The sequence below is a fragment of the Myxococcota bacterium genome (assembly GCA_041389495.1).
Classification (GTDB): domain Bacteria; phylum Myxococcota_A; class UBA9160; order UBA9160; family UBA4427; genus JAWKRT01.
The window spans coordinates 338868-793274 of sequence record JAWKRT010000002.1; the positions used below are offsets into that span (position 1 = coordinate 338868).

Here is a 454407-nt window from a genome sequence, read left to right on the forward strand (position 1 = left end):
CTTCCTGCTTCGCGCGCAGCTTCACGAAGCCCTGCACGGGCGGGCCCCACATCCAGCTCGGGATGACCATGTTGACGCGGATGCCCGCCGGCCCGAGCTCGTCGGCGAGGTAGTACACGGCCGTGAGCAGCGCGTTCTTCGAGGCCGCATAGCCGGCCTGCGGGAGCGACGGCTTGAACTGCGACTGCGAGCCGATCAGCACGATCGAGCCACGGCCGTTCGCCTTCATGCCGGGCACGACCGCGCGGAGCAGCGTGAGGCTCCCGAGCACGTTCGTGTCGTAGGCCTTCTTCCAGGTCTCGAAGTCGGTGTCCATGAGCCCGCCGAAGACGGCTTCGTAGGCGGCCACCTGGATCACGGCGTCGATGGCGCCGAAGCGCGCGGCACCCGCGGCGACGAGCGCCTCGCAGTCGGCGGGCTTCGTGATGTCCGCGGCGTGCCACGCGACGCGCTTGCCGCTCGGGTCGAGCGCGGCCGCGGTGTCGGCGAGCACCTTCTCGGTGCGCGCGCCGAGCACGAGGTTCGCGCCGTCGGCGAGCGCGGCCTGCGCGACCTCGCGGCCGAGGCCGGCGCCGACGCCGGAGACGAGCACGGTCTTGCCTTCGAGCAGCATCGGTCCTCCTTCGCGCGCGCGGCGCCGCGGCCGCGCGACGGCGGGCTAGAAGCGGTCGGGGCGGAGCACGGCGTCGTTGCCGCCGTCGGCGTAGAGCACGACGCCGTGCACGTAGCTCGCCTCCGGGCCGAGCAGGAAGGCGATCGCCTGCGCGATCTCGCGCGGAGCGGCGAAGCGCCCGAGCGGGATGGGCATCGCGTTCATCGCGGCGCCGAACGCCGGGTGCTGGCGCGTCGCCTCGACCATCGGCGTCTCGGTCGGGCCGGGCGCGACCGCGTTGAGGCGCACGCCCGCCTTGCCGAACGCGTCGGCGCGCCGGCGCACGCCGCGCGCGACGGCGTGCTTCGAGCCCGCGTAGGCGAGGAAGCCGTTCTCGGATGCGATGCGCTCGCGCGCGAGCGGCTCGTCGCCGGCGAGCATCGCCTGCACGTAGGGATGCTCGTCGAAGCCGCCCATCTGCGCCGAGTTCGAGGCGATCACGACCGCGGCCGCGTCGGGACGCCCGGCGAGCGCGTCGCGCAGCCCGTCGAGCAGCGCGAACGTGCCGAAGTAGTTGACGGACGGGATGAGCGCGAGGTCGGTGAGGTGCGAGCCGACGCCCGCGCACAGCACGAGCCGGTCGATCGCGCCGCCCGTCGCGGCGAGCACGCCGTCGATCGCGGCGGTGCGGCCTTCGGGCGTCGAGAGATCGGCCTCGACCTCCTGCCCGCGCAGGTCGACGCCGACGACGCGGTCGCCGTCCTTCTCGAGCCGCTCGCGCACGGCGGCGCCGATGCCCGACGCCGACCCCGTCACGACCGCCGTGCCCCTCGTCGCTCCCGCCACGCCGTCCGCCTCCCGCGCACCGTTCCGCGTCGCCGTCTCGCGTTGCCGTTCCGCGTTCACCGGTCCGCGCTCACCGGTCCGCGCTCACCGGTCCGCGCTCACCGGTCCGCGCTCGCGCTCCGCGCGAGCCGGCCGGCCACCGTCGTCCCGGCCGACGGGCGGCGCAGTATATGTCAGGCGATCTCCGCTCCAGGCATCGATTGTGCGCGTCGCCTCCGGCATGCTGTGCGCCCGATGGAGCCCCGCCGCCGCGCGAAGATCCTCGCGACGATCGGTCCCGCGACGCGAAGCGAGAGCGCGATCCGCGACATGATCGCGGCGGGCGCCGACGCGTTCCGCCTGAACGCGAGCCACGGCGAGCCCGACGCATGGCGCGAGGAAGCGCGCATGGTGCGCGCCGTCGCCGCCGAGGCGGGGCGGCCGATCGCGATCGTCTTCGACGTGTGCGGGCCGAAATTGCGGCTCGGCGCGCACGTGCCGTCGCTCGGCTTCGAGGCCGGCGACCCGGCGCGCTTCGCGTCGGAGGGAACGGCCGCCGATGCACTCCCGGTCGCGTGGCCCGGCTTCGCCGCGCTCGTCACGCCGCGGCGCTCCGAGATCGTGATCGGCGACGGCACGCCGCGCTTCGCCGTGCTCGGCGTCGACGGCGACGCGGTCGAGGCGCGCTGCCTGCGCGGCGGTCAGATCGGCCCGCGCAAGGGCGTCTTCGTCACGTTCGCCGGGACGACGGGCCGCGCGCTCACCGAGAAGGACCTCGCCGATCTCGACGTCGCGGCGGAGATCGGCGCCGACTTCGTCGCGCTCTCCTTCGTGCGCAGCGCGGCCGACGTCCAGCTGCTGCGCGACGAGCTCGCCGCGCGCGGCTCGCGCGCGCGCGTGATCGCGAAGATCGAGAAGCTCGAGGCGGTGGAGAACCTCGCGGAGATCGTGGCCGCCGCGGACGGCGTCATGGTCGCGCGCGGCGACCTCGGCGTGGAGGCGGGCGTGCACGAGGTGCCGCTGCTGCAGAAGCGCATCATCCGCCGCGCCACCACGGCCGGAAAGCTCGTCGTCACCGCGACGCAGATGCTCGAGTCGATGCTGACGGCGGCCGAGCCGACGCGCGCCGAGGCGAGCGATGTCGCGAACGCGGTGCTCGACGGGACCTCCGCGCTCATGCTCTCGGGCGAGACCGCCGTCGGCGAGCATCCCGTGCAGGCCGTGCAGGCGATGGCCGCGATCGCCGGCCGCGCGCAGGAGGCGCTCTCCTACGCGCTCGACATCCCGACCGTCGAGCAGGACAACGCCGAGGCGGTGCTCCGCTCGGCCGCGCACCTCGCGCAGCAGATCGACGCCGCCGCGCTCGTGATCCCGACGACGACGGGCGGCTCCGTGCGCGCGGCCGCGAAGTGCCGCACGCCGCGCCCGATCATCGCGCTGGCGCGCGACGACGTCGTCGCGCGCCAGCTCGCGCTCGAGTGGGCGGTCATCCCCGGCACGCTCCCCGCGCACTCGGGCCGCATCGAGGAGCTGATCGACGAGGCCGTCGGGGTCGCGCGCACGATCGGCGGCCTCGACGACGGCGCGCACGTCGTCGTCACGTACGGCCAGTCGGGACGCGTGTCGGGCGGCACCGATCTCATCGTCGTCCGGCAGGTGGGCGCCGAGAAGCCGAGCGGCTTCGTCTCGGATCCCGCGCAGATGCGCGAGGCCTAGCGACTAGCGTCGCGCGCGACCGAGCAGGAAGAAGAGGGCCGGCACGAGGAGCGCGGCGGCGAGCGCGCCGAGCCCGGGCGCGACGAAGCGCTTCCACGCGGGCCGGCCCGGAACGGGCGGCGGGCGCACGCCGGGCACCGGCTCGCGCGCGCGCGCGAGCCACGCGTCGCCGAAGCCCTCGGGCAGCCGCTGCACCTCGAAGAGCGTCGCGATGTACTCGCCGTCCTCGCCGGCGCGGTGCGGCGTGTAGTACTCCCAGACGATCGCGCCGTCGGGTGCGAGCTCGAAGGCGCGGCCGGCGTCGGTCTCGGTGACGAGCGTGTCGCCGTTGGCGAGGCGCGCGACCGCGCCGCAGGTCGCCGAGAAGAAGGGCGCGGCGTCGCCTCCCTCGTACACGACCTCCGCGTCGGCGGTGGCCGGATCGACTGCGAGGATGCGCGAGCGGCCGCCCGTCTCGTGGCGCACGCCGGTGCTCCCGTTGTCGAAGAGCAGGAGTCGGCCGTCGGGCAGCGCGCTCGGATCGTGCTGGCCCGTCCAGTCGCCCTTCGCGAGCCAGACGACGCGCTCCTGGCTCGGGTCGAGGACGGCGAGCGCCGACGCGTTGCGCAGCGAGAGCAGCCAGCGTCCGGCCGCGAAGGCCGGGTTCGCGCGCTCGAGCGCGCCGTCGAGCGGGACGAGCGCGTTCGTGTGCAGGATGTCGCCGCGCTCGCGGTAGGCGAGCACGTCCGCCCACGACGAACGCGCGAACGACTCGAAGATGGAAGTCTGCGCGACCAGCTCGCCGCGCGCATCGAGACGCTCGACCGACTCGTCGAGCACGGGGCGGTCGGGGTCGACGTCGAGCACGATGCGCGCCTCGCGCGTCAGCACGAGGACGCTGCCGTCGGGCGCGACGCGCAGGTCGTGGTGGGCGCCGTTGCGGCGCCGCCAGCGCACGTTCGAGTCGCGGTCGAGCGCGACGACGCCGATGCCCTCGTAGATCGCGAAGAGGTCGCCGTTCGCGAGCACGCGCGCGCGGCGCCAGTGCGTCGAGTGCTCGGGCGTGCGCGCCGCGTCCTCGGGGAAGACGTCCTCGATCGGTCGGCTCCAGCGGTGGAGGACGCGCCCGTCCATGTCGACGAGCTCGGCCGCGGCGGCGTGACCGTCGACGACGAGGTTGCGGCCGGGTTGGGCGCGCACCGCATCGTGGAGGACGACGCCCGTCGTCGCGCGCGCGGGCGCGACGCCCTGCGCATAGCCGAGCGCCTCGAGGTGCGCGGCGAGCTCGGCCTGCTCGGCGCTCCACCCCGGGTGCGCGCGCGCCCGCGTGTAGCGTCCGACGAGCGGGAGATCGGAGGCGGGGGCCGGCCGCGCGAGCCATGCCGCCGCGAGCGCCGCGGCCGCCAGGAGCGTTCTCGCGCGGCCCGCTCGTCGATCGCTTGCGGCCATCGGCCCTCCTCGCGCGCAGCGTCGCGGGCGAACCTTGCTCCTGCAAGCGCGCGCGGTCCAGAATGCGCCGTCGCCCGCCGACGGATCCCGGAGCGGGTCCGCGAGGAGCCCGCGCATGGATTTCGGTGTCCTCTCCATCTTCCAGAACTATCGCGACGAGCAGGACGACGGCGAGACGATGCGCGGCGAGCTCGCGCTCGCGAAGCTCGCCGACGCGCTCGGCTACCACAGCTACTGGGCCACCGAGCACCACTTCTTCGGGTACTCGATGTGCCCGGACAACCTGCAGTGGCTCGCGCAGGTGGCCGCCGCGACGCCGCGCATCCGGCTCGGGACGGGCGCCGTCATCGTGCCGTGGAACGACCCGTACCGGGTGGCGGCGAAGATGGCGCTCTTCGACCAGCAGTCGGGCGGGCGCGCGCTGCTCGGGCTCGGGCGCGGCCTCTCGAAGCGCGAGTACGAGCGCTTCGGCATTCCCATGGACGAGGCGCGCTGGCGCTTCGACGAGGGCAGCGCGCTCATCCTCGAGGCGCTGAACAAGGGCTTCTTCGAGGCCGACACCGAGCACTTCCGCCACCCGCGCGCGGAGCTGCGGCCGCGCCCCGTGCGCGGCTTCGACGACCGCGTCTTCTCGATCGGCGTGTCGCCCGACTCGGCCGTGCAGGCCGCCGTGCTCGGCGCGAAGCTCATGTGCCTCGCGCAGCAGCCGTGGCAGGTGTTCCGCCAGCAGGCGCTCGAGCCGTACCAGGAGCGGTGGCGCGCGCTGCGCGACACGCCGCCGCCCGCGCCCTTCTGCGGCCAGCTCGTCTTCTGCGACGAGGACGGCGACCGCGCGCGCGAGCTCGGCGCGAAGTACGTGAAGGAGTACTTCTTCACGGTGGTCGAGCACTACGAGATCGGCGGCGCGCACTTCGCGGGAACGAAGGGCTACGAGCACTACGCGACGGCGGCCCAGGCGATCTCGGCGATGGGGCTCGACGCGATGGCGGAGATGTACGCCGGCGTCAACACGTTCGGCACGCCGGAGGAGGTCGTCGAGCAGCTGCGCGAGCAGAAGCGCATCCTCGGCGTCGACCACGACGTCCTCGTGATCCCGAAGTACGGGAGCATGACGCAGGCCGAGGCGGAGGCCTCGCTGCGGACGTTCGCCGAGAAGGTGGTGCCCGCGTTCCGCTAGCCGCGGCATCCGCCGCCGGGAGGTCCGCTCCGATGGCCGTGAACCCGATGACCGAGCAGGAGTACGCGCGCACGAAGAAGTTCGTGAAGCACTTCGCGAAGCTCAACGTGCTCGTCTACCGCCTCACGGGAGGGCGGCTCATGGGCACGTTCCAGGGCCGCGAGGTGTGCCTGGTCAAGATGAAGGGCGCGAAGAGCGGCGTCGAGAAGTGGATCCCGCTCATGTACGTGCCCATCGAGGAGGGGAACCCGAAGGCCGGCGCGATCATCGTCGCGTCGCTCGGCGGCGCCCCGAAACACCCCGTCTGGTACCACAACCTCGTGAAGCACCCCGACGTCGAGGTCCAGTACAAGAGCGACGTCGTGAAGCTGCGCGCGCGGCGTGTCTCGGCCGAGGAGAAGGCGCGCCTGTGGCCGACGTGCGTGAAGCACTACCCGCCGTTCGAGGAGTACCAGGCGCGCACGGACCGCGACATCCCCGTCTTCGCGTGCGAGCCGCGCGCCTAGCGACGCGCGGCGAGGAGGCGACCATGGCGACCCGGACGGAGCCCTCGTACTGCCGCATGTGCTTCAACGCGTGCGCGATGCTCGTCGACTTCGAGGGCGACGAGCCCGTCGCCGTGCGCGGCGACAAGGAGAACCCGGTCTACCAGGGCTTCTTCTGCGTGAAGGGGCAGCAGCTCCTCCACGCGCGCAGCCACCCCGGGCGGCTGCTGCGCTCGCAGAAGCGACGAGCGGACGGGAGCTTCGAGGCCATCTCGTCGCGGCAGGCGTTCGACGAGATCGCGGAGCGCCTCGGCGAGCTGCGCGCGAAGTACGGGCCGCGCTCGATCGCGACGTACAGCGGCACGTTCAGCACGGCGAACCCGGCCTCCGGCACGCTGCTCACCGCGTGGATGAAGGCGATCGGCTCGCGCATGGCCTTCAACTCGAACACGATCGACCAGCCCGGCAAGGCGCTCGGCCAGGCGCTGCACGGCATGTGGATGGCGCCGCCGCAGGATTTCGCGACGGCCGACGTCGCGCTCCTGATCGGCATCAACCCGCTCGTCGCGATGTCGGGCGGCGTGCCGCAGGGCAACCCGGGGCGCTTCCTGTCCGATGCCCTCGCGCGCGGCATGCAGCTCGTCGCGATCGACCCGCGCCGCAGCGAGACGGCGCGGCGCGCGACGCTCCACCTGCAGCCCGTTCCCGGCGAGGACGCCGCGATCCTCGCGTCGATGCTGCACGTGATCCTGCGCGAGGGGCTCCACGACGCCGACTTCTGCGCCGAGCACGTGAACGGACTCGACGCGCTCCGCGCCGCCGTCGCCGCCTATGCGCCCGAGCGCGTCGCCGCGCGCACGGGGCTCGCGGCCGACGAGATCGTGCGCGCGGCGCGCGTGTTCGGCGGCGCGAAGCGCGGTGTCGCGACGGCCGGCACGGGGCCCAACATGTCGGGCCACGGCACGCTGCTCGAGTACCTCGTGCTCTGCCTCAACACCGTCTGCGGCCGCTGGCTGCGCGAGGGCGAGCGCGTCGCGAACCCCGGCTGCGTCGTGCCGACCTTCTCCGCGAAGGCGCAGGCGACGGGCCCCTGGCCCGGATGGGGCTTCGGCGAGAAGCTCCGCGTGCGCGGCTTCACGAACACCGCCGCCGGCATGCCGACGACGACGCTCGCCGACGAGATCCTGCTCGAAGGCGACGGCCAGGTACGCGCGCTGATCAACCTCGGCGGCAATCCGGTCGCCGCGTGGCCCGACCAGCGCAAGACGATCGCGGCGATGGAGAAGCTCGACCTGCTCGTGCAGATCGACATCAAGATGTCGGCGACCGCGAAGCTCGCGCACTACGTCGTCGCCCCGAAGCACTCGATCGAGATGCCCGGCGTCACGATCAACCAGGACTACCTCTCCCTCTACGGCGTCGGGTTCGGCTATCCCGCGCCGTACGGGCAGTACACGCCCGCGCTCGTCGACCCGCCCGAGGGTGCGGACGTCGTCGAGGAATGGGAGTTCTTCTACGAGACGGCGAAGCGGATGGGGCTCGCGCTCGAGCTGCAGCAGATGGCGCTGATCGGGCCCGCGAAGGGCGCGCCGATCCCGCTCGACATGGAGCGCAAGCCCACGAGCGAGGACATCTACGCGATCCTGATGCGCGACGCGCGCGTCCCGTTCGACGAGCTTCGCAAGCACCGGCACGGCGCCGTCTTCCCCGACCCGCCCGTGTTCGTGGCGCCGAAGGACGCGGGCTGGGAGGGGCGGCTCGAGGTCGGCGCGGCACCGATGATGGAGGCGCTCGCCGAGCTCGCGGATGCGCCCGTCGCGTCGGGCGACCCGGCCGACCTGCCGCTGCGCCTCATCTCGCGTCGCATGATGACGGCCTACAACTCGTCGAGCCGCGACCTGCCCGCGCTGCGCGCGAAGTACGCCTACAACCCCGCGTTCATGCACCCCGACGAGATGGCGCGTCTCGGCCTCGAGCCGGGCGAGGTGGTCGCCATCCACTCGGAGCACGCGAGCATCCTCGGCGTCGTCGAGCCGGATGCGAGCGTGCGCGAGGGGCTCGTCTCGATGAGCCACTCGTTCGGCGACCTGCCCGAACGCGACGGCGACGTGCGCGCGATCGGCAGCAACACCGGCCGCCTCACGTCGGTCGAGCGCGACTACGACCGCTTCTCGGGCCTGCCGCGCATGAGCAACATCCCGATCCGGATCGAGCGCGTCGAGGGCGGGCGCCGCGCGAGCTAGCGCGGCGGGAACTTCGCGAGGATCGCGTCGACCGCCTCGCGCGCGCGCGCGTCGCGCTGCTCGGGCGTGCGGGCGCCGAGCAGGTAGGTCGGCGTCGACCCGCGCCACACGAGGCGCTCGTCGCGCGCGCCGACGACGTCGATCACGAGCGACCCCACCTGGTATTCGCGCACGCTCGCGTATCCCTGCGTCGGCCCCGGCACGTTGCGGTAGCCGTACGGGTCGCCGAAGACGTGCGTCTGCACCTCGAGCTGCGTGTCGACGGCGAAGTGGTACGTGACGAGGAAGTCGGCGGCGTCGGACGCCGCGACGCGCGTGTAGCCGCGGGCGGCGAGGGCGTCGTCGATGGCGCGGCGCAGGCGCGCATCGAGCAGGTCGCTGTCGACGCGCGGGTCCTGGCCGGCGAGCGGCTGGTCCGCGGTCCACGCATAGCGTCCGAGGTGCGCGAAGTCGGCGTCGCGATCCCAGTCGGTGTCGACGGGGTAGGTGCGGCACGCGGCGACGAGCGCGGTCGCGAGGCCGAGTGCAGCGATCGCGGCGAACGAGCGGACGGGCTTCATGGGGGGCCTCCACGCGCATGGCGCGCAGCGGCCGACGATAGCGCCCGCGGTGCGCGCCGCGGGAGGGCGGGAGCGCGCCGGGTGTCGCGCGCGCAGGACGGAGGCGTCCGCTCGGCGGAGCGCGCGCAGATCGACCCTAGTCGATGCGCGCGCGCAGGAGATCGACGAGCGCGCCCGCGCTCTCGACCGCGTCCGCCGTCGCGAAGACCGCGAAGTCGGGGCGCTGGAGCGCGACCGCGCAGCCGTTCGCGTCGAACCAGCTCGCGTAGGCGCCGTCGACGTCGCGCACCGCCGCGCGCGCACCCACGTGCGTCGTCGTGCCGCCGAGCGCGGCGAAGAACGCGCGCTGCTCCGCGGTCAGCGCCGCGCCCGGATCGCCGTGCGGGGACACGATCGCGAACCCGCCTCCGACCGCGTCGTCGAAGAGCGCCGCGCGGCCGTCGCGTTCGACGCGCGCCTGGAGGAACAGCGACCCGCCGGCGCAGCTGCGATCGTCCCAGCAGCCCGGGCCGATCTTGGGAGCCGGCACCGGCGTCGAGAGCCCGGCCGCCTTCGCCGCGGGCACCATGCGCGCGTCGCGCTCCGACGCCTCGCCCGGGTCGGCGATGCAGATCACGCGGCCGAGCGCGATCGAGAACTCGATCAGCTGTCGCACGTGCGGCGCGCGCTCGCTCTCGTACGTGTCGAGCAGCGACTCGCTCGCGACGCCACCGAGAACGAGGTCGAGCTTCCACGCGAGGTTCGCGGCGTCGCGCATGCCCGAGCACATGCCCTGGCCGGCGAAGGGCGGCATGAGGTGCGCGGCGTCGCCGGCGAGCAGGACGCGCCCGCGGCGCCACGTGTCGGCATGACAGCCGCGGAACGTGTAGACGGCGTGGCGCTCGAGCGTCGCGTCTTTCGGGCGGAGGCCCCACGGCGCGAGCAGCTCCCAGGCGCGGTCGCGGTCGTTCAGCTCGTCCAGCGTCTCGTGCGGCAGGCGCATGAACTCGAAGCGCCGACGGCCCGGGCCGCCGGACACGAGCGTCGTCGGTCGCGCGGGGTCGCACAGCTGCCAGTTGGCGGGAGACCAGACGCGCTGCTCGTGCGGGATGACGTCGACGACGAGCCAGTCGTGGGCGAAGCCCAGGTCGTTCCAGCCGATGCCGAGCGCCGCGCGCACGAAGCTGTTCGCGCCGTCGCAGCCGACCGCGAAGCGCGCGCGCACCTCGATGCGATCGCCGCGGTCGCTCCGCGCGGCCAGGTGGACGGCGTCGTCGGCTTCGTGGAGGGCGTGCACGTCGAAGCCGCGCTCGACGTCGATCCCGGCGAACGAGCGCGCGCGCGCCTCGAGCGCGGCTTCGAGGTGTGGCTGGTGGCACATGTTCGAGTCGGGCCAGCCCGACCTGCCCGCTTCGCGCTCGCGTCCGAAGCGCAGCAGGATGTCGCCCGCCGCATTGCGCCACTCGTAGATCGGGGCGGCTTCGGTGAACCCTTCGAGATCGCGCGCGATGCCCGCGCCCTGGAGGATGCGCGCGACCTCGTCGTCGAAGTGGACGGCGCGCGGCAGCGGGTAGGGCGCGGCGAAGCGCTCGACCACGACGACGCTGCGACCGCGCTGCGCGAGCAGCGTCGCGAGCAGGAGCCCGGTCGGGCCCCCGCCGACGATCGCGACGTCGCAGTGCAGCGAGCGCGCTGCGCTCACGGCGTCGCTCCGGCGAGCGCGACGACGTCGGCGGGCGCGAGGAAGTCGCGCGGCACCGGCGGGCCCCACGACGCGAGGCCACCGACGGGCAGGGTCGTCGCGACCCGCCAGGCCTCTTCGTCGACGATCACGTCGAGGTCGCTCGTGTACTCGGCGAAGTTGCCCGCCGGGTCGCGCAGGTACCAGAAGTAGTTGCTCCCGATCGCGTGGCGCCCGAGCCCCCACGCGTGGCGCGCCGCGTCCGAGGCGAGCATCGCGCTGGCGGCCGCGCCGACGGCGTCGACGTCGTCCATCTCCCACGCCGTGTGGTGGAGGAACGCGAACGGGCCGGGCTGCACGAGCAGGTTGTGGTGATCGTCCGAGCAGCGCATGAACGACGCGCCGATGCTCGCGATCTCGTCGCTCACGCGGAACCCGAGGCCGTCGACGAAGAAGCGCCGCGTCGCGGCGGGGTCGGTCGAGGTCGTGACGACGTGCGAGAGCTTGCGCGGGCGCGGCGGCCGCGCCGGCGCGATCGCGGCGGGCGAGCGCGCGTCGCGGCGGGTCGCGCGACCCGGGCCATTGGTCGCGAGCTGCGGCGCGCTCGGCTGCGCGCGGCGCGGCTCGATCGCGAGCGCGACGCGCAGGCCCGACACGGGCTCGCTCGCGACGAGCGAGGCCGCGCTCCGCTCGCTCGCGACGCCGAGCCGCGCGAGCGAAGCGGCGGCGCGCGCGAGATCGTCCTCGTCGTCGACGCCGACGGTGAGCGCGGTGAGCGCGCGGCGCGGCGCGGCGACGAGCGCGAGCTGCTCGCCGCCGTCCTCCGTCGCGAAGCGCGCGGGCGCCACCTCCTCGAGCCCGAAGTCGCGATAGAAGCCTCGCGTCGCGCCGAGGGCGGCGTCGGGGATGCCGACCTCGATGCGCGAGAGGCGATGCAGCGGCATCAGCGCGCGCCCGCGTCGATGAACGCGGTGTCGTCGGGCTCGACGACGACGCGGTTCTCGATCGCACCGAGCCCCTCGATCTCGACGCGCATCACGTCGCCGACGCGCAGCGGCTTCGGAGGCTTCTGTGCGAATCCGACGCCGCCCGGGGTGCCCGTCGCGACGACGTCGCCGACCTCGAGCGTGAAGGCGGCCGAGAGGTGCTCGACGATCGCGGCGCAGTCGAATACGAGGTGCTTCGTGTTCGAATCCTGGCGCAGCTCGCCGTCGATCCAGGTGCGAAGGCGCATTCCGCCGGCGTCGATCTCGTCCGGCGTCGTGAGCCACGGGCCGAGCGGGCCGTGGGTGTCGAACGACTTGCCCATCGTCCACTGCCCCGTGCGCAGCTGCCAGTCGCGCACGCTCACGTCGTTGTGCACGCAGTAGCCCGCGATCACCTCGTGCGCGCGCTCGCGCGGGACGTGCCGGCAGCGCTTCCCGATCACGAACGCGAGCTCGCCCTCGTAGTCGAGCGCCTGCGACACGCGCGGCATGTGCACGTCGTCGTGCGGCCCGGCGACGCACGTGACCTGCTTGTTGAAGACGGCCGGGAACTTCGGGGTCTCGGCGCCCGACTCCGCGATGTGGTCGGCGTAGTTGAGACCGATCGCGAGGAACTTGCGGGGCCGCGCGACCGGTGCGCCCAGCTTCACGCGCGCGAGCGGCGTGCGCGCGCGGGAAGCGGCCGCCGCGCCCTTCGCGCGCGCCAGCGCGGCGTCGCCCGCCGCGAGCAGCGCGATCGCGTCGTGCGGGAGCTCGGGCGCGGCGATCGAGAGGTCGACCACGGCGTCGTCGACGACGACACCGATGCGCGATTCGCCGCTCCCGTCCGGGTTCGCGAAGAAGGTGCAGAGCTTCATGACGTCTCCTCGCGCGGCGCGCCCGGTGAGCGCGCCGCGTCGTCTACCAGGGCAGCGTGTTCCCGAGCTCGTGGGTGAGCTCCTCGTTCACGTCCCCTTCGTCGTGCACGTGGCGGGGAGGCGTGCAGAACGTCGCGTAGGGCGTGAGCCGGAGGACGACGCGGCCTTCCTTCCGGGCGCCCTCCGCGACCAGCGGCCGCACCGTCTCGGGCATCTCCTTGCCCGCCATCACGCCGGCGATGCGCATCATCAGGTCGACGACGCCCTCGGGCTCCCGCTCGACGCGTGCGTCGCAGTAGACGACGACGTACGTCGGAGGCCACTGCTCGTCGAGCACGCACAGCGAGACCTTGCCGAGGCGCTCGACCGCCTTCGCCTTCGCGCGCTCGCCCATGGTGGAGACGAGCAGGTCGTCGCCGTCGCTGACGTAGTACACGATCGACAGCGCGGGTCCGTCGGACCTGCGCGTCGTCCCGAAGACGGCGGTGCGGTGGTTCGCGACGAAGTCGCGGCGTTCCATTCGGTTCATGCGGATCTCCCGGGCGCGGTCATCGACGTCTCCGAGCGGGCTTCCTGCGCGTCGGCGCAGCGGGCGGTGCTGCCGCGCTCTGCGCGAGCGCGCCGTCGATCAGGAGATCGACGACGAGCGACGCGTGCGCCTCCACTTCGGCGGCGGCGCGCGGGTCGCGACCCGCCACGCGCTCGACCTCGGCCGCGACCGCCGATGCGTGCGTCATCGCGCCGATCAGCAGGTAGTGGAGGCGGCTCGCGTCGACGCCCGGCGCCGCCTCGCGGATCAGCGCGACCGAGCGATCGTGCAGCGGGCGGACGTGGCGCTCGACGAGCCAGCGCAGGCGCGGGCCGTCCTGCGCGCCCTCCTGCGTCATGAAGCGCTGCAGCTCGGGATGGCGCGCGGCGAAGCGCACGAAGCGCTTGCTGATCGCGCGCCACCGCTCGGCCGGCGACACGTCGCGGAGCGTGTCCGCGACGGAGGCGAAGTCGCGCGCGACCTCGCCGAACACCCAGTCGGCTGCCGCCTCCCACAAGGCCTGCTTGCTCGCATAGTGATAGGAGATCAGCCCCTGCGGAACGCCCGCGGCCGCGGCGATGGCGCGCGTGCTCGCGCCGTCGAAGCCGCGCGCCGCGAAGGCGGCGAGGGCGGCCGAGAGGATGCGCTCGGGAGCCGGCGCCGCGGGGGCGCTGCGGCGTCGCGACGAGGTGCGGCGGGGCGGGGTCGGCACGCGCGCATGTTGTTCGATCGAACAAGAAAAATCAAGGAAATAGTTCGATCGAACTTCGCGGCCCCGGGGCCGGCGCGCGGAGGCGCCGCCCTACTTCCCGACCGTCGCCAGCACCTTCGCGCCCTCGGCGCGGAAGAGGTCCATCTGCGGGTCGGTGAGGCCGAGCGCCTTGCGCGCGTGCTCGAGCGTCTTCGCGCCGGTGCGGTCCACGCTCGTGTGGCTGCGCACGCAGTCGAGCTCGAGCTGGCTCATGGACACGCGCTTCGCCCCTTCCTTCGGCGTCACGCCGGCGCCGAGCTCGTGGGCGAGGTCGTCGGCCAGGCAGATCGTGGCGGCGAGCGGGTGCGCGTGGCCCTGGATCATCACCTGGTGGTGGCCGGCCATCACGAGCGCGAGCTCGGGCGGCAGCTGCCAGTGCTTGGCCATCACCTCGGCGGCGCGCGCGTGCACGCGGTCGACCGCGGGCCAGATCGCGATGAGGTCGGGCGGCGCCTTGCGCGGGCCCTTGCGGTCCGACAACGCGAGCAGCGTGCCGGCGATGCCGACGTCGTGCAGGAGCCCGGCCATGAAGGCGAACTCGCCCTCGATCGGCGTGTACTTGCAGAGCGTCTTCGCGAGGTGCGCGGTGGCGGTCGCGTGCTTGCGCAGGCAGTCCATCGTCTCCGCGTAGTCCTCGGACTTGAAGACCTTCATGTTCATCGCGATCTCCATCACGATGTCGCGGAGCGTCTTGATCCCGAGGCGGACGAGGGCGTCGTTGAGCGACGTGATCTTCTGCGCGCCCGAGAAGGCGGCGGACTGCACGAGCTTGAGGATGCGCCCGGCGATCATCGAATCCTGCTCGAGGAGCTTCACGACGTCGGCGAAGTCGACCTCGGGGCGGCGGGAGAGCTCCATCAGCTCCATCGCGACCGCGGGCAGCGTGGGCGGCCGGTAGTCCGGCGCCTCCACGCACGCGAGGAGCTTCGCGACCATGGCGTCCTCGTCGAGCAGGACGTCGTCGCCGGCCGCGATGGCGACCTCGCCGCGGCCATAGCCTTCCTCGCCCTTCTTCTTCCCCTGTCCGCGAAGACGGATCGGCACGTGCGCGGCCCCCCTCCCTGCTCTTCGGATCCTGCTAGGCGCGCGCCTGCGACGGGCTCGGATCCTCGTCCGCCACGCCGGCCGCCGCGCTCGTTCCCGCATCCGCGCGCCGCACGCCGAGCACCTTCGCCATCGCGAAGGCGAGCGGTGCGGCCGCGATCGAGAACAGCGCGCCCATCTTCGCCGCCCCCTGGAGCGACGGGTCGGTGTAGGCGGCGCCGGCGAGGAAGAGCGCGACCGTGAGGCCGATGCCTGCGACCATGCCGACGACGGCGAGGCTCTTCGCGTCGACGCCGCGCGGCAGCGGGAAGCCGAGCTCGCGCGCGAGCAGGCCCATGCCGAGCACGCCGAAGGTCTTGCCGACGAGCAGCGCGACGAAGACCGCGATCGTCGCGTTGCCGAGGCCGGAGAACGCGACGCCCGCGTTCGCGAGCCCGAACGCGAAGAGTCCGAAGTCGACGGGCAGCTTGAAGACGTGCTCGAAGCGGTTCAGCGGGTCGCGGTGGACGACGTGCGTCATCGCGTCCTCGTCGACGAAGAGGCCCGCGTCGTGGCTCGGGCCCGGCATGAACGGCACGATCGGCACGAGCGCGAGCGCGGGATGCAGGTGCGCCTCGTGGAAGCCGAACCACGACATCACGCCCGGCACGAGCACGTAGGGCCAGAAGCTCTGCACGCGCGCCCGGCGCATCGCGAAGGCGACGCCCATCGCGCCGGCGACGAGGCCGAGCATCTGCACGTTCACGGGGTGGAGCGGGTCGGGATAGAAGACGGCGATGATCGCGAGGCCGATGCCGTCGTCGAGGACCGCGAGCAGCACCAGGAACTGCACCGCCGGGTGGCCGGGCCCGAAGACGAGGCGCGCGACGAGCCAGCCCATCGCGATGTCGGTGGCGGTCGGGATGCCCCAGCCGTTGGCGATCGACGCGTCGCCGGTGAAGGCGACCCAGCCGAAGAACACGAGGGCCGGGCCCGCGACGCCGCCGAGCGTCGCGAACACGGGGTTGATGACGGCGCGCACCGAGTGCAGGGCACCGCCGGGCAGACAGCTCTCCGTGATCTCCTTCGCCGCGAGCCCGAAGAAGAGCGCCATCAGGACATCGTTGGTCAGGAAGTGGAGGCTCAGCGAGCCGAGGAGCGGGGCGTCGACGAAGTGGTGGAGGGACTCGGCGTCGACGTTGGCCCACAGGATCGCGACCGTGACGCCCGCGATCAGCGGGATCGAGAACTCCTGGAGCATGTTGACGATCGGACGGCGGGCGGGGGCGTTCACGGGGGGCATCTCCTCGGTCGGACGTGCGCACGGGGGCGAAGGACTGCGGGTGGGTCGGCGACGCGATCGGCGTTCTTGAGACTCGGGGACGCGTTCGCGGTGCGCGCACGCGATGCTAGGCGGTCGCGTCGGGAGAACACCCGTGCGCGCATCGGCCGAACGACGCAGCCGTGCGGCTAGAGGCGGTTCAGTCCGTCGAGCGCGGCGACGCGGTAGGCCTCGGAGCTCGTCGGGTAGTTGAAGATCGCGCCGGCGACGTCATCGATCGTGCCGCCCGCGTGCAGCAGCGCCATCCCGAAGTGGATGAGCTCGCTCGCGCGCGGCCCGATCATGTGCACGCCGAGCAGCCGCCCGTCGTCGCGGTGGAACACGAGTGCGAGCAGGCCGTCGAGCTCGCCGCTGATCTGCCCGCGAGCGAGCTCGCCCGAGCGCGCGACGCCGACCTCGTACGGGATGCCCTGGTCGCGGCATTCCTGCTCCGTGAGACCGACCATCGAGATCTCGGGGATCGTGTAGATCGCGATCGGCAGCGCGCGCGGCGGCGGCACTTCGCGTCCCGCGGCGTGGAGCATGGCGACGCGGCCCTGGTGCATGCTCGTCCCGGCGAGGGCCGGGAAGCCGATCACGTCGCCCATCGCGTACACGTGCTCGGTGGACGTGCGGTAGCACTCGTCGACCTTGACGAGCCCCTGGTCGTCGACCGCGACGCCCGCCGCGTCGAGCGCGAGCGATGCGATCGCCGACTCGCGGCCCGCGGTCGCGAGCAGGCGCTCCGCCTTCACGGTGCGCCCGCCGCGGAGAGCGATGCGCACGCGCGCGCTGCGGTCCTCGCCGCCGACGTCGATGCCCTCGACGTCCTCGCCGAGCAGCAGCCGCACGCCCGCCTGCTGCATGTGGTGGCAGAGGGAGGACACGATGCGCTCGTCGAGGAAGCGGAGCAGCTCGCGGCGCCGGTCGATGAGCGTCACCTTCACGCCGAGCGCCGCGAACATGCACGCGTACTCGCAGCCGATCACGCCGCCGCCGAGGACGGCGAGGCTCCTGGGGACGGCGTCGAGCTCGAGGATCGAATCGCTGTCGACGACGTACCGGTCGTCGAACGGGATGCTCGCGGGGCGGCGCGGGCGGCTTCCCGTCGCGATGAAGATGCGGTCGGCCCGGTAGATCGCCTCGTCGCTCGCGTTCGCGACGCGGACGCGGTGCGGGTCGACGAAGCTCGCGCTTCCCGGGAGCACGTCGACGTGGTTGCGGTCGAGGAAGTTCTGGATGGTGCGGGTCTGCTGATCGATCACCGAGTCCTTGTGGCGCATCAGGTCGTGGATCGACATGCGCATCGAGCTCGACGATCGGATGCCGAAGGCGCCCGCCTCGCGCACGGCGACGATCTTGAGGATCGTCTCGCGCAGCGTCTTGCTCGGCACCGTTCCCCAGTGGATGCAGTTGCCGCCGACGACGGCGCCGCGCTCGGCGACCGCGACGCGGAGCCCGAGCTTCGAGCCCTGGAGCGCGGCCGACCAGCCGGCCGGGCCGGCGCCGATCACGAGGGCGTCGTAGTGCGCGCGCGCTTGCATGGCGGAGCGCATCGGTCGCACGTGCGCTGCGGCTGACGCCCGCGCGCATCGCGCGGCGGCTCGGGCGGAACCGGTCGCGACGTGCGAGCCCGCACCTTAGGCGCGATCGAGTCTTCTCCCGACGGCGCGCGCGTTCAGACCTCGATCGACAGGAAGCCGCCGCGCTCGCGCGCGAAGCGCGCGGTCACGAAGCGCAGCCCGGCGTCGACGACGGCGCGCGCGCGCGACGCGCGGTGCGCCACCTCCGCGACCGCGCGCAGCCCCGCGCCCTCGATCTTGACGAGGTCGCCGACGTCGAGCGGCCAGCGCGCCGTGCAGCGCATGCCCGTCGGCGACACGTCGACGACGCGCGCCGCGATGCGCGCGGGAGGCCATCCGATCTCGAGCGCCACTTCCGCATCGCGCTCGATGCGACTCACGACGCGCCGGCCGAGCTCGAGGAGCGCCGCGGGCGGCGGGAAGAGCGGGCTCCGGCACTCGACGCAGTCGGCCTCGCTCTCGAGCTCGCCCTGCGTGCGGCCGTGCGGCGCCTTGCAGAAGGCGCAGAAGCGCGTGATCAGCGGGTCGTAGGACGTGCGCGGCGCGGTGGGCGCGCAGCCCGGCGCCGCATCGGTCGGCGGCTCGCGGTGCAGCTCCTCCGCAGTCGGCAGGAGCGCCGCGGCGACGGCATGTCCGTGCTCGCGCAGCAGCGCGTCGTAGGTGCGCCGTCGGTCGGCGTCGCGCAGCGCCTCCCAGGCCTCGTCGACGAGCGCGGCGTCGATGCCGGCCGCGCCGCGCAGCACCTGCCAGGCCGCGCGCAGCACGGGCTCGGGGGCGTCGTTCTGGGCGCCGAGCACGCGATAGTAGTTGCGGCGGTTGCGGCCGTCGTCGCTCGCCGCGTGCCGCGGCGGTGCACCGCCCCACGCGACCGTCGCGAGCGCGCAGCGGTCGAGGAGCGCGCGGTCGTAGGCGGCGCGCTTGCGCGGGTCGCGCAGCACCGCGTAGGCGGCGTTCAGGACGGCGGCGTTCCAGTGCTCGCCGCCGAGGTCGGGGTGCGCGCGGAGCTTGGTCATGAGTGCCACGTAGTGCGCGCGCACGCTCTCGACGGGCGCATCGGGCTGCAGGTGCAGCACGCGGTAGAAGTTGCGGCGCTCGTGGCCGTCGCCGGTCGGGGGCATGCGCGAGCGGGTCGGTGCCCGCCTCGAGCGACTTGAGATCGCTGGACGGCGGGCGCAGGATGGCGCGCCGCGCGCACATCGGGAGGATCCATGCCGCCGAGCCCGCCGAAGAAGCCCTATCGCGTCGTCCAGTGGAGCACCGGCAACGTCGGAACCCAGACGCTGCGCGCGATCTGCGCGAGCCCCGGGCTCGAGCTCGTCGGCTGCCACGCGTGGAGCCCCGACAAGGTGGGGAAGGACGCGGGCGTGCTCGCGGGCATCGACCCCGTCGGCGTGCTCGCCACCGACGACATCGACGCGCTCGTCGCGCTCGCCCCCGACTGCGTCTGCTACACGCCGATCTGGCCGGACGTCGACGTCCTGTGCCGTCTGCTCGAGGCGGGCATCGACGTCTCGACGACCGCGCACTTCCTCACCGGGCACGGCTACCTCGGCGACGCGAAGCGCGAGCGCATCGCGAAGGCCTGCGCGGCCGGGGGCAGCACGATCTTCGGCACCGGCATGCACCCGGGCTTCAGCAACCTGCTCGCGCTCGTCGCCGCCGGCGCGTGCAGTCGCATCGACCGGATCGTGATCACCGAGTCGCAGGACGCGTCCGGCTACGCGTCCGCGGAGACGCAGCGCAGCGTCGGCTTCGACCATCCCGTCGACGAGCCCGGCCTCGACGCGCTCGCGCGCGACGGGTCGCTCGTGTTCGCGGACGGCCTGCACGTGATGGCCGACGCGCTCGGCATCGCGCTCGACGACGTGCGCTTCGAAGCGCGCTATGCGCCGGCCACGCAGGACGACGACCTCGGCTTCATGACGATCCGCAAGGGCCACGTCGCCGGCATCGAGGGGCGATGGCACGGCATCCGCGGCGGGCGCGTCGTGTTCGACGTCGGCTTCAAGTGGAAGATGGGGCGCTACGTCGAGGAGCCGTGGCCGATCGAGCACGCCTATCTCGTCGAGATCCAGGGCATGCCGACGCTGCGGCTCCGCACGGAGATCCGCCCGCCGAAGGACTTCGTCGCGCGCAGCGCCGAGGACTGGATGCAGCTCGGCATGATCATCACGGGGCTCCCGGCCGTGCACGCCATCCCCGCGGTGTGCGAGGCGGAGCCCGGCATCCGCACGTACGCCGACCTGCCGCTCGTCACCGCGCGCGGCTTCGTCGCGCCGTGAGCGGGCCGGCGGCGGGCGGGCGCGCGCATCCCGCTCGCACCGCGGCGGCGTCGTTCAGGAGAGCAGGCCGCCGTCGACGGTGATGACGGAGCCCGTGACGTAGGAGCTCTGGTCGGAGGCGAGGAAGAGCGCGGCGGGAACGAGCTCCGCCGGGTCGGCGAAGCGGCCGAGCGCGGCCATCTCCTTCGCGCGGGCGCGCACGTCGTCGTCCATCCATCCGATCATGTCGGTCTCGAACGTGCCGGGCGCGATGCAGTTCACGCGCACGCCGCGCGACGCCCACTCCTTCGACATCACCTTCGTCGCGCCGAGCAGCGCGCTCTTGCTCGAGCGGTAGAGCCCCATCGCGAACGTGCCGTTCCAGACGCCGACCGAGATGAGGTTGACGACCGAGCCGCGCCCGCTGCGCGCGAGGTGCGGCAGTGCCTTGATCGCGAGGAAGACGGGCGCCTTCGCGTTGACGGCGTGCACGCGATCCCAGTCTTCCTCGGTGAGCTGCTCGAGCAGCCCGAGCGTCGCGTCGGCGGCGTTGTTCACGAGCACGTCGAGCGCGCCGAAGCGCGCGACGGTGCCCTCGACGAGCCGGTCGAGGTCGGCCATGCGCTCCATCTCGGCCGCGATGCCGATGGCCTCGCCGCCGTCGGCCTCGATCTCGCGGGCGACGGCGTCGCACGCGTCCTGCGAGCGGCCCGAGACGACGACGCGCGCGCCGGCGGCCGCGAAGCCGCGCGCCATCGCGCGGCCGAGCCCGCGCGTCGACCCGGTGACGAGCGCGACGCGTCCTTCGAGGCTCGGCGCGAGCGCCGGATCGGGCTTCGCCACGGTCCCCTCCTCCACTCTCCGCTTCCCACGGCGCCGCGTGCGGCTGGTAGGATCGCCCCCTCTACCCGGCCGGGGGAGCCATGGTCAAGCTCGTCTTCTGCTGTCGCCGCAAGCCCGACATGAGCGTCGAGGAGTTCCAGCGCCGCTGGCTCGACGTGCACGGGCCGCTCGTGCGGAAGCTGCGCGCGAAGCTGCCCATGATGAAGCGCTACGTGCAGAGCCACACGCTCCCCGGGCCGATGAACGACGAGCTCGCGAAGGGGCGCGGCACGGCGCCGGCGTACGACGGCATCACCGAGGTCTGGTTCGACGACCTCGCGTCGATGGCGGGCGAGGGCGAGGATGCGGCGGCCGCGGGCCGCGCGCTGTTCGAGGACGAGGCGGAGTTCATCGACTTCGCGCGCTCGTCCGTCTTCCTGACCGTGGAGCACGAGATCTTCTGAAGCTGCCGCGCGCGCGGAGCGAGCGCGCGCGGAGAGGAGCGGCCGGGCGATGAAGCTGTGGGACGACGAGCTCGAGGGGCATCGCGAGGAGGCGCGCGCGCTGCTCGCGGCGATCCCGACGGTCGAGGACACGGCGCGCGACGCGTCGCCGCTCGAGAGGGCGCGCGCACAGCGCGAGTCGTTCCGGAAGCTCGCGCCGCCGGCGCCGTCGTCGCTCGCGGTCGCGACGTCGATTCCCGGCCCCGACGGCGACGTCCCGGTCCGCATCTTCCGTCCGGAGGGACGCGCGCGCGGCCTGTTCCTGCACCTGCACGGCGGCGGCTGGGTGATCGGCGAGCCGGTGATGAACGACCTCGCGAACGAACACCTCGCACGCGCGCACGGGCTCGCGGTCGTGAGCGTCGACTACCGGCTCGCGCCCGAGCACCCGTACCCGGCGGGCCCGGACGACTGCGAGGCCGCCGCGCGCTGGCTGCTCGAGAAGGGGCCGTCCGAGTTCGGGGCGAGCCGCATGTTCATCGGCGGCGAGTCGGCCGGCGGCCACCTCTCGCTCGTCACCGGCCTGCGCGTGCGCGACCGCCTGCGCGCCGGCGACCGCCTGCTCGGTCTGAACCTCGTCTTCGGCGTCTACGACCTGAACGGCACGCCGAGCTGGGCCGACAACGGCGGCCACCCCGACATGCTGACCGACGAGGGCATGCGCTTCATGGTCGAGTGCTTCACGCCCGGCATGTCGTTCGCCGACCGTCGCGCGCCCGACGTGTCGCCGCTCTACGCGAAGCTCGCGGGCCTGCCGCCGTGTCTCGTCTCGGTCGGCGGCGTCGACCACCTGCTCGACGACTCGCTCTTCCTGGCGCCGCGGCTCGCGGCGGCGGGCGTCGACGTCGAGCTCGCCGTCTACCCCGATTCGCCGCACGGCTTCATGGCGCTCCCGACCGCCATGGCGCGCGCCTTCGCCGCGCGGCTCGACGCGTGGATCGCCGCGCGGCTCGACGCCGCGGGCGCCGACTAGCAACCCCGGCCATCCGAAGCCGGAACCGAGGAGGAAGCCGATGCCGGTCCCGACCCGAGAGCAGCTCAAGAAGTGGGCCGCCGACTACGTGCGGCTGTGGAACGATGGCGACCGCGACGGCTGGGCGCGGAACTGGCGCGACGTCGCGCCGGGCGACTTCACGATGTGGGACCCGGTCGGCACGCCGCCCAAGCACGGCTTCCAGCACTGCGCGCTCGATTCGTTCGACCTGTTCCAGAAGCGCGTGCGCTTCGCGACGCCGAAGGAGACGCTCTTCTTCAACCGCGGCCACGTCGCGTGGGTGATGCAGAACCACTTCGAGAAGGACGGGAAGTCGACCTACAGCAACAGCATCGAGACGTTCGAGTTCGGGGAGGACGGCTCGGTGACGATCCGCACCTTCTACCCCGTGCCCGCGCACTCCGACGCCGCGCTCGGCGACCTGTTCCAGGTCTACCTCCCGACGGAGGAGCACGGCGCCTAGCATCGTCGACGGCGCGGCGGCGCCCGGTGCGCCGCCGCGTCCGCTAGGCCTTCTCCTTCGCGTGCTCGGCGATCACCTGCTCCGTCACCTGCACGAGCCCGCTGATCGCCGGATAGCCCGCGTACGGCGCGAGCTGGATGATGCACTCGCGCAGCGCGTGCGCGTCGAGCTCGCCGTTCGCGAGCGCCGAGGCGGCCTGGATGCGCCACACGTCGGCCGCGCCGCGCCCCGCGATCACGCCCATCACGAGCAGACGGCGGTCGCGGACCGAGAGGCCGTCGCGCGTCCAGACCTCGCCGAACACGTGGCGGACCATCAGATCCATGAAGTCGCTCGAGCCCTCGGGCGGCGCGGGCACGGCGTTCGCGTAGACGCGCTCGAGCGACCTCGCACCCTGCGCATAGCGTTCCGAATCGCTCACTCCTGCTCTCCTCGTTGGTCGCGGGACGGGGATCGCGCGGCCTCGGACGCGGCCGCGTCGCATCCGAAGCGCCGCTCGCGGCCGGCAGCGCGCACGACGACCTCCGCGCTCGCGAGCGCGCCGCGCCGCTGCGCGACGCCGCAGAAGGCGTCCACCGTCGCCGCCGCATCGCGCGGCCACTCGCGTTCGGCCTGCGCGACGGTCGCGTAGGCGACGACGAGACGCGCGGCGCCCGTCGCGCGCACGACCTCGACCGCGCACGTCACGGCCTGCCGCTCGTCGCCCGCCTCGCACGGCGCGCGCGCGGGCTGCCACGCGGTGCCCGGCGCGCGCCGCCACTCGGGGCCGGGCGGCGTCGAGGGCGGAGCGGCGAGGCTCCCGTCGGCGGACTCCGCAGCTCCGGGGGGCGTCGTCGCCTCGGACGTCGCACGCGCGCCGTCGCGCGGCGCCGCCCCGAAGAGCTCGCGCAGCGCGTCGGCGGCCGTGCGCGGCGTCCCCGCGCGCGGAGCGGAGGGCGGCGACGCCGCGGCCGACGCACCGGCGGGCGCAGCCGCGGAGCCCGGCGCGGGCGCCGGTGCGGACGGGGCGGCGGGCGCGAGAGGAGTCGCGTCGGCGCGCGCGGCGGATGGCGGTGCCGCCGCGCCGCGCGCATCGGCGCGCAGTGCGAAGCGCGACGGCGCGCGGTCGCGCCCGAGGCTGCTCAGCGCGACGCGCAGGTAGTCGTCGAGGAGGACCTCGATCGGCTCGCCCGCGCCGTCGCTCCGGAGCTCCGCGCGCCAGAGCCGCTCGCGCGTCGCGTCCGTGCGGCGGACGTCGACCGACAGCCGGCGCGCGTACCGCGCGTCGGCCTCGAGGAGCGATGCGGCGTCCGCGGCGGCGCGGTCGAGCGCGATCTCGACGGCGACGTCGCCGCCGTCCGCCGGCGCAGGCCGCCACGCGCGGCCCGCGAGCGCGCGCGCGACGGCGCCGGCCGCGATCGCATCGAGCGTCGCGTCCGTCGGCGGTGCGACGACGACCGCGTAGCTCGCCTCGTCGGGAAGCGGCGCCTCCGCGCGCGACGCGACGTCGCCGCGGACGTAGCGCGGGATGCCGGTCGCGCATGCGAGGGCCGCGGCGAGCGCGCACGCGGCGCCGAGGCGGGAGGCGACGGCGCGGTGGCGGGCGAACGGAACGCGGCGCGGCATGCGCCGAGCTTACCCGAACGCGCGTCGCGCGGAGGTCGCGCGCGCGGCGGTCTTTCGCGGCATTCCCAACCTGCTACACAGCGCGCACGGTCGTCCGCGGAGGAGCGGGAACGAGGCCAGGTCGGCGCAGCTTCCCGCCTTCCCCGTCACCGCGGACTCCGAGCAGGGACACCTTCGCCGGGCCTCCGCCCGCCGCGTTCTCGCTCGGACCGCCCCCCTCTCTCGAGGTCGGTTCGCGCTCGTCCGATGGTGGGTCGCCCGCTCGCGAGGGCGTTCCGAGGCGACAGCCATGTCCGACTCCCCGGCTTCCTACGAAGGCGCGATCGATCGCGGTCTCGAAGGCGTCATCGCCTGCTCGACGGCGATCAGCACGATCCACGGCACGACGCTCCTCTACCGCGGCTACACGATCGAGGACCTCGCCGCGAACGCGTCGTTCGAAGAGGTCATGCACCTGCTCTGGTTCGGCGCGCTGCCGAAGCGCGACGAGCTCGCCCGCCTGCGCGCGCTGCTCGGCGAGAGCTACGCGCTGCCGCCCGAGGCGTTCGCGTGGCTCCTGAGCCTTCCCAAGGACGTCCATCCGATGGACTTCCTGCACGCCGTCGTCGCCGGGCTCACGCTCCACGACCCGGACGCGAACGACCTCACGAACCCGGCGATGGTGCGCAAGGCGACGCGGCTCACCGCGCGCTTCGGCTCCATCGTGACGTCGTACGACCGCGTGCGCGGCGGCCACTGGCCGTTCGAGCCCGATCCGGCGCAGTCGATCGCCTGGAACTTCCTGCACGGCCTGCAGGGCGGCGAGCCCGACCCGCAGCGCGTGCGCGACTTCGACACCTGCCTCGTGCTGCACGCCGACCACGAGCTCAACGCGTCGGCCTTCTCGGCGCGCGTCACGTCGAGCACGCTGTCCGGGCTCTACTCGTCGGTGATGGCCGCGATCGGCACGCTCAAGGGCTCGCTCCACGGCGGCGCGAACGAGCAGGTGATCCGGATGCTGCTCGAGATCGGCCATCCCTCGCGCGTCGACGACTTCCTCGAGCGCGCCTTCGCGCAGAACGCGAAGGTGATGGGCTTCGGGCACCGCGTGTACAAGGAGGGCGACCCGCGCGCGAAGATCCTCGAGCGGATGAGCGAGCGGCTCACGCGCGAGGCCGGCCACCCCGAGCTCTACGACATCAGCCGGCTGCTCGAGGAGAAGATGGCGGCGCGCAAGGGGCTCATCCCGAACGTCGACTTCTACTCGGCGAGCGTCTACCACAGCCTCGGCATCCCGACCGACCTCTACACGCCCATCTTCGCGATGAGCCGCGTGGTCGGCTGGTGCGCGCACGTGCTCGAGCAGTACGCGAACAACCGCATCTACCGCCCGCGCGGCCGCTACGTCGGCGCGACGGGGCGCAGCTACACGGCCATCGATGACCGCTGACGCGCACGGCTCTCCACACGCCCCGTCCACCGACGCGCGCGCGCAGCGCACGCGCGCCGACCTGCGCGCGATGCTGCTCGACGGCTTCTCGTTCAGCGTGATGGTCGGGATCGGCGAGAGCTACCTCGCGCCGTTCGCGCTCGCGCTCGGGCTCGGCGACGTGACGGCCGCGCTCGTCGCGACGGCGCCGATGCTCGCGGGCGGGGTGCTGCAGCTCGTGACGCCGGCGGCCGTCGGCTGGCTCGGCTCGCACCGCCGCTGGGTCGTGCTGTGCGCGTCGCTGCAGGCGGCGAGCTTCGTGCCGCTCGCCGCGGCCGCGCTCGCGGGCTCGATGTCGCCGTGGCTGCTGTTCGCGACGGCGTCGCTCTACTGGGGGCTCGGGCTCGCGGCGAGCCCGGCCTGGAACACGTGGGCCGGCACGATCGTTCCCGCGAGCGTGCGCGTTCGCTTCTTCGCGCGCCGCAGCCGCTGGGCGCAGGCCGCGCTGCTCCTCGGCCTCGTCGCGGGCGGCGCGGTGCTGCAGCTCGCGAGCGAGAAGGGCGTCCCGCTCGCGGGCTACGTCGCGGCCTTCGGCGTCGCGTTCGCCGCGCGCGCGATCTCCGCGTTCTACCTCTCGCGCCAGAGCGAGCCCGCGCCCGTGCCGATCGGCGAGACGCGCGTGTCGCCGGCCGCCATCCGCGCGCACCTGCGCACCGGCGGCCACGGCCGCCTGCTCGCCTATCTGCTGGTCTTCCAGGCGAGCGTCTACGTCGCCGCGCCGTTCTTCACGCCGTACATGCTCGGCCCCCTCGGCTACGACTACGTCGGGTTCACCGCGCTCACGGGCGCCGCGTTCCTCGCGCGCGTCGCCGCGCTCCCGCTGCTCGGTCGCGTCACGAAGCGCGTCGGGACGCGCCGCGTGCTGTGGCACGCGAGCATGTGGATCGTGCCGCTCCCGCTCGCGTGGCTCGTCACCGACGACTTCGTCTGGCTCTTCGCCGTGCAGCTGTGGTCGGGCGTCGCGTGGGCCGCGTTCGAGCTCGCGAGCCTGCTGTCCTTCTTCGAGCACATTCCGCAGCGCACGCGCACGAGCATCCTGTCCGCGTACAACCTCGCGAACGCGGTGGCGATCGCGGTGGGCAGCGTGATCGGCGGCGTCCTGCTCGACGCGGTCGGGCGCGGCGCGGCGGCCTATGCGGCCGTGCTCGTGGCGTCGGCGATCGCGCGCTTCGTCGCGCTCCCGCTGCTGCGCGGCATGCCCGACGTCGTGCCCGCGTCGGCGACGCCGATCCCGCTGCGCACGATCGGTCTGCGCCCGTCGGCCGGCGCGCTCCAGCGCCCCGTGCTCGCCGCGCTCGACGGCGAAGACGACGAGTCGGGGCCGGGCGAGCCGCGCGCGGCCGTCCGGTAGCGCCTAACGAGCGCCGCCGTGCGCACGCCCGCGCCCGCGCCCGCGCCGACGGCGCGCGCGGAGCGCGGCCAGCGCGGCGAGCGCTCCGGCCTGCAGCGCGATCGCCGACGGCTCGGGAACGAGCTCGACGGAGAGCGCGCCCGCGCCCTCGAGATCGATGCCCACGCCGCGCGTGTCGAGCACGAGGAGCGTCTCCTTCGTCGGGTCGGCGTCGGCGTCGGGCGCGCGGATCGCGAGGCCCGGGCCCGCGCGGAGGGTCGCGAGCGTCGGCGTGCCGAGCGTCGCGACGTTGCCGAGCCGATCCGTCGGCACGATGCGCACCGCCTCGACGCCCGCGCCCGTGTCGACGACCAGCGGGTTCAGCATCTCGAGGACGGCGCGCGCGCCGGCCGCGTCGAGGCCCGGTCGCAGCGGGTGGCCCGTCGCGGAGTCGTAGGTCGCGCTGCTCGCGAGCCGCGCGAGGCCGAACGACGCGACGGCGCCGCTCTTCGCGTCGGCGACGTCCGTCGTCGCGTCGCTCCCGTCGGCCACCAGCGTGAACGCCTCGCCGTAGTCGTCGCGCACCGGGTCGGGCGTGAAGTGGTCGGTCACCTCGACGCCGACGGGCTCGTTCTCGCCGGGCGGCCCCGGCAGGTTGCCGTCGATCACGTCGTCGGGATCGGTGCGGAGCAGCGCCGGCAGACGCGTCATCACGGCGGGCCCATCCGGGACGACGCCGCCGAAGAACGAGGGGCTCGTCGCACCGACGTAGGCGACGGCGGTCGCGACGATGCGGAGCGGCGCCTCGTCGGGGCCGGCGACGCCGACGAAGAGCTGCGCGGGCGCCTGGCCGCTCGCGAAGAAGCCGAAGCGGCGGCCGACGGCGGCGATCTCCTGCTCCTCGATCGTCTCGTCGTTCGGGTCGCCGTCGAGCGCGGTGACGCCGACGAAGCCGTCGCCGTCGAGGTCCGCGAACGCGATCACGAGCACCGGGTCGCCCTCGAGCTCGGGCGACACGATCGCCATCCCCTCGGCGGGTGGCGTCGTCCCGTCCGAGATGGCGACGACGACCGGGATCGAGGCGCCGGCGCCCGCGGGCTCGGCGATCGCGATCGGCACCGCGCTCGGAATGCGCAGCGGCGATGTCGGCGGGATGGCGCCGGCGAAGCCGGTCAGGCCCGTGCGCACGACGAGGTCCACGTCGCCGATCGCCTGCGGGTTCGGGACGACCGACGCGTCGGGGAGCACCCAGGGCGCGCCGGGCACGAGCTCGACGATCTCGCTCGTCGCGGGGTCGACGAAGTCGCCCGAGAAGACGGGATCCTGGGCGCGCGCGTCGCGCGCTCCGCCGGCGACGCACGCCAGCGCGAGCGCGATCACCGCGGCGATGCGCGCCGCGCCTGCGCTCCGACGCCGCGCGCTCACGACCCGCCTCCCGGCTGCGCGTCGAGCACGACGTCGACGGGCATCTCGTTCGAGAGCACGGGGCTCCCGCCGTCGATCACGAAGATGCGCACGCGCGCGTCGGCGAGCGGGAACGCGGTCGAGAGCTCGAGCTCGATGCGCCCCTTCGCGACCAGCACGTGGCGCGCGGTCGCCGACGGCGCGCCCGCGCTCGCGAGCGCCGTCGCGTCGGCCGGATCGAGCCCGTCGGCGAGGCCGGCGTGGCTTCCCTCGAACGCGCCGTCGGAGAGGTCGAAGCGCACGTACTGCGCACCGCCCACGCCGTCCCACACCACGACCTGGATCGGATACGGGATCTGCACGAGGTCCTGCTGCGGGAACACGGCGTCGAGCTGGATGCGCGTGCGCGCGTCGCCGCGCGCCGCGCGCGCGGCGTAGATCGCGAGCACGGGGTCGGTCGGCGTGGCGCGCGCGGCGGCGGGCGCGGTCGCGACGAGCGCCATCGCGACGAGCGCCGGAAGGAGGCGCGCCCCGGCGCACCTCGCGCGAGTGCCTGCGAACGCGGTCATTCCGGGAGCCCCCACACGACGGTCGCCACCGAGAGCCCGCCGGCGTCCGCGAGCGCGAGGCCGGGGAGCACGAGGCAGGCGACGCCCGCGGCCGGCATCGGCGCGCGCGTCTGGCGCACCGTCTCGCGCGCCTCGTTGCGCACCGCGATGCGGCCGTCGCCCGCGCGCACGCGGCCGAGCTCGGACCCGTCCGCGGCCACGATCTTGTAGCCGTACTCGCGCGCCTTCAGGTCGAACAGCACGGCCTCGCCGCGCTCGAGCGCGAGGTCGCCGTCGGGCTCGCGCGTGAGCCGCAGCGCGCGGGCGGCGTCGCCGTCCCCGGGCGTGAGCACGAACGCGTCGCCGCGATCCTCGATGCGCCCGACGATGCGGTCGTCCGCGTCGCGCACGGTGATGGTGCGACCGTCGATCGCGTATGCGGCGAGCAGGAGCCGTCGGCCGTCGAGCAGGCGCACTCCTTCTCCGTCGCGCTCGAGCACGAGTGCGGTCTGGCCGTTGTCCGTCTCGAGCTTCGCGACGTCGAACGCGATTCCCGCGCCGGGCGCGACGGGCCCGCGCGCCGCGGGCGCGCTCGCGCAGCCCGCCCCGACGAGCGCGACGAGCCCGAAGAGCGCGAGGAGAGTCGGCGTCCGCCGGTCGGGGGTGGAGCCGTCGAAGCCTAACATCGGGAGGACCTCCGGGGAGCGAGCGCGAGAGCGAAGGCGAAGGCACAGGCGACCGGGCCCGCGACGTCGCCGGTGGCGGCGAACGCCGTGGTCGGACCGCCCGGCACGACGTCGGCGTCGAGCGCGGTCGCCGCGTGCTCGGGAGCGCGCGCGACCACGCGCCCCCAGGCGTCGATCGCCGCGGTGACGCCCGTGTGGGTCGCGCGCAGGACGGGACGGCCCGTCTCGACCGCGCGCAGCACGGCCGATGCGAAGTGCTGCTCGACCGCGCCAGTGCGGCCGAACCAGCCGTCGTTCGCGACGTTCACGAGCACGTCCGCTCCGTCGTGCGCGAGCGCACGCGCGAGCGGCGCGAAGGCGATCTCGTAGCAGACGAGCGCGCCGATGCGCAGGCCGTCGCGCGCGCCGAGCACGCGCGGTGCCTCGCCGGCCCGCGTGTCGTGGCCGGAGACGCCGAGCGCGCGCAGCGGCGCGGGCACGTACTCGCCGAGCGGCAGCAGGTGGACCTTGTCGTGCACGGCCTCGACCGCGAACGCGTCGTCGAGCGAGAAGGCGGAGTTGAAGAGCGCACCGGGCTCGGCCGCGTCGCTGCGCGGCGCGCCGACGAGGAGCGCGCGCGGGCGCGTCGCGCGATCGGGCCAGGCGCGCGCGAGCAGCCCGAGGTTCGCGGGGAGCACGGCGCGCAGCGCGTTCTCGGGCCACACCGCGAGGTCGACCGGGCCGCCCGCCGCCGTGAGCGCGACGAGCCGGTCGAGCTCTGCGCCGACGCCCGCGCTCGAGGCGCGCGCGGCGGCGCGCGCGTTCGGCTGCACGAGCCGCACGTGCACGGCGCCCGTTCCGCCCGTTCCCGACGCGAGCACGGCGCCCGGCCGCGGCGCGCCGCCCGCGCCGCCGTCCGCGAGCCCCGACGCGAGATAGGCGGCGGCGAAGCAGGCGCCGACGCCCGCGAGCGCCGCGAACGCCGGGCGCCGCGCCGCCGCGCCGCGGAGCGCGGCCACGGCGAACGCGCCGTTCACCGCGGCGACGAGGAGCGCGAGCCCCGCTGCGCCGGTCCACGCCGCGGGCTGCAGCAGCGCGGGCGCGGTCGTGAGCGCGTGCGCGAGCAGGATCCACGGGAGACCGGTGAAGAGCGTCGAGCGCAGCAGCTCGGCCGCCGTCCACGCGACGGCGACGCGCGCGATCGCGACCGCGGCGCTCCGCTCCTCGAGCGGGCCGGCGAGCGCGGCGAAGGCGGCCATGCTCCCCGCGCCGAAGACCTGCCCGACCGTCAGCGCGATCGCGAGCGCCTCCCACGGCGAGACGCCGAAGTAGGCCGTCGAGCTCACCGCGGCGGGCACCACCGTCGAAAGACACGTCGCCGCCGTGCCGGCGAGCCAGCCGAGCACCGCGCGCTCGCGCGCGCCGCGCCCGGCGAGCGCGACGACGAGCGGCACGCCGCACGCGAAGGCGAGGGGCCACGCCGAGCCGAAGGGCGCTCCCGGCTGGGCCGCCGCGTAGAGCGCGCCGCAGCCGAGCGCGAGCGCGCCGCGCCGGGCGCGCGTCGCGGCGAGGCGCGTCGCTAGGCGGGGTGCCTGCGTGGGCTCCGCGGCGCGCACGCGCGCGCTGCAGGGTACGATCGCCGGCTCCGGAGGTGTCGCCGCGTGCAGAGGTCGCTCGTTCCCGCGCTCGTCCTCGGCGCGCTCGTCGCGGCGCTCCTCGCGACCGTCGCGCAGGGCTCGCTCCGCCTTCGCGAGCGGCCGTTCCCCGGCTTCCTCGTATGGGACAACGGGGCGCTCGTCGCGTTCCACGACGAGAGCTTCACGGGGGCGCTCGCCGGCCTTCCGCTCGGCAGCGGTCGCATCGTCGAGGTCGACGGCGCGCCGTTCGAGGGCGGACGCGCGCTGCTCGAGGCCGCGCGCGCGCGGCGGGCCGGCACGGTCGTCCGCTACCGCGTCGCGACGGAGGAGGGGGAGCGCGACTACGCGGTCCCGACGATGCGGCTCTCGTTCCAGAGCTTCGTCGCGACGTTCGGCAACTACCTGTTCAACGCGTTCTGCTTCGCGGGCATCGGCGTGGTCGCGCTCGCGCTGCGGCCGGACTCGGCGCAGGCGCGCGCGCTCGCCGGCGCGACCGTCGCGATGGGCCTGCTCTTCGCGCTCGCGATCGACTACTTCACGGCCTACCGGTTCACGCGGCTGTGTCAGCTCGTCGAGGCCGCGAGCCCGCTGCCCGTGGCCGCGCTCGCGCTGCACTTCCCCGCCGTGCGCGGGACGCGCGCGCTGCGGCGCGGCGTGCTCGCCGTGCTCGGCGCGGTCGCGGCCGCCACCTTCGCCGCGCAGGTCGCGTGGTTCTACGACGCCCCGGAGCGCGCGCGCATCGCGACGCTCGTCGCGTACGTCGAGCTCGCCGCGATCACGGTCGGAATGCTCGCCGGCCTCGCGCACGCCGCGCTGCGCGGCGCGACGACCGACGACCGCGTGCGCGCGGCGATCGTGCTCGCCGCCGCGGTGAGCGGCCTGCTCGTGCCCGCGCTCGCGATCCTCGCGTTCTTCGGGCTCGGCGCGGGCTTCTCGTTCACGTGGGTGACGTTCCTCCTGCCCGTCTTCCCGGCGGCCGTGCTGTTCGCGACGGTCCGCCACGACCTGCTGCGCGCCGAGCGCTTCGCGCGGCTCGCCGTCGGCTACGGCGTCACGACGGCCGGCCTCGCGGTCGGCTACTCGTCGCTCCTGCTCGTGCTCGACCGCTGGCTGATCCGCAGCGGGGCGCGCGGCACGCCGGTCGAGTTCGCGCTGCTCGTCGGCGTCGCCGCGTCGTTCAACCCGCTGTACCGGCGCGTGCAGTCGGCGATCGATCGCGTGTTCTACCGCTCCGACCTCGACGCCGCGCGGCGACTCGAGCGCCTCTCCGTGCTGCTCGCCGCCCGTCCTTCGGAGGCCGAGGCGGTCGAGATCGTCGCGCGCGAGGTCGGCCTCGCGCTGCAGGTCGACGCCGTGGAGATCGCGCTCGGCCCCGAGGTCGCGGGCGGCGGCTTCGCGCTGGTCGAGCCGATCGTGCACGGCGACGACCGGCTCGGCGCGCTGCGCTGCGGCGCCAAGTCGTCGGGTGCGCCGTTCTCGGCGGCCGAGCGCGACTTCGCGGTCGGCGCCGCGAGCCAGGCGGCGACCGCCATCCGCAGCGCCCGTTCGCTCGAGGACCTGCGCGCCGCGCAAGACGCGCTCGTGCGCGCCGAGCGCCTCGCGGCGATCGGCGAGGTCGCCGGCGCCGTCGCCCACGGCGTCCGCAACCCGCTCGCCGGCATTCGCGCCGCCGCGCAGATGGCGCAGGAGATCGACGACCCCGCCGAGCGCGCCGAGACGCTCGGCGACCTGATCGCGGGCGCCGACCGGCTCGACGAGCGCGTGCGCCGCCTGCTCGACTTCGCGCGCATGCTCGCGCCCGAGATCGAGCGCGTCGACGTGCGCACCGTCGTCGAGAACGTCCGCTCCGTGCTCGCGAGCCGGGCCGCGAGCCAGGGCGTCGCGCTCGAGGTCGTCGCGCGCGCGGAGGGGCCGATCTACGCGCACGCCGACCCCCGCCAGCTCGAGGAGGCGCTGCTCGAGCTCGTCGGGAACGCGCTGCACGCGACGGGCGAGGGCGGCCGCGTCGCGGTGGGGATCGAGGCGGATGCGGCGCGCGTGCGCGTCGTCGTGCGCGACACCGGGCGCGGCATTCCCGCGGCCGTGCAGGCGCGCGTGTTCGACCTGTTCTTCACGACGCGCGAGGAGGGCACGGGGATGGGCCTCGCGACCGTGCGCAAGATGCTCGAGCGCCAGGACGGGAGCGTCGAGCTCGTCGAGAGCGGTGCGGGCGGCACGGCGTTCGCGCTCGAGGTGCCCGCGGCGGCACCCGCTGCGGCGTAGCTGCGGGCCGCGCGGCGCGCGCGATCGTTCCGACCGAGGGGCATGCGTACCGACTCCCCGCCGGAGGTCGCCCGCACGCGGGCCCTCCGGACGCGAATCCCGTTCCTGCCGACGAGCCACAGCAAGCGCCGTGCCTAGTCGATCTCGAACTTCTCCATCCGGTACCGGAGCTGGTCGCGCGTGAGGCCGAGCAGCTTCGCGGCCTGCGTGCGGTTGCCGCTCGCGCGCTCGAGCGCCTGCGCGATCAGGTCCGCCTCGAGCTCGGCGATGTGGATCCCGCCGTCGGGGAGCACGTAGCGCCCTCCCGCGGCCGCCTCGCTGCCGCGCGCCGCGCGCAGCATGGGAGCGAGCACGCTCGCGTCGATCGTCGCTCCGCTCGCGAGCAGCAGGCCGCGCTCGATCACGTTGCGCAGCTCGCGCACGTTCCCCGGCCACGGATACTGGCGCAGCAGCTTCTCGGCATCGCCGTCGAACGACGCACCGGGCCTCCCGTACTGGTGGCCGAGCTCGGCGCAGAAGTGACGCGCGAGCGCCGGGATGTCCTGCGTCCGCTCGCGCAGCGGGGGCACCTCGAACGCGAGCACTGCGAGGCGGTGGAACAGGTCGGCGCGGAACGCGCCGTCGGCCACGGCGGCGTCGAGATCGGCGTTGGTCGCCGCGATGACGTGCACGTCGAGCGCGCGGTCGCGCGAGGCGCCGAGCCGCCGCACGCGCTTGTCCTCGATCACCTTGAGGAACTTCGCCTGCACGCCGAGCTCGAGGTGGCCGATCTCGTCGAGGAAGATCGCCCCGCCGTCGGCCGCCTCGAACAGGCCCGCGCGCGCCCCCGTGGCACCGGTGAAGCTCCCGCGCTCGTGCCCGAAGAGCTCCTCCTCGACGAGCGTCGACGGAAGCCCCGTGCAGTTGAGCTCGATGAACGCGCCGCCGCCGAGCGCCTCGTGGACGGCGCGCGCGATCAGCCCCTTGCCCGTGCCCGTCTCGCCCGTCAGCAGCACGGTGGGGCGCTTGCCGGGCGCGAGCTTCGCGTCGGCGAGCCGATCGATCTGCTCGAAGATCGCCGCGATGCGCGGGTCGGTGCCGATCACGTGGCCGCGCGCGCTGCCCCCGCGGCGGCGGTGGTAGGCGAGCTCGCGGTCGGCGCGCCGGCGCTCGAGCGTGCGGTCGATGGCGAGGCGCAGCTCGTCGAGGTCGAGCGGCTTCTGCAGGTAGTCGGCCGCGCCCTGCTGCATGGCCTGCACGGCGTCGGCCACCGAGCCGTACGCGGTCATCATGAGCACGGGCAGCTCGGGCGCGCGCTCGAGCAGGTCGCGCAGCACGTCGAGACCGGAGGCGTCGGGGAGCCGCAGGTCGACGAGCGCGAGGTCGGGCTCGGCGGTCGCGAACGCGTCGAGCGCCTCGGCGCGACTGCCGGCGAGCGCGGCGTTGTGGCCCGCTCCCTGGAGCGCGCGCTGCAGCTGGCGGCCCAGCAGGCTCTCGTCCTCGACCACCAGGATGCTCGCCATGGCGGGCCAACCTAGCACCGGCGCCGACGCGCTCCGACGGGCGATTTCGCGCGTCGCCGGGGGATATCGCGCGCCTTCATGCGTTGCTCATCGGGAGGGCGGGCGGGGCGGTGGCACCGCCCTTGCAATTCTCCCGCGCGAGATTCGAACGCCTCGGAGGTGCACGTGGACCGCGATGCCCGACCCCGCGTCCTGCTCGTCGAGGACGAGGCCATCCTGCGCCGGAACCTCGCGCGCCTGCTCGAACGGCGCGGCCACGACGTGCTCGCCGTCGCGTCGATCGGAGAGGCGCGCGCGCTGCTGCGCGAGGGCACCGTCGACGCCGCGGTCCTCGACGTCGGCCTGCCCGACGGCGACGGGCTCGACCTGCTTCCCGAGACGGGCGCGTCGCACTCGCTCGTGATCTCGGCCGAGGTCGACGACGGTCGCCTCGACGCGTCGGGCGTCGCCCACTTCCTCCGCAAGCCGCTCGAGCTCGCCGCCTTCGCGCGCTGCGTCGAGGGGCTCGTGCACGGCGACCGCGCCGCATGAGCGGCCCGCCGGGCGACTTCACGCGGTGTGCGCGTCGTATCGCGCGGTGCCGCGCGTCGCGACGACGCAGCTTCGTGAAGAGCACGGCATAACGATTGCAGTCCGGTGACTGCGGGAAGTCCTCCCGCGGAGTCCGACGCCGTGACCGCCACCGCCATCCTGCCCTTCGAGTCCGCGACCGGCCCGATGCCGGACGCGGGGAGGAGCGAAGCGCTCGTGAGCCCTTCCTCGCCGCGCCGGCCGCGCATCGCGCTCTACTCGCACGACACGATGGGCCTCGGACACGTGCGTCGGAACGCGCTCGTGGCGGAGGCCATCGCGCGCTCGGTCGACTGGGAGATCGACGTGCTGCTGATCAGCGGTGCGCGCGAGGCCCACGCGACGCGTCTCCCGCGCGGCTTCGACTCGCTGACGCTGCCCGCGCTGCGCAAGCACGCCGACGGGAGCTACGGCGCGCGCAGCCTCCGGCTCCCGCTCCCGGCGCTCATCGCGCTGCGCAGCGAGACCGTTCGCGCGGCGCTCGTCGCCTACGAGCCCGATCTGCTCGTGGTCGACAACGTGCCGCGCGGCGCGGTGGGCGAGCTCTCCGCGACGCTCGAGGCGCTCTCGCGACGCGGACGCACGCGGCTCGTGCTCGGCCTGCGCGACATCGGCGACGACGCCGCGGTGACGCGTCTCGAGTGGGAGCGGTCGGATCACGCGCGCGCGATCGCCCGCTACTACGACCAGGTCTGGATCTACGGCGACCCGTCCGTCTACGACCGCGCGCGGCTCGACGGCCTGTCGCCGGCGCTCGACGGGAAGATCCGGTTCGCGGGTTACCTCGATCAGCGGGCGCGCGCGGAGAACGCGGGCGCCGACTTCGCCGCGTTCGCGCGCGAGCACGTCCCGACGCTCGACCCGCACCGGCCGTTCGCACTCTGTCTCGTCGGCGGAGGCCAGGACGGAGCGCGGCTCGCGGAAGCCTTCGCCGACGCGGAGTTCGGCGCGGGCCGGCACGGCGTCGTCGTCGCCGGCCCGTTCTGCCCGGCCGGCGCGCTCGCGCGCCTGCGCGCGCGCGCGAGCGCACGCGGCGACCTCCACGTCGTCGACGCGGTCGGCGAGCCCGCGCCGCTCGTCGCCGGCGCGGAGTGCGTCGTGAGCATGGGCGGGTACAACTCGATGTGCGAGATCGCCTCGTACGGCAAGCGCGCGCTCGTCGTTCCGCGCACGCACCCGCGCGTCGAGCAGCGGCTGCGCGCCGAGCGGTTCCGCGCGATCGGCGCGATCGACGCCGTCCTGCTGCCCGACGAGCTCGACGCGGCCGCGCTGTCGCGCTGGATGTGCGCGCCGATCGACGGCGTGCCGACCGAGCGCGCGAAGCTCGACCTCGGCGGCCTCGCGCGCGTCGCGGAGCTCGCGCGCGAGCTGCTCGCCTCGACCGCGCCGTCTCGCTCGCCCTTCGCCTTCGCGCCCGGCCCGGCGCCCGTCGGCGGGGGGCACTGACGTGCGCATCGGCTACGTCCTGAAGCGCTACCCGCGCCACTCCGAGACGTTCGTCGTCAACGAGATCCTCGCCCACGAGCGCGCGGGCGAGCAGCTCGAGATCTTCGCGCTGCGCGCGCCCAACGACGCGCACTTCCAGGACCTGATCGCGTCGGTGCGCGCGCCCGTCCGCTATCTCCACTTCGACGGCATCAAGGCGACGACGCTGTGGGAGGGCGTGGAGGCGGCGGCCGCGCGGATCCCCGACGTGTTCGGCCGACTCGACGCGGCGCTCGGCCTCGACGCGCGCGAGGTCGCCCAGGCCGTCCACCTCGCGGCGCACGTCCGCGCGGCCGGCATCGAGCACCTGCACGCCCACTTCGCGACGGCGGCGGCGCGCGTCGGCGCGCTCGCCGCGCACCTCGCGGCCGTGCCGTTCACGCTCACGGCCCACGCCAAGGACATCTTCCACGAAGAGGTGACGACCGAGGGGCTCGCGCGCATCGCGCGCCACGCCGCGTGCGTCGTGACGGTGAGCGACTTCAACGTCGAATACCTCGAGCGCGAGTGCCGGCTTCCCGCGCGCCGCCTCGTCCGCATCTACAACGGCCTGCCCCTCGACGCCTATCGCTTCGTCGACGCGCCGCGCGAGCGCTCCATCCTCGCGGTGGGGCGACTCGTCGAGAAGAAGGGCTTCGAGGACCTCGTGGAGGCGTGCGCGATCCTCGCCGAGAGCGGGTATCCCGTGCCGTGCACGATCATCGGAGCGGGGCCGCTCGAGGACGAGCTGCGGGCGCGCGTCCGGAGTGCGGGGCTCGCCGAGCACGTCCGCCTCTGCGGTGCGCTCCCGCGCTCCGAGGTCGCGCGCCAGATGGCGCGCGCCGGCGTGTTCGTCGCGCCGTGCGTCGTCGGGCGCGACGGAAACCGCGACGGCCTCCCGACCGTCCTGCTCGAGGCGATGGCGCTCGGCACACCGTGCATCGCGACGGACGTGACCGGCATTCCCGAGGTGCTGCGCGACGGCGAGACGGGCCTCGTCGTGAAGCCGCACGACCCGGCCTCGATCGCGCAGGCGATCGACCGCGTGCTCGCCGACGGCGCGACCGCGACGCGGCTCGCGCGCGCCGCCCGCGAGCGCATCGAGCGCGACTTCGACCTGATCGCGAACGCCGGCGCGCTGCGCGCCGAGTTCCGGCGGGCCCGGGTCGACTAGCATGGCGTCGCGGGCCGAGATGTTCCGCAGCGGGGCGCGCCTCTTCGCGCGCCTCGCACCGCGCCTCCGGCGCGAGCGCGCGGGCATCGCCGCCGCCGGGGTCGCGATGGCGATCGAGGTCGGCCTGCGGCTCGTCGAGCCGTGGCCCGTGAAGTTCGTGCTCGACGCGGTGAGCGGCGACGAGCGGTGGCGGCAGTCGCTCCCGTGGCTCGCCTCCTGGGATCCGGGCCGCGCGGTGGTGGTGCTGGCGCTCGCGATTCCCGCCGTCGCCGGTCTGCGCGCGATGGCGGGCTACCACCAGTCGGTGGGGTTCGCGGTCGTCGGCAACCGCGTGCTCACCGACCTGCGCGCGGAGCTCTTCGCGCACCTGCAGGGCCTCGCGCTCGCCTATCACCGGCGCGCGCGGCGCGGCGACCTGCTCGTCCGCGTGATCGGCGACGTCGGCATGCTGAAGGAGGCCGTCGTCACGGCCCTGCTGCCACTCTGCGTGAGCGGCTTCGTGTTCGTCTCCATGCTCGCGGTGCTCACGTGGATGGAGCCTCGCCTCGGGCTGCTCGCGATCGCGGTCACGCCGCTGCTGGCGCTCCTCACCGTGCGCATCGGCGGCGACATCCACGCGACGTCGAAGCGGCTGCGCACGCGCGAGGGGGCGATGGCGAGCGCCGCCGCGGAGTCGCTCGGCGCCGTCGAATCCGTCCAGGGGCTCGCGCTCGAGGGGGTCTTCCGCTCGGCGTTCGGTCGCGCCAACGAGAAGGGCTTCCGCGAGGGCGTCCGCGGGAAGCGGCTCGCCGCGCGCCTCGAGCGGAGCGTCGACGTCGTCGCCGCGACCGGCGTCGCGGCGGTGGCCGCGCACGGCGCGCAGCTCGTGATCGGCGGCGTGCTCACGCCCGGCGATCTCTACGTCGCGATCAGCTACCTGCGCCGCGCGCTCCGCCCCGCGAAGGACTTCGCGAAGCACTCGGCGCGGCTCGCGCGCGCGGCCGCCGCGGCCGACCGCGTGCTCGACGTGCTCGACGAGCCCGGCGCGGAGTCGATCGCGAGCGGCGCTGCGGACGCGGCCGGCGTGCGCGGTCGGCTCGAGCTCGACGGCGTCGCGACCGGGCACGAGGACGGGCCGCTCCTCGTGCAGGCGCTGTCGCTCCGCCTCGAGCCGGGCGAGCACCTCGCCATCGTCGGCCCGACGGGCGTCGGCAAGACGACGCTGCTCGGGCTCCTGCCGCGCCTCGCCGAGCCGCGCCGGGGGAGCGTGCGACTCGACGGGCTCGACCTGCGCGCCTACGCACTCGACGCGCTGCGCGCGCGCATCGCGTTCGTGCCGCAGCAGCCCGTGCTCTTCGCGGGCACGCTCGAGGCGAACGTCGCGATCGGGCTCGAGCACGCGACGCGCGAGGACGTCGAGGCCGCGGTCGAGCGCGCGGGCGCGCGCGCGTTCGTCGACGGGCTCGCGGACGGGCTCGACACCGAGGTCGGCGAGCGCGGCGAGACGCTGTCGGCGGGGCAGCGCCAGCTCGTCGCGCTGTGCCGCGCGGCGATGCGACGGCCGGCCGTACTGCTCCTCGACGAGCCGACGGCCGCGCTCGACGCGCCGAGCGCGCGCGTCGTCGCGGCGGCGATCGAGCGCCTCGCCGACGGCGTGACCACGCTGCTCGTCACGCACGACCCCGCGCTCGCGGCGACGTGCGATCGCGTGCTGCGCCTCGCGCACGGGCGGCCGCCCGAGCTCGGCGGGCGCGAGCTCGCGTTCGCCGCGGCGGCCGGAGAGGCGCGCGTCGCTCCCGCGTCGCCGTCGGTCCCGGCGCCGCCGGCCGCGGCGCTCGCTCGCGCGCGCGAGGACGGTTCGCATGTGCGCGGCTAGGCGCGCGACGCTCGCGCTCGTCGCGCTCGCCGCGCTGACGCTCCTGGAGGCGGCGCCGCGCGCCGCGCTCGCGGTGGGCGACGACGTCGTCGACCCGCTCGCCTACTCGCCGCTCGGCGCGCAGGAGGAGACGCGGCGCCGCATCGTGAAACGCCCGGACGAGGACCGCCCGCCCGACCAGCTGCGCGTGCCGATCCTCGGCCGCCCGCTCACGATCGGCGGACAGTGGGAGCTCGCGTCGCGCTTCGACGCGGACACGCGTCTCGGCTCGCGCCCCGACGACGACGAGCTCTCGATCGACCAGCGGCTCGAGGTCGAGCTCTTCTACGCGGCGACCGACGACCTGTTCCTCTATCTCGAGGGCAAGTTCTTCTACCGCACCGTTCCGTGGACCGAGGCCGGCCTCCGCGACGACCGGTTCTCCGTCGAGCGCGGCGAGTCGTGGATCTACCTCTCCGACGTCTTCGGCTCGCCGTTCAGCCTGCAGGTCGGCCGCCAGCGGATGAACGAGTCGAGCGAGTGGTGGTGGGACGAGGACCTCGACGCCGTCCGCCTGCACTTCGATCGGGGCGACGTGCACCTCGAGACGGCCGTCGCGGAGGAGCTGGTGCGCCTGGGCGACGAGCGCGACGACGTCGACCCGAGGCGCAGGGACGTCTTCCGCGTGCTGTCGCAGGCGACCTGGCAGTGGTTCGACCGCCAGTACGTCGAAGGCTTCGTCCACCATCAGCGCGATCACTCGCCGACCGAGCGGCCGTTCACGATCGTGTCGCGCGACCTCGAGGACCCGGTCGACGCGAGCCTCACGTGGTACGGCGTCGGCGCCAACGGGCGGGTCAAGACGCCCGTCGGTCGCGTCTACTACCGCAGCGTGGTCGCGTTCGTGCGCGGCCACGAGAACGTCGTCGACTACGACACGGACCCGTTCTTCGGACTGCGCTTCGTCGACACGGTGAACCGCCACGCGGTGAACGGCTGGGCGACGGACGTCGCGCTCACGCTGTCGACCGACCTCCCCGGCGAGCTCGCGTTCACGGCCGGCTACGCGTTCGGATCGGGAGAGAGCTCGTCGCGCCGCGAGGCCGATCGATCCTTCCGCCAGAGCGAGCTCCCCGACAACAACGGCCGCTTCCGCGGCGTCGACCGCTTCCGGTACTACGGCGAGCTGGTCGAGCCCAACCTCTCGAACCTCCACATCGCGACCGTCTCGCTCGGCGCGCGCTTCCTGCGCCAGAGCTCGGTCGAGCTCGTCTATCACGCCTACGAGCAGGTCGAGCCCGCGCCGTTCCTGTTCGGGTCGAGCCTGCGCCGCGCGCCGACGGGCCGCGACCGCTCGATCGGCCACGAGTGGGACGTCGTGCTCGGCGTCGAGGAGTGGGACCAGGTGCAGGTCGAGCTGATCGGCGGCGTGTTCCGCGCCGGCGACGCGTTCGGCCCGGCGGCCGGCGACCTCGCATACCTCGGATACCTCGAGGTGCAGTTCAACTTCTGACGCGCGCGGCGCGCGCGCCGCGCGCGACGCCGACGGAGGCCCCGATGCGTTCGCTCCTGCTCCGACTGCTGCCGTGGATCGTCGCCCCCGCACTCTCGGCCGCGGCCCTGCCGCTCCAGGAGGGCGACATCGTCGTGACCGACAACGAGACGGGGAACATCGTGCGCATCGACCCGGCGAGCGGGCTGCAGACGCTGCTCCCGTGCGCCTACGCCTTCCGGCGTCCACAGGGCGTCGTCGCGACGACCGACGAGGTGCTCTTCGTCAACGTTCCGTCGATCGTCCTGCTCGACGGCGAGCTCGTGAGCCTGACCGATGCGGGATGCGGGCCCGTGTCGCAGGGCGGCGACCTCGAGAACTCGGACGGCATCGCGCTCGACCGCGACGGCACCGTGATCGTGAGCAGCACGGCGTGTCCGTCGTGCGGCGCGGGCGCGCCGCCCGCGATCGTGCGCGTCGATCCGGTGACCTCGGTGCAGACGCCCGTCTCGTCCGGCGCGGCCTTCGTCAACCCCGAGCACATCGCGGTGCGTCCGGGCGGGCGGCTCTACGTCTCCGACGACGGCTGCCCGACGTGCAACCCGATCGTCCCGCCCGCGCTCTTCGACGTCGATCCGGCGACGGGCGCGCAGACGGTCGTGAGCGAGGCGCAGCTGCTGATCAACGTGAGCGGCATCGCGCTCGAGCAGGACGGCCACGTGCTCGTCGCCGATCGCGGGTGCAGCGCGTGCGTGCCGGTGATCCCGTCGCGCGTCGTGCGCGTCGACCCGCTCGGGCCCGTGCTCGCGAACCAGACCCTGCTCGCCTCGGCGACGCTCAACAACGAGTTCGACGGCGTCGCGATCGACGCGACCGGTGCGATCTTCGTCGGCGTCGAGAACTCGCTCGCCGACACGGGCGGCGTCAGCCGGATCGACGGCACGACGGGCCTCGAGACGCCACTCAGCCTCGGCATCTTCCTCGAGGACGTCGACGGCATCGCGATCGTCGTGCCCGAGCCGGGCTCGTCCGCCGCGGCGGTCGCCGCGCTCGCGGCCCTCGCCGCGCTCGCCCGCGCGAGGCGAAGCGCCTAGAGCACGCGCTCCGCGGCGAGCGCGCCCTCGGCCGCGGCGAGCACGGCCTCGGTCGTGGCGCGTCGCGCCGGGATGCGCTGGCTGATCGCGACGTGCCGCGCGATCGCGAGCGCGCGATGGCGCTCGAGGTCGCGGCGCAGCGCGTGCGCCTGGAGGCGCAGCCAGGTCTCCTCGAAGACGGCGCGCGCGTCGTCGAGCGCCGCCGCGTCGCCGTGCTCGCGCACGCCGAGCTCGACGAGGTGCGCCGCGAAGTTCGCGACGTCGATCAGCGGGTCGCCCCACGCGAACAGGTCGAGGTCGAGGAGCACGATGCCCCCGTCGCGGCGAACGAGCACCTGCTCGGGGTGGAGGTCGCGGTGGATGCCCGTCGCGCGCGCCGGCGCGATGCGCTCGGCGAGCCGCACGCAGCCGCGCTCGACGCCGTCGATGCGGCGCGCGAGCGCGGGCGCGGCGCGGCGCGCATCCGAGAGCTGCTCGCGCAGGATGGCGATCTCGCGCGCGAGGTCGTGCCGGCGCGCGGCCGGGACGGCGGCGGCGTGCAGCCGCGCGAGCGCCGAGGCGATGTCGCCGGCGAGGGGGATGCCGCCGCCGCCGGTCAGGAGCGCGTCGGCACGCGCGCCGTCCTCGAACGTCTGCAGCCACATCGCGAGGTCGGGAACGACGCCGAGCGAGCGCGGCACGCGGACGCCGTCGCGCCCGTCGAAGCCGCGGCGCGCGAGCTCGCCTGCGAGGCGGTGCGCGGCGAAGTCGGTGCGCTTGTGGCGCAGCTTGCCGAGCGCGCGCAGCTGCAGCGTCTCGCCGGTGGTCGGGTCGCGCAGCGCGAGGAGGTAGTCGACGAGCGCGCGCCGACCGGGCTTGTGGCGCACGAGTGTCGCGCGCTCGACCTCGACGTCGCCGTGCGGGAAGGCCGTGGTCTCGATCGCGGCCGCGGCGACCTTGGGGTCGAGCGCGGCATCGAGCGCGGGCATCGCGGGATCGAGGAGGCCGGCGCCCGCGCTCGCCGCCGCGCCGCCGGCGCCGCCGGCGCCGGCGCCGCCGCCCGGCGGCGGAGCGCGCGCCGCGCACCGCTCGCCGCCGCGGCGACGGTCGGCAGCCGCGCCTCGATCTCGCGCGCGAACTCGAGGAGCTCGCGCGTCTGCTCGAGCCACTCCTCCTCGTTGCGGCGGAACGGGTCGGCGAGCAGCGAGAACAGGGCGACCGCGTGCTCGAGCCGCGCGTCGACGCCGCGGCCGAGCTCGAGCGAGAGCCCTTCGAGCAGCGCCGCGCGCGCGGCCTCGGCGCGCGGGAGCGGGAGGCGCCCGCGCACGACGTCGCGATCGAGGTGCGCGGCGAAGCAGCCCGCGTCCTGCGCCTCGCCGCCGCGCGCGGCGGCGTCGAGGTCGAGGAAGGAGACGTCGTCGTCGCCGAGCAGGACCTGCTTCGCGTAGAAGTCGCCGTGGACCGGAACCGCATCGGCGGGCGTGGACGCGATGCGCGCGGCGAGCCGCTCCGCGAGCCGCCGCGCGCGCTCGGCGAGCGGCCCGTCGAGCGCCGCGAGCGCGTCCGGCATCGCGAGCAGCGCGGCCGCGCGCTCGCGCGGCCGCACGACGGGAACGTGCTTCGGATCCTGGCGCTGCAGGACGGCGAGCGCGCGCCCGACGCGCCCGAGCGCGCGCGGGTCGAACGACGCGCGCGCGATCGCGTCGCTCGCGAGCTCGCCCTCGAGCCAGGTCGTCGCGACGAGCCCGTCGCCGTGCGACGAGACGAGGCGCTCCGGGAGGCGGAGCCCGTCGCGCGACGCGAGGCTGATGAGCTTGCGCGACGCGTCGCGGTGGCGCTGCGAGGCGTGCAGCTTCAGGGCGACGCGCTCGCCGTTCGCGTTCTCGACGCGCGCGACGAAGCGGCGCTCGGGCTTGTAGGCGAGCGGCGCGAGCGTCGTCGCGCCCCAGCGGTCGCCGTCGCCGAGCGCGCTCGCGAGCACGCCGCCGCGCGCGGCGGGATCGAGCAGTGCCGCGAGCGACGGGAGCTTCGCGTCGTGCGGGAAGCGCGAGACGATCGCGCGCTCGCCGACCGCGAAGACGCTCGCTCCGTCGACCGCCACGCGCTCGGCCTTGTCCGCGACGGCGTCGCCGTACGCCTTCACCGAGTGCGTCGTCGCGCCGCCGTCGCCGAGCTCGATCTCGAACAGGCTGAGGCAGCTCGTCGCGGGCTTGTAGCGCGTGTAGCGGCGCTCGATGCGCCGGACGTCGAGGTCGGGCCGCGCGCGGGAGAGGGCGCGCGCGAGAGCGTGCTCGTCGATCGCGAGCGCGAGGTCGGGAATCGCCGCGTCCGCGTCGGCGAGACGCGCGAGTGCCGCTCGTTCCAGTCGCCCGCCGCTCACGCGGTGCTCCGCGCGGTCGCCGACGCCGCGGTGCTCGCGCGGCCGACGGAGCGCGCGGCGTCGGCCGGCGCGTCGGCGAGCGCGAGCGCGCGGCGCGCGACGTCGACCCAGTCGCAGTCGGCGACCTTCGCGCGCGCGTGCGCACCGAGCCGCGCGCCGAGCGCCGCGTCGCGTTCGAGTCGGAGCAGCGCGCGGGCCGTGGCCTCGACGTCGCCGGGCGGGACGAGGAGCCCGTCCACGCCGTCGTCGATCACCTCGCGGATCTGCCCGATCGCGCTCGCGACGACGGGGAGGCCCGCCGCCATGTACTCGTAGAGCTTGAGCGGCGAGAAGTAGAAGTCGTCGAGCTGCGGATACGGCGCGACCGCCGCGTCGAAGCTCGCGAGCCAGCGGGGCACGTCCTCGGGCGGGACGGCGCCGACGAAGTAGGCGGCCTTCGCGTGGCCGCATGCGGCGAGGCGCTGCTCGAGCGCGGCGCGACCCGGGCCGTCGCCCACGATGCACAGCCGCGCGCGCGGCGCGACGTCGCGCACGCGCGCGAACGCGTCGGCGAGCGGCTCGAGGCCGTGCCACGGGCGCAGCGAGCCGACGAAGCCGATCGTGAACGGCTGCGTCGCCGCGCCGTCGTTCGCGCGGGCGTCGGCCGCCGCGCGCGCGATCGCGCGCCGGGCGCCGGTGCGGAACCGCTCGAGGTCGACGCCGTTCGCGAGCACGTGGATGCGCGCCGGGTCCGCCGTGCGGGGCGCGAGCCAGTCGGCGAGCGGCCGGGAGACCGCGAGCAGCGCGCTCGCGGCGTCGAAGGCGCGGGCCGCGGCGCGCTCGGCCGCGCCGCGGTCGACGAGCGTGCGGTGGCGCGCCTGCTCCTCGACGAGGGGAGCGTTCACCTCGAGCAGACCGGGGATGCCCGCCGCGCGCGCGTGCTCCATCGCCGCGAAGGCGAACAGGGCGTGCCGCTCGTAGACCGCGTGGAGGGTGCCCGCGCGCGCGAGCGTCGCGGCGACCGCCTCGTTGTCGCGCAGCCGCCACCGCTCGAGCTCGGCCGCCACGAGTCGTCCTCCCGGCAGTCGCGGGAGGTCGACGCGCTCGACGAAGCGCAGGTCGAGCGGCGCGCTGCCGCCCGGACGCGCGAACAGGACGACCTCGTGACCGAGCCGGCCGAACGCGCGGAGCATCGCCTGCACGTGGCTCGACGCGCCCTTGGTGCCGAACGCCGGAACACCGGGGTCGGTCGTGACGTAGGCGATCCGCATACCGCACGGGATCGCAAGTTCGGTGCCGGCCCGCGCGCGCGTCGGGGCGCGCGCTGCGCGCGCGAAGGGGAGGGGCGCGGCGCGCGCTGCGCGATCTCACCCGCCGGCGTGCCGTATCCCCCATTCCGCGACCGCGCCCTCGCGTGCGGGCCGCGCGGGGGCGGGAGAGTCCGGGCACGCGACTTGCTCTCCGGGTGCGCACGGAGGGCGGCGCGCAGCGAGCGCCGGCCCGGGGAGGCGTCGTCATGCTCGCAGGCTGCTGGCTCCGGACACACGCGCGCGCCGCGCGCGCGCTCGTCGTCGCACTCGCGTCGGCCCTCGCCGGTGCGGCGGCGGCGGCACCCGATCGGCCCGTCATCACCGAGATCTACGTCGATCCGCCCGGCGCGAACGACGGCCCGGTCGGCCGCGACCTCGCGAACCTCCACCAGGAGTACCTCGAGATCTACCTGCCGACGGCGGCCGAGCTGCACGCCTCGCTCGACAAGGACTCGCTCGATCTGACGATCTACGACGTCGAGGGCGACGCCTCGTCGACGGGAGTCGGGCTCGTCAACTACCGGATCGATCTCCCGACCTTCGACCTCGACCCCTCGAACGGCCTCACCGGCCTCGCGCGCCCGGCGTCGGGCATCGTCGTCGTCGGCTGGGTCGACTATGTCGGGGACCCGCCCACCGCCCTCGCCGGCACGCCCGCGACGCGCGTCGCGCTCGTGAACGGCGGCGTCACGTCGACACCCGGCTACACGTTCGTCGCGCTCAACGGCAACGAGTTCGCCGGCACGACGAACTTCCCGACCCCGCTCGCGATCTCGGCGATCGACGCGAGCGAGCGCACGGGCGGCCTCTTCGAGAACGGATCGAGCGCGACGCTGCTCGTGAACCGCGACTCGCCCGCCTACGCACAGCTCTTCGACGAAGCCGACGCGGCGCACGTCCCGCCGCTCGCGAACGCGGACCCGAACCTGCCGTCGGGCGCCGTGCTCGGCACGGCCGCGCTGCTCGACGCCGTCGCCGCGAACGACCACCGCAAGTTCGACCCGCTCGAGCAGCCCTACGCGACGCCGACGGGCGACGACATCGACCTCGAGACCGTGCTGCCGCTCGGCGGCGCGTTCAGCCGCCTCGTGCCCCAGCTGCTCGAGACGGAGCAGGGCTATGCGCGGCTGCTCGTGGACGTCGTGAAGACGACGGAGGACGCGAGCGCGGCGAACGACGATCCGGTCGCGGACGCGCTCGGCGCCTATCGCACGATCGCGTCGGCCGGGCCGTTCTTCCCGACGCCGGGCGTCGCTCCCGCGTTCGCGACGCCCGCGCAGCTCTCGGTCGCGGACGCGAGCGTGCAGGTGTTCCCGGTGCTCGCGGGCACGACGGGAAGGCCGGGTCTGCGCGCCGCGAACCTCGGTGGCGACTTCGGCATGGACGTCGCGGCGACGCCGGGTGCGTCGAGCGCGCCGGGCACCGTGGCGCTCGCAGCCGGCGCGGTCGCAGCGTCGATCGGCGCGCAGGAGCGCGTCTTCCCGCAGGTCGAGGCGACGGTGCCGATCGGTGCGCTCGACGGCGCGCTCGCGACGTCGACCGTCACCGTGGCGGCTTCGAAGGCCTCGCCGGCCGACCCGCCCGTCGCGAACCCGGTGCAGGCGGTGACGGCGACCTTCCAGGTGCTCTCGCCGGTCAACGGCAAGGCGGCGAACGGGCTGCCCTTCCAGGCGACCACCTTCGCCGCGCTGCAGCCGCTGCCGCCGCCCGCCGTCGGCACCAACGAGTTCGCGACGACGAGCCTCGGCGCGTTCGTCGCGCAGCACCTCGGGTCGCTCGTCGCCGACACGCGCGGCAATGGTGCGACGCTCGTCGACCCCGCGACGAACCTCGGCGACCCGGTGCTCGTCGACGCGATGGAGAAGGACATGCCCGACCTGCCGGCGGCGTACATCGACGTGCCGTCGCCGGCCGGCCTCGAGTCGCTCGTCGCGACGGTGCTCACGTCGGCGGAGTGGCTGTCGGGCGCGGACAGCTACACCGACAACTTCGATGCGACCTTCAGCGCCGTGCGCGCGATCGACCTCGCGCTGCCCGAGACGGCGACCTCGGGCGGCGTCTTCCGGCCGAGCGAGCGCGTGCACTTCGTCGACGCGCTCGGCGGCGTGGGCGACCCGACGAGCGGGCTCACCGACGCGACGAGCGACCGCGGCTTCGAGGTCGCGATCGTCGACACGAACGTCCAGCAGGCCGGCACGCTCGAGACGGGTGCGACCGACGACTTCGGCCTCGTCGTCGAGGTGGGCGCGGTGCGGCCGGGCGCGCTCGTCGTCCCCGGGCAGTTCGTCTTCCTGAGCTTCACCGGAGGCTTCGAGGGAACCGACATCGACACGCTCGAGGTGGCGCCCGGCGGCGCGCGGACGGTCGTCGTCTACCTCGACCTCGACCTGCTCGACACGGTGCTCGGCGCTCGCACGATCCGCCGGCTCATGGTCGTCGACGCGGGCACGGGGAGCGGGGCGGTGAACGTGATGGAGGCGTTCTCGCTGAACGTCGAGGGTGCGAGCGTGCCGGCCGTTCCTCCGTGGCACGCCGCCGTCGGCGCCGCGCTGCTCGGCGCCGCCGGCCTGCGCAGACTGCGCCGCGCCGCCTGATGCGCGCGGCGCGCGCCGCCGGCCGGTGTAGAGTGCGCGCGCGATGGACACCCACGGAATGCGAAGGCTGGAAGGAAGGCGCGCGCTCGTCACGGGTGCGGGCTCGGGCATCGGACGGGCGACCGCGCAGCGGCTCGCCGCCGAGGGCGCCGCGGTCTACGGCGTCGACGTCAACGACGAGGGCTGCCGCGAGACGGTCGCGGCGATCGAGGCGGCCGGCGGCCGCGCGCTCGCCGCGCGCTGCGACGTGCGCCGCTCGAGCGAGTGCGACGCGGTCGTCGCCGCCGCCGTCGACGCATTCGGCGGGCTCGACGTCCTCTGCAACGTCGCGGGCGTGCTGCTGCAGCGGCCATCCGCGAAGTGCACGGACGACGAGTGGCAGCGCGTCCTCGACGTGAACCTCACGGGCACCTTCTACATGTGCCGCGCCGCGCTCCCGCACCTCGCCCACGCGCGCGGAGCGATCGTGAACCTCGCGTCGATCGCCGGCGTGCAGGCCGTCCCGTACGCGGCCGCCTACTGCGCTTCGAAGGGCGGCGTGCTGATGCTGACGAAGTCGCTCGCCGTCGAGTGCGCGAAGTCGGGGCCGCGCGTCAACTGCATCTGCCCGGGCGGCGTCGCGACGCCGATGACGATGGGCTACCGGCGCGACGCCGAGCTCGACGCCTCGCTCTCGGCGCACATCGCGCCGCGCATGCCGACGATCGCGCAGCCCGACGAGATCGCCGCCCTCGCCGCCTATCTCGCCTCCGACGAAGCGCGCTTCATGACGGGCTCCGCGGTCGCCATCGACGGCGGCCAGGCCGCCTAGCCTCCCCGAGCACCGCAACGCACTGCGCCGCACGCGCGGCGCCGGTCGGCACGGCCCCGCGCCCGGGCTCTCTCCACGGCCCTCGCCCGCGAGCGATCGAGTGTGGCTAGGCGAGCAGCCCGCCGTCGACGACGAGGACCTGGCCGGTCATGTAGGACGACGCGTCGGAGGCGAGGAAGAGGGCGGGGCCGACCATCTCGTCGGGCTCCGCGACGCGGCCGAACAGGTTGCGCGCGCCCATCTCGGCGCGGAAGCGCGCGCGCTCGTCGGCGTCGCGCGGCAGGATCATGTCCGTTGCGACGGAGCCCGGCGTGAGCGCGTTGACGCGCACGCCGCGCGGCGTCCACTCCTTCGCCATCGTGCGCGTGAGGCTCAGCAGCGCGGCCTTCGACGCCGCGTAGGCGCCGAGGCCCTCCATCGGCGCGTGGCCGGCGACGGCGGTGACGTTGACGACGACGCCGCGCCCGCTCGCGGCGAGGTGCGGGAGGGCCGCGCGCGCCAGCAGGAGCGGGCCCGCCGTGTTGGTGCGGTGGAGGAGGTCGAGCTCGTCGGGCGAGATGCGCTCGATGCGGTGCGGGCGCAGGAGGCCGGCGTTGTTGACGAGCACGTCGAGCCGGCCGAAGGCGTCGAGCGCCGTGCGCACCGCGCTCTCGTGCGTCGCCGGGTCGGCGAGGTCGAAGGCGACGGGCTCGGCGCGGCCGCCGGCCGATGCGATCCCGCGCGCGACCTCGTCGAGGCGGGCCCCGTCGCGCGCGGCGACGACGACCGCGGCGCCCGCGCGCGCGAAGCCCTCCGCGATCGCGCGCCCGATGCCGCGGCTCGCGCCCGTGACGAGGGCGACGCGCCCGGTGAGATCGAAGAGCGAGAACGGGGCGTCCACGGCGCCGCCTAGCCTCGCGGCTTGCCGGCGGTGACGCCGCCGTCGGCGACGAACTCGCCGCCCGTGCAGTAGGACGCCTCGTCCGAGACGAGGAAGAGCGCGAGGCTCGCGATCTCGTCCGCGTCCGCCATGCGTCCGAGCGGGACGCCGGCGTAGGCGCGCCGGTAGTCGTCGTCGGTCCAACCCCGGCGCTCGGTCATCTTCGTGCGCGTCGGACCGGGGAAGAGCGTGTTCACGCGGATGCCGAGCGGGCCGAGCTCGAGGGCGGCCGTCTTCGAGAGCCCGCGCACGCCGAACTTCGAGGCCGCGTAGGCCGCCATGCCCTCGCGTCCCTCGAGACCCTGCACCGACGAGAAGTTGACGATCGAGCCGCCGCCGCGCGCCTGCATCGCGGGCACGACGGCGCGCGTGCCGAGGAAGGCGCCGACGAGGTTGGTGTCGAGGAGGAGGCGGAGCTCGTCGAGCGTGGTCTCGACGAGCGCCTTCACGCGCAGCACGCCCGCGTTGTTGACGAGCGCGTCGACGCCGCCGGCCTCGCCGACGAAGGCGTCGACGGCGGCTTCCCAGCTCGCCTCGCTCGCGACGTCGAGGGCGAGCGCGCCCGCCCGCCCGCCCGCCTCGCGGATCGCGGCCGCGACCTCGCGCGCGTCGTCGTCGCGGCGGTCGGCGACGCCGACGTGCGCGCCCTCGGCCGCGAAGCGGCGCGCCATCGCGCGGCCGATGCCGCGCGCCGCGCCCGTCACGAGCACGGCCTTGCCCGCGAGTCTCCCCGTGCCCGTCGTCATCGTCGTCCGTCCCGTCCCCGTGCGCCGCGCGCCCGCCTAGCGGGTGACGACGCGCTCCTTGCGCACGAACGCGTCGCGCTGCCGGTCGCCCACGCCCATGAGGTTGAGCTGGTACGTGTAGCCCTGCTCGAGCCGGTAGTTCGTGTGGAGATCGCTCGGGTCGATGTGGTTGAGCGCGGCCTTCGCGAAACGCACGGCGGCCGGCGGCTTCGCCGCGATGCGCTCCGCGACCTCGCGCGCCGCGTCGCGCAGCGCTTCGGGCTCGACGACCCGGTAGACGGTCCCGTACTCGAAGAGCTGCTGCGCGGTCACGGGCTCGCACGTGAACGTCATCTGCCGCAGCTTGAGCGGCGGGACGAGGCGCGCGAGGTGCGACGCGCAGCCGAGCGCGCCGTTGTCGACCTCGGGCAGTCCGAAGCGCGCCTTCGTCGATGCGACGATGATGTCGGCGCTCCCGACGAGCCCGATCCCGAGGCCCATGCAGAAGTCGTTCACGGCGGCGATCACGGGGACGGGTGTCTCGTAGATGGCGTGGAACGTCGCATAGCACGCCTCGCTCGAGCCGAGGATGTGATCGAAGCCCTCGACGCTCTGCATCTCCTTGATGTCGATGCCCGCGTTGAAGCCGCGCCCCTCGGCCGTGAGGACGACGGCCCGCAGCGCGGGGTCGCGCGAGAGCTCGACGAACGCGTCGCGGATCGCCCAGGTGTCGGCCACGGTGAGCGCGTTCACGGGCGGGTGGTGCATGACGACCTCGGCGATGCCGTCGCGCACGGTCGTGGTGATGGGCATGGTGCCTCCTCAGTCGCTCGCGGGAGTGTCGGCGAGCGGGGACAGGTAGTAGCGCGCGACGTGCGGGGCGATCGCGAACACGACGCGGCTTCGCCAGCGCCGCCGCGGGAAGGGCGCGCCCGTGTAGCGCTGCGAGAGCGCGTCGAGCAGCGCGAGATCGGGGTCGTCGCGCACCTCGACGACGCGCCCGCGCACGAGCAGCTGCTCGTACGGGTTCGCGCGGGACACGATCGAGAGCGCGACGCGCGGGTCGCGCTCGAGGTTGCGCGCCTTGCGCGAGGCGCCGTCGGTCGTCACGAGCACGAGGTCGCCCTCGCGCGCCACCCACACCGGCTCGACCTTCGGCGCACCGTCGGCCTCGAGCGTCGCGAGGTGCGCGAAGTTCGCGGCGTCGAGCAGCCGCTTCGCGTCGTCGCCGAGCCTCACGCGTGCTGCCCGCTCACGGAGAGCGCTTCGCCGGTCATGTAGGAGGAGAGATCGCTCGCGAGGAAGACGACGGCGTCGGCGATCTCGTCGACGCGCGCGGCGCGCCCCTGCGGCTGGAGCGCGATCATCGCGTCGAGGTGGCGCGCGTCGGCGACGCGCAGGAGCTGCTCGTGCAGGGCGACGGTGGGGACGACGGCGTTGACGCGCACGCCGACCTCGGCGCCTTCGACGGCCGCGCAGCGCGTGAGCGCGAGGACGCCCGCCTTCGCCGCGGCGTAGGCCGTCTGCCCGCGCTCGGCGCGGCGGGCCGTGACGCTCGAGACGGTGACGATCGCGCCGCCGCCGGCCGAGCCGAGCGCGCGGAGCGCCGCGCGCACGCAGCGGAACGCGCCGCCGAGCGAGACGTCGAGCACGCGCTGCCAGTCCTCGTCGCGCGTCGTCGCGAGCGCGCCCGCGAACCCGAGCCCCGCGTTCGCGACGAAGACGTCGAGGCCGCCGAGCGCGGCGCTGGCCTCGTCGACGAAGCGCTCGACGTCTGCGGAGCTCGCGACGTCGCACGGGAACGCCGCGACGCGCCGGTCGGCCCGCGCGTCGCCGTCGCGCGCGAGCGCGTCGCGCAGCCGCGCCGCCGTCTCGCGCAGCCGGCCCTCGTGCCGGTCGGAGAGCGCGACGCTCGCGCCCTCGTCGAGCAGGCGCTGCGCGGTGGCGGCGCCGATGCCCGTTCCGGCCGCGGCGGTGATCGCGACGCGCTTCCCGCGCAGCAGCCCGTGCGCGGGCCGCGCGCGCGCATCGCGCGCGGCGTGGACGTCGGATTCGCACATCGTCGCAGGGGCTCCGGTGACGGCGAGCTTGACGATTCTACGCGCTTCTCGCGAGGATGCGCGCGCGTTCGCGGCGACCCCGCGCGCGCGAGGGGAGGACCGAGAGAGGATGGAGAGCCCGGCAGCGCCGTCGCGCGCGATCGCGACCGCCTCTGCCGCTTCCGGCCCGGGTCTTCCGATCCCGAGCGGCTGGTTCGCGGTGGCGACGTCCGACGAGCTCGCGCCGGGCGGCGTGCTCGCGCGCCACTACTTCGGACGCGAGCTCGTCGTGTTCCGCACCGAGGGCGGCGCGCCCGGCGTGCTCGACGCCTACTGTCCGCACCTCGGCGCGCACCTCGCCGTCGGCGGACGCGTCGAGGGCGAGAGCCTCCGCTGCCCGTTCCACGCCTGGGAGTTCGCGACGGACGGCGCGTGCCGCGCCATCCCCTACGCGAAGCGCATCCCGCCGAACGCGCGCGCCGCGCACTACCCGACGGTCGAGCGCAACGGGTTCGTGTTCGCGTGGCACGCGCTGGACGGGCGCGCGCCGTGGTTCGAGGTGCCCGACGTGCCCGAGGCGACGAGCGCGGGCTGGTCGACGCCACAGCGCTTCGAGTGGACGGTGCGCGCGCACGGCCAGGAGCTCGCCGAGAACGGCGTCGACCGCGCGCACTTCCGCTACGTGCACGGCACGCTCAACGTGCCCGACACGCAGGTGACGGAAGAGGGCGCCTTCCGCCGCGCCTATCAACCGGTCGAGCTCCGCACCCCGCGCGGCGACGTCGACGGCGCCATCGACTCGCAGACCGTCGGCATGGGCTTCGCGACGACGCGCTTCACCGGCATCTGCGAGACGCTCGAGCTCGCGACGACGACGCCGATCGACGCGGGCAGCGTCCACGTCCGCTACGCCTTCACGCAGCCGAAGGTCGACGGCCGCGATCCGCAGGGCGGCGTCGCGGCGGCGATCATCCGCGACATCGTGAAGCAGATGAACGAGGACATCCCGATCTGGGAGCACAAGATCTACCGCTCCGCGCCGACGCTCTGCGACGGGGACGGTCCGATTCCCGAGTTCCGGCGGTGGTGCCGCCAGTTCTACCCGGAGGCAGGCGCGTGATCCTCGATCGCTTCAAGCTGACGGACCGCGTCGCCCTCGTGACGGGTGCGGGCAAGGGCATCGGCCGCGGCGTCGCGCTCGCGTTCGCGGAGGCGGGGGCCGACGTCGTCTGTGCGGCGCGCACGCAGGCCGACATCGACGAGACGGCCGAGGGCGTGCGCGCGCGCGGGCGCCGCGCGCTCGCGGTCCGCACCGACGTCACGAAGACGGAAGAGCTCGAGGCGCTCGTCGCGGCGGCGCGCGGCGAGTTCGGTCGCATCGACGTGCTCGTGAACAACGCGGGCGGCACGCCGCCGCGCCCCGCGCTCAAGACGTCCGAGGCGTTCTTCGAGTCGGCCTTCCGGTTCAACGTGGTGCAGGCCTTCGTGCTGACGAAGCTCGTCGTTCCGGTGATGGTCGAGACGGCGGGCGGCGGCACCATCGTCAACGTCTCGTCGCGCTCGGGCGACATGGTGCAGCCGTCGCAGGTCGCCTACGCCGCGAGCAAGGCCGCGCTCAACATGATGACGCGCAACCTCGCGGCCGAGTTCGCGCCGAAGGTGCGCGTGAACGCGATCGGCACCGGCGGCATCGCGACGCAGGCGCTCGACATCGTGCTCACGAACGACGCCCTGCGCGAGCAGTTCGAGCGCAACACGCCGATGGGCCGGCCGGGCACGGTCGAGGACATCGCGGCGGCCGCGCTCTACCTCGCGTCGCCCGCCTCGGCGTGGGTGACGGGCAAGGTCTTCCAGATCGACGGCGGCACCGAGAGCCCGTCGATCGTCGTGCCCGCGCCGCCGCTCTAGCGGGGCGCGCGCACCCGCGGCGGCCGCGCACTCGGGTCTTGACCGGAGCGCGGTGCCGCGGCGCGCGCACGGCGCGAACTTCCGTGTGCAGTGCGCGGGCGCGCGATCCGATCGTGCGTTCCGTGCGCGCCCGGAGCGGCCGTCGCCGCGCCCCCGCGGCCCGCCCGGAGTGCCTCGCATGTGCCGCTTCACGCTCCACCTCGGTGCGCCCATCCGCATGAGCGCGCTGCTGCTCGACCCCGAGCACTCGCTCATCCGCCAGAGCTCGCACTCGCGCGAGCGCGACGAGCCGCTCAACGGCGACGGCTTCGGCGTCGGCTGGTACGCGCCGCGGCTCGGGCCCGAGCCCGCCGTCTTCCGCTCCATCACACCCGCGTGGAACAACCGCAACCTGCGCAACCTCGCGCGCGTCGTCGCGAGCCGCTGCATCCTCGCGCACGTGCGCGCGGCGACGCAGTCGAGCGCCGTGAACGAGGCCAACTGCCATCCGTTCCGGTACGGCCGCTATCTATTCATGCACAACGGCGACGTCGGGAACTTCCGGAAGGTGCGCCGACACCTGCTCGAGAGCGTGCGCAACGAGGCGTTCGACAACGTGTACGGGAGCACGGACACCGAGCACGTGTTCGCGCTCGCGATCGACGAGCTGCTGCGCGGCCCGCGCGGCCTCGACGCGACCGAGGCGATGGCGCGCGCGCTCACGGGCGCCATCGAGCGCGTGCTCGAGCTCGTCGACGCGCACGGCGACGGCGAGCCGTCCTACCTGAACTGCGCGCTCGCGAACGGCTCGAGCGCCGTCGTCTCGCGGTTCACGAACGACCCCGACGAGGCGCCGGAATCGCTCTACCTGTTCGAGGGGCCGCTCTATCCCGTCGCCGAGGACGAGCCCGCTGCGGCGGCTGCGTCGATCGTCGTGAGCTCCGAACGCCTGACGTCGGACGCGGGCTGGGTGGAGGTTCCGGCCAACCACCTCGTCGTGCTGCGCGCCGGCGAGCCGCCGCGGATGCGACCGATCGAGGCGCGCGCCCGCACCGCGGCCTGACGCCGACGGCGCGCGAACGGCGCGCGAACGGCGCGCGGAGGGCGACGCCGCGCGCGGAGGAGCGCGGCGGCGAGCTGCTAGGATGCGCGGCCATGTCGCCCGCCGCCTCGCCCGTCGACGCCGCCGCGGGGCGCGGGCGCATCGTCCTCGTCCTGCTCTTCTTCGTCTCGGGCGCGGCGGGCCTCGTCTACGAAGCCGTCTGGAACCGGCTGCTCGTCCTCCAGATGGGCAACACGGCCTACGCGCTCACCACGATCCTCACCGTGTTCATGGGCGGCCTCGCGCTCGGGAGCTTCGTCGGCGGCCGCGTCGCGTCGCGACTGCGCGACCCGCTCGCGGCCTACGGATGGCTCGAGCTCGGCATCGGCGTCTACGCGACGCTCGTTCCCACGCTGATCGCGGCGCTCGAGCCCGCGATGCGCGTCGTCTACAACTCGTGGTTCCAGTCGCTGCTCGCGTTCAGCTTCTTCCAGTTCCTGGCGTGCGGGGCCGTGCTGCTGCTGCCCGTCGTCGCGATGGGCGCGACGCTCCCGATCGTGAGCGACTTCGTGGCGCGTCGCGGCGGCGGCGTCGGCACCTCCGTCGGGCTCGCCTACGGCGTCAACACGTTCGGCGGGTTCCTCGGCGTGCTCGTCGGCGGCCTGCTGCTCGTGCCGTGGCTCGGGCTCCACCGCGCGAACCTGGCCGGCGCCGCACTCAGCGCGAGCGCGGGCCTCGCGGCGATCGCGGGCGCGCGCGTGCTCGGCGCGCCGGGGCCGTCGCGCGAGCTGCGCACCGAGGCGCCGACGCGCGCGACGGGCGACTCGCCGTTCCCGCCCGCGCTCCTGTTCGCGGCCCTCGCGGCGAGCGGCTTCGCGGCGATGACGTACCAGGTGGCGTGGACGCGCGTGCTCACGCTCTCGATCGGCTCCGTCACCTACTCGTTCCCGCTGATCGTGGGCGCCTTCATCGGCGGGCTCGCGGTCGGTGCCTCGGTGCTCGGACGCCTCGGCGACCGCCCCTCGCTCGGCGCGCCGCTGCTCGTCGCCTGTCAGCTCGGCATCGCCGTCGTGGCGCTCGCGACGATCCCGGTGCTCGGCGACCTCCCGGTGCGCATCGCGCTGCTCGTCGCGCGCCATTCGGACTCCTTCGTCGCGCTCCAGCTCGCGAAGTTCGCGGCCGTCTTCGCGGTCGTGTTCGCGCCGACGTTCCTGATGGGCGGGATGCTGCCGCTCGCGGCGCGCGCGGTCGCCGCGGGCGGCACCGACGACGTGGGAGCCGCGGTCGGACGTTGCTATGCGAGCAACACGGTCGGGACGATCGCGGGCGCCTTCGTCGCGGGCTTCGCGCTCGTGCCGACGATCGGCATGCAGGAGACGATCGCGGTCGCCGTCGCGGTCAACGCGTGGGTGGGCGCCGTCCTGCTCGCGCGGTCGGGCTGGCTCGCGCCGATGGCGCGCACGGCGCTCGGCGGAGCGGCGGCGCTCGGACTCACGGCGGCGGCGTTCGGCATGCCCGACTGGGACCGCACCGTGCTGACGAGCGCGCCCTATCTCAATGCGAACCTCTACGCCGACGGCGAGAACCTGACCGCGGCCGAAGTGCGTCGCGTGCTCTCCTACAAGGCCGACATCGTCTACTACCGCGAGGACGTCGCCACCACGGTCACCGTCCTCGACGATCGGCGCCGGCGGTACCTCTACGTCGGCGGGAAGCTCGACGCGGTCTCGCGCGACCCGACGCAGAGCCTGCTCGGCCTGCTCCCGATGCTCCTGCACCCGGACCCCGAGCGCGTGCTCGTCGTCGGGCTCGGGAGCTCGGAGACGCTCGGCGCGACGCTCCGCTACGACGCGGCGCGCACGGTCGACTGCGTCGAGATCTCGCCCGGCGTCGTCGAGGCCGCGGGGCGCTTCTTCGAGATCGATCGCCCGGTGCTCCGCGACCCGCGCCTGCGGCTGCGCATCGGCGACGGGCGCGTGCACATGGCGATGACCGATCGCACCTACGACGTGATCGTGTCGCAGCCCGGCAACCCGTGGATGGCGGGCGCGTCGGCGCTCTTCACGCGCGAGTACTTCGAGCAGCTGAGGTCGCACCTCGCGCCGGGCGGCGTCGCGAGCATCTGGATCCAGGGCTTCGGCGCGTCGCCCGAGAGCGTGGCGTCGCTCATCGGGACGCTGTCCTCGGTGTTCGAGCACGCCGACCTGTGGGAGGGGCGCGTGCTCGGCGACTACATCCTCACGGCCTACGACGCCCCGCTGCGCTTCGACGTCGACGCGCTCGCGCAACGCATGCGCGAGCGCTCCGTGGCGCTCGCCTTCGAGCGCGCGTCGGTCGAGGACGTCGCCGACCTGCTCGGGTACTACGTCGCGCCGGCCGGGTCGATCCGCGGGCTCGACGGCGGCGACCTCGTCAACCGCGACGACCGCAACTTCCTCGAGACGCGCCTGCAGCGCGAGCTCCTGCTCCGGAGGGAGCGCGACGTGTACGTCGCGCTCTCGGGCCGCCGCGAGAGCGCGCTCCCGCGCGTCGCCGCCGCGACGAGCGACGCGGCGCGCGAGACGCTGGCGAAGCTCGGCCGGATCGAGCGGGCGCGCGAGCTCGCGCGGCAGGTGCGCGAGATCGAGCTGCGCGCGGATGCGCTCGGCGAGGGCGGCGACGTCGTCGCGGCCGCGGCGCTCGACCGGGAGGCAGCCGCCCTGCGCGACCACATCCGCGAGCTCGACCCGAAGGCCGCGATCCTCGAGGGAAGCTAGGCGGGAGCGCGCGCGCCGCGTGCGCGCCCGCCGCTCACGGGAGCACGCTCGCGCGCCGCAGGCGCTCGCTCATCGACGCGAGCCGCTCGGAGCGCGGATAGTCGCGCCGCCAGCGCGCCACCACCTCGGCGATGCGCGCGCGCGACGACTGCGTGCGCACGAGGACGTCCACGTAGGCGGCGTAGAGATCCTCGGATTCCTTGTAGCCGCGGTCGAAGGCCGCGGCGAGCTTCTCGTTCGCCTCGTCGACGCGGCCCTCGCGGGCCAGCGCGACGCCGGCGGTCGCGCGCACGCGGTCGGAGTCGGGGTAGACGTCCTCGAGCACGCGGTCGGGCGCGATGCGCTCGATCGGGCCCACCGCGACCTCCGCGACGCCGGCGACGACGCCGAACGCGGCGATCACGATCGGCAGCTTGTAGTCCTGCCAGAGCCGCGTCACAGGGACTGCTGCACCCGCTTGTCGCTCACCTTCCAGATGAACGAGTCCACGTAGAAGTGGAGCAGCTGGAAGACCTCGGGCAGCGCGAGGATCTGGAGCTCGACGAGCAGCGGCACCTGGTGGCGCGTGCCGAGCGGCTCGCCGCCCGAGAGGAAGCCGAAGCCGAAGTCGGCGAGCGAGCCGCCGACGATCACTTGATAGGCCGCCGCGTAGAAGACGGCCGCGCCGAGGAAGTAGGCGAGGCCGCCGCGGTCGAACATGCGCGACGTCGCGGCCGGCTCGATCCCGTCCGTGTCGTGCTTGCGCTGCATGTACGCGTGCACCATCACGATGTACTGGACGCCGTGCATGAGCCGGTGCGCGACGCCCCACACGAGGACCGAGTTCGTCTGGTACGCGGTGAAGTACCAGAGGAAGTAGCTCGCGCCGATGAACAGGTACTTGAGCGGGTTGACGCGGCCGCCGCGCGCGACCGATCGGAGGACGTGCGCGACGTAGAACACGAGGTACGCGCCCGCGGCCGTCCAGCTCGCGGCGTGCACGACCGCGACGTCGGACGCCGAGAGGTCGACGCCCAGGCTCGAGACCGCCGGCACCCAGAACGTCTGCGTGTAGAGCGGCGTCGCGATCATCATGTTGACGTACATGACCGCGTGGAATCCGAGGTCGTAGCGTCGCGTCGACTCGCTTCCCGTGCCCGCCTTGAAGTCGTAGATGCGCGCGAAGCCGTGCTGCTGCATGAGCCCGTGCTGGATGTCCCAGAGGCGGATCAGCCAGAAGAGCGCGAGCGGCGCGAACGAGAGCCCGAGCGACACGACGCCGAGCAGGACGAGCGGAGCGACGACGAGCCGCGTGCGGTAGCGCTCGAGGTCGGGGCGGTAGGCGTACGTCCGCACCCACGTCGCATAGTGATGGGGGACGGTGACCCAGACGTTGATCGCGGCGAGCGCGGCGAAGGGAAGCCAGCTGTCGGCGGCGAGCGCGGCGGCGATCGCGAGGAACGGGAGCCCGAGGAACCAGATCGCGTCGGCGCGCGGCCCGAGGATGTAGCCGGTGCGGAACACGTCCTGGAGCCCGGTGTGGAGGCCGCCGGTCGCTTGCATGCGCCCGATCGTACCACGCCGATCTCGCGCGAATCGGCGCGCGGCGCGCGCTTCTCGCGGCCGCGCCGCCGCGCGACGAGCGCGGTGTGACGGACGTGCACGCGACGAGGAGCGGCAGCGCGCGCGCAGCTCCGCGGCGGAACGCGCCGCGGGCGCGGCATCGGCTACGCGGTCGGCTTCGGCCCGCCGGTCGCGACGAGGAGCGCCGCCGCGACGGCCGCGACGGCGGCCGCGCCCGTCCAGTCGCCCGCGCGCGCGTAGAGCGTCGCGTCGTCGCGCAGCCCGACGCGGCCGCGCAGCGTCGCGCGCTCGAGCACTCCGGTCTCCGCGCGCACGCGCCCGGCCGGGTCGACGATCGCGCTCACGCCGCTGTTCGTCGCGCGCACGAGCCAGCGGCGGTGCTCGATCGCGCGCAGCCGCGCGAGTGCGAGGTGGAGGTGCGGCTCGCGCGAATCCCCGAACCACGCGTCGTTGGCGAGCGTGACGAGCAGGTTCGCGCGCGATGCGCGCACCATCGCGCGCACGAACGCCGGCCGGATCGCCTCGTAGCAGATGGGCGTCGCGATGCGCGCGTCGCCGAGCCGCAGCGCCGGCGTCTCGCGCGAGGCGCGGAAGCGCTGGGCGTGCGGGAGCGACGCGCGCAGCGCGGGCCACGCGTCCTCGAAGGGAAGCCATTCGGCGATCGGGATCAAGAGGTTCTTGTCGTACGCGTCGCGGATCGCGCCGTCGGCGCCGACGAGGAAGGCCGAGTTCGCGCGCGCGCGGCGGCCGCCTTCCTCGAACACGGACGTGCCGCCGAACAGCAGCGCCACGTCGAGGTCGCCGCGCACGAGCTGTCCGTCGAGCGGGAGCGGGCGGCGAAGCGCGCGCGCGATCGCCGTCTCGGGCCACACGACGAGGTCGAGCGGCCCGTCCGCGAGGAGCTCCCGCGTCATCGCGACGTGCGCGCGCTGGCCGGCGAGCCCCGCGTCGCGCTTCTCGAGCAGTCCGAGGTCGGCCTGCACGACGCCGACGCGGAGCACGGGCTCGCCGGCCGCGCCCGCGTCGGCGCCGAACGCGCGCTCGCGCGCGACGCCGTAGGCGAGCACGACCGCGGCGATCGCCGCGGCGGCGAGCGCGCCGCGCGCGCGGGGCGCGGCGCGCTCGCGCGGCGTCGACGAGCGCGGCGAGGCCCGCGTTCGCCGACGCGACGAGCGCCGTGAGCAGGAGCGGCCCGCCGAGGTCGGCGGTCTGCGCGAGCACGGGCGCGCCGACGAGCGCTGCACCCGCGTGGACCGGGAACACCTGCGGCCACAGCCACTCGACCGCGACGAGCGGTGCCGCGCCCGCGAGCACCCGGCCGGCGCCGCGCGCGCGGAGGCGGTCGTAGAGCAGTGCGTAGGCGGCGAAGCCCGTCGCGAAGAACGCGCCGTGCGCGAGCCAGAGCACGGCGCCGAGCGCGCGCTGCTGCGCGAGGAAGACGTCGACGAGCCGCATCAGCCAGGTGAACCCGAGCGAATGCGCGACGAGGCCGAACGCGAAGCCGAGCGCGGCCGCTCCGCCGGCGCTCGCGCCGGGGCCGCGCGCGTCGAGCGCGAGCCAGAGCGGGACGAGGAAGGCGGCGAGGAGAGGCCACGCGTCGTCGCCGACGTAGCCGGCCGCGTAGAGCGCGCCGCCCGCCGCGGCCGCGACGAGCCGCGCGGCGGGCGCGCGCGTCACGGAGCGGGGTCGGGGCCCGAGGTCGGCGGTGCGGCGCACCCGGGCGTTCCCGGCGCCGCGCGATCGGCGGCCGTGCGTCCTTCCTGGTCGCGGAGCGCGCGGTCGGCGCCGCTCGCGACGAGGAGCTCCGCGATCGGGCCGTGGCCCTTCGCGCAGGCGATCATGAGCGGCGTGTCCTGGAAGCGATCGCGCACGTCGACGTCGGCGCCGCGCTCGATCAGGAAGCGCGCGGTCTCGACGCGATTCGCAGCGACCGCGTGGAAGAGCGGCGTGCGGCCCTGCGCATCCGGCGCGTCGAGCGCGGCGCCCTGCGCGGCCAGATACTCGACGAGCGCGAGGTCGGCGCGCGCCGCCGCGTGCGAGAACGCGGTGCGGCCCTCGGCGTCGGGCACGTCGACGGCGGCGCCGCGCGCGCGAAGGAGCTTCGCGAGCTCGAGCGAGCGCGCGTCGCGCACGGCGAGCAGGAAGGCGTTGCGCCCGAGGTCGTCCTTCGCGTTCGGGTCGACGCCGAGCTCGAGCGCGCGCTCGACGCTCGCGCGGTCGGCCGTCCGCACCGCGTGGAGGAAGCGCTGCTCGAGCGTGAACGGCTCGGGCAGGCGCGGCTCGCCGGTGCCCATCACGCGGTTGGTCGGCGTCGGCTTCCCGGGCGCCATGCCCGCCCCGTCGGCCGCGGCGCCCGTGCGGGGGGCCGCGGCGATCGCGACCGCGGTCGCGAAGACGACCGCGCACGCCGCGAAGGCGCCGCGCGCGGCGCGGCGCGAAGCGGCCGGGGGCCCGACGGGGCCCCCGGCCGGATGCTCCGGTCGCGCGCTCAGCTGCCGCTGATCGCGTCGTTGATCAGGGGCGCCACGATCTGCATCCCCGGATCTTCGTTGTTGTAGTTGTTCGAGGGCTCGACGAGGCGCAGCACCTGGCCGTTGTTCACCCAGGCCTGCAGGAACGTCTCGAGCGGCGTGAACGTGCCCGGGCACTTCCACGACTGCGTCCACGGCCACTGCCAGGCCTCGTACCACTTCTTCTTGCGGATGCTCGGGCACGCGTGGCTCCCGATGAACGTGATGATCGACGAGCAGTGGCTGTCGTTGATCGGGCGATGCCACGGGATGTGATAGCTGAAGTTCGGATGCGACTTCATCTCGTTGATGAGGCGCGTCTGGTCCGTCCGCCACTTGGCGAGGATCTGCGCCTGCGTCTGGTTCGGGAAGAACCGCTCGTAGGAGAACCGCGAGAAGTTGTAGTCGCTCGAGTAGCCCGTGTAGGCCAGCCGGTCGTTCGGGAACTCCGTCGCCAGCATGTCGGTGATGCTGCCGAAGTCGTTCGGGTCGAACGACGCGGGAAGCTCGGCGTAGAGCGTCGTGAGATCCCACGCGGCCTCGATCGTCTGGTGCAGCGAGTACGAGTAGTAGGACGAGTTCGGCGCCGGGAAGATCGGGCCCGAGTCGTTGAGCATGAGGCCGAGCGCCGGTTGGATCTCGCGCCGCGCCTCGTTGTAGGCCGCCGTCGAGGCGACGCCGCCCGCGCTGAAGCCCGTCACGAGCATCTTGTTCACGTTCGGGAAGCGGTTCCCGAGGTACTGCATCGCCGCGCGCGTGTTGTGGAAGCCCGCGTGGCGCCACGTGATCGGCGGGTTCTGGCCGGTCGGGTCGACGTAGGTCGCGACGTTGTTGCCGACGTGCACGTCGCCCGTGCAGTACGGCATGTACACGACGTCCCATCCGTTCGTGACGATCGGGTTCTTCGGGCGCAGCGGGATGCCGGGGTCCGCGCCGTTCACGATGGGCGACACGTACTCGGCCTTGAACTGCGTGATGTAGTCGTCCGCGAGACCGTTCGGGTTGGCGGCGCCGAGGACGCCCGCCTGGCCGCTGCAGGTCTCGTAGTCCCAGCACGCGCCGCCGCCTTCGAACATGACGACGAGGTTGTTCGAGCTGGGCGAGTCGTAGACCCAGAACTTGTACTGGGAGCCGTTGCCGCAGACGGTGCCCGGGAGCTCGACGCGCTCCCACGCGTAGTCGTTCCCGCCGTCGACGATGTCCTCGATGCCGATCGAGCTGGCTGCGAGGGGCATGCCGCACGCGAGCAGCATGACGAAGAGAGCGCGGAGCATCGGGCGGTCGTGCACGCGATCGTTCATCTCGCCTTCCCCCTTTGTGGATTCGCGGTCGTGGCGCGGCGGCGCGGGTGCGTCGCTGCACAGCGTTTCCCTATCACGAATCCGCGCGATCGGGCCGCGAAAACGAGCGACTCGCAGTCACGTCCGCGCGGCGCGGCGGCCGCCTAGCGAGGCGCGTCGCCGGGCTCGCCGGCGCCCTCGCCCTCGCGGAACGCGCGTTCCTCTTCGAGCCAGCGGAGCCGCTCCTCCTCGTGGAGGCGGCGGCGCTCGAGCGCCTCGGAGAGCCGCGCCGGCATCTCCTCGAGGCGCGCGAGATGGAGCGTGCGCGCGAGCTCGAGGAGCCCGACGTCGCGCTCGGGCAGCACGTCGCGGTAGCGATCGAGCAGGTGGGACGAGAACTCGACGGCATCGGCCGAGATGCGCTGACGCAAAGCGAAGTAGTCGCGTACCTCGGCCTCGTCGGCGAGGTTGGCCTGCACGCGGCCGAAGCGCCGGTTCCACTCGGCGCGCGTCTCCTCGCGGTCGCGGAGCACGCGCGCGTCGGTCGTCGGCGCAGACAGGGTCCAGAACAGGTTGTCCGGCATCTCGTCGCGCACGGCGTCGAGGTCGACCTGCGCCCACGCGAAGGCCTCGGGCTCGAAAGCGTCACCCGCGCTCGCGTCGGCCGGTGCGGGAGGGTCGGCACTCCCGGTCGCCGGCACGCCCTGCGTCACGAGCTCCTCGGCGACGACCGTCGGCGCCGTCTCGTCCGCTGGGGCGGGCGAGGCCGGTCGGGTCGCGCGCCCGAAACCCCGCAGCACACCGATCGCGGCGACCGTCACGAGGGCGAGGACGATCAGCGAGCGGCGGGCGCGCGCGGTCTCCGACGACACCCGGGCGGCTCGCTAGGCGTAGCTTCGCGGGATGGGGAGGTTCGACGAGACGATGCCGCCGGCGACGCCGCAGACCTCGCCCGTCACGTAGGAGCCCGCGGGCGACGCGAGGTAGAGCGCGCACGCGGCGATGTCCTCGACCTCGCCGAGGCGCCCGAGCGGCGTCATGTCGACCATGATCTTCTCCATCTCGGGAGTCAGCACGCCGGCGAGCGCGTCGGTGCGCGTCGAGCCGACGGCGATCGCGTTGACGCGGATCTTCGGCGCGTAGTCCTGCGCGAGCTCCTGCGTCAGGAACGACAGCGTGGCCTTCGCGGTGCCGTAGGCCGCGAACCCGGGCGAGAACTGGCGCCCGGCGGCGGACGAGATGTTGATGACGCAGCCGCGGCCCGCCGTCTCGACGATCTTCGGCACCGCGAGCTGCGTGAGCGCGAACGCCGAGCTCACGTTGAAGCTCATGCAGCGGTCGAACTCCTTGACGCTGATCGCGCGGGCCGGCTTGGGCGGCCAGCCGCCGGCGTTGTTGACGACGATGTCGATGCGGCCGAACGCGTCGAGCGTGCGATCGACGAGGTTCTCGAGCTGCGCGTGCTCGGTGACGTCGCACGGAACGGCGATCGCGCGGCGGCCGAGCGCCTCGACCGCCGCCTTCGTCTCGTCGATCTGCGCCTGCGTGCGCGCGGCGACCGCGACGTCCGCGCCCGCCTCCGCGAAGGCCCTGGCGATGCCGGCGCCGATGCCGCGTCCGGCGCCCGTGACGATGGCCACCTGGCCGTCGAGTCGGAAGAGGTCGAGGATGCCCATGGATCGTTCCCTTTCTCGTCGCTGGCCGCCCCGTCCCGGGCGGGCGGCGCATGATAGCCTCGCCGCGTCTCGCGGTGGGGTCGTGGAACGGCGGGATGCAGCGAGGGGTGCACGCGCATGGCGAGCTCGCGCGACGTCGAGGACCAGATCGTCGCGTCCATCCGCCGCGTGATCCGCGCGATCGATCTCCAGTCGAAGCGCCTGCTCGACAGCCACGCGCTGACGGGGCCGCAGCTCGCGACGCTGCGCGAGGCGCACCGCATGCGCGCGCCGTCCACGAGCGCGCTCGCGCGCGCCGTGCACCTGAGCCAGCCGACCGTCTCCGGCATCGTGAGCCGTCTCGAGCGCCAGGGGCTCGTCGCGCGCGAGCGCTCGGCCGACGACCGCCGCACGGTCGTCGTCAGCGTGACCGAGCGCGGCCGCGAGGTGCTCGGGAGCGCGCCGTCGCTCCTCCAGGATCGCTTCCGCGCCGAGCTCGAGCGGCTGGCTCCGTGGGAGCAGCACTGGCTGCTCGCCGCGCTCGAGCGGATCGCGGCGATGATGGACGCCGAGGATCTCGAGGCGGCTCCCATCCTGGAGACCGGGCACGTCGGGCCGCCCGCGGACGACGAGGGGCTCTGAGCGCGCGGCCCGAACGCCTCCGGGCGTCGTGGGGGCCGCGGTGTCCGGTGGCGGCCACACGTATCGACGTCAATGACTCGATGAGCGCCATCTCTTCGAAGCCGTGTCCAATAATTTCGAAATATCAAATATTTGGTGAGCGGTCGCTCAGAGGGCCGTCGCCAAAGATGTATTGAGAACGATGTATTCGTCCTCTAGTCTCAGGGCTCCGCTCGCCAATCGAGGCTCGAGCACACGGCGCCAGTGCGCCGGGAAGGATGCCCATGGCCAACGGTTCCCCGCAGCTTCAGAGGCAACACGCCGCACGCGCCCTGCGCGCCCGCGCCCAGGACTTCGGGCGCGACCCCGTCGCCGTCCGCGACACCGACCACTACCACGCCGAGTACATCCAGAGCTTCGTCGAGAAGTGGGACGAGCTGATCGACTGGGACGCGCGCGCCGACAGCGAAGGCGGGTTCTTCATCCAGCTGCTGAAGGCCCGCGGCAAGACGAAGGTGCTCGACGTCGCGACGGGAACCGGCTTCCACTCGATCCAGCTGCTGAACGCGGGCTTCGAGGTGACGAGCGTCGACGGCAACGCCGCGATGCTCGCGAAGGCCTTCGACAATGCGAAGGAGCGCCACTTCATCCTGAAGACGATCCACGCGGACTGGCGCTGGCTCAACCGCGAGGTGCACGGCAAGTACGACGCCATCATCTGTCTGGGCAACTCGTTCACGCACCTCTTCGACGAGCAGGACCGCCGCCGCGCGCTCGCCGAGTTCTACGCGGCGCTCAAGCACGACGGCGTGCTCATCCTCGACCAGCGCAACTACGACTCGATCCTCGACCACGGCTTCGACAGCCAGCACAAGTACTACTACTGCGGCGACGAGGTCGTGGCCGAGCCCGAGCACATGGACGAGGGGCTCGCGCGCTTCCGGTACACCTTCCCCGACGGCTCCGAGTACCGGCTCAACATGTTCCCGCTCCGCAAGAACTACACGCGCCGTCTGCTGCGGGAGGCGGGCTTCGCGTCGGTCAAGACGTACGGCGACTTCCAGGAGACCTACCAGGAGGCGGACCCGGACTTCTTCGTGCACGTCGCGGAGAAGCACATGGACGACGTCGATGAGTGAGCGCGCGGCGGACGTCGCCGCGACGACCGAGGCCTACTACGACAGCGCGGAGGCCGACGCGTTCTACGCGCACATCTGGGGCGGCGAGGACATCCACATCGGTGTGTACGAGCGCGACGGCGAGGCCGTCGCGGCGGCGAGCGCGCGCACGGTCGAGCGCATGGGCGACGAGCTCGGTGCGCTCGGCGCCGACGCGCGCGTGCTCGACCTCGGCGCGGGCTACGGCGGTGCGGGCCGCGCGCTCGCGCGGCGCTTCGGGTGCCGCGTCGACTGCCTCAACCTGAGCGACGTGCAGAACGCCCGCAACCGCTCGCGGACCGCGGAGGCGGGCCTCGCCGATCGCGTGCGCGTCGTGCACGCGAGCTTCGAATCCGTTCCCGAGGTGGACGCGAGCTACGACGTCGTCTGGTCGCAGGACGCGATCCTGCACAGCGGCGCGCGCGAGCGCGTGCTCGCCGAGGTGGCGCGCGTGCTCGTGCCGGGCGGCCGCTTCGTGTTCACCGACCCGATGCAGACGGACGACTGTCCGCCCGACGTGCTGCAGCCCGTGCTCGACCGCATCCATCTCGACTCGCTCGCGTCGCCCGGCTTCTACCGCAAGACGCTCGCGAACCTGGGCTTCGAGGAGGTCGCGTTCCGCGCGATGCCCGAGCAGCTTCGCGCGCACTACGCGAGCGTGCGGCGCGAGCTCGAGGCGCGCCGCGACGAGATGGTCGAGCGCTCGGGCGAGGGCTACGTGACGCGCATGCTCGCGGGGCTGCAGAGCTGGGTCGACGCGGCCGATCGCGGCTACCTGACGTGGGGCATCTTCCACTTCGTCGCCGCGCCGGCCGCTGCGGACGCGGGGCGGCCGTCGGGCGGTCGCGGGCGCTGACGCGTGCCGCCGCCGGCGCGCGCGCGCGAAGGGACGATCGAGCCGTACGTCTTCGCGCCCGCCGCCGTCGTCGTGGCGGCGCTCTGCGCGTTCGGCATCGCCGCCCCCGCACTCGCGCAGCGCTGGTTCTTCGCGCTCCAGGACGCGATCGTCGGACGCTTCGGCTGGCTCTTCACGTTCGGGACGGCCGTGTTCCTCGTGTTCGCCGTGTGGGCGGGGCTCGGCGCGCGCGGCCGGCTGCGGCTCGCGCGCGACGACGCGCCCGCGGAGTTCGGGCTCGCCTCGTGGTTCGCGATGCTGTTCAGCGCCGGCATGGGCATCGGCATCATGTTCTTCGGGGTCGCCGAGCCCGTCCTCCACTACGCGAATCCGCCCGACGCCGCGCTCGGCGGCCGCGCCGCCGCCGAACGCGCGATCGAGATCGCGTTCTTCCACTGGGGCCTGCACGCGTGGGGCGTGTACGCGGTGATGGGCCTCGCGATCGCGTGGTTCGGCCATCGCGAGGGGCTCCCTCTCTCGGTGCGCTCGACGCTCGCGCCGCTGATCGGAGATCGCATCCACGGCGGCATCGGTCACGCCGTCGACGTGCTCGCGGTGTTCGGGACGCTGTTCGGCCTGGCCACGTCGCTCGGACTCGGCGCGATGCAGGTGAACGCGGGCCTCGCGCGCCTGTTCGGCATCCCGCAGACGGTCGGCGTCCAGATCGCGCTGATCGCATTCATCACGGCGTGCGCGACGACGTCGCTCGTGCTCGGGCTCGACAAGGGCATCCGCCGGCTCTCGAACGTGAACATCGCGCTCGCCGCGCTGCTGCTCGCGTTCGTGTTGTTCGCCGGGCCGACGGGCGAGGTGGCCGCGCAGCTCCCCGCGCGCATCGCGCGCTATGCGATGGACCTCGTTCCCTTCTCGCTGGGCTTGTCGGTGCCGGGCGACCTCGCGTGGCGCAAGTCGTGGACGCTCTTCTACTGGGCGTGGTGGATCGCGTGGGCGCCGTTCGTCGGCACGTTCATCGCGCGCATCTCGCGCGGACGCACCGTGCGCGAGTTCGTGTTCGGAGTGCTCCTCGTGCCGACGGTCGTGAGCCTCGTGTGGTTCGGCGTGTTCGGCGGCACGGCGCTCGCGCTCGAGCTGCGCGGCGGCGGGATCGCGGCGCTCGTCGAGAGCGACATCGCGATCGGCATCTACGGCGTGCTCGAACGGCTGCCGTTCACGAGCGTCTCCTCGCTGCTCGCCGTCCTCGTCGTCACCGTCTTCTTCGTGACGTCGTCCGACTCGGGCTCCTTCGTCGTCGACATGCTCACGTCGGGCGGCCATCCCGACCCGCCCGTCTGGCAGCGCATCTTCTGGGCGTCGGCGGAGGGCGTCGTCGCGGCCGTGCTGCTCTTTGGGGGAGGGCTCGCCGCGCTGCAGTCGGCCGCGATCAACACGGGGCTGCCGTTCTGCCTCGTGCTGCTCGCCGTCTGCGCGGGCCTCGGCCGGGCCCTCTGGCATGCCCAGGCGGAGCCCGAATCGCCCCCGCGCCCTGTCGTCGACGCCGCAAGAACCACCGAACCTCATTGATTCCAGATACTTGGGGACGCCTCTGCGCACCCCATCCGGCCGGGGTTGCAATGGGAAAATTTTCCATTAGATTCCCGCCTCGGATGTCGATGGGAAAGAATCCCATAACGGGACATCGCGGAGGATCGGAGATGAAGCGACGAATCGGTTGGGTGGCGGGCGCTGCGTTGGCGCTCGTCGTGGCAGGAACGGGTGTGGCGTTCGCGCAGGTGTCGGACGACATCGGCGCGGATGGCCTGAAGCGGCGCGGCGACGGAACGATCGACGATTCGCAGCGGGGCGATCGCGGCCGCGGCACGGACGACGTCGGTCCGGACGGGCTCAAGCGACGCGGCGATGGCAGCATCGACGACTCGCAGCCCGGCGCGCGCGGAGACGACCGCAGCAACGGTCGACGGCGCGGCCGCGGGACGGACGACGTCGGTCCCGACGGGCTCAAGCGACGCGGCGACGGGAGCATCGACGACTCGCAGCCCGGTGCGAGCGACGACCACCACCGCGGCCGCGGCCGCGGCCGCGGCGGCGACGACGACCGCGCCGAGCGCGGTGATCGCGGCGATCGCAGCGAGCGGGGCGATCGCGCGGAGCGCGGCGACCGCGCCGAGCGCGGCGAGCGCGCCGAGCGCCCGGATCGCGCGGAGCGGCCCGAGCGCGCGGAGCGCCCGGAGCGCGCCGAGCGGCCCGAGCGCGCGGAGCGCGCCGAGCGCGGCTGAGGACGGAGCGCGTGGCGGCCGGCCGCGTGGCCGGCCGCCCCTGCGCTCGCGCGAACGATCGAGCCCGGCGGATGCCGGATGAGGAAGGGATTCGGGAGATGCATCGCAAGAAGTGCGCGGTGGTGGGTGTGATGGCGCTGCTCGTGTCGGGAGTGGCGAACGCGGGGCCCACGCCCGCTGGCGGCTACGACGACGAGCTCCGCGACGAGTGGCGCGACGATCGCTACGACGAGGACGCGCGCCTGCAGACGACCGTGTCGCTCGGCGTCGACTACTCGCAGGGCGACTACGGGGACCCCTCGATCAGCCGCTCCGGTGTCGCGCAGGCGGGACTCAAGCTCGAGTACGAGCCCGTCACGGTGCGGGTCTACGTCCCGCTGCTCGTCAGCGACGGCGTGCTCCTGGACGATGCCGTCGGGGGAACGAACGGGACCGAGGTCGGGCTCGGCGACATCATCGCGAGCGCGGTGTACACGTGGTACTCGAGCTCGCGCACGCTCCCGACGATCGACGTGATCGCGAAGGTCAAGCTCCCGACCGCGAGCTCCAGCAAGGGTCTCGGCACGGGCGAGACCGACGTGACGCTCGGCGCGGAGGTGTCGCAGACGTTCGGCGTCGTGACGCTGTTCGCGGGCGGCGCCTATCGATTCAAGGGAGGCGGCGCGTTCCGCGACGTCCTGCTCGCGACGGGCGGTGCGAGCGTGCGCTTCTCGCAGTCGCTCTCTGCCGGCGTCGCCTACGACTTCCGCGAGGCGTCGACGGGCGCGGTGCCCGACTCGCACGAGCTCTCGCCGTTCCTGAGCCTGCGCCTGAGCGACCACGTCAAGCTCACGCCCTACGGCGTGATCGGTCTGTCGAACGGCGCGCCCGACTGGGGCGTCGGCTCGAGCATCGCCTACACGTTCTAGCCCTCGTGCACGGGAGGGGCTCCATGTCGCCCGCCAGGCGCGCGCTGTTCGCACTCGTTCCCACTCTCGTGCTGTTCGCGGGTGCCGAGCTCGGGCTCGCGCTGCTCGGGACGGCACCGCGCGCGGCGGGCGACGACCCGTACGTCGGCTTCGCGGAGAACCGCCCGCTCTACGTCGAGGTCGAAGGCGAGGACGGCGCGCGCCGGCTCGAGCTCGCGCCGGGGAAGGAGCGCTTCTTCAACCCGGCGCAGTTCGCGCGCGCGAAGGGCGAGGGAGTGCGGCGCGTCTTCTGCGTCGGCGGCTCGACGACGTACGGCCGCCCCTACCGCGACCTGACGAGCTTCTGCGGATGGCTGCGCGCCGATCTCGAGGAGGTCGCGCCGGGTGGCTTCGAAGTCGTGAACGCGGGCGGCATCAGCTACGCGAGCTACCGGGTCGCGAACGTCGTCCGCGAGCTCGCGGGCTACGCGCCCGACCTCGTCGTCGTGTACACGGGGCACAACGAGTTCCTCGAGGAGAGGACGTACGGCGCGTTGCGCGACCGGCCCGCGTGGCTGCGCCGGGCCGACCTCGCGCTCGGGCGCACGCGCGTGTACACGGCGCTGCGAAGGCTCGCCGGCGGCGAGCGCGAGCAGCTGCCCGGCGAGGTGTCGGCGAAGCTCGACGGCAGCATCGGGCCGGACGCCTACACGCGCGACGACGCCTGGGCCGGGGCCGTCGTCGAGCACTTCGGCGCGAACCTCGAGCGCATCCTCGCGCTCGTGCGCGAAGCGGGAGCGACGCCGCTCGTCGTCGTTCCCGCCGACAACCTGCGCGACTGCTCGCCCTTCAAGAGCGAGCCCGACGCGGGCCTCGCTCCTGCGGAGCGCGAGCGCTTCGAGGCGCTGCTCGCCGACGGCGTCGCGGCCTATCGCGACGAGCGCTTCGCACAGGCGAGCGACGCGTTGCGCGCGGCGAGCGCGATCTCGCCGCGTCACGCGCACGCGCGCTACTGGCTCGGCCGCGCGCTCGTCGCGACGGGCGAGCTCGACGCGGCGACGCTCGAGCTCGTCCGCGCGCGCGACGAGGACGTGTGCCCGCTGCGCGCGATCTCGCCGATCGTCGAGGCGACGCGCGAGATCGCGCGTCGCGAGCGCGTGGCGACGATCGACTACCCGGCGCTGCTCGACGCGCGCAACGCGGCGACCGGCGCGCCCGCGCGCGGCGCCGACTGGTTCCTCGACCACGTGCACCCGACGATCGAGGGCCACCGCGTGCTCGCGCGCGAGCTGCTCGCGCACGTGGGCTCGCTCGGCTGGCTGCCCGACGGCGCGCCGGGCGACGAAGCGGCGCTCGCGCGCGCCGAGGCGGGCGTGCGCGCGCGCATCGACGACGGCGAGCGCGGGCTCTCGCTGCGCAACCTCGCGAAGGTGCTGAGCTGGGCCGGGAAGAACGAGGACGCGGCGCGCGCCGCGCGCGCCGCGCTCGAGCTGCTCGGCGACGACGCGGAGTGCCTGTTCCTGCTGTCGCTCGACGCGTCCGACCGCGGCGACCACCTCGAGGCGGTCTCGCTGCTGCGCGAGGCCGTGCGGCTCGACCCCGACTGGGTGAAGCCGCGCCACAACCTCGGCGTCGAGCTCGCGCGGGCGGGGCGCGACGAGGAAGCGCTCGCCGCGTATGCCGTCGTCGTCGAGCTCGAGCCCGCGCACCCGAACGTCCACTACAACCGCGCGAATGCGCTCTCGCGCCTCGGGCGCCTCGAGGAGGCGGCCGCCGCCTACGAGCGCGCGCTCGAGCTCGATCCCCGGGACGCCGACGCGCGCGAAGCACTCGACGGCATTCGCGCGCGGCTCGCGGCCGACTAGCCACCGCTCCCCGCTTCCACGGACCGCAGCCGCAGGGCTGGCTCCCGTCCGCGATCCGGTCCGCGACCGGTCTGCGGATCCGGTCCGCGATCCCGTCTGCGGATCCCGGTGCCGCTCGGTGCGCGCGCGGCACACGACGGGGTTCCGCGCGCCGACCAGGATCGAGAGGCCATGGCGCCCGAGCCGTGCGCGGCTCGCGCCCCGCGCTCGGCGGGTGCGCCGCGTTGGTGGCGCGGGTCGCATGGGTCGCATGGGTCGCGTGCGCCGCGTCCCCCGCTCCCGTCGCGCGCGTCGCGTGGGGCGGGTCAGTTGCGCCCGGAGCGCTCCGGACGCTCGGGGCGTTCGCTGCGCTCGGGTCGCTCGGCGCGCTCCGGCCGCTCGGCGCGCTCGCCGCGATCGCTGCGGTCGGCGCGGTCGCCGCGGCCCGAGCGCCCCGAACGGTCGCCGCGGCCGCTTCGGTCGCCGCGCTCGTTGGTCGCGCCGTCGCCGCGCTCGATGCGCACGCGGTCGGCGCGCACGCGCCCGTCGCGGAGCTCGCCCTCGACGCGCACGCGCTCGCCTTCGCGCAGGCCCGCGGCAGGGCCGTCGGGTGCGAAGTCGACGGGCAGCCCGTGCAGGCGCAGCTCGCCGCGCTCGCGCGCGACGTAGCCTTCGAGCGAGACGCGTCGCGCGTCGCTCGCGACGGGGCTCGCGTCTCGGGCGTCCTCGACGTCGAACGTTCGCGTCGCCTCGTTCCACCGGCCGCGCAGCTGCACGCGCTCGCCGAGCGCGCGCGCGCCGAGTGCGCCCGCCGCCCGCACGTCGCCGACGTAGACCGCGCGCTCGCCCGTGCCGATCGCGCGCCCGGTGACGACGTCGGGGGCCGCGCTCGGGCGCGGCTCGACGCGGCTCGCGACGACCACGCCGTCGGGGCGGCGCAGGCCGCTGACGGCGACGCGCGTGCCGGCATCGAGCGCCGCGGCGCGCACGGTGCTCGCGTCGATCGCGATCGACTGGCCCATCACGCGGAGTCGGCCGGTCGCCGCGTCGAAGCCCTCGATCGGGCCGGCCACGGCGGTCTCGACGGAGATCGCACGCGCGCGCAGGCCCGCGCCGTCGCCGATCGCGCGAATGCGCGCCACCTGACCGACCGCGAGCGCGTCGACCGACGCCTTGCGGCCGTCGACCTCGACGTCGACCGACGCGTCGTAGTCGACCTCGAGGCCGTTGATGCAGACGCTGCCGAAGCCGGTGATGGTGCCGATGACGCCCGTGCCGCCCATCCCGGAGATGCCCGTGCCGCCCGTTCCCGCGAGCCCCGTGCCGCCGGCGCCCGAGATGCCCGTGCCGCCGGCGCCGCTGTGGCCCGTGCCGCCCGTGCCGCTGCCCGAGCCGGGGTCGAAGCCGGTTCCGCCGGTGCCCGTGCCCGAGCCCGATTCGAAGCCCGTGCCGCCCGTTCCGGCGTCGAGCTCGCACGCGGCGCGCGCGGCGTGCGGTGCCGCGACGAGCGCCGACAGGGCGAGCGCGAACGCGAAGGCGCCCCGCCTACGCATCGCCGCCTCCGTCCCCGCTCGCGTCCTCGTCCTGCCCGGCGAAGAAGTACGCGCCGAACGTCATGCGCTCGCGCGCGTCGGCGGCTTCGCGGTCGCGCGTCTGGAGCTCGAGTGCGCGCTGGTTCACGCGGCGGAGCGCCGCGGCTCCTTCGTCGGCCGCGAGCTTGCGCAGCTCCTCGATCGAGCCCGGCGTGAGCGCGTCGTAGAACACCGAGCGGTCGATGAACGTCGGCTCCTCGCCGAGGATGTTGTGCGCGCCGGCGGCGACGTGGTCGCCGAGGTTGCGCCCGAAGAAGTGAATCTTCTCCTCGAGGCCGTGGGCGGGCACGAACGAATCCTCGCGCAGCCGCACGCGATCGCGCTCGTCGACCTCGGCGACGCCGAGGCGTAGCCACTCGTCGAGCACGGAGCGCACGGGGATGTCCTTGCTCACGGACGCGACGAGCTCGTCGAAGGTCGGCTCGTCGCGCGTCGGCACGCGCGGGAGCGGGCGCGGGCGCCCGCGTCCGTCGAGGAAGCGCGGGTCGCCGATCCAGCGCGACACGAGCAGCGCGCCGAGCGCCACGCCGCGGTCGCGCGTCCCCGTCGCGCCGGCTTCCTGACGCAGCCGCTTCACCTCCTTGCGGTGGATGCCGGTGAGCAGGCTGATGCGGCTGTCGGTGAGGCGTCGCTCCTCGAGCGCGAGGTCGCGCGCGGCGACGTCGACGTAGATCTCCTTCAGCACGTTCGTCAGGTAGGGGAGGGTGATCTGCTTCTCGAGCAGGAGGCGCACGAGCGGCCGCAGCATGCGGCGCGCCGCGCGCACGAGCGCGGCGCTACCGGGGGCGACGAGCGGTGTGGTCGGCGGCTCGCTCATGGGCTCTCGCTGCGCGGGTCCGGCAACGCACCGGCTCCCGACGGACCGTGTCGGCCGTAGAGGTGGGAAAAATTACCAATCGATGGGCCGCCCCGCACGTGGAAATGGATTCCATATGGAATCCAATATCTTGCGGACGAAGCTGCCGCAGTGGCGCGGCCGCGTCGCGGGGAGCTAGCCGGGGGGCGGGTAGGTGGGCGTGATGGCGAGGCGGCGCACCGTCTCGCGCGACGCGAGGACGTTCACGACCTGCTCGGCGACCGCCTCGGGCTCCATCACGCGGCCGTACATGTATCCCTCGGCGACCCAGCGCTGGACGAGCGGGCCGATCGTCGCCGGGTCGAGCCCGCGCCCGAACTCCGAGAGCGTGTCGCCGATCGCGATCGACGTGAACGCGACGTCGCGGTGCTCGCCCTGGAGTCCGCGCACGAGCCCTTCGAGCCCGAGCTTCGCGACGATGTACGGCGTGTAGTGCGGGCGCGGCGGCGCGTCGTCGATCGAGATCGAGGAGAGGAAGACGGCGCGGCCACGCGCGCGCTCGAGATGCGGCATCGCCGCGCGCGCGACGACGGCGGCGCCGACGAGGTTCGTGTCCAGTGCGCGTCGCCAGTCTTCAGCGGTCGTGTCCGCGAGCGGCTTGAAGATGCCCATGCCCGGCGCGTAGACGAGCGCATCGAGGCCGCCGAGCGCGTCGGCCGCGCGCGCGACGACGTCGATGCACGACGCCTCGTCGCAGACGTCGCAGACGAGCCCGACCGCGCCCGGGCCGGCCTGCGCGACGCCGTCGTCGAGCCGGTCGCGGCGGCGGCCCGCGAACGCGACGCGCGCGCCCTCGCTCGCAGCCGCGAGCGCGGAGGCGCGTCCGATGCCGGCGGAGGCGCCGACGACGAGAACCCGGCGATCGCGAAGCCTCATGCGCGGCGCGTGCCCCCGTCGAAGCGGACGGGCATGCTCGCGAAGCCGCGCACGTTCGTCGAGTGGACGCGCTCGAGGCCGGCCGTGTCGATCTCGAGCCCGGGGAAGAACTCGAGCGTCGTCTCGAGGCCGATCGCGCCCTCGAGCCGCGCGAGCCGCGCGCCCAGGCAGAAGTGCACGCCCTTGCCGAACGCGAGGCTCTCGCTCGTGTCGCGCGAGAGATCGAAGCGGTCCGGGTCGGGGAAGACGTCGGGGTCGCGGTTCGCCGCGCCGACGAGCAGCAGCACGCGCTCGCCCTTCGGGATGACGCGGTCGCGCACCGCGACGTCGCGCGTCGTGACGCGCCCGAGGATCTGGCTCGAGTTGTCGAAGCGCAGGGTCTCCTCGACCCAGAGCGGAATGCGACGCGGGTCGGCCGCGACCTCGTCCTTCACGTGCGGGAAGCGCGACGCCCAGTAGACGGCGTTCGCGAGCAGCTTCGTCGTCGTCTCGTTGCCGGCGATGATCATCAGGAACAGGAAGCTGATGACGTTGCGGTCGGTGAGCCGCTCGCCGTCGACCTCCGCCGCGAGCAGCGCCTCGACGAGCGTGTCGTGCGGGCGCGCGCGCCGCTCGTCGACGAGCTGCGCGAAGTACTGCAGGAGCTTCGCGGAGGCTTCGATCGCGCCCTTCGGGAGCCCCTTCTCGCCCTCTTCGCGGTGGAGGACGAGGTCGGCCCACGCGCGCAGCTCGTCGCGGTCCGACTCCGGCACGCCGAGCAGCTCGCTGATCACGTCCATCGGGAGCTTGCCCGCGAAGTCGTGGATGTAGTCGCACGCGCCGCGCTCGGCCGCGCGCGCGGCGTGCACGCGGGCGATCTCGCGGATGCGCGGCGCGAGCAGCTCGACGCGCCTTCCCGTGAACGCGCGCGAGACGAGCGCGCGGTACTTCGCGTGCTTCGGCGGGTCCATGCCGAGGATGAACATCGTCGCCTCGGGGTCGACCGCGACGCTCTGGTCGAGCGAGACACCGGAGCGGTTCGAGTACGCCTCGGTGTCCTTGAAGCCCGCGAGCACGTCGGCGTGCTTCGAGAGCGCCCAGAAGCCGAGGGTCTCGTCGTGGTAGACGGGCGCCTCGTCGCGCAGGCGCGCGTACGTCGGGTACGGGTCCTCGTGGAAGTCGTAGTCGTAGGGGTCGAAGCGGACCACGCGGTGTCTCCCCGTCGTGCGAGCGTGCGTGCGTGCGTGCGGTGCGGCGGCGCTGGACTCTACCGCGCCCGGGTGGTCATACTGCGTTCCCGATGACGTCTCCGTACGCTGCGCCGGTCGAGCTCGGAAGCCTGCTCTTCACGCTCGTCGAGCCCGCGCGCGACGCGGCCGTCGCCTATCACCGGTGGTACGAGCGCGACCACTTCTACTCGGGCTGCCTCGTCGGGCCCGGCATCCTCTCCGGTCGGCGCTTCGTCGCGACGCGCGACCTGAAGGCCCTGCGCCTGCCGCGTCCGCTTCCCGCGTCGAGCCCGCTCGGCGACGCCATGCGCGGCTCCTACCTCGCGCTCTACGCGGTGATGGCGGGCGCGCACGCGACGTTCTTCGACTGGGCCGTCGAACGCGTGAACGACCTGCACGCGTGCGGTCGCATGTTCGCCGCGCGCGAGCACGTGCAGACGGAGGTGTGCGACTACCGCGGCGGCGTGTTCCGCGACGACGACGGCGTGCCGGCCGCCCTCGCGCTCGACCACGACTACCCGGGCCTCGCCGTGCTGTGCCTCGAGCGCGAGCCCGGCGTCGACGACGCGGCGCTCGCGCGCTGGCTCGACGACGAGCTGCTCGGCCCGCGCCTCGCGGGCTCGCCGATCGCGCAGTGCCAGCGCTTCACGCCGCGCCCGCTTCCGGCCGGCGCGCCTGGCGACACGCAGGCCGAGGGTCGCGACGCAGCGTCGCGGCAGAGCCTCGTGCTCGCGTTCCTCGAATCCGACCCGCGCGCGGCGTGGCGCGCGCACGTCGCGCCGCTCGTCGGCGCGATCGAGCGCGAAGGCGTCGCGCGCCTCGGGTGGGCCTCGCCGTTCGTGCCGACGCGCGCCGGGACCGATGCCTTCGCGGACGAGCTCTGGTAGGCGGCCGCGGCGGACGGCTCAGCGCGTCGGCTCGAGCACCACCACGGGGATGGTCCGCCGCGCCGCGAGCCCCTCGTAGCGGCGGTAGTCCGGCTGGATCGCGACGAGCTCGCTCCACAGCCGCGCCCGCTCGTCGCCCGCGGCCTCGCGCGCGCGCACGCGCAGCCGCCGCCCTCGCACGTCGACGTGCGCGACCGGGTCGCTGCGGAGGTTGTGCACCCAGGCCGGGTCGCGCGGCGCGCCGAGGAAGGATCCGATCACGACGAAGGCGTCGCGCGCGTCGCGCGGCGCGAAGTAGGTGAGGCAGGTCGCGCGCGGCGCGCCGCTTCGGCGTCCGCGCGTCTCGAGCACGAGCACGTCCATGCCGGCGAGGTGGCCGAGCAGGCGACCGCGGCTCCAGCGGTACACGACCGGATGGATCTTCCAGAAGACGCGGACGAGCGCGCTCGGGCGGGTCGGCGACACGCGCCGGAGCATGCGGCAGACGCGACGGCGCGACTAGTCGTCCTCGCCCTCGAAGCCCGCGGGCGCGATGAAGGGCTTCGCGGGCTTCGCGAGGTAGTAGCCCTGGAGCAGGTCGCAGCCGAGCGCGACGACGGCGTCGAGCTCGGCCTTCGTCTCGATGCCCTCGGCGACGGTGCGCATCCCGAGCTCGCGGCAGAGCGCCGTCATCGATCGCACGAGCTTCGCCTTGGTCTCGACGGAGTCGATGTCGCGGATCAGCTCCATGTCGAACTTGACGACGTCCGGGCGCAGCGTCGTGAACGAGGTGAGCCCCGAGTAGCCGGCGCCGAGGTCGTCGATCGCGATGCGGTAGCCGCGGCCGCGGAGCGCGGCGAGCTTCTCGTCGATGTCGGTGATCGTGTCGAGCGACGCGCGCTCCGTGATCTCGAGCAGGATGCGCGCGGAGTGGCGGTGGAGGGGGTGGTCGTCGTCGAAGAGCGACGGCTGGTTGAGCGAGTCGGGGTGCAGGTTCACGAGGAGGTCGACGCCCTCCGGCGCCGACGCGAGGTCGCGGCCGATGCGCTCGGAGATCGCGGCCTCGAGGTCGGGCAGGCGGTCGAGCCCGGTCGCGAGGTCGATCATCTGGTCGGGCCCGCCGCTCGCCGGGTCGCCCGGGCGGACGAGCGCCTCGTAGGCGACGAGCCGCCGGTCGCGCGCGGCATAGACGGGTTGATAGGCCATCCACAGTCCGCCGAGGACGTCGTCGAGGCGCGCGTGGAGCTGGGCGCGCTCGGACGTCGCCGCGCGCGCGTCCCCGCTCGCCGCGTGCTCGCGCTGCTCGCGGTAGACGAGTGCCTCGCGCAGGCACGCGAGCAGCTCGTCGCGGCCGATCGGCTTGTTGAGGAAGCGGAACACGGCGGCGTCGTTGATCGCCTTGACGGTCGCCTCGACGCTCGCCTGGCCGGTGAGGATGATGCGCGTGACGTCGGGATGCTCGCGGCGGACGAGCGTCAGGAAATCCGACCCGCACATCTCGGGCATGCGCTCGTCCGAGACCACGACGTCCACCGGCTCTGCGGCGAGGATCGCGAGCGCCTCGTCGGCCGAGTTGGCCGTGCGCACCTGGAACGACTGCTTGCGCATGAGGAGCGACAGGTTCTTCGTGACGTCGGGCTCGTCGTCGACGAACAGGACGAGGCGGCGCAGCGCGCCCGGGCTCTCAGGCCGATGCATGCGTCGACTCCTTCGCGGCGGCTCGCGGCCCGCCGACGGGCGCCGCCTCCTCGCGCGCGATGGCGCGCAGCGGCTCGAGGTCGCCGAGCCCGTCGATGCCGGGCTCGTCCGTTCGCAGCGGCGCGTGCGCGAAGTCGAGCTCGCCGACGCCGAGCGCCTCGTCGGCGAGCGCGTCGGCGGCGCGCACCACCGCGCCGAGCGGCGTGCGCGCGGGCAGCTCGAGCGCGCCGTCCGAATCGTGCTGCAGCACCGCGTCGACGATCGAGAGCGGGAGCCCCCAGCGCGCGATCAGGTGCGCGCCGAGCTCCGCGTGCGTCGCGCCGAACATCGCGCGCTCGATCTCGGAGCGCGGCACGGCGTCGGCGTGCGCCTTCTCGACGGCCTTGTGGAAGAGCCGGTCGAGCCGCGATGCGAGCAGCAGCTCGCCGATGTCGTGCAGCATCCCCGCCGTGAAGCACTCCGAGGCCTTGACGCCCACGTGCTCGCCGATGCGCCGCGCGATGCGGGCGACGAGCACCGAGTGCACGCGCCGCTCCTCGGCGGCCGCCGCGCTCTGCGGGCCGGACTCGAGCTGCTCGAAGACGCCGCACGTGAGGACGAGCTGCGACACCGTCTGGAAGCCCAGCAGCGCGACGGCTTCGTGCACCGTCGAGATCGCGCGCGGCGTCGAGAAGAAGGCCGAGCTCGTGAGCTGGAGGATCTTGGCCGACATCGCCGGGTCCTCCTCCAGCACCGCGGCGACCGACTGCGCCGACGGGTCGGGGTCGTCGAGCGCGCGCATCAACGCCGCGTACTGCGTCGGCGGGGACGGCAGCGACGACACGCCGCCGATCAGCTTCGAGAGCGCCTTCGAGCGCAGGCACCGCGTCGACGCGATCGCGCGCTCGAGCGCGTCGACGAGCTCGTGGTGCGGGCAGGGCTTCGAGAGCCACAGGTGCGCGCTCGAGATCGAGCGCAGGGCGTGTCGCTCGTCGGCCTGGCCGCTCAGCACGAGGCGCACGGCTCCGGGATGGTCGCGCTTCACGCGCGACAGCAGCTCCGCGCCGTCCATCTCGGGCATCCGCATGTCGGTGACGACGACGTCGAAGGGCGCCGCGGCGAGCCGCTCGAGCGCGGCCGGGCCGCCCTGTGCGAAGTCGATGTCCCAGCGCCGGCGCTCGCGGCGCAGCGACTGCCGGAGCGCGCCGAGCACGTCGGGCTCGTCGTCGACGAAGAGCAGGCGCGGCTTGTCGACGTCGGGCGTCACGCTCGGGCCTCCGCGTCGGAGCCCGGGTCGATCGGGAGCCGGAGGTGGAAGGTCGTTCCCTCGCCGATCGTCGTGTCGTACGAGATCTCTCCGCCGTGGCGCTCGACGACGATGTTGTGCGCGATCGCGAGCCCCTGGCCGGTTCCCTTCCCGACGCCCTTCGTCGTGAAGAACGGGTCGAAGATCTTGTGGCGCACGTGCTCGGGGATGCCGGCGCCCGTGTCGGCGACGTGGATCCAGACGGAGTCGCCGTCGGCCTCCGTGCGGACGCGGATCACGCCTCGCTCGCCGCTCGTCCCGATGCGCTCCTCGACGGCGTGCGCGGCGTTCACGATCAGGTTCAGGAACACCTGGTTGAGGTCGCCGACGTCGCACCACACCGGCGGGATCTCGCCGAGCTCGAGCTCGACGTCGGCGCAGTACTTGTACTCGTTGCGCGCGACGGTGAGCGTGGTCTCGATCGCCGCGTTGAGGTCCGCCATCGTGCGCGCGCGTTCGCCGGGGTGCGAGAAGTCCTTCATCGCGCGCACGATCGTCGCGACGCGCTGCACGCCGCCGAGCCCGCGCGCCGCCGCGGCGGGCATCTCCTCGGCGAGGAACTCGACGTCCGCCTCCTCCTCGGCGCGCTCGATCTTCTCGACGAGCGGACGCAGCTCCTCGCGGTCGCCGCACGCGTCGCGCAGGGCCCGGTAGGCGCCGAGCACGCCGCGCATGTCGGCGATGCCCTCGCCGAGGAACTGGAGGCTGTCGCCGACGAACTGGATCGGCGTGTTGATCTCGTGCGCGATGCCGGCCGCGATCTGCCCGATCGACTCGAGCTTCTGCGACTGCCGGAGCTCGAGCTCCATCCTCTTCTGCTCGCGCAGGTCGGTCGCGACGCACACGTAGGCCTCGACCTCGCCGTGCTCGCCGCGGACGGGCGCGCCCGAGAAGAGCACGGGGATCTCGCTCCCGTCGGCGCCGGAGAGGACGACCTCGCGACGGCCGACGACGAGATCCTCGGCGCGCGGCGCCGGTCCCGCTTCGCGCGCATCGTCACTGCTCTGGTGGACGTCCTTGACGAGACTGCCGAAGGCGGCGCCGAGCAGGTCGGCCTCGGCGACGCCGAGCAGCTCGACGGCGGCCGGGTTCACGCGCAGCACCGAGCCGCTCGGCCAGACGATCAGCACGGCGGCGCTCATCGAGGAGAGCACGCTCTCGAGGAAGCGCGTCGTCTCGTGGAGCTGCTCCTTCGCGAGGAAGAGCGAGCGCGTGCGGTCCTCGATCATCGCTTCGAGCGCGCGCACGCGCGCGCGCTCGCGGGTGAGGCGCCGCTCGAGCTTGTCCACGGTCGGAGCGGCGGGAACGGTCACGACGTGGTCGCGAACTCGAGCCGGAACTCGCAGTGCGGCGCGCCGTCGGCCGTGCAGCGCGTCTGGCGCTGCGCGATCGACTCGCCGAAGTGGTCCGCGACGCCGTCGATCAGGCCTTCCATCAGGTGGCACAGCGATCGCTGCGAGTGGTACTCGATGACGAGCGCGTCGCCGTCGTCGCGGTAGCGGAACGCGGGCGTCGACGCGTCGGGATGCAGCTTGCGGACCTCGACGTGGATGACGTCGTCGACGCTGCGGAGGAACGAGCGGGCGCCGGCGTGCGGGCGGACGCAGACGGGGAAGGCGCTGGCGAGGGCCGGGAACGCGTACCGGCCGAACGCGCGCAGCGCCTGCGGCAGCGGCACGTCGAGGGCCTTCACGGTGTGGGCGACGATCTCGAGCAGGTCCTCGTCGGGGTAGGTGCCCGGCCCGACGAACGGCTCCTGCGTCTGGAGGGAGCATCGATCGAGGACGTCGTCGAGGAAGTCCTCGCCCCAGCTGTCGATCACGAACTGCTCGAACGCGTTGAAGATGATGCCCTTCACGCACGGCTCCTCGGCCCGCGCGTCGCCCGGCGGGTTGCAGCCGGATCGGAACCCGTGCAGCCGCTCTTGAGCACCCCGCGACCCGGGTGTTCACCGGGCGCGCGTCGCGCGCGCGCACTCGGGCGTTTCCGCGCGTCGGGCCGCGGCGATTCGTGTAGAAGGAATGGAGACGGAGCGCGGCGACGGCGCGCGCGGCGCGGGAGTGGAGGGCGCGATGGGCGGGGACGGCGTGACGGCGGAGTGGCTCGAGAAGACGTTCGAGCAGGTGAAGAACTGGGGGCGCTGGGGCGACGACGACCAGGCCGGCGCGCTCAACTTCATCACGCCGGCGAAGCGCGCGGCCGCGGCCGCGCTCGCGCGCGAGGGCGTCGCGGTGTCCTGCGCGCTCGACTTCCCCGTCGCGCCGGCCGCCGACAACCCGCATCCCGCGCTGCACCACATGGTGGTCGCGGGCGATGCCTGCACGGTGAGCGGCATGGGCGGCCTCGAGACGTCGATGGACTTCATCGGCATCGCCTTCCACGGCATGGCGACGTCGCACATCGACGCGCTGTGCCACGTGTTCGTGAAGGAGACGATGTACAACGGGCGTCCCGCGAGCGACGTGAAGAGCATCGGCGCGCTCGCGAACGACATCATGTGCGCGCGCGACGGCATCGTCTCGCGCGGCGTGCTGCTCGACGTGCCGCGGCTGCGCGGCGTCGGGTGGCTCGAGCCCGGCGAGCGGATCGCGCCCGAGGAGCTCGAGGCCGCCGAGCGCGCGCAGGACGTCCGCGTCGAGGAGGGCGACGTCCTGCTCGTCGCCACCGGCCGCGATGCGCGCCGCGCGTCGCGCGGATCGTGGGTGCCGACGACGGGCATGGCGGGGCTCGACGCGCGCTGCGTTCCGTGGCTGCACGAGCGGCGCATCGCCGTGCTCGGGAGCGACGGCATCTCCGACGCGATCCCGAGCACCGACGCGCCCGACTGGCCGGTGCCCATCCACCAGTGCTGCCTGGTCGCGATGGGCGTCCACCTGCTCGACAACCTCGACCTGTCGGGGCTCGCGAGCGCGTGCGCCGAGCGATCGCGCTGGGAGTTCCTGTTCACCGTCGCGCCGCTCCGCGTGCGCGGCGGGACGGGCTCGCCGGTGAACCCCGTCGCGATGTTCTGAGCGCGCGGCCGCGCCGCGTTCCTCACCGGGGTCGCGGTCGCCTCGCACGGCGTGCTCGATGCGTTCCCGGACGCGAGCCTGGGCGTAGGCCTCCTGCTCCCGTTCGACGACGCGCGCTGGTTCGCGCCGTGGCGCCCGATCCGCACCTCGCCGCTCTCGGTCCTCGCCTTCTTCACGGCGGCGGGTGCGAGCGTGCTCGCGAACGAGCTCGTGCTCGTCGTGGCGCCGAGCGCGGCGCTGGCGGCGCTCGGCCTCGCGCGCCGCCGCGGGCCGCGCTAAAAATGAACGCGTTCAGTTTCGAGGGCGGGCGGACCGGCGTGCGCGCGGGTGCCGCGCGCGCCAGCGCCGTGCGCGCGGGCGGGAGGGCGACATGGCGGCGAGCCGGGGCAGCGGTGCGACGGTGCGCGCCTCCCGCGCGGCCGGCCGGACCGCCGCGGAGCGCACTTCCGGCGCGGCGCCCGAGGGTCGCCGCGCGCGCAACAAGCGCGACAAGCTCGGTCGCATCACGCGCGCGGCGAGCGAGCTCTTCCGCGAGCAGGGCTTCGACGAGACGACCGCGCGCGCCATCTGCGAGCGCGCCGGCATCGCGACCGGGACGCTCTTCCTCTACGTCCGCGACAAGCGCGAGCTGCTGCTGCTGCTGTTCCGGCCGCTCGCCGAGCGCGCGTTCGCGCGCCTCCCGGTAGGCCTGCGCGACGGCGAGCAGCTCGTCGACGGCCTCGTCCACCTGTTCGGAGCCTTCTTCCGCATCTACGCCCGCGACCCGCTGCTCGCGCGCGTCTTCGTGCAGGAGCTCTTCTTCCGCAGCGACCAGGGGGCGGAGATGCGCGCGCTCTCGCGCGAGCTCGAGGCGCGCGTCGCGCGCATCGTCGACGACGCGCGCGCGCGCGGCGCGCTGCGCACGGACGTCCCCGCGCGGCGGCAGACGGCCGCGCTGCTCGCGCACTACGCGATGTGGATCCAGCTCTGGCTCGGCACGGGCGTCGTGTCGCGGCGCGCGGCGGAGCGCGGCCTGCGCGACGCGCTCGTGCTCCAGGTCGAGGGGCTCGCGCCCTGATCCGCGGTCGAGGCGTCCGGCAGTGCCGCAGGCGGCGTCGCCCGCGCGCGGCGGAGGAAGGGTCGAGATGGGCGGAGACGGAGTGCTGATCGTCGGCGGCGGCATCGCGGGCCTCGCGACGGCGGCCGGGCTCGCGCGCGCGGGCATTCCCTGCGAGATCGTGGAGCGGGCGACGGAGTGGCGGCCCGTCGGCGCCGGCATCGTGCTCGGCGTGAACGCGATGCGCGTGATGCGCGGCCTCGGAGCCGCCGACGCCGTCGCCGAGCGCGGCGCATGCCTGCGGCGCGGCGCCATCACCGATGCGCGCGGCGCGACCCTCGGCGGCACCGACTTCGCCCTGCTCGAGCCCGAGTTCGGGCCCACGATCGCGCTCCACCGCGCGGCGCTGCACGAGGTGCTGCGCGCGGTCGCGCCCGAAGTGCCCGTCGCGCTCGGCACCACCGTCGACGCGATCGAGCCGCGCAGCGACGGCGTCGACGTGCGCTTGAGCGACGGCAGCGCGCGGCGGTGCGCGATCGTCGTCGGCGCCGACGGGCTTCGCTCGCGCGTGCGCGAGCTCGTCTTCGGCGGCGACCGCATCCGCTACGCGGGCTACACGTGCTGGCGATTCGTCGTCGAGGCCCCGGTCGAGCGCGTCGAGATGCGCGAGATGTGGGGGCGCGGCCAGCGCTTCGGCGTCGTGCCGATCGGCGGCGGGCGCGTCTACTGCTTCGCGGTCGCGAACGCGCCGCGCGGCGAGGCCGACCCGGCCGACGCCGGCCGGCTCGCGCGCTTCCGCGCGCGCTTCGCCGCGTTCGGCGGCCAGGTGCCCGCGCTCCTCGACGCGCTGCGCGCGCCCGAGGAGCTCATCCACAACGACCTCGAGGAGCTCGACGAAGGGCCGTGGCACGCCGGGCGCGTCGTGCTCGTCGGCGACGCCGCGCACGCGATGACGCCCAACATGGGCCAGGGCGCGGCGATGGCGCTCGAGGACGCGATGGTGCTCGTCGAGCTGCTGCGCGACGGCGGGCTCGCGCCCGAGCCCCTCGCTCGCCTGCACGCGCGGCGCGCGCCGCGCGTGCGCTGGGTGCAGTCGCAGTCGCGCCGCATCGGGCGCATCGGCCAGATCGAGGGGCGCGTCGCCTGCGGTCTGCGCGACGCGGTCCTCCGCGTCGTACCCGACGCGGCGAACGCGAGCGCGCTCCGCCGCATGGCGCGTGCCCCGATCTGAGGCCCCTTCCGCGCTGCGGCGGTCGCGCGCCGATCGCGCACGCGAGTCGTCGTCGCGGCGGGCGGCCGTGATAGGCTGCGCACTCCCGCAGCGCCGCGCGCCCACCGGGCGCAGGAGTCCTCGATGAAGCTCGTGAAGATCGCCGCGATCGTCGCGCTCGTGTACGTCGGCATCGTCGTCGCGTTCGAGTCGATGATCGGCATCCTGCAGCCCGAGGCGGGGTCCGTCCTCGTCATCACGACCTTCGACGACGACGGCACCGGACACGACCGCGTGGTCGCGCGGCTCGAGAGCGAAGGGAAGCTGTACGTCGCGGCCAACCACTGGCCGCGCGCGTGGTACGAGCGCGCGCTCGAGAACGCGGACGTGCAGGCGACGATCGAGGGCGCGAAGGGCGACTACCGCGCCGTTCCGCTCGAGGGCGCCGAGGCCCGACGCGTCGACGCCGAGCACGCGCTCCCGCTCGCGTTCCGGTTCGTGACGGGCTTCCCGCCGCGGCGCCTGATGCGGCTCGATCCGCGCTGATCGCGCGCGCAGCGCGCGTGATAGGCTGCGCGGCATGGCCGACGACCGCCCCCGCATCTACCGCGCCATCACCTGCAACTTCTGCCAGCGCGTCGAGATCGCGCTGCACGCGAAGGGCGTGGCGGTCGAGGCGGTCGACATCGACCTCGTGAAGCGTCCCGCGTGGTATCGCGCGAAGGCGTCGAAGGGCTCGGTGCCGCTGCTCGAAGCGGACGGGCTCGCCCTCCACCCGTCGAGCGTGATCAACGAGTACGTCGAGGAGCGCTGGCCCGAGCCGCCGCTCCTCCCGGCCGGCCTCGGCGAGCGCGCGGCCGCGCGCGAGTGGGTCGAGTGGTGGAACGAGACGCCGTGTCCCGCCTACGAGCGGCGGCTGATGAACGTGCGTCCGGAGCGGGACGCCGAGCTCGACGCCGCGCTCGCGAGCGGCCTCCGCGAGATCGAGGAGCGCCTCGCGGCGCGAGGTTATGCGGGCGGCTACTGGGGCGGCGACGCGCTCGGGCTCGTCGATGCGACGGCGGCGCCGATGTTCGTCCGCTTCGCCGGGCTGCGGCACTTCCACGGGATCGACGTGCCCGCGGAGCTCGGTCGCGTGCGCGCGTGGCGCGACGTGCTGCTCGCCGACCCGCACGTGCGCGCGACGAGCCCGGACGAGGCGGCGCTGCTCGCGGAGTACGAGCGCTACCGCGGCGTGCTCGCGCAGGCGGCCGCGGCGGGCGTCCACGTGCGCGTGGCGCGGGGCGACTAGCGTGGACCTGCGCGGGAAGATCGCCGTCGTCACGGGTGCCGCGCGCGGCATCGGCCGGGGCATCGCCGTCGCCATCGCGCGCGCGGGCTGCGACGTCGCCGTCGCCGACCTGCTCTCGGCGGATGCGGCCCTCGCCGCCGGCGCGGAGGAGACCGCGCGCGACGTCGCCGAGCACGGCCGCCGCGCGCTGCTCGTCGACTGTGACGTCGCGAGCGAGGCGGCGTGCGACGCGCTCGTCGCGCGCGCGCTCGACGAGCTCGGCGGCCTCCACGTCGTCGTCGCGAACGCCGGCATCGCGGGGGTCGGCGACGTCGCGTCGACGCCGCTCGCGCAGTGGGAGCGCGTGCTGCGCGTGAACGCGACGGGCGTATTCCTCACGTGCCGCGCCGCGCTCCCGCATCTCGCCGCGCAGGGCGAGGGCGCGATCGTGAACGTGGCCTCGGTGCTGGGCCTGCGCGCGAGCGCCGATCGCGTCGCCTACAGCGCGAGCAAGTTCGCGGTCGTCGGCCTCACGCAGGCGCTCGCGGCCGAGCTCGCGCCGCGCGGCGTGCGCGTCAACTGCATCTGCCCGTCGTCGGTGCGCAGCGGGATGACGATCGACGAGCTCAAGGCGCACACGGGCGTCGAGGACGACGCGCACGCGGACGCGCTGTGGACGAAGGTCGCGGCGAAGCGGCTCCCGTTCGGGCGCTCCGTCGAGCCCGACGACATCGGGCGTGCGGCGGTGTGGCTGTGCGAGTCCGACATGGTGAGCGGCGTGGCGCTGCCGGTGACCGGCGGCGACGGGCTCGTCTCGTGAGGAGCGCGCGCGCCGGGCGCGCGCGCGAAGAGAGGACCGAGCGATGATCGACTTCTCCCCCGAGCAGACGCTCCGACCCGTCGACGAGCGCATCGCGGCCGAGCGGAGCCCGCGCCGCCGCGCGTTGCTCGAGAACTTCCGCGAGCACCTGCTCGCCGAGCTCGCGGGCGACGTCGATCGCATCATGAAGACGCAGTGCGCGGAGCCCCGGTACCACTTCTACGGCAACGGCTCCGGCGACTTCGGGCCGAAGGGGCAGGGCGAGGTGCGCGGCTTCTACGAGAACATCTTCGCCCTCGGCTACAACAAGCTCCGCTACGACATCGAGCGCTTCGTGGTCGACGACGACGCGCTCTTCAACGAGGGCTTCATGCACATCGTCTTCCCGGGGAGTGCGCTCGTCGCGATGGGGCTCGCGGTCGACGACCCCTCGGCGAAGTACGTGTTCTCGTACCGGCAGGCCGCGATCTTCCACTACGACGCGGCCGGCGAGTGCACGGGCGAGGACACGTACAGCGACGGCCCGCTGACCCTCGAGCGCCTGCGTCGGCTCGAGCCCGCGGAGGAGGCGACGCTCCCGGCGGGCGTCTAGCTCGCGATCAGCAGCCGGATGCGATTGCCGGCGCGCTCGGCGAAGTCGGCGACGTCGCCGATCCATTCGATGACGCGGTACCAGTAGAACGAGCCCGCGCCGAGGCCTTCCTCGATCGCGAACAGCTCGCGCAGCGCGTCCTGGCCGCGCCGGTCCGCCTCGCTCTCGAGCTCGTTCAACCGATCGATCATCGACGACACGCGCTCGACCTCGCGCCGCCCGAAGCCCGTCTCGATCAGCTCGTCGAGCTCGTCGATCACCTTCGCGCTCTGGTCGCAGGTCGCGATGGCTGCGGCCGCGAGCTCGCGCAGCGGCACGCGCAGCGACGGCGGCGTCTGCATCCCGCGCAGCGCGACGAGCTCCGCGACGTCCTGCACGACGTCGGCGACCGAGTCCTGGTAGTCGAGGATCTCGAGCATGTCGCGCCGCTCGACGGCCATGAACAGCCGCTGCGGGAGGTGGCTGCGGATGTCGTGCTTGATCGTGTCCGCCTCGTGCTCGAGGCGGTCGATCTCCTGGTGCAGACGCTCGATCTCCGCGCGGTCGCCGCGCTCCATCGCGTCGATGAACGGGAGCAGCTCGTGCGCGCACGCCGCGGCGGCGTGCATGTGGCGCTGCATGGGGCGGATGGGCGAGTGCCCGAACAGGCTTCCGATCACGCTCATCGAGCACGTCCTCCCGGAGCCCGCGGCTAGTCCGTCAGCAGGCCCTTGAAGAAGTAGTAGAAGAAGATCGCGAGCCCGGCCGAGATCGGCAGCGTCGCGATCCACGAGACGACGATGCGGCCGACGACGCGCAGGTCGAGCGCGCCGATGCCGCGCGCGAGCCCGACGCCGAGCACGGACCCCACGAGGATGTGCGTGGTCGAGACGGGGATGCCGAGCCGCGAGGCGAGCACGATCGTGGTCGCCGCCGCGAGCTCGGCCGCGAAGCCGCGGCTCGGCGTGAGCTCGGTGATGCGCTTCCCGACCGTCTCCATCACCCGGTAGCCCCACGTCGCGAGGCCGATCACGATGCCGAAGCCGCCGACCGCGAGCATCCACGGCTCGACGGACGCCTTCGTCGCGGCCTGGCCCGTCGTCACGACGGCGTGGATCGCGGCCAGCGGGCCGATCGCGTTGGCGACGTCGTTCGAGCCGTGCGCGAACGCGACGGAGCACGCCGTCATGATCTGCAGCACGACGAAGGCGCGCTCGACGTGGTGGAAGTGGTCGTCGCGCGTCGGCGTCCCGGCCCGGGCCACCGCGCGCCGGAGCACGAACGCGCCGATCACGGCGCCGACCGCGCCGAGGGCGAGCGAGAGACCGAAGGCCGTCGGCAGGTCGTAGTCGAGCTTCAGGTTGCCGAGCCCCTTGAAGAGCGTGACGAGCCCGATGATGAAGAAGACGTAGAAGAAGAAGAGCGGGCCGATGCGCCGGAGGCGCTCGAGCGGCGCGTCCTGCTCGAGCACGCGGAGCCGCACGATCTGGAAGATGCCGAACGCGATCACGCCGCCGATGAGCGGCGACGTGACCCACGACAGCACGATCTGGCCGACCTTGCCCCACGCGACGGCGTCCGGCCCGAGCGCCACCGCGCCGAACCCGACGATCGCGCCGACGATCGAGTGCGTCGTGGACACGGGCAGGCCGAAGCGCGTCGCCGCGACGAGCAGCGTGCCGGCCGACGCGAGCGACGCGAGCATCCCGTAGAGCACGACGTCGGGGTGGAGCTCGACGAGCTCCGTCGACAGCATCCCCTTGCGCACCGTGTCGGTGACGTGTCCGCCCGCGAGGAAGGCGCCCGCGAACTCGAGCACGCCCGCGACGAGCACCGCCGAGACGACGGTGAGCGCGCCGGAGCCGACGCTCGTGCCCATCGCGTTCGCGACGTCGTTCGCGCCGATCGCCCACGCCATGTAGATGGAGAGCACCGCGCCGAGCAGCAGCGCGAGCTCGATCCCGAACAGTCCGGCTTCCAGCGTGCCCCCCTCCCGGCGCCTCGGCGACCGCGCGCGGTTATACCGCGCGGCGCGCCGCGACGGGGGGCCGATGTGCGCGACCGCGTGCGGACGCCTCGTCGCGCCGTCGGCGCGCGCCGACAGGGGCCTCGCCCGGGGCTTGAAACGCGCGCGCGGCGTCGGCAGTCTCGCCGCGTGGCGATTCCGCTCCTCCGCCCGGTGCGGCGCGCGCCTCACGCGCTCGCGCTCCTCGTCGCGCTCGCGGCGAGCGGGGCGTGCACGACGCTCGAGCTCGTCGACCCCTCCGAGCCGATCGCACTCGCGCCCGACGAGGGCCTCGTGATCGTGCACGTCGCGTCCGACGTTCGCATCGAGCGGCTCGACATGGACGGCGTCCCGGTGCTGGTGAACGTCACGAAGGGCATGTCGTTCCGGATCTTCAAGGCCCGCGCGGGAGAGCACCGCTTCTCGCAGCTCGTCGTCACTCCCGCCGCGAATCCGGGGCCCCGCAGTCCGCGCTGGTACGTGCGCTTCGAGCGCATTCCCGGGAGCGCGCAGTACGGCACGTTCCGCGTCGAGCCGGGCCGCCTCGCGTACCCGGGCCAGATCGTCGTCGAGACGGCCGGGCAGGGGCGTCACTTCCGGATGCAGGCCACGATCCGCAATCGGAGCGCCGTCGCCTGGATGCACCTGCGGCGCGTGCACGCCCACCTGCTCGACGCGTTCCCGATGGTCTACACCGGCCCCGTCCCGGACGACTTCCTCGATCGCTACCTCGATCGCGAGGCCGCGCGGTGAGGAGCGCGCGCGACGCCCTCGCGGCGGCGATCGCGTGCTGCGCGGTCGGGCTCGCGCCCGGATGGGCGGAGGGCGCGGACGAGGAGGTCGCGCCCGCGCTCTCGCACGCGCGCGTTCCCGTGGCGAGCTTCTTCGACTACCCGCGCATCGCCAACATCCGCGTGAGCGCGAAGGGGACGTACTTCGGACTCGTGCGCCCCCTCGAAGACGGGCTCGTGCTCGCGGTCGTGCACCGCGCATCGGAGGAGCTCTTGAAGCTCGCCGAGGTCCGCGGCCGGGGCTGGCTCTACTACCGGTGGCTCTCCGACGACTGGCTCGCGGTCCAGACGTTCGCGGACGACGGCACCCGGGAGTCGAACATCGTCCGGCTCGCATGGAACGAGAAGGCGCATCGCCTCGGCCACCATGCGATCGCGCTGCCGACCTACTTCGACGTGGTGGACACGCTCCCGCAGAAGGAGACGAAGATCCTCGTCGGCGGATCGCGCGACGTCGGACGCATCGACCTCGCGAAGCTCGAACGCGACGGGTGGGAGTCGCAGTTCACGCGGCGCAACATCGTGGCGACGCGTCCCGACCCTGTGCTCAGGTGGCTCGTCGATCGGCGCGGGGCCGTCCGCGCCGCGTTCGTCAGGGAGGTCGAGGGACGGGGCGCGGACGCGACCGTGCGCTACCGGATCGACCACCGATCCAGTGCGAACGGCCTCTGGCACCGCGGCTCGCGCTTCGAGCTGCAGCCCGGCGCCGGGTTCGCCCCGCTCGCGTTCACCGAGGACGGCGAGCGGCTGCTCGTCGCGACCAACCGCGACCGCGACCGCTACGCCCTCGTCGAGGTCGATCCCGAGACCACCGACGAGGTCGCCGTCGTCTACGAGCACCCCGACGCCGAGATCGAGGACGTCGTGATGGACGCCGACGGGCAGGAGCTCCTCGGCGTCGAGCTCTACCGCGCCGGCGGCATCGAGTACGACTACTTCGAGGAGACCTTCCGCGAGTACGAGGCGCAGCTCTCCGCGGTCGTCCCCGATCGCACGCTGCGGGTGACGAGCGTGAGCCACGACCGACGCGTCTTCAGCGTGCTCGCCTACGCGCCGCAGCACACCGTCCGCCACTACATCGTCGACACCGAGGCGAAGCGCGCGCTCGACCTCGGGCCGACCTTCCCCGCGCTCGAGGGAGTCGCGCTCTCCCCGCGCACGCGCTTCACGACGCGCGCCGAGGGCGGGCCCGAGATCGAGGCCTTCTACACGGTCGGCGGGAACGCGCCCGAGAGGCCGGCGCTCATCGTCGTGCCGCACGGCGGGCCGATCGGGCCGAGGACGGAGGATGGCGTCGACCCGCTGGTGCAGATGCTCGCGAACCGCGGCTATGCGGTGCTCGAGGTGAACTACCGCGGCTCGGGGGGCCGCGGGCGCGAGTTCGAGCGCGCGGGCCACCGGCAGTGGGGCAAGGGCATCGAGGACGACATCGACGCCGCGGTCGACTACGTGGTCGAGCGGGGCTGGGTGGACGAGAGCCGGATGGCGGTCGTGGGGGGGAGCTACGGAGGCTATTCGGCGCTGATGAGCGCGGTCCGCCATCCGAAGCGCTTCCGCTGCGTGGCGACGCTGTTCGGCGTGACGGACCTGCCGCTGCTCTTCGATCACCCGGCTGCACAGCTGAGCCGCGCGTTTCGCGACCTGCGCGTCGAGGAGATCGGCGATCCCGAGCGCGACCGCGACGACATGCTCGCGCATTCACCCGTCTACCGCGCGGCGGAGATCGAGGTCCCGGTCTTCATCGCCCAGGGCGGCCGCGACGATCGCGTCGACGTCGAGCACGCGTACCGGCTGCGGCTCATGCTCGAGAAGCACGGGAAGCCGTTCCGCTGGCTCGTGCTCCGGCGGAAGGGGCACGACCTCGCGCCCGGGCGCGCGACGCTCGAGATGATGGACGCGCTGCTCGACTTCCTGCTCGAGCACCTCGGCCCGAACGGGCCGCCGGCCCTCGACTCGCTGCGCGCGGACGCGGCCTAGCGAAGGATCACGGGCGGTAGCGCGCGCGCGGGCGGCAGGTCGGCGACGGTGAGGAAGCCGGGCGCCGCCTCGCAGACCGCGGGAATCGCGTTCACGCCGAGCATCGCCGTCCACAGGCGGCCCGCCCGGCCGGCGTCGAACGCCGGGTCGGGCGCGCCGACGAAGGTCGACCCGGGCTCGAAGCCGCAGCGCACCGACGGCTCGCCCTCGACCGTCACCGAGTACTTGAGCGTCGAGAACTTCCAGGCGGGATCGAGCGCGTCGGTCATCTTCCAGAAGCCGCGGAAGACGACGAGCGGGTGCCCGCGCACGAGCGTGCGCCACTCGAACCGCTGCGCGGCGACGGTGCCGGGCTCGATCGTGCCCGCGCGCACCTCGACGCGCTCGGTGGCGACGGCGACGTCGTGCGCGTTCTCGAAGCCGTCGGGCGTCTCGCCGAGCGCGTGTGCGACGAGCACCTGCGACTGCCGGAAGAACTCGTCCATCGTGCGCAGGACGGCGGGCGGGTGGGCGCGCACGTGCGCGGGCGGCGCGCCGAAGCCGAGCCCGTCGAACATCATCGCGCGCGAAGGGTGGGGCGCGAGGTCGGCGACCTCCTCGGTCACGATCTGGCGGACGCTCTGCGCGAGCGACGCGAACGTGAGGGCGAGCCGGTCGCCCGAGAAGCCCGGGTGGATGCCCGTGCCGTGGAGCGTGCTGCCGCCGCGCTCGCACGCGCGCGCGAGCCGCCCGCGCAGCCCGGGCTCGATCGCCGCCGGGTGCACGTAGAAGCTGGGCGTCACGACGTCGAAGCCGCGCTCGAGCAGCCGGCAGACGGCGTCGTGGTCGGGGTGCAGCGGCGCGTAGTGCACGCAGTCGGCGTCGAGCGCGAGGATCTCGTCGACGCTCGTCGTCGCGCGCACGCCGAGCGGCGCGATGCCGGCGAGCTCGCCCGCATCGCGGCCGTGCTTGTCGGGCGAGCTCACGAAGCAGCCGACGAGCTCGAGCCCCGGCCGCTCGGCGATGGCGCGGATCGCCATGCAGCCGATGCTCCCCGTCGCCCACTGGATGACGCGATGGCGCGTCACGGCGTCGTCCACGCTCCGCCGCTCGCGCCCGCGCTCACGCGCCGCCCGCGGCCGCCGCAGCGCGCGCGTCGGCGAGCCACGGCCCGGGCGCGGCGAGCGCGGCGGGCGTGCAGACGAGGCGCTCGACGCACTCGGCGATCTCGCGCGCGACGGCGTCGGGGTCGAGCGCGTCGACGTCGGCCGCGTCGCGCAGCGCGGCGGCGAAGCACACCTGCAGCAGGCCGTTCACGACGGTCGCGAGCTTGTCGGGCGAGTCGGCGCGGAACGCGCCCTCGGCCGCGCCGCGCGCGAGCGCGTCGCGCCACTTCGGCAGCGCCTTCTGGAACTCGGGGTTCGACTCGACGTCGCCGATCGCCCACGAGCGCCCTTCGCGCAGGTCGACCCAGAAGTAGTCGAGGTGCTCGAGCAGGAACGCGCAGTAGGCGCGGATGGCGTGCCACACCACCTCGCGCGCGGGGCCCGGCGCGTCGAGCGCGCGCGCGACGCGCTCGAGGAACTGCTCGCCGCGCCACGCGTGCAGCGCGTCGACCACGTCGCTCTTGCCCTCGAACACGCCGTACAGGGTGGAGAGCGAGATGCCGGCCTCGGCCGCGATGTCCTGCATTTTCGCCGCGTGGACGCCGCGCCGCGCGAAGACGCGCTCGGCGCACTCGAGGACGAGGTCCCGGTACATCTGCTCGCGGGCGAGCTCGGCGCGGGTCGGCTTGCGGGCGCGCGGCATGTCACCTCCGAGGCGGTCGAGCCCTGCGAACATAGGTTGCGGAGATCAGAATTTCAATTACTCTCGCCGGACTCGCGGTTCCCCGGCCCGGCGGCGGCGCACCTGCCGCTCGCGCGCCGCCCCACGCCGCAGCGGAGAGCGCCATGTCGATCGACTACGACCCCTTCGCCGAAGCCGTGCGCGAGGACCCCCATCCCTATTACCGGCGGCTGCGCGCCGAGGCGCCCGCCTACTACATGGAGAAGTACGACGCCTGGGCGGTCTCGCGCTTCCGCGACGTCTGGGAGCTGTCGGCGCGCGCCGACCTCTCGGCCGCGCGCGGCACGGCGCCGGCGCAGATCCTGACGCGCGAGCAGCCCGTCACCCCGATGATCAACGTGCTCGACCCGCCCGAGCACACGAAGCTGCGCTCGGTGATCCGCCACTGCTTCCTGCCCGCGCAGGTGCGCGGCGTCGAGCCCGTCGCCGGGAAGATCGTCGACGAGCTGCTCGACGCGCTGCAGGAGCGCGACGAGTTCGACGCCGTCGGCGACTTCGCGGCGCGCCTCTCGGTGACGGTCGCGTGCATGGCGATCGGGCTGCCGGTCGAGGACGGGCCGATGCTCACGCGGCTCGTCCAGCGCTTCTTCCACCACGATCCGGACTCGGGCGGCATGACCGAAGAGGGGCTGCGCGCGCTCGGCGAGCTCGACGCCTACTGCGAGCAGAAGGTGAAGGAGCGGCGGCGCAGCCCGACCGACTCGCCCGTCGCGCTCGACGCGCTCGCGCGCTTCGACCCGGGGAGCGGGCCGTACGACGACAGGGCCGCGGCGTCGCACGTGTCGATGCTCGTGATCGGGGGCTCGGAGACCTTCCCGAAGGTGCTCGCCAACGGCCTGCGCCGCCTGCGCGAGCACCCCGACCAGCGCGCCGCGCTCGCCGCCGACCCGGCGAAGATCCCGGCCGCGTTCAACGAGATCCTCCGCTACGACATGCCGACCCAGATGCTGGGCCGCACCGCGACGAAGGACTTCGAGCTGCACGGCGAGAAGGTGCGCGCGGGCCAGGCCGTGATGTTCCTGTACGCGTCGGCGAACCACGACGAGCGCGAGTTCGCGGCGCCCGAGCGCTTCGACGTCGAGCGCAACCCGGCGCGCATCCTGTCGTTCGGCGCGGGCAACCACCAGTGCCTGGGCACGCACGTCGCGCGCATGGAGGGCAAGGTGTGCCTCGAGCGCATCCTCGCCCGCTTCCCCGAGTACGAGATCGACCTCGCGCGCGCCGAGCGCCACAGGACGGAGTTCGTGCAGGGGTTCGCGTCGTTCCCGATCCGGATCCGCTGAGGAGGCCAAGATGGAGAAGCGCAAGCTCGAGGTCGCGATCATCGGCGCCGGCATGTCCGGCCTGCTCATGGGCATCCGGCTCCAGCGCGCCGGCATCCGCGACTTCACGATCTACGAGAAGGCCGAGCGCGTCGGCGGCACGTGGCGCGAGAACACGTACCCGGGGCTCGCGTGCGACGTGCCGTCGTTCCTCTACTCGTACAGCTTCGAGCCGAAGCTCGACTGGAGCCACCGCTTCGCGCCGGGCGCCGAGATCCAGTCCTACTTCGAGGGCGTCGCGGAGCGCTACGGCCTGCTCGACCGCATCCGCTTCGGGCACGAGATCGAGGAGGCGCGCTTCGAGCCGGCGTCGGCGCGCTGGCACCTGCACGCGCGGAACGGCGCCGAGTCGTCGGCCGACGTGCTGATCCTCGCGTCGGGTCCGCTGCACGAGAAGCACTACCCGGACATCGAGGGACTCGACCGCTTCGAGGGCGCGTGCTTCCACTCGGCGGCGTGGGACCACGCGGTGCCGCTCGAGGGCCAGCGCATCGGCGTGATCGGAACCGGGTCGTCGGCCGTGCAGATGATGGAGCCGCTCTCCGAGGTCGCGGGCCGGCTCACGATGTTCCAGCGCACCGCGCAGTGGATCATGCCGACGGACAACGTCGCCTACTCCGAGGAGCAGCGCGCGCGCGTGCGCCGCTTCCCGCTGCTCGCGAGGCTGACGCGCGCGGCGTACAAGCTGCTGTTCGACACGATCTCGGTCGCGGTCGTGCAGGAAGGGTGGGGGAGGCGGCTCCTCACGAAGCGCTGCCAGGACTACCTCGCCACCGTGTCCGACCCGGAGCTGCGCCGCAAGCTCACGCCCGCCTACGCGCCCGGCTGCAAGCGGCTCGTCATGTCGAACACCTTCTACCCGACGCTCGAGAAGCCGCACGTCGACCTCGTGGTCGAGGGCATCGAGCGCGTCGAGGAGCGCGGCGTGCGCACGAAGGACGGCGTGCTCCACGAGCTCGACGTGCTCGTGCTCGCGACGGGCTTCGACGCGCACGCCTGGGGCGTGCGGGGCGTCGTCGGCGCGCACGGGAAGAGCCTGCAGCAGGCGTGGGCGGAGGGGACGCGCAGCTACCGCTCCGTCGCGATGCCGGGCTTCCCGAACTTCTTCATGCTCGTCGGGCCGCACAGCCCGATCGGCAACCTGTCCGTGATCGACGTCTCGGAGACGCAGAGCGCCTACGTCGTGCAGATGCTGGAAGGCCTGCGCGCCGGGCGCGGCAAGGCCGTCGAGCCGCGCGCCGACGCGACGCGCGCCTTCCACGACGAGCTCGCCAAGGCGATGTCCGACACGGTCTGGGTGACCGGCTGCAACAGCTGGTACCTCGACGAGCAGGGCGTGCCGATCACGTGGCCGTGGTCGGCGCGGCGCTTCCGGCGCGAGATGCGACGGCCGCGTCTCGAGGACTGGGCCTTCACGGGCGCCTAGCGTCGCACGCGCGCGCGACTACTGGTTCGGGTCGTCGTAGAACACGTACGGCGTCGAGTAGTCGCTCACCTCGAAGTAGACGCGCTTCTCGTCCGGGTCCTGCACGCCGTTCAGGTTCGCGTCGAGCACGCCGTAGCCGTAGCGGTACGGGCGCGCCTCGCCCGACTTCGTCGCCGACGCCGTCGACAGCTTGTCGATGTGCAGGAAGCGACGCACGAGCTTGTCGCCCGCGTAGACCTCGAGCACGCCGTCGGTGCCGGTCCAGTTCTGGATGGAGCGCCCGATCTCGTTCTGGGTCTCCTGGGTGCAGGCGAGCGCGGCCGCGAGGGCCGAGCTGGCCGCGATGGCCGCGAGCCGGGTTGCGATCCTCTGCATCGGGCTTCCTCCTGCGGTCTCTACCGTCGCGGGCGCCCCGCGCCGGGTGCGCGCCGAGGCGGCAAGGATGGGCCGGACGGCGCCGCCGCGCGACGCCCCGCGCCGCACCTGCGCCGCACCCGCGCGCGGCGACGCCGCGCGCCTCGACTCGGGCCGACCCGTTCGGGTATAACGCGGGCTCCGCCGCGCGCACGGCTCGACGCCGCGCCGCGCGGCGCGCCCCACCACGCGCACCGGGCGCAAGGCCCGCCGAGCCGAACGGCTCATCGAGAGGACGTCATGGCACAGCCCGCTCCCGACTTCACCGAGCACCGCAACTTCTACATCGACGGCGACTGGGTCGCGTCGAACAGCACGAACTGGCTCGAGGTCATCGGCGCCTCGACGGAGCAGGCGCTCGGCCGCGTGCCCGACGCGACGACCGCCGACATCGACCGCGCCGTCGCCGCCGCGCGCCGCGCGTTCGACTCCGGCCCGTTCCCGAGCTGGTCGCCCGAGGAGCGCGGCGAGGCGATCGGCCGCCTGTCGAAGGCGCTGCAGGCGCGCGGCCCGAAGCTCGCCGAGCTGATCTCGCGCGAGAACGGCTGCCCGTCGCAGCAGTCGCTCGGCATGCAGGTGTTCTCGGCGACGATGGTGCTCGACATCTACTCGCAGCTCGCGCGCGAGTTCCAGTTCGTCGACGATCGCGCGGGCGCGCTCGGCGGGCGCGTGCGCGTGCGCCGCGCGCCGGTCGGCGTGTGCGCGGGCGTCATTCCGTGGAACGTGCCGCTCTTCATCGCGGCGATGAAGCTCGGCCCGGCGCTCGCCGCCGGCTGCACCATGGTGCTCAAGGTGTCGCCCGAGACGGCGCTCGACGCGTACCTGATCGCGGAGGCCGTCGCCGAGGCGGGCCTGCCGCCGGGCGTCGTCAACGTCGTGGCCGCGGGCCGCGAGACGAGCGAGTACCTCGTCCGCCACCGCGACATCGACAAGGTGAGCTTCACGGGCAGCACCGTGACGGGCGGGCGCATCGGCGCGATCTGCGGCGAGCAGATCAAGCGCTGCACGCTCGAGCTCGGCGGCAAGTCGGCCGCCATCCTGCTCGACGACGTCGACCTCGCGACGGCCATGCAGCCGCTGCTCGGCGCAGCGCTCATGAACAACGGCCAGGCGTGCGGCGCGCAGACGCGCATCCTCGCGCCGCGCGGCCGCTACAAGGAGATCGTCGACGCGCTCGCGGGCGCGGTCGGCGCGATGAAGCTCGGCGACCCGCTCGACCCGGCGACGAACATCGGGCCGGTCGTGAGCGAGCGGCAGCGCGACCGCATCCTCGGCTACCTCGCCTCGGGCAAGGAGCAGGGCGCGCGCGCCGCGTGCGGCGGCGATCGCCCGAAGGCGCTCGACAAGGGCTGGTACATCGAGCCCACCGTCTTCGCCGACGTGCAGAACTCGATGAAGATCGCGCAGGAGGAGATCTTCGGGCCGGTGCTGTCCGTGATCCCGTACGGCGACGTCGACGAGGCGGTCGCGATCGCGAACGACTCGGACTACGGGCTGTGCGGCTCCGTCTGGACGCCCGACATCGACCGCGGCGCCGACATCGCGGCGCGCGTGCGCACGGGCTGCGTCGCGGTCAACTGCGGCTCCATCCTCGACTTCCGCGCGCCGTTCGGCGGCTTCAAGAAGTCGGGCCTCGGGCGCGAGCTCGGGCCGGAGGGCATCGCGCCGTACACGGAGTACCAGTCGATCATCATGCCCGCCGCCTAGCGCGGCCGCCTCGGGCGCGCCGCGACGCGTGCCCCGAAAGCAGCGCGCCCCGGCTGCCGTCTGCGGAACGGCGGCCGGGGCGCGGAGGCTTCATCCCCTTCCCGGAACGAATCCTCTAGTTCTCTGGGAAAGAACTGATTGGCCCACTATAAGGAGGCGGAGCGCGCCGTGCTCCCCCCAAACGAGGGGTGAGCACGGAGTTCACGGACTCGTCGCGAACGCGTCGCGCGCTTCACGGCTCCGCCCGACCCGACCCGGCCTCTCCGCGCCCGACCCAACCCGACCGGGCCCGGCCCGCTCTCCTCTCCGACGGAGGCTCCATGTCCGCACTCTCCGACGTCCTCGCCCGCTATGCCGCCTGCGTCACCGCGGGCGACGTGGACGGCATCGTCTCGCTGTATGCCGACGACGCCTCGATCCAGATCCCGGCGAACGGCGCGCGCCACGACGGCATCGACGCCATCCGCGCCTTCTACCGCGACAACGAGCTCGCCGAGACGCTCGAGATCACGGGCCCGGCGTGCGTGGCGGGGAGCGAGGGCGCCGTGCCCATGCGGGCGCGCATCCGCCAGGGCGGGCAGCTCCTCGAGCTCGACGTGATCGACGTGGCCGCGCTCGACGGCGCCGGCCGCCTCACGCGGCTGCGCGCGTTCTTCGACCTCGAGGGCGCGCGGCCGGTCGCGGGCTAGTCGCCGCGCAGCGCCTCGATCGGGTCGAGCCTCGCGGCGCGGCGCGCCGGCAGGACGCCCGACAGCAGGCCGACCCCGCCGCTCACCGCGAGCGCCGCGAGCACGAACGACAGCGGCGTCGAGACGGGCAGGCCCGGGACCGCGAGGCGGAGGGCGGCGCCGATCGCGAGCCCGAGCGCGACCCCGGCGGCGCCGCCGACGAGCGCGACCGCGCCCGCCTCGGCGAGGAAGAGCCCCGCGACCTGCAGGCGGCTCGCGCCGATCGCGCGCAGCAGGCCCACCTCGGAGGTGCGCTCGCGCACCGCGATCCACATGACGGTCAGGATCCCGATCGCGCCGACGAGCAGCGAGATGCCCGCGATCGCGCCGACCGCGGTCGTGATCACCGTCATGACGTTGCCGAAGACGTCGACCATCGCCTGCTGCGTCGTGACGGTGAAGTCCTCCTCGCCGTGGCGCTCGGAGAGCACGCGCACGACGTCGTCGCGCACGCGCTCGGTGGCCTCGATCGGTTGATAGTCGAGGTCGATCTCGGTCAGGTCGCGCAGGTCGAAGAGCGCGAGCGCGGATGCGACCGGCAGGTAGGCCATGTCGTCGAGGTCGATGCCGAGCATGCTGCCCTTCGGCTCCATCACGCCGCACACGCGGAAGCGCGTGGTGCCGACGCGCACGAACTCGCCGAGCGGGCTCGCATCGGGGAAGAGCTCGCGCGCGAGCTTCGGGCCGAGCACCGCGTACTGCGAGCCGCGGCGCGGGTCGGTCTCGGGCCAGAACGAGCCGTAGCGCACGCGGATGTGGAAGACGTCCTCGAAGTCGGGAGTCACGCCCTGCACGATCACGTTGCGGCTGCGCCCCGCGGCCTCGACGCGCGCGCTGCCGGCGACCGTCGGCACCACCTTCCCGACGCCGGGGATGCGCCCGAGCGCGACGGCGTCGTCGAGCGTCAGGTGCTTCGTGCTGCCGCCGAACACGCCGGGCATGCCCGATGTCTTCGCCTTGCCCGGGTGGATGGCGATCAGGTTCGTGCCGAACTGCGAGAACTGGCCGAGGATGTAGCGGCGCGTGCCCTCGCCGATCGAAGTCAGCACGATCACCGCGGCGATGCCGACGGCGATGCCGAGCAGCGAGAGCAGCGAGCGCAGGCCGTGGCTGCGGATGGCACCGAGCGCGAGCTGGACGAGCGCCTGCATCGCTACTTCTTCCCCAGCGCGGCGACCGGGTCGAGGCGCGCCGCGCGCCGCGCGGGCGCGAGCCCGAACCCGGCGCCCGCCGCGAGCGCGAGTGCGAGCGCCGCGCCGACGGCCCAGAGCGGCGTCTGCGCCGGGAACTTCGGGAACCACCACGCGACGATCTCGACGGCGGCGACGCCGAGCGCGATGCCCGCGAGCGCGCCGGCCGCCGACAGCAGCAGCGCCTCGGCGAGGAACACGCCCGCGACCTGCCCGCGCTCCGCGCCGAGCGCGCGCAGGAGGCCCACCTCGGACGTCCGCTCGCTCACCGACACGAGCATCACGTTCATGATCCCGAGCCCCGACACCGCGAGCGAGATCGCGGCGATCGCCCCGACCGCCAGCGTGAGCGTGCGCAGGATGTTCGAGAACGCGTCGACGACGGCGTCCTGCGTGATGACGGTGACGTCCTCCTCGCCCCGGTGGCGCTCCTTCAGCACGTCGATCAGGTGCTGCTTCGCGACCTCGAGGTCGGAGTGCGCGCGCACGTCGACGACGATGCGGAAGAGCGAGCTGCGGTTGAACAGGCGCATCGCCTTCGCGACCGGGACGAGCGCCACCTCGTTCAGGTCCGCGCCGAGCTGCGTGCCCTGCGGCTCGAGCACGCCGATGACGCGCGCGCGCAGGTCGCCGATGCGCACGATGCCGCCGAGCGGGTCGGCGGCCGGGAACAGCTCGGAGGCGACCGTCGAGCCGAGCACCGCGACCGCCGTGCCGCGGCGCAGCTCGCCGATGGGGAGGTTCGCGCCGCGGCCGAGCTTCACGCGCTGCACCTCGAGGAAGTCGGAGGTCGTCCCGATGATCGCGACCTGGCGCGAGCGCTCCTCGTGCGACACGGTCGCCGTGCCCGTCGCCACGGGCGCGACGCGCGCGGCCTCCGGCACCGCGCGCAGCACCGCCTCGGCGTCGTCGAGCGTCAGGTCCTCCGTCGTCACGCTCGCGAACGCGGCGGCGCCCTGCGTCTCGGTCTTGCCGGGAACGACGACGAGCAGGTTCGAGCCGATGCCCTCGAACTGCCCCATCACGTAGCGGCGCGCGCCCTCGCCGAGCGCCGTCAGCATCACCACCGCCGCCGCGCCGATCGCGACGCCGAGCAGCGTGAGGCCGCTCCGCAGCCGGTGGCCGCGCAGCGCGCGCGCCGAGAAGCGCACGAGCTCGGCGCCCCTCACGTCGCGCCCCCGACGACCGAGGGCGTGATCTCGCTCGCCGCGAGCCGGCGCGCGACGCTCCCGTCGACGAGCACGATCGTGCGCTCGGCGCGCTTCGCGACGTTCGGGTCGTGCGTGACGACGACGATCGTGAGCCCGCCCGTGTGCAGGTCGTCGATCAGCTCGAGCACCTGCGCGCCCGAGCGCGTGTCGAGGTTGCCCGTCGGCTCGTCGGCGAGCAGGACGCGCGGCTCCATCACCATCGCGCGCGCGATCGCGACGCGCTGGCGCTCGCCGCCCGACATCTGGTCGGGGCGGTGGTCGGCGCGCGGCGTGAGGCCCACCGCGGCGAGCCGCTCGGCCGCGCGCGCGCGGCGCTCCTCGCGCTCGACGCCCGCGAACAGCATCGGGAGCTCGACGTTCTCGAGCGCGGAGAGGCGCGGGACGAGCTGGAAGGTCTGGAACACGAAGCCGATCAGGTTGCGCCGCACGAGCGTGAGCTCGCCGTCGTCGAGCTCCGACACGAGCCGGCCGTCGAGGTGGTAGGTGCCCGCGCTCGGGCGGTCGAGGCAGCCGATGACGTTGAGCAGCGTCGACTTGCCCGAGCCCGAGGGCCCCATGATCGCGATGTGCTCGCCCGTGCGGACGTGCTCCGTGACGTCGTCGAGCGCGCGCACGCGCGAGTCGCCCACCTGGAACTCGCGCGAGACGTGCTCGAGGCGGATCACGGCGCCGCGTCCGACTCGGCGCGCGCGCGCACGCCGGCCTTCACCTCGGCGCGGTCGAGCGAGACGACGACGGCGTCGCCCTCGGCGAGCCCCCCGCGCACCTCGCTCACGTCCCAGTTGCGGAGGCCGACGTCGACGTCGCGCTCCTCGAGCGCGCCGTCGACGAGCACGAGCGCGCGGTTGCCCGAGAGCAGCGCCGACGTCGGGATGCGCAGCACGCCCTCGCGCGTCTCGAGCACCACCTCGACGTCGGCCGACGTGCCCGGGAGCAGCGTCGCCGCGAACGCCTCGTCCTCGAGCTCGACCTCGATCTCGACGGTGCGGTTCTGCTCCTCGACGTCGTTCACGTAGGCGCCGACGCGCACGATCGTTCCCGGGAAGTGCTCGCCCGGGTGCGAGTCCACCGCGACGCGCGCCGGCAGCCCCACGCGCAGCCGCCCCGCGTCGACCTCGTCCATCGGCGCGCTGACGAAGATCGACGTCGGGTCGATCAGGTCGATCACGCCCGGCGCCTGGATCAGCGGCACCGACGGCGTCGCCCACTCGCCGACCTCGACCGACTGCTCCGCGATCACGCCGTCGAACGGCGCGCGCAGCTGCGTGTGCGCGAGCTGGCGCTTCACCAGCTCGACCTGCGCGCCCGCGCGCTCGAGGCTCGCGCGCGCCGCCGCGCACGCCGCGCCCGCGATCTTCGCGGCGCTCTCCAGCTCGTCGAGCACGTCGTCGGCGATGACGCCCCGGTCGGCCAGTGCCCGGTTGCGCTCGCGCTCCCGCGCCGCTCGCTGCGCCGCGAGACACGCGCGCTCGCGCTCCGCCCCCGCCGCCTGCGCCTCGCGCTCCGCCAGCTCGAGCTGCGCCCGCTGCACGCTCGACTCGAGCTCGAGCAGCAGCTCGCCCGCCTCCACCCGGTCGCCCTCGCGCTTCGGAAGCGCGACCACGAGCCCGCCCTCCTGCGGCGACAGCCGCGCCCGCCGGCGCGCCTTCACCGTCCCCGCCCGCGAGTTCGTGATCGTCTCCTCCACCCGGTCGCGCACGACCAGCGCGACCCGCACCGGAACCGGCTCGGGCGCACACACCGTCGCGCGCAGCGCGACCACGACGAGCGCGACCGCGACGAGCGCGAGCGTCCAGTTGCGCGCGCGGGCGCGAGTGCGGGTATGACCGGTGGCCTGTGTGTCCACGCGCTGCGCATGGTGTCGCGGCTTCGGGAGGTTTGCACGCGGGGCGGGGAGGAGGCGTGGGGAGGGGAGGAGGAAGGTCGCTAGCGGCGGGCGAGAGCCGGCGAGGCGACGCACCACGGTGGTGCGTGGTGCGAGGAGAGGGCGCGCGTGTGGTGGGCGATCGATCGGCGCGGAAGGGCTCGGGTGGCGATGGTGGATGCGTCGAGCGCGGTGCGGAGACGGGGTGCGAGAGGGACTGCGGTCGGGGGTGGCAGCGGCGCGGGGAGGTGAGCGGGTGCGTAGCTCGCGCCAGGCCCAAGGTGGTCAGCTGCGCCGCTACCGGAGGGCGCGTTAGGCGGCGGGGGAGAGGCCCGGTGCTGGACGCCGTGATCGCTGAATCTGACGTCGCGCGGCGGAAGACTTCGCTGCCTAGCACCGTGAGAGAGTGTTATCGTGCCAGGTTAACGAAGCAGGCTGCGCCAAACAGGGCGCTGTCTAATTCGAGTTGGGCGGCAGATGCGGGGAGACGCGAGTATCGTTCTTACCGAAACGGCAAGCTAGACGCACGAAATTAGGTTGCCCATTCAGGAGGGGAATCGCTTGACGGACCTACTGAGCCGGATCGACTTCGGCAACGAGGCAGGCGACGACGCCGATCCTGCTGAACTCTCCAAGTATTTCGTGGAGCAAGCGGACTTCCGCAGGTTCCTTCAACCCGAGCACAAGATCCTCGTTGCGACCGCAAAGAAGGGTGTCGGCAAGTCCGCGCTCCTCCAGTGGGCGGGCTACAGCGTCAGCGAGTCCGACACTGACGCCCTAGTGATCAAATGCCGTGGTGCCGATCTTGTCCGCTCCAAGTTCGGACTGACCAGCCAACTCGCTACACCCAACGACCACATCCGCGACTGGATGATAAGACTGTGTGCGATCGTCAATCGAGAACTCGCCCTGCGCGTCAACCTGGCCCTTTCGGACGACAGAATCACTCTCGTAGAGACCGCTGAACTGGATGGCTACAAGTCGCGGAATCTCGTCGGTTGCCTCCTGGATAGGTTCGACCGGATCCTTGGTGATAAGCAGCCGAAAAAGGTAGGAGCTAGAGACGAGGTGCAGCTCCTCAAGCGAGTCAACGACCGTAAAGTGTGGATCCTAATTGACGATCTCGACGCTACGTACCAGAACACGAATACGGAATCGCTAGCGTTGAGCACGTTCTTTTCCGCGTGTCGCTATCTGACGCAGGATCTCAAGGATGTCTACTTTCGTGCCACCATGCGAACGGACGTCTGGGCCCTCATCCGCCGGTACGACGAGTCTCTCGACAAGATGGAGCAGTACGTCTTCGACATCATGTGGTACCAGAAGGAGTTTCTCCGCCTCTTGTACCTCCGTGTTGCGACTCAAATCGAAGCCACGGGTGGACGCCTGCCTCCTGTTCCTGCTCATGTATCCGAGCAAGACGCCCAGGAACGACTGCTCGAACGCGTCTTCGTGCCAAAGATGGAATGGGCGCGGCGCATGGTGGATACGTACAAGGTCATCTACACGCTGTCATACGAACGCCCTCGATGGGCGATTCAGCTGTGCAAACTTGCGCAGGCTACAGCGCTGCGAAGTCGAAGGGACATCATCACGAAGGAAGATATCGATCGGGTCTGGGGTGAGTATGGCACCAAGCGGATCGCAGATCTCGTCGCTGAGCACAAGCATCAGTGCGCTGAGATCGAAGAGCTACTGAACGGATTCCGTGGTGCCGAACGGCTAATGCCACGGGACAGGCTCTTCGCCTGGATAAATAACAGGATCCTGAATCACATTAACGCCCGAATCGAAGGAGAGGACGCAAGGTCTCCGATTCAGGTGGCTCACTTTCTTTACCGACTTGGCTTCATTATGGCCCGTAGCGAATCAGATTCAGGCTACGAGCACTACCGCTTTGACCAAATGCCGGATTTTCTCACTTCGCGCACGGACGATGACTTCGGGCTGAGCTGGGAGATCCATCCTTGCTATCGGGAAGCGTTGGACATCAGGAAGCTCGACCGCTCGCATCGCGATAGGTTCTCGCGCCTTCGCGATCGCTATTGAGTCTGCAATTGGGCGGTCTCATCCGACTCAGCCTACGCCGGACCCGCTCCGCCGGTACGTGCCTGCCGCCCAACAAGGCGCTGCAGCTGACGGATCTTGCCCCGGCAAAGTGGACAGGGGTTAGGCGACAGTTCGTAGTGTTTCATGGTCGTGTGGCGATCGGTAGCGGATGGCCGAGTGGATGCAGCTGCGGTTGTCGAAGGTCCGGATGTAATCGAAGACGGCGACTTTGGCCTCCTGTCTCCTGGCGAAGCCGAAGTGGTAGACCCACCCGGTCTCGAGGGCGTGGAAGAAGCTCTCGGCGCGGGCGTTGTCACTGCAGCGCCCGGCCCGGCTCACGCTGCAGACGATGCTGTGCGCGTCGGGCCGGTCTCGATAGGTGGCGCTCGCGTGCCGACCTCCTCGAGAGCTGTGATGCGCGAGCGCGCGCTCGGGTCGTCGAGTCGCGAGGGCGCGATCGAAGGATTCGAATGCGGGTCCTGGGCGCGTGTGGGAGGCGGTCGAGAAGCCGACGGCCCCGGCTGCTCCTGGCGTCCACTCGTTGGCCTCCGCGCGCAAGGCGATTCGGCGCGCGTCGCTAGGAGCTAGGCCGTCACGCAGGCGGAGCACCTGTGCGCCAACGGCCCGACACGCGGCCGAGGCCTCATGGCCGAAGTGGCCGAATCAGCAGCCGCCAAGTCTTCCGTTTCCTGGTGAACTCCGTGCTCGAGGCGACGCTGCGGAGCGTCGCCTCTTCGCCCTGCCGTGGCATGCCGCATGCCGCTGCGATGGCGTGGCATGCGGCTCGAACTCGGGAAACTCGTCGGGTAGGTTCGCTCCACCCCGAGCGGCGGATGGCAGGTCAGCCTCGAGAGGTTGGATGGACGAGCGCGCAGCAGACGTCATCGGCAACAGCCAGGCCTTGATCGACGCGATGGGTCGCTGGCCAGGCTTCCACGACGCTCACCTGTTGAGGGCGTCTCGCGTTGGCGTCGATCTCGAGGTCGTCGTGCACGTGTTCGAGATGACACGCGAGGTCGATTCCGCGGGGTACTTCGTCCTCGTCGATCATCATCTGGTGACATTCGAGATGCGCGGCGTCGGCAGCTGCGATCTCCCGGACGACTACGACGGCGACATCCTCGACGCGATCGATGCGCGGAGTTGCGATGATGGAACGGTGATCGAGTTCGAATCGGTCGTCAGTCCGGAGCAGTCCTGGCAGGTAGTGTGCCGAGAGGTTCTGATTCGGGATGTCGTCCGATGCGACTCGGAGGGCAGGGCGATCTGACCTGCCTCGCCGGGGATGCCGGCACCCCGCGTGCAGCTGACGCCTCGTTCATGTCCTGGGCGACGAGGAGCGAACCATGCGAGCCGTCCAGCAGGTCGTATCTCTCCTGGCGACCGCCGTCATGCTCTCGTGTGTCTCCAATCTCCGGTCGCCGGAGCAGTTCGCGGGAACCTGGGGCTGGACCGAGCTCGGGCCGAGCTGTGCGGAGAACCCGCATAGCATCACGTTCTCGGCGGATCACGAGTTCATGGAGTTGCAGATGCGCGATCCCACCACGGCACGTTGGGGGGAGACGGTCCAGACCGTCCGCTACCGCGTCCTGGGCTGGACGCGGGAGGGCCATCTGCGAACGCAGATCATCGGGGAGAAGGAGACGGCTCCGGACGGGAGTCTCCTCGTGTGGGATCTGGTCCGTCTCTCGCCCGACCGCTACTGCTGGCACCGCGCCGATTGGGCTCTCGACGAATGCACGGCTCCGATGGAACGCTGCAGGCCCGGGTTGCCTACTGACGGCGGTGCACCGTCCCGGCGATGACGGCCAATCCGTCTGCGAGAGAAGCCACAGAGGTTCGAGTCGCCGACCCACGCAGCGCGCCTCCGCCCCTCCCGCCTCTCACACCGTATTGAACCCCGGGATGAACCTTCCCGCGTGCGCGCCGCCGTCGACGGGGAGGTCGATGCCCGTGCAGTGGCGGCTCGCGTCGCTCGCGAGGAAGAGCACGGCGTCGGCGATGGCTTCGAGGGAGGCTTCGCCGGGGAGGCCGCGGTTGTTCGAGTAGGCGCGGGTCTGGTCGAGGAAGCCGACGAGCTTCTCCATCCAGGGGCCGTACATGGCGGGGTTGCCGCCGGCGGGGCAGACGGAGTTGACGCGGATGCCGTCGCGGCCGAGCTCGGTAGCGGCCGACTTGGTGAGGCCGCGCAGGCCCCACTTCGAGGCGCAGTAGGCCGAGACGCCGTTCATGCCGAGCAGGGCGTCGATGGAGCTCACGTTGACGATCGCGCCCGCGCCCTGCGCGCGCATGGGCGCGAGCACGGCGCGGATGCCGAGGTAGGGGCCGACGGTGTTCACCTCGAACACGCGCCGGAAGACGTCGGCCTCGGTGCGCTCGACGGTGCCGATGTGCAGGACGCCCGCGTTGTTGACGAGGACGTCGAGGCGGCCGTGGGCGGCGAGGGCGGCGGCGACGACGCGGCCCCACGCGGCGGCGTCCGTGACGTCGTGCGGTGCGAAGTGCGCGCGCTCGCCGAGCGAAGCGGCGGTGGCGCGCCCGGCCTCCTCGGCGACGTCGCCGAGCCAGACGTGTGCGCCGTGCTCGACGAAGCGCTTCGCGATCGCGGCGCCGGTGCCGCGCGCGGCGCCGGTGACGAGGACGACCTTGCCGTCGAGGTCGGAGAGGGCGGACATGGGCGGGCCTCCGGGCGCGCGGGAGGCGCGCGAGCGCGCGCATCCTACCGCCTCGCCGCGCGGCCACGCGGCGCTTGTCTCGCGTCGCCCCGCGCGGGTAGCCTCGGCCGCGTGACGCTCGACGACGCGCCCTTCATCGACACGCTCTCGCCCGCCTACGACGCGGACATCCACGCCGCGCACCGCGCCGCGCGCGAGCGGTCGTGGCTCGCGCGCACGCCCTACGGGTTCCTGCTGCTTCGCTACGAGGACGTGCACTGGTGCCTGCGCGACGCGCGCTTCCACGAGCTCGGCGCGGGCGCGCTCGCGCAGGCGGGCATCGCGGGCGGCCCGCTGCACGACTGGTTCCACTCCATCCTGTCGAACAAGGAGGGCGAGGAGCACGCGCGGCTGCGGCGGCTCGTCGCGAAGGCGTTCACGCCGCGGCAGGTCGAGCGGCTGCGGCCGGTGATGCGCGCGACGGCGAACGAGTTCCTGGATCGCGTCGCGCCGGCCGGGCGCAGCGAGGTGGTCGCCGACTTCGCGGCGCCGTACCCGGTGCGCGTCATCGGCTCGCTGCTCGGCGTCCCGCCCGACGACTACGCGCGCTTCCACGCCTGGTCGACCGACCTCTCGCTCGCGTTCGGCTCGAAGCTCGCGAGCGAGCTGCCGCGCATCGAGCGCGCGCTCGGCAACCTGCTCGACTACACGGACGGGCTGATCGAGCGCCAGCGCCGCGAGCCGGGCGAAGACCTGACGACGGCGCTGATCGCGGCGCGCGACGAGGGCGACCGGCTCTCGCCCGAGGAGCTGCGCGCGATGATCACGGTGCTGATCTTCGGCGGGCAGGACACGACGCAGTGCCAGCTCGCGTGCGCCATCGCGACGTTCCTCGCGCACCCGGACGCGTGGCGGCGCGTGGCGCGCGAGCCGGCGCTCGCGGCGAGCGCGGCCGAGGAGGTGCTGCGCTACGAGCCGGCGGGCTCGGGCTCGCCGCGCATCGCGACGTGCGACGTCGAGCGTCACGGCGTCGTGCTCCCGGCCGGGACGGTCGTGCACCCGTCGGGCCCGGCCGCGAACCGCGACCCGCGCGTCTACGCCGACCCGGATCGCTTCGACGTCGAGCGCGCGCACCCGCAGCCCATGCTCACGTTCGGCGGCGGCGCGCACTACTGCCTGGGCGCATCGCTCGCGCGCGCCGAGATCCAGGAGGCGCTGCCCATCCTCGCGCGCCGCCTGCCCGCGCTCGCGCCCGACGGCGAGGCCGTGTGGCGGACGGGCGCGCTGATCCGCGGGCCCGAGCGGCTGCCGGTGCGCTTCGCGCCGAGCGCCGCCGGCGCGCACTGAGGAGGGAGCGGTGGCCGCGCGCGCAGACGACTCCGCATCGGATCCCGACATCGACTTCGACCCGTTCGACGCGGCGTGGTTCGACGACCCGTATCCCGCCTACCGCGCGCTGCGCGCGCATCGCCCGGCCTACCGGCGCGAGATCCCGAACCATCGCGTGTGGCCGCACTACTGGATGCTCTCGCGCGCGGCCGACGTCGACGCGGCGCTCCTCGACTGGCGCACGTTCTCGTCGGCGCGCGGCACGCTCGTCGACACGGACATCTCGCTGATCCCGCCCAACATGTTCAACATGGATCCGCCGCGGCACGACGAGCTGCGCGCCATCCTCGCGCGCGTGCTGACGCCGGCGCGCGTGGCCTCGCTCGAGCGCGGCGTGCGCGCCTCCGCGCGCGACCTGCTCGCGAAGCTCGCGCCGCGCGGCGCGTTCGACGCGGCGACCGACTACGCCCACCAGATCCCGACGCTCACGATGTGCGAGCTGATGGACCTGCCGACGGCCGACCGCGCGCAGTTCCTGGCCTGGAACATGGCGACGCTCGCGGGCAGCGACTTCACGAGCGAGGCCGCGCTCGGCGCCTACGCGGAGATGGCCGCCTACTGGGAGGGGCTCGTCGCCGAGCGGCGCGAGCGGCCGGGGCCCGACCTGATCTCGCAGATCCTGCACAACCAGACGAAGGGGCAGGAGCTGAGCGACGAGGAGGTGGCGGGCTTCTGCTCGCTGCTCCACGACGCGTCGCAGAACACGACGATGAACATGATCGCGAACTCGATCGTGGAGCTCGCGCGCCATCCGGACGAGCGGCGCAAGGTGGCGCGCGAGCCCGCGCGCTGGCCGCGCGCGATCGAGGAGCTGCTGCGCTTCGTGTCGCCCGTGCAGGGGCTCGCGCGCACGACGACGCGCGACGTCGAGCTGCACGGCACGACGATTCCGGCCGGCGACCAGGTGCTCGTGCTCTACGGCTCGGCCAACCACGACCCCGCCGCCTTCGACCGCCCCGACGAGCTCGACCTCGACCGCGACGTCCGCTCGCACTGGGCGTTCGGCCACGGCATCCACTTCTGCCTCGGCAACGCCGCCGCGCGCCTCGAGATCCGCATCGCGCTCGAGGAGCTGCTCGACGCCGTGCCCGACTACGCGCTCGACGAGGCGCGGCTCGCGCGCAACCAGCTCGTCCCGACGCGCGGCATCGCGCACGCGCCCGTCGAGTTCGCACCCGCCTAGCATCCACCGCACGAGGAGCGCCGCGATGAGCAAGCCGCCCGTCGACCGCGAGTTCGCCTTCGCGGCGACCGACACGTCGAAGACGAAGGACTTCGACCTGATGGCCCGGATCCGGCGCGAGAAGCCGGTGTGCCGGCCGGCCGACGGCGTCGTGCTCACCACGCGCTACGAGGACACGCGCGCGGCCTTCCTCGACGCGCGGCGCCTCTCGTCCGTCGGCGACATGCGCGCGCCCGGCGTCGTCGTGCCGACCGAGGAGAGCTTCCTCGGCGAGATCGACGCGCCGCTCCACCCGCGGATCCGCCGCATCCTGATGAAGTGGTTCACGCGCAGCCGCGCGCGCGGCGCCGAGCCGTGGACGCGCGCGAACGTCGCGCGCCGGCTCGACGCGCTCGCGAAGGACGGCGGCGGCGACCTGATGGAGCGGCTCGCCATCCCGCTCCCGGGCTCGGTCTCGGCGCACGAGCTCGGCGTTCCCGACGCCATGCACGACCAGGTGATGACGTGGTGCAACGAGCTCCTGCACTCGAGCTGGCCCGCGACGGGCCGCACCGAGCGCGGCGAGGGCATCGCGGGCGCGTTTCCCGAGATGACGGCCGCGCTCGACGGCTGGATCCGCGAGCGCGAGGCGTCGGACGCGCACGACGACCTGCTCGCCGTCATGGTGCGGACGCGCGACGACGACGGCTGGCAGATCGGCGCGCACCACGCGCGCACGCTGATGGTGAACATCCTCGCCGGCTCGCTCTCGGCGAGCTTCATGCTCGGCAACCTGCTGTACCGGCTCGTGCACGACGCGTCGTTCGACCGCGCGCTGCGCGACGACGCCGCGAAGATCCCGCTCGCGGTCGACGAGTCGCTGCGGCTCGAGGCGCCCGTCACGTTCCTCTTCCGCACCGCGCGCGAGGACGTCGCGATCGGCGGCTGTCCCGTCCACCGCGGCGAGCACGTGATGCTCGGCATCGCGGCCGCGAACCGCGACGGCGCCGTCTACGACGACCCCGACGCCTTCCGGCTCGACCGCAGCGACGTGCCCGACCACCTCGCGTTCGGCTTCGGCCCGCACGTCTGCCTCGGCAACCACCTGACGCGCATGATCGGCCGCGTCGTGCTCGAGGAGACGCTCGCGCGCTTCGCGCCCGGCGAGCTGCGCCTCGCGCCGGGCTTCGCGTGGACGTGCGTCGACCACATGCAGGAGTACGGGCCCGAGCGGCTCGACGTGGTCGTCGATCGCCAGACGGTCACGTGACGGGGCAGCTGCCGCCGTCGACCATCAGCGTGTGCCCGGTGACGTAGCGCGCGTCGTCCGAGAGCAGGAAGCGCGCGGCGACGCCGATGTCGTCGGTCGCGTCGCCGAGCCGGCCGAGCGGGTTGCGCCCGAGGACGCGCGCGCGCATCGACGGATCCTTCTCGAACGCGACCTCCATCGCGGGGCTGTGCGCGAGCGGCGCGAGGCAGTTGACGCGCACGCCGCGCGGCCCCCACTCGCGCGCGAGCGCGCGCGCCATGCCGCGCTGCATGGCCTTCACCGCCGCGTACGGCGCGAGCCGCGCCTTGCCCTCGAAGCCGGCCTCGGACGTGAGGAGCAGCAGCGCGCCGCGCGTCGCGCACAGGTGCGGGAAGGCGGCGCGCGCGAGCAGCCGCGTGCCGCGCACGGAGACGGCGACGTGGTCGCGCACGTCGGCGGGCGCGACGTCGGCGAGGCGCACGGGAACGGGCGAGAGCCCGCTCGTCGCGTTGTGCACGACGCCGTCGAGCCGCGCGTCGCGCGCGACGATGGCCGCGATCGCGGCGTCGACCGAGGCAGCGTCGGCGACGTCGCAGGCGACGAAGCGCCCGCGCCCGCCCGCGGCCTCGCACTCGGCCGCGACGCGCTCGCCCTCGGCGGCGCGCCGCGCCGCGATCCACACCGTCGCGCCGCCCTCCGCGCACGCGAGCGCGATGCCGCGCCCGACGCCGCCCGTCGCGCCCGTCACGACGACGACGCGCGCGCCGTCCTGCGCGCCCGTCGTGTCCTGCGCGCCCGTCGTGTCCGCCGCGCCTGCCGCGCGCTCGCCCGCGCTCACCACGCGCGTCCGCAGTCGGCGGCGAGGAGGCGGCCCGTGATGCCGGCGGCGTCGTCGGAGAGCAGGAGCCGCACGGCGCCCGCGACCTCGTGCGCGAGCGTGCCGGGGAAGCGCGCGAGCGGCGGCGCGAGCGCGGCGATCGGCGCGCCGGGAATGCGCGCGGGCGTCGCGATCGCGTTCGCGCGCACGCCGCGCGCGCCCTCCGCGAGCGCGACCGAGCGCGCGAGCGCGGCGACGGCGTCGGCGAGGCCGGCCTCGGGCGCGAAGCCCGCGGCGTCGAGCGGGGCGGGCGCGTCGACGACGCACGCGATCGCGCCGCCGTCCGCGCAGCGCGCCTGCGCGAGCCCGAGCGCGAGCGTCCACGCGCGCAGCGGCGCCTCGGCGCGCGCCTCCCACTCGGCGTCGTTCTGCTCGACGAGCGCGCGCGCGCCCGCCGGCGGCGCGGCGCCGATCGCAACGAGGATGCGCGCGCGCGGCGGCGCGGCGGCGTTGCGCGCGCGCGCCGCGAGCCACGCGTCGTCGGGCGCGTCGACGGCGGGCGTCGGCTCGAGCTCGCCGCCGAGGGCGCGCGCGAGCTCGCGCGCGAGCGCGCCGTCGGTGCCGATCACGAGCACGGCGTCCTGCGCGCTCATGCGTCGGGCGCGCCGGCGAGCGCGGCCTGGAGCGCGCGCATGTCGTCGTCCGTGATGCGCTCGTCGATCTCGTAGCGGCGGATGCGCCAGCCCTCGCGCGTGCGCACGAGCTCGGCGCGCGCGCGGCCCGCCGCGACGAGCGCGAGCTTCGCGACGTCGACGCAGCGCACGACGCTCGACGACGTCGCGCGCTCGCCGGCGAGCTCGATCACCGTCGTGTCGATCGAGTGGACGACCTCGCCTTCGCCCATCGTGACGTCGCCGCCGAGCATGCGCGCGAACCAGTCGACGACGGCGTCGCGTCCGCTCGCTTCGTCCTCGAAGCGCCCCGTTCCCGCGCGCTGCACGAAGCGCCACGTCGCGTCCTCGGCCATGACGCGCGTGCGCAGCGTCTCGAGGTCGCGCGCGTCGAGCGCCTGGTAGTAGAGGGCGAGGACCGACCGGATCTCGGCGTGTGCGAGCGCGCGCTCGCCGGCGTCGGACATGGGGAACCTCCGTGGGTCGCGTTCAGGCCGCGCCGCGGGACGGGTCGAGCACGAGCTCGCCGCCCGCGAGCCAGGCCTCGAAGTTCGCGCGGTTGCCGGCATCGACGAGCTCGACGCGCGTGCCGTGCGCGCCGGCGTGGAAGGCGAAGAGTGCGGGAGCGTCGCCGTCCGGGCCGACGCCCGCGGCCTCGAGCGGGAGCCCCGCGGCCGCGAGGGCGCGCGACGCGGCGGGGAGGTCGTCGACCCAGCGGCCGACGTGGTGCAGGAAGGCGCCGTCCGGCGCGGCGTAGTAGCCCGACGCATGGCTCTCGAGCAGCTCGAAGTAGGGCGGCGCGCCGGTCGAGTAGGCGAAGCGCAGCTGCACGGGCTCGTCGCCCGCGCGCGTGCGCAGGACGAGCGGTGCCTCCTGCGCGTTCGTCCACGCGACGCCGAGCCAGCGCGAGAGGTCGCGCATCGCGGCGTCGAGGTCGGGCACGACGACGCCGATCTTGAAGAACGCTGCGCTCAGGGGATGCTCCTCGTCGATTGACGCCGCGCGGCGCGTCCGCGCACAATCCGCGCCGCCGCGCGCCGCGCCAACCTACGGGAGCGACATGAGCCTGGGCAAGCACGACGGCGCCGCGACGCGCGGCGACGCGCCGTTCCGCCTCGACGGCAAGGTCGCGGTCGTGACGGGCGCGGCCTCGGGCATCGGGCGCGCGAGCGCGCACGCGCTCGCGCGCGCGGGCGCCGCGGTCGTCGTCGCCGACATCGACGCCGCCGGCGCCGAGCGCGTCGCGGGCGAGATCGAGGCCGCCGGCGGGCGCGCCGCCGCGCAGCGCGCGGACGTCGCGCGCGAAGGCGACGTCGAGGCGATGCTCGAGGCGGCGGTCGCGCGCTTCGGCGGGCTCGACGTGCTGCACAACAACGCGGCCGCCACGACGCCCGAGCTCCAGGGCGCGGACGGCGACGTCGCGCAGCTCTCGCTCGACGTCTGGAACCGCGTGCTCGCGACGAACCTCGGCGGCGTGATGCTCGGCTGCAAGCACGCCATCCCGCGCATGCTCGCGCGCGGCGGCGGCTCGATCGTGAACACGTCGTCGGCCTCGGGGCTCACGGGCGACGTCGTGCGCGCGGCCTACGGCGCGTCGAAGGCGGGCGTGCAGTCGCTCACGCAGTACGTCGCCACGCAGTACGGCAAGCGCGGCATCCGCTGCAACGCCATCGCGCCGGGCGTGATCGAGACGCCCGCGCTGCGCGCGAACGTCGCGCCCGAGGTCGTCGCCATCTACGAGCGCAGCCACCTGACGCCGCGCCTCGGGAGGCCCGAGGACATCGCGGCCGCCGTCGTCTTCCTCGCGAGCGACGAGGCTTCGTTCGTCACCGGGCAGGTCGTCTCCGTCGACGGCGGCCTGCTCGCCCACCACCCCGCGTTCGGCGAGATGATCGGAGGAAGCGAGTGACGCGCGTCGTGCCGCTGTCGGAACGTTATGCGAGGCCGGACTGGGTGCGGCGGATGAACGCGATGGGCGAGTCCGTGCTCGGCGCGCGCCACCTCGTGCCGCTCGACGCGGAGACGATGGTCGAGCGCGCGCGCGCGGCGACCGGGCTCGACGACTTCGGCGACTGGGACGGCGACTGGCGCGCGCGGCTCGAGAACCTCGTCGGGGCGCTCGAGGAGACGGGCGAGCTGAACGTCGTCGGGCGCATCCTCACGCGGCAGGAGATCCAGCGCGCGCTCGTCGCGCGGCTCCTCCTCGCGCAGCGGCGCGCGCTCGCGCCGGCCGTCGCGCAGGAGCGCATCGAGGCGCCGATCGTGATCGCCGGGCCCGCGCGCTCGGGCACGTCCATCCTGCACGAGCTCCTGTGGCTCGACCCGAACGCGCGCTGCCCGCTCGCCTACGAAGCGCTCTACCCGGTGGCGCCCGACGCGTTCGGGAGCGCCGAGGAGCAGCGGCGCATCGCGGAGTGCGAGCAGGAGCTGTGGGCCGACGTGCAGCCCGAGTTCGCGACGATCCACGAGCTCGCCGCGCACCTCCCGCTCGAGTGCATCGCGCTGCAGCAGCCGTCGTTCGGCGGCTTCCACTGGGCGATGATCGCCGACATCCCGGGCTTCGCGCTCGACTTCCCGGCCGCCATGGCGTTCCACCGCGCCGCGCTGCAGGCGCTGCAGCACGGCGCGCCGAAGCGGACGTGGGTGCTGAAGACGCCCGTGTACCTGATGATGCTCGACCTGCTGTTCGAGACGTATCCCGACGCGCAGGTCGTCGTCACGCACCGCGACCCGGCGAAGACGGCGCCGTCCGGCCTCAGCACGCTCGCCACCGTGCGCTGGCTGCGCAGCGACGCGGTCGACCTCGAGAAGATGGACGGCTACGGCTCGGGCCTGCTGCTGCTCGCGCTGCTCGCGCGCGTGCAGGGCGGAACGCTCCCGGGCCCGTGCTACGACGTCCTCTTCTCCGACCTCATGCGCGACCCGGTCGCCGCGATCGAGCGCCTGTACGACGCGATGGGTCGCCCGTTCGTTCCCGAGCACGCCGACGCCATCCGCAGCTACCTCGCGAGCAAGCCGAAGGGCAAGCACGGCGCGCACCGCTACTCGGCCGAGGAGTGGGGCGTCGACCCGGCGCGCGTGCGCGAGCAGCTCGCGCCGTACATCGAGCACTACGGCATCCCCATCGAGAAGTGAGCGCGCCGCGCGGCGTGGCGAGCGGCGCGAGGAAGGCGGAACCGGCGCGAACACCCGGGTGTCCATGCGGCCGACCGTGCCCGTCGGCACGGGAACAACCCGAGGTGAAACGAAGGTCCATGCGCAAGACGATGTCGCTTCTGATGGTGGGTGCCCTGGCGCTCGGCGTCGCGGGCGCCGCGTTCGCGAAGGGAGCCGAGAAGGCCATGGGGTCGCTCTCGAAGATCGACGCGAGCGCCCGCACGTTCACGGTCGACGCCGCCGGCCACCCGATGGACTTCACGCTCGCGCCCGGCGGCGTCGTGATGGAGGACGGCAAGGCCACCTCGCTCGGCGTGCTGCGATCCGGCGAGAAGGTCACCGTGAGCTATCACGACGAGGGCGCGCGCCACGTGGCGAGCCGCATCGCGGCCGGCGCGAAGCCGATGGCGAAGCCCGCCGCCGCGAAGCCGTCCGCGAAGTAGACGCTGGAAGTCGCGTCCGGGTCGTCCGGCCGCGCGCCGGACGACCCGTCTCCGTGCGCGGCGCCTAACGTCGCGTGCGGCTGCGCCCCGCCCACGCCCCGAGTGCGAGCCCGGCGACGAGCAGCGTCGCCGTCGTCGGCTCCGGCGCGTTCACGCTCGCGCCCATGAACGTGAACGGGCAGGGCGTGGCGTCGTTGCAGAGCTCCCCGTCGGGCCACACGTAGCCGTCGAGGCCGTTGACGGGGATCGTGAACCGCAGATCGACGCCGTCGGTCGCGACGTTCGACGGGTTCGTGCGGAAGACGGCCGTCCCGATCGTCAGCAGGATGGGCCCGGACACGAGCCCCGGGGTTCCGGGGCCCACGATGTCGAAGCCGTCCGCGAGCCCCGCGCTCGTCGCGGTGCTCTCGATCGGCGGGAACACCGATGCCGATGGGACCGAGAAGGGGTTCGGCCCCGGGAAGGCGGGCCCGGCGAACGCGCCTCCGCCGACGTCGACGCGGTGCTCGCGGAAGGTGAGGAAGTCGAGCTCGTCGGCGAAGTCCTCGTCGTAGGCGAGGGCGCCGGAGACGAGCGACAACGAGTCGCCGGCGCCGAGCTCGAACACGATGTCCGCGACGATCACCTGCGACACCGTCGTGCTGACGGCGATCGACGACGTTCCGGTGTCCTGCCAGAGGATGGAGAAGGTGGGCGTCGCGGCGGCGGGCGAGGCGGCGAGGGCGAGGGCCGATGCGAGGACTGCGACGAGCGAGCGGCGAACGGCGCGTGTCATGGCGTTCTCCTGGCGCTCCGGTCGACCCGGCTGGCCGGTGCGCGCCTCCAACCTAACAGGGAACGGCGGCGCCGGGTGGCTTCATCGCGGCGAGCGGCCGCGCCCCGCCGGCGTGACGCGCGCCGGCGCGGAGCTACGCTGCGCGCGCTCTCGCCGAGGACCCCGCGTGACGACGCCCGCCCGGACCGAACCGCCCGCGGGTGTGCCCGCCGCTCTTCCCGCGCCGCCGTTCCGCTACTGGACGCCCGGGCTCGCCGCCTTCGCGGCCGGCTGGCTGGTCGCCTACCTCGCCCTCGCCCCCGCGCCGCTCGCGCTCGCGCGCGAGCACGGTGCGCTCGCGCTGCTCGGCGTCGCAGGCGCGGTCGTCGGCAACGTCACCGCCATCGGCGGCGGGCTCGTGTTCATCCCGTTCCTCGTGCTCTTCTACGAGCTGTCGGCGACCGAGTCGCTCGCGCTCGCGCTCGCCGTGCAGGCGTTCGGGATGACGTCGGGCGCGGTCGCGTGGACGCGGCGCGGCGCGATGCCGCTGCGCACGCTCGCGTGGACGGCGCCGATCGCCGTCGCGGCGGCCGTCGGCGCGGCGCTCGCGTTCGCGCCCGATGCGGCGACGATCGAGCGGCTGTTCGGCCCGCTCTCGATCGCCATCGGCGTGTGGGTCTGGCACATGCGCGACCGCACGGGCGTGCTGGCGGACGTTCCGGCCTCGGCGCGCGCCGAGCTCGCCGCGGCGGTCGGCGCGGGCGCGGTGCTGACGGCGTGGGTGGCGATCGGCGTCGGCGAGCTCGCGGCGGCGGGCCTGATCGCGCGCCACCGCGTGCGCGCGGAGCCCGCGATCGCGCTCGGCGTCGGGCTCCTCGCCGCGACGTCGATCGCGCTGGCCGCGCTTCACGCCCTCGTGTTCGGCGACGTGCCGTGGGCGCTCGCGGGCTTCGTGCTCCTCGGCGCGGTGTTCGGCGCGCGGCTCGCGCCGCTGCTCTCGGCGCGGCTCGCGCCGCGCGTGCTGAAGGCGGTGTTCGCGGCGGTCGCGGTAGGCGACGGCATCCTGCTGCTGCTCTCCTGACGCGCGCCGCCGCGCGCCGCGCCGGCCCGCGCGGCGCGCACCGCGTCGAGGTCCCACACGCGCACCTGGTCGTTCGCGAAGGCGGGCGGCCCGAAGCGCTGCTCGAGCAGCCGCGCCATCTGACGGCCGAGCCGCTGCGCGCGCTCCCACATGTCGCCGAGCGCGCCGAGCCGCCGCCAGTGGTGGCCGTCGCTCGTGGGCACGAGCGATTCCTCGAGCCGCAGGTCGAGGTGCACGACGACGTACTGCGCGCCGCTCGCGAGGAAGGCCTCGGGCGTCGCGGCGACGACGTTGCGCAGGCCGAGCGACGGGTCGCCGTGCGCGCCGTCCATGCTCGCGACGAGCACGTCGCGCCCGTGCCAGTGTTGATAGGCCTCGAACGCATGGCTCCCGAGGTTGTTCCACGGGAACTCGACGATCGGCCGGCCGCCCGGCGCGTCGGCGAGCCGCTGGTAGAAGGGCGGCATGCGATCGCGCGGGATGCGGTTGCCCTCGCTCGTGAACGAGACCGACGGGATCGAGTGCACGAACGAGCCCGCGCGGAAGCGCGGGCCGGCGAGCGGGCCGGTCGCGAAGAGCGCGGCGACGAGCGCGGCCGCGGCGATCGGCGTCGCGATGCGCCGCGCGCGCGCGGGCAGGGCGTGCGGCGCCGTGCAGCCGAGCGCGACGAGCGCGAGCTCGAACGGGAGCAGCGGCAGCAGGTAGCGGTTCAGCACCCAGCCGTGCTGGAGCTGGTCGGGCGACATCGCGTAGAGCCCCGCGACGTGCGCGACGCCCGTGCACGCGAGCAGGCCGGCGAACGCGCGGTCGCGACGCCAGAGCAGGAAGCCGCCGCGCGCGCCGAGCGCCAGGAAGAGCGCGGTGAGCGCGGGCGCGAGGCTCCCGCCGTGCATGCGCGCGACGTCCCACCACGTGGCGAGCGAGGGCGCCTCGCCGACGCGGTGCGTCGACGTGAGCGCGAGGATGCTCGGCGCCGCGGGGCCGAGCAGCAGCGCGAGCAGGAGTGCGGCGGCGCCCGCCACCGCCGCGCGCTCGCGCGCGCGTGCGCGCTTCGCGGGCGAGCGCGCGAGGTCGATCGCCGCCCACGCGAGCGGCGCGGCGACGAAGGGGCCCATCACGAGATGGAACCAGCACGCGAGCGGCGCGAGCGCGGCCCAGGCCGCCGCGAAGCGCCGGTCGCGCGTGCGCCAGAAGCGTTCGAACGCGAGCACGGCGAGCCCGCCGAGCAGCACGACGACGGCGTACGAGCGCACGATGCGCGCGTAGACGGCGAGCAGCGGCGACGTCGCGATCAGGAAGCCGAGCGCGACGGCCGGAGCGCGCCCGATGCGCGCGCGCAGCGCGAGCGGGAACGCGACGATCGCGAGCGCTCCGGCGGCGAGTGACGGCGCGCGCAGCACGAGCTCCGGGAGCGGCGCGCCCATCGCGTGGATCGCCCGGAAGAACGCCGTGAGCGGGACGCAGTAGTCCGCGCCGCCCCACGTCCACGTCGTCAGGATCTCGCCGAGCGGGCGCGCGATCGCGCCGTTCAACGTGTGGAGCTCGTCCCCGATCAGCACCTGACGGGCGAGGCCCTGGAGGCGGATCGCGATTCCCAGGGCGAGCGCGCCGGCGAGCGCGCTCGCGCTCGCGGCGGTCCACCGGCGCGCGGGCGGTTCGGGCGCGGTCACGCTAGGCGTGCACCGGGTCGCCGCCGTCCGGCCGTCCGAGCGTCCAGCGCGGGTCGAGCGCGGCGAGCGGCGCCTCGTGCTGCCACTCGAGGCGCACCTCGCGCCGCGCGATGCGGAAGGCGCCGCCGCGGCGCTCGAAGCGGTCGAGGAAGCGCATGCCGACGACGCGCGCGACGGTGTCGCGGCCGCCCTCGCTCGCGACGAAGTGCGCGTCGACGTAGGCCTCGCACTCGGCGACGTCGCCGCCGGCGCCGAGCTCGACGAGCACCTGGCCGAGCTTGTGCATGGTGGTGCGGAAGGGCGCGCGGAGCGCGCGCGTCGCGAACGCGACGTAGCCGCCCGGGCCGCCGCGGAACGCGCCGTGCGCGATCTCCGCGTCCTCGTGGAACGCCGCGCGCAGCGCGGCGTCGTCCCTGCGGTCGAGGCCGCGGCAGCTCCGCACGAGCGCGTCGTACACCTCGCCGCGCGCGACGGCGTCGGCGGCGGCGGGCGCGCGCGCGGCGAGCACCGGGTCGCTCCCGTCGCGCGCGCCGCGCAGGCCCTCGTCGAGCGCGGCCTGCGAGCCGATCGCGGCGCTCCGCTCCCACTCGAAGCTCATCGCGCGGTGCGCGATGCGCCACTCTGCGCCCTCGCCCCCGCGGCGCTCGAGCCGGTCGACGTAGCGCACGCCCATGACGAGGTCGGTGGGCGCCGGCGAGCGCGCGCCGACGTGGTGCGCGATCGCGTACGTCTCGGCGAAGGCGCGGTCGCCTTCGACCTCGATCAGCATGTTGCCGAGCTCGTGCATCGTGACGTCGAACGCGTCCATCACGGTCGGCTTCACCCACGCGACGAAGCCGTCGGCGTCGCCCTGGTAGCCGCCGTGGTCGTCGTAGGCGTCGGCGTGGTAGGTGCTGCGCACGAGCTCGGGCGCGCAGCGGTCGACGCCGCGCGCGTAGCGCATGAGCACGTCCGCGCACGCGCGCTTCGCGGCGAGGTCGGAGGGGGCGACGCGCGCGCCCGCGCGCTGCGGATGCGCGAAGACGGGATCCTCGTGCGAGTGCCGCCCGCGGAAGTAGCTGTCGGGGAGCGGGAGGCCGACGTGCTCGTCGACGCGGTGCCAGTCCCACGCGCAGATGCGGTGGGCGATGCGCCACTCGCCGCCGCGCTTCTCGAAGCGATCGACGTAGCGCAGGCCGTACACGAGGTCGCGGCGCGCGCCGTCGGGCTCGCTGCGGACGTGGTGCGCCTCGGCGTACGACTCGACGCGCGCGCGCGCGTCGCCGTCGAGCTCGACGTCGATCTGCCCGGCGAAGTGCTGCGTGTTCTCGAAGTAGCCCCAGACGCCCGGCTCGAGCGACGCGACGAAGCCGTCGACGGGCCCCTGGTAGTAGCCGTGGTCGTCGAACGCGTCGGGGTGGTACGTCGAGGCGACGAGCGCCGCGTCGCGGCGATCGACGCCGCGCCAGTAGCGCGCGAGCACGTCGCGGATGGCCTGGGCGTCGCCCGCGCGCGCGAGCCGCTCGGTCGCCGCTCCGTCCCGGCTCGTCACTGGGCCGTCCTCCGCGCGCGCCGGGTCGCCGCGGACGGCGCGCGCTCGCCAGTCTCGCACGAACGGACGCGGCCCTGGAGCCCGCGAATTGTGCGCGAGGGCCCCGGCGTGCGAAGCTGCACCGCCGCTTCCGCGCACGGAGTCCCATGCCGCCGACCGAGCCCGCCGTCTTCGCGATGAGCACGACGCCCTTCGACGCGAAGGAGCGCCTCGACGAGGATGCGCTCCGGCGTCATCTGCGCTTCCTCGCGGACGGCGGCGTCGGCATCTGCCTCGGGAGCTACGGCTCGGGCGAAGGGCACCTGCTGCGGCGCGCGGAGATCGCGCGGCTCTACGAAGTGGCGGTCGACGAGGTGGGCGGGCGCGCGACGCTGTGCGCGACTGCGCTCGGCTTCGCCTCGACCGAGCAGGTCGTCGAGGACGCGCTCGCCGCGGCGGCAGCCGGCGTCGACGTCGTGCAGATCCATCCGCCGCGGCCCGGGCCGACGGCGATCCGTCCGCGCGCCGCCGAGATCGAGCGCTTCTTCCGCGACGTGCTCGAGGCCGTGCGCACGCCCGTGCACCTCACGAACCAGGTCGTGATGGTGGGCTACGCGCTCGAGCCCGCGCTGCTCGAGGAGCTCGTGCGCGCCTACCCGCACGTGCGCGGCGTCACGACGACCGATCGCGACGTGGCGGCGACGCGCGAGGTCGTGGCGCGCGTCGCGCCGCACGCGACGGTGCGCGTCGGCGTGATCGGCCAGCTGCTCGACGCGCTCGCCTGCGGCGGCGGCGGCGCGCTCTGCTTCGAGGCGAACGTGGCCCCGCGGCTGTGCGCATCCGTGCCCGCGGCGTGGGCGCGCGGCGACCGCGCGGCGGCGGAGCGCGATTTCGCGACCGTGATCACCCTCAACGAGGTGCTCTCGCGCTATCAGAACCCGCGCTCGGTGAAGGCGGCGCTCGACGCGCTCGGCCTGCCGGGCGGTGCGCCGAGACGTCCCTATCTTCCGCTGCCGGCCGACGAGGCGGCGGACATCGCCCGCGTGCTCGAGGAGCTCCGCATCGCCGAGCGCGAGGGCATCGCCGCCTGACGACGAGCGCGGCCGAACCGAACGGGAGGAAGCCATGGACTACCGCATCATCTGCTCCGACAGCCACGTGAACGAGCCGCCGGACCTCTGGCTCTCGCGCGCACCGGCGAAGCTCCGCGATCGCGTGCCGCACATCGAGAAGTTCGAGCAGGGCGAGGCGTGGGTGCTCGAAGGCTCGAAGGACCCGATCAACTTCGGCATGAACGCGTGCGCCGGGCTCGCGCCCGAGGAGATGCACGCGTGGTGTCGCTTCGAGGACATCCGCCGCGGCGGCTGGGACCCGAAGGCGCGCACCGAGGAGATGGACCTCGACGGCATCGACGCGTCGGTGCTCTACCCGACGCCGCGCCTCGCGCAGAGCATCGTGTCGTACCGCGACGACGAGCTCCATCTCGCGTGCGTGCGCGCCTACAACGACTGGCTGTCGGAGTACGTCGAGCACGCGCCCGCGCGCTTCGCGGGGCTCGCGATGCTCCCGAACTGCGGGGCGAAGGCGGCCGTCGCCGAGTTCGACCGCGTCTGGGGGCGCCCGGGCATCCGCGGCTTCACCGTCGGCTGCTTCCCGAACGGGACGCTCGACGTGGCGCCGGAGGACGACGCGGCCTGGGAGCGCTTCGCGTCGACGGGCGCGGCGTTCTCGATCCACGTGAGCATGAGCCGCGAGGCGCCGTCCGCGCACAAGATCGCGCTGCCCGGCTACGGGCGCTTCTTCGACGCGCCCAACCGCATCGTGCAGATGATCTTCGCGGGCGTCTTCGATCGCTTCCCGAAGCTCGCGTGCACGTTCGCCGAGGTCGACTGCGGCTGGGTGCCGTACTTCAAGGAGCAGATCGACAACAACTACAAGCGCCTCGACCCGGTCCGCAAGTTCGGGCTCGCGCAGCTCCCGAGCGAGTACGTCGAGCGGCACGTGAACTTCGCGTTCATCACCGACCGCTACGCGATCACGCACCGCGACGAGATCGGCGTCGAGCGCATGCTGTGGTCGACGGACTATCCGCACATCTCGGCCGACTGGCCGCACTCGCGCGCGTCGATCGAGCGCGCGTTCGAGGGCGTCGACGCGGCGGCGCGCGAAGCGATGCTGTGCGGCAATGCACGGCGGATCTACGGCTTCGGGAACGCCTGACGACTCGGACGGGAGCGACGCGCGAGCGCGGCGGGCCGCCGCGCTCGCGCTCGCCCTCGTCGTCGTCGGCGCGGCTTGCCTCCTGGCGGGGTGGCTCGACGCGCCCCTCCACCGGCCGCAGGACGAGGGGCAGCTGCTCGTCCTCCCCGAGCTCGTGCGCGGCGGCGCGGTGCTGCACCGCGACGTCTTCGCGACCTATCCGCCCGGCGTCTTCTGGCTGCTCGCGGCGGTCTACGAGCTCGTCGGCCCGTCGCTCGCGGCCGAGCGCGCGACGGGGCTCGCGCTGCGGCTCGCGATCGTGGCGGCGACCTTCGCGCTCGCGCGCCGGTCCGGCGTGTGGGTCGCGACGGCCGCGTCCGCGGCCGCCGCGCTCGTGCTCCTGCCGCTCCAGCTCGCGGCCTTCGCGTGGCTCGGCGCGGTCGCGCTCGGCCTCGGCGCGCTCGTCGCGCTGCACGGAGCGCCGCGCGCGCCCGCGCGTGCGGCGGTCGCCGGCGCGCTCGCGGGCGCGGCGCTCGCGTTCCGTCTCGACGTCGCGCTCGCGCTCGCGCTCGGCGCCGCACCGTGCCTCGTGCGCGCGCCGCGCGCCGCGCGCGGCGCGTTCGCCGCGGGGCTCGCGCTCGGCGCGCTCCCGCTCGCCGCGCACGCACTCGCCGCGGGCGTCGGCGCGTTCGTCGACGCGACGGTCGTCGAGACGGTCGTGCGCGTGGCGCCGAACCGCCGCCTGTCCCTCGGCGACGCGAGCCTCGTGCGGCTCCGCGAGCTCGCGCTCCCGGTGCTCGGCATCGTCTCGGTGCTCGCGGCCGCGCGCGGCGCGTCGCGCACGCCCGCCCGCGACGGCGCGCTCGACGAGCGCGCGCGGCTCGCGTCGCTCGGCGGCTTCGCCGCCGGCCTCGCGCCGCAGGCGCTGCAGCGCCTCGACGCCGACCACGTGCTCTACGTCGCGTGCGTCGCGAGCCCGCTCGTGCTCGTGGCGCTCGGCAGTGCGCTCGCGCGCCGCAGCGCGCGCGTCGCCGCCGCCACCGTCGGCGTCGCGTTCGCCGCGCTCTTCGCGGCGCCGCGCGCGGCGCTCGTCGTCGACCTCGCGCGCGGCACGGGCCCGGCGCGCGGCTTCGCGCTCGAGCGCGGCGGGCGCCGCGTCGTCGTGACGAGCGAGGTCGAGCGCGCGACCGTCGCCGAGCTCGTCGCGGCGATCGAGCGCGCGTCGCGCCCCGGCGACGCGCTCTTCGTCGGCCCGCGCGACCTGACGCGCACCTACTACGCCGACGTGCAGATCTACTGGCTCTTCCCCGAGCTGCGGCCGGCGAGCTTCTTCGTCGACCTCAACCCGGGCTCGGCCGACCGCCCGGGCTCGCGGCTCGCAGGCGACCTCGCGCGCGCCGACCTCGTCGTCGCGAGCCGGCGCTGGGACGCCATGCGCGGCGAGAGCGAGTGGGCGGGCTCGCCCGACGCGGCGCGCGTGCTCGCCGAGCGCTTCGCGCTCCGCTTCGAGCGCGGGCCGTGGTCGCTGTGGACGCGGCGCGCGGCGGGCGCGGAGACCGCGCCGTGAAGCGCGCGATGTTCGCGCTCGCGCCGCTCCTGCTGCTCGTCGCGCTCGCCGAGGCGGGGCTCCGCCTCGCGGGCGCGGGCGGCGAGCCGATCGCGCCGTTCACGCTGCCCGGCGAGTCGGCCGGGCTGCTCGAGCTCGATCGCGATCTCTTCTGGCGGCTCCGCGCGAACGCGCGCGGCGAGCTGCAGGGCGCACCGGTCGCGACGAACTCGCTCGGCCAGCGCGACGACGAGCTCGAGGCGAAGCTGCCCGACGAGCTGCGCATCCTGTCGCTCGGCGAGAGCACGACGTTCGGCAACGGCGTGCGCGTCGAGGACACCTACTCGCAGCGGCTCGAGCGCACGCTCCGCGCGGCGCTCGCGCCGCGCCACGTCGTGGTCGTGAACGCCGGCACGCCCGCGTGGTCGTCGTTCCAGAGCCTCGAGTACCTGCGCGGCGACGGCATCGCGCTCGCTCCCGACTGGGTGCTCTTCTATCACGAGGGCAACGATCGGCTCCCCGCGTACGTGCGCGCCTCGGACAGCACGCTGCTCGGCATGGCGCAGTCCGACGTGCAGCTGCACGCCGATCGCTTCCGGCGCTTCCACCGCTGGCTGCTCGACGTCTCCGCGATCTACCGCTTCGCGCAGTACCGCGCCGCGCTCGCGCGCATCGAGCGCTTCCAGTCGGCGGACGAGGGCGGCGCGGCCGCGCGCGACGCCTCCGCGCGCTGGCGCGCCGAGGTGGCCGGCGCGCCCGTCGACCTGCGCTTCCCCGTGCGCGTGCCGCCCGACGAGCGGCGCGCGGTGCTCGAGGAGCTCGCCGCGCTCGCGCAGCAGCGCGGCTTCCGGCTGCTGCTCGTCCACCCTGCGTATCGCGACAGCCGCGCGCACGAGTGCGTGCTCACCGAGCTCGCGCGCGAGCGCGGCATCGCGCTCGTCGACGCGATGCCCATCCTGCACCCCGACGGCGCGGCGCCCGGCGCGCTCTTCCTCGACGCGATGCACCCGAACGCGGAAGGGCACCGGCGCCTCGCGCGGGCGCTCGGCGACGCGATCCTCGCCGAGCTGCGCCGCGGCGGGCGTTAGGCGCCGCGCGGGGCGAGCACCGCGCGATCCCGCGACGCGCTCGCGGTGTGTGGCGCGCGGCGAGCGAGCGGCCGCGCGCGGCCCGTGAGCGGCGTGTCCGCGCGCCACGGCGAGCGCCGTCGGGTGCCGCTCTGGGCCCTCTCGCGCCCCTCGCAGGCGATCGCGTCGTTTTGAGGGTTGTTCCCGGCGGCCGACCGCGAGAAGCTGGGCCGCGCGCCCGCCGCCGCGCGGTGCCCGGCGCGAGCGAGGAGGATGTCCGATGCCCCGACATGCGATCTCCGAACGCGCGGGTCGCACCGCGTTCGCGGCGCTCGCCGCCGTGCTCGTCGCCGGTGCGGCGACCGCGCAGGTCGATCTCACGAGCACCCAGTCGACCGGCACCGAGAAGGTGAAGCTCACGCTGCGCCAGCAGCCGAAGCTCCAGGCCGAAGGCGCGGCCACCTTCGACGTCGACGGCGCCGACGCCGGCACCTACGTCGGCACGCTGATGATCGACGGCGACGTCGACGACAGCGGGCGCAAGCCGCTCTTCGAGATGATCGACTGGGCCACCGTCGAGACCGGCATCGAGGCGTGGATCGACGCCGGGATCCCGGGCCTCGCGCCGTCCTCCGCCGTCGTCGACACGAGCAAGGCGAAGGTGTCGCTCTCCGCGAAGGAGCGCGGCGATCTCACGGTGAAGCTCACGGTCAACGCGCCCGTGCTCGTGAACGGCGCGATCGCGGGGAAGCTCCAGGTCAAGTCGACGCTCGTCGAGCCGCGCCCGCCGCTCTGCGCCGGCGCGCTGTTCGGCGGCATCGAGCAGTTCGCGGGCTCGGTCCGCGGCGTCGGCAGCGTCCGCTACAAGGACGAGCCCGTGACGCTCGCGCTCTCGCCGGAGGTGACGCCGTTCGACCGGATGCTCGGGTTCACCTACACGAACCCGGCGGCCACGCCCAACACCGTGCTCACGGGCTCGATCGACCACACGGGCAAGCGGCCGGTGATCGCGCTCGATCCGGCCTCGAAGGTCGCGCTCGAGGAGAACCTCGAGGACGTGATCTTCGACGAGGCGGGCATCGTCGCGACGGTGACGCTCGGCGCCTCGAAGAGCACGTTCAAGTGCGGGCGCGACGGCACGACGCTGCAGTTCAAGTACCAGGCCGACTTCACCGCGGTGTCCGTGCAGGGCACCGCCACGGGCAAGGTCACGATCCAGAGCAAGATGGCGATCTAGGCCCGCCCGCCCGGCGCGCCTAACGAAGCGGGATCGGGTCGGTCGACACCGCGTCTCTCGTTCCGCGGAGTGTGCGGTCGAGGAAGGCGCGCACGCGCGCGTCGACCTCGGCCGCCGCGGCGGGCGCCGTCTCCGGCGACAGGAAGTCGCCGTGCCCGCCGCCCTCGACCGCGACGAAGTACGCCTCGACGCCCGCCGACGAGAGCGCCGCCGCGAGCCGCTCCGACTCCGAGATCGAAACGAGCGGGTCGGCCGTGCCGTGCACGATCAGGAAGGGCGGGTCGCCGGCGTCGACGTGGAGGAGCGGCGAGGCGTCGCGCGCGAGCGCGGGCACGCGCTCGGGAGGCGCGCCGAGCAGCTGCTCGCGGCTCGACGGCCCGCCGCCCATGGCGGCCATCCGCGACGGCGGCGGCGGCTGCGTGAGATCCGTCGGCCCGAAGAAGTCGACCGCGCACGCGATGCCCTCGCTCGACGTGCCGAGCACGGCCGCGAGGTGGCCGCCCGCCGACGCGCCCATCGCGCACACGCGGCCCGCGTCGAGCCCGTAGGCGTCGGCGTGCGCGCGCACCCAGGCGAGCGCGGCCTCGAGGTCGTCGCGCTGCGCGGGCCAGGTCGCCTGCCACGAGAGGCGATAGCCGATCGCGACCGCCGCGTAGTCGCCCGAGGCGACGAGCGGCGCCACCTGGCCGCGCGCCATCGCGCGGCTTCCCATGTTCCACGCGCCGCCGTGCACGTACGCGACGACCGGGAGGCGCTCGCCGTCGACGCGCGCCGCGGGCAGGTAGAGGTCGAGCTGCTGGCGCGGGTGGTCGGTGCCCGCGTAGGCGACGTCTGCGATCCGCGTGACGCCTTCCGGCAGCGGGCGGCGTCCCGCGCCGCCCGGGTCGAGCTGGAAGTCGGTGAACTCGGCGAGCGACAGCGCGCCGTCGGCATCCTCGTCCGCCGCGCGCAGGTAGCCCTGCACGGCGGCCGGGGCGCTCGCGATGGCGACGCGTCCGTCGTCGCGCGGGCCGAAGTGCTCGAAGGCCGCGCGCATGTACGCGGCCTCGGCGGCGCGCGCGTCGACGCCTCCGCTCGCGGCGTCGGAGCCAGGCGCGGCGATGCTCGGCGTCGCGAGGCACGCGACGAGCGCGAGGAGCGCGAGGAGCGCGCGCGCGGAGCGGCGCGCGGGGCGGGGCGTCGTGGGTGTCGTCATGCGCGCCAGCATACGCCGCGCGTGCGGCCGGCGGCGAGGCATCGCGCGCGCCGCGGTGTCGCGGCGCGCGGTGTCTCTGTGCCGCGTCGCGCGGCGCGCCGTCGAGCGCCGCCGCGCGCGGCTTGACGCTCGCGCGCGGCGGCGCGCATGCTCGCGGCGTCCGCGCGCGCGTTCGCAGCGCGCAGGGGAGGGACGCATGGCGCACCGCAGCCCCGCCGAGGTCCGCCGGTCGCTCGGCCACCCGATCGTCGACGGCGACGGTCACTTCGTCGAGGTCTGGCCGCTCGCGCACGAGGAGATCGTCGCCTTCGTCGAGCGCGAGGGCGGCGCGCGCCTGCGCGACCGCTTCCTCGCCGGCCACGCGCGTCCGCTCGACACGACGGCCGTGGCGGGCGATCGCGCGGGCGAAGCCGCGGCCCGCGCCGCGCGCGACCGCTGGACGGCGAAGTCCTCGTGGTGGGGATGGCCGTGCGAGAACGCGCTCGACCGCGCGACGTCGCACCTGCCCGCGCTCCTCTACGAGCGGCTCGACGAGATCGGCATCGACTTCGCCGTGCTCTACCCGTCGATGAGCCTCGCCTTCCTCGACCTGCAGGACGACGAGCTCGCGCCGCTCCTCTGCCAGGCGGTGAACGCGATGCACGCCCGCGAGTTCGGACGGTACGCGGACCGGCTCACCGTCGGCGCGCTGCTCCCGATGAACACGCCCGACGGCGCGATCGCGACGCTCGAGCACGCGGTCGGGCTCGGCCTCAAGGCCGGCGTCATCTCGGGCTTCGCGCGGCGTCCGATCGCGAAGCTCGAGCGCGAGCACGGCCCGCTCGACCCGCCCGTCGTCCGCTACGACACGTACGGGCTCGACTCGGCGCACGACTACGACCCGTTCTGGCAGCGCTGCTGCGACCTCGGCGTCGCGCCCGTGTCGCACAGCTCGACGCAGCAGTACCACGTCGCGCGATCGGTCTCGAGCTACGTGTACAACCACGTGGGCGGGCTCGCGCGCGGCCACGAGGCACTCGCGAAGTCGCTCTTCCTCGGCGGGGTGACGCGCCGCTTCCCCGCGCTCCGCATCGGCTTCCTCGAGGGCGGCGTCGCGTGGGCGTGCAGCCTGCTCGCCGACCTGCTCGGACACTGGGAGAAGCGCAACGCGCGCGCGATCCGCGCGCTCGACCCGGCGCGCCTCGACGTCGACGCGCTGATGGGGCACTTCGAGCGGCACGGCGACGCGGCGGTGAAGGCGTCGCTCGCGTCGCTGCGCGCCTACTATGCGCAGCCCGGCGCGCGGCCCGAGCAGCTCGACGAGTTCGAGGCCGTGGGCATCGAGCGCGCCGAGGACGTGCGCGACCGCTTCGTGCCGAGCTTCTTCTTCGGCTGCGAGGCCGACGACCCGCTCGCCGGGTGGGCCTTCGCCGAGGGCGTGAACCCGTTCGGCGCGCGCCTGCACGCGATGCTCGGCTCCGACATCGCGCACTGGGACGTCGTCGACATGAAGGATCCGGTCCCCGAGGCGTACGAGGCCGTCGAGCACGGACGCATGACCGAGGCCGACTTCCGCGACTTCGCGTTCGCGAACGCGGTGCGCCTGCACGGCGGCATGAACGCGCGCTTCTTCGACGGCACCGTCGTCGAGGCGGCGGCGGCCGACGTGCTGGCGAAGGAGGGCGCATGAGCTTCGCGCTGCGTCCGCGCGTCGAGCGCCCGCCGGTGTCGCCGATCCGCTCGCTGCTCTTCGTGCCGGGGTCGGACGAGAAGCGCGTCCCCGAGGCGCCGTCGACGGGCGCCGACGCGGTCGTGCTCGATCTCGAGGAGCCCGAGACGCCGATGTCGAAGGCGGTGCGCGAGCGCGCGCAGCGCGTGGCGGGCGACTTCCTGCGCGAGCGGCCTCCGTGCGAGCCGGCGCGCGCGCCGGAGGGCCCGCGCGGCGGAGAGCCGCTCTGGTTCGTGCGCACGCGCGCGCCGTCGACCGGCTTCATGTGGAGCGACCTGCGCGCCGTCGTCTCGCCCGCGCTGACGGGCATCCTGCTCCCGAAGATCCGCGGCCCCGAGGACGTCGTCGCCGCCGACGCGCTGCTGCTCGCGGCCGAGACGGAGACCGGGCTCCCGCAGCGATCGATCCGCCTCTACCCGATCCTCGAGACCGCCGACGCGCTGCGGCTCGCCTACGAGATCGCGATGGCGTCGCCGCGCGTCGCCTACATGGGCGGCGCCGTCTCGCGCTTCGGCGACATCCATCAGGCCGTCGGCTTCACGTGGACGCCGGGCGGTCGCGAGACGCACTTCCTGCGCTCGAAGGTGCTCGTCGACGCGCGCGCGGCGGGCATCCGCTACCCGATCAGCGGCATGTGGGGCGGCGACACGAGCGATCGCGACGGCCTGCGGCGCTGGGCGGTCGAGCTGCGCGAGCAGGGCTACTACGGGATGATGCTCGGCGCGCCGCAGCACATCGCCGACGTGCACGCGGTGTTCACGCCGAAGGCCGAGCAGATCGCGTACTGGAAGGAGCTCGTGCGGCTCGCCGAGGAGGCCGAGGCGCGCGGCACGGGCCCCATCCTCTATGGCGACCCCGACGCGGGCGAGGGCCACCAGGTGCACCTCGCGCACGTCGAGAGCGCGCGGCGCAACCTCGAGTGGGCGGCGGGGCTGGGCGTCGCCTGAGGCGCGCGCGCGCGCGGCCCGCGGCGACGCGCTCACGCGTGGACGGCGGGCCTTCGCGCGCTCCACGGCGCCGCGCGCTCGAGCTGCGCGGCGAGCGCGAGCAGCACGTCCTCGCGTCCGTAGGCGGCGACGAGCTGCACGCCGACGGGAAGCCCGTCCGCGCTCGCGTGCAGCGGCAGCGAGATCGCCGGCTGCCCCGTCACGTCGAACGGCATCGTGAACGCCGTGATGCGCCCGAGCCCGCCGAGCAGGCGGTCGAGCGGCACGTCGGGCGCGAGCGCGCCGACGCGCGGCGGGAGCTCGGGCGAGGTCGGCAGCAGCAGCACGTCCGCGTCCGGGTCGCGCCACCACTGCTGCAGCTCGCGCGACCACGCGAACGCCGCCTCGGCGTCGCGCGCGTACGCGACGGCGCTCATCGCGCGGCCGGCCTCGGCCATCATCGCGTTGAGCGGCTCGACGTCGTCCGGGCCGATCGCGACGCCCGTGCGCTCGCTCCACGCGTCGAGATCGCGCGCGATCCCGACCGAGATCCACGGGCCGAGCGCGGGGCGCTCGAGCGCGGGCAGCGCGGCGCGCTCGACGCGGTGGCCGAGCCGCTCGCACAGCGCGGCCGCGCGCTCGACGGCGTCGCGGCACGCGGCGTCGACCTCGACGTGCGGATGCGCGGCGAGCACGCCGACGCGCAGCGCAGCGGGGTCGCGCTCGAGCGCGCTCGCGAACGCGCGCAGCGGGGGCGGCGCCGTGTACGGGTCGCCGACGGCCGGCCCGCAGATCGCGTCGAGCACGGCCGCGCTGTCGCGCACGCTGCGCGTCACGACGTGCTCGTGCGTGAGCGGGCCCCAGTACTCGGCGTGGTCGGGCGCGATCGTCGAGCGCGCGCGCGTCGGCTTGAGGCCGACGAGGCCGCAGAAGCTCGCGGGCAGGCGGATCGAGCCGCCCATGTCGTTCGCGTGCGCGACGGGCACGAGCCCGGCCGCGACCGCCGCCGCCGACCCGCCGCTCGAGCCGCCCGGCGAGTGCGCGAGGCTCCACGGGTTGCGCGTCGCGCCGTACGCGCGCGGCTCGGTGACGGCCGACATCGCGAGCTCGGGCGTGTTCGTCTTGCCGACGAACACGAAGCCCGCGCGCCGGAAGCGCCGCGCGAGCTCGGTGTCGTGCGTGGCGCGATGGCCCGCGCGCTTCGCGACCTGCATGCCGCAGTGGTAGGGGTCGCCCGCCGTCTGGCACACGGCGTCCTTCACGAGGAAGGGAACGCCGCGGAACGGCCCGGCGCCGAGGGCATCGGGATCGGCCGCCTGCGCGCGCGCCTTCTCGAAGAGCGGATGGATGACGGCGTTCAGCGCCGGGTCGAGCTTCTCGATGCGCGCGATCGCGGCCTCGACGAGCGCCGTCGGCGTCGCCTCGCCGCTGCGCACGAGCGCGGCCTGCGCCGTCGCGTCGAGCGCCGCCCACCCATCTCCGGAGTCATCGCGCGTCGCCACGGGCCGCATTCTCCGCGAACCCGCCCCCTCGCGTCATCCACCAACCGCGCCGTGCCGTAGCGCTCGCGGCCGAGAGGAGCGCGCCCGGGCGGTGCGGGTGCGACCACGACCGCGACTGCGCGCCGACCGCGTCAGGCTTCGAGCGCGTAGTCGGCGAGGACCGGGGCGGCCATGTCGGCGCGGAAGCGGTCGAAGGTCCACGGCCAGGCCGCCGGGACGCCGCGGTCGTCGAGGTACCAGCTGCGACAGCCCGTGCTCCAGACCGTGCGGCTCGCGGCCGCGACGCGGTCGCGCTCGAAGCGCGCCGTCGCCTCCTCGGTCGGCTCGACCTCGCGGCAGCGGCCCGCGCGCACGAGCTCGATCAGCTGCATGGCGTAGGCGAGCTGCAGCTCCGCGACCTCGATCAGCGAGAAGTTGCCGACCGGCCCGTTCGGCCCGTTGAGCATGAACAGGTTGGGGAAGCCCGGAATGGCGACCGAGAGGTAGGCGCTCGGGCGCTCCTTCCAGACGTCGTCGAGGCGCAGGCCGTCGCGGCCCGTCACCTCGATCGGCCGCAGGAAGCGGTCGACCGCGAAGCCCGTCGCGAGTGCGATCACGTCGAGCTCGTGCAGCTCGCCGTCCTGCGTGCGCACGCCGCGGCGCTCGATGCGCTCGATGCCCTCGGTCACGAGCCGCGCGTTCGGCTCCTGGATCGCGTCGTAGAAGTTCGGCGAGATGACGAGGCGCTTGCAGCCCGCGCGATACGACGGGCGGAGCTTCTCGCGCAGCGCCGGGTCGGCGACGCTCCGCTCGAGGTTCTCGCGGCACATCTCCTCGATCGCGCGCATCTGCGGCGAGTCGGCGTCGACGACCGCGTTCGCGAAGCCGGCCGCGAACATCTGCGAGATGCCGGCGTGCATCTCGCGCAGCTTCTCGGGATGGGCGCGGAAGTCGGCCTTCTCCTCGTCCGTGAAGGCCGGGTTCTCCTGCGGCATCACCCACTGCGGCGTGCGCTGGAAGAGCTCGACGCGCGCGACGCGGTCGACGATGGCGGGAACGATCTGGATCGCCGTCGAGCCCGTGCCGATCACGCCGACGCGCCTGCCGGCGAGCTCGACCGAGTGGTCCCAGCGCGCGCTGTGGAACATCGCGCCGTCGAAGTCGTCGAGCCCGGCGATGTCGGGGAGCTTCGGGTGGTGGAGCACGCCCGTCGCCGCGATGACGAAGTCGGCGGCGTCGCGCCGGCCCTTCGACGTCTCGATGCGCCAGCGCCCGTCCTCGAACGCGAGCTGCGTGATCTCCTCGCCGAAGCGCACGCGCTCCTCGACGCCGTTCTCGCGCGCGACGCGCTCGAAGTAGGCCTGGATCTCGTCGCCCGGCGAGAAGCGGTGGCTCCAGTCGGGGTTGGGCGCGAACGAGTAGCTGTAGAGGTGCGAGGGGACGTCGCAGCCGACGCCCGGGTAGGTGTTCTCGCGCCACGTGCCGCCCACGCGCTCGGCCTTCTCGTAGATCACGAGGTCGTCGAGCCCGGCCTCGCGCAGCTTGATGGCGCTCAGGATGCCGGACATGCCGGCGCCGAGGATCGCGATGCGCGGCGCGCGCGCGGCCGGGGCGCCCATCACGCCGCCGCCGCCGACTTCCGCATGCGATAGCGGATCGGCATGTGCTTGAAGCCGGGAACGAGGTTCGACGCGACGTGCTGCGGCGGCGCCGTGAGCTCGACCGAATCGAGCCGCGACACGAGCTCCTGGAACAGGCGTCCGCTCGTCTTGCGCGCGAGGTGCGCGCCCAGGCAGAAGTGCTCGCCGATGCCGAACGCGAGGTGCGGGTTCGGGTGGCGGTCGAGCCGCAGCTCGAGCGGCGCCTCGAAGACGTCCTCGTCGCGGTTGGCCGACGCGTAGAAGAGCACGAGCCGGTCGCCCTTGCGGATGCGCTGGCCGTTCAGCGTGCAGTCGCTCGCCGCGGTGCGCATCATCGTGTTCACGGGCGTCACCCAGCGCATGATCTCGTCGATCGCGAGGCGCGTGAGCTTCGGCTCGCGCGCCCAGCGCGCGCGCGCCGTCGGGTTGCGCACGAGCGCCTCGAGCCCGCCGCCGATCGCGCCGCGCGTCGTCTCGTGCCCCGCCGTGAACGTGATGAGGTAGTACCCGAGCGTCTCGATCTCGCCCATCGGCGCACCGTCGACGCGGGCGTTCGCGATCATGCTCGCGAGGTCGTCCGTCGGGCTCGCGCGTCGGCTCTCGATCACGCGCGTGAAGTACTTGTAGAAGTCCATGAAGAGCGTGCGGATGTGCTCCTCGTGGTTCTCCGAACGCTGGAACTCGGGGTCCGCGCTGCCGAACAGCTCGTTCGTGAGCCGCAGGATGAAGGGCTCGTCCTCCTCGGGAACGCCGAGGATGCGCGCGATGATCTTGAGCGGGTAGATCGAGGCGACCTCGGTGACGAAGTCGCACTCGCCCTCGTCGCCGAGCGCGTCGACGACCTTGCGCGCCGTCGCGTCGACCACCGCGTCGAGGCGCTCGAGCGCACGCGGTGTGAAGAACGGGCTCGCCACGGCGCGGAACTTGCGATGTTCGGGCGGGTCCATGTTGATGATCGTCTTCATCTGCGGCGCGTTGCCGGCCTCCTGGCGCCGCAGCGACTCGAGGTCGACGATCGTCATGCCCGGCTCGTTGAGGAAGACGTCGGGCTGCTTCGAGACGTCGCGGATGTCGGCGTGCTTCGTCACCGCCCAGAACGCCGGCCAGCCGGCCGGCTCGAACTTCTGCACGGGCGACTCGTTGCGGAGCCGCGTCCACAGCGCGTGCGGGTAGCCGTTCTGCGCGTAGCTCAGCGGATCGACCAGGCTGCGTCCGTCGTCGTCGACCATCGTGGCGTCCTCCTGCGTGGACTCGTTCGGGGTGGGCGGAGTGCGCGCCTCAGCGCGCGTCGAAGCGGAGCCTCGCGCCGTCCGGCGCGACGGTGCCCGTCGCGCCGACGCGCTCCTCGGCGGCGAAGTCCGCGAGCCACGCCGGATCGTCCGGCGTGTTCGCGACGAAGCGGCGGCCCGCGTCGGTCTCGCCGACGACGATGCCGCGCGCGGGCGCGCCGCTGCGATCGTAGTCGACGGTGTAGGCGACGACGCGCGCCGGGCCGCGCGCCGCGTCTTCGCGCGCGAGCGGCTCGGGGCCGGCGACCGCGGGCTCGTCGCGCTCGGCCGCGCGCGCGGCGGGCGCGGCGCCCGGGTCGCCGCTCGCCCACGCGCAGGCGGAGTGCTTCGTCAGGTACCAGCCGTTGCCCGTCGTGAGGCCGCGCGCGCCCGGGCGCTCGCGCAGGCGCTCGGCCATCGCCGCGACCGAGTGCAGCGTGTACGCGCTGCCCGGGCCGCCGGCGTACGGGAGCCCGCCCGTCACCGTGAGCCCGCGCGGGTCGTCCTCGGCGACGCCGTAGGCCTCGCACGCGAGCTCGACGGCGACCGGGAAGCAGCTGTAGAAGTCGAGCGCGTCGAAGTCGGCGGCCGCGAGCCCGGTGCGCGCGCCGAGCCGCTCCGCGCACGCGCGCATCGACGGCGCGCCGCCCACCTCGGGACGCTGGCTCACGAGCCACGCGCGCTCCTCGGTGTGCGCGCCGCCGAGCCAGTGCACGCGCCGCTCGCGCGCGATGCCGAGCCGGTCGGCTTCCTCCTCCGAGCAGAGCAGCAGCGCGGCCGCCTGGTTCGTCGCGAGCACGGCGTTCAGGTACTTCGTGTACGGGTAGGCGATCATGCGGTTCGCGCCGGTCGGCTCGACGAGCTCGCGCGCCGAGCGCTCGACCGGGAACCACGCGTAGGGGTTCTTCGCGGCGACGCGCGTGAACGGCGCGAAGAGCCGGCCGAGCGCGTCGCGGTGCGCGTCGAGCGAGCGCCCGCGCCGCGCGCGCAGCGCGTTCTCGATCAGCGGGTAGACGTGGATCGGCGCGTCGAGGCCGTGGCGCGCCTCGTGCGCGTCGTGTCCCATCTTCGAGTGGCCGAGCACCTCGGGCGCGCCCGTGCGCGCGGGCTTCGGGGAATCGGGGTCGAGCGCACCGGGCGTCACCCACTCGGGCATCGCGCCCGTGCGCCCCGCGTCCTCGAGCACGCGGAAGAGGTTGCAGCCGGTGACGAGCGCGACGCCGCTCTCGCCGCGCGCGATGCGCTCGGCGACGGCGTTGACGAGCGTGAGGCCGATCTCGCCGCCCGTCCCGGTCTCGATCTCCTTCGCGGCCGCGACGCCGATCTCCTCGGCGATGCGGCGCGGCCCGTTCTCGGGGGCCCAGCCCGCGACCGGGATCAGGCCGACCGTGTCGATCCGCTCGAGGAGCCGGCGGCCGCCGCCCGCGTCCTCCGCGGCCTGGTGGGCGAGCTGCGCCATGAGCACGCCCGGGTCGGGCGAGCTGGCCGGGTCGAGGTCGCGGGCGATCCACTGCGCCACGCCTGCCAGCACCGGTCGAGAGCCTGCGGCCACGTCGTCCTCCTCCGCCTTCGCACTTCGCGCGACGCTCGCGCCCGGCGCTCCCTCGGCCGGTGCGCGGCGCGCGCAGGTCGAACGCGAGCAAGCGGCGTGCCCATGTCGCACGGCCCTCGCTCGCTCGTCGGGGCCGCGACGCGGCGGCGCGCTCGCCCGTCCGGGGCGCCGCGTCTCGGACGCGCGTGACGGCGCGACACAGGGCTGCGCGCGCGCGGCCAGGGGCGCGATCGTGCGAGGATGCCGGCGCCGGCGGCGCGACGCTCGCGCCCGGCCGCCGCGCGCCGACGGCGCGCACAAGGAGGGGCCGCCATGGAGCGCCACGTCCTCGTCTCCGCAGACTGCCACGCCGGTCCGCTCCCCGACCAGGCGCGCGGCTACGTCGACCCGAAGTACCGCGAGGCCTTCGACCGCTGGCTCGCCGACGAGCCTGCGAAGCTCGCCCGCCGCGCCGACCACACGGGCGCCGCGATCTACGGCGACGAGGCCGTGGCCGAGTTCGGCACCGAGGGCGCCGTGCGCGGCGGCGGGATGGACGGCGCGTGGGACTCGAAGCGCCGGCGCGACGAGATGGCGGGCGACGGCGTCGCGGCCGAGGTGATCTTCCCGGGCGGCAGCCTCGAGACGGTCTCGCCCTTCGACGCCGGCCTCATGACCTACCAGTACGAGCAGCCCGCCGAGCTGTGGCTCGAAGGCTGCCGCGCCTACAACCGCTGGCTCGCGGACTTCTGCGCCGAGGCGAAGGGGCTGCGCGCGGGCGTCGGGCTCGTCACGGTCGACGATGTCGAGACGACGGTGCGCGACATCCGCTGGCAGCGCGAGCACGGGCTCACCGGCGGCATCGTGCTGCCCGTCCACACGAACGGACAGCCGTACTACAACCATCCGCGCTACGAGCCGCTGTGGTCGGTGTGCGAGGACCTCGACGTCCCGATCCACACGCACTCGGGCTGGACGCCGAACTACGGCGACCTTCCGGGCTCGCTCGGCATCTTCCTGTACGAGATCGGCTGGTGGGCGCACCGCGCCTTCCACTTCCTCGCGTGGTCGGGCGTCTTCGAGCGACATCCGCGGCTGCGCTTCGTGATGACGGAGCAGGGCGCGACGTGGGTCGTCGACGCGCTCGCGCAGCTCGACGCGCAGTACGAGCTCCCGATGTTCCGCCACATGCGCCGCGAGCTCCCGCAAAGGCCGAGCGACTACTTCCGCCGCAACGCGTGGGTCGGTGCCGCGTTCATGGACGAGGACGTCGTGCGCGTGCGACACGAGATCGGCGTCGACAAGCTGATGTGGGGCTCGGACTATCCGCACATCGAAGGCACGTGGCCGCACACGGCCGAGAAGCTCGCGGCCACGTTCGCCGGCGTGCCGCGCGACGAGGTGGTCGCGATGCTGGGCGGCACGGCGGCCGCCGTCTACGGGTTCGACGCCGACGTGCTCGCGCGCGCAGCCGCCGAGGTGGGCCCGCCGCTCGCTTCGATCGGGGCGGACGCGTGACGGCGCGGCCCGGCCGCGCTGCGCGCATCGTCGGCTAGTCGGCTAGTCGGCTAGTCGGCGGCGGCGCGCACGACGAGCGGGAGCCGGTCGTGGCGGCGCACGAACATGCTGTGCGTGTAGGCGGGCGGGCGCGCCGGATCGAGCGCGACGTCGCTCGTGCGCGCGAGCAGCTCCTCGACGACGACGCGCCCTTCGAGCCGCGCGAGGTGCGCCCCGATGCAGAAGTGGCTCCCGCGTCCGAAGCCCATGTGGCGCTTCGGGAAGCGGCGGTCGAGCCGCAGCTCGTCGGGCGCCTCGACGACCGCGGCGTCGCGGTTCGCCGACGCCCACGCGAGGAACAGCCGGTCGCCCGGCGCGAGCGCGGCGCCCGCGAGCGTGCACGCCCTCCGCACCGCGCGGTAGTGCCCCTTGAACGGCGGCTCGAGCCGCACGACCTCCTCGACGAAGCGCGGCACGAGCGCGGGCTCGGCGCGAAGCCGCGCGGCGAGCGCGGGCTGCTCCGCGAGCAGGCGCGCGGCGTTGCCGACGAGGCTCGCCGTCGACTCGCCCGCCGCGCCGAAGAGCACGAGCGCGATGCCGACGGCGTGCGTCGCGTCGACGGTGCCGTCGCGCGCGCCGCGCGCGAGCACGTGCGCGAGCGAGGCGGGGGCGCGCGCATCGCCGCGCTCGCGCTCGGCGCGCTCGAGCTCGGCGCGCGCGCGCTCGAGCCGCTCGCCGAGGAAGGCCGCCATCTTCGCCGTCTCGGCGCCGAGCGTCGCCATGCGCGCGGCGTCGACGTCGCCCGCGAGCATGTCGCCGCCCATCATCGCCCAGCGCCGCACGTTCGCGACGTCGCTCTCGGCGAGGTCGAGCAGGGCGACCACGGTGCGCGCCGGCACGAGCTCGGCGACGTCCGCCGCGAAGTCGCCGCCGCCGCGCGCGACGAACGCGTCGATCGCGTCGCGCGCCCACGTGCGCAGCCGCGGCTCGAGCGCGGCGACGAGTGCGTCGCGCAGGTGCGGCTGGAGGAGCCCGCGGTGCACGCCGTGCGCGGGCTCGTCGGCCGTCGCGATCACGTCCGTCGCGCCCGTGCTCGGGAGCTCGAACACCGCCGGCTCGCCGCCGGGCGCGCGGATGAGCACGCCCGTCAGGTTCGCCGAGAAGTCCGCCTCGCGACCGAGCGCCTCCTCGATCGCGTCCCAACGCACGACGAGGTGCACGCCCGTCGCGCCGACGCGGTGGATCGGGCCGCGCTCGCGCAGCGCGCGGTAGAAGGGATGGGGCGCGTCGATCGTCGCCCGGTCGAGCACGGCGCTCGCGTCGACGGCGTCGTGCATCGGGGCCTCGCGTGCGTGCGGCGGTGATCGGGCGCGCCGCGCGGGAGTCGGGTCAGGGACAGCGCTCGCGCTCGGCATCGGGGCCGAGGTAGCCGAGCGAGCGCAGCTGCTCGATGGTCTCACAGTCGAGCGCCGCGCCGGAAGCCGCCGCTTCCCCGGCCGCGGACTGCGCCGCCATTCCCGCGGCATACGCGTCGAGTGCGCGCGCGAGCGGCGCGAGCGCGCCGCGCCGCGGGTCGCCCTCGGCGAGCGGCGCGCGCTCGTGCGGGTCGGCTTCGAGGTCGAACGCGATCGTCGGGCCGTCGCCGTCGCGCAGCAGCTTGCCGCGCGCGTCGCTCGCCGCGGCGAGCGCGAGCCGGCGGCCGTCGTAGTGGAAGCGCGTCTCGGACAGGATCGGCCCCGGGTCGACGTCGGGGTCGAGCAGGCTCGGCGCGTCGAACGCGAAGGGCCGCGGGTCGATGCCGAGCGCGTCGAGCAACGTCGGCGCGAGGCCCGTCGACGCGGGAACGCGGCGCTCGTCGACGCGCGCCGCGAGGCCCGGCCCGCGCACGAGCAGCGGCACGTGCAGCAGCTCGTCGTAGACGGTCTTCACGTGCTCGCAGCTCCCGTGGTCGAAGAACTCCTCGCCGTGGTCCGACGTGAACGCGACCACCGTGCGCTCGAGTCGCCCGGTGTCGCGCAGCAGCTCCCACAGGCGGCCGAGCGTCGCGTCGGCCTCGTAGATCTCGCTGTCGTAGAGCGTCTCGATGTAGCGCCAGTCGTCGGGGTCGCGCGGGATGCGCGCGGGGTCGAGGCGGCGCGAGCCGTCGGGGAGGTCCTCGAACTCGCACACGCCCTCGCCGTACGCGCGGCGGTCGAGCGCGGCGTCGCGCTCCGCGAAGTGGTTCTCGCGCGGCTTGTAGTGCGTGTGCGGGTCGAACGCGTGCACGAACAGGAAGAACGGGCGGCCGTCGGGCGCGCCCTCGAGTGCGCTGCGGATCGCCTCGAACGCGGGGCCCTGGCGCAGCAGCGGGATCACGACGTCGACGTCGAGCGCGTGCGCGGGGAGGGCGGCGCGCAGGTAGCCGCCGCCGTGCACGGCGAGCGTCGCATAGCCTCGCTCGCGCAGGATCGAGAAGAGCGTGGGCAGCGCGTCGCCGAGCGGCGCGGGCGTCGGGCCGGCGACGACGCCGTGCGCGGCCGGGAGGCGGCCCGTGAACATCGAGGCGTGCGCGGGCGCCGTCCACGGCGCCTGCGAGATGGCGTGCGCGAAGCGGATGCCGTCGGCGAAGAACGCGCACGTGGCGGGCATCGTGTCGCGCGCGTGGCCGTAGCAGCCGAGGTGGTCGGCGCGCACGGTGTCGAGCGAGACGACGACGAGGTTGCAGCCGGTGCAGCGCGCCGCCGCGCCGGCGTCGGAGCGCGCATCGCACGCGAGCGCGAGCGCGAGTGCGACGGCCGCCGCGACCGCCGTGCGCACGACGGCCGACGGCGCCGCGGGGCGCGCGCGCGTCACGTCGTCACCGACCCGCCGTTCACGTGGATCGTCTGGCCCGTCACCCAGCTCGCCTCGTCCGACGCGAGCCACACGCACGCGGCGCCGACGTCGTCGCCCGTGCCGAGGCGGCCGGCGGGGATCGTGCGCTCGAGCGCGTCGGTCACGCTGCGATCGGCGCCGACCATCTCCATGAGCCCGAGGGCGATCGAGTTCGCCGTCACACCGAGCCGTGCGTTCTCGATCGCGACGTGGCGGAGCAGGGCGAGTGCGCCGGCCTTGCCCGCGCCGTAGGGCGCGACGCCGAGCGAGAGCCCGACGACGCCCGCGCCCGACGAGATGCCGATGATGCGACCGAAGCCGCGCTCGCACATGCCGGGCAGCACGGCGTGCGTCGTGTGCAGCACGCCGTAGAGGTTCACGTCGAGCGGGCCGTCCCACTGCGAGGGATCCATCTCGCGGAACGGCGTCGGCACCATGCGCGTCGAGCCCGCGTTGCCGGCGTTGTTGACGACGATGTCGACGGGCTGCGCGCGCAGCGCCGCGACGACGTCGTCGAGCCGGGTGACGTCGAAGGGCAGCGGCGCGGCGTCGCCGCCGCGCGCGCGGATCGCGTCCGCCGTGGCCGCCGCCTTCGCCGCGTCGAGGTCGTTCACGAGCACGCGCGCACCGCGCGCCGCGAGGTGGCCGGCGATGCCCGCGCCGATGCCCTGTCCCGCGCCCGTCACCACCGCGCAGCGTCCCGTGAGATCGAACATCCGTGTGTCTCCTCGCGGCCCGCGCCGCGGCGCGCCGTCCCGGGGCCGCGCCCGGCGCTCAGTCGCGCCCGCCGACGACCTCGTCGAAGCGCACGCCGCCGCGCGCGAGGTCGAAGCTCAGGTGCTCGGACATGTTCCCGATCTGGTCGACGTGGATCAGCCGGTCGGCGAAGCGCCACGCGCCGCCGACGCGCTCGAAGCGATCTTCGTAGCGGCCGGCCACGATCGGCTGGAACGGGAGCTTCGGCGTCGCCTGCAGCACGAGGAAGTACGCGCGCGCGCTCGCCGCGTCGTTCGCCTCGTCGATGTCGACGAGCACGTTGGTCGTGAGGTGGCGCGTGCGCAGCGTGCCGTCGTCGTGCACGCGGTTCGTCGCTGCGTAGAAGCGGCCGATCGCCTCGCCGCGCATGCCCTCGTCGCTCTCGGCCGCCGCCGTCGAGCGCAGCCTTCCGTGCGCGAAGAGACCCGACAGGCCGTCGAAGTCGGCGCGGTCGACGCACTCCGCATACCGGTACATGAGCGTCGTGATCGCGTGGTGGCTCTCCCAGGTTCCGGCCCGCATCCGCTCGCCCTCCGCTGCCCGGCGCCGTTCGCCGACGCCGCGACCGCGGCCGTCGGTTCCCGTCGCTTCCCGTCGCTTCCCGCCGGCGCCGCAACGTACACTGCCGCGCGTGGAGAAGGTGGTCTACCTGCTCGGGCTCGGGGCGAGCGGCGCAGCGGAGAGCGACGGGCGCGATGCGCGCGACGCGCGCATCGCGCTCCGCGAGCGGCTCCTCGCGCTCGCCGAGCCGCTCGCCGCCGCGGGCGCGCGGCGTGCCCGCGCGGCGGTCGCCGACATCGACGACGCGCGCGCCGACGCGTCCTTCCGGCTCGACGCGCACGGGCACGGCGACGCCGCCGTCTCGCTCTGGCTCGACTCGATCGACGCGCGCGGCCCCGTCGAGCGCGCGCTCGCGGGCGCGGCCGCGCGCTGCGCGGGCTACCTCGTCACCGAGTCCGTCCCGCTCGCGCCGGCGGCGGGCGTCGCGCCCGGCGCGCGCATCCCGGGCGTCGCGCTCGTCACGAGCTTCGACAAGCCGGCCGCGCTCGACGACGACGCCTTCTACGCGCGCTGGCACGGCTCGCACACGCCGCTCTCGCTCGAGATCCACCCGCTCCTCCACTACGTCCGCAACGCCGTCGTCCGCCCGCTCACGCCGGGCGCGCCGCCGCTCCGCGCGATCGTCTCCGAGGCCGTCGCCTCGGTCGACGTCATCGCCGACCCCGCGGTCTTCTACGGCAGCGAAGAGGGCCGCGCGCGCGCCGTCGCCGACCTCCGCACCTTCGTCGACTTCCGCTCGCTCGCGACGGCGCTCATGAGCGAGTACGTCCTCGTCGCCTAGCAACGCGCGCGCCGCGCACCCGGAGGAGCCGCATGTCCGAAGAGCCCGTCGTCCGCCTCGGCCCGATCTCCCACGTCGGCATCGCGGTCGAGGACTGCGAGAAGGCCGCCGCGTGGTGGGAGCGCGTGCTCGGCGTCGGCCCCTTCACGACGAGCGAGTACGTGCTCGACGCCGCCTCGCACTTCGAGCTCGACGGCGTGCCCGCGAAGGCGCGCATGAAGGCCGCGATCGCCTACTCGGGCAAGGTCTTCGTCGAGCTCGTCGAGGTGCTCGAAGGCGAGTCGCCGCACACGCGCTTCCTGCGCGCGCACGGCGAAGGCCTGCAGCACGTCGCGTTCGCCGTCGAGGACATCCAGCGCGTGGTCGCCGACCTCGCGAAGGAGGGCCTGCGCCCCATCCTCCAGTACCAGTTCGAGCACGCGCCGAAGGAGGACCCGAAGCGACGCCGGTACCGCGTCCAGGAGGTCTACCTCAACACGGCCGACGTCCCGGGCGCGGGCGGCACGACGGTGCAGCTGATCGAGATCACGCCGCTGTGAGCGCGGGCGCGCCGTCGATCTACGCCGCCCTCCGCCAGGCCTGGTCCGAGCTGACCGCGCCCGGTGCGCCGTTCGAGGTCGAGGTCGCGCGCGTGCGCGGCATCCCTCTCCGCACCTACGCGCGCGCGCCGCGCACGCTCGTCGACGTGTGGAGCGCGGCGGGTGCGCACGGCGACGCGGACTATCTCGTGTACGAGGGCGATCGCTGGACGTACGCGCAGGCGCAGCGCGACGCGGCGGCGCTCGCGGGCTGGCTCGCGGCGCACGGCGCCGGGCCCGGCGCGCGCGTCGCGATCGCGATGCGCAACTACCCGGAGTGGGTGCTCGGCTACTGGGCGACGCTCGCGACGGGCGCGTCGGTCGTCGGGATGAACGCGTGGTGGACGACGGCCGAGATGGACTACGCGCTCGGCGATGCGGCGCCCGTCGTGCTCGTGTGCGACGAAGAGCGGCTCGAGCGCTTCCGCGCGACCGAGCGCGCGAGAGCGGGAGATGCGCCGCGCGTCGTCGCGGTGCGGGTTGCGCCGAACGAGAGCGAAGACGCCACGCCGTTCGCCGAGACCCTCGCGCACGCGCCGCTCGCCTCGATCCCCGCGATCGACCCCGACGACGATGCCTGCATCTTCTACACGTCGGGCACGACGGGCCATCCGAAGGGCGCCCGGCTCACGCACCGCAGCTGTGTCGCGAACCTGTGGAGCATCGCGTTCTGGAACGCCGCGCAGCGGCGCGTCGCCGAGCTTCGCGCGGGTGCGGATGCGCGCGCCGGTGCGGGAGCCGCCGCGGCGAAGGCGGGCGGCGCGCCGGCGGCGCGGCCGCGCACCGTCTCGCTCGTCGCGACGCCGCTCTTCCACGTGACGGCGAACAACTGCGTGCTGCACCCGGCGACGGCGTCGGGCGCGAAGGTCGTGCTCATGTACAAGTGGGATGCGGGGCGCGCGCTCGCGCTCGTCGAGGCCGAGCGCGTGACGGCGCTCTCGGGCGTGCCGACGATGACGCGCGAGCTGCTCGCGCACCCCGACGCCGCGCGGCGCGACCTCTCGAGCCTGCTCGTGCTCGGCGGCGGCGGCTCGGCCCTGCAGCCCGACCTCGTCGACAAGATCGAGAAGAGCGCCGCGAAGCGGCGGCCCAACACGGGCTACGGGCTCACCGAGACGAGCGGCATCATCACGACGAGCATGGGCGACTTCCTCGTCGCCAAGCCCGCGAGCGTGGGGCCCGCGATGCCGTGCTTCGAGACGCGCTGCGTGGCGGAGGACGGCCGCGTCGTCGGGCCGGGCGAGCTCGGCGAGCTCGAGGTGCGCGGCGCGCAGGTGGTCGCGGGCTACCTGAACCGCCCCGAAGCCACGGCGGAGGCGATCGTCGACGGCTGGTTCAAGACGGGCGACGTCGCGTTCGTCGACGCCGACGGCTTCGTCACGATCGCCGATCGCAAGAAGGACATGGTGCTGCGCGGCGGCGAGAACGTGTACTGCGCCGAGGTCGAGTACGCGATCTTCGACCATCCGGACGTCGTCGAGTGCGCGGTCTTCGGCGTGCCGGACGAGCGGCTCGGCGAGGAGGTGGGCGCCGCGGTCGTCGTGCGGAAGGGCGCCGCGCTCACGGCCGACGCGGTGCGCGCGCACTGCGCGGAGCGCATCGCGGCCTACAAGGTGCCGCGCTTCGTGTGGCTGCTCGATGCGCCGCTGCCGCGCAACGCGACGGGCAAGTTCCTGAAGCGCGAGCTGCGCGAGCGGCTCGCGCCGGGCGATGCGCGCTAGGCGACCCGCTGCGCGGCGCGCCTAGCGAGCGCCCGCCTTCGCGAGCCGGCGGCCGAGCCACGGCGCGGCGAGTGCGACGAGGCCGAGGGCGATCGCGACGAGCGCGACGGGCGGCGTCGCGGGGACGCGCTGCGAGGTGAGCTGCACCATCGCGCTCTCGGAGACCGAGCCGTTCTGGTCGACGAGGAAGAGCATCCAGTAGCCGGGCGGCGCGACCGTGTTCGAGGACGGCGCGGTCAGGTCGAGGCCGCCGCCCGTCGCCGTGAACGGCAGCGACACGATGCGCTGGCCCTGGTTCGTGCTGTGCGTCGCGAGGCCGAGCCGCATCATCGTGACCTTCGCGATCTGGCCGGCGTCGGGCGTCGCGACGTGGAAGCCCGTGCCGTAGTTCACGCGGTCGGGCGCGCTCGTGATGGTCGGGCGCGGCCCCTGGAAGAGATAGGGCGGCTCGTAGATCTCGGCCGAGAAGTGGTAGTAGTCGACGCTGCCGCCGTGCGGGCGCCCGCCGCCCGCGGCGAGGATGCGGCCGTCGGGCAGCAGCACGGTCGACGAGTGGTAGAGGCGCACTTCGGAGTGCGCGCCGAGGATGCGCCACGTGTCGGTCGCGGGGTCGTAGAGCTCGGGCGAGCGCGTCGCATCGGTGACGTCGTTGAAGCCCGCCGAGCCCGTGCCGCCGAGCGCGAGCACCGTGCCGTCGGGCAGCAGCACCGCGTCGAGGTGCCGCCGCTTGTAGTGCATGGGCGCCGCCGACTGCCACGTCGGCGAGGGCGCGTTCCAGTCGAACGTCTCGGTCGTCCCGGTCGGCGGGTCGCCGCCGCCGATGTTCATGACGCGCCCGTCCTCGAGCACGATGCTCGAGCCCGCGAGCCGGCGCTGCGGGAAGACGGTGAGCGCAGCGAACGTCCACGCGCCCGTACCGGCCGGGTCGAGCCAGTTCGTCACGAACTCGGGGCCGGCGTGGAAGATGCGCCCGTCGGGTGCGAGGTGGATCAGCGGGTAGAGCTCGAGGCCCTTGAGCGCGGTCGTGAGGTCGCGCAGCGTGCCGGTCGCGGTCTCGAAGACCTGCGGCAGCGTGTTCACGCCCGTGCCGCTGATGCCGCCGCCGAGGATCGCGATGTCGCCGTTCGGGAGCGTGGCGAGCGTCGGGTACCAGCGGCCCGCGTTCATGAACGGCCCCGCGGTGAACGTGTCGTTCGCGGGGTCGTAGATCTGCGTGTCGGGCGGACCGACGCCGGGCAGCTGGTTCATGCCGCCCGAGATCAGCACGCGGCCGTCCTCGAGCCCCGAGAACCCGCCGCAGAACATCGAGACGGTCGACAGCATGTCGGGCGGCGCGGCGAGCGAGACGGTTCCGGTCTCGGGGTCGAAGAGGTAGGGCCGGTTGTCGACGCCGCCCTCCTTCTCCGCGTCGCCGTCGAAGATCATCACCTTGCCGTTCGGCATCACGACCGAGTGGATGGCGATGATCGGCCAGCTCTGCACGGCGCCCCACTGGCCGAGCACGGCCGGGCAGCTCCCGCCGTACGTCACCGAGAGGTTGTCGACGTCGTGGTCGGCGATCTGGTTGTTGCTGCGCGCCATCATGTTGAGGCGCGACTCGAACGGCGCGAGGCCGGGGACGGCGAGGTGGTCGATCACCGTCGTCGCGGCGCCGCCCGAGGGCCCGAGGTCGACGCTCACTTCCGCGTTCGCGAAGTCGACGCGCATCTGCGCGTGGAGCCAGGCGCCGGAATCGAGGTCGACGGCCGGCGTCGCGTCGATCTGCGCGACGGTCGACCCGCCGTAGTGCACCGAGACGTGGTTGTCGTTCGGGTCGCCCGTCGCGAACGGGCCTTGATAGGTGTCGAAGCCGAACATCAGCGCGCCGGCGAGGTTGCAGTCCTCGTGGCATCCCTTCGCGCCGCTCGGCCCCCACTGCGCCGTGTCGAGCAGGTCGACCGCGATGCCGTGCCCGGACGTGCCGGTCACGGGCTTCGTGATGCGGAAGTCGAAGTCGATCGTCGCCGTGCACGCGACGCCCTGGTCGGTCAGGTCGAAGCCGATCGAGTTCGCGTTGGCGGTCTGCGCGACGGCGAGGCGGAGGAAGTGGCCGGTCGGTCCGCCGGCGAGGATCTGCGCGGCCGGCGGCTGGTGGTCCTGCGACAGCACGTACGCCGAGCCCGGCGTGTCGAAGTCCTGGAAGGTGGCGGCGGGTGCGGGCGCGGCGAGGGCGAGTGCGGCGACCGAGGGCAGCATCGCGCGCGCGAGGGCGCGCGCGGAAGACCTGCACCGCGTCGATCGTCGGGCCGAGCTCCGGCGCATCCCGACCTCCCTCCGCATCCGTCGCAGCAGCAGCCGCACAGCATACGCTCTTCGGCGATTGGATGCGGAACTCGAGCCCTATGGGCCGATCCGCCCCACCGAGCGAGGTCGCGCCGGGTGCCTTCGACGCGCGCCGAGCGCCGCGAGCGCGCCGAGCGCTGCGGCGCCCGCCGCGGCCGCCGCCGGCTCGGGCACGACGTTCGGGTCGCGCCCGAGCGCGACCTCCGCGCCGTCGTCCATCCCATCGCCGTCGGTGTCGGCGACGTCGGGCCGGGTTCCCGTGTCGAGCGCCGAGACGAAGACGCCCGTGCCCGTTTCCACGCCGTCGCCGAGTGCGTCGGCGTCGCGATCGACGCCCGCGCGCTCGCCCGAGCCCGGCGGCACCGCGGTGTAGGTGACCTCCTGTCCCGGCGTGCCCGCGAGCGCGCGCAGCGCGGCGTCCGCGAGCGCGGGTCCGCCGTCGTCGGGGTGGAAGAGGCCGTCGCCGCGCAGCACGAAGCCGCGCGGCGCGCCGCCGACGACCGCCTTCGCGACGAGGTCGGCCTCGGTCGTCGCGCCGCCGAGGACCGCAGACACGAAGGGCGCCTGCGCGCGCGCGACGAGCAGGTCGATGCGCGGGCCCGCGACGCCCGCGTTGGTCGCGTCGAGCGTCACCTGCTGGCCGACGATCGGCGCGAGGTCGCTCGGCATCGCCATCATGAACGCCTCGAGCTGGTCGCGCTCGAGCGGCGCGAGCACGAACTGCGTACCGAGCAGGAAGCGGCCGACGGTGTCGAAGCGCCCGTCGTGCGCGAAGCCGAAGCCGCGCACCTGATCGCCCATGTGCGCGTTGTCGCCCGCGAACACCTCGGGCACGTCCGGGAAGCCGAAGCGCCCGACCTTCTGATAGAGGTTGCGCAGGTGCGGGATCTTGAAATCCTGGTCGACGAACTCGTCGATCGACAGCGCGTTCGTGCCGAAGCGCCCGCTCGCCGGGTCGACCGCGTGGCACGTCCTGCACATGCGCGTCGCGTCGAACTGCAGCGGGAGGCCGGTCGTGATCGCGTTGTCGAAGACGTTGCGGCCCGAGGCCTCGTCGGAGCGGTCGTCGTTCGCGAGCTGGCGGATCGGGTTCGGCGGATAGCGGAGCTCCATCGCGAACGCGCGGAACGCCTCCATCTCCGCCGGCGGGAGCGGGCCCTCGTCGCGGCCGAGCAGCGCGTCGAACGCGACGTCGAACGCGAGGAAGCCGCTGTCCGCGTCGCCCTGCCGATCGCCGCGCCAGTGCTCGGGCCCGTGGTTCGCGAGGCCGCGCAGGCTCTGCGTCGACATCGGCCCCTTCACCGGATGGAACGGCCGCAGCGGCGGCGCACTCAGGCCGGGCGGCGGCGGCTGCTGCGGGTTGGCGTTCGCGACGACGTCGCCGTCCGGGTCGCCGAGATCCCACGCGAGGTCGTCCATGTCGCCGAACAGGTGGCAGCTCGCGCACGACGCCTCGCCGTTGCTCGACCCGATGCGCGCGTCGTAGAGGAACGGCCGCCCGGCGACCACGTGCGCGGGCTCGGGGCTGTGCAGCGCCACGCGCTCGAGCTCGACGCCCGTCGTGCGATCGATGCGCGCGACCGCGTCGTCGAAGCGCGTCGTCACGTACAGGTCGTCGCCCGCGAGCAGGAGCCCGCTCGGCCCGCCGCCGGCGACGGGGATGTGGCTCGCCGCGTCGGGCACGAACGTGTCGGCCGCGAGCGCGGCCGTGTCGAAGACGCCGATCGCGCTCGACCCGAACGCGGCCACGTAGAGCGTCGCGCCGTCGGGCGTGACCGCGAGCGCGGTCGGCGTCGCGAGGCTCGCGTCCTCGACGCCCGCCGGCACCGGCACGGCCGCGTAGTCGATGTGCTTGTTCAGGTGGCGCGGCAGCACGTTCGCGCCCGACAGCACGGTGATGCGCGACTCGTGCAGGTGGCCGCGCACGCTCGCGGGCTCGCCCGGCGTCGACTTCCCGCTCGCGCCCGACGCGTGCACGCCTGCACCCTCGAAGCGCACCTCGTTGCGCGCCTCCGTGTTCGCGACGTAGACGTCGCCCGTCACCGGGTTCTCGACCATCGCGAAGAGCACGGTGCCGACGCCCGCCCACGATGCGGTCGCGACGGGCGGCGTCGCGTTCGCGTCGATCGCGAAGACGTCGAGGTCGGGGAGGTCGAACGGCACCGCCGCGCTCCAGTCGCGGCCGAGCTCGTCCTGCCACGCGCCGCTCGTGCCGCCGTCGCGGTCGCGCTTCACGATCAGGCCCTCTTCGGGCGCGGTCGCGCCGGCGTGGTTCGCGTTCGGTGCGGGGAGCCCGCCCGGGTACGTCGCGCCGTTCACCGTGCACGACGGCGCGGTCTCGCCGCCGTCGCACACGGCGTCGTGCGGCACGACGGTGGTGCGGTTGCCGGAGCGGTAGACGGCGGCCCACACGGTCGCGCCGTCCGCGCTCGCGGCGAGTGCGCGCGGGCGGTCGCCGAAGAGCGTGAGCACGGTGAGCGGCGTGCCGCCGAGCGAGCTGCCGAGCGCGTTCGCGTCGAAGACCCACACGTCGGCGCGGCCGACGCCGGGCGTCGCGTACTCGCCGCGCGGCGTCGGCGAGTGCGCGCCGCGGTGCGCGGTGGTGACGAAGGCGCGGTCGCCGGCCGCGCCCGCGAACACGACGTCGCGCGGCTCGTCGCCGACGAGCAGCGTGCGCACGACGCGCGGCGCCGCGCCGTCGAGCCGCACGATGCTGATGCTGTCGGAGAGGTGGTTCACCACCCAGAGCTCGTCGTTCGAGCGCGCGGCGACGGCGACGGGCTCCATGCCGACGGACACCGAGCCCGCGTGGACGAGCGCGCCGCCCGCGACGTCGAAGAGCTCGACCCGTCCGTCGGGCGTGTTCACGACGGCGAGCGTCGCTCCGTCGGGCGTCCGCGCGAGCGTGCGGACGGGGTCGCTCTCGAAGAGCTGGTAGTCGGATCGTGCGGGCGCGTCGGACGCGGAGATCGCGAGCGCCGCGACGACCGCGGCGCCGAGCGTGCAGAGCGTGGCGATGGGCTTCGCGCGCGGCATCGGGGCTCGCCATCACAGGTTCGTCGGCATCCACAGCATCCACACGGCGCTCGCCGCGAGGCACGCGAGCGCGACGAGGAAGGCGTAGCCGACGACCTCGCCGAAGCGCGTGCGCGTGACGGCGAGCAAGGGTAGCGCCCACATCGGTTGGATCAGGTTCGTCGTCGAGTCGCCGTAGGCGTAGGCGAGCAGCGTCGTCACCGTCGAGACGCCGATCTCGTTGCCGACGGGAATCAGATAGGGCGCCTCGATCAGGAACTTCGAGCCCGCCGACGGCACGACCAGATTGACCAGTCCGGAGTAGAGATAGACGAGCAGTGCATACGTGTCGCGCTCGGCGATGCGCACGAACTGCGCGGCGAGCCACGCGCCCGTGCCCGTCCCGACGAGCACGCCGAAGATGCCTCCGTAGAACGGGAACTGGAGCACGAGCCCGTAGGCGGGCTCGAGCCCGCGCAGGCAGCCGCGCACGAAGGCGAGCGGCCGCACGTGCAGCACGAGCGCGAGCGACAGGAAGACCGTGTTGTAGGCGTCGATCGTCCAGCTCGCGCCGAAGCCGCGCTCGGCGATGCGCGCGCCGAGCGGGTAGAGGAGGAGCAGCGCGGCGAGCGCGTTGAAGCCGGGGAACGCGTCGAGCCGCGCGGCGGGCGTCGCGGCGCGGGGCGCGCGCGGCGGCGGCTCGGGCAGGATCGCGTCGACCTGCTCGCGCGTGAGCGTGCGCGCGCCGCGGTCGGGGTGCAGCAGCACGACGGCGGCGAGCGCGACGAGCGACACGCCCGCGAGGTAGAGCGCGTTCCACGCGTTGCCGAGCGTCTCCGTCACCGGGTAGAGGCGGTCGACGACGGGGGCGCCGGTCGCGGGCTCGAGCAGCGGGTTGTGCGGCGTCGCGAGGATGAGCGGCGCGGTGCCCGAGAGGCCCCCGTGCCACACCGTGCCGAGCCCGAGATAGGCCGCGACGATCAGCACGCGCACGTCGACCTTCGGATTGCGCCGCGCGACGAAGGGCACGAGCAGCGCGCTCGCCACCGTGCACACGGCGCCGTTCACGAGCCCCGTCGCGATCGAGAACACGCCCGCGAGCGCGATCGCCTGGCGCGGCCGCTCGGGGTCCGGGAGCGCGGCGAGCGCGTCGAGCGCGCGGAAGGCCGGCCGCGACGTCGCGACGCCGGCCGCGGCGACGAACGCGATCGTGAACTGCATCGCGAGCGCGAGCAGCGACCACACGCCGTCGCCCCACGCGACGAGCGCCTCGTGCGGCGACGCGCCGCCCGCCGTCGTGGCGAGCGCGAGCACGAGCGCGGTGAGCGCGAGACACAGCACCCACGCGTCGGGCACCCAGCGCTCGGTCCAGTCGGAGAGGCGCGCACCCGCGCGGCGCAGCGAGGCGAGGACGGCCACGGCGTCAGTCGAGCGCATCGCCGAGCAGCGCGCGCAGCCGGCGGAACGGGAAGCTCTGGTCGAAGAGCGCGTCGGGCAGCTCCACGCCCTGCGCGCGCAGCCGCTTCATCACCTTGACCTGCACGGCGCCGCGCCAGAACGCGGAGAACACGGACCAGTAGTGCAGGTGCCGCACCGGCGCGCCGCCCGCCGCCTCGTAGAGCGCGACGAGCTCGGCCTCGGACGGCGTGCCCTCGCGCGCCGCGCCGCCCGCCTCGTCCTGCGCGCGCAGGTCGGAGAAGTGGAGCGACGCGAGGTCGGCCTCGGGCGCGCCGACGCCGCACATCTCCCAGTCGACGAGCGCGCGCACGGCGCTGCCGTCGGGCGCGAAGAGGACGTTGCCGAGCTTGGCGTCGCCCCACGCGAGCGCGAGGCGCGCGTCGCGCGGGCGCTCGCGCTCGAGCCACGCGAGCGCCGCGTCGAGCACGGGCTCGCGCTCGGAGGGGTCGCGCTTGATCCAGCCGTCGACATAACGACGCCAGTAGGCGAGCGCGGCGGTCGCCGCGTCCTCGCCTTGCCGCCCGCCCGGGAGCCGCGCGATGCCGAGCGCGCGCCAGTCGGCCGCGTGCACGGGCACGAGTGCCTCGATCGCCGCGCGCCACGCGCTGCGCCGCTCGTCGGGCGTCATCTGCACGTAGAGGCCTTCCGCCTGGTAGGACGGGCGGTCGAGCGGCGCCCAGCAGTCGATCGCGCGCATCACGAGGAAGGGCGTGCCGAGCACGGACGCGTCCTCCTCGAGCCAGAGCACGTCGGGCACGGGCGCGCGCGTGTGCGCGGCGAGCGCGCGCATCGCGTCGTGCTGGAGCCGCAGGTCGTACTCGGGGAAGGGGCCCTCCTCGCGCGGCGCGGCGCGCACGGCGAGCGCGAGCTCGCGCGCCTCGCCGCGCGCGTCGCGGAAGCGCGCCGTCGCGAGCGTGGTCTCGCTCGACATGCCGCCCGGCGGCTTGCGCACCGCGTCGACGTCGACCGGCCCGGCGGCCTCGACGCGCGGCGCGAGCCAGGCGGCGAGGGCGGTGCGGAAGGCGAGCGCGTCGTCCGGGGGGTCGGCCACGCGCGCATCATCGAGGCTCGCCGGCCGGAATTCCAGCGCCTTGCGCCCCGCGCGGCCGGCGTCGGGAGCCTTGCCCTCGCGGCGCGCGCCGCGTAGGAATCCGCACATGCTGACTCCGATGGACGACACGCTCTGGCACCAGCTCCCGACGACGTTCGATCACGTGGGCACGAGCGACCCGCGCTTCTTCGACCGCTACTGGTTCGTCGCGAACGACCCGCGCGGCGGCGGCACGCTGCAGCTCACGCTCGGCGTCTACCAGAACATGAACGTGATGGACGGCGGCTTCGTGTTCGCGCGCGACGGGCGGCAGCACAACGTGCGCGCGTCGCGCACGCTGCGCCCGCACTACGCGCCGTGCTGCGGGCCGATCGCCGTCGAGGTGCTCGAGCCGCTCGCGCGCTTCGCGCTGCGCGTCGACGACGCCGCGTCGGGCGTGCGCGCCGAGCTCGAGTGGCGCGCGGAGTTCGACGCGCAGGAGGAGGTGCCGCAGTTCGTGCGGCAGCGCGGCCGCGTCGTGCGCGACTCGCGGCGCTTCGACCAGATCGGCGCGTGCGCGGGCTGGGTCGAGGCCGGCGGCCGCCGCACGGAGGTCGACTCCTGGTGGGCCGCGCGCGACCACTCGTGGGGCGTGCGCGAGCGCGTCGGCATCGACGAGCCGCAGACGGGCCCGCCGCCCGCGGCCGCGCCGGACGCCGCATCCGCCGGGGGCACCCTCTTCGCGTTCCTGTTCTTCTCGACCACGGCGATCGGTGGCCACGTGCAGCTCTCGCACTTCGCGGGCGAGGGCGACTACCTGAGCGCCGAGGTCGAGCGCCGCGGCGGCGGCGCGCCCGTGCGCCTCGCGCGCGCCGCGCTGCGCGCCGAGCTCGTCGACGACCGCTCGCCGCGCCGCTTCCGCGCGGCGTGGTTCGACGCCGCACTCGACGACGGTCGCCCCGTCGAGATCGAGATGCGCGCGCTCGGGTCGGCGATCGACATGCAGGGGCTCGGCTACGGCGGCTACGACGACGGGCGCGGCCTCGGCGTCTGGCGCGGCGACGCGCACACCGAGCGCGACGTGTGGGACGTCTCGGACGCGTGCGAGGTCGTGCGCGACGGCGCGCGCGTGCGCCCCATCCACCGCATCCAGCCCGTGCGCGTCGCGGTGCGCGGCGGCGGCGTCGACGGCGAGGGAACGGGGAGCCTCACCTTCATCGCCGAGGGGCGGCTGCCGCAGCTCGGCCTCGGCTGAGCGGCGCGGCGTGCCGCGTGCCGCTCGGCCCGCGCGCGGCGGTCGAACGCGCGCCCCGCGGCGCGCGCGGCGGTCGAACGCGCGCCCCGCGGCGCGCGCGGCGGAGTAGGCTGCGCGCATGCCGACCGCCCACGCCCCGCGCGCGTCGCTCCCGGCACTCGGGGCCGCGCTCGCGATCGGCCTCCTCGTCGCACCGCTCGCCGCGCGCGCCGATGCGCGCGCGCCGCGCTCGCTCGTCGCGCCCGCGCTCGGCGCGCACCACGTCTGGGTGACCGACACGCTCTTCGGGCACGCGCAGGTCTTCGACGGCGACACGGGCGAGGCGGTCGCGACGATCGACACGGGCATGACGCTCTCGCCGAAGCCCCCGCACCACGCGCGTTCGCGGAGCGAGCTCTACTCGGTCGAGATCGCCTACGCGCGCTTCCGCCGCGGCGAGCGCACCGACTACGTCACCATCCACGACGACCGCACCTACGAGGTGAAGGGCGAGGTCGTGCTGCCGACGCGCACGTCCGAGAGCGCGACGTCGCTCGGCTACTCGGCGCTGCTCGACGACGAACGCTTCCTCGCCACGTTCAACCAGCTCCCCGTCGCGAGCGTGTCGATCACCGACATGGAGGCGCGCGCCTTCGTCGGCGCGATCCCGATCGCGGGGTGCGCGGGCATCTACCCGCTCGGCGCGCGTCGCTTCGCGTCGCTCTGCGCGGACGGCACGCTGCTCGAGGTCGCCCTCGACGACGCGGGGCGCGTGCAGCGCCGCGCGTCGACGCCGCGCTTCTTCGACGCCGTCGAGGACCCGGTGATGATGGCCGGCGGGCGCGCCGGCGCGCGCTGGGTGTTCGTGACGTTCGCCGGCGTCGTGCACGAGGTCGACTTCGCGGGCGACGCGCCCGCGCTCGCCAGCTGGTCGCTGCTCGACGACGCCGATCGCGCGCAGGGCTGGCGGCCGGGCGGCAAGCAGAACGTCGCGCTGCACGCGGCCTCGGGGCGCCTCTACGCGATCGTGCACCGCGGCGGGACGGGGTCGCACAAGGAGGCGGGGCCCGAGGTCTGGGCGTTCGACCTCGCGTCGCACGCGCGCGTCGCGCGCATCGCGATGCCGAACTTCGCGGCGGCCTTCCTCGCGACGACGCTGCAGGTCGAGCGCGGCGGCGTCGTCGGCTGGCTGCTCGACGCGCTGCTGCCCGGCGGCGGCGCGCACTCGATCGCCGTCACGCAGGACGACGCGCCGCTGCTCTTCGCGCGCAACGAGCAGCTCGGGGCCGTCGCCGTGCTCGACGCGCGCACCGGCGACTTCGTGCGCTGGATCGACGAGGTCGGGATCACGGGCAACCGGCTCGAGGTGGAGCGGTGAGCGCGCTCGCGGCGCTCGACGCCGTCGCCCGCGACCCGGCGACCGCGCTCGTCGCGCGGCTCGCCCTCGCGCTGCTCTTCGCGAGCGCGGCGCTGCACAAGGCGCGGGGCCCGCGCGCGTTCGCCGCGACGGTGCGCGACTACCGCGTCCTTCCCGCGGCGGCTGCGGCACCCGCCGCGCTCGCGATCGCCGCGCTCGAGGCGGCCGTGGCCGCCGGGCTGACGGCCGCCGCGGGGCTCGCGATCGCGGGAAGCGAGCCCGGCGGCGCGAGCGCGCCGTTCGCGCACGGGGGCGCGTCCGTTCCGCTCGCGCACGCGGGCACGTCCGTTCCGCTCGCGCACGCGGGCACCTCCATTCTGCTCGCGCACACAGGCGCGCTCGGGCTGCTCGGCGCGTACTCGGCCGCGATCGCCGCGAACCTCGCGCGCGGCCGGCGCGACGTCGACTGCGGCTGCCTCGGCCCGGGGCGGCGCCAGCCGATCGCGCCGTGGATGCTCGCGCGCAACGCCGCGCTCGCGCTCGCGGCCGCGTGGCCCTGGCTCGCGCCGTCGAGCGCACCGCGCGCGCTCGGCGCGCTCGACGCGGCGACCGTCGCGTTCGCGCTCGCCGCGCTCGCGCTCCTCTGGACGGGAGCCCACGCGGTCGCGGCCCTGCCCGCGGCCGCGCGCGCGCGCGACGCGCGAAGCGGCCGCGTCCCTCACACGGCGGAGGTCGCGCCATGACGCAGGCGCTGCTCGTCTCGAACGCGCTCCTGTGGGTCGTCGTGCTCGCGCTCGCGGCGCTCGTCGTCGCGCTCGTGCGCCAGATCGGCGTGCTGCACGAGCGCCTCGCACCCGTCGGCGCACTCGCGCGCGCGAGCGCGCTCGAGGTCGGGCAGCCGGCGCCGCGCCTCGCGCTCGCGGATCTCGACGCGGGCGCGCAGGCCGCCGCCGCCGGCCTGCGCGGCGAGCCGGTGCGCATCGGATTCCCCGGCGAGCCGGGGCCGACGCTCGTCTTCTTCCTCTCGCCCGCGTGCCCGGTGTGCAAGGAGCTCCTGCCGACGCTGCGCCGCGTGGTCGGCGACGAGTCGCGCGCGGGCGGCGCGCCCGTGCGGCTCGTGCTCGCGAGCGACGGCGACCCGGCCGAGCACCGCGCGTTCCGCCGCGCGCACGCGCTCGGCGAGGTGCCGTACGTGCTGTCGACCGAGCTCGGGATGCGCTTCGGCGCGGGGCAGCTCCCGACCGCGGTGCTGCTCGACGCGGACGGCGTCGTGCGCGCGCGCGGCCTCGTGAACACGCGCGAGCACCTCGAGAGCCTGTTCGAGGCGGCGGCGCTCGGCGTCGCGTCGCTGCAGGAGCACGTCGCGCGGCGCGCGCGCCCGCTCGCCGTGGTCGACGGCGGAGCGCGCTCGTGAGCGCGGGGCGCGGCGGCGTCGACGAGGCGGTCGAGCGCATGGCGCGCGCGCTCGCGCGCGCGACCGGACGGCGGCACTTCCTCGCGCGCGCGGGCCGCGCGCTGCTCGCCGGGGTCGGCGTCGCGAGCCTCCCACTGCTGCCGGTCGCGCGCGGCGCGCGCGCCGAGGCGCGAGACGGAGCGCCGACCGCGCCGGACGCGCCGCCGCCCGACACCGCGATCGACGGGCCCGAGGGCGACCCGAAGCGCTGCGAGTACTGGCGGCACTGCGCGATCGACGGCTTCGCGTGCTCGTGCTGCGGCGGGAGCGCCGACGCGTGCCCGCCCGGGAGCGAGATGAGTCCGGTCACGTGGATCGGCACGTGCCGCAACCCGGCCGACGGCCAGCACTACGTGATCTCGTACAACGACTGCTGCGGGAAGGGCTTCTGCGGGCGCTGCATGTGCAACCGCAACGAGGGCGACCGGCCCGACTACCACTGGGTGCGCGCGAACGACATCAACTGGTGCGCGGGCGCGGAGTCGCAGGCCTATCACTGCTCGGTGGCGATCGTCGTGAAGCGCGCCGACGGCCCGCAGCCCGAGCGATGACGCGCGCGCGCGGCCGGCGCGCGCGCAGTGCGGCGCGGCGCGCCCCGCACGCCGCCGCGGCGCTCGCCGCCTCGGTGGTCGCGCTCGCCCTCGCTCCGGCGCCCGCGCGCGCCGACCTCGAGGACGACTACCTGCTGCAGTGCGCGGGCTGCCACGGCGCGGACGGCGCGGGCGTGCCCGGCAAGGTGCCGTCGCTGCGCGGGCTCGGCGCGCTGCTCGAGCGGCCGGGCGGCCGCGAGTATCTCGTGCGCGTGCCGGGCGTGGCCCAGGCCGCGCTTCCCGACGAGCGGCTCGCGGCGCTGCTCGGCTTCGTGCTCGAGCGCTTCGCGGGCGCGCGGCCCGCGCCCCCGTACGGCGCCGACGAGGTCGGTCGGCTGCGCGCGCTCCCGCTGCGCGACCCCGAGCGCGCGCGCGCGGAGATCGTGGCCCGGCCGTGAGGCGGAGGTAGTCTCCGGCGCGCTCACCGCGTCGGTCGCGCACGGCGCACCGCGCACGCACACGAGGGAGTCCACGCCATGGCGATCGAAGAGGGGAAGAAGGCGCCGGCCTTCAAGCTCACCGACCAGGACGGCAACGTGCACAAGCTCTCGGACTACGCCGGGAGCGACGTCGTCCTCTACTTCTACCCGCGCGACGACACGCCGGGCTGCACGAAGGAGGCCTGCGGCTTCCGCGACCTCTACAAGAAGCTCGAGAAGCGCGGCGTCGCGGTGCTCGGCGTCTCGCCCGACGGCGCGGCCGCGCACACGAAGTTCATCGAGAAGTACCGCCTGCCGTTCACGCTGCTCTCCGACCCGGACAAGGCCGTGATGACGAAGTACGGCGCGTTCGGCGAGAAGATGATGTACGGCAAGAAGACGATGGGCGTCATCCGCAGCACGGTGTGGATCGGGCCCGACGGCAAGGTCGTGAAGCACTGGGCCCGCGTGCCGAAGGCCGACCAGCACCCGGCGAAGGTGCTCGAGGCGATCGAGGCGCGAGGCTAGGCGCGCGGCCCCGCCGCCGCGCGCTCGCTAGTCGGCGGGGACGGGCGGCGGGCTCGCGATCATCGCCACGACCGCGTCGCGCACGGCGCCGCGCGTCGCGACGGCGAGCGCGCTGCGCTTCACGCCGGGGAGCTCGACCGCGACGCCCCACGCGTTCTTGCGCCACGAGGCCGTTCCCTCGCCGCGGTAGGAGCGCACGAGCGCGCCGTCCCAGTACACCCGCAGCTCGACCTCGGCGGCCTGGTCGCCGAGGAACGGGAGGCCCGGCACGAGCGACAGCAGCGTGATCCCGTCGAGCGCGTTCCAGAGCATCTTGCCGAAGCCGGTCGTCGCGCGGCCCGCGACGCGCCGGCCCTGGATGTGGAGCCGCGCGTTCGGGACGAAGCGGCGCACGACGCCCTGGTCCTCGAGCGCGAAGCGGAGCTCTTCCTGGATCGAGGCGTCGTCGTAGCGCTCCATGTGCGTCGTGGTGGCGACGTCCGTCGTGTTGATCGTGTGCGTCGTGCCGGGCGTCGTGCTCGTGCCGGGCGTGTAGAGGGACCCGACGCCCGAGCTCACGCTCGTGCTGTAGCCCGCGGCGCGGAAGTCCTCGAAGACGAGGCCCGTCAGCGTCACGTCGCCGAGCAGCGGCCGCACGAGTCGCGGGATCTCGGGCGCGGGCCCGGGCGTCACGGTGCCGCAGGCGATCGACGTCGCCGCGAGCGCCGCGAGCGCGGCGATCCGGAGCGGGAGGGCGAGCCGCGAGAACGGAGTCGGGTGTGCGTGCGTCATGGGCGGCAGCATCGACTGCCGCCGCCCGCTCCGTCAGCGGCCGGCTGCCCTAGTCCGTTCGGCCGGGAGCCCGCTGCGCGTCGCCGCGCCGCCGGCCGCGCGCCGCGAGCCACGCGAGCCCCGAGGCGATGAGCACGCCCGCTCCGGGCTCGGGCACGGCCGCGGTCTGCGCGTTCGCGAGCACCTCCGTCAGGAACGCGAACGTCGCGGTGTCGAAGTCGCCGTTCGTGTTGTCGAGCTCGAACTGCAGCTGGCCGGTCTCGACGTTGCCGAGGTTCGCCGTCGTGCCCGAGGCCGTGCCGAAGGCGAGGTCGACGTAGCTCGAGTACACGATCGTCCCGCCGTTCAGGTCGAGCGTCGCGTCGATGAAGCCGACCGCCTGGCCGGGATCCGGCTCGGCGAGGTCCATGCTCCACGTGAGCGTGTAGTTGAAGACGTACGTCACGAGGTCGGACACGTAGTTCACGAACTCGAGCGTCGTCTCCTCGGTGTAGGCGCCCGTGAACTGCGAGCCCGCGCCCGACGCCGAGGCGTCGGCGGTGAGCTGGATCTCGAACGTCTCGCCGAACGGGAACGTGCCGTTGTACTGGTCGAACGGGACGCCGCCCGCGAGCGCCGAGCCCGACGACGAGCGCGCGCCCGTTCCCTGCTCGAACAGCCCCTCGGTGCCGAAGCTGTCGAGGAAGCTGAAGTCGTAGTCGGAGCCCTCGACGAGCCCGAAGCCCGACGTCGTGTAGTAGGCGCCCGAGAACTCGATCTCGAGCGTCGCGACGACGCTCGACGAGTTGAGGGCGCGCGCTTCGCGCGGGGCGGCGAAGCCGGCCGCGAACGCCAGGAGCCCGAGGGCAAGCGGGAGCGAGAGCGGGAGCGCGCGGCGCCGGCGGGCGGTGCGGCTGCGGGGAGCGTCGAGCGAAGGGCACACGGAAGGCATCCGATCCTCCAAGGGACCCCTTCCGCGGCGCAACGCATGAGCAAATCCGGTGCCAGATGGGTACCCAGGATGAGGGGGCGCTCAGCGCCGCGAGAGCTCTCGGGGCTCCGCGAGCGCGCTCTTCATGGGATCATCACTCCCCACATTGGGTAGAACCCTTCCTTCGCGGTGAGGGAGGAGCGGTGAGCGTGGAGCGACCGCCGCACGAGCGGCGGTGGGCGGAGGGCGGCACATGGCACGGGCGAGCGCGGGGCGATCGGTCGCGGGGGCGGCGATCGCGATGCTAGGCGGGGCCGCCTGCGCGGAGCACATCGGTCGCGGCGAGCTGCTGGCGCGCATCGACGCCGGGACGGCGCCCGCGATCGTCGACGTCCGCTCGGCGGGCGAGTACGCGGAGTCGCACGTCCCCGGCGCCGTGCACGTCCCGTTCTACGCGCTGCTCGCCGACGCGGATCGCGTGCCCGAGGGCGCGTCGCCGGGCGAGCCCGTCGTCGTGTACTGCGAGCACGGGCCCCGGGCCGGGATCGCTCGCGCCCAGCTGTGGCTCGCGCTCGACCGTCCCGTGCTCTTCCTCGACGGGCACATGACGGCCTGGAAGCAGGACGGGCTGCGCGTCGAGCGCGGCGCCGAGGAGTGAGCGCCGCGCGCGCCGCGGCCCCGCGCGATGCGAGCCGTGCTAGTCGGCGAGGTCGCGCACGTGCGGCCAGACCTCGCGCTCGAACAGGCGCAGCCCCTTCCACGCGAACGCAGGGTCGAGGCCGCCGAGGAGCGGCGTCAGGATGAACGTGCGTTCGCGGCCGAGCCCGCGGACGAGCGCGACGGCCTCGTCGGGTGTCACGACCTGGTAGGCGCCGCTCGCGCGCAGGTCCGCCGGGTCGACGCCGTCGGCGAACGGGCCGGCCGCGCGCCCGTAGGCCTCCGTCGTCCACTCGGCGTACGAACGCACGCAGTGCGCGGCGTGGCGCGCGACGCGCTCCCAGTCGCGCTCGCGCTCGGCCGCGGTCGTCACGTGCACGTAGATCGGGCCGAGCTTCTTGAACGCGGGGCCCGGGTCGGGCTTGCCGAGCTTCAGGCACTCCTCGCGATAGGTGCGCCAGTTCTCGCCCGCCGGCGGGTAGTAGCCGTCGGCGATGCGCGCCGCGCGGCGCGCGACGGCCTTGTGCGTGCCGCCGAGCAGGAGGCGCGGCGGCGGGTCGGGCACCGGCGTGACGGTGACCGTCGCGCCCTCGTGCTCGAACGGCTGGCCCGTCCACGCCTTGCGCAGCACCTCGAAGGCGCGCACGTAGAGCTCCTTCCGGTCCTCGCGGCGCTTGCCGAACATCGCGAACTCCGCCGGTCGGTAGCCGGCGCCGATCACGACCTCGAGCCGCCCGCCCGCGACGAGCTGCAGCACGGCGAGATCCTCGGCGAGCTTGATGGGCTCGTAGAGCGGCGCGAGCAGCACGTTCGGTCGCAGCAGGATGCGCCTCGTGCGCGCGGCGAGCGCGGCCGCCATCGGGATCGGCGAGGGCAGGTAGCCGTCGGGCGACGCGTGGTGCTCGCCGAGGCCGATGCAGTGGAAGCCCACGTCGTCGGCCCAGGCGCCGATGTCGAGGGCCGCGGCGTAGAGCTCGCGCGCGGGCGCGCCGAACGCGGGCGCGCGCATGTCGAAGCTGACGACGAACTCCACCCCGGCTCCTCCCCGCGCGCGCCCGTCGGTCTGCCGACGTGCTCGCGTCGCGCGGCCGCGCAGTGGGCCACGTCCGCGCGGCGCCGTCAACGCGCGGCTCGCGGGCGGCGGCGCGGCGGCTTCCGCGCACCGGCCCCGCGTGGCATGCTGCGCCCGTGAAGCTCCTCATCTGCGACGACCACGCGGTCTTCCGCGCCGGGCTCCGGACGATCGCGGTCGAGCTCGCGGCCGATGTCGAGCTGCTCGAGGCGGAGGACGGCGAGGCGGCGATCGCGCTCGCGGACGCGCACCCCGACCTCGACCTCGCGCTGCTCGACCTGCGCATGCCCGGCGTCAACGGGCACGCCGGCGTGCGGCGGTTCCGCAAGGCGCACCCGTCGCTGCCCGTCGTCGTGGTGTCGGCCGACGAGGACGCGGAGACCGTGCGCGCCTCGCTCGACGCGGGCGCGGCCGGTCACATCCCGAAGAGCTCGACCGGCGACCAGATGCTCGCCGCGCTGCGCCTCGTGCTCGCCGGCGGCACGTTCGTCCCGCGCTCGGCGCTGCTCGCGAGCACCGACGCCTCGCGCCGGCGCTCGCGCGCCGACGGCCTCACGGTGCGACAGCGCGAGGTGCTGAGCCTCGTCGCGCGCGGGCTCACGAACAAGGAGATCTGCGGCGTGCTCGGCCTCGCCGAGGGAACCGTGAAGAGCCACCTCGCGGCGATCTTCGAGGCGCTCGAGGTCACGAACCGGACGGAGGCCGCGGTCGCCGCGCGCGAGCTCGACCTGCGCGCGCCGGGCGAGGACTAGCGAGGCGCCGCGGCGCTCGCGCGCGGCACGGGGCCCCCGCGCGACGCCTCCGCGCTCGTGCGCGAGCCCGCCAGGAAGAGCGCGAGGCTCACGACGATCCAGACGAGCAGGAAGACGGCGATGCGCGCGCTGCGCGACATGGAGGATTCCTCTGCGGGTCCCGAGCCGTCGGGACGCCGGGAGTCTCGGGTGGCGCGAGCCGCGCGGGTATCGAGCGCGTGGGCTAGGCCGACCGGCTCCGGGCGGGTCGGCGGAACGGACTAGGCCGGATGGACGTCGTCGCGCGCGCGCGCGCCTGCGAGACTCCGCGCCGGGCGCCCGCGCGCGCCGTCTCGGAGGGCGTGTGACGCGACTCGGCTGGGTCGATCGACTGCTGCTCGCCGTGCTCCTGCCGGCATTCGCGATCGCCCTCTTCCTGCACGTCCGCGAGGGCGCGCGCACCGGCGGCCAGCAGGTGCCCGTGTTCGCCGTGTGGACCGGCTCCGACAGCTATCCCGTCGTCGGCGGCCTGCGCCACGAGGTCGGGAGCGACACGGGCGAGTTCCGCGTCGGCGACCGCGTCCTGCGCGTCGGCCGCGTCGACATGCGCGGCGCGTGGTACTTCGTCGTCGAGGCGCACGCGTACGAGGAGGCGGGGGACGCCGGCGTCGTCCCCGTCGAGATCGAGCGCGACGGCGAGCGCCGCACCGTCGAGCTGCGCCTCGTTCCCGACCCGCTCCCGTTCCACCGCGTGCCGTTCCTCGTCGGCGCCGTCGTCGTCGGCGTCGCCGTGCTCCTGCGCTCGCGCGATCGCCGGACGGCGCGGCTCATCTACGCGGCGTTCGTCTCGTTCGCGCTCTTCGAGACGCCCTTCTACGGCAGCTCGATCGTCCAGACCTACGCCTACACGCTCCTCTTCCACCTCGGCGGGCCGGTCGCGATCGCGACCTTCATCGCGGCCGTCACGCGCATCCCCGCCGAGATGCCCGAGAGCGAGCGCGTGTCGATGCGGTGGGCGTGGATCGGCTCGCTCTTCTGGATCGTGCGGATCCCGTACTTCGTCGGTGCACCGTTCCCCGTCGAGTGGACGCCGACGATCGTGCGCCTGAGCGACGCGTTCATGCTCTCGACCGGCGTCACGATCCTGATCCAGAACGCGCGCGCCGCCGAGCCGGCGGGGCGACAGCGCATGAAGTGGCTCCTGTGGGGCGCGATCGCGGGCGTGCTGCCGATGGCGCTCGTGCTCGGCCTGCAGTCGCTCTCGCCGACGCCCGAGCTCTACCAGCAGGCCTTCCGGTGGTCGGCGGTGGGCGCGGTCTTCCTGCCGATCGGGCTCCTGATGTCGGTGACGCGCGACAGCCTCTTCGACATCGACCGCCTGCTGTCCTCGACCGCGACCTACGCCGTCGTCGTCGGCGCTGCGGCGGTGATCGGCCTGGGCGCCGCGGCGCCGCTCGCGCGCGGGCTCGCGGCGGCGACCGGGCTGCGGCCGGACGTCGCGAGCGTGCTGACGATCGCGGCGCTCGTCGCCGCCGCGATCCCCGTCGCGATGCGGGTGCGCCCGCGCGTCGAGGAGCGCCTGTTCCCCGAGCGCGCCGCGCTCGTGCGCGGACTGCAGCAGCTGCTTCGCGACCTCTCGGACTGCGCGAGCCGCGACGAGCTGTTCGACCTCGTCGAGGCGCGGCTGCGACTCTTCCTGCGACCCGCCGCGTCGGCGCTGCTCGTCGCGCGGCGCGACGGGCTCGCGGCGCGCGACGACGACGCGCCGCGGCTCGGCGCGCGCAGCGCGCTCGCGCAGGTGCTCGAGAGCGATCCGACGCCGCGCACGGGCCGCGAGCTGCGCCGCCTCGCGCAGGCGCTCCCGGCCGCGGAGCGCGCCGTGCTCGAGGAGATCGGCGCCGAGCTGCTGCTGCCGCTGCGCGACGGCCGCAAGCTGGCGGCGTGCTTCGCGCTCGGTCGCAAGCGATCGGGCGACCCGTTCCTCGCCGCGGAGACGACCCTGCTCGCGGCGCTCGCCGAGAAGGCGTCGGGCGAGCTCGCGCGCCTGCGATCGGTCGAGGTCGCGGAGAGCGAGCGCGAGCGCGCCGAGGAGGCGCGCGTGCTGATGGAGCGCGCCGACGAATCGAATCGCTCGAAGTCGCGCTTCCTCGCCGCCGCGAGCCACGACCTGCGCCAGCCGCTCCACGCGCTCGGGCTGTTCGTCGAGCGCCTCGTGCAGCGCCATCCCGACGACGCGCTCGTCGCGCAGATCGAGTCGTCGGTCGGCGCGCTCTCGACGCAGCTCGACGCGCTGCTCGACCTGTCGCGCCTCGACGCGGGTGGCGTCGTGCCGCGTCCGTGCGAGTTCGCCGTCGGGCCCGAGCTCGCGCGCGTCGCGGCCGAGCACGCCGAGGCGGCGCGCGCGAAGGGGCTCGCGCTGCGCTTCGACCCGGTCGACGCGCACGTGCGCAGCGACCCCGCGCTGCTCGCGCGCGTCCTGCACAACCTGCTGTCGAACGCGATCCGCCACACGCAGCGCGGCGAGGTGTACCTGCGCGCCATCGAGCGCGGCGACGACCTCGCGATCGAGGTGATCGACACCGGGCCGGGCATCCCGGCCGACCAGCAGCGGCACGTGTTCGGCGAGTTCGTGCAGCTCGAGGGCGCGTCGCGCGAGGGGCTCGGGCTCGGGCTGTCGATCGTCGATCGCACGGTGCGGCTGCTCGGGCACCGGCTCGAGCTCGAGTCGGTGCCGGGCGAGGGCTCGGTCTTCCGCGTCCTCGTCCCGCGCGCCGCGGCGGGCGTCGTCGCGACACCGCCTCCCGCGGCGGCCGCGTCGGCGCTCGCGGGGCGCGCGGTGTGGCTCGTCGAGGACGAGGCGAGCGTGCGCGACGCGATGTCGGGCCTGCTCGAGTCGTGGGGCTGCGAGGTCGTCGCCGCGGGCTCGTTCGAGGAGGCCGAGCGCCTGCTCGGCGGCGACCGCGTGCCGCCGCAGCTGGTGATCGCCGACTACGCCCTCGGCGGCGAGCGCACGGGCCTCGACGTGATCCGGCTCGTGCGCGCGCAGGCCGGCTCCGACCTGCCCGCCGTGATCGTGAGCGGCGAGGCCGCGCAGCGCTCGCGCGACGCGATCCGCGAGAGCGGCGTCCCGTTCCTCCCGAAGCCCGTCCCTCCGGCGCGCCTGCGCGCGCTCCTCGGCGAGCTGCTGCGCGACGACGCCTAGGCCGGGCGGCGCGCTCGCCCCCGCGCTCGAGCGCGTACGCGTAGAATGAGCCCGCCCGCGCGGGCGCGACCCGGCGCGGCGAGGAGGGCTCGATGTTCACGCTGCGGTTCGACATGCGCTGCCCCGACTGGGGCGCGGCCTCGCCGGCCGACCTCTACGCCGCCGCCGTGCAGATGGCTCGTTATGCGGAGGAGCACGGCGCCGTCTCGCTGATGGTGAGCGAGCACCACCACGCGCGGGACGGCTACCTGCCTGCGCCGCTCGTCCTCGCGTCCGCGCTCGCGGCGGCGACCGAGCGCATCCCGATCGCCGTCGGCGCGCTGCTCCTGCCGCTGCACGATCCCGTGCGCGTCGCCGAGGACATGGTGATCCTCGACCACCTCTCGCGCGGCCGCGTCTCCTATATCCTCGCCGTCGGCTACCGGCCCGAGGAGTACGCGATGTTCGGCCGCGACTTCCGCGGCCGCGGGCGGCGCATGGAGGCGAGCCTCGAAGCGCTCCGGGCCGCGTTCACGGGCGAGCCGTTCGAGTACGAGGGGCGCTCCGCGTGGGTGCGCCCGGCGCCGTTCACGCCCGGCGGTCCGACGCTCTTCATGGGCGGCCGCAGCCCGGTGGTCGTGAAGCGCGCCGCCCGCTTCGGGCTCGGCGTGCTCACCGAGGGCGGGACGGGCCTCGAATCCCTCTACCGCGAGGAGTGCGCGCGCCACGGGACGCAGCCCGGGATGTTCGTCGACACGCCGAAGGGCAGCGTGAGCTCGGCCTTCGTGGCCGAGGACCCCGACGAGGCGTGGGACCACTACGGCCCCTACCTGCTCCACGACGCGCAGATGTACGCGGAGTGGATGGGCGACTCGCACGCCTCGGTCACGAAGTCGGTCGCCCGCGACATCGCGGAGCTCCGGTCCGAAGGGGGGAGCTACCGGATCTTCTCCGTCGACGAGGCCGTCGCGCACGTGCGTGCGAACGGGATGATCGCGCTGCAGCCGCTGTGCGGCGGGCTCCCGCCCGAGCTCGCGTGGAAGAGCCTGCGCCTCGTCGCCGAGAAGGTCGTGCCCGCGGTGCGGGGCTAGGGCGCTCGCCTAACGATCGGTCGCGATCCGCGCCACCGTCCTCCCGAGCACGCGCCGCGCCTCGAAGTCGCGCAGCGCGTCGGGGATCGCGTCGAACCCGACCGCGCGCCCGACGCGCGGCCGGTAGCGCCCCTCGCGCACGAGGCGCAGCAGGTCGTCGTGCGCGTGCTGCTCGATGGCGGGCAGCTCCTCGCCGTAGCCCGAGCCCATGCAGCAGCCGACGAGCGTCCAGTTCTGCAGGTAGAACTCGTTCGGGTGCACGGGCACGAGGCCGCCCGCGTGGCCGGCCATCACGTGGCGGCCCTCGACGCGCAGGAGCGTGCGCGCGCGCCGACCCGCCTCGCCCTGCACGAAGTCGATGATGGCGTCGACGGCATTCGGCCCGACCGCGCGCGCGACGGCCGCGACGAAGTCGCCCTCGCGGTGGTCGACGACCACGTCGGCGCCGAGCTCGCGGCAGAAGGCCACCTTGTCGGCGCCGCCCGCGACGGCGACGACGCGCGCGCCCGCTGCCGCGCACAGCTGCACGGCCGACGAAGGAACGCCGCCCGCCGCACCGAGCACGAGCACCGTCTCGCCTTCGCGCACGGCGCCGCGGCGATGGACGGCCTGATAGGCGGTGTGCGACGGGATGAGGAACGCCGCCGCCTCCTCGTCGCTCATGCCGGGCGGCGCCTCGAACACCGTCGGCGCCGTCGCCACGCACACCTCGGCGAAGCTCCCGAACGGCTGCGGCGTGAACGCGACGACGCGCCGGCCGGCGAGGTGCGCGAGCGAGGGCGTCGCGTACTCGACGGTGCCGACCGCCTCCTGGCCCGAGACGTAGGGGCGCGGGATGGGGATCGGATACTCGCCCGTCGCCATCGTGACGTCGGGCCAGGCGAGCGCGGCGGCGTGCACGCGCACGATCGCGAAGTCGCGGCACGCGGGCTCGCCCTCGCCGCGCTCGTGGAGGCCGTCGAGGCCGAGCGCATAGCGTTCGACCGCCTCGGGCGTCGGCTCCGGGAGCTCGGCGCGCTCGAACACGTCCCACGGCGCACCCCGGCCCCGCACCACCCAGGCTCGCATCGCGTCTCCTCCTCGTTCGCGCGTCGGGCCATTGTGCCCGCGCGCGGGCGCGCGGCGCTACGGTCCTCGCCGCCGCGCGCGCAGCGCCGCCCTTCGAGCGAGGCCCCCCATGACGTCCTTCGCGATCCGCAACGCCGCACTGCTCGACCTCGCCGCGGGCGAGCGCCGCCCGGGCGCCTCGGTGCGCGTCGAGGGCGGGCGCATCGTCGAGGTCGCCGAGCACGGCGCCGCGCTCGCCGTCGCCGCGGACGTTCCCGTCTACGACGCCGCGGGGCGCACGCTCCTGCCCGGCCTGATCGACGCGCACGTCCACGCCGCGATCACGACGATGGACCTCGCGGCGATGGCGCGCCGTCCCTTCACGCGCGTCGGCATCGAGGCGAAGGCGATCCTCGAGGGCATGCTGCGCCGCGGCTTCACGACCGTGCGCGACGCGGGCGGCCTCGACGCGGGCATCGCGCAGGCGCTCGAGGCGGGCTCGATCCGCGGCCCGCGCGTGTTCCGCTCGGGCCGGGTCCTCAGCCAGACGGGCGGCCACGGCGACACGCACGCGCCGTCGCAGTTCCCCGCGATCTGCGCCTGTCAGATCCGCACGTCGGGCTTCTCGCACGTCGCCGACGGCGAGGACGCCGTGCGGCGCGCGGCGCGCGAGGAGCTGAAGGGCGGCGCGCACCAGATCAAGGTGATGGCGGGCGGCGGCGTCGCGACGCCGTCCGATCCGATCGACATGGTGCAGTACACCGAGCGCGAGATCCGCGCGGCGGTCGAGGAGGCGCAGGCGCGGCGCACCTACGCGTTCGCGCACGCCTACATCCCGGAGGCGATCGAGCGCGCGGTGCGCGCGGGCGTGCGCTCGATCGAGCACGGCAACCTGATCGACGCCGGCGCGGCGCGCGCGATGGCCGAGCGCGGCTGCTTCCTCGTGCCGACGCTCGTCACGTACGACCAGATCCACGAGCTCGGTCGCTCGCTGCGCTTCCCGGAGGCGAGCCTGCGCAAGCTCGGCGACGTGATGGGCGCCGGGCTCGCGTCGATCGACATCGCGCGGGGCGAGGGCGTCGCACTCGGGTTCGGCACCGACCTGCTCGGCGAGACGCACCCCGCGCAGTCGAAGGAGCTGCTGCTGCGCGCGCGCGTCGAGCCGGCCCTCGACGTGCTGCGCTCGGCGACGCTCGTGAACGCGGAGCTGCTCGGCCGCGCGGGCGAGCTCGGCGTCGTCGCGCCCGGCGCGTGCGCCGACCTGCTGCTCGTCGACGGCGACCCGCTCGCCGACCTCGCGGTGCTCGCGGGGCAGGGCGAGCGGCTCGCGCTCGTCGCGCGCGCGGGCGAGATCGTCGTCGATCGCATCGGCGCGTGACGCGCGCTCGTCGCGCGCGTGTCTCCGCGTCGCCGGGAGTCGCGCGCTCAGCCCCCGACCGGCACCGTGCGGAGGCCCGGCAGGTCGACGCCGAAGGTCATCGTCCACAGCGGCGTGCCCCACGTGAAGGCGAGCGCGCACGCGGCGGCGAGCGCGACGAGCGCGCCGCCGACGGCCGCCGTCCGCCAGCGCGGGCCGCGCATCCAGTCGACGAGCACCTCGCTCGACCACGCCGCGAACGGGAGCGCGAGCCCGAGCAGGTAGCTGCCCTTCACGGTCACGTACCACGGGTTGCGCCACGTGAAGAGCACGTAGCCCGCGAGCGTGAGCGCGACGAGCGCGAGCATCGGCGCGTCGGCCGTGCCCGCGGCACGGAGCGCGCGGCGCGCGGCGCGCGTCGCGCCGACGGCGAAGGCGGCCGTCGGGAGCAGCGCGAGCAGCGTGATCGCGAGCCCCGCGCGCGCGACGTTCGGGTGGCTGCGCGGGACGAAGTGGCGCTGGCCGTCGAACCAGAGCGTCGCGTACGTGCCGCCCCAGACGGAGTGCAGGAGCTCCGGCGCGTCGACGCGCGGGTTCGCGAACGTCGCGAGCGGGAAGCGCAGGTAGTCGCCGACGCCGCGCTCGCCGGGCGGGAGGTCGAGCATCGCGGCGTGCGCGGGCAGCGCGTGCGGGTAGAGGTAGCCGTGCAGCGCGAGGCTGCGCGCGTAGAACCAGCCGCCGACGGCGAGCGCGACACCGGCGACGACGGCGGCGCGCACGAGCGATGCGCGCAGCGCGCGCCGCCGCACGCCGTCGACGACGAGCGCGGCGACGACGGCGACGACGACGAGGCATCCCGTGAGCTTGGTGAGGAACGCGAGCCCGCCGAGCGCGCCGATCGCCGCGGCGCGCGCAATGCCGATCGGCGCGCCGTGCCCGTCGCGGGCGCGCGCGCCCGCGTCGGCGCGCGCGGCGGGCGCGACGGCGAGGAGGAGCGCGATCGTTCCGAGGCTCGCGACCGTGATCTCCTCGTTCAGCATCGCGCTCAGCTCGAGATGCGCGGGGAGGAACAGCAGGAGGCCCGCCGCGACCGCCGTGCGCAGCCCGCGCCGCGCCGCGTCGGGCTCCGAACGCGCGACGTGGCGCGCGACGAGCGCGATGGCGACGAGCCCGAGCGCGCTGCTCGCCAGCCGGATCGCCCAGACGCTGCGCGCGGGGCCGGGGCCGAAGACGCGCGCGAGCACCGCGCCCGCGTAGAAGAAGAACGGCGGACGCGCGGCCGACCAGTGCGCCTGCGGGTCGGGCAGCGACCAGTCCGTCGTCAGCTGGCGGACGTACTCCCAGTTGAAGGGGCCGTCGAAGCCGTTGTTGACCCAGTAGCCGAGCGCGTTGTGGACGCGGATGGCGGCGCCCGCGGCGAACAGGAGGGCGATCGCGATGCGCGTGCGATGGCGAGCGAGGAAGGGGACGATCGCCGCCACGTCGCTCCTCCGCGCGCGGCGCGCCCGCCGCGGCCGGCGCGCTCCTCGCGACGGCGCGCGCAGCATAGTCGCGCGCGGCCGCGGTCGCCGGAGCGCGCTCGACCGCGCACGCGCGATCCGGTATCCACGCCGCGCATGAGCGCCCCGGGTGCCGACGAAGCGCGAGCGGCGCTCGCGCGTGACGAGCGGCGGGACGTGGCGCTGCTCGCGGCGGCGTCGCTCCTGATCTCGGCCGCGATCGCGTGGCGCGGCGTCGGCGGCACGCCGCCGTCGACGCTCGGCGCCTTCTTCGACGGCCACCTCTACATCGACATCGCGCGGTCCTTCCCGCTCCCGTACGCGCCCGAGGGCCGCGACTACCTGGGGCACGCGCCGCTGTATCCCGCGCTGCTCGCGCTCGCGCGCGCGCTCACGCTCCACGCGCTCGACTGGGGCGCGCTCGCGGTCGTCGCGAGCTGGGTCGCGTCGGCGGCGTGCGTGCCCGCCTTCCACGCGCTCGCCCGCGAGGTCGACGTGCCCGCGACGCCCGCGACCGCGGTGTTCGCGTTCGCGAACCCGGCGTGGCTGCTCCTCTCGGCCGCGCCGCACGCCGAGCCGGTCGCGATGCTCGCCGCGCTGCTGTGCCTGCGCGCGTGCGCGCGGGGCGCGTCGCTCGCTTCCGGCGGGTGGCTCGCGCTCGCCTTCCTCGCGCGCTACCCGGCCATCCTGCTCGGCGCCGCGCTCGCGTTCGATGCGCTCGTCGTGCGCCGCCGCCGCGACGCGCGCACGCTCGCCGGGCTCGCGCTGCCGCTCGCCGCGTTCGCCGCCTACCACTTCTATCTCGCGTGGCGCGTGCCGGGCTTCCGCGGGCTGTGGGACGCCCACCAGGTGCAGTGGGATGCGAAGCTCACGCTTCCGTTCGCGGAGATGGCGGCGTACTGGAGCTACGGGAATCGCGCGAGCATCCAGTTCCCCATCATCTATGCGAGCGCCGCGTTCTACGCGCTCGCGACGCTCGTCGGGCTGCGGCCCGGCGAGTGGAGGCGCGCCTTCCTCGCGGTCGCTAGCGGCGTCGTCGCGGGCTTCCACGTCTCGCTCTCGGGCGAGCCGGGCGTGGACAGCTTCACGCGGCTCGCGATCCTCGCGTGGCCGCCGTCGCTGCTCGTCGCGTTCCGCGCCGCGCGCGCCGCGGGCGCGCCCGCGTGGCCCTCGCTCTCGCGCGGGTCGCGCGCGGCGCTCGCCGTCGGGCTCGCCGGCGTCTGCGCGTGGGGCGCGTGGGTCGCGTCGCGGCAGATCCGCGTGGCGATCTGGATGCAGGGTCAGCGCGACTGGATGCGCCCCAAGCTCGAGTCGCTCGACGCCGACGCGCCGCAGTGGACGGACTTCGCCGAGATCCACCGCCGCGCGGGTGGCGGAGCGCCGGCGCCCGCGCGGCGCGGGGCGGAGCGCCCCGCGCTCGACTAACGAGCGGCGCGCCCCGACGGCGCGCGCTCGAGCCGCAGCGGGTTCGCGCCGGTCGGCGCCGGGCGCCCCGTGAAGTACTCGTAGGCGCGGCGCGAGCCGGCATCGGCGAAGTCGCGCATCACGAAGTCCGCGGGGTTCGCGCGCAGCGGCGCGATGCCGCCGTGTGCGAGCGTCGCGCACACGCAGACGGCGAACGCGCCGAGCGCGACGGCGACGGCCCGCCGCGCGGCGGCGCTCCGGGCGGCGAGCGCGTCGAGCCCGAGCGCGGCGAACGTGCAGAACGCCGCGAGCGCCGGCGCGAGATAGGTGCCCTTGAGCGCGCCCTGTGTCGCGACGGCGCGCGTGAACGCCACGTAGCTCGCGAGCGTCGCGGCGGCGACGAGCGCGAGGAGTGCGGTGCCGAGCGGCGGGCCGCCGGAGACGGCGCCGCGCGCCGCGAGCGCGGCGCCTGCGAGCGCCGCGGCGGTGAAGAGCGCACCGAAGGCGAACAACACGTGCGCTGCGCGCTGCGCGCGCGGCGCGTGGACGTCGACGACGCTGCCGAACAGGTCGAACCACGTCGACGCGAAGGTGTTGGGCCAGACGGCGCGGCGCGCGGCCGGGTCGGTCGTGCCCGGCCGGACGAGGCTCCCGAGGTGCGGATCGACGTACGCGCTCCACGGCCGCGCGGCGAGCCCCTGGCTGCGATCGAGCCCGGCCCAGACGTCCGCGGTCGCGTCGGGCGGGGCGTCGGCGTGCACGGCGTTGCGGACGAAGTGCGGGCTCGCGACGAGCGCGGCGACGCACGCGAACGCGGCGGCGAGCGCCGCGGCGCGCGGGCGCGCGCCGACGCGACGCACGCCGTCGGCGAGCAGTGCGGCCGCTCCCGCCGCGACGACGACGCCGACCGACAGCTTCGCGAGCACGCCGAGGCCCGCGGCGATGCCCGCGATCGCCGCCGCGCGCAGTGCATCGCCGTCGTGCTCGCGCGCGAGCGCGCGCAGCAGGAGGAAGGTCGCGAGCGCCGCGAGCGCGTCGGAGAAGGCCTGGTTCCCGAGCACGCTCGAGGGCCCGACGTGCATCGGCACGAACAGCGCGAGGACGGCGGCGTAGACCGCGACGCGCGAGCGCGCCGGCGCGACGAGGCGCGCGCACGCCCCGACGGCGACGGCCATGGCGAGCCCGCTCGCGACGCTGACGAGCCGCATCGCGAACAGCTGGCCGTGCGTTCCGGCGACCGGGGCGACGAGCTTCCAGACGGCGGCCGCGACGGCGTAGTAGAGCGGCGGGTGGTTGGTGAAGCCGCGCGGGAGCGGGAACCGGCCGTCCCACACGATCGCGCCGAGGTAGGCGGCGTGGTAGGGGCCGTCGAAGCCGGAGAGCGGGGGCGCCGACCACGCATCGTGGAGGCGGAGCAGCGCGGCGACGGCGAAGGCGGCGAGGAGCGGGAGCGTCGTGCGCGGCACGCGCCGACGCTAGCAGCTCCCGGGGGTCGCGGCGCGCGTCGTTAGGCGTTCCGGGAGCCGGGAGCGCCGTGCGCACCGCGCCCGCGCACCGCGCCCGCGCACCGCGCCCGCGCACCGCGTGCCCGTCGCGCACGCCGCCCGTCAGTCGTCGGCGCCCGGCTCGTCCGCGTCGCCCGGCTCGTCGCGCGTCGCGCCGTATCCCAGCGCCTCGAGCTGCGCGCGCGTCGCGGCGTCGAGCACGACCTCGTCGGGCTCGAATCCTTCGCCGAGCGCGAGCGAGCGCGCGTAGACGTCGCGCAGCGCGGCCTCGAGCCGCGCGGCGCGCGTCTCGTCCTCGATCTCGGGACGCAGCGCGCCGAGGCCCGGCCGCGCGCCGAGGAGCGCCACGCGCGCGGCGTCGCTCATCGGCGCGACGCGCGCCTGCGCGCGCTTCGGGAAGTCGAGGATCAGCTTTGCACCGTCGGCGTCGACGAACGCCTTCTGGTTGTGACGCATCGTGGCCTCCGAGAAGGCCCCGCCGCGCGCGCGGAGCGCGGCGTCGTCGAGGAGCGACACGCCCTGCATCGGTGCGCTGTCGCCGCCGTCGTCTCCGTCCGCGCCGGCGAGTGCGAGCAGCGTCGGCGCGACGTCGATCGAGCTCACGGGCGGGTCGACGATGCCGCGCAGGCCGCGCGCGCGGAGCAGCAACGGGACGTGGACCTCCTCTGCGAACAGCGCGCGGCCGTGTCCGTACTCGCCGTGGTCGAAGATCTGCTCGCCGTGGTCGGCGACGAAGACGACGACCGCGTCCTCCCAGCGTCCGAGCTCGCGCAGCGCATCGATCAGCTCGCCGACGCCCGCGTCGAGCGCGAAGACTTCGGCGTCGTAGCGCGCGAGCGTGTCGACGAGCTCGCCGAGCGCGTTGTGCGCGGGCCTGCGCGCCGCGCCCCGCGGATGGAAGCGGTCCACGAGCTCGGCCGGCGGCTCGTTCGGGAGGTGCGGATCCATGAGCTGGACGTACAGGAAGAACGGGGCGGGGCGCCGCGCCACCTCGCCGAGCAGCGCGCGCGCCGTCGCCGCGACCTCGCTCGCGTTCGCGTGCGCGCGCTCCGCGAACAGGTCGAACCCCTGCGCATAGCCTCGCTCGCGCGAGACCCACGGGTTCGCGGTGATGCCGATCGTCGCGTAGCCGGCGCGCGCGAGGCGCTCGGCGAGCGTGTCGTGCGCTCGTGCGAGGGCGTCGGTCGGCACGTCGTCGTCGACGGGCGACCGCACGACGCCGTGCGCCGACGGGTAGAGGCCGGTGAAGAGCGAGGCGACCGAGGGCGACGTCCACGGCGCGGCCGAGACGGCCTGCGCGAAGAGCAGGCTCTCGCGCGCGAGCGCGTCGATGTGCGGGCTCGTCGGGCTCGGCGCGCGCGTGTAGCCGTAGCAGCCGAGGTGATCGGCGCGCAGCGTGTCGGCGACGATCAGGACGATGTCCGGCCGGTGCGGTGCGGATGGCTCGCTGCACGCGAGCGCGGCCGTCGCGAGCGCCGCGGCCGCGGCGGCGCGCCGCGCGCTGCGGCCGCGCGCTACCAACGCAGGATCGTCCGGCCGACGCTCTGCCGCGCCTCGGTCCGCTCGAGCTCGGCGGGCAGGCTCTCGAACGACGCGGTGCGGCCGACGACGGGGCGGATCGCTCCTGCGTCGAGCAGTGCGACGAGCCGCTCCTGCAGCCGCTCGCCGACGCTGCGCGGGAAGAGACCGAGGCCCGCGACGGGCGGCGTCTCCTCCGGCACGTAGGCGAGCATCACGCCGACGAGCGAGACGTTCCCGAAGACGATCGGGCGCGGCAGGAGCCCGGCGCGATCCTCCTCCTCGATGCCGCCCGAGAACCCGGCGAGCACGACGCGTCCGCCGCGCGCCGTGCAGCGCAGGCTCCGCTGCGTCACCTCGCCGCCGACGAGGTCGCACACGACGTCGACGCCGCGCCCGTTCGTCGCCGCGAGCACGGCCTCGTCGAACGGCTCGGCGCGGTAGTCGATCGCGACGTCCGCGCCGAGCGAGCGGCAGAACGCGACCTTCTCCGCGCCGCCGGCCGTCGCGATCACGCGCGCGCCGAGCGCGCGCCCGAGCAGGAGCGCGGCCGAGCCGACGCCGCCCGCCGCGGCGTGCACGAGCAGCGTCTCGCCCTCGCGCAGCGCGGCGCGCTCGAGGAGCGCGAGGCCGGCGACGTGGTACGGGAAGAAGAACGCCGCGGCCTCGTCGTCGCCGAGCGAGTCCGGCGACGCGAACGCCATGGCCGCGTCGCCGACCACCCGCTCTGCGTGCGCGCCCGTTGCGCCCGCGCCCGTGAGCGCGACGCGGCGGCCGAGCCACGGCTCGAGCGACGGTGCGCCCGCGTGCGCGGGCGCGCCGACGGCGTCGACGACGCCGACCGCTTCCATGCCGAGCGTGTACGGGAGCGGCGGGTTCACCGTGAGGTAGCGGCCGTAGCAGCCGTCGACCTCGTTGTAGTTGAGCGCGGTCGCGCGCGTCGCGATGCGCAGCTGCCCGGGGCCGGGCTCGGGGGCCTCGATCTCGTCGAGCGAGAGCGCCTCGCTCGGGCGCCCGTACCGGACGACGCGCCACGCCTTCATCCGCGACCTCCTCGGCTGCATCCGCGCAGGCCGCGGACGCTAGGCGATCGGAGGCCGCGTGCCCACGCTGCGCTACTCCGTCCCGAGCGGGCCGCAGCAGTGGTAGTAGTAGATGCCGCCCGAGCCCTGCGTCTGCTCGTGGACGTCGTTGTCGGACTGGTAGATGAAGAGGCGGTTGAACACGTTCTGGCCGGCCTCCGAGAGCGTCCCGGCCGCGTAGAGCCAGTGGCCGCCGTCCGTGTTCCAGCCGCACGACCCGACCCGCGAGTTCGACAGGTTGAGGACGTCGCACTCCATGTACGTCGCCGCCGTGCAGAGCGAGCGGCCGCGCGCGTGGCACGCGCTCACGACGGCGGCGTGGTCGCCGAGGCCCGCGGTCTTCTCGATGCACTCCGAGCCGAGTCGCTCCATGTCGGGCGGGCACACGGGCCGGAGGCCGGGCGTGCAGCGCTTGATCGCGACGGAGCACGTGCTCGTCGCGTCGGCGAGGTGCAGCGTGCACGAGGGCGGAGGCGACACGCGCTCGAGCGTGCCCTCGGGTGCGAGCGTGCACTTGCTCGCCTTGCCGTTCGCGATGCACTCCGCGGCGTTGTCGAACGTGCCGAGCTCGCGCCCCGCCGTGAAGCCCCAGGTCAGCGTTCCCGTGACGTCGCGCGCGTCGACGAGGATCGTGCCGTCGCGCCCGTAGGTGCGGACCTTGCACTTGTCGAGTGCCTGGCTCGCGCCCGCCGCGCTCAGGACGAGCCCGCCGGCGATGGCCATCGTCGTCCACGTCTTCCACGTCGTCCGGTTCCGCATGATCCGCTCCTTCTTCGGCGAGGTCTTCGCCCGCGCGTGTGCAGTCGGCGCACCCTACCCGATCGCGCGACGTCGCATGCATGGGCCGAACGGCCCGAAGGGTGCGTGCGGTACCGTTCGCGCCTCGGAGCGCGGAGAAGGGGGACGAGGGCGTGCGGGAGGCCGCGAGAGCGCCGTACGAGCCGTCGCGCGGCGGGCGGATGCATGCGGTGTGCACCGCGTTCGCACTCGCGATCGCCGCCGCGGCAGCGTGCCAGTCGACGCCGCCGGGCGAGCTCGTTCCGTTCACCGACGCGATGCGCGTGCGCCTCGAGCTCGGCGACGACGAGCTGCGCGCGCTCCAGTTCTACGCATCCACGCAGATCGTGCTCGAACGCGTCGCGAGCAAGGGCGAGGGGCGCGTCGCGCGCGGGCGGCTCGTCGTCCGCTCGGGAACCGTGCTGCACCAGGTCGTCGTGCAGCCGGGAACGCCGGGCGCGATCGAGCCGGGCGCGTTCATCGGCGACGCGCCCGGCGGCCACGCGCTCGAGGTGAGCTTCGATCGGGGCGCGCGGCTGCGCTTCGGCGCGTCGGGCGAGAGCGGCGTGTACACGCTCGTCGACCCGGTGCGGCGCGGGCTCCTCGCCGACCTGTTCGAGCGGCTCGGCAAGCCGCGCCGCACGATGGTCGACTTCGACGGCCAGCGCTGGCGCGTCGCGGCGGGCGAGGGAGCGAAGCTCCTGGTCGAGCGCGACGCGCTCGGCCGCTTCGATCGCACGCGGCGCGTGCTCCCCGGCCTGCGCGTCGACTGACCGGCATCCCGCTTGCAATTCCGATCGCTCGGGCGCCGCGCGCGCCGCTGCGGGTCGCGATGGCCCGTCGCGGCGCGCACCGGCGGCCGATCTGCAACGCGCGCCGCGCGCCTGCCGTGCAGGCTGCAAGGCGCGCGCGCGCGAGGGCGTTTCGATCTGCAACGCCGCGCGCGTCGCAGCGGGAACGAACGGGCGGCCGCGAAGCCGGTGAGGGGCGGTGAGGGGAGATGGAAGCGCGATCCGACGCGGCCTCGGCACCGATGCGGACGCGCTTCGTGGCCGAGGTGTCGAGCAACCACCACGCGAGCCTCGCGCGCTGTCTCGACTTCGTGGACTGCGCGGCCGACGTCGGGTGCGACGCCGTCAAGTTCCAGCTCTTCCGCGTGCGCGACCTCTTCGCGCCCGAGATCCTCGAGCGGAGCGCTGCCCACCGCGCCCGCGAGGCCTGGGAGCTGCCCGAGGCGTTCCTGCCCGAGCTCGCGGCGCGCGCACGCGCGCGCGGCCTCGCCTTCGCGTGCACGCCGTTCTCGCTCGCGGCGGTCGACGCGCTCGCGCCCTTCGTCGACTTCTACAAGATCGCGTCGTACGAGCTGCTGTGGACGCCGCTGCTCGAAGCGTGCGCCCGACACGGGCGGCCGGTCGTGCTCTCGACCGGCATGGCGGACGAGGGCGAGATCGAGCGCGCGCTGCGCGCGCTCGACGCGGCCGGCGCCACCGCGATCACGCTCCTCCACTGCGTCTCCGGCTATCCGACGCCGCCGGCGGAGGCGAACCTCGCCGCGATCGACGCGCTCCGCGCGCTCGCGCGCCGCGCGCTCGGTCGCGCGATCGACGTCGGGTGGTCCGACCACAGCGTCTCGCCCGGCGTCGTGCAGCGCGCCGTGCACCGCCACGGCGCGGCGATGATCGAGTTCCACCTCGACCTCGACGGAGCGGGCGAGGAGTTCGCGGCCGGGCACTGCTGGCTTCCCGACGCCATCGCGGCCGTCATCCGCGACGTGCGCGCGGGCGAGTCCGCGGACGGAACGGGCGCGAAGCGCCCGTCGCCGAGCGAGTGCGCCGACCGCGCCTGGCGCGCCGACCCGGGCGACGGGCTGCGCCCGCTGCGCGCGATCCGCGCCGGGTTCCGCGCGTGACCGCGCGGCTCGCGATCGCGACCGCCGGGAGCGCGAGCCTCGGCCTCGGCCACTGCCTGCGCGGCGCGACGATCGCGCGCGCGGCGAGCGCGCTCGCCGACGTCGCGCTGTTCGTGCGCGGCGACGCCGCGGCGCTCCGCGCCGCAGCGCGCGAGCTGGGCCGCACTCGCATCGCCGTGCACGGAGTCGCCGAACGCGCACCGCAGTGGGAGCAGAGCGGCGCACTCGACGCGGACGCGCTCGTCGTCGACGACCCGGGCGACGTCGCTCCGCTCGTCGACGCCGCGATCGCGCGCGGGCTCGGATGTGTCGTCCTCGATCGCCTCGACCTCGCGGCGCGCGCGCACGCGACGGTCGTCCCGTCGCCGCTCGCGTTCGCGCCCGACGTCGGCGTCGACCCGGCGCGCGTGCGGAGCGGCGCCGCGTGGTGCGTCGTCGAGCCGCGCGAGCGCGGGCTCGACGCTCCGCCGTGGCCGGGCGCGCGCGATTCGGTGCTCGTCGCGTTCGGCGGCGCCGACCCCGAAGCGTGCACCGAGCCGGTCGCGCGCGCGCTCGCCGCGCGCGCGGGCCTCGCGGAGCGCGGCCTGCGCGTCGAGGCGATCGTCGGGCCGGCGTCCGCGCTCGCAGCGCGCATGCGCGACGCGTCGCCTGCGCGCGGGGAGCAAGGCGGCGTGCACTGGCTCGTCGCGCCGTCGCGCGCCGGGGTGTACGCCGCCATGCAGCGCGCGCGCGTCGCCGTCTGCGCGTTCGGCACGGGCCTGTACGAGCTGGCGGCGCTCGGGACCCCCGCGCTCGTCGCGACGCGCGGCGCGCGCGACGCCGCGATCGCGCGCTCGCTCGCGACGCTCGGCATCGGCCGCCCGATCGGCGATGCGGCCGCGCTCGACGCCGCGGCGGTCGCACGCGAGGTCGAGTGCGCGCTCGATGCGGAGTGGGCGCGCGCGGCCGCGGCGCGCGGCGCCGCGGCGCTCGGCGACGGCCGCGGCGCGCGCCGCATCGCGGAGCTCGCGTTCGCGCACGCGGGCCGGCCCGTGCCGGCGCGCGCGCCGTCGCGCGCCGAAGCGGCGCACGCGCTCGCATCCGGTGGTGCGCCGCCGAGGCCCGTCGCATCACCCGACTCCGTCGCGCCGCGTGCGCGCCGCGCGAGCGAGGGGCGGCCATGAGGCCCGGAATCGTCGTGCAGGCGCGCATGAGCAGCCGCCGCCTTCCCGGCAAGGCGCTCGCCGACGTCGCGGGCGAGCCGCTGCTCGCGCGCGTCGTCGCGCGCGCGCGCCTCGCGACGGAGGTCGCGTTCGTCGGTGTCGCCACGTCGACGGATGCGAGCGACGACGCGATCGCGTCCTTCTGCCGCGCGCGCGACATCCCGTGCTTTCGCGGGCCGCTCGACGACGTGCTCGGTCGGCTCGTCGGCGCGGCCCGACACTGGGACCTCGACCCCGTCGTGCGCATCACGGGCGACTGTCCGTTCGCGAGCCCCGAGCTCGTCGACGAGCTCGTCCGCGCACTGCGCGCCCACGGCGCCGACGCCGCGCGGCTCGACGGCGCGCGGCTCGACGGCGCGACGCTGCACGAGGGCATCGATCCGTTCTCGCGGCGGGCGCTCGAGGCGTGGGACGCGCTCGACCTCGCGCCCGACGAGCGCGAGCACCTCGCGCTGCTGCCCGACCGCCGGCGCGCCGGCGTGCGCGTCTACGCGCGGCCCGTGCGCGACGACGAGCGCGCGCGTCCCGGCCTGCGCCTGTGCGTCGACGAGCCGCACCAGCTCGCGTTCGCGCGCGCCGCGTTCGCGGCGCTCGGCGGCCGCGGCGACTTCGCGACCGCCGAGCTCGTCGCGTGGCTCGATGCGCGCTCGCGCGCGGAGACCGGCGCCGACCTCGTCGCCTGCGCGATCGCGCGCGAGGGCGTCGAGCGCCTCCATCTCTATCCCGGCGGAACGATCATGCCGACGCTGAACGCCTGGATCGCGCGCGGCGGCGACTTCGTCGTCGCGCGCCACGAGCAGGGCGCGGGCTATGCGGCCCTGGCCGAGGCGCGACTCGCGGGCGCGCCGCGCGTCGCGATGGTGACGAGCGGCCCGGGCGTCACGAACCTCGTGACCGTGATCGCGGACGCCTACTACGACGCGACGCCCTTCGTCGCGATCGCCGGGCAGGTCGGCACGGGCGATCTGCTCGCCGCGCGCGACGTGCGCCAGCGCGGCTTCCAGGAGGTGCCGACCTCGCAGCTCTGCGCGCCGATCGCGAAGGCGTGCCTGCGCCCGATGCGCGCCGACGAAGCGGGCGCGGCGATCGAGGAGGCGTTCGCGATCGCGCGCGAGGGGCGGCCGGGGCCGGTCGTCGTGGAGCTGCCGATGGACGTGCAGCGCGCGGCGCTCGCGGAGCCGCTGCAGGCGTCGTCGTCGTCGCGCTCGCGCGCGAGTGCGGCGCCCGATCGGGCGCGCGACGCGGCCGCGCCCGACGAAGCCTCCGCGCATGCGATCCGCGTCGCGGCGCCGGCCGCGAACGCGGTGTACGACGAGATCGCCGCGTGGCTGCGGACCGCGGAGCGCCCGCTCGTGCTCGCCGGCCAGGGCGTGTTGCAGGCGAATGCGGCGGGCGCGCTGCGCGCGCTCGCGGAGCGCGAGCGCATCCCGGTCGCGACGAGCCTGCTCGGCGTCGGCGCGATCCCGAGCGATCACGAGCTCGCGCTCGGCTACGTGGGCCACACCGGCACGGCGTGGGCGAACCGCGCTCTCGACTCGTGCGACGCGCTGCTCGTCGTCGGCGCGCGCCTCGACGTCCGCCAGACCGGCACGCGCACCGAGCGCTTCGCGAGCGGCGCGCGCATCGCGCGCATCGACGTCGACGCGGGCGAGCTCGCCGCGCCGCGCGTGCGCACGGACGTCGCCGTCCGCGCCGACGCGGCCGTGGCTCTCGACGCGCTCGCGGGCGCGCTCGCGCGCAGTCCGCACGCGCGCGCCGCCCGCGAGGCGTTCGAGCGCGACGTCAAGACGTGGCGTCGCGAGCTGCCGCTCGACGACTACGCGGCCGGCGAAGGCTGCCACCCGGCCGCGCTCCTGCGCGCGCTCGACGATGCGACGCGCGGCGACGAGCTCGTCGTCGTGACGGGCGTCGGCCACCACCAGCAGTGGGCGGCGCGCCACCTCACGTTCGACGCGCCGCGTCGCCGACTCCTGACCTCGGGCGGCCACGGCGCGATGGGCTACGACGTGCCGAGCGCCGTCGGCGCGTGCCTCGCGCGACCGGGCACGCGCGTGCTGTGCGTGGTCGGCGACGGCTCGCTGCAGATCAACGCGCAGGAGCTCGCGACGCTCGTCGAGCGCCGTCTGCCCGCGAAGATCGCGCTGCTCGACAACCGCCGGCTCGCGATGGTCTCGCAGTTCCAGAAGCTCACGTGGGGGCACGACCCGAGCACGGGCGACCGCTCGGCGCTCGACTTCGGCGCGCTCGCCCGCGCGTACGGCATGGCCGCGTTCGCGCTCGATCGCACGTCGCGCGACCCGTCGGCGCGCGCGGAGGCCGACGACGCGGCGCGCGCGGTGCTCGACGCGTTCCTCGCGGAGCCCGGCCCCGCGCTCCTGTGGGCGCGCATCGATCCCGGCTGCGAGGTGTCGCCGATGCTGCTCGCGGGCCAGACGCTCGACGCGATGTGGCCGTGGAGCGCGCCGTGACGCCGCGCCCGCAGGACGCGAACGCGCCGGGCCAGGGCGCGCGCGCCGCGAGCGGCGCGCCGGGCGCGTGCGGCGCGCGCGTCGCGTCGCTGCGCGCTCGTCACCGGGGCGAGCCGCGGCATCGGCCGCGCGACGGCGCTCGCGCTCGCTGCCGCCGGTCACGACGTGGCGCTCACCTATCATCGCGACGCGGATGGCGCGCGGTCGGTCGCGCTCGCGCTCGAAGCGTCGGGAGCGCGCGCTCTCGCGGTCGCACTCGACCTCGGCGACCCGCGCGCCGTCGCGGGCGCCTTCGACGCGGTCGAGCGCGAGCTCGGCGCGGTCGACGTGCTCGTGAACAACGGCGCCATGATCCAGGAGAAGCCGTTCGAGCAGCTGACGCTCGAGGACTGGGACCGCATGCAGGCCGTGAACCTGCGGGGCCCCTTCCTGTGCGCGCAGCGCGCGTTCGCGCCGATGTGCGCGCGAGGTCGCGGGCGCATCGTCAACGTCGCGTCGATCGGCGGCCAGTGGGGCGGCACGCGACAGGTGCACTACGCGACGGCGAAGGCGGGCCTGCTCGGCCTGACGCGTTCGCTCGCGAAGCTCGGCGCGCCGCACGGCGTGACCGCGAACGCGGTCTCCCCGGGGCTCGTCGCGACCGGGATGATCGCGGCGGAGCTCGACTCGGACGAGGGGCGCGCGAAGGCGGCGTCGATCCCGGCCGGCCGGCTCGGTGCGCCCGAGGAGGTGGCGGCGGCCGTCGTCTACCTCGCGTCCGACGCCGCGGCGTACGTCACGGGACAGACGCTGAACGTGAACGGTGGGATGTACTTCGGATGCTAGTCGCGTGCGACGAGCCGGAGGGACGGCGATGAACGGGCGCAGGACGCTCTGGGTGATCAGCGGCGGGATCGAGGCGCGGCCGGTGATCGAGCGCGCGCGCGCGCTCGGTCTGCGCGTCGTCGTGAGCGACGGGTCGGCGACCGCACCGGGCCTCGCGCTCGCCGACCTGCCCGTCGTCGCGAACGTGTACGGGCCGGAGGAGACGCTCGACGCCGCGCGGACGCTCGCCGCGCGGCACGGGCCGCCCGACGGCGTGATCTGCGCAGCGGCCGACGCGCCGCTGACCGCGGCATGGCTCGCCGGCGAGTTCGGGCTCGTCGGGCCGAGCCGCGAGGCGGCCCGGCTCGCGACCGACAAGCTCGCGATGAAGCGGCGGCTCGCGCGCGACGGCGTCCCCGTGCCGTGGTTCCGCGCGCTGCTCGACGCCGACGAGCTCGAGGCGCATCGCCGCGAGGAGGGCGTGCCGCTCGTCGTGAAGCCGGTCGACAGCCGCGGTGCGCGCGGCGTCGTGCGCGTCGCGCCCGGCCCGTCGGGCGTGGACGCGCGCTTCGCGTTCGAGACCGCGCACCGCAACTCGCCGACCGGGCGCGTGATGGTCGAGCGCTTCCTCGACGGGCCGCAGGTGTCGACCGAATCGCTCGTGCTCGGCGATCGCGTCGCGACGCCGGGGCTCGCCGATCGCAACTACGAGGCGCTCGCGCGCTTCGCCCCGTTCGTCGTCGAGGACGGCGGACAGCTGCCGAGCGCGCTCGCGGCCGACGCGCAGCGCGACGTGTGCGACGTGGTCGCGCGGGCCGCGCGTTCGCTCGGGCTCGAGAGCGGCGTCGCGAAGGGCGACATCGTCGTGCACGAGGGTCGCGCGGTCGTGATCGAGATCGCCGCGCGGCTCTCCGGCGGCTACCTGTGCTCGCACCACATCCCGCTCTCGACGGGCGTCGACTTCGTCGGTGCGGCGATCCGCCAGGCGCTCGGCGAGCGCATCGACCCCGACGAGCTCGCGCCGCGCCACGCGCGCGGCGTCGCGCAGCGCTTCTTCTTCCCGCGGCCCGGCCGCGTCGTCGCGATCCGCGGCGCCGAGGAGGTCGCGCGGCGCGCGGACGTCGCGCTGCTCGAGCTGCGCGTCGCGCCGGGTGACGAGGTGGGCGAAGTGGAGTGCCATCCGGCGCGCGCCGGGCTCGTGATCACCACCGCCGCGACGCGCGAGGAAGCGGTCGCCGCGGCGCGCGCGGCGATCGACGGTGTCGCGATCGAGACCGAGCCGACGGGCCCGAGCGTCGCGGGCGCCGCGATCGGCGCCGCGCCGCGTCCCGCGCGCGCGAATGCGGCGCGCGCGTGAGCTCGCTCAACCGGCCTGGCTGAACGCCTGCACGCGGTCGTAGAACGTGACGGTCGGAACGTCGCCGAGGCCGACACCGCGCAGCGTCTCGACCATCTCGTCCTGGAAGTCGTAGCTCGAGATCACGACGGCGTCGGGGCGCAGCGCGACGAGCTCGCGCGGCGACACGACGGGGAGGCCGAAGACGCGCGTCCCCTGCTTGCGCGGGTTGCCGTCGACGAGGGCGACCACGTCGGCACTGCGCAGATCCGTCGTGTCGAGCAGGCACTCCGTGTGGTAGCCGGCGCCGTAGATCGCGATGCGGCAGTGCCGAGCGCGCCAGCCCGCGAGCTCGCCGTCGATGCGCGCGCGCAGGCGCGCGACGAAGGCGTCGCGCTCGCGCGCATAGCGTCGGACGCTCGCGCGGACCTCCGGCACGGCGGGGCTCGGCGCGTCGAGAGCGGCCCGGGCGGGCTCGCAGGCCGCGGCCAGCAGGCGGAACGCGGGGAACGGGAAGTCGTCGTCGACGGACACGGGCTCGAACCCGCACGCGCGCGCGAGCGCGCCGAGCGTCGCCGGCGCGAAGTTGAACAGGTGGTCGAAGGTGAAGAAGTCGACCGCGCTCTCGATGCGCGGCGCGAGTACGTTCGGCACCTCGACGAAGAGCGCGCCGCCCGGCGCGCACAGCGCGCGCGCGCGCTCGAGCGCCGCGCGCGGATCGGTCAGGTGCTCGAGCACGTGCGAGAGCACGACGAGGTCGAAGCGGGAGTCGCCGAGGTCGACGTCCTCGAACAGCCCCGTGCGCACGTCGACGCCGTAGCGCTCGCGTCCGAGCGCGGCCGCGCGCTCGGAGGGCTCGATGCCGACCGCGATCGCACCGCGCTTCGCGAGCAGGTGCAGCAGGTAGCCCTCGTAGCAGCCGACCTCGAGCACGCGCTTGCCGCGGAGGTTGCCGAGCGCGCGGGCGAGCCAGCGCGCCTGGTCGCGTCGGCTCCCCTCGCCGGGGACGCGCGCGCCCGCTCCGGTCGCGCCGTCGGCCGCATCGGGGGCGACGAAGGCGTCGCGCTCCTGCGACGCGTAGAAGCGCGCGAGCTCGCGCGCGTCGGGCTGCGGGTCGGTCTGCACGACGCCGCAGTGCGCACAGAGCTGGGTGTGGATGTCGAAGGGGATCTCGCGTCCCTCGCTCAGGATGCGGAAGCCGCGCTGCACGCGGACCTCCTCGAGCACGGGCCGCCCGCACGTCCGGCACTCGCCTCGCTGCATTCCGCCCCCTCCTCGCGCGATGCCGGCCGCGGGCCGACCGCGGCGATCCGCTCGCATGCGGCGCGTACCTGCGCGCGTCCTGCCCATCGGCTGCCGGCTCGTGGGCATTGAGCGCGGAGCGCGCCGCGCCGGGGCGGTGCGGGGCGGGGCGGTGCGGTGCGGGGCGGTGCGGGGCGCGGCTACTCGGCGGGGGCGAGGGCCGGGCGCAGCCAGCGGTGCGCGGGCCACGCGACGAGCGCGACCGCCGTCCACAGCACCACGCCCGCGCGGCCCGCGGAATCCCAGCTCTCGCCCATCGCCCAGAGGAGGTGGAAGAACGGGGCCACGAGGAAGATGGGAAGGCTCCACGCGGCGAGCCGGCTGCGCGGAACCGCGGCCGCGGCCGCGAGCGGCCAGAGCAGGAACCACGGCCACGTGTGCCCGACGGCGACGCACGCGGCGGCGAGCAGCCCGGCGAGCGCGGCCTCGGCGGCGACGGCGAGCTGCGGGCCGGCGAGCGGCGCATCGGCGCTGCGCGCGGACTCCCACGCGCGCAGGCCGGCGCGCAGGCCGGGCCACGCGCCCCAGGCGATCGCCGCGAGCACGAGCGCATCGACGATGGGCCGCGCGCGCACCTGGTCGACGGCCGTGCGCACCGCGTCCGCGGGCGTGAGCAGGTGCCAGCCCTGCATCGCGACCGTGCTGCCGAAGATCGGCGCGTCGTCCCAGAACAGCGCGAACACCGCGAGCGCGCCGACGCCCGAAGCGAGGATCGCGGTCGCCCGTCGGCGGCGTTCGCGCGGCGCGGCGAGCGCCGCGATCTCGAGCGCGACGAGCGGCGCGGTCACGTACTTGAAGAGAGCGGACGCGACGATCGCGGGCGGCGCCCACGCCGCGCGCGCGCGCACGGTGGCCTCGAGCCAGAGCAGCAGGCCGCACGTCATCAGCGCGTCGTTGTGACCCTCGGCGACGGTGAAGTGCACGGACATCGGCGCCCAGCCGAGCAGGGCGATCGCGCCCGCGCGCAGCGCGGGCGAGCGGTGCGCGTGCAGGCGCGCGAGCGCGTGCAGGCCCGTCCCCCACGCGAGGAGCAGGACGGCCTTGTGCGCGCCGAACTCGAGCGGTGCGCGGTGCGGCACCACGCGCTCGAGCGTGCCGACGAGCAGGGCCCAGAGCGGCCCGTACGTCATCTGCGTCCCCGCTTCCTCGAGCGGGAGGCCGGCGAGCGCGCTCGCGGGCATGGCGTGGTGGTAGGGGTTCACGCCGTCGGCCCACATGCGTCCCCACGCGACCGAGAGCCAGAAATCCTGGGTGAACATCGGATAGGCGAGCACGTTCACGGCGCCGAAGGCCCACGCGAAGCGCACGAGCGTGCGGAGCGCGACGTCGTCGACCGCTTCGCGGTCGCGCGCGAGTGCGAGCAGCGCCGCGCAGAAGACGAGCGTCGCGGCCGCCATGGCTCCGCCGTACGCCGCGCCGCGTGCGGCGGCCGAGCGGAACGCGCCTTCGCCCGCGGCGGCGCGGCGGAGCGGGGCGCGCGCGTCGCCGAGCGGCAGCGCGTCGACGACGCGTTCGAGCGCGCGCACCTCGTGCTCCTGCACGACGCCGAAGGGCGAGCGCGCGGCGATCGCATACGAGACGGGGGCGAGTGCCGCGTAGATCGCGACGAGCGCCCATCCGCATAACATGATGGATCGGTGAAGGCGGCGGGAGCGATCGACTAGCGTCGATGGGGCGGCCTCGCGCGGGGCGCGCGGGAGTCGTTCGACACTGCGATCGGGATTCGACACGCGGGACGAATAGTCGAAGGTCGGGCACTGGGGTAGGGTTCGCGCCCGTGCTCGACGGCGGCTCCTCCGACTCTTCCGACGCATCCGACTCCCGCGCACCGCGACGCCTCGTCGCGGGTGCGACGTGGGGAGTCGGCGCGGCGCTCGTCGTGCTGTGTGCCCGTTGGTGCACGACCGATCCGTTCGACGCTCCGGTGGTCGTCGTCGACGCCGTCGCGCTCGTCGCGGCCGCGAGCGCACTCGCCCTCATCGTTCCTTCACGTTGGGCCGCGCGCGTCGCGTGTGGCGCCGTCGCGGCGATCGCCGGCCACGCGTGGGTGCACGCGGCCCTGCCGCACTCGGGGCCGCTGCGCGTCGCGCTGCTCGCGCTCGGCGCCGCGGCCGCGCTCGCCGCGCTGGTCGCGCTCGGCGCGGCCGATCGCTCGCGCCGCGCAGGAATCGGCCCGGGTGCGTGGGGCGTCGCGCTCGCGGGCGGCCTAACGATCGCGATCGCGGGCGGCGAGTGGCACCGCATCGCCGGCATCGCCGGCCCGCTCGCGCTCGGCGGCCTGGCGTGGGCGGGCTCTCCGCGCTCGCGCGCGTCGGTCGCCGCACCCGTCGCGTGGCTCGTCGCGTTCGTCGCCGCCGGGCACGTCCTCGCGCCGCTCGCTCCGCGCCGTGCGGCGCGCGTTCCCGCGGCCGCCGCGGTCGCACCGGCGCGCCCTCGCGCGAGCGCGGTCGGCGGCCCCGACGCACCGGCGTCGCGCGGCGATGCCGTCGTCCTGATCGTGCTCGACACGCTGCGCCGCGATCGGCTCTCGCTCTACGGGTACGGGCGCGCGACGACCCCGGCGATCGACGCCTGGGCGCGCGACGGGCTCGTGTTCGAGGAAGCGATGTCGACCGCGCCGTGGACGCTGCCGAGCCACGCGTCGCTCTTCACGGGCCTCTACCCGCGCGCGCACGGCGCGCACGGCTACCGCGGCAGCGAGCCCGCCGGCAACGCGACGCCGCTCGACGCGCGCTTCGACACGATCGCCGAGCTCGCGGCCCGCGCCGGCGTCGAGACCGGCGGCATCGCGGCCAACCACTTCTACGTGTCGTCGCGCTTCGGGCTCGACCAGGGCTTCGCGACGTGGTTCGCGGAGGGGCCGCGCACGGGGCTCTCGTTCGGCCCGCTCGACGCGATCGCCGCGCGCGCGATCCCGGCCTCGGTCTGGCGCGAGCGCCACGCCTACTACGAGGCCTCGCACGTCACCGACCTCGCGCTCGATTGGCTGCGCGCAGTGGGCTCGCGCCCGTTCCTGCTCTTCGTGAACTACTTCGACGTGCACGAGCCGACCGATCGGCCGCCGACGGCGCTCGCGCCGCTCGAGAGCGAGCGACCGCTCGACGAGGCCGCCGACGAGGAGATCGCGATGCTCGCCGGGCGCGAGCCGCTCGACCCCGACGTCGTGCGCTACTGGAGCAACAACTACGATCGCGAGCTCGAGCGCCTCGATCGCGAGGTCGGTCGCCTGCTCGCGTTCGTGGAGGCGTCGGGGCTCGCCGCGCGGACGACCGTGTTCCTGACCGCCGATCACGGCGAGTACCTGGGCGAGCACGGCCTCGTGGGACACGAGCTCGACGTCCACCGCGAGGTCGTCGACGTGCCGCTCGTCGTGCGCGGTCCGGGCATCGCCGCCGGGCGGAGCGCGCAGCCCGTGTCGCTCGTCGACGTCGCCCCCTCGGTGCTCGAGCGGCTCGGCCTCGCGCTGCCGCCGGTCGAGGGCGCGCAGCAGGGCGTGTCGCTCTTCGGGGACGAGGGCGAGGGCGCGGCCGCTCCGGAGCTCGTCGCCGAGTGGTATCCGTCCGCGAGCTCGATGAAGCTCGATCCGCGCCTCGGCGGGCGCTTCGACCGCGCGATCCGCGTGCTGCGCCGCGGGACGCTCGACCTCTTCGTCGACGACCGCGGCGCGCGGATGCTCTTCGATCGCGCCGACGACCCGGGACAGATGCGCGACGTCGCGCCCGCGCGCCCGGACGACGTGCGCGCGCTCGGCGCCGCGTTCGCGCGCTGGGAAGCGCGCAACGCGCCCGCGCAGGACGAGGAAGGGCGTGCGCGCGCCGGCGTCGCGGCGCCGCTCGACGCGGCCGAGCTCGAGCGGCTGCGCGAGCTCGGCTACGCGCCCTGATCGGGAGCGAAGACGAGCGCGCCCGAGGTGTCGCACTCCGGGCACAGCTGCGGCTTCGCGAACACCCACACCACCGGCTCGACGACCTCGCCGCGCACGACGAAGCGCCGCGGTCGGAACGCGCGCCACGGCACGAGACCGTGCGCGCGCGCCTCGCTCTCGTTGGCCGGCCCGTAGACCATCATGAGCCGCGGATCGAAGGCCTCCCAGCCGTTCGGGTTCTGCGGAATGCCGGCCGGCCGGTCGAGGCGGATCGTGAAGGCGAAGAGCCGCGTCTCGAGCGCGTACGTGTACGCCTCCGCGCCGACGAGCACGCGGTCCCGCTCGTCCCAGTCGTCCGTGAGCGCGGCGAGCGCGCGCGACGTGTCCCGCACGCCGAACTCGAACGATGCCGCCTCGCGCGCGAAGCGCGCGAGCTCGACGCCTAGCATCGCGACGACGATCGCCGCCACCGCGGCGCGCGGCGCGGCGCGCCGTCGCGCGGGGAGCGCGCTCCACAGCAGCGCGCCGCCCGCACCTCCCGCGACGAGCGACACGGCGAGTGCGCGCGAGGCCATCGCGCTCGCGGTCGGCGCGCCGCCGCTCCCGAGCAGGAGATGCGCGTAGAGCCCGGCGAACCCGCCGACGAGCGCACCGGCCGCGGCGAGGCGCAGGCGCGAGGCGTCGCCGCGCGCGGGGAGCGCGAGCGCGCCCGGGCGCACCGCGAGCGCGCCGTAGATCGCGAGCGCGGGGAGCGCCGCGAGGAAGCGGCGATCCGGTTGATAGGCCTGCACCGCCACGAAGCCCGCGACCGCGGCGATCCAGCAGGCGCAGAAGACCTCGAGGCTCGTCGTCGCGCGCTCGCGCGGCGCGGGCGCCGCGTCCGCGATGCGCGTCGCGGCCAGCGCGACGGCGAGCGCGAGCATCGGTGCGCACAGCCGCAGGAAGCTCCCGTACGGGAGCGACGGAGCGGGCAGCCCGAGACGTGCGAAGCCGGGGAGCGAGAGCACGAGCGTCTCGCGCTGACGTCCGCTCGTCGCGCTCCGCAGGTTGCCGACGAGCTCGCTCCAGATCTCGGGGCTCGCGTGCGCGACCGCTGCGACGACCGCGAGGCCGGCGAGGCTCGTCGCCGCGAAGACGAGCACCGGGCGCCACGCGAAGGGAGGGAGCACGGCGCTGCGTCCGCGCGCGACGAGCTGGAGCGCCCAGAAGAGCGCGATGGCCGGCGCGAGCGCGACGGCGGTGAGCTTCGTCGCGACGGCGAGCCAGAGTGCGACGGCCGCCATCGCCGCCCACGCGCTCGCGCCTCGTCCGCCGTCGGCCGCGCGCACCACGCCGCCCGCGCACGCGAGCAGGAGCAGCATCTGCAGCGGCTCGACCATCGCGATGCGCTCGTGCACGAGCGCGAAGCTCCCGACCGCGAGCCACAGGCCCGCGACGAGTGCGGGCGCGCGTCCGACGCGCAGCCGGACCCACAGCCACGTCGCGAGGCCGAGCGCGACGCCCGAGAGCGCGCCGACGAGCCGCGTCGAGACGAAGTCGACGCCCATCCATGCATACGTCGCGCGCAGTGCCGCGCTGTACACGGGCGCGATCGTGAGGCCGGGATTGTGGTCGTCGATGATCCAGCGGCCGAAGAGCGCGGCCTGGCGCGCGTTGTGCGCCCACGCGCCCTCGTCGGTGAGCAGCCCGCGCGCGAGCTCGAGCGACGGGTTCGCGTCGAGTGCGACGAGGCGAAGCGCGAGCGAGAGCGCGGCGAGGAAGAGGAGTGCGGCGGCGTCGCGGCGGTCGAGACGGGGCGCGCGAGCGGCCGGCATGCGGCGAGCATAGCCGCGCACCGGCGCGCGAGCGCTCGGGGATTTGCGCCCGTCGACCCGCGCGCTCGCGTAGATTGGCGCGATGGGCGAAGGCGCATCGCACCCGTTCCGCGCATCGGAGGCGCCGGGCGCCGGCGCCGCGAACGCGGCCGACGATGCGCGCGCGCCGCGGCCCCGGCGGCTCGCGGGACGCGTCGCGCTCGTCACCGGCGCCGGGCAGGGGAGCGGGCGCGGCTGCGCGCTCGCGCTCGCCGACGAGGGGGCGCGCGTCGCGCTCGTCGGGCGCACGCGCGCGAAGCTCGACGCAGTGCGCGCGGAGATCGAGGCGCGCGGCGGCGAGGCCGCGTGCTTCCCGTGCGACGTCGGGCAGCTCGACGAGGTGGGCGCGTGCGTCGAGGGCGTCGTGGCGGCGCTCGGCCCGGTGCGGGCGCTCGTGCAGACGGCGCAGTCGCCGGCCCTGCGCTCGTCCGCGCTGCTCGACGTCGAGGCCGGGGTCGTCGACGAGCTGTGGCGCACCGGGCCGCTCGCGTCGCTCGCGTTCATGCGCGCCTGCCATCCGCACCTGCGCGGCGGCGGTGCGATCGTGAACTTCGGAACGGGCGCGCAGTTCGCGCCCGGAGGCTTCGGCGCCTACGCGGCCGCGAAGGCCGCGATCCAGATGCTGACGCGCGCGGCCGCCGAGGAGTGGGGGCCCGACGGCATCCGCGCGAACCTCGTCGTTCCGTACGTCGCGTCGCCGGCCGCCGACCTCGAGTTCGGCGAGGACGAAGCGAGGCGGGCGGCGTCGATCGCGCGCATTCCGCTCCGGCGCGTCGGCGACCCCGAGCGCGACCTCGGCCGCGCCGTCGCCTTCCTCGCGAGCGACGACGCGTCCTATCTCACCGGCTCGACGCTGCTGCTCGACGGCGGAATGATGTTCCTGCGCTGAGCGCGTCGCGCGCCGGCCGCGCGTGGAGGGGGAGAGGAGCTCGATGCCGACGACCGCGGTGGACGGGCGCTCGCCGCGCGCGGCCCGCTTCGCGCTCGCCGCGGCGGTGGGGCTCGCGCTCGCGACGCGGCTCTCGCTCGCGCTCGCGGACCCGCGCGCGCTGATCGCCTCTGACGTCTACCAGGACGACGCCTTCTACTATCTCGCGATCGCGCGCAACGTCGTCGCGGGTGCGGGGCTCACGTTCGACGGCGCGACGCCGACCAACGCGTTCCATCCTCTCTACCTCGGCGCACTGCTGCCCCTCTCGCTCGCGGCGGTCGACGATCCCTTCTGGATGGTGCGCGCGTCCGCGCTCGCGCTCGCGCTGGTCGGCGTCGCGACCGTCGGGCTCGTGTACGCACTCGGGCGCGAGCTCGGCGGACCGCGCGTCGCCGCACTCGGCGCGCTGCTGTTCGCCGCGAGCCCGCTGCTGTCGGTGCTCGGCGTGAACGGGCTCGAGACGGGGCCCGCCCTCGCGATCGGCGTCGCGCTCGCGTGGCTCCACGTGCGCTGGCGCCCGTGGGAGGGCGGGGAGCCGACGCGCCGCGCGCTGGCGTTCGGTGCGCTCGTCGGGCTCGGCGTGCTCGCGCGGGTCGATCTCGCGCTGCTCGCCGCGGTGCTCGGCGTCGACGCGCTCCGGCGCGCGCGCGCGCGCGGCGCGGTGCGTCCCGTCGCGCGGTGGCTCGCGCGCGCCGCCGTCGCCGCGGCGCTGGTCTGGCTTCCGTGGGGGGCCGTGTCGGCGTTCGCGACCGGCGCGTGGCTGCCGACGAGCGGCGCGGCGAGTCGCGAGATCGCGCTCCAGCTCGGCTGGTCGAACCTGCCCGTCGTCTTCGGGCCGGCGAAGGGGGCGGTGTTCGATGCGGCGTCGCCGCCGCTCGCGTGGCGGGCGGACGTCGCCGCGCGCGGCGCGCTGGTGGCGCTGCTCGAGCAGCCGCTGCTCGCGCCGCTGCGCGCGCACATCCCCTTCGGAGTCTGGCCCGCGCTCGATCGTTATGCGCCGTTCGCGCTGCTGCGCGCGGCACCGCGCGCGGTGTCGCTCGTCGCGTGTCTCGCGCTCGGCGCGCTGCTCGTCCGGACGGCGCGTCCGCGCGCGGCGCGCGAGGGCGACCCGCCGAGCCTCGCGTTCGCGGCGGTGCTCTACGCGGTCGTCGTGCTCGTCGCCTACACGCTCTACTCCCCGTCGCACTGGTACTGGTCGCGGTATCTCGCGCCGTCGATCCTGCTCGCGATGCTCGCGGGCGCCGCGGCCCTCGCGCGCTGGGCGCGCGGCGGCGGCCGGGCGCGTGCGGCGGTCGTCGCCGTCGCCGCGCTCGCGCTCGTCGCGCAGCAGGTGCTCGCGTTCGCGGGCTTCCGCGCGCGCGAGGTCTGGCGCGAGCCAGGGGAGCGCGGGTTCCTCGCGAGCTTCGAGGCGCTCGGCCCGCACGTACCGGCCGGGGCCTCGCTCGGCGCCTTCCAGGCCGGGATCTACGGCTGGCTCCGGGGCGCACCCGTCCGCAACCTCGATGGCAAGGTCGACCGCGCCACCCAGCGCGCGCTGGCTGCGGGGCGCGTCCACGAGCTCGTGTTCGAGGCGGGCATCCAGTACGTGCTCGACCAGCCCGCGATCGTCCGCCTGCTGATGCTCCGGCACGCGCCGCCCGCCGCGCGCGCGCGCTTCGTCCCCGTCGCGCGGGAGGCCCGCCGCGGCGGCGCCGTCCTCTACCGCGTCGCCGACGGCCCGGACGGAGCCGAGGCGAGCGGGGCTGCGGCCGGAGCCACCGCGCGGGCGCCCTCCGGCGCACCGCCGGGGACCTCGCCGCAGTAGCCCCGTGGGGTCGACCTCTTTGCGAACGCGTTCGTGGAGGCCGCGGGCGGCGCACGCGCGACGCGGAGCGGTCGTGCAGTACTGGATGAAACTGGATCAGTAGCCGATAGTACTGGCGCCGACGCATCCGCTCTGGCCGTGCCCCGCGCGCGGCGCGCTGCCGTCGGCGAGGGAGGACGCCATGGCCTCGATCCGCCGGCAGGGCGACGCGTTCGAGATCCGGGAGTGCCGCACGACGGCGAGCGGGCCGCGGCAGTTCGTGCTCGCGCGCTTCCGGCGCGTGCTGACGCCCGACGTGCTCGACGCGGCGCGTGCGCGCGCGCGGCGTCCGTTCGACCGCGCCGCCCTCGTCGATGCGGCGCGCGCGCGCGGCGTGCCGGTGAGCGCACAGCGGCGCAGCCGCGCGGCGCGCGCCCTGCTGGCGGAGCTGCGGGCGGGCGTTCCGCTCGACCCGACGGTCGCCGGCCTGCTGCGCGAGGCCCTGGCGCCGCTCGAGGCGCGGCCCGTGCCGGAGCACCTCGCGGATGCGGCGGACTGGCTGGGCCAGCCCGAAGCCGCGCGCGGCCGCGCGCTGCGCGGGCTGCTGCGGGCGGCGAGCCGCACCGTGCGCTCGCGCGGGGCCGTTCGCGCGCTGCCGGAGGAGCCGTTCCCGCACTTCGACTCCGGCGCGGCGTTCACGCCGGCCGCTCCCCGGACGCAGGCACGTTAGGCGTGCTCCTCGACGAGCAGATCGTCGCCATCGAGCGCGCCTTCCGCGCGGCCGGCATCCCGCACGCCTTCGGCGGCGCCCAGGCGCTCGCCTACTACGGCAGCATCCGCGCGACGCACGACATCGACGTCAACGTGTTCCTCTCCGCCGACGAGGCGGAGCGCGTGTTCGGCGTGCTCGGCGAGCTCGGCGCGGACACGGGGAACCCCGGGTTGCGGACGCTCGTCGCGCGCGACGAGCAGGTGCGCGTGTGGTGGGACGGGACGCCGGTCGACCTGTTCTTCGCCTACGACGCCCTTCACGCGGCCTCGATGGCGCGGCGACGGCGTGTCGACTTCTACGGCGACCCCATCCACGTCCTGAGCCCCGAGGACCTGATCACCTACAAGGCGACGTTCGATCGCGAGAAGGACTGGAGCGACATCGCGACCATCGTCTACGCGTGCGAGGAGCCGCTCGACTACGACTACGTGCGCGGCTGGCTCGAGCGCATCGACGCGCCCGACCGCCACCGCTGCAACCGTCTCGAGCGCATCGTCGCGAGCGGCGGGCGGGACCTCGGGAGCTGAGGCGTGCGCGGCGGCCGGCCGACGCTAGTCGCGCGCGGCGCCGCCGCCGACCGGCTCGCTCTTCACGGGCCCGAACGGCACGAGCTTCGTCGCCGAGACGAGCTCCGCGACGGCGCCGAACGAGCGCATCATGTGCTGGAACTCGGGTGTCGCGCAGTGCGCGTCGTAGGCTTCCTGGCTCTCGTAGAGGTCGTAGTAGTAGAAGTCGTCGGGGCTGTCGGCGGCGGTGTGGAAGACGTAGACGGGCACGCCCGGCTCGCGCGCCGTCGCCGCCTGCATCGCGAGGTTGAGGCGGCGCAGCTCTTCGCGCTTGCCGGGCTTCGCGCGCATGTGGGTGACGAAGGCGAACACGGACTCCTCCCCCGCCCGCGGTCGCGCGCGGGCGGCGCGTGCGACCGCGCTAGCGCTCGATGCCGAAGCGGCCCAGGCCGAACGCCGCGATGGCGTTGCCGCGCAGCAGCTTGTAGGTCTCGCCCTCGTCGAGGCCCGCCGCGGTGACGATCCGCGTCGCGACCTCCTTGCTGTGCGGGAAGGTCGAGTCCGCGTGCGGGTAGTCGGTCTCGTAGCAGATCTGGTCCATGCCGATCGCGTCGCGGTTCCGAAGGCCCGTCTCGTCGTCGAAGATGCAGCCCCAGACGTGGCCCGGCAGGTAGCTCGACGGCGGCTCCGGGAGCTGCACGCCGAAGCTCGAGGCGGGGTCGCGCTCGGCCCAGAGCTTGTCCATGCGTTCCACCACGTACGGCATCCAGCCGACCTGCCCCTCGGCGTAGGCGACGCGCAGGCGCGGGAAGCGGACGAAGACGCCCGACAGCACGTAGTCGCACAGCGAGCCCATCGCGTTCGAGAACGTGAGCGTCGAGCTCACCGCGAAGGGCGCGTCGGGCGACGTCGACGGCATCTTCGAGCTCGATCCGATGTGCATGCAGAGGACGGTCTCGGTCTCTTCGCAGGCGCGGAAGACGGGATCCCAGAAGCGACCCTTGTCGTGCACCGACGGGAGGCCGAGCGGGTGCGGGTTCTCCGAGAACGAGATCGCGTGGCTCCCCTTCGCCGCGCAGCGATGGATCTCCGCCGCCGCGGCGACCGGGTCCCAGAGCGGGACGATCGTCATCGGGACGAGGCGGCCGCGCCCGTCGCCCGCGCACCACTCGTCGATCATCCAGTCGTTGTAGGCGGCCACGCACAGCGCCGCGAGCTCCTTGTCGGCGCGCTCGTGGAACGTCTGCCCGCAGAAGCGCGGGAGCACGTTCGGGTAGCAGATCGACGCCTCGACGTGGTCGGCGTCCATGTCGGCGAGGCGGTCCTTCTGCTTCCAGCAGCCGGGCCGGATGTCGTCGAACGTCACGGGCGTGACGTCGACGTTCTCGAAGCCGCTCGCCGCCGAGAGCTTCGGGAACGGGTAGACGAGGTCGTCGTAGAGCCACCAGTCGCACCACTCGCCGTCGGGCGCGCCCTTGTCGTAGCTGAAGACGCCGCCCTCGAAGCGGAAGACGGCGCGGTCGCGGACGACGCGCGGCGCGCGACCGGCATAACGTGACGGGAGGCGGCTCGTCCACAGGTCGGGGGGCTCGACGACGTGGTCGTCGACGGAGATGATGCGCGGGATCTCGGTCATGGAGCCTCCGTCGCCCGGGTCGCGTCGCGGCGGCCCGCCGGCGAGCCCGGCGTCGGCCTCGGTCGAGCGAACCCGTGCGGCGCCCTAGAGTACCCGGCGCAGGCGGCTGCGAAGGAGGGAATCGAGGTGGAGCGAGTGCGAGCACGCGCGCCTCGTCGCGGCATCGCGGTCGCCGCGCTCCTCCTCGCACAGCTCGCGTGCGCGGGCCTCGACGCGGCGGCGCCGGCCCCGGCGCTGTGGCGCGTGCGCGACGCGGACTCCGAGCTCTTCCTGTTCGGGACGTTCCACCTGCTGCCCCGCGACGTCGACTGGCGGACGCCCGCCTTCGAGGACGCGATGCGCGCCGCGACGACGACGTGGACCGAGGCCGACGTCTCGAGCCCCGCCGCGCGCGCGGAGGTGGCGGAGGCCGTCCGGCGCCACGGACGCAACCCCGACGGCGTGACGCTGAGCGGGCTCCTCGGGCCGGAGCGCGCGGCGCGCCTCCGCGCGCTCGCGGGCGAGCTCGGCCTCGACGCCGATCGCCTCGAGGGCGTGCGGCCCTGGCTCGCGGTCGCCGTGCTCATGCAGGCGGCGATGGCGCGCGAGGGCTTCGAGGCGGAGCGCGGCGTGGACGTCGCGGTCGAGCGGATGGCGCGCGAGGAGGGCGACGCGATCGCGCACTTCGAGACCGCGTCGGCGCAGATCGGGATGTTCGCGTCGCTGTCGCTCGGCGAGCTCCTCGCCGACTTCGACCGACAGGTCGACGAGCTCGACGACTTCGCGTCGTCGTCGTCGGACATGCTCCGCGCGTGGCGCGGCGGCGACACCGCTGCGCTCGACGCATCGCTCGTGCGGCCCATGCGCGAAGAGGCCCCCGCGGCCTACCGCGCCCTGATCGTCGATCGCAACGCGCGCTGGACCGAGCGCCTCGTCGAGCTGCTCGCCGGCGACGGAAGCGCGTTCGTCGCCGTGGGCGCCGCCCACCTCGTCGGGCCGGACGGGCTGCCCGAGCGGCTGCGCCGCGCGGGCTTCGAGGTCGAGCGCGTGCAGTGACGCGCGCGACCTAGCGCGTGCCTCCGTCGCGCGTCGCCGTTCGGGCGAATCGCTCGACGCCGAGGGCCTCGCTCGCGCTCGCGGCGTCGGCGCCGTGCTCCGCGGCGAGTGCGTCGAGCAGGACTGCGTTGACGGCGTCGTGCGTCGACCGCACGACCCACACCGCGTGCGGGCTCGCGGCGATCGCACGCGCGTCGCTCGCGAGCGCGTCGCGATCCTCGAGGAAGAGCCGCTCGCTGTACCAGCCCGGGTGCCGCGCCATCGCGCTCGGGAAGGAGACGACCTCGACCGGGCTCGCGGCGCGTCGCAGGTAGTAGGCGGTGACGCAGCGCCGGTAGCCCGTCGTGACGACGACGTCGTCCGGGCGCGCGCGCTGCGCGATGTGGAGCGCGGCCAGGCGGTCCTTCGATGCGGCGGGCGGGTCGAAGGCGTGCCCGTGCGATGCGACGGTGAAGACGACGACGGCGAGCGCGATCGGCCAGCCGGCCGGCGTGCGCGCGACGCGTTCGAGCCCGGCGGCGTAGAGCAGCACGAAGGGCGGCAGCGCGATCGTGTCGTAGCGGCCGGGCAGGTAGATCGGCGCGACGGCGAGCGAGTAGCCGAGCGCGACCACGAGCGGTCCGAGCGCGAGGACGGCGAGCACCGCGAGGGAGGGGCGCGGCGCACGCTCCACGCCCCTCGCACGCGCTCTCTCGTCGTCGCCGCGCGGCCAGCCGGCGAGCGCGCAGAGCGGGAGGGCGAGCGAGAGCGCGACGGCCGCGATGCCGGCGGACGGGGCGCGGCCGAGCGTTCCCAGGTAGTCGGGAAAGGTGCCGCCGACGCCGAACGTCGTGAAGCTCCAGGCGAGCATCCCGATCGGCGACATCTGCTCCCAGTAGCGGAGCAGCCACTCCGTCACCGCCGATTGCGCGTGGCCGAGCGCGCGCACGAAGAAGGGCAGGTAGGCGGCGAAGGCGGCCGCCGCGGCGAGACACGAGCCCGCCGTCGCGCGCCGCCACGCGCCGGGGCGGCCGAGCGCGCCGACCGCGGCAGCGGCCACCGACACCGGGAGGAAGAACAGCCCGTAGTTGTGCGTGTAGAGCATCGCCGCGAGCAGGAGCGCGACCGCGGCCCACGCGCGCGGCCGCGCGGTGGGGCGGAGCGCGCGCTCGAGCGCGAGCAGGTAGAGCGCGACCTCGGCCATCAGCAGCGCGTAGTTGCGGGCCTCGATCGCGTAGTGGTGGACGAGCGGTCCGAAGGCGAACAGCGCGGCCGCCACGACACCGGCGCGGCGCCCCGCGTAGCGCGCGCCCGCGAGGAACCCGAGCGGGACGAGCGCGACGGCCGCGAGCAGCGACGGCAGGCGCAGGGCGGCCTCGCTCGGGCCGAGCAGCGCCGTCGACGCCCAGGCGGCGAGGAAGAAGAGGGGCGGGTTGCCGGCGCTCCGCTCGCCGGTCACGGCCGCGGCCGCGCCGTGCTCGATCGTGAACCACGTGCAGGCCTCGTCCATCCAGAGCGGGTCGCGGCCGATCGCGAACGCGTGGAAGAGGGCGGCGGCGACGGTGAGCGCGGCGACCGCGATCGCGGCGACACGCCCGGTCGCGGGGGGTGCGGGCGTCGCGGCGGGCGCGGCCGCTCCTTCGGTTCGCATGGCGGCGCAGCATGGCGCAGGGCCCGACGCCCGTCACGCGCGCTCGACGGCGCGCGCCGTTGACCGCGTTGGCTAATAACATAAACTTCCTCGTCATGGCGACGCGGTCCGCCTCGGCCTCGGCCTCCGCTGGGGGTACGCCGGCGACGACGACGGGGCGGGGTGCGCGCCGGCCCTCCGCGCGCGCACGCGCGCGCCTCACGCGCGACGGCATCGCCGAGGCGGGCGCGCGCCTCGCGCGCGAGCACGACCTGCGTTCCCTCACGATGCAGAGCGTCGGCGATGCGCTCGGCGTCACCGCGATGGCGCTCTACAAGCACTTCGCGAGCAAGGCGGAGCTGGTCGACGCCGTGCTCGACCGGTTCGTCGCCGACGCGGCGGTCACCGCGCACGGCGTCGCTCCCTCGGACTGGAAGGCCTGGATGGCCGCGACGTTCGGAGCGATGCACCGCGCGCTCGCGCTCACGCCGGGCGTGCTCTCCTACGTCGCGATCGGCGACGAGGTGCGCTTCGGCGACCGCGCGCGCGACGCGCTGCGCGAGAGCCTCGCCGTGCTGCGCGCGGCGGGCTTCACGAAGGCCGAGGCGCGCCACGCCTACCGCAGTGCGCTCGCGCTCGCCGTCGGGTACGCGTTCGTCGACCGGCAGGTCGAGCCGGCGCGCGCGGCGTCCGCATTCGACCGTGCGCTGCGGCAGTACCTCGCCGGCCTCGAGCGCGCGCGGTGAACGGCAAGACGAAGGGGAGGAGAGGGGCATGAGCCCGATCGCGGTGCGGGACGTCGTCGCCGACGACGCGCAGTGGGTGGGCCGGCGCGCGTGGGCCGACCGCCATCTGTACGAGCTCGAGAAGCGCGGGATCTTCGGCCGCGCGTGGCTCTACCTCGGCCACGAGTCGCAGCTGCGCGCGCCCGGCGACTTCGTGCAGGCGTACATGGGCGAGACGCCCGTGATCCTCGCGCGCGGCGAGGACGGCGAGCTCCACGCGAGCGTGAACAGCTGCACGCACCGCGGCCTGCCCGTGTGCCGCGCGTCGCGCGGCAACACGAAGCGCTTCGTGTGCCCCTATCACAACTGGAACTACGACGTGACGGGCCGGCTCGTCGCGATTCCCCAGGAGCGCCAGGTGCGGCAGCGGCCCGACAAGGCGCGCCTCGGGCTCAAGCGCGTGCCGCGGCTCGCGTCGTGGCGCGGGCTCGTCTTCGGGAGCTTCGACCCCGACGTCGTATCGCTCGACGACTGGCTGGGCGACATGCGCTTCTACCTCGAGGCCTTCCTCGATCGTTTTCCGCAGGGCGTCGAGATCATGGGCGAGCCGCAGCGCTGGGTGATCGACGCGAACTGGAAGCTCCCCGTCGAGAACCAGCTCGGCGACGTGAACCACGGGCCGTTCCTGCACGCGGCCGTGATTCCGCCCGCCGCCAACCAGGAGATCGTCGACTACGGGCACGCGGTCGTTCCGGAGCCCGGGCACGGCGCGACGTTCCGGTTGATGCCCGAGGACGCGCCGGTCGAGAGCGTCGCGTGGGGCTTCGAGGCGATGCCGTCGCTGCTCGGCGGGGCCGAGGTGCACGACTGGCTGCGCGAGGTGCAGGCGCGCGCGGTCGAACGCGTCGGCCCGGTGCGCGCGCGCATGAAGGGCCTCGCCTACGGCGTGTACCCGAACTTCTCGTTCCTCTGGTCGAACGCCGCGTTCAAGGTCTCGCACCCGCGCGGGCCCGGTCGCGTCGAGTACTGGTCGTGGTCGGTCGTGCCGGCCGACGCGCCCGACGCGATCAAGAAGGTGCTGCGCGGCAATCACACTTCGTTCTTCGGGCCGGGCGGCATCCTCGAGCAGGAGGACTCGGAGGCGTGGATCGCGCAGTACCGGGGCAGCGCGATCGATTTCGCCGACGACCACCCGTACTTCTACGGCCTCGGCCTCGGCGAGGAGGGGCCGCACGCCGACCTCCCCGGGCTCGTGAGCTCGTGCGCCAACGAGTTCTACGCCCGCCACTTCTTCCAGCGCTGGCGGCGCGACCTCGAGCGCGCGGAGGCGGAGCATGGCGTCTGAGGTCGCGCGCGTGTCGCCCGAGCTGCAGCACGAGGTCGAGCAGTGGTACTACGAGGAGGCGCGGCTGCTCGACGAGCGCCGCTACCAGAGCTGGCTCGCGCTCGTCGACCCGGCGATCCGCTACGTGATGCCGGGGCGCGGCAACCCGCTCGTCGACAACGCGATGCGCGGCGACGAGGCGATGATCTCGGTCGAGCGCGAGCTCGAGGACGAGGCGTCGGACGGGACGCCCATCCGCGACGAGACGTACGCCTATCTCGCGCTGCGCGTCGAGCGGAGCTTCAAGCCGAATGCCTGGGCGGAGAATCCGCCCGCGCGCACGCGCCGCCTCGTGGGCAACGTGCAGGTCGCTCCGCGCGACGACGGCGCGCTCGCGGTCACGAGCGCCTTCCATCTCCACTATGCGCGCCCCGGCGTGGCGACCTGCTTCTACGCCGGTCAGCGGCGCGACGTGCTCGTGCGCACGGACGCCGGGCTCCGCCTCGCGCGGCGCGTCGTCGTGATGGACTTCGCGGACGTCGAGGTGCCGACGCTCGGCCTGTTCCTCTGAGCTCGAGCGCGCCGTGCGCGGACGACGGGCGCGGCGCCCCGAACGAACGAGCGCCGGCGGGCACGGCCCGCCGGCGCTCTCCGATCCCGAGCCTCGCCGCTGCGGTTGCTAGGCGAGGCGCGACTTCTCGAGGATGTGGACGCCGCAGGCCGACGCCAGGCCGATCACGTGCGCGAGGCCGACCTTCGCGCCCTCGATCTGGCGCTCGCCCGCCTCGCCGCGCAGGTGGTGGCAGACCTCCCAGATGTTCGCGATCCCGGTCGCCGCGATCGGGTGGCCCTTCGACTCGAGGCCGCCCGACACGTTGACCGGCGTCTTGCCCGTGCGCCACGTCGCGCCCGACTTGAAGAAGTCGACCGCGCCGCCCTCCTCGCACAGCATCAGGTTGTCGTAGTGCACGAGCTCCGCCGTCGCGAAGCAGTCGTGGAGCTCGACGAGGTCGAGATCCTCGGGGCCGACGCCCGCCTGCTCGTACGCCTGCTTCGCGGCCGCGCGCGTCAGCGTGTTCACGTCGGGGAGGACCTGGCACGCCTCCTGGTACGGATCCGACGTCAGCACCGACGCCGAGATCTTCACCGCGCGCCGCTGCTGCTCCTTCGACAGCGTCTTGAGCTTCGAGCCGCTCACGACCACCGCCGCCGCCGCGCCGTCGCAGTTCGCCGAGCACATCGGGCGCGTGTTCGGATAGGCGATCATGATGTCGTTCATGATCTCCTCGAGCGTGAAGCGCTTCGTGTAGGCCGCGAGCGGGTTCAGCGTCGAGTGCGCGTGGTTCTTCTCGGAGATCTGCGCGAAGAGCTCGAAGTTCGCGCCGCCGTACTTGTGGCCGTACTCCATGCCGATCTGCGCGAACACGCCGGGCATCGTCTCGGTGCCGATGCGGCCGTCGACCCCGGCGACCGCGCCGTAGCGGCCGCTTCGCTGCCACGCCTCGCCGTCGGCCTTGCGCGAGCCGCCGGCGAGCAGGCCCGCCCCGGCCAGCTTCTCGACGCCGACCGCGAGGCCGAAGTCCGACTCGCCCGCCTTCACGGAGAGGACCGCGACGCGCAGCGCCGTCGCGCCCGTCGCGCACGCGTTCGAGACGTTGTAGGCGGGAATGCCGGTCTGGCCGACCTGCTTCTGGATCATCTGCGCGATCGGCGCCGCGCCGCCCATCAGGTTGCCGGCGGCGACGATGCCCATGTCCTTCATCGTGACGCCGCCGTCGGCGAGCGCCGCGAGCGTGGCCTGGCTCGCGAGGTCGAGCGTGTCCAGCTCCTTGTGCTTGCCGAACTTGGTCATGTTGATGCCGAGGATGTAGACGTCTTCGGAACCCATGGTGCAGGTCCTCCTTAGGCCGCCGGCTCGAAGCCGAAGTTGACGGCCTCGACGCCCTGGGCGTCGCTGCCGATCGGGAACGTGGTGAGGCGCACCGGCATGCCGAGCTTCACGTGCTCGGGGTCGGCCGGGACGTTGACGAGGTTCGCGCGCACGCTCGTGCCGTCGCAGTCGACGATCGCGGAGACGAACGGGACGGGGATTCCGGGCGCGGCGAATGCGACGATCGTGTAGGCGCGCAGCGTGCCCTTGGTGGCGACGCGGGCCTTCTGGAACTCGGTGCCCGAGCAGCTCGCGCAGGCGTTGCGGCGATCGAAGAAGCGGGCGCCGCACTTCGCGCACTCGTTCGCGACGAGGTGCGGGTCGTCGCCGAGCACGAGGTAGTCGACGAAGGGGATCTGTTCGGCCATGGGGACTCCTGGGGCGGATGGGGGGCCCGCGCCCACCGAGGGCCGGGCCGATCACGAGGCGTTGGATGCGACGAACGCGGGGCGGGACGCGCCACCGCGACCGGACGCCCGACGATACCACTCCGCGACGACGTCGCCTCGCTGGTTGATCCGCCGCCGGCGCTCGGAGTAGAAGACGCGGCGGCGCGCGATGCCCGCGCGCCGCCGCCGCGCGGCGTGCCGTACGCGCCGCGCCGCCGAACGCACCGCGCACGCATCGAGACGGGGGACCCGCCTTGGCGATCGACGAGAGCTCCCTTCCGCCCTACGACCCGGCCGAGGTCCTCGCGCTGCCCTTCCCGCGCCGGCTGCGCATGAACTGCCGGACGTGGGCCTCGCAGATCCAGCCGACGCCGTTCTCGCTGATGGCGATGTACTGGGCGAAGTACATCTTCCTGTTCATCGGGGGCTGGGCGTTCTGGGTCTCGTTCTCGAGCTCGTACACGGGCTTCACCGATCCGGCCTCGTGGGCCTTCTCGCACGACGCGTTCCGCAAGGCGATCGCGTGGGCGATCTTCTACGAGCTCATGGGCTTCGGCTGCGGCTCGGGGCCGATGAACGCGCGCTACTGGCCGCCGATCGGCGGCTTCCTCCACTACCTGCGTCCCGGCACGATCAAGCTCCCGTTCTTCCCGGACGCGCCGGTGATCGGCGGCTCGTCGCGCACGTGGCTCGACGTCGCGCTCTACGGTGCGAACCAGCTGTTCCTGCTGCGCGTGCTCGTCGCGCCCGAGGTGACGGCGGATCTCCTGCTGCCGACGTGCATCCTGCTCCCCGTCCTCGGCGTGCTCGACACGACGCTCTTCCTCGCGGCGCGCTCCGAGCACTACTTCCTCGTGTTCGCGAGCCTGTTCGTCTGCTTCGACGACGGCGTCTGGATCGCGGCCGCGAAGCTCGTGTGGTGCTTCATCTGGTTCTGGGCCGCGAGCTCCAAGGTCAACCACCACTTCCCGTCCGTGATCATGGTGATGATGAACAACGGGCCCTTCTTCCCGAAGTGGCTCAAGTCGTACCTGTTCGCGGGCTATCCCGACGACCTGCGCCCGTCGCGGTTCGCGACCTTCATGGCGCACTTCGGGACGCTCTCCGAGTACATGCTGCCGGTGTGCCTGATCCTCGCGACGGAGCTCGGCGCGCACCCGCTCGCGCTCGCGGCGGCGTGCCTGTTCGTCACGAGCTTCCACGGGTGGATCGGCATCAACAACCCGTCCGGCATGCCCGTCGACTGGAACATCCTGATGATCTACGGCGCGTGGTGGCTGTGGTTCGCGCACCCGACGCCGCCCGTGCAGGCGATCTTCCTGGCGAATCCGGCGTGGGCGGCGGTGATGCTCTTCTGCCTGTTCGTCGTGCCGCTCTACGGGAACCTCGTGCCGAAGCACGTCTCGTTCCTGCTGGCGATGCGGTACTACGCGGGGAACTGGGCCTACAACGTCTGGCTCTTCCGCGGCGACTCCGAGAAGAAGCTCGCGAAGATCAAGAAGGCCTCGGGCACGTTCCGCGAGCAGCTCGCGAGCATCCTGAAGGACGAGAAGATGCTCGCGGCGGCGATGTCGATGCTGCCCGTGTCGCGCTTCATGCACCTGCAGGGGCGGCCGCTGCTCGAGGCGATCCCGCGCGCCGTCGACCACGTCGACAACTACACGTTCATGGACGGCGAGGTGCTCGGCGGCGTCGTGCTCGGCTGGAACTTCGGCGACGGCCACCTGAACGGGAAGCGCCTGCTCGACGCGGTGCAGGAGCGCTGCGGCTTCGAGCCGGGCGAGCTGCGCGTCGTCTCCGTCGAGTCCGAGCCGCTCTTCGGCCACACGATGGAGTGGAAGGTCTGGGACGCCGCGACGGGGCTCGTCGACGAGGACACGACGGACATGCGGCCGATGCGCGCGCTGCAGCCCTGGCCCGAGGGCGCGCACGCCGAGGCGTTCGAGCGGGGGAATCCGTCGCGCGCCGCCTCGGCCTGACGCGATGGCGCAGCACGAGGTCGACGCGGTCGTCGTCGGCTCGGGGCCGAACGGGCTCGCCGCCGCGATCGCACTCGCACAGGAGGGCGCGTCGGTGCTCGTCGTCGAGGGGCACGAGGAGCCCGGCGGCGGCACGCGCTCGGCCGAGCTCACGCTCCCCGGCTTCGTCCACGACGTGTGCTCGGCCGTGCACCCGATGGGCATCCTCTCGCCCTTCTTCCGCACGCTCCCTCTGCACGAGCACGGCCTCGAGTGGGTGCGGCCCGCGGCGAGCGTCGCGCACCCGCTCGACGACCAGGACGCCGTCGTGCTCTACCGCTCCGTCGCGCGCACGGCCGCCGGGCTCGGCCGCGACGCGCGCGCGTGGGAGCGGCTCGTCGGCCCCTTCGTCGAGGACGCGAACGGGCTGCTCGAGGACGTGCTCGCACCGCTGCGCATCCCGCGTCACCCGCTCGCGATGGCGCGCTTCGGGATGCGCGGCGCGTTCTCGGCGAACCGGCTGGCGCGCATCGCGTTCCGCGAGCCGCGGGCGCGCGCGCTCCTCGCGGGCTGCGCCGCGCACTCGGTGCTGCCGCTGACGCAGCCGCTCACGGCCGCGCTCGGTCTCGTCTTCGCGGTGACCGCGCACGCGGAGGACTGGCCCGTCGCGCGCGGCGGGTCGCAGGCGATCGCGCGCGCGCTGACGCGCCATCTCGCGACGCTCGGCGGCCGCATCGAGACGGGGCGCCGCATCCGCTCGCTCGCGGAGCTCCCGTCCTCGCGCGTCGTGCTGTTCGACACCTCGCCCGACCAGCTCGCGTCGATCGCGGGCGATGCGCTCCCCGCCCGCTATCGCCGCCGCCTCGGCCGGTACCGCTACGGGCCCGGCGTCTTCAAGCTCGATCTCGCGCTCGACGGGCCGATTCCGTGGCGCGACCCGCGCTGCCTCGAGGCGTCGACCGTGCACGTCGGCGGGACGCTCGAGGAGATCTGCGCGTCCGAGCGCGACATGTACGCGGGGCGACACGCCGAGCGCCCCTACCTGATCGTGTGCCAGCAGAGCGACTTCGACGCGACGCGCGCGCCGGAGGGCCGGCGCACGGGCTACGCCTACTGTCACGTGCCGCACGGCTCGACGCTCGACCGCAGCGACGCGATCGAGGCGCAGATCGAGCGCTTCGCGCCCGGCTTCCGCGACCGCATCCTGGCGCGTCACGCGATGACGCCGGCCTGGTTCCACGCCTACAACCCGAACTACGTGGGCGGGGCGATCACCGGCGGCGTCTCCGACGCGTTCCAGCTGTTCAACAGCCCGGTGACGCGGCTCGACCCGTACTCGACGCCGAACCCGCGGCTCTTCATCTGCTCGGCCGCGACGCCGCCCGGCGGCGGCGTCCACGGGCTGTGCGGCTACTGGGCGGCCCGGTCGGCGCTGCGGCGCCTTCGTTAGGCGTCGACGCCGCGCGCCGCGCCGCATCCGCCCGGCGCCGCGGGCTCCGCGCGCTTGCGGGCGACGACGCGCGCGAAGCCGAGCAGGCCGTCGCGGTCGGCCTCGAGCATCGCGATCTCGCGCTCCCACGACTCGCGCCGCCAGCCCGTGCAGGAGGGGAGGAGGGCGCGCCCGAAGCGCAGCCAGTCGCGCGCGCCGTCGGGCACGGCGTCCGCGACCTCGACGTCGACGAGGCCCGTCTTCGCCCAGTGCCGCCGCCACCACGCCGGAGCGTGGAAGCAGGCGAACTCCCACTCCCAGAACGGCGCGAGGTGCGCGGGCGGGGGGCCGTCGAGCTCGCGCAGCGTCGCGGGCACGACGACGCCGAGGCGCCCGCCGTCGCGCAGCAGGTGCACGGGCGTCCCGAGGTAGAGGTCGTCGGTGCCGAAGTACTGATAGGCGTCGATGCTCACGATGGCGTCGAACGCGCCCGGCTCGAAGGGCAGCGCGTGGGCCTCGGCGTGGACGGCGGTGACGCGATCCTCGACGCCCGCCTCGCGGATGCGCGCGCGGTTCTCCTCGGCCGGGATCCACAGGTCGACGGCGGTGACGCGCACGTCGAGCTCGCGCGCCAGGAAGATCGACGTCAGGGCGCGCCCGCAGCCGAGGTCGAGCACCCGCGCGCCGCGCTCGATCGGCATCGCGGCGAGCAGCGCCTCGAGCAGCCAGAGCGCGTTCGGCCCCATCTCGTGGCGCGCGATCCACGCGGGGTCGTAGCCGGCGCTCCGCGGGTACGCGGGATGGTCGAGCGCCGCGCGCAGCAGGTCGTCGGGCACGGTGCGCCTAGCGTCGCGCCGCGTAGCGGACGCGACAGGGGCGGTCGGCGCGCGCGACGCCGCCGATCTGCCGCCGCAGCGGACGCGGGTCGCGGAAGAGCGGCTCGAGCTCGAAGCGCTCGACGAGCGAGGCGATCGCGTGACGCATCGCCGCGATCGAGAAGCCGTGCGCCGGGCAGGCGTGGCGGCCGTGCCCGAAGGTCGTCACGAGCTCGCGCGCGGGCAGCTCGCCCGCGCGCGCGAACGCGCGCCGCTCGAAGTGCGCCGGGTCGAAGCGGTCGAGTCCGGGCAGCGCGGCCGGGTTCGTCACGGCCATCGTCGTCGCGAGGAATGCGCCGGGCGCGACGCGGTACGCGGCCTTCTCGTCGGCGATCGTCGTCTCGCGCAGCACCATGCGCAGCACGATCGAGCGCTGGCGAAGGCGGATCGACTCGTACGAGCAGCGATCGAGCAGGTCGAGGTCGCCGCCGCGCACGGCGGCGAGCAGCGCCGGCCGCTCGAGCAGGTGCACGAGCGTCCAGGCCGTCGCCGCGAACAGGTTCGACTGCGCGCCCATGTGCACGAGCACGACGTCGCGCCCGATGCCGCGCTCGCGCTCGGGGCTCGGCACGTCCGCCCACTTCGCGGCGATCTGCGCGAGCAGGTCGTCGCGCGCGTCGCCGCCCGCGCGCGCGCGCTCGGCGAGGATGTCGGCGAAGACGCGGTCGAGCCCCGCGATCGCGCGGCGCTCGGCACGCTTGCGCGTCGCCATCGCCCACAGCGCCTTGTGCGGGTGCACGAACGACTCCGAGCTGTCGAGCCGGTCGAGCAGCGGAACCAGCCGGTCGAGGTGGCGCGGCGCCGCGGCCTCGATCCCGCCCCACGATGCGAGGCCGACGCGGTGCATGAGCCGCCGCGTCCACGCGAAGAGCTCGAGCTCGCCGGCGTCGTCGAGCTCGTCGAGCTCGATCGCGACGGCCGCGCGCAGGTTCTCGAGGTAGACCTCGACGTCGTCGCGCGCGAACAGGTCGTGCGGCCGCGTGCGCCGTCCGACGAAGAGCTCGTCGGGCACCTTGTGGCGCAGCAGCGCGAAGTCGCCCGCGCCCTTGCTCGCCTGCGCCTCCGGCAGCGCCCACAGGTTGCGCACGCCCTCGGGCGAGAACACGCACAGCATCCGGTAGCCGAAGACGTCGACGGCGAACGTGTCGCCGAGCTCGCGTCGCCAGCGCTCGAAGGCGGCCGTCGGGTCGGCGAGCAGCGCGAGCCCGGCGCCCGCGAGCGGAACGCGCGAGCGCACGAGCGGGGGCGCGGGGTCGATGGCCGGGAGCGCGCGGGGCACGCCGCGATCCTACCCGGTCGCGTCGCTCCCGCGTGACCTTCCCGGCGCGGGCGGGTTCGAGGGCCGGGCGAGACCCCGTCCCGAGATCGGCAACCGAGGAGGCTCCATGTCCACGACGTCCGAACGCACCACGACTCCGAGTTCCGCCACCCCCGCCACAGCGGGCGCCGCCGCGCTCCGCCGCACGCGCGCCGCGGCGCTCTTCGGCGCCGTCGCGCTGGCGGTCGCGCTCGCGGGCGCGACGGCGGCGAGCGCCGACCCGGGCGCCTGCCGCAGCGCGTGTCGCGACGACCACCGCGCGTGTCGGCTCGACGCGCGCGACGACGCGCGCGCGTGCCGCGACGCGTGTCCGACCGGCGACCGCGCCTGTCGCCAGGCGTGTCGCGACGAGTACCGGTTCGCGATGGCCGAGTGCAACGAGGCGCGCGTCGGCTGCGCGCTCGGCTGCAGCGACCGGCTCGACCCGGCGTGCACCGACGGCTGCCTCGCCACGTTCGACCTGTGCCGCGACGACAAGGGCGCGTGCCTCGTCGCGTGCCGCGACGAGCTGCGCGATGCGATCGCGGACTGCGTGGCGGCGGGCGGCGGGCGGAGCTGCATCCGCCAGGCGCACGAGAACGCGCGACAGTGCGCGCGCACGTGCGAGGACGCGCTGCCGTGCCGCGGCGAGCTGCGCGAGTGCGTGCAGGGCTGCGTCGTCGAGGACGCGCCGCCCGCGTCGTAGCGGCGCGAGCGACCGCGCGCCGGGGAGGCCGGGCCTCCCCGGCGCTTGGCGTCGCTAGGCGCCGCGCGGGTTCCGCGCCGGCGCGCCCGGCGCCGCGACGAACTCCTCGAGCGCGCGCCGCGCCTCCTCGTCGCGCATCTGGCGAGGCGGGCTCTTCATGTACCACGCGCTCGGCGCCTCGAGCGGCCCGGCGACACCGCGGTCGAGGGCCAGCTTCGCGCAGCGGAGCGCGTCGATCACGACGCCCGCGCTGTTCGGCGAGTCCTGCACCGACAGTCGCAGCTCGAGCTCGAGCGGCACGTCGCCGAAGCCGCGTCCCTCGAGCCGGATGAACGCGACCTTGTTGTCGCCCTGCCAGGGCACGTAGTCCGACGGGCCGATGTGGATGTCGTGCGCGTCGAGGCGCGCGTCGAGCTGGCTCTGCACCGATTCGGTCTTCGAGCGCTTCTTGGAGGCGAGCCGGCTGCGCTCGAGCATGTTCAGGAAGTCCGTGTTGCCACCGGTGTTCAGCTGGTAGGTGCGGTCGAGCGCGACGCCGCGGTCGGCGAAGAGCCGCGCGAGCGCGCGGTGCACGATCGTGGCGCCCACCTGGCTCTTGATGTCGTCGCCGACGATCGGGAGGCCGGCCGCGCGGAAGCGCTCCGCCCAGACGGGGTCGGACGCGAGGAAGACGGGCACGCAGTTCACCATCGCGACGCCCGCGTCGAGGCAGGCCTGCGCGTAGTGGCGCACCGCGCGCTCCGACCCGACGGGCAGGTAGCAGAGGAGCACGTCCGCGCGCGCCTGCCGCAGCGCCTCGGCGACGTCGACGGGCGCCGTGTCGGCGGGCCGGATGGCGTCGTCGTCCGGGTAGGCCGCCATGTGGTCGGCCACGCCGTCGAGCACGGGCCCCATCTGCACGTCGACGCCGCTCTTCTCGAGCGTCGGCTGGAACACGCGCGTGCAGTTCGGCCGCGCGAAGACGGCGTCCTCGAGCGGGCGGCCGACCTTGCGGCGATCGACGTCGAACGCCGCGACCACCTCGACGTCGGCGGGCCCGAAGCCGCCGATGTCGGGGTGCATGAGTCCCGCGTGCGCGGCCGCGTCGCGCTCGCGGTAGTAGGCGATGCCCTGGACGAGCGAGCTCGCGCAGTTCCCGACGCCGGCGATGGCGACGCGGACTCGTTGGCTCACGGAGGCCCTCCTTCACTCCCTCGACGGATCCGTTCCACCCGCGCGCGCCGACGCGCCGGGCGGCGCAGTACGGTACGGCATGCGCGCGCCCGCGCCGCGCCCCGCGGTGGGGCGGGCCGCACCCCGTCCGCGCCCGACTACTCGGCCCTCGAGAGCGGCACCGAGCGCCCCTGCGCGTCGAGCCTCGCGGCGACGATCGCCCCGGCGTCGTCGGCCTCGAAGCGGATCGAGATCTCGGGCGCGGCGAAGGCCCCGGTGCCGATCTCGTCGAGCGGCGCGGCCGCGTCGCCGGGGCGCCCGACGACGAGCTTCGCGCCCTCGCGGCGCACGAGGATCTCGAGGCCGACGATCGGGACGCGCCACGTCCCCGCATAACGATCGAGCCGGTGCGCGACGGGAAGCGCGAGCAGCTCGTCCACGGTCCAGGGTGCGCTGCGCTCGCGCGTCTCGGCGCGCACGGCCGCGACGGTCGCCGGCGACACGGGGTCGTCCGCGTGGCCGAACGCGCGGCGCAGGAACGTCGCCACGCCCGCGAGCCCCTCGTCGTCGAAGCGCGGGTCGCGCGCGTGCCCGGGCATCGTCGAGCGCCACGTCTCGCCGCCGATCTCGACCGGGCCGGTGAGCCCGTGGAGCGCGATGCGCACGAGCCAGGCGTCGGCATCGCGCACCCACGGCGAGCCGACGAGCGAAGGGGCGAGGCCCGGCAGGCCCGCGCCGTTCTCGCCGTGGCAGGAGGCGCACGACGCCGCGAAGAGCGCGGCGCCGCGCTCGCGCAGCGACTCCTCCTCGGCAGTGAGCGCGCGCGCGCCGCCCGGGCGCGGGTCGCCGGGCCACGTGATGTGCGGGCGCAGGCGCGCGATCGCGTCGCGCACGCGCACGGGCGCGCGCGCGGCGGCTCCGTCGTCGAAGAGCGCGTGCGGAGCGGCGAGCTCGACGCGCCGGCTCCCCTCGCGCGACTGTGCGTCGGCCATGCCCTCGATCACCGCCGCGCGCAGCGCGTCGTTCGGCGCGCGCGCCGCGAGATCGAGGAGCGCGGCGACGTCGCGCGCGGCGTCGTCGCCGGCCTGCGCGGCGAGGTGCGCGGCGGCGGCGAGCTCGGACGCGAGCGCGAGCGCGCCATCGTCGGGCGGCGAGGCGGTTGCGCGCGGGGGCTCGACCTCGAGCGCTTCGCGCTCGAGCTCGCGGGCGAGCGCTTCGCGCTCGAGCTCGTGGGCGAGCGCTTCGCGACCGAGCTCGTGAGCGAGCGCTTCGCGCTCGAGCTCGTGGGCGAGCGCTTCGCGCTCGCGTCCGCCGAGGCCCGACACGACGGCCTGGACGGTGAGTGCGTCGCCCGCGCGCGCGGCGTCGAGCATCGCGGCGAGCGGGAGGGCGTCGCGCGGGAGCGCGCCGAGCGTGTGCAGCGCCTGCAGCCGCACGCTCGCGTCGCCGTCGTCGAGCCGCGCGAGCACCCGCGCGCGCGCGTCGCCTCCCCACGTCGCGAGCTGCGGCTCGCCGGCGCGCAGCGCGGCGCGTCGCACGGCGGGGTCGGCATCGTCGAGCGCGCGCGCCCACGTGGTGGCGTCGAGTGCGCCGCGCTGCGCGAGCGCCCACAGCGCGTGCAGGCGCGCGCGCGGGCCGAAGCGATCGAGCGCGCGGAGCTCTGCGCTCGCGTCGGGAGACGGGTCGACCGCGAGGCGTCGCTGCGCGCGGTCGCGCACCCAGCCGTTCGGGTGCTCGAGTGCCGCGAGCTGCTGCGCGCGCGTCGCGAGCGGCGGCGGTCGGCGAGCGATCGGGCGATCTTCGCGCACGACGCGCCAGATGCGGCCCTGCGCGCCCGGCGCCTCGAGCCCGTGCGCGAGCGCGTAGGCGCGCAGGTAGTCCGACACGTAGTACGCGTGCTGGATGACGCCGCGGTACATGTCGACGACCCAGATCGCGCCGTCGGGCCCGACCTTCGCGTCGACGGGCCGGAAGCGTTCATCGGTCGAAGCGAGCCATTCGCGCTCGCCCCACTGCGGATCGGGATGCAGGACGTGCATCGCGCGGAGGCCGACCGCCGCTTCGCGCCCGTCGTCGCGCTCGACCCGGAACTGCGCGACGACGGCGCCCGCGGCCTCCGGGACGAACGCGTCGCCGACGTGCTCGGGGCCGTACTGGTCGCCGCGCTGGATGGCGATCCCGCTCACGCCGGTCGGCCCGCGTTGTCGCCCGTCGGCGCGCAGCGAGCCGTCCGTGTAGGCGCGGTTGAGCCCGGGCGCGACCCGCACGCCGAACACTTCGGCGCCGGGCGCGAGGTCGACGCCGACGCCCGGCTTCGCGAGGCGCCCGGCCGTCGCCGGCTGGCGCAGCGGGTACTCGGCCGGAATCGCGTCGGCGTAGAGGAAGGCCGAGTTGTGGTCGTAGAAGAGGCGGCCCTCGTCGTCCTGCGCGATGCCGAACTGCCCGCGGAAGGCGGTCGCTCCGACCTCGAAGCCGGCCGCGCCGAAGCGGAAGCGGCGGCGCGACTTCGCGTTGTAGATCCAGCCGTCGATCGCGGGCAGGAGCCCGTTCTCGAGGTGCTCCGGGTTGGGCCCGCTCGTCGCGTAGTCGCCGAGGCGAACGCGGTCGTCGCAGTGGCGGTCGCGCGGCGTCGCCGCGACGGCGTCGCGGCACAGCCACAGGTCGGGGGGCGCGCCGACGAGCACGCCCTGCGGCAGGACCGCGACGGCGCGCGGCAGCACGAGCCCGTCGAGGAACACGTCGCTGCGGTCCATCCGGCCGTCGCCGTCCTCGTCCTCGAGCACGACGACGCGTCCGCTCGGCCGCTCCTCGCCCGCGCCGTCGATGTCGGGCATGAAGCCGCGCATCTCGACGACGTAGAGCCGCCCCTCGTCGTCCCAGTCCATCGCGACCGGGTCGACGACGAGCGGCTCCGCCGCGACGAGCTCGACGCGGAACCCCGGCGCGACGCGGAACGCGGCGAGCGCCTCGTCGGGCGAGAGCACGGGTGCGGGCGGGACGTCGAGCGACGCGAGGATGTCGTCGGCCGAGGGCGGGCGGAGGAGCCAGGCCGCGACGCCTAACGAGGCGAGCGCGCCGAGCGCGACCCAGCGCTTGCGTAGCGGTCGGGTCATGCGATGCCTCGGGAAGGCCGCGCGGTGCGCGCCGCGCGAAGCGCGGCCGCGGCGGGTCGATCCGGTCGAGCGGGGCGGGAGCGGCTTCCGGGCACGCGCGGGTTGTAGTACGCGGCCCGGCCCGCCGCACGCGTGCGGCCGGTGGCGCGCTCCGGTCGTGCCGCGCTTCGCGGGCCGTCCGCCGCGACGCCGGCCTTCCGCCGCGCCGCCGGCCGCTCGGCACCCGTCCGCGCGCACGCCGCGGAGAGATTCCGCAACCGCCGCCGCCGCGCGGCGTCATACTGCCGCGCGCGCGCCGCGCCAACCGCGAGGAGACACCGTGAAGCTCTACGACTCGATGGGCCCGAACCCGAAGCTCGTCCGCATGTTCGCCGCCGAGAAGGGGTTCGCCTTCTCGGACACCGTGAAGGTCGACCTGGCCGGCGGCGAGAACCGCCGCGAGCCCTACCTCTCGAAGAATCCTTCCGGCCAGCTGCCGTGCGTCGAGCTCGACGACGGCGCGTTCGTCGCCGAGACGATCGCGATCTGCGAGCTGATCGAGGAGCTGCAGCCCGAGCCGGCGCTCGTCGGCAGCACGCCGCAGGAGCGCGCCGAGACGCGCCAGTGGGTGCGCCGCGTCGAGTGGAAGGTCGTGCAGCCGATGGGCGACGGCTTCCGCTTCGCAGAGGGGCTCCCGATCTTCAAGGACCGCATCCGCACGCTGCCCGAGGCGGCGGCCGGCCTCAAGCAGATCGGCCAGGACGGGCTCGCCTGGTTCGATGCGCAGCTCGCCCAGCGCGAGACGATCGTGCCCGGGCGCTTCACGCTCGCCGACGTCGTGCTCTTCGCGTTCCTCGAGTTCGGCGGCATGGTCGGTCAGCCGATCCCCGATTCCTGCGCGAACCTGAAGCGCTGGTTCGAGAAGGTGAAGGCGCGGCCGAGCGCGGCGGCCTAGCAACGCACGGCCGGGCTCGGGGCGCCGCCTACGGCGCCCCGAGCCCGGCCGCCGCGGGCACCACCTCGCGCACCAGCACGCCGAGCGCGTCGGCGTCCTCGTCCCACAGGTTCGGCAGGCTCACGATCGCGTGCTGGATGCCCGCGTCGGCGAGCGCGCGCAGCTTCGCGACGGCGTCGCGCGCGCCGTCCGCCCCCGGTGCGAGCCGCAGCGTCGAGAGGCTCGTGCGCTCGATCTCGTCGTACGGCCGGCCGACGTCGTCGCAGTGGCGCCGCAGCACGTCGAGCTTCGCGCGGATCGCGTCGGTGCCGGCGTAGTCGAACAGGTTGCAGGCGTCCGCGTAGCGCGCGACGAGGCGGAGCGTCTTGCGCTCGCCCATGCCGCCGACGAGGATGCGCGGCCGCGGCGTCGACAGCGGCGCCGGCACGCACAGCGTCTCGGCGAGCCGGTAGTGGCGGCCTTCGAAGGGCTCAACGCGGCCGCTCCACATCTGGAGCGCGATCCGGATCGTCTCCTCGAGCCGCTCGAAGCGCTCGGCGAGCGGCGGGAACGGAACGCCGAGGCCCGCGTGCTCGCGCTCGAACCACGCGGCGCCGATGCCGAGCACCGCGCGCCCGCCCGACAGCACATCGAGCGTGCTCACCGTCTTGGCGAGCACGCCGGGGTGCCGGTAGGTCACGCCGGTGACGAGCGTGCCGAGCGTCGCGCGCTCGGTGGCGCCCGCGAGATAGGCGAGCGCCGTGTAGCCCTCGAGCATCTCCTGCTCGGGCGGGCCCACGAACTCGATCTGGAAGAAGTGATCCATCACCCAGAGGCTCGCGACGCCGCCCAGGTCGGCGCGGCGCGCGACGTCGGCGAGGCGACGACGCAGCGACGCGGGGCCGCCCGGTGTCGTGAAGCTCGGGATCTGGAGGCCGATGCGCATCGCGCGCAGGGTACACGTCGCGCGACCGCGTCGCGCGACCGCGTCGCGCGATCGCGTCTCGCAGCGCGGCGTTCTGCTAGGCGTCGCGCGTGCGGAACCGCTCCAGGTCGCGGCGGACGGTCGTCGTGCGCTCGGCGAGCATCTCGGCGACGCCCGCGAGCTCCTCGGCGCTCGCCGTGTTCTGCTGCGTGGCCTGGTCGACGCGGGCGAGGCCCGAGTTGACCTGGGAGACGCCCTCCGCCTGCTCGCTGCTCGACGTCGCGATCTCCGCGACGAGCTCGGAAGCGCGCGTCACGGCGTCCACGATCTCGGTCAGCGACGACGCGGTCTTCTCTGCGATCGCGCGGCCCTGCGCGACCTTGCCGCCCGCGCTCTCGATGAGCTCGGTCGTCTCCTTCGCCGCGGTCGCGCTGCGCTCCGCGAGGCTCCGCACCTCCTCCGCGACGACCGCGAAGCCCTTGCCGTGCGTTCCTGCGCGCGCCGCTTCCACGGCCGCATTCAGGGCGAGCAGGTTCGTCTGGAACGCGATCTCGTCGATCACCTTGATGATTCTCGAGATCTGCGTGCTCGCCTGGTCGATCTCGACCATCGCGCCGACCATCGCGCGCATCTGCTCGTCCCCGTTCTCGGCGGCCGAGCGCGCGGAGGTGGCGAGCTGCATGGCCGTCGACGCACTGTCCGCGTTGGCGCGCGTCTTCTGCCCGATCTCCTCCATGCTCGCCGTGATCTCCTGGACGGAGGCCGCGGAGTCCGTCGCGTTGCCCGAGAGCCCCTGGCTCGTCGACGCGACGACGGCGGTGTTCTCGGCGACCTCGACGATCGCGACCTTGAGGTGGCCGATCGTCGAGCCGAGCTGCTGCACCATCTTCTCCATCGCCTGCATCAGCGCGTCGTCGCCCGAGCGCGGCGCGATCTCGACCGTCAGGTCGCCGCCGCCGATGCGCGCCGCGATGCCGTTCACGGTCGCGAGCGAGGTGACGACCGCCTCGACGCTCCGCTTCATGTCCGCGAGCTCGGGGAGCACGTCGACGTCCACGGCCGCGGGAATCTCGCCCTTCGCGAGGCGTGCGAGGTAGGTCGTGAGCTCGGCCACCTGTCGTTCGCGCACGGCCTTCGCTTCGCGATCGCGACCCACGCCGGCCCAGTCGACGGTGCTCGTCCCCACCGCCGTCCGCATGCCCGCGGCGGCGCGGTTGAGCGCCTCGCCGAGTCGCCCGATCTCGTCCTCGCTCGTGACCGCGAGGTCCGCGTCGAGCCGGCCGCGCGCGATCCGCTCGATGGCCTCGGCGGCCGCGCGCACGGGGTTCACGATGCGCCCCGCGAGCCACGCGCCCACCGCGACGACCACGGCGACGGCGATGGCGCACGCACCGGCGATCGCGTTGCGGACCGGCACGAGTGCGGCGTAGGCCTCGCGCGCGTCCTGCCTCACGAGCGCCACCCAGGCGCGGTCGCCCTTCGCGGCGGAGAAGCCGACGACGTGGTCGACGTGCTCGACCTCGTGGCCCTCGATCGCGTAGCCGGACTCGCCACCGAGCGCGCGTCGCACCGACCCGAGGCCGGCGGAGACGAGGTTGGCCTCGCTCATCACGCGCGCCGGGTCCGGGTCGTCGAGGAGCGAGCCGTCGGCGGTCACGATCTGCGTCTCGACGGTGGTGAGGCCCTTGCTCGCGAGGCTGGCGCGCGTCGCCGCGAGGATCGATCCGAGGATCCGCTCGCGGGAGGCCCAGTTGATCCACATGCGAACGACCTGGCCGTCGTCGTCGTAGACGGGGGCGCCGTACACGAGCGACACCGTCGACGGCTCGCGGAGGCGCGTGACGATCGGGTCGCGCGCCGGGGGCCCGACCCAGCTCGCGCCCGGTCCGACCTCGCCCGCGGCGATCGCGCGGAACCACGGCTCGCCGCTCACGTCGCGGCCGACGAGCGACGCGGTGTCGGCCGGCGCGCCCGTGTGGTCGACGTCGTTCGCGCCGACGATCCGTCCGTCGCGATCGACGACGACCATCAGGTCGTAGATCTCGTAGCTGCGCGTGAAGAAGTTCGCGAGGCGCGTGATGTCGGCGCGGCTGCCGAGCGCGAGCGGATTGTGCGCGAACGCCTGGACGTCCCCGTAGCGCTCGAACAGGTTGCGCTCGACCTTGTCGAGCGCGTCCTCGGCCTGGGCCTGGAGGAACTCGCCGGTGCGCGCGATCAGCGCATCGCGTGCGCCGCGGTAGCTCATCGCGCCGACGACGAGCAGGGGAACGACACCGACCGCCACGAAGGTGGCCGTCAGCCGGAGCCGGAGGTCGGTGCGAAGGCGGTGCACGGGCGCGCTCCTCTGCGAGTGCGCGCGGGAGCGCGGGCACTCGTCGGGCCCGCGTGTCGGCCGGCGGCGGCGCGCGCTGAGGGCTTGCGCGGGCGCGCGCGTGCGAATGCGGCGAACGCCCGATCCGCAGTAGCCCGGAGCCTCCTGGGTTCTTCGGAGGAGGTCGCGTCTGGCGGCTTCCGCGCGGCGCGCCGTGCGCGCGCCCTACGGGGCCTCGAGCCCGTAGAGGAGCTCGCCGTCGGGGCCGACGTCGTAGACCTCGTAGCCGCTCTCGACGCGCGGCGCGTCGCCGCCGAGCGCGACCGCGACCTTGTTGGTCGCGTTGCGCGCGACGTCGAGCACGAGCTCGACGCAGGCGGCGGGCGGAAGCTGCTCGCGCAGCGCGCGCGCGCGGCTCGCGTCGACGGCGAACGGCGTGGAGATCATCGCCTCGGCGAACGCGAGTGCGGCCTTGTGCGCGGGCGAGAGGTCGCTCTGCGCGTAGCGGTCGACCGCGTCGAACATCGCGTCGTCCGCGCCGGCGACGAGTGCTGCGCGGCTGCGCAACGACTGGCAGATGCGGCAGCGGTGGCGGCGCGCGCCGAGGAGGCGCACGAGCTCGGTCGTCACCGCGTCCACCTCGCGCAGCTGCGGCACGACGCGGATCCACAGGTCGAAGGCCTCGGTGAGCGCCGGTGCGTCCGCGGCGCGCGCGTCGCCGTCCGCCGCGGGCGAGGGGCCGAAGAGCGCGTCGAGCGCGGCGCGCACGCGAGGCGCGAAGTCGGCGACGTAGCAGGCCTGCGCGAAGTCGCCGGCCGCGGCGCCGAGCGAGGCGAAGAGCGCGCCGCGCTCGGCGGCGCCGAGGCTCGCCACGTCGAACGCGAGCTGCTCGGCGAACGCGAGCGCGGGGCGCGCGCCGTCGTCGAGGGCGGCGAGCTCGCGCCAGCGCGCGGCGTCGACGCCGTGCCACGGGCTCGTGCCGAGCCCGGCGGGGCGGGCGAGCGGCGGTGCGCCGTGCTGGCTCGCGACGACGCGCGACGCGAGGTCGAAGAGGTCGGCGACGCCGGCGTCGCGCGTCGCGCGCCAGGCGGCCGCCGCGAGCGCGTCGAGCGCCGCGCCCGCGCGCGGTGCGTGGAGCTCGAGGGCCGCGCGTCCGTGCGCGGCGTCGCGTTGCGTGGCTTCGCGTTGCGTGGCTTCGCGTTGCGCGGCGTCCCGTTGCATCCCGCTCGTCCTCCTGCGTCGGCGGTGCGCATCCTAGCCGAACGCGCGATCGCGACGGCACCCACGCCCACGGACCGCCGGTATAGGATGGGCGCTCGACGCCCGCACCGAGGAGACCCCGCGTGACGCTCGACGAGCGCTATGTCGACGACTTCCAGTTCGCCGGCCAGGACATCCCCTGGCTCGTCGCGCACTGGGCGAAGCACAAGCCCGACCACCCGTTCCTGGTCTGGGAGCCGAAGAGCGGAGCCACGCGTCGGTGGACCTACGCCGAGTTCGACGCCGAGGTCGCGCGCATCGCGGCGGGCCTCGCCGCGCGCGGCGTGGCGAAGGGCGACAAGGTGCTCGTCCACGCCGACAACTGCCCCGAGATGGTCCTCTCGTGGTACGCGTGCGCGAAGATCGGCGCCGTCGCCGTCACGACGAACACGCGCAGCGCGGGGCCCGAGATCGAGTACTTCGCGTCGCACACCGGCTGCGTCGGCGCCATCACGCAGCCGCGCTTCGCGCGGCTCGTGAAGGAGCACGCGAAGGCGCTCCGGTGGATCGTCGTGACCGAGGACGACGCGGGCGAGCCGCCCGCCGCCGCCGACGCGAGCCACGGAATGGAGCCGTTCGCGGCGCTTCGCGGCGACCCGTCGACGCTCGCGCCGCGCGCGCCCGACCCGATGGCGCCGGCCGGCATCATGTTCACGTCGGGCACGACGTCGCGCCCGAAGGCCGTCGTGCACACGCACGCGAATGCGCTGTGGGCGAGCCGCATGGGCCCGCTCAACATCGCGGCCCGCCCCGACAGCGTCTATCTCGTGTACCTGCCGTTCTTCCACGTGAACGCGCAGAGCTGGTCGGTCTACGCGATGCTCGGCGTCGGCGGCACGGTCGTGCTGCAGCCGAAGTTCTCGTCGAGCCGGTTCTGGGAGGTGGTGACGCGCCACGACGTCACGCACATCTCGCTGATCCCGTTCGTGTTCAAGGCGATCGCCGGCCAGCCCATTCCCGAGAACCGGCTCGAGGTGGGCGTGTTCGGGCTCGTGATGCCGGCGCTCGAGCAGTGGCTCGGCCTTCGCGTGATGGCGGCGTGGGGCATGACGGAGACCGTCACGCACGCGACGCGCACGGACTTCGTGCAGACGTATCCCGACGGCTCGATGGGCAAGCCGACGCCCGGCTACGAGTTCGCGATCGTCGACCCGGACACCGGGCGTCCCTGTCGCGAGGGCGAGACGGGCGAGCTGTGGGTGCGCGGGCGCCGCGGCGTGCAGCTCTTCCTCGAGTACTACGACAACCCCGAGGCGAACGCGAAGGCGTTCACCGACGACGGCTGGTTCCGGACGGGCGACCTCGTCGCGCTCGGCGTCGAGGGCAACTTCTTCTACAAGGATCGCGACAAGGACGCGCTCAAGGTCGGGGGCGAGAACGTCTCGGCCCGCGAGGTCGAGGACTGCTGCCGCGAGGTCGGCGGCATCGCGGACATCGCCGTCGTCGGGCGCAAGCACGAGATGCTCGACCAGGTGCCCGTCGCGTTCGTGATCCGCGGGCTCGGCGCGCCCGAGTCCGAGGAGGAGCACGCGCGCGCCATCCTCGCGCACTGCAAGGCGCGGCTCGCGGACTTCAAGGTCCCGCGCGCCGTGTACTTCCGCGACGAGTTCCCGACGGCGACGCTCGAGAAGGTGGCGAAGAACCGGCTGCGCGAGCTGGCCGACGCGATGCCCGACCCGGCCTAGCGTCGCGCCCGGGCCGGCCGGCGCGCGCTCAGCTGCGCGCGTCGAGCGCCTCGCGAAGCGCGGTCGCGACGCGCTCCTGCTGCGCCTCCGCGATGCCCGGGAAGAGCGGCAGCGACAGCAGCTCGCCCGCCATGCGCTCGGCGACGGGGAACGCGCCCGGCCGCGCGCTCGCCTCGAACGCGCCCGTGCGGTGCAGCGGGAACGGGTAGTGGATGCCCGCGCCGATGCCGCGCGCGTGGAGCGCCTCGAGCACCGCGTCGCGGCGCGGCACGCGCACGACGTACAGGTGCCAGACGTGCTCGTTGCCGGGCGCCGTCGCGGGGAGCACGACGCGCTCGTCGCCCGCGAGCAGCGCGTCGTAGCGGGCCGCGGCCTCGCGGCGCAGCGCGTTCCACGCGTCGAGCCGCGCGAGCTTGGCCGCGAGCACGACGGCCTGGATCGTGTCGAGACGCGAGTTGAAGCCCGCGACGGGGTGGTGGTACTTGCGCTCGCTCCCGTAGTTGCGGAGGGCTCGCACGCGCGCGGCCGTCGCGTCGTCGTTCGTGAGGACGGCGCCCGCGTCGCCCCAGGCGCCGAGGTTCTTGCCCGGGTAGAAGCTCGTGCCCGCCGCGTCGCCCGCGCTTCCCGCGCGCCACTCGCGGCCGTCCGTGCGTTGTCGCGCGCCCTGCGACTGCGCCGCGTCCTCGACGAGCACGAGGCCGTGTCGCTCCGCGATCGCGCGCAGCGGTGCGATCGGCGCCATCTGCCCGTAGAGGTGCACGGGGAGGAGCGCGCGCGTGCGCGGGCCGATCGCGGCCTCGACCTGCGCGGCGTCGACCTGCGCGAAGCGCTCGTCGCAGTCGACGAACACGGGCACGGCGCCCGCGCGCACGACGGCGAGCGCGCTCGCGACGAACGTGTTGACGGGCACGATCACCTCGTCGCCCGCACCGACGCCCTGCGCGCGCAGCGCGAGCTCGAGCGCGTCGGTGCCGTTGGCGACGCCGATGCAGTGCGCGGCACCCGCGTGGGCCGCGAAGCGCTCCTCGAAGGAGGCGACGTCGGGCCCGAGGACGAAGGCGCCGCTCGCGACGACGCGCGCGATCCCGGCCTCCACCTCGGCGGCCACCTCGCGGTGCTGCCAGTGGAGGTCGACGAGCGGGATCGGCGCGGCGTCCGTCACGGCGCGACGCGCTCCTCGCGGCCCGCCGCGCGGATCGAGCGCGTGAGCGCCTCGAGCACGCGCACGACGCGCGCGCCGACGCGGCCGTCGGAGGTCGGGCGCGCGCCGCGCTCGATGCAGTCGAGGAACTCGTCGCACTCGCTCTTGAGCGGCTCGCCGAGCGCCACCTTCGGAATCGTGATGTCGCCGTCGCGCACGCTCGCGCGGAACGTCGCGAACGTGTCGACGAAGCCGACCTTCGTCTCCTCGTCGCTCACGTACTTGTCGTAGAGGCGGATGGGCTCGTTCAGGTCGAGGTCGTCGAACGTGAGCATCTTGCGGTCGCCGACGACGGTGATGTCGCGGTTCTTGCGCGGGTTGAGCCACGACGTGTGGAGGTTCACGAGCACGTCGTTCGGGTAGCGGAGCGTGGCGAAGACGGCGTCCTCGACGTGCGCGTTGATCCAGCTCCCGCCCACGGACGAGACCGCGATGGGGTCGGCGTCGAGCCAGTAGTTGACGATCGAGACGTCGTGGGCCGCGAGGTCCCAGGCGGCGTTCACGTCGGCGCGGATCGGGCCGAGGTTCGTGCGCACCATCGAGACGTAGTACACGCGGCCGAGCTCGCCGGCGTCGAGGTAGCGCTTCACGCGGCGCACCGCGCCGTTGTAGAGGAAGACGTGTCCGACGAGCAGGACGCGGCCGCGCGCCTCGGCGAGCGCGACGAGCTCGTCCGCCTCGGCCGTGCTCGTCGCGATCGGCTTCTCCACGAGCACGTGCTTGCCCGCCTCGAGCGCGCGCTTCACGAGCGCGTAGTGCGTGACGGTCGGCGTGGCGACGACGACGGCGTCGACGTCGCCGTCCGCGAACACGTCCTCGGCGTCGGTCGACACCGCGATGTCGGGGAAGCGGGCGGCGACCTGCGCCGTGCGCGCGGCGTCGCGGTCGACGACGCGTGCGACGACGCTGCGCTGCTTGTCGTGGAAGTTGCGGATCAGGTTCGGGCCCCAGTGGCCGGCGCCGACGACGGCGATGCGCTTCACGGCTACCTCCGCAGCCCGAGGCCGACGAGCACGAGCGGCCGCAGGATGCTCCACCACCCGACGATCGGCTTCATCTTGGTCTGCCCGAGCGCGCGCGGCGGATACACCTTGGTGACGGGCACCTCGGCCGTCCGGAAGCCGCAGCGGATCGTCTTCAGGTACAGGTAGGGCTCGAGCTCGTACTCGTCGAGCCAGGGCTGGTCGAGGTCGATGCGCGCGTCCTCGAGCACGCGGCGGTGCACGGCGCGGAAGCCGTTCGTCGACTCGGTGACCCAGCGGCGCGCGACGAGCGAGAAGACGAGCGGGTGCACGCGCGTCGCGATGCGCCGGTAGACCGGCATGTCGCCGAAGTTCGCGTCGCGCCGGACGCGAGCGCCGTCCTGCAGGTAGCGCGAGCCCTGCACGAAGTCGGCGCGGCCGTCGGCGATCGGGTCGAGCAGCCGCGGGATCTCCTCGGGCGCGTCCTTGTCGTTGCCCGCCATCACGACCGCGACGTCGTAGCCGCGCTCGAGCGCGTAGCGATAGCCGGCGCGGAGCGCGGCGCCGACGCCGACCGTCGACCCCATGTCGAGGACGTTCGCTCCGCGCTCGCGGGCGACGCGCGCGGAGCCGTCCGTCGACCCGTCGTCGATCACGAGCACCTCGTCGACGACGTCGCGCGGCGTGCGCTCGACGACGCGCCCGATCTTCGCTTCCTCGTCGAGCACGGGCGCCATCGCAATCACGGAGAGGTCGCGGTACATGCGGCGGCTCGCGGTGCGGCCGGGCGCGGCGCGCGGCGGCGTAGCGGAGGCGGGTGGCTCCCCGGGATGGTCGCGCAGCATACCCGAGCGGCCGCGCCGCGGGCGAGCGGCGCGTGGCTGCGCGTCGGGTGCGAGCGCCCTGCCGGTGCGACCGGCTTCGCGACCGCGTGCCGGCCGGTGTGGCCCGGGCGAGCCGCAGCGTCGCGGACGTTAGGCGCGGAGCGCGCGGAGGGAGCGAAGCGCCGCGCCGCGCGGCGCGTTCGCGCGAGCGGTCGGGGCGCGTCGGCGGCTTGAGGCGCCCCCGCCCGGCCTGATACAGTGCGCCGCCTCCCGCTTCCGGGGGTCGCTGCGCGATCCGCAGCGGGAACCGTCCGCGCCACACCGAGGAGGGGCCGCCCGATGTCCGCCGCAACCGAATTCGAGTCCACCCCCAAGCTGCTCTTCACGACGCGCACCAACACGGAGCTCGGCGCCGAGTCGGTCGCCGTCGGCGCGGACGGCTCGATCGAGCTGCGCGGCGTGCTGAAGCAGGTGACGGAGTCGATGCTCACGTCCTACCCGCGCACGCTGCTCGGCAAGTGGACGCCGAACCGCGCCTCCGTCCGCTACGCGCGCGACGAGATCGGCGAGCGCCGCGTGCGCGACTTCGCGACGGGCGAGGCGCTCGGCGCCGACGCGCTGGCGGCGATGGCGCGCTAGCGCGCGCCTCGGGTCTACCCCGCTCCCGCCCGTCCGAGCTTCCTCGCAGGTCGGAGCCGCGCGCGGCTCTGCCGCTCGCGCGCGCCGCGCGTCCGACCCGCGAGCTTTCCCCATGTCGGCGTGGGTCGTTCGGCGTAGCCGGCGCTCGAAAACGATTGTTAGTCGATCGCTCGGTCAACTCGAGCGCCGACGAGACGAAGAGTCGCCCGCCACGCCGCAGCCGGAGGGGCGATGAAGATCGGAACGCGAATCCAGCTCGGGCTGGGCGCGATGGGCGCGCTCGTCGTCCTGTGCGCCGGCGCGGGCTATCTCGCCGTTCGGAGCCTCGGCGACTCGGTCGCCTTCGTGACCGGCGCCGCGCGCGACGCGTCCGAGGGCGCGAACGCCGCCACGGTCGCCGTCGAAGCGCAGATGCTCGAGGTGCAGCGCGTCCTGCGCGGCGAGGCGGCTGCGAGCCGCGACGTCATCGCGCAGCACGACGCGGTCCTCGACGGCGCGTTCGACCGGATCGTCGGCTCCGGGCTCGTCGACGCCGAGCGGGTCGAGCGCCTCGTCGCCCTGCGCACCGACTACCGATCCGCGCTCGCGGGTCTCTTCGCCGCGTTCGACGCCTACCGCGAGCAGAGCTCGGCCCTCGCCGACCACGTCGAGTACTTCGTGGATCTCGGCGAAGAGCTCGAGGAGGTGGGCGACGCCGCGGTCGAGTCGATCGCGGCGGAGCCGGATCGCGCGTTCAGCTGGAACGGCGGGCTCCGGGGTCGCTGGGAGGCCGCCGACGGCGGCATGGAGAGCAGCATCGGGCTGCTCACCTCGCTGCATCACCTCCAACGCCTGCAGTCGGGCGCGCCGCCCGCGGAGGTGCGCGTCGCGCTGACCGAGGCGCTCGAGTTCCAGGCGGCGGCCGCGAAGGGCATGCTGGCCACGGGCGCCTTCGATCGCCCCTTCCGCGACTCGGGCGTGACGATGGCGGACGCGTACCGCGACGCGCAGCGCCGCTACCGCGGCCTTCTCGAGCGCAACTTCAACGCGCAGCTCGTCCTCGACGCTTCCGACCTCGTGTACCGCGAGGCCGCCACCGCCTTCCTCGCCGGCACAGAGGACCTGCTCGCGAGCGGCCGCGCGGCCGTCGAGGGCGAGATCGCGAGCGTCGGCAGCGTCGTCGGCTGGTCGAAGGCCATCATCGCGGGCTCGCTCGTGGCGAGCATCGCTGCGGCCCTCCTCGCCGGCGTCGTCGTGCTGCGCAAGACGGTCGCGCCCGTCCGCCGCCTCGACGACGCGATCCGCGAGATCGCCGAGGGCGACGGCGACCTCACGTCGCGACTCGACGCGTCGAGCCGCGACGAGCTCGGCAGCGTCGCGGGATGGTTCAACCGCTTCGTCGCGAAGCTCGACGACATCTTCGGTCGCTTCGTCGCGGGCGCGCGGCGCATCGAGGAGCGCGTCCAGCGCATCTCCGCGTCGAGCGAGCGCCTGTCGAAGATGACGTCGGTGCAGGCGACGAACCTCGCGCAGGTCGCCGCGTCGGTGGAGGAGATCTCCGCGATGGCCGGCAGCGCGGCCACCGCGACGAGCGAGGCGGCCGATCTCGCCGGTACGGGGAGCAAGGCGGCCGGGCGGGGTCGGAGCTCGATGGACGAGATGGCGGATGCGATGGCGCGGATCCGGGCGTCCTCCGAGGACATCGGGAAGATCATGACGGTGATCGACGAGATCGCGTTCCAGACGAACCTGCTGGCCCTCAACGCGGCGGTCGAGGCCGCGCGCGCGGGGAGCGCGGGCAAGGGCTTCGCCGTCGTCGCCGAGGAGGTCCGCAACCTCGCGCAGCGCAGCGCCGACGCCGCGGCCCAGACGTCGGAGCGCGTCTCCGAGTCGCGCGCGCGCGTCGAGGCGGGCGTCGCGCTCAGCGACGCGGTGAGCGACGCACTCGACTCGATCGTCGAGGTGTCGTCGAAGATCGACGCGCTCCTGGGCCAGGTCGCGGAAGGCGCGCGCGAGCAGTCGGTCGCGACCGCCGAGATCACGCGTTCGATCGCCGAGGTGGATCGCGCGACGAACGCGAACGCCGCCAACGCCGAGGAGCTGGCCGAGCTCGCGCGCGACGTCGCACGGGACCTCGATCACATGGTCGAGCTGTCGACGCAGTTCCGGGTGAGCCCGGTCGAGGCATGAGCGCGCTCGCGCCTCGCGAGCGGGGCTACCACCAGCGGCCGGAGGCTCCGTGGCAGAGCGCGTGGCGCGCGTCGAGCACGGCGCCGGGCGCGCAGCGCGACGGCGGCTCGGCGCGCATCGCCTCGGCGCCCTCGCGCACCGACGGCGTCGCACAGCCGACCGCTCCCGCCAACGCCGCCGCGGCGATCGCGGCCGCAATGCGTCTCCGCTTCCCGTCGAGTACCGCCATCCTTCGCTTCCTCTCACGCGCCGCTCGGCGCGGCCGCCGCGCGCGGTGTCCGGGGCGGGAGCAAGAACGGTGCCACGGCGCTCCGGTGCGAGCGTGCGCTGGAGGCCACTCCCGGGCCGTGCGCGCGTCGCTCGGGGAGGGCGGTGTGTGGGGCGCGCTTCCGCATCGCGGTCGTTCGCTTCCGTCCGCGCGGCTGCTCGCGCTCGCCTTCGGAGTCGCGGTCGCGGCGGCCGCGGCCGACGCGCATCCGCTGCACGCGCACCGCGCTCCCGGGCGCGCGCGGACACGCGCCGCCGCGCCGGCCGGGACGGACGTCGCCGCCGCGGTGCCGTCGCCCGTCGTCGATGCGCTCGCGTCCGAACGCCTCACGGGCGAGTGGCTCGGTGCGCGATCGTGGCTGCGCGAGCGGGGCGTGTCGATCGAGGCGACCTGGGTGTCCGACACGTCGCGGCCGCTGCGGGGCGGGGTGCGACGGCGCACCGCGTTCCGCAGCCTGCTCGACGTGAACACGACGGTCGACCTCGACGCCCTCCTCGGCTGGAGCGGCGCGACGCTCTTCGCCGACGCCTACGGGATCTGGGGACGCAACGGGTCCGACGACGTCGGCGACTTCCAGGGCTTCTCGAACATCGATGCGGACGACGATCGCGTGCAGCTCGCCGAGCTGTGGCTCCAGCAGGAGCTCTTCGACGGCGCGCTGCGGCTCAAGCTCGGCAAGTTCGACGCCAACAGCGAGTTCGCGTTCGTCGATGCGGCGGGCGACTTCCTGAACTCGTCGGCCGGCTTCAGCCCGACGATCTTCCCGATGGTCACGTATCCCGATCCCGCGACGGGCGTGCTCGTCGCCGTCGATCCGAGCGGTCCGCTCTACGCCGTCGCGGGCGTCTTCGACGGCGCGGGTGCCGCGGGCGTCCCGACCGGCGTTCGCGGCCCGCGCACGTTCTTCCGCGACGACGTCTCGGACGACTGGTTCGCGATCGGCGAGCTCGGACTCGCGTGGGACGACGGCGCGCGCTTCGGCCCGGGGCGCGTCGCGGTCGGCCCGTGGCACCACACGGCGCGCTTCGATCGCTTCGATGGCGGGACGACCTCCGGCGCGACGGGCTTCTTCGCGCTGCTCGAGCAGCGCGTGGTGTCGCTCGCCGCCGAGGGCGAGGACGCCGCCCGCGACGTGCGCGTGTTCGGCCAGTACGGCTGGGCCGACGAGGACGTGAGCGAGGCGCACCATCACGCGAGCGCCGGGCTGCTCGTCACGGGCCCGTGCGCGGAGCGCGCCGACGACAGCGCGGGCGTCCTGCTGACCTGGGTCGACCTGAGCGATCGCGCGGGCGCGGGCTTCCCGCGCGACGAGGCGACGGTCGAGCTCTTCTACCGCGCGGCGCTGACGCCGGCGATCTCGCTGAAGCCCGACCTGCAGGTCGTCGAGAGCCCGTCCGGCGGGCGTACGCACACCGCGATCGTCGGCACGCTCCGGATCGAGGTCGGCCTCTAGGACTTCCCTCCCGCACGCGCGGGGCGCGCTCGCGTAGGATGCCGCCGCGCGACGAGCGCGCGGGAGGTGTTCGCGATGGGCGTGCGCGCGGGCTTCGTGGGCGTCGGCCGCATCGGACGGCCGATGGCGCAGCGCGCGATCGACGCGGGGCTCGAGGTGGCCGTGTGCGACGCGCGCGCCGAGGCCGTCGCGCCGCTCGTCGCGGCCGGCGCGCGCGCGTTCGGGACGCCCGCCGAGGTCGCGGCCGTCTCCGACGTCGTGTGCGTCGTCGTGCTCGACGACGCGCAGACGCGCGACGTCGTCGCCGGCGCGCGCGGACTGCTCGCCGGCGCTTCGCCCGGCGACGTCGTGTGCATCTGCTCGACCGTGTCGGAGCCGACGGTGCTCGAGCTCGCGGAGCGCGCGCGCGAGGCGGGCATCGAGCTCCTCGACGCGGGGGTCGCGGGCGGCTCGCCGAGCGCCGAGACCGGCACGCTCGTCACGATGGTCGGCGGCGAGGCCGCCGCGGTCGAGCGCGCGCGGCCGGTGCTGATGACGTTCTCGAAGGAGCTCCTGCACGCGGGCGGCGCGGGAGCGGGGATGCGCCTCAAGCTCGTCAAGAACCTCGTCAGCTACCTCGCGCTCGGCGCGTCGCACGAGGGGCGGCTGCTGGCGGAGGCGTGCGGGTTCGACGCGGGGCTCGTGGCGCGCGTCGTCGACTCGACCTCGCTCCTCGACCAGTTCTTCCGCTTCGGGCTCGAGCGCCCGCGCGCGCAGCGGTGGCCGGCCGACGCGGCGGGGCCCGAGCTCGAGCACGCGGTCGCCTACACGGGCATCGCGCGCAAGGACCTCGCGGCGGCGCTCGCGCTCGCGCGCGACGTCGGCGCCGAGCTGCCGCTCGCCGAGCGCGCGCGCGAGGCGGCGGGCTCGCTCTTCCTGCTCCCGCGCGAGCGCGAGACACCGACGTCGGAAGATCGCTAGGCGGCGCCCGCGCGTGCGCGGAGCGGTCGCGGAGGGGAAGCCGTGGAGAGCGGGAACGGAAGGCGCCTGCGCGTCGTGCAGTGGGCCACGGGCTCGGTCGGACGCGAGTCGCTGCGGGGGATCCTCGCGCACCCCGCGCTCGAGCTCGCGGGCGTGCGCGTGTACGGCGCGGACAAGGACGGTGTCGACGCGGGCGCGCTCTGCGGCATGCCGACGACGGGCGTGCGCGCGACCACCGACGTCGACGCCGTGCTCGCGCTCGACGCCGACTGCGTCGCCTACATGCCGCGCCTCGTCGACGTCGACGACGTCTGCGCGCTGCTTCGCTCCGGCAAGAACGTGATCTGCACGCCCTTCCTGTTCCATCCGCCCGCGCAGCCCGAGGCCGTGCGCGCGAAGCTCGAGGACGCGTGCCGCGCGGGTGCGACGTCGGTCGCGGGCACGGGCATCCACCCCGGCTTCGCCGGCATGGTGCTGCCGCTCGCGATGTCGGGGATGTCGCGCGAGATCCGCCGCGTGCGCATCCAGGAGCGCGCCGACTGGACGCACTACGACAGCCCTCGCATCACGTTCGACAACATGCGCTTCGGCGCGCCGCCCGCGGAGGCGCGGCTCGAGGCGAACCCGTTCGCGCGCTTCAACGCGACGCTCTTCGAGGACCAGATCCACATGCTCGCCGCCGCCTTCCGCGCCGAGCTCGACGAGGTGACGCTCGAGCAGGACCTGCGCACCGCGAGCGAGGGCTACGACGTGCGCGCCGGCCACGTCGCGGCGGGCACGGTGAACGGCCAGCGCTACCGCTGGCGCGGCCTGCGCGCGGGCGAGCCGATCCTCGAGATCGACGCGCTCTGGACGCTCGGCGGCGCCTACCCCGAGGACTGGCCGCGCCCGCGCGATGGCTGGACGGTGACGATCGAGGGCGACCCGTCGATGCAGGTCCACTTCGTCGGGCTCGCGAGCTTCGAGCGCCGCGACGTGACGATCGCCGACCACGTCCACGCCGCCGACGTGGCGACCGCGATGCAGGCCGTGAACGCGATCCCCGCGCTCTGCGCGTCGCCGCCCGGCTTGCGCGCTGCGTTCGACCTCGGGCTCGTGCGCACGGGAGTCGGCTTCGGCGGAGCGGCCTGAGCGCCGCGCGTCCTCGCCGAGCCGCGGCGCGCGTCTGCGCCGCCCATCTGCCGCTCAAGCTCCGCCGGCCTGCCGCCGAACTGCACGTCCGCGCCGCGCCGCCCCGAGGCGCGCGTCGCGGGAGGTGCCGTGCGAGGAACGGGCTCGTCGCGAATCGCCGTCGCCGCCGCGGGTGCACTCGCCTGCGCGCTCGCGTGCGCGCCGGCGCCCGTCCGTCCGGCGGAGGGGCGTGCGGCGGTCGCCGGCAGCGTGCGCCTCGTTCCGCACGACGGCGCGCCCGCGTCGTCGTCGTCGTCGAGCTACGGCGACCGCCGCCTGCGCGACGTCGAGCTCGTCGACTACTCGCGTCCGGGCTTCGTGATCGTCTGGGCCGAGCGGGAGACGCCCGGCGCGCCGGCGCACGACCCGGGCGAGGCGAGCGACGCCGCCGACCTCGCGATCGAGGACGGCGTCGGCGGCCCGCGACTCGCGCCCGAGCTCGCGGCCGTCGGGCTCGGCGGCACGCTGCGCGTCGCGAACCGCACGCGGCGCGCGCTCGCGGTCTCGATTCCCGCGCTCGGCCGCGTCGAGTCGCTCGCGCCCGGCGCCGCGCTGTCGGTCGCCGCCGAGCGAGCCGGCGAGCTCGATCTCTTCCTGCTCGGCGCGCGCGAGCGCGCGACCGTCTGGGTGGCGCCCGGTCCGTGGACGCGCACCGACGCCGCGGGCCGCTTCGCGCTCCCCGACCTCGCGCCCGGCGCGTGGACCGTCCGCGCGTGGCACCCGCGCCTTCCCGCCGCGGCGCAGCGCGTCCTGCTGCGAGCGGGCGAGGTCGCGGACGTCGCGCTCGAGATCGGCGTCGGGCGCGATGCGCTCGTCGACGCGACCGGCGGAGGCCGCGATGCCGCGCACTGACGCGCGCCGCCGGCGCGCCGCAGTCGGCTTCGCGGCCGCGCTCGCGCTCGGCGTGGCCGCGGCCGCGCCGGCCGCGCGCGGCGAGGACGCGGGCGACGCCGATCGCATCGACGCGCTCGAGGAGCGGATCGCGGAGCTCGAGGCCGCGGAGGATGCGCGCGCGGAGGCGGCGTCGGCCCCGTGGCTCCCGGAGTGGACGGAGCGCGTGCGCATCGGCGCGAGCGCGAGCGCCGGCTACTTCCACCGCGGCGACGTCAGCCCCGCCGACTCCGACGGCTTCCAGGTGTGGGATGCGCGGCTCTTCGTCGACGCCGAGCTCGCGCGCGACGTGACGCTCGGCGGGCACGTGCTCGTGCGCAACGTCGGCGCCACCGTCGAGTGGGACCTCGTGCGCATCGGCACGCTGATGAACCAGGTCGGCGAGCTCTACGTGGACTTCCAGGGCATCGGCGGGAGCTCGTGGTGGAACGCGCAGGTCGGGCGCTTCCAGCTGCCCGTCGGCGAGAGCTACCTGCGCTACTCCCGGGGCTACCGCGACAACCCCTTCGTCTCGAACGCCGTGGGCGGGCCGTGGTGGTGGGACGAGGGCGTGCGGCTCTACGGCGCGTCGCCGGACGGCCGCCTGGGCTACGTGGCCTCCGTCTCGAGCGGCGACACGCGCTTCAACACCGATGCGAACGCCGACCCGCAGGCGACGCTCAAGCTCTTCGCCGAGCCCTTCCCGTGGCTGCGCGTGAGCGCGAGCGGCGTCGTGTCGGGCGAGATCGGCAGCGCGACGGCCGCGGCGCCGGGCGCACTCTGGCTCGGCGAGACGTGGGCGATGCCGATCGGCGCGATGTCGAGCGTGCCCGTCGTCGTCGACGGCGTCGTCGTGCCGGACGGGCCGACGAAGCTCGCGCGCACGTGGCTCGCCGGGGGCGACGTCGTCCTGCGCCCCGTCGACGGCCTGCGCGTGTGGCTCGCGGGCGGCCACTACCGCATCGAGACCGCGGGCGCGGGGCCCTACGACCGCTCGCTCGTGTACTGGATCGCCGAAGCGGTCGCCGAGGGCGGGCTCGTCTCGCCCGCGCTCGCGCCGGTCTACGTGGGCGTGCGCGCGAGCGGCCTCACGACGGGCGATCGCGGGCGCGGCTACCTGCTCGACTTCCGGATGGCCGAGACGCTCGGCTTCGACATGTACCGGCTCGACGAGTACGCGGGTGTCGTCGGCGTGCGCATCGGCGACCACGTGCGCGTGCGCGCCGAGTACACCTACCAGGACGTCGCCCTCGTGCGCGGCGCGGCGGCCGCCGTCGCGTCGCCGCGCGGCGACGAGCACGTGTTCGCGATCGACGTCGGGATCGCGTTCTGACCATGCACGGGAGCGGCTCGCGCGCGGCGTGGCTCGCGCTCGCCGTCGCGGCGAGCGCGCTCGGCGCGGCCGCCGCGCGCGGGGAGGGCGACGGCGCGAGCGCCGAGCTCCGCGGGAGCGTCGCGATCGGCGTCGAGGGCGTCCCGCTCGCGGCCGTGGCTCCGCTCGTCGTCTTCCTCGAGCCGCTCGACGGCGCCGCCCCGGCGTCGCCGCCGCCGCCGGCCGTCATGCACCAGCACGACGCGCGCTTCTCGCCGCCCTTCCTCGTCGTCGCCGTCGGCCAGCCGCTCGACATGGCGAACGACGACGCCATCTACCACAACGTGTTCTCGTACTCGCGGCCGAACGACTTCGATCTCGGGCTCTACCCGGCCGGCGAGTCGCGCCGCCTCGAGCTGCGGCGCGCCGGCGTCGTCAAGGTCTACTGCTCGATCCACGAGTCGATGAGCGCGACGATCCTCGTCGTGCCCGCGCCGTGGCACGACACCGTCGCGCCGAGCGGACGCTATGCGATCGCGGGCGTCCGCCCGGGTCGCTACCGCGCCGTCGTGTGGAGCGAGCACCTGCCGTCCGAGGCGCGCGAGATCGAGCTTCGGCCCGGGGAGCGGGCGCGCATCGACTGGGTCGTGGGAACGCCGGGCGACGCCGGTCGCTAGGCGCGCCCGCGCCGTCGCAGGAGCGTCGCTTCCGCCGCGGGTACGGCCGCAGACACCAGGAAGCCCTGGATCTCGTCGCAGCCGAAGGACGCGAGCAGCGCGCGCTGTTCCTCCGTCTCGACGCCCTCCGCCACGACGCGAAGCCCGCGCGCCTTCCCCATCGCGACGATCGCCGCGGTCAGCGCCGCGTCCTCCGCGTTCGTCGCGATGCTGCGCACGAAGCTCATGTCGATCTTCAGCGTGTCGACCGGCAGGCTGCGCAGGTAGCTGAGCGACGAGTAGCCCGTGCCGAAGTCGTCGAGCGAGACGGCCACGCCGAGCGCGCGCAGCTCGTCGAGCGTCGCGATCACGGTCTTCTCGTCGAGCATCACGGTGCTCTCGGTGATCTCGAGCTCGAGCCGGTGCGGGCTCGCGCCGGTCCGCTCGAGCACCTCGCGCACGATCGCGACGAGGTCGCCGCTCGCGAACTGGCGCGCGGAGACGTTGACGGCCACGCGGTGCTGCGCGCCGTCGTCGTGTTCGTCCGCACTCCAGCGCACGATCTGCGCGCAGACCTCCTCGAGCACGCGCGTGCCGATCGCGACGATCATGCCCGTCTGCTCGGCGACCGGGATGAACTCGCCGGGCAGCACGAGCCCGTGCTCGGGGTCGCGCCATCGCACGAGCGCCTCGAAGCCCGCGACGGCGCCGCTCGCGAGGTCGACCTTCGGCTGGTAGTGCACCTCGAGCTCGCCCTGCAGGAGCCCCGTGCGCATGCGCTGCTCGAGCTCGAGGCGGCGCAGCGCCGCGGCGTTCATCGACTCGGTGTAGAACTGGTACTGGTTCCGGCCGTGCTCCTTGGCGTGGTACATGGCCGAATCCGCGTTCCGGAGCAGGGCGTCGACGTCGTCGCCGTCGACGGGCCACGCCGCGATGCCGATGCTCGCGCCGACGACCACCTCGTGACCGGAGAGCGCGAAGGGCTGGGCGAGCGCGTCGAGGATGCGGCGCGCGACGAACGAGAGCGAGTCGGGGTCGGCGAGGTCGTCGACGAGGATCGTGAACTCGTCGCCGCCGATGCGGGAGACGGCGCTCTCGAAGCCGGCGCCGTTGCGCGCGATGGCGTCCGTCGTGCGCACGCACTGCACGAGCCGCTCGGCGACCGTGCGCAGGAGCTCGTCGCCCACCGTGTGCCCGAGCGTGTCGTTGATGCGCTTGAAGTGGTCGAGGTCGAGGAAGAGCACGCCGAGCATCCGGTCGCGCCGCCGCGCCGAGTCGATCGCGAGGCGCAGGCGCTCCGTGAACAGGCGGCGGTTGCCGAGGCCGGTCAGGCCGTCGCGATAGGCGAGGAACTCGATCTGCTCCTCGGCGCGGCGACGCTCGGTGACGTCCTGCGCGGTTCCGTCGAGTCGCACGGGGCGACCGTCCTCGTCGCGCACGACGTGCGCGGCGCAGTGGATCACGTGCTCGACGCCGCTCGCGAGCGCGACCCGGAAGTCGGCCGAGATCGAGCGGTCCTCCGCGATCGCGAGCCGCACCGCGTCCTCGAGCGCGCCGCGGTCGTCGGGGTGCACGCGCTCCATCATCGCCGCGAGGCGGAGCGGCTTCCCGTCGTCCGGGAGCTCGTAGATCGTGTGGAGCTGGGCCGACCCCTCGACGCGGCCGGTCGCGAGATCGAGCTCGAAGCTGCCGATGCGCGCGCGGCGCTGCGCGGCGTCGAGGTGCGCGCGGCTCCGCGTGAGCGCGACGACGTGCGCCTCGATGGCCGCGTGCGAGGTCTGCAGGTCGTCGAGCATCGCGTCGAACGCGCGCGCGACGTCGCCGATCTCGTCGCGGCGGCGGCTCGCGATGCGCGACGCGAAGTCGCCGCTGCGGATCCGCTCGGTCGCGTGCTGGATGGCGCGGATGGGGCGGACGAAGCTGCGCGTGAAGACGCCGGCCGCGAGGAACGAGAGGGCGAGCGATACGCCGCCGGCGATCATGAGGTTGACGCGCGCGTGGGCGAGCGCGGCGCGCTCGGCCCGGAAGTCGGCGCCGACGGCGAGCGCGAGCCCGGGCACGTCCTCGACGACGCGATCGAGCGTGCCGACCTCCGCCTCCGGCGAGAACGCGAGCCGCGCTCCGCAGAGCTCCGACCAGTCCTCGACGAGCCCGGGTGCGACGTCCTCGACGACGACGAGCCGACCGACCGGCCCCGTCGCCGTCGAGAGCGGCGACGCGGTCGCGAAGAGCGGGCGGCCCGCGTGCGCGGTGAGGCCGTCGTGCGACGAGGCGAGCGCGGGTGCGAGCAGGTCCGCGTCGCCGGACGCGGCGATCACGCGGTCCTCGGTGTCGACGAAGGCGACGAGCGCCGCGTTCTCGCGCCCGCGGAGCTCCTCGGCGTAGAAGGCGAGCGTCGGTGCGTGGCCGACCTCGAGGCTCGCGCGCATCTGGGGCGTGCGGGAGATGGCGCGGCGTCGCTCCTCGAGCGACGTCACGTGGGTGGCGACGAGCCGGCCGGCGGCGATGGCGGCGCGATCGAGGCGTTCGGATGCGGCCTGCTCGAGGTCGCGCGCGAGGGCGCGTTCCTGCAGCGTCAGCGCGACGACGGTGGAGAACGAGACGAGCCCCGCGAGCGCGAGCAGGAGTCGTGCGCCGACCGTGAAGCGGATCGCCGCGCGGTGGGGCACCGCGCGGCTCCGAGTCGGTGCGTTCGCGGCGTCCCGCGCGTCCTCGCGCATGCGCGCTCCGTCCCCCAGCCCGCATCGGGTCCGATCCGTCGCGGCTCGCGGCGGCGGCGACCCCGGCCGTTTCGAGCGCGCGCAGCCCCCTCTTTAGGAGCGCGCCCGCACACGGGAGTGCTCGCGCGCGCGCCGGGCGGCGCCGCGCGCCGCGCCGGCCCCGAGGCGGCCGCGCGGTGCCCGGGAAGGGGCCGGGGCGCGCGTCAGGGGCGAGGTGCGGCCGCGGGAGCCGGGCCGCTCGCGAGTGCGCCCACGTGCTCGGCGTCGAGCACGCCGGCCTCCCACATCCAGCGCAGCAGGTCGCGGAACGAGTCGGCGGCCGGTGTCGCGTCGCGTCCGAGCAGGGCGCGGCCCTCCGCGTCGTCGAAGGGCGCGCTGCGCGTCAGCACGGTCGCGGCTTCCGACGTGAGCGGAACGGGCCGCCCCGTGAGGCGCTGGCGCAGGTCGCCGACGCGGCCGAGCACGCGCAGGAGCGCGGGCGGCACGCGATCGGCCGCGAGCGCGCGGCCGGTGAGCTCGCACAGCAGCCGGTGGAAGCGCTCGTGCTCGACGAAGTCGGTCGGCGCGAGCAGGCGGCGCGGCCCGCGCCCGGGCGCGAGCAGACGCGCGAGCAGGAGTGCGAGGTCGCGCACGTCGGTGAAGCCGAGCCCGCCGCGCGTGACGAGGACGCGGCCGGTGCGGAGGTAGCCGGCGAAGACGGCGGGGCCGCTGCCGACGGTCGGGTCGTGCGGGCCCTGCACGGACGCCGGGTAGACGATCGCGACCGGCGCGCCCCGTGCCTGGCGCTCGCGCGCGATGCGGTCGGCGTCGGCCTTCGTGCGCGAGTACATGCCGCGCACCGGGGCGATCGGGTCGTCGGCGGTGGTGCGCGGCCCGGGCGAGGGCATGAGCGCCAGGAAGCTCGAGACGTGGACGACGGGGTCGAGGCCCGCGTCGAGCGCGGCGTCGAGCACGTGCCGCGTGCCGTCGACGTTCACCGCGCGCAGGGCCGCGGCGTCGGCGAGCTCGTGCGAGAAGCGTCCCGCGCAGTGGAGGGCGGCGTCGCACCCCGCGGCCGCGCGCGCGATCGACGCCGGGTCCTCGACGTCGCCGCGCGCCGGCTCGACGCCGTCGCGCGCGAGGTCGACGCCGAGCGGCGCGAGCACGCGCGCGAGCTTCGCCTCGTCGCGCACGAGCGCGCGCACCGCGAAGCCCTCGCGCGCGAGCGCGGCCGCCGTGTGGCACCCGATCAGCCCGGTCGCCCCGGTCAGCAGGACGCGTCGCGCCATCGCCGCCGCGGACCCCGCCTCAGGACTCGAGCCGCACGGGGAAGCGATCGGTGTAGAAGCGGAAGCGCTCGCGCAGCTCGCCCGCGTCGAGCGCGAAGTCGGCGAGGTCGTACACCACGCGGCCGAAGCGGCCGCGTGGGTGGGCGCGTTGATAGTCGTCGATCGCCGCGCGCGACGACGGGCCGAAGTCGAGCCCGGCGAGCGCGTACACCGCCTCGACCGTCTCGAGCTCCGCGCCCATGTACTCGTGGAACAGCACGTCCATCGAGCGTTCGGGCGGCAGCAGGTGCCGGTCGTTCGCGCACGCGCGCAGCATCGTCTCGATGCGGTCGGCCCAGTAGTGGCCGAGGAAGACGGGGTCGGGCTTCGCGGCGGACATGCGCGTCGTGTACGAGATCATGGTCGAGAACGACGCGACGGTGGACACGGGGTCGCGGTGCGTGACGACGAACGTCGCGTCGGGGAAGACGGCCGCGAGCGGGCCGAACTGCTCGAGGTGCTGCGGGCTCTTCAGCACCCAGCGCCGCGGCCCGCGCAGCCACGACAGCACCTGCAGCACCTTCTTCAGGTAGCGGTAGTGCGGCGTCTGGTCCTCGGCGAGGTAGTGGTCGCGGTAGGTCGGCATCGCGCCGATGCCCATGTTCTCGAAGAACATCGTGCCGAAGTCGATCCCGAGCAGGTGGATCTCCTCGTGCACGTGGTCGACCGTCATCTCGTGCATCGCGTCGAAGTAGGGCATCACCGCGTTGCGCGCCTCGATGCCGGCGGCCGCGCGCGCGATGCGCGGGTCGGGCGCGCCCGGCGCCGCGACCTCGCCCGGCGGCGGCACGGGCTCGAGCGCCTCCCACCACGGCAGCGAGCGGAAGAGCGGATCGGCGCCGAGCAGGTTGTGGAGGTGCGTGGTGCCGCTGCGCGGGAGGCCCGCGATCACGACGGGCGGCAGCAGCTCGAGGTCGAGGATCTCGGGGTGGCGCTTCACGAGGTCTTCGAGGAGCAGGCGGTTCTTCAGGAACGCGACGCAGCCCGCGTGGCCGGTGAGCCTGCCGACGGGCGACAGCTCGGCGTCCTCGCGCAGGCCGCGCAGCACGACGTCGAGCCCGGTGCGCCAGCCCTCCTCGCCGAAGTCGTCGAGCCCCGTCTCGGCGCACGCCTGCGCGACGAGCGCGTCGGCCTCGAAGCGCAGCGCGTCCGCCATCGGCGCGAGCGCCTTCGCCTGCGCGACGAACTCCGCCGGGAGGCGCGGGCTCGCGAGGTCGTCGATGCGGATGTCGTCGGGCATGGGCTCCTCGTGGGGGCGCGCCGGCTCAGCGGCCGCGCGGTGCGAGCGCCTCGAGCACCTCGAGGTGCGGCGCGTGTCCACCGTCGGGATGGATCGGGTGCACGCACACGTGGCTCGCGCCGGCCTCGAGGTGCGCGTCGATGCGCGCGCGCAGCGCCTCCGCGTCGCCCCAGGCGACGAGGTCGTCGAGCAGGCGCGCGCTCGCGCCGTCGGGCAGGCCCTCGTCGTCGTAGCCGAGCCAGCGCAGACACGCTCGATAGTTGGGGAGCGAGAGGTTCACGCGGCACGCCTCGAGCGCGAGCTTCCGCGCCTTCGCCGGGTCGCGCTCGAGCAGCACCTTCACCTCGGGGCACAGCCACGCGTCGGGGCCGAGCAGCGCGCGCGCGCGCCGCGTGTGCTCGACCGTCGTCAGGTAGGGGTGCGCGCCGCGCGTGCGATCGCGCGCGAGCTCGAGCATGCGCGGGCGCAGCGCGCCGAGCACGACGGGCGGCGGCTTTGCGAGCGGCGGGCCGCCGTAGACCGCGGCCTCCATGGCGTCGAGATAGGCGCGCATCGTCGCGACCGGCCTGCCGTAGCGGTGCCCGCGCATCCCCTCGACGAACGGTGCGTGCGAGACGCCGAGACCGAGCAGGAAGCGGCCGTCGTACTGGGAAGCGAGCGCGTGCTGCGCGCCCTTCATCGCCATCGCGTCGCGCGCGTAGACGTTCGCGATGCCGGTGGCGACGACGAGGCGCTCGCTGCGCTCGAGCAGGAAGGCCGCGCGCACGAACGGGTCGAACCCGACCGCCTCGGGGATCCACAGCGCGCCGTAGCCGAGCTCCTCGATGCGCCGCACGAAGCGCGTCGCGTCCGCGCGATCGAGCAGGTCGGTGAACGTCCAGACGCCGAGCCGTCCGATCTCCATGCGTGCCTCCGCCGCCGAGCGCCGCATCCTACGACGAACGGCGCGCGCCGGCGCGGGAGATCGCGCGCTACTCGGCCGCGAGCCCCTCGCGCTCGGCCGCGATCTCGAGCGCCTCGAGCCGGCGCGCGACGGCGTCGGGGAGCTGCGTGCGGCGCGCGAGGACCGCGTACGCCGCGGGCACGACGAACAGCGTGAAGAACGTCGCGAACGTGACGCCCGCGACGACGACGACGCCGATCGCGCGCCGCCCGCCCGCGCCCGGCCCGCCGCCGAAGAGCAGCGGCAACGCGCCGAGCGCCGTCGAGAGCCCCGTCATCAGGATGGGGCGCAGGCGCGTCTCCGCGGCCTGCACGACGGCCTCGCCGAACGCCACGCCCGCCGAGCGAAGCTGGTTCGCGAACTCGACGACCAGGATGCCGTTCTTCGCGGCGAGGCCGATCAGGATCGTCATGCCGATCTGGCTGTAGATGTTGATGCTCCCGCCGAGGAGCCACAGCCCGAACAGCGCGCCGGCCACCGCGAGCGGCACCGTCAGCATGATCACGAACGGGTGCACGAAGCTCTCGAACTGCGCGGAGAGCACGAGGAACACGATCAGCAGCGCGAGCCCGAACGTGAAGTAGGCCGCCGCGCTCGACTCGCGGAACTCGCGCGACACGCCCTTGTAGTCGATCTGCGCCGTGCTCGGGAGCTCGTCGCGCGCGAGCGCGGCGAGGCCGTCGAGCACCTCGCCGAGCGTGTGGCCCGGCGCGACGCTGCCTTCGATCGTCGCCGCGGAGAGGCGGTCGAAGCGCCGCAGCGCCGAGGCATCCGCGAGCTCGCGCAGCCCGACCACGCTCGAGAGCGGGATCAGCTCGGCCGAGCGCGACGAGCGCACGTAGAGGTTCGTGAGGTCGCGCGGGTCGGAGCGCTGGCTCTCGAGTGCCTGCAGGATGACGGGGTACTCCTCGCCGCGCTCGACGAACGTCCCGACCTGGCGCGAGCCGAGCATCGTCTCGAGCGTGCGGCTCACGTCCGCGATCGACACGCCGAGGTCCGCCGCGCGCGCGCGGTCGACGACGACGCGCACCTCGGGCCGCGTCGGCTTGAAGTCGCCCTCGGGCGCGACGAGCCCCGGCACCTCGTCCGCGCGCGCGAGCAGGCGCTCCTGCCAGGCGCTCGCCTCCTCGTGGCTGCTCGCGCGCAGCACGAACTGCACGTCGCGCCCCGAGCCGCGGCGGCCCATGCCGCCCGGGCTCACCGCGAACACGCGCACGCCCGCGATGTCCTGTCCCTGCGCGGAGATCAGTCCCATGATCTCCTGCGCGCCGAGCTCGCGCTCCGACCACGGCTCCATCACGACGATGCCCCAGCCCGTGTTCATGCCCTCGCCGTAGCCGAAGCCGGGCACGCGCGTGATGGCGGTGCGCACCTCGCCCTGGTCGACGAGCGGGAACAGGATGCGGTGCTCGACCTCGCGCATGTGCGCCACGGAGTAGTCGAAGCTCGCGCCCTCCGGGCCGAGCAGCACGACCATGAAGCCGCCGCGGTCCTCGAACGGCTCGAGCTCGGTCGGCACGAGCCGGAAGAGCACGGCGATCGACGCCAGCACCGCCGCGAGCGCGACGCCGACGTAGGCCGGGCGCCGGAGCGTCGCGCGCAGCGCCGTGGCGTAGCGCGCGCGCATCGCCTCGATCGCGTCGTTCGCGACGCGCGCGAGGCCGCCGTCGCGCTCCTTCGCGACGAGCAGCTTCGAGCACATCATCACCGACAGCGTGAGCGCGATCAGGCTCGAGAGGCCGATCGTCGCCGCGACCGTGACCGCGAGCTCGCGGAAGAGCCGGCCCGTCGCGCCCTCGAGGAAGGCGATGGGCACGAACACGGCGATCACCACGAGCGTCGTCGCGATCACCGCGAAGCCGACTTCGCGCGCGCCGCGCTGCGCCGCGAGCAGCGGCTCCTCGCCCAGCTCGATCCTCCGCTGCACGTTCTCGAGCACCACGATCGAGTCGTCGACGACGAGCCCGATCGACAGCACGAGCGCGAGCAGCGTCAGCATGTTGAGCGACAGCCCGAACGCGAAGAAGAACGTGAAGCTCCCGACGATGCAGATCGGCACCGTGACGGCGGGGATCAGCGCCGCGCGCTTCGTCCCGAGGAACAGGTAGATCACGACGACGACGAGCAGCATCGCGATCGCGAACGTCGAGTACACCTCGTCGACCGCGGCCTGCACGAACTCCGAGCTGTCCCACGAGACGTACAGATCCATGTCGGCGGGCAGCTCGGGCGCGATCCGCTCGACCTGCTCGCGCACGCGCGCGGCGACCGCCGTCGTGTTCGCGCCCGACTGCTTGACGATGCCGAGCCCGAGCCGCGGCAGTCCGTTGCCGCGGTAGTCCGTGCGCCACTCCTCGGGGCCGATCTCGACGCGCGCGACCTCGCCGAGGCGCACCAGGTAGCCGTCGGGCCCGCGCGCGACGACGAGCTGCTCGAAGTCGCGCTCGGTGCCGTAGCCGCGTTCGACGCGCACGGCGAAGTCGCGCTGCTGCGACTCGAGGCGGCCGGCGGGCAGCTCCACGTTCTCGCGCCGCAGCGCGTCCTCGAGGTCGACGACCGTGAGGCGGCGCGCGGCGAGCGCCACGCGGTCGACCCAGATGCGCATCGCGCGCTTGCGCTCGCCGGAGAGCCGGATGCGCGCGACGCCGTCGAGCACGGCGAAGCGGTCGACGAGGTAGCGCTCCGCGTAGTCCGTGAGCTCGAGCGAGTCGCGCGTCTCGCTGCCGAGGTTGAGCCACATGATGGGGCTCGCGTCGGCGTCGGCCTTCAGCACCTCGGGCGGGTCGGCCTCGTCGGGGAGGTCCTCGACGGCGCGCGCCACGCGCTCGCGCACGTCGTTCGCCGCCTCCTCGATGTCGCGCGACAGCTCGAACTCGATCGTGATCGTCGAGCTCCCGTCCGTGCTCGTCGACTCGACCGTCCGCACGCCCTCGATGCCGTTCAGCTGGTCCTCGAACGGCTTGGTGATGCGGTTCTCGATCACCGCGGCCGAGGCGCCCGGGTAGGTGGTCGTCACCGAGACGATCGGCGGGTCGACGTCGGGCATCTCGCGCAGCGGGAGGCCGCCGAGCGACAGGACGCCGAACGACACGACGAGCGCGGACAGCACGGTGGCGAGCACGGGGCGGCGGACGGAGACGTCCGAGAGGAACATGGCCGCCTCAGCCCCCCGCGCGCGTCGGGGGCGGCGCGTCGAGCACGGCGGCCTCGTCGCGCTCGACGACGCGCACGAGCCCGCCCGGCCGCAGCATCGAGCCGCCTTCGACGACGATCGTCTCGCCGCCGTCGAGGCCGTCGAGCACCTCGACGCGGCCCGCGCGGCGGCGGCCCGTCTCGAGTGCGACGCGCCGCACGCGCGAGTCGCCGTCGAGCACGAACACGTACTGCTCCTCGCCGACGGGGACGATCGCCTGCTCGGGGAGCGCGATGCGGTCGCGCGGATGCGCCTCGAGCTCGACGGTGAGCAGCATGCCGGGGCGCAGCGCGCGGTCGGGGTTCGGGAGGTCGGCGCGCACGCGCACGGCGCGCGTCGTCGGGTCGATGCGCGTGTCGATGGCGCGCACGCGGCCCTCGAAGGTGCGCTCGGGGTAGGCGGCGGCGCGCGCGCGCACCGGCAGGCCGGGCGCGAGCACGGACAGGAAGCGCTCGGGCACCGAGAAGTCGAGCTTGATCGTGTCGATGTCGTCGAGCGTCGTGATCGGGTCGCCCGGCTGGACGAGCGTCCCCGGGCTCACCGCGCGCAGCCCGAGCACGCCCGCGAACGGCGCGCGCACGAGCCGATCGCGCATGCGCGCCTGCAGCTCCTCGAGGCGGGCGCGCGCGGCGTCGCGCGCGGCCGTGCGCTCGTCGAGCGTCGCCTGCGAGGCCGTCCCTTCGCGCCGCAGCTCGCGCGTGCGCTCGAACTGGCGCTCGGCCTCGGCGTACGACGCGCGCGCCTGGTCGAGCTGCGCGGACTCCTCGCGGCTCGTGAGCTCGACGAGCACGTCGCCCGCCGCGACGACGTCGCCGTCGTCGAAGCGCACGCGGCTCACCGTCTCGGTGACCTGCGCCGTGATGACGACCGACTCGTTCGCGCCCGCGGTGCCGAGCGCCTCGATCGTGTCGACGAAGCGCTCGCGCTCGGGGCGCGCGACGGTGACGGGTGTGGCGCGCTCGGCGGCCGCCGCGCCGGCCGGCGCCGCGTCCTCGGAGGCCTCGCCGCAGGCGCCGCACGCGAGCAGCGCGAGCGCGAGCCCCGCCGCGGCGAATCGGCTGTCCGTCGACCGGTGCATCACGGGATCCTATCCGCCGAACGCGCGCGGGCGCGTACCCTGCCGCGGGGGAGCGCGGCCGCGCTCCCCGGCGCGCAAGGCTACGGGGTTCCGGCGCGTGCCGCTCGGGGCGGTGGGCGCGCGCTCCGCGCGCGCCCGCGACGACGCGCGGAGCGACGTCGCCCGAAGTGGAGGGAGCGCAGATGCAGGACGCGCACGCGACGCACGCGGTCTTCAACCAGGTGCCCGAGCTCGACGGGCTCGACCTGTTCGGCGTCGACCCGACGCTGCAGCGCGCGGTCGACGCCTTCGGCGGCGGCTTCGGGCGCGAGGCGCTCTCCGCCTACGGCGCCCTCGCGGGCGGCCCGCTCGCCGCGGCGGGCGAGCTCGCGAACCGCCACGTCCCCGAGCTGCGCACGCACGACCGGCGCGGCCACCGCATCGACGTCGTCGAGTACCACCCCGCGTATCACGAGCTCATGCGCGCGGCGATCGCGCACGGCGTGCACGGCCTGCCGTGGGAGTCGCCGCGCGAGGGCGCGCACGTGGTGCGCGCCGCGCTCGAGCTGCTCCACAACCAGGCCGACTCGGGCACCGACTGCCCCGTCACGATGACCTTCGCGTCGATTCCGACGCTGCGCGCGAACCCCGCGCTCGCCGCGCTCTGGGAGCCGCGCGTCCTCTCGCGCCGCTACGACCCGCGCGACCTCCCCGCCGACGCCAAGGAAGGGCTCACGCTCGGCATGGCGATGACGGAGAAGCAGGGCGGCACCGACGTGCGCGCGAACACGACGACCGCGCGCGCGACGGGCGAGCGCGACGCGGGCGGCGAGGTCGCGCTGCTCACCGGCCACAAGTGGTTCTGCTCGGCGCCGATGTCGGACGGGTTCCTCGTGCTGGCCCAGTGGGACGGCGCGCTGTCGTGCTTCCTGATGCCGCGCTGGCGGCCCGACGGCACGCGCAACGCGATCTCCATCCAGCGGCTCAAGGACAAGCTCGGCAACCGCTCGAACGCGTCGAGCGAGATCGAGCTGCGCGACGCGTTCGCGTGGGCGGTCGGGCCGCGCGGCCGCGGCGTCGCGACGATCATCCAGATGGTCGCGCTCACGCGCTTCGACTGCATGGTCGGGTCGACCGCGATCATGCGGCACGCCGCGCTGCACGTGCTCCACCACATCCGCCACCGCGCCGTCGGCGGGCGCCGGCTCGTCGACCAGCCGCTCATGCGCGCGGTCGCGGCCGACCTCGCGCTCGAGACCGAGGCGGCGCTGTGGCTCTCGATGCGGGTCGCCGCGGCGCTCGACGCGCGCGAGGCCGACCCGCGCGAGGCGCTCCTCGTGCGCCTCGCGACGGCGCTCGGCAAGTACTGGGTGTGCAAGCGCGCGCCGCAGCACGTGAACGAGGCGCAGGAGTGTCTGGGCGGGCTCGGCTACGTCGAGGAGCACGTGCTCCCGCGGCTGTGCCGCGAGGCGCCGGTGAACTCGATCTGGGAGGGGAGCGGCAACGTGCAGTGCCTCGACGTGCTGCGCGCGATCGCGCGCGAGCCGGAGACGCTCGGCGTGCTGCGCGACGAGCTCGGGCGCGCGCGCGGCGCGAGCCGCGCCTACGACCGCGCCTGCGACGCGCTGCCCGACGTCGTCGCCGCGGCCGTCGCGGACGAGTCGCGTGCGCGCGTCGCCGCCGAGCGCATGGCGGTGCTGCTCCAGGCGGGGCTCCTGCTGCGCCACGCCGAGCCCGCGGTCGCCGACGCCTTCGTCGACGCGCGGCTCGAGCCGCGCTCGCTCGCCTACGGGAGCCTCGCGGACGACGGCGCCGTCGCGTCGCTGCTCGACACGTTCGCGCTCGACTAGCGATCCCCCCGCGCGTCCGCCCGGCGCGCCGCTACGGCGCGAGCTCCCCGCCGCGCGCGCTCTCCGAGATCGCGACCATCGCGGGGTGGCGGAGCCGCCGCTCCACCGTGATCGCGTAGTAGCGCTCGCGCAGCGCGTCGACGCGTGCGATGCGCGTGACGCCGTACTGCTTGACGACTTCGTTCTCGATCGCCGACGGCGCCGTGAAGACGCCGGCGCCCGTCGCGCCGAACACCTTGATGAGCGCGGCGTCGTCGATGCTCGCGACGGCGCGCGGCCGGATGCCGAGCTCCTGGAACCAGTGCTCGAGCGTGCTGCGGAGCCCGGCGTCGGGCGTCGGCAGCAGCATGGGCGCCCCGTCGAGGCTGCGCGGGAAGCCCCTCGCCAGGCGCTTCGCGAGCGGCGCCGTGGCGAAGAACGAGACGCTGCTCTCGCCGAGCAGGTGGTCGAACGCGCGCACCGCCACGTTGGGCCCGCGCGGCGCGTCGGAGAGGATGAGATCGATCGCGTAGGTCGCGAGGTCGGCGAGCAGCACCTCGGAGCGGCCCTCGAGGCAGACGAGCTCGACCGGCTTCTCCATCTCGATCGCCGGGGCGAGCAGACGGTGCGCGATCAGCTTCGGCACCACCATCGAGAGCCCGACGGTGAAGCGCTGCGGCAGCGGGTCCTCGCCCAGCCGCACGGCCGCCTTCAGCTCCTCGCCGAGGTCGAAGACGCCGTCGGCGTAGCGGAGCACGGTGCGGCCGAGGTCGGTCAGCACGAGCCGGCGCCCGGTGCGGAGGAAGAGGCGCCCGCCGATCTGCTCCTCGAGCTGCTTGAGCTGCGCGCTCACCGTCGCCGGGCTCACGCGCAGCTGGGTGGCCGCCCGCACGACGCCGCCCTCGCGCGCGACGGAGCGGAAGTAGAGGAGGTGGTGGAAGTTGAGCCAGTCGAGTGCCATCGCCGGTCCGCCTTCGATTCGGTTTTGGCGAACCATAGGTTCAATATTTCGTCATTGTCTACATCTGATCGTGGACGAAACTGGTCCGCGTTGCGGGCATCGCCTCGAGCGACGCGCCCGGCGACGCCAAGGAGGTCCACGACATGGAACGAGTCTTCGCAGGCATCCAGCAGTTCCGGAAGGACGTCTTCCCGCGCCGGCGGCAGCACTTCGAGGCGCTCGCCGGCGGACAGAAGCCCGAGCTCCTGCTGATCACGTGCTCGGACTCCCGCATCGATCCCGCCCTCCTCACCCAGACCGACCCCGGCGACATCTTCGTGGTCCGCAACGCGGGCAACATCGTGCCGCCCTACGGCGACGGCAGCGGCGCCGAGGCCGCCACGGTGCAGTTCGGCATCGAGGTGCTCGGCATCCGCCACGTCGCGGTGTGCGGCCACACGCACTGCGGCGCCGTCGCGGCGCTCCGGCAGCCGGGCTCCGCCGACGCGCTCCCGGCCGTGAAGCAGTGGATCGAGCACGCGCGCCCCTCGCTCGAGCGCGGCGTCGAGGTGCGCGCGGCGAGCGATGCGCTGACGCGCACCGTCGCGGCCAACGTGCTCACGCAGCTCGACCACCTCCGCACGCACCCGAGCGTCGCCGCCGCCGAGGCGCGCGGCGAGCTCGAGCTCCACGGCTGGATCTACGACTTCGAGCGCGGCGATCTGCTGGTCTCGGACGCGCGCGGCGCGTTCGCGTCGATCGCGACCCGTCGCAGCGAGGCGGCGTGATGGCGACGTCCGCGGCCTCCCCCCGCTTCCTCGCCCAGGTGCGCGCCGAGCTCTCGCTCCTGCGCACCTCGTGGCGGCGCGACCTGCTCGCCTCGGTGGTCGTGTTCCTGGTCGCGCTGCCGCTGTGCATGGGCATCGCGATCGCGTCGGGCGTGCCGCCGGCCGCCGGCCTCGTGACGGGCATCGTCGGCGGTCTCGTCGTCGGCTTCCTGGCCGGCGCGCCGCTCCAGGTGAGCGGCCCGGCCGCCGGCCTCACGGTGCTCGTGTGGGACATCGTGCAGTCGCACGGCCTCGGCGCGCTCGGATGGTTCGTGATCGTCGCCGGCAGCGTGCAGGTGGCCGCCGCGCTCGCGGGCGCCGGCCAGTGGTTCCGCGCCGTCGCCCCCGCCGTCATCCACGCGATGCTCGCGGGCATCGGCGTGCTGATCTTCGCGAGCCAGTTCCACGTGATGGTCGACGACGCGCCGCGCGGGAGCGGCATCGCGAACCTGCTCGCGATCCCCGAGGCGATCTTCAAGGGCTTCGTGCCCGCCGACGGGTCCGTGCACTTCCAGGCCGCGATGATCGGCACGCTCACGCTCGTGCTGATCGTGTCGTGGAAGGCGTTCGCGCCGAAGCGGCTCGCCATCGTGCCGGGGCCGCTCGTGGCCGTCGCGCTCGCGACGGGCGTCGCGTCGCTGCTCGCGCTCGACGTGAACCTCGTCAACGTCCCCGAGCGCCTGCTCGACGCCGTCGTCTTCCCGCAGGTCGCCGACCTGCGCTCGCTCGGGTGGACCGTCGTCGGCTCGGGCATCGCGCTCGCGTTCGTCGCGAGCGCGGAGACGCTGCTCTGCGCCACGGCCGTCGACAAGATGCACGACGGCCCGCGCGCGAAGTTCGACCGCGAGCTCGCCGCGCAGGGCGTCGGCAACGTCGTGTGCGGCGCGTTCGGCGGCCTCCCGATGACGGGCGTGATCGTGCGCAGCAGCGCGAACGTCGAGGCGGGCGCGAAGACGCGCGCCTCCGCCATCCTGCACGGTGTGTGGCTATTGCTCTTCTGCGCCGCGCTGCCGTTCGTGCTGGCGCGCATCCCGACGGCCGTGCTCGCGGCCGTGCTCGTGTTCACCGGCTACAAGCTCGTCGACGTCGCGGCGATCCGCCGGCTCGCGACGTTCGGGAAGACGCAGGTCTTCGTCTACGCCGCGACGCTCGTCGCGATCGTGTGCGTCGACCTGCTCACGGGCGTCGTGCTCGGCATCGCGCTGTCGCTCGCGAAGGTCTTCTACGACGTGTCGCATCTCCACGTCGATCTGCGCCAGAGCGACGCGGACGCCAAGCGCTTCGATCTCGTGCTGCGCGGCTCGGCCACGGTGCTGCGGCTGCCGAAGCTCGCCGCCGCGCTCGAGCGCGTGCCACGAAGCGCCGAGCTGCACGTCCACTTCGACGAGCTCGGCTACATCGACCACGCCTGCCTCGACCTGCTCATGGGCTGGGAGAAGCAGCACGCCACGTCGGGCGGCCAGCTCGCGATCGACTGGGAGACGCTCGAAGGCCGCTTCCGCACGCCGCCAGGCCGCGCTTCGTCCGCGCGCCTCGTCGCCTGAGCGGCGGCCGGGTGCGGGTTCCGCCGGCCCGCACCCGGCTCAGGCGGCGGCGCGTCGCCGCGTCGCGCCGAGGGCGACCAGCCCGAGCAGCGAAGCCGCGAGCCACATCGTCGGCGCCGACCACAGCGGTACGCCCGGCGGCGGCGGCGGGTCCGAGACGTCGATCGAGCCCGACTGCCCGGCGTAGTTCGTCGGCGAGTTCGGGCCGACGCCCGTGTCCTCGTCGAACGAGTCGATGCCGTTGGTCGGCACCGGGCCGAACACGAGCGAATCTCCGCTCGAGAACGTGATCGTGCTGCCCGAGGTCGAGAAGAAGGGCGTGCGGTTCGCGGGGATGATCACGTCGGGCGTCGGCGCGCCCGGAATCGCCGCGAAGTCGGCGGTCGCGATCAGGTAGCGCTTGCCGTTCGTCGGTTGGGCGACCTGGCCCTGCCCGAAGGCGAATCCCGTCGGGTGCTGGGTGCTCGTCAGCGTGCCGTTTCCGACGTTGACCTCGGTGCCGCCGACGCCCGCGTCGAAGAGCTCGACGAACTGGATGGTCCCGTCGTCGTTGCTGAACACCTCCTTCACGTCCCAGGTATGGATGCCGGCGTGTGCGGCGGGCGCGACGAGCGAGCCGGACGAGACCGCGAGCGAGAGCGCGAGCGCGAGGCGGACACGGTTCGACATGGGATCCTCCCGGCGGCGGATCGGCCGAGGGCGTGCGGTGCTCGCATGCCTCGATTGACCGATCGGTCCGGAGTCAGGCATACCACGGGTGACGAGGCGAGGGGAAGCCCTCCGCTCGCGGTGCGGGAGACGCGGGGCGTCGCGCGGAGCAGGGGCTCGCGGAGCCGGGCTGGGAGGCGCGCCGGGTGAGTAGGGGTGGGAGGATCCTGCCGGTCGGGGCCGCCTCGGTCGTGGCGGCCGCGGTCGGGGCCGCCGCGGTCGTGGCGGCCGTCGCCGGCGCGGGCCTGCTCGTCGCTGCGTGCGGCGGCGAGGGGCCGGTCGACGACCGCCCGCCGCGCGTCGTGTCGCTGGCGCCCGTCGCGACGCGCTTCGTGGTCGCGCTCGGCGCCGGCCGCACGCTCGTCGGCGTCGACGCTGCGTCGGCCGAGCTGATCGAGCTCGCCGAGCTCGGCCTCGCGCCCGAGATCGTCGACTTCGCGGGTGCGGGGCGGCTCGCGCCCGACATCGTGATCGTGCCCGACCTCCCCGAGCCGGGTGCGCTCGCCGCGCCGCGCGCGGGCCCGGGGGACGTCGCTGCGGGAGCGGCTCCGGAGCCGGGCGCCGCCGGCGCGGCCGTCGTGCGCTTCGCGCCGCACGACCTCGAGGAGCTCTACGAGGCGAGTCGGACGCTCGGGGCGTGGCTCGTCGGCGACGAGCGCGCGCTCGCGTTCGAGAGCGGCATCGGACGTCCGCTCGGGATCGTCGGCGGCCGCTCGCCCGACCGCGACCGGCTGCGGGTCGTCGGCGTCGTCTCCCTCGACCCCGTCGTCTTCGCGGGCGGCCACAGCTTCGAGACGGACCTCATCGAGATCGCGGGCGGCACGAGCGTCACGCACGGCGGCGAGGACGTGCACGTGCCGGCGACGCCGGCCGCGTGGGCCGCGCTCGCGCCCGAGGTCGCCCTCGTCTTCACGCGCGAGCCGCCGGGCGAGGCCGCTCGCGCGCGGGCGCGGGCCGCGCTCCCCGTCGACGTCCGCGTCGAGTTCTTCGCGTTCGACCGCGACGCCTTCTGGCTCGACGCGCCCGCGGACGACGCGCGACGCCTGCAGTCGCTCCTCGGCGCCCTGCGGCACGAGCTGCGCGCCGATGACCAGGACGCGCGTCCGCCGCGGGGCGACTAGCGTCGCGCGGCGCGCTCGCGCCCGGCGCCCGCGCGCCGCCTAGCGATTCGACCGGATCTGCAGGTGGTGTCGCCGCGCCGCGCGCACGCGCGCGCGCTCGGCCTCGGTCACCGTCGCGAACCCGGGGATGTGCTCGGCGAGCGCGTCGAGGTCGACGAGCTCGGCCGACGGCTGGAGCGCCTTCGGGATCTCGCCCTGCACGCCGTCGAAGCGGAGCAGCATCGTGCCGCGCGTGAGCCCGCCCGTGTCGAGCCAGTTCGGGTAGCCCGGATCCTCGGGCGCGATCACGTGGTAGTAGGCGCCGTCGGGCGCCTTCACGACCTGGGTCGAGGTGAGGCTCGACACCTGGTTGCCGTACTCGAGCGAGTCGAACCAGAGGTCGGTGAGCTGGATCGCCTGGTACTTCGCCGTCGTCGGCCAGGTGCGCACGACGAGCGCCTTCCCGGGCGGGAGATCGAAGTGCGCGTTGCCCATCCAGCGGCCGCGCGCGCCGCCGAGGAGGTACGTGTCGACGAGCTCGCCCACCTCGTTCACGGGGCGCGCCTTCACATAGCGTTCCTCGACGAACCACGGCCACGTGGCGACGCGCTTCTCGAAGTCGCTCGCGGCGTCGCGCATGCGCTGGGCCATCTCGGCCGACGTGCGCCCCGGCTGGCGCCTTCCCTCGTACCCGATGCGATCGATGTGCACGCCACCGGTCGGCCGCGTGTCCCACACGTCGAAGATGTGGCGCACCATCACGGACGTCGTCTCGGGCGGGCTCACGATGCGCGTCGTGCCGGGAGGTGCCGCCGCCACGTCGGTGCCCGGCGCGACGAGCTCGATCTCGAACGAGCCGTCGGGCGCGAGCGCGATCTGCTCGAACGCGAGGTAGCCGACCGACTTCCCGGTGCCCGCCCACGGCTCGCCGCTGTAGAGCTGCACCTCGAGGCGTCGGGCGGAGCCGAGCTCGCCGAACACGCGATAGGGAACGGCGCCGCGGATCGACGCGAACGCGTAGCGCTGGTCGGGGTTGTCGCCGCCGCCGCGAAGGCGGAAGTCGAGCACGCGGAAGTACGGGAAGTCCGGGTCCGGCAGCAGCTCGGCCTCGAAGGACTGGATCATCGAGCGCAGCAGGTACTCGTAGCCGCGCGCGCGTTCGAGGTCGCTGCCGAACGCGGCCGCGCCGCGGACGGACTGCTCGGCGCGCTCGAGGCTCGCGGCGAGCTCGTCGAGTGCCGCGGCGAGCTCGTCGGGAGGCGGTGCGCCCGCGTCGCGCTCGCCGGCGGGGCTCCCGCTCGTCGCGCACGCGGCGCCGAGCAGGGCGAGCGAGGTGAGGAACGCCGCGGTCGCGGCGGTCGACGTCGGGGGCGAGCCGGAAGGGCGGAACATGCGAGGCCTCCTTCTCCACGGCGGCGTGGGCCGCGCGCTTCTACCACGTCGGCGCACGGGGGTGCGAGCGCGCCGCGCGGCCGCACCGGACGACGCGGGCCGGCGCGCTCGGCGCCGCTCCCGGCCGTGCGCACGGCCGCGAGCGGCCGCTCGTTAGGCGACGGCCGCGCGGCGCGATCCGCGCGCAGCGCGATCCGCGCGCAGTGCGATCCGCGCGCGGCGCGCGGGCGCTAGGATGCGAGCGGCTCGCGCGGCGCCTCGCGCAGCGCGCAGGCCCGCGCCGCGCGAGGCGCAGCGAGGAAGGCGCGATGCGGATCGAGGACGAGTGGCGGAGCATGCTGCGCCGCTTCGCCGAGCACCTGCGCGGCGAGCGGACGTCGGACCTCGGCGCGGCGACGATGACGATCGCCGCGAGCGCGTACACCGACCCGGCGCGCTTCGAGCTCGAGCGCACGAGGCTCTTCCGCGAGCAGCCGCTGCTCGTCGGCTTCTCGCGCGACCTCCCGGCCGCGGGCGATCGCATGTGCTTCGACGAGGCCGGCGTCCCCGTCGTCGTCGCGCGCGCCGAGGACGGCGGCGTGCGCGCCTTCCTCAACCTGTGTCCGCACCGCGGCACGCGCCTCGTCGAGACGTGCGAGCGCTCGCGCCGGCTCACGTGCCCGCTCCACGGGTGGAGCTTCGATCTCGCGGGCCGGCTCGTCGGCATGGCGCAGCCGGCGGCCTTCGACGGCCTCGACCGCGCGCGGCACGGGCTCGTCGCGCTCCCCGCGGCGGAGTGGGCGGGGATGATCTTCGTGCGCGCGACGCCCGGGCCGGCGATCGACGTGCCCGGCTTCCTCGGGGCGATGGCGCCGCTGCTCGAGGCGCTCGACCTCGGGCGCCTCGAGCGCGTGCGGCTCGACCGCATGCCGGTCGCCACGAACTGGAAGGCGGCGCTCGACACGTTCGCCGAGGCCTATCACGTGCCCGTGCTGCACGCGGAATCGCTCGCGACGAACCTCGTGCCCTTCGTGATGCTGTTCGACCACTACGGGCGGCATCACCGCTACAGCGGGCCGGGCCTCGAGCTCGCGGACCGGCTCGCGCGCCCGGAGGCCGAGTGGCCGACGGGCGGCTACCAGGCGGTCCACTACCTCTTCCCGAACACGACCATCGCGTTCACGCACGCGTTCGACGGCGCGACGCCGGTCGCGTCGATGTTCCGGCTCTTCCCCGGCGCGAGCGTCGGCGAGGCCGTGTCGCTCGGGTCGACGTATCGGCGCGCGGGCGAAGGCGACGTGCCCGACGAGCAGATCTCGCACATGCACGACGTCGTCTGCGCCATCGTGCGCGACGAGGACTACCGCGTCGCGAACGCGAGCTGGCCGAGCCTCGCGGCGGCGCCGCCCGGGCTCCGTCTCGTGCTCGGCCGCAGCGAGCCGCTGCTCCAGCGCTACCACCGCGACATCGCCGACGCGATCGGGCTCCCGCTGCCGGAGTGAGGCGCCGGGCCGCCGGCCCGCGCACGCCGCGCATCGGTGTACGCGGGAGCTGCGCCGCCTGTGGTTGACTGCGCAGCGACGGGCGCCCGCCCGCGCAGGAGGACCCGATGCACGCCGACGACATGATCCTCATCAGCGTGGACGACCACATTGCGGAGCCCGCCGACATGTTCGAGCGGCACGTGCCCGCGAAGTACCGCGACCGCGCGCCCGTCGTGAAGGTCGACGCGAACGGGCGCGAGCAGTGGTGGTACGAGGGCCGGCCGGGTCGCAACCTCGGGCTCAACGCGGCGGCGGGCAAGCCGCGCGAGTACTTCAACACCGATGCGCACCGCTACGACGAGATGCGCCGCGGCTGCTGGGATCCGGTGGAGCGCGTCCGCGACATGTCGGCGGGCGGCATCCTCGCCGGGCTCAACTTCCCGAACTTCACCGGCTTCGCCGGGCAGGTGCTGAACCAGGGCCCCGACCCCGACGTGAACGAGGCGATGATCCGCGCCTACAACGACTGGCACATCGACGAGTGGTGCGCGACGGCGCCCGAGCGCTTCATCCCGTGCGGCATCCTCCCGCTCTTCGATCCCGAGCGCGCGGCGAAGGAGGTGCGGCGCCTGGCATCGAAGGGCTGCCACGCGGTCACGTACTCCGAGAACCCCGAGGCGCTGAACATGCCCTCGATCCACTCGGGCGCGTGGGATCCGCTGTTCGCCGCGTGCTCCGACAGCGGCACGGTGCTCTGCTGCCACATCGGCTCGTCGTCGAAGAGCGTGTCGACGACCGCGGACGCGCCGCCGTCGGTCGGCATGTCGCTGTCGTCGGCGATGGCGATCTTCACGCTCGGCGACCTGATCTGGAACGACGTCTGGTGGCGCTTCCCGAACCTGCGCTTCTCGCTCACCGAGGGCGACGTCGGCTGGATCCCGTACTTCCTCTGGCGCGCCGAGCACGTGCAGAGCCGGCACAGCGGCTGGACGCAGCACCACTTCCCGGACGGGATGAGCCCGACGCAGGTGTTCCTGAAGCACGTGCTGTGCTGCTTCATCGCCGACCCGATCGGCGTCGAGCTGATGCACCACTTCAACACCGACAACGTGTGCTGGGAGTGCGACTTCCCGCACAGCGACACGAACTGGCCGAACTCGCCCGAGGAGCTCGCCCGCGTGCTCGCACCGCTCGACGACGCGACGATCCGCAAGATCACGCACGAGAACGCCATGCGGCACTTCCAGTTCGACCCGTTCTCGATCCGCCCGAAGGAGCGCTGCACGGCGAAGGCGCTCCGCGCCGAGGCCCCGGACGTCGACACCGTGACGCGGGTCGGGCGGCTCGCCGACGAGCGGGACCGCGCCTTCTTCGCCGAGCTCGCGAGCCGCGGACGCGCCGCGCAGGCGGCGATGGAGGGACGCTAGCCGGACGGGGTGTGTCCGCGGGTCCCTGGGTCGGTCTAGAATGCCGCCCCACCAAGGAGGGACCCCATGCCCCGCTACGGAACGCACGGCCGCGTGCTGATCGCGGACCTCACGACGAAGACGACGCGCATCGACGAGATCGACGAGTCCGTCTACCGGCAGTTCCTGGGTGGCTACGGCCTGGGCGCCTATCTCATGTGGAAGCACTACCCGGCGGGCGCCGACGCGCTCGCGCCCGAGGCGTGCTTCGCGATCGTGTCGGGCCTGCTCACGGGCGCGCGCACGCCGTTCTCGGGGCGCATCCAGATCGTCGCGAAGTCGCCGCTCACGGGGACGTGGGCCGACTCGAACTCGGGCGGCTCGGTCGCGAGCCAGCTGCGACGCGCGGGCTACGACGGCCTCGTCGTGACGGGGCGCGCGAGCGAGCCGACGGTGCTCGTCGTGCGCGACGGCGACGTGCGCTTCGAGCCGGCGGGCGAGCTGTGGGGACAGGAGATCCCGCCCGTCTTCGACGCGCTGCGCGAGCGCTACGGCAGCCAGTCCGAAGTGGGCGTCAGCGCGATCGGCCCGGCCGGCGAGCACCAGGCGCGCATCGCGAGCGTCATGAACGACCGCTACCACGCGTTCGGTCGCCAGGGCCTCGGTGCGGTCTACGGCGCGAAGAACCTGAAGGCGATCGTCGTGCACGGCTCGGGCGAGGTCCCGGTCGCCGACCCGGCGCGCTTCCGCAATCTCTGCCAGTCGATCACGAAGGAGTACAAGTCCGATCTCTCGTGGCTGACGCGCTTCATGGTGTGGATGACGAAGCCCAAGCCGATGCTCGGCTGGATGTACCGCGCGATGGCGCGCTTCGGCATCAAGGTCGAGGCGCCGCAGAAGGCGATGCGCCAGCTCTGGTCGGATCGCGGGACGACGGGCGCGGTGGCGCTCAGCATCGAGAACGGCGACGGCCCGGTGAAGAACTGGAAGGGCGTCGGCTCGCGCGACTTCCCGCTCGCCACGAAGAGCATCAAGCTCGACGGCGACACGGTGGCCAAGTACATCACGAAGAAGCTCTCGTGCGGCGACTGCCCGGCGCCCTGCAAGGGCATCGTCGCGGTCAAGAGCCGCGGCCTGTCCGACGTGCGCCGCCCCGACTACGAGACGATCGCCGGCTTCGGCGCGGCGATCCTCAACGACGACATCGAGATCGTCACGGCGTGCCACGACGCCTGCAACCGCTTCGGCCTCGACGCGGTGAGCGCGAGCGCGACGCTCGCGTGGGTCTGCGAGGCGGTCGAGGAAGGGATCCTCGCGCCGGCCGACCTCGACGGCATCGACATGCGCTGGGGCAACGGCGAGGGCGCGCTCGCGCTCACGATCAAGATGGGCAAGAACGAGGGCTGCGGGACGTGGCTGCGACACGGCCTCGCGCGCGCGTCCGAGCACGTCGGCAAGGGGAGCGAGCGTTTCGCCGTGCACGTGCACGGACAGGAGCCCGCCTATCACGACTCGCGCTTCACCTCGCTCATGGGCGTGAGCTACATCGCCGACCCGACGCCCGGCCGCCACACGACGGGCACGGGCTCGTGGCGCGAGACGTTCAACGTGGGCTTCCCGATCCCGAACGCGATCGACGAGAAGGAGATCGCGATCTCGTGGAAGTCGACGGAGAACAAGGGCAAGGCGCAGGCGCACTTCAGCAACGCGCACCAGGTGATGAACGGCCTCGGCCTGTGCCTGTTCACGAACATGACGGGCGGGCTGCCGTGGCTCGACCTCACGAACGCGCTCACGGGCTGGGACCTCGACGCGAAGGAGCTGCTGCGCTGCGGCGAGCGCATCCAGAACCTGCGCGCCGCGTTCAACCTGCGCGAGGGCATCGCGCCCGGCGACTTCAAGCCGCACCCGCGCATGCTGGGCGAGGGCGACGGCCTGCTCGACGACGGGCCGCTGCGCGGCGTGAAGGTCCCGCTCGATCAGCTCAAGCGCGACTACTACGCGGCCATGCACTGGAACCCGGCGACCGGGCGCATCGAGCGCGCGCACGCGCAGGCGCTCGGCATCGACGGCCTGCTCGCGGGGTATCTCGACGCATGAGCCTGCGCGAGCGCGTGCAGCGCTGGATCGGCGGCGACTCCGAGACGGGGCCGCGCGTGCGCGTCGTCGTCAAGGGGCGGATCGGCGAAGGCTGGTTCGACGTCGATCGCTGGATCGCGCTGCCCGAGGGCGCGACGCTCGGCACGCTCATCGCCGAGGCCGACCGCCAGGGTCTCGCGCTCACGCAGGCGATCGCCGACAGCCCGCACCTGCGCCACACGCTGATGTGGAACGGGCAGCGCGCGCCCGTCGACGAGAGCCTCGAGCGCGCGATGGGCGACGGCGACGAGATCTACCTGCTCGGTCCGGTCGCCGGCGGCTGAGCGCGCGGACCGCGCGCATCCGCGACGCCCGCGCCGACGGTGCGACAGGAGGAGCCCGGTTGGAGACCCGTCTCTACTTCGTGCTCGGCGATCTCGCCGCGAACGTCGTGGCGGGCGCGCTCGTCGGCGCGCTCTGCGCGGCGCTCTTCGGCCCGGCCTGGAACATGTGGATCGCGATGGTCGTCGGCATGGCGCTCGGCATGGTCGTCGTGCTGCCGGTGGCGCTCCCGATGGGTGCGCTCTTCGGCGCGATGGAGGTGATGGTGCCGGCGATGACGACGGGCATGGTCGCGGGCATGGTCGTCTCCATGGCGGCGGCGATGGAGCCGGTCGGCGTCGCGCGCGGCGTCGAGCTCGGCGTGGTGTGCGGCGTCGGCACGCTCGTCGCCTGCTACGTCGCGAACGCGATCCTCCGCGGGAGGGCCTCGCGATGGACGTCGTGACGCAGAAGAAGTGGGACCGCGCGGCGCGCAACTTCGACCTGATGGCGGGCTACGGGCCCGAGAGGCGCTGGGAGCCGTACAAGCGCGAGCTGTTCGCGAGGATGGGCGAGGGCCGCATCCTCTTCCTCGCGGTCGGCACCGGGCTCGACGTCCGCTTCTTCCCCGAAGGCCGCGACATCGTCGGCATCGACATCAGCGAGCGCATGCTCGAGAAGGCGCGGCCGCGCGTCGAGGCCTACCCGGGCTCGATGGAGCTGCGCCAGGTGGACGTGCACGACATGCCGTTCGCCGAGGGCGAGTTCGACCAGGTGTTCACGTCGTGCACGTTCTGCTCGGTGCCGCGGCCGGTCGACGGGCTGCGCGCGCTGCACCGCGTGCTGCGCCCGGGCGGCGAGCTCCACATGTTCGAGCACACCGGCAGCCGCTACTTCCCGTTCAACGTGATGATGAACGTGATGACGCCGCTCTCGCGCAAGGCCGGCCCCGAGATGAACCGCACCACGGTCGAGAACGTGAAGGCCGCGGGCTTCCGCCTCACGAAGGTGACGCACGTCTTCCTCGACGTGGTCAAGACGATCTCGGCGGCACGCTAGGCGCCGCGCCCGCCGCGGGCGGCCGGCTCCCGACCACGCCCGGCAGCACGAGCAGGTCGGCGAGCAGCGACGCGCCGATCGCCACGCCCGTCACGAGCCCGAAGCTCGACAGGCTCTTCCACGGCACGAGGAAGAGCACGAGGAAGCCCGCCGCGAGCGCGCCCGCCGTCGTGAAGAGCGCGCGCCCGACCTCGCGCAGCGACGCGTCCATCGCGTGCTCGCGCGCGAGCCCGTGCGCCCGGAAGCGCTGGTAGCCGGCGAGCAGGTGCAGCGCCTCGTCGACGCCGAGCCCGAGCAGCACGGACGCGACCATCGCGGTGCCCATGTCGAGCGGGATGCCGAGGAAGCCCATCGCGCCGAGCGTGAGCACGACGGGGAGCGTCGTCGGGACCATCGCGAGCAGCGCGAGGCGGAGCGAGCGCAGGCACAGCGCCGTCAGCGCGAACACCATCGCGAGCGCCTGTCCGAAGCTCCCGATCTGCGTGTCGCGGATCTCGTCGATCATGCGGCTCACGACGGCGAGCGGGCCCGTGACGACGACGCGCGATCCCGCCGGCGCGGCGGCGCGCGCCTCGCGCTCGACGTTCGCGACGAGGTCGCGGAGCGCGTCCTGCGGGAGCTTCTCGCCCTGGAACGAGACGCGCAGCGCGGCGCCGCGCGCGTCGGTCGCGGGCGCCGCGAACAGCGCGACCTGCGCCGGCTGCTCGGCGCGCATCAGGCGGAAGAGCTGCGCGGGGCGCCGCGAGTCGGCGCCGTCGGCCGCGACGTCGAGCGGCGGGCCGGGAACGAGCGCCGCGAGCTCGCGCAGCGGCGCGAGCACGGAGAGCGCGCGGTCGAGCCCGTTCGCGCGCGCGAGGCCCTCGATGCGCGCGACGGCGCGGAGCGCATCGAGCGACGTCGGCTCCGTGCCGGGGGGGAGCTCGAGCGCGACCTCGAGCGTGTCGCCGCCGCGCAGCGCGGCGGCTTCGCGCGCCCAGCGCACCACCTGGCTCTGCTCGCCGTAGAGCTCCTCGAAGCTCGCGTCGATCGAGAGGCGCGCGATGCCGAAGCCGCCCACCACGGTGAGCGCGGCCGCCGCGAGCAGGATGCGCGCGCGCCCGCGCGCGACGTGGTCGGCGATCGCACCGACCACGCGGCTCCACGCGGCGTGCGAGCGCGGCACGGCGACGAGCCGCGCCGGGACGCGCACGAGCGCGATCGGGAGCAGGAAGAACGTCGCGGCGAAGGCCGCGATCACGCCGAAGGCCGCGACCCAGCCGAAGCGCACGAGGCTCTCGAGGCCGCTCGCCGAGAACGACGCGAAGCCCGCGGCCGTCGTGAGCGCCGTGTAGAAGGCGGGTCGCCCGACCTCGGCGAGCGCGCGCAGCGCGACGCGCTCGCGGCCCGCGCGGTCGCCCGGGGCACCGCCCGGGCCGTCTTCCTCCTCCGCGCACATCTCCGCGTACGTCGTGACGACGTGGATGCCGTAGCAGACGCCGATCGTGAGCATGAGCGGCGGCAGCACCTGGAAGAAGCTCGTGCGCGGCCAGCCGAGCCACCCCTGGAGCCCCACCGTCCACACGAGCGCGAGCCCCGCCGTCGCGAGCGCGAGCACGGACGGCACGAGCGAACGGAACGCGACGAGGAGGATGACGCCGACGAGCACGACGATCGCCGGCACGAGCCGCTGCACCTGGTGGTCGAGCTCGCGTCCCGCGACCACGAACTCGACCGGGCCGCCGACGAGCGCGAAGCGGTGCCCCCGCGCCTCGAAGCGCGCGAGCGCGGCGCGCGCGCCGTCGACCGCGCGCTCGGCCGTCGCGCCCGACGAGTCGGCGAGCTCGACGACGAGCGCGCCCGCGCGCCCGTCGGCCGACACGATCTGCCCCTCCCAGACGGGGTCGCGCACCGCGCGCGCGGCGAGGGCCTCGAGGTCCGGTGCGGGCGTGCCGCCGGGCGCGAGGCGACGCGCGCGCGGCAGGTCGAACAGCTCGGGCGCGAGGAGTGGCGTCGTCGCCGGGCCCTCGACGCGCGAGACGCCCGGGAGCGCGGCGATCTCCTCCGCGAGGTCGTGGGCCATGGCGAGCGCGCCGGCGTCGAACACGCTCTCGCACGGCGCGCCGTCGCCGCAGCGGTAGACGATCGCGAACGGAACGCCGCCGCCGAAGCGCGTCGTCACCTCCTCGAGGTCGCGCACGACGGGATGGCCGGCGCCGAGGAAGGCGCGATAGCCCGAATCGGTCCCGACGCGCAGCGCGCCCGCGCCGAGCGCGGCGGTCGCGAGCGCGGCGACGAGCAGCACGCGCAGCGGCGCGCGCAGGCAGAGCGAGGCGAGGCGGTCCATGCGGATGTCGTGGCTCCCGGGGCTCGCGCGCGCCCGATGCTAGGTGACCCGGCGCGGCTCGGGGGCCCCTTCGTCGGCGCGGCGCCCGCGCGAGGCCGGCGGCTCGCCCGCGGCGAGCCGGAGCAGCGCGCCGAACGCCGGCGGCGCCGCCGCGAGCAGCGCGAAGGCCGCGCGCCGCGCGCGCGGGTGCGCGACGCCCGTCGCGAGCAGCGCGGCGAAGCCCCGGTGCACGCGCGTGAGCCGGCGCCAGTCGGCCTCGTAGCGCGCGAGCGGCGCGCCCTCGGCGATCGTTCGCGCGAGCGCGCGCGCGCACGCGAGCCCGACCGTGATGCCCTCGCCCGTGACCGCGTCCGTGTAGCCCGCCGCGTCGCCGACGAGCGCGATGCCCGGCGCCGTGCGCGCGCGCGCGCCCTGCCAGAACGGGCCCGCGCCGCGCACGGTCGAGACGCGTTCCGCGTCGGCGAGGCGCCGGGCGAGGGCGGGGAAGCGCGCGAGGTGCGCGTCGTAGCTCCCGCCGTCGCCGCGCCAGAGGAGCGCGACGCCGACCTCGTCGGCCGCGACGGGCGTCACGTACGCCTCGATGCCCTCGCCCCAGTGCACCTCGACGAGGTCGCTCCACGGCGCGACGCGGAAGTGGCGGCGCATCCCGAACCGGCGCCGCCGCGCGGGTGGCGACGCGAGCCCCGCGCGCGCGCGCACGCGGCTCGCGAGCCCGTCGGCGCCGACGAGCACGCGCGCGCGGAGCTCGCCCTCCGAGGTCGTCGCGCGCACGCCCGCGGCGTCGGCGTCGAACGACTCGAGCGCACAGCCGAAGCGCACGTCGACGCCCGCGCGCGCGGCGGCGTCGAGCAGCGCGCGCGAGAGCGCGGTGCGGCGGACGCCGAGCCCGGGCCCGCTGCGGAACGCGCCGGTGAGCGTGCGCGCGCCGTCGACGAAGCGCACGCCCCGGAAGCGCGCGGCGGGCAGCGCGGGGAGCGCGACGCCGAGCGCGTCGAGCGCGCGCACGCCGGCGGGCATGATCCCTTCGCCGCAGGCCTTGTCGAGCGGCGGCGCGCGGCGCTCGACGACGAGCGCGCGCGCGCCGCGGCGCGCGAGCTCGATCGCGGTGGCGAGACCGACGGGGCCCGCGCCGACGACGAGCGCGTCAAGCGCGCGCACGGGCGAACGCGCGCAGCGAGCGCGCCATCTCGAGGGCGAGCCGCGGCAGCGACACCTTGCCGGGCGGCGCGAGCTCGCCGCCGCGGTACAGCCGGAGCGCCTCGGCGCGCCGGATCTTCCCGCTCGAGGTGCGCGGCAGCGTGCCGGGCGCGAGCACGACGACGCGCCCCGCGACGAGCCCGCTCACCTCGAGCGCGCGCCGCCGCGCGGCGATCTCGATCCCGGTGTCGCCGTCGGGCGACGCGTCGTGCGCGCGCTCGACGAGCAGCCACAGCTCCTCGCCGCTCCCGTCGTCGGCGAGCGCGCCGACGGCCGCGCTGCAGCCCGCGCGCACGCCCGGCAGGTCGTCGAGCGCGCGCTCGATGTCCTGCGGCGCGTGGTTGCGGCCGCGCACGACGATCAGGTCCTTCGCCCGGCCGTGGAGGTGGAGCTCGCCGTTCCACAGGAAGCCGACGTCACCGGTGTCGAGCCAGCCGTCGCGCAGCGCGGCGGCGGTCGCTTCGGGCCGCCCGTCGTAGCCCTCCATGATCGACGGCCCGCGCACGCGCACGCGGCCGACCTCGCCCGCCGAGAGAGCGCGCCCCCGCTCGTCCGCGATCTCGATCGCGAAGCCGGGGAGCGGCGGGCCGAGCGAGACGATCGACGTCGCGCCCGCGGCCTCGCTCGCGACGGCGCGGCCGTCGCGCTGCAGCGCGCGCGCGTCGAAGCGGTGGACGGCGAAGCGGCGGTCGAGCGCGCTGAACGTCACCGCGAGCGTCGCTTCGGCGAGGCCGTAGACGGGAGTCAGCGCCTCCTCGCGGAGTCCGTAGGCGGCGAAGCGCTCGACGAATCGGTCGAGCACCGCCGGCGTGACGGGCTCGGCGCCGTTCATCGCGACGCGCCAGGACGAGAGGTCGACGCCCTCGAGCTCGTCGTCGCGCACGCGCTCCGCACACAGCGCGTAGGCGAAGTTCGGCGCGGGGCTGATCGTGGCGCGGTGGCGCGAGATCGCGCGCAGCCACAGCGCGGGGCGCGCGATGAAGTGCTCGGGCGGGATCAGCGCGAGGTCGCACCCGTGGAAGAGCGACGTGAAGATGCCGCCGACGAGCCCCATGTCGTGGTAGAGCGGCAGCCAGCTCGCGGCCGAGTGCACGAAGCCGTCGACTTCGGGATGGACGGTGCGCACGGCGTCGCCGATCGCCGCGACGTTGGCGAGGATCTGTCGGTGCGTGAGCGCGACGGGCTTCGGCGCCTGCGTCGTGCCGGACGAGAACTGGATGAAGCCGAGCGCGTCGGGGTCGAGCTCGCGCGCGAGCCCGCGGAAGGCGCGCAGGCTCGCGAGCCCCTCGCAGCCGAGCTCGGGACGTGCGCGCTCGATCGTGCGGCCGAGCACGCGCTGCGTGCGCGAATCCGCGAGCACGAGCCGCACGCGCGCCGCGTCGAGCATCGCGGCCGTGCGCTCGTGGTACTCGTCGAGGCGGCCGAGGCGCACGGGCGGGTAGAGCGGAACGGGCACGGCGCCGGCGAGCACGGCGCCGAAGAAGCCGTCGAAGAACTCGGGGCTCGTCGCCGCGACGATCGCCACGCGGTCGCCCGGCTCGACGCCGCGCGCGGCGAGGCCGGCCGCCGCCCGGCGCGCGCGCTCGGCGAGCTCCGCGTGCGAGAGCTTCGTCTCGCGCTCGCGCGCATCGACGAAGGTGATCGCGCCGCCGAGCCCGGCGGCCTCCTCGAGGCGGGAAGCCAGCGTCGCGGTCATGGTCGTCCTCCTGCGCGGCGCGTGTCGTCGATCCACGCGACGAGCTCGCCCGCGGTCCGGATCTCGCGCTCGCCGTCGGGCTCGAGCTCGATCTCGAACAGGTTCTCGAGCTCGACGACGAGGTCGAGCTGCTGGATCGAGTCGAGCGCGAGGTCGGCGACGAGGTCCGTGTCGGCGTCGATCGCCGCCGTGCTCCCGAGCCGCTCGCGCGCGAGGCGGCGCAGCTCGGTCCACGTGTCGCGCTCCGTCGGCTGCGTCATCGCGCGCTCCGCGCCGGCACGAGGCGCGGCCGGTCGCCGAGCCGCGCGTCGCCGTCGCAGTGCTCGGCGAGCGCGCGCTCCTCGACCGCGATGCGCGTGCGGAGGAGCCACGCGTCGAGCAGCGTGAAGGCGATCGCCGTGCACCACGCGCCGTGGACGAGCGGGAGCGCGACGCCCTCGAGCGCGACGGCGGCGTAGTTCGGATGGCGCAGCCAGCGGTACGGGCCCGTCGTGACGACCGGCTCGCCCGGCACGACGATCACGCGCACGTTCCAGCGGTCGCCGAGCGAGGCGATCGCCCAGTAGCGCAGCGCCTGCGCGGCGAGCGCGAGCGCGAGCATGGGGAAGCCGACGCGCGGGTCGAAGCCGCGGTCGAGCAGGACGACCTCGAGCGCGCACGAAGCCAGGAAGCCCGCGTGCAGCGCGCGCATCGCGCCGAAGTGCCCGCGGCCGAGCTCGACGCCACCGCGCGCGAAGGCGCGCGCCGCGTTGCGCCGCGACAGCGCGAGCTCGACGAGCCGCTCGGCGCCGACGAGCGCGAGCAGGCCCAGGTAGGCGACCTGGCTCGTCACCATCGCAGCAGCACGAGCTCGCTGCAGAAGCCCGGGCCCATCGCGAGCAGCAGGCCGTGCGTCCCCGGCGCGGGCGACTCCTCGAGCGCATCGGCCAGCACGAACAGCACGGAGGCGCTCGACAGGTTGCCGACCTCCGCGAGGTGCGCCCACGACCGCGCGAGCGCGTCGGCCGGGAGCGAGAGCGACGTCTCGATCGCCTCGAGCACCTTCGGGCCGCCGGGGTGGCACACGAAGACGCCGACGTCCCCGAGCGCGAGGTCGTGCGCGGCGAGGAACTTCTCGACGTCGGGGCGGAGCCCGGCCGCGATCGCGGGCACGTCGGCCGACAGCACGACCTGGAAGCCGCCGTCGGTGACGTCCCAGCCCATCACGCGCTCGGTGTCGGGATAGAAGACGGACTGCGTGGCGACGATGCGCGGGCCCGCGGAGCCCGTCGCTGCTCCGCGGATCACGGCCGCCGCCGCGCCGTCGCCGAAGAGCCCGCTCGCGATCACGTTCGCCATCGACGCGTCGCCGCGCTGGAGCGTGAGGCTGCAGAGCTCGGTCGAGAGCACGACGGCGGTCTGGTCGGGGAAGCCGCGGAGGGAGTCGGCGGCGCGCGCGATGCCGGCGGCGCCGCCGACGCAGCCGAGCCCGAAGATCGGCGTGCGCTTCACGTCGCTGCGCATCCCCATCCGGTTCACGAGCCGCGCGTCGATCGACGGCGCGGCGATGCCCGTGACCGAGAGCGCGAAGACGTGGTCGACGTCGCGCGGGCGCAGGCCGGCGCGCGCGAGCGCGTCGTCGACGGCGCGCTCGCCGAGCTCGACCGCGCAGCGGACGAACGCGGCGTTCGCGTCGCCGAAGCCGCGCAGCCGCTCGTACTCCTCGACCGGGAGCGCGAGGTGGCGGCCGCCGACGAGCGTGTTCCGCTGGATCTGCTCGAGGCGTCGCGGGTTGTGGAAGCGCCCCTTCCACAGGCGCGCGAGTGCGTCGAGCAGCTCGTCCTGGTCGTAGTAGTGGGCGGGCAGCGCGCGCCCGACGGCGGCGATCCTCATGCGACACCTCCCGCGCGCCGGGCGAGGCGCGGCAGCCAGTAGGGGACGAGGCGCTGGTAGGCGAGGTAGCGCTCGCGCTCGCGCGCGAGCAGGCGCCGCTCCTTGTGGAGCGGCCCGACGACACAGTACGCCGTCCAGAGCGTCGCGAGCAGGAGCCGGTCCGCGGTGACGATGGGCGCCGTCCAGAGCGTGCACGCGAAGGCGACGTAGACGGGCTGGCGCGTGAAGCGGAAGAGGCCGTGCGTGGGGAAGGGCGCGAAGCGCGGCCGGTGCCCGCGCGCCACCGCGCTCCAGCCGAGCCAGCCCGTCTGCACGCCGAGACCCGCGTCGAGCATCGCCTTGCCGAGCAGCAGCCAGCTCGCGCCGTACGCGACATCGCTCGCGACGCGCGCGGCCCCGGTCGCGCGCCAGACGGCCGCACCCGCCGGCGACCACAGCGCGAAGACGGCGCCGAGGTGGAGCGATGCGACGAGCGCGTAGGTCGTGCAGCGCAGGTCGGGCGAGCCGCCCGGCGAGACGCGGTCGAGCGCGCGCTGTCCGCGCGGCGTCAGCAGGAGCGAGTGAACGACGGGGAACGAGAGTGCGAGCACGGAGTTCGCGAGCCACGCGGCGGAGCCGGTGAGCCGGCCGAGACCGAAGCGCATGCCTTCGTGCAGGCTCGCGATCATCCAGGCGATGGCGACTCCGAACGCGAGATGGCAGGCGAGACCGAGCGCGACCGCGCGGGCGCGATCGGCGGAAGAGACGCGGAGCGACAAGGACGAAGCCTCCAGGGGGGCGGGGCGACGACGGGGACGGTCGTCGCGAAACGGGTCGACGCGTGAGCGCCGCGCCTGCAGACGATCGCGGACGCCCCGCGGTTCCGCGATGTATGGAACGCGGACGCGCTTCGCCAGCCCGACCGCCGGATCCTTCACGGGTTCGTCATTCCGGGTGCGGCCTGCGGCCACGCGCGCGCCGCGTACCCTCCCGCCCGTGACGCTGATCGCGCTCTGGAAGCCGTACGGAGTCGTCTCGCGGTTCACCGCGCAGTCGGGCCATCCGGGTCTCGCGACGCTCGTGGACGCGCCCGACGTGTGGCCGATCGGGCGGCTCGACCGCGACAGCGAGGGCCTCCTCTTGTTAGGCGACGACGGCGCGCTCGCGCACGCGCTGACCGACCCGCGCCACGCGCACCCGCGCACCTACTGGGTGCAGGTGGAGGGCGAGCCCGGGAGCGAGGCGCTCGGCGCGCTCGCCCGCGGCGTCGTCGTGCAGGGGCGCCGCACGCGACCGGCGCGTGCGCGACCGCTGCGCGGCGAGCCCGCGCTGCCGGCGCGCGCCGTGCCCATCCGCGTGCGCGCGCGCATCCCGACGTCGTGGATCGAGCTCGAGCTCGTCGAGGGCCGCAACCGCCAGGTGCGCCGCATGACCGCCGCGGTCGGCCACGCGACGCTGCGCCTCGTGCGCGTCGCGATCGGGCCGCTGCGGCTGCTCGAGCTCGGCCTCTCGCCCGGCGCGTGGCGCGGGCTCTCCCCGAGCGAGGAGCGCGCGCTGCGCGCGTCCGCGCGCGCGGGGGCGGCGCGCGCGAAGAGCGAGCCGCCCCCGCGGCGCGCGCGCACGGAGACGCCGCCGCCCGACGCGCCGCGCACACCGCGCGCGCGTCGGGCGCGTCCGCGGCGCGCGCCGCGCGGGGGCGGACGTTAGGCGACCGCCGGCCGCTCGGACGACGAACGGCCCGGGTCGGTGGCGAGCGCGCTCGCCCGGCGCGCGAGCGCGCCCGCGCCGCGTTCGATCGCGTCCGGAGGCGCGAGCAGCGACAGCACCACGTGCGCGCAGGCGTCGCCGCGTTCGTCGCTCGACGGCAAGTCGAACAGGAAGCCCGGGTGGACGCGCACGCCGTCGCGCTCGAGCAGCGCGATCGCGAGCGCCTCTTCGTCGATCGCGTCGCCGCCGGGCGCGCGCACGCGCACGATCGCGCTCCAGCCCGCGTCGGCGGCGAGCACCTCGAGCGCCGGGTGCGAGGCCGCGACGGCGCGAAGGCGCGCCTCGCTCTCGCGCACGCGCGCGCGGATCGGCGCCCGCAGCTCCTCGCCCCGGGCGAGCAGCGCGGGCAGCGCGTGCGCGACGACGGGCGACACGGACAGGTAGGCGTCGGCGATGAACGCGAGCCGCTCGACCGCCTCGCGGCGCAGCACCTCGGGCCCGGCGGCGACGATCCACGAGACCTTCGCCTGCGGGAGCCCGAGCAGCTTCGAGGCGCCCGAGAGCGCGAAGCGCAGTGGGCCGTCCGCCGCCGCGTCGCCGCTCGCGCTCCTCGCCGCGAACGCCGACGGCGCGCGCGCGGCGTCGACCGGCGCGAGCGGGTACGCGGCGAACACCTCGTCGACGACGAGCGCGAGGCCACGCTCCTCGGCGATCGACGCGAGCGACGCGCGCTCGCCGTCCGTCGCGCGCGCGCCCGTCGGGCTGTGCGGATCGATCGCGACGATCGCGCGGCTGCGCGGCGAGAGATCGGCCGCGAGCGCGTCGAGGTCGATGCGCCACTCCGCACCGCGCGGGCCGCGCCGCGGGCGGAGCGGGTAGGCCCGCACCTCGAGCCCCTCGAGCTCGGCGAGGTGCGCGAAGAGCGGGTAGCCGGGCGTCGGCACGTGCACGACGTCGCCCGGGTCGGCGAGCAGGCGGAAGAGGTGCGCGTAGCCCTCGCTCGTTCCGGCGGTGAGCACGACGTCGTCGGCGGTCGGGCCGGCGTGGCCCGTGGCGGGCCCGGCCGCGCCGCCGCTCTGCGCGTGGTGCGCGGCGACGGCGGCCCGCGCCGCCGCGTCGCCGCACGCGTCGGGCGCGTAGCGGAGCAGCGCGTCGCCCGCGGCGAGCTCGCGCAGCACGTCGCGCAGCGCGAGGCCGGGCGCGTCGATGCCGCAGGCGGTCGGGTTCGCGTCGGCGAGGTCGAGGAGAGGGCGCCCCGCCGCCGCGTGCGCGGCGAGGCGCGCGGCGAGCGCGTTCGGAAGGAGGTCCCAGGCCGCGCGGCGGGCGAACACGGCGCGTGAGCATACGGCGCGGGCGCCCGCCGCACGAGGTCGCGGCGCCGCGTCGCCTAACGCTCTGCGAAGAGCATGCGGTGCACGATGCCGGCGAGCGCCGCGCCGACGATCGGTACCACCCAGAACATCCACAGCTGCGCGATCGCCCAGCCGCCGACGAAGAGCGCGGGGCCGGTGCTGCGCGCCGGGTTGACCGAGAGGTTCGTGACCGGGATCCCGATCAGGTGCACCAGGGTGAGGCACAGGCCGATCGCAATCGGCGCGAAGCCGGCCGGCGCGCGGCGATCGGTCGCGCCGAGGATCACCATCAGGAAGAAGAAGGTCAGGACGAGCTCCGCGGCCATCGCCGACGGCAGCGCGTAGCCGCCCGGCGAGTGGTCGCCGTAGCCGTTCGCCGCGAAGCCCGAGGCGACGAGGTCGAAGCCCTCCTGTCCGTTCGCGATGAAGGCGAGCGCGGCGGCCGCGGCGATGGCGCCGGCGACCTGCGCGATCACGTACGGCGCGAGCTCGCCGGCCGGGAAGCGCCCGCCCGCGACGAGCCCGACCGAGACGGCCGGGTTCAGGTGGCAGCCCGAGACATGACCGATCGCGTAGGCCATCGTGAGGACGGTGAGGCCGAAGGCGAGGGCGACGCCGAGCAGGCCGATGCCGACCTCCGGGAACGCGGCGGCCAGCACCGCGCTGCCGCAGCCGCCGAACGTGAGCCAGAACGTTCCGAGGAACTCCGCACTCGCTCGAGATCCGATCGACATCGACCACCTCCAGGGCCCGGACGCGAGCCCGCGACACTCGCCGACCTGCAATGCCGGCGCGCGCCGCGCGGAGACTGCGCTCGCGACCGGCGCGCCGTCGAGGCCGAATCGCGGGCAGGGGCGTCGCCGCGTCGCGTCGCGCTGCGCGACGCGGTACCAACCCGCCTCCATGATCCAGCTCGATGCGATCTCGAAGCGGCACGGGAGCCAGATCCTGCTCGTCGAGGCCTCGGCCGCGGTGCAGCGCGGCGAGCGCGTGGGGCTCGTGGGCCCGAACGGCGCGGGCAAGTCGACGCTCTTCCGGCTGCTGATGCGCGAGGAGGAGCCCGACGAAGGGCGCGTCGTCGTCGACCGGGGCGTCGTGCTCGGGCACTTCAGCCAGGACGTCGGCGAGATGCAGGGCCAGACCGTGCTCGAGGCGACGATCGCGGGCGCCGGGCCGGTGTCGGACGCGGCGCGCGCACTCGCCGAGCTCGAGGGGGCGCTCGCCGACCCCGCGCGAGCCGACGAGCTCGACGCGCTCGTCGAGCGCTACGGCGAGGCGCAGGTGCGCTTCGAGTCGCTCGGCGGCTACACGCTCGAGGCGCGCGCGCACGAGGTGCTGGCGGGGCTCGGCTTCACGCCGGCGCAGGTCGCGGGCGACGTCGGCGCGCTGTCGGGCGGCTGGAAGACGCGCGTCGGGCTCGCGCGCATCCTCGTGATGCGGCCCGATGCGCTGCTGCTCGACGAGCCCACGAACCACCTCGACCTCGAGTCGATCCTGTGGCTCGAGGAGTGGATCCGCGGCTTCGACGGCGCGCTGCTGCTCACGTCGCACGACCGCGCCTTCCTGAACCGCGTCGTCTCGAAGATCATCGAGATCGACGGCGGCGACCTCGTCACCTACTCGGGCGACTACGACTTCTACGAGCGCCAGCGCGAGATCGCCGAGCGCGAGCAGGCCGCGCAGTACGCGCGCCAGCAGGCGATGCTCGCGAAGGAGGAGGCGTTCATCGCGCGCTTCAAGGCGCGCGCGAGCCACGCCGCGCAGGTGCAGTCGCGCGTCAAGAAGCTCGACAAGATCGACAAGGTCGAGCCGCCGAAGCGGCGCCAGACGGTGCACTTCGCGTTCCCGCCCGCGCCGCGCTCGGGCGACGACGTGCTCGCGCTCGCGGGCATCCGCAAGCGCTACGGCGAGCGCGCCGTCTTCGACGGGCTCGACCTCACCGTGCGCCGCGGCGAGCGCTGGTGCGTGATGGGCGCGAACGGCGCGGGCAAGACGACGCTGCTCAAGATCGCAGTCGGCGCGCTCGCGCCCGACGACGGGAAGGTCGCCCTCGGTGCGAACGTCGTGCTCGGCTACTTCGCGCAGCACTCGATGGAGCTGCTCGAGGCGGACGCGACGGTCTGGGAGACGCTGCAGCACGCGTTCCCCAACGCGTCGATCGGCTCGCTGCGCACGCTCGCCGGCTGCTTCGGCTTCCCGGGCGACGACGTCGAGAAGCGCTGCCGGCTGCTCTCGGGCGGCGAGCGCGTGCGCCTCGTGCTCGCGCGCATGCTCTACGACCCGCCGAACCTGCTCGTCCTCGACGAGCCGACCAACCACCTCGACCTCGCGACGAAGGAGATGCTGATCGAGTCGCTCGCGGGCTACGACGGCACGCTGCTGCTCGTCTCGCACGACCGTCACTTCCTGTCGAAGCTCACGAACCGCGTGCTCGAGCTCGATGCCGACGGCCCGCACGTCTACCCGGGCGGCTACGCCGAGTACGTCCTCGCGAGCGGCCACGAGGCGCCGGGGATGCGGGAAGGCTAGGCGGGCCCGTCGGGTGCGCGCCGACCGCGGTGCTCAGACGGCCGCGTGCAGCGACACCGGCAGCCCCGAGAAGCGGGGCATGCCGGTGAGCGCATCGACGTCGTCGGGGCTCGTGAGCTGGTTGACGTTGTGCGCGCCGGGGAAGCCGTGCGGGACGCAGAGCGCGCCGGGCGGCAGCGTCGGGTCGATGCGCAGCGTTCCGCGCAGCTCGCCGTGCGCGCTGCGGACGACGGCCTCGGCGCCGTCGACGAGCCCGGCGTCCTTGGCGTCGCGCGCGCTCGCGAGGATGGCCGGGCGGTCGCGCAGCTCGGTGAAGCGCGCGTTGATGTGGTGGCGCTGGCGGCGCGAGAGCAGCACGAGCGGTGCGCGCGCGTCGCGCGTGCGGCCGCGCTCCTCGAGTGCGCGCAGCTCGGCGACGAGCGCGGGCGGCGCGAGCCGGTAGCCGCCGATCGCGTCGGCGCGCGCCTCGACCCAGCCGATCGGGATCGCGCCCGCGTCCTCGTAGTGCCCGTCGCGGAGCGCGTCGAGGTCGCGGCCCGCCGAGGCCGCGATGCGCGCGAGCGCGTCGTCGTCCGTCGCGGCGTGCGGGTCGAGCGAGGTGTCGAAGGGCACGCCGATGCGCTCGCCGAGGAGCGCGAGCACCTGCCAGAACGAGCGCCGCTCGCCTGCCGGGGCGACCGCGGGCGGCGTGTACTGCGTCGCGACGCGCGGGAAGGCGATGTCGACGGCGTAGGGGAGGTCGGCGCGCTCGAGCTGCCCCTTCGTGGGCAGGACGTGCGTCGAGATCGCGGTCGTCTCGTTGGCGATCACGTCGAAGGAGGCGAGCACGTCGAGCTTGGCGAGCGCGGCGCGCGTGCGCTCCGTGCCGGGCAGGCAGGCGACGAGGTTGCCGCCGAAGTTGAGGAGCGCGCGCAGGTTCCCGGCCTCGATCTCGTCGGCCATCGCCGCGCACGCGTACTCGCCGCCGACGGTGCGCAGCTCGGGGCGGCTCGCGGGGCCCGCGCGGCGCCAGCCGTCCTCGGGCGCGGGCGGCATCTCGAGGCGGTCGAAGCGCGTGAGGAAGCCCGGGTTCACGCACGCGCCGCCCGGCCGGTCGAGCGAGCCGGTCGCGATCATGAGCGCCCACGCGAGCCACTGCGTCGCGTTCGCGGTCGGCGACATCGAGATGCCGGTGCCCGTGTCGACGCAGAGCCGGCGCGCGCGCCGCACCGAGGTGAGCAGCGCCTGCAGGTCGCGCGGCGCGAGGCCCGTCTCGTCGCTCGCGCGCGCGGCGTCGAAGGGCGCGACGGCGGCCGCGAGCGCGTCGACGCCCTGCGCGTGCTCGCGCAGGAAGCGCGCGTCGGCGCCCTCGCGCAGCACCTCGCGCACGAGGAAGGCGAGCAGCGCGTGGTCGCTGCTCGGGCGGACGGCGAGGTGGCGCGTCGCGTGGCGCGCCGTCTCCGTCGCGCGCGGGTCGACGACCCACACCTCGCCGCGCGCCGTCATCTCGCGCATGCGCGCCGTCGGACTGTTCAGCATCGAGGTGTGGCCGTGCGAGACGAGCGGGTTGGTGCCGACGTAGAGCACGAGCCGGCAGCGCTCGAAGTCGGGGCGCGTCATCAGCCCGGGCACGCCCGCCACCATCTCGGAGACGAGCGTCTTCGCGATCACGTCGATCGTCATGTCGCTGTAGACGGATGGCGTGCGCAGCGCGGCGGGCACGCGGCGCGCCATCCAGTACCCCGCGGCGTCCATGTAGCCGCCGCCGCCGAGGAAGACGCCGACGGCGGCGGGGCCGCTCTCGTCGAGGATCGCGCGCAGGCGCGCGGCGAGGTCGTCGAGCGCGTCGTCCCAGCCGGCGCGCGCGAGCGCGCCGTTCGCGCGCACGAGCGGAGTCTCGAGCCGCTGCGGGTGGTGATGGGCCTGCGGGAGCGCGCGCCCCTTCGAGCACGTGTAGCCCTGCGAGAGCGGGTGGTCGGCGTCGCCGCGCACGCGCACGACGCGGTCGCCGTCGACCTCGACGACGATGCCGCAGGCGGCGGTGCAGACGCGGCAGAACGAGCGCACGAGGGAAGCGGGCATCGCGGTCTCCGGGCTCCTCGACGGCTCGCGCGCGCCGGCGCGCCGCGTCACTGCGGGAGCAGCATGGCGACGGTCTCCGCCGCGTGCAGGGAGTCGTTGTACTCCTTGACGTGCACGATCCTGCCCTGCTCGAACTCGAAGAGGAAGTGGTACGTGTTGCGGTAGCTCGCGCCGTTCACGAGCTCGGCCTCCGAGTGCGCCTCGACGGCGACGCGGTCGCCCTCGGCGGTCACGCCGTCGACCGTCATGGTGACCGGGCCGGTGCAGGCCTCGTGGAAGGCGGTGACCAGGTGCTGGAAGCCGGCCTTGTCGAGCGTGCCCGTGCCGGGCACCCACCACGTCGCGTCGGGCGCGAGCAGCGCCTCGTCGAGCACGCCGCGCGCCATGCTCTGGATGAATCGGAGTGCCGCTTCGCGGTTCGCCTCGGTTGCCACGACGCCCTCCCGTCCGCCCGCGGCGCGCGCGTGCGGACCTCCGGCGACCGCGGATTCTAGCCTCGCCCGAGGATCGCTCCGCTCATCCCGGCGGACACGAGGACGTGCTCGACGTCCTTCACCGGGTTGGCGGCCGTGCCGCGCACCTGGCGCACGGCCTCGGCGATGTTGTTCATGCCGTGGATGTAGGCCTCGCCGATGTGCCCGCCGTTCGGGCTCACGGGGATCGTGCCGTCGAGCGCGATGTGCCCGTCCTTCACGAAGGCCGCGGCCTCGCCCGGCTCGCAGAAGCCCCAGGCCTCGAGGTGCCAGAGGACGGCGATCGTGAAGTGGTCGTAGAGCATGGCGACCTGCATGTCGCGCGGGCCGAGGCCGGTGCGCCCGTACAGCTCCTTCGCGCAGGCGATGCCGGCGGCGAAGCGCGTCAGGTCGTCGTGGTAGTAGCTCGTGACCGTCTCGAACTCGCGCGGCACGGCCTCGGTCGCGCCGACGATGCGCACCGGCGGCTGGCGGAGGTCGCGCGCGCGCTCGCGGCTCGTCACGACGACGGCGACGCCGCCGTCGCTCTCCTGCGTGCAGTCGAGCAGGCGGAACACGGGCTCGACGATCCAGCGCGACGCCTGGTGGTCGGCGAGCGTGATCGGCTTGCCGTAGAACCACGCGTTCGGGTTCGTCGACGCGTTCTTCCGCAGCTGCACCGAGACGTGTCCGAAGTCCTCGTTCGTGACGCCGTAGACGTGCATGTAGCGGGCGGCCTGGACGGAGGTCCACGCGGCCGGGCTCGCCGCGCCGAAGGGCAGGCTCCACTCGATGAAGCCGCTGCCGGCTCCGGCCTGGCCGCGCGACGCGCCCATCTGCGACGTGCCGAAGCGGTACTCCGAGCGCTCGTTCATCGCGCGCCAGCACACGACGACGTCGGCCTGGCCGGAGTCGACGGCGGCGACGGCGTGCGCGAGCGGCCCGACCGAGCCGCCGCCGCCGTGACCGACGCGCGACGAGAAGCGCAGGTTCTCGACGCCGAGCGCGCGGACGAGGTCGACGTCCTCGTTGTTGTCGATCGTGAACGTCGACATGCCGTCGACGTCGCGCGGCGCGAGGCCCGCGTCGTCGAGCGCCGCCGTGATGCACTCGCACGCGAGCTGGAGCTCGCTGCGCCCCGAGTCCTTCGAGAACTCCGTCTGCCCGATGCCGACGATCGCCGCGCCGGTCTCGCGCGCCGCGCGGCCCACCTAACGAGGCCTCCGCGGCCGGAACTGGTGGACGGCGCCGCCGTCCGCCGTCGGCGCGAAGAACACCTCGAGCGGCATGCCGACCTCGATGTCGGCGGGCTCGACGTCGCACAGGTTCGAGAGCATGCGCATGCCCTCCTCGAGCTCGACGAGCGCGATCAGGTAGCCGGGCGGGAACATCGGGAGCGGCGGGTGCACGGGCTTCGCCCAGGAGTAGAGCGTCGCGCGCCCCGACAGCTCGACCTCCTCGCGCTCGACGCTCTGGCAGTGCGGGCACATCGGGCGCGGCGGGAAGCGGAAGCGCTTGCAGCTCGCGCAGCGCTGTCCGAGCAGCACGCCGCGCTTGCAGCCCTCCCAGAAGAAGGCGCCGTCGCGCGAGGCGTTCGGCGCCGGGCGCTGCGGCGCGGCCGCCGGGCCGGACGCCGCGCTCATCGCGACGCCTGCGGCGCGGCGAGCGCCGTCGGCCCGACGGGCTCGGTGACGAGCGGGCTCACGCGCTCGTCGCCGACCGCGCCCGACGCGAGCAGCCGCTCGACCTCCTGCGCGTCGAAGCCGACCTCGGCGAGCACGCCGCGCGTGTCGGCGCCGACGAGGAAGGGCGGGCCCTGGATGCGCGCCGGCGTGCCGGAGAACGAGAACGCGAGGCCGATCTGCCCGAGCTGCTTCACGACCGGGTGCGCGTAGCTCGCGACCCACTGGTGGCGGAGCGCTTCGGGGTCGGCCCACATCTCCATGCCGGCGGTGTCGGACGACACCTCGCACGGCACGCCCGCGGCGTCGAGCGCGCGCTGCCACTCGACGGCGGGCTTCGCGGCGAGTGCGCGCTCGACCGCGGCGGCGCGCTCGTCGTCGCCCGCGCGCGCGTCGACGCCGAGCACGCGGCCGAGCGCCTCCCAGTGCGCGTCGTTCGCGAGCGACAGGCACAGCCAGCCGTCGGCGGTGGGATAGATGCGCACGCCCGCCGAGAAGCCCGTCTGCATGGCGTCGAGCATCGGGCGCTCGAAGCCCGTGCCGTCGGGGCGCGCCACCGCGTACGACGTGTTGAGCAGCTGCGCGTTGACGATGGCCGTGTCGACGAACTGCCCGCGGCCCGTCTTCTCGCGATCGAAGAGCGCCTGGCAGATCGCGATCGCGGCGAGGAAGCCGTTGCCCGTGTCGCCGAGGTTCGTGAGCGACCAGATGGGACGACCGCCGCGCCCGCAGCCCCCGTCCTCCCACTCGACGCCCGCCAGGCACGCGCCCGTCTGGTCGTTGCCGGGCAGGAGCTCGCGCGGGCCGCGCTCGAAGCCGCGCGTGTGGCAGTACACGAGACGCGGGAACTCGTCCTTCAGGCTCTCGTAGTCGATGCCGAGCTTGACGGCCGCCGGGTAGCGCATGTTGTGCATGACGACGTCGGCCGAAGCGACGAGCCGCCGCACGACTTCGCGCGCGCCGTCGTGCTTCATGTCGATCGCGATGCTGCGCTTGCCGCGGTTGCAGCACATGGCGATCTGGCTCTGGTGCCAGTACCAGTCGTGCTTCGCGTTGATCTTGATGACGGTCGCGCCGAGGTCGGAGAGCACCTGCGTGCAGTAGGGGCCGGCGACCGCGAGGCCGAAGTCGAGCACGCGGATGCCGGCGAGCGGGCCGCCCGCGAGGGCGGCGTCTCCGGCCGCGGGCGGCGTCGATGCCGGCTTCGCCGCCGCTCGCGCCGCGTCGCGCAGCGCCCGGGCCTCGGCGTGCACGGCGGCCGTGTGCTCGCCCGCGCGCGGTGCCGGGCCGCGGATCGCGCCCGGGCTGCGCTCGAGCTTGTAGGCGATGCCGACGGTGCGGATCGGCCCGAGCTCCGGGTCGTCGACCTCGGCGACGCAGCCGTCCGCGAGCAGCAGCGGGTCGGCGAGCGCCTCCTCGGGCGTGCGGATCTTCTGGATGCAGACGCTCGCCTCGGCGCCCGCCTCGGTCCACGCGTCGGCCGTGAACTTCGCGATCGTCTTCGCCATCGGCTCCCAGTAGTGGTGGAGGACGAAGATCTCCTCGGTGCCGAGGCCGATGCGGTCGGGGTCCTCGCGGACGCGCAGGTCGGTGTGCGCCTCGAGCGTGTCGCCCTCGCCGGCGGCGAGCACGAAGCGCGGGTTCGGCGGCCAGCAGTGCACCCAGCGACCGTCCGCGCACTCGAACAGGCCCTTCGGCGAGCGGCTGTCGCCGACCCAGCTCATGAAGCTCGGCGCCTCGAAGTCCTCGGCCTTGCCGAACGCGAGCACCCCGGCCGCGAGCGCGCCGCGCAGCAGCGACGTCTCGACCCACTGGCCGCGCCCCGTCACCTCGCGCGCGCGCAGCGCGGCGCTGATGGCGGTGGTGGCCGCATAACATGCACCGAGGCTCGGGAAGCGGGAGGCCGGGAAGAGCGGGCCCTCGCGCGGCGCGCCCTGGCGTTCCTCCCACGGCACCTCGAGGTCGGGGAAGAGCGGCTCGCGACCCGCGAGCCGCGGCGCCGAGCCGCCCGGCCACCCGCGCTGCTCCCACTGCAGGCCCGAGCGCGCGGCGACGAGGGCGTCGTAGCCCGGCCGGTCGGAGTGGCGGTTGCCGCGGCCGTAGCCGGTGATCGAGCAGTAGACGAGGCGCGGGTTGCGCGCGGAGAGCGTCGCGAAGTCGATGCCGAGCCGGTCGGTGACGCCCGGCCGGAACGACTCGACGAGCACGTCGGCGCGGTCGGCGAGCGCGAGGAACAGCTCTCGCTCGCCCGCGTCCTTCAGGTCGAACGCGGCGCTGCGCTTGCCGCGGTTCCAGGCCCGGTAGCCGAGCTGGGAGGCGAACGGGTCGCCGCCCGGCGGCTCGACCTTGACGACGTCGGCGCCGTGGTCGCAGAGCAGCATCGTGGCCATGGGGCCCGCGATGCCCCACGAGAGATCGAGCACGCGGATCCCGTCGAGCACGCCCGCCATCGGGTCCTCCTCGTCGCGAACGGGCGGGCGGCGCGCCGCCCGCCCGTTCCCTTCGTTGCTAGGCGATGCCGTACATGCGCGCACCGTTCTCCCAGGTGATCGCGCGGACCTCGTCCTGGGGCACGCCCTCGAACTGCTTGCGGACCTTCGCGCCGGCGTTCGGCCAGTTGCAGACCGGGTGCGGGAAGTCCGTCGACCACAGCAGGTTGCCGACGCCGATCTCGTGGCGCTGCTCGACGCCCTCGGGCTCGTGCACGAACGTCGCCGCCATCTGGTTGCGGAAGTACGTCGACGGCAGCTCCTTCACGCCCGGGAAGACGTAGTGGTGGTGCATGCGCGAGTCGAGGTAGCGGATGAAGCCCGGCAGCCAGAAGAGCCCCGGCTCGACGAACACGACGCGCAGCTTCGGGTGGCGCTCGAGGATGCCCGTCAGGATGTACCACTGCAGCGTCTCGGCGATGGCGAAGCCGGGCAGCGCGGTGAAGATGCCCTTCTGCGGCGTCGGGTCGCGGCGGAACACGTCCCACAGCGCGCGCTTGAGCGTCAGGTGGTTCGCGACCACGATGCCCGTGTCCTCGAACGCGTGCCAGAGCGGCTCGTACCGGGCGTCGTGGTAGTCGGGCATGCCGATCTCGCTCGGGAAGTTCGGGATCTGGATCGAGCGCGCCCCGAGCCCGGCGAGCCGGTGGATCTCGGCCACCGCGTAGTCGATGTCGATGAGCGGGAGCTGGTAGGTGATGAGGATGCGCTTCGGGTCGATGGACGCGAACTGGTGGAGCGTGTCGTTGTACGCCGTCGCGCACTCCTTCCAGTGCTCGCCGACGCAGTAGACCTTGCTCGTGAAGTCGAACTCCGAGTACATCACCTCGCACTGCACGCCGTCCGCGTCCATCGCGGCGAGGCGCGCCTTCGAGTCGAAGTAGCCCGGGTGGCGCGCGGCCTCGAGATCGACGAAGTCCTCGAGCTCGAGCTTGCCGCCGGCGCGGTCCTCCTCGCCCATGCGGTCGAACTTCGCCATGCCGGCGTCCCACGCGGCGTGGTACTTCGAGGCGAGGTTCTGCTTCACCTGGTCGGACGTGATCACGCAGTGCGAATCGGCGGAGAAGAGTCGCTGGTCGGCCATGATGGATCCTCCTGGAGGTGGCGACGAGCCGTCGGTGGGGGATACTAAAGCAGCTTTTCTATCTGGGAAAGCGATTTTCGTATCCGGCCCCGACCGACACCGAGGAGCGCGCCCGTGACCGGAGTCTCTCACGTCATCCGCCACCTGATCGCGGTTTCCGCCGCCCTGCGCGTCGCGATCACGGAGGGGCTCGTCGAGCGCGGGCACCGGCTCACGCCCTCGGTCACGGAGCTCGTTCCGAACCTGCCGGCCGAAGGCCTCGGCATGTCGGCGCTCGCGGAGCGGGCGGGCGTGAGCGTGCAGCGGGCCGGCCAGCTCGTCGCCCAGCTCGAGGCCGACGGCTACGTCGAGCGCGTTGCCGACCCGGCCGACGGCCGCGCGCGGCGCGTCGTGTACACGCGGCGCGGGAGGAAGCTGCTCACCGACATCGACGCGCTGCTCGACGAGGCGACCGACCAGCTCGTCGGCATCCTGGGGAAGGCGCGCTACGAGCGTCTGCTGCGCGACCTCGCCGACCTCGACGCCGCGCTCGCCGACTCGGAGCGCGGCCTGCGGATGTCGGGGCGGTAGCGCGGGTCGGTGGGCTCGCGGAGCGGCGCGAGCAGGTCCTCGAGCCCGTTCGCCTTGATCTCGTAGAGCGTCGCGAGGAGCACGCCGAGCCGCCCGCGCGGGAATCCCTGCTTGCGGAACCAGACGACGTAGGGCTCGGGCAGGTCGACGAGGCGGCGGCCCGCATAACGTCCGAACGGCATGCGCATGCGCGCCAGCTCGACGAGCAGCGACGGGTCGGGAGCCGTGTCGCGCGGGCCGCGTTCGTCGCTCGCGCTCATGCATCCTCCCGCGCTCGCGTCGGCTCGCGTCGGGTCGCGTCGGGTCGCCGAGGTCGGCGGCGGCCCGCGCGGGTCGCCGCCGACTCGCGGCGACGCGGTCCGCATCCGCCGCCGGCGGCTCGTACGGATCGCGGTTGCTAGCCTCGCGCCGTGTCGTCGACGCGGGTGCAGCCGGATCTTCGCACGCTGCTCCTGCGCAGCCACGCCGGCCTGCTCGCGGCGCAGGCCGTCCTCGTCCCCGTCTCGTTCCTGCTCGCGTCGGTCTCGCCCTTCGGGCTCGTGCAGCCCGAGGAGACGGCGGTGTTCGACGGGCTCGGGCTCGCGGGAGCGTCGCGGCTCGCGGAGGCGTGGCTCGCGCGGCCCGCGGCGCGCGGCGCGCTCTTCGTCGCGTGGCTCGCGCTCGCGACCGCACCGGCGCTCGTCGCGTTGCGCGCGCTCGCCCGGCGCGCGTCCGAGGCCGACGACGCGCTCGTCCGCGACCTCGCGCGCTGGACGCGTCGCCACGCCCTCCTTCCGCTCCTCGTGCTCCCGATGGGCGCCCTCGATCTGTGGATCTGCCTCGTGTGGGGACGCATGGTCGTCGCGGGCGGGAGCCCGTACTACGACCTGCCCACGCCCGCGGCGCTGAAGGGCATCCCGCTCGCTCCGTTCGATCACTTCTCGCCCTACGGCCCGCTCTCGACCTGGATCGACGCGGCGCTCGCGTTCGTCGCGGGCGGCAGCCCCGTCGCGCTGTTCCTGCTCCACAAGGCGTCGTTCGCGGCGGCCTGGCTCGCGACGCTCGCGCTGATCGACCGCGCGCTCGCCGCCGCGTCGGCGGAGCGCCGCGCGCAGGCGATGCTCGTGTTCGGCTGGCTCCCGATCGGCTGGCTCTACTGGGTCGGCGAAGGGCACAACGACGGCTTCATGATCGCGCCGCTCGTCGCGTGGCTCGTCCTGCTGCGCGAAGGGCGCCACGCGCTCGCGCTCCCGTCGCTCGTCGCGTCGATCGCCGCGAAGTACGCGACGGCACCCTTCCTCGCGCTCGAGCTGTGGGCGGCCGCGCGCATGCCGCGCGAGCGCCGGCGCGGCTACGCCGTCGCCGCCGCGCTCTCGCTCGCTGCGGTCGCGCTGCTCATCGCACCGCTCGCCCGCGACGGCTCGTTCCTCGACCCGCTGCTCGGGCAGGGCTCGTGGAAGATCCTCACGCCGTCGCACGCGCTCAAGACGCTCGTGCTGTGGACGACGGGCGCGAACCTGCGCTGGAAGCTCGCCGACGCGCTCGTCGCCGCGCCGCTGCTCGGCGGCCTGCTCGCGGCGGGGCTCCGCTTCGCGCGCGGCGCGCGCTTCGACGACGCCGTGCGCGTCGTGCTCCTCGCGCTCCTGCTCGCGACGTTCGTCGGCATGGATCGCACGTGGCCGTGGTATCTCACCTGGGTGCTGCCCGTCGCCGCGCTCGCCGAGACGGGTGCGCTCGTGCAGGCGGTGGTCGCGCTGCTCGCGGTCGCGCCGCTGCTCTCGCTGCTGTGGCTCGGGACGGGCTGGGAGTCGGGCAACGCGGTCGCCGTCGCGACCTATCTGGCGTGGTTGCCGGCGTTCGCGCTGGTGCGCCGCGGAGGGCTCGTGCGGCCGTGGACTTCTGGCTGACCTACATCGACGAGGACCCGGACCACACGATCGCGGTCGCGAAGGCGGCCGAGGCCGCGGGCTTCCGCGGCATCGCGCTCGCCGACCACGTGAGCGTGCCGGTGCGCTTCGCGTCGCGGCACCCGTCCGGCGGCCCCGCGCCGTTCGACCACCGCACCGACTTCCCCGACCCGCTCGTGACCGCGGCCGCCGTCCTCGCGTCGACGACGCGCCTGCTCGCCATGACGTACGTGTACGTGCTCCCGATGCGCGAGCCGTTCTCGGTCGCGAGCCAGGTCGCGACGCTCGCGCGCCTCTCGGGCGACCGCTTCCGCTTCGGGGTCGGGGCGGGCTGGCTCGAGGAGGAGATCGCGCTGCTCGGTCAGCCGGTGCGGGGGCGCGGCCGGCGCATGGACGAGATGCTCGAGGTGCTGCCGCGGCTGTGGACGGAGGACGCCGTGGCGCATCGCGGCGAGTTCCTCGACTTCGCGCCGACGGGCGTCGCGCCGAAGCCGCGCGCGCGCGTGCCGATCTGGGTCGGCGGCAGGAGCCCCGCCGCCCTCGCGCGCGCCGCGCGGCACGACGGCTGGCTCGGCATGAACTACGACCTCGACGAGGCCTTCGGCCTGCTCGATGCGCTCGCGCGCGCGCGCGACGCGCGCGCGGCCGCGGGCTTCGCGCCGCCGCCCCGCTTCGAGACGTTCCTCATCCCGAACGCCGCGCCCTCGCGCGCGCTCTACGACCGCCTCGAGCAGCGCGGCGTGACCTCGACGGCCGGCGCCGCGTGGGGCTATGCCGACCGCGCCTTCGCGTCGCTCGACGCGAAGCTCGAGGCGATCGCCGCGTTCGGGCGGCGTATCATCGATGGCTGACGTCGCGCGGCGCGCCGCAGGGCCGCCGCGCAGGGAGGTTCGCGTGCTCGAGGTGAACGAGTACTTCGAGGGCCGGGTGAAGTCGATCGGCTTCCGCGGCGACGGGCTGCCGTCGACCGTCGGCGTGATGGAGGCCGGCGACTACGAGTTCGGGACGTCGCAGAAGGAGACGATGACCGTCGTCAGCGGCGAGCTCGTCGCGAGGCTCCCGGGCAGCGACGCGTGGCAGCGCTTCGGCGCGGGCGAGCGCTTCGTCGTGCCGGCGAACGCGCGCTTCGCGCTGCGCGTCGCGAGCGCGACGGCCTATCTCTGCACCTACGAGTGAGCGCGTCGCGCGCCGCGCCTAGCGCTGGCAGTCGACGAGCACCTTGACGGCGCGCGAGGCGTCGCGCGCCGTGGCGAACGCCTCGTCGAACTGCGACAGCCCGAAGCGGTGCGTCACGAGCGGCATCGGGTCGAGCGCGCCGCTCGCGATCAGGCCGAGCACCTCGGGGAACTCGCGCGGGTAGGCGATCGACGCGACGATCTCCTGCTCGCGGATCAGCATGTTCACGAGGTCGAGCCGCACGGGCGCCTTGTGCACGCCGACGACGACGATGCGCGCGCCGACGCGCGTCATGCGCAGCATGCGCTCGAACACGGGCCCTGCACCCGTCGCCTCGAACCAGACGTCGGTGGCCGGCGCGGGCGCGCCCATGACGCTCGCGTCGCCGTGCAGCTCGCGCAGGCGCGCGGCGAGGTCGGGCGCGTCGCCGCGGACGGGCACGGCGCCGAGGCGCTCGGCGAGTGCGAGGCGCTCGGGCGCGAGGTCGACGCTGGCGATCCGCTCGACGCCCGACGCGCGCAGCCCGAGCACGATCGCGAGCCCGATCGTGCCCGCGCCGAACACGACCGCGGCGTCGCCCGGGCGCACCTTCGACTGGTGCACGGCGTGCAGGCCTACCGACATCGGCTCGACCAGCGCGCCCTGTTCGAAGCTCAGGTGGTCGGGCAGGCGCAGCACGGCGTCCGCGTCGTCGGCCGCGCCGCGCACGAGCACGCGCGGCGTGAAGGCGCCGACGCCGCCGACGCCGCCGATCCCGTTCGCGTTGCCCTCCGGATTCACGACCACGCGGTCGCCGACGGCGAGATGGCGCACCTCGCCGCCCACCTCGGCGACCACGCCCGCGAACTCGTGCCCGAGCGGCATCGGCGACGGCGCGCCCGGCAGGCCGCCCATCGCGACGTAGGAGAGGTCGGTCCCGCAGATGCCGCACTGCGCGACCTCGACGACGACGTCGCGCGGGCCGGGCCGCGGCGCGTCGACGCGATCGACGCGCACGTCGTCCACGCCGTGCACGCGGACCTGCGGAACGGGCTCTCGGTCGCGGTGTGCGCTCATCGCTCCCTCTTCGTGTCAGGATGACGTCTCGGGACGAGACGTCGGAGTATGAACCTCCGCGCCCATGCGCGGAAGCGCCGAGGAGCGCGGAGGAGGAGAGATGTCCGAAGGGCCGCAGCTGCGATTCCGGCACGCCGACGACGAGAAGTGGCACGAGGTGCGCGCGGTCGAGGTCGACGGCCGTCGCGCCTCCGTCTGGGAGAAGTGGCTCGACTTCACGCCCGCCTTCCTGAGCCTCTACGCGCGCTGGGACCCGGGCATGATGATCCACAAGCACGGGCACAACAGCGATCACGTCGTGTTCGTGATCGAGGGAGAGATGACCTGCGGCGACGTCGTCTGTACGCCGGGCATGCACATCACGCTCGAGAAGGGGGCGGCCTTCGGTCCGTTCGTCGCGGGGCCCGACGGCGTCGTGCTGTTCGAGGTGATGATGGGCGACCCGCGCTCGTGGCCGGCCGATCCCGAAGGCTTCCGCCGCCTGCTCGCCGAGCGCAACGCGCGCAAGCTCCCCGACCCGCCGATCGACCTGCCCGACTGGCTCGAGGACACGCGAAGCTAGGCGCGCGCGGGGCGCGTCCCCGTGCGCCGCGGGGTATGCTGCGCCGCATGGCCGACCAGGAGCTCTCGTTCGCGGGCGTCGGTGCGCGCTTCGGCGCCGCGCTCGCCATCGTCTTCGCGACCTTCAACCCCGAAGGCGTCTCGTACTACCACTGGGCGCTGCGCGACTGGAGCGCGTTCGATCCGATCAAGGGGATCGTCGGCGTCGTGCTGCTGATCGGCTGGGCCGTGTTCCTGCGCGCGACGAGTCGCTCGCTCGGCCCGTTCGGCTTCCTGCTCGCCGTGGCGTTCTTCGGGATGCTCGTGTGGGCGCTCGTCTACTACGGCGTCGTCGTCGCCGACAGCGCGCGTGCGATCACGTACCTCGCGATGTTCGTCCTCGCCGGCGTGCTGACCGCGGGCATGGTCTGGTCGATCGTGCGCCGCCGCATCTCGGGCCAGGTCGACGTCGACGAGGCCGACCGCGCCTAGCGAGGCGCGCGAGCTCCGATGGCCGGCTCGAGCTTCTTCGCCCTCCTCGACGACATCGCGACGCTGCTCGACGACGTCTCGCTGATGACGAAGGTCGCGGCGAAGAAGACCGCAGGCGTGCTGGGCGACGACCTCGCGCTGAACGCCGAGCAGGTGACGGGCGTGCGGGCGTCGCGCGAGCTGCCGGTCGTGCTCGCGGTCGCGAAGGGGTCGTTCGTCAACAAGGCGATCCTCGTGCCCGTGGCGCTCGTCGTGAGCGCCGTGGCGCCGTGGCTCGTGCACCCGCTCCTCATGCTCGGCGGCGCCTACCTCTGCTTCGAGGGCGCGGAGAAGGTCGCGCACCGGCTCCTCCACTCGCGCGAGGAGGACGCCGCGCACCGCGAGGAGCTGCAGGCGAGGCTCGCCGACGCCGCGACGGACGTCGTCGCGTTCGAGAAGCGGAAGATCCGCGGCGCCATCCGCACCGACTTCGTGCTCTCGGCCGAGATCATCGTGATCGCGCTCGGAACCGCGGCCGAAGCGCCCTTCGCGCAGCGCGTCGGCGTGCTGGTCGCGATCGCCGTCGGCATCACGGTCGGCGTCTACGGGCTCGTCGCCGCGATCGTGCGGCTCGACGACGCGGGCCTCCATCTGGCCTCGCGCGAGGGCGCGGCGACGCGGGCGTTCGGTCGCGGTCTCGTCGCGGCGGCGCCGTGGCTGATGAAGGCGCTCTCGGTCGCGGGCACGGCGGCGATGTTCCTCGTCGGCGGTCACATCCTCGTCGAGGGCGTGCCACCCGTGCACCGCGCGATCGAAGCGCTCGCGCATGCCGCGGGCGGCGCGGGCGCGGCGGGCTCGGGCCGCGCGCTCGCCGCGTCGCTCGTCGCGCTGCTCGGCGACGCGCTCGCGGGCCTCGTCGCGGGCGCGCTGCTCGTCGGCGCGGGCGCGCTCCTCGCGCGGCTGCGCGGCGGGAGCGGGACGCACGAGCCCTCGCGCGACCCGAACGCGGAGGACGCGCGCTCGACCCGCGACGGGAACGGCGCCGACTAGCGTCGCGTCCCGGCGGTCGCGGAGGCCGCGTCCCAGGCCTCCACCGCGCCGATCGCGCGCGCGACCAGGCGCTCGATGCCGTGCAGCGCGTCGCCCTCGGCCTGCGCGAGCCCGAGGCGCACGACGACGAGCTCGGCCGACGGCACGACCACGACGTACTGGCCGCTCATGCCGCGCGCCGCGAACGCGTCGCGGGGCACGGACGGCCAGGTGCGATCCTCGGGCGCGCCCGGGCGGCCCGCGTTGAGCCACCAGTGCGCGCCGTACTCGCCGCGCGCGGCGCCGGGCGTCGGCGTGCGCACGTAGTCGACCCAGCCCTCGGGCAGCACGCGCTCGCCCTCCCACACGCCGTCCTGCAGGTGGAGCTGGCCGAAGCGCGCCCAGTCGCGCGCCGTCGCGAACACGAACGACGAGCCGAGGAAGCTCCCCGACGCGTCGGTCTCGACGAGCGCGCTCGCCATCCCGATGCGGTCGAAGAGCACGCGCCGGCTCCACGCGACCATGGCGCCGAGGTCGCGCCCGAACGCGTCGCGCAGGAGCCGCGCCACGACGTTCGACGTCCCGCTCGAGTACGACCACACGGTGTCGGGCGGGTGCGCGAGCGGGCGGCTCGCCGCGTAGGCGCCGGCGTCCGCGCGCGTGAAGAGCATGATGGACACGTCGTTGATCGCGCCGTAGTGCTCGTCGAAGGCGAGACCGCTCGACATGCGCAGGAGCGTGTCGAGTGCGATCGCGTGGCGCGGGTCGTCCTCGTCGCTCCACTCGGGAACCGGCGCGGGCGCGCCGAGCGCGAGGCGCCCCTCGCCGACCGCGATGCCCGCGAGCGTCGCCGTCACGCTCTTCGCCATCGACCAGCTGAGCAGCGGCGTCGCGGCGTCGACGCCGGGCGCATAGCGTTCGGCCGCGATCGCGCCGCGGTGCAGCACGACGATCGCCTTCGTGAGCCGGTGGGGCGGCGCCGCCGTCGGCTCGGCGAACGCCTCGGCGAGCGCGTCCTCGAGCTCGCGCGCGACGGCCGGGGGCGGGCTCGCGACGGGGAGCGCCGCGGGCGGCGGCGCCGAGCGCGGGAAGGCGGCGGACCGGAGCCGCTCCTCGTCCGGGCCGTCGTCGGCGACGAGCACGCAGCCGAGGCCCTCGCGGTGCACGGCGCGCGCGCGACGGTAGAACGCGCGGCTCTCGACGGCGCGCTCGGCGTCGTCCACCTCGTAGCGGACGAGCGCGTGCGCCGGGCCGAGCACGAACGCGACGTACTCGTCGTAGGACGTCCGCGGGTCGAGCCCGGAGACGAACGCGAGCGAGCAGAGCACGCGGGCCGAGAAGCCCGTTCCGACGCGCAGGGCCGTGTCGCCGAGCCGGAGTGCGAGCGCGGCGAGGCCGAGGGCGAGCGCGAGGAGTGCGATGCGCGCGGTGCGCGCGGCCGGGGAGCGGTTCGACATGGCGCGCGATCCTACCTCCGGTGCGCTCGCGCGCGGAGTAGGATGCGCGGCCGCCCCACCAGGAGGACCTGCCATGAGCGCGAACACCGACCTCGTCGACGCCTTCGTCGAGGCCTGGGCTGCGAAGGACGTCGAGCGGATCATGGGCTTCTTCGCGCCCGACGCCGTCTACACGAACATGCCGATCGACCCGCCCAACGAAGGCCTCGAGGCGATCCGCAAGACGATCGAGGGCTTCGTCGGCATGGCGCAGCGGATCGAGTTCGTCGTGAAGCACACGACGGAGAACGCGAACGGCGTCGTGATGAACGAGCGCATCGACCGCTTCCTCGTCGGCGACAAGTGGGCGGAGGCGCCGGTGATGGGCGTCTTCGAGATCGAGGGCGGCCGGATCAAGGCCTGGCGCGACTACTTCGACCTCGCCGCGTTCCAGGCGTCGATGGCCTGAAGTCGCGCGGCGCGGCCGGCGCGCGTCACGGCGCCGGGCGGAGCTCCCAGCGCATCGGCGCGCGCTTGATGCCGCCGACGAAGCTCGAGCGCACGCGCACGGGCGGCGCCGTCCGCTCCATGCGCACGAGCCGCTCGCGCAGCTGCGCGTACATGGTGCGGATCTCGAGCCGCGCGAGGTGCGCGCCGAGGCACACGTGCTCGCCGCGCCCGAAGCCCACGTGGTCGTTCGGGCGCCGGTCGATGCGGAACGCGTACGGGTCCTCGAAGACCTCCTCGTCGCGGTTCCCCGACGCGTAGAAGAGGCACACGCTCTCCCCCGCGCGCACGGTCTCGCCGCGCAGCGCGAGGTCGCGCGCCGCCGTGCGCGTGAACTGGATGACGGGCGTGATCATGCGGACCGTCTCCTCGACGGCGGGGTCGACGAGCGCCGCATCGGCCGCGAGCCGCGCCCACTGGTCCGGCGCGTCGAGGAAGCACTGGATGCCGCCCGTCATCGCGTTGCGCGTCGTCTCGTTGCCGGCGACGACGAGCAGGAAGTAGTAGGAGAGCAGCTCGAAGTCGCCGAGCGGCGCGCCCTCGATGCGGCCCTGCGCGACGAGCGAGAGGATGTCCTCGCGCGGGTTCGCGCGGCGGTCGTCGGCGAGCCGCTTGAAGTAGGCGAAGAGCTCGTTGCGCGCGGTCGTGAGCGTCTCGGTCGGCGTGCGTCCGCGCGCGAACTCCGGGTCTTCGGGCGCGATGCTCTCGTTGGTCCAGCGGAAGAGCAGCGGCCAGTCCTCCTCCGGCACGCCGAGCATGAGCGCGATCACCGCGATCGTGATCGGCGCCGACACGTCGGCCACGAAGTCGATGTCGCCCTTCGCGGCCGCGCGGTCGAGCACGTCGCGCGTCACGCGCTCGATCTTCGGCGCCCACACCTGCACGGTGCGCGGCGTGAACGCCTTCGACGTGAGGTTGCGGAAGCGGCCGTGCTCGGGCGGATCCATCGTGAGCAGGTGCCGAGCGGGCGCGTTCTCGGGCGCGATCACGTCGCGCATGAACACGGCGAGACGCGGCTCGAGCAGCCAGTCCCTCGGGTTCTTGCCGATCGCGACGATGTCGGCGTGCTTCGTCACCGCGAAGAAGGGCTCGTGCCGCTCGCCCTCGAAGCGGCGCACGGGCGCGTGGCGACGCAGCCAGCGCCACTCCGCGTGCGGATAGCCTTCGCGCTCGTACTTCTCGGGCGAGATGACGTCGAGCGCGGCGGGGTCGAGGTCGTCGGGGAGCGGCGTCGGTCGGGTCATCGCGGTGCTCCTGGCGGGTGCGGTGGGCGGCGTCGCCGCATCCTAGTGCGGGGCGCGCGCGGGCGGGACGCGGCGTTCGAAGATCTCCGCGCCGAGGAGCGGGTAGCTCGCGAAGGCCGGATCGAGGGCGAGATAGGCGCGCTGGAACGGGTAGTGCGCGGCGAAGGCGGCGCGGCGCACGTAGGGCGACGCGTCGTCGCCGAGCTGGCGCGCGAACTCGAGCACGCGCGGCCGCGCGTCGCCCGGGCGGCGCAGGCGGTTGCGCTCCCACGTGTCGACGACGAGCCACCGCGGCCGCTCGACCCCGGTGGCGAGCCGGCGCAGGCTGGCCGGCTCGATCGCGAACGCGCCGTCCGCGCCGTCGCCGGTCGCGCCATCGCCGCTCGCGCCGTCGCCGGTCGCGCCATCGAGGTGGAACAGGATTCCGCCCACGACGCCGACGGCGTCGCCGCGCGCGACGTGCGCGGCGAGCCAGCGCGACGTCTCCTCCGCCGGCATCGGCGAGAGGCTCTCGACCATGCCGGCCGTGGTGGCCAGCGTCGTCGCGGCTGCGATCGCGGCGACGGCGGTGCCCGCCGCGCGCGCGGCGCGGCTCTCGAGCCGCGCGACCGCGACGCCCGCGGCCGCACACAGCAGCGGCGCGAGGGGCATCAGGTAGCGGACGAACGCGATCTTCGAGACGACGAGCGGAGCGAGCAGCGCGGCGAGCGCGGCGAGGAACGCGACGGCGCCGCTGCGCGCGCGCGCGGCGAACAGTGCGGCGCCGACGAGCGAGAGCGGGTACGTCGCGATGCCGAGCGTCATCGGAAGGCCCGCCACGAGCTGGTAGACGACCGGTCGGTAGATGCCCTCTCCCGCGACGACGTCGGCGCCCGGATGCCCGCGCGCCTGGTGGTCGAGCTCGCGCGCGATCTCGCTCGCGAAGAACGGGACGTCGAGCAGCACGTAGGGCGTCGTCGCGAGGAAGGCGAGCGCCGCGACGCCGCCGGCGAGCGCGACGCTCCGCACCGCGGCGCCGGCCGCGAGCCGGCCGCTCGCGACGAGCGCGATCGCGGTCGCCGGCACGGCGAGGCCGAGCGCGAGGCCGTTGTACTTGCAGCCGCCCGCGAGCCCGATGGCGGCCGCGGCGAGCAGGAGGTCGCGCGCGCGCAGCCCGCGCTGCCAGCGCACGAGCCCCCACGTCGCGAGCGACGCGAAGAAGGTGAGGGGAACGTTGACGTTGGCGTAGTGCGCGTCGACCGCGGGCACGGGTGCGACCGCGAAGAGGAACGCGGCGAGCGCGGCGGCGCGGCGTCCCGCGAGCTCGCGCGCGAGCAGGAAGACGACCGCGATCGTCGCGACGCCGACGGCGACGGTCACGTCGCGCGCCACGAGCACGGCGCGCGCGCGCGCGGCCGGCGCCTCCGCCGGCTCGTGGCCGAGCGCGCGATCGACGGCGAGCGCGCCCGCGAGCGCGTAGATCGGGAGGCTCGGGTAGCGGAGGATGCGCGGGTGGAAGTCGAGCTGCTCGAGGTGCGAGATCCGCTGCGCGGGCTCGATGAGCAGCGGCTCGTCCGGGTGGATGCGCGAAGGCAGGCCGTAGTCGCGGTCGTACGCGCGGAGCGCAGCCCCGACGACGAGCGCGGCGGCGAGCGCCGCGAAGGACGCGAGAGCGCGACGGGTCGGCGTCGTGGAGCCCATCGGCGTCGCGGCCCTCTTCGTCGACGCGCCCCCGCTCCTCCGCCGCGAGCGCGCTGGCCGCCATTCTCGCCTTCGTTCGGCGCGCCGCCAAGCCCAGTGGCGGGGGCCGCTCGCCCGCGCCGGGCCCCCACCGGCGCTTTCGCTTGCTCGCGCGCGCGGCCGGTTCGTACGATGGCCGCGAGCCGCACGGCTCGCGAACGCGGAGGAGCGCGCCCATGTCCGAGCCCCGACTCATCTCGGCCGATTCGCACGTCGCGGTGCGTCTCGACGAGGTTCGCGCGCGCGTGCCGCGCGCCCTCCAGCCGGCCTTCGACGACGCGATCGCCGAGCAGGCGCGCATCGACGACGAGCAGCGCGGCGGCCGCTCGCTCTCGCTCGACGACTTCGACATGGAGGCGATGGGCGACCCCGGCTACTTCGATCCGGTCGCGCGCCTCGCGGCCATGGATCGCGACGGCGTCGAGGCGGAGGTGCTCTACTCGGAGGTGAGCGCGTTCCGCGCGTACGGCCTCGTGAAGGGCGACTGGCGTCCGATCGCCCGCGCCTTCACCGACCATCTCTCGGACTTCGCCGCGCACGACCCGCAGCGGCTCGCCGTCTCGTACCAGGTTCCGATCCTCGACGTCGCGTACGCGGTCGCCGAGGTCGAGCGGCTCGCCGGGCTCGGCGCGCGCTCCGTGCACCTCCCGAACTTCCCGAGCGAGTTCGGCCTGCCCGACTATCACGAGAAGGTGTACGACCCGCTCTGGGGCGCGCTGCAGGAGACGGGCCTCTCGATCAGCCACCACCTCGGCAACCGCGTCTTCCTGTGGGACGTGTTCCGCCGCGACCCGACGCGCCAGGCGGCGATCTTCACGTCGCTTCCCGGCCTCGCGCTCGCGGAGGTGATCGCGTGGTGGATCCTGACGGGCACGCTCGAGCGCTTCCCCGGCCTGAAGATCGTGTTCGTCGAGCCGCAGCTGCACTGGATCCCGGGCTTCCTCGCCGGGCTCGACCGCAAGGCCGCGGGCGCCTACGACCTGCCCGGGCTGAAGCTGCGCCCGAGCGAGTACTTCCGGCGCAACATGGCCTGCACGTTCATGGACGACGAGATCGGCCTGCGCATGCGCCACGAGATCGGCGTCGAGAACATCCTGTGGTCGACCGACTTCCCGCACCCGGCGACGACGTGGCCGCGCTCGCGCGAGGTCGTCGCGCGCCAGTTCGCGGACGTCCCGGTCTCCGAGCGCGACCTCATCTGCGCGGGCAACTCGGCGCGGATCTACGGGCTGTAGCCGCCGCGCGCGGCGGGCGAGGGGAGGGGCGGCATGAGCACACGCGCGCGTTCGGGCGCCGTGCACCGCGGCTGGTACGGCCTCGGCGCGGGCTTCGTGTCGTCGGTGATCCTCGTCGGCGCGACGATCTACAGCTTCGGGCTCTACGTCGTGCCCGTCGGCGAGGAGTTCGGGCTCGCGCGCGCGCAGATGAACGTCGGCCACATGCTGTTCACCGCCGCGATCGCGCTGTGGTCGCCGTTCGTCGGCGCGCTGCTCGACCGCGTGCCCGCCGCGGCGGCGATGTGCGCGGGCGGCGCGCTGCTCGCAATCGGCTTCGGCGGGATGGCGAGCGCGTCGTCGCTCGCCTGGGTCTGCGTCGCGATCGCCGGGCCGCTCGCGCTCGCGATGGCGCTCGCCGGGCCGCTCGCGGCGAGCACGGTGGTCGCGAAGTGGTTCCGCCGCCGGCGCGGCCGCGCGCTCGGCATCGTCGCCGTGTCCACGGCGACGGGCGGCCTCGTGATGACGCCGATCACGGCCTGGCTCATCGGGCGCCACGGCTGGCGCGGCGCGCTCGCGATCACGGGCGTGTGCGGCGCGGTCGTCATCGTCGGCCTCGCGGCCGCGTTCGTGCGCTCGCGCCCGACCGAGGAGCAGCTGCGCGAGGGCGGCGAGATCGACGACGACGCGCCCGCGGCGGCCGCCGCACTCGACGCGCGCGCGTGGCCGCTCCGCGACCTCCTCGCGTCGCGCAACTTCTGGCTGCTCGCGCTCGGGGCGGGGCTCCTGATCTCGAGCGACGGCGCGATCCTGATCTCGAAGGTCCCCTACCTGCTCGACATCGGGATCGACGCGCAGTCGGCCGCGTTCCTCGTCTCCGTCCAGAGCCTGTCCGCGCTCACCGGCAAGCTCGCGGTCGGCTTCGCGGCGGAGCGCTACGACGTGCGGCGGCTCTTCGGCGCGATGGCCGTCGCGCACCTCGTCATGCTCGCCGTGCTGCTGGCGAAGCCGTCGTACTGGACGCTCTTCACGGTCTTCGCGCTGGTCGGCGTCGCGATCGGGGGCGTGCACCCCGTCTTCACGATGCTCGTCGCGCTCGCCTTCGGCGCGGGCTCGTACGGCGCCGTACACGGGCGCATCAACGTCGTCACGATGCCGCTCATGCTCGGCGCGAGCTACTTCATCGGACGCGTGCACGACGACACCGGGAGCTACGACGCCGCCTTCTGGACGTTCGGCGTCCTGGTCCTCGTGGCCGCCCTGCTCGTCGGGGGGATGCGCCTCGACGGCGACCGCGACGAAGGCGACGTCGCGCGGCGCGCGCTCGCGCCGGCGCGCCCCGCCTAACGACGCGGCGCGTCGTCCTCCGGCCGCAGCGCGCGCGTCGCGAGCTCGGCGCCGCCGGTGACGGGGAGCGTCGCGCCCGTGACGTAGGCCGCGCGCTCGCAGGCGAGGAAGGCGATCGCCTCGGCGACGTCGTCCGGCCGGCCCATCCGTCCGAGCAGGAAGCGCAGGCCGGCGGCCGCGATCTGCGCGTCCGAGAGGCCGCCCAGGATCTGCGTCGCGATCGGTCCGGGCGCGACGGCGTTCACGCGGATGCCGTGCGGCGCGAGCTCGACGGCGAGGTCGCGCGTGAGCGCCACGGCGCCGCCCTTCGACGCGGCGTAGGGCACGTGCGGAACGGTGAAGCGCAGCGCGGCCATCGACGCGACGTTGACGATCGCCGTCGCGCCCGCCGGGCCGGCCGCGCCCGACGCGCGCAGCGCCGGGAGCGCGCGCTTCGTCGCGACGAACATCGAGCGCAGGTTCACGGCGAGCGTGCGGTCCCACTCCTCGAGCGTCGACTCCGCGAAGCCCTTCAGGATGGTGATGCCGGCGTTGTTCACGAGCACGTCGAGCCCGCCGAGCGCCTCGAGCGCCGCGTCGACGGCGCGCTCCGCGTCGGCCGCGTCCGCGAGGTCGGCCTCGATCGCCGCTGCGCCGGGCCCGCCCTCGCGCGCGATCTCGCGCACCACCTCGCGCGCGCGCGCGACGTCGAGGTCGAGGCACGCGACGCGCGCTCCCGCGCGCGCGAGCCGCAGGCACGTCGCGCGGCCGATCCCCGCGCCGCCGCCCGTGACGAGCACGCGCCGGCCTTCGTAGTCGCGGGGCGGCGGGAGCATCGGGGGCCTCCGGCGGCGAGCGCGCCGCGCGCGCAGGATGCCAGAAGCGTCCGCGGGGCGCGTCGCCGAACGATTGCGCCCGCGCCGGTACCGGGCGTCGCGCGCGGCACCCCCGCCCGTCCTTCTTCCGGTAGGATCGGCCGCTCGCCCGCCGTGCGGAGCGGCGCTGCGGGAGCGACGGACGGGAAGGAGCGGAGCGCGGATGCACGGGAAGGCGGTCGTCGTCGGCGTCGGCGAATCGACGTACTACAAGCACGGCGGCTCGCCGGACAGCGAGTTCCAGCTCGCGTGCACGGCGATCCGCAACGCGGCGAAGGACGCGGGTATCGCGCTGTCGCAGCTCGACGGACTCGTGTCCTACATGGACCACCGCAACAGCCCGCTGCGCGTGGCCGAGGCGCTCGGCTTCGAGGAGCTCCGCTGGTCGGCGACGCCGTGGGCGGGCGGAGGCAACAACTCGACCGCCGCCCTCCAGTTCGCGGACGCCGCCGTGTGCGGGGGCTACGCGAACTACGTGGTCGCGTTCCGCGCGCTCGCGCAGGGCCAGTTCTACCGCCTCGGGTCGGGCAGCAACCTGATCGCGGGCGGAGCGCCCGGAGGGCTCGGGTGGGGTCTGCCGTACGGGCTCATGACGCCGGCGCAGGAGTGCGCGCTCCAGACGAAGCGCTGGATGCACGACCACGGCGTCTCGCAGGAGGCGCTCGCGAGCATCTCGCTGGCTTGTTATGCGAACGCGCAGCGCAACCCGCGTGCCGTTCGCCACGGCCGGCCGCTCACGCGCGAGGCCTATCACGCATCGCGCTGGATCGTGGACCCCTTCCACCTCTACGACTGCTGCATGGAGAACGACGGCGCGGCGGCGCTCGTCGTGACGACGCCCGAGCGCGCGAAGGACCTCCCGGGCAAGGCCGTGCCCATCCTGTCGACGGCGCAGGCGCTCGGCCCGGAGATCGGCATCCGCGCCTTCCAGCCGCGCTGGTTCCCGAGCATGTACTACCGCGGCGTCGCGAAGGCGCTGTGGGAGCGCGCCGGCGTGAAGGCGGCCGACGTCGACGTCGTGCAGATGTACGAGAACTTCACGGGGCCCGTGCTGATGGCGCTCTGCGAGATGGGCTTCTGCGAGCCCGCCGACGTCGAGGCCTTCGTCGGCGACGGCGCGCTCGAGGGGCCGGACGCGCGCCTTCCGTTCAACACGAGCGGCGGCAACATCGCCGAGGCCTACATCCACGGGCTCGAGATGGTGGTCGAGGCGGTGCGCCAGTCGCGCGGCGAGTCGACGTGCCAGGCGAAGGACGTCGAGCTGTCGCTCGCGGTCGGCGGGCCGGGCTACGCGCCGGGGAGCGCCGTGCTCTTCGGCGCGGCGCTCTGAGGAAGGGGAGCCACGATGAGCCGCCATCTCGGCGACGGCTGGGTGCTGCCGTCGCTCACGCCCGAGAACACGCCCTTCTTCACGGCGGGGACGATCCAGATCCAGGTCTGCGACGACTGCGGGAGCGCGCAGCACCCGCCCGACGACCTCTGTTATGCGTGCCAGGGCACGCGCCTCTCGTTCCGCGCGATGCCCGGAACCGGCCGCATCGAGAGCGCGGTCGCCGTCCATCACGCGGTGCATCCGGCGCTGAAGGACCGCGTGCCCTACGTGATCGCGATCGTTTCCGTCGACGGTGCGCCCGGATGCAGCGTGCAGGGGAACATCGTCGGCTGCGCGCCCGAGGACGCGGCGATCGGGCGGCGCGTGCGCGCGGTCTTCGAGCACGCGGTCGACCCGGCGAGCGGGACGAAGCTCGCGATCCCGCAGTGGGAGCTCGCGCCGGACGCCTAGCATCCGAGTGCGCGACGCGCCGGGCGGCCCGGTGCCGCGCGGCGCGCGGGCGGCGCCGAACACGGGAGAGCGCCGATGCACCGGCTGCCCGAGCACCTCCCCATCCTCGACGCGCGCATCGCGCGCGAAGGGCTCGCGACGCGCTACGACGAACGCGAGCTCACGCGCGAGGTCGACCTCTGCGACGCGCGCGGGCACCTCTCGCCCGACGCCGTCGGCTTCTCGCGGCGCCCGCTCGTGCGCGCGAACCTGCGCGGCCACCCGCTGCGCAAGAAGCGCTGGAACTTCTGGAACTTCGTCTCTCGCGAGTTCGTGTTCTCGGTGACGCTCGCCGACCTCGACTACGCGACGCTCGCGGGCGCGTTCTTCGTCGACTTCGCCCGCGGCGAGGAGGTCGAGGGCAGCTGGGTCGGGCCGCCGCGGCGCTTCGCGCTCCCGGAGCACGTGGCCGACTCCGTGCACGTGCGCTTCGGCGACGTCGCCTACGACTACGAGGGCGGCCGCGACGGCGGCGCGGAGGGGCTCGCATTCCGCGGGCCGACGAAGCAGGGGCCCGCGCTGCGCGCCGACCTGCGCGTGCTGCGCCCGCCCGGCCACGAGAGCCTCAACGTCGTCGTGCCGTGGTCGCGCGAGCGCTTCCAGCTCAACTCGAAGCACGCGGCGCTGCCGTGCGAGGGCGAGGTCCTGGTCGGCGAGCGGCGCTACGTCGCGTCGCCCTCCGCCTGCCACGCCGTCCAGGACTGGGGGCGCGGCGTGTGGCCGCGCCGCGCGTTCTGGAACTGGGCGGTGTGCACGGGCGAGCAGGACGGGCGGCGCATCGGCGTGAACGTGGGCGGAAAGTGGACGACGGGCACGGGCGCGAACGAGAACGGCATCGTGCTCGACGGCCGCCTCCACAAGCTCATGGAGGACGTGCGCTGGGAGTACGATCCGGGCGACGACGACGCACCGTGGCGCGTCGCGACGATGCACTCCGACGACGTCGACCTCGTGATGCGCCCCGTCTTCGCGCACCGCAGCCGGACGAACCTCGGCATCGTGGCGAGCGGCGGCGTCTGCAGCTTCGGGACGTGGACGGGCCGCGTGCGCGCGGGCGGCGAGGAGATCGCGATCGACGGGCTCCCGGGCTGGGCCGAGGAGTTCGCGCACCGCTGGTGAGCGCGCGCAGGGCGCCGGAGCGGAGAGGGGGGTGAGATGGCGGAGGGAATGCGGATCGTGGCGCTCTCGGGAAGCGCGCGACGCGCGTCGTTCAACACCGCGCTGCTGCGCGCGACGGCCGCGCTCCTCGCGCCGCCGCACGCGCTCGAGGTGCGCACGATCGCGGGCATCCCGCTCTACGACGGCGACCTCGAGCAGGAGCGCGGCATCCCGGACTCCGTCGCGGCGCTGAAGGACGCGATCGCGGGCGCGGACGGGCTCGTGATCGCGACGCCCGAGTACAACCACTCGCTGCCGGGCCCGCTCAAGAACGCGATCGACTGGTGCTCGCGCCCGACGGGTGACATCGAGCGCGTGTTCGGCGGCCGGCCCGTCGCGCTCTGCGGCGCGACGATGGGCACGGGCGCGACGGCGCTCGCGCAGGCCGCGTGGCTCCCCGTCCTGCGCCGCCTCGGCGTCCGCCCGTGGACGGGAGGTCAGCTCGCCGTGTCGACGGCGCACGAGGCCTTCGACGAGGCGGGCGCGTTCCGGGACGCGGCGACGCGCGCGCGCGCCGAGCGCTTCGCGAACGGCTTCGCGGCGTTCTGCGCCGCATGCGCGCGGGCGGAAGCGGCGCCGGAGGCTCGTTAGTCGGGGGCGCCCGTCCGCGCGGGCCGCCGCGCTCGTCGCCGCTTGCTCGCCGCCGCGCGCTCGGCGCCGTCGCGCTCGCCGCCGCGCGTCTCAGGCGAGGTCGAGCAGCAGCACCTCGGCGTCGTCCACCGCCGCGATGCGCACGGCGGGCTCGTCCGAGAGCGCGACTCCGTCGCCGGCCGCCACCGCCGCGCCGTTCACCTCGAGCGCGCCGCGCACGACCTGCAGCCACGCGTGGCGTCCGGGCGCGAGCGCGTGCGCGATGTCGTCGCCCGGAGCCAGCAGCGTCGCGAGGACGGCGACGTCCTGGTGCACGCGCAGCGAGCCGTCCGCGCCGTCGCGCGACGCGACGAGCCGCAGCGCGCCGCGCCGCTCGGCCTCCGGGAACGCGCGCTGCTCGTAGCCGGGCTCGAGGCCGCGCGCGTCGGGCACGATCCAGATCTGCAGGAAGTGCAGCAGCCCGGTCGTCGACGCGTTGTACTCGCTGTGCGTGATGCCGGTGCCGGCGTGCATGAGCTGCAGCTCGCCCGGCCGGACGACCGAGCCGTGACCCATGTCGTCGCGGTGCGCGAGCGCGCCCTCGACCACGTAGCTCAGGATCTCCATGTCGCGGTGCCCGTGCGGATCGAAGCCGCGCCCCGGCTGGACGCGATCCTCGTTGAGCACGCGCAGCGCTCGGAAGCCCTGGAAGCGCGGGTCGCGATAGCCCGCGAACGAGAAGGTGTGGAAGCTCTCGAGCCAGCCGTGCTGCGCGTGCCCGCGCTCGCCGGCCCTGCGGACCTGGATCATCGCCGCCGTCCCCTCTCCGGAGGCCCGGCCCCGAGGCTCGGGCGCGTTCAGCCGACCGTCACGAGCACCCGCCCGGTCGTCCGGCGGTCGCGCATGCGCGTCATCGCGGCGGGCAGCTCCTCGAAGCCCACGACCTCGCCGACGACGGGCTTCACCTTCTTCGCGCGCACGAGGTCGACGACGTTCGCGGTGATCTCGCGCCCGAGCGACGACGGACAGAAGTTCCAGCCCATCGCGCGCTTCATCATCTTCGCGACGTTCTCGTCCGCGTACGAGAGCAGGACGCCGCAGAGCTTGAAGTTCCCGGCCGAGATCCGCCGCGGCACGATCAGCTTCTCGTCGACGAAGCGCTTGTCGGACGCGAAGCCCATCATGCAGTAGCGCCCGTCGTAGGCGAGCGCGCTCATCGACTTGTCCATCACGGCCTCGCCGACGTTGTCGAAGACGACGTCGACGCCGCGGCCGTCGGTCGCGTCGAGCACGACGGGGAGGAAGTCCTCGGCCGTGTAGTCGATCGCGACGTCCGCCCCGAGCTCGCGGCAGAGCGCGCACTTCTCGGCGCTGCCGGCGGTGGCGAACACCTTCGCCCCGCGCCACTTCGCGATCTGGATCGCCGCCGAGCCGGAGCCGCCCGCTCCCGCGTGGACGAGCACGCTCTCGCCCGGTGCGAGCGCGGCGCGGTCGACGAGGCCGAGCCACGCGAGGTGGAACGGGAAGTAGAGCGCGCCCGCGTCGGGGAGCGGCACGTCCTCGGGCATGTCGAAGGCCGACACCGCGGGGCAGATCGAGTACTCGGCGAAGCCGCCGGTGGCCTGCTTCGGCATCGCGACGACGCGCCGCCCGACGGAGCCTTCGCAGCCCGGCCCCGCGGCGGCGACGACGCCCATCACTTCCATGCCCGGCGTCGCGGGCAGCTCGGGGCGCACCATCATGTTCTTGCCGTTGATGCGCTCGAGGTCGTTCAGGTTGAGCGGGATCACCTGCGCGCGCACGAGCAGCTCGCCCGCCTGCGGCGTCGGCAGCGGCACGGTGTCGAGCTGCAGCGCCTGCGTCGGCTCGTCGCCCCACGCGTGCACGCGCCACGCTCGCATCGTCTCGGGAAGTCGGCTCGCATCGCTCATCGGAGTCTCCCTGCTCGCGCGCCGGCGTCGGGCGTCGGCGCGCGTCGGCGCATTCTGACCGAAACGAGGGGGGCGCGGTACGACCGGGATCGGGGGAGGGCGCGCGCGGGCCGCACGTGCGCGTCTCGATTCCGCGAAGAATCGCGCCAGCCCCCCACACGGGGGGCGCATCGCGCGCGCGTGCGTGGTTCCCTGCGCGCGTCCGCCGGGGATCGGAGACGCGCATGCACGTCGCGCGGGCGTTCGCGCCCCTCGTCGCCGCCGCCCTCCTCGCGGTCGTCGGCCTTCCCCGCTGCGCGAGCGCGCAGGCGCTCGCCCACGCGCTCGTCGCGTCGCCGCGCCTCGTCGTGCTCGCGGGCGATTCGATCACCGAGGGCGTCCTCGAGGACGCGACGCTCGCGATCCCCGCCTCCGCGAAGCCCGCCGAGCGCGTGTGCTGGCAGCGCCTGTGCTTCGCCGAGCAGGTGCGCGACGGGCTCGAGCGCGCGGCGTCCGAGGGGCGGATCGCGCCGACCGAGCTCGTGAACCGCGGCATCGGCGGCGCGACGTCGCGCGACTGGGACCCGCGCGACTACGCGGTCGACGACGTGCACTACCTGTTCAACGGCACGATCTACGGCCCGCAGCCGCTCTTCCGCAACATCCCGGCGGCCGACGTCGTCGTGCACTACGTCGGCACGAACGACGCCGTCGCGTTCTTCGAAGCGGGCCCGCCGCTCGAGGCCGAGGAGTACGCCGAGCACCTCGTGCGATTCGCCGCGACGCTGCGCGCGCGCGGCGTCGAGCACGTGCTGATCGCGGTGCCGCCCGTGCCGCCGGCGTGGTCGGCGCTCGCACAGGGCGAGCGCATGCGCGACTACGGCGAAGCCGTCCGCCGCGCCTGCCGCGCGCTCGTCGCGCCCGCGCGCCTCGACCGCTGCCTCCTCGACCTGGCGCGCGACTTCCCGAGCGACGGCTTCGCCCCCGGCGCCATCCACCCGACGGCCGCCGGGCACGCCTTCATCGCGCGCCGCTACGTCGAGGCGCTCGTGGGCGTGCTGCGGGAGGAGGGCGCGCCGGAGGGGGCGGCCAGGCCGCGCTCCTCTGCGAGCGGGCGCGAGCGCCGTGCGCGCGGCGGCGGCTCGCCGGGCCCCGGGCGTCGCGGCGCCGCCGCTCGTTAGTCGCACGCGCGGCCTCGGCCGGAGCTAGGATGCCGGGCCGGGGAGGGCGGGGCGCGGCATGCGATGGCGCGAGCGGATGGCGGCCGAGGTGCCCGCGAAGGTCGCCGTCTGGCTCGGACTCGCGGTCGGAATCTGCGTGCCGTACTTCGCGCTCCAGCGCGTCGACGCGTTCGCGCGGCAGAGCGTGCCGGTGACGCCGATCGACCGCTGGGTCGCGTTCGAGCCCGCGTGGATCGGCGCCTACGTCTCGCTCGCGCTGCTCGTTCCGCTCGCGCCGCTGCTCGCCGCCCGGCGCGACGAGCTCGCGCGCTACGCGCGCGGCCTCGCGCTCCTGTGCGCCGTCTGCTTCGCGATCTTCCTCGTGTTCCCGGTGCTCGGGCCGCGACCCGACGCCGCGCCGACCGGCGGCCTCTACGCGTGGATCGTCTCCGTCGACCGGCCGGCGAACTCGATGCCGTCGCTGCACGCGGGGCTCACCGTCTACTCGCTGCTGTTCGCGGGCCGCGTGCTGCGCGGGGGAGCGCATCGGACGCCGTCCCTGGCCGTTCGCGCGGCGGGCCTCGGCTGGGGCGCGCTCATCCTCTTCTCGACGCTGGCGACGAAGCAGCACTGGCTCGTCGACCTGCCGGCCGGCGCGCTCGTGGCCTGGGCCGCGCACGCTTCGGCGTGGCGCGGCGCCGACGAGCGCGGCGCTACGCGGCTCGCGTGACGCCGCGGGCGCGCGCGAGCAGCACGGCGAGCCACGCGCAGCCGGCCGCGGTCGCGGCGATCGAGAGGTACTGGGCGGGCGTCCAGCCGAGGTAGCGGACGTCGCCCGTCCGCAGCGCGTCGAGCGCGAAGCGCACGGGGCCGTAGAGCGCGAAGAACGCGCCGATCCAGAACCCGTCGGGCCAGCGCCGGCGGTCGAGCCCGACGAAGGCGGCGGCCACGAGCGCGACCCAGAAGAACTCGAGCAGGCCGAGGTCGAAGCGCGGGCCGTCGGGGAAGCGCACGGCGAGCCAGTGCGTCGACGAGACACCGAGGTGGTCGTGCTGCAGGCCGCAGCCGAGGCGCCCGATCGCGAGCGTGAAGGGCAGCGCGAAGATCAGGCAGTCGACGAAGCGCAGCATGTCGCGCGGCGCCATGCCGCGCAGGATCATCACGATCCACAGCCCGAGCAGGCCGCCCACCATCCCGCCGAACGAAGACAGGCTCCCCCAGAAGCGCAGCAGCTCGAGCGGATCGTCGCGCAGGCGCTCGGGGAAGTAGAAGAGCACGTCGAACACGTGCGCGCCGGCGATTCCGAGGCCGATCGCCCAGCCGAGCAGCGTCGAGGTCGTGAGCCGGTCGATGCCGAAGCGCGGCGCGCGCCGCAGGACGATCTGGAACTCGACGACGATCGCGATGCCGACGAGCACCCAGAAGGCCTGCAGCTCGACCGCGCCGACGCGGAGCGTGGGATGTTCGATGTAGGGAAGCACCGCGCTCGCTCGCTCCGCCTGTCGTCCGGCCGCGCACGATAGCCCCGATCGCGCGCCGGGCCCTCGCAACCGGGGGCCCCGAAAGCGAACGCCCCGGCCCTCCGCGGAGGGCCGGGGCGCCGTTTCCGGGCTCGGCCGTGGTGCCTACGCCACCTCGCGCCGCAGGCGGCGCCGGTGGAGCCACATCAGGCCGGGCAGGATCAGCGCGAGCTCGGGGCCGAAGCCGCACATGATGGGCGGGCTCGGCACGAGGTCGGGCGTGCACTTGAGCTCTTCGTCGCTGTCGACCATGCCCTCGAGCAGCCAGTCGTTGTTGTACAGCGGGTCGTTGAACTTCAGGTTGCCGTTGCGCTTCCCGCAGTCCTCGACGCCGTTCATCGAGCTGTCCTGGCACCAGACGTCGAACTTCGACTCGCCGAGCTTCACGGTCTGCGTCGAGTTGAAGATCTCGAAGGTCGGGTAGATGCCGCCGCCGCCGCCGAAGCCGCCGACGGTGATCGCCTCGCCCGGCTCGACGTTGTCGAGCAGCGCGAGCTGGTTGCCACCCACGAACGACTCCCAGACCTTCACGTCGACCGTCTGCGCGCCGTTCCAGATGAGCGTGAGCTCGCTGATCGGCTCGGAGCAGAAGAACGAGCCGGGCGGCGGAGCGAGCACGCCGACCGTCACCTGGTCGGTGCCGGGCAGGCAGACCGCGCCGCCGACGTCGCCCGTCGCCGTGGCGACGTTCGTCGTCGTGCCGAGCAGCGTCGCGGGCACGACGTACTCGCGCATCTCACCGGGTGCGAGCGAGTCGCCGCTGGCGACCACGCCGAGCTGGTCGTCCGTCACCGTGACGTTGTCCACCGTCGACGCGTTCGGGTTCGTGACCTTGTACTGGTACTGGATGTTGCCGCCGAGCTGGATCGGCCCGTCGTCCTCGCGGTCCATGCCGAAGACCACGAACGAGCCGAACCGGTCGCCGAGGCTGAGCGGCTTGTGGCACGAGGTCTTGATCTGGATCGACTGCGCGCCGCCGGCTCCCGTCACGTCGAGGTTCACGAACGCCGGCAGGTCGCCGCCGCTCGAGGACGTCACGGTCACGAGGTCGCCGAACTCGATCAGGTCGACCGGGTCGACGTCGAGGCCCGAGGCGACCGCGACCGACACCGGGTCGCCGGGGTCGGCGACGCCCGCGCACGAGGCGTAGCCGCCCTGCGAGTTGCTCACCGTGCAGCCGGCGCCCAGGTAGTCGCCGATGTACGCGAGCGTGAGCTCCTGCAGGTCGCTCGTGCAGTGCGGGCCGGGCGGCGCGAGCGGCACCTCGCAGGCGTCGAGCTTGCCGTTCGAGCCGTCGCCCTCGGCCACCGTCGTGCCGTTCTTCGTCGTGAACTCGACGAGCCGGAAGCTGCCGAACTCGTCGCCGAGCGCGAGCGGCTGCGAGCACGACACGTGGAACTCGACCGTCTGCACGACGCCGTTCGAGTCGACGATCTTGAACTTCTGGTTCGGGTAGAGGCCGCCCTTCCACGTGGCGCTCACGCGGATGCGGTCGCCGTCGTTGATGCCGCTCGCGGGCGAGACGGTCTGCTTGTACCCGAACTTGCCGGTGTACACGACGCCGACGTTGGTCTTGCCCGTCGCGTCGCCGTGGCAGCTCGCTTCGCCGCTCTGCGGGTTCGCGAGCGGGTCCTGGCAGTCGCGGCCGTTGTACTCGAGCACCATGTCGACGAGCTTCGCGTCGCACGGCGTGCCGACCGGGTCGCCCGAGTTCGCGCAGGTCGTCGCGGGGACGGGCACCGAGCAGTCCGTGTACCCGCCGAGCGTCGACTCGAGGCCGACGACCTCGTAGGCGCCGAACTTGTCGCCGCACTCGATCGCGCGGTCGCACGACGTGTCGACCTTGATGATCTGGCGCCGGTGGTAGCCGTCCTGCGTCTTGAGCTTCATCCAGTCCGGCAGCGTGCCCGTCGTGCTCGTCACGGTCACGACGTCGCCCTTCTGGATGCCGCTGTTCGGCGTCGCGACGAGCGTGCCGCCGTCGTAGAGGAACGAGATGAACGCGTCGTGGCCCATCGAGCGCTTGCCGTAGCAGCGGCTCTTGCCGCCCTGCGAGTTGCTCGACTTGCCGCCCTTCTCGCCCGTGTACTCGAGCTCGAGGCGGACGATGTCGCCGTCGCAGAGGTTGAAGTCGGGGAGCTTCGGCTGCGTGATGCAGCACGTCTTGTCGATCTCGAGCTCGCACTCGACCGGGTTCACGAGCAGCGCGACCGAAGGGCCGCTCACGCTCTTCTTCTGCATCGAGCCGGCCGTGTTGCCGGCCGCGCAGTTCGTCCCGAGCGTGTTCGTGAGGGCGACGTCCGCCTTCGTCGCGTTCGGCACGACGGCCGCGACGTCGACGAACACCGTGCCCGTCCAGCCCTTGACGCCGAAGTCCGTCGGCAGCGCGAAGCTGCCGCTCGGCGCCATCGTGCCGTTGAACGGGATCACGACGGGGGCGATCGGCCCGCTCGTCGTCTCGGTGACCGTGATCGTGCCCGAGAGCGCCGCCGACGAGTTCGTCGCCGCGGTGCCGAACGGCGGGAACGAGGTGAGCGTCGAGTCGCCGGCCTCCTGGAGGCCGAGCGTCGCGATGTGCACGCCCGGGCCGGCCTGGATCGTGGTCGTGAGCTCGGAGGACGTGACGTCGCTCGAGCCCTGCGCGCACGAGGACGTGAAGTTCGTGGGCGCGAAGAGGAGCTGGTCGCCGCCTCCGCCGAGCGTCGGCGCCTCCCACAGGGGCTCGACGTCACCGGCGGAGAGCGTCGTCTCCGAGACCTGGAGGAAGTCGACACCCGTGCCGAGGAAGTCGCCGTGGTTCACCGTGGCGAACGCGGCGGGCGGGACGAGCAGCGAGGCGATCAGGAGGGCGAGGAGCTTGGGAGCATGCGGACGCACGGGAGTCTCCTTGGGTCAGGAGCCGTCCGCACCGAGTTCCCGTCGCCCCTCCGGAGGGGAAAGGTGTTCGTCGCGCTACGGCTCAGATCTACCGGGCACGCGCGCGCCCAGGCCTTGCTAGTTGCGGCTGCGACGCGCCGGGATCGCGAGTGCGATCAGGCCCGTGGCGACCAGAACGAACGTACCCGGCTCCGGAACCACTTCGAAGACGATCGTAGGCCCGCTGACCGCCTTCTTCTGGATCGACGAGGCGGTCGTCGCCTCGCTGAACGCGAACAGGTTGTTGTCGAAGCCGACCGCGACCTTCGTCGCGTTGGGAACGATGGCCGCGATGTCGACGTAGAGCATCGCCGTCCAGCCCGTCGTGCCCGGGTTCGACACGAGGTCGAACGTGTTGCCGGGCCCGTAGACGACGTCGGTGTCGTCGAACGTGAAGACCTGCGCGACGGGAAGCACGCCGTTGATGTCCTCGAGCACCGTGATCGTGCCGCCGATGCCGACGAACGTGCCGGTCGCCGCCGTGCCGAGGCCCGCGAGCGTCGTGTCACCGGCCTCGGTGAGCTTGAGCGCGTCGATGGTCGCGCCCGGGCCCGTGGCCATGATCGTGAGCTGGAGCTGCGCGCCGGTCATGTCGAAGCCGCCGCCGCCCGCGCTCGCGCTGAAGTTGGTCGGGAAGAAGAGGAGCTGGTCGCTCGAGACCGTCGGCGCGCCGAACAGCGGCTCCGGGTCGCCGAAGGTCGACGTCTCCTGGACCCCGAGGAAGTCGAAGTTGGCTCCGCTCAGGTTGCCGTAGATCGTGGTCGCGCCGGCCGTCGTCGCCGCGAGCGCGCCGGTGAGCACCACCGCCGCCGCCAGGCTCCGCGCCGTCCGTCGCTGCTTCAGGATTCGTCCGCTCGTCATCGCTGCTCCGCCCCTTCCCAGTAGGCGTGGTCGCGCCGGGTGTCGTGCGTTCTGACCATCCGCGTTCACGCGCCCCGTGTTCCGGCACCGGGCGCCGCGCGGGGTGGGCGCCACCGGCCCGCTCTCCGCGCACAGAACCAGTGCCGGTTCATGCAACGTCCGTTCCGGAAATTCCGTTGCGATCGGATGAAGAACAAGTGCAGTGATGGCGGGGGGTTGGGCCCCGGGCCCAGGGAGAACCCCCGTGCCCCAGTCGAGTGAGGGAAAATCCCTTTCCGCTCCGAGGGAAGATTCGTTCCGCGAGGTGCGAGCCGGCCCCGGCCCCAGAGGATACCGACCCACTAAGAATGGAAGCCGGCCGGCCCGGCTCAGGCCCCCCGCCCGGGCGGGCGGGTGGCGATCCAGATCGTCTTGGTCTGGAGGTACTGGTCGAGGGCCTCGGCGCCGTTGTCGCGGGCGAGGGAGCCCGAGCGCTTGAACCCGCCGAAGGGCGTCTTCACGTCGCCCTCCGAGAAGGCGTTGATCGAGATCGTCCCGCACGGGAGGCGCCGCGCGAGGTGGAGGGCGCGGTCGATGTCGTTCGTGAACACGGTGGCGTGGAGGCCGTAGTCGCTGTCGCGCGCAACGGCGAGCGCCTGCTCGAGGCCGTCGACCGGCAGGATGCCGAGCACGGGCCCGAAGATCTCCTCGCGCGCGATGGTCATGCGCGGCTCGAGGCCGGCGAAGACGGTCGGCTGCACGAAGCAGCCGGGCTCGCGCTCGCTCGCGCCGCCGGCGAGCAGGCGCGCGCCCTCGCGGCGGCCGGCTTCGATGTATCCCATCACGCGCTCCTGGTGCTCGCGCGTCACCATCGCGCCGATCTGGGTCGCGGGGTCGAGCGGGTCGCCGAGCACGAAGGCGCGCGCGCGCGCCGTCACGCGCTCGGCGTACTCGTCGGCGACGCGGCGGTCGACGAGCTGGCGCATGTTCGCCGAGCAGTTCTGGCCGGCGTTCCAGAATGCCGACATCGCGGCGTTCTCGATCAGGTGGTCGTCGAGCGGCGCGTCGTCGAGCACGATGAACGGGCTCTTGCCGCCCATCTCGAGGCCGACGACCTTGAGATTGCTCTCGCCCGCATAACGAAGGAAGTAGCCGCCGACCTCGGTCGAGCCGGTGAACGAGACGACGTCGACGTCGCGGTGGCGGCCGATCGCCTGCCCCGTGGTCTCTCCGTGCCCGGGGAGCACGTTCAGCACGCCGGCCGGCACGCCGGCCACGGCCGCGAGCTCGGCGAGGCGGAGCGCCGTGAGCGGCGTCTGCTCGGCGGGCTTCACGATCGCCGAGCAGCCCGCGGCGAGCGCGGGGGCGAGCTTCCAGGCCGCCATCAGCAGCGGGAAGTTCCACGGCAGCACGAGCCCGACGACGCCGGCCGGCTCCTTCACGATCAGCGCGAGCGCGTGCTCGCCCGTCGGCGCCACGCGGCCGAACGCCTTGTCCGCGAGCTCGGCGTACCACTGGAAGAACGTCGGCACCTCGTTGCCGATCTCGTGCAGGCAGTCGGTGATCGTCTTGCCGCTGTCGAGGCTCTCGAGGACGGCGAGCTCCTCGGCGTTCTCGCGCACGAGGTCGGCGAGCCGCAGCAGCACGCGCTTGCGCTCCTCGGGCGCGGTGCGCGACCAGACGCCCTCGTCGAACGCGCGCCGCGCCGCTCGGACGGCGCGGTCGACGTCGTCGGCGCCGCAGTGCGCGACCTCGGCGAGCACCTCGCCCGTCGCGGGGTTCAGCGTCTGGAAGACGTCGCCCGAGGCGGCCGGGCAGGGCGCGCCGTCGACGAAGGCCAGGTGCGGGAGCCGGAGGCCGGCGGCGATGCGCTTCGCGTTCTCGTGCGTGAGGGAAGCCATGGGAGGATCTCCGATCGGAAGTGGGTTCGGGGAGGCGCCGCGGTGCCGCGCGCCCTGGCTCGCTAGTCGGCGCGGACGGGGCGCTGGCCGCCCGGGTAGGGGCGCGTCGCATCGAGTGTCATGACGGTCGCGCCGAGCTCGTCGAGCAGCGCGAGGCTCTCGAGCACGCCGCCCGTGCGCGCGCGCTCGCAGCAGCAGAGCGCGACGATCGCCTCGACCATCGCCTCCATCGACTCGATCTGGTCCGCGGAGAGGTGCTCGCCGACGAGCACCTCGGCGCCCTCGCTGAGCACGGCCGCGCGCGGCTCGACGGTGTTGATGCGGATGCCCGCGCCAAAGAACTCGGCCGCGAACGCGTTGGTGAGCCGGTTGAGCGCGGCCTTGCTCGCGCCGTAGACGCCGATCGTGCGCGCCGCGGGCGGCAGGTCGAACGGAGGGCCCGCGACGAGCGGCGCGCTCCCGCTCGAGAGGTTCACGATCCAGCCCTCGCCGCGCTCGACCATCTGCGGCAGCACGGCCTGCATGAGGTCGACGGGCGCGTGGACGTTGACCTCGAACGTGACGCGGCGGCGCTTCAGCGGGAAGTCGGCGTTCAGGGCGTACATGGCGGCGGCCGCGTTGTTGACGAGCACGTCGACGCGCCCGGCGAAGGCGTCGAGCGCGGCCGGTACGACCTGTGCGCGGCTCTCCGCGTCGGCGAGGTCGGCCGTGAGCACCTCGATGCGCGTTCCGTACTTCCGGCAGCGCTCGGCCGTCTCGCGCAGGCTGCCGGCGAGGTGGTCGTGCTGGTCGAGCGTGCGGGCGACGAGCAGCACGTTGGCGCCCTCGGCCGCGAGCCGCTCGCTCGTCGCCGCGCCGATGCCGCGGCTCGCCCCCGTCACGATCGCGTTCCGCCCTTCGAATCGTCGCATGTCCTCGGCTCTCCTGGTCTCGCCGCGCGGCGCGCCGCGCGCGGCACCGGCGTTCGTCGATGTTAGGCCTGTGCCGCGCGCCGCACCGCGCCGCACCGCGCTCGCGATGCGTACCCGGCGCGGCTTCGTGCGCGTCCCGGCGTCGACGGAGCGGTGTAGGATACGACGCCGCGACGGCCGGGGTCGACGACCGCGAGCGCGCAGCGGGGAACGGCGCGTCGCGCAAGGCGGCGCCGCGCGGGAGACGCCCGGCGGCGGCGCCGGCACAGGAGGGCACACCGTGGAGGATCGCGTCGCCGAGCGCGCCGACGAGCTCTTCGGCGACGACCGCGCGCGGCTCGGCCTGTACGAGGCGCTCTGCACCTGCCGCGCGATCCGCAGGCTCCGCCCCGACCCCGTCCCCGACGCCGCGCTCGCCCGCGTGCTGCGCGCGGCGACGTGTGCGCCGAGCGGCGGCAACGCGCAGCCCTGGCGCGTCGTCGTCGTGCGCGATGCCGCGCGCAAGCGCGCGCTCGGCGCGCTCTTCCGCGACGTCTGGGAGACCTACTCGCAGCCCGGACGCGAGGCGATGGCGCGCCTGCCCGCGCCGACGCGCGCGCGCGGCGAGCGCGCGATGGCCGCGGGCGACGAGCTCGCCGCGCGCTTCGCCGACGTGCCGGTCGTGCTCGCGTGGGTGCACGACCCGCGCCTGCTGCGCCGGCCGGGCGAGGAGGAGACGCAGCCGCAGTTCCTGTACGGCGCGTCGCTCTACCCCGCCGTGTACGCCGCGCTGCTCGCGTGCCGGGCCGAGGGGCTCGGCGGCGTGCTCACGACGATGACGTGGCGCCGCGAGGAGGCCGTGCGCGCGGCGCTCGAGGTGCCGGAGCCCTGGCGGCTCCACGCGCTCGTTCCGATCGGCGTTCCGCGCGCGCGCGGACACGGGCCCCTCGCGCGCAAGCCGCTCGAGACGATGGCCTTCGGCGAGCGGTTCGGCGCGCCGCTCGCGCTCGACGCGGGCGCGGCCGTCGGCGGTCGCGTGCCCGCCTAGCATTCGGCCGGCCGCGAGGCGGCCGCTCGGGGAGCCCATGCCCTTCCACGTCCGCCAGTTCGTCCGCATCTTCCGCCGCGCGTTCTCGGAGCCGATGACGCCGCGCCGGCGCAGGGTCGTGTGGACGCTCTTCCTCGCGGTGCCGGCGCTCGCGCTCGTGAACTCGCTGTGCCTCGCGCTCGATCACGTGCTCTTCCCGGGCTTCCGGCGCGTGCGCGTGCGCGCGCCGCTCTTCGTCATCGGCCACGCGCGCAGCGGCACGACGCTGCTGCACGAGCTGCTCGGCGCGGACGAGGCGTTCAGCTGGTTCATGGCCTACGAGCTCTTCCTGCCGTCGCTCGTGCAGAAGAAGCTCCTGCGCGCCGTCGGCCGCTTCGATCGCGCGCGGCTCGGCGGGCGGCTCGAGGCGCGCGTGCGCGCGTGGCAGGACCGCGTCTTCGCGAAGGGCCGCCAGATGCACCCGATGGACCTGCTCGGCCCCGAGGAGGACGAGTTCCTCCTCTCGCTCACGCTCTACTCGGCGACCGCGGGCGTCGTGTTCCCGAACCTCGAGGCCATGCGCCCGTTCACCCGCTTCGACGTCGCGCTCGACGCGCGCACGCGCCGCAAGGTGATGCGCTTCTATCGCGGCTGCGTGCAGCGTCAGCTCTACCTGAACGGGCCGGAGAAGACGCACCTCAGCAAGAATCCGCTGTTCTCGGGCAAGGTCGAGAGCCTGATCGAGGCGTTCCCGGACGCGCGCTTCGCGATCCTCGTGCGCAACCCGTTCGAGACGATCCCGAGCATCCAGAAGATGATGCTGCGCAACTACAAGGCCTCGGGCACCGCGCCGGAGCTGATCGAGAACGCGTTGCGCATCGTCGGGGAGAACTCGCTCTTCTCCTATCGCTATCCGTTCGACACGCTCGCGAAGCACGCGGCCACGCGCGCGACGGCGGTGCGCTACGAGCGGCTCGTCGCCGACCCGGCGGGCGCGATGCGGCAGGTGTACGACGAGCTCGGCCTCGAGGTCGGCCCGTCGTCGCTCGCGGCGATGGAGCGCGCGGCCGCGCACGCGCGCGCGTACAAGCCGTCGCACGACTACGCGCTCTCGGAGGTCGGGCTCGCGCCGGCGGAGATCCGGCGCGCGCTCGCGCCGCTCTTCGAGCGGTTCGGCTGGCCCGGCCCCGATGGGCCGCCCCCCGCGGCGACCGCGCAGCGCGCGGATGCCCGCGCGAACGAGGAGACCCGACCGTGACCGACCGCGACCCGCTCGACGCCCTCGCCTCGGGCGAGGCCTGGAACGCGTTCTGCGACGGACTCAAGGAGATCGGCGCGCAGGTGCTGCGCCCGTCGGCGCCGAAGACGCCGGTCGACCTCGCCGAGGCGCACCGCTTCCTCACGCGCATGCTGCGCTCGGCGTTCGAGCTGATCGTCGAATCGGGCGACGCGGCCGTGCCCGCGTTCACCGTGAGCCTGCACGAGACGATGAAGCTCGGCTGGGACAACCCCGACAACATCCACCTCAACGCGTACGTCTCGGACGCGTTCGAGTACCGCGTGTGGGGACGGCGCGGCGACGCGCACACGATCTCGTTCGCCGTCTACGGCGGCTCGTACGGCAAGTCCGAGAAGGGACGCGACACGGTCGCCTTCGTCGACCTCGACGACCTCGAGCTCGGGCCCGACGGCGCGTTCGAGGTGACGCTCTCCGCGCGCCGCCAGCCGGGCAACTGGATCGAGCTGCGCCCGGGTGCGACGACGCTGATGATCCGCCAGACGTTCTGGGACCGGACGCGCGACCGCGCGGGCGAGTTCCACATCGCGCGCACCGACGCGACGGAGGCGCCGCCGCCGCTCGACCCCGCGACCGTCGAGGCCGCGCTGCGGCGCGTCGTCCGCTACGTGCGCGGCAGCAACCAGCTCTTCTTCGACATCTCCGACGGCTACCAGGCGCGCGGCATCAACGCCTTCGAGGGCAGCGACCCCGAGCGCATGCGCAAGAACCAGGGCATCCCGTACAACCAGCTCTCGTCGGGGTGGTGGCGCCTGCGCCGCGACGAGGCCGCGGTGATCGACTTCGCGCCGCCGCCCGAGTGCCCGTACTGGATGTTCGTGCTGTCGAACTACTGGGGCGAGTCCTTCGACTACCGACACCATCCCATCCACACCAATGCGCGAAGCGCGCGCCCGCGCGCCGACGGCACGGTGCGGCTCGTCGTCGCCCACCGGGACCCGCGCCTCGCGGACGCGACGTGGATCTCGACCGCCGGGCACGACGAGGGCGTGTGGCAGTTCCGCTGGTACCACCTCGACGGCCCGCCTCCGTGTCCCGCGCCGCGCATCGTGCCGTGCGAGGCCCTCGCGAGCCTCGACTAACGACCGGACGGAGCGCTCGTCGGCGTGCCCGGCGCGCCGCGCGCGGCCGCGTCGCGCATCGCTGCCGCTTCCCGCAGCACGGAGGCGATGGCGCGCACGACGCGCTCGGGCGCCTCGCGCTGCACGTAGTGGCCGCAGTCGGCGCAGGTCTCCTGGGCGCCGCGGGGCGACAGGCGCGCGAGGTCGCGCTGCGCGTCGGCCCACGCGCGCCGCAGCCCGGGCTCCGCGCGCGGGCGTCGCGCGGCCGACAGCACGCGCAGTGGAACGGGCGGGAAGGGCCCGGCGGCGCGCAGCTCGTCCTCGGTGCGGCCCGCCGCGCGGATCTCGGCCGCCGCGGCGCGGGGCAGGAAGAGCCGCGCCAGCCACGACATCTCGCAGCCCGAGACGCCGCGCTCCTCGCAGCGGCGCGCGAAGTCGACGTGGCGCGCGTCGACGAGCACGACGCCGGCGACCTCCTCGGGATGCGCGCGCGCGAAGAGCTCGACGTACTGGCCGCCGAGCGAGTGCCCGACGAGCACGTAGGGCGGCTCGAGTGCGAGCGCAAAGAGCAGCGCGCGCAGCTCGCGCACCACGCGTGCGCCGCTCCTCGCGCCGCCGCGCGCGCCGCACGCGGCGCGGCTCTCGCCGTGGCCGATGCGGTCGTAGGCGAGCACGCGCGCGGTGCGCGCCACGGGGTCGAGCACGCGCTCCCAGACGTCGGCGCCGTCGCCGAGCCCGGCTTCGAGCACGACGAGCGGCGCGCCCTCGCCCCGCAGCGTGTACGCGAAGCGCCCGATGGGCGTCTCGACGCTCTCGGCGCGCGCGGACGCCGCGCACGCGCAGGCGAGCGCGAGGCCGAGGATCGCCGAGCTCGTGCGCATCACGCGCGGAGGATGCCGCGCGCGGCGCCGCGTGGCTCCCGGGCCGGATGGCCCGGTCGTGCGCGCGGCCGCGCGCGCTACAAGGTTCGGTAGTCTCGGCGACCGCGCGTGCGCGCGCGGCCGGACGAGCGGGTGCGAGGCCCGCGAGCGGAGGACGACGATGATCCGAGCCACGGCACGGCGCGCGCTGCTCGGCGCGCTCCTCCTCGCGAGCGCGGCGTGCGTCGCGCCGCCGCCCTACCGGCGCGCGACCGACTACCCGCGGCGCATCGCCGACGTGCAGGCGGTGACGCTCGTGCCGCCGCTCGTCTCCGTCTACGCGATGTCGTCGGGCAACGTCGAGCAGGAGGTGCAGGAGTGGAGCGACGCCGCCAACCGCCACGCCCACGCCGCCGTCCGCGACTTCGTCGAGCGCGCGGGCAAGCGGTACGTCGCGTACGCGGGCTCGCACCCGCCGCGCCCGGACTTCCGGCTCGGTGCCGGGCGCGAGTCGCAGCGCAGCGGTCTCACGAAGGCCGAGGAGAGCTGGCTCCTCTTCGAGTCGCTCGAGGCGGCCGTGCTCCGTCACACCTACGACCCCGCGCACACGTTCCCGCGCGAGATGAAGGGCCTCTCGTACACGCTCGGCGCCGAGTCGCGCGCGCTGCTCGACGGAACGCAGGCCGACGCCTTCCTGCTCATGATCGCCACCGATCACGTGCCGACCGCGGAGCGGCAGGCGCTGATCGGCATCGGCGCGGCCGCGGCGGTCGTGACGCGCAGCTACGCCGGCCCCGGCATGACGCCCGCCGAGCTCGTCGCGGCGCTCGTCGACGCGCGGACGGGCGACGTCCTCTACTTCAACAAGGTCTCGATGCCGCTGTCCGACCTGCGCGACGCGAACGCGAACAAGGCGCTCGTCGACCTCGTGCTCGCCGGGATGTTCCAGTGAGCGCGCGGCGGCGGCGGAGCGCGTGCGCGCGCGGCCGCGTCGAGGTCGCCGGCGCGGCGCTCGCCGCGCTCCTGCTCTCGGCCTGCGTGACGGCGACGCCCGCTCCGGCGCCGCTCGCGCCCGAGCGGGGGGTCGGCGCGCTCGACGCCGACGAGCAGCACCTGTGGAAGAAGTCGCGCGAGCTGCAGCACGACGTCGAGATCGCGGGCCTGCTGTTCGTCGACCGCGAGCTCGACGCCTACCTCGCGCGCGTGCTCGACCGCGTGCTGCCGGACGACCTGCGCCGGGCGGGCCTCGAGCCGTCCGTGCACGTCGTCTCGAACGTCAACATCCACGGCTACTCGTTCGCGAACGGCGTCGTCTACCTGCACACGGCACTGCTCGCGCGCATGGCCGACGAGACGCAGCTCGCGACCGTCCTCACGCGCGAGCTCGCGCACGTGAAGCTGCGCAACGCGCTGCGCGCGCAGCGCGACGCGCGCATCCGCGCCGACTCGCTCGCGTGGATCGGCGTCGGCTCGACGCTCGTGCAGGGCGGGGCGCAGATCCAGCTGCTCGCGCAGGCGGCCTCGATCTCGACGGCGCCGGGCTTCCACCACTCGCTCGAGGTGCTCGCCGACCGCGAGGGGCTCGCGATGCTCGCGGCCGCCGGCTACGACGTGAAGGGAACGCCGGGCTTCTTCGAGATGACGCTCGACTACGTCGAGGAGGTGCACGGGCAGGGCGCCTGGGGCTGGGTCGCATTCTCGCCGCCGCCCGCGATGACGGCGCGCATCGCGGGCTACCGCTCGCTCGTCGAGAGCCAGTACGCGGACGCGCCGCCGCCGCGCCCTCCGCTGCTCGAGCCGCAGGCCTTCCGCCGAAGGCTCCAGCCGGCGACGCTGCGGCAGGCCGACCTCGAGCTCGCGGCGGGGCTCCCGATCTCGTCCGCACACACCGCTCGGCTCGCGACCGAGGCCGACGCGAACGACGCCGACGCCTGGCTCGCGCTCGCGCGCGCGCTCGCCGCGCAGCGCGAGAAGGCCCTCCCCGGCAAGCCGCTCCCGTCGATCCACGAGGTGCGCGACGCGCTCGACCGCGCGCTGCGCGCGGACCCGCGGCACGCGGCGGCGACGCGCGAGCTCGCGCTCAGCTACTACCGACCGACGGGCACCGCGCGCACGCGCGAGGACGCGCGCACCGCATTGCGCCACTTCCGCCGCTACCTGTCGCTCGCGCCGCGCGCCGACGACGCGGAGTACGTGCGCGGCTACGTCCGCGAGCTCACGCAGGAGGCGAAGTAGATGGCGACCCGTCCGCTCCGTCCGCTCCGCGCGCTCGTCGCCGCCGTCGTCGCGGCGGCGACGACGGCCTGCGCGCCGATCTGGGTGCCGATCGAGGTCACGACGCCGCGGCCGTTCCCGATGCCCACGTTCGAGCTCGCGATGGACCTGCCCGTCGGCTGGATGTCGTCGTACTACGGGCCCGCGATCGGGCACTTCTTCTTCACGCGCCACGGCGCCGAGCTGCAGCAGTTCTGGGTGCGGCGCTGGCCGAAGACGCAGGTGGTGAAGGGCACGAATCGCAGCATCACGAGCGGGATGACGGTGCAGGACGTCGCGATGCTGTCGCTCGACAGCCGCCGCCTCGACGAGGGCGTCGGCGCGCTCGAGGTGGTGTCGAACCGCCCGGTCGAGCTCGGCCGCCAGGCCTGCTACCGGCTCGACTACCGCTACCGCGATGCGATCGGCCTGCCGCGCCGCGCCGTCGAGTACGGCTGCCCGGTCGGCGCGTGGATGTACCGCTTCGAGTACATGGCGCCCGAGCAGCACTACTTCGACCGCTATCTCCCGGACTTCGAGGCGTCGGTGGCGACGGTCGTCTTCGAGACGGCGGGAGCCTCGTAGTGCGCGCGTCGTCGCGCCGCACCGCGGCCATCGCCGTCGCCGCGAGCGCGCTCGCGGCGACGGCTCCGGGCTGCGCGCTGACGGAGATGGCGGGCGCGGCCCTCGCCTATCGAGAGGCCGAGCTCGACCCGGCGCGCATCCAGCGCGACATCCCGTACCGCGACGAAGATGGAGAGGGCGCAGTCGCCGACGAGCACCGCCTCGACCTCTTCCTGCCCGACACGGACACGGACACGGACACCGACACCGCGACCGCTCCGTTCCCCGTGCTGCTGTTCGTGCACGGCGGCGGATGGACTTCGGGCGATCGCGCCTACGGCGCGCTCGGCGTGTATCCGTACCAGAACGTCGGCCGCTTCTACGCCGCGCGCGGCATCGCGACGGCCGTGCTGAGCTACCGCCTGCAGCCGGAGGTCGGCTGGCGCGACCAGGTCGCCGACGTCGCCGACGCCACCGCCTGGCTCGCGCGCCACGTCGCCGACTACGGCGGCGACCCGCGGCGCATCGCGCTCGCGGGCCACTCGGCCGGCGCGTGGCTCGCCGCGTGGGTCGGGCTCGCCGACGCGCCGCTCGCCGCGCGCGGCGTCGACCGCGCATCGCTCTGCGGGCTCGTCCTCGTGAGCGGCGCCGGCTACGACCTCGAGGACGCGCGCACCTGGGAGCTCGGCGCGAGCCGCGCGTACTTCGAGGACCTGTTCGCGGACGACTCGCCCGGCGCGCCCGATGCGTGGACGCGCGACGCGTCGATCGCGCGCCACCTCGCGCCGCCGCTGCCCCCCGCGCTCGTGATGAACGCGGCGGGCGAGCCCGCCCGCTTCGAGCGCCAGAGCGACGTGCTCGCCGCCGCGATCGACGCGCGCGGGGGCCGCGCGCAGCGCCGCACGCTCGACGGCCAGAACCACCAGCGCATCGCGGTGTCGCTCAGCCGCGAGGGCGACCCCGCCTCGGACGCCGTGCTCGCCTTCCTCGCCGACGCGCACTGCACGCGCTGAGCGCATCCGGCGGCGCGGGCGGTCGCGCCCGACGAGGCGCCCGCGCCTAACGATCCCCGGCCTGCGCGAAGGGGTCGACCTCCGCGATCGGCCGCTCCGGGATCGCCGCGGCGAGCTCGCCCTCGATGCGCGCGCGGTCGCCGACGAGGACGACGAGCGGCGCGCCCGCGAGGTGGTGTCGCGCGACGTCGTCGAGCCGCGCGAGCGCGCGGCGCACGTCCGCGGCCCGCTCGGCGTCGTCCCGGACGCGACCGTGGGCCGCGAGCTCGGCGCGCTCGCGCGTGCGGCGGGAGGCGGGAGCGTCGCCCGCGAGCGCGATCTCGCCCAGCGCGCGCCGCGCGAGCATCGCGCGCTCGCAGTCCGCGAGCGGCGTGCTCGCGAGCGTGGCGAGATGGGCCTCGACGCCCACGAGCAGCGCGGCGAGCCGCTCGGGGCGCGTGCGCGTGGTGACGACGAACGTGCCGTCGCGCCGCTGCTCGGCGTTCGCGACGTAGGCGAGGCCCTGGCGCTCGCGCAGGTCGCGGAAGAGGCGCCCGCCGACGTCACCGCCGAGCAGGCTCGCGAGCATCGAGAGCGCGGCGAAGTCGGCGTCGGCCGGGCCGACCGTCGCGTGGCCGACGAGCAGCTCGACCTGCGCCGCTCCCGGCCGGTCGACGACGTGGATCGCGTTCGCGGCGTTCGCGATGGCGGCGGCGCCGGCCGGCTCGACCTGCGCGGAATGCTTCGCGCCGTCGCCCGGCGCGCCGCGCAGCGCCGCGAGCCGCGCGCGCACGGCGTCGTCGGAGCGCGCGCGCTCGTACACGAAGACCGCGCGCGCGGGGTCGAGCGCGTTCGCGAGGAAGCGCGCGAGCGCGTCGGGGGTCGCGCCGTCGAGGTCGGGGCGCGGGAGCGCGCGCGCGGCACCCGCGACGGGCGCGTGCAGACGCGCGAAGGCGCGGGTCGCGACCGCGCTCGCGGTGGCGTCGTCGGCGAGGCGCGCGAGCGCGGCCCGTCGCCGCGCGCGCGCGAGCGGCTCGTCCGCCGGCGGCGAGACGCGCAGCCAGCGCGCGAGCACGTCGAGCGCGCCGTCGGCGCGCTCCTCGGGGAAGCGCAGCTCGAGCCACAGCCATCCGTCGTCCGCGCTCGCGCCGACGTGCGCGCCGAGCGCGCGCACCGCGTCGACGAACGCGTCGGCGTCGCCCGCGGTCGCGCCCGAGGCGAGGAGGCCGGTCGCGAGGTCGCTCGGCAGGTCGGTGTGCGCCCAGTCGACCGGGAAGCCCGCGGCGATCGTCGCGAGCGCGCTCGCCGGCGCCTCGACCTCGACGAGGCGCGCTCCGTTCGCGAGCGTCGCGGTGCGCGGTGCGGTGCGGGCCTCCGCAGCGCGCTCGCCGAGTGCGGGGAGCTGCGGAGCGAGCTCGGCGAGGCACGCGGGCGACGCGTCGATCGGGCGCGGCGCGACGGAGGGCGCGTCGCGCCCGGGCGCGCTCGCGCAGCTCGCGGCGAGGGACGCCGCGAGGACGGCCCCCGCTGCCGCGAGCACCGCGCGCGCGCGGGGGGCCGCGGCCGCGGCGCGTGCGCTCACAGCAGCGACCGCTCGAGCGCCGCACCGACGCTCGCGGGCAGGATCTCGAGGATCGGCTTCAGCCAGCGCAGCGCGCCCGTCGGCGCGATCGCGAGCGTCGGCGACGCGTCGACGAGGACGCGCGCGGCGACGCGCCGGACGTCGCCCGCATCGAGCGCGTCGAGGCGCGCGAGCTCGTCGAGCGCGCGCAGCGCGTCGCCGTGGACGAGCGTGCCCGCCGCGATGGCGGCCGCCACGCCCTCGTTCGCGTCGAGCGCCGCGAGTCGCTCGCGCTGCTCCTGGCGCCGCGCGCGGCAGAGCTCGGCGGCGCCGGGCCCGCGCTCGCGCAGCGCGCGCGCCTCGCCGCGCACCGCGCGCTCGATCTCGCGGAAGCTCGCGAACGTCCGCGGCGCGAACACGTAGTCGAGCAGGCCGACGTCGCGCAGCGCGGCGGGAAGCGCGAACGCGTCGAACGCGAGAGGGCGCGCGACGGCGCGCGTGAGCCGGCCGTCGCCCGCGCCCATCAGGAGCTCGTCGACGACGGCGACGGCGAGCGCATCGGCGTGCGTGGCACCCACGCCGTGCCAGACGATCGCGTACACGGGGAAGGGCGTGCGCGCGTCGACGACGCGCCGGGCGAGCGGACGCGCTTCGAGCGCGAACGGCGCGCGCGGCGGCGGGCCGGGCCGCGCGGGCAGCGCGCCGAAGTGCGCGGCGATGCTCGCGCGCGCCGCGGCGACGTCGAAGCCGCCGACCAGCACGAGCACGGCGTTCGAGGGCGCGTAGTGGAGGCGGTGGAAGCGCATCGCCTCGTCGAGCGTCGTCGCGTCGAGCTCCTCGCGGCCGCCGATCACCGAGTGTCCGTACGGCGTGCCCTCCCAGAGCGCGATCCCGAACGCCTCCGCCGCGGCGACGCCGGGCGTCGCGTAGAGCTGCCCGCGCTCCTCGTCGATCGCCGCGCGCTGGCTCGCGAGGCTCGCCTCGTCGAGGCGGAGGCCGCGCATGCGGTCGGCCTCCGCGAAGAGCACGCGGTCGAGCGCCGCGGGCGCAACGGTGGCCCAGTACTGCGTGAGGTCGTAGTCGGTCGACGCGTTGGTGCGCCCGCCGGCGTCGCGCGCGATGCGGAAGAAGACGCCGTCGCCGACGCGCTCCGAGCCCTTGAACATGAGGTGCTCGAACAGGTGGGCCGTGCCGCTGCGCCCGGGCTCCTCGTCGCGCGCACCGACGTCGTAGGCGACGCGCACGGCGACGGTGGCGTCCGCGGCGCGCGGCACGAGGTGGACGCGCAGCCCGTTCGCGAGCGTGTACGACTCGATGGAGGGGACGATGCGCGCGGCGAGCGCGGCGACGTCGAGCGGTGCGCACGCGGCAGTGGGCGCGTCGGTCGGCTCCGCCGCGACGGCGGGCGTCGCGCACACGGCGAGCAGCGCGACGAGGACGCCGGGCATGCGGTGGAAGCTCGTTCGCGCTCGCCGTCCCACGGCGCGCAACCCTAGCGAAGCGGGCCGCGCGCGCGGCCGCGCGCGCTCAGCCGCCGACGTCGCTGCGCAGCCCGGCCATGCGCGCGTCGACGTTCGCGAGCAGCGACGGGTCGGGGAGGATCCAGAAGCGCCCGGCGCGCACGGCGTCGACGACGCGCTCGCCCACCTCGCGCGGATCCATGCCGTTCGCGACGACGTCGCGCAGCGCGGCGTTCACGGTCGCCACGATCCCGCGCGTGTGCGCGGCATCGACGGGCGGGCGGCCCGGCTCCTCGCCGACGTTCGTGCGCACGGGCCCCGGGCACAGCGCGGAGACGCCGATCGGTGCGCCGACGATCTCGAGGTCGAGCCGCAGCGTCTCGGTGATGGCGAGGACCGTCTGCTTGCTCGCGCCGTACACGCCCGTGAGCGGCGAGCTCGCGAGGCCGAGCATCGACGCGGTGTTGACGACGTGCCCGGGCTCGCCCTGCGCGAGCATGCGCGGCACGAAGGCGCGCAGCCCGTTCACCGTGCCGCGCACGTTCGTGTCGAACACCCAGTCCCAGTCCGCGAGCGAGTGCTGCCAGACGAGGCCGTTGCACGCGACGCCCGCATTGTTGCAGAGGACGTGCACGGCGCCGAAAGCCGCGTAGGCGCGCTCGGCGAGCGCTTCGACCTGCGCGGCGTCGCGCACGTCGACCCGCTGTGTCACGACGTCGGTCGCGCCGCCGAGCGCGCGCTCGGCTTCGGCCAGGCGCGCGTCGTGCACGTCCGCGAGCACGAGGCGCGCTCCCGCGGCGGCGAAGGCCTGTGCGATCCCGAGTCCGATCCCGCTCGCCCCGCCCGTGACGACGACGACGCGCCCTTCGAGCTGCTCCATCGACCCCTCCTTCCGGGTGCCGTCTTCCTACGCCTCGCGCGCGCGGCTGCCAAGCGCGATGCCCGCATCGCCCGCATCGCGCGCATCGCCCGCGACGGGGATCGCGGCTAGCGTCGGCCGCGCGCTGCGGCGAGCCCTTCGCGCGGCGCGCCACGGAGGCGAGAGCGATGCGTTCCCTCGAGATTCCCGTCGGTCCGTTCGCGTTCCGCGCGCGCGCGAGCGGCCCCGAGGACGGCGAGCTCGTGCTGCTCCTGCACGGCTTCCCGCAGTGCTCGGCCGAGTGGAACGCGCAGCTCGCGGCGCTCGGCGCGGCGGGGCTGCGCGCCGTCGCGCCCGACCAGCGCGGCTACTCGCCGGGCGCGCGGCCCGAAGGCGTCGACGCCTACCGCATCGAGCACCTCGTCGGCGACGTGCTCGACGTGGCCGACGCGCTCGGCGCGCGACGCTTCCACCTCGTCGGGCACGACTGGGGCGCGATCGTCGCCTGGCACGTCGCGGCGCATCACCCGGAGCGGCTGCGCTCGCTCGCGATCGTCTCGGTCCCGCACCCGAACGCGTTCGCGCGCGCGCTCGCGCCGGGCAGCGGCTCGGACCAGCTCGAGCGCTCGGGCTACATCGCGGGCTTCCAGCAGGCGGGCGCCGAGGACGCGATGGACGAGGCCTTCCTGCGCATGGCGTTCGAGGCCTCGGGCCTCGCGGGCCACGACGTCGAGGATCACGTGCGCGTGCTGACGGAGCCGGGCGCGATGCGCGCGGCGCTCTCGTGGTATCGCGCGTACGACTTCCACGCGCAGAGCGCGCCGGCGATCGCCGTGCCGACGCTCTTCGTGTGGAGCACCGAGGATCCCGCGCTCGGGCGCGACGGCGCGGAGTGGACGGCCGAGCACGTGACCGGGCCGTACCGCTTCGTCGTCGTCGAGGGCGGGCCGCACTGGCTGCCCGAGACGCACGCCGACGAGGTCTCGCGCCTGCTGCTCGCGCACGTGGCTGCGAACGCCGGGGCGTAGGCGACCGCGCGCGCGACGTTCAGCGCGCGCCGTCGTCGTCGTCGGGCGCGAGCTGGAAGTCGGCGAGCCGCTCGACCACGATCTCGTCGCCCGCCTTCGGGTCGAGGTCGATCACGGCGTTGAAGCGGTGCAGCAGGTTGTAGAAGCCGACGAAGTACGACATCTCGACGATCTCGCCGTCGTCGAACTCGCGGCGCAGCTCGGCGAAGCGCTCGTCCGTCATGGCCGTCGGCAGCGCGATCAACGTCTCGGCGAACGCGAGCGCGAGCCGCTCGCGCCGCGAGAGGCTCGCGGCCTCCGGGTCGTCGATCTCCGCGATCTCGCGCTCCGTCACCCCTTGTTGCCGAGCCTCGGCAAACCGGATGTGGCTTCAATGGACGCAGCCCGCGAGGCGCGCGGACTTGAGCCGCAGCAGCTCGCGCAGCCGCATGTCCAGCCGACCGTCGCGCCACAGCGCCTTGTAGAACGCCATGCTCGCGTCGTAGATCGCGGACGGCATCGCGCCGCGGATCTCGGCCAGGTCGCGTCCGGGAAGTCGGGTCACGTGCGGGCCTCCTCGATCGCGTTCACCCCATGAGCACCGGCACGCCGATCACCGCGCGGTGGAGCCACAGGACGATCGCAGCGTACAGCGCGAGGCCGCCACCGACCGCGATCGCGTCGTTCGCCGGGCGCGGCGGCGCGCCCGGAATCGCGCGCGGCGCGCGGCGCGCGAGCGAGAGATGGTCGGCCACCGCCCACGCGAGGAAGCCGCCGAAGAGCGCGACGTCGGCGCGCGTTCCGTTCGCGAGCAGGTGCGCGCCGGCCCAGAGCTCGGTCGCGACGAGCGTCGGGTTGCGCACGAAGCCGCGCAGACGCCCCGGGAAGTAGGTCGACAGGAAGAGCGGCATCACCGGCAGCAGCGCCACGAGGGCCACGTGGCGCAGCCAGACGGGCGGTGCGTAGACGAGGACGGGCTCGGCCCGCGCCGCGCCGTAGCCGACGACGATCAGCACGAGGCCGACCGCGGCAGGAAGCGAGTAGAGGCCCTTCCACGGCGACTCGCCGATGCGCGCGACCATGCGATCGCGCCACGCCGCGTTCGCGATCGAGATCGAGTGCGTTCCGAGGAAGAGCACGAGGCCCGTGGCGAGCAGGGTCACGAAGAGGCCCTCCGAGGCGCGCGGGCGCAGCCTACGCGATCGGGGGCGAGCGCGTCGCGGCCGGCGCCGGAGAGTGCGCCACAAGGCCTCGCCCCCTCTCGCCGGGCCGGACGTAGACTGTGGCCGTGTCGTCCCCGCTCCTCGAAGCCGCCGCCCGTCTGTCGGCGCGTCGCTCGACCGCGCTGTTCTTCCGCAACGTCGGCGCCGTCGTGATCGCGGCGGTGGCGTGCTTCGTTCCCTCGCTCGGCCCGCACCGCTTCTGGCTCGCGGCGATCCTCGTCGTCGTCTGCATCCCCGCGGCCACGTGGGTCGAGCATCGCGCGGCCGCCGAGGACAACGGGTGGCTCCAGCCGCTCTTCGACCTCACGGCGATCGTGACGCTCGTGCACCTCGTGCCGTCGGCGTGGTTCCCGGCGCTCGTGCTGGGCCTCATGGTCGTGCAGGCGCCGAGCGTCGCCGAGAGCCGCGCGAGCAGCGGCTGGTACGCGCTCTTCGCGGCGATCCTGACGCTCGGCATGACGTTCGCCGCCGTCGTGCACGACGTGCCGGGGTGGCAGCTGCCCGTGCTCTGCATGGTCACGCTCTACCCGTCGGTGATCTTCTACTCGCACCGCCAGTCGCGCGTCGCGAAGGAGATGCGCGACCGCGCGAGCGCGATCGACGGACTCCGCCTCGTCGCGGGCGGCGTCGCGCACGACTTCAACAACGTGCTGACGAGCGTGCTCGGCCACGCCGAGCTCGCGGCGGACGAGCTCCCGCCGGGCCACCCGGCGCGCGAGTCGCTCGAGGAGGTGATCCGCGGGACGGAGCGCGCGAGCCTGCTCGCGGGCCGGCTGCTCGCGTTCGCGGGGCGCACCGCGCGCGCCGCGGAGCCCGTCGACGTGGCGGGCGAGGTCGAGACGCTGATCGCGCTCCTGCGCAGCGTCGTGCCGAAGGGCATCGCGCTCGAGCTCGTCGCGCGCGGGCCGGATGCGCACGTGCGCGCGCAGCGCGTGCAGCTGCAGCAGATCGTGATGAACCTGATCCTCAACGCGACCGAGGCGACCCCGGCGCCGAGCCGCGTGCGCGTCGAGGTCGCGCGCGTCGACGAGCCGGGGCGCGCTCCGGTCGTGCGCATCGAGGTCGCCGACGACGGTGGCGGCATCCCGCCGGACGTGCAGGCGCGCATCTTCGACCCGTTCTTCACGCTGAAGGAGCACGGCCACGGGCTCGGGCTCGCGAGCGCGCGCTCCGTCGCGCGCGAGCTCGGCGGTCGCATCGCGGTCGAGAGCCGCAGCGGAGCGGGGACGCGCATGACGGTCGAGCTCCCGGCCGCCGAAGCGGCGGCGCGCGTCGAGACTCGCGCGCAGGCGCGCGCACCGCGTGTTCCCTCGCTGGCCCTCGTCGTCGACGACGAGGACGACGTGCGCGCCGTGCTCGCGCGCATGCTGAGCACGCTCGGGCACCGCGTCGTCGAGGCGCGCTCGGGCGAGGAGGCGGTCGCGCTCTTCCGCGACCGCGGCCCCGAGATCGGCGTCGTCGTGCTCGACGTCCGGATGCCGGCGATGGACGGTTGGCAGTGCCTGCGCGCCCTCCGCGCGCTGCGCGCGGACGTCCCCGTGATCGTCTGCAGCGGCCACGACCCGTTCGCGCGCGACGACGCGGCACGTGCGGAGCGCGTCGGATTCCTGTCGAAGCCGGTGCGCCGGGAAGAGCTCGAGCGCGCGCTCGCCGACGCGGAGCGAACGCGCGACGGCGCGGGGCCCGCTAGATCGGCCCCACCCAGTGCGCCCAGAAGTCCATCAGCGTGAGGCTCGCGATGCCGACGAAGCTCGCCTCGATCACGCAGCGCGAGAGCGACCAGCGCGGCGCGTCCGGATCCTCGTCGAGCCGGTAGAGGTTCGGGAAGCTCACGACGAAGTAGAGCGCGTAGCCGAAGCTCCCGTAGCGGAGCATCGCGGCGCGGTCCTCGTACCAGACGTTCGTCGCGACCTCGTCCTGCAGGAAGTAGAGGAACGTCTCGGCCCACGCGAAGAAGAGCGCGGCCGCGCCCACGATCACGACCCACGCCGCGCGTCGCGCGCCCGCGCTCCACGACGTCGTCATCGTGCGCACGCGGCGCATGCAGACGACGGCGGCGACGTGGTAGACGGTGAAGAACGCCATCGTGTTGAGGTACATGCCGACCGGCACCTTCTTCCACTCGGCTGCCGCTGTCGCCTCGTCCGGCCCGAGGAGCGCGGAGTCGAAGTACCAGGTCACGAGCGGGAAGCGGTACCGCATGTGGAAGAGCTCGAAGAAGTACTCGGTGTGGAAGTAGGTCGCGAAGAACACCCACACCGCCATCCACACGTTGAACTTGACCCAGTAGCTCTCGCGCACGGGAACGCCGGAGTGGCGGCGCAGCCAGGCGGGGAGCAGCACGCAGTACGGCAGCCACATCCCGAGGTTCTGCACGACGTGCCAGGAGTTGCCGACGTCGAGCCAGCCGAGCCGCTGGACGACGGCGTTGTACGCGAAGAAGACCGGGACGAACGAGAGGTAGAGCTTCTCGGCGAACGCCTTGTCCTCGTTGGTCGAGAGCCAGTGGGCCGGTGTCGTCGTCATGGGCGCGCCTCCCGTCGATCGGTCGCGAGGACGATCGCGGTCGTGCGAACGCGCGGAAGGGCGTGTCCGCGATGGCGCGTCAGGGTGTACCGTGGAGCGGCGCGGAGTAAAGCGCGAAGGATGCGAAGGGCCGAGGATGGCGGGCCAGCTCGAGGGACGGGTCGCGGTGGTGACGGGAGGCGGCCGCGGCATCGGCCGCGCGATCGCGCTTCGCTATGCGGCCGAGGGTGCGACGATCGTCGTGTCGTCGCGTACGCAACGCGATCTCGAACGGACGCTCGCGTCGGCGGGCGTCGGCGCCGACCGCGGGCTCGCGGTCGTCGCCGACGCGACGAGCCGCGACGACGCGCGCCGCCCCGTGCGCGAGGCCGTCGCGCGCTTCGGACGCGTCGACGTGCTCGTCAACAACGTCGGCGGGAGCATCGGGAACCCCGATCCGTACGCAGCCGACGACGACGGCTTCGATCGCACGCTCGCGCTCTGCCTCACGTCGGCGTGGTGGACGACGAGCGCGGCGCTGCCGGGCATGCGCGAGCGCGGATTCGGGCGCATCGTGAACATCGGGTCGGGCGCGTCGAAGCGCACGGGCGCGGGGCTCGCGTACGTCACGGCCAAGCACGCGCTCGTCGGCTTCACGCGCCAGCTCGCGGCGGCGGTGGCGCGCGACGGCATCAACGCGAACGTGCTGTGCCCGGGCTGGACGCGCACGTCGCTCCTCGACTTCGGCCGCATCGCGCGCGCGCGCGGCACGACGGCCGAGGAGGAGGAGGCGCGCGCGGCGGCCGAGAGCCTGCAGAACCGCGTGCTCGAGGCGGACGAGCTCGCGGGCATGGCCGTGCTCCTCGCCGGGCCCGACGGCCGCGGCATCACCGGCCAGGTCGTGAGCGTCGACGGCGGGTACAAGGTGTGAAGCGGCGACGCGCCCTTCGAGCGGCTGCGACCGACGGCGCCGCGCGGGCGCGGCGCGCTCGTCGTGCTCCGAGCCGCGCGAGGGATCGCGCGAAGGAAGCGGAAGGGGAGGAACGAGGATGACGCTCCGGGTCGTGCAGTGGGCGACGGGGGGATGCGGCGCGATCGCGATCCGCGCGATCGCGCGGCGCCCCGACCTCGAGCTCGTGGGCGTGTGGGTCCATTCCGAGGCCAAGGACGGGAAGGACGCGGGCGAGCTCGCGGGCGGCGCGACGCTCGGCGTCGCCGCGACGCGCGACGCCGATGCGCTCGTCGCGCTCGCGCCCGACTGCGTGAGCTACACGGCGAACGGCGAGGGCCGCGTCGACGCGTGCGTCGACGACTGCTGCCGGCTGCTCGAGGCGGGCATCAACGTGGTCACCACCTCGCTCCCCGGTCTCGTGCACACGCAGGGCTTCGATCGCGCGAAGCAGGCGCGCATCGAGGCCGCGTGCCGGCGCGGGGGAAGCTCGTTCTACGTCTCGGGCATCGAGCCCGGGTTCGCGGCCGACCACCTCGTGCTCACGCTCGCGACGATGTCGAACCGCATCGAGTCGATCCGCACGCAGGAGCTCTTCACGTACACCGACTACCCGGTCGCGTTCACGATGTTCGAGGTGTTCGGCTTCGGGAAGCCGCTCGAGCACCGCTGTCTGATGGAGCTGCCGGGCGTGCAGGCGTCGGCGTGGGCCCCGCCCGTGCGCATGGTCGCCGACCGTCTCGGCGTCGAGCTCGAGGCCGTGCGCGAGACGTACGCGAAGGCCCCGACGCCCCGCCGGCTCGAGGTCGCGGCGGGCACGATCGAGGCGGGCACGTGCGGCGCGGTGCGCTTCGAGACGATCGGCGTCGTCGACGGGCGCGATGCGATCGTGATCGAGCACGTGAACCGCATGGCGCCCGACATCGCGCCCGAGTGGCCGAGCGCGGCGCGCGACGGCGTCTACCGCATCGAGATCGCGGGCGACCCGGGCCTCACGTGCGAGCTCGCGGTCGGCGCGCCCGCGACGTTCACCGACGAAGGCATGGTCGCGACGACGATGCGCATCGTGAACGCGATCCCCTACGTGTGCGCGGCGCCGCCGGGCCTCGTCACGTCGGCCGACCTCCCGCTCACGCTGCCGCGCGGCGCATTCCTCTGACGGGCGGCGCACCGGAGGCTCCATGTTCTACGGCTGGGTCGTCGTCGGCGTCGCGTTCGTCGGCCAGTTCGTGGCCTCGGGGCTCGTCTTCTACACGTTCGGCGTCGCGCTGAAGGACGTCGCGGCCGAGTTCGACGCCGGCCGCCTCGGCGTCTCGGGCATCCATCTCGTCATGCCGTGGACGGGCGCGGTGATCGCGCCGGTCGTCGGGCGCCTCGCCGTCGCCGGCCATCTGCGCGCGCTGCTCTTCGGTGGCGCGCTGTCGATCGGCGCGGGCTTCGTGCTCGCCGCGCGCGCGACCGAGCTCTGGCATCTCTACCTGATCTACCCGCTGCTGATGGCGTTCGGCGCGAATACGCTGAGCGGCGTCGGCGCCTCGACGCTCGTCGTGAACTGGTTCGCGAAGCGCCGCGCCACCGCGCTCGGCCTCTCGCAGATCGGCGCCTCGGCGGGCGGCATGGTGATGGGGCCGGTCGCGGGCTGGCTGTTCGCCGAGCACGGCTGGCGCGACGTGTACACGGGCTTCGGCGTCGCCGCGCTCGCGCTCGCGCCGCTCGTCGGCTGGCTGGCGGTCGGGCGTCCCGCCGACCGCGGGCTCCATGCGGACGGCGACCCGGCGCCGCCGACGCCCCGCGACGCGGGCGCGGCGCCGGCACCGGCGCCGCATGTGCGCGAGGCGTTGCGCGACCCGCGGCTCTGGCAGGTCGCGTTCGTCGCCGGCGTCGGCTTCATGCTGTCGGGCGCGGTGGTCACGCACCTCGTCGCATTCGCGACGGACCAGGGCCTCGACCGCGTACGCGCGCCCGCGCTGCTCTCGGTGCTCGCGCTCGGCGCGCTCGCGGGCAAGCCCGTGTTCGGCCTGCTCGCCGACCGCATCGGCGAGCGCCGCGCCTACGCGCTGGCGATCGTCCTCCAGATCGCCGGTCTGCTCGCGCTCGCCGCCGCGCCCTCCGGCGTCGCGCTGTTCGCGGTCGCGGCCCTCTTCGGATTCGGCAACGGCGGCAACCTGCCGCTCTCGGGCGCGCTCGTCGCGCGCGCGTTCGGGCCCGCGCTGTTCGGCCCGATGATGGGCTTCGCGATGCTCGTGCTCACTCCGATCGTCGCGGCGGGGACCCCGTTCGCGGGCTGGGTCTACGACACGACCGGCGCCTACGCGATCGCCTTCGTCGCGTTCGCCGCGCTCGCGGCGGCGTCGCTCGTCGCGCTGCGTGCACTCGCGCTCCCCGAGGCGGAAGACGCACCCGCATCGCCGTCGGCGGGCTGATGCGCGCGGCGCGCGCGGCGAGGCACGCCCGTCAGCGGGCGCGTGCGATCCGGAAGTAGGCCACCGCGTCGACCAGCCGACGGGCGAGCTCGCTCGTGTGACGCGCGTGGACGTCCATCGCGGACGCGCGGTCGATCGTGGTCTCGGAGATCGATCGGAGCTTCGTGAGGCCCTGCTGCACGTCGCGGACCTCGTCGGCCCGCGCGTGCACGTCGCGCGCGAGGGCACCGATCAGCGTGGCAGCGGATTCGGACTTCTCGACGATCGCATCGAGCTCGTGCGCGATCTCCTTCGTGAGCTCGACGCCGGTCCGCGACCGCAGGCGCGCCTCTCCGATCAGCTCGCTCGTGGTGCGAGCCGCGGCGCTGCTCCGCAGCGCCAGTGCGCGCACCTCCTCGGCGACGACCGCGAAGCCCGCGCCGGCGGGACCGGCACGCGCGGCTTCGACCGCGGCGTTCAGCGCGAGAAGATTGGTCTGGAATGCGATCTCGTCGACGCCGCTCACGACGTGGGCGATCTCGGTGCTCGCGGCATCGATCGCCGCGATCGCCTCGCTGGCGCGCGCCATCGCGGTGTTTCCGCGCCGCGCGGTGTCGACGGACTCGCGCGAGAGGCGATCGGCCTCCTGGCTGTGGTCGACGCTCCGCGCGAGCGAGTCGACGACCGATCCCAGCGCTCCGTGCCAGCTGCGCAGCTGCTCGCCCTGCTCGTCTGCGTGCTCGCGCACCGACGTGCTCTCGGCGCACACGCCGCGCGCGTCCTCGGCGATGTCGAGGGACGTCGCCTCGACGCGACCGAAGCTGTGGTTGAGGCGGGCGACGAGATCGTCGAGCCCTCGGTGGAGAGCGCGAATCTCGCCGAGCCCGATGGGTGCGAAGTGCAGCGTCAGGTCGCCCTCGCCGAGCGCGCGCAGCTTCTGCTCGACGCGCGCGAGCGGCCGCGCGACGCCACTGCGCAGTGCGGCCATGAGCGCGAGGAACAGGGCCACGAGCGTCGCGACCGCGACCGCGAGCGTGGTCTCGAGCGTGACGACCGACCCGTGCAGCACGGACATGTCGTCGACCGTCGCGCCCATGGTCGTCTCGAGGTCCGCGAGGACGCGGTCCACGAAGCCCCCGGCCACGACCTGCAGCGCCTCGGAGGCCTCGTCGAAGCTCCCCATCGTGGCGTTCCCCGCGGCGGGGCCGGCGTCGATGTACGCCTGGGCCATCCGGCAGCCCATCTCGTAGTAGGACTCGAACGCGACGCCGATCTGCGCGATCTCGTCGACCACGTCGTCACGCCCCTCGTCCGCGTAGTGTCGCGAGAACTCGGCGAGGATCTCCCTCACGCGCTCCGCGTTGGTCCGTGCCTCGTCGAAGCCGTCGTCGAACCCCTCGGCGGCGCGCGTCGCCGAGATGTCCGTGAGCCACTGCTGCACCTGCACGACCGCGAGCGAGAGGTCCTTCGCGAGCAGGGCGAGGTGCATGTCGACGTCGCGCGCGTGCGCGAGGTTCGCGACGGCGCGGTGGTCGGCCGTCGTCACCCGCCGGACCGCGACCGCGTTCACGATCGTCGCCGCGGACGCCACGACGAGGACGAGACCGAAGGCGAGAGAGAGATGGAAGAGGACGGAGCGATCGCGGAATCGGAGCCGACCGCCGCCGACGTCGCGCCGCGGCACCTCCGTCGTCGGCGCGGTGTGATCATCCTGCCGATCCATGCGCGGGCTCCTCGCGGATGGGGGACGCGAGACCTTCGTCCTCGACGCTCGCGATCTTGAAAGCGGAGCGACGCGGCTCCGGTGCTGCACCGAGGCGGGTCGGGGCAACGGCCGAGCTTCGGGCGCGAGGAGAGCCCGTGTCGGGGCGGGCCGCGGCGTCGCTCGGCGCGCTGTTCGCGGTGCGGCTCCCCGAGGAGCGCGCGAGGACTTCGTGATATCGCGCGCGGCTGCGCCATCTCGCGCACCCGCCGCGCCGCAGCGTCGGCGCGCGGCGCGCGATCGCGCCGGCAGCCTGGCACGACGCTTGCGAATCGACGCCGCGCGGATGCGGAGCGGGCCCGGCGCGAGCGGCCGCGCCCCGACGCCGCGCACACCCGTCCGTTCCCGCCTTCCGATCGGAGAGCCACTCGATGCGTCCCCTCTGCCCGAAGCGCACCGGCGTCCTCGCGGTGCTCGCGCTCGCCCTCTCGACGTCCGCCGACGCCGCGGTCGTCGAGCTCGACCGCGCCGGCTTCCAGGCCGCGCTCGCCGGCCTCGACGTCGCGATCGACGATCTCGAGTCGTACGCGCCCGGCGCCGTCGCCTCGCCGTTCGCGCTCGCGAACGGCCTCACGTACACGGCCGACGACCCGGTGATCGCGAGCGCGCCCGACCAGCAGCTCTTCGCCGGCGCGTCGATCCTCGGGCTGCGCGTGTTCTCGGGCTTCCCGAGCGGGGCGACCGTGTTCGGCGTCGAGCTGTTCCTCCAGCCGACGGACGACTACGACGTCGTCGTGACGACGGTGGGCGGCGCGACGCTCGAGCTGCTGCAGCAGGACGGCGATCGCTTCGGCGGGACGGCCGGCTTCTTCGGCGTCCTCGTCACGGGCGGCGACGCGATCGCGAGCGTGTCGTTCCAGGCGACGACGACGAACGGGGGCGGCCCGGGCGGGGGCGGCGGCGGCGTCGGGAACTACTCGTTCGACGACGTCGCGATCGCGGGCGAGTCGCTCGCGCAATCGGGCGTCGGCTCGGGCGCGACGGTGTTCACCGCGGGGCTGCTCGACTTCGACGACCTCGGCCCGAGCACGCTCGGCGTGCTCGTGCCGAACGGCTACGGCGGCTTCACGTGGGGCGCGGGCTGGCACTTCCTGACGACGGCGGCGACGCCGGACGACACCTTCCTCGCGCTCGCGCCGACCGGTGTGCGCGTGACGAACGCGTCGATCGCGCGCGCCGACGGACAGGACTTCTACTTCGACGGCGCCGCGTTCTGGAGCCGGCGCGCCGCCGATGCACGCGGCGACTTCTACTTCGTGCTCTACCGCGACGGCGTTCCCGTCTACGACGGGCGCGACGATCCGGACCCGAGCGCGCGCAATCGCTTCACGGACGTCCCGACCGTCTTCACCGCCAACTACACGGGCCCGATCGATCTCATGACGCTCGCCTTCGACGGCGCGGGCGACGACTTCGACCACCTCGCGATGGACGACTTCGCCTTCCGCGCCGCACTGCCGCCGCCGAACGTGCCCTTGCCCGCGCCGGCGCTCGCCGTCCTCGCGGTGATGCTCGCGGGCGCCGGCCGACGCGAGCTGCGCGCGGCGCGGAGGCGGGGGCGCGTCGCGGCGGCTCAGTCGGGCTCGCGCGCGACGCCGAACGCCTGCATGTAGTCGCGCGCGCCGGCGCGGATCTCCTCGGGGTCGAGCCCGACGTCCTCGTAGCGATAGACGACGCGGCCGAGCTTGCCGCGCGGGTGCTCGCGCTGGTGGCGGCGGAGCGGCTCGAGCGCGGCGTCGCTCGCGTCGAGGCCCGCGAACTCGAGCACGCGCGCGGCCGCCGCGATCGGGTCGCGCATGTAGGCGTCGAAGTGCACGCGGTGGAGCTGCTCGGACGGGACGAGCGCCGCGTCGCGCACGGCGCAGCGCAGGCGGTGCTGGTTCATCTCGGCGACGCGGCGCCCGACCGCGACGGGGTCGACGCGGCGCGCCGAGAGCCGCCGGTTGTACGCGGTCATCGTCGCGAGCGAGAGCACGACGCGCGCGGGGTCGCGGAACGTCATGACGACGCGCGCGTCCGGGTACGCGCGCAGCAGCGGCCCGAGGTTCTCGAGGTGCATCGGGCTCTTCAGCACCCAGCGCCTGCCGCCGTCGCGCAGGTAGGAGACGACCTGCAGCACGCGGCGCGCGTAGGCGTAGGCGGGCGTGTGATCGCGCCGGCAGTACCACTCCGTGTAGCTCGGCGCGTGGAAGAGCGTCGCGAAGTTCGAGCACGCGAAGGCCATCAGCAGGAAGCCGATCTCTTCGTGCGGCGTCCACGCGTCGAGCTCGTGCATCGCCTGCTGGTGCGGCGTGAGCGCGGACGACTGGTCGAGCCCCGCCTGCGCGCGCGCGATGCGCGGGTCGGGCTCGCCCGGTACGGGCGCGTCGCCCGGCGCCGGCACGGGCTCGTTCGCCTCCCAGTACGGGAGGAAGCGCAGCTGCGCGTGCGCCGAGAGCAGGTTGTGCAGGTGGCTCGTGCCCGTGCGCGGCAGGCCGACGATGACGACCGGCCGCTCGAGCGGGCGCGCGAGCGCCTCGGGATGGCGCGCGACGACGTCCTCGACGAGCAGCCGGTTCGAGAGGAGACGCACGATCTGGCCGCGCGCCGACATGCGGCCGAGCAGGCTCAGCTCGGCCTCGCCCTCGAGCGCGGCGAGCAGCACGCCGAGACCCTCGCGGAAGTCGTCGGGCCCGAAGTCGTCGAGGCCCATGCACTCGCGGGCCTCGGCGAGCAGCCCCTCCTCGTCGAGCGGCACGCGGCGGCGCGCTTCGTCGGGCGAGACGTCGTTCATCGCGCGCACCGCGTCGGGGAGGCGCGGGGCCGCGAGGTCGTCGATGTGGATGTCGGGCGGGCGCGTCACGCGCGACCTGGCAGGCGCGCGGGGTTCGCGCGCAGGATCTCCCGCAGCCCGGGCTCGCCGATGCCGCGGAGCTCGCCTTCGGAGCGGCGCGCGCCGCAGTCCACCCGCTCGTCGGAGGGCGGATCGACGTCGACGATGCGGATGTGGTCGTGCACGGGCGCCTCCGTCGGGAGTGCGCACCCTACCTCAACGGGCGGCGCCGGCGCGGATGCGCGCGCGGCCCGCGGCGCGGCGCCGTCACGCGACGACCTGGACGAGCTCCGCGAGGTGGCCCTCCGGGTCCGTCGCGAACGCGACGCGCACCCGGAGCTCGGCGATCTCGCGCATCGGCACGGCGACCGCGCCGCCCGCCTTCTCGACGCGCTCGAGGAGCGCCGGGAGGTCGTCGGTCTGGAAGCCGAGGATGACCTCGCCGTTCGGCGAGGGCGCGCGGCCGAGGTACCGGAGCAGGACGAGCGACGTCCACTGCGCGGTCGGGTCGTGGCTCATCATGATCTCGTCGATCTCCTCGCCGCCGATGCTCTGCCCCTTCACGCGGTGCACGGCGTGGAGGCCGTACGCCTCCTGGTAGAAGGCCGACATCGCGTCGACGTCGTGGACGACGAGCTTCGTGAATCCGTGGGTCGTGCTAGGCGGCATGGCGGGCGACGGGCGCCTCCTCGGGGTAGTGGCTCGGCGGGACGTCGTAGGTCCGCGCGAGCAGGCCGATGAACGCGGGGTCGTGCAGCGGGTCCGACGGGACGTCGAAGGGGACGCCGCGCGCGCGCAGGTCGGCGACGAGCACGTCGAAGACGCGATCGGCGTCGAGGTCGTCGACGTGGTCGAGATGCATCTTCATGTCGTCGAGGTCGGCGTAGAGCTCGGCGTCCCAGTGCAGGAGGAAGCGCAGCTCGTCCGTCGCGTAGGTCGCGATCACGTCGTCGCCGGTGCGGATCTGCCAGCGATCGCGATCGGCGGGGTCGCCGCGGAACGTCGAGTCGAAGGCGAGGCCCTTCGGGTTGGCGCGCCGCTCGACCGGGCCGTTCGATTCGCCGCGGTGGTACATCGCCGTGTTGTGCGTGACGACGCCGCGGTTCCACAGCGGCGGGGCGAGCCGCTGCGGCGGCGCGAGCGGCCCGTCGGGCCAGTACGTGAAGCCGCCGCTCTCGAGGTCGCGCTGGAACCACACGATCACCTCGGCCATCTTGATCGCCCACGCCTGGAACAGACCCGACTTGCCCATCACGCTGAGCAGCCACGTCGGCGTGTTCGCGAGCACCATCCCGCGGAAGCGCGGGCTGTCGAGGTGGCCCGGGTCGTAGTTCCACGCCGGGCCGTTCACGTTGAAGAGGATCTTCATCGGCTGGCAGTAGCGCGCGTTCCAGAAGTCGCGCGCCCAGGCCATGAAGCGACGCTCGTAGAAGAGCGGCTCGGCCTCCGGGTGCAGACAGACGCCCGCGTTCGCGAAGAAGCCGCGGAACGTCGGCGTGAGGAAGGCGTCGAGCGATGCGTCGGGCGGGAGCGGCGCGCCACCCGACGACGTGGCGACGAGCTCCTCGAGCGACGCGAAGTGGTGCTTCACGATCAGGTCCCACGGCCCGTGCTCGCGAACGAGGTCGAGCGCGAGCGCGTGCTGCGCGGGCGAGAGCACGTCGTCGATGGCGCGCGGCGGGTGGACGGGGCGCAGCCGGCGTGCGATCGCTTCGCGGTCGGTCGGCGACTCCATGGGCTCCTCCGTTCCGTGTGCGACGGATGTGTGCGACGGGCGGCGTCGCGGCGTGTTAGCGTATCACATTCACTAATCCGGGGTCTGGCAGATTCGGGCCGGTCGCGCACGCCGCGGAGGCGCCTGCGCACCACCGATCCTCCCGGCAGCGGGGCAGGCTGGGCACGTCGTCCGATGCGCTTCCTGATCTACGGCATCACCGGCTACACGGGGCGGCTCGCGCTGCGGGCGGCGCTCGAGGCGGGCCACCGCCCCGTCGTCGGCGGGCGCAGCGCCGAGCGCGTCGGCGCCATCGCGCGCGCACACGATCTCGAGGCGCGCGTCTTCGACCTCGGCGACCACGGCGCCGCCGTCCGCGCGCTGCGCGACGTCGACGCGGTGTGCAGCGCCGCCGGCCCCTACTCGGCGACCGCCGACGCGATGGCCGCGGCGTGCCTCGCCGCGCGCACCCACTACACGGACGTGACGGCCGAGATCGCGGTGTTCGAGCGCCTGCAGGCGCTCGACGCGCGCGCGCGCGAGGCCGGCGTGATGCTGCTGCCCGGCATGGGCGCGGGCGGCGCGCCGACGGATTGCCTCGCGGCGCACCTGCGCGCGCGCCTTCCCGACGCGACGCATCTCGAGTTCTACGGCGGCAGCCTCGAGGTCGTCTCGCGCGGCACGGCGAAGTCGGCGATGGAGGCCGTGCACCTGCCGACGCCCGTGCGGCGCGACGGCGTGCTCGTCCCGCTCGCGCGGCCGCTGCGCGTCGCGACGGAGATCGACGGCGAGCCGCTCGAGTGCGTGACCGTGCCGCTCTGCGACGTCGTCGTCGCCGGATGGTCGTCGCGCATTCCGAACATCACGACGTACGTCGAGGAGACGGGCGCGGTGAAGCAGATGAGCGCCGTGCCCGGCTGGCTCAAGCGCGCGCTCGCGACGCGCGTCGGGCAGGCGGTCGTGAAGCGCGTGCTCGACCGCGGTGTCGAGGGACCGACGGACGCACAGCGCGCGGCGGGCGCGTACCGCAACTTCGCGATCGCGCGCAACGCGCGGGGCGACGCCGTCGCCGCGGTCGCGCGCGGGCCCGAGGGCTACACGCTGACCGCACTCTCCGCGATCGCCGCGACGGCGCGCGCGGCGAAGGGCGAGGCGACGCCCGGCTACCAGACCGCCTCGAGCGCCTACGGCGCGTCGTTCTTCACGGCGCTCCCGGGCTGCGCGATCGAGGACATCGACGTTCCCGACGTGCGACCGAGGTCGGCGTGAGCGCGCCCGCCGCGCCGATCTACGTGCTCGACGAGGTCGAGCTGCGGGCGGGCGTCGACGCGGACGTGTTCCTCTCCGCACTCGATGCGCGCTACCGACCGGGTGCCGAGCGGCGCGGCATGATGCTGCGGCACCGCTGGGTGACGCCGCCCGAGACGCCGCCCGGCGTCGGCGCGACGGTGCTGCTCGTGTGGTCGGTGCCCGGCATCGCGGGCTTCTGGACCATGCGCAGCCAGAACGCGGCGCCCGAGGTCGCCGACTGGTGGCGCGAGTGCGAGGCGCTCTGCGTCCGGCGGACGCGGCGCTTCGCCGTCGACGCGGACGCGCGCGCGGCGTTCGCCGCCGCGGGGCGGGAGCACGCGTGACGACGCGGGTGTGCGCGACGGTGACGCTCGCGGAGGGCGCGTCGCGCGCCGACGCCGACCGCGCGTGCGCGTCGCTCGGCGCGCTCGCCGGGCGCGTGCCGGAGCTCGAGCGCTCGCACGCGGGCGTGCACCTCGAAGGCTCGCTCGGCGCCGGCGACCTGACGTGGGACGTCGCCGTGCGCGACGGCGCGGCGCTCGATGCGTGGAGCGCGCGCATGCGCGGCGGGAGCCTCGCCGACTTCGTGCGCGGCGCCGTCGGCGAGGGCGCGAGCGAGGCCGCGAGCGAGGCCGCGCGCGCGATCGCGGACGTCGAGGCCTGGGTCGTCGAGCCGCTCGCGCGCCGCGTCGCGCGCCCGGGCGTCTCCGGCGTTTCGGGCGTCGCGGGCATCAAGCGCACGAACCTCGTGCGCGTGCTCCCCGATGCGCGCGAGAGCGACGTCGCGCGCTGGAGCCGCGAGGTGGTGGCGCTCGCGCATCACGTCCCCGCGATCCGCAGCTTCGGTCTCGCGCGCGTGCGCGCGTTCGGGCCGACGGAGCCGCGCGTCGTCTGGACGCACGCCTGGGAGCAGGAGTTCGAGTCGCTCGACGGCCTGCTTCGGGACTACATGGCGAGCGCCTATCACTGGGGGTGGCTCGACGGCTGGTACGACCCCGAGGTGCCGTTCCGCATCGTCGACGTCGACCTCGCCCATCTCTACTGCCCGCTCGCGGAGAGCGTGCTCGCGTGGGACGCGGCGGGCGTGCCGGAGGAGGTCGCTGCATGAGCGGAGGTCGAGTGCTCGAAGGGCGCGTCGCGCTCGTGACGGGCGCGAGCCGCGGCATCGGCCGCGCGATCGCGCGCCGGCTCGCGCGCGCGGGCGCGACCGTGTTCGTCTCCGCGCGCAGCGTCGACACCGCGGTCGCATTCGCGGGCACGCTCGCCGAGACCGTCGCGCAGGTCGAGCAGGCGGGCGGACGCGCCGTCGCGCTCGGCGCCGATCTCGAGGTCGCGCGCGAGCGCGACGCACTCGTCGGCCGCGTGCTCGACGCCGCCGGGCGCCTCGACATCCTCGTGAACAACGCCGGCCTCGCGCAGTACGCGCCCGTCGCGGAGATGAGCGACGCGTTCTTCGAGGCGACGCTCGACCACTACCTGCGCGTTCCGTTCGCGCTCGCTCGGGCGGCGATCCCGGCGATGCGCGCACAGGGCGGCGGATGGATCGTGAACGTCGGCTCGGTCACCGCGCTGCGGCCGTTCAAGCCCTACGACGACTGGGCGCGCCACGGCGGTGCGACGGTCTACGCCGCCATCAAGGCCGCGCTCTCGCGCTTCACGCAGGGGCTCGCCGCCGAGCTCGAGAGCGACGGCATCGCGGTGAACCTCGTCGCCCCGAGCACGGCCGTCTCGACGCCCGGCTCGGATCGCTATGTCCCGGCCGACTATCCGACCGAGCCCGTCGAGTACCTGGCGGAGGTCGCGTACGAGATGTGTCGGCTCCCGGCGGCCGAGCGCACGGGGCTCGTCGCGCACAGCCTGCACTGGGCGCGTGCGATGGGGCTCGCGTGCCGCGACCTCGACACCGGTGCGCCGCTCCCGACGCCCGAGATCCCCGCCTACGCACACCCCGAGATCCTCGCGCGAGGCGAGTGACGCCCTGCGCGATCGCCGCGAAGGAGAGAGCCGTGATCATCGACATCGACGCGCACTTCGAGCCGGGCAGCGACTGGCTCGAGAGCTACCCCGAGCTCGCGCGCCGGCTCCCTCCGCTGAACCCCGGCGCACTCGCCGTCGACGCGATCGTCGGCGACCTGCTCCGCGGCGTGCCGGAGGCGGAGCGGCCGCCGTTCGAGGAGCTCGTGCCGCCGGGCGCGGCCATCCTCTACGGGAAGGAGAAGGCGCAGGAGGCCGAGCGCCGCGCGGAGTTCGAGGGCCGGAACCAGTTCCAGGTCGCGAACGCCGCCGCGCGCGTGAAGTGGCTCGACGAGCAGGGCATCGCGCAGCAGCACGTCATCTGCCTCTCGGGCATCGCGTACAACCTGCAGGTGGCCGACGCGGCGCTGCGCCGCGACGTGATCCGCGCCTGCAACGACTGGCTCGCGACGACGTGCGAGGAAGGCGGCGGGCGGCTGCGGCCCGTGACCGCGCTCGAGTACACGGACCTCGACTTCGTCGTCGAGGAGCTCGGCCGCATGCGCGCGCGCGGGAGCCGCATCTTCCTCGTGCCGGCCTTCCCGGTGGACGGCGTGCCGCCGAGCCACCCGAGCTGGGACCGCGTCTGGGCGGCCGCGTGCGACCTCGCGATGGCGCCCATGCTGCACACGGGCTTCGAGCGCATGACGTTCGATCCGGGCTGGGCGAACCAGGGCGGCGACGTCACGCTGCTGCGCATGCTCTCGGGCGCGCACCGCCACGTCGCGCCGACGACGCTGATCAACGCGCTCGTCTACTCGGGCGTCTTCGAGCGCTTCCCGAAGCTCACGCTCCTGCTCGCCGAGGTGGGGACGGGCTGGCTTCCGTTCCTGTATCGCGAGATGGACGACCGGGTGTCGACGGTCGCCGAGCTCTTCGTCGGGAAGTGGCGCCAGCCGCTCAAGCCGAGCGAGTACCTCGCGCGCAACGTGAAGGCGACGCCGCTCTCGGCCGGCAACGACTCGCCGCTGCTCGACATCCTGCGTGCGCTCCCGGACGGGATGCTCGTGTTCTCGTCGGACTTCCCGCACTTCGAAGGGTTCACGGACCCGGTCGGTCACTACGCGAAGCTGCTCGCGCCGCTCTCCGAGGCGCAGCGCCAGCGCTTCCTCGGCGGCGCGATCGACGACGTGTTCCGCAACATGGGCGATGCGCTCGTCTGAGCGCGCTGGAGGAGAACGCGGCATGTCCGACGTCCGGCTCGAGATCACCGACGACCGCATCGCGATCGTGACGATCACCCGTCCGCAGCGGCGCAACGCGCTCAGTGCGAACGCGCTCGCCGCGCTCCACCGCGCGTTCGACGCGATCGCGGCGCGCGCGGACGTGCGCGCCGCCGTCGTCACCGGCGAGGGCGTGGGCTTCTGCGCGGGCGCCGACATGAAGGCGACGCCCGACGACTGGGACGACACGGCCGGATCGCCGATGGGCGACCTGCTCGGCCAGCTCGAACGCCCCGTCACGCAGAGCTTCGCGATGCAGGAGATGATGGCCGGGCTCTACGAGAAGATCCATCGCCTCCGCCAGCCCGTGATCGCGGCCGTCAACGGCGCCGCGCACGGCGGCGGCTTCGCGCTCGCGCTCGCGTGCGACGTGCGCTTCGCGTCGCGCGGGGCGAGCTTCGGCGCCGTCTTCATCAAGCGCGGCGTCTCGGCCTGCGACATGGGCACGAGCTACTTCCTGCCGCGTCTCGTCGGCGCCTCGCGCGCGGCCGAGCTGATGCTGACGGGCCGGGTCTTCGACGCCGAGGAGGCGCTGCGCATGGGGCTCGTGCTGGACGTCGTCGACGACGGCGCCGTCGTCGAGCGCGCGCTGCGCACGGCGCGCGAGATCGCGACGAACTCGCCGCTCGCGGTGTGGATGACCAAGGAGACGATGTGGCAGACGATCGACGCGCCGAGCCTGCGCCACGCGCTCGATCTCGAGAACCGCACGCAGATCATGTGCACGGCGACCGGCGACACGAACGCCGCGTTCGCGGCGTTCCGCGAAGGGCGCGAGCCGGAGTGGGGGCCGCTCTGAGCGGTCGCGCCGCGCGCTCGCGGCGAAGAGGGGGAAGGGAATGTTCGATCTCACGGGGCGACGCGCGCTGGTGACGGGCGCGGGACAGGGCGTCGGCGAGGGCATCGCGCACGCGCTCGCGGCGGCGGGCGCCGCGGTCGCGGTCAACGACCTGCACGCGGGCCGCGCGCGCGCCGTGGCGGAGCGCATCGTCGCGGCGGGTGGCGAGGCGACTCCCGCGCCGTTCGACGTCGGCGACTACGCGGCGGTCGAGGCGGGCATCGCGGCCGCGGAGTCCGCGCTCGGGCCGCTCGACATCCTCGTCAACAACGCGGGCATCCCGGAATCGATGGGTCTCCAGCCCTTTCGCACGAGCGATCCCGCGTCGTGGCGGCCCTACATCGACGTGAACCTCTACGGCGTGATGAACTGCTCGCGCGCGGTGATCGACGGCATGTGCGAGCGGAGGTTCGGGCGCATCGTGACGATCTCGTCGGGCGCGGGCACGGTGGGGCTCGCGATCGGCGTCTCGCCCTACGCGGCGGGCAAGGGCGGCGGCATCAGCTTCATGCGCCATCTCGCGCTCGAGCACGCGGGGGCCGGCGTCACGGCCAACACCATCGCGATCGGTCTGATCGACAACCAGTCCGACCCGGCGGCGACCGCGCCGCTCGCGAAGGGGATTCCGGTGGGGCGGCTCGGGAGGCCCGACGACATCGCCGCGCTCTGCCTCTACCTGGCCTCGGACGAGGCGTCGTGGATGACGGGGCAGACGATCGAGCTCAACGGCGGCAGCGTCACGACGTAGGATCGCGCGGGCGGGCGCGCCGCGCGCCCGCCGCGAGGAGGTTCGTCATGCGGATCGAGTACGCGGGCAGCGTCCACGACGAGGAGGAGATCGAGGCCGTCGTGTCCGTGCTGCGCGGCGGCGCGACGGCGCTGCGCATCGGGAAGAACGTGCGCCAGATGGAGGAGCTCGTCGCGGCGTCGTTCGCGAAGCGCCACGGCGTGATGTGCAACTCGGGCTCGTCGGCGCTCTACCTCGCGATCGAGCTGCTGGGCCTCGCCGAGGGCGACGAGATCGTGACGTCGCCGCTCACGTTCTCGACCGACATCGCGCCGATGGTGCGCAGCCGCCTCGTTCCCGTCTTCGTCGACGTCACGCCGGACACGTTCCAGATCGACGTCGAGCGGATCGAGCGGAGCCTCTCGCCGCGCACGAAGGCCATCCTCGCGCCGAACCTGACGGGCAACTGCCCGGACTGGGACGGCATCCGCGCGATCGCCGACCGCCACGGCCTGCGCGTGATCGAGGATTCGTGCGACTGCCTCGGCGCGACGCAGCACGGCACGCCGACGGGCGCGCGCTCCGACATCAGCGTCACGAGCTTCGCGCTGTCGCACATCATCACGGCGGCGGGAACCGGCGGCATGGTGTGCCTCGACGACGAGGCGCTCGTCGACCGCTGCTTGACGCTGCGTCGCTGGGGCCGCCGCAGCGAGGCGCAGCTCTTCGGGAGCCGCAAGGGCGCGGGCGACCGGTTCTTCAGCCAGGTCGACGGCATCGAGTACGACAACCTGTTCATCTTCGACGAGGTGGGCTGGAACTTCGAGCCGTCCGAGCTCTCGGCGGCGTTCGGCGTCGTGCAGATGCGGAAGCTCCCCGCGAACCTCGCCCGGCGCAAGCGCAACTTCGACGTGCTGTGCGAGCGCCTCGCGAAGCACCCCGACTGCTTCGTGCTGCCGCGCACGACGCCCGGCATCGACACGGGCTGGCACATGTTCGCGACGCTCGTGCGCCCCGAGTCGGGCCTGCGTCGCGGCGACTTCCAGCAGTACATGGAGAAGAACGGCGTCGACACGCGCATGGTGTGGACGGGCAACGTCGCGCGCCAGCCCGCGTTCGCGAAGGTGCCGATGCGCGTCGCCGAGGGCGGGCTCCCGAACGCCGACCGCGTGATGGAGCACGGCGTCATCCTGCCGATGAACCACGCGCTCGACGACGCGCACATGCACCACATCGGCGACCTCGTCGACGCCTACGTGGAGGCGCACGCGCGGTGAGCGCGCGCGCGTGCGAGGGGCGCGTCGCGCTCGTGACGGGCGCGAGCCAGGGCGGCACGGGCACGGCCATCGCCGTGCGTCTCGCGGCCGAGGGGGCGAAGGTCGCGATCACGGCGCGCAGCCGCGAAGGGCTCGAGGAGACGGCGGCGCAGATCGCGAACGCGGGCGGCGAGGCGCTCGTCCTCCCCGCCGACCTCGCCGACCCGGGCGGCGAGCGCACGCGGCTCGTCGCGCGCACGGAAGCCGAGCTCGGGCCCGTCGACATCCTCGTGAACAGCGCGGCCGCCGGCGGCTACAAGCCCGTCGAGGCGTGGTCGCTCGACGATCTCGCGTTCCTGATGCAGGTGAACGTGTGGGCGCCGTGGGAGCTGATGAAGGCGGTGCTTCCCGGCATGCGCGAGCGACGGCGCGGCTCGATCGTGAACCTGACGAGCTTCGCGGCCGAGCTCCCGCCCGGGCCGCCGTTCCCCGACACGCCGCCCGCGAAGGCGGGCTCGGCGTACGGCATGTCGAAGGCCGCGCTCAACCGCATGACGGTCGCCGCCGCGAGCGAGACGGAGGGGCAGGGCATCGCGGTCAACGCGCTGACGCCGCAGGCCGCGATCGCAACGCGCGCGCTCGTCGCGAGCGGCTGGGTCGCCGAGCACTGGCTCGAGCCGCTCGAGACGATGGCCGAGGCCGCGCTCGCGCTCTGCACGGGCGACGCGGCGACGCTCACCGGTCGCATCGCCTACAGCCTGCAGCTCCTGCTCGAGCTGCGCCGTCCCGTGCGCGACCTCGAGGGGCGCGCGCTCGTGGAGGGCTGGCAGCCCGACGACCTGCCGGCCGTGCTCGCGCGCCAGCTCGCCGCGCACGCGGAATCCGGCCTGCGCGACGCCTACGACTTCGCGCGGCCGAGCAGCCCTTCGACGGGCGTCGCGTCCGCGCGGCGCGCCGCCTCCGACTAGCATCGACATCCACATCGGGAGACAGCATCTTGGATCGACAGGCCTACCGTCAGCTGTTCGACTTCACCGGTCGCGTCGCGATCGTGACCGGAGGCACGCGCGGCATCGGCCGCGCGATCGCCGAGGGCTTCGTCGCGGCCGGCGCGAAGGTCGTCGTCGCGAGCCGCAAGCCCGAGGCGTGCGCGGAGACGCAGCGCCACCTCGAGGCGATGGGCGGCGAGGCGCTGGGCGTCGCGACGCACATGGGCGAGCTCGATGCGACGGCGGCGCTCGTGCGCGCGACGGTCGAGCGCTTCGGGCGCATCGACGTGGTCGTGAACAACGCCGCGACCGCGCTCTCGCAGCCGCTCGGCCAGCTCACGCCCGACGCCTGGGACAAGGTGTTCACGGTCGACCTGCGCGGGCCGGTCTTCCTGGTGCAGGAGGCGCTCCCGTGGCTCGAGAAGAGCCCGAGCGCCTCCGTCGTCAACGTGATCTCGGCCGGCGCGTTCCTGTTCTCGACCTTCAACTCGATGTACGCGGCGTCGAAGGCGGCGCTGATGTCGTTCACGCGCTCGATGGGCGCCGACTTCGCGCTGCGCGGCATCCGCGTCAACGCGCTCGCGCCGGGCACGGTCGACACCGACATGGTGCGCAACAACACGCCCGAGGCGCAGGAGGCGATGGCGAACGCGTGCTTCATGCGGCGCGCCGCGCACCCCGACGAGATGGTCGGGCCCGCGCTGTTCCTCGCGTCCGATGCCGCGAGCTACGTGACGGGGCAGGTGCTGATCGCCGACGGCGGGCTCACGCCGCACTGAGCGCGCGGCGCGCGACGCCGCGGGTCAGCCGCGACGCGCGCGCGACCGCGGCGCCTTCGACGCCACGGCCGCCGCGACCTGCTCGACGACGAAGCCGAACAGCGCATCGCCGTCGAGGCGCGCGAAGGCCGGCGCGAGCGGCGCGAAGAGCGCCTGCGCCTCCGCGCCGAGCTTGCGCTGGCTCGCGCGCGCCTTCGCGATCTGCTTCGGGATCGGCATCATCGCCTCCTGCATCGCGAGCCCGACCGTCATCTCGAGGATCCAGAGGTAGCTGGCCGCGAGGTCGCGGTCGGCGAGCCCGGCGCGCGCGAGGATGGCGACGAGGGCGGACGAGGCCTCGAGCCACGCGGGCGACGTGCGCTCGCTGCGATCGATCAGCGCGAGCACGGCCGGGTACTGGAGGAGGTGCGAGCGGAGGCCGCGCATCCAGGTGGCGAGCTGCTCCTGCCACGGCGCGCGGTCGTCGAGCGGCGCGTCGTTCGTCTCGAGCACGCGCGTGAGCACGCCGTCGAGCAGGTCGTCGAGGCTCCCGAAGTGGCGGTAGAGCGCGGCGGGGACCGCGTCGACCTCCTTCGCGATGCGCGCGATCGTGAGCGGCTCGTCCGAGCGCCGCTCGAGCATCGAGAGCACGGCGTCGACGATGCCGTCGCGCGAGAGCCGCGGCGGTCGGCCGCGTCGGCGCGCGCCGGGCTTGCCGCGCGCGGGCTTCGCGGCGCCTGCCGCGGGTCGCCCGCGCGCTCCTCCGCCCCTGCTGCCGCCGGTGGCCACCGCGCCTCCACTCCGCCGCGCACCGCGGCTGCCGCGCCGTTCGGTGCGCGGCGTGCGCGACGCATTCTCCGGCGACGCGACGCCCGATGCAACGCCGCGCGAGCGCCTCAGCGCGGCACCATGCCTCCGTCCGCGAACACGACGTGCCCGGTCATGAAGCTCCCGGCGTCCGACGCGAGCAGCAGCGCGGGCCCGACCATCTCGTCCGGGCTCGCCATGCGCGGCATGAGCTGGAGCGCGGTCATCTCGGCCATCTGCTCGGGCGTGTTCGCGCGCACCATGTCGGTGTCGACCGTCCCGGGCGAGAGCGCGTTGACACGGATGCCGTGCGGTGCGAGCTCGGCCGCCATCGACCGCGTCGATGCCATGAGCCCGGCCTTGCCGATGCCGTAGAGCGAGACGCGCGCCGAGAACAGGAAGGCCGCGCCCGTCAGCACGTTGACGACCGCGGCGTGCGGGCTCGCCTTCAAGTGCGGGAGCGCCGCCTGCACGAGGAAGACCGGGCCGCGGAGGTTCACGTCGAGCGACTTCGCCCACGCCTCGGGCGTGTACTCGCCGACGGGCTGCGCGAGCGCGTTCGCCGCGTTGTTGACGACGACGTCGACCCCGCCGAACGCGTCGACCGTGCGGGCGACGAGCGCTTCGAGCGAGCCGAGGTCGCCCATGTGCGTGGGCACGCCGATCGCCTCGCCGCCCATCGCGCGCAGGTGCGCGGCCGTCTCCTCGCAGGCCTCGGCCTTGCGGCTCGCGACCGCGACCCGCGCGCCCGCGGCGACGAAGCCCTCGGCGAGCGCGCGGCCGATCCCGCGCGTCCCGCCCGTCACGATCACCACGCGCCCGGTCATGTCGAAGAGCTTCGCCAGCTTCGCTCGGTCCACCCTCGTGCTCCATATTGTGAATACGGTTTACTATAGAGGCCGGGTGCGGCGCCGGCAACGCGCCGCGCGGCGGCGCGCCGGGCGCGCATCGGCCCCGACCGGAGCCAGTTCGCCTAGGCGATCCGACGAGGAGCACGCATGACATCGAAGCTCGGCCAGTACTGCATCAACGTGAGCGATCTCGAGGCATCCGCGCGCTTCTACCAGGAGGCGCTCGGGCTCGAGCTGCTCGTGCGCACCGACGTGTCGCCGACCGTCCAGGAGGTGATCGTCGGCGCGAAGGGCGAGGGCGCGCAGCTCCAGCTCGCACAGCACCTCGATCGCGAGGGGCCGATCGAGCACGGCAACGCCTTCTGGAAGCTCTACGTCGAGACCGACGACTGTGCGGGCCTCTACGCGCGCGCGCTCGCGGCGGGCGCGACGGCCGAGATGGAGCCGCGCGCGCTCGACAAGTGGCCGGTGACGATCGCGTTCGTGAAGGATCCCGACGGCTACCTGATCGAGCTCGTCGAGCACACCCGCTGAGACGACGCGTCGAGCACGGCCAGGGCCTCCGTCTCGCACAGGAGGTCGGGCCGGCAGATCGGCGCTTCGACGAGCGCGTGCGGAAAGCCGGTGAAGCCCGCCGCGCGCAGCCGCGCCCGGAGGTCGGATGCGTCCGCGGGCCGCTTCACGTAGGTCACCGCCGACACGACGTCGCCGAACCCGGCACCCTGGCCCTCGAGCAGCGCGCGCAGGTTCACGAGCATGCGCTCGGCCTGTGCGCCGAAGTCGCCCGGATGCGCGGTGCGGCCGCGCTCGTCGACGCTCGCCGTTCCCGAGACGTGGAGCGCGACGTGGTTCGCCCGCGCGACGCGCATGCCGCGCGCGAAGTCCGCGCCGTACTGCGGCGCCTCGTTGAGCGTCGGCGCGCTCATCGGCGCGCGCGCGATCGGGGAGGTCGAGCGCACCGCGTACACGGCGAGACACAGGTCGTGCCCGGCGGCGGCCGGGCCGCCGCCGATGCCGGTGCTCGCGGGCGGCGGGTCGACCCGACGCGACGTGAAGAACGCGCGCCGCGCGCGGTTGAGGCTGGCGTAGTCGCGCTCGATGTCGCGCAGCCAGATCCACGTGCGCACGACGTCCGCGAACTCCATGCCGGCCCGCGCGAGCAGCCGCTCGGCGACCTCGAACATCGCGAGCGCCTGCGTGTACGCGTCGCCGCCGCCGCCGTACAGCGCGCCGGTGCGCAGCTGCGATTCGCCTCCCACGCGCACGAGCACGCCGCCCGCGCGCGCGCACTCCGCGCAGCCGCAGGCGGGCGGCGCGGCGACGGCGACGGCGTCCGCGGGAAGCGGCACCGCGCGCGGAAGCACGGCGTGGAGCGCGACCTCGAGCGCGGCGTGCGGGTCGAGCGGGGGCTGCCCGATCTCGACCATCGCGCGCCGCGCGTGCGCAGCGCCGCGCTCGTCGAGCACGCGATCGCGCGCGCCGCGCACGGCGTCGAGGTCGGCCCGCGCGTTCCGGAGGAAGACCGTCTCGTCGACGACCGACGCGAGCGCGGCGCCCGCGTCCGCGAGCACGTCGCCGACCGCGCGGTACAGGGCCTCGGCCTGCGCGCCCGCCGTCGAGAGCCGCGCGGGCGGAGCGGCGTGGAGGAAGATCTCGCGCGCGTCGGGGCCTTCGACGCTGCGCGCGACGACGCGACAGCCGTGCGCGACGTCCGCGACGGCGCCCGAGCCAGGCGACACTTCCGACCCTCCCGGCGGCTGGACCCGTCGCGGGCCCGCGACCGGACGCGGTCGGCGTCGGCGCGGCTCGGCCGGGCGCTCTCGCCTAACAGCCGTCCGTGGGCAGCTGCCCGTCGGGCTCCGTCGAGAAGAACGTGAAGGCCCGCGGGAGGTTCGCCCGGAAGCAGTTCCCGGTGCCGGGCTCCGGGCCGAACGGCGGCGGCGTCTGCACGTAGAGGATGTCGACGCCCGGGAGCGGCAGCGGCGGCGGATTGGCGCCGTTGTCGAACAGGTGGTTCAGGACGACGACGTTGTCGTTCGCGGACGGATCGGCGATCGGCGGGTCGTTGATGCAGTTGCGACTCGGGTCGCCGAGCGAGGTGGCCGTACACCATCCGAGCACGCCGATGCCGACGAAGTCGTTCCCGTCGATGCGGTTGAACGCGATCGTGTGGCCCGAGACGCCGAGCATCAGCACGCCGACGCCCGGCGGCACGCCGGCCTGGAAGCTTCCCACCGGCGCGGGGTTCGGGAGGTTGTTGTCGTGGATGTGGTTGGCCGTGATCACCCAGTCTTCCATGACCGGCTTCGGCGGGTTCCCCGCCGCGTTCGGGTGGAAGAGGCCGACGCCGACGGTGTTGTCGTGGATGTCGTTGAGCGACGCGCGGACGTTGTTCGAGACCGTGATCTCGAGGCCGATCGGGCTCCCGGACACATCGTTCCCGATCACGCGCACGTTCTCCGAGCCCGCGACCCACATCGCCGTGTCGAGCGAGCCGTACGACACGTTGCTCGCGACGAGGCCGTTCGCGGAGAGCGTCGGGTAGATGCCGTTGTTGAGGTTGCGCACGGATTCGTTCTGGAAGAACTGGAAGCCGTCCACCCAGCGCGTCTGGATCCCGTTCTGCGGGAAGTCCTCGACCGTGAAGCCGCGCACGTAGAAGCCCTCGAGCTGGTCCGGGCAGCTCGTGCCGCGGTAGTGGCAGCCCGCCGGCGCCGCGAAGATCCCCGTCTCCTGCGTTCCGGTGTGGATCAGGCGCACCTTGCCGGCGTCGCCGAGGTGGCGCTTCACGCGGCCGATCAGGCGGATGTCGTCGGTCGTGACGTGGAGCCCGTAGAGCGCGTTCTGCGTCTCGCGGTACTCGCCCGGCTCGACGAGGATCGTGTCGCCCGGCGACGCGGCGTCGATCGCGGCCTGGATCGACTGGCCCGGGAACACGCGGCGCACGGCGGCGTCGGCGGAAGTGGCGCTCGCGAAGAGCGCCGCAGCGGACAGCGCGGTGGCGAGCAGGGCGAACGAGGGGCGCGGGTGCGTCGTCATCGTGTCTCCGGGCTCCGTCGACGAGGTGGACGAGCGGTTCGGCGGGATCTCCGCAGGAGTCGCGAGCGGCGACTTCCCCGCATGCCCTTCTACGAGGAGTCCGCTCCGCTGTCAACCAACGAGCGGGCGACCCGCACCGACGCGCGCGCGACGCGATCTCGACGCAGCGCGGCATTTGACTTCGGGTCGGCGCGTCTCGGAGAATCGCGGGCCTCGGGAAGCGACGGCCTGCGCCTGCGCGCGGGACGTCCCGGTGAGGAGCGGGCCCTCGAAGCGATGCGGCGCGAGCGTGCGATCCGACCCGGCCGCGGTGCCCGCGTGCGCGCGGCGCTCCGCCTGACGGTCGCGGCCGCGCTCGGAGCCGCCGGCCTCGCCGCGTGCCGCGCGGAGCCGGCGCCGCTCGCCTTCCCGAACGAGACGACGGGCCGCCTCTCCATCCAGTATCCGCAGGACGAGACGCTCTTCCCGCCCGACCTCGCCGCGCCGACCTTCCTGTGGAGCGACGAGACCTCGGGCGTCGAGCGCTGGGAGGTGATGCTGCGGCTCGCGCCGGGCGGCCCCGAGGGCGGGGAGGGCGACGGCGCCGACGCGCTGCAGCGCTTCCCGGCGGCGCAACCGCGCTGGCAGCCGACCCCGGAAGACTGGGCCGCGATCCAGCGGCGCACGCGCGAGCGCGACGCCGACCTGGCGATCGTCGGCGTCGATGCGCGCGCGCGCGCCGTGTCGTCGGCGCGCATCCGCATCCGCACGTCCGCCGACCCCGTCGGCGACTCCATCTTCTATCGCGAGGTTCCGCTCCCGTTCATCGACGCCGTGCAGGACCCGTCGCGCATCCGCTGGCGCTTCGGCGCGATCGACTCCGAGGAGCGCCCGCCGGTCGTGCTCGAGAACCTCCCCGTGTGCGGCAACTGCCACTCGTTCTCGGCCGACGGGAGCACGCTCGGGCTCGACGTCGACTACGGCAACGACAAGGGCGGCTACGCGATCCTGCCCGTCGCGCGCGAGATGGTGCTCGACGACGAGCGCATCATCACGTGGAGCGACTACCGGCGCGGCGACGGCGAGGCGACGTTCGGGCTGCTGTCGCAGGTCTCGCCCGACGGCCGCTACGTGATCAGCACGGTGAAGGACCGGGCGGTCTTCGTCGCGACGCCCGAGATCGAGTTCTCGCAGCTCTTCTTCCCGATCAAGGGGATCCTCGTCGTCTACGACAGGGTGACGGGCACCTACGCGCCGCTGCCCGGCGCCGACGACCCCGACTACGTGCAGAGCAACCCGACCTGGAGCCCCGACGGGCAGTCGGTCGTGTTCGCCCGCGCGAAGGCCTACCGCAAGGAGTCGATCGCCAACGCGCAGGCGATCCTGCTCGACGAGAAGGACGTGCCCGAGTTCGTCGACGGCACGGAGCCCTTCAAGTTCGACCTCTACCGCGTTCCCTTCGACGAAGGGCGCGGCGGGAAGGCGCTGCCGATCGCGGGCGCGTCGCACGACGGGAAGAGCAACTACTTCGCGAAGTTCTCGCCCGACGGGAAGTGGATCGTCTTCTGCAAGGCCGAGAACTACATGCTGCTCATGCCGGACAGCGAGCTCTTCATCGTGCCGGCCGAGGGCGGCGAGGCGCGGCGGCTGCGCGCGAACACGCCGCGCATGAACTCGTGGCACAGCTTCTCCTCGAACGGGCGCTGGCTCGTGTTCTCGTCGAAGGCGAACACGCCCTACACGCAGCTCTTCCTCACGCACATCGACGAGCAGGGGCGCTCGACGCCGCCCGTCGTGCTCGACCGCTTCACCGGGAGCGACCGCGCCGCCAACATCCCCGAGTTCGTGCCGCTCCCCGCCGACGCGATCGCGAAGATCACGGAGCGCTTCCTCGACGCGTACTCGTTCCTGCGCGCGGGCATGGCCAACGAGCGCACCGGCAACTACCCGATGGCGGTCGAGGCCTACCGCCGCGGGCTCGCCGTCGCCCCCGACAACGTCGAGCTGCTCAACTCGCTCGGGTTCTCGCTCTTCCAGCAGGGCCGCAGCCAGGACGCGATCGAGGCGTTCGAGAAGGCGCTCGCGATCGATCCGAAGCACGCCAAGGCGCACAACAACATGGCGCTCGCCGCGATCGACGCCGGCGAGCTCGAGCTCGCCGAAGCGCACTACCGCGAGTCGCTCGCGGTCGAGCCGCAGCCCGCCGTCTACAACGACCTCGGCTTCGTGCTCGAGCGTCTCGGCATGCAGGACGAGGCGGTCGCGAGCTACCGCGAAGCGCTCGCGCTCGACCCCGGCTCGGCCGCCGCGCACTACAACCTCGCCGCATGGCTCGTGCGCGAGGGAGACTACGCCGAGGCCGAGCGCCACTTCCGCGCGGCGCTCGCCGCGAAGCCGAGCGCGCCCGCGCACGCGGGGCTCGCGCTCGCGCTCGCGCGCCAGGGGCGCGCGGACGAGGCGAACGCGAGCCTCGGCGAAGCGATCGCGCTCGACCCGGCGAAGGCGGAGGCCTTCCGGAGGCTCGCGGAGGTCGAGCTCGATCCGGGCGGCGCCGCGTCCGCAGCGCCGCCCGGACGAGAGATCCTCTCCCCGCGGCCCGTCGCGGAGCCCGCTCGAACCGCTCGTTAGTCGCCGCTCTGCTTGAGCGCCTTGAACACCGGAAGCGATGCGAGGTAGGTGCCGTTCGTCGGATCGACGACGAACGCGGCGCAGATGATCTTGGTCGACGTCGAGAGGATGCGAGCCGCTCCCGTGCCGGCGATCACCGGCGGCGTCGCGATCGCCGTCGTCGAGAGGCCCGTGATCGCGCGAGTCGAGATTCCGTCGGTGTCGCCGGGTCCCGACAGGAACTCGTCGCCGTCGCCCGCCGCGACGTCGTTCGCCGAGGAGCCGTTGTCGAAGAACTCGACTGCGAAGTGGATGTCCTTCCCGCCCGTCTTCTCCAGCGACGTGCACGACACGTAGGTCGCCTGCGTCGCGCTGTCGACGACGCCGGCGATCGAGAACACGACCTTGGCCCGGTCGGTGCCGCTGATCAGCGGCGGCTTGTCACCGATCAGGTTCTGCGCGCTCGCCGTCCCCGCGACCATCCAGCACGCGACCCCTGCGATCACTGCAAGTCTCGACATCGTGAGAGCCCTCCCTTCCATCGACGATCGGTTCCCGCGCGCCACCGCGGCGCGCGACGGAATCCTCTCGACACACCGAGGAGCGTCGGGTCGCCTAGCCAGGCGCTCCCTCCGCATGCTGCGGCAGCGCGTCCGCGATCTCGAACCACTCGGCCCTGCTCGCCGTGAAGATGTGCTCGCGCGGGCGGATGCCCGGGTCGGCGTCGAGCGAGCCCATCGGCGTGATGCAGAGGTCGCGGCCCGGGTCGACGCGCGGCACCTTGCCGCCGCAGCGGTCGCAGAAGGCCTGCGTGAAGAAGCGCGCGTCGGGGATCTTGTACGTGGCGACGCGGTCGGCGCCGCGCTCCCAACGGATCTCGCTCGCGCGGTTCAGCATGTTGGTCGCGTGCGCGGCCCCGCGCGCCTTGCGGCAGCGCCCGCAGTGGCAGTGGCGTGCGAAGAAGGGCTCCGCGAGCAGCGCGAACGCGACCGCGCCGCAGCCGCAGCTCCCGGGGAGGCCCGGGCCCGCGTGCGCGCGCGGCAGGTCGGGGTGCACGGCGGCGTCGATGCCGGGCGGGAATGCGTCGAAGCGCGGGAGCGCGTCGGCGATCTCGTCCCACGGCGCCTTCGACGCGACGAACATGTGGATCGAGGGACGCAGCGACGTCGCGTCGTCGAAGCTGCCGGCGGGCAGCATCGCGAACGGCGTGCCCGGAGCCGGTGCGAGCGGAACGACCGACCCGCACCGCTGGCAGAAGCGCCGCGCCATGCCCGGCGACGACGACCACGCGCCGACGGCGTCGTCGCCGTCGATGCGGAAGCCCGCGGCCGGCGCGAGCGCGTAGGTCGCGAAGCCCGTGCCGTGGTGCTTGCGGCAACGTCCGCAGTGGCAGTGCGCGAGCGAGACGGGATCGGCGTCGGTGCTCCACCGAACGGCACCGCACAGACAGGAAGAGTGCACGGCCAGGCCCTCCGAGGCGCGCGCCGGAACGTAGGCGGGTGCGCGGCGCGCGGCGAGGGGCGCGCGCGATCTTCGGGCTCAGAGCTCGCGGTCGCGGGGGACGCGACAGTCGACGAGCCGCGCGGGCTCGCCGCGCCGGCCCGCGACGATCGCGTTCTGCCCGAACCGCCGGCCGAGGTCGACACCGCGTTCGTCGTCGACTCCGAGCGCGAGGAAGCTCGCCTCGGGCTTCCAGCTCGCGTCGGCGCCGCGGCCGAAGCCCGCGAAGCGCGCCGCGGCGAAGCGGTCGAGCTCGGCCGCGAGCTCGGCGTTGCGCCGCGCGTTGTCGTCGTCGGCGAGTGGCTCGGAGTGCGGATTCCAGGCCGTCACGTAGACCCACTCCGCGACGCCGTGCGCGTCGAGCAGCGCGTCGAGTCGCGCGCAGCACTCGCCGACGCGGATCGCGATGGGCGCACTCGCGTCGTCGACGACGGCCTCGAAGCGCGTCGCTCGATAGGCCCGCCAGAGCGCGTCGTCGTCGGGTGCCCGGGCGTCGCCGTCCCGTCGCGCCGCCGTCACGCCGCGCTCTCGAGGAGGCGCACGCTCGCCCCGGCCCACGGCGCGAAGTCGACCGTGCGCGCGCCGTGCGCGCCGTCGCCGTCGCTTCGCCGCGCGACCGCGAGGCCGGCCGCGGTCGCGCTCGCGACGCTCTGCGCGAGGTCCGCGCAGCGGAACGCGATGGCGCGGAGGCCGGGCGTCCAGGCGTCGGCGCGCGCATCGGCGTCGCGCGCGGGCGCGACGAGCCGCAGGCCGAGGCGTCGGTGCAGGCGCGCGCGCACGCCGCGCTCGGCGTCGACGCACTCGGCGTCGAACGCGTCTCCGAGGATGGGCTCGAGCGCGCGCGCGGCCGCGTCGAGCGCGATGCCCGGGGCGAGCGCGAACTCGACGTACTCGACGGCGGCGTCCGTGAGCGCCACGTACTCGCCCGGCAGCTGGTGCTCGACGAGCTCGAACGCGAGGCCCGAGACGGGCTCGGGCCAGAGCTGCGCCTGCACGACGTTCTTGCCGAGCCCGATGTCCTCACTGCCGACGCGGCTTCGCACGGCGAGCCCGTGCGCGACGGCCTGCGCGATGCCGCGGTCGACGTCGGCGACGCGGTACGACGGCGAGAGGATGCCGAGCGTCGGGAGCGCGCTGCCGCCGAACGCCGGCCGCGCGGCGTCGATCGGCTGGATGAAGTCGCCGCCGCACGTGTGCCACGCGCCGTAGGCGTTCACCGCGGGGCCGCCGTAGTCGTCGACGAAGTGCCCGCTCTGCCGCGGGCCGTCGAGGAGCGGCCCGTAGATGCGCTTCGCGCGCGCGAGATCGGGCACGGTGAAGTGGACGTGGTCGAGACACTGGAGCTCCATGGCGCACCTCGCGGCGCGATCGTTCCACGCGCGGCGCCCGCCGTGCAACCGCGGCTTTGACGCGCGCGATCGCCCGCTGGCATGCTGCGCGCCGCGGCGCGCGAACGCGCGAACGCAGAGGAGGTGGCGCGGTGCGCGCGAGCGGAGCCGAGAGGACGAGGACGACGCGCGCGCGCCGACGCGCGCTGGCCGGGCTCCTGTGCGGCGCGCTCGTCGCGGCCGACGCCGCGGCGACCGACGCACCCCCCATCCCGCGCGTGCACGCGCCCGCCGGCGCGCCGCACATCGTGATCGTGCTGCTCGACGACGTCGGCTTCGGCGCGACCGGCACGTTCGGCGGCCCGACCGCGACGCCCTCGCTCGACGCGCTCGCCGCGCGCGGCCTCCGCTACAACCGCTTCCACACGACGGCCATCTGCTCGCCGACGCGCGCCTCGCTGCTCACCGGGCGCGACCCGCACGCGGCGAACGTCGGCGCCGTGCTCAACTCGGCGAACGCCCACCCGGGCTACCAGGGCATCCTGCGGAAGGAGACGGCGACGATCGCGCGCCTGCTGCGCGACCACGGCTATGCCACCGCCGCCTTCGGGAAGTGGCACCTCGCGCCGGCGTGGGAGACGTCGCAGGCCGGGCCCTTCGATCGCTGGCCGACGGGCGTCGGCTTCGAGAAGTTCTACGGCTTCCTCGGCGGCGAGACGGACCAGTTCGCGCCGACGCTCTACGAAGGCACGACGCCGGTGCCGCGGCCCGCGCGCGCCGACTACCACCTGACCGAGGATCTCGCCGATCGCGCGATCGCCTGGATGCGCGCGGAGCGCGCGCTCGCGCCCGACCGTCCCTTCTTCCTCTACTTCGCGACGGGCGCGACGCACGCGCCGCTGCAGGTGCCGAAGGCGTGGATCGAACGCCAGGCCGGCCGGTTCGCGCAGGGCTGGGATGTGATGCGCGAGGAGATCTTCGCGCGCCAGAAGGCGCTCGGCGTGATCCCGCCGGACGCGCTCCTCACGCCGCGCCCCGCCGAGCTGCCCGCGTGGAGCTCGCTCGACGAGGGCGAGCGCGTGGTCGCGGAGCGGCTGATGGAGACGTACGCCGCGTTCCTCGAGCACACCGACGCGCAGGTCGGGCGGCTCGTCGCGCATCTCGAGGAGAGCGGCGAGCTCGACGACACGCTCTTCCTCTGGGTCGTCGGCGACAACGGCGGCAGCGCCGAGGGCGGGCTCCTCGGCAGCATCAACTACATGGGCGCGCTGCAGGGCCTCGGCGAGTCGACCGAGCGAAAGCTCGAGCGTCTCGACGCGATCGGCAGCGCGGACTCGTATCCGCAGTACCCGGCCGCCTGGGCGTGGTCGCTGTCGACGCCCTTCCAGTGGGTGAAGCAGGTGGCCTCGCACTTCGGCGGCACGCGCAACCCGCTCGTCGTGTCGTGGCCGAAGGGCATCGCGGATCGCGGCGGCCTGCGCAGCCAGTTCGCGCACGTGAACGACGTCGTGCCGACGATCCTCGACGTCCTCGGCATCGCGCCGCCCGCGACCGTCGACGGCGTCGCGCAGCTCCCGTTCGACGGACACAGCCTCGTTCCGAGCTTCGCGAGCGCCGACGCGCCCGAGCACCATCCGAGCCAGTACTTCGAGGTGCACGGACACCGCGCCTACTATCACGAGGGCTGGATCGCGTCGGCGCGGCACGCGCGTCTCCCGTGGTCGGTCGGCCTGCCGCAGGGGCCGCTGCCGATGGAGGACGACCGCTGGGAGCTCTACGACGTCGCCGCCGACTTCAGCCAGGCGCGCGATCTCGCGAGCGAGAGGCCGGAGAAGCTCGCCGAGCTGCGCGCCCTGTTCGAGGCGCGCATGCGCGCGCTCGGCGTCTGGCCCGTGCGCAGCTCGCTCGAGGTCCGCACGCCGATGCCCACCGTCGCGCAGGGCCGCACGCGGCTGCGCTTCCACGCGGGCATGGTGGGCACGCCCGAGCAGGGCGTGCCGATCGCGAACCGCTCGTGGAAGCTGCGCGCGTCGCTCGCGCTCGACGCGCCGGGCGAGGGGCGCGGCGTGGTCGCGACGCTGGGCGGAACGGCGGGCGGGTTCAGCCTCTACCTCGACGACGCGGGACGGCCCGTCTTCGAGTACCGCGTCTTCGAGCTCGCGCACGTGACGCTCGCGGGCGACGCGCCGCTTCCCGCCGGCCGCTCGCAGCTCGACGTCGAGTTCCGCTACGACGGTGGAGGCCCTGCGAAGGGCGGCGAGCTCGTGCTGTCGGTCGGCGACGCCGTGATCGGGCGCGCGCGCGTGCCGGCGACGCCGCCGAGCTACTTCTCGATCGACGAGACCTTCGACGTCGGCGTCGACACGGGCTCTCCGGCCGGCGCGTACCCGCCGGCCGCCGGCGTCGGCTTCCCGCTCGAGGGCGCCCGGCTCGAGCACGTCGACGTGGAGCTGCTGTAGCGCGCTCGCAGCGCGCCGTCGTCCGCGCGCCCGCGCGGAGGAGCCACGCGAGCACCCGCGTACCCGTCGCTAGGCGCGCCCGCTCGCGGCCGCGAACGCCGCCGCCAGCGCGGCGCGCGGGTCGTCGGCGAGCGCGCGGCTCCGCCACGCGACGTGCTGGTCGGGGCGCACGAGCAGCGCGCCGCTCGCGTCGATGCCCGCCTGTGCGCGCCACGCGTCGAGTCCGGGCAGGAGCGCCTCCGTCAGCACGAGCGCGTCGGCGGGCGGCGCGTCGACGGAGCGCAGCGCGTCGACCCAGGCCGCGCCCTCCGGGCCCGCGACGAGCAGGAAGCGATCGAGCGGGACGCGATCGAGGAGCGAGGCGCCGGGGTCGGCGAGCCAGGCGTGCGGCAGGCGCGCGCCCGGGCAGCCCGTCGGCGTGAAGCGGCGCACCTCGAGCGGCGGCAGCGCGTCGCCGTCGCCGCGCGCGAGCGCGCCCTCCGCATAACGGAAGCCGAGCTGCAGCCCGGGCATGTCGAAGTGCTCCGCCTGCGCCTCGATCGCGGCGCGGACGCGCGCGCGCGCCGCGGGGTCGCGCAGCGCGGCCTCGTAGCGGTCGACCGAGCCGGCGAGGTCGTCGGTGATGCCGAGCGCGACCGGCACCTCGATCAGCCGCAGCGCGTTGCGCAGGCTCTGGTCCGCGTTCGCCTGCGCGACCGGGCGACGCTCGCGCTCGTAGCTGTCGAGCAGCGCGGGCGGCGCGTCGCCGCGCAGCACGAGCGCGAGCTTCCACGCGAGGTTGTGCGCGTCCTGCACGCCCGAGTTGAGGCCGAGGCCGCCGGTCGGCGGAAAGCGGTGCACGGCGTCGCCGGCGAGGAAGACGCGACCTCGGCGATAGGCGTCGGCGACCTGGGCCGTCATCGTCCAGGTCGACACGTTGTCGACGTCGAGCGCGAGGCCCGGGTCGGCGAGGCCTTCGCGCACGAGCGCCGCGCAGCGCGCGGGCGGGTAGTCGGCGAGCGACTCGCTGGCCGGGTCGTAGGGCAGCATGCAGACGGCCTCGCGGTCGAGGTCGTGCACGATGAAGACGGCACCGCGCGCGCGCGGGTCGCACAGGAAGAAGAGCACGCCGGGCGGCACCTCGGGTACGCCGCGCAGGCGCGCGCGGAAGTGCACCATCACGAAGCTCTGGATGCCCGCCGGCCCCTGCACGTCGATGCCGAGCGCCTTGCGCACGCCGCTGCCCGCGCCGTCGGCGGCGACGACGTAGCGGCTCGAGATCGTCTCTTCGCGCCCGCTCGCCGCGTCGCGCACGACGGTGTGGACACGCTCGCCGTCGTCGGTCGACGAGACCCACTCGCACCCCCACTCGGGCGCGCGCCCCGCGCGGCGCGCGAGCGCCTCGACGAGCAGCGGCTCGAGGCGGCTCTGCGACAGGTTGCGCAGCGGCGTCGGCGTGACGGCGAGCTGCGCGTCGCCCTGCTGCTCGAACGGGAGCCGTCCGAGCGTCGCGCCGCCGAGCCGGTCGACCCAGTAGGCGAAGCCCGCATCCGCGGGGTCGATCGCGGCCTTCGCGGCCGCGGCCATGTCGACGCCGGCGGCGCGGCAGATCTCGAGCGTGCGCGCGTTCACGACGTGCGCGGCCGGCGCGCGCTGCGGCCCCCCGCGGCGTTCGACGACGCGCGTCGCGACGCCCTGCTGCTCGAGCAGGAGCGCCGCGACGAGCCCCGTCGGGCCCGCGCCGACGACGAGCACCGGGACGTCGGCCGCGCTCACGACGTGGCCTCGTCGCGCGGGGCGAGCGCGAGCAGGCCGACGGTCGCCGCCATCACGGCGGAGAGCACGCCGAACACGAACACGTTCTCGTCGACGCCGAGGATCTGCGTGTGGATGTGCGGAACGGTGATCGCGCCGTGGTAGTGGGGCGCGAGCAGGTAGGCGATCCAGAAGCCGCCGAGGTTGCAGCTCTGCCAGAGCACGGAGAGCCAGAGGTTGCGCACCTCGAACGGCCGGCGGAGCCAGACGAGGTAGAGGTTCGCCAGGCCCGACAGGAACATGAAGCCGAGCAGCCACACGAGGTGCACGCGCGCGTGGCCCACCCAGTCGGGGTTGAAGGCGTGGCTCGCGTGGTAGTCGCGCAGCATCGGCCCGAAGAACTCGAGCATCGTGACGGTGAGCGCGATCCTCGCGACGAGGATGCGGCGGTCGGCGGTCATGGGCGGGTCTCCTCCGGCGCCCGCGGCGTGCGGGCGGCGTGCCGCGGCGGGGCTGGCGTCGCGCCACGGATATCCCAGAATTGAGAGGTCTGTCAATTCACTCGAGATCGGGCGGGAGAGGTCGGATGGACGGCCGGTTTGCCGAGAGGGCGCGCGCGGGCGAGGAGGGGAAGAGCGCGCGCACGCGCGCGCGGCTCATGGACGCGGCGGCCGACGCCTTCGCGCGGCGCGGCCTCGAGGCGGCCTCGGTGGCCGAGATCGCGCAGGCGGCCGAGGTGGCGAACGGCACCTTCTACAACTACTTCCGCGACAAGGACGAGATCGCCGACGCGGTCGCCTTCGCGATCGCGCGCGACTTCGCCGAGCGCATCGACGCCGCGATGCGCGACGTCGACGACCCGGTGCTGCGCGTGAGCGCCGGCACGCGTCGCTTCGTCGAGCTCGCGACGCGCGAGCCGACGTGGGGCCGCGCGATCGTGCGCGCGCTCGCCTCGATGCCGAGCGTGCGGCACGAGGTGACGTCGCTCGCGCGCCGCGACCTCGAGCGCGGCGCGCGCGCGGGCGCGTTCCGCGTCGCGGTCGACGACCTGCTGCTCGACCTCTTCGCCGGCATGGTGGCGACGGCCGTCGTCGTGTGTCTCGACGGCCCGGGAGGGCCCGAGGTCGCGGAGCGGACGGCCGAGCACCAGCTGCGCATGCTCGGCGTCGCGCCGGCGCGCGCGCGTCGCGCGGCGCGCCACCCGCTCGCGCCGATGCCGCCCGAAGGCTGAGCCCGCGCGCGGCGCGCGCGCGATAGAGTGCGCGGCCACTGCGAGGAGGGCCGCCATGGGCACGGAGATCGAGGGGCGTCGCGCACTGCACGAATGGCTCGCGCTGGTCGGCGAGATCGACCGCGACTTCCTGGGCGCGTCGCGCCAGGTCGTCGACCCCGCCGACGTCGCCGAGGGCGAGCACATGCTGCTGCACCTCGTGAAGGCGGCGATCGACGTCTGGGTCGACAACGACGCCGCCCGCCCGCGCTTCGCGCCGCTCGCGAGCCCCGTGCTGAAGTGGGGCGGCGAAGGCGCGGACAACCCCGCGCACTGCGCGCCGCTCGACCCGGCGCGCCGCTATCGCATCACGGGCCGCATGGATCGCGAGGCGTACGTCAGCTTCACCGTCTACACCGGCAAGGAGGAGGGCGACTGGAACGACGGCGTCGTCTCCGCGATCAACCACACCGAGTTCGCGCGCGACGCCGACGGCCGCTTCTCGATCGACATCGGCTCCGCGCCGCGCGCGGGCGCGCTCCACATGCAGGCGGGCCGACCGAACTGCGTGATCGCGCGGCACTACTGGGAGGAGGACGTGTGCGCGATGGCCGACCCGCGGCTGCGCTGCGACGTCGACATCGAGTGCCTCGACGAGCCGGGCTTCCCGCGCCCGCTCTCGCCCGCGTCGCTCGACGCGAAGCTCCGCGCCGCGATGGTGTTCCTGCGCGGCCAGACGCTCGCGCGCCCGCTGCCCGGCGCGGCCGCGCCGCCGGCGTGGTTCTCGCAGATGCCGAACCGGATGGGGAAGCCCGAGCGCTGGGTGCCGACCGAGGGCGGCGGCGCGGGCGCGGTCGACAACGCCTACTGCGCCGGGCTCGTCGTGCTCGCCGACGACGAGGCGCTCGTCGTCGAGGGGCGCTGGCCGGCGTGCGTGTACGCGAACGTCGCGTTCTGGAACCGCTTCCAGCAGATCCCCGACTATCGATACCGGCGCGGCTCGCTGAACCGCCGGCAGATGCGCGCCGACGGCGACGGCCGCTTCCGCTTCGCGGTCGCGCACCGCGACCCGGGTGTCGCGAACTGGCTCGACACCGAGGGCCACCGCGTCGGCACGCTCTACTGGCGCTTCCTGCTGTCGGAGGGCGAGATCGAGCAGCCCGTGTGCCGCGTCGTGAAGCACGCCGACGTGGCGGCCGCGCTCGCGGGCTGACGCGCGCGGGTCACTCGAGCGCGCCGGCCTCGCGAAGCGCGCGCACCTCGTCGGGCGCGAGGCCGAGCAGCTCGGTCAGCACGCGCTCGGTGTGCTCGCCCAGCGCGGGCGTCGCGCCCGCGTAGCCGGACGCCGCGTCGTCGAGCCGGAAGCCGTTGCGCTCGTAGGTGCGCGGGCCGAGCACGGCGTGCGCGAGCTCGACGAAGTGGCCGCGGTGCGCGAGCTGCGGGTCGGCGCACAGGTCGCCGAAGTCGGCGACCGGCACGGCCTCGATGCCGGCGGCCTGGAGCTGCGCGGCGACCTCGTCGCGCGTGCGCGCGCACGTCCACGCGCCGACCGCCGCTTCCACCTCGTCGACGCGCGCGAGCCGCGCGTCGAGCGCGGCGAGGCCCGGGTCGTCGATGCCGAGGATCGAGGCCAGCCGCGCCCACTCCGCGTCGCTCCAGACGGCGATCGCGACCCAGCGGTCGCCGACGTCGCCCTCGTCGCGGCACGGGAACGCGCCGTGCGGCGCCGCGCGCTCCGACCGATTGCCCATGCGCTCGCCGAGGTGCCCGTTGACGGCGTCGTCGAGCAGGAACGGCGCGAGCGTGTAGAGCGCGCACTCGACCTGCGAGAGGTCGACGTGCAGGCCGCGTCCCGTGCGCCGGCGATGGTGCAGACCGGCGGCGAGCGCCGCGGCCGCGAAGCGCGGCGAGAGCGAGTCGGTGATCGTCGCGTACGGGCCCATCGGCTCGCGATCGGGCCAGCCCGTCAGGTGGTTGAAGCACGAGAGCGCCGAGCCCTGCGCGCCGAAGCCCGGATAGTCGCGGTGCGGACCCGTCTGCCCGTTCATGCACGACGACACCATGACGAGGTCGGGCTTCTCCGCGGCGAGCGTCGCGTAGTCGAGGCCGAAGCCGCGCATCGCGCGAGGTGCGAAGTTCTCGAGCACGGCGTCGGCCCAGTGCACGAGCCTGCGCGCGACATCGAGCCCGCCCGGATGCTTGAGGTCGAGCGTGACGCCGAGCTTCCCGACGTTGAGCGCGTCGAAGAGCGCCGAGCCCTCGAGGCCGTGCGGGTTGCCGGGGCCGAGCGCGTAGAGCCGCAGGAAGTCGGGCCGCGTGCGCGACTCGATCTTGACGACGGTGGCGCCGTGCTCGGCGAAGTAGCGCGTGGCGATCGGCCCGGCCGCGCCCGAGCCGAGCTCGAGGATGCGCGCGCCCGCGAAGGCGCCGCGCGCGCCGGCGTGCGCCCGCGCGTGCGCGCCCGCGCGCGGCGTCCACGGCACCGCGCGGAGCTCGCCGAGCGCGGGTGCGCCGCGCTTCGCGTCGATCGGCGCGGCCGTGCCGTCGGCGCTCGCGACGAGCGCGAAGCGCGTCGGGAAGCCGTCGAGCCCGTCGAGCCGCGCGAACGCCTCGCGCGCGGCGAGCTGCGCGCTCGCGCGGATCTCGCGCGCGGTGTTGGCGGGCGCGATCATGAGGTTGCGCTCGCACGCGATCGCGAAGATCTCGCCGATCGAGTGGCGCGCGAACAGCGCCTCGAGCGGGCGCTCGAGCGCGCGCATCTCGTCGTCGCTCGTCTCGTTCGGGTTGAACGCGCTCCAGTCGCGCTCCGTCCACGCGGGCGCCGCGATGCCGTGCGCGACGAGCAGCTCCGTGATGGCGCGAAGCGTCGGAACGCGCGCCGGCCCGCCGCGCAGGCCGAACGTCACCCAGCCGTCGCGGCACCTCCACATCTCGCGCGTGCGTCCGATGCGCGCGCCGATGCGCGCGCCGCGCGCGCCCGTCGCGAGGAAGGCGGCGGGCGCGCCCATGTTCGCGACGAGCACCACCTCCTGCATCGAGACGTCGACGATCTGCGGCCGCCCCGACGCGTGCGCGGCGAGCGCCGCGAACGCGACCTCGGGGCCGACGTGCGCATAGCCCGAGGGCTCGCTGCAGCGCACCGGCGGGCGATCGGGGAAGCCCGTCGCGTACATGTTGCCCGACGCGGCCATGACGCCGAGGTCGGACGCGCGCCAGCGCGCGCGCGGGCCGTCGCCGCCGAAGGGCGTGACGCGCACCCACGTCGCGTGCGGCGCGCGCGCCGGGTCGAGGTCGAGCACGCCCGGCTCGCCGGGCGTCGCGATCACGACGTCGGCACCCGCGAGCAGCGCGTCGAGGCGCGGGTCGTCGGGGGCGCACGCGAGGCTCCGCTTGCCGGCGTTCCAGGCCGCGAAGCGCAGCGAGCGGCCGCCGCGCGCACCGCCCTCGAACGGGCCCACCGCGCGCAGCGGGTCGCCGCCGGGCGGCTCGACCTTCACGACCTCGGCGCCGAGGTCCGCGAGGATGCGGCCCGCCATCGCCGCGGGCTCGCCCGCGAGGTCGACGACGCGCAGGTCGAGGAGCGGCGCTTCGGGCATCCCGGTCGCTCGCGCCGGCCGATGCTAGGCGAGCGCGCGCTCGAGGAGCGCGAGCAGCCGGCCCCACGCGCGCTCCGCCTTGGCCTCGTCGTAGACGCGCGAGTCGGGCGGGCACCAGCCGTGCAGCGCGCCCTCGTACACCTCGATCTCGGCCGCGAGCCCGGCCTTCGCGAACGCGTCGCGCAGCACGTCCTTCGTCGAGGGCTCCTGCTCGTCGTCGTTGGACGCGATCGCGACGAGGTACTGCGCGCGGATCTTCGGGATCAACAGGTGCGGGCTGTCGGGGCCGTCGACGACGAGGCGGCCACCGTGGAACGAGGCGCCCGCGCCGATGCGGTCCGGTCGCGCGGCGGCGGTGCGCAGCGTCATCGCGCCGCCCATGCAGTAGCCCGTGACGCCCATCTTGCGGTCGGTGCGCACCGCCGGCTGCGCATCGAGGTAGCGGACGAAGGCGTCCGCATCGCTCGCCGTCGACGCGGGGGTGAGGCTCGCCATCAGCGACATGATCTTCTTGCGCGTCGCCGGGTCGCCGAAGTCGGCCTGCTCGGGAAGGAGCGGCGCGCGACCCGCGCGGTAGTACGGGTTCACGACGAGCACGGCGTAGCCCGAGCCCGCGAGCCGCTTCGCCATCTGCTTCATCGCGGGACGCAGGCCGAACGCGTCGGGCCAGACGAGCACGCCCGGATGCGCGCCGCTCGCGGGGTGCGCGAAGTAGGCGTCGGCCGTGCCGTCGGGCGTCGCGACCTCGACGTCGCGTCCCTCGACCTCGGCGGCGTGCGCGCCGTCGGGCCACAGCACGGCGAGACCCGTGCCCATCGCGATCGCCCCGAACTCGCGCCGCGTCACGCCGCCGGTCGCGGGCGCGTGTCGCTCGGCATCGGCCATCGTGCGTTCGTCGCACATGCGTGTCCCTCCCGGTGCGTCGCCGCGGAGCCTACGCGATCCGGGTGTGCGAGCGGAACCGCCGCGCGACCGCGCGCGGCCCTACTCGCCGGGGCCGCCGCCGATCGAGTACGCGCTCTCGCTGTGCTCGGAGAGGTCGAGCCCGAGGAACTCGTGCTCGTCCGAGACGCGCAGGCCGCCGCACACCGCGCCCGTGATCTTCAGCAGCACCCAGGTCGCGAGCGGTGCGAAGACGCCGACGATCGCGATGCCTTCGAGCTGCACCAGGATCTGCGTGGCGAAGTCGCCCGCCGGGTAGCTCGTCGCGAACAGCCCCGCGGCGAGCGCTCCCCACGTGCCGCCCACGCCGTGGACGCCGAAGGCGTCGAGCGAGTCGTCGTAGCCCGCGCGCACCTTCAGGAAGGTGACCGAGCCGTAGCAGATCAGCGCGACGGTCGCGCCGACGGCGATCGCGCCCGCCGGGCTCACGCTGCCGCACGCGGGCGTGATCGCGACGAGCCCGGCGACCGCGGCCGTCGCCGCGCCGAGCGCCGTCGGCTTGCCGCGGTGGATCCACTCGATCCCCGCCCACGTGAGCGTCGCCATCGAGGCCGCGGTGCTCGTGTTCAGGAAGGCGAGCGCGGCGAGCGGGCTCGCCGAGAGCGCGCTGCCCGCGTTGAAGCCGAACCAGCCCGCCCACAGCAGGCCGGCGCCCGTGAGGCACAGCGGCAGGCTGTTGGGCGTCATCGGCTGCTTCCCGTAGCCGCGGCGCGCGCCGAGCATCAGCGCGGCGACGAGCGCCGAGTAGCCGCTGCTCATGTGCACGACCAGGCCGCCCGCGAAGTCGATCGCGCTCTTCGCGAAGAGGTACCCGTCCGCCGCCCAGACCATGTGCGCGATCGGGCAGTAGACGACGAGCAGCCACAGGGAGATGAACACGACGAACGCCGAGAACTTCATGCGCTCCGCGATCGCCCCGATGATGAGCGCGGGCGTGATGATCGCGAACATCGCCTGGAACATGACGAAGACGTACTCGGGGATCAGGCGCGGGGGCGTCGCGAAGTTCTCCGTCACCGAGTCGATCGTGACGCCCGAGAGCATCGCCTTGGCGAAGTCGCCGACGAACGGGTTGCTGCCGGAGAAGGCGAGGCTGTAGCCGACCGCGATCCAGAGCACGCCGGCGACCGCCGCCGCGGCGAAGCACTGCACGAGCACGTTCAGGATGTTCTTCGCGCGCACGAGCCCGCCGTAGAAGAGCGCGAGGCCGGGCAGCGTCATCAACAGCACGAGCGCCGACGCGACGAGCATCCAGGCGGTGTCGCCGGAGTCGATCGATGCGCCGTCCTGGGCGAGGGCCGGCGGCGCGGCGAGCAGGGCGACTGCGGCGGTGGCGAAGAGACGGCGACGCGCGAAGGAGTGGACGGGGCGCAAGCGGAGCCTCCCGAGAGTGTGTAGAAGACGGCTCGAGCGTGCCGAATCCGGCCGATCCCACCGATTCCGCTCGAACGCGCCTCTCCTATCACAAGTGAGCGCGCGCCGGAACGGATCTGCGCATCCTCACAGGCGTTCGAGCCAGCTCCCGAGGTCGAGGCGGTCGGCGAGCGCGAGGCTGCGGCGAAGCACGGTGCGCACGGTCTCGTCGCGCTCGGTGAGCGAGCCGAGGCCGAGCGAGACGACTGCGACCATCAGCGTCTGGAATGCGCAGGCGCGGTACTGCGCGCGCGCGAGCGCGGGGTCGAGCGCCGCGCCGCGCTCGCCGAGCGCGCGCAGGTAGTCGTCGATCAGCTCGTCCTCGTGGCGCGCGAGCACGTCGGGCTCGAGCGAGTCCGCGAGGAAGTACTGGACGTCGCGCATGCCCTTGCACCACTGGAGGCCCTGGAAGTCGATCATCCCGACCTGCGTTCCATCCGGCCCGTCGTGCAGGAAGCAGTTCCCGAGATGGCTGTCGCCGTGGATCAGGGTGAGCGGCTCCGCGTACCACACGGCCATCAGCGCGTCCCATTTCTCGAGCGCGCGTCGGCAGAGCGCGGCGTGCGCCGGCGTCACGAGGTCCGGCGCCGCGCGCTGCGCGGGCCCGATCGCGGCGGCGCCGAGCGCGAGCGTCCGCGCACGTCCTCCCGGCGACAGGTAGGCGTGGAGCCGCAGCGGAAGCAGCGCCTCGCGCTCCGCGGCCGGGAGCCCTTCGAACGCCGCGTGCACCTTCGCGAACGCGCGCAGGCACAGCCGCGCCACGTCCGGCGTCGTGCCGGCGGCCATGTCGCGGTTCAGGAAGAGCCGCGCGCCCGGGAGCGCGTGCAGGTTCTCGAGCAGCAGCGCGAAGCGCGCGCCGCGCCGCGCCGCCGCGTGCACGCGCGGCACGCGGATCGGCATGCGGTGGGCGATGCGCGCGCAGAACGCGACCTCCGTCTCCCAGAAGCCGACGGCGTTCGCGAAGGCGCGCGTCGTGCGCTCGGCGCACGGCAGCTTCGCGTAGAGCGTGCTCGGGAGCGCGCCGTCGCGCGCCGCGCCCTCGTCGAACTCGACCTCGACGAGGAAGTTGCGGCAGTTGCTGCTCTCGAAGTCGACACCGGCGAGGCGCGCCGCGCGCACCGGCGGGAGCGGTGCGGCGCCCTGCGGCGCGTGCGCGCGCAGCAGCGCGTTCACGACCTCGGGCCGCGCGAGCTGCTCGGGCGTGCGCGGGAGCGCGCGCCCGAGCGCCTCCTCGACGCGGTCGATCCCCATGCGGGCGGCGGCCGCCGCGATGCGGCCGCCGAGCGCGAGCCGTCCGTCCACGTCAGGCGTCCGTTCTTCGCGCGCCGCGGCTCACGCCGCGCCCGTCTCGAGCACTTCGCGCGCGCAGCCGCAGCCGGGAAGGAACGTGACGCCCGGGCCCGGGTGGCACGACGAGCCGCACAGGAAGAGACCCTCGATGGGCGTCGCGTGCGACGAGCCCGCGACGCTCGTGCGGGCCGCGAGCATCTGGTCCGCGTGCAGCAGCCCGTGCGTGAAGTCGCCGTTCGTGGCCCCGTGCATCGCGGCGAAGTGATCCGACGAGAACACCGCGCGCTCGACGATGCGCGCGCGGAAGTCCGGCAGGTAGCGCGAGATGCGGTCGATCACGCGCTCGGCCATCTCGTCGCGCAGCTTCCCGCGCTCGGCGTCCGGTGCGTCGCACGGGAAGAAGAAGCCGTAGGCGCTCGCGATGTGCGCGCCCGGCGGCGCGAGCGTCGCGTCCATCACGGTGGGGATCTGGAACGCGATCGGAACCTCGTCGGGGAGCTCGCCGCGCAGGCACGCCTCGTAGCCCGCCTGCATCTGCTCGGGGTCGGGCACCATCGCGCCGCCGAAGCGCAGGTGGGGGTCGCGATTCATCCAGGCCCACTCGCCGCCGTAGGCGGGCAGCCCGTCGAGCTTGAAGAGCAGGTGCACCCACGCGCCCTTGTGCTCGATGCCGCGCACGCGCGCGACGAAGCCCGCGTCGAGGTGCTCCTCGCCGACGAGACGCAGGAAGGTCGCGGGCTTGTCGAGGTTCGAGAGCACGACCTTCGCGCGCAGCACCTCGCCGCCGCGCAGCTCGACGCCGACGGCGCGTCCGCCCTCGACGACGATGCGCTTCACCGGCTGCTTGAGCCGCACCTCGCCGCCGTGCGCCTCGATCGAACGGGCGAGCGCCTCCGGCAGCGCGCCCATGCCGCCGCGCACGCGGCGGATCAGCCCGCCGCTGCCGTTGAGCGCCATCGTGTACACGAGGCAGAACGCCGAGCCCGGCGTGTACGGGCCCTTGAAGGTCGACTGGATCGCCGCGAAGGCGAGCAGCGCGCGCAGCGTGCGGTGGCGCTCGGCGTCGGGGAAGAAGCGCTCGATCACGTCCATCGCCGAGCCCGCGAAGACGAGCTCGAGCTGCTCGCGTGCGGCCGGCGACGGAGCCTCGGCGAGCAGGTCCTCGATCGCGCGCGGCGCGCGTCCCGACGCGAAGCGATCCATCACCGAGGCCGGGTAGCGACAGAAGCGCATGAGGCGGACGAAGCCGAGCGTCGCGCTCGGACCGTGGCGGAGCAGCAGGTGGGCGAGCTGCCGGAGCGGATTGCGGAAGAACACGAGCGGCCGCGCGCCCGGGTTCGGGAGGTTCACGGCCATCACCGGGAGGTCGACGAACTCCGCGCCGTGGCCCTCGAAGTCGAGCTCCGCGAGCACCTCGTCGGCGAGCGGGAAGAGGCAGCTCGCGCCGACCTCGTTGCGACAGCCGGACAGGATCTCGCGCGTTCCCGTCATGCCGCCGACGTAGCCGTTCTTCTCGAGCACGAGGACGCGGCGGCCTCGCTTCGCGAGCACGGCGGCGGCCGCGAGCCCGTTGTGGCCCGCTCCGACGACGATCGCATCCAGCTCCGACATCTCGGACATGCGGCTCCTTCTCCGGCCCGGGCGACGCCCCTTCGGCCGCGGCCGAGCGTACGGGAAGGCGCGCCGGGCCGGCATGACCCACGCTGCGCCCCTCGCGGCCGCTCCGTCAATCCTCGCGCGTGCGCGTGCGCGTGCGCGTGCGCGTCGCGTCGCGCGCGGACTGCGCCGCGCGGTGCGCCTCGGCGAGCGCGTCCGCGAACAGCGCGCGCGCAGCGTCCGCGCCCGCCTGCGAGAGGTGGTCGTCGTCCGCGTAGAGGAAGTCGCGGCCCTCGACATAGCGAACCGATCCGTCGTCCTCGTAGAAGAGCCGGTCCGCGCGCAGGACGCGGAGCTTCGGGAAGTCGGCGACGGCGGCCTCGGCGAGCGCGGCGGTGCGCCGTCGGCGCGCGTCCGTCGCGTCGGGCGCGAGGCGCGGCAGCGCGCCGCCCGCGCCCGCGCGCCAGAGCGCGAGCTCGCGCAGGTTGAGCTCGGCCGCGTTCGCGATCGTGGGCACCTGCGCGACGAACAGGATGCGCGTCGCGAGCGGGCTCACCTCGGCGAGGAACTCGCGCAGGCGGGTGTCGAAGCGCGCGAGCGAGCGCGCGCGGTCCTCCCAGCGGTCGACGACGACGACGGCCTCGGGGCGCCACGCGCGCAGCCAGCGCTGGCGCGCGGCGTCGAACTCGCGTGCGACCTCGCGCGTCGGGAAGCTCGAGCCGACGCCGGCGTGGAAGAACGCCGGCGCGCCCTCGTCGACGGCGAGGAAGGCGACCGAGAGGCCGAGCTCGCGGCACACCTCGTCGAGCGTGCGCGCGTACATGAGCGCCTGCGAGCTGCCGAGCACGACGACCTGCGGATCGGCCGCGCCGTGGCGGTGCACGACGCCGCCCCGTCGCCACGCATCCGCGTCGCGCGGCGGCGGGCGCTCGAACGCGACGTCCGCATAGCGGATCGCCGACGCGGGCGCGTCGTTCGCCGTGCGCCCGGCGTCGTAGAGCTTGCCCGCGAAGACCGTCGGCGCGAAGCGGCCCGTCGGGTCGATCGCGAGCGGCCGGAACGCGAGCGCCGCGCTCGCCGCCGCGGCGACCGCGAACCCGGAGGCGAGCGTCGCGAGCCGGCGTCCGCGCCCCGGCCCGCGCCGCCGCAGCGGGCGCTCGACCGCGAAGTAGGCGCCCGCGGCGGCGGCGATGCTCGCGAGCGCGCCCGCCGCGACGCCGGCCGCCGCCGGCAGCGCGTGCAGCTCGGCCTGCGCGCGGCCGAACACGATGAGCGGCCAGTGCCACAGGTAGAGCGAGTACGAGCCGAGGCCTACGGCGACGAGCGCGCGGTGCGCGAGCGCGCGCGCGATCCGCGACTCGCCGTCGACGACGGACGCGACGAGGAGCGCCGCGCCGAGCGTCGGGGCGAGCGCCGCCGCGCCGGGGAAGGGAACCCGCTCGTCGATCGCGCCGAAGCCGGCGAACACGAGCGCGAGGCCCGCCCAGCCGAGCCCCTCGCGCGCGGCGGGGCCGAGCGCGCGCGGCGCGCGCGCGCGATGCGCGGCGACGAGCCCCCCGAGCGCCAGCTCCCAGACCCGCGTCGGAAGCAGGTAGAACGCGGCCGCGGGCGACGATCGCGTCGCGACGAGGCACGCCGCGAAGCTCGCGAGCGCGAGCGCGGCGAGCCACGCGAACGCGCGCTCGGGCCGGCGGCGCACGAGCAGCGCGAGCAGTGCCGGGAGGAACAGGTAGAACTGCTCCTCGACGCCGAGCGACCACAGGTGCGTGAACGGCGCCGCCTCGGCGGCGTCGCCCCAGTAGCCGCCGAGGTGTCGCCAGACGTAGAAGTTCGCCAGGTTCGCGAGCGACCACAGGCCGTGCGCGCCCGCCTGCCGCGCCGCGCTCGGGAGCATCCACGCGTGCCAGAGCGCGAGCACGACGAGCACCGTGAGGACGACGTTCGGGGCGAGCCGCTGGATGCGGCGCAGGTAGAACTCGCCGAGCGCGAGCGACCCGCGCGCGATGTCGCGCAGCAGGATCGACGTGATCAGGAAGCCCGACAGCACGAAGAACACGTCGACGCCCGTGAAGCCGCCCGGCAGCGTCGACGGCGACGCGTGGAAGACGAGCACCGCGGCGATGGCGAGCGCGCGGATGCCGTCGAGGGCGGCGACGTAGGGGATCGGAGCGGGGTCGCGGGGTGTGGGCGGGCTCATGGGCGCAGGGCGTCGCGCGAGCCTACACGGCGCGCGGCCGCGGCGCGCGGAACGGCCGCACCGCGTCCGGCGCCGCCACCCGACGTGAATCCTTCCGCCCGGTCGTGGATAGAGGGAGCAGGGAGGACGACTCTCCCGCCTGGAGGAACTGCCATGAGCGCTCTTCTGCCTCGCAACGAGCACACGGTCGACCGCGTCCTGCGCGTCGCGCTCGGCCTCGGCCTGCTCTCGCTCGCCTTCGTCGGCCCGCAGACGCCGTGGGGCTGGCTCGGCGCCATCCCGCTCGTCACCGGCCTCGTCGGGAGCTGCCCGCTGTACACGCTCCTCGGCCTCTCGACGTGTCCGATCGCGAAGCCGAGGACGTAGCGCTCCTCGCGCGGACGGCCCGCGGCGACGGCGAGGCGCTCGGCGCGCTCGCGCGGCGCCACGGGCCGAGCGTGCTGCGGCTCGCGCGCGCGATCACGGGCGACGACGGCGCCGCGGCCGACGTGACCCAGGAGACGTTCCTCGCCGCGCTGCGGTCGGCGGCGAGCTATCGCGCCGAGGGCGCGCCGGTCCGCACGTGGCTGTTCGCGATCGCGCGCAACGCCGCGCGCAAGCACCTGCGCGGCGCGCGCACGGCGCAGGGCGCCGAGCGCGCGCTCGTCGACCTCGGCATCGCGGCCGGGTGGGGCGCGCCCGATCCGGAGCGCGCACTCGCGCGCGCCGAGCAGGCCGAGCTGATCGCGCGCGCCATCGCGTCGCTCTCGCCCGCGGACGCCGAGGTGCTGCTGCTGCGCGATGCGGAAGGGCTCCCGGGCGCGGAGGCCGCGCGCGCCCTCGGGATCGAGCTGCCGGCGCTCAAGAGCCGGCTCCACCGCGCGCGGCTCCGGCTGCTCGAGGAGGTTCGCATGCGAAGCGCGTCGCTCGACGAGACCGAGCGCGAGGTGGGCGGGCTGCGCTGCAGCGAGGTGCTCGCGCGGCTCAGCGACTACGTCGACCGCGAGCTCGCGACGGCCGAGTGCGAGGCCGTGGAGGCGCACCTGCGCGGCTGCTCGGTGTGCGAGCGCTTCGGCGGGCGCTTCGCGGCCACCGTGCGCGCGACGCGCGAGGCGCTCGGCGCGCCGCCCGCGCTCGACGAGGCCCTGCTCGAGCGCATCCGCGCCCGGCTCGCCGCCGCCGGCGGGCGCGCGCCCTGAGCTCGCGCGCGGTCGTGCGCGCTCGCTAGTCGCGCGGCGCGATGCGGTAGAGGCGGTCGCCGGGCTCGCTCTTCGCGGCGCGGCCGGTGAGCACCTCGCCCACCTCGACGACGGCTTCGTGCGCCGCCGTCTCGGCCGCCGCGCGTCCGCCCTCGTCGCCCGCGTACTTGCGCGCGCGGCCGGCGCGCACGGCTTCGTACTCGGGCGTTCCGTGCGGGACGTGCACGAGGCGCGCGTCGGCGCGCCGTCCGTCGATGCGGATCACCACGCGGTCGTCGCGCTCGATCTGCTGCGGCCAGCGCGTGAGGCGGCCGCCCATGCAATCGAGGTCGCACGCGACGTAGCCCGCGCCGTCGTGCGCGCTGAACCACAGCGTGCGCGACCGCCCCGCGGCGACGATCTCGAGCTCGAGCTCGTGCAGGCGATCGAGGGCGTTCCAGTCGAGGGAGGCGAGCGCGACCTCCTCCCCCGTGCGCAGCGGGCCGCCGGCCAGGATGCCGACGGGCCCGTCGGCGCGCGCGAGCAGGAAGCCGCCCGCGGCGCCGGCCACGACGAGCACGCCCGCGACGAGCGCGAGGCGGCGGAGCCAGCGGCTCCGACGGGTCGAGTCCTCCATGCCGATCGGTTCCTCCTCGCGCCGCGGCTCGCCGGGCGCGTACGGATGCTAGGCGGCCGGGTCGCTCCAGGTGTGCACCTCGCCGCGCCCCTCGAGCAGCATCGTGCCCGGGAAGACGCGCAGGAGCCACGGGTCGAGCTCGATCGCGGCGAAGTCGTCGCAGGTGGGCGAGGTCCAGCCGGGGATGATGGCCGGGTCGTAGCCGACCGGCGCGGGCGCGCGCGCGAAGCGGTTCCACACCGCGACGCGCGTGTCGTCGTCGAACCGGAAGCGCGCGCGGCACTCGGCGGTGCAGGTGTCCTGGCCGGGCTCCCAGTAGGTGAGCGAGAGGTTCGGGCTCGCGGCGAGGTGGCTGCGCTTCGTGGGCGTCGGCGACGTCGCGATCCAGCCCTTGAGGGCGCCGTCGCGCCACTCCCAGATCGGGTGGAGGATGCGGGCGCGCGGCCTGCCGCGGCGGTCCACCGACGCGGCCGTGCACCACACGATGCGGTGGGCCATCTCGACGAAGGCGTGGGCGGTGCGCTCGAGATCCGTCATCGCGAGATCCCTCCTTGCTAGGCGGAGCGGCGTCCGACGGTGCCGGCCGCGGCGGCGAGGCCGAGGGCGAGCGCGCCGAAGGCCCAGGCGGGCAGGGCCGGCACGCGCGCCTCGGGAACGAGGCGCCGCAGCATGCCGTCCTGCTTCGTCATCACGTAGAGGTTGCCGGCGAGGTCCTCGCCGAAGCGCAGGTCGACGCGCGCGAGCCCGGGCGTTCCCTTCTTCGCGCGCACGACGTCGAGCAGCGTCGTCGGAAGCCCGCCCTGCGTGACGTGCAGCTCGTGCACGGCCGCGGTCGTCGCCGGGTCGCCGTCGTCGGCCGCGAGCAGCTCGAGGACGTCGCTGTAGAAGAGGCGGCCGCTCGCGATGTCGCCGTAGACGAGCTTGCCGTACGTCGCGCTCGCGGCGCGGCTGCGATCGACGACGCCGCCCGCGATCGCGATGCCCTCGTCGTGGTCGTACTGCGCGACCGGGTAGGTGAAGCCGAGCGCCGCGTCGTTCGCGGGCAGCGGCGCGACGCCGCCCGAGCTCGCGTCGTACACGTACGTGCCCTCGCGCGCGTCCCAGCCGTAGTTGCGGCCGGCGACGAGGCGGTTCACCTCCTCGAGCTGGTGCTCGCCGACGTCGAGCGCGAAGAGCCGTCCGGGAACGGCGCGATCCCACGCGAGGCGGTGCGCGTTGCGGAAGCCGTAGGCGAAGATCTCGCCGAGCGTGCCCGGGTCGCCGTCGTTCGCGAACGGGTTCGTCGCCGGGATGCCGTACGAGTACGGCGCGCCCGTGCCGCCGAGCGGGTCGATGCGCAGCACCGCGCCGTACAGCGTGTCGAGCCGCTGCACCTGCCCGAGGCTGCCGATCTCGCGCGCGCCGTTGTCGCCGCCCGCGACGTAGAGGAGCCCGTAGTCCGCGCTCCCCGGCGCCGCCGCCGGGTCGAACGCGAGCTCGCAGAGGTTGTGGATGACGTGCACGGCCGCGACGCGCAGGAGCTCGCGGCGCGTGCCCGCGAACGCGTTCGCCGCGGGGTTCGTCGCGTGCCACTCGGTCAGCACCGCGTGCTGCGCGATCGCGTCCGGAATGGCGGGCCCGTGCGTCGGCGGCGTGCCGCCGACGTCCTCGCTGTGCACGGTGTAGAAGAGCCCGTTCGTCGCGAAGCCGGGGTGGAACGCGAAGCTCGTGAAGCCCGTGCCGAGCCCGGGCGCGTCGCGGAAGGCCGGGAAGGTCGCCGCGACGTCCAGATAAGTATGGAGGGTGCCGGCGTCGAGCGCGTAGAGGCGGCCGCGCAGGTCGTTGACGAAGAGCCGGCCGCTGCCGTCCGGCGCCTCGCGCAGGAAGTTGATGCGCGCGCGCCCGCCGCTCCCCGCGGTCGCGGGGAGCTGGAGGACGTCGACGAGCTCGGCCGTCGTGCCGTCGTCGAGGACGGGGCCGGAGAGCGGCCCCGCGCCGGCCGGCGGCGAGACCAGCGCCGCGACGAGGCCGCCGGCGGCCGCGATCGCGAGGGACCGGACGCGGCGGAGCAGGCCGAGGCGAGCTCGGCGGGGGGAGGCCATGCGCGCAGAGTAGGCGCGCGGGCCGCCGAGCGCGCGTGCGGCGTGTGGAGATCGCGCGGAGGCGGGTGCTACGCGGCCGCGTGCCAGTGCCAGGCCGCGTAGGCCACGGCGAGCGGCCAGCACGCGACGAGGAGGAGCGCGAACACGGTGGGCGAGAACGCGCGCACGGCCGCGTCCGCGGTGCGCGCGCGCTCCGCCGCGGGGCGGGCCGCGAGGTCGGCGATCAGCGCGTGGCGCTCGTCGTCGATCGCGCGCGCGTCGAGCGGCGTGTCGCACGCCGGGCAGCGCGCGGAGACGGCGTCGGTCAGCGCGATCTCGAGGGCGATCTTCGCCCCGCACGCCGCGCAGGCGTCGACGTGGATGCGCGAGTGGCGCAGGCGCCCGTCGAGCACGCGCCCCTCGCCGCGGTCCCAGACGACGTGGCGCACGCCGCTCGAGTTGAGGTCGCGCACGGCGCGGTCGAGCGTCGCGGCGGTGAAGTCGGAGCTCGCGAGGAGGTCGCGTGCGTCGAGCTCGACGTGGCGCTCGACGAGGTGGAGCAGCGCCACCGCCCGCTGGTCGCGACGCCGCAGCCGCAGGCCGGCCGCGCCGAGCGCGACGGGCGCGAGCGCGGCGGCGGCGAGCCCGAGCGCGAGCGCCGGGCGCGCGGGCAGGAGCTCGGCCGGCAGCGCCGCCGCGAGCGCGAACGCGGCGGCCACGACGAGCGCCGCGACGCTCGCGGCGCGCAGCAGGACATCGTCGATGCGCAGGACGTCGGGCCGGCTCACGGGGCCGCGCATCGACGCTCGCCGCGCGCGACTTGACGCCGGGCGGGCCGCGCCCGCCGCCGGCGGCGCCGCCGAAGAGGCTCCGACTGCGGCGCGCGCGCCTGTAGTCTGGGCCCTCGCGAGTCGGACGGACGCGTGGGCGGCGGCCTGGGCCGGCGCTCGGGAGGGGAGTCGGGGCGATGCGAGGATTCGCGACGCGGTTCGCAGCGGCCGTCGGAGCGCTCGCGATCGGCGCGGTGCTCGTCGTTTCGCTCGCGGTCGCGCTGCGGCTCGCGCAGGTGCGCTTCTTCCGCTCGCCCGCGAAGCCCGAGCGCGCGGCCGAGAAGGCCGCCTATCTCGAGCGCGTCGCGCAGGCGGCGAGCGGGCGCGACGCGAGCGCGCTGCCGAGCTTCGTCGTCGTCTTCTTCGACGACCTCGGCTACGGCGACCTCGGGAGCTACGGCAACCGGCTGATCGCGACGCCGCGCCTCGACGCGCTGGCCGACCAGGGCCTGCGCATGACGCAGTTCTACGCGGCGGCGCCCGTGTGCACGCCGTCGCGCGCCGCCCTGCTCACCGGGCGCTTCCCGTTCCGCGCCGGCGCGGGCCCGCACGTCTACTTCCCGAACGACGCGCCGCTCGGCCTCGCGCTCGGGTTCTTCGGCTTCCCGAACGAGGTGCGGAGCGACGAGATCTTCCTGCCCGAGGCGCTGCGCGCGGCGGGCTATGCGACGGGCATGGTCGGCAAGTGGCACCTCGGCGACGCGGACGGCCACCGCCCGAACGATCTCGGCTTCGACTCGTACTACGGCGTCCTGTGGAGCCACGACATGCAGCCGCTCGACGTCTACCGCGACCGCGACGTCGTCGTGCGCGACGAGACGGAGCAGAGCTGGCTGCACGCGTTCCGCGACGAGGAGGACGCGCGCGAGTTCCGCGGCATCGACCCGCGCACGTTCACCGACGACTACACGCGCGAGGCGATCCGCTTCCTCGAGCGCAGCCAGGCCGACGGCCCGCGGCCGTTCTTCCTCTACCTCGCGCACAGCGCGCCGCACGTGCCGCACTTCGCGTCGCGCGCGCAGGCGGGGCGCTCGCGCGGCGGCGTCTACGGCGACGTCGTCGAGGACCTCGACCGCAGCACGGGCGAGCTCGTCGACGCGCTCGACCGCCTCGGCCTCTCGGAGCGCACGCTCGTGCTCGTCACGAGCGACAACGGCGCCGACTACGGCGGCAGCCCGGGCGCGCTCCGCGGCCGCAAGGGCGAGGTGCTCGAGGGCGGCATGCGCGTCCCGATGATCGCGCGCTGGCCGGGCCGCGTGGCGAGCGGGACGAGCGACGCGATCGCGATGAACCTCGACGTCTTCCCCACGCTGCTCGGGCTGGCCGGGGTGCCGCTGCCCGACGACCGCGTCGTCGACGGGCGCGATCTCGCGCCCGTGCTGCTCGCGAACGCGCCCTCGCCGCACGAGTTCCTCTACTACCTGGGCGGCGCCGCGTCCGGGAGCCACGTCGCCGCGGTTCGCGACGCGCGCTTCAAGTACCTGCTCGAGAGCGGCGACCGCGGTCGCTCGCGACCGCACCTCACGAGCCTCGCGCTCGACGCCGAGGCGCACGACCTGCGCGCACGTCATCCCGAGGAGGCGGCGCGGCTCGCGCAGGCCGCCGCGCGCCTCCAGGCCGAGCTCGACGCGAACCCGCGCGGCTTTCGGGAGTAGGCTCGGCGCTCGCGCCGAGGGGAGGGACTGCATGGCCGGGATCCACGAGGTCTTCGCGTACCTGCGCGTCGACGGCGCCGCGCGCGCGATCGACTACTACCGCGAGGCGTTCGGCGCGGTCGAGCGCTTCCGGCTGGTCGAGCCCGGGGGCCGGGTCGGGCACGCCGAGCTCGCGCTCGGCGGCACGACGCTGATGCTCTCCGACGAGTTTCCCGAGGCGGGCATCCGGGGGCCCGCGGCGGTGGGCGGCACCACCGTCGCGATCCATCTGCACGTGGACGACGCCGACGCCGTCCTCGCGCGCGCCGAGAGCGCGGGCGGGACGATCGTGCGCCCGGCGCAGGACCACTTCTACGGGGAGCGAAGCGGCACGGTGCGCGACCCGTTCGGGCACGAGTGGAGCGTCGGGCACTCGATCGAGGCGGTGACGCCCGAGGAGATGCAGCGGCGCTACGACGCCCTGTTCGCGGGCTGAGGGGCGTCGACCGGTCGGGGGCGAGCGGATCGCCGCGGCCCTTGCCCGCGATCCGTCGCGCTCTATTTTCCGCCGCCTCAGGAGGGGCCCCCTCGCGCGAGGGGCGCGTCGGGCGTCTCCGGCACATCAGGAGCTTCGGGCGCCTTCGTTCGTCCCTCCCGACCCTCTGCGCCCGACCGGCGATGCCGACCCAACCAAGCCGACTCGATCTCGAGCTCGACATCCTCCGACAGCCCGACGACCAGACGTGCGGACCGACGTGTCTGCACGCGCTCTATCGCTACTACGGCGAGGAGCGCGAGCTCGAGGACGTGGTCCGCGAGGTGCCGCAGCTCGAGGGCGGCGGCACGCTCGCCGTCAACCTCGCCATCCACGCGCTGCGGCGCGGCTATCGCGCGCTCGTCTACACCTACAACCTCGCGGTGTTCGACCCGAGCTGGTTCGAGAGCTCGGAGTGCGACATCGCGGAGCGGCTGCGCGCGCAGCGCGACGAGAAGGGCGACGCGCGCGTCGCGGGGGCGACGGCCTCGTACCTCGAGTTCCTCGAGCTCGGCGGCGAGCTCGCGATGGAGGACCTCTCGGTCGGCCTGCTGCGCCGCTGGCTCGGCGAGGGGCGCCCGGTGCTGACGGGCCTGTCGGCGACCTTCCTCTACCGCAGCCGGCGCGAGTACGGGTATCCGAAGCTCGTCGAGGACGACGTGCGCGGGCAGCCGCAGGGCCACTTCGTCGTGCTCTCGGGCTGGGACGAGGACGAGCGCACGGTGCGCGTCGCCGACCCGCTCGAGTCGCATCCGCACTTCCGGCGCCACATCTACTGGCTGCCCGTGCAGCGCGTCATCAACGCGATCCTGCTCGGCGTGCTGACCTACGACGCGAACCTGCTCGTGCTCGAGCCGCCGGAGGACGCGGCGTGAAGCCGATCATCGTCGTCGAGAACACGAAGCGCTGGCCGCTGCGCCTCGAGGGCGCCGAGGTCGTGTCGGCGCGCGAGTACCTCGTGAGCAACGCGTGGGGCGGGAAGCGCGGGCTGCGCGTCTACAACTTCTGCCGCACCTACGGCTACCAGACGCTCGGCTACTACGTGTCGCTGCTCGCGGCCGCGCGTGGGCACCGCGCGCTGCCGACGGTGGAGACGCTCCAGGACCTGCGCCTCGCGCCGGTCGTGCGCATCGTGTCGCAGGAGCTCGACGCGCTGATCCAGAAGAGCCTCGCGCGCCTGCGCAGCGCGAAGTTCGAGCTCTCGGTCTACTTCGGGCACAACCTCGCGACGACCTACGAGTCGCTCGCGCGCGCCCTCTACCAGCAGTTCCCCGTGCCGCTCCTGCGCGCGAGCTTCGAGAAGCGCGGACGCGAGTGGCGCCTCTCCTCCGTGCGCCCGATCGCGACCAGCGAGATCCCCGACGAGCACCGCACCTTCGTGATCGCGCAGGCGGAGGAGCACTTCGACCGCAACACGCGTCCCGCCCGCGCGAAGCGCACGTTCCAGTACGACATGGCGATCCTCGTCGACCCGACGGCCGAGGACGCGCCGTCCGACGACAAGGCGCTGCGCAAGTTCGCGAAGGCCGCGGCCGACGTCGGCATCGGCGCCGAGCTCATCGGGCTCGACGAGGCGCCCGACATCGCCGAGTACGACGCGCTCTTCATCCGGCAGACGACCTACGTCAACGGGCCGACCTACCGGCTCTCGCGCCGCGCCGCGACGGAGGGGCTCGTCGTGATCGACGACCCGACGTCGATCCTGCGCTGCTCGAACAAGGTGTTCCTCGCCGAGCTGTTCGAGCGCAACAAGGTCCCGCAGCCGAAGACGTTCGTCGCGCACGAGGACGCGATCGGCGAGATCGCGGCGGCGGTGGGCCTTCCGTGCGTGCTGAAGCGCCCCGACTCCGCGTTCTCGCGCGGCGTAGTACGCGCCGACACCGAGGACGAGCTGCGCGAGAAGGCGAAGCTCTTCCTCGCCGACTCGGAGCTCGTCGTCGCGCAGGAGTTCATGGCCTCGGACTTCGACTGGCGCATCGGCGTGCTCGGCGGGAAGGCGCTCTACGCCTGTCGCTACCACATGGCGCGCGGCCACTGGCAGATCATCGCGGCGAAGGAGGGCGGCAAGACGCGCTACGGCCGCGTCGAGGCCGTGCCCCTCGACCAGGCGCCGCCGCAGGCGGTGGAGACCGGCGTGCGCGCCGCGTCGCTGATCGGCGACGGGCTCTATGGCGTCGACATCAAGGAGTCGCAGGGCCGCTTCGTCGTGATGGAGGTGAACGACAACCCGAACGTCGAGGCGGGCTACGAGGACGGCGCCGTCGGCGACGCGCTCTACGCGGCCGTGATGCAGTGGTTCCGCGAGCGCCTCGACAAGCGGGGCGGCAACGGAGGCCCGCGAAGTGGCTGACGCCGCGCGCCCGCCGCTCGCGCTCTTCGCCGCCTACGGGATCGAGCTCGAGTACATGATCGTCGACGCCGCGACGCTCGACGTGCGCTCGATCGCCGACGCGCTGATCGCCGACGAGCGCGGCGACGTCGAGGACGACGTCGACCGCGGCGCGTTCGCGTGGTCGAACGAGCTCGCGCGACACGTGATCGAGGTGAAGACGAACGGCCCGGTCGCGAAGCTCGCCGGCGCGGCCGAGGGCTTCGCGGCGGAGATCGCGCGCATCGAGCAGCACCTGGCCGCGCGCGGCGCGCGCCTCCTCCCGACGGCGATGCACCCGTGGATGGACCCGGCGCGCGAGTTCGCCATCTGGCCGCACGGCGCGCGCGCGATCTACGACGCGTTCGACCGCATCTTCGACTGTCGCGGCCACGGCTGGTCGAACCTGCAGAGCGCGCACCTGAACCTGCCCTTCGCGAACGACGACGAGTTCGCGCGCCTGCACGCGGCGGCGCGCGCCGTGCTGCCGCTCCTGCCCGCGCTCGCCGCGGCGTCGCCCTACGTCGAGGGCCGCGCCTCGGGCCGGCTCGACACGCGGCTCGAGGTCTACCGCACGAACGCGAGGCGGGTGCCGTCGGTGAGCGGCGCGGTCGTTCCCGAGCCGCTCTTCACGCGCGCCGCGTACGAGGCGATGCTCGAGGGCATCTACCGCGACCTCGCGCCGCTCGATCCGGAGGGCGTCCTGCGCCACGAGTGGGTGAACGCGCGCGGCTGCATCGCGCGCTTCGACCGCATGGCACTCGAGATCCGCGTCCTCGACGTGCAGGAGTGCCCGCTCGCCGACGTCGCGATCGCGGCGGTCGTGAGCCGGGTGGTGCGCGCGCTGTGCGAAGGAGGAGCCGCGCAGCAGGCGCGACTGCGCGCGCTCGACACCGCCGCGCTCGCCGCGCTGCTCGACCGCGCGACGCGGCTCGGCGAGGCCGCGCCGCTCGACGCGCCGGACCTCCTCGCGGCGCTCGGCCTCGACGCCGGCACGCGCACCGCGGGCGACGCGTGGCGCGCGCTCGTCGCGCGCCACGTCGCGGACGACGCCGAGCTCGCGGAGCTGCACCCCGCGATCGAGCTCCTGTGCGAGGAGGGGACGCTCGCGTCGCGCATCGTGCGGCGCGTGGCCGAGCGGGGCGCCGACCGCGACGCGCCGCCGCGCGAAGCGCTCCGCGCCGTCTACGCCGAGCTCGCCGACTGCCTGCGCGCGAACCGGATGTTCGCGGCGAGCGCCTAGCTTCGTGGCGGCGCCGCCCTCGCTCGTCCTGACGTGCGAGCACGGCGGCGCGCGCGTGCCGCGCGCGTACGCGGCGGCGCTCCGCATTCCGGATGCCGTGCTCGCCTCGCACCGCGGCTTCGACGCCGGCGCGCTCGACGCGGCGCGCGCGCTGTCGCGCGCGCTCGCGGCTCCGCTCGTCGCCGCGACGACGACGCGCCTGCTCGTCGACCTCAACCGCTCGCCGCACAACCCGCGCGCGTTCTCGCCCTTCGCGCGGCGCCTGCCGCGCGAGGTGCGCGAAGCCCTGCTGCGCGACGTCCACGCTCCGCACTGGGCGCGCGTGCGCGCGGCGCTCGACGCGGCGGCGGAGCGCGCGCCGTCGGTCGTCCACGTCGCCGTGCACAGCTTCACGCCCGTGCTCGGCGGCGACGAGCGCCGCTTCGACGTCGGCCTCCTCTACGATCCGCGCCGCGCGCCCGAGCTTCGCTTCGCGCGGCGCCTGCAGGCCGCGCTGCGCCACGTGCTGCCGGGCCTGCGCGTGCGGCGCAACGCGCCCTACCGCGGCGTCGCCGACGGGCTCGCGACCGCGATGCGCCGCGAACGGCCCGCGCGCCGCTACGTCGGCCTCGAGCTCGAGCTCTGCCAGGCGTGGCTCGCGCGCGATCCGAAGCGCCGGCTGCTCGTGAAGGCCGTCGAGCTCGCGCTCCGCTCCGTGCTCGCTCAGAACGCGTAGCGGACGAAGCCGCGCAGGTTGATGGGATTGCCGGGCGTGAAGTGGAAGTCGGACGCGCCCGTGCACACCTCGCCCGCGACGCACGACGCGAAGTAGAACTCCGAGCTCCGCCACTTCGCGTCGGTCAGGTTCTCGATCGCGAGCCCGACCTCGACCGCGTCCCACGCGTACGACGCGCCGAGGTCGAGCACGGTGTAGTCGGAGAGCGTCGGCTGCTGCAGCCCTTCTTCGGCGCGCCGCTCGCCGAGGTGCTTCACGGCGAGCTCCGCGCGGAAGCCTTCGTACTCGACGCCGATCGCGCCCTTCGCGATGAAGCGCGGCGCCTGTGCGATGCGCTCGTCGTTCGACGTCGTGCGCGCGTCGGTGAAGGCGAGGTCGCCGCGCACGTAGAGCCACGGCGTCAGGTCGGCGCGCGCGGCGGCTTCGACGCCGAGCCGTCGCGTGCGCCCGCCGGCCTCCGTCGTGCCCTCGTCGCCGACGAACGCGAGCTCGCTCTCGAGCTCGAGCCAGAAGCCCGTGACCGAGATGCTCACGTGCGGCGCGAGGTGCGTGTGGATGCCGACCTCCGCGCCGGGTGCGCGCGCGAGGATGCGGTCGCTCGTCGCCGCCGCGCGCACGTCGTTCGAGTGGAAGCCCGTGCCGTAGCTCAGGAAGAGCTCGAGGTCGGAGAGCGGCTGCCAGTCGCACGGGAGCGCGCCGTCCGCGCGGAACGGCGTCAGCACGAGGCTCGCCTTCGGGAGCCAGATGCGATCGTCGCCGCGGTGGCGCGGGCCGCCCGGCAGGTGGCTCTGCACGTCGAACCCGAAGACCTCGTAGCGCGCGCCGCCCACGAGGCGCACCCACGGGAGGGGCAGCAGCTCGAGCTCGGCCCACGGCGCGGCCGACCACTCCTCGACGTCGTCGTCGCTCGTGAAGCCGGTGATCGCGCGCGCCGTCTGGCGGCCGAGCCGCACGCGCGCCGCGTCCCAGCGCGTCTCGACGCCCGCGCGCAGCGCGCCGTCGAGCATCCCGTCGAGCGCGTGCTCGAGCTCGACGACGCCGCCCGCGTAGAGACGGTCGTCCTTCTGCACGATGCCGTCGCCGTTCACGGGGTCGTTCAGCGCGAACGTGAAGTTGGAGAAGAGGTCGAGGTCGTAGTGGACGAGGTAGGCGAAGGCGGTCAGGCGATCGCGCGACGTCGGCGTCCACTCGAAGCCCGCCTTGCCCTGCACGCGCGTCGACCTCCCGCCCTCGGTCGGGTCGACCGAGCCGAAGCGCGAGATCGTGCCGTCCTCGACGAGCCGCCGCGGGACGAGGCCCGACGCGTTCCAGTCGGCGTCGTAGCCGACGACGTGGCCGAAGAGCCGGAGCGAGTCCGTCACCGCCGCGCTGCCGCGCCCGAACACGGAGATGCGCGTCAGATCCTCGTCGGAGCGGAACGGGCCGTCCGTGTGATAGGCCTCGAGCGAGAACACGGCGTCCGCGTCGTCGGTCGCGAACGCGCCGAAGCGCGGCGAGGCCGCGCCCACCACGCGCCACGTGTCGAACATCCCGCCCTCGGCGAGCACGAGCGAGCGGTCGAGCGAGTCGTAGGGGACGTAGTCGATCGCGGCGGCCGTCGCGAAATCGCCCTCGCGCGCGGAGTAGGGGCCCTTGCCGACGGCGAGCCGCTCGATCGTCTCGCGCGTGACGAAGTGGAGATCGATGTAGCCCTGGCCGTGCGCGTGCGTGCGGAGGTTGACGGGCACGCCGTCGAAGCGCACGGAGAGATCGGTGCCGTGATCGGCGTCGAAGCCGCGCAGGAAGTACTGCTCGGCCTTGCCGCCGCCCGTGTGCTGCGCGGTCAGCGCGCCGGGAACGGCCTCGAGCATCTGCCCGCCGCTCTCGAGCGGCCGCAGGTCGAACTCGTCGGCCGGCACGACGATCTTCGAGGTCGCTTCGACCGCGCGCTCGCCGACGATGCGGACCACTTCGGTGGGCGGCGCGTCGCCCTCGTCGTGCGCGAGGGCGGGCGGGCTCGCGATCGTCAGGGCGAGCAACAGCAGACACGGGAGCGGGCGCTTCGACATGCCGCGCACGCTAGGCGCGCCCGCGAAGTCCGACCAGCGATCGGAGTTCGCGCTCAGCGACTCCCGGCGAGCAGCCCGAGCACGTGCTCGACCGCGTGGTGGACGGGCTGCGCGGCGAGCGCGAGGAGCGCGAGCGCGGCGGCCGTCGCGAGGGCCGCGCGCAGGCTCGCTCCCGGAGCCGCCGCGTCGCGCGATACGGGGGCCGCGGCGTCGCGGAGCAGGTGCTCGACGCGCCGCTCGACGTCGCCGTCGGCGAACGAGGCGGCGACGAGCGCGCGGGCCTCGCGTCGCGGCCCCTCGTGCGACCGCGCGACGAGCGCGGCCACCTCGAGGAGTGCGCGGGCGACGAGCAGGCGATCGCCGGCGCAGGCGGCCGCGGCGTCGTCGCAGGCCTGCTCGGCGGCGAGGGCGAGCGTCGCGAGCACGTCCTCGCGCACGCGCCCGGGAAGCGCGCGCGCGGCCGCGCGCGCGATCGCGAGCACGAGCGGGTCGCGGCGCGCGAGGTGCGCGCGCTCGTGCGCGAGCACGGCGTCGAGCGCGCGCGCGTCGAGCGCCTCGACGAGTGCGCTCGAGACGAGCACGAGCGGCGCGCGGCCGGCGAGGGCGAACGAGAACGCGCGCTCGGTCTCGATGACCTCGACGTCGGCTGCGAGCGCGCGGGTACGACCCGCGCGCAGGCGCGCGGCCGCGCGCCGCGCGCGGGCGACGCGGCGCGCGCCGCGCCACGCGCCGGCGCCGAAGAGGGCGAGCGCCGCCGCGAGAGCGACGCCGAGAGCCGGGGCCGCGAGCGCGGTCGGGTGCACGAGGCACAGATGCGGGTGGTCGGCGTGGCGAAGGCAGTGGTCGCCGCTCGCCGTCGCCCAGCCCGCGACTCCGGGTGCCAGGCACAGCGCGATCACGAGCGTCGCGGACGCGACGGGCGCGAGCGCGGCGGCGGCCGCGGCGCGCGCGCGCGCGGTGGGGTCGCGCGCGCGATGCGCGCAGCGCGAGCCAGGCCGCGCACGTGCCGAGCGACCCGAGCGCGACCGCGGCGAGCCAGAGCGCGGCGGCGGCCGCGAACGTTCCCATCACTCGCTCTCCGCGCCGTCGGCGCCGCGCAGGCGTTCCGGTGCGCGCGCGTCGCGCGGCCGGTCGGCCGCGCTCGACGCGCTCTCGTGCGGCCCGCCCACGCGCGACGGCGCCTCCACCCGCGTGCGCTCGCGCTCGCGCTCCCGCGCGCGCACGCGCTCGGCGAGCGCGTCGAGGAGCTCGGGGCTCGTGCGATCCGCGAGGTCGACGAAGCTCGCGGCGAGCAGCTGCGACTCGACGCGCGGCAGCGAGGCGACGAGGTCGTCGAGCGCGCGCGCGATCCACTCGCGCCGCGTGAGCGCGGCCTCGTACACGTAGGCGCGTCCCCGGCGCGCGCGCGTCGCGAGCCGCTTGCGGACGAGGCGCTCGAGCGTCGTCTGCACGGTGTTGCGCGCGACGTCGCGGCGGAGCGCGACGCACGCGTGCACCTGCGCGACGTCGCGCGTTCCCGCGCGCCAGAGCTCCTCGAGCACGAGGCGCTCGAGCGGTCCGAGCAGCGGAAGGCGCGCGGCGCGCGTCACGCGAGCGTGCCGCGCGCGCCCTCGTCCGCTCCGCCGCCGTCGGGCGGGGAGGGCACGACGGGGGCGACGGGAAGGCGGATCTCGAAGCGCGCGCCGGCGCCCGCGAGGGGCTGCGCGGTCAGCGTGCCGCCGTGGTCCTCGACGGCGCGCCGCGCGACGCTGAGCCCGAGCCCCGACCCGCCGCGCCCGGCGCGCGTCGTGTAGAAGGGCTCGAAGATGTGGGCGAGCTCGTCGCGCGTGAGCCCGCGGCCGTTGTCGGAGACGACGATGCGCGCCGAGTCGGGTGTCGAGACGGTCGTCACCGTGACGGCGGCGCGCTTGCCCACCGCGGCCTCGATCCCGTTGTGGATCAGGTTCACGACCGCCTGCTCGATCGCGATGGTCGAGATCTCGACCTCGGCGTCCACGTCGTCGAGCACGAGCTCGACGGTCGCGCCGTGCGCGCGCGCGAAGGGGCGGGTCGCGTCGACCGCGCGCCGGGCGAGGGCGTGGATCGACTCGCGCCGCCGCTCCGCGGCGTCGCCGCGCGAGAAGCGCAGCAGGTCGTGCGTGATGGCCGAGGCGCGGTGCGCCTCGCTCTCGATGTGTGCGAGCAGGTCCTCGACGCCGCGGCCGTCGCGGTCCTCGCGGCGCGCGAGCTGCGAGGTCGCGAGGATCGACGCGAGCGGGTTGTTCACCTGGTGCGCCATGCCGGCGGTGATCGAGCCGACCGCGGCGAGCGCCTCGCGCCGGACGAGCTCGTGCTCGAGGTTGCGCCGCTCCGTCACGTCGCGCGCCACGGCGACGGTGCGTCGCTGCCCGTCCTCGCGGTCGAAGGCGCGGATCGCGATCTCGAGCCACCGCCAGTCGCCACCCGCGGCGCGCACGCGCACCGGGTCGGCGCGCACGTAGCCCTTGTCCGCGAGCGTCGCGAGCGCGTCGCGGAGCCGGCTCCGGTCGTCCGCGTGCACGAACGGGAGCGCGGTCAGCGCGTCGGGCGACATCGCCTCGGGCCCGAGCACCTCGCCGACCTTGCGGTTCGCGAACAGCAGCCGCCCGCCGCGATCGAACTCGAGGATCATGTCGGTCGCGAACTCGGTGATCGAGCGGAACCGCAGCTCGCTCTCCTTCGCGGCCGCGGTGGCGGCGCGCAGGTCGCGCGCGTCCTGCTCGCGCACGGCGTCGTAGGAGTGGGCGACCCAGCCGATGATGAGCGCGAGCGAGACGGCGATCCGGAAGTGGGCCGAGGTGGTCTCGGCGGGATCGACGGCGATCGGGAACGATGCGGCGCCGTCGGACGCGAAGCCGATGGCCGCGATCGCGACGACGGTGAGCACCGTCCACGCGACGGCCTGGCGGCGGCCGAGCATCAGCACGGCGGCGGCGGGAACGAGCGTCATGAAGTAGAGGCCGCCGGGCCAGCGGCCGCCCGTCAGCACCGCGATCCCGAACGAGGTGGCGAAGATGCCGCCGACGATCACGAGCGACGCGCGGCTCGACGGCGGGCTCCGGTCGAGACGGCGCCACACGACGCCGACGAGCGCGGCGCACGCGAAGCCGAACAGGCCGAAGCCGAGCGAGCCGCGAACCGACTGGTAGAGGGCCGTCCAGACCGAGACGGCGAAGCAGCCGGCGAGCGCCACGCGCTGCACGCGGTGGCGGGAGCGGGTGAGCGAAGCGTCGTCGTCGGTCTCGGCGGACGGCGGGACGGGCACGTTCGTTGCGCTCCCCCGGAATCGCAGGAACCACAGGGCCGGGCATGGCCCGCAGCCGGGCACCCGCGGGCTCCTTCGAGGCCCGGCGCACACGCGACGCCCGCATCGTCGATGCGACGAGCCTACGCCCGCGCCGCCTCTCTTGGAAGCTGGAAGCTGGGAGTTGGGAGCTGGGAGCTGGGAGCTGGGAGCTGGAAGCTGGGATGCGGGGCAAGCGGCAGAAGCGGCGACCGGGCCGCGAGCCGGTGGCGCCGAGCCGCGGCCGAGCGACCGAACGCCTGCGCCCGCGCGGCCGGCAAACCGGAACGATCGGTCGGGCTCGCCGCCGAGCCGCACCCGCTCGCAGTGCCGCATCGCGCGCTTCGCGGCCGGGCGGGCGCGCGCTGCTAGAACGCGGCCTCGCGCAGGAGCGGCTCGAGCCGGGCGCGCGCGCGGTGGAGGCGCGACTTGATGGCGCTCGACGAGCACGCGGTCCGCGCGGCGAGCGCCTCGATCGGCTCGTCCTCCACGTGGTGCGCGGCGAGCAGCTGCCAGTCGGCGTCGCCGACCGCGGCGCGGACGCGGCCCGACAGGTCGTCGAGGTCGAGGCGCGCGTGCACCTCGTCGAACGGGGTGACGAGGCCCGCGCGCTCGACCTCGTCGTCGAAGCCGACGCGGACGAGGTCGCCGCCGCGCTTGCGCGCGCGCCGCGAGCGGTAGTGGTGGCGCAGCACGTTGCGCGCGATCCCGAACACCCACGACTCGGGGCTGCTGTCGCCTCGATAGGCGTCGGCGGTCTGCATCGCGCGCAGGAACGTCTCCTGGGCGAGGTCCTCGGCGTCGGCCGTCTCGCGCGTGCGCCCGGCGAGCCACGCGCTCATGCCGCGGAAGGTGCGCGCGTAGAGCTCCGCGAGCTCGCGGTCGCCGAGCGCGCGCTCGGCGTCCGGCGCGTCGCCGTGGAAGGGTGTGGGGGGCATGCGTGCGTCCGCTCCCGAGCCGGGGGGCTCTCGGTTCGCGGCGGAGCATGCGCGTCGCGCATGGCGCGTGCGTCGCGCGGGGACGACGATCGATCGAAGCTACCGGGAGCGCGCGCGCGTGCCGTGTGACGCCCCGCGTGACGCGGAGACGAACGCGCTCTGCGCGCTCGTCACGCCGGCGTCGAGATGGGCTTCCCGGGGATCGGCTCGTAGCGGTAGCCGATTCCGCGGATCGTGCGGATGCAGTCGCGCGCCCGGCCGAGCTTGCGGCGCAGCGCCTTGATGTGCGCGTCGACGGTGCGCGGCGTCGCGGTCGTCCCCGGCTCCCACACGCGCTCGAGGATCTCCTCGCGCGAGACGACGCGACCTTCCTGGCGCACGAGCTCGGCGAGGATCTGCAGCTCGCGCGGCGTCGCCTCGACGACGAGGTCGCCGATGCGCACCTCGCCGGGACGCGGGGGCGCCGCGCCGTGCGCGCCGGGGGCGGCGGCGGTGTTCGCGCGCGCGGGCGGCCGGCGGAGGATCGCCTTCAGCCGCGCGACGAGCTCGTTCGCCGAGAAGGGCTTGGGAACGAAATCGTCGACGCCGAGCTCGAAGCACAGGATGCGGTCGACCTCGTCCGCATAACGAGACAGCACGACCACGGGCATGGGGTCGAGCGCGGGGTCCTCGCGCAGTCGCCGACACAGGTTGAGCCCCGTGATGTCGCCGAGGACGAGCTCGGTCACGACGAGGTCCGGTCGCGCGTCGTGCGCGACCTCGAGCGCTTGGCGGCCGTCCGTCGCCTCGAGGGCGCGGATCTGGTTCGTCTCGAGCTTCGAGACGATCTGGGCGCGGGACGCGTCGTCGGGGTCGACGACCAGGATCTGCTTCGCCAAGCGCACGAGTCTCCGGGGCCCGCCGCGAACGCCGCGGAGGGCCTCCCTTCGGGACGAGTCGGGATGAAAGCCCGCGCGCGTGTCAGCCCGGTGAAGTTGCGGTCCGGGATTCGCGGAGAATCCGAGAAGGCCCTTCTCGAATCGCCCCCGCAGCCTTCCCGCGAACGTGGCCCCTTCGCGTCGCGACCCGCGCGAAGCTGTCGCCGTGTGAAGAGCGAAGGGCGGGGCCCATGGCGATGGAGCGAAACGGCGTCGAGCGGCTTCTCGCGGGCGATGCGGAAGCGTTCGAGGATTTCTACGAAGCCTTCTTCGCGCGCATCTACCGCTTCGCGGAGCGCCGCACGGCGGCGCGGGCGGAGGCCGAGCGGCTGTGCGGCGCGATCTTCGAGGACGTGCTGGCGTCGCTCTCCGCGGCGCCGCGCGGGGACGCGGGTGAGGCGGGCGCGGAGCGCGAGGCGTTCGCGCGCTGGGTGCTCGGCCGCGCGATGGCAGTGGCGTCGCGACGCGCGCCGGTGCGCGCCACCGCGGCCACCGCGACGCCGGACGCGTCGCGCGCCGGGGCGTTCGCGGACTGACGAGCGGCGCTCCCGCGCGCTCGCATCGCGGCCTTCACGAACGACACCGAACCGCCCCGCTTTCCTCACGCGAGCTTCGCGGTGCCGCCGCGCCCGCTCCCTAGATTCTGCCGATCCGGCGAGGCGGGAACGCGAGGCCCTCGCCGAGAGGAGATCCCCCAGATGCATCCCTTCCTGTCGGGAGCGCGCGCGCGGCGACGCCTCGCCCGCTGCGCGCTCGCGACGTTCGCGCTCTCGACGTTAGGTACGCCCGCCGTCGCGCCCGCGGCCCAGGACTTCCGCGAGAAGATGGGGAAGTGGGTCGAGGCGCGGCAGGTCGCCTCGAAGGAGAAGTCGGACTGGGACGCGGAGAAGGAGACGCTGCGCGCGACGCGCGACCTCCTCCGCCAGCAGCGCGACGCGCTGCGCGCCGAGATCGAGGAGCTCGAGGCGCAGGGGACGGCCTCGGACGACGAGCGGCGCGACCTGCTGCTCGAGCGCGGCGACTACCTGCGCACGGAGCGGGCCCTCGAGGAGGACGTGCGCGCGATGGAGCAGGCGATCGTCGCGCTCGCGCCTCGGCTGCCCGAGCCCCTGCAGAAGAAGCTCGAGATCCTGTTGGTCCAGATCCCCGACGACCCGGAGACGACGAAGGTGCCGCTCGGCGCCCGCCTCATGAACGTCCTCGGCGTGCTCGCGCAGGCGGAGAAGTTCGACTCGACCGCGACCTTCGTCGGCGAGACGCGACAGGTCGGCGACGAGAAGCTGCAGGTCCGCACGCTCTACTGGGGGCTCGCGCAGGCGATCTACGTCGACGCGCAGGGCCGCACGGCCGGCATCGGCCGCCCGGGACCGAACGGCTGGGAGTTCACCAACGACCCCGACCTCGCGAGCGACGCCCGGCACCTGCTCGACATCTACGAAGGGAACGTCGACACGATCGAGTTCGTGCGCTTCCCGGTGGAGGCGCGCTAGCCGTGGCCGTTCGAGTGCGATTCCGGTTCGTCGCCGCGCTCGCGTGCGCGATGCTCTGCGCGGCGGCGCCGGCCGCCGCCGAGTCCTTCGACGCGGCGCAGCGCCAGCTCGACGCGAAGCTCGACGCGGCGCTGAAGGATCTCGCGCGCACGCGCGACCAGATCGCGAAGGAGAAGATCCCGCTCTCGCGCGAGCTGTCGCAGCTCGAGGCGCAGGTGCTCGCGCTGCGCGAGCAGCGCGCCTCGCTGCAGAAGGCGCACGACAGCCGCACCATCGACATGACGTCGCTGCGCAAGCAGGTGACGTCGCTGCGCGAGCAGGACGAGTTCCTCACGAGCCGCCTCACGGAGTTCACGCGCGACTTCGAGGCGCGTCTCGACATCAGCGAGACACCGCAGTACGAGGCGCTCACCGGCGCCGCGCTGCTCGCGGACAAGGACGCGAACCTCGACGCGCTCGGCAAGCGCGCGGCGCGCGTCGCCGTCGTGAAGGCGGCGCTCGACCGGCTGTCGGAGCAGCTCGGCGGGCGCGTCTACGCGGGCCAGGCGCTCGGCCCCGACGGCGTGCTCACACAGGGCACGTTCGTCGCGGTGGGCCCGACCACCTTCTACGCGAGCGAGGACGGGCGGCAGAGCGGACTCGTCGAAGCGCGGCTCAACGCGGCCGACCCGGTCGTCGTCCCGCTGCCGGACGGGCTCGGCGACGAGATCGCGAAGGTGGCGCAGAACGGCGCCGGCGAGCTGCCGCTCGACGCGTCGCTCGGCAAGGCGCTCAAGATCGAGAAGGCGCGCAAGTCGCTGCTCGGATACATCGAGGACGGCGGCGTCGTCGGCCTCGTGATCGTCGTGCTCGGCCTCTCCGCCGTCGCGCTCACGGGCTTCAAGGCGCTCGAGATCGGCCGCTTCGAGGTCGCGAAGGGCGGCGATCTCGATGCGATCCTCGACGAGCTCGCGCGCGGACGTCAGGAGGCCGCGGCCGTGCGCGCGCGCGCCGTCCCGGGCGTCGCGGGCGACCTGCTCGTCACCGGCGTCACGCACGCGGGCGAGAAGCGCGGCGTGATCGAGGAGCTGCTGTTCGAGAAGATCCTGCGCGCGCGGCCGGGGCTCGAGCGCTTCCTGCCCTTCCTCGCGATCACCGCGGGGGCCGCGCCGCTGCTCGGCCTGCTCGGCACCGTGACGGGCATGATCAAGACCTTCCAGCTCATCACGATCTTCGGAACGGGCGACGCGAAGAGCCTCTCGTCGGGCATCTCGGAGGCGCTCGTCACGACGGCGCTCGGCCTGATCGTCGCGATCCCGACGCTCGTGATGCACGGCGCGCTGTCGCGCATGGCCAAGCGCAAGCTCGGCATGCTCGAGGAGCTCTCGGTCGGGTTCGTGAACGGCGTGATGGCGATCCGTCACGGCGACGAGAACAAGCCGCTCGCGCCCGGGCCGCGCGCGCTCGTGGACCAGGCGCTCGCAGAGGAAGGAGAGTAGGCATGTCGCAGATCCTGCACATCTGGCTGAGCGGCGGGTGGGTGATGATCCCGCTCTTCGGCCTCGCGGTGGTGCTCTACGCGCAGGCGTTCCAGCTCGGCATGTTCGTGCGGCGCACCGACCTCTCGAACGAGGACGAGATGCTGTGGTGGGACTGGGTGCGCAAGCCCGAGGCCGCGCACGGCCGCGTCGGCGAGATCATCGACTACACACAGGCGGACGCGTCGTCGGCGAAGCAGGTGCGCAACCGCTTCGACGAGGTGCGCAGCGCGCTCGTCGGCCTGATCGATCGACGCTCGCGCTTCCTGCAGATGCTCGTGGCGACCGCGCCGCTGCTCGGCCTGCTCGGCACCGTGCTCGGCATGCTGCGCACGTTCTACGGCATCGCGACGAGCGGCGGCGCGGAGACGGCGGGCGTCGTGGCCGCGGGCATCTCGGAGGCGCTCGTGACCACGGAGACGGGCCTCATGATCGCGCTGCCCGGGCTCTTCGCCGTGATGCTCATCCAGCGCAAGCGCCACGCCATCGAGGCGCAGCTCGCGCGGCTCGAGAGCATGACGCTCACGTCGCTGCGGTTCGAATAGCGACCGCGGCGAGGGGCGAAGGGGAGAGCGCGACGTGGCCCGCCGATCGGTGATGGAGGAAGAGGAGCCGACCGAGATCAACCTCTCGGCGATGATCGACTGCATCTTCATCCTGCTCATCTTCTTCATCGTGACCACGGTCTTCGTCGAGGAGAAGGGCCTGCAGGTCGCGAAGCCCGACTCCGCCGCGTCCTCCGCCGTCGAGGAGACGCGCAGCGTCACGCTCGAGCTCGGCGCCGACGGCAAGGTGACGATCGACGGCAAGGGGGTGTCGCTGGCCGACGTCCCCGCGCGCGTGAAGAGCGGCATGATCGACGAGGAGACGCCCGTCGTCATCCGCGCGAACGCCAAGGCGCCGCACGGCGCGTTCGTGGCCGTCTGGGACGCCGCGAAGCGCGGCGGTGCGCAGGCGCTCAGCTTCGACACGGTGAACTGACGTGGCGCGCCGCAGCATCCTCGACGAAGCCGACTCCGGCACGGCGATCGACCTGTCGCCGATGATCGACTGCATCTTCATCCTGCTGATCTTCTTCATCGTGACGACGGTCTTCGTCGAGGAGCCGGGCATCGAGGTGACGAAGCCCGACGCGACCGTCGACGCCGACCTCGAGAAGAACAGCATCATCGTGGCCATCTCCGCGGACAACAAGGTCGTGTACGGCGGGCGCGAGGTCGGCGTCGCGGGCGTCGGCGCGCGCGTGCGTCAGCTGCTCGCGAAGGACGACCTGCCCGTCATCATCCAGGCCGACGTGCGCACCGAGCACGGCGTCTTCTCCGACGTCTGGAGCGAGGTGAAGAACGCGGGCGCGAAGAAGATCAGCGTCTCCACGCGGAACGACTGAGGACGGATGGGCGCGCCATGCCGAGGCCGGGCGAGAAGGGCACTCCGCGCACCTATCGCGCACCGGACGCCCGCGGAACGGCGCCGCGCGCCGTGCTGTTCGGCGCCGCGGTCGCGCTCGCGGTGTTCGTGGCGATGGCGCTCGCGCAGATGATCGGCGACCACGAGCCGCCCGAGGAGACGCTCGAGGACATGTCCATCGCCTACAAGGCGCCCGACGTGCTCGAGATCGAGGAGGAGGAGGCGCCGCCGCCCGAGGAGGAGGAGCCGCCGCCCGAGCTCGAGAGCGAGCCGCCGCAGCTCTCGCTCGACCAGCTCGACATCGCGCTCAATCCCGGCACGGGCGGCTCTCTCGCGGGCGACTTCGGCATGCCGACGTTCGCGACGAGCGCGAGCGATCTCGACACCGAGGGCTTCGTCGACTTCTCGAACCTCGACCAGGTGCCGCGGCCGATCGGCGTCGCGGGCTTCGACTTCCCGCGGCGCCTGCTCAAGAAGAAGGTCGACGGCCGCATCGTGCTGCTCATCAAGCTCGACGCGCAGGGAAACGTGCTCGAGGTCGAGGTCGACTCGTCGAACCTCCCCGACTTCGACGGCTTCGTGCTCGGCGAGGTGAAGCGCTGGAAGTTCACGCCGCCCACGCAGCAGGGGAAGCCCGTCAAGGCGAAGGCGCGTCTCCCCATCCCGATCCACATCAGCTGACGGACCGAACCGGCGGCGCGTCTCGTCGCGCACGCGCAAGGGCCCCCGACATGCACCGCTCCCTCCCGCTCGGACGCTCCCTCGCAATCCTGGTCGCGCTGCTCGCGCTCGCGGCGCCCGTCGCGCGCGCGGCGGAGCCGGTGCCGTGGACGGGCCCCGACGTGCTCGACGACCCGCAGTGGCGCAAGCACTTCCTCGGCTCGTACGGCTTCCTCTCGGGCGCCGAGCCGCAGCCGAGCGCGACGGAGCTCGAGCTCCTGCGCGAAGTGATCGAGGTGATGAAGGCGAACCCGCAGGCGGCGGCGAAGATGCTCGAGGGCCAGGTGGGCGACGGCAGCAGCGCGGCGCTCGACTTCGTGCTCGCGAACCTGCAGTTCCAGAGCGGCGCGCACGACGCCGCGCTCGCGAACTACGAGCGCGCGATCGCGAAGTTCCCCGACTTCCGCCGCGCGCACAAGAACCTGGGCCTGCTCTACGTGCAGAAGGGCCACGCGTGGCCGAAGGCGGTGGAGCACCTGTCGCGCGCCGTCGAGCTCGGCGACCGCGACGGTCGCAACTTCGGCCTGCTCGGCTTCGCGCACCTGAACCTCGAGAACTTCCTCGCCGCGGAGGAGGCCTATCGACAGGCCGTACTCGCCGAGCCGAGCGTGCGCGACTGGAAGCTCGGCCTCGCGCGCGCGCTGCTCTCGATGGAGAAGTACGCCGAGGCCGTCTCGATCTTCGACATGCTGATCGCCGAGAACCCCGAGGACGCGAGCGCCTGGATGGGACAGGCGAACGCCTACATCGGCCTCGAGAAGCCGGAGGCCGCCGCCGTCAACCTCGAGGCCGTGCGCATGATGGGCAAGGCGCAGACGTCGAGCCTCGTGCTGCTCGGCGACATCTACATGAACGCGGGAAACACCGAGCTCGCGAAGGACGCCTACCTCGAGGTGATCCGCAGCGACGCGACCGGCGGAAGCTTCGAGACGGCCGTGCGCGCGGCCGACCTGCTGCTCCGCACGCGCGCCTACGACGCGGCCGGCGACGTGCTCCGCACCATCGACGGGCGCTACGCGGGGCTCGCGCGCGACGACGAGCTGCAGGTGCTGACGCTCAAGGCGAAGCTCGCGCGCGCGACGGGACGCAAGCAGGAGGCGGCGAAGCTGCTCGAGTCCGTCGTCGAGCGCGACGGCACGCGCGGCGACGCGCTGATCGAGCTCGCGTCGTTCCACGCGTCGCAGGGGAACACCGCGAAGGCGCTCTTCCTGCTCGAGCGCGCCGAGAGCCTCGACGCCTACGCGTACCCCGCACTGCTCGAGCACGCGCAGCTCCTCGTCGGCGAGAAGGACTACGCGAAGGCGGCCGAGCTGCTGCGGCGCGCCCTGCAGCTGCGCAGCGAGCCGCGCGTCGAGCGCTTCCTCGCGCTCGTCGAGGAGTCGATCCGCCCGTAGTCGCGTGACGAACGCGTGAGCGCCGCCTTCGCGCGGCTGCCGCGCGCGCGTCGACCGCGTCGCCACATTCGTTCACGAAATCGCCACGGACTCCTCACGGCTGCGTCGACCGGTGGCGACGCGGCGGAGGTATCTCTCCGCGCGCAACGACGGGGCGTTCCGCGCGCGCGTTGCCGACCTCTCGACTCCCCACGCGACCGCCGCGCAGCGGCGGACCGCACGACTGGAGGGCTTCCCCCGATGCCCGATCGAAGGCTCCGCGCCGCCGCGTCGCTGTGCGCGCTCGCCTCGCTCGTGACCCTCGCGGCGCCCGCGCGCGCGGAGCTGATCGCGGGCTGGGACTTCTCGCAGTACGCGTCGAGCGGCTTCCTGTCCCTCGACGGCGTGACGTTCACCGCGACGCTGCCCGCGAACTACTCGGACTTCGACCCGACGTTCAACGCCGGCGCCGAGTCGGCCGCGTTCGGCGCGATGTACATGGACGGCTCGTTCGGCTCGACCGACATCTCGGGCGTGCTCGGCACGTTCGCCGAGCCCTTCCAGCCCCTCGACGGCTCGCTCGTCGGCAACGCCGACGCGCCCTTCCCGATTCCCTTCGACGCGCACTCGGTGCTGACGTCCGAGGGCCAGACGTTCGCCAACTTCCTGAGCTTCGGCGCGTTCCAGACCGGGTCGCTCGTGTTCGAGGCCGATCTCGGGTCCGTCGCACAGACGCGTGGCAACTGGTCGGTGAGCTTCGGCGGACAGACGCTCTCGGGCACCGCGACGGTGGACGTCGAGTTCTCGACCGACGGCGCCTCCTACCAGAGCTTCGGCTCGGTGATGCTGACGACGGTCGACACGGCCTTCGACGTCGCACTCGGCACCGCGACGAGCTCGACGGCCTACGTCCGTCTCACGCTGAACACGGCGAACGCCTTCGACATCCCGTACATCGACAACGTCGCGATCGAGGCGCCCGAGGCCGGTTCGGGCGCGGCTTCCGCGCTCGCGCTCGTCACGTTGGGCCTGCTCCGCTCGCGGCGCGCCCGCACCTCGTCGATCGGCTGAGCGTCTCCGCGCACCTTCCTTCGGCTGGAGGCTCGGTCGAGTGCCCCCCCACCAACGTCCGGCTCGCGCGCGTCGCGCGCGGCTCGCCCGGTGCGGCTTCGCGATCGCCGTCGTCGCGGGGCTGCTCGCGCTCGGCGCGGTCGCGGCGCCGCGCGTCGCGCGCGCGCAGGACGAGGTCGAGAACCCGTTCGAAGGCTTCGGGAGTGCGACGGCGGTGGAAGGCGCGGCCGAGGCGCCGGCCGAGGGCGACGGCACGCTGAGCGGCCAGGTCTTCGACGACCGGACGGGCGCGCCGATCGCGGGCGCGACCGTCATCCTCGCACCGGCCGGCGGAGGCGCCGGCGCCCGCCAGCAGGTGCGCACGACGAGCGCGAGCGGCGACTTCGACTTCGGCGCCGTCGCGGCGGGCCGCTACGACGTGCAGTTCGTCAAGGCCGGCTACCGCACCTCGAAGGTGACGGGCGTCGAGGTGGTGGCCGGCGAGGACGCCGTCCAGGACTTCCCGATGCCGGCGCTCGCTGCGGCCTCGTCCGAGGCCGTGCTGCAGCTCGACGACTTCGTCGTCGACGCCGAGGTCGCCGGCGAGCTCATGGTCGCGCTCGACATCCGGCTCGAGAGCGACCAGCTCGCGAACGTGCTCGGCGCGGAGGACCTGTCGAAGTACGCGGCGAGCGACGTCGCCGACGCGCTCAAGCGCGTCGCGGGCGTGAACATCGTCGAGGGGCAGTTCGCGATCATCCGCGGCCTCGAGGATCGCTATTCGAGCACGCTCTACAACGGCGCTCCCGTGCCGAGCCCCGACCCCGACAAGCAGAGCGTGCAGCTCGACCTGTTCCCGTCCGACGTCGTGAGCAACCTCGTCGTCGAGAAGACGTTCGGCGCGAGCTCGCCGAGCAACTCTTCCGGCGGCTCGATCGACATCGTCACGCACGACTACCCCGAGGAGTTCCAGCTCAAGGTGAGCCTCGGCTCGGGCTTCGAGGACAACGCGCTCGACCGATTCCTCGCGTGGGAGCCCGTCTCGGCGACGGGGCGCGACGTCGGCAGCGGGCGCGACGTCGTCGAGAGCGACATCGGCGCGTCGATCGGCGGGCGTCGCACGTTCTTCCGGCGCGAGTTCCGCGCGAAGGCGGTCGTCAACTGGGAGATCGACTACGGCACGGCGTTCGGCTTCCAGGAGAGCCGCGAGCCCGATCGGGCGTGGCTGCCCGGGCAGCCGCGTCCGAGCTTCATCCGCTCCTTCCAGTCGGGCGACCTCTCGCTCGGGAGGCTCGGCCTGTCGGAGGGGCGCTACGACCTCACGACGAGCGACCGCGAGGAGCAGCTCACGGCCTATCTCGGCTTCGGCTTCGACCTCGACGAGAAGGGCCAGCACACGATCGACTCGTCGGTCTTCTGGACGCGCAAGCGCGACGAGACCGTGCAGCTGCGCGAGAACGGCTACCTGCCCGGCTTCGACTACGCCGCGCTCGCGCAGCAGGAGATCGACAACGGGCTCGTGACGAACGCGGCGTTCCTCGGGTCGTCGACGCTCGGCGCGTTCGTGGGCCGCGGCGGGCTCGGCGCGCGCGAGGAGCGCACGGAGCGGCCGAGCCGCGGCGCGCTCTGGTTCACGAACTACTCGCGCTCGAACTCGCTCGAGCGCGAGCGCGACCTGCTCGTCTACCAGACCAACGGCCACCACACGATCGCGGCGCTCGACGACCTGGAGGTCGACTGGGTCGTGAACCAGGCGTCGACGACGCAGCGCGAGAGCTCGCGCGGAGCGAGCATCTTCTTCGAGCCGGACGACCTGCTGCAGCCCGCGCCGACGTCGTTCCCGTCGCGGCTCGCGGGGCTCGGACCCGGCATCTTCGCCACCGACAAGGGCGACATCCGCTTCAGCTTCACCGACATCGAGGAGAACCAGGACTTCGCGCGCGTCGACGCGCACTACGACGTCGAGCCGATCCCGCACGTCGTGTTCGAGGTCGGGAGCGGCGGCTGGTACGAGCGCTCGCGGCGCAGCGCGGACTCGAACTTCCTGCAGAGCCCGGTGCCGGCGGGGTGCGGGTCGACGAACCCCGCGTGCGACGGCACGGTCTCGCAGTTCGCGTTCCTCGGCGACACGCGCGAGCAGCTCGGCCGGAACATCTTCGCGAACCTCGGGCGCAGCCCGACGACGGGCACGTTCACCGGCACGCGCATCGTCGCGAACGACGCCGAGCGCGAGATCTGGGCGTGGTTCGTCGACGGCAAGTGGACCTTCTTCGAGGACTTCGACCTGCTCGCCGGACTGCGTCTCGAGAACATCTTCATCGAGTCGCTGAACGACGCGTTCACGGGCGAGTTCGACCCGGACGGCACGCCGAAGATCTTCCCGTCCGCCTACCTGATGTTCGACCGCTTCGACAACCCGAGCCGGCCGTTCGAGGCCGCGCCGCCGCCCGGCACGACGTTCAACGACCAGATCCTCGGGATCCGCGTGCCGATCGACCCGAACACCGGCCTCGTCGACCTCCGCACGCGCGAGGAGATCCTCGCGCTGGTGAACGGCGAGATCGACGAGCGCTTCTACCTGCCGTCGGCGGGCTTCGCCTATCGACCGATCGAGGGCCTCGTGCTCCGCGGCGCGTACTCGCAGACGGTCGCGCGGCCGTCGCTGCGCGAGCTCGGCTACTACGTGACCGTCGACGCCGGGACGTCGGACCAGGTGGTCGGCAACCCGCAGCTCGGCCTCTCGGAGGTCGAGAGCTACGACGCGCGCGTCGAGTACGTGTGGGGGCCGTTCGGCGACCTCGTCGCGTTCAGCGCCTTCTACAAGCGCATCGACGACCCGATCGAGAGCATCGTGCTGCGCGACCCGACGAACGCGGAGTTCGACTCGTCCGCGCTCTTCCGCACCTTCTTCAACAACCAGAACCAGGCGCGGCTCTGGGGCATCGAGATCGAGGCGCGCAAGGCGCTCGACTTCCTCGGCGTCGACTTCCTCGAGCACTTCACGGTCGGCGGCAACTTCACGTACATCGACGCCGAGGTGGCGCGGAGCCAGGCGGAGATCCAGCGCTCGCTCCCGTTCTTCGGGGTGCTCGCGGCCGACCGCGAGGTGTTCCGCGGGCTCGAGCGCAAGCGCCGCCTGTTCGGCCAGCCCGAGTGGATCGCGAACGCCGACGTGAGCTTCGAGCACGAGGAGTGGGGAACGCGGGCGACCCTCGCCGTCTTCGCGATCAGCGACGTGCTCGACGCCGCCGGCAGCGCGACGCTGCTCCGCGGCGGCCCGCCCATCGCGGCGACGATCGACCAGTACATCGACTGGTTCTACCAGGTGGATCTCGTCGTGAGCCAGGACGTGCCGTGGGTCGACGGCCTCTCGTTCAAGATGAGCGTCAAGAACCTCACCGACAGCCGACGCGCGATCGTCTACGACCCGAACCAGACCGCGGGGCGCATTCCCGAGCGCCAGTTCAAGGTCGGCCGCGACTTCTCGTTCGCTCTCAAGTACGAGTTCTGATCCCACCGCGCGATGCGCGCCGCTGCGTGACGCGACCTTCGCGCCGCCGTCACGCGCGCGCGCGAACGCGCGTCCTCGCGCGCGCGCGGTTCACGCGAACGCAACACGCGGTGCGTCGGGAAACCCTGCGTTCTCGGGACCTTGCGCGCCTGTGGGGCGATCCCTCGACGTTCGTGTGAAGCGCGCGACGCGGGGCGCGGGATCGCCACTTATCCCGCGAACCCGGGTGTCGTGTGTCCAGGAGACGGCGCCCGAACACCGGCCTCCCCGTCCCTCCCTGGGAAACGAGCGGGGCGGCCCCATCATGGAGCAGCCACAACAATGCGAACGAAGCTCATGGCCTCTCTCGCTGTTGCTCTCGCGGCCGTCGCTGGCGGCGCCGAGGCACAGACGAGCGTTTCGGCCGACATCACCACGGATACGACGTGGTGCAATGCGGCCAACCCGAGCCCGATCATTCTCGAGAACCCGATCTTCGTGAAGGGCGGCGCGACGCTCACGATCCTCCCCGGATGCATCGTGCGCGGTCAGCCCCGCACCGCGGCGGTGGTGCCCGGCTCGACGGTCGGCACGCCCGGCGCGCTCATCGTGACCCAGACGGGTCGCGTGATCGCGAACGGCGCGGCGACGGCCCCGATCATCTTCACGACGGCCGCGGTGGACAACGACAACGATGCGGTCGCCGACGACGTCGCGCCGGCGGACGGCTTCGCCGACGCGTGGACGCCCGGCGACACGTTCCTCGACGACACGCCGACGACGGCGCCGCTCGCGCCGCTCAACGGCAACGGCGACCCGAACGTCAGCCTGTGGGGTGGCCTGGTCATCCTCGGCAACGCGCCGAACAACGTCGACGATCCGAGCTTCGCGATGAAGGGCCAGACGACGGTCGAGGGTCTCACGATCCCCGGCTTCCCGATCGCGGACGCGACGCACGGCGGCCTGCTGCCCCACGACAGCTCGGGCAGCTACCAGTTCATCTCGGTGCGGCACGCCGGTGACGAGATCGGCGCCGGTAACGAGCTGAACGGCGTCACGCTCGGCAGCGTCGGCGACGGCACGATCTTCCGGAACATCGAGGTCTACTGCAACTTCGACGACGGCATCGAGTGGTTCGGTGGCACGGTCGACGGCCGCAACCTGCACGTCGCGTTCGCGGGCGACGACACGTTCGACCTCGACCAGGGCTACACCGGCGTCAACCAGTTCCTGTTCGGGATCATGCCCTTCTTCAACGCCAACAGCGGTGCGGCCTTCGGCTCCGCGTCGGGCGACAAGGGCGGCGAGTGGGACGGCGACGACTTCCTCGAGGCCACCGGCGTGTGCATCCTCGCGGACGGCACGTGCCGCCCCTGGTCGAACCCGGCGATGTACAACATCACCATCATCGGCTCGACCCCGGACGCCGGTCAGCACTTCACGCCGGCTTCTCCCGCCTCGGCGAACCGCGGCATCCAGATGCGCAACGGCTTCGCGGGTGAGCTCCTCAACTCGATCGTCGTGAACACGGGAACGGCGCAGGGCTTCGACGTCGACACCGCGGTGGCGGCGGCGTGCCCGGGCTACGACGCGGTCGACAACGTCGCGACCTGCACCCTCCAGGTGCTCGCCTCGACGTTCGACGACGGCGCCGCGCTCCCGGCGACCGAGCTCGCGGCGCTCGCCTGCGGCGACGCGGACGTGCGCACGCCGACGGTCCTGTCGAACAACTTCGTGAACAGCGCGGCCTTCGCGGGCCTCGCCCAGGAAGACACGACGTTCGATCCGCAGGGCAACGCGTCGGGCAAGCTCGACTCGAGCCTCCGCCCGAGCAAGATCAACCCGCGCCCGGTGACCGCGGGTGCCACGGCGGGTGCCGTCGCCGGTGCTCCGGTGACGACGACCTACCGCGGCGCGTTCGACCGCCTCCTGCCCACGCTGTGGACGGACGGTTGGACCGCGCTGAGCATGGCGGGTCTGCTCTAGCCATTCGTTAGTCGGTGATCGAAGCGGCTCCCACTCGCCCCGTCCGAACCGGGGCGAGTGGGAGCCCGGTTCCAGACAAAGAAGCTGTCCACGCTGAATCGAACACCCTCGGAAGGGAACCAAGGACGAAACCATGAAGGCCAAGATCTTCCTCGCAACGATCGCCTCGCTGACGCTCGCAGGGTCCGCGCAGGCGACGCTGATCGCGGGCTGGGACTTCTCCCAGTACGCGGCCGGCGGCTTCCTCTCGACGAACGGCATCAACGCGGTCGCCACGCTCGATGCCAACTACTCGGACCTCGACCCGACGTTCAACGCCGGCGCCGAGTCCGCCGCGTACGGCACGATGTACATGGACGGGACCTACGGCTCGACGGACGTGACGCCGCTCCTGGACACGTTCGCCGAGACGTTCCAGCCCTTCGACGGCTCGCTGTCGAGCGGCCTGACCACGCCGTTCCCGATCCCGTTCGACTCGCACACCGTGCTCGCCTCGGAGGGCCAGACCTTCCAGAACTTCCTGAGCCTCGCTCCGAACTTCGGTGAGCAGGGCTCGGTGGTGTTCGAGGCGGCGCTCGGCAGCCTGCTCGGCGACACCTGGAGCCTCAGCTTCGGCGGTCTCGCCTTCGGCGGCACGGGCGCGTCGCAGGCCCTCGTCGAGGTCGCCTTCGACGGCGGTGCGTACTCGTCGGTCGGCAACGCGAACCTGACGGGCGTCGACACGCTCTTCTCGTTCAACCTCGGCGCGACGGCGGCCAACTCGGTCCAGGTCCGCCTCTCGCTCGACTCGACGTCGACGATCTCGATGATCGACAACGTCGCGATCAGCGCGGGCAACGTGGTTCCGGAGCCGGGCACGGGCCTCCTCGTGACCTCGGGCCTCCTCGGCCTCGCCGCCATGGGCCGCCGCCGCAACTAACGGCATCGGCTACGGTTCGGATCGACCCTCGAGCCCCCGCCTCGTCTCCGGCTACCCCCGGGCGAGGCGGGGGCTCCTCACTTGCGGAGCCCGCCGTGACGACGCCCCTCCCCACGACGCTCGCGATCGCCGCCCTCGCAGCCTCGCTCGTCGCGACTGCGCCCGCCGCGCGCGCCGACGAGCCGTCGTTCCCCCCGGCGCCCGGGCCGGAGGTGCAGAACGCGCTCCCCGACTACCACGTCGCCGATCCGTCGGCGCCGCCCGTCACCGCCGCCACGCTGCTCGCGAACGAGCGCTTCTGGCCCTATCACGTGACGCTGGTCGAGCCGGTCGCCGTGCCCGGCGCGGCGCGCGCGCTGCCGGCGTCGCTGCGCGGCGTGCTGATCCGCGCGAACGCCGACGGCAGCGTCCGCGTCGACTTCGGCCGCGACGGCATGCTCGACGTCCCGCTCGCCGCGACGGACGTCGTCGCGGGCGCGAACCGCACGCGCGAGGGAGAGGAGCTGAAGATCGGCCCGAACCTCGGCCACGCGATCGGCCCGCGCCTCGTGGATGCGAAGTTCGAGAAGGTGCACGCCGTGGTGTTCTCCCGCGCGCGCGAGTACCGCGGCTTCCTCACCGTGTTCGCGGACCTCGCGGACGAGCAGCTCGCCGCGATCGCGCGCGCGACGGCGCCGCTCCACGAGCACGGCGGGCTCGCCGTCGTCGTCTTTCCGCAGGGCGACGTCGCCGACGCGGTGGCGACCCGGAAGCTGCGCGAGCTCGGGTGGCCCGTGCTCAGCGCGCTCGACCGGCTGTCGGAGATGTACACCCGTACCCTCGTCGCCGGGCAGCCCCGGCTCCCCTACGTGATGCTGCAGACGAACGAGGGCCGGGTGCTGTACGAGGCCTCGTGGGGCCCGGGCGTCGGCGAGGCGCTCGTCGCGGCCGCGCACGAGCACTTCCCGGCGACCGCGGTCGCCGCGGGCGGCGAGCCGGCCCCGGCACCGCAGTAGCGGGCCGAGCCGACGGAGCGCCGGGCGGCCCGACCGCGCGCGGGCCCGCGCTCGACGGAAAACGCGCTTCAGCGCCTCGGGTTCGCGGCCGATCCTGCCTCGCGGCGACGTGTCCGGTGCACCGGCGAGGGTCGGTGTGCGCGCGTCGCGTTCGCGTTCGCGGGGGGACATCGGCGTGGTCGTGACGCTGGAGCACCTCGGTGCCGCCCTCCTGCTCGGCATCGTCGGTTGGCTGCTCGGGCGCGCACAGGCCTCCAGCCGCTCGCAGCTCGAGGTCGAGCGTCTGCGCCGCGATGCGCGCCAGCTCGAAGGCGCGTGCGAGCGGCACCGCGTCGCGAGCGAGGAGCTGCGCGAGCGCCTCGCCGAGGCGCAGGACACCACCGCGCAGCTCGAGCACTCGCTGCTCGAGCTCCCGGAGATCGCCCAGCGGCTCTCGGCGACGCGCAACCTGCGCGAGATCCCCGGCTCGGCCCTCGACCTCGTCGAGGAGATCTACGTCCCCGCCTACTGTGTCTTCTATCGCATGAACGACGGTGGCCTCGTCGCCGTCGCCGTGCGCGGGCAGAGCCCGTACCCGGTCGGCCACCGCGTGAAGGTGCGCGAAGGCGTCGTCGGGTGGTCGGCGATCCGCCAGATGGCGATCACCGGCTTCGAGTTCGAGTCGCTCGAGCTCCCGCACGACCCCGTCTACGGCTCGCCCCCGTTCTCGCTGTGCCTGCCCGTCGTCGACGGCCAGCGCACGCTCGGCGTGATCCTCGTCGGCCCGACGGAGCGCGAGCTCCCGCGCGGCCGCGAGATCGGCCGCACCATCGCACTCATCACGGCCGTCACGATCGCGCACACGCAGACGCTCAAGCAGCAGGAGCAGCTCGCGAAGACGGACGGCCTGACGGGGCTGCTCAACCGCACGCACCTGCTGAAGCAGCTCGGCGACATGATCGGTCAGCCGCACGCGAACCCGCGCATCTCGCTCTTCCTGTTCGACGTCGACCACTTCAAGCACTACAACGACGCGAACGGGCACCTCGCCGGCGACGACCTGCTCCGGCGGCTCGCCGCGCTCCTGAAGGACAACATCCGCGAGGGCGAGCTCGTCGGGCGCTACGGGGGCGAGGAGTTCCTGATGGTGCTCCCGGGCGTCGTCGGCGACGACGCCTACATGGCGGCCGACCGCGTTCGGAAGCTCATCGAGGAGCACTCGTTCGACCACAAGCAGAGCCAGCCGCTCGGCGACGTCACCGTGAGCGGCGGCGTGGCGACCTGGCCGATCCACGGGGCGACGACCGAGGAGGTGCTCCACTGCGCCGACCTCGCGCTCTACGAGGCGAAGCGGGCGGGGCGCAACCGCGTGCGCGCCTACTCGCGCGCGGCCTGCGACCCCGAGGCCGACGGCCCGTTCGGCGAGAGCCTCTAGCGCCGCGGGCGGATCGAGTGCCCGGCCGCCTGGCGCGGCCCGGGCGGGCCGGCCACGCGCGGCCCGAGCGGGCCTCCGGCGCGCCTCGAGTGCAACCTGCCGCTCGACTTCCGCCTCAACGCGCCCGGGGGAAGGCCCGATAGGGGCCCATGCGCCTGGTCCACCGCCACTGCGTGCTCGTGTCCGACGACGCCGAATGCGCGCTCGGACACATGGCGCTGCGGCTCTCGCGGATCGGGCTCGACCCCATCTATACGAACGACGCGGACGAGGCCGTCCTGCTCGCGGCCCAGGAGGCGGGGCGGCTCGGCGCGATCGCCTTCCCCGTCGCGCGGCCGATCGACGAGCTCGACCGCATGATCAAGAGCGTCGCGACGCGCGCGTCGATCACGCCCGACGCGATGGTGCCGGTCGGCCCGCGGCCCGCCGACGCGGCGGCGCTCGTGGCGCTGCGCGAGCGCGGCATCCGCTGGGCCGTCTGGGAGCCGTTCGACGACTCCGACCTCCGCTTCGTGCTCTCCGCGGTGCTGACGCGCCGCGCCGACTCCGACCTGCGCCTCGAGCCGCGCGTCCCCGCGCACGGCATGCGCGCGAAGCTCTACAAGGGACGCCTCGCGCGCGACGTCGCGGTGATCGACATCTCGGTCGGCGGCGCCTTCCTCGCCACCGACAAGCCGATGCCCGAAGACGCGCAGGTCTCGCTCGAGCTCACGATCGGCGCGCGCACGATGCCCATCCGCTCGCGCGTCCGCTGGGTGCGTCGCGAGCCCGACGGCGACCGGTGGGACCTCTCGACCGGCATGGGCGTCGAGTTCGAGGACGTGCGCCCGGAGGTGGCGGCCGAGCTCCGCCGCTTCGTCCAGACGCGGACGGCCGACTACGTCGTGACGACGGCGCGCACGATCGGCTGAGCGACCGGCGGGCGCTCCCGCGCCCGCGACGCGCCTAGCGAGCGTCGACGAAGAGCGAGGCCGACGCGGTCGCGACGCGCCCGCGCTCGTCGAAGAGCCGCGCGTGCGAGAATCCCGTGCCGTCGGTCCGCACCGACGTCGTGCCGTGCACGGCGATCCACTCGCCCTGCGGCGCGCGCTCGACGTGCAGCGTCACGTCGGGGTTGATCGAGACGAAGCGCGCGAAGTCGAGCGCGTTCGCGACGCCGCTCGTGAAGTCGCACGCGGCGGCGAGCCGCGCGAACGGCGTGAGCGGCTCGCCCTCCACGAGCGGGACGCGGCTGCGGATCCACACGGTGCTCGGGCCGCGCCCGGTCGGCTCGCCGTCCGCGCGCACGAAGTCGACGGCGCGCAGGTAGCCGGGCAGGTTCGGCACGCGGATGAGCGGCGACGCGCCGCGGCCGGGCGGGAAGGGCAGGGGCTCCTCCTCGGCGAGGTTCGGCGCGCCTTCGAGGCCGAGGCCGGTCGCGACGCGCAGCCAGAGCGCGGTGCCGCGCGCGACCTCGACCTCGCCGTGCAGCAGGGACGCGCGCGCGAGCTGCGTCCGCTTGCCGCTGCGCAGCACCTCGGTCGCCACGCGCAGCGCGGCCAGCGGGACCGGCCGCATCAGCTCGAACGTGACGCGGACGATCCGCATCGGCACGGGCGTCGGGCAGACCTCGAGCGAGCGCCCGAGCAGGCCGCAGACGGCGCCGCCGTGCTGTGCGTCGGGGCTCCACGGGCCGCCCGCGAGCGCGGTGGCGACGAAGGCGTCGCCGTCGCGCAGGAAGACGGCCGGCGGTGTCGCCCCGTCTTCCGCGCCTAACGACTCGGCGCGTACCAGATCGGCGACGTCCACGCGCGCTCCTGGATGACGGGGTCGTGGAGCGGCGAGCAGCAGGCCTCGTAGCCCATCGGGATGCTCTCGGGCTTCGCGCAGTCGACCGCGTGCGCGCGGCACACGTACTGGCTCCAGCGGCAGCTCGGGCTCTCGGTGACGCGCGCGTAGTAGAACGCGCTCGCGTCCGGGTCGAATTCGGGATCGCGCCAGACCGTGCACAGGCTGCGCGCGCCGCCGCCGCGCCGCTCGCACGTGGCGGTGTCGACGGTCGCGCCCGGCGGGCCGCTCGCGACGCGGAAGACGCGCTCGTGCGTCTCGCCGTCCGCGTCGACCCATCCTTTGACGACCTCGATGCCGTCGAGCGGCGTGCCGGGGTGCGTGCTCGTGCCCGGGTCCATCATCGCGGACACGGCGAAGGCGGGCGCCTTCGCGTCGGCCGGTGGCGGCGGCAGGTCGCCGCCCATCGGGACGCCGCCCGCGTAGCCGCGCGCGACGAGGTCGTCGGCTCCGCACAGGTCGTCGCCGTAGCCCCAGCCTCCGAAGAAGCGCACGACCGGCCGAGTGCCCGACGTGCCGTACGTCTCCTTGCGCAGCATCGCGGCGAAGATCGCGTCGCGCGTGTTCTCCTCGGCCCACACGACGGCGAGCCCGCCCGGGTTGTACTCGAGCTCGTCGGGCAGGCCCATCGCCGCCATCCCGCCTTCGCCCGCCGTGCCGCCCGCGCCGCCGTGACCGTAGGGCTGGTACTCCTCGGTCAGGCCGGGCGTGCCGAGGTGCGTGTCCGTGCTCGCGACGATGCCGTACTTGAACGGGTTCGCGCCGACGCGTCGCTCGACCGCGAGGCCCTTGCGGAGCGCCTCCCGCACCATGGCGCTCCGCTTCGGCGCCATGTGGTGCCAGACGTTCGGCGTCTGCCGCACGCCCGCGAACGAGTCGTACGGGAGCTTCTCGAAGCCGCATCCCTCGTCGGTGGTGTCGCCGCCGAGCAGGCACTCCGAGTCGCCCTTGTGCTGCATGATCTCGACGAGCGGCTCGAAGCGCGCGCGCTCGCGCGCGTCCTCCGGCGTGATCGGCACGGCGGCGTCGGCCTTCGAGCGCAGCGTCCCGCTCGCGAACATGAGCCCGTTCGACGAAAGGTTCGAGTTGTGCGGAATCGTGAGCACGTCGCAGCCGGGCGTGCCCTCGAGACACTCGCTGCGCAGGCGCTTCCACAGCTCCGAGGCGCGCCCCGTGTCCGTCCAGCTGATCGCCGTGTCCGTCACGTTCTCGTTGCGGAAGACGACGTTGCGGTGGAGGTTGATGCCGGCGTCGCTGCTCGCCGTGTACTCGTAGCCGACGAAGCTCGTGAAGCGGCACTGCGACGTGCGGTCGTAGGCTTCCTCGGCGGCCTCCTGGATGTCGCGCCAGGCGCTCGCGTGCGCCTCGCGGCAGTACTTCGCGTCTTCGCCGCAGAAGCGGAAGCGGCCGCGCTCGATCAGCACCTTGCTCAGCATGAGGCTGCGCGTGATGCCGCCGAGGTTGCGGTAGGCCTCGCACATGTCCGAGTCGTAGCCCGGGTTCCCGGGGTCGTAGCAGGCGCGCACCTCGCCGAGCGCCTCGGAGTGGTCCGTCACGACGGTGAAGTCGAGCGGTCGCTCGAGCGCCGCGTGCCGCATGGGCTGGCCGTCGGGCATGTAGGGCGCGAGGCCGAGCGGCGCGCCCTTGGCGAACGCGTAGGCGTCGCGCGGCGTGCTGCGGTTGTCCTGGGCGCGCGCGTCGAGCGAGTACCCGGTGTGGACGTGCGTGTCGCCGAAGAGCGGGCGGCGGAGCGGCTCGTAGCTCGCGCACGCCTCGCGCTCCTCCGTCACCTCGTACGGGCGGTCGACGGCGCCGTCCGCCGCGGCCGCGTGCAGGGCGATGCCGAGCAGGGCGAGGGCGTGCAGCGGAGCGCGGCGCGTCCTCGGGTCGGGTCGGATCATCGGAATTCGCTCCCTCCGGAAGGCACGCGGTGTCGCGCCTAGCGTCCCGTGAACTTCGGCTCGCGCTTCTCGGCGAAGGCGGCCACGGCCTCGGCGTGATCCTCGCTGAACTGCGAGAGCGTCTCGTTCGCCATGCCGTGCTCCATGACCGGGTGCGCGATCATGCGCAGCTGCAGGTTCAGCACCTGCTTCGTCCAGCGGATGGAGCGCTGCGCGCCGTTCGCGAGCTTGCGCGCGATCGCGTCGACCTTCGCGTCGAGCTCGTCCGCCGGCACCGCGTAGTTGATGAGGCCGATCTCCTCGGCGCGCTTCGCGGGAATCGGCTCGCCGAGCAGCAGCGCTTCCTTCGCGCGGGGAAAGCCGATCGCCTGCGGCCACAGCAGCGCGCCGCCGTCGCCCGCGACGAGCCCCGCGTTCACGTGCGGGTCGCCGAACTTCGCGGTGTCGACGGCGACGATGATGTCGCAGGCGAGCGCGAGCGTGGCGCCGAAGCCGATCGCGTGCCCGTTCACGCGCGCGATCACCGGCTTGTCGCACTCGAGCATGCGGAAGACGATGCGCTTCGCCTCGGTGAGCGTCGGCCACCACTGCTCGGGGTGGTCCACCGTCTCCTGCATCGCCTTGATGTCGCCGCCCGCGCTGAACGCGCGGCCCTCGCCCGTGAACACGACCACGCGCACGTCGTCGTCGTCGTGGATGTCGCTCCAGATCTGCGACAGCGCCGTGTGCAGCGCCTTCGTGTTGCAGTTCATCGGCGGGTTGTGGAGCGCGACGCGGAGCACGCCGTCCCGGAGATCGATGCGCAGGTTCTGCGTGTAGCGTCCGTAGTCCATCGTGCGGGGCTCCTCCCGGGGCGGCGCAGTCTACTCGAAAGGGCGCGCGGCCGAGCCCGGGTCGGGGCGGGCGTACGGGGTGCTCGCGCGTACCGCTGCGCTCAGGCCGCGTGGTCGTCGCTTCGCGCGGCGAGCGCGCGGCCGATGCCCGGAAGGAAGCGCCCGGTCGACGCGGCGTAGCGCGCGTAGGCGTCGCCGTGCGTCCGCAGCAGGTAGGGCTCCTCGACGAAGCGCACGTGCAGCTCGATGCCGACGGCGAGGAGCGCGAGCGCTCCGAGGCCGACCGCGTTCGGAACGAGCAGCGCGAAGCCCGCCTGCGACACGCCCATGAAGGTGAAGATCGGGTTGCGGACGAACGCGAAGGGCCCCGACGTGACGAGCGCCGTGTGCTCGCGCTCGTCGACGCCGATGCGCCACGAGCGCCCCATCGCGAGCTGGGCGACGAGCGCGCCCGCGATGCCGACGACCGCGAGCGCGGCGCCGAGCGCGTGCGCGCCGCGGGACTGCAGCAGCAGCTCGCCGCCCGGCCACGCGCACAGCGCGGCGACGGGCGCGAGCGGCGCGAGCACGAGGCCCGCGCTCGCCGCGGCGCCGGCCAGCCACGGGAGCGATCCGACCCTGCCGTGGAAGCCCTTGATGCCCGTCGAGCCCGTCGCGCGCCAGTGCACGATCGAGCGCGCGACGAGCAGGCAGCCGGCCCACGCGGCGAAGAGGACGAGTGCGAGGCGCGGCATGGCTCACGCCCTCCCGCGCGCGTGGCGCAGGTGCTCGCGCGACACGTCGAGCAGCATGCGGACGTGCGCGTCGTCGAGGCTGTAGTAGATGCGGCGGCCGTCGCGGCGTGCCTTCGCGATGCCCGCCGTGCGCAGCAGGCGCAGCGCGTGCGACACGTTCGTCTCGGGCGTCGACGTGGCGGCGGCGAGGTCGCACACGCACAGCTCGCCCGCCTCGAGCAGCGCGTACAGGAGGCGCGCGCGCGTCGCGTCGCCGAGCAGCCGGAAGAGCGCCGCGAGCTCCTCGAGCTCGGCCTCCGGGAGCAGGCGCTTGCGCGCGGCCGCGACGCGCGCGCGATCGACGAGCGGCGGGGAGCAGGTCTCGAGAGCGGTGGATCGCTTCGGCACGGGGCCTCCTTGGCGGGCATCGGGCCGCGGATTGATATATGAAAAGATATTCATATGTCAATGTCGAGCGCCGACGCCGCGCGGCGCGCGCTCGCTCGCGAGCGGGTGCGCCGGCCGGCGAGTCGGAGAGTCGGAGCTAGCGGGCGCCGGGCGCCTGCGCGCCGTCCGCGGGCCCGAGCGCGGCGGCGATGTCCGCATCGCTGCAGCCCGCCTCGCGCAGCACGGCCTCGCCGTCCGCTCCGAGCGCGGGTGCGGGCGCCGTGCCCGGCATCGCGTGGCGCGAGAGCTGGAGCGGCGGCGCGACGGTGCGCAGGCCGGCCGCGTCCGGGTCGGGCAGCGCGACGTCGGCGAGCATGCCCATCGCGGCGACCTGCGGGTCGCGCATCGCCTCGCGCAGGGTGCGGACGGGCGCCCAGATCAGCGGGAACGACGCGAGGTGCCGCTCCCAGTGCGCGAGGTCGCGCGCGCCGACGACGCTCGCGATGCGCGCGACGAGCTCCTCGGCGTTGCGGTAGCGCGCGACCTCGTCGCGGAAGCGTTCGTCGCGCTCGAGCTCGGGGAAGTCGAGAGCGCGGCAGAGGGCCGGCCAGTAGCGCTGCGAATCGATCATGACGAGGAACAGGAAGCGCGCGTCGGCGGTGCGGTAGTGGCTCCAGAGCGGGTTGCGCGGCCGCGCGGGGTCGTGCCGCGGCGTGTCGAGGTCGGTCGATGCGACGACGGCGGCATCGTTGCCCGCGACGTAGAGGCCCGTGTGCAGCAGGTCGACGTCGACCTCCTGCCCGACGCCGTCGCGGTCGCGCACGCGCAGCGCGGCGAGGATGCCGCTCGCGAGCGCGAGCGCGGCGGCGTGATCGCCGACGCCGGGCCGCAGGAACGCGGGCCCGGCTCCGACGTCGCGCATCACGTCCATGAGGCCGCTGCGCGCCCAGTAGGCCGTGTAGTCGAAGGCGGGCGTGTCGGCATCGGGACCGCGCGCGCCGTAGCCCGACAGCGATGCGAAGACGAGCCGCGGGTGCGCGGCGCGCAGCGTCGCGGCGTCGAGCCCGAACTTCGCGAGGCGGCGCGGCAGGAGGTTCGTCAGCACGACGTCCGCGCGCGCGATGACGCGGCGCAGCGCGGCGCGCGCCGCGGGGCGCGCGAGGTCGAGCGCGAGCGAGCGCTTGCCGCGGTTGTCCATGTGGAAGTGCGGCGCTTCGCTCATGCCGTGGCGATAGCCGAGGCGCCGCGGGAGCGCGTGCCGCAGCGTCTCGCCGCCGGGCACCTCGACCTTCACGACCTCGGCGCCGAGGTCGGCGAGCAGCGCGCCCGCGGCCGGAACGGCCACGAAGCTCGCGATCTCGACCACGCGGATGCCCGAGAGAGGCGCCGTCACGGCGCGCGACGGTAGCAGCGCGCGGCGCGCCCAACGCCCGTGCGCGGCGCGCCCAACGGGCACGGGCGCGGGGTGTAGACTGCGCGCTCGATCGGAGGTGACCGATGAGCGCAGCCGAACGAGCGCGCGAGGCCGCCGCCTCGCCGAGCCCTCCCGATGCTCCGTCGCCGAGCTGGCAGCCCGGCCCGGACTTCGACCCCGTCACCGCCGAGGTGATCCGCGGCGCGATGGAGACGGTCGCCTACGAGATGGCGACGCACGTCTCGCTCACCGCGAAGACGCCCATCCTGAACCAGAGCAACGAGCGCAACGCGACCATCCTCGACGGGCACGGCCGGCTCGCGGCGCTCTCGGTCGGCATCCCGCAGTTCATGCTGTCGTCGCGCGGGCCCGTGCGCTTCGCGCTCGAGCTGTTCGCCGCCGAGGGGCTGAACGAGGGCGACGTCGTCGTCGCGAACGACCCGTACCACGGCGGTGGACACCTGCCCGACTACAACGTCTTCGCGCCCGTCGTCGCCGACGGCGAGGTCGTGCTGATCGCGTCGATCCAGTGCCACCACGCGGACACGGGGGGCGGTGTCCCCGGCGGCTACAACGCCGAGGCGATCGACATCTGGGCCGAGGGCGTGCGCTTCCCGGCCGTCAAGGTGATCGATCGCGGCGTCGAGCGGCGCGACGTCCTCTACATGATGGAGGCGAACACGCGCACGCCGACCTTCCCGGGCGACATCCGCGCGCAGATCGGCGCCGCGCAGCTCGGCGTGCGACGCCTGCGCGACGTGGTCGCGCGCTACGGCGCGAAGGCCGTGCGCGACGCCGTCGAGCACGCGATCACGCACACGCGCGAGCGCTTCCGGAGCGAGGTCGCGGCCTGGCCCGACGGCGTCTACGAGGCGGACTCGTTCGTCGACCACGACCCGATCGGGAACCCCGACATCCACCTGCACGTGAAGGTGACCGTCGCGGGCGAGCGCATCACGGTCGACTTCACGGGGTCGGATGCGCGCCCGGGCTTGAAGGCCTACTCGGCGCTCGGCAACACGCAGGGCTACGTGGTCGCGCAGCTCGCCGCGATGATGGACCCGTCGATCCCCAAGAACGAGGGCTTCTTCGATTCGATCGAGCTCGTCGCGCCGAAGGGAAGCGTCGTGAACCCGCCCGACGGCGCGACGGTGGCGGCGGGCACGCACCACCCGGGCGTCGAGGTCGGCGAGGTGATCTGCAAGGCGCTCGCGCCCTTCCTCCCGGAGCGCGCGTGCCCGCAGATCTACAAGCTCGGTACGCCGTGCGTGATCGTGGGCCACCACCCCGAGACGGGCGAGCTCTTCTTCGACCACGGCGTCGACTGCCTCGGCGGATACACGAACGCGGTGAAGGGCGTCGACGGCTGGGGCTCGTTCCCGGCCTCGTTCGGCAACATCATCCGCGCGACGACCGAGATCAACGAGTCGATCTTCCCGTTCCGCAACGAGTGCCTCGACTACGCGATCGACAGCGGCGGCGCGGGGCGATGGCGCGGCGGGCCGGGCTCGCGCGTCGAGAAGCGGCTGCTCGCGCCGGCCACGCTCTCGTGCTGGATGGTCGGGATGAAGTACCCGATGCCGGGCTTCGAGGGCGGGGGCGACGGCAGCCCGAACTCGCTCGTCGTGCGCTTCGGCGGGCCGCACGCGCACCGCGTCGACTGCATGGCGAACGCGGTGCCGCACGAGCCGGGCGAGGGCTTCGAGTACTGCTACGGCGGCGGCGGCGGCTTCGGCGACCCGCTCGAACGCGATCCGAGCGCCGTGCTCGACGACGTGCTCGACGAGTTCGTGTCGCCGCGCTCGGCGCGCGACGACTACGGCGTCGTGCTCACCGGGGCGCTCGACGACTACTCGCTCGCGGTCGACGAGGCGGCGACGCGCGCGCTGCGCGCGTCGCTCCGCGGTGCGGCGCGATGAGCGCGGCCGCGCATCCGGGCGCCTACCGGATCGGCGTCGACGTCGGCGGCACCTTCACCGACTTCGTGCTCGTGCGCCCCGACGGCGCGCTCGAGCTGCTGAAGGTGCCCACGACGCTCGACGACCAGAGCCGCGGCGTGATGGAGGGCATCGCGACGCTCGCCGCGCGCAACGGCGCGAGCGCGCGCGAGCTGCTCGCCGCGACCGAGCTCGTCGTGCACGGCACGACCACGGCCGACAACACGATGATCGAGATGAACGGCGCCGTGACGGGCCTCGTCACGACGCAGGGGCACCGCGACACGATCGACGTCCGCCGCGGCTACAAGGAGGACATCTGGGATCCGGCCGTGCCGGCGCCGGTGCCGATCGCGCCGCGCCGCCGCCGCTTCGGCGTCCCCGAACGCCTCGACGCGACGGGGGCGGTCGTGCGGCCGCTCGACGAGGTCGCGACGCGCGAGGCGCTCCGGCGGCTGCGCATGCAGGGTGTCGAGTCGATCGCGGTCTGTCTGCTGTTCTCGTACCTGAACCCGGCGCACGAGCGGCGCGTGCGCGAGCTCGCGCGCGAGGAGTGCCCGGACGCGCGCGTCTCGCTCTCGCACGAGGTGATGCCGAGCGCGCCCGAGTTCGAGCGCACGTCGACGACGCTGATCGACGCGTACGTCGGGCCGCGCGTCGCCGTCTACCTCGAGCGGCTCGGCCGCGCGCTGCGCGGCGCGGGCTATGCGGGCGAGCTGCTCATCATGCAGAGCAACGGCGGCATCACGACGGCCGATCGGCTCGCGGAGCGCGCCGTCTGCGCGATGGGCTCGGGGCCGACGGGCGGCGTCAACGGCGCGTGCGCCGTCGCGCGCCGCGCCGGCGTGCGCGACTTCATCGCGATCGACATGGGCGGGACGAGCTACGAGGTGTGCCTCGTGCGCGGCGGCGAGCCGCGCATCGCGAGCTTCTGGAACTGGCAGCACCGCTACCTGGTCGGGCTCCCGATGATCGAGATGCACTCGATCGGCGCGGGCGGCGGCTCGATCGCGTACGTCGAGGCGGGCGCGCTCAAGGTCGGGCCGCGCAGCGCGAAGGCCGACCCCGGGCCCATCTGCTACGGGCGCGGCGGCACCGAGCCCACGGTCACCGACGCCAACGTCGTGCTCGGCTACCTGAACCCCGACGCGCTCTGCGGCGGCGACTTCAAGCTCACGACCGACGGCGTGCGCAGCGCGATCGCCGCGCAGGTCGCGGAGCCGCTCGGCCTCGACGTCGTCGAGGCGGCGCACGGCATCTTCCGCATCGTCAACGCGAACATGAGCAACGCGATCCGGCGCGTGTCCTCGCAGGCCGGGCAGGACCCGCGCGAGCTCGAGCTCGTCGTGTACGGCGGCAACGGCCCGGTGCACGCCGGCAAGCAGGCGGAGGAGCTCGGCATCGCGCGCATGCTCGTGCCGAAGACGTCGCCCGCGTTCTCGGCGCTCGGCCTGCTGGTCGCCGACTACGTCGTCGACCGCCAGCGCACGCACCTGCGCCCGGCGTCGGCCGCGTCGTCCGACGACGTGAACGCGCTGTTCGACGCGCTCGAGGCCGAGGCGCTGGCCGAGCTCGCGCCGGCGGGCCTGCCGCGCGAGGCGATCTCGTTCGAGCGGTTGCTCCACTTCTGCTACCCGGGACAGACGTTCGACATGGCGGTGCCCGCGGCGCTCACGGGCGCGCGCATGGGCGCGGGCGACGTCGCGCGCTCGGTCGAGGCCTTCCACGACCTGCACGAAGCGATCCACACCTACGCCGCGCGCGACGAGGAGCCGCTCCTGCGACAGGTGCGCGTCCGCGCGCGCGGCGTGACGCGCAAGCCCGCGCTCCCCGGCGCCGCGCCGGCGGAGGCGCCGCTCGAGAGCGCGCTGCGCTCGCGGCGCGCGGCCTGGTTCGACGGCGCCTTCGTCGACACGCCCGTCTACGACGGCGATCGCATCGGCGCGGGCCACGAGATCGAGGGGCCCGCGATCGTCGAGGAGCGCTTCACGACGCTCGTGCTCTACCCCGGCCACCGCGCGCGGCTCGACGAGAACGGGAACTACGCGATCGAGATCCGGAGCGGACGCTGACGCAGGGGAGTCGATGAGTCGATGACGGGGAGCGCACTGGTGATCGGCGGAACGGGCCCGACGGGCCCGTTCATCGTGAACGGCCTGCTCGCGCGCGGGTACGCCGTCGACATGCTGCACAGCGGCCGCAACGAGGTGCCGGAGATCCCGGACGCGGTCGTGCACATCCACACCGACGCGTACGACGCGGCGAAGGTCGCGGACGCGCTCGCCGGCCGCACGTACGACGTCTGCATCGCGACCTACGGCCGGCTGCGGCGCATCGCCGAGGTGACGGCCGGCAGGGTCGGCCGCTTCGTGTCCGTCGGCGGCCTGCCCGCGCTGCGGGGCTACATGAACCCCTTCGCGTACGAGCCAAACGGGTTGCCGGTACCGGCGCGCGTCGACGCGCCGCTCGTCACCGACGAGCGCCTCGACACGAAGGGCTATCGCATCGTGCAGACCGAGCAGGCCGTCTTCGAGCACCAGCCCGAGGCGACGCACTTCCGCTACCCGTACGTCTACGGCCCGCGCCAGCCCGTGCCGCGCGAGTGGCTCGTCGTGCGGCGCATCCTCGACGGGCGGCCGCACATCGTGCTGCCCGACGGCGGGCTCACGCTCCATCACTTCGGCTACTCGGAGAACCTCGCGCACGCCGTGCTGCTCGCGGTCGACCGCCCCGAGCGCTGCCGCGGGCAGGTCTACAACGCGGGCGACGCCGAGATCCCGACGCTGCGCCAGGTCGTCGAGATCGTCGCCGCGGGCCTCGGCCACGACTGGGAGATCGTCGACATGCCGTGGGAGCTCGCGACGCCGGCGCGGCCGCTCGTCACGCAGCCGCTCCCCACGCACCGCGTCGTCGACGTCTGGAAGATGGAGCGCGACCTCGGCTACGCCGACGTCGTGCCTCCGCGCGAGGCGCTCGTGCGCACGGCGAAGTGGCTCGTCGACAACCCGCTCTCGCCCGGGCAGGAATCGCTGCTGCAGGATCCGTTCGACTACGCGGCGGAGGACGCGCTCGTCGCGTGGTGGAAGGGCGTGCTCGCGTCGCGCCCCGGGATCGCGTGGAAGAGCGAGCCCGGCTACGGCATGGCCTACAGCGGCCCGGGCGGCCGGCCCCGCTCGCGCGAGACGTTCGAATAGCGAGGCGCCGCCGCGACGTGCGACGCCCAGCAGCCCGACGCGACGACCGCGCGGCCCGTCGCGTCGCGCGCGTAGGCGTAGACCCAGGCGCCGAGCGAGGGCCGCGCGAGCCGCACCCAGCGCCGCGTGAAGAGCGAGCGCTCGGGGCGCGCGGGCTCGTAGCCTTCGTAGGCGTCGATGCGCGCGAGCACGCGCGCGTCGCGGATGCCGAAGAGCTCCGCCTCGACGAGCCCGTCGCCGGGGACGAGCCCGGGGTAGGCATCGAGGTCGACGAGACGCCCCGCGATGCGACACGCGCCGAGCGGCACGAGCGCGTGCTCGAGGCCGAGCTCGCGGTGGCGCCCGAAGCGCGCGCGCAGCGTTCCGTACACGGCGAGTCGCTCCATCGCGTCCTCGTCGCTAGCGCGCCATCGCCAGCGGGCGGATCGGATCCGCGCCGTCCCACTCGGCCGCGAGCTGGTGCAGCGCGACGAACGACGCCTCGACGGGGTCCGACAGCTCGACGAGCTCGACGATCGCGCCGGGCGCGCCCTCCGTCCGCAGGTACGTGAAGCGGATCGAGCCGCCGAGCGAGCCCTGCTGGCCGATGCGGTAGCCGGCCGCGAGCGCGCGCTCGAGCCGCGCGTCGTAGTCGCGGCGGAAGAAGCCGAGGTGGTGCTGTCCGAAGCGGCCGGCGTCGATCGCCTCCCGGTACATCGACGGCGCGCCGTTGTGCTGCTCGATCAGCTCGATCTGCGTGCGGCCCGAGTAGGCGATCGCGAGGCTCATCTCGACGGGCGAGGGCGCGCCGTCGACGCGGAAGTCGTCGGGACGCACGTGCGGGATCACGAACCACGGCCCGACGCCGAGCGTCTCGGCCCAGTACGTCGCGGCGGACTCGAGGTCGCGCACCACCCACGCCACCTGGTCGACCGGCCCGAACAGTCGGCTCATGCGCTCGCTCGCCTCCCCTCGATGCTAGTCGCGCGTCTCGAGCGGGACGCCGAAGCGCTTCACGTAGTCGGCGAAGCGCTCGCGGACGCTCTCCTCGGTCATGCCGAAGTCGCGCGGGTCGTAGCGGTGCCGGCCGAAGGCGCTCTGCGGGCGGTGGCGCATCCAGGCGCGCATGCGCGCCTCGTGCAGCGGCATGAGCTCCTCGCCGAAGTGGGCGTAGAGGCCGCGCACCGCCTCGACCGGGTCGTCCATCAGGTCTTCGTAGAGCAGGTGGTGGCACCACGCCCGGCCGGCCTGGCGGTCGTCGAACGCGAGGCCGCGCCCGACCGCGAGGTGGAGCTTGCCGAGCCACGCGGCGCCCACGTCCGCCGGGTCGACCGACTTCATCCACGTGCGGTGGAACGCGGTGTTCAGGCTCGCGACCGAGGGAATCACCTTCGCGGGGTCGCGGTGCGTCCAGACGAGGCGCGCGTCGGGGAAGTGCTCGAGCAGCGCGTCGAGCGCCCACAGGTGGTTCGGCGTCTTGAGCGCCCAGCGATCCGTCGGGATCGTCGACTGCAGCACCTGGAGCGCGAGCTTCTCGATCGCGTAGGCGGAGCGCATGTCGCACTGCTCGAGCCAGCGTCCGTAGCTCGGGACGAGCGCCTGCGTCTCGAAGCCGAGGCTGCGGAAGTCGAGCATGTGGAGCGGCACGCACTCCTCGGGAAGCGAGGCGCCGAGCGGGTGCATCGCCGGGAGCGGCGGGATCAGCTTCGCGGTCTGCACGTACTGCTTCGCCGCCGCGGCGATGCGCGGGTCCTCCTCGCGCGTCGCGAGCTCGGGCGGCGGCACGAGTGTTCCGGCCTCCCACGCGCGCAGCGAGCGCGAGCGCGGGTCGAGGTCGAGCAGCTGCGAGAGGAGCGTCGTTCCGGTGCGCGGCATGCCGAGCACGACGAACGGCGCGGTGACCCGCTCGTCGCGCACCTCGGGATGGCGGCGGGCGTGATCGACGAGGCGCAGGCGCCGCGCGAGCGTCGCGACCAGCATCTCCCGCTGCGCGAGCCGCCCGAAGGTGTGGAGGTTCGCCTCCCCGTCGAGCGCGGCGGCGAGCGCCTCGAGCCCGTCGCGGAAGGCGCCGTCGCCGAAGTCGTCGACCCCCTCGCGCCGGACGGCCGCCTCGATCGCCGCCTCGGCGCGGAGCGCGGGGCGCCCCGACCCCGGAACGAGCGATCCGACCGTGTTGAGCGCGCGGAGCGGGAGCGGGAGCGCGCGCGGGCCGGCGTCGCGAAAGGTCCACGCGCGCGGCGCGCCGCCCTTCGGTTGCACGGATGTGTTCGCCGCGGCGGTCATGGGCGCGCAGTCTACACCCACGCCCGCGGGCGCGCGGAGTAGGCTATGTGCCCGTCGCGCACCGGACCGTGCGCCGCGCGCGACGCATCTGCCCCTCGGAGGCCCCGGTCCGTGAACGAGCCCCTCCTGTTGCCGCGCCCGCGATCGTGGCGCTGGACGGGGCGCGGCGACGCCGCGCTCTCGGCCGAGCCGCGCGTCGAGCGCGACGCGTCGCTCCCGCCCGAAGGCTTCGCGATCGAGGCCGACGCGCTCGGCGTCGAGATCCGCCACGCCGACGCCGCCGGCCTCCGCTACGCGCGTCGCGCCCTCTCCCAGCTCCGCGAGCACGAAGGCGCGCTCGCGTCGTTCGCGCTGTCCGACGCGCCCGACTTCCCGGTGCGCGGCTACATGCTCGACATCAGCCGCGACCGCGTGCCGACGCGCGCGACGCTCGAGCGCATCGTCGCCCTGCTCGACCTGCTCCGCATCAACCACTTCGAGCTCTACACCGAGCACACGTTCGCGTTCCGCGACCACGAGGTCGTCTGGCGCGACGCGTCGCCGATGACGCCCGACGACCTCCGCTGGCTCGACGCGCTGTGCGCGCAGCGCGGCATCGAGCTCGTCGCGAACCAGAACACGTTCGGCCACATGGCGCGCTGGTTGAAGCACGATGCCTACGTCGCGCGCGCCGAGACCCCCGACGGCTGGCGCACGTCGACCGGCGCGTTCCTCAAGCCCGCGGTGCTCGCGCCGACCGAGGACAACGCGCGCTTCGCGCTCGACCTCGTGCGCGAGGTGCTCGCGTGCTTCCACAGCCGGCGCGTCCACATCGGGTGCGACGAGACGTTCGAGCTCGGCAAGGGGCGCAGCCAGGCCGACGTCGCGGCGCGCGGGCGCGAGCGCGTGTACCTCGACCATCTGAAACGGCTCGTCGCCGGCGCGCACGCGATGGGGGCCGACGTGCTCTTCTGGGGCGACATCCTGCGCGGCCATCCGGAGCTCGTCGCCGAGCTCCCGCGCGAGCGCACGACGGCGCTCGCGTGGTGGTACGAGGCGCCCGTCGACGCGCCGCACCTGCCGGCCTCGATGCGCGAGCTCGCGACCGACTTCGGCTTCTCGGAGAAGGCGCAGCGCGGGTTCGCCGGCCACGTGCCGGCGTTCGTCGAGGCCGGGCTCCCGTTCTGGGTGTGTCCCGGCACGTCGACGTGGAACAGCTTCGTCGGGCGCTGGAGCAATGCGCGCGCGAACCTGCTCGACGCCGCGGACGTCGGACGCGCGCAGGGCGCCTCGGGCTACCTCGTCACCGACTGGGGCGACAACGGCCACATGCAGCCGCCGAGCGCGAGCTGGCTCCCGCTCGCCTACGGCGCGGCCGTCGCGTGGTGCGGCGAGCGCAACCGCGACCTCGACGTCGCCGCCGCGCTCGACGCCTACGTGTTCGGCGACCTGCGCGGCCGCCTCGGGCGCGCGCTCGAGCGCGCGGGCGACGCGTACCTCGGAACCGGCAAGCTGGCGTTCAACGCGAGCCCGCTGTTCGCGGCGGTCGTCGGCGACGGGTTGATGGGGTCGTTCGGCGCCCCCGATGCGGCGGCGCTGCGCGCGACGATCGCCGTGCTCGAGGACGCGATGTCCGACGTCGACGCCGCGATGCCCGCGTGCGCCGACGGCCCGGTCGTGAAGCGCGAGCTCGCCCAGGCGATCCGGCTGGCGCGCCACGGCGCCTATCGACTCGTGCGCGAGTCCGGCGAGGCGCGGCCGACCGATGCCGAGCTGCGGCTCGACCTCGAGGACGCGATCGACGAGCAGGCCGCGTGCTGGCGCGCGCGGAGCCGCGAGGGCGGGCTCGAGGACAGCCTCGCGCGCCTGCGGAAGACGCTCGCGACGTACGGACGCTAGGCGTCGCGCGTCGCGGTCGCGGCCGGCGCGCCGCGACCGATGCGCCTCGGACGGCGCGCCGCGCGCGGCCCATCGCGCGCGGCCCATCGCGCGCGGCAAATCGCGCGCGGCGAAGACGGGAGGTCGACGGATGACGAAGGACGAGCTGCTCGCGCGGGTGCGCGCCGCGCTGCCGGCCCTCGAGGCGCAGGCGGCGGCGAGCGAGACGCTCCGCCGGCCGACGGACGCCGCGATCGCGACGCTCGAGGAGACCGGCATCTTCCGCATGCTCGTGCCGAAGGTGCGCGGCGGCTACGAGCTCGACGTCGACGCCTTCCTCGAGTGCGCGCTCGCGCTCGGCGAGGCCGACATGTCGCTCGCGTGGGTGGCCGCCTTCCTCGTCGAGCACAACTGGCTGTTCTGCCAGTACCCGGAGAGCTTCCAGCGCGAGCTCTTCGACGGCCGCACCCACGTGCTGGCGCCCGCCGCGATCCACGGCGAGTCGACGGTCGCGGAGGACGGCGACGGCTATCGCCTCTCGGGTCGCTGGCGCTGGGCGAGCGGCGCGATGCACGCGACGTGGGCGATGGTCGGCGCGGTCGCGCCGGGCGACGTCGCACCGGGCTTCTTCGCGCTCCCGATGGAGGACGTCGAGATCGACGACGTCTGGCACGTCGACGGGCTGTGCGGCACCGGGAGCAACGACCTCGTCGTGCGCGACGCGTTCGTGCCGCGCGATCGCGTGCTGTCGCTCGCGTCGATCGCGTCGGGGCAGGGCGAGGGGGCGCGGCTCTACGACGCGCCCGTCTACGCGTCGCCGATGGTGGTCGTGCTGATGACGGCGGCGGGATCGCCGATCGTCGGGCAGGCGCGCAGCGTCGTGCGCCGCTTCCGCGACAAGACGGTCGCGCGCACGCGCATGGGCGGCGTCCGCTCGGAGCGCGACAAGACGACGATCCAGCTGCGGCTCGCGCTCGCGGACGCGGCGGTGCGCGAGGCGGAGCTCGTCCTGCGCGACGTCGTCGCGGATCTCATGGAGCGGCGCGCCACGGCGACGCTCGCGGATCGCGCCCGCTGGGCGCTCGGCATCACGCGCGCCGTGCACGGCGCGCGCGGTGCGATCCAGACGATCCTCGAGGCGAGCGGCGGGAGCGCGCACTTCCGCGACGACCCGCAGCAGCGCGCGCTGCGCGACGCCAACGTCTGCGTCTCGCACGTCGCGTTCGACTGGGACGGGCGCCACGAGCTGCACGGCCGGCTGGCGCTCGGCCTCGAGCCGCAGGCCCTCCTGGTCTGATTCGCGGCGGTCGGGCCGGGCGAACGACCCGGTTCGGGTCACGCGCCCGCCCGGCTCGCGGCGATCGGGTGGGGCGCCGGGACGCGCTCGCTCCCGAACCACTCGCGCCCCGTCGCCGGCCGGCGTTCGGCGGTACGATCGGCGCTCGGAGTCCGGCGCGGCGGCGCATGCGAGTGCACGCGCGCGCGCCGGTGGCGGAGGGCCGGCGGTGGAGGCGTTTTCCCCGGACGCGCAGGCGCCGCTCGCGGTCGACGCGCGCGCGTGCTGCCACAAGCTGATCGGTCAGCTCTTCGAGCTCGTCGCCGAGACCGACGAGCAGCTCCACTTCACGTACGTGAGCCCGAAGTTCCAGGCCGCGCTCGGCTACAGCTCCGACGAGCTCGTCGGCACGTCGGTCCTCGACCTCGTTCACCCCGACGATCGCACCGCATCGAGCGAGTGGATCGCCGACTTCGCGCGCGACCGTCACCTGCACGCGACCTCGCGCGCGCGACACCGCGACGGCCACTGGCTCACGTTCGACTGGCGCACCGAGTCGGTGCGGCTGCCCGACGGCGAGGTGCGCTTCCTGTCGTGCGCGCTCGACGTCACGGAGCGCGCGCGCGCCGACCAGCGGCTGCGCGACCTCGTCGCTTCCGTGCCCGACGCGCTCGTCGTCTCCGACGCGTCCGGCATCGTGCAGCTCTTCAACGAGCGCGCGGCCGCGATGTTCGGCCGGCGGGCGAGCGACGTCGTCGGTCGGCGGCTCGCGGAGGTCGCCTCCGCGGTGAGCCCCGCGCACTTCGGACCCGACGCGGAGTCGCCGAGCCCGCTCGTGCGCGGCGACGCCGAGGGCTGCGACCTGTGCGGCGAGGTCCGGTGCGTGCGCCGGGACGGCACGGAGTTCCCGGCCGAGGTGCGCGCGAGCCGTATCGGCGAGGGCGAGGACGGGATGCTCGCGATCGCGGTGCGCGACGTGAGCTCGCGCGTCGAGGCCGACGCGGAGCGGCGGCGCGTGGCCGAGCAGCTGCAGCGCGTCCAGAAGCTCGAGAGCCTGGGAACCCTCGCGGGCGGCATCGCGCACGACATCAACAACATGCTGGGCGCGATCCTCAACTACGCCAACGTCGCGCTGATCCGCGCGGGCTCGGACCCGCTCGCACGCACGGCGCTCGGCGAGACGAAGGAGGCCGTGCACAAGATCGCCGGCCTGTGCGCGCAGCTCGTCAGCTATGCGGGGCGCGGGCGCGCGGCGATGGAGCCGGTCGACCTCTCGCGCGACGTCGCGTCCGCGAGCGCCATGGTGCGCGCGGCCGTCGACCGGCGCGCGACGCTCGTCTGGTCGCTCGCGTCCTCGCTGCCGGCGATCGAGGCCGATCGCTCGCAGCTCCACCAGCTGCTCCTGAACCTCGTGCTCAACGCGTCGGAGAGCCTCGACGGCCGTCCGGGAACGATCGAGGTGCGCACCGCCGTCGTCGAGGTCGACGACGACCTGCGCGCCGAGCTCGAGTTCGCCGACGCGCTGCGCGGCCCGCGCTGCGTGCTCCTCGAGGTCGCGGACACGGGCTCGGGCATGAGCGACGAGTCGGCGCAGCGCCTGTTCGACCCGTTCTACAGCACGAAGGGCGAGGGGCGGGGGCTCGGGCTCGCCGTCGTGCTCGGCATCGTGCGCCGTCACGGCGGTGCGATCCGGCTCGCGCGCGGCGACGCCGGCACGCGCATCGGCGTGCTCTTCCCGGCGATCGACGGCGAGGCGGGCGCGCCGCGCGACCGGCGCGCGGACCGCGCAGCGGCCGTCGCCGCGCGCCCGCGGACCGTGCTCGTGGTCGAGGACGAGGAGCCGCTGCGTCGCTCGGTGGTCACGCTGCTCGAGGGAGCGGGCTTCCGGGTGCTCGCGGCGGGGGACGGCTACGAGGCGCTCGCCGCGTTCGCGGAGCGCCCCGGCGAGATCGACGTCGCCTTCCTCGACCTCTCGATGCCCGGCATGTACGGCACGGACGTCGCGCGCGAGATGCGCAACGTGCGCGAAGACCTGCCGATCGTGTTCGTGAGCGGGCTGCCCGAGACGCTCGCCGGCGAGATGTACGGCGACGTGTCGCGCGCGGCGTTCCTGCAGAAGCCCTACGACATCGAGGACGTCGTCGCGCGACTCAACGAGGAGATCGCGGCCAGGGCTTGAGCTTCTCGAGCAGCTCGGCCTGCGAGCGCACCTCGAGCTTGAGGAAGATGCTCTTCAGGTGCCGGCGCGCCGTGTGCGGGCTGATCCCGAGCCGCGTCGCGATCGTCGAGACGCGGTAGCCCTCGGCGAGATAGGTCGCGATCTCGTGCTCGCGCGGCGTGAGCCCGCAGCTCGCGAGGAAGTCCGCGAGGCGTGTTGCGCTCGCCGCGGCGGCGTCCTCCGCGTCGTCGGCGGGCGCTCCGCCGCGCGACCCCATGCCCTCCGCGATGTCGTGGAGCTGCGCGTCCATGTCGCTCAGGTCCTCGCGCATGCGCGCGACCGCCGAGCGCATGCGCCGCGTCTCGAGCGCGCGCTCGAGGCGCCGCGTGAGCTCGTCCTGGTCGAACGGCTTGACCAGGTAGCCGACGAACTGGTTGTCCACGGCCTCGACCGCCGTGTCCACCGACGGATATCCCGTCACGAGGATGATCGCGGGGCTCGAGGACGTGCCGGCGGCGCGGCGCGCGAACTCGAGGCCGGCGTTCCCCGGCATGCAGATGTCGGCGATCACGACGTCGAAGGGTTCGGACTCGAGCGCGGCCATCGCCTCGTCGACGGTCGAGGCCGCGACACAGGGATAACCCGAGGCTTCGAGCAGGAGCGCGGTGGACGTCCGGAAGGCGTGCTCGTCGTCCACCAGCAGGACGTTCGGCTTGCGGCGCGATTCCGGCGGGCTCATCATCGTCGGCGGCAGATGTCCTCGCGTGGTGGGCATCGTTCGGGCGGACTGGCTGGGCATGAGGCTGCTCTTCGCTGCGTTTTCACGCGAGACTAGGCCAGCTCCGGCATCGGAGAATGACCCATTTCGGTCAGTCTGGTCTTCCCGGCGGTGATGGTGAACCCGGACGCCGACGACCGCTTCGCGATCATCGAGGTGCTCGACCGCTACGCGGACGTCCTCGACGCCCGCGACTGGGCGCGGCTCGACGACGTCTTCGCGCCGGACGTCGAGATGGACTTCGGCGCGTGGACGGCGCGCGGCGTCGACGCGGTGCGCGCGCGCATCCGCTCCTATCTGGATGGGTGCGGCCCGAGCCAGCACCTGCTCGGGAACTACCGGATCGAGCTCGACGGTGAGCACCCGGGGCGGGCGCGCTCGCGCTGCGCGATCCGCGTGATGCACGTCGGCCGGGGAGCGCGCGCGCACGTCACCTACGAGATGATGGGCGAGTACGCCGACGAGCTCGTGCGCACGCCGGCGGGCTGGCGGATCGCCCGCCGTCGCGCGCGCGCACACATCCAGCTCGGCGATCCTTCGATCCTCGGCCCGGGCGACGCCTAGCGGCGGCGTCGCCGCGCGGCGCGGTCACGCGCCCGCGCGCGCCTCGAAGGCCGCCTTGTACTGCGCGCGCGAGCGCGTCGCCGTGTCGACGCCGGTCGCGCGCGCGCGCAGCGCGCCGACCGTCGCGTCCTCCTTGGCCACGTGGCGGAACGGGTCGTAGCGCAGGAAGCGGATCGCGTTCTCGAACCCGATCTTGTCCGCCTCCTCCTTCGTCGCGCCGCACGCGACGAGCTTCTCGTACATGTCCTCGGGCGCCGTCGGGAAGATGCAGTCGCTGTGCGGGTAGTCGGTCTCGAACGCGATGTTGTCGATGCCGACGCGGTCGCGCAGCAGCAGGCCCGACGGGTCGCTGATGAAGCAGGCGAGGAAGTGGCGCCGGAAGGTCTCGGTCGGAGTGAGGCCGCCGAGGTCGCTGTTCGTCCAGCGCTGGTTCTCGTAGTGGCGCTCCATGCGGTCGAGGAAGCCGGGGATCCAGGAGGTGCCGCCCTCCGACAGCGCGATCTTGAGGTCGGGGAACTTCTGCAGCACGGGGCTCCACAGCCAGTTCGCCAGCGTCGGGATGGCGGCCCACGTCGGGATCGTCATGCGCGCGTCGATCGGGTTCGCGGGATGGCCGGGCAGCCCGAGGCCGTCGGCCGCGATGTGGATGGCGAGCGCGACGCCCTCGTCGCAGCAGGCCGCGAAGAACTCGTCCCATGCGCCGGTGTGGTGGCTGGGGAACCCGAGGTCCGACGGATCCTCGCTGAAGGTGATCGCCGTGCAGCCCTTGCGCGCGATGCGCCGCACCTCCTCGGTGGCGAGCTTCGGATCCCAGATTGCGGGCAGCGCGAGCGGGACGAAGCGGCCGGGGTGGCTGCCCGCCCACTCGTCGATCGCCCAGTCGTTGTAGGCGCGCACGGTCGCGATCGCGAGGTCCTTGTCGTCGACCTGCGCGAAGAACCGCCCGCTGAACGCGGGGAACGACGGGAAGCACATCGAGGTGAGGATGCCGTTGCGATCCATGTCGCGAACGCGCTCGTTCACGTCGTAGCAGCCGGGTCGCACCTCGGCGAGCGTCGCCGGGTCGAAGCCCCATTCGTCCTTGGGCAGCGTGACGACCGCGTTGATGAACGTCGTCGTCGAGCGCCCGCCCTCCCAGGCCCACGTCTGCGCGGAGCCCGCGGAGTCGAAGACGAGCTGCGGGCAGCGATCCTTGTACTTCGCGGGGATGTGCGCGTCGAACAGGCCCGGGGGCTCGATGATGTGGTCGTCGACGCTGATCAGGACGAGGTCGTCGACGGTGTACGAGGGGCGAGCCGTGCTCTGGGCCATGTCTGCCTCCGTGCGGGTGCGCGATCCGCGAAGAGCGTATCAGCCGGTCGCCGGGGGTTGCGTACGGGATTCGGGAGGCGTTCCCGGCCGGGCGTCGTCCGCGTCCTCGATGGAGCGGACGCGCGCGAGGTCCGCCGGAAGCGAGCGCGCGGCGGCGAAGTAGCCCGCCGCCGCCACGAGGGCGAGACCCGAGACCACGGCCATCGAATAACGAATGGCCTGCGCGCCGTACGCCGGCCCGAGTGCGACGTTGAGCTGCCCGACGAGCGTCGGCCCGACGCCCTGCCCGACGAGCGTGAACACCATGGACCAGATCGCGTGCGCCATCGCGCGCATGTGGCCGAGCGACAGGCTCTGCGCCACCGCCGACGTCGGCGGCGAGTAGAAGCCGCCGAGGAGTGCGCCGCCGGCGAGGAAGAGGAACGCGACGGGCGTTCCGCCGGCGAGGCGCGCGTCGGCGGGCCACAGCAGGAACGCGACGAGCAGCGGCGCGCACGCCGCGTTGCCGATCGCGCACACCCAGAGGGGCCAGCGCACGTCGCGCCGGCCGAGCCGGTCGGCGAGCCAGCCGCCGAGCCACGCGCCGCCGGCCGCCGGGAGCGCGCTGAACAGGAAGAGCTGCAGGCCCGCGTCGCGCAGGGCGAAGCCGAAGACGCGCTCGAGCAGCACGGGCTCCCACATGTTGCGCCCGAGCGACGCCATGCCGGCGAAGCTCGCCGCGCCGACGAGCCGGCCGTAGGTCGGCAGCCGGAACAGGTGGCGCGCGGCGTCGAGCGGGCTCGCGCTGGCGGCGCGCGCGCTGCGCGGCGGCTCGCGCAACGTGAAGCGCACGAGCAGCGCGACGAGCACGCCGGGCGCGCCGATCGCGACGAGCGTCGTGCGCCAGCCGTACGCCTGCGCGAGCGCGCCGCCGGCGACGAGGCCGACGCCGATGCCCATGAGCGCGCCGAGCGTGAGCGCGGAGAGCGCGCGCGAGCGCAGGTGCGGCGGCGCCGTGTCGGTGAGCAGCGAGGCCGAGGGCGGCGAGCCCGCCGCCTCGCCGATGCCCACGCCCATGCGCGTCGCGAAGAGCTGGCCAAAGCCTTGCGCGGCGCCGCCGAGTGCCGTCATGCCGCTCCACACGAACAGGCCGAAGGCGATGATCGTGCGTCGCGCCGTCCGGTCGGCGAGCCACGCGAACGGCAGGATGGCGACGAAGTGGACGACCGCGAACGAAGGGCCGAGCAGCCATCCGAGCTGCGCGTCGGACAGCCCGAGGTCGCGCTCGATCGACGTCGCGAGGATGGACACGACCATCCGGTCGACGACGTTGAACACCGCGACGAGGAACACGACGAACATCGCGTACGCGACGTACGCGCTCGAGTAGGCCCCGGTTTCCCGTCGCACCCCGCGCTCCTCCCGGGATAGGATCATGCCTTCGCGCGCAGCGGAGAGGGAGAACTTCATGGGCTTCGAGGGCATCGAGGGCAGGGTCGCGATCGTCACCGGGGCCGGCGGCGGAATCGGCGAGGCGTACGCACGCGGCTTCGCGCGCGAAGGCGCGAAGGTGGTCGTCGCGGAGATCGATGTCGAGGGCGGCGAGCGCGTCGCGAAGTCGATCCGAGACGGCGGCGGCGAGGCGGTCTTCGTCCGCACGGACGTCGGCTCGGAGGAGTCGACGCAGGCCGCGGCCCAGGCCGCCGTCGACGCGTTCGGCGGCATCGACTTCCTCGTGAACAACGCCGCGATCTTCAAGGACATGAAGCTGTCGAGCCTGCTCCACGTGGACTGGGACTACTACAAGCACTTCATGAACGTGAACGTCGACGGCGCGCTGCTCATGGCGCGCGCGTGCTGGGGCTCGATGAAGCAGCGCGGCGGCGGCTCGATCGTGAACCAGTCGTCGACGGCGGCCTACATGGGTGTCGGCTACTACGGCATGTCGAAGCTGGCCGTGAACGGCCTGACGCAGGCGCTCGCGCGCGAGCTCGGCCCGCACGGCATCCGCGTGAACTCGATCGCGCCCGGGCCGACGGAGACCGAGGCCCTCAAGAAGACGACGCCGGTCGAGTTCCAGAAGCAGCTCGTCGCGACGCTGCCGCTCGCGCGGCTCGGCCAGCCCGAGGACATGGTCGGGACGTGCCTGTTCCTCTGCTCGACCGCCTCGGCCTGGGTGACGGGCCAGGTGATCGCCGTCGACGGCGGCCAGATCGTGCGCCCCTGACGCACGCTTCCGTCCTCTCGCCGCTCACGCGTCGAGCGCGACGTCGTCGAGCTCCTCGCGCCGCGCGGCGGCGAGCACGTCGCGCGCCGCATCGGCGTTCATCGCGGCGATGCCGATCCCGACGACCACGTCGGGCCAGTGCGAGAGCGTCGCGGCGGTGAGCGCGCCCGCCGCGATGATGGCGACGTTCGCGGCGGCGTCGTTGCGCGCCGAGAGCCATGCCGCGCGCGAGAGGCTGCTCGCCTCGTTGCGCCAGCGGGCGAGCAGGAGCGCGCACGTCGTGTTCACGACCAGCGCGCCGCCGCCGCCGAGCGTGAGCGGAACGGCCGCCGGCGCCTCGGCCGTCGAGACCTTCTCGAGCACCGCCCACAGCGCGGCGACCGCCGGCACGAGCAGCAGCATCGCGAGCCCGCGGCCCGTGCGCGCGCGGGCGCGCGCCGTCCATCGCGTCGCGAGCAGGATGAGCACGTTGACCGCCGCGTCCTCGAGGAAGTCGATGCTGTCGGCGAACAGCGAGACGGCGCCGATCGACCAGGCGATCGCGAACTCGACCGCGAAGTAGGCGAGGTTCAGGGCGGCGACGGTCGCGACGACCCGGCGGAAGGCGTGGGCGTGGGCGCGCGCGTCCATCGCCGAACGACGCTCGCCTCAGCCCTCGAGCGGGACGTCGTAGCGCTCGCGGTAGAACGCGAAGCGCTCGACCTCCCGCTCGCGCTCGAGGCCGACCGCTTCGAGCGAGTACGCGTGCGCGCCGTGCGCGCCGCGCGGGCGCCGGGCGACGTACTCCTGCATGCGCGCGAGCACGTCGTCGCGCAGGTCCCAGCCGGCCCGCCCGTACACCGCGCGGATCGTTCCCGGCAGGTCGCGCATGAGGTCGTGGTAGCGGACGTCGACGACCTGCGCGGCCGGAATGCGCCCGTCCGCGCGCTTCTCGATCTCCTGCTGCAGCATGTGCGCGTTGCCGCGGGCGACGCGCGGGCCCGCATCGCTCACGTCGACCCCCTCGCAGCGCATGCGCCGCAGCGTCCCCATCAGGTTGATCATCGACGGCAGCGACTTCAGCGGGTCGCGGTGGATGCGGATCACGAGCGCCTGCGGGTAGACGGCGAACAGGTCCTCGAGCAGCCCGAGGTGGCTCGGCGCCTTGAGTCCCCAGCGCGTGCAGCCCCCGGTTCCGCGCGTCTGCAGCGTCTTCAGCACGCGCTCGTGGAAGCGGTACATGGGCCGGTGGTCGGCCTTGAACAGGCGCGCGTCGTAGGACGGGACGACGTGCGTGCCGCCCCAGTGATCGGACGCGAACGTGTTGAGCGTGATGAACATGCACTCGTTCGGGAGGTCGCCCGAGTTCGCGTGCATCGTCGCGTACTCGGGGGCGAGGTCCTGCATCAGCACGGTCTCGTCGTCGCCGGCCTGGCGGAGCGCGTCGTCGCGCGTCGCCTCGGCGGGGTGCAGCATCTCCCACATCGCCGGGCAGCGCGCCGCGGGGTCGAGGCTCAGGAGCTCGGAGAGGATCGACGTCCCCGAGCGCGCCATGCCGACGACGAAGGTCGGCCGCAGGAGCTCGCGCTCGAGCACCTGCGGCTCGCGCTTCCAGAGATCGAAGAGCAGCAGCCGGTTGCGCAGGCAGCGAAGCAGGTCGTGGCGCACGAGCAGGCGCCCGACGAGGTGGAGGCGCGACTCGCGTTCGAGCGCGTCGACGAGCAGCTCGTACCACTCGCGCCAGTCGCCGTCGCCGAAGTCGTCGAGCCCGCCCGTCGAGGCGATGGCCGTCTCGAGGAGCTCGCCGGGGTCGAGGCTCACGAGGTGACGCTCGCCGCCGACCGCGGCGCCGTGGGCGATCAGCCGCCGCAGCCAGTCCGGCCGCGGCGGCGGGCTCCAGGTCACGTCGCGCGCCCGCGCGCCCGCGCTGCTCGCCGCGCGCGCTCCCCGCTCACAGGTAGCGGCTCCAGAACGCCTCGCGTCGCGCGCGAAGCCGCGCGCGACGCTCGTCGGGCGAGACGACCGGATGGCCCGCCGGCAGGCGCGCGCGCACCGCGTCGACCTTCATCACCTCGCCCGTCGGCTCGGGGCTCGTCGACGCCCACACCCATCGATAGGCGAAGAGGCCGTTGCGCCGCCCCTCCGTGTCGATCCAGTTCGGGACGCCCGGGTCGCGCGCGGCGAGCACGACGCGCAGGCGGCCGTCGTCGTCGACGTGGAGCTGGTGGCCGGACAGGCTCACCTGGCGGTTCGCGAAGTCGCCCGATTCGAGCCACGTCATCGTGTGGATGCAGAAGTTGTAGTACTGGGCCTCGGGCTCCTCGCACGTGAACAGCAGGGCCTCGTCGTCGGCGAGATCCCAGAAGCAGCTCCCGTACTTGATGTTGTCGGCGCCGCCCGGCGTCGAGCGCGCCGCCGCGACGGCGTTGGGCGTCGCGCGCTCGAAGGACTTCCACGTGTACCGGTTCCAGTAGGCGGCCGACTTCGCGACCCAGTCGACCGCGCGGTCGAGACCGGCGGCGACGGCCGCGGGCTCGGGCGGCGGCGGAGGCTCGCCCTCCGCGCCGATGCGCTCGATGTGCAGCACGGGCGACGCGTCGTTCACCCAGTCGCTCAGGTAGACGCGCACCTGGAAGAGGCGCGCCTGGTCGTGCATCGGCATCCAGTTCGCGGCGCCGGCCGGGCGCTCCTTCGCGATCACGAGCTCGAGCTCGCCGTTCGGACCGAGCGTCCAGTCGTCGAGCGTCTGCTCGCTGAACACGCCGTACTGCGCGAGCTGCATGTCGCCCTCCTGCAGGGAGGCGATGATCTGGCGCATGCCCGTGAGGTCGCCCCACACGCGGTAGGCGTGGGCCGGGTCGATGCGCGCGCGCAGGTAGGTGTTGTCGGGGTTCGGGCCGCCCCACTGCGTGTGCGGCTCCTCGTAGCGGCAGAGCTGCGGGAACAGCGGGTCGCCGCACTCGATCTCCATGCGCATGGCGTAGGCGAGCAGGCGCGTGAGGTAGCGGTATCCCTCGGCGCGGTCGCGCGGCGCGCTCGGGAACGCGTCGCTCGTGAGCGACTCGCCCACGGCCTTCAGTCGATCGCAGAAGTCGCGCCAGGCCTCGCCCGACTCGAGATCGCGCGCGCGCGCGTCGTCGTCCATGCCCCGTCCTCGCTCGTCGCGCGCGCCGGCGCGTCGCGGCGTCGCAGCATACACGCGCGCGCGCCGCGTCGGGTCGCGGACGGTGGAGGCGCAGCGGTCCTATCGGGTGGGGCGGGGAGCGAGCGCGGGCGCGCTCGCGCGTCGGCGCCGCTCGGGCGGCGTGCCCGCGAGCGCGAGGCCGACGAGCCCGGCGAGCATGAGCGCGAACGCGCTCGGCTCGGGGACGACCTGGAAGTCGTCGATCAGGGCGCGGTCGCTCCCGACGGGCGCGAAGACGTGGACGCGCTGGATCGGCACGTCCGACCACGCGCCGGCGAAGCCGCGCCGGGCGAAGCCGCCGAGCGCGACCTGGTTCGGGATCGTGAACGACGCGAGCAGCGAGTCGGAGGCGTCGTAGACCTCCATCGTCCAGTCCACGTCGAGCGCGTTGATCGCGAAGCCGAACGCCGAGACCGCGGTCGTGAACACGAAGTCGAAGTCGTTCGGCGTGTTGTAGTTGGTGTCGAGCGCGATGCCCGTGGTCCCGAACTGCGACGCGAACTGGTCGTCGAACCAGAGCTGGCCGTTGTTCGCGGTGATCGTGAGCTCGCCGCCCATGACGGTGGTCGACGTGAAGAAGGTGTCGTCGGCCTGGTCGTCGAAGTCGTAGCTCGTCGAGCCCGAGAGCTGGGGGGCCGAGGCCGACCCGAGGAAGATCGTGAGCGCGCGCGCGTCGCCGACGAGCAGGCAGACGAACGCGGCGGTGGCGGTGGCGAGGTGCGAGATGCGCATGGGGGGGCTCCGGGATCCGCTGCGTGACGCGGGGCACACAGCGACCTCTTCCGGGCTCGACTTGAGGTGCGCGGTGCGGCGATCTCGGCGTCCGCGACGTCGCCCGCAGGCCGCGCGTGTCGGGCGCGAGGAGCGGATGCACCGCGCGTGCAGGCCGACCGCAGGGAGGCCCTCGGCAGCGTTCGCACCGGGCTGGACGACGCCGAGCCTCATCGCATAAGGTCCGCGCCATGACGCAGAACCCGCCCCCTCCGATCGACGCAAGGGAGGCGCAGGTGCGCCTCACCGCGCCCGGTGCTCCGTTCGAGATCGTCGAGGAGGACGTCCTCGGCGAGCGCCTCCCCGTGTACAAGGCGCGCGTGCGCTCGCTGCGCGAGCTGCTGCAGCGCTCCGCCGCGCACGGCGACACGACCTACTTCGTCTTCGACGACGGCCGCCGCGTGACGTACGCCGAGCACCTGCGCGTCGTCGCGTCGGTCGCCGCCGCACTGCGCGACCGCTACGGCGTCGGCAAGGGCGACCGCGTCGCGATCCTCGCCGCGAACTGCCCGGAGTGGATCGTCACGTACTGGGCGGCGACGTCGCTCGGCGCGATCGCGGTCGGCATGAACGGCTGGTGGGCGGCCGACGAGATCGCGTACGGCATCGAGCTGTCCGAGCCGAAGGTGCTCGTCGCCGACGAGCGCCGCCTCGCGCGACTCGAGGGCAGGGACCCGGGCGTCCCGACGGTGGTCGTCGAACGCGATTTCGCCGCGCTCTGGAACCACGACCCGCAGGCGTCGCTCCCCGACGTCGCGATCGCCGAGGACGACCCGGCCGTCATCCTGTTCACGAGCGGCACGACCGGTCGCCCCAAGGCGGCCGTGCTCTCGCACCGCTCGATCGTCGCATTCGTGATGACGAGCTTCTTCCTCGGTGCGCGCCGGGCGATGACGGAGCCGTCGGGCGGAAAGCCGGGCGCGTCGCTCGCCGTCTACCCGCTCTTCCACGTCTCGGGAATGTTCGGCTCGACGACGACGGGCCTCGCCGCCGGGACGACCTCCGTCTGGCCGACCGGGCGCTTCGACGCGCGCAAGGTGATCGAGCTCTCGAAGCAGCACGACATCACGGCGTGGACCGGCGCGGCGACGCACATCTTCCGCCTGCTCGACGCGGTCGACGACCCGTCGGTCGAGTTCGACACGGGCGTGTTGTCGAGCATCGGGATCGGCGGCTCGGCGACGACGCCCGAGCTGATCCGCCGCACCGAGGAGCGCGTCCCGCAGCTGCGCGGCACGTTCGGCTCGGGCTACGGGTCGACGGAGACGGGCGCGCTCGTCTCCTACGCGAACAACGCGATGCTCAAGGCCGACCCGACGTGCGTCGGCCCGCTGCTCCCGACGGTCGCCGTGCGCATCCTCGACGACGAGGGCAAGGACGTCGCGGAAGGCGTCGACGGCCACATCTACGTGCGCAGCCCGCTCGTGATGCTCGGCTACTGGCGCAACGACGAGGCGAACCGCAAGACGCTCCGGCCGGGCCGTTGGCTCGACACGGGCGACTTCGGCCATCTCGTCGGCGACGTCCTCCACCTCGCGTCGCGCAAGCGCGACCTCATCCTGCGCGGCGGCGAGAACGTGTACCCGGCCGAGATCGAGAACCGCCTCGAGTCGCACCCGGACGTCGCGGAGGTCGCGGTCGTCGGCGTCGACCACGTCGAGCTCGGGCAGGAGGTGAAGGCGATCGTCGTCCCGCGCGCGGGTGCGCGCCCCGACCCCGAGGCGCTGCGCGCCTTCGTCGCCGAGAAGCTCGCCTACTACAAGGTCCCGCAGTACGTCGAGCTGCGGAGCGAGCCCTTGCCGCGCAACGCCACCGGCAAGGTGATGAAGCACGTGCTCACCGGCGAGGCCGAGAACACGTTCGTCGAGGAGTAGGCTGCGCCAGGCGCCGGCGCCGCGCCTAGCGTGCGAGCCCGAGCAGCTCGCGCGCCTCGTCGGGTGTCGCGGGCTCGCAGCCCGCCGCGCGGATCGCGCGCACCGCCGCCGTCACGACGTCCGCGTTGCGGGGCGGTGCGCCGCCGCACGCGCCGTCGAGCTCGCGATAGGCGTGGTCGCCGAGCCCGAGCGCGACGTGTCCGCCCGCCTCGATCGCCGCGGGCAGGAGCGGCAGGGCGCTCGCGCCGCCCACGAGGTAGGCCCACGGCGCGCGCCGACCTTCCGGCATGAACTCGAGCAGCGCGTGCATTCCGCGCGCGGTCGCCGGGTGCGTCGCGAGCAGGCCGTCCGAGAGCGCGATCTCGCAGAAGGCGGGCTCGTCGAGCAGGCCTTCGTCGAGCAGCGCGCCGAGCAGGCGCGCCGACCCCACGTTCCACAGCACGGCGTCGACGCGCGCGCCCGCGCCGTGGATCGCGTCGATCTCCGTGCGGATGCCGGCGATCGGGTTGCGGTACACGACGTCCTCGAGCAGGAAGCCCTTGCCCGGGATCCACGGGTCGATGTTGATCGTCGCGAGGTCGACGGGCGCGAGGTCGGGCGCGGTCGCCGGGTCGCGCCCCAGGACGGGGATGTGCGCGACGCGCTCGGCCGGGTCGTCGACCGTGTACGCGCCGAGCGTCGGGTTCACGACGAGGTCGGTCGCGGCGCGCACGCGCCGGATCGCGTCGCCGAAGATCGCCGCGTCGCTCGAAGGCGCGCCCGTTCCGGGCGCGCGCGCGTGGAAGTGCAGGACGGCGGCGCCGGCCTCGCGCGCCTCCGCCGCGTCGCGCGCGATCTCCTCGGGCGTCCACGGCACGTTCGGGTTCGCGTCGCGCATCGCGAACTCGTTGCAGCGCAGCTCGACGACGACCTTGCGCCCGCTCATCGCGCGGCGCTCACGCGAGGCCGTAGAGCGCGGCCGCGTTGTCGTGCAGCACCTTCTGGATCGTGTCCTCGGGAAGCCCGCCGAGCGCCTTCTCGGCGTAGTCGGCCGCGTGCGTCGCCCAGCCGTCCGAGAGGCTCGGGTACTGGCACGTCGGGTGCGGGAAGTCCGTCTCCCACAGGATGTTGTCGGGGAACAGCTCGAGCGCACCGCGCAGGCCGTCGTTCTCGAACCAGAAGCAGCCGTAGATCTGGCGGCGGAAGTACTCGCTCGGCAGCAGGTCGAGCTCGGGATGCTCCTTGCGCACCTGGCTGTTCACCCACTGCCAGTCCGCCATCTCGAGATACGACTGCAGCCAGCCGACGCCGCTCTCGACCGACACCATCTTCAGGTTCGGGTAGCGGTGGCAGACGCCGCCGAAGATGAGGTCGGCGATGCACTGCGTGTTCTGCATGAAGATGAGCGACGAGACGCGCGCGAAGTTGCGCCGGGTGCCGAGGTTCGCGCGGTCCTGGATGAGCTCGGAGATGTCGCCCGCGCCGATGTGGAAGCTGATCGGGAGGCCCGCCTCGTCGGCGGCCGCCCAGAACGGGTCCCAGTGCGCGTCGCACAGCGGCGGCTGGCCGAAGTCCGTCGGCACCGAGCACGCGAGCACGGCCTTGTGGCCGATCGACGCCGCGCGCTGCACCTCCTTCACGCACGCCGCGACGTCCCAGAACGGCATCGCGGCGACCGGAACGAGGCGGCTCGCGTCGGCGCTGCACCAGTCGACGAGGAAGTCGTTGTAGGCCTGCACGCACTCGAGCATGAGCGCGGGCTCGCCGAGCTTGAGGAAGCCGCCGCCGCCGAATCCGCCGACGTTCGGATAGAGCACCGACGCGTAGATGCCCTCGGAATCCATGTACGCGAGGCGCTCCTTCGCGTCGTACGAGCTCTTCGGGATGTCGTCGAAGCCGAGCGGACAGTCGGGGAACGAGCCGTCGAAGCCCGCCATCGTCGTGAAGCCGGGCCCGCCCGCCATCTGGTCGCGGATGAACCACAGGTCGCGGCCGTCGACGCGCTTCACGTGCGGCACCGCGTCGCCCCACTTGCTCGACACGCGCGACGTCCAGACGTCGGGCGGCTCGGTCACGTGCGTGTCGGTGTCGATGGCGCGGACGCGGTCGAAGATGCGCGAAGGGGCGGCGCTCATGGCGGGTCTCCCGGTGGGGCGTGGTGGGTGGAGCGCGCCCATCCTACCACCCGCGCGGTCCGCGCCGCGCGCGTCCCGGAGCGCCGGATCGCCGCCGGATCGCCGCGCGACGCTACGCTCGCCGCCGGTCGCGCGTCCCAGCGCGGCCGCGCGCGGAGGCAGACACGCCATGGGACGCGACGTCCGGACTCCGATCGGCGCGCTCGGGCGCCGCGCCTTCCTCGTCGGCGCCGGCGCGGGTGTCGGCTGGCTCGCGACGCGCGGGCTCGGCGCGCTCGCGCCCTCCGGCTCGCCCGCCGCGGCTCCGCGCGACGCCGGCGCGTTGCTCCGCGCGCTCGTCGCCTCGATGCGGCCCGACCAGCGCGCGCTCGCGCTCTTCCCCGCCGACCATCCGTCGCGCGAGGTCGCGAACACGGTGAGCTTCCTGGCGCGTCCGCACGTCGGCGAGCTCTTCGATGCGCAGCAGCGCGCGTGCATCGACGCGCTCGTCGACGCGTCGCTCAGCGCGCGGGGGCGCACCGACATGGCCGCGACGCTCGCGCTCGAGGGTCGCGTCGGCGCGTCGGTGCTCGCGATCTACGGCGACCCGCTCGAGGGCCGCGCGCAGGCCGTCGTCGCCGGCGGGCACTACACGCTGCGCGCGGGCGACGACGGTCGCGGCGGCGCGCTCGCCTACGGCCAGCAGGTGGGCAACGGCCGCCACCGCGTCGCGGGCAACGCGTTCGCGCGCCACGGCGACGCGGCGAATCGGCTGATGGCGGCGCTCGGCGCACCGTCGCGCGCCCGGGCGATCCGCGCCGACGCGCCGGACGAGTTCCTGCTGCAGCCGCTCGGCGAGGGGGAGGTCTTCCCCGGCGTCGCGCGCGCGTCGCTCGACGGCGCGGCCGCGGACGCGTTCGACGCACTGGTCGCCGAGGTGCTCGGAACCTTCGCGCCCGATGCGGGCCGGCGGGTCGACACCGCATCGCTCGCGTTCTCGGTCTTCGCGCGCCACGGCTACTGGCCCGATCGCGTCGCCTTCGCCGACGCCGCGCCGCGCGAGCGCACCGCGCGCGGCGAGCCGTACTGGCAGGTGTGGCGCGTCGAAGGGCCGGGTGTCGTGATCCACTTCCAGGGCTTCCCGCACGTCCACGCCTACGTGCAGGCGACGGACCCCGCGTTCGCCGCCGTCGGCGAGCGCGTCGCGCGTCTCGACGCGCCGCTCGCCGGCGACGCGATGCGCGCGGCGCGCGAGGCCGCCATGCGGCGCGCGACGGGCGAGGCGCTCGCCTTCCAGCGCGCCGAATCGCTCGGGCGGCTCGCGGCGGGCGACGTCACGACGGGCCAGCTCTACACGCTCGAGCCGTTCGGCAACCGGATCGTCGTCGCGACGATCGACGGGCGCGCGATGGCGTCGCCCCTGCGCGAGCGGCTCGCCGCCGCGAGCGCCGGCGCGATCGACCCCGCGCGCAGCTACCGCGTCGCGACCGACGAGTACGCCGTGTCGCTCGCCGACGGGTTCGGCGTGCCTTCGCGGGTGGACGTCCACGGCGTCGAGGTGCGCGAGGCGCTCGTCGCGCACGCGCGCGCCGGCGGGCTCGCATAGCCGCGGGTGTGCGCCGACGCGGCGCGACCGCGTTGCTAGGCGAAGACGTCGAGCACGCGGCCCAGCATCTCCGAGGTCGCGCCGAGCACGCGCAGCGAGGCGTGGAACTGGTGGCCCGCGAGCATCTGCTCGACGAGCTCGCCCGCGAGGTCGACCTCCTCGGGCGCGGCGGCGGGCACGGCGCGGGCGACGGAGCCTCCGCCCTCGAGCGTCGACTGCACGACGCGGAGCGGCCGGAAGCCTTCGGTCGCGAAGTTCGCGACGTCGTGCGCCGACGCGGCCATGCGCGTCTGCGCGCTCTGCATCCCGGAGAGGGCGATCGAGAGGGCGTCCATGGCCCGCACCGATCGGCACCGGAGCCGGCGGACTCGAGCGCGCAGGCGCGGGCACGGCGCGTGCGGACGTCGCGCTGCGCGGGCGCTGCGCGCGTGACGCACGAGGCGTCGCGCCGCGCGACGGTCCGCGCCGCGCCGCAGGTCAGGCGCCGCGCTGCGCGACGATCACCGCGCTCGACCCGACCGGTGCGGCGCGCTCCGCCGCGAAGCCGCTGCGCGCGAGCAGCGCGAGCGCGCCGGCCACCTCGTCGCCCGAACGGCTGAGCGCGTTCGGCAGCCAGGCGGGCGGCCTGCGCGCGTGGTCGCGCAGCACGAGCACGAGGCGTCCGCCCGGTCGCAGCACGCGGTGGATCTCGCGCGCGGTGGCGTCGGGGTCGGGCCAGAACTGGAACGAGTGCAGCGCGGCGACGCCGTCGAACGCGGCGTCGGGCCACGGGAGCGGCGCGTCGGCGCACTCGCGCAGGTCGAGCCGATCGCCCGCGTCCCGGCATCCGCGCCGCGCGCGCGCGACCTCGACCATCGTCGGTGTGGGGTCGACGCCCGCGACCGCGACGCCGTCCGCGGCGCCGAGCAGGAGCTCGACGAGGCGTCCCGTGCCGAAGCCGATCTCGAGGAAGCGCTCGCCGCGGGCGGGTGCGAGGTGCGCGAGCGCGGCGCGGTAGGCGCGCGCGTTGAGGCGCTCCATCACGACGCCGAACCAGCGTCCGCGCCTCCCCTGCGGTCGCATCGCGAGCGGCGCCGCGCGCAGAGCGTCCTTCGCCATGGCTCCTCCGGCGTGCGCGCCGTGCGCGGCCTCAGTAGGCGGCCGCGACGATCGCGGCGTGTGTCCAGACCGCGGCGGCGGCCAGGGCCGCGAGCGCCGCGATCGACGTCCACTCGAGCGCGGCGACGACGGGCGACGCGCGTCCGACGCGCCGGCGCAGGTGCGAGCGATGCCACAGGACGAGCAGCGGCGAGAGCATCGCGACGTCGACGTTGACGGGCGGGGCGAAGCCGCCGACGAGCAGGCGCCCGCCCGTGTCGATCGCCGTCACGAGCGCGGCGCCGACCATCGCGGTCGCCACCATGCGCGCGGCGGCGGGGCCGCTCGCGGCGGCGTGCGGTGCGACGGGCGCGCCGCCGTCGAGCGCGTCGACGGCGCGCGACGCGGTGCGCGCGATGCCGGCGATCGGTCCGGCCGCCGTCCACGCGACCGCGCGCGCGAAGAGCGACACCGCGGCGGCGCGCTCGCGCCGCTCGCGCACTGCGCGGAGCGACGCGGCGACGGCCGTCGTCGCGGCGGCGGCGGCGAGGATCGAGCCGCCGGCCGGCGTCGCGCGCGACAGGTCGCCCAGCATCCACGCGACGGCCGCCGCGACGGCGTCGCGGCGCTCCTGCGCGAGCACGAACGCGAACGCGATCGACGCCGCGGCCGCGCCGACGACGAGTGCGATCGCGAGGTTCGCGGCGCGCGAAGGGCGGTCGAGCCGGCGCACGAGCGCCCACGCCGCGAAGCCCGCGAGCACCGCGGCCCCGAGGAATGCGAGGAGTGCGAATGCCGGCGGTGCGAACGCCGCTGCGGCGAGCCCTGCGCCGCTCGCCGCGCCGACGACCGCGAGCGTCTCGACCTCGGCGAGCGCACCCTGGGCGCGGCGACCGGCGTCGAGTCGCCCCGCGACGCCGAGCAGCGCACCGCACGCGGCACCGACGAGCACGCGGCCCGCGTTGACGAAGGCCGCGAGGCCGAACGCGTAGGCGGGGGCGCCCGCCGCGTCCGTCGCGCTCGCGTCGACGAGCGCGAGCCGGAAGGACGCGACCGCGCACGAAGCGACCACGCACGCGCATCCCACGGAGATCGCGATCGCGCGCAGCGGGGACGAGGACGGCGCGCGGGGCGCGAGCGCCGACGGCGGCCGCGCGCGCGGCGCGTCGGGTCGCACAGGGGCGTTCGGCGGCCCGGCCATGCGCGAACCGTACAGCGCCGTCGGGACCGCTGCTCTAGAGTGCGCCGCGCGCCGGCGGGGCGTGCCCCGAAGTGGGCCGGCCGAACGAGAGAGGTGCCGACATGGCGGGGTCTGCAGCGGGACGAGGCGTGCGGGATTCGTGGGCTCGCGCGGTGCGCGCCGTGCGCGCGGCTCGCGGCGGGGTGGCGCTCGCCGCCGTCGGTGCGGCCCTCGCACTCGCTCCCGCCGCGGCGCGCGCTGCGGTGAGCGAACCCGATGCGACGTCGCGGAGCGGCTTCTACCTCGGCCTCGGCGCGAGCTATGCGGTCGAGAACTTCTCGCTCACGAGCGACGACCTCGGCATGACGGCGATCCTCGGGCCGGGGGTCGACCCGAACTACGACGACAGCCAGGGCGTCGACGTCCAGATCGGCTGGCGCGCGCGGCCGTGGCTCGCGGTCGAGTTCCTCTACGGCTTCCTCGAGGGCTTCGACTCGACGGCGGGCGTGCCCTCGACCGAGATCGACTCGCACCTCGTCACGCTCAACGCGAAGCTCTTCCCGTGCGGCGGGCGCATCCAGCCGTACGGCCTGTTCGGGATCGGCACGCACATCATCAACTCCGAGGTGCTCGACCCGGCCGTGCGCAAGCCCTTCGAGACCGACGCGGGCTTCGTGACGCGCGTCGGCGGCGGCATCGACTACTACGCGACCGACCACTTCGTCGTCGAGCTCGAGGGGGCGTACATGCAGGGCTCGGGCGGCATCGTGAAGGACGCCGAGTTCGGCGCCTTCGGTCTCCACTTCCTCTATCGCTTCTGAGCGCTCCGCGCGCGGTTCGACCATCCGGAGGGCCCACGGCATGCGACGCCTCGAGAACCAAGTCTCGCTGATCACGGGCGCCGCGGCCGGCATCGGGCGCGCGACGGCGGAGCGCTTCGCCGCCGAGGGCGCGACGCTGCTGCTCTGCGACGTCCAGGACGAGGGGCTCGCCGAGACGGCCGACCGGTGCCGCGCGGCGGGCGCGGAGGCGAAGGCGCTCCACTGCGACGTCGGCAGCGACGCGCAGGTCGACGCCGCCGTCGCCGCCGCGGTCAAGCACTTCGGCCGGCTCGACTCGCTCTGCAACATCGCCGGCATCCTGAAGTTCGAGCACACGACCGATCTCGCGACCGAGGACTTCCAGCGCATCCTCGACGTGAACCTCGTCGGCACGTTCCGCATGTGCCGCGCGGCGCTCCCGCACCTGCTCGCGACCAAGGGCGCGATCGTGAACACCGCGTCGACGGCCGGGATCATGGGCCTGCCCTACGGGCAGGCCTACGGCTCGAGCAAGGCCGGCGTGATCGGGCTGACGCGCTCGCTCGCGGTCGAGTACGGCGGCCGCGGCGTGCGCGTGAACGCCGTCTGCCCGGGCTCGATCTCGACGGCCATGGGCACGCCGCGCTTTCCGAAGGGCGTCGAGATGAAGCTCCTCCTGCGCGCGGACTCGCTCGACGGCGCGCGCGGCCCCGAGGTCGTGGCCTCCGTGATCGCGATGCTCGCGTCGGTCGACGGCATCCACATCAACGGCGAGACGATCCGCATGGACGGCGGCGCACTCGCCTGATGCCGCTCGCGCGCCGCGCGCCCGCCGGCGTCGCGCTCGCGCTCGCCGTCGCGGGCGCGTTCGCGATCCGCGAGCTCGGGCTCGGCGTCACGCGCGACGGCGCGCACTACCTCGAGGTCGCGTTCGCGCTCGCGCACGGCGTGCCCACGCTCGGCAACGCCGCCTATCCGATCGGCTACTCCGCGCTCGTCGCGCTCGCGATGCAGGCGGAGCCGTTCGCGATGGACGCGGCCGCGCTCGTCGCGCAGGCGTCCTTCCTCGCGACGCTGCTCGCTGCGGCGGGCCTCCTCGGATGCGCCGCGGCCCCGCTCGGGCCGCGGGCGGGCGCGCTGCTCGCGTCGCTCGGCGTCGCCGTCGTCGCGACCTGCCCGCCGCTCGTCGAGCTCGTGCTCCACGCGCTCTCGGACGCGCCGTTCGGCGCGCTCGTCGCCCTCCACGCGTTTGCGCTCGCGCGGCACGCGCTCGCGCGCGCGTCCGGGGAGCGCGGAGCCGACCGGTGGCTCGCGGCGGCGGCGCTCGCGCTCGGGCTCGCCGTCGTCGTCCGCGTCATCGGCTACGCGCCGCTCGCCGTCTTCACGCTCTACGTCGCGCTCCGCGCGCGCGACGAGCTGCGCGCGAGCGGCGGTGCCGCGCGCGCCCGCGCGCTCGCGCGCCTCGCCGGCCTCCACGCGCTCGCCTGGGCGCCCGTCGTCGCGATCGGGGTCGGGCACGCGTTCTCGGGAAGCCGCGTGCACGGCGATCGCGGCGGCTCGACCGAGCCGCTGCGGCTCAACCTCGAGCGCGCGGCGGCGACCTTCCCGCACGATCTCGGGTGGCCGCTGCTCGCGCTCGTCGTCGCCGCGCTCGCGCTGCTCGCCGCGCCGCGCGCGCGGCGTTCGGACGCGACGGCGCCCGCGCGCTGGGCGGGTGCGCACTTCGCCGCGTACGTCGTCGCGATCGTCGCGGCGGCGACGTGGACGAAGGTGTCGCCGGTCGGGTCGCGCTTCTTCGCGCCGTACTACGCGCTCGCGCTGGCGCCGGTGTGCGCGTTGCCGGCGCTCGTCCCGCTCGCCGCGCCGCGCGCGCGGCGCGCGGCGATCGCGCTCGTCGCGTGCGTGCTCGCCGGCACGGCAGTGTGGAACGCGCGCGGGCTCGCGCGCATGCTCGCGGGCGTGCGCGCGGTCGAGTCGGACGCGCTCACCTACCACGACCGCCTCGGCTTCGCGCGCAGCTCGGGTGTGCCCGCCGTGCGCGCACTCCTGCGCGAGATCGCGGCGGCGCCGCAGGGCGTCGCGATGACGGTGGTCGCGCCGCTCTGGAACGGCGGGCACCACGCCGCGCTCGCGCGCACGCTCCTCTTCCGCCGCGTCGCGGTCGCTTCTCCGGGGGAGGGCGCGCGCTTCGCGCGCATCGACGCCGAGCACTTCGCGCTCGCGCTCGAGGGCGGCGGCGCGCTCCGCTACGTGGACCTTCCCGTCGGGCCGAGTGCGAGCGACGCGCTCGGCCCGGAGACCGCACTCGGCGCCGCCGCGCGCGTCCTCGCGCGCGACGGCCTCGCCTCGCTGTGGGTGCTCGCGCCGCGCGCCGTCGACCCGCTCGCGCACGTGCGCGAGATCGCGGGAGCGCCGCTCGCGATCGGCGCGAGGCGCGAGGCGGGCGCCTACCGCGCGCACCGCATCGACCTCGTTCAGCCGAGCGGCGCGTCCGTCTCCCAGTGACGCGCGACGCGCGCGGCCAGCGCGCGCAGGTTGCGGGCGAGCGCCGGGCGCGCGAGCGGCTCGAGCGCGCGCCCCGCGACGCCGAGCGGGAAGCGCACCGTCATCGCGAGGCGGATGCGCGTACCCCGCGCGCCCTCGTCCGGCGCGATCGCGTAGCGGAAGCGCGCTTCGCGGAAGGGCCAGGGCGGCCGCTCGCCGCGATGCAGCACCAGCGTGAAGCCGCGTCCTTCGTCCCACTCGACGACCGTCTCGTGCATGTCGCCCGCGCTGCCGTGCGCGATGCGCGTCGTGCCGAGGCCCTCGCGCGCGTCGGTCGCGAACGAGACGTCGGTCACGCCCGGGACGTAGTGCTTCGCGCGCTCGAGCTCGCGCAGCCGGGCCCAGCACGCGTCGGTCGCGAGGTCGGTGTGCGCGGTGCCTTCGACGGAGAGCGTCACGCGTCGCGGTCGCCGGCGGCGAGCTCGGCGGCGGCGCGGGCGTCGAGCTCGGCGCGGATGCGCGCGTGCTCGCGCTCGTCGAGCGAGTAGCGGAGGAACGCCGCGCCTCCGATCCCGTAGCCGAGGATCGGCAGGCCGCCGTTCAGGAAGCGCATGACGTCCTTCACGCCCTCGGTCTGCGCCGCGTTCGCGACGTAGCCCGACGCGTCGAGCGCGACGCCGACGACGAAGGCCATGATCCCGCCCGCGAGCTTCGACATGAAGCCCCACGCGGCGAAGTACGAGCCTTCCTTGCGCTCGCCCGTCACGTACTCGTCATAGTCGACGACCTCGGCCTTCAGCGTGTAGCCGAGCGTGTTGCCGCACGCGCCGGCCGAGCCCGCGAGCACCGACGAGATCGCCATCCATGCGACGTCGTCGGCCCCGAGGAAGAGCAGCATCCCGTAGCCCACGCCCGACTGCACCATCGCGAAGAGCCACAGGCGCCGCTTCTCGAAGCGCCGCGAGAGGAGCACCCAGAGCGGCACGCCGAGCAGCCCCATCCCCATGTAGAGCCCGAGCATCGCGGGCACGACGTCGGGACGTTCGAGCACGTAGCGGATCGTGTACGGCACGAGCACGCCGATGCCGGCCGTGCCGAGGCTCTCGATGAAGAAGACGAAGAGCAGCAGGCGCGCGTGCGGGTTCGCGAGCACGTCGCGCATGGCGCGGAAGGCGTCGTTGCCGCCGCGCCCGGCGTAGTGCGCGCGCTCGCGCGGGAGCGTTCCGACGCCGATCCCGACGGCCACGAGCGTCGCGACGGCGGCGCCGAGCGCGAGCTCGGCCGGCCCCTGCGCCCCCCAGTCGAGGCGCGTGATGACCGCGCCGCCGAGCACGCCGCCGCCGAGCATGCCGAACGTGCGCAGCAGCTGGCGGCTCGCGAAGAGCCGGTTGCGCGCGCCCGCCTCGCTCGAGAGCTCGGCCCCGAGTGCCATGTGGGGCACGTCGAAGACCGTGTAGGCCGTGTAGAAGCCGAACACCGCGACGGTGATCCACGCGACGAGCGCCATTCCCCCGAGCCCGGCGGGCGGGCTCCACGCCATCAGCGAGAACACGGAGAGCGGGAGCGCCGACGCGAGCAGCCACGGGCGGCGGCGCCCGAAGCGCGTGCGCGTGCGGTCGCTCAGGTTCCCGATGATCGGGTCGGACACCGCATCCCACGCGCGCGAGAGCAGGAAGACGGTGCCGATCGCGCTCGCGCTCGCGCCGAGCACGTCGGTCGCGTAGTTCATGTAGAGCGTGAGGAGCGTGATCAGCGAGAACTGGACCGGGAGGCTCGAGAAGCCGTAGCCGAGCACCGCGCTCCACGGCACGTCGACCGATGCGGCGGGAGTCCGGGCGACGTCGGCGGCGTTCGACACGCGCGCATTCTGCACGCGCGCGCCGCCCCGCGGCTAGCGAATCGCGGCCTCGCGCAGCACGGGCTCGAGCACGGGCCACAGCCGCTCGGCGATCACGCGGTGGCCTTCGGCGGTGGGATGGATCCCGTCGGCCTGGTTGAGCTTCCGACTCGCGGCGACGCCGTCGAGCAGGAACGGGACGAGCGTGGCGCCGAACTCCCGTGCGAGCGCGGGAAACGCCGCGTCGAAGCGCCGTCCGTAGTCGGGGCCGAGGTTCGGCGCGGCGCGCATGCCCGCGACGACGAGGCGCGCGTCGGGATGCGCGCGCCGCGTGCGCGCGAGGATCTCGGCGAGGTTCGCGCGCATCGCGTCGACGTCGAGCCCGCGCAGCATGTCGTTCGCACCGAGCTCGAGGACGAGCACGGCGACGGGAAGGCGCAGGAGCCAGTCGATGCGGCGCAGCCCGCCGGCCGAGGTGTCGCCGCTCACGCCCGCGTTCACGACCTCGAGGTCGAGCCCGAGGTCGTCGATCCGCTCCTGGATGCGCGCGGGGAAGGCCTCGTCCTCGCCGAGCCCGTAGCCGGCGGTGAGGCTCGTCCCGACGAACAGCACGACGGGGCGCTGCGGCGCGCTCGCCGACGCGGGCGCCCCCGCCTCGCTCGCCGCGGCCGCGGAGAGCGCGTCGCGCTCGCCGCAGCTCGCGAGCGCGGCACACGCCGCGAGCGCCGCGGCGGCGCGCAGGGAGCCGCGCGCGAATGCACGGCCCGGCGCGAGCCAGTACCGTCCCCGCCGCCGCGCGGCGCGCGCTGCGCTCTCCGAACGAAAGGCCGGGTGCATCGCGGATGATCGTCGCTCGCCACCTGACCCAGCGCTACCCGCGGTCCGCACCCGCGCCGCCGCTCACCGTGCTCGACGACGTCGACCTCGAGATCGCCGACGGCGAGGTCGTCGTCGTGCTCGGGCCATCGGGCAGCGGGAAGACGACGCTGCTCGGCCTGCTCGCCGGCCTCGACCGCCCGAGCGAGGGCGAGGTCGAGCTCGACGGCACGGCGCTCGGCGCGCTCGACGAGGACGCGCGCGCGCGCCTGCGCGCCGAGCGCGTGGGCTTCGTGTTCCAGAGCTTCCAGCTGATCGAGACGCTGACCGCGCTCGAGAACGTGCTCGTGCCGCTCGAGCTGCTGCCGCGCGAGCGCGCCCTCGCGCCCGCGGCGGCGCGCGCGCGCGCGACGGAGCTGCTCGAGCGCGTCGGCCTCGGCGCGCGGCTCCACCACCACCCCGTCGAGCTCTCGGGCGGCGAGCAGCAGCGCGTCGGCATCGCGCGCGCCTTCGCGAACGAGCCGCGCGTCCTGTTCGCCGACGAGCCGACCGGCAACCTCGATCGCGACACGGGCCTCGAAGTCGCGAGCCTGCTCTTCGAGCTCAACCGCGAGCGCGGCACGACGCTCGTCATCGTCACGCACGACCTCGAGCTCGCGGCCCGCGCGACGCGCGTCGTGCACCTGCGCGGCGGGCGGGTCGAGCGCATCGAGCGCGGCGGCGCGCCCGGCGGCGCCGCGTGAACGCGCGCTTCGCGCTCGCGATGGCGCGGCGCGAGCTCCGCGCGGCGCGCCGCCGCTTCGCGC

At 74.4% G+C, this 454407-nt stretch carries 402 protein-coding genes and 2 pseudogenes (2 of these 404 running past the window's edge); 201 read left to right on the forward strand and 203 right to left on the reverse strand.

The window, feature by feature from the left end; genetic code table 11:
• Positions 1-613: the 5' portion of an SDR family oxidoreductase gene (locus R3E88_12235; GenBank protein ID MEZ4217241.1), read on the reverse strand. Its footprint begins 167 nt before the window's first position; 613 of the gene's 780 nt are visible here — the first part of the coding sequence; its start codon is at positions 611-613; its stop codon lies off the left edge, out of view.
• A 45-nt stretch (positions 614-658) separates the two neighbouring features.
• Entirely contained in the window at positions 659-1438 is a 780-nt protein-coding gene (locus tag R3E88_12240; protein ID MEZ4217242.1) for an SDR family oxidoreductase, read from the reverse strand.
• A gap of 234 nt (positions 1439-1672) precedes the next feature.
• On the opposite strand from R3E88_12240, the gene pyk reads away from it, so the two are divergent.
• Entirely contained in the window at positions 1673-3133 is a 1461-nt protein-coding gene (gene pyk / locus R3E88_12245) for a pyruvate kinase (GenBank protein ID MEZ4217243.1), read from the forward strand.
• Between the two features lie 3 nt (positions 3134-3136).
• Here pyk and R3E88_12250 read toward each other — a convergent pair whose 3' ends face one another.
• Positions 3137-4561 (reverse strand): arylsulfotransferase family protein, encoded by a 1425-nt coding sequence (locus tag R3E88_12250; protein ID MEZ4217244.1) that lies wholly within the window; start codon positions 4559-4561, stop codon positions 3137-3139.
• A gap of 115 nt (positions 4562-4676) precedes the next feature.
• Between R3E88_12250 and R3E88_12255 the strand changes: the two genes are divergently transcribed.
• The 3 genes from R3E88_12255 to R3E88_12265 are packed head-to-tail and all read left to right on the forward strand — an operon-like array spanning position 4677 to position 8466.
• Positions 4677-5738, forward strand: a complete 1062-nt coding sequence (locus R3E88_12255; GenBank protein ID MEZ4217245.1) for an LLM class flavin-dependent oxidoreductase — start codon at positions 4677-4679, stop codon at positions 5736-5738.
• Positions 5739-5770: 32 nt separating this feature from the next.
• Positions 5771-6244 carry a nitroreductase family deazaflavin-dependent oxidoreductase gene (locus R3E88_12260; protein MEZ4217246.1) on the forward strand — a complete coding sequence of 158 codons (474 nt, stop codon included), beginning with the start codon at positions 5771-5773 and terminating at the stop codon, positions 6242-6244.
• Between the two features lie 23 nt (positions 6245-6267).
• A complete protein-coding gene (locus R3E88_12265; protein MEZ4217247.1) occupies positions 6268-8466 on the forward strand; it encodes a molybdopterin-dependent oxidoreductase in 2199 nt (732 codons plus the stop codon).
• Here the strand turns inward: R3E88_12265 and R3E88_12270 are convergent.
• From R3E88_12270 to R3E88_12315, 10 genes are all read right to left on the reverse strand, one after another.
• Positions 8463-9026: a DUF4136 domain-containing protein gene (locus R3E88_12270; GenBank protein ID MEZ4217248.1), complete on the reverse strand. Its 564-nt coding sequence runs from the start codon at positions 9024-9026 to the stop codon at positions 8463-8465. The genes R3E88_12265 and R3E88_12270 overlap by 4 nt on opposite strands.
• A 136-nt stretch (positions 9027-9162) precedes the next feature.
• Positions 9163-10707: a bifunctional 3-(3-hydroxy-phenyl)propionate/3-hydroxycinnamic acid hydroxylase gene (locus R3E88_12275; protein MEZ4217249.1), complete on the reverse strand. Its 1545-nt coding sequence runs from the start codon at positions 10705-10707 to the stop codon at positions 9163-9165.
• A complete protein-coding gene (locus R3E88_12280; protein ID MEZ4217250.1) occupies positions 10704-11630 on the reverse strand; it encodes a VOC family protein in 927 nt (308 codons plus the stop codon). Before R3E88_12280 ends, R3E88_12275 begins: the two co-directional genes overlap by 4 nt.
• The gene (locus R3E88_12285; protein ID MEZ4217251.1) at positions 11630-12529 is read right to left on the reverse strand and encodes a fumarylacetoacetate hydrolase family protein; all 900 of its coding nucleotides are present in this window, start codon (positions 12527-12529) and stop codon (positions 11630-11632) included. Before R3E88_12285 ends, R3E88_12280 begins: the two co-directional genes overlap by 1 nt.
• Before the next feature lie 43 nt (positions 12530-12572).
• Positions 12573-13058: a pyridoxamine 5'-phosphate oxidase family protein gene (locus R3E88_12290; protein ID MEZ4217252.1), complete on the reverse strand. Its 486-nt coding sequence runs from the start codon at positions 13056-13058 to the stop codon at positions 12573-12575.
• A 19-nt stretch (positions 13059-13077) separates the two neighbouring features.
• Positions 13078-13770 carry a TetR/AcrR family transcriptional regulator gene (locus tag R3E88_12295; protein MEZ4217253.1) on the reverse strand — a complete coding sequence of 231 codons (693 nt, stop codon included), beginning with the start codon at positions 13768-13770 and terminating at the stop codon, positions 13078-13080.
• A gap of 90 nt (positions 13771-13860) precedes the next feature.
• Positions 13861-14853, reverse strand: coding sequence for an HDOD domain-containing protein (locus R3E88_12300; GenBank protein MEZ4217254.1), 993 nt, complete (start codon positions 14851-14853; stop codon positions 13861-13863).
• A gap of 34 nt (positions 14854-14887) precedes the next feature.
• Positions 14888-16093 (reverse strand): Na+/H+ antiporter NhaA, encoded by a 1206-nt coding sequence (locus R3E88_12305; protein ID MEZ4217255.1) that lies wholly within the window; start codon positions 16091-16093, stop codon positions 14888-14890.
• A 209-nt stretch (positions 16094-16302) separates the two neighbouring features.
• Positions 16303-17697, reverse strand: a complete 1395-nt coding sequence (gene sthA / locus R3E88_12310) for a Si-specific NAD(P)(+) transhydrogenase (GenBank protein MEZ4217256.1) — start codon at positions 17695-17697, stop codon at positions 16303-16305.
• A gap of 134 nt (positions 17698-17831) precedes the next feature.
• Positions 17832-18854, reverse strand: coding sequence for a DnaJ domain-containing protein (locus R3E88_12315; protein ID MEZ4217257.1), 1023 nt, complete (start codon positions 18852-18854; stop codon positions 17832-17834).
• Between the two features lie 90 nt (positions 18855-18944).
• On the opposite strand from R3E88_12315, the gene R3E88_12320 reads away from it, so the two are divergent.
• Positions 18945-20018, forward strand: coding sequence for a dihydrodipicolinate reductase (locus tag R3E88_12320; GenBank protein ID MEZ4217258.1), 1074 nt, complete (start codon positions 18945-18947; stop codon positions 20016-20018).
• Positions 20019-20072: 54 nt separating this feature from the next.
• On the opposite strand, the gene R3E88_12325 is transcribed toward R3E88_12320, so the two are convergent.
• Positions 20073-20840, reverse strand: a complete 768-nt coding sequence (locus tag R3E88_12325) for a glucose 1-dehydrogenase (GenBank protein MEZ4217259.1) — start codon at positions 20838-20840, stop codon at positions 20073-20075.
• An 80-nt stretch (positions 20841-20920) separates the two neighbouring features.
• Between R3E88_12325 and R3E88_12330 the strand changes: the two genes are divergently transcribed.
• From R3E88_12330 to R3E88_12340, 3 genes are read left to right on the forward strand one after another with little or no spacing between them, the layout of a single operon-like run.
• Positions 20921-21283: an EthD domain-containing protein gene (locus R3E88_12330; protein ID MEZ4217260.1), complete on the forward strand. Its 363-nt coding sequence runs from the start codon at positions 20921-20923 to the stop codon at positions 21281-21283.
• A gap of 49 nt (positions 21284-21332) precedes the next feature.
• Entirely contained in the window at positions 21333-22295 is a 963-nt protein-coding gene (locus tag R3E88_12335; protein ID MEZ4217261.1) for an alpha/beta hydrolase, read from the forward strand.
• A 40-nt stretch (positions 22296-22335) separates the two neighbouring features.
• A complete protein-coding gene (locus tag R3E88_12340) occupies positions 22336-22779 on the forward strand; it encodes a hypothetical protein (protein ID MEZ4217262.1) in 444 nt (147 codons plus the stop codon).
• A 43-nt stretch (positions 22780-22822) separates the two neighbouring features.
• Here the strand turns inward: R3E88_12340 and R3E88_12345 are convergent, their stop codons facing one another.
• Complete coding sequence (locus R3E88_12345) at positions 22823-23200, reverse strand: carboxymuconolactone decarboxylase family protein (protein MEZ4217263.1); 378 nt, start codon at positions 23198-23200, stop codon at positions 22823-22825.
• On the reverse strand, positions 23197-24384 hold the full coding sequence (locus tag R3E88_12350) for a hypothetical protein (GenBank protein MEZ4217264.1): 1188 nt from the start codon (positions 24382-24384) through the stop codon (positions 23197-23199). Before R3E88_12350 ends, R3E88_12345 begins: the two co-directional genes overlap by 4 nt.
• Before the next feature lie 289 nt (positions 24385-24673).
• Between R3E88_12350 and R3E88_12355 the strand changes: the two genes are divergently transcribed.
• Together R3E88_12355 and R3E88_12360 are read left to right on the forward strand one after the other, a co-directional pair.
• Positions 24674-25813 carry a citrate/2-methylcitrate synthase gene (locus R3E88_12355; GenBank protein MEZ4217265.1) on the forward strand — a complete coding sequence of 380 codons (1140 nt, stop codon included), beginning with the start codon at positions 24674-24676 and terminating at the stop codon, positions 25811-25813.
• Positions 25803-27203 (forward strand): MFS transporter, encoded by a 1401-nt coding sequence (locus R3E88_12360; GenBank protein ID MEZ4217266.1) that lies wholly within the window; start codon positions 25803-25805, stop codon positions 27201-27203. Before R3E88_12355 ends, R3E88_12360 begins: the two co-directional genes overlap by 11 nt.
• Before the next feature lie 3 nt (positions 27204-27206).
• Here R3E88_12360 and R3E88_12365 read toward each other — a convergent pair whose 3' ends face one another.
• The 4 genes from R3E88_12365 to lnt (R3E88_12380) form a co-directional block, all read right to left on the reverse strand.
• Positions 27207-28607 (reverse strand): hypothetical protein, encoded by a 1401-nt coding sequence (locus R3E88_12365; GenBank protein ID MEZ4217267.1) that lies wholly within the window; start codon positions 28605-28607, stop codon positions 27207-27209.
• Complete coding sequence (locus R3E88_12370) at positions 28604-29089, reverse strand: hypothetical protein (GenBank protein MEZ4217268.1); 486 nt, start codon at positions 29087-29089, stop codon at positions 28604-28606. The genes R3E88_12365 and R3E88_12370 overlap by 4 nt, the downstream gene beginning before the upstream one ends.
• Positions 29090-29151: 62 nt before the next feature.
• Positions 29152-29820 carry a hypothetical protein gene (locus tag R3E88_12375; protein MEZ4217269.1) on the reverse strand — a complete coding sequence of 223 codons (669 nt, stop codon included), beginning with the start codon at positions 29818-29820 and terminating at the stop codon, positions 29152-29154.
• The gene (gene lnt / locus R3E88_12380) at positions 29814-31415 is read right to left on the reverse strand and encodes an apolipoprotein N-acyltransferase (protein MEZ4217270.1); all 1602 of its coding nucleotides are present in this window, start codon (positions 31413-31415) and stop codon (positions 29814-29816) included. Before lnt (R3E88_12380) ends, R3E88_12375 begins: the two co-directional genes overlap by 7 nt.
• Positions 31416-31460: 45 nt before the next feature.
• Here lnt (R3E88_12380) and R3E88_12385 point away from each other — a divergent pair, with 45 nt between their 5' ends.
• Entirely contained in the window at positions 31461-33698 is a 2238-nt protein-coding gene (locus tag R3E88_12385) for a HAMP domain-containing sensor histidine kinase (protein MEZ4217271.1), read from the forward strand.
• 134 nt (positions 33699-33832) lie between these two features.
• On the opposite strand, the gene R3E88_12390 is transcribed toward R3E88_12385, so the two are convergent.
• Complete coding sequence (locus R3E88_12390) at positions 33833-35200, reverse strand: sigma-54 dependent transcriptional regulator (protein MEZ4217272.1); 1368 nt, start codon at positions 35198-35200, stop codon at positions 33833-33835.
• A 165-nt stretch (positions 35201-35365) separates the two neighbouring features.
• Here R3E88_12390 and R3E88_12395 point away from each other — a divergent pair, with 165 nt between their 5' ends.
• The 6 genes from R3E88_12395 (at position 35366) to R3E88_12420 (ending at position 42828) form a co-directional block, all read left to right on the forward strand.
• Positions 35366-35731: a response regulator gene (locus R3E88_12395; GenBank protein ID MEZ4217273.1), complete on the forward strand. Its 366-nt coding sequence runs from the start codon at positions 35366-35368 to the stop codon at positions 35729-35731.
• Between the two features lie 141 nt (positions 35732-35872).
• On the forward strand, positions 35873-37216 hold the full coding sequence (locus R3E88_12400; GenBank protein MEZ4217274.1) for a glycosyltransferase: 1344 nt from the start codon (positions 35873-35875) through the stop codon (positions 37214-37216).
• Between the two features lies 1 nt (position 37217).
• Complete coding sequence (locus tag R3E88_12405) at positions 37218-38408, forward strand: glycosyltransferase (protein ID MEZ4217275.1); 1191 nt, start codon at positions 37218-37220, stop codon at positions 38406-38408.
• Between the two features lies 1 nt (position 38409).
• Positions 38410-40263 (forward strand): ABC transporter ATP-binding protein, encoded by a 1854-nt coding sequence (locus R3E88_12410; protein ID MEZ4217276.1) that lies wholly within the window; start codon positions 38410-38412, stop codon positions 40261-40263.
• Complete coding sequence (locus tag R3E88_12415; GenBank protein ID MEZ4217277.1) at positions 40250-41755, forward strand: alginate export family protein; 1506 nt, start codon at positions 40250-40252, stop codon at positions 41753-41755. The genes R3E88_12410 and R3E88_12415 overlap by 14 nt, the downstream gene beginning before the upstream one ends.
• A gap of 44 nt (positions 41756-41799) precedes the next feature.
• Positions 41800-42828, forward strand: a complete 1029-nt coding sequence (locus tag R3E88_12420) for an SMP-30/gluconolactonase/LRE family protein (GenBank protein ID MEZ4217278.1) — start codon at positions 41800-41802, stop codon at positions 42826-42828.
• Here the strand turns inward: R3E88_12420 and R3E88_12425 are convergent.
• Genes R3E88_12425 through R3E88_12435 form a run of 3 tightly spaced genes read right to left on the reverse strand, consistent with a single transcriptional unit; the run spans position 42825 to position 46437 of the window.
• Positions 42825-43508 (reverse strand): phosphotransferase, encoded by a 684-nt coding sequence (locus R3E88_12425; GenBank protein MEZ4217279.1) that lies wholly within the window; start codon positions 43506-43508, stop codon positions 42825-42827. The two genes, R3E88_12420 and R3E88_12425, sit on opposite strands and share 4 nt — an antisense overlap.
• A complete protein-coding gene (locus tag R3E88_12430) occupies positions 43424-45187 on the reverse strand; it encodes a hypothetical protein (GenBank protein ID MEZ4217280.1) in 1764 nt (587 codons plus the stop codon). The genes R3E88_12425 and R3E88_12430 overlap by 85 nt, the downstream gene beginning before the upstream one ends.
• Positions 45184-46437, reverse strand: coding sequence for a glycosyltransferase family 4 protein (locus R3E88_12435; GenBank protein MEZ4217281.1), 1254 nt, complete (start codon positions 46435-46437; stop codon positions 45184-45186). The genes R3E88_12430 and R3E88_12435 overlap by 4 nt, the downstream gene beginning before the upstream one ends.
• A 245-nt stretch (positions 46438-46682) precedes the next feature.
• On the opposite strand from R3E88_12435, the gene R3E88_12440 reads away from it, so the two are divergent.
• Both R3E88_12440 and R3E88_12445 read left to right on the forward strand, forming a co-directional pair.
• On the forward strand, positions 46683-49070 hold the full coding sequence (locus tag R3E88_12440) for a hypothetical protein (protein MEZ4217282.1): 2388 nt from the start codon (positions 46683-46685) through the stop codon (positions 49068-49070).
• A gap of 43 nt (positions 49071-49113) precedes the next feature.
• Positions 49114-49881, forward strand: coding sequence for an SDR family NAD(P)-dependent oxidoreductase (locus R3E88_12445; protein ID MEZ4217283.1), 768 nt, complete (start codon positions 49114-49116; stop codon positions 49879-49881).
• A 106-nt stretch (positions 49882-49987) separates the two neighbouring features.
• On the opposite strand, the gene R3E88_12450 is transcribed toward R3E88_12445, so the two are convergent.
• The 5 genes from R3E88_12450 to R3E88_12470 are packed head-to-tail and all read right to left on the reverse strand — an operon-like array spanning position 49988 to position 53585.
• A complete protein-coding gene (locus tag R3E88_12450) occupies positions 49988-50761 on the reverse strand; it encodes an SDR family NAD(P)-dependent oxidoreductase (GenBank protein ID MEZ4217284.1) in 774 nt (257 codons plus the stop codon).
• Between the two features lie 8 nt (positions 50762-50769).
• Positions 50770-51546 (reverse strand): SDR family NAD(P)-dependent oxidoreductase, encoded by a 777-nt coding sequence (locus tag R3E88_12455; GenBank protein MEZ4217285.1) that lies wholly within the window; start codon positions 51544-51546, stop codon positions 50770-50772.
• A gap of 36 nt (positions 51547-51582) precedes the next feature.
• On the reverse strand, positions 51583-52338 hold the full coding sequence (locus tag R3E88_12460) for an enoyl-CoA hydratase family protein (protein ID MEZ4217286.1): 756 nt from the start codon (positions 52336-52338) through the stop codon (positions 51583-51585).
• Between the two features lie 9 nt (positions 52339-52347).
• Positions 52348-52764 (reverse strand): PPOX class F420-dependent oxidoreductase, encoded by a 417-nt coding sequence (locus R3E88_12465; GenBank protein MEZ4217287.1) that lies wholly within the window; start codon positions 52762-52764, stop codon positions 52348-52350.
• Positions 52761-53585 (reverse strand): SDR family oxidoreductase, encoded by an 825-nt coding sequence (locus tag R3E88_12470; GenBank protein ID MEZ4217288.1) that lies wholly within the window; start codon positions 53583-53585, stop codon positions 52761-52763. The genes R3E88_12465 and R3E88_12470 overlap by 4 nt, the downstream gene beginning before the upstream one ends.
• A gap of 109 nt (positions 53586-53694) precedes the next feature.
• Here R3E88_12470 and R3E88_12475 point away from each other — a divergent pair, with 109 nt between their 5' ends.
• The 4 genes from R3E88_12475 to R3E88_12490 all read left to right on the forward strand — a co-directional run bounded on the left by R3E88_12475 (position 53695) and on the right by R3E88_12490 (position 59249).
• Entirely contained in the window at positions 53695-54684 is a 990-nt protein-coding gene (locus R3E88_12475; GenBank protein MEZ4217289.1) for a Rieske 2Fe-2S domain-containing protein, read from the forward strand.
• Entirely contained in the window at positions 54681-55472 is a 792-nt protein-coding gene (locus tag R3E88_12480; protein MEZ4217290.1) for a glucose 1-dehydrogenase, read from the forward strand. The genes R3E88_12475 and R3E88_12480 overlap by 4 nt, the downstream gene beginning before the upstream one ends.
• A 178-nt stretch (positions 55473-55650) precedes the next feature.
• Positions 55651-56514 (forward strand): class II glutamine amidotransferase, encoded by an 864-nt coding sequence (locus tag R3E88_12485; protein ID MEZ4217291.1) that lies wholly within the window; start codon positions 55651-55653, stop codon positions 56512-56514.
• Positions 56515-56606: 92 nt separating this feature from the next.
• Positions 56607-59249, forward strand: coding sequence for a fused MFS/spermidine synthase (locus R3E88_12490; protein MEZ4217292.1), 2643 nt, complete (start codon positions 56607-56609; stop codon positions 59247-59249).
• 34 nt (positions 59250-59283) lie between these two features.
• Here the strand turns inward: R3E88_12490 and R3E88_12495 are convergent, their stop codons facing one another.
• The 7 genes from R3E88_12495 to R3E88_12525 form a co-directional block, all read right to left on the reverse strand.
• A complete protein-coding gene (locus R3E88_12495; protein MEZ4217293.1) occupies positions 59284-59688 on the reverse strand; it encodes a hypothetical protein in 405 nt (134 codons plus the stop codon).
• Positions 59685-60791 carry a hypothetical protein gene (locus tag R3E88_12500; protein ID MEZ4217294.1) on the reverse strand — a complete coding sequence of 369 codons (1107 nt, stop codon included), beginning with the start codon at positions 60789-60791 and terminating at the stop codon, positions 59685-59687. Before R3E88_12500 ends, R3E88_12495 begins: the two co-directional genes overlap by 4 nt.
• 164 nt (positions 60792-60955) lie before the next feature.
• A complete protein-coding gene (lnt, locus tag R3E88_12505; GenBank protein MEZ4217295.1) occupies positions 60956-62056 on the reverse strand; it encodes an apolipoprotein N-acyltransferase in 1101 nt (366 codons plus the stop codon).
• Between the two features lie 429 nt (positions 62057-62485).
• Positions 62486-63142 carry an ankyrin repeat domain-containing protein gene (locus tag R3E88_12510; protein MEZ4217296.1) on the reverse strand — a complete coding sequence of 219 codons (657 nt, stop codon included), beginning with the start codon at positions 63140-63142 and terminating at the stop codon, positions 62486-62488.
• 158 nt (positions 63143-63300) lie between these two features.
• Positions 63301-64623, reverse strand: a complete 1323-nt coding sequence (locus R3E88_12515) for a pectin acetylesterase-family hydrolase (GenBank protein MEZ4217297.1) — start codon at positions 64621-64623, stop codon at positions 63301-63303.
• 143 nt (positions 64624-64766) lie between these two features.
• A complete protein-coding gene (locus R3E88_12520) occupies positions 64767-65474 on the reverse strand; it encodes a hypothetical protein (protein MEZ4217298.1) in 708 nt (235 codons plus the stop codon).
• 12 nt (positions 65475-65486) lie between these two features.
• On the reverse strand, positions 65487-66278 hold the full coding sequence (locus R3E88_12525; GenBank protein MEZ4217299.1) for a glucose 1-dehydrogenase: 792 nt from the start codon (positions 66276-66278) through the stop codon (positions 65487-65489).
• Positions 66279-66395: 117 nt separating this feature from the next.
• On the opposite strand from R3E88_12525, the gene R3E88_12530 reads away from it, so the two are divergent.
• The 7 genes from R3E88_12530 (at position 66396) to R3E88_12560 (ending at position 73916) form a co-directional block, all read left to right on the forward strand.
• Entirely contained in the window at positions 66396-66899 is a 504-nt protein-coding gene (locus R3E88_12530) for a MarR family transcriptional regulator (GenBank protein ID MEZ4217300.1), read from the forward strand.
• A gap of 263 nt (positions 66900-67162) precedes the next feature.
• A complete protein-coding gene (locus R3E88_12535; protein ID MEZ4217301.1) occupies positions 67163-68017 on the forward strand; it encodes a class I SAM-dependent methyltransferase in 855 nt (284 codons plus the stop codon).
• A complete protein-coding gene (locus R3E88_12540) occupies positions 68010-68891 on the forward strand; it encodes a methyltransferase domain-containing protein (GenBank protein MEZ4217302.1) in 882 nt (293 codons plus the stop codon). Before R3E88_12535 ends, R3E88_12540 begins: the two co-directional genes overlap by 8 nt.
• A gap of 3 nt (positions 68892-68894) precedes the next feature.
• A complete protein-coding gene (locus R3E88_12545) occupies positions 68895-70451 on the forward strand; it encodes a BCCT family transporter (protein MEZ4217303.1) in 1557 nt (518 codons plus the stop codon).
• Between the two features lie 131 nt (positions 70452-70582).
• Positions 70583-71164, forward strand: coding sequence for a hypothetical protein (locus R3E88_12550; protein ID MEZ4217304.1), 582 nt, complete (start codon positions 70583-70585; stop codon positions 71162-71164).
• 98 nt (positions 71165-71262) lie between these two features.
• Positions 71263-72072: a hypothetical protein gene (locus R3E88_12555; GenBank protein MEZ4217305.1), complete on the forward strand. Its 810-nt coding sequence runs from the start codon at positions 71263-71265 to the stop codon at positions 72070-72072.
• Positions 72073-72095: 23 nt separating this feature from the next.
• Positions 72096-73916 (forward strand): tetratricopeptide repeat protein, encoded by a 1821-nt coding sequence (locus R3E88_12560; GenBank protein ID MEZ4217306.1) that lies wholly within the window; start codon positions 72096-72098, stop codon positions 73914-73916.
• Between the two features lie 305 nt (positions 73917-74221).
• Here the strand turns inward: R3E88_12560 and R3E88_12565 are convergent, their stop codons facing one another.
• From R3E88_12565 to R3E88_12580, 4 genes are all read right to left on the reverse strand, one after another.
• Complete coding sequence (locus tag R3E88_12565) at positions 74222-75448, reverse strand: DUF5666 domain-containing protein (GenBank protein ID MEZ4217307.1); 1227 nt, start codon at positions 75446-75448, stop codon at positions 74222-74224.
• On the reverse strand, positions 75441-76304 hold the full coding sequence (locus R3E88_12570) for a DUF6502 family protein (protein MEZ4217308.1): 864 nt from the start codon (positions 76302-76304) through the stop codon (positions 75441-75443). Before R3E88_12570 ends, R3E88_12565 begins: the two co-directional genes overlap by 8 nt.
• A gap of 174 nt (positions 76305-76478) precedes the next feature.
• The gene (locus tag R3E88_12575) at positions 76479-77219 is read right to left on the reverse strand and encodes an SDR family oxidoreductase (protein ID MEZ4217309.1); all 741 of its coding nucleotides are present in this window, start codon (positions 77217-77219) and stop codon (positions 76479-76481) included.
• Positions 77216-78406 (reverse strand): cytochrome P450, encoded by a 1191-nt coding sequence (locus R3E88_12580; protein MEZ4217310.1) that lies wholly within the window; start codon positions 78404-78406, stop codon positions 77216-77218. Before R3E88_12580 ends, R3E88_12575 begins: the two co-directional genes overlap by 4 nt.
• A gap of 92 nt (positions 78407-78498) precedes the next feature.
• Between R3E88_12580 and R3E88_12585 the strand changes: the two genes are divergently transcribed.
• Positions 78499-79314 (forward strand): hypothetical protein, encoded by an 816-nt coding sequence (locus tag R3E88_12585; GenBank protein ID MEZ4217311.1) that lies wholly within the window; start codon positions 78499-78501, stop codon positions 79312-79314.
• Positions 79315-79332: 18 nt separating this feature from the next.
• Here R3E88_12585 and R3E88_12590 read toward each other — a convergent pair whose 3' ends face one another.
• From R3E88_12590 to R3E88_12610, 5 genes are read right to left on the reverse strand one after another with little or no spacing between them, the layout of a single operon-like run.
• Complete coding sequence (locus tag R3E88_12590) at positions 79333-79779, reverse strand: nitroreductase/quinone reductase family protein (protein ID MEZ4217312.1); 447 nt, start codon at positions 79777-79779, stop codon at positions 79333-79335.
• A 33-nt stretch (positions 79780-79812) separates the two neighbouring features.
• Positions 79813-80991, reverse strand: a complete 1179-nt coding sequence (locus R3E88_12595) for an EAL domain-containing protein (protein MEZ4217313.1) — start codon at positions 80989-80991, stop codon at positions 79813-79815.
• Positions 80978-82237, reverse strand: coding sequence for a response regulator (locus R3E88_12600; protein MEZ4217314.1), 1260 nt, complete (start codon positions 82235-82237; stop codon positions 80978-80980). Before R3E88_12600 ends, R3E88_12595 begins: the two co-directional genes overlap by 14 nt.
• Positions 82234-83589 carry an ATP-binding protein gene (locus tag R3E88_12605; GenBank protein MEZ4217315.1) on the reverse strand — a complete coding sequence of 452 codons (1356 nt, stop codon included), beginning with the start codon at positions 83587-83589 and terminating at the stop codon, positions 82234-82236. The genes R3E88_12600 and R3E88_12605 overlap by 4 nt, the downstream gene beginning before the upstream one ends.
• On the reverse strand, positions 83586-84134 hold the full coding sequence (locus tag R3E88_12610) for a heme NO-binding domain-containing protein (protein ID MEZ4217316.1): 549 nt from the start codon (positions 84132-84134) through the stop codon (positions 83586-83588). Before R3E88_12610 ends, R3E88_12605 begins: the two co-directional genes overlap by 4 nt.
• Before the next feature lie 163 nt (positions 84135-84297).
• Between R3E88_12610 and R3E88_12615 the strand changes: the two genes are divergently transcribed.
• From R3E88_12615 to R3E88_12650, 8 genes are all read left to right on the forward strand, one after another.
• A complete protein-coding gene (locus tag R3E88_12615; protein MEZ4217317.1) occupies positions 84298-85287 on the forward strand; it encodes a cyclase family protein in 990 nt (329 codons plus the stop codon).
• A gap of 51 nt (positions 85288-85338) precedes the next feature.
• The gene (locus R3E88_12620) at positions 85339-85566 is read left to right on the forward strand and encodes a hypothetical protein (GenBank protein ID MEZ4217318.1); all 228 of its coding nucleotides are present in this window, start codon (positions 85339-85341) and stop codon (positions 85564-85566) included.
• 91 nt (positions 85567-85657) lie between these two features.
• The gene (locus R3E88_12625) at positions 85658-86344 is read left to right on the forward strand and encodes a helix-turn-helix domain-containing protein (protein MEZ4217319.1); all 687 of its coding nucleotides are present in this window, start codon (positions 85658-85660) and stop codon (positions 86342-86344) included.
• 67 nt (positions 86345-86411) lie between these two features.
• The gene (locus R3E88_12630; protein ID MEZ4217320.1) at positions 86412-87554 is read left to right on the forward strand and encodes an FAD-dependent monooxygenase; all 1143 of its coding nucleotides are present in this window, start codon (positions 86412-86414) and stop codon (positions 87552-87554) included.
• A 123-nt stretch (positions 87555-87677) separates the two neighbouring features.
• Positions 87678-88079: a hypothetical protein gene (locus tag R3E88_12635; protein ID MEZ4217321.1), complete on the forward strand. Its 402-nt coding sequence runs from the start codon at positions 87678-87680 to the stop codon at positions 88077-88079.
• Between the two features lie 34 nt (positions 88080-88113).
• Entirely contained in the window at positions 88114-88824 is a 711-nt protein-coding gene (locus R3E88_12640; protein ID MEZ4217322.1) for a glutathione S-transferase family protein, read from the forward strand.
• A gap of 1 nt (position 88825) precedes the next feature.
• Positions 88826-89623 (forward strand): SDR family NAD(P)-dependent oxidoreductase, encoded by a 798-nt coding sequence (locus R3E88_12645; protein ID MEZ4217323.1) that lies wholly within the window; start codon positions 88826-88828, stop codon positions 89621-89623.
• A 43-nt stretch (positions 89624-89666) separates the two neighbouring features.
• On the forward strand, positions 89667-90215 hold the full coding sequence (locus tag R3E88_12650; GenBank protein ID MEZ4217324.1) for a hypothetical protein: 549 nt from the start codon (positions 89667-89669) through the stop codon (positions 90213-90215).
• Here R3E88_12650 and R3E88_12655 read toward each other — a convergent pair.
• Positions 90212-90880, reverse strand: coding sequence for a TIGR00153 family protein (locus R3E88_12655; protein MEZ4217325.1), 669 nt, complete (start codon positions 90878-90880; stop codon positions 90212-90214). The genes R3E88_12650 and R3E88_12655 overlap by 4 nt on opposite strands.
• Before the next feature lie 26 nt (positions 90881-90906).
• Positions 90907-92112: an anion permease gene (locus R3E88_12660; GenBank protein MEZ4217326.1), complete on the reverse strand. Its 1206-nt coding sequence runs from the start codon at positions 92110-92112 to the stop codon at positions 90907-90909.
• Positions 92113-92349: 237 nt separating this feature from the next.
• Between R3E88_12660 and R3E88_12665 the strand changes: the two genes are divergently transcribed.
• Together R3E88_12665 and R3E88_12670 are read left to right on the forward strand one after the other, a co-directional pair.
• Complete coding sequence (locus R3E88_12665) at positions 92350-92952, forward strand: hypothetical protein (protein MEZ4217327.1); 603 nt, start codon at positions 92350-92352, stop codon at positions 92950-92952.
• Positions 92949-94967, forward strand: coding sequence for a prolyl oligopeptidase family serine peptidase (locus tag R3E88_12670; GenBank protein MEZ4217328.1), 2019 nt, complete (start codon positions 92949-92951; stop codon positions 94965-94967). The genes R3E88_12665 and R3E88_12670 overlap by 4 nt, the downstream gene beginning before the upstream one ends.
• Here the strand turns inward: R3E88_12670 and R3E88_12675 are convergent.
• The gene (locus R3E88_12675) at positions 94964-96046 is read right to left on the reverse strand and encodes a dihydrodipicolinate reductase (GenBank protein ID MEZ4217329.1); all 1083 of its coding nucleotides are present in this window, start codon (positions 96044-96046) and stop codon (positions 94964-94966) included. The genes R3E88_12670 and R3E88_12675 overlap by 4 nt on opposite strands.
• 22 nt (positions 96047-96068) lie before the next feature.
• On the reverse strand, positions 96069-96755 hold the full coding sequence (locus R3E88_12680; GenBank protein ID MEZ4217330.1) for a TetR/AcrR family transcriptional regulator: 687 nt from the start codon (positions 96753-96755) through the stop codon (positions 96069-96071).
• 143 nt (positions 96756-96898) lie between these two features.
• Between R3E88_12680 and R3E88_12685 the strand changes: the two genes are divergently transcribed.
• Together R3E88_12685 and R3E88_12690 are read left to right on the forward strand one after the other, a co-directional pair.
• Complete coding sequence (locus R3E88_12685; GenBank protein ID MEZ4217331.1) at positions 96899-98077, forward strand: cytochrome P450; 1179 nt, start codon at positions 96899-96901, stop codon at positions 98075-98077.
• Positions 98078-98087: 10 nt separating this feature from the next.
• Entirely contained in the window at positions 98088-99542 is a 1455-nt protein-coding gene (locus R3E88_12690; protein ID MEZ4217332.1) for an NAD(P)/FAD-dependent oxidoreductase, read from the forward strand.
• Between the two features lie 18 nt (positions 99543-99560).
• On the opposite strand, the gene R3E88_12695 is transcribed toward R3E88_12690, so the two are convergent.
• Positions 99561-99917, reverse strand: a complete 357-nt coding sequence (locus R3E88_12695; protein ID MEZ4217333.1) for a hypothetical protein — start codon at positions 99915-99917, stop codon at positions 99561-99563.
• Positions 99918-100196: 279 nt separating this feature from the next.
• On the opposite strand from R3E88_12695, the gene R3E88_12700 reads away from it, so the two are divergent.
• Together R3E88_12700 and R3E88_12705 are read left to right on the forward strand one after the other, a co-directional pair.
• On the forward strand, positions 100197-101663 hold the full coding sequence (locus R3E88_12700) for an aldehyde dehydrogenase (protein ID MEZ4217334.1): 1467 nt from the start codon (positions 100197-100199) through the stop codon (positions 101661-101663).
• A gap of 320 nt (positions 101664-101983) precedes the next feature.
• Positions 101984-102352, forward strand: coding sequence for a nuclear transport factor 2 family protein (locus R3E88_12705; GenBank protein MEZ4217335.1), 369 nt, complete (start codon positions 101984-101986; stop codon positions 102350-102352).
• Here the strand turns inward: R3E88_12705 and R3E88_12710 are convergent.
• The 4 genes from R3E88_12710 to R3E88_12725 are packed head-to-tail and all read right to left on the reverse strand — an operon-like array spanning position 102349 to position 106638.
• On the reverse strand, positions 102349-103542 hold the full coding sequence (locus R3E88_12710) for an ABC transporter permease (protein MEZ4217336.1): 1194 nt from the start codon (positions 103540-103542) through the stop codon (positions 102349-102351). The two genes, R3E88_12705 and R3E88_12710, sit on opposite strands and share 4 nt — an antisense overlap.
• A gap of 2 nt (positions 103543-103544) precedes the next feature.
• Positions 103545-104750 carry an ABC transporter permease gene (locus tag R3E88_12715; GenBank protein ID MEZ4217337.1) on the reverse strand — a complete coding sequence of 402 codons (1206 nt, stop codon included), beginning with the start codon at positions 104748-104750 and terminating at the stop codon, positions 103545-103547.
• A complete protein-coding gene (locus R3E88_12720; protein MEZ4217338.1) occupies positions 104747-105457 on the reverse strand; it encodes an ABC transporter ATP-binding protein in 711 nt (236 codons plus the stop codon). Before R3E88_12720 ends, R3E88_12715 begins: the two co-directional genes overlap by 4 nt.
• Positions 105454-106638 (reverse strand): efflux RND transporter periplasmic adaptor subunit, encoded by a 1185-nt coding sequence (locus tag R3E88_12725; GenBank protein ID MEZ4217339.1) that lies wholly within the window; start codon positions 106636-106638, stop codon positions 105454-105456. The genes R3E88_12720 and R3E88_12725 overlap by 4 nt, the downstream gene beginning before the upstream one ends.
• Before the next feature lie 579 nt (positions 106639-107217).
• On the opposite strand from R3E88_12725, the gene R3E88_12730 reads away from it, so the two are divergent.
• From R3E88_12730 to R3E88_12740, 3 genes are all read left to right on the forward strand, one after another.
• Positions 107218-108705: a hypothetical protein gene (locus tag R3E88_12730; protein MEZ4217340.1), complete on the forward strand. Its 1488-nt coding sequence runs from the start codon at positions 107218-107220 to the stop codon at positions 108703-108705.
• Between the two features lie 859 nt (positions 108706-109564).
• Entirely contained in the window at positions 109565-109975 is a 411-nt protein-coding gene (locus R3E88_12735) for a hypothetical protein (protein MEZ4217341.1), read from the forward strand.
• Positions 109976-110051: 76 nt separating this feature from the next.
• Positions 110052-110510 carry a hypothetical protein gene (locus R3E88_12740; GenBank protein MEZ4217342.1) on the forward strand — a complete coding sequence of 153 codons (459 nt, stop codon included), beginning with the start codon at positions 110052-110054 and terminating at the stop codon, positions 110508-110510.
• 78 nt (positions 110511-110588) lie between these two features.
• Here the strand turns inward: R3E88_12740 and R3E88_12745 are convergent, their stop codons facing one another.
• Entirely contained in the window at positions 110589-111380 is a 792-nt protein-coding gene (locus tag R3E88_12745) for an SDR family oxidoreductase (GenBank protein MEZ4217343.1), read from the reverse strand.
• Between the two features lie 111 nt (positions 111381-111491).
• Here R3E88_12745 and R3E88_12750 point away from each other — a divergent pair, with 111 nt between their 5' ends.
• From R3E88_12750 to R3E88_12760, 3 genes are read left to right on the forward strand one after another with little or no spacing between them, the layout of a single operon-like run.
• Positions 111492-112706 (forward strand): cytochrome P450, encoded by a 1215-nt coding sequence (locus R3E88_12750; protein MEZ4217344.1) that lies wholly within the window; start codon positions 111492-111494, stop codon positions 112704-112706.
• A gap of 10 nt (positions 112707-112716) precedes the next feature.
• Positions 112717-113931: a cytochrome P450 gene (locus tag R3E88_12755; protein MEZ4217345.1), complete on the forward strand. Its 1215-nt coding sequence runs from the start codon at positions 112717-112719 to the stop codon at positions 113929-113931.
• A gap of 25 nt (positions 113932-113956) precedes the next feature.
• The gene (locus R3E88_12760; GenBank protein ID MEZ4217346.1) at positions 113957-115180 is read left to right on the forward strand and encodes a cytochrome P450; all 1224 of its coding nucleotides are present in this window, start codon (positions 113957-113959) and stop codon (positions 115178-115180) included.
• Here R3E88_12760 and R3E88_12765 read toward each other — a convergent pair.
• The 4 genes from R3E88_12765 to R3E88_12780 are packed head-to-tail and all read right to left on the reverse strand — an operon-like array spanning position 115173 to position 117589.
• The gene (locus R3E88_12765) at positions 115173-115997 is read right to left on the reverse strand and encodes an SDR family oxidoreductase (protein MEZ4217347.1); all 825 of its coding nucleotides are present in this window, start codon (positions 115995-115997) and stop codon (positions 115173-115175) included. The two genes, R3E88_12760 and R3E88_12765, sit on opposite strands and share 8 nt — an antisense overlap.
• Positions 115994-116629: an SDR family oxidoreductase gene (locus R3E88_12770; GenBank protein MEZ4217348.1), complete on the reverse strand. Its 636-nt coding sequence runs from the start codon at positions 116627-116629 to the stop codon at positions 115994-115996. Before R3E88_12770 ends, R3E88_12765 begins: the two co-directional genes overlap by 4 nt.
• Positions 116626-117114: a nuclear transport factor 2 family protein gene (locus R3E88_12775; protein ID MEZ4217349.1), complete on the reverse strand. Its 489-nt coding sequence runs from the start codon at positions 117112-117114 to the stop codon at positions 116626-116628. Before R3E88_12775 ends, R3E88_12770 begins: the two co-directional genes overlap by 4 nt.
• Before the next feature lie 22 nt (positions 117115-117136).
• The gene (locus tag R3E88_12780) at positions 117137-117589 is read right to left on the reverse strand and encodes a VOC family protein (GenBank protein MEZ4217350.1); all 453 of its coding nucleotides are present in this window, start codon (positions 117587-117589) and stop codon (positions 117137-117139) included.
• Positions 117590-117707: 118 nt separating this feature from the next.
• Here R3E88_12780 and R3E88_12785 point away from each other — a divergent pair, with 118 nt between their 5' ends.
• From R3E88_12785 to R3E88_12795, 3 genes are all read left to right on the forward strand, one after another.
• Positions 117708-118556 (forward strand): SDR family oxidoreductase, encoded by an 849-nt coding sequence (locus R3E88_12785; GenBank protein MEZ4217351.1) that lies wholly within the window; start codon positions 117708-117710, stop codon positions 118554-118556.
• On the forward strand, positions 118553-119782 hold the full coding sequence (locus tag R3E88_12790) for a sulfotransferase (GenBank protein ID MEZ4217352.1): 1230 nt from the start codon (positions 118553-118555) through the stop codon (positions 119780-119782). Before R3E88_12785 ends, R3E88_12790 begins: the two co-directional genes overlap by 4 nt.
• A gap of 119 nt (positions 119783-119901) precedes the next feature.
• Complete coding sequence (locus tag R3E88_12795; GenBank protein ID MEZ4217353.1) at positions 119902-120246, forward strand: hypothetical protein; 345 nt, start codon at positions 119902-119904, stop codon at positions 120244-120246.
• Between the two features lie 64 nt (positions 120247-120310).
• Here R3E88_12795 and R3E88_12800 read toward each other — a convergent pair whose 3' ends face one another.
• On the reverse strand, positions 120311-121021 hold the full coding sequence (locus tag R3E88_12800; protein ID MEZ4217354.1) for a hypothetical protein: 711 nt from the start codon (positions 121019-121021) through the stop codon (positions 120311-120313).
• Between the two features lie 166 nt (positions 121022-121187).
• Here R3E88_12800 and R3E88_12805 point away from each other — a divergent pair, with 166 nt between their 5' ends.
• A complete protein-coding gene (locus R3E88_12805) occupies positions 121188-122081 on the forward strand; it encodes a sulfite exporter TauE/SafE family protein (protein ID MEZ4217355.1) in 894 nt (297 codons plus the stop codon).
• Between the two features lie 1671 nt (positions 122082-123752).
• Here the strand turns inward: R3E88_12805 and R3E88_12810 are convergent.
• Positions 123753-125282, reverse strand: coding sequence for a nuclear transport factor 2 family protein (locus tag R3E88_12810; GenBank protein ID MEZ4217356.1), 1530 nt, complete (start codon positions 125280-125282; stop codon positions 123753-123755).
• Positions 125283-125428: 146 nt separating this feature from the next.
• Between R3E88_12810 and R3E88_12815 the strand changes: the two genes are divergently transcribed.
• From R3E88_12815 to R3E88_12835, 5 genes are all read left to right on the forward strand, one after another.
• On the forward strand, positions 125429-126352 hold the full coding sequence (locus tag R3E88_12815) for a dihydrodipicolinate synthase family protein (GenBank protein MEZ4217357.1): 924 nt from the start codon (positions 125429-125431) through the stop codon (positions 126350-126352).
• A gap of 34 nt (positions 126353-126386) precedes the next feature.
• Entirely contained in the window at positions 126387-127481 is a 1095-nt protein-coding gene (locus tag R3E88_12820) for an amidohydrolase family protein (protein ID MEZ4217358.1), read from the forward strand.
• Positions 127447-129027: a hypothetical protein gene (locus tag R3E88_12825; GenBank protein ID MEZ4217359.1), complete on the forward strand. Its 1581-nt coding sequence runs from the start codon at positions 127447-127449 to the stop codon at positions 129025-129027. Before R3E88_12820 ends, R3E88_12825 begins: the two co-directional genes overlap by 35 nt.
• Positions 129024-130094: a GDSL-type esterase/lipase family protein gene (locus R3E88_12830; protein ID MEZ4217360.1), complete on the forward strand. Its 1071-nt coding sequence runs from the start codon at positions 129024-129026 to the stop codon at positions 130092-130094. Before R3E88_12825 ends, R3E88_12830 begins: the two co-directional genes overlap by 4 nt.
• Before the next feature lie 259 nt (positions 130095-130353).
• Entirely contained in the window at positions 130354-131310 is a 957-nt protein-coding gene (locus tag R3E88_12835; GenBank protein ID MEZ4217361.1) for a hypothetical protein, read from the forward strand.
• A 19-nt stretch (positions 131311-131329) separates the two neighbouring features.
• Here the strand turns inward: R3E88_12835 and R3E88_12840 are convergent, their stop codons facing one another.
• Complete coding sequence (locus tag R3E88_12840) at positions 131330-132505, reverse strand: alpha/beta hydrolase (GenBank protein ID MEZ4217362.1); 1176 nt, start codon at positions 132503-132505, stop codon at positions 131330-131332.
• Between the two features lie 196 nt (positions 132506-132701).
• Between R3E88_12840 and R3E88_12845 the strand changes: the two genes are divergently transcribed.
• Together R3E88_12845 and R3E88_12850 are read left to right on the forward strand one after the other, a co-directional pair.
• Positions 132702-134174, forward strand: a complete 1473-nt coding sequence (locus tag R3E88_12845; protein ID MEZ4217363.1) for an amidohydrolase family protein — start codon at positions 132702-132704, stop codon at positions 134172-134174.
• Entirely contained in the window at positions 134171-135160 is a 990-nt protein-coding gene (locus R3E88_12850; GenBank protein ID MEZ4217364.1) for an aldolase/citrate lyase family protein, read from the forward strand. Before R3E88_12845 ends, R3E88_12850 begins: the two co-directional genes overlap by 4 nt.
• Before the next feature lie 32 nt (positions 135161-135192).
• Here R3E88_12850 and R3E88_12855 read toward each other — a convergent pair whose 3' ends face one another.
• The 4 genes from R3E88_12855 to R3E88_12870 all read right to left on the reverse strand — a co-directional run bounded on the left by R3E88_12855 (position 135193) and on the right by R3E88_12870 (position 141080).
• Positions 135193-136641 (reverse strand): amidase, encoded by a 1449-nt coding sequence (locus R3E88_12855; GenBank protein MEZ4217365.1) that lies wholly within the window; start codon positions 136639-136641, stop codon positions 135193-135195.
• 131 nt (positions 136642-136772) lie between these two features.
• Positions 136773-138239 carry an NAD(P)/FAD-dependent oxidoreductase gene (locus tag R3E88_12860; protein ID MEZ4217366.1) on the reverse strand — a complete coding sequence of 489 codons (1467 nt, stop codon included), beginning with the start codon at positions 138237-138239 and terminating at the stop codon, positions 136773-136775.
• Positions 138239-139489 carry a cytochrome P450 gene (locus R3E88_12865; GenBank protein ID MEZ4217367.1) on the reverse strand — a complete coding sequence of 417 codons (1251 nt, stop codon included), beginning with the start codon at positions 139487-139489 and terminating at the stop codon, positions 138239-138241. The genes R3E88_12860 and R3E88_12865 overlap by 1 nt, the downstream gene beginning before the upstream one ends.
• 49 nt (positions 139490-139538) lie before the next feature.
• Entirely contained in the window at positions 139539-141080 is a 1542-nt protein-coding gene (locus tag R3E88_12870; protein ID MEZ4217368.1) for an acetyl-CoA acetyltransferase, read from the reverse strand.
• Between the two features lie 312 nt (positions 141081-141392).
• Here R3E88_12870 and R3E88_12875 point away from each other — a divergent pair, with 312 nt between their 5' ends.
• Entirely contained in the window at positions 141393-142577 is a 1185-nt protein-coding gene (locus tag R3E88_12875; GenBank protein ID MEZ4217369.1) for an amidohydrolase family protein, read from the forward strand.
• Positions 142578-142627: 50 nt separating this feature from the next.
• Here R3E88_12875 and R3E88_12880 read toward each other — a convergent pair whose 3' ends face one another.
• Genes R3E88_12880 through R3E88_12895 form a run of 4 tightly spaced genes read right to left on the reverse strand, consistent with a single transcriptional unit; the run spans position 142628 to position 146687 of the window.
• Positions 142628-143893, reverse strand: coding sequence for a cytochrome P450 (locus tag R3E88_12880; protein MEZ4217370.1), 1266 nt, complete (start codon positions 143891-143893; stop codon positions 142628-142630).
• A 52-nt stretch (positions 143894-143945) separates the two neighbouring features.
• Entirely contained in the window at positions 143946-145388 is a 1443-nt protein-coding gene (locus R3E88_12885) for a sulfatase (GenBank protein ID MEZ4217371.1), read from the reverse strand.
• Positions 145385-146125 (reverse strand): SDR family oxidoreductase, encoded by a 741-nt coding sequence (locus R3E88_12890; GenBank protein ID MEZ4217372.1) that lies wholly within the window; start codon positions 146123-146125, stop codon positions 145385-145387. The genes R3E88_12885 and R3E88_12890 overlap by 4 nt, the downstream gene beginning before the upstream one ends.
• A 58-nt stretch (positions 146126-146183) precedes the next feature.
• Positions 146184-146687, reverse strand: coding sequence for a nuclear transport factor 2 family protein (locus tag R3E88_12895; GenBank protein MEZ4217373.1), 504 nt, complete (start codon positions 146685-146687; stop codon positions 146184-146186).
• A gap of 109 nt (positions 146688-146796) precedes the next feature.
• On the opposite strand from R3E88_12895, the gene R3E88_12900 reads away from it, so the two are divergent.
• Genes R3E88_12900 through R3E88_12910 form a run of 3 tightly spaced genes read left to right on the forward strand, consistent with a single transcriptional unit; the run spans position 146797 to position 149806 of the window.
• A complete protein-coding gene (locus tag R3E88_12900; protein ID MEZ4217374.1) occupies positions 146797-147507 on the forward strand; it encodes an EthD domain-containing protein in 711 nt (236 codons plus the stop codon).
• Between the two features lie 32 nt (positions 147508-147539).
• Entirely contained in the window at positions 147540-148046 is a 507-nt protein-coding gene (locus R3E88_12905) for a VOC family protein (GenBank protein ID MEZ4217375.1), read from the forward strand.
• Positions 148043-149806 (forward strand): class I adenylate-forming enzyme family protein, encoded by a 1764-nt coding sequence (locus R3E88_12910; protein MEZ4217376.1) that lies wholly within the window; start codon positions 148043-148045, stop codon positions 149804-149806. The genes R3E88_12905 and R3E88_12910 overlap by 4 nt, the downstream gene beginning before the upstream one ends.
• Positions 149807-149827: 21 nt before the next feature.
• Here R3E88_12910 and R3E88_12915 read toward each other — a convergent pair whose 3' ends face one another.
• The 4 genes from R3E88_12915 to R3E88_12930 form a co-directional block, all read right to left on the reverse strand.
• The gene (locus R3E88_12915; GenBank protein ID MEZ4217377.1) at positions 149828-152041 is read right to left on the reverse strand and encodes a DUF1929 domain-containing protein; all 2214 of its coding nucleotides are present in this window, start codon (positions 152039-152041) and stop codon (positions 149828-149830) included.
• Positions 152042-152185: 144 nt separating this feature from the next.
• Complete coding sequence (locus R3E88_12920; GenBank protein ID MEZ4217378.1) at positions 152186-155164, reverse strand: hypothetical protein; 2979 nt, start codon at positions 155162-155164, stop codon at positions 152186-152188.
• Positions 155165-155176: 12 nt separating this feature from the next.
• Positions 155177-156562, reverse strand: coding sequence for a TIGR00366 family protein (locus tag R3E88_12925; GenBank protein ID MEZ4217379.1), 1386 nt, complete (start codon positions 156560-156562; stop codon positions 155177-155179).
• A gap of 4 nt (positions 156563-156566) precedes the next feature.
• Entirely contained in the window at positions 156567-157652 is a 1086-nt protein-coding gene (locus tag R3E88_12930) for a phosphotransferase family protein (protein MEZ4217380.1), read from the reverse strand.
• Positions 157653-157758: 106 nt separating this feature from the next.
• Here R3E88_12930 and R3E88_12935 point away from each other — a divergent pair, with 106 nt between their 5' ends.
• From R3E88_12935 to R3E88_12965, 7 genes are all read left to right on the forward strand, one after another.
• A complete protein-coding gene (locus R3E88_12935; protein MEZ4217381.1) occupies positions 157759-158886 on the forward strand; it encodes a hypothetical protein in 1128 nt (375 codons plus the stop codon).
• 118 nt (positions 158887-159004) lie between these two features.
• On the forward strand, positions 159005-160243 hold the full coding sequence (locus tag R3E88_12940; protein MEZ4217382.1) for an amine dehydrogenase large subunit: 1239 nt from the start codon (positions 159005-159007) through the stop codon (positions 160241-160243).
• Complete coding sequence (locus R3E88_12945) at positions 160240-160965, forward strand: MauE/DoxX family redox-associated membrane protein (protein MEZ4217383.1); 726 nt, start codon at positions 160240-160242, stop codon at positions 160963-160965. Before R3E88_12940 ends, R3E88_12945 begins: the two co-directional genes overlap by 4 nt.
• A complete protein-coding gene (locus R3E88_12950; GenBank protein ID MEZ4217384.1) occupies positions 160962-161636 on the forward strand; it encodes a hypothetical protein in 675 nt (224 codons plus the stop codon). The genes R3E88_12945 and R3E88_12950 overlap by 4 nt, the downstream gene beginning before the upstream one ends.
• A 38-nt stretch (positions 161637-161674) precedes the next feature.
• Complete coding sequence (locus R3E88_12955) at positions 161675-162226, forward strand: methylamine dehydrogenase light chain (GenBank protein ID MEZ4217385.1); 552 nt, start codon at positions 161675-161677, stop codon at positions 162224-162226.
• Positions 162223-162663 (forward strand): cytochrome C, encoded by a 441-nt coding sequence (locus tag R3E88_12960; protein ID MEZ4217386.1) that lies wholly within the window; start codon positions 162223-162225, stop codon positions 162661-162663. The genes R3E88_12955 and R3E88_12960 overlap by 4 nt, the downstream gene beginning before the upstream one ends.
• A gap of 78 nt (positions 162664-162741) precedes the next feature.
• A complete protein-coding gene (locus R3E88_12965; GenBank protein MEZ4217387.1) occupies positions 162742-163212 on the forward strand; it encodes a peroxiredoxin in 471 nt (156 codons plus the stop codon).
• A gap of 27 nt (positions 163213-163239) precedes the next feature.
• Here R3E88_12965 and R3E88_12970 read toward each other — a convergent pair whose 3' ends face one another.
• Positions 163240-163983 (reverse strand): hypothetical protein, encoded by a 744-nt coding sequence (locus tag R3E88_12970; protein ID MEZ4217388.1) that lies wholly within the window; start codon positions 163981-163983, stop codon positions 163240-163242.
• A 49-nt stretch (positions 163984-164032) separates the two neighbouring features.
• Positions 164033-164905 (reverse strand): hypothetical protein, encoded by an 873-nt coding sequence (locus R3E88_12975; GenBank protein ID MEZ4217389.1) that lies wholly within the window; start codon positions 164903-164905, stop codon positions 164033-164035.
• Positions 164906-165146: 241 nt separating this feature from the next.
• Between R3E88_12975 and R3E88_12980 the strand changes: the two genes are divergently transcribed.
• Complete coding sequence (locus tag R3E88_12980; GenBank protein ID MEZ4217390.1) at positions 165147-165551, forward strand: rhodanese-like domain-containing protein; 405 nt, start codon at positions 165147-165149, stop codon at positions 165549-165551.
• Positions 165552-165590: 39 nt separating this feature from the next.
• On the opposite strand, the gene R3E88_12985 is transcribed toward R3E88_12980, so the two are convergent.
• Positions 165591-166583: an LLM class flavin-dependent oxidoreductase gene (locus R3E88_12985; protein MEZ4217391.1), complete on the reverse strand. Its 993-nt coding sequence runs from the start codon at positions 166581-166583 to the stop codon at positions 165591-165593.
• 155 nt (positions 166584-166738) lie between these two features.
• Here R3E88_12985 and R3E88_12990 point away from each other — a divergent pair, with 155 nt between their 5' ends.
• A complete protein-coding gene (locus R3E88_12990; GenBank protein ID MEZ4217392.1) occupies positions 166739-167374 on the forward strand; it encodes a response regulator transcription factor in 636 nt (211 codons plus the stop codon).
• Here the strand turns inward: R3E88_12990 and R3E88_12995 are convergent.
• Positions 167371-167514 carry a hypothetical protein gene (locus tag R3E88_12995; GenBank protein MEZ4217393.1) on the reverse strand — a complete coding sequence of 48 codons (144 nt, stop codon included), beginning with the start codon at positions 167512-167514 and terminating at the stop codon, positions 167371-167373. The two genes, R3E88_12990 and R3E88_12995, sit on opposite strands and share 4 nt — an antisense overlap.
• A gap of 203 nt (positions 167515-167717) precedes the next feature.
• Between R3E88_12995 and R3E88_13000 the strand changes: the two genes are divergently transcribed.
• Positions 167718-170555 (forward strand): ATP-binding protein, encoded by a 2838-nt coding sequence (locus tag R3E88_13000; GenBank protein MEZ4217394.1) that lies wholly within the window; start codon positions 167718-167720, stop codon positions 170553-170555.
• Between the two features lie 92 nt (positions 170556-170647).
• Entirely contained in the window at positions 170648-171625 is a 978-nt protein-coding gene (locus R3E88_13005) for an LLM class flavin-dependent oxidoreductase (protein ID MEZ4217395.1), read from the forward strand.
• Positions 171626-171634: 9 nt separating this feature from the next.
• On the opposite strand, the gene R3E88_13010 is transcribed toward R3E88_13005, so the two are convergent.
• Positions 171635-172693: a zinc-binding dehydrogenase gene (locus tag R3E88_13010; protein MEZ4217396.1), complete on the reverse strand. Its 1059-nt coding sequence runs from the start codon at positions 172691-172693 to the stop codon at positions 171635-171637.
• Between the two features lie 109 nt (positions 172694-172802).
• On the opposite strand from R3E88_13010, the gene R3E88_13015 reads away from it, so the two are divergent.
• Positions 172803-174050 carry an amidohydrolase family protein gene (locus tag R3E88_13015; GenBank protein MEZ4217397.1) on the forward strand — a complete coding sequence of 416 codons (1248 nt, stop codon included), beginning with the start codon at positions 172803-172805 and terminating at the stop codon, positions 174048-174050.
• Between the two features lie 47 nt (positions 174051-174097).
• On the opposite strand, the gene R3E88_13020 is transcribed toward R3E88_13015, so the two are convergent.
• Entirely contained in the window at positions 174098-175510 is a 1413-nt protein-coding gene (locus R3E88_13020) for a glycosyltransferase family 39 protein (GenBank protein ID MEZ4217398.1), read from the reverse strand.
• A 195-nt stretch (positions 175511-175705) separates the two neighbouring features.
• Between R3E88_13020 and R3E88_13025 the strand changes: the two genes are divergently transcribed.
• Positions 175706-176953 (forward strand): hypothetical protein, encoded by a 1248-nt coding sequence (locus R3E88_13025; protein ID MEZ4217399.1) that lies wholly within the window; start codon positions 175706-175708, stop codon positions 176951-176953.
• Here the strand turns inward: R3E88_13025 and R3E88_13030 are convergent.
• The 4 genes from R3E88_13030 to R3E88_13045 form a co-directional block, all read right to left on the reverse strand.
• The gene (locus R3E88_13030) at positions 176950-178398 is read right to left on the reverse strand and encodes a glycosyltransferase family 39 protein (protein ID MEZ4217400.1); all 1449 of its coding nucleotides are present in this window, start codon (positions 178396-178398) and stop codon (positions 176950-176952) included. The two genes, R3E88_13025 and R3E88_13030, sit on opposite strands and share 4 nt — an antisense overlap.
• A gap of 141 nt (positions 178399-178539) precedes the next feature.
• Positions 178540-179958 (reverse strand): sulfatase, encoded by a 1419-nt coding sequence (locus R3E88_13035; GenBank protein ID MEZ4217401.1) that lies wholly within the window; start codon positions 179956-179958, stop codon positions 178540-178542.
• The gene (locus R3E88_13040; protein ID MEZ4217402.1) at positions 179952-180998 is read right to left on the reverse strand and encodes a zinc-binding dehydrogenase; all 1047 of its coding nucleotides are present in this window, start codon (positions 180996-180998) and stop codon (positions 179952-179954) included. The genes R3E88_13035 and R3E88_13040 overlap by 7 nt, the downstream gene beginning before the upstream one ends.
• 72 nt (positions 180999-181070) lie before the next feature.
• Positions 181071-181796, reverse strand: a complete 726-nt coding sequence (locus R3E88_13045; protein ID MEZ4217403.1) for a hypothetical protein — start codon at positions 181794-181796, stop codon at positions 181071-181073.
• A 209-nt stretch (positions 181797-182005) separates the two neighbouring features.
• Between R3E88_13045 and R3E88_13050 the strand changes: the two genes are divergently transcribed.
• From R3E88_13050 to R3E88_13075, 6 genes and pseudogenes are all read left to right on the forward strand, one after another.
• Positions 182006-182587 (forward strand): hypothetical protein, encoded by a 582-nt coding sequence (locus R3E88_13050; protein MEZ4217404.1) that lies wholly within the window; start codon positions 182006-182008, stop codon positions 182585-182587.
• A 227-nt stretch (positions 182588-182814) separates the two neighbouring features.
• Entirely contained in the window at positions 182815-183723 is a 909-nt protein-coding gene (locus R3E88_13055) for an N-acetylneuraminate synthase family protein (protein ID MEZ4217405.1), read from the forward strand.
• On the forward strand, positions 183720-184886 hold the full coding sequence (locus R3E88_13060; GenBank protein ID MEZ4217406.1) for a hypothetical protein: 1167 nt from the start codon (positions 183720-183722) through the stop codon (positions 184884-184886). The genes R3E88_13055 and R3E88_13060 overlap by 4 nt, the downstream gene beginning before the upstream one ends.
• On the forward strand, positions 184883-187393 hold the full coding sequence (locus R3E88_13065) for a thiamine pyrophosphate-binding protein (protein MEZ4217407.1): 2511 nt from the start codon (positions 184883-184885) through the stop codon (positions 187391-187393). Before R3E88_13060 ends, R3E88_13065 begins: the two co-directional genes overlap by 4 nt.
• 96 nt (positions 187394-187489) lie before the next feature.
• A pseudogene (locus R3E88_13070) lies at positions 187490-188218 on the forward strand (3-oxoacyl-ACP reductase family protein).
• Positions 188219-188246: 28 nt separating this feature from the next.
• Positions 188247-189554: an ATP-grasp domain-containing protein gene (locus R3E88_13075; protein MEZ4217408.1), complete on the forward strand. Its 1308-nt coding sequence runs from the start codon at positions 188247-188249 to the stop codon at positions 189552-189554.
• 6 nt (positions 189555-189560) lie between these two features.
• Here the strand turns inward: R3E88_13075 and R3E88_13080 are convergent, their stop codons facing one another.
• Together R3E88_13080 and R3E88_13085 are read right to left on the reverse strand one after the other, a co-directional pair.
• Positions 189561-190796: a class I SAM-dependent methyltransferase gene (locus R3E88_13080; protein MEZ4217409.1), complete on the reverse strand. Its 1236-nt coding sequence runs from the start codon at positions 190794-190796 to the stop codon at positions 189561-189563.
• A 179-nt stretch (positions 190797-190975) separates the two neighbouring features.
• Complete coding sequence (locus tag R3E88_13085) at positions 190976-192463, reverse strand: hypothetical protein (protein MEZ4217410.1); 1488 nt, start codon at positions 192461-192463, stop codon at positions 190976-190978.
• 149 nt (positions 192464-192612) lie between these two features.
• Between R3E88_13085 and R3E88_13090 the strand changes: the two genes are divergently transcribed.
• Positions 192613-194718: a sulfatase gene (locus R3E88_13090; protein ID MEZ4217411.1), complete on the forward strand. Its 2106-nt coding sequence runs from the start codon at positions 192613-192615 to the stop codon at positions 194716-194718.
• On the opposite strand, the gene R3E88_13095 is transcribed toward R3E88_13090, so the two are convergent.
• Positions 194706-196514 carry a glycosyltransferase family 39 protein gene (locus tag R3E88_13095; GenBank protein ID MEZ4217412.1) on the reverse strand — a complete coding sequence of 603 codons (1809 nt, stop codon included), beginning with the start codon at positions 196512-196514 and terminating at the stop codon, positions 194706-194708. The two genes, R3E88_13090 and R3E88_13095, sit on opposite strands and share 13 nt — an antisense overlap.
• An 82-nt stretch (positions 196515-196596) precedes the next feature.
• On the opposite strand from R3E88_13095, the gene R3E88_13100 reads away from it, so the two are divergent.
• From R3E88_13100 to R3E88_13115, 4 genes are all read left to right on the forward strand, one after another.
• Positions 196597-197442 (forward strand): SDR family oxidoreductase, encoded by an 846-nt coding sequence (locus R3E88_13100; protein MEZ4217413.1) that lies wholly within the window; start codon positions 196597-196599, stop codon positions 197440-197442.
• Between the two features lie 43 nt (positions 197443-197485).
• Entirely contained in the window at positions 197486-199288 is a 1803-nt protein-coding gene (locus R3E88_13105) for a glycosyltransferase family 39 protein (GenBank protein ID MEZ4217414.1), read from the forward strand.
• 181 nt (positions 199289-199469) lie between these two features.
• The gene (locus tag R3E88_13110) at positions 199470-199997 is read left to right on the forward strand and encodes a hypothetical protein (protein ID MEZ4217415.1); all 528 of its coding nucleotides are present in this window, start codon (positions 199470-199472) and stop codon (positions 199995-199997) included.
• Positions 199998-199999: 2 nt separating this feature from the next.
• A complete protein-coding gene (locus tag R3E88_13115; protein ID MEZ4217416.1) occupies positions 200000-200566 on the forward strand; it encodes a hypothetical protein in 567 nt (188 codons plus the stop codon).
• Positions 200567-200590: 24 nt separating this feature from the next.
• Here the strand turns inward: R3E88_13115 and R3E88_13120 are convergent, their stop codons facing one another.
• A complete protein-coding gene (locus R3E88_13120) occupies positions 200591-200917 on the reverse strand; it encodes a putative quinol monooxygenase (protein ID MEZ4217417.1) in 327 nt (108 codons plus the stop codon).
• A gap of 49 nt (positions 200918-200966) precedes the next feature.
• Entirely contained in the window at positions 200967-202181 is a 1215-nt protein-coding gene (locus R3E88_13125; protein ID MEZ4217418.1) for an amidohydrolase family protein, read from the reverse strand.
• 135 nt (positions 202182-202316) lie between these two features.
• Here R3E88_13125 and R3E88_13130 point away from each other — a divergent pair, with 135 nt between their 5' ends.
• Positions 202317-203216 carry a TraB/GumN family protein gene (locus R3E88_13130; GenBank protein MEZ4217419.1) on the forward strand — a complete coding sequence of 300 codons (900 nt, stop codon included), beginning with the start codon at positions 202317-202319 and terminating at the stop codon, positions 203214-203216.
• A gap of 10 nt (positions 203217-203226) precedes the next feature.
• Here the strand turns inward: R3E88_13130 and R3E88_13135 are convergent, their stop codons facing one another.
• A complete protein-coding gene (locus tag R3E88_13135; GenBank protein MEZ4217420.1) occupies positions 203227-204846 on the reverse strand; it encodes a glycosyltransferase family 39 protein in 1620 nt (539 codons plus the stop codon).
• A 95-nt stretch (positions 204847-204941) separates the two neighbouring features.
• Between R3E88_13135 and R3E88_13140 the strand changes: the two genes are divergently transcribed.
• The 3 genes from R3E88_13140 to R3E88_13150 are packed head-to-tail and all read left to right on the forward strand — an operon-like array spanning position 204942 to position 207445.
• Positions 204942-205571: a helix-turn-helix domain-containing protein gene (locus R3E88_13140; GenBank protein MEZ4217421.1), complete on the forward strand. Its 630-nt coding sequence runs from the start codon at positions 204942-204944 to the stop codon at positions 205569-205571.
• 28 nt (positions 205572-205599) lie between these two features.
• Positions 205600-206895 carry an aromatic ring-hydroxylating dioxygenase subunit alpha gene (locus R3E88_13145; GenBank protein MEZ4217422.1) on the forward strand — a complete coding sequence of 432 codons (1296 nt, stop codon included), beginning with the start codon at positions 205600-205602 and terminating at the stop codon, positions 206893-206895.
• The gene (locus tag R3E88_13150; GenBank protein MEZ4217423.1) at positions 206885-207445 is read left to right on the forward strand and encodes an aromatic-ring-hydroxylating dioxygenase subunit beta; all 561 of its coding nucleotides are present in this window, start codon (positions 206885-206887) and stop codon (positions 207443-207445) included. The genes R3E88_13145 and R3E88_13150 overlap by 11 nt, the downstream gene beginning before the upstream one ends.
• Before the next feature lie 108 nt (positions 207446-207553).
• Here R3E88_13150 and R3E88_13155 read toward each other — a convergent pair whose 3' ends face one another.
• Positions 207554-208762, reverse strand: a complete 1209-nt coding sequence (locus tag R3E88_13155; GenBank protein MEZ4217424.1) for a thiolase family protein — start codon at positions 208760-208762, stop codon at positions 207554-207556.
• Positions 208763-208776: 14 nt separating this feature from the next.
• Positions 208777-209172, reverse strand: coding sequence for an OB-fold domain-containing protein (locus R3E88_13160; protein MEZ4217425.1), 396 nt, complete (start codon positions 209170-209172; stop codon positions 208777-208779).
• A 275-nt stretch (positions 209173-209447) separates the two neighbouring features.
• Between R3E88_13160 and R3E88_13165 the strand changes: the two genes are divergently transcribed.
• Positions 209448-211172 carry a DUF3556 domain-containing protein gene (locus R3E88_13165; protein ID MEZ4217426.1) on the forward strand — a complete coding sequence of 575 codons (1725 nt, stop codon included), beginning with the start codon at positions 209448-209450 and terminating at the stop codon, positions 211170-211172.
• Positions 211173-211176: 4 nt separating this feature from the next.
• Complete coding sequence (locus R3E88_13170; protein ID MEZ4217427.1) at positions 211177-212601, forward strand: NAD(P)/FAD-dependent oxidoreductase; 1425 nt, start codon at positions 211177-211179, stop codon at positions 212599-212601.
• Here the strand turns inward: R3E88_13170 and R3E88_13175 are convergent.
• A complete protein-coding gene (locus tag R3E88_13175; protein MEZ4217428.1) occupies positions 212598-213416 on the reverse strand; it encodes a methyltransferase domain-containing protein in 819 nt (272 codons plus the stop codon). The genes R3E88_13170 and R3E88_13175 overlap by 4 nt on opposite strands.
• Positions 213417-213423: 7 nt before the next feature.
• Positions 213424-214734 (reverse strand): cytochrome P450, encoded by a 1311-nt coding sequence (locus tag R3E88_13180; GenBank protein MEZ4217429.1) that lies wholly within the window; start codon positions 214732-214734, stop codon positions 213424-213426.
• 106 nt (positions 214735-214840) lie between these two features.
• Here R3E88_13180 and R3E88_13185 point away from each other — a divergent pair, with 106 nt between their 5' ends.
• The gene (locus tag R3E88_13185; GenBank protein ID MEZ4217430.1) at positions 214841-215458 is read left to right on the forward strand and encodes a hypothetical protein; all 618 of its coding nucleotides are present in this window, start codon (positions 214841-214843) and stop codon (positions 215456-215458) included.
• A gap of 54 nt (positions 215459-215512) precedes the next feature.
• On the opposite strand, the gene R3E88_13190 is transcribed toward R3E88_13185, so the two are convergent.
• Positions 215513-216631, reverse strand: coding sequence for an inositol-3-phosphate synthase (locus R3E88_13190; GenBank protein ID MEZ4217431.1), 1119 nt, complete (start codon positions 216629-216631; stop codon positions 215513-215515).
• Between the two features lie 137 nt (positions 216632-216768).
• A complete protein-coding gene (locus tag R3E88_13195; protein MEZ4217432.1) occupies positions 216769-219723 on the reverse strand; it encodes a c-type cytochrome in 2955 nt (984 codons plus the stop codon).
• A 319-nt stretch (positions 219724-220042) separates the two neighbouring features.
• On the opposite strand from R3E88_13195, the gene R3E88_13200 reads away from it, so the two are divergent.
• Positions 220043-220657 (forward strand): glutathione S-transferase, encoded by a 615-nt coding sequence (locus tag R3E88_13200; GenBank protein ID MEZ4217433.1) that lies wholly within the window; start codon positions 220043-220045, stop codon positions 220655-220657.
• Between the two features lie 28 nt (positions 220658-220685).
• On the opposite strand, the gene R3E88_13205 is transcribed toward R3E88_13200, so the two are convergent.
• The 3 genes from R3E88_13205 to R3E88_13215 form a co-directional block, all read right to left on the reverse strand.
• Positions 220686-221582 carry an LLM class F420-dependent oxidoreductase gene (locus tag R3E88_13205; protein ID MEZ4217434.1) on the reverse strand — a complete coding sequence of 299 codons (897 nt, stop codon included), beginning with the start codon at positions 221580-221582 and terminating at the stop codon, positions 220686-220688.
• Positions 221583-221658: 76 nt separating this feature from the next.
• On the reverse strand, positions 221659-223893 hold the full coding sequence (locus R3E88_13210; protein ID MEZ4217435.1) for a methyl-accepting chemotaxis protein: 2235 nt from the start codon (positions 223891-223893) through the stop codon (positions 221659-221661).
• A gap of 204 nt (positions 223894-224097) precedes the next feature.
• Entirely contained in the window at positions 224098-225093 is a 996-nt protein-coding gene (locus R3E88_13215) for a carboxymuconolactone decarboxylase family protein (protein ID MEZ4217436.1), read from the reverse strand.
• A gap of 122 nt (positions 225094-225215) precedes the next feature.
• Between R3E88_13215 and R3E88_13220 the strand changes: the two genes are divergently transcribed.
• Entirely contained in the window at positions 225216-226817 is a 1602-nt protein-coding gene (locus R3E88_13220) for an AMP-binding protein (protein MEZ4217437.1), read from the forward strand.
• Between the two features lie 28 nt (positions 226818-226845).
• On the opposite strand, the gene R3E88_13225 is transcribed toward R3E88_13220, so the two are convergent.
• Genes R3E88_13225 through R3E88_13235 form a run of 3 tightly spaced genes read right to left on the reverse strand, consistent with a single transcriptional unit; the run spans position 226846 to position 229744 of the window.
• Positions 226846-227979 carry a DegT/DnrJ/EryC1/StrS family aminotransferase gene (locus R3E88_13225; GenBank protein ID MEZ4217438.1) on the reverse strand — a complete coding sequence of 378 codons (1134 nt, stop codon included), beginning with the start codon at positions 227977-227979 and terminating at the stop codon, positions 226846-226848.
• Complete coding sequence (locus tag R3E88_13230) at positions 227976-229001, reverse strand: Gfo/Idh/MocA family oxidoreductase (protein ID MEZ4217439.1); 1026 nt, start codon at positions 228999-229001, stop codon at positions 227976-227978. Before R3E88_13230 ends, R3E88_13225 begins: the two co-directional genes overlap by 4 nt.
• Before the next feature lie 2 nt (positions 229002-229003).
• A complete protein-coding gene (locus R3E88_13235; GenBank protein ID MEZ4217440.1) occupies positions 229004-229744 on the reverse strand; it encodes a glycosyltransferase family 2 protein in 741 nt (246 codons plus the stop codon).
• A gap of 399 nt (positions 229745-230143) precedes the next feature.
• Between R3E88_13235 and R3E88_13240 the strand changes: the two genes are divergently transcribed.
• Both R3E88_13240 and R3E88_13245 read left to right on the forward strand, forming a co-directional pair.
• Positions 230144-230443: a hypothetical protein gene (locus tag R3E88_13240; protein MEZ4217441.1), complete on the forward strand. Its 300-nt coding sequence runs from the start codon at positions 230144-230146 to the stop codon at positions 230441-230443.
• Between the two features lie 231 nt (positions 230444-230674).
• Positions 230675-232612 carry a methyl-accepting chemotaxis protein gene (locus R3E88_13245; GenBank protein MEZ4217442.1) on the forward strand — a complete coding sequence of 646 codons (1938 nt, stop codon included), beginning with the start codon at positions 230675-230677 and terminating at the stop codon, positions 232610-232612.
• Positions 232613-232637: 25 nt separating this feature from the next.
• Here the strand turns inward: R3E88_13245 and R3E88_13250 are convergent, their stop codons facing one another.
• Positions 232638-232841, reverse strand: a complete 204-nt coding sequence (locus tag R3E88_13250) for a hypothetical protein (GenBank protein ID MEZ4217443.1) — start codon at positions 232839-232841, stop codon at positions 232638-232640.
• Positions 232842-232959: 118 nt separating this feature from the next.
• Here R3E88_13250 and R3E88_13255 point away from each other — a divergent pair, with 118 nt between their 5' ends.
• From R3E88_13255 to R3E88_13280, 6 genes are all read left to right on the forward strand, one after another.
• Positions 232960-234333: a carbohydrate porin gene (locus R3E88_13255; protein MEZ4217444.1), complete on the forward strand. Its 1374-nt coding sequence runs from the start codon at positions 232960-232962 to the stop codon at positions 234331-234333.
• 75 nt (positions 234334-234408) lie between these two features.
• Positions 234409-235293 carry an NAD(P)-dependent oxidoreductase gene (locus R3E88_13260; protein MEZ4217445.1) on the forward strand — a complete coding sequence of 295 codons (885 nt, stop codon included), beginning with the start codon at positions 234409-234411 and terminating at the stop codon, positions 235291-235293.
• 42 nt (positions 235294-235335) lie between these two features.
• Entirely contained in the window at positions 235336-236424 is a 1089-nt protein-coding gene (locus R3E88_13265; protein ID MEZ4217446.1) for a dihydrodipicolinate reductase, read from the forward strand.
• A 129-nt stretch (positions 236425-236553) separates the two neighbouring features.
• Entirely contained in the window at positions 236554-237315 is a 762-nt protein-coding gene (locus tag R3E88_13270; protein MEZ4217447.1) for a carboxypeptidase-like regulatory domain-containing protein, read from the forward strand.
• Positions 237302-238666, forward strand: a complete 1365-nt coding sequence (locus R3E88_13275) for a hypothetical protein (protein ID MEZ4217448.1) — start codon at positions 237302-237304, stop codon at positions 238664-238666. Before R3E88_13270 ends, R3E88_13275 begins: the two co-directional genes overlap by 14 nt.
• Positions 238667-238668: 2 nt before the next feature.
• Complete coding sequence (locus R3E88_13280; GenBank protein ID MEZ4217449.1) at positions 238669-239322, forward strand: carboxypeptidase regulatory-like domain-containing protein; 654 nt, start codon at positions 238669-238671, stop codon at positions 239320-239322.
• Here R3E88_13280 and R3E88_13285 read toward each other — a convergent pair.
• The 6 genes from R3E88_13285 to R3E88_13310 all read right to left on the reverse strand — a co-directional run bounded on the left by R3E88_13285 (position 239319) and on the right by R3E88_13310 (position 249782).
• A complete protein-coding gene (locus R3E88_13285; GenBank protein MEZ4217450.1) occupies positions 239319-241970 on the reverse strand; it encodes an EAL domain-containing protein in 2652 nt (883 codons plus the stop codon). The two genes, R3E88_13280 and R3E88_13285, sit on opposite strands and share 4 nt — an antisense overlap.
• A 254-nt stretch (positions 241971-242224) precedes the next feature.
• The gene (locus R3E88_13290; GenBank protein ID MEZ4217451.1) at positions 242225-243289 is read right to left on the reverse strand and encodes an SDR family NAD(P)-dependent oxidoreductase; all 1065 of its coding nucleotides are present in this window, start codon (positions 243287-243289) and stop codon (positions 242225-242227) included.
• A 19-nt stretch (positions 243290-243308) separates the two neighbouring features.
• The gene (locus tag R3E88_13295; GenBank protein ID MEZ4217452.1) at positions 243309-244568 is read right to left on the reverse strand and encodes a sulfotransferase; all 1260 of its coding nucleotides are present in this window, start codon (positions 244566-244568) and stop codon (positions 243309-243311) included.
• Between the two features lie 25 nt (positions 244569-244593).
• The gene (locus R3E88_13300; GenBank protein ID MEZ4217453.1) at positions 244594-245472 is read right to left on the reverse strand and encodes a TIGR03620 family F420-dependent LLM class oxidoreductase; all 879 of its coding nucleotides are present in this window, start codon (positions 245470-245472) and stop codon (positions 244594-244596) included.
• A 67-nt stretch (positions 245473-245539) separates the two neighbouring features.
• Complete coding sequence (locus R3E88_13305; GenBank protein ID MEZ4217454.1) at positions 245540-248665, reverse strand: efflux RND transporter permease subunit; 3126 nt, start codon at positions 248663-248665, stop codon at positions 245540-245542.
• A gap of 7 nt (positions 248666-248672) precedes the next feature.
• A complete protein-coding gene (locus R3E88_13310) occupies positions 248673-249782 on the reverse strand; it encodes an efflux RND transporter periplasmic adaptor subunit (protein ID MEZ4217455.1) in 1110 nt (369 codons plus the stop codon).
• 182 nt (positions 249783-249964) lie between these two features.
• On the opposite strand from R3E88_13310, the gene R3E88_13315 reads away from it, so the two are divergent.
• Entirely contained in the window at positions 249965-251611 is a 1647-nt protein-coding gene (locus R3E88_13315) for an acyl-CoA dehydrogenase family protein (protein MEZ4217456.1), read from the forward strand.
• Between the two features lie 31 nt (positions 251612-251642).
• Here R3E88_13315 and R3E88_13320 read toward each other — a convergent pair whose 3' ends face one another.
• A complete protein-coding gene (locus tag R3E88_13320; GenBank protein ID MEZ4217457.1) occupies positions 251643-252551 on the reverse strand; it encodes a LysR family transcriptional regulator in 909 nt (302 codons plus the stop codon).
• Positions 252552-252694: 143 nt separating this feature from the next.
• Here R3E88_13320 and R3E88_13325 point away from each other — a divergent pair, with 143 nt between their 5' ends.
• On the forward strand, positions 252695-253318 hold the full coding sequence (locus tag R3E88_13325) for a carbonic anhydrase (GenBank protein ID MEZ4217458.1): 624 nt from the start codon (positions 252695-252697) through the stop codon (positions 253316-253318).
• Complete coding sequence (locus R3E88_13330) at positions 253318-254901, forward strand: SulP family inorganic anion transporter (GenBank protein MEZ4217459.1); 1584 nt, start codon at positions 253318-253320, stop codon at positions 254899-254901. The genes R3E88_13325 and R3E88_13330 overlap by 1 nt, the downstream gene beginning before the upstream one ends.
• 39 nt (positions 254902-254940) lie before the next feature.
• Here the strand turns inward: R3E88_13330 and R3E88_13335 are convergent, their stop codons facing one another.
• On the reverse strand, positions 254941-255570 hold the full coding sequence (locus R3E88_13335; protein MEZ4217460.1) for a hypothetical protein: 630 nt from the start codon (positions 255568-255570) through the stop codon (positions 254941-254943).
• A gap of 185 nt (positions 255571-255755) precedes the next feature.
• Between R3E88_13335 and R3E88_13340 the strand changes: the two genes are divergently transcribed.
• On the forward strand, positions 255756-256730 hold the full coding sequence (locus R3E88_13340; protein ID MEZ4217461.1) for a hypothetical protein: 975 nt from the start codon (positions 255756-255758) through the stop codon (positions 256728-256730).
• Between the two features lie 39 nt (positions 256731-256769).
• Here the strand turns inward: R3E88_13340 and R3E88_13345 are convergent, their stop codons facing one another.
• The gene (locus tag R3E88_13345) at positions 256770-258101 is read right to left on the reverse strand and encodes a hypothetical protein (protein ID MEZ4217462.1); all 1332 of its coding nucleotides are present in this window, start codon (positions 258099-258101) and stop codon (positions 256770-256772) included.
• A 308-nt stretch (positions 258102-258409) separates the two neighbouring features.
• Here R3E88_13345 and R3E88_13350 point away from each other — a divergent pair, with 308 nt between their 5' ends.
• The 6 genes from R3E88_13350 (at position 258410) to R3E88_13375 (ending at position 264429) form a co-directional block, all read left to right on the forward strand.
• On the forward strand, positions 258410-259582 hold the full coding sequence (locus R3E88_13350) for an aromatic ring-hydroxylating dioxygenase subunit alpha (GenBank protein MEZ4217463.1): 1173 nt from the start codon (positions 258410-258412) through the stop codon (positions 259580-259582).
• 107 nt (positions 259583-259689) lie between these two features.
• Positions 259690-260991, forward strand: a complete 1302-nt coding sequence (locus R3E88_13355) for an amidohydrolase family protein (protein ID MEZ4217464.1) — start codon at positions 259690-259692, stop codon at positions 260989-260991.
• Positions 260992-261057: 66 nt separating this feature from the next.
• Complete coding sequence (locus tag R3E88_13360) at positions 261058-263070, forward strand: aldehyde ferredoxin oxidoreductase family protein (protein MEZ4217465.1); 2013 nt, start codon at positions 261058-261060, stop codon at positions 263068-263070.
• Positions 263067-263393 carry a MoaD/ThiS family protein gene (locus tag R3E88_13365; protein MEZ4217466.1) on the forward strand — a complete coding sequence of 109 codons (327 nt, stop codon included), beginning with the start codon at positions 263067-263069 and terminating at the stop codon, positions 263391-263393. Before R3E88_13360 ends, R3E88_13365 begins: the two co-directional genes overlap by 4 nt.
• Before the next feature lie 59 nt (positions 263394-263452).
• Complete coding sequence (locus R3E88_13370; GenBank protein MEZ4217467.1) at positions 263453-263836, forward strand: hypothetical protein; 384 nt, start codon at positions 263453-263455, stop codon at positions 263834-263836.
• Complete coding sequence (locus tag R3E88_13375) at positions 263824-264429, forward strand: class I SAM-dependent methyltransferase (GenBank protein MEZ4217468.1); 606 nt, start codon at positions 263824-263826, stop codon at positions 264427-264429. The genes R3E88_13370 and R3E88_13375 overlap by 13 nt, the downstream gene beginning before the upstream one ends.
• Here the strand turns inward: R3E88_13375 and R3E88_13380 are convergent.
• The 7 genes from R3E88_13380 to R3E88_13410 are packed head-to-tail and all read right to left on the reverse strand — an operon-like array spanning position 264404 to position 272275.
• Positions 264404-266752: an MMPL family transporter gene (locus R3E88_13380; GenBank protein ID MEZ4217469.1), complete on the reverse strand. Its 2349-nt coding sequence runs from the start codon at positions 266750-266752 to the stop codon at positions 264404-264406. The genes R3E88_13375 and R3E88_13380 overlap by 26 nt on opposite strands.
• Before the next feature lie 39 nt (positions 266753-266791).
• Positions 266792-267910: an NAD(P)/FAD-dependent oxidoreductase gene (locus R3E88_13385; GenBank protein MEZ4217470.1), complete on the reverse strand. Its 1119-nt coding sequence runs from the start codon at positions 267908-267910 to the stop codon at positions 266792-266794.
• Positions 267897-269645 (reverse strand): fatty acyl-AMP ligase, encoded by a 1749-nt coding sequence (locus tag R3E88_13390; protein MEZ4217471.1) that lies wholly within the window; start codon positions 269643-269645, stop codon positions 267897-267899. The genes R3E88_13385 and R3E88_13390 overlap by 14 nt, the downstream gene beginning before the upstream one ends.
• Positions 269642-269905, reverse strand: a complete 264-nt coding sequence (locus tag R3E88_13395; protein ID MEZ4217472.1) for an acyl carrier protein — start codon at positions 269903-269905, stop codon at positions 269642-269644. Before R3E88_13395 ends, R3E88_13390 begins: the two co-directional genes overlap by 4 nt.
• Positions 269902-270480 (reverse strand): isoprenylcysteine carboxylmethyltransferase family protein, encoded by a 579-nt coding sequence (locus tag R3E88_13400; GenBank protein MEZ4217473.1) that lies wholly within the window; start codon positions 270478-270480, stop codon positions 269902-269904. The genes R3E88_13395 and R3E88_13400 overlap by 4 nt, the downstream gene beginning before the upstream one ends.
• Entirely contained in the window at positions 270474-271517 is a 1044-nt protein-coding gene (locus R3E88_13405) for a 3-oxoacyl-[acyl-carrier-protein] synthase III C-terminal domain-containing protein (GenBank protein ID MEZ4217474.1), read from the reverse strand. The genes R3E88_13400 and R3E88_13405 overlap by 7 nt, the downstream gene beginning before the upstream one ends.
• Positions 271514-272275 carry an isoprenylcysteine carboxylmethyltransferase family protein gene (locus R3E88_13410; GenBank protein MEZ4217475.1) on the reverse strand — a complete coding sequence of 254 codons (762 nt, stop codon included), beginning with the start codon at positions 272273-272275 and terminating at the stop codon, positions 271514-271516. The genes R3E88_13405 and R3E88_13410 overlap by 4 nt, the downstream gene beginning before the upstream one ends.
• Before the next feature lie 217 nt (positions 272276-272492).
• On the opposite strand from R3E88_13410, the gene R3E88_13415 reads away from it, so the two are divergent.
• Complete coding sequence (locus tag R3E88_13415) at positions 272493-273203, forward strand: pseudouridine synthase (protein MEZ4217476.1); 711 nt, start codon at positions 272493-272495, stop codon at positions 273201-273203.
• Here the strand turns inward: R3E88_13415 and R3E88_13420 are convergent.
• Positions 273200-274534: a pyridoxal phosphate-dependent aminotransferase gene (locus tag R3E88_13420; protein MEZ4217477.1), complete on the reverse strand. Its 1335-nt coding sequence runs from the start codon at positions 274532-274534 to the stop codon at positions 273200-273202. The two genes, R3E88_13415 and R3E88_13420, sit on opposite strands and share 4 nt — an antisense overlap.
• Before the next feature lie 56 nt (positions 274535-274590).
• Complete coding sequence (gene aqpZ / locus R3E88_13425) at positions 274591-275289, reverse strand: aquaporin Z (GenBank protein MEZ4217478.1); 699 nt, start codon at positions 275287-275289, stop codon at positions 274591-274593.
• 169 nt (positions 275290-275458) lie between these two features.
• Between aqpZ and R3E88_13430 the strand changes: the two genes are divergently transcribed.
• Entirely contained in the window at positions 275459-277084 is a 1626-nt protein-coding gene (locus R3E88_13430; protein MEZ4217479.1) for an ABC-F family ATP-binding cassette domain-containing protein, read from the forward strand.
• 33 nt (positions 277085-277117) lie between these two features.
• Here R3E88_13430 and R3E88_13435 read toward each other — a convergent pair whose 3' ends face one another.
• From R3E88_13435 to R3E88_13460, 6 genes are read right to left on the reverse strand one after another with little or no spacing between them, the layout of a single operon-like run.
• Positions 277118-279145, reverse strand: a complete 2028-nt coding sequence (locus R3E88_13435) for a molybdopterin-dependent oxidoreductase (protein MEZ4217480.1) — start codon at positions 279143-279145, stop codon at positions 277118-277120.
• Positions 279146-279192: 47 nt separating this feature from the next.
• On the reverse strand, positions 279193-279579 hold the full coding sequence (locus R3E88_13440; protein ID MEZ4217481.1) for a nuclear transport factor 2 family protein: 387 nt from the start codon (positions 279577-279579) through the stop codon (positions 279193-279195).
• 56 nt (positions 279580-279635) lie between these two features.
• Positions 279636-280808 (reverse strand): lipid-transfer protein, encoded by a 1173-nt coding sequence (locus R3E88_13445; GenBank protein MEZ4217482.1) that lies wholly within the window; start codon positions 280806-280808, stop codon positions 279636-279638.
• A complete protein-coding gene (locus R3E88_13450; GenBank protein MEZ4217483.1) occupies positions 280809-281240 on the reverse strand; it encodes a Zn-ribbon domain-containing OB-fold protein in 432 nt (143 codons plus the stop codon).
• Positions 281237-283729: a CoA transferase gene (locus tag R3E88_13455; protein ID MEZ4217484.1), complete on the reverse strand. Its 2493-nt coding sequence runs from the start codon at positions 283727-283729 to the stop codon at positions 281237-281239. Before R3E88_13455 ends, R3E88_13450 begins: the two co-directional genes overlap by 4 nt.
• Before the next feature lie 58 nt (positions 283730-283787).
• Complete coding sequence (locus R3E88_13460; protein ID MEZ4217485.1) at positions 283788-284852, reverse strand: amidohydrolase family protein; 1065 nt, start codon at positions 284850-284852, stop codon at positions 283788-283790.
• Positions 284853-284966: 114 nt separating this feature from the next.
• Here R3E88_13460 and R3E88_13465 point away from each other — a divergent pair, with 114 nt between their 5' ends.
• The gene (locus R3E88_13465) at positions 284967-285422 is read left to right on the forward strand and encodes a MarR family transcriptional regulator (protein MEZ4217486.1); all 456 of its coding nucleotides are present in this window, start codon (positions 284967-284969) and stop codon (positions 285420-285422) included.
• Between the two features lie 17 nt (positions 285423-285439).
• Here the strand turns inward: R3E88_13465 and R3E88_13470 are convergent.
• Positions 285440-285682 (reverse strand): annotated as a pseudogene (locus R3E88_13470) (DUF3820 family protein).
• 150 nt (positions 285683-285832) lie between these two features.
• Here R3E88_13470 and R3E88_13475 point away from each other — a divergent pair.
• From R3E88_13475 to R3E88_13485, 3 genes are read left to right on the forward strand one after another with little or no spacing between them, the layout of a single operon-like run.
• Complete coding sequence (locus tag R3E88_13475) at positions 285833-287308, forward strand: hypothetical protein (protein ID MEZ4217487.1); 1476 nt, start codon at positions 285833-285835, stop codon at positions 287306-287308.
• Entirely contained in the window at positions 287293-288159 is an 867-nt protein-coding gene (locus R3E88_13480; GenBank protein MEZ4217488.1) for a TIGR03619 family F420-dependent LLM class oxidoreductase, read from the forward strand. The genes R3E88_13475 and R3E88_13480 overlap by 16 nt, the downstream gene beginning before the upstream one ends.
• A 43-nt stretch (positions 288160-288202) precedes the next feature.
• Positions 288203-288484 (forward strand): pyrimidine/purine nucleoside phosphorylase, encoded by a 282-nt coding sequence (locus R3E88_13485; protein MEZ4217489.1) that lies wholly within the window; start codon positions 288203-288205, stop codon positions 288482-288484.
• A gap of 18 nt (positions 288485-288502) precedes the next feature.
• On the opposite strand, the gene R3E88_13490 is transcribed toward R3E88_13485, so the two are convergent.
• Positions 288503-289540: an alcohol dehydrogenase catalytic domain-containing protein gene (locus R3E88_13490; GenBank protein ID MEZ4217490.1), complete on the reverse strand. Its 1038-nt coding sequence runs from the start codon at positions 289538-289540 to the stop codon at positions 288503-288505.
• 100 nt (positions 289541-289640) lie between these two features.
• Between R3E88_13490 and R3E88_13495 the strand changes: the two genes are divergently transcribed.
• Genes R3E88_13495 through R3E88_13505 form a run of 3 tightly spaced genes read left to right on the forward strand, consistent with a single transcriptional unit; the run spans position 289641 to position 291601 of the window.
• Complete coding sequence (locus R3E88_13495) at positions 289641-290102, forward strand: hypothetical protein (protein ID MEZ4217491.1); 462 nt, start codon at positions 289641-289643, stop codon at positions 290100-290102.
• A 47-nt stretch (positions 290103-290149) separates the two neighbouring features.
• Positions 290150-290572, forward strand: coding sequence for a DUF6524 family protein (locus R3E88_13500; GenBank protein ID MEZ4217492.1), 423 nt, complete (start codon positions 290150-290152; stop codon positions 290570-290572).
• Positions 290573-290590: 18 nt separating this feature from the next.
• Complete coding sequence (locus tag R3E88_13505; protein MEZ4217493.1) at positions 290591-291601, forward strand: DUF808 domain-containing protein; 1011 nt, start codon at positions 290591-290593, stop codon at positions 291599-291601.
• On the opposite strand, the gene R3E88_13510 is transcribed toward R3E88_13505, so the two are convergent.
• Positions 291598-293037: a serine hydrolase gene (locus R3E88_13510; protein MEZ4217494.1), complete on the reverse strand. Its 1440-nt coding sequence runs from the start codon at positions 293035-293037 to the stop codon at positions 291598-291600. The two genes, R3E88_13505 and R3E88_13510, sit on opposite strands and share 4 nt — an antisense overlap.
• A gap of 73 nt (positions 293038-293110) precedes the next feature.
• Here R3E88_13510 and R3E88_13515 point away from each other — a divergent pair, with 73 nt between their 5' ends.
• Entirely contained in the window at positions 293111-293485 is a 375-nt protein-coding gene (locus R3E88_13515) for an SgcJ/EcaC family oxidoreductase (GenBank protein MEZ4217495.1), read from the forward strand.
• A 25-nt stretch (positions 293486-293510) separates the two neighbouring features.
• Here R3E88_13515 and R3E88_13520 read toward each other — a convergent pair whose 3' ends face one another.
• Positions 293511-294767, reverse strand: coding sequence for a cytochrome P450 (locus tag R3E88_13520; GenBank protein ID MEZ4217496.1), 1257 nt, complete (start codon positions 294765-294767; stop codon positions 293511-293513).
• A gap of 42 nt (positions 294768-294809) precedes the next feature.
• Positions 294810-296447 carry a glycosyltransferase family 39 protein gene (locus R3E88_13525; GenBank protein ID MEZ4217497.1) on the reverse strand — a complete coding sequence of 546 codons (1638 nt, stop codon included), beginning with the start codon at positions 296445-296447 and terminating at the stop codon, positions 294810-294812.
• Positions 296448-296662: 215 nt separating this feature from the next.
• Between R3E88_13525 and R3E88_13530 the strand changes: the two genes are divergently transcribed.
• Together R3E88_13530 and R3E88_13535 are read left to right on the forward strand one after the other, a co-directional pair.
• On the forward strand, positions 296663-297721 hold the full coding sequence (locus tag R3E88_13530; GenBank protein ID MEZ4217498.1) for an amidohydrolase family protein: 1059 nt from the start codon (positions 296663-296665) through the stop codon (positions 297719-297721).
• A 33-nt stretch (positions 297722-297754) separates the two neighbouring features.
• Positions 297755-299047: an MFS transporter gene (locus tag R3E88_13535; protein MEZ4217499.1), complete on the forward strand. Its 1293-nt coding sequence runs from the start codon at positions 297755-297757 to the stop codon at positions 299045-299047.
• On the opposite strand, the gene R3E88_13540 is transcribed toward R3E88_13535, so the two are convergent.
• Positions 299044-299862 carry an SDR family NAD(P)-dependent oxidoreductase gene (locus R3E88_13540; protein MEZ4217500.1) on the reverse strand — a complete coding sequence of 273 codons (819 nt, stop codon included), beginning with the start codon at positions 299860-299862 and terminating at the stop codon, positions 299044-299046. The genes R3E88_13535 and R3E88_13540 overlap by 4 nt on opposite strands.
• Before the next feature lie 202 nt (positions 299863-300064).
• Here R3E88_13540 and R3E88_13545 point away from each other — a divergent pair, with 202 nt between their 5' ends.
• The 4 genes from R3E88_13545 (at position 300065) to R3E88_13560 (ending at position 303472) form a co-directional block, all read left to right on the forward strand.
• Entirely contained in the window at positions 300065-301231 is a 1167-nt protein-coding gene (locus R3E88_13545) for an acetyl-CoA acetyltransferase (protein ID MEZ4217501.1), read from the forward strand.
• A gap of 15 nt (positions 301232-301246) precedes the next feature.
• Positions 301247-301684, forward strand: a complete 438-nt coding sequence (locus R3E88_13550; protein ID MEZ4217502.1) for an OB-fold domain-containing protein — start codon at positions 301247-301249, stop codon at positions 301682-301684.
• A gap of 75 nt (positions 301685-301759) precedes the next feature.
• Entirely contained in the window at positions 301760-302842 is a 1083-nt protein-coding gene (locus tag R3E88_13555) for a DUF2804 domain-containing protein (GenBank protein ID MEZ4217503.1), read from the forward strand.
• A gap of 36 nt (positions 302843-302878) precedes the next feature.
• Complete coding sequence (locus R3E88_13560) at positions 302879-303472, forward strand: NADPH-dependent FMN reductase (GenBank protein MEZ4217504.1); 594 nt, start codon at positions 302879-302881, stop codon at positions 303470-303472.
• Between the two features lie 90 nt (positions 303473-303562).
• Here the strand turns inward: R3E88_13560 and R3E88_13565 are convergent, their stop codons facing one another.
• The gene (locus R3E88_13565) at positions 303563-304261 is read right to left on the reverse strand and encodes a pirin family protein (protein ID MEZ4217505.1); all 699 of its coding nucleotides are present in this window, start codon (positions 304259-304261) and stop codon (positions 303563-303565) included.
• A gap of 47 nt (positions 304262-304308) precedes the next feature.
• The gene (locus tag R3E88_13570) at positions 304309-305382 is read right to left on the reverse strand and encodes a zinc-binding dehydrogenase (GenBank protein MEZ4217506.1); all 1074 of its coding nucleotides are present in this window, start codon (positions 305380-305382) and stop codon (positions 304309-304311) included.
• A gap of 224 nt (positions 305383-305606) precedes the next feature.
• On the opposite strand from R3E88_13570, the gene R3E88_13575 reads away from it, so the two are divergent.
• Positions 305607-306542 carry an SGNH/GDSL hydrolase family protein gene (locus tag R3E88_13575; GenBank protein ID MEZ4217507.1) on the forward strand — a complete coding sequence of 312 codons (936 nt, stop codon included), beginning with the start codon at positions 305607-305609 and terminating at the stop codon, positions 306540-306542.
• Positions 306543-306600: 58 nt separating this feature from the next.
• The gene (locus R3E88_13580) at positions 306601-307251 is read left to right on the forward strand and encodes a phosphatase PAP2 family protein (GenBank protein MEZ4217508.1); all 651 of its coding nucleotides are present in this window, start codon (positions 306601-306603) and stop codon (positions 307249-307251) included.
• Here the strand turns inward: R3E88_13580 and R3E88_13585 are convergent.
• From R3E88_13585 to R3E88_13605, 5 genes are all read right to left on the reverse strand, one after another.
• On the reverse strand, positions 307235-308002 hold the full coding sequence (locus tag R3E88_13585; GenBank protein MEZ4217509.1) for a prolipoprotein diacylglyceryl transferase: 768 nt from the start codon (positions 308000-308002) through the stop codon (positions 307235-307237). The genes R3E88_13580 and R3E88_13585 overlap by 17 nt on opposite strands.
• A gap of 144 nt (positions 308003-308146) precedes the next feature.
• Complete coding sequence (locus R3E88_13590; protein MEZ4217510.1) at positions 308147-310918, reverse strand: hypothetical protein; 2772 nt, start codon at positions 310916-310918, stop codon at positions 308147-308149.
• A gap of 117 nt (positions 310919-311035) precedes the next feature.
• The gene (locus R3E88_13595; GenBank protein MEZ4217511.1) at positions 311036-311818 is read right to left on the reverse strand and encodes a hypothetical protein; all 783 of its coding nucleotides are present in this window, start codon (positions 311816-311818) and stop codon (positions 311036-311038) included.
• Between the two features lie 368 nt (positions 311819-312186).
• Positions 312187-313698 (reverse strand): aldehyde dehydrogenase, encoded by a 1512-nt coding sequence (locus tag R3E88_13600; GenBank protein ID MEZ4217512.1) that lies wholly within the window; start codon positions 313696-313698, stop codon positions 312187-312189.
• Between the two features lie 62 nt (positions 313699-313760).
• Positions 313761-314609, reverse strand: coding sequence for an SDR family NAD(P)-dependent oxidoreductase (locus tag R3E88_13605; GenBank protein ID MEZ4217513.1), 849 nt, complete (start codon positions 314607-314609; stop codon positions 313761-313763).
• Between the two features lie 280 nt (positions 314610-314889).
• Here R3E88_13605 and R3E88_13610 point away from each other — a divergent pair, with 280 nt between their 5' ends.
• From R3E88_13610 to R3E88_13620, 3 genes are read left to right on the forward strand one after another with little or no spacing between them, the layout of a single operon-like run.
• Positions 314890-315636 (forward strand): nitroreductase family protein, encoded by a 747-nt coding sequence (locus R3E88_13610; GenBank protein ID MEZ4217514.1) that lies wholly within the window; start codon positions 314890-314892, stop codon positions 315634-315636.
• Between the two features lie 37 nt (positions 315637-315673).
• Positions 315674-316873, forward strand: a complete 1200-nt coding sequence (locus R3E88_13615) for a sulfotransferase (protein ID MEZ4217515.1) — start codon at positions 315674-315676, stop codon at positions 316871-316873.
• Positions 316870-317994, forward strand: coding sequence for a hypothetical protein (locus R3E88_13620; GenBank protein ID MEZ4217516.1), 1125 nt, complete (start codon positions 316870-316872; stop codon positions 317992-317994). Before R3E88_13615 ends, R3E88_13620 begins: the two co-directional genes overlap by 4 nt.
• Here R3E88_13620 and R3E88_13625 read toward each other — a convergent pair.
• Positions 317991-318854 carry an alpha/beta hydrolase gene (locus R3E88_13625; protein MEZ4217517.1) on the reverse strand — a complete coding sequence of 288 codons (864 nt, stop codon included), beginning with the start codon at positions 318852-318854 and terminating at the stop codon, positions 317991-317993. The genes R3E88_13620 and R3E88_13625 overlap by 4 nt on opposite strands.
• Before the next feature lie 160 nt (positions 318855-319014).
• On the opposite strand from R3E88_13625, the gene R3E88_13630 reads away from it, so the two are divergent.
• The 4 genes from R3E88_13630 to R3E88_13645 are packed head-to-tail and all read left to right on the forward strand — an operon-like array spanning position 319015 to position 322663.
• Entirely contained in the window at positions 319015-319785 is a 771-nt protein-coding gene (locus tag R3E88_13630) for a hypothetical protein (protein ID MEZ4217518.1), read from the forward strand.
• Positions 319782-321068: a M48 family metalloprotease gene (locus R3E88_13635; GenBank protein MEZ4217519.1), complete on the forward strand. Its 1287-nt coding sequence runs from the start codon at positions 319782-319784 to the stop codon at positions 321066-321068. Before R3E88_13630 ends, R3E88_13635 begins: the two co-directional genes overlap by 4 nt.
• Positions 321069-321671, forward strand: a complete 603-nt coding sequence (locus tag R3E88_13640) for a hypothetical protein (protein ID MEZ4217520.1) — start codon at positions 321069-321071, stop codon at positions 321669-321671.
• The gene (locus R3E88_13645) at positions 321671-322663 is read left to right on the forward strand and encodes an alpha/beta hydrolase (protein MEZ4217521.1); all 993 of its coding nucleotides are present in this window, start codon (positions 321671-321673) and stop codon (positions 322661-322663) included. Before R3E88_13640 ends, R3E88_13645 begins: the two co-directional genes overlap by 1 nt.
• Positions 322664-322709: 46 nt before the next feature.
• Here the strand turns inward: R3E88_13645 and R3E88_13650 are convergent, their stop codons facing one another.
• The 3 genes from R3E88_13650 to R3E88_13660 form a co-directional block, all read right to left on the reverse strand.
• On the reverse strand, positions 322710-324224 hold the full coding sequence (locus R3E88_13650) for an insulinase family protein (GenBank protein MEZ4217522.1): 1515 nt from the start codon (positions 324222-324224) through the stop codon (positions 322710-322712).
• Positions 324221-325651, reverse strand: a complete 1431-nt coding sequence (locus R3E88_13655) for a pitrilysin family protein (GenBank protein ID MEZ4217523.1) — start codon at positions 325649-325651, stop codon at positions 324221-324223. The genes R3E88_13650 and R3E88_13655 overlap by 4 nt, the downstream gene beginning before the upstream one ends.
• A 79-nt stretch (positions 325652-325730) precedes the next feature.
• Positions 325731-326543 carry an SDR family NAD(P)-dependent oxidoreductase gene (locus tag R3E88_13660; protein ID MEZ4217524.1) on the reverse strand — a complete coding sequence of 271 codons (813 nt, stop codon included), beginning with the start codon at positions 326541-326543 and terminating at the stop codon, positions 325731-325733.
• Positions 326544-326710: 167 nt separating this feature from the next.
• Here R3E88_13660 and R3E88_13665 point away from each other — a divergent pair, with 167 nt between their 5' ends.
• Positions 326711-327550: an alpha/beta hydrolase gene (locus R3E88_13665; protein MEZ4217525.1), complete on the forward strand. Its 840-nt coding sequence runs from the start codon at positions 326711-326713 to the stop codon at positions 327548-327550.
• Positions 327551-327569: 19 nt separating this feature from the next.
• Here the strand turns inward: R3E88_13665 and R3E88_13670 are convergent, their stop codons facing one another.
• The 3 genes from R3E88_13670 to R3E88_13680 are packed head-to-tail and all read right to left on the reverse strand — an operon-like array spanning position 327570 to position 328692.
• Entirely contained in the window at positions 327570-327884 is a 315-nt protein-coding gene (locus tag R3E88_13670) for a hypothetical protein (protein MEZ4217526.1), read from the reverse strand.
• A gap of 36 nt (positions 327885-327920) precedes the next feature.
• Positions 327921-328094: a hypothetical protein gene (locus R3E88_13675; protein MEZ4217527.1), complete on the reverse strand. Its 174-nt coding sequence runs from the start codon at positions 328092-328094 to the stop codon at positions 327921-327923.
• 22 nt (positions 328095-328116) lie between these two features.
• Positions 328117-328692, reverse strand: a complete 576-nt coding sequence (locus R3E88_13680; GenBank protein MEZ4217528.1) for an NnrU family protein — start codon at positions 328690-328692, stop codon at positions 328117-328119.
• A 125-nt stretch (positions 328693-328817) separates the two neighbouring features.
• On the opposite strand from R3E88_13680, the gene R3E88_13685 reads away from it, so the two are divergent.
• Complete coding sequence (locus R3E88_13685) at positions 328818-330482, forward strand: response regulator (protein ID MEZ4217529.1); 1665 nt, start codon at positions 328818-328820, stop codon at positions 330480-330482.
• Here R3E88_13685 and R3E88_13690 read toward each other — a convergent pair.
• The gene (locus tag R3E88_13690) at positions 330439-331278 is read right to left on the reverse strand and encodes a hypothetical protein (GenBank protein ID MEZ4217530.1); all 840 of its coding nucleotides are present in this window, start codon (positions 331276-331278) and stop codon (positions 330439-330441) included. The two genes, R3E88_13685 and R3E88_13690, sit on opposite strands and share 44 nt — an antisense overlap.
• 136 nt (positions 331279-331414) lie before the next feature.
• Here R3E88_13690 and R3E88_13695 point away from each other — a divergent pair, with 136 nt between their 5' ends.
• The 3 genes from R3E88_13695 to R3E88_13705 all read left to right on the forward strand — a co-directional run bounded on the left by R3E88_13695 (position 331415) and on the right by R3E88_13705 (position 334629).
• Positions 331415-332188: an SDR family oxidoreductase gene (locus R3E88_13695; protein MEZ4217531.1), complete on the forward strand. Its 774-nt coding sequence runs from the start codon at positions 331415-331417 to the stop codon at positions 332186-332188.
• Between the two features lie 118 nt (positions 332189-332306).
• Positions 332307-333365 (forward strand): dihydrodipicolinate reductase, encoded by a 1059-nt coding sequence (locus R3E88_13700; GenBank protein MEZ4217532.1) that lies wholly within the window; start codon positions 332307-332309, stop codon positions 333363-333365.
• Positions 333366-333387: 22 nt separating this feature from the next.
• Positions 333388-334629, forward strand: coding sequence for an MFS transporter (locus R3E88_13705; protein MEZ4217533.1), 1242 nt, complete (start codon positions 333388-333390; stop codon positions 334627-334629).
• A gap of 31 nt (positions 334630-334660) precedes the next feature.
• On the opposite strand, the gene R3E88_13710 is transcribed toward R3E88_13705, so the two are convergent.
• Entirely contained in the window at positions 334661-336331 is a 1671-nt protein-coding gene (locus R3E88_13710; protein MEZ4217534.1) for a methyl-accepting chemotaxis protein, read from the reverse strand.
• Between the two features lie 410 nt (positions 336332-336741).
• On the opposite strand from R3E88_13710, the gene R3E88_13715 reads away from it, so the two are divergent.
• Positions 336742-337983 (forward strand): hypothetical protein, encoded by a 1242-nt coding sequence (locus tag R3E88_13715; protein MEZ4217535.1) that lies wholly within the window; start codon positions 336742-336744, stop codon positions 337981-337983.
• On the opposite strand, the gene R3E88_13720 is transcribed toward R3E88_13715, so the two are convergent.
• The 4 genes from R3E88_13720 to R3E88_13735 all read right to left on the reverse strand — a co-directional run bounded on the left by R3E88_13720 (position 337944) and on the right by R3E88_13735 (position 340917).
• The gene (locus tag R3E88_13720; protein ID MEZ4217536.1) at positions 337944-339212 is read right to left on the reverse strand and encodes a sulfotransferase; all 1269 of its coding nucleotides are present in this window, start codon (positions 339210-339212) and stop codon (positions 337944-337946) included. The two genes, R3E88_13715 and R3E88_13720, sit on opposite strands and share 40 nt — an antisense overlap.
• The gene (locus tag R3E88_13725) at positions 339209-339367 is read right to left on the reverse strand and encodes a hypothetical protein (protein MEZ4217537.1); all 159 of its coding nucleotides are present in this window, start codon (positions 339365-339367) and stop codon (positions 339209-339211) included. The genes R3E88_13720 and R3E88_13725 overlap by 4 nt, the downstream gene beginning before the upstream one ends.
• An 82-nt stretch (positions 339368-339449) precedes the next feature.
• Positions 339450-339851, reverse strand: coding sequence for a VOC family protein (locus R3E88_13730; GenBank protein MEZ4217538.1), 402 nt, complete (start codon positions 339849-339851; stop codon positions 339450-339452).
• Entirely contained in the window at positions 339841-340917 is a 1077-nt protein-coding gene (locus tag R3E88_13735) for a hypothetical protein (GenBank protein ID MEZ4217539.1), read from the reverse strand. Before R3E88_13735 ends, R3E88_13730 begins: the two co-directional genes overlap by 11 nt.
• Before the next feature lie 174 nt (positions 340918-341091).
• Between R3E88_13735 and R3E88_13740 the strand changes: the two genes are divergently transcribed.
• Genes R3E88_13740 through R3E88_13785 form a run of 10 tightly spaced genes read left to right on the forward strand, consistent with a single transcriptional unit; the run spans position 341092 to position 350011 of the window.
• Positions 341092-342165: a saccharopine dehydrogenase NADP-binding domain-containing protein gene (locus R3E88_13740; protein MEZ4217540.1), complete on the forward strand. Its 1074-nt coding sequence runs from the start codon at positions 341092-341094 to the stop codon at positions 342163-342165.
• The gene (locus R3E88_13745) at positions 342162-342530 is read left to right on the forward strand and encodes a hypothetical protein (protein ID MEZ4217541.1); all 369 of its coding nucleotides are present in this window, start codon (positions 342162-342164) and stop codon (positions 342528-342530) included. Before R3E88_13740 ends, R3E88_13745 begins: the two co-directional genes overlap by 4 nt.
• Positions 342527-343294: a hypothetical protein gene (locus R3E88_13750; protein ID MEZ4217542.1), complete on the forward strand. Its 768-nt coding sequence runs from the start codon at positions 342527-342529 to the stop codon at positions 343292-343294. The genes R3E88_13745 and R3E88_13750 overlap by 4 nt, the downstream gene beginning before the upstream one ends.
• Positions 343291-344160 (forward strand): SDR family NAD(P)-dependent oxidoreductase, encoded by an 870-nt coding sequence (locus R3E88_13755; protein MEZ4217543.1) that lies wholly within the window; start codon positions 343291-343293, stop codon positions 344158-344160. The genes R3E88_13750 and R3E88_13755 overlap by 4 nt, the downstream gene beginning before the upstream one ends.
• 32 nt (positions 344161-344192) lie before the next feature.
• Positions 344193-345362: an amidohydrolase family protein gene (locus R3E88_13760; GenBank protein MEZ4217544.1), complete on the forward strand. Its 1170-nt coding sequence runs from the start codon at positions 344193-344195 to the stop codon at positions 345360-345362.
• 22 nt (positions 345363-345384) lie between these two features.
• Positions 345385-346221, forward strand: coding sequence for an enoyl-CoA hydratase/isomerase family protein (locus R3E88_13765; protein ID MEZ4217545.1), 837 nt, complete (start codon positions 345385-345387; stop codon positions 346219-346221).
• Between the two features lie 40 nt (positions 346222-346261).
• The gene (locus tag R3E88_13770; GenBank protein ID MEZ4217546.1) at positions 346262-347008 is read left to right on the forward strand and encodes an SDR family NAD(P)-dependent oxidoreductase; all 747 of its coding nucleotides are present in this window, start codon (positions 346262-346264) and stop codon (positions 347006-347008) included.
• A 47-nt stretch (positions 347009-347055) separates the two neighbouring features.
• Positions 347056-348264, forward strand: coding sequence for a DegT/DnrJ/EryC1/StrS family aminotransferase (locus R3E88_13775; GenBank protein ID MEZ4217547.1), 1209 nt, complete (start codon positions 347056-347058; stop codon positions 348262-348264).
• On the forward strand, positions 348261-349211 hold the full coding sequence (locus tag R3E88_13780) for an SDR family oxidoreductase (GenBank protein ID MEZ4217548.1): 951 nt from the start codon (positions 348261-348263) through the stop codon (positions 349209-349211). The genes R3E88_13775 and R3E88_13780 overlap by 4 nt, the downstream gene beginning before the upstream one ends.
• A 29-nt stretch (positions 349212-349240) precedes the next feature.
• Entirely contained in the window at positions 349241-350011 is a 771-nt protein-coding gene (locus R3E88_13785) for an SDR family oxidoreductase (GenBank protein ID MEZ4217549.1), read from the forward strand.
• Positions 350012-350035: 24 nt separating this feature from the next.
• Here R3E88_13785 and R3E88_13790 read toward each other — a convergent pair whose 3' ends face one another.
• Complete coding sequence (locus R3E88_13790; protein MEZ4217550.1) at positions 350036-350779, reverse strand: TetR/AcrR family transcriptional regulator; 744 nt, start codon at positions 350777-350779, stop codon at positions 350036-350038.
• Positions 350780-350886: 107 nt separating this feature from the next.
• Positions 350887-351657, reverse strand: coding sequence for an SDR family oxidoreductase (locus tag R3E88_13795; protein MEZ4217551.1), 771 nt, complete (start codon positions 351655-351657; stop codon positions 350887-350889).
• 138 nt (positions 351658-351795) lie between these two features.
• Between R3E88_13795 and R3E88_13800 the strand changes: the two genes are divergently transcribed.
• The gene (locus tag R3E88_13800; GenBank protein ID MEZ4217552.1) at positions 351796-352182 is read left to right on the forward strand and encodes a VOC family protein; all 387 of its coding nucleotides are present in this window, start codon (positions 351796-351798) and stop codon (positions 352180-352182) included.
• On the opposite strand, the gene R3E88_13805 is transcribed toward R3E88_13800, so the two are convergent.
• Positions 352149-353387 (reverse strand): Rid family hydrolase, encoded by a 1239-nt coding sequence (locus R3E88_13805; protein MEZ4217553.1) that lies wholly within the window; start codon positions 353385-353387, stop codon positions 352149-352151. The genes R3E88_13800 and R3E88_13805 overlap by 34 nt on opposite strands.
• Before the next feature lie 85 nt (positions 353388-353472).
• The gene (locus R3E88_13810) at positions 353473-354687 is read right to left on the reverse strand and encodes a right-handed parallel beta-helix repeat-containing protein (protein MEZ4217554.1); all 1215 of its coding nucleotides are present in this window, start codon (positions 354685-354687) and stop codon (positions 353473-353475) included.
• A 318-nt stretch (positions 354688-355005) separates the two neighbouring features.
• Here R3E88_13810 and R3E88_13815 point away from each other — a divergent pair, with 318 nt between their 5' ends.
• The gene (locus R3E88_13815; GenBank protein ID MEZ4217555.1) at positions 355006-357294 is read left to right on the forward strand and encodes a tetratricopeptide repeat protein; all 2289 of its coding nucleotides are present in this window, start codon (positions 355006-355008) and stop codon (positions 357292-357294) included.
• On the opposite strand, the gene R3E88_13820 is transcribed toward R3E88_13815, so the two are convergent.
• The 4 genes from R3E88_13820 to R3E88_13835 all read right to left on the reverse strand — a co-directional run bounded on the left by R3E88_13820 (position 357291) and on the right by R3E88_13835 (position 360122).
• Positions 357291-357794 (reverse strand): hypothetical protein, encoded by a 504-nt coding sequence (locus tag R3E88_13820; protein ID MEZ4217556.1) that lies wholly within the window; start codon positions 357792-357794, stop codon positions 357291-357293. The two genes, R3E88_13815 and R3E88_13820, sit on opposite strands and share 4 nt — an antisense overlap.
• A 94-nt stretch (positions 357795-357888) precedes the next feature.
• Complete coding sequence (locus tag R3E88_13825) at positions 357889-358734, reverse strand: GFA family protein (protein ID MEZ4217557.1); 846 nt, start codon at positions 358732-358734, stop codon at positions 357889-357891.
• A gap of 78 nt (positions 358735-358812) precedes the next feature.
• Positions 358813-359292, reverse strand: coding sequence for a DUF3293 domain-containing protein (locus R3E88_13830; GenBank protein MEZ4217558.1), 480 nt, complete (start codon positions 359290-359292; stop codon positions 358813-358815).
• On the reverse strand, positions 359289-360122 hold the full coding sequence (locus tag R3E88_13835; protein ID MEZ4217559.1) for a hypothetical protein: 834 nt from the start codon (positions 360120-360122) through the stop codon (positions 359289-359291). Before R3E88_13835 ends, R3E88_13830 begins: the two co-directional genes overlap by 4 nt.
• A 131-nt stretch (positions 360123-360253) precedes the next feature.
• Here R3E88_13835 and R3E88_13840 point away from each other — a divergent pair, with 131 nt between their 5' ends.
• On the forward strand, positions 360254-362560 hold the full coding sequence (locus tag R3E88_13840; protein MEZ4217560.1) for an arylsulfatase: 2307 nt from the start codon (positions 360254-360256) through the stop codon (positions 362558-362560).
• Between the two features lie 69 nt (positions 362561-362629).
• On the opposite strand, the gene R3E88_13845 is transcribed toward R3E88_13840, so the two are convergent.
• Together R3E88_13845 and R3E88_13850 are read right to left on the reverse strand one after the other, a co-directional pair.
• Positions 362630-364315 carry an FAD-dependent monooxygenase gene (locus R3E88_13845; protein MEZ4217561.1) on the reverse strand — a complete coding sequence of 562 codons (1686 nt, stop codon included), beginning with the start codon at positions 364313-364315 and terminating at the stop codon, positions 362630-362632.
• Complete coding sequence (locus R3E88_13850; protein MEZ4217562.1) at positions 364312-364755, reverse strand: hypothetical protein; 444 nt, start codon at positions 364753-364755, stop codon at positions 364312-364314. Before R3E88_13850 ends, R3E88_13845 begins: the two co-directional genes overlap by 4 nt.
• Before the next feature lie 125 nt (positions 364756-364880).
• On the opposite strand from R3E88_13850, the gene R3E88_13855 reads away from it, so the two are divergent.
• Together R3E88_13855 and R3E88_13860 are read left to right on the forward strand one after the other, a co-directional pair.
• Entirely contained in the window at positions 364881-365525 is a 645-nt protein-coding gene (locus R3E88_13855; protein MEZ4217563.1) for a TetR/AcrR family transcriptional regulator, read from the forward strand.
• A 55-nt stretch (positions 365526-365580) separates the two neighbouring features.
• Positions 365581-366717, forward strand: a complete 1137-nt coding sequence (locus R3E88_13860) for a DUF1214 domain-containing protein (protein ID MEZ4217564.1) — start codon at positions 365581-365583, stop codon at positions 366715-366717.
• 10 nt (positions 366718-366727) lie between these two features.
• Here R3E88_13860 and R3E88_13865 read toward each other — a convergent pair whose 3' ends face one another.
• The 6 genes from R3E88_13865 to R3E88_13890 all read right to left on the reverse strand — a co-directional run bounded on the left by R3E88_13865 (position 366728) and on the right by R3E88_13890 (position 376538).
• Entirely contained in the window at positions 366728-369100 is a 2373-nt protein-coding gene (locus R3E88_13865) for a CoA transferase (GenBank protein ID MEZ4217565.1), read from the reverse strand.
• A 24-nt stretch (positions 369101-369124) separates the two neighbouring features.
• Positions 369125-370003: a dienelactone hydrolase family protein gene (locus R3E88_13870; protein ID MEZ4217566.1), complete on the reverse strand. Its 879-nt coding sequence runs from the start codon at positions 370001-370003 to the stop codon at positions 369125-369127.
• Positions 370004-370084: 81 nt separating this feature from the next.
• Positions 370085-371293: an ammonium transporter gene (locus tag R3E88_13875; GenBank protein ID MEZ4217567.1), complete on the reverse strand. Its 1209-nt coding sequence runs from the start codon at positions 371291-371293 to the stop codon at positions 370085-370087.
• Positions 371294-371542: 249 nt separating this feature from the next.
• Complete coding sequence (locus R3E88_13880) at positions 371543-372757, reverse strand: phosphotransferase (protein MEZ4217568.1); 1215 nt, start codon at positions 372755-372757, stop codon at positions 371543-371545.
• Positions 372758-372787: 30 nt separating this feature from the next.
• Entirely contained in the window at positions 372788-374365 is a 1578-nt protein-coding gene (locus R3E88_13885; GenBank protein MEZ4217569.1) for an NAD(P)/FAD-dependent oxidoreductase, read from the reverse strand.
• 106 nt (positions 374366-374471) lie between these two features.
• On the reverse strand, positions 374472-376538 hold the full coding sequence (locus R3E88_13890) for an acyltransferase family protein (protein ID MEZ4217570.1): 2067 nt from the start codon (positions 376536-376538) through the stop codon (positions 374472-374474).
• 165 nt (positions 376539-376703) lie between these two features.
• On the opposite strand from R3E88_13890, the gene R3E88_13895 reads away from it, so the two are divergent.
• Both R3E88_13895 and R3E88_13900 read left to right on the forward strand, forming a co-directional pair.
• On the forward strand, positions 376704-376904 hold the full coding sequence (locus R3E88_13895) for a DUF2892 domain-containing protein (protein ID MEZ4217571.1): 201 nt from the start codon (positions 376704-376706) through the stop codon (positions 376902-376904).
• The gene (locus R3E88_13900) at positions 376877-377716 is read left to right on the forward strand and encodes a sigma-70 family RNA polymerase sigma factor (GenBank protein MEZ4217572.1); all 840 of its coding nucleotides are present in this window, start codon (positions 376877-376879) and stop codon (positions 377714-377716) included. The genes R3E88_13895 and R3E88_13900 overlap by 28 nt, the downstream gene beginning before the upstream one ends.
• A gap of 25 nt (positions 377717-377741) precedes the next feature.
• On the opposite strand, the gene R3E88_13905 is transcribed toward R3E88_13900, so the two are convergent.
• The 4 genes from R3E88_13905 to R3E88_13920 form a co-directional block, all read right to left on the reverse strand.
• Positions 377742-378332, reverse strand: a complete 591-nt coding sequence (locus R3E88_13905) for a hypothetical protein (GenBank protein MEZ4217573.1) — start codon at positions 378330-378332, stop codon at positions 377742-377744.
• A gap of 48 nt (positions 378333-378380) precedes the next feature.
• Entirely contained in the window at positions 378381-378869 is a 489-nt protein-coding gene (locus R3E88_13910) for a pyridoxamine 5'-phosphate oxidase family protein (GenBank protein ID MEZ4217574.1), read from the reverse strand.
• A 17-nt stretch (positions 378870-378886) separates the two neighbouring features.
• Positions 378887-380413 (reverse strand): PQQ-dependent sugar dehydrogenase, encoded by a 1527-nt coding sequence (locus tag R3E88_13915; GenBank protein MEZ4217575.1) that lies wholly within the window; start codon positions 380411-380413, stop codon positions 378887-378889.
• A 68-nt stretch (positions 380414-380481) separates the two neighbouring features.
• Positions 380482-381180, reverse strand: a complete 699-nt coding sequence (locus tag R3E88_13920; GenBank protein MEZ4217576.1) for a hypothetical protein — start codon at positions 381178-381180, stop codon at positions 380482-380484.
• A gap of 179 nt (positions 381181-381359) precedes the next feature.
• Between R3E88_13920 and R3E88_13925 the strand changes: the two genes are divergently transcribed.
• The 6 genes from R3E88_13925 to R3E88_13950 all read left to right on the forward strand — a co-directional run bounded on the left by R3E88_13925 (position 381360) and on the right by R3E88_13950 (position 387717).
• Positions 381360-382877 carry a sulfatase-like hydrolase/transferase gene (locus R3E88_13925; GenBank protein ID MEZ4217577.1) on the forward strand — a complete coding sequence of 506 codons (1518 nt, stop codon included), beginning with the start codon at positions 381360-381362 and terminating at the stop codon, positions 382875-382877.
• A gap of 31 nt (positions 382878-382908) precedes the next feature.
• Complete coding sequence (locus R3E88_13930) at positions 382909-383352, forward strand: VOC family protein (GenBank protein ID MEZ4217578.1); 444 nt, start codon at positions 382909-382911, stop codon at positions 383350-383352.
• 182 nt (positions 383353-383534) lie between these two features.
• Positions 383535-384266, forward strand: a complete 732-nt coding sequence (locus R3E88_13935; protein ID MEZ4217579.1) for a hypothetical protein — start codon at positions 383535-383537, stop codon at positions 384264-384266.
• Positions 384263-385741, forward strand: a complete 1479-nt coding sequence (locus R3E88_13940) for a RimK family protein (protein MEZ4217580.1) — start codon at positions 384263-384265, stop codon at positions 385739-385741. The genes R3E88_13935 and R3E88_13940 overlap by 4 nt, the downstream gene beginning before the upstream one ends.
• Entirely contained in the window at positions 385734-387002 is a 1269-nt protein-coding gene (locus R3E88_13945; GenBank protein MEZ4217581.1) for a glutamate-cysteine ligase family protein, read from the forward strand. The genes R3E88_13940 and R3E88_13945 overlap by 8 nt, the downstream gene beginning before the upstream one ends.
• A 4-nt stretch (positions 387003-387006) precedes the next feature.
• Positions 387007-387717, forward strand: coding sequence for an N-formylglutamate amidohydrolase (locus R3E88_13950; protein MEZ4217582.1), 711 nt, complete (start codon positions 387007-387009; stop codon positions 387715-387717).
• Here R3E88_13950 and R3E88_13955 read toward each other — a convergent pair.
• The 6 genes from R3E88_13955 to R3E88_13980 form a co-directional block, all read right to left on the reverse strand.
• Positions 387705-389765: a TonB-dependent receptor gene (locus R3E88_13955; GenBank protein MEZ4217583.1), complete on the reverse strand. Its 2061-nt coding sequence runs from the start codon at positions 389763-389765 to the stop codon at positions 387705-387707. The genes R3E88_13950 and R3E88_13955 overlap by 13 nt on opposite strands.
• 53 nt (positions 389766-389818) lie before the next feature.
• Positions 389819-390664: a M48 family metalloprotease gene (locus R3E88_13960; GenBank protein MEZ4217584.1), complete on the reverse strand. Its 846-nt coding sequence runs from the start codon at positions 390662-390664 to the stop codon at positions 389819-389821.
• A gap of 168 nt (positions 390665-390832) precedes the next feature.
• Positions 390833-391354: a BlaI/MecI/CopY family transcriptional regulator gene (locus R3E88_13965; GenBank protein ID MEZ4217585.1), complete on the reverse strand. Its 522-nt coding sequence runs from the start codon at positions 391352-391354 to the stop codon at positions 390833-390835.
• On the reverse strand, positions 391351-393048 hold the full coding sequence (locus tag R3E88_13970) for an ATP-binding protein (GenBank protein MEZ4217586.1): 1698 nt from the start codon (positions 393046-393048) through the stop codon (positions 391351-391353). The genes R3E88_13965 and R3E88_13970 overlap by 4 nt, the downstream gene beginning before the upstream one ends.
• 386 nt (positions 393049-393434) lie before the next feature.
• On the reverse strand, positions 393435-394004 hold the full coding sequence (locus R3E88_13975; protein MEZ4217587.1) for a sigma-70 family RNA polymerase sigma factor: 570 nt from the start codon (positions 394002-394004) through the stop codon (positions 393435-393437).
• 170 nt (positions 394005-394174) lie between these two features.
• On the reverse strand, positions 394175-394882 hold the full coding sequence (locus tag R3E88_13980) for a response regulator transcription factor (protein MEZ4217588.1): 708 nt from the start codon (positions 394880-394882) through the stop codon (positions 394175-394177).
• 230 nt (positions 394883-395112) lie between these two features.
• Here R3E88_13980 and R3E88_13985 point away from each other — a divergent pair, with 230 nt between their 5' ends.
• From R3E88_13985 to R3E88_14055, 15 genes are all read left to right on the forward strand, one after another.
• A complete protein-coding gene (locus R3E88_13985) occupies positions 395113-395457 on the forward strand; it encodes a hypothetical protein (protein MEZ4217589.1) in 345 nt (114 codons plus the stop codon).
• A gap of 162 nt (positions 395458-395619) precedes the next feature.
• Positions 395620-396411, forward strand: a complete 792-nt coding sequence (locus R3E88_13990; GenBank protein MEZ4217590.1) for a DUF3450 family protein — start codon at positions 395620-395622, stop codon at positions 396409-396411.
• A gap of 2 nt (positions 396412-396413) precedes the next feature.
• Complete coding sequence (locus R3E88_13995; protein ID MEZ4217591.1) at positions 396414-397889, forward strand: MotA/TolQ/ExbB proton channel family protein; 1476 nt, start codon at positions 396414-396416, stop codon at positions 397887-397889.
• A 2-nt stretch (positions 397890-397891) separates the two neighbouring features.
• On the forward strand, positions 397892-398473 hold the full coding sequence (locus R3E88_14000; GenBank protein MEZ4217592.1) for a MotA/TolQ/ExbB proton channel family protein: 582 nt from the start codon (positions 397892-397894) through the stop codon (positions 398471-398473).
• A 34-nt stretch (positions 398474-398507) separates the two neighbouring features.
• On the forward strand, positions 398508-398909 hold the full coding sequence (locus R3E88_14005; GenBank protein ID MEZ4217593.1) for a biopolymer transporter ExbD: 402 nt from the start codon (positions 398508-398510) through the stop codon (positions 398907-398909).
• A 1-nt stretch (position 398910) separates the two neighbouring features.
• Entirely contained in the window at positions 398911-399315 is a 405-nt protein-coding gene (locus tag R3E88_14010) for a biopolymer transporter ExbD (protein ID MEZ4217594.1), read from the forward strand.
• Between the two features lie 17 nt (positions 399316-399332).
• Positions 399333-400016, forward strand: a complete 684-nt coding sequence (locus R3E88_14015) for an energy transducer TonB (GenBank protein ID MEZ4217595.1) — start codon at positions 399333-399335, stop codon at positions 400014-400016.
• 50 nt (positions 400017-400066) lie between these two features.
• Complete coding sequence (locus R3E88_14020; GenBank protein ID MEZ4217596.1) at positions 400067-401449, forward strand: tetratricopeptide repeat protein; 1383 nt, start codon at positions 400067-400069, stop codon at positions 401447-401449.
• A 240-nt stretch (positions 401450-401689) separates the two neighbouring features.
• Positions 401690-402499 (forward strand): hypothetical protein, encoded by an 810-nt coding sequence (locus R3E88_14025; GenBank protein ID MEZ4217597.1) that lies wholly within the window; start codon positions 401690-401692, stop codon positions 402497-402499.
• Positions 402500-402539: 40 nt separating this feature from the next.
• Entirely contained in the window at positions 402540-405989 is a 3450-nt protein-coding gene (locus R3E88_14030; protein MEZ4217598.1) for a TonB-dependent receptor, read from the forward strand.
• 336 nt (positions 405990-406325) lie between these two features.
• Entirely contained in the window at positions 406326-407954 is a 1629-nt protein-coding gene (locus tag R3E88_14035; GenBank protein MEZ4217599.1) for a hypothetical protein, read from the forward strand.
• A gap of 133 nt (positions 407955-408087) precedes the next feature.
• Entirely contained in the window at positions 408088-408873 is a 786-nt protein-coding gene (locus tag R3E88_14040) for a PEP-CTERM sorting domain-containing protein (GenBank protein MEZ4217600.1), read from the forward strand.
• Positions 408874-408968: 95 nt separating this feature from the next.
• Positions 408969-409868 carry a hypothetical protein gene (locus R3E88_14045; GenBank protein ID MEZ4217601.1) on the forward strand — a complete coding sequence of 300 codons (900 nt, stop codon included), beginning with the start codon at positions 408969-408971 and terminating at the stop codon, positions 409866-409868.
• Between the two features lie 181 nt (positions 409869-410049).
• Positions 410050-411282: a diguanylate cyclase gene (locus tag R3E88_14050; GenBank protein ID MEZ4217602.1), complete on the forward strand. Its 1233-nt coding sequence runs from the start codon at positions 410050-410052 to the stop codon at positions 411280-411282.
• Positions 411283-411431: 149 nt separating this feature from the next.
• The gene (locus R3E88_14055; GenBank protein ID MEZ4217603.1) at positions 411432-412193 is read left to right on the forward strand and encodes a PilZ domain-containing protein; all 762 of its coding nucleotides are present in this window, start codon (positions 411432-411434) and stop codon (positions 412191-412193) included.
• A 34-nt stretch (positions 412194-412227) separates the two neighbouring features.
• Here the strand turns inward: R3E88_14055 and R3E88_14060 are convergent, their stop codons facing one another.
• The 6 genes from R3E88_14060 to R3E88_14085 all read right to left on the reverse strand — a co-directional run bounded on the left by R3E88_14060 (position 412228) and on the right by R3E88_14085 (position 418336).
• Entirely contained in the window at positions 412228-413070 is an 843-nt protein-coding gene (locus tag R3E88_14060; GenBank protein MEZ4217604.1) for a thioesterase family protein, read from the reverse strand.
• On the reverse strand, positions 413034-415010 hold the full coding sequence (locus tag R3E88_14065) for a DUF3604 domain-containing protein (protein ID MEZ4217605.1): 1977 nt from the start codon (positions 415008-415010) through the stop codon (positions 413034-413036). The genes R3E88_14060 and R3E88_14065 overlap by 37 nt, the downstream gene beginning before the upstream one ends.
• 38 nt (positions 415011-415048) lie before the next feature.
• The gene (locus R3E88_14070) at positions 415049-415843 is read right to left on the reverse strand and encodes an enoyl-CoA hydratase-related protein (protein MEZ4217606.1); all 795 of its coding nucleotides are present in this window, start codon (positions 415841-415843) and stop codon (positions 415049-415051) included.
• A gap of 101 nt (positions 415844-415944) precedes the next feature.
• The gene (locus R3E88_14075; protein MEZ4217607.1) at positions 415945-416577 is read right to left on the reverse strand and encodes an isoprenylcysteine carboxylmethyltransferase family protein; all 633 of its coding nucleotides are present in this window, start codon (positions 416575-416577) and stop codon (positions 415945-415947) included.
• Between the two features lie 3 nt (positions 416578-416580).
• On the reverse strand, positions 416581-416964 hold the full coding sequence (locus tag R3E88_14080) for a metalloregulator ArsR/SmtB family transcription factor (GenBank protein MEZ4217608.1): 384 nt from the start codon (positions 416962-416964) through the stop codon (positions 416581-416583).
• Positions 416965-417100: 136 nt separating this feature from the next.
• Positions 417101-418336 (reverse strand): CoA transferase, encoded by a 1236-nt coding sequence (locus R3E88_14085; GenBank protein ID MEZ4217609.1) that lies wholly within the window; start codon positions 418334-418336, stop codon positions 417101-417103.
• 104 nt (positions 418337-418440) lie between these two features.
• Between R3E88_14085 and R3E88_14090 the strand changes: the two genes are divergently transcribed.
• The 3 genes from R3E88_14090 to R3E88_14100 are packed head-to-tail and all read left to right on the forward strand — an operon-like array spanning position 418441 to position 423488.
• Entirely contained in the window at positions 418441-420276 is a 1836-nt protein-coding gene (locus R3E88_14090; GenBank protein ID MEZ4217610.1) for a hydantoinase B/oxoprolinase family protein, read from the forward strand.
• Entirely contained in the window at positions 420273-422366 is a 2094-nt protein-coding gene (locus tag R3E88_14095) for a hydantoinase/oxoprolinase family protein (GenBank protein MEZ4217611.1), read from the forward strand. Before R3E88_14090 ends, R3E88_14095 begins: the two co-directional genes overlap by 4 nt.
• A 21-nt stretch (positions 422367-422387) precedes the next feature.
• The gene (locus tag R3E88_14100; protein ID MEZ4217612.1) at positions 422388-423488 is read left to right on the forward strand and encodes an NAD-dependent epimerase/dehydratase family protein; all 1101 of its coding nucleotides are present in this window, start codon (positions 422388-422390) and stop codon (positions 423486-423488) included.
• Here the strand turns inward: R3E88_14100 and R3E88_14105 are convergent.
• The 3 genes from R3E88_14105 to R3E88_14115 are packed head-to-tail and all read right to left on the reverse strand — an operon-like array spanning position 423440 to position 425750.
• The gene (locus R3E88_14105) at positions 423440-423874 is read right to left on the reverse strand and encodes a gamma-glutamylcyclotransferase family protein (protein ID MEZ4217613.1); all 435 of its coding nucleotides are present in this window, start codon (positions 423872-423874) and stop codon (positions 423440-423442) included. The genes R3E88_14100 and R3E88_14105 overlap by 49 nt on opposite strands.
• Positions 423875-423887: 13 nt before the next feature.
• A complete protein-coding gene (locus R3E88_14110) occupies positions 423888-424421 on the reverse strand; it encodes a VOC family protein (GenBank protein ID MEZ4217614.1) in 534 nt (177 codons plus the stop codon).
• Positions 424422-424445: 24 nt separating this feature from the next.
• Positions 424446-425750, reverse strand: coding sequence for a sulfotransferase (locus R3E88_14115; protein MEZ4217615.1), 1305 nt, complete (start codon positions 425748-425750; stop codon positions 424446-424448).
• A gap of 111 nt (positions 425751-425861) precedes the next feature.
• Between R3E88_14115 and R3E88_14120 the strand changes: the two genes are divergently transcribed.
• The 3 genes from R3E88_14120 (at position 425862) to R3E88_14130 (ending at position 431062) form a co-directional block, all read left to right on the forward strand.
• On the forward strand, positions 425862-427628 hold the full coding sequence (locus tag R3E88_14120) for a family 20 glycosylhydrolase (GenBank protein MEZ4217616.1): 1767 nt from the start codon (positions 425862-425864) through the stop codon (positions 427626-427628).
• Between the two features lie 130 nt (positions 427629-427758).
• Complete coding sequence (locus R3E88_14125) at positions 427759-428904, forward strand: hypothetical protein (protein MEZ4217617.1); 1146 nt, start codon at positions 427759-427761, stop codon at positions 428902-428904.
• Between the two features lie 208 nt (positions 428905-429112).
• Positions 429113-431062, forward strand: a complete 1950-nt coding sequence (locus tag R3E88_14130; protein ID MEZ4217618.1) for a PAS domain S-box protein — start codon at positions 429113-429115, stop codon at positions 431060-431062.
• Here the strand turns inward: R3E88_14130 and R3E88_14135 are convergent.
• Positions 431034-431783 (reverse strand): response regulator transcription factor, encoded by a 750-nt coding sequence (locus R3E88_14135; GenBank protein ID MEZ4217619.1) that lies wholly within the window; start codon positions 431781-431783, stop codon positions 431034-431036. The two genes, R3E88_14130 and R3E88_14135, sit on opposite strands and share 29 nt — an antisense overlap.
• A gap of 153 nt (positions 431784-431936) precedes the next feature.
• On the opposite strand from R3E88_14135, the gene R3E88_14140 reads away from it, so the two are divergent.
• Positions 431937-432383, forward strand: a complete 447-nt coding sequence (locus R3E88_14140) for a nuclear transport factor 2 family protein (GenBank protein ID MEZ4217620.1) — start codon at positions 431937-431939, stop codon at positions 432381-432383.
• Between the two features lie 24 nt (positions 432384-432407).
• Here R3E88_14140 and R3E88_14145 read toward each other — a convergent pair whose 3' ends face one another.
• Positions 432408-433694: an amidohydrolase family protein gene (locus R3E88_14145; protein MEZ4217621.1), complete on the reverse strand. Its 1287-nt coding sequence runs from the start codon at positions 433692-433694 to the stop codon at positions 432408-432410.
• Between the two features lie 39 nt (positions 433695-433733).
• Entirely contained in the window at positions 433734-435083 is a 1350-nt protein-coding gene (locus tag R3E88_14150) for an MFS transporter (GenBank protein ID MEZ4217622.1), read from the reverse strand.
• A gap of 58 nt (positions 435084-435141) precedes the next feature.
• Here R3E88_14150 and R3E88_14155 point away from each other — a divergent pair, with 58 nt between their 5' ends.
• On the forward strand, positions 435142-435900 hold the full coding sequence (locus tag R3E88_14155) for an SDR family oxidoreductase (protein ID MEZ4217623.1): 759 nt from the start codon (positions 435142-435144) through the stop codon (positions 435898-435900).
• Between the two features lie 24 nt (positions 435901-435924).
• Here R3E88_14155 and R3E88_14160 read toward each other — a convergent pair whose 3' ends face one another.
• The 4 genes from R3E88_14160 to R3E88_14175 form a co-directional block, all read right to left on the reverse strand.
• Positions 435925-436530 (reverse strand): cation transporter, encoded by a 606-nt coding sequence (locus tag R3E88_14160; GenBank protein ID MEZ4217624.1) that lies wholly within the window; start codon positions 436528-436530, stop codon positions 435925-435927.
• An 18-nt stretch (positions 436531-436548) separates the two neighbouring features.
• The gene (locus R3E88_14165; protein MEZ4217625.1) at positions 436549-437784 is read right to left on the reverse strand and encodes a sulfotransferase; all 1236 of its coding nucleotides are present in this window, start codon (positions 437782-437784) and stop codon (positions 436549-436551) included.
• Between the two features lie 46 nt (positions 437785-437830).
• Complete coding sequence (locus tag R3E88_14170; GenBank protein ID MEZ4217626.1) at positions 437831-439024, reverse strand: hypothetical protein; 1194 nt, start codon at positions 439022-439024, stop codon at positions 437831-437833.
• A gap of 99 nt (positions 439025-439123) precedes the next feature.
• Entirely contained in the window at positions 439124-439795 is a 672-nt protein-coding gene (locus R3E88_14175; protein MEZ4217627.1) for a hypothetical protein, read from the reverse strand.
• 230 nt (positions 439796-440025) lie between these two features.
• Here R3E88_14175 and R3E88_14180 point away from each other — a divergent pair, with 230 nt between their 5' ends.
• A complete protein-coding gene (locus tag R3E88_14180; GenBank protein ID MEZ4217628.1) occupies positions 440026-441708 on the forward strand; it encodes a class I adenylate-forming enzyme family protein in 1683 nt (560 codons plus the stop codon).
• Positions 441709-441733: 25 nt separating this feature from the next.
• Here the strand turns inward: R3E88_14180 and R3E88_14185 are convergent, their stop codons facing one another.
• Complete coding sequence (locus R3E88_14185) at positions 441734-442633, reverse strand: 3-keto-5-aminohexanoate cleavage protein (GenBank protein MEZ4217629.1); 900 nt, start codon at positions 442631-442633, stop codon at positions 441734-441736.
• Positions 442634-442643: 10 nt separating this feature from the next.
• Positions 442644-443822 carry an amidohydrolase family protein gene (locus R3E88_14190; protein ID MEZ4217630.1) on the reverse strand — a complete coding sequence of 393 codons (1179 nt, stop codon included), beginning with the start codon at positions 443820-443822 and terminating at the stop codon, positions 442644-442646.
• 169 nt (positions 443823-443991) lie between these two features.
• On the opposite strand from R3E88_14190, the gene R3E88_14195 reads away from it, so the two are divergent.
• A complete protein-coding gene (locus tag R3E88_14195) occupies positions 443992-445407 on the forward strand; it encodes a 5'-nucleotidase C-terminal domain-containing protein (protein MEZ4217631.1) in 1416 nt (471 codons plus the stop codon).
• A 35-nt stretch (positions 445408-445442) separates the two neighbouring features.
• On the opposite strand, the gene R3E88_14200 is transcribed toward R3E88_14195, so the two are convergent.
• The 3 genes from R3E88_14200 to R3E88_14210 all read right to left on the reverse strand — a co-directional run bounded on the left by R3E88_14200 (position 445443) and on the right by R3E88_14210 (position 447556).
• Complete coding sequence (locus R3E88_14200) at positions 445443-445742, reverse strand: flagellar basal body rod protein (GenBank protein ID MEZ4217632.1); 300 nt, start codon at positions 445740-445742, stop codon at positions 445443-445445.
• Between the two features lie 142 nt (positions 445743-445884).
• Complete coding sequence (locus R3E88_14205) at positions 445885-446505, reverse strand: class I SAM-dependent methyltransferase (protein MEZ4217633.1); 621 nt, start codon at positions 446503-446505, stop codon at positions 445885-445887.
• 31 nt (positions 446506-446536) lie between these two features.
• The gene (locus R3E88_14210) at positions 446537-447556 is read right to left on the reverse strand and encodes a hypothetical protein (protein ID MEZ4217634.1); all 1020 of its coding nucleotides are present in this window, start codon (positions 447554-447556) and stop codon (positions 446537-446539) included.
• A 230-nt stretch (positions 447557-447786) separates the two neighbouring features.
• Between R3E88_14210 and R3E88_14215 the strand changes: the two genes are divergently transcribed.
• Genes R3E88_14215 through R3E88_14225 form a run of 3 tightly spaced genes read left to right on the forward strand, consistent with a single transcriptional unit; the run spans position 447787 to position 450969 of the window.
• Positions 447787-448485, forward strand: a complete 699-nt coding sequence (locus R3E88_14215; protein ID MEZ4217635.1) for an outer membrane beta-barrel protein — start codon at positions 447787-447789, stop codon at positions 448483-448485.
• A gap of 40 nt (positions 448486-448525) precedes the next feature.
• Positions 448526-449272, forward strand: a complete 747-nt coding sequence (locus R3E88_14220; protein ID MEZ4217636.1) for an SDR family NAD(P)-dependent oxidoreductase — start codon at positions 448526-448528, stop codon at positions 449270-449272.
• Positions 449272-450969 carry a hypothetical protein gene (locus tag R3E88_14225; GenBank protein MEZ4217637.1) on the forward strand — a complete coding sequence of 566 codons (1698 nt, stop codon included), beginning with the start codon at positions 449272-449274 and terminating at the stop codon, positions 450967-450969. Before R3E88_14220 ends, R3E88_14225 begins: the two co-directional genes overlap by 1 nt.
• On the opposite strand, the gene R3E88_14230 is transcribed toward R3E88_14225, so the two are convergent.
• From R3E88_14230 to R3E88_14240, 3 genes are read right to left on the reverse strand one after another with little or no spacing between them, the layout of a single operon-like run.
• Positions 450939-451406, reverse strand: coding sequence for an SRPBCC family protein (locus R3E88_14230; GenBank protein MEZ4217638.1), 468 nt, complete (start codon positions 451404-451406; stop codon positions 450939-450941). The two genes, R3E88_14225 and R3E88_14230, sit on opposite strands and share 31 nt — an antisense overlap.
• Positions 451403-452806 (reverse strand): glycoside-pentoside-hexuronide (GPH):cation symporter, encoded by a 1404-nt coding sequence (locus R3E88_14235; protein MEZ4217639.1) that lies wholly within the window; start codon positions 452804-452806, stop codon positions 451403-451405. The genes R3E88_14230 and R3E88_14235 overlap by 4 nt, the downstream gene beginning before the upstream one ends.
• 33 nt (positions 452807-452839) lie before the next feature.
• Positions 452840-453622, reverse strand: coding sequence for an arylesterase (locus R3E88_14240; GenBank protein MEZ4217640.1), 783 nt, complete (start codon positions 453620-453622; stop codon positions 452840-452842).
• A gap of 5 nt (positions 453623-453627) precedes the next feature.
• Here R3E88_14240 and R3E88_14245 point away from each other — a divergent pair, with 5 nt between their 5' ends.
• The gene (locus tag R3E88_14245) at positions 453628-454344 is read left to right on the forward strand and encodes an ABC transporter ATP-binding protein (protein MEZ4217641.1); all 717 of its coding nucleotides are present in this window, start codon (positions 453628-453630) and stop codon (positions 454342-454344) included.
• A protein-coding gene (locus R3E88_14250; GenBank protein ID MEZ4217642.1) for an FtsX-like permease family protein crosses the window boundary here: on the forward strand, positions 454341-454407 show its 5' end (the start). Its footprint extends 2549 nt past the window's final position; the window shows 67 of its 2616 coding nt (coding positions 1-67); it begins with the start codon at positions 454341-454343; its stop codon lies off the right edge, out of view. The genes R3E88_14245 and R3E88_14250 overlap by 4 nt, the downstream gene beginning before the upstream one ends.

Excerpts from the sequence above, each read along its gene's own strand:
- R3E88_13765 (MEZ4217545.1), top strand. The coding sequence starts at position 345,385 with ATGTCCGACGTCCGGCTCGAGATCACCGACGACCGCATCGCGATCGTG.
- sthA (MEZ4217256.1), bottom strand. The coding sequence starts at position 17,697 with ATGCAAGCGCGCGCGCACTACGACGCCCTCGTGATCGGCGCCGGCCCG.
- R3E88_13510 (MEZ4217494.1), bottom strand. The coding sequence starts at position 293,037 with ATGTCGAACCGCTCCCCGGCCGCGCGCACCGCGCGCATCGCACTCCTC.
- R3E88_13660 (MEZ4217524.1), bottom strand. The coding sequence starts at position 326,543 with ATGGAGCAGCTCGAAGGGCGCGTCGTCGTCGTCACGGGCGGGGCGAGC.
- R3E88_12500 (MEZ4217294.1), bottom strand. The coding sequence starts at position 60,791 with ATGCAAGCGACCGGCGGCCTCCACACCGGGCTCCAGGACGTGTTCCGC.
- R3E88_12640 (MEZ4217322.1), top strand. The coding sequence starts at position 88,114 with ATGGCCGACGACCGCCCCCGCATCTACCGCGCCATCACCTGCAACTTC.
- R3E88_13575 (MEZ4217507.1), top strand. The coding sequence starts at position 305,607 with ATGCACGTCGCGCGGGCGTTCGCGCCCCTCGTCGCCGCCGCCCTCCTC.
- R3E88_13215 (MEZ4217436.1), bottom strand. The coding sequence starts at position 225,093 with ATGCAACGGGACGCCGCGCAACGCGAAGCCACGCAACGCGAAGCCACG.
- R3E88_14195 (MEZ4217631.1), top strand. The coding sequence starts at position 443,992 with ATGGGACGCGACGTCCGGACTCCGATCGGCGCGCTCGGGCGCCGCGCC.
- R3E88_13565 (MEZ4217505.1), bottom strand. The coding sequence starts at position 304,261 with ATGATCCAGGTCCGCAGGGCCGGCGAGCGCGGGCACGCGCAGCACGGC.
- R3E88_12760 (MEZ4217346.1), top strand. The coding sequence starts at position 113,957 with ATGAGCAAGCCGCCCGTCGACCGCGAGTTCGCCTTCGCGGCGACCGAC.
- R3E88_13375 (MEZ4217468.1), top strand. The coding sequence starts at position 263,824 with ATGGACGTCGTGACGCAGAAGAAGTGGGACCGCGCGGCGCGCAACTTC.
- R3E88_12530 (MEZ4217300.1), top strand. The coding sequence starts at position 66,396 with ATGGCGAGCTCGCGCGACGTCGAGGACCAGATCGTCGCGTCCATCCGC.
- R3E88_13665 (MEZ4217525.1), top strand. The coding sequence starts at position 326,711 with ATGCGTTCCCTCGAGATTCCCGTCGGTCCGTTCGCGTTCCGCGCGCGC.
- R3E88_13105 (MEZ4217414.1), top strand. The coding sequence starts at position 197,486 with ATGCCGACGACCGCGGTGGACGGGCGCTCGCCGCGCGCGGCCCGCTTC.
- R3E88_12265 (MEZ4217247.1), top strand. The coding sequence starts at position 6,268 with ATGGCGACCCGGACGGAGCCCTCGTACTGCCGCATGTGCTTCAACGCG.
- R3E88_13305 (MEZ4217454.1), bottom strand. The coding sequence starts at position 248,665 with ATGTTCCTCTCGGACGTCTCCGTCCGCCGCCCCGTGCTCGCCACCGTG.
- R3E88_13245 (MEZ4217442.1), top strand. The coding sequence starts at position 230,675 with ATGAAGATCGGAACGCGAATCCAGCTCGGGCTGGGCGCGATGGGCGCG.
- R3E88_12935 (MEZ4217381.1), top strand. The coding sequence starts at position 157,759 with ATGCTGACTCCGATGGACGACACGCTCTGGCACCAGCTCCCGACGACG.
- R3E88_12795 (MEZ4217353.1), top strand. The coding sequence starts at position 119,902 with ATGCGCAAGACGATGTCGCTTCTGATGGTGGGTGCCCTGGCGCTCGGC.
- R3E88_12685 (MEZ4217331.1), top strand. The coding sequence starts at position 96,899 with ATGTCGATCGACTACGACCCCTTCGCCGAAGCCGTGCGCGAGGACCCC.
- R3E88_14200 (MEZ4217632.1), bottom strand. The coding sequence starts at position 445,742 with ATGGACGCCCTCTCGATCGCCCTCTCCGGGATGCAGAGCGCGCAGACG.
- R3E88_12410 (MEZ4217276.1), top strand. The coding sequence starts at position 38,410 with ATGGCGTCGCGGGCCGAGATGTTCCGCAGCGGGGCGCGCCTCTTCGCG.
- R3E88_13850 (MEZ4217562.1), bottom strand. The coding sequence starts at position 364,755 with ATGACCGCCGACCGCCGCATCCTCGTCGCGAGGATCGCGCTCACCGTC.
- R3E88_13335 (MEZ4217460.1), bottom strand. The coding sequence starts at position 255,570 with ATGTCGAACCGTGTCCGCCTCGCGCTCGCGCTCTCGCTCGCGGTCTCG.
- R3E88_13655 (MEZ4217523.1), bottom strand. The coding sequence starts at position 325,651 with ATGCCCGGCGTCCTCGTCGCGCTGCTCGCCGTGTGCGCGACGCCCGCC.
- R3E88_12845 (MEZ4217363.1), top strand. The coding sequence starts at position 132,702 with ATGGCGCACCGCAGCCCCGCCGAGGTCCGCCGGTCGCTCGGCCACCCG.
- R3E88_14160 (MEZ4217624.1), bottom strand. The coding sequence starts at position 436,530 with ATGGACGCGCGCGCCCACGCCCACGCCTTCCGCCGGGTCGTCGCGACC.
- R3E88_13490 (MEZ4217490.1), bottom strand. The coding sequence starts at position 289,540 with ATGAGCGCACACCGCGACCGAGAGCCCGTTCCGCAGGTCCGCGTGCAC.
- R3E88_13250 (MEZ4217443.1), bottom strand. The coding sequence starts at position 232,841 with ATGGCGGTACTCGACGGGAAGCGGAGACGCATTGCGGCCGCGATCGCC.
- R3E88_12655 (MEZ4217325.1), bottom strand. The coding sequence starts at position 90,880 with ATGAGCGTGATCGGAAGCCTGTTCGGGCACTCGCCCATCCGCCCCATG.
- R3E88_13300 (MEZ4217453.1), bottom strand. The coding sequence starts at position 245,472 with ATGGAGATCGGACGGCTCGGCGTCTGGACGTTCACCGACCTGCTCGAT.
- R3E88_13810 (MEZ4217554.1), bottom strand. The coding sequence starts at position 354,687 with ATGACGACGCACCCGCGCCCCTCGTTCGCCCTGCTCGCCACCGCGCTG.
- R3E88_13870 (MEZ4217566.1), bottom strand. The coding sequence starts at position 370,003 with ATGTGCGACGAACGCACGATGGCCGATGCCGAGCGACACGCGCCCGCG.
- R3E88_13315 (MEZ4217456.1), top strand. The coding sequence starts at position 249,965 with ATGCAGGACGCGCACGCGACGCACGCGGTCTTCAACCAGGTGCCCGAG.
- R3E88_13010 (MEZ4217396.1), bottom strand. The coding sequence starts at position 172,693 with ATGCGAGCCTGGGTGGTGCGGGGCCGGGGTGCGCCGTGGGACGTGTTC.
- R3E88_12875 (MEZ4217369.1), top strand. The coding sequence starts at position 141,393 with ATGGAGCGCCACGTCCTCGTCTCCGCAGACTGCCACGCCGGTCCGCTC.
- R3E88_13080 (MEZ4217409.1), bottom strand. The coding sequence starts at position 190,796 with ATGCAGCGAGGCGAGTGCCGGACGTGCGGGCGGCCCGTGCTCGAGGAG.
- R3E88_14175 (MEZ4217627.1), bottom strand. The coding sequence starts at position 439,795 with ATGCGCATCTCGCACCTCGCCACCGCCACCGCCGCGTTCGTCTGCCTG.
- R3E88_14220 (MEZ4217636.1), top strand. The coding sequence starts at position 448,526 with ATGCGACGCCTCGAGAACCAAGTCTCGCTGATCACGGGCGCCGCGGCC.
- R3E88_12920 (MEZ4217378.1), bottom strand. The coding sequence starts at position 155,164 with ATGCCGCGCGCGAAGCCCATCGCCACGCTCTGCACGCTCGGCGCCGCG.
- R3E88_12540 (MEZ4217302.1), top strand. The coding sequence starts at position 68,010 with ATGAGTGAGCGCGCGGCGGACGTCGCCGCGACGACCGAGGCCTACTAC.
- R3E88_14000 (MEZ4217592.1), top strand. The coding sequence starts at position 397,892 with ATGTCGCAGATCCTGCACATCTGGCTGAGCGGCGGGTGGGTGATGATC.
- R3E88_12270 (MEZ4217248.1), bottom strand. The coding sequence starts at position 9,026 with ATGAAGCCCGTCCGCTCGTTCGCCGCGATCGCTGCACTCGGCCTCGCG.
- pyk (MEZ4217243.1), top strand. The coding sequence starts at position 1,673 with ATGGAGCCCCGCCGCCGCGCGAAGATCCTCGCGACGATCGGTCCCGCG.
- R3E88_13710 (MEZ4217534.1), bottom strand. The coding sequence starts at position 336,331 with ATGGATCGGCAGGATGATCACACCGCGCCGACGACGGAGGTGCCGCGG.
- R3E88_13360 (MEZ4217465.1), top strand. The coding sequence starts at position 261,058 with ATGCCCCGCTACGGAACGCACGGCCGCGTGCTGATCGCGGACCTCACG.
- R3E88_13345 (MEZ4217462.1), bottom strand. The coding sequence starts at position 258,101 with ATGTTCCGCCCTTCCGGCTCGCCCCCGACGTCGACCGCCGCGACCGCG.
- R3E88_13055 (MEZ4217405.1), top strand. The coding sequence starts at position 182,815 with ATGGAAGCGCGATCCGACGCGGCCTCGGCACCGATGCGGACGCGCTTC.
- R3E88_12335 (MEZ4217261.1), top strand. The coding sequence starts at position 21,333 with ATGAAGCTGTGGGACGACGAGCTCGAGGGGCATCGCGAGGAGGCGCGC.
- R3E88_13045 (MEZ4217403.1), bottom strand. The coding sequence starts at position 181,796 with ATGCGGAACCGGACGACGTGGAAGACGTGGACGACGATGGCCATCGCC.
- R3E88_12375 (MEZ4217269.1), bottom strand. The coding sequence starts at position 29,820 with ATGTTAGGCTTCGACGGCTCCACCCCCGACCGGCGGACGCCGACTCTC.
- R3E88_13855 (MEZ4217563.1), top strand. The coding sequence starts at position 364,881 with ATGGACGGCCGGTTTGCCGAGAGGGCGCGCGCGGGCGAGGAGGGGAAG.
- R3E88_13155 (MEZ4217424.1), bottom strand. The coding sequence starts at position 208,762 with ATGGGTTCCGAAGACGTCTACATCCTCGGCATCAACATGACCAAGTTC.
- R3E88_12475 (MEZ4217289.1), top strand. The coding sequence starts at position 53,695 with ATGGAGAGCCCGGCAGCGCCGTCGCGCGCGATCGCGACCGCCTCTGCC.
- R3E88_12490 (MEZ4217292.1), top strand. The coding sequence starts at position 56,607 with ATGTCGCCCGCCGCCTCGCCCGTCGACGCCGCCGCGGGGCGCGGGCGC.
- R3E88_13820 (MEZ4217556.1), bottom strand. The coding sequence starts at position 357,794 with ATGTCGAGACTTGCAGTGATCGCAGGGGTCGCGTGCTGGATGGTCGCG.
- R3E88_13330 (MEZ4217459.1), top strand. The coding sequence starts at position 253,318 with ATGGCGACGTCCGCGGCCTCCCCCCGCTTCCTCGCCCAGGTGCGCGCC.
- R3E88_12800 (MEZ4217354.1), bottom strand. The coding sequence starts at position 121,021 with ATGACACGCGCCGTTCGCCGCTCGCTCGTCGCAGTCCTCGCATCGGCC.
- R3E88_13140 (MEZ4217421.1), top strand. The coding sequence starts at position 204,942 with ATGGCGACGCGGTCCGCCTCGGCCTCGGCCTCCGCTGGGGGTACGCCG.
- R3E88_13755 (MEZ4217543.1), top strand. The coding sequence starts at position 343,291 with ATGAGCGGAGGTCGAGTGCTCGAAGGGCGCGTCGCGCTCGTGACGGGC.
- R3E88_13715 (MEZ4217535.1), top strand. The coding sequence starts at position 336,742 with ATGCGTCCCCTCTGCCCGAAGCGCACCGGCGTCCTCGCGGTGCTCGCG.
- R3E88_12905 (MEZ4217375.1), top strand. The coding sequence starts at position 147,540 with ATGTCCGAAGAGCCCGTCGTCCGCCTCGGCCCGATCTCCCACGTCGGC.
- R3E88_13700 (MEZ4217532.1), top strand. The coding sequence starts at position 332,307 with ATGACGCTCCGGGTCGTGCAGTGGGCGACGGGGGGATGCGGCGCGATC.
- R3E88_12825 (MEZ4217359.1), top strand. The coding sequence starts at position 127,447 with ATGCACGGCGGATCTACGGCTTCGGGAACGCCTGACGACTCGGACGGG.
- R3E88_12350 (MEZ4217264.1), bottom strand. The coding sequence starts at position 24,384 with ATGCCGCGCCGCGTTCCGTTCGCCCGCCACCGCGCCGTCGCCTCCCGC.
- R3E88_13150 (MEZ4217423.1), top strand. The coding sequence starts at position 206,885 with ATGGCGTCTGAGGTCGCGCGCGTGTCGCCCGAGCTGCAGCACGAGGTC.
- R3E88_13930 (MEZ4217578.1), top strand. The coding sequence starts at position 382,909 with ATGGCCGGGATCCACGAGGTCTTCGCGTACCTGCGCGTCGACGGCGCC.
- R3E88_12515 (MEZ4217297.1), bottom strand. The coding sequence starts at position 64,623 with ATGAACGATCGCGTGCACGACCGCCCGATGCTCCGCGCTCTCTTCGTC.
- R3E88_12285 (MEZ4217251.1), bottom strand. The coding sequence starts at position 12,529 with ATGAAGCTCTGCACCTTCTTCGCGAACCCGGACGGGAGCGGCGAATCG.
- R3E88_12650 (MEZ4217324.1), top strand. The coding sequence starts at position 89,667 with ATGATCGACTTCTCCCCCGAGCAGACGCTCCGACCCGTCGACGAGCGC.
- R3E88_13525 (MEZ4217497.1), bottom strand. The coding sequence starts at position 296,447 with ATGGGCTCCACGACGCCGACCCGTCGCGCTCTCGCGTCCTTCGCGGCG.
- R3E88_13145 (MEZ4217422.1), top strand. The coding sequence starts at position 205,600 with ATGAGCCCGATCGCGGTGCGGGACGTCGTCGCCGACGACGCGCAGTGG.
- R3E88_12535 (MEZ4217301.1), top strand. The coding sequence starts at position 67,163 with ATGGCCAACGGTTCCCCGCAGCTTCAGAGGCAACACGCCGCACGCGCC.
- R3E88_14205 (MEZ4217633.1), bottom strand. The coding sequence starts at position 446,505 with ATGGCGAAGGACGCTCTGCGCGCGGCGCCGCTCGCGATGCGACCGCAG.
- R3E88_13450 (MEZ4217483.1), bottom strand. The coding sequence starts at position 281,240 with ATGAGCGCGGCGTCCGGCCCGGCGGCCGCGCCGCAGCGCCCGGCGCCG.
- R3E88_13495 (MEZ4217491.1), top strand. The coding sequence starts at position 289,641 with ATGTCCGAAGGGCCGCAGCTGCGATTCCGGCACGCCGACGACGAGAAG.
- R3E88_12690 (MEZ4217332.1), top strand. The coding sequence starts at position 98,088 with ATGGAGAAGCGCAAGCTCGAGGTCGCGATCATCGGCGCCGGCATGTCC.
- R3E88_13395 (MEZ4217472.1), bottom strand. The coding sequence starts at position 269,905 with ATGACGCAGCCGACGGAGCGCGACACGTGGACCGAGCTGCGCCGCCTC.
- R3E88_12435 (MEZ4217281.1), bottom strand. The coding sequence starts at position 46,437 with ATGCGGATCGCCTACGTCACGACCGACCCCGGTGTTCCGGCGTTCGGC.
- R3E88_14025 (MEZ4217597.1), top strand. The coding sequence starts at position 401,690 with ATGCCCGATCGAAGGCTCCGCGCCGCCGCGTCGCTGTGCGCGCTCGCC.
- R3E88_14215 (MEZ4217635.1), top strand. The coding sequence starts at position 447,787 with ATGGCGGGGTCTGCAGCGGGACGAGGCGTGCGGGATTCGTGGGCTCGC.
- R3E88_12550 (MEZ4217304.1), top strand. The coding sequence starts at position 70,583 with ATGAAGCGACGAATCGGTTGGGTGGCGGGCGCTGCGTTGGCGCTCGTC.
- R3E88_12615 (MEZ4217317.1), top strand. The coding sequence starts at position 84,298 with ATGGAGACGGAGCGCGGCGACGGCGCGCGCGGCGCGGGAGTGGAGGGC.
- R3E88_12860 (MEZ4217366.1), bottom strand. The coding sequence starts at position 138,239 with ATGGGCGCCCCGGCCGCGCGCGCGCCGCGCATCGCGATCCTCGGCGCC.
- R3E88_12250 (MEZ4217244.1), bottom strand. The coding sequence starts at position 4,561 with ATGGCCGCAAGCGATCGACGAGCGGGCCGCGCGAGAACGCTCCTGGCG.
- R3E88_14015 (MEZ4217595.1), top strand. The coding sequence starts at position 399,333 with ATGCCGAGGCCGGGCGAGAAGGGCACTCCGCGCACCTATCGCGCACCG.
- R3E88_14245 (MEZ4217641.1), top strand. The coding sequence starts at position 453,628 with ATGATCGTCGCTCGCCACCTGACCCAGCGCTACCCGCGGTCCGCACCC.
- R3E88_13170 (MEZ4217427.1), top strand. The coding sequence starts at position 211,177 with ATGGCGCAGCACGAGGTCGACGCGGTCGTCGTCGGCTCGGGGCCGAAC.
- R3E88_13990 (MEZ4217590.1), top strand. The coding sequence starts at position 395,620 with ATGCATCCCTTCCTGTCGGGAGCGCGCGCGCGGCGACGCCTCGCCCGC.
- R3E88_13205 (MEZ4217434.1), bottom strand. The coding sequence starts at position 221,582 with ATGCGCATCGGCCTCCAGATCCCGAGCTTCACGACACCGGGCGGCCCC.
- R3E88_13835 (MEZ4217559.1), bottom strand. The coding sequence starts at position 360,122 with ATGGAGCTCCAGTGTCTCGACCACGTCCACTTCACCGTGCCCGATCTC.
- R3E88_14240 (MEZ4217640.1), bottom strand. The coding sequence starts at position 453,622 with ATGCACCCGGCCTTTCGTTCGGAGAGCGCAGCGCGCGCCGCGCGGCGG.
- R3E88_13605 (MEZ4217513.1), bottom strand. The coding sequence starts at position 314,609 with ATGCGACGATTCGAAGGGCGGAACGCGATCGTGACGGGGGCGAGCCGC.
- R3E88_13065 (MEZ4217407.1), top strand. The coding sequence starts at position 184,883 with ATGAGGCCCGGAATCGTCGTGCAGGCGCGCATGAGCAGCCGCCGCCTT.
- R3E88_13775 (MEZ4217547.1), top strand. The coding sequence starts at position 347,056 with ATGCGGATCGAGTACGCGGGCAGCGTCCACGACGAGGAGGAGATCGAG.
- R3E88_13280 (MEZ4217449.1), top strand. The coding sequence starts at position 238,669 with ATGCACGGGAGCGGCTCGCGCGCGGCGTGGCTCGCGCTCGCCGTCGCG.
- R3E88_14135 (MEZ4217619.1), bottom strand. The coding sequence starts at position 431,783 with ATGATGAGCCCGCCGGAATCGCGCCGCAAGCCGAACGTCCTGCTGGTG.
- R3E88_13085 (MEZ4217410.1), bottom strand. The coding sequence starts at position 192,463 with ATGTTATGCGGATGGGCGCTCGTCGCGATCTACGCGGCACTCGCCCCC.
- R3E88_12390 (MEZ4217272.1), bottom strand. The coding sequence starts at position 35,200 with ATGGCGAGCATCCTGGTGGTCGAGGACGAGAGCCTGCTGGGCCGCCAG.
- R3E88_12340 (MEZ4217262.1), top strand. The coding sequence starts at position 22,336 with ATGCCGGTCCCGACCCGAGAGCAGCTCAAGAAGTGGGCCGCCGACTAC.
- R3E88_12370 (MEZ4217268.1), bottom strand. The coding sequence starts at position 29,089 with ATGGCGCTCGTCGCGACCGCGCCCGCCGCCGCGCGCGCCACGCCGACC.
- R3E88_12735 (MEZ4217341.1), top strand. The coding sequence starts at position 109,565 with ATGGACGAGCGCGCAGCAGACGTCATCGGCAACAGCCAGGCCTTGATC.
- R3E88_12460 (MEZ4217286.1), bottom strand. The coding sequence starts at position 52,338 with ATGCCCATCACCACGACCGTGCGCGACGGCATCGCCGAGGTCGTCATG.
- R3E88_13915 (MEZ4217575.1), bottom strand. The coding sequence starts at position 380,413 with ATGGCCTCCCCCCGCCGAGCTCGCCTCGGCCTGCTCCGCCGCGTCCGG.
- R3E88_13125 (MEZ4217418.1), bottom strand. The coding sequence starts at position 202,181 with ATGACCGAGATCCCGCGCATCATCTCCGTCGACGACCACGTCGTCGAG.
- R3E88_13350 (MEZ4217463.1), top strand. The coding sequence starts at position 258,410 with ATGCGGATCGAGGACGAGTGGCGGAGCATGCTGCGCCGCTTCGCCGAG.
- R3E88_13730 (MEZ4217538.1), bottom strand. The coding sequence starts at position 339,851 with ATGCCGCCTAGCACGACCCACGGATTCACGAAGCTCGTCGTCCACGAC.
- R3E88_12775 (MEZ4217349.1), bottom strand. The coding sequence starts at position 117,114 with ATGTCCGACGCCGGCGAGCGCGCGCTCGCACACGCCGAGATCCGGTCG.
- R3E88_13630 (MEZ4217518.1), top strand. The coding sequence starts at position 319,015 with ATGATCCGAGCCACGGCACGGCGCGCGCTGCTCGGCGCGCTCCTCCTC.
- R3E88_12710 (MEZ4217336.1), bottom strand. The coding sequence starts at position 103,542 with ATGCAGGCGCTCGTCCAGCTCGCGCTCGGTGCCATCCGCAGCCACGGC.
- R3E88_14070 (MEZ4217606.1), bottom strand. The coding sequence starts at position 415,843 with ATGGACTACGGACGCTACACGCAGAACCTGCGCATCGATCTCCGGGAC.
- R3E88_13295 (MEZ4217452.1), bottom strand. The coding sequence starts at position 244,568 with ATGCCCGACGACATCCGCATCGACGACCTCGCGAGCCCGCGCCTCCCG.
- R3E88_13310 (MEZ4217455.1), bottom strand. The coding sequence starts at position 249,782 with ATGCACCGGTCGACGGACAGCCGATTCGCCGCGGCGGGGCTCGCGCTC.
- R3E88_13435 (MEZ4217480.1), bottom strand. The coding sequence starts at position 279,145 with ATGCCCGCTTCCCTCGTGCGCTCGTTCTGCCGCGTCTGCACCGCCGCC.
- R3E88_14100 (MEZ4217612.1), top strand. The coding sequence starts at position 422,388 with ATGACGGGGAGCGCACTGGTGATCGGCGGAACGGGCCCGACGGGCCCG.
- R3E88_13235 (MEZ4217440.1), bottom strand. The coding sequence starts at position 229,744 with ATGTACCGCGACCTCTCCGTGATTGCGATGGCGCCCGTGCTCGACGAG.
- R3E88_13505 (MEZ4217493.1), top strand. The coding sequence starts at position 290,591 with ATGGCCGGCTCGAGCTTCTTCGCCCTCCTCGACGACATCGCGACGCTG.
- R3E88_14105 (MEZ4217613.1), bottom strand. The coding sequence starts at position 423,874 with ATGGAGCGACTCGCCGTGTACGGAACGCTGCGCGCGCGCTTCGGGCGC.
- R3E88_12455 (MEZ4217285.1), bottom strand. The coding sequence starts at position 51,546 with ATGACGACGGGCACGGGGAGACTCGCGGGCAAGGCCGTGCTCGTGACG.
- R3E88_14055 (MEZ4217603.1), top strand. The coding sequence starts at position 411,432 with ATGCGCCTGGTCCACCGCCACTGCGTGCTCGTGTCCGACGACGCCGAA.
- R3E88_13975 (MEZ4217587.1), bottom strand. The coding sequence starts at position 394,004 with ATGCCCCCCACACCCTTCCACGGCGACGCGCCGGACGCCGAGCGCGCG.
- R3E88_13325 (MEZ4217458.1), top strand. The coding sequence starts at position 252,695 with ATGGAACGAGTCTTCGCAGGCATCCAGCAGTTCCGGAAGGACGTCTTC.
- R3E88_14180 (MEZ4217628.1), top strand. The coding sequence starts at position 440,026 with ATGACGCAGAACCCGCCCCCTCCGATCGACGCAAGGGAGGCGCAGGTG.
- R3E88_12980 (MEZ4217390.1), top strand. The coding sequence starts at position 165,147 with ATGGCACGGGCGAGCGCGGGGCGATCGGTCGCGGGGGCGGCGATCGCG.
- R3E88_12880 (MEZ4217370.1), bottom strand. The coding sequence starts at position 143,893 with ATGCACGACGCCGTCGACGCGAGCGCCGTGCTCGACCGGGCGACGATC.
- R3E88_14155 (MEZ4217623.1), top strand. The coding sequence starts at position 435,142 with ATGGGCTTCGAGGGCATCGAGGGCAGGGTCGCGATCGTCACCGGGGCC.
- R3E88_12815 (MEZ4217357.1), top strand. The coding sequence starts at position 125,429 with ATGCCGCCGACCGAGCCCGCCGTCTTCGCGATGAGCACGACGCCCTTC.
- R3E88_13100 (MEZ4217413.1), top strand. The coding sequence starts at position 196,597 with ATGGGCGAAGGCGCATCGCACCCGTTCCGCGCATCGGAGGCGCCGGGC.
- R3E88_13355 (MEZ4217464.1), top strand. The coding sequence starts at position 259,690 with ATGCACGCCGACGACATGATCCTCATCAGCGTGGACGACCACATTGCG.
- R3E88_13455 (MEZ4217484.1), bottom strand. The coding sequence starts at position 283,729 with ATGGCGGGCGTGCTCGACGGGATCCGCGTGCTCGATCTCTCGTGGGGC.
- R3E88_12680 (MEZ4217330.1), bottom strand. The coding sequence starts at position 96,755 with ATGCCGCGCGCCCGCAAGCCGACCCGCGCCGAGCTCGCCCGCGAGCAG.
- R3E88_12280 (MEZ4217250.1), bottom strand. The coding sequence starts at position 11,630 with ATGCCGCTGCATCGCCTCTCGCGCATCGAGGTCGGCATCCCCGACGCC.
- R3E88_13625 (MEZ4217517.1), bottom strand. The coding sequence starts at position 318,854 with ATGCGCACGAGCTCGGCGATCCTCGGCCTCGCGCTCGCCTGCGCGTGC.
- R3E88_12955 (MEZ4217385.1), top strand. The coding sequence starts at position 161,675 with ATGGCGCGCGCGCTCGCGCGCGCGACCGGACGGCGGCACTTCCTCGCG.
- R3E88_13195 (MEZ4217432.1), bottom strand. The coding sequence starts at position 219,723 with ATGACCCGACCGCTACGCAAGCGCTGGGTCGCGCTCGGCGCGCTCGCC.
- R3E88_12840 (MEZ4217362.1), bottom strand. The coding sequence starts at position 132,505 with ATGACGACACCCACGACGCCCCGCCCCGCGCGCCGCTCCGCGCGCGCG.
- R3E88_13550 (MEZ4217502.1), top strand. The coding sequence starts at position 301,247 with ATGAGCCGCCATCTCGGCGACGGCTGGGTGCTGCCGTCGCTCACGCCC.
- R3E88_12255 (MEZ4217245.1), top strand. The coding sequence starts at position 4,677 with ATGGATTTCGGTGTCCTCTCCATCTTCCAGAACTATCGCGACGAGCAG.
- R3E88_12695 (MEZ4217333.1), bottom strand. The coding sequence starts at position 99,917 with ATGCAGAGGATCGCAACCCGGCTCGCGGCCATCGCGGCCAGCTCGGCC.
- R3E88_12940 (MEZ4217382.1), top strand. The coding sequence starts at position 159,005 with ATGCCGACCGCCCACGCCCCGCGCGCGTCGCTCCCGGCACTCGGGGCC.
- R3E88_13925 (MEZ4217577.1), top strand. The coding sequence starts at position 381,360 with ATGCGAGGATTCGCGACGCGGTTCGCAGCGGCCGTCGGAGCGCTCGCG.
- R3E88_13985 (MEZ4217589.1), top strand. The coding sequence starts at position 395,113 with ATGGCGATGGAGCGAAACGGCGTCGAGCGGCTTCTCGCGGGCGATGCG.
- R3E88_14125 (MEZ4217617.1), top strand. The coding sequence starts at position 427,759 with ATGACGAAGGACGAGCTGCTCGCGCGGGTGCGCGCCGCGCTGCCGGCC.
- R3E88_13005 (MEZ4217395.1), top strand. The coding sequence starts at position 170,648 with ATGTTCACGCTGCGGTTCGACATGCGCTGCCCCGACTGGGGCGCGGCC.
- R3E88_12315 (MEZ4217257.1), bottom strand. The coding sequence starts at position 18,854 with ATGCCCCCGACCGGCGACGGCCACGAGCGCCGCAACTTCTACCGCGTG.
- R3E88_12960 (MEZ4217386.1), top strand. The coding sequence starts at position 162,223 with ATGACGCGCGCGCGCGGCCGGCGCGCGCGCAGTGCGGCGCGGCGCGCC.
- R3E88_14020 (MEZ4217596.1), top strand. The coding sequence starts at position 400,067 with ATGCACCGCTCCCTCCCGCTCGGACGCTCCCTCGCAATCCTGGTCGCG.
- R3E88_12820 (MEZ4217358.1), top strand. The coding sequence starts at position 126,387 with ATGGACTACCGCATCATCTGCTCCGACAGCCACGTGAACGAGCCGCCG.
- R3E88_14110 (MEZ4217614.1), bottom strand. The coding sequence starts at position 424,421 with ATGAGCCGACTGTTCGGGCCGGTCGACCAGGTGGCGTGGGTGGTGCGC.
- R3E88_13460 (MEZ4217485.1), bottom strand. The coding sequence starts at position 284,852 with ATGGCCGACCAGCGACTCTTCTCCGCCGATTCGCACTGCGTGATCACG.
- R3E88_12470 (MEZ4217288.1), bottom strand. The coding sequence starts at position 53,585 with ATGTGCGAATCCGACGTCCACGCCGCGCGCGATGCGCGCGCGCGGCCC.
- R3E88_14040 (MEZ4217600.1), top strand. The coding sequence starts at position 408,088 with ATGAAGGCCAAGATCTTCCTCGCAACGATCGCCTCGCTGACGCTCGCA.
- R3E88_12420 (MEZ4217278.1), top strand. The coding sequence starts at position 41,800 with ATGCGTTCGCTCCTGCTCCGACTGCTGCCGTGGATCGTCGCCCCCGCA.
- R3E88_13865 (MEZ4217565.1), bottom strand. The coding sequence starts at position 369,100 with ATGCCCGAAGCGCCGCTCCTCGACCTGCGCGTCGTCGACCTCGCGGGC.
- R3E88_13935 (MEZ4217579.1), top strand. The coding sequence starts at position 383,535 with ATGCCGACCCAACCAAGCCGACTCGATCTCGAGCTCGACATCCTCCGA.
- R3E88_14095 (MEZ4217611.1), top strand. The coding sequence starts at position 420,273 with ATGAGCGCGGCCGCGCATCCGGGCGCCTACCGGATCGGCGTCGACGTC.
- R3E88_12630 (MEZ4217320.1), top strand. The coding sequence starts at position 86,412 with ATGGGCGGAGACGGAGTGCTGATCGTCGGCGGCGGCATCGCGGGCCTC.
- R3E88_13320 (MEZ4217457.1), bottom strand. The coding sequence starts at position 252,551 with ATGGCACTCGACTGGCTCAACTTCCACCACCTCCTCTACTTCCGCTCC.
- R3E88_13600 (MEZ4217512.1), bottom strand. The coding sequence starts at position 313,698 with ATGGCTTCCCTCACGCACGAGAACGCGAAGCGCATCGCCGCCGGCCTC.
- R3E88_12890 (MEZ4217372.1), bottom strand. The coding sequence starts at position 146,125 with ATGTTCGATCTCACGGGACGCTGCGCGGTGGTGACGGGCGCGGGACAG.
- R3E88_13040 (MEZ4217402.1), bottom strand. The coding sequence starts at position 180,998 with ATGAAGGCGTGGCGCGTCGTCCGGTACGGGCGCCCGAGCGAGGCGCTC.
- R3E88_14065 (MEZ4217605.1), bottom strand. The coding sequence starts at position 415,010 with ATGATCCGACCCGACCCGAGGACGCGCCGCGCTCCGCTGCACGCCCTC.
- R3E88_12965 (MEZ4217387.1), top strand. The coding sequence starts at position 162,742 with ATGGCGATCGAAGAGGGGAAGAAGGCGCCGGCCTTCAAGCTCACCGAC.
- aqpZ (MEZ4217478.1), bottom strand. The coding sequence starts at position 275,289 with ATGTCGATCGGATCTCGAGCGAGTGCGGAGTTCCTCGGAACGTTCTGG.
- R3E88_13800 (MEZ4217552.1), top strand. The coding sequence starts at position 351,796 with ATGACATCGAAGCTCGGCCAGTACTGCATCAACGTGAGCGATCTCGAG.
- R3E88_12525 (MEZ4217299.1), bottom strand. The coding sequence starts at position 66,278 with ATGGGCATCCTCGACCTCTTCCGACTCGACGGCCAGGTGGCCATCGTC.
- R3E88_13540 (MEZ4217500.1), bottom strand. The coding sequence starts at position 299,862 with ATGCTCCCGCCGCCCCGCGACTACGAAGGCCGGCGCGTGCTCGTCACG.
- R3E88_12555 (MEZ4217305.1), top strand. The coding sequence starts at position 71,263 with ATGCATCGCAAGAAGTGCGCGGTGGTGGGTGTGATGGCGCTGCTCGTG.
- R3E88_13735 (MEZ4217539.1), bottom strand. The coding sequence starts at position 340,917 with ATGGAGTCGCCGACCGACCGCGAAGCGATCGCACGCCGGCTGCGCCCC.
- R3E88_13875 (MEZ4217567.1), bottom strand. The coding sequence starts at position 371,293 with ATGCTCGTCGCGTCGGCGCTCGTGCTGTTGATGACGCTGCCCGGCCTC.
- R3E88_13260 (MEZ4217445.1), top strand. The coding sequence starts at position 234,409 with ATGGGCGTGCGCGCGGGCTTCGTGGGCGTCGGCCGCATCGGACGGCCG.
- R3E88_12995 (MEZ4217393.1), bottom strand. The coding sequence starts at position 167,514 with ATGTCGCGCAGCGCGCGCATCGCCGTCTTCCTGCTCGTCTGGATCGTC.
- R3E88_12700 (MEZ4217334.1), top strand. The coding sequence starts at position 100,197 with ATGGCACAGCCCGCTCCCGACTTCACCGAGCACCGCAACTTCTACATC.
- R3E88_13955 (MEZ4217583.1), bottom strand. The coding sequence starts at position 389,765 with ATGTCGAAGCGCCCGCTCCCGTGTCTGCTGTTGCTCGCCCTGACGATC.
- R3E88_13885 (MEZ4217569.1), bottom strand. The coding sequence starts at position 374,365 with ATGTCCGAGATGTCGGAGCTGGATGCGATCGTCGTCGGAGCGGGCCAC.
- R3E88_13110 (MEZ4217415.1), top strand. The coding sequence starts at position 199,470 with ATGGCCTCGATCCGCCGGCAGGGCGACGCGTTCGAGATCCGGGAGTGC.
- R3E88_14075 (MEZ4217607.1), bottom strand. The coding sequence starts at position 416,577 with ATGCCGCGCCTCGCACTCGTCCTCTTCGCCGCGTGGGCCGGCTGCCTG.
- R3E88_12360 (MEZ4217266.1), top strand. The coding sequence starts at position 25,803 with ATGACCGCTGACGCGCACGGCTCTCCACACGCCCCGTCCACCGACGCG.
- R3E88_13135 (MEZ4217420.1), bottom strand. The coding sequence starts at position 204,846 with ATGCGAACCGAAGGAGCGGCCGCGCCCGCCGCGACGCCCGCACCCCCC.
- R3E88_13740 (MEZ4217540.1), top strand. The coding sequence starts at position 341,092 with ATGCGCTTCCTGATCTACGGCATCACCGGCTACACGGGGCGGCTCGCG.
- R3E88_12745 (MEZ4217343.1), bottom strand. The coding sequence starts at position 111,380 with ATGTCCGCCCTCTCCGACCTCGACGGCAAGGTCGTCCTCGTCACCGGC.
- R3E88_12865 (MEZ4217367.1), bottom strand. The coding sequence starts at position 139,489 with ATGGTCGACGACGACGGACGCAGCCTGGTCGATCCGCTGAGCTACGCG.
- R3E88_13535 (MEZ4217499.1), top strand. The coding sequence starts at position 297,755 with ATGAGCACACGCGCGCGTTCGGGCGCCGTGCACCGCGGCTGGTACGGC.
- R3E88_14185 (MEZ4217629.1), bottom strand. The coding sequence starts at position 442,633 with ATGAGCGGGCGCAAGGTCGTCGTCGAGCTGCGCTGCAACGAGTTCGCG.
- R3E88_13015 (MEZ4217397.1), top strand. The coding sequence starts at position 172,803 with ATGACGTCCTTCGCGATCCGCAACGCCGCACTGCTCGACCTCGCCGCG.
- R3E88_13160 (MEZ4217425.1), bottom strand. The coding sequence starts at position 209,172 with ATGGCCGAACAGATCCCCTTCGTCGACTACCTCGTGCTCGGCGACGAC.
- R3E88_14115 (MEZ4217615.1), bottom strand. The coding sequence starts at position 425,750 with ATGACCGCCGCGGCGAACACATCCGTGCAACCGAAGGGCGGCGCGCCG.
- R3E88_13690 (MEZ4217530.1), bottom strand. The coding sequence starts at position 331,278 with ATGACGACGACACCGGCCCACTGGCTCTCGACCAACGAGGACAAGGCG.
- R3E88_13075 (MEZ4217408.1), top strand. The coding sequence starts at position 188,247 with ATGAACGGGCGCAGGACGCTCTGGGTGATCAGCGGCGGGATCGAGGCG.
- R3E88_13430 (MEZ4217479.1), top strand. The coding sequence starts at position 275,459 with ATGATCCAGCTCGATGCGATCTCGAAGCGGCACGGGAGCCAGATCCTG.
- R3E88_14190 (MEZ4217630.1), bottom strand. The coding sequence starts at position 443,822 with ATGAGCGCCGCCCCTTCGCGCATCTTCGACCGCGTCCGCGCCATCGAC.
- R3E88_12950 (MEZ4217384.1), top strand. The coding sequence starts at position 160,962 with ATGACGCAGGCGCTGCTCGTCTCGAACGCGCTCCTGTGGGTCGTCGTG.
- R3E88_12740 (MEZ4217342.1), top strand. The coding sequence starts at position 110,052 with ATGCGAGCCGTCCAGCAGGTCGTATCTCTCCTGGCGACCGCCGTCATG.
- R3E88_13240 (MEZ4217441.1), top strand. The coding sequence starts at position 230,144 with ATGTCCGCCGCAACCGAATTCGAGTCCACCCCCAAGCTGCTCTTCACG.
- R3E88_13515 (MEZ4217495.1), top strand. The coding sequence starts at position 293,111 with ATGAGCGCGAACACCGACCTCGTCGACGCCTTCGTCGAGGCCTGGGCT.
- R3E88_13095 (MEZ4217412.1), bottom strand. The coding sequence starts at position 196,514 with ATGCCGGCCGCTCGCGCGCCCCGTCTCGACCGCCGCGACGCCGCCGCA.
- R3E88_13860 (MEZ4217564.1), top strand. The coding sequence starts at position 365,581 with ATGGGCACGGAGATCGAGGGGCGTCGCGCACTGCACGAATGGCTCGCG.
- R3E88_13890 (MEZ4217570.1), bottom strand. The coding sequence starts at position 376,538 with ATGAGCCCGCCCACACCCCGCGACCCCGCTCCGATCCCCTACGTCGCC.
- R3E88_14225 (MEZ4217637.1), top strand. The coding sequence starts at position 449,272 with ATGCCGCTCGCGCGCCGCGCGCCCGCCGGCGTCGCGCTCGCGCTCGCC.
- R3E88_13545 (MEZ4217501.1), top strand. The coding sequence starts at position 300,065 with ATGCACGGGAAGGCGGTCGTCGTCGGCGTCGGCGAATCGACGTACTAC.
- R3E88_12595 (MEZ4217313.1), bottom strand. The coding sequence starts at position 80,991 with ATGCATCGGCCTGAGAGCCCGGGCGCGCTGCGCCGCCTCGTCCTGTTC.
- R3E88_12970 (MEZ4217388.1), bottom strand. The coding sequence starts at position 163,983 with ATGACGCACGCACACCCGACTCCGTTCTCGCGGCTCGCCCTCCCGCTC.
- R3E88_13695 (MEZ4217531.1), top strand. The coding sequence starts at position 331,415 with ATGGCGGGCCAGCTCGAGGGACGGGTCGCGGTGGTGACGGGAGGCGGC.
- R3E88_12320 (MEZ4217258.1), top strand. The coding sequence starts at position 18,945 with ATGCCGCCGAGCCCGCCGAAGAAGCCCTATCGCGTCGTCCAGTGGAGC.
- R3E88_13275 (MEZ4217448.1), top strand. The coding sequence starts at position 237,302 with ATGCCGCGCACTGACGCGCGCCGCCGGCGCGCCGCAGTCGGCTTCGCG.
- R3E88_12835 (MEZ4217361.1), top strand. The coding sequence starts at position 130,354 with ATGCCCCGACATGCGATCTCCGAACGCGCGGGTCGCACCGCGTTCGCG.
- R3E88_12290 (MEZ4217252.1), bottom strand. The coding sequence starts at position 13,058 with ATGAACCGAATGGAACGCCGCGACTTCGTCGCGAACCACCGCACCGCC.
- R3E88_12850 (MEZ4217364.1), top strand. The coding sequence starts at position 134,171 with ATGAGCTTCGCGCTGCGTCCGCGCGTCGAGCGCCCGCCGGTGTCGCCG.
- R3E88_13905 (MEZ4217573.1), bottom strand. The coding sequence starts at position 378,332 with ATGGAGGACTCGACCCGTCGGAGCCGCTGGCTCCGCCGCCTCGCGCTC.
- R3E88_13500 (MEZ4217492.1), top strand. The coding sequence starts at position 290,150 with ATGGCCGACCAGGAGCTCTCGTTCGCGGGCGTCGGTGCGCGCTTCGGC.
- R3E88_13405 (MEZ4217474.1), bottom strand. The coding sequence starts at position 271,517 with ATGAGGATCGCCGCCGTCGGGCGCGCGCTGCCCGCCCACTACTACGAC.
- R3E88_13705 (MEZ4217533.1), top strand. The coding sequence starts at position 333,388 with ATGTTCTACGGCTGGGTCGTCGTCGGCGTCGCGTTCGTCGGCCAGTTC.
- R3E88_13365 (MEZ4217466.1), top strand. The coding sequence starts at position 263,067 with ATGAGCCTGCGCGAGCGCGTGCAGCGCTGGATCGGCGGCGACTCCGAG.
- R3E88_13185 (MEZ4217430.1), top strand. The coding sequence starts at position 214,841 with ATGTCCACGACGTCCGAACGCACCACGACTCCGAGTTCCGCCACCCCC.
- R3E88_12915 (MEZ4217377.1), bottom strand. The coding sequence starts at position 152,041 with ATGCTGCCCTCGGTCGCCGCACTCGCCCTCGCCGCGCCCGCACCCGCC.
- R3E88_12570 (MEZ4217308.1), bottom strand. The coding sequence starts at position 76,304 with ATGAGCGAGCCGCCGACCACACCGCTCGTCGCCCCCGGTAGCGCCGCG.
- R3E88_12440 (MEZ4217282.1), top strand. The coding sequence starts at position 46,683 with ATGCTCGCAGGCTGCTGGCTCCGGACACACGCGCGCGCCGCGCGCGCG.
- R3E88_13570 (MEZ4217506.1), bottom strand. The coding sequence starts at position 305,382 with ATGAGCGATGCGAGCCGACTTCCCGAGACGATGCGAGCGTGGCGCGTG.
- R3E88_12625 (MEZ4217319.1), top strand. The coding sequence starts at position 85,658 with ATGGCGGCGAGCCGGGGCAGCGGTGCGACGGTGCGCGCCTCCCGCGCG.
- R3E88_13615 (MEZ4217515.1), top strand. The coding sequence starts at position 315,674 with ATGCCCTTCCACGTCCGCCAGTTCGTCCGCATCTTCCGCCGCGCGTTC.
- R3E88_13595 (MEZ4217511.1), bottom strand. The coding sequence starts at position 311,818 with ATGACGAGCGGACGAATCCTGAAGCAGCGACGGACGGCGCGGAGCCTG.
- R3E88_12585 (MEZ4217311.1), top strand. The coding sequence starts at position 78,499 with ATGACGTCTCCGTACGCTGCGCCGGTCGAGCTCGGAAGCCTGCTCTTC.
- R3E88_12510 (MEZ4217296.1), bottom strand. The coding sequence starts at position 63,142 with ATGGCGCCCGGGAAGCCGACGCCGACCAACCGCGTGATGGGCACCGGC.
- R3E88_13380 (MEZ4217469.1), bottom strand. The coding sequence starts at position 266,752 with ATGGACCGCCTCGCCTCGCTCTGCCTGCGCGCGCCGCTGCGCGTGCTG.
- R3E88_14090 (MEZ4217610.1), top strand. The coding sequence starts at position 418,441 with ATGAGCGCAGCCGAACGAGCGCGCGAGGCCGCCGCCTCGCCGAGCCCT.
- R3E88_13580 (MEZ4217508.1), top strand. The coding sequence starts at position 306,601 with ATGCGATGGCGCGAGCGGATGGCGGCCGAGGTGCCCGCGAAGGTCGCC.
- R3E88_13770 (MEZ4217546.1), top strand. The coding sequence starts at position 346,262 with ATGTTCGATCTCACGGGGCGACGCGCGCTGGTGACGGGCGCGGGACAG.
- R3E88_12770 (MEZ4217348.1), bottom strand. The coding sequence starts at position 116,629 with ATGAGCGCGCAGGACGCCGTGCTCGTGATCGGCACCGACGGCGCGCTC.
- R3E88_13555 (MEZ4217503.1), top strand. The coding sequence starts at position 301,760 with ATGCACCGGCTGCCCGAGCACCTCCCCATCCTCGACGCGCGCATCGCG.
- R3E88_13530 (MEZ4217498.1), top strand. The coding sequence starts at position 296,663 with ATGTCCGAGCCCCGACTCATCTCGGCCGATTCGCACGTCGCGGTGCGT.
- R3E88_12575 (MEZ4217309.1), bottom strand. The coding sequence starts at position 77,219 with ATGAGGCTTCGCGATCGCCGGGTTCTCGTCGTCGGCGCCTCCGCCGGC.
- R3E88_12660 (MEZ4217326.1), bottom strand. The coding sequence starts at position 92,112 with ATGGCGTGGGCGATCGGCGCGAACGACGTCGCGAACGCGATGGGCACG.
- R3E88_12485 (MEZ4217291.1), top strand. The coding sequence starts at position 55,651 with ATGTGCCGCTTCACGCTCCACCTCGGTGCGCCCATCCGCATGAGCGCG.
- R3E88_13400 (MEZ4217473.1), bottom strand. The coding sequence starts at position 270,480 with ATGGTGACGAGCCAGGTCGCCTACCTGGGCCTGCTCGCGCTCGTCGGC.
- R3E88_13560 (MEZ4217504.1), top strand. The coding sequence starts at position 302,879 with ATGGCGGAGGGAATGCGGATCGTGGCGCTCTCGGGAAGCGCGCGACGC.
- R3E88_12785 (MEZ4217351.1), top strand. The coding sequence starts at position 117,708 with ATGAGCCTGGGCAAGCACGACGGCGCCGCGACGCGCGGCGACGCGCCG.
- R3E88_12635 (MEZ4217321.1), top strand. The coding sequence starts at position 87,678 with ATGAAGCTCGTGAAGATCGCCGCGATCGTCGCGCTCGTGTACGTCGGC.
- R3E88_13910 (MEZ4217574.1), bottom strand. The coding sequence starts at position 378,869 with ATGACGGATCTCGAGCGCACCGCCCACGCCTTCGTCGAGATGGCCCAC.
- R3E88_13290 (MEZ4217451.1), bottom strand. The coding sequence starts at position 243,289 with ATGGCGCGACGCGTCCTGCTGACCGGGGCGACCGGGCTGATCGGGTGC.
- R3E88_14170 (MEZ4217626.1), bottom strand. The coding sequence starts at position 439,024 with ATGGACGACGACGCGCGCGCGCGCGATCTCGAGTCGGGCGAGGCCTGG.
- R3E88_12330 (MEZ4217260.1), top strand. The coding sequence starts at position 20,921 with ATGGTCAAGCTCGTCTTCTGCTGTCGCCGCAAGCCCGACATGAGCGTC.
- R3E88_12565 (MEZ4217307.1), bottom strand. The coding sequence starts at position 75,448 with ATGCGTAGGCGGGGCGCCTTCGCGTTCGCGCTCGCCCTGTCGGCGCTC.
- R3E88_13390 (MEZ4217471.1), bottom strand. The coding sequence starts at position 269,645 with ATGACCGCGACGCTGGCTTCCCGCCTCGAGGAGGCCGCCGGGCTCGGC.
- R3E88_12560 (MEZ4217306.1), top strand. The coding sequence starts at position 72,096 with ATGTCGCCCGCCAGGCGCGCGCTGTTCGCACTCGTTCCCACTCTCGTG.
- R3E88_13520 (MEZ4217496.1), bottom strand. The coding sequence starts at position 294,767 with ATGACCCGACCGACGCCGCTCCCCGACGACCTCGACCCCGCCGCGCTC.
- R3E88_12895 (MEZ4217373.1), bottom strand. The coding sequence starts at position 146,687 with ATGCGGGCCGGAACCTGGGAGAGCCACCACGCGATCACGACGCTCATG.
- R3E88_12445 (MEZ4217283.1), top strand. The coding sequence starts at position 49,114 with ATGGACACCCACGGAATGCGAAGGCTGGAAGGAAGGCGCGCGCTCGTC.
- R3E88_14145 (MEZ4217621.1), bottom strand. The coding sequence starts at position 433,694 with ATGGCCCAGAGCACGGCTCGCCCCTCGTACACCGTCGACGACCTCGTC.
- R3E88_12260 (MEZ4217246.1), top strand. The coding sequence starts at position 5,771 with ATGGCCGTGAACCCGATGACCGAGCAGGAGTACGCGCGCACGAAGAAG.
- R3E88_12705 (MEZ4217335.1), top strand. The coding sequence starts at position 101,984 with ATGTCCGCACTCTCCGACGTCCTCGCCCGCTATGCCGCCTGCGTCACC.
- R3E88_13640 (MEZ4217520.1), top strand. The coding sequence starts at position 321,069 with ATGGCGACCCGTCCGCTCCGTCCGCTCCGCGCGCTCGTCGCCGCCGTC.
- R3E88_12355 (MEZ4217265.1), top strand. The coding sequence starts at position 24,674 with ATGTCCGACTCCCCGGCTTCCTACGAAGGCGCGATCGATCGCGGTCTC.
- R3E88_14035 (MEZ4217599.1), top strand. The coding sequence starts at position 406,326 with ATGGCCTCTCTCGCTGTTGCTCTCGCGGCCGTCGCTGGCGGCGCCGAG.
- R3E88_12415 (MEZ4217277.1), top strand. The coding sequence starts at position 40,250 with ATGTGCGCGGCTAGGCGCGCGACGCTCGCGCTCGTCGCGCTCGCCGCG.
- R3E88_12305 (MEZ4217255.1), bottom strand. The coding sequence starts at position 16,093 with ATGCTCCAGGAGTTCTCGATCCCGCTGATCGCGGGCGTCACGGTCGCG.